Annotated in this window: 398 protein-coding genes, 3 tRNA genes and 23 pseudogenes (1 of these 424 running past the window's edge); 210 read left to right on the top strand and 214 right to left on the bottom strand. The window is 71.7% G+C overall.

Features of this window, described 5'->3' with window-relative positions; genetic code table 11:
• The 4 genes and pseudogenes from ACSP97_RS02120 to ACSP97_RS02105 all read left to right on the top strand — a co-directional run.
• Window positions 1-171, top strand: partial view of an NADP-dependent oxidoreductase gene (locus ACSP97_RS02120; protein ID WP_355524766.1) — the 3' portion only. 840 nt of this gene lie to the left of the window's left edge; the window shows 171 of its 1,011 coding nt (coding positions 841-1,011); its start codon lies beyond the left edge, outside the window; it ends in the stop codon at window positions 169-171.
• A 226-nt stretch (window positions 172-397) separates the two neighbouring features.
• Window positions 398-1,223: pseudogene (locus ACSP97_RS02115) on the top strand (IS5 family transposase).
• Between the two features lie 59 nt (window positions 1,224-1,282).
• Window positions 1,283-2,053, top strand: coding sequence for a transposase (locus ACSP97_RS02110; RefSeq protein ID WP_440556179.1), 771 nt, complete (start codon window positions 1,283-1,285; stop codon window positions 2,051-2,053).
• Window positions 2,054-2,138: 85 nt separating this feature from the next.
• The gene (locus tag ACSP97_RS02105; protein WP_440556178.1) at window positions 2,139-2,300 is read left to right on the top strand and encodes a hypothetical protein; all 162 of its coding nucleotides are present in this window, start codon (window positions 2,139-2,141) and stop codon (window positions 2,298-2,300) included.
• A gap of 7 nt (window positions 2,301-2,307) precedes the next feature.
• On the opposite strand, the gene ACSP97_RS02100 is transcribed toward ACSP97_RS02105, so the two are convergent.
• Window positions 2,308-2,400 (bottom strand): hemopexin repeat-containing protein, encoded by a 93-nt coding sequence (locus ACSP97_RS02100; RefSeq protein WP_440558540.1) that lies wholly within the window; start codon window positions 2,398-2,400, stop codon window positions 2,308-2,310.
• A gap of 138 nt (window positions 2,401-2,538) precedes the next feature.
• On the opposite strand from ACSP97_RS02100, the pseudogene ACSP97_RS02095 reads away from it, so the two are divergent.
• Window positions 2,539-2,667 (top strand): annotated as a pseudogene (locus ACSP97_RS02095) (IS5/IS1182 family transposase); the annotation flags it as partial.
• Between the two features lie 15 nt (window positions 2,668-2,682).
• On the opposite strand, the gene ACSP97_RS02090 reads toward ACSP97_RS02095, so the two are convergent.
• The gene (locus ACSP97_RS02090) at window positions 2,683-3,156 is read right to left on the bottom strand and encodes a MarR family winged helix-turn-helix transcriptional regulator (RefSeq protein WP_355524758.1); all 474 of its coding nucleotides are present in this window, start codon (window positions 3,154-3,156) and stop codon (window positions 2,683-2,685) included.
• Between the two features lie 57 nt (window positions 3,157-3,213).
• Between ACSP97_RS02090 and ACSP97_RS02085 the strand changes: the two genes are divergently transcribed.
• Together ACSP97_RS02085 and ACSP97_RS02080 are read left to right on the top strand one after the other, a co-directional pair.
• On the top strand, window positions 3,214-4,080 hold the full coding sequence (locus ACSP97_RS02085) for an alpha/beta fold hydrolase (RefSeq protein WP_440556177.1): 867 nt from the start codon (window positions 3,214-3,216) through the stop codon (window positions 4,078-4,080).
• 247 nt (window positions 4,081-4,327) lie between these two features.
• Window positions 4,328-5,314: a helix-turn-helix domain-containing protein gene (locus tag ACSP97_RS02080; protein ID WP_440556176.1), complete on the top strand. Its 987-nt coding sequence runs from the start codon at window positions 4,328-4,330 to the stop codon at window positions 5,312-5,314.
• Between the two features lie 56 nt (window positions 5,315-5,370).
• Here the strand turns inward: ACSP97_RS02080 and ACSP97_RS02075 are convergent, their stop codons facing one another.
• On the bottom strand, window positions 5,371-5,541 hold the full coding sequence (locus tag ACSP97_RS02075) for a hypothetical protein (RefSeq protein ID WP_440556175.1): 171 nt from the start codon (window positions 5,539-5,541) through the stop codon (window positions 5,371-5,373).
• Between the two features lie 186 nt (window positions 5,542-5,727).
• On the opposite strand from ACSP97_RS02075, the gene ACSP97_RS02070 reads away from it, so the two are divergent.
• The 3 genes from ACSP97_RS02070 (at window position 5,728) to ACSP97_RS02060 (ending at window position 8,252) form a co-directional block, all read left to right on the top strand.
• Window positions 5,728-6,542 (top strand): IS5 family transposase gene (locus tag ACSP97_RS02070; RefSeq protein WP_440556604.1). Its coding sequence is split into 2 segments (ribosomal slippage): window positions 5,728-6,076 and window positions 6,076-6,542, totalling 816 coding nucleotides; the frame shifts between segments, so codons are not numbered across the junction.
• Between the two features lie 50 nt (window positions 6,543-6,592).
• Window positions 6,593-7,452, top strand: a protein-coding gene (locus ACSP97_RS02065) for an IS5 family transposase (RefSeq protein ID WP_440556174.1) whose coding sequence is annotated in 2 segments (ribosomal slippage) — window positions 6,593-6,934 and window positions 6,937-7,452 — 858 coding nt in all. Because the reading frame shifts where the segments join, the coding sequence is not laid out codon by codon here.
• A gap of 602 nt (window positions 7,453-8,054) precedes the next feature.
• Window positions 8,055-8,252 (top strand): hypothetical protein, encoded by a 198-nt coding sequence (locus ACSP97_RS02060; protein WP_440556173.1) that lies wholly within the window; start codon window positions 8,055-8,057, stop codon window positions 8,250-8,252.
• 220 nt (window positions 8,253-8,472) lie between these two features.
• On the opposite strand, the gene ACSP97_RS02055 is transcribed toward ACSP97_RS02060, so the two are convergent.
• Window positions 8,473-9,027, bottom strand: coding sequence for a hypothetical protein (locus tag ACSP97_RS02055; RefSeq protein WP_440556172.1), 555 nt, complete (start codon window positions 9,025-9,027; stop codon window positions 8,473-8,475).
• Window positions 9,008-9,448 carry a GNAT family N-acetyltransferase gene (locus ACSP97_RS02050; RefSeq protein WP_440556171.1) on the bottom strand — a complete coding sequence of 147 codons (441 nt, stop codon included), beginning with the start codon at window positions 9,446-9,448 and terminating at the stop codon, window positions 9,008-9,010. Before ACSP97_RS02050 ends, ACSP97_RS02055 begins: the two co-directional genes overlap by 20 nt.
• A 134-nt stretch (window positions 9,449-9,582) precedes the next feature.
• Here ACSP97_RS02050 and ACSP97_RS02045 point away from each other — a divergent pair, with 134 nt between their 5' ends.
• Together ACSP97_RS02045 and ACSP97_RS02040 are read left to right on the top strand one after the other, a co-directional pair.
• Complete coding sequence (locus tag ACSP97_RS02045; RefSeq protein ID WP_440556170.1) at window positions 9,583-10,551, top strand: SDR family NAD(P)-dependent oxidoreductase; 969 nt, start codon at window positions 9,583-9,585, stop codon at window positions 10,549-10,551.
• An 86-nt stretch (window positions 10,552-10,637) separates the two neighbouring features.
• A complete protein-coding gene (locus ACSP97_RS02040; protein ID WP_440556169.1) occupies window positions 10,638-10,976 on the top strand; it encodes a hypothetical protein in 339 nt (112 codons plus the stop codon).
• Window positions 10,977-11,063: 87 nt separating this feature from the next.
• Here the strand turns inward: ACSP97_RS02040 and ACSP97_RS02035 are convergent, their stop codons facing one another.
• Entirely contained in the window at window positions 11,064-11,279 is a 216-nt protein-coding gene (locus ACSP97_RS02035) for a hypothetical protein (RefSeq protein WP_355147145.1), read from the bottom strand.
• A gap of 174 nt (window positions 11,280-11,453) precedes the next feature.
• Between ACSP97_RS02035 and ACSP97_RS02030 the strand changes: the two genes are divergently transcribed.
• The gene (locus tag ACSP97_RS02030; RefSeq protein WP_355529252.1) at window positions 11,454-12,002 is read left to right on the top strand and encodes a GNAT family N-acetyltransferase; all 549 of its coding nucleotides are present in this window, start codon (window positions 11,454-11,456) and stop codon (window positions 12,000-12,002) included.
• A gap of 46 nt (window positions 12,003-12,048) precedes the next feature.
• Here ACSP97_RS02030 and ACSP97_RS02025 read toward each other — a convergent pair whose 3' ends face one another.
• Window positions 12,049-12,975: a hypothetical protein gene (locus ACSP97_RS02025; protein WP_440556168.1), complete on the bottom strand. Its 927-nt coding sequence runs from the start codon at window positions 12,973-12,975 to the stop codon at window positions 12,049-12,051.
• Window positions 12,976-13,138: 163 nt separating this feature from the next.
• On the opposite strand from ACSP97_RS02025, the gene ACSP97_RS02020 reads away from it, so the two are divergent.
• The 3 genes from ACSP97_RS02020 (at window position 13,139) to ACSP97_RS02010 (ending at window position 16,095) form a co-directional block, all read left to right on the top strand.
• Window positions 13,139-13,426: a heavy-metal-associated domain-containing protein gene (locus tag ACSP97_RS02020; protein ID WP_440556167.1), complete on the top strand. Its 288-nt coding sequence runs from the start codon at window positions 13,139-13,141 to the stop codon at window positions 13,424-13,426.
• A 110-nt stretch (window positions 13,427-13,536) separates the two neighbouring features.
• Window positions 13,537-15,798, top strand: coding sequence for a heavy metal translocating P-type ATPase (locus tag ACSP97_RS02015; RefSeq protein ID WP_440556166.1), 2,262 nt, complete (start codon window positions 13,537-13,539; stop codon window positions 15,796-15,798).
• 27 nt (window positions 15,799-15,825) lie between these two features.
• Window positions 15,826-16,095: a metal-sensitive transcriptional regulator gene (locus tag ACSP97_RS02010; RefSeq protein WP_355529264.1), complete on the top strand. Its 270-nt coding sequence runs from the start codon at window positions 15,826-15,828 to the stop codon at window positions 16,093-16,095.
• Window positions 16,096-16,157: 62 nt separating this feature from the next.
• Here ACSP97_RS02010 and ACSP97_RS02005 read toward each other — a convergent pair whose 3' ends face one another.
• A complete protein-coding gene (locus ACSP97_RS02005; protein ID WP_355529267.1) occupies window positions 16,158-16,328 on the bottom strand; it encodes a hypothetical protein in 171 nt (56 codons plus the stop codon).
• A gap of 109 nt (window positions 16,329-16,437) precedes the next feature.
• Here ACSP97_RS02005 and ACSP97_RS02000 point away from each other — a divergent pair, with 109 nt between their 5' ends.
• The 6 genes from ACSP97_RS02000 to ACSP97_RS01975 all read left to right on the top strand — a co-directional run bounded on the left by ACSP97_RS02000 (window position 16,438) and on the right by ACSP97_RS01975 (window position 21,144).
• Window positions 16,438-16,830: a BlaI/MecI/CopY family transcriptional regulator gene (locus ACSP97_RS02000; RefSeq protein WP_355529270.1), complete on the top strand. Its 393-nt coding sequence runs from the start codon at window positions 16,438-16,440 to the stop codon at window positions 16,828-16,830.
• Window positions 16,827-17,810, top strand: a complete 984-nt coding sequence (locus tag ACSP97_RS01995; RefSeq protein WP_440556165.1) for a M56 family metallopeptidase — start codon at window positions 16,827-16,829, stop codon at window positions 17,808-17,810. The genes ACSP97_RS02000 and ACSP97_RS01995 overlap by 4 nt, the downstream gene beginning before the upstream one ends.
• 92 nt (window positions 17,811-17,902) lie before the next feature.
• Window positions 17,903-18,376, top strand: a complete 474-nt coding sequence (locus ACSP97_RS01990) for a GNAT family N-acetyltransferase (RefSeq protein ID WP_355529276.1) — start codon at window positions 17,903-17,905, stop codon at window positions 18,374-18,376.
• A 203-nt stretch (window positions 18,377-18,579) separates the two neighbouring features.
• Complete coding sequence (locus ACSP97_RS01985) at window positions 18,580-19,440, top strand: class I SAM-dependent methyltransferase (protein WP_440556164.1); 861 nt, start codon at window positions 18,580-18,582, stop codon at window positions 19,438-19,440.
• Window positions 19,441-19,651: 211 nt separating this feature from the next.
• Window positions 19,652-20,593: a helix-turn-helix transcriptional regulator gene (locus tag ACSP97_RS01980; protein ID WP_355529281.1), complete on the top strand. Its 942-nt coding sequence runs from the start codon at window positions 19,652-19,654 to the stop codon at window positions 20,591-20,593.
• A gap of 107 nt (window positions 20,594-20,700) precedes the next feature.
• Window positions 20,701-21,144, top strand: a complete 444-nt coding sequence (locus tag ACSP97_RS01975) for a Fur family transcriptional regulator (protein WP_355529284.1) — start codon at window positions 20,701-20,703, stop codon at window positions 21,142-21,144.
• Window positions 21,145-21,199: 55 nt separating this feature from the next.
• Here ACSP97_RS01975 and ACSP97_RS01970 read toward each other — a convergent pair whose 3' ends face one another.
• The 6 genes from ACSP97_RS01970 to asnB form a co-directional block, all read right to left on the bottom strand.
• Complete coding sequence (locus ACSP97_RS01970) at window positions 21,200-21,556, bottom strand: hypothetical protein (RefSeq protein ID WP_358300126.1); 357 nt, start codon at window positions 21,554-21,556, stop codon at window positions 21,200-21,202.
• Window positions 21,557-21,823: 267 nt separating this feature from the next.
• Entirely contained in the window at window positions 21,824-23,143 is a 1,320-nt protein-coding gene (gene mshA, locus ACSP97_RS01965; RefSeq protein WP_435854241.1) for a D-inositol-3-phosphate glycosyltransferase, read from the bottom strand.
• Window positions 23,144-23,249: 106 nt separating this feature from the next.
• A complete protein-coding gene (locus tag ACSP97_RS01960; RefSeq protein WP_440556163.1) occupies window positions 23,250-24,830 on the bottom strand; it encodes a class I tRNA ligase family protein in 1,581 nt (526 codons plus the stop codon).
• 46 nt (window positions 24,831-24,876) lie between these two features.
• A complete protein-coding gene (locus tag ACSP97_RS01955; RefSeq protein ID WP_355529291.1) occupies window positions 24,877-25,614 on the bottom strand; it encodes an SDR family oxidoreductase in 738 nt (245 codons plus the stop codon).
• A 128-nt stretch (window positions 25,615-25,742) separates the two neighbouring features.
• Entirely contained in the window at window positions 25,743-26,708 is a 966-nt protein-coding gene (locus tag ACSP97_RS01950; protein ID WP_355529294.1) for a hypothetical protein, read from the bottom strand.
• Window positions 26,705-28,501: an asparagine synthase (glutamine-hydrolyzing) gene (gene asnB, locus ACSP97_RS01945; protein WP_440556162.1), complete on the bottom strand. Its 1,797-nt coding sequence runs from the start codon at window positions 28,499-28,501 to the stop codon at window positions 26,705-26,707. Before asnB ends, ACSP97_RS01950 begins: the two co-directional genes overlap by 4 nt.
• 192 nt (window positions 28,502-28,693) lie before the next feature.
• On the opposite strand from asnB, the gene ACSP97_RS01940 reads away from it, so the two are divergent.
• The gene (locus tag ACSP97_RS01940; protein WP_355529299.1) at window positions 28,694-29,434 is read left to right on the top strand and encodes a PIG-L deacetylase family protein; all 741 of its coding nucleotides are present in this window, start codon (window positions 28,694-28,696) and stop codon (window positions 29,432-29,434) included.
• A 10-nt stretch (window positions 29,435-29,444) separates the two neighbouring features.
• On the opposite strand, the gene ACSP97_RS01935 is transcribed toward ACSP97_RS01940, so the two are convergent.
• The 16 genes from ACSP97_RS01935 to ACSP97_RS01860 form a co-directional block, all read right to left on the bottom strand.
• A complete protein-coding gene (locus tag ACSP97_RS01935) occupies window positions 29,445-30,125 on the bottom strand; it encodes a maleylpyruvate isomerase family mycothiol-dependent enzyme (protein WP_355529302.1) in 681 nt (226 codons plus the stop codon).
• Window positions 30,126-30,144: 19 nt separating this feature from the next.
• Complete coding sequence (ahcY, locus tag ACSP97_RS01930; protein WP_440556161.1) at window positions 30,145-31,548, bottom strand: adenosylhomocysteinase; 1,404 nt, start codon at window positions 31,546-31,548, stop codon at window positions 30,145-30,147.
• Window positions 31,538-32,395, bottom strand: coding sequence for a methylenetetrahydrofolate reductase [NAD(P)H] (metF, locus tag ACSP97_RS01925; RefSeq protein WP_355533462.1), 858 nt, complete (start codon window positions 32,393-32,395; stop codon window positions 31,538-31,540). The genes ahcY and metF overlap by 11 nt, the downstream gene beginning before the upstream one ends.
• Window positions 32,392-35,787 (bottom strand): methionine synthase, encoded by a 3,396-nt coding sequence (metH, locus tag ACSP97_RS01920; RefSeq protein WP_440558539.1) that lies wholly within the window; start codon window positions 35,785-35,787, stop codon window positions 32,392-32,394. The genes metF and metH overlap by 4 nt, the downstream gene beginning before the upstream one ends.
• 65 nt (window positions 35,788-35,852) lie before the next feature.
• A complete protein-coding gene (locus tag ACSP97_RS01915) occupies window positions 35,853-36,848 on the bottom strand; it encodes a carbohydrate kinase family protein (RefSeq protein WP_440556160.1) in 996 nt (331 codons plus the stop codon).
• Between the two features lies 1 nt (window position 36,849).
• The gene (gene metK, locus ACSP97_RS01910; RefSeq protein WP_355526604.1) at window positions 36,850-38,058 is read right to left on the bottom strand and encodes a methionine adenosyltransferase; all 1,209 of its coding nucleotides are present in this window, start codon (window positions 38,056-38,058) and stop codon (window positions 36,850-36,852) included.
• Between the two features lies 1 nt (window position 38,059).
• Window positions 38,060-38,302, bottom strand: a complete 243-nt coding sequence (locus tag ACSP97_RS01905) for an acyl carrier protein (RefSeq protein WP_355526602.1) — start codon at window positions 38,300-38,302, stop codon at window positions 38,060-38,062.
• Between the two features lie 50 nt (window positions 38,303-38,352).
• Window positions 38,353-38,787 carry a holo-ACP synthase gene (acpS, locus tag ACSP97_RS01900; RefSeq protein ID WP_070021862.1) on the bottom strand — a complete coding sequence of 145 codons (435 nt, stop codon included), beginning with the start codon at window positions 38,785-38,787 and terminating at the stop codon, window positions 38,353-38,355.
• A 1-nt stretch (window position 38,788) separates the two neighbouring features.
• A complete protein-coding gene (locus ACSP97_RS01895; protein ID WP_355526599.1) occupies window positions 38,789-39,667 on the bottom strand; it encodes a hypothetical protein in 879 nt (292 codons plus the stop codon).
• A 79-nt stretch (window positions 39,668-39,746) separates the two neighbouring features.
• Window positions 39,747-40,637 carry a diiron oxygenase gene (locus ACSP97_RS01890; RefSeq protein WP_440556159.1) on the bottom strand — a complete coding sequence of 297 codons (891 nt, stop codon included), beginning with the start codon at window positions 40,635-40,637 and terminating at the stop codon, window positions 39,747-39,749.
• A gap of 30 nt (window positions 40,638-40,667) precedes the next feature.
• A complete protein-coding gene (locus ACSP97_RS01885) occupies window positions 40,668-41,741 on the bottom strand; it encodes a methyltransferase domain-containing protein (protein WP_391870747.1) in 1,074 nt (357 codons plus the stop codon).
• On the bottom strand, window positions 41,738-42,568 hold the full coding sequence (locus ACSP97_RS01880) for a class I SAM-dependent methyltransferase (RefSeq protein ID WP_355526590.1): 831 nt from the start codon (window positions 42,566-42,568) through the stop codon (window positions 41,738-41,740). The genes ACSP97_RS01885 and ACSP97_RS01880 overlap by 4 nt, the downstream gene beginning before the upstream one ends.
• A gap of 63 nt (window positions 42,569-42,631) precedes the next feature.
• A complete protein-coding gene (locus ACSP97_RS01875) occupies window positions 42,632-43,147 on the bottom strand; it encodes a MaoC family dehydratase (RefSeq protein WP_355526588.1) in 516 nt (171 codons plus the stop codon).
• Window positions 43,148-43,228: 81 nt separating this feature from the next.
• Complete coding sequence (locus ACSP97_RS01870; protein WP_358682000.1) at window positions 43,229-44,401, bottom strand: trans-sulfuration enzyme family protein; 1,173 nt, start codon at window positions 44,399-44,401, stop codon at window positions 43,229-43,231.
• Window positions 44,402-44,555: 154 nt separating this feature from the next.
• Window positions 44,556-45,995 carry an MFS transporter gene (locus ACSP97_RS01865; RefSeq protein WP_440556158.1) on the bottom strand — a complete coding sequence of 480 codons (1,440 nt, stop codon included), beginning with the start codon at window positions 45,993-45,995 and terminating at the stop codon, window positions 44,556-44,558.
• 195 nt (window positions 45,996-46,190) lie between these two features.
• Window positions 46,191-46,481: a heavy-metal-associated domain-containing protein gene (locus tag ACSP97_RS01860; protein WP_355147149.1), complete on the bottom strand. Its 291-nt coding sequence runs from the start codon at window positions 46,479-46,481 to the stop codon at window positions 46,191-46,193.
• Between the two features lie 197 nt (window positions 46,482-46,678).
• Here ACSP97_RS01860 and ACSP97_RS01855 point away from each other — a divergent pair, with 197 nt between their 5' ends.
• Entirely contained in the window at window positions 46,679-47,287 is a 609-nt protein-coding gene (locus ACSP97_RS01855) for a hypothetical protein (RefSeq protein WP_440556157.1), read from the top strand.
• An 81-nt stretch (window positions 47,288-47,368) separates the two neighbouring features.
• Window positions 47,369-48,982 (top strand): multicopper oxidase family protein, encoded by a 1,614-nt coding sequence (locus ACSP97_RS01850; RefSeq protein WP_440556156.1) that lies wholly within the window; start codon window positions 47,369-47,371, stop codon window positions 48,980-48,982.
• Window positions 48,983-49,036: 54 nt separating this feature from the next.
• Here the strand turns inward: ACSP97_RS01850 and icmF are convergent, their stop codons facing one another.
• Window positions 49,037-52,267, bottom strand: coding sequence for a fused isobutyryl-CoA mutase/GTPase IcmF (gene icmF / locus ACSP97_RS01845; protein ID WP_440556155.1), 3,231 nt, complete (start codon window positions 52,265-52,267; stop codon window positions 49,037-49,039).
• A 282-nt stretch (window positions 52,268-52,549) separates the two neighbouring features.
• On the opposite strand from icmF, the gene ACSP97_RS01840 reads away from it, so the two are divergent.
• Together ACSP97_RS01840 and ACSP97_RS01835 are read left to right on the top strand one after the other, a co-directional pair.
• Window positions 52,550-53,698 carry an acyl-CoA dehydrogenase family protein gene (locus ACSP97_RS01840; RefSeq protein WP_355147157.1) on the top strand — a complete coding sequence of 383 codons (1,149 nt, stop codon included), beginning with the start codon at window positions 52,550-52,552 and terminating at the stop codon, window positions 53,696-53,698.
• A gap of 46 nt (window positions 53,699-53,744) precedes the next feature.
• Complete coding sequence (locus tag ACSP97_RS01835; protein ID WP_440556154.1) at window positions 53,745-54,968, top strand: TetR/AcrR family transcriptional regulator; 1,224 nt, start codon at window positions 53,745-53,747, stop codon at window positions 54,966-54,968.
• Between the two features lie 91 nt (window positions 54,969-55,059).
• On the opposite strand, the gene ACSP97_RS01830 is transcribed toward ACSP97_RS01835, so the two are convergent.
• Window positions 55,060-55,461, bottom strand: coding sequence for a MerR family transcriptional regulator (locus ACSP97_RS01830; protein WP_355147161.1), 402 nt, complete (start codon window positions 55,459-55,461; stop codon window positions 55,060-55,062).
• 118 nt (window positions 55,462-55,579) lie between these two features.
• Here ACSP97_RS01830 and ACSP97_RS01825 point away from each other — a divergent pair, with 118 nt between their 5' ends.
• From ACSP97_RS01825 to ACSP97_RS01775, 11 genes are all read left to right on the top strand, one after another.
• Entirely contained in the window at window positions 55,580-56,458 is an 879-nt protein-coding gene (locus tag ACSP97_RS01825; RefSeq protein WP_440556153.1) for an NADP-dependent oxidoreductase, read from the top strand.
• A gap of 627 nt (window positions 56,459-57,085) precedes the next feature.
• Window positions 57,086-57,970, top strand: a complete 885-nt coding sequence (locus ACSP97_RS01820) for a peptidoglycan-binding protein (protein WP_364726426.1) — start codon at window positions 57,086-57,088, stop codon at window positions 57,968-57,970.
• A gap of 185 nt (window positions 57,971-58,155) precedes the next feature.
• Window positions 58,156-58,908: a GNAT family N-acetyltransferase gene (locus ACSP97_RS01815; RefSeq protein ID WP_440556152.1), complete on the top strand. Its 753-nt coding sequence runs from the start codon at window positions 58,156-58,158 to the stop codon at window positions 58,906-58,908.
• A gap of 285 nt (window positions 58,909-59,193) precedes the next feature.
• Window positions 59,194-59,730, top strand: coding sequence for an urea transporter (locus tag ACSP97_RS01810; protein WP_440556151.1), 537 nt, complete (start codon window positions 59,194-59,196; stop codon window positions 59,728-59,730).
• 2 nt (window positions 59,731-59,732) lie between these two features.
• Window positions 59,733-59,912 carry a hypothetical protein gene (locus ACSP97_RS01805; RefSeq protein WP_440556150.1) on the top strand — a complete coding sequence of 60 codons (180 nt, stop codon included), beginning with the start codon at window positions 59,733-59,735 and terminating at the stop codon, window positions 59,910-59,912.
• Window positions 59,913-59,978: 66 nt separating this feature from the next.
• Complete coding sequence (locus tag ACSP97_RS01800; RefSeq protein WP_355147171.1) at window positions 59,979-60,284, top strand: urease subunit gamma; 306 nt, start codon at window positions 59,979-59,981, stop codon at window positions 60,282-60,284.
• 31 nt (window positions 60,285-60,315) lie between these two features.
• Entirely contained in the window at window positions 60,316-60,726 is a 411-nt protein-coding gene (locus ACSP97_RS01795; protein ID WP_355147173.1) for an urease subunit beta, read from the top strand.
• Window positions 60,726-62,450 (top strand): urease subunit alpha, encoded by a 1,725-nt coding sequence (gene ureC, locus ACSP97_RS01790; protein WP_440556149.1) that lies wholly within the window; start codon window positions 60,726-60,728, stop codon window positions 62,448-62,450. Before ACSP97_RS01795 ends, ureC begins: the two co-directional genes overlap by 1 nt.
• Before the next feature lie 98 nt (window positions 62,451-62,548).
• The gene (locus ACSP97_RS01785; RefSeq protein ID WP_440558538.1) at window positions 62,549-63,235 is read left to right on the top strand and encodes an urease accessory protein UreF; all 687 of its coding nucleotides are present in this window, start codon (window positions 62,549-62,551) and stop codon (window positions 63,233-63,235) included.
• Between the two features lie 69 nt (window positions 63,236-63,304).
• Window positions 63,305-64,015 carry an urease accessory protein UreG gene (gene ureG / locus ACSP97_RS01780; RefSeq protein ID WP_435642400.1) on the top strand — a complete coding sequence of 237 codons (711 nt, stop codon included), beginning with the start codon at window positions 63,305-63,307 and terminating at the stop codon, window positions 64,013-64,015.
• On the top strand, window positions 64,012-64,953 hold the full coding sequence (locus ACSP97_RS01775; RefSeq protein ID WP_391870753.1) for an urease accessory protein UreD: 942 nt from the start codon (window positions 64,012-64,014) through the stop codon (window positions 64,951-64,953). Before ureG ends, ACSP97_RS01775 begins: the two co-directional genes overlap by 4 nt.
• A gap of 108 nt (window positions 64,954-65,061) precedes the next feature.
• On the opposite strand, the gene ACSP97_RS01770 is transcribed toward ACSP97_RS01775, so the two are convergent.
• The 7 genes from ACSP97_RS01770 to ACSP97_RS01740 form a co-directional block, all read right to left on the bottom strand.
• Entirely contained in the window at window positions 65,062-65,283 is a 222-nt protein-coding gene (locus ACSP97_RS01770) for a hypothetical protein (protein ID WP_355147179.1), read from the bottom strand.
• Window positions 65,284-65,542: 259 nt separating this feature from the next.
• On the bottom strand, window positions 65,543-66,403 hold the full coding sequence (locus ACSP97_RS01765; RefSeq protein ID WP_440556148.1) for an STM4011 family radical SAM protein: 861 nt from the start codon (window positions 66,401-66,403) through the stop codon (window positions 65,543-65,545).
• 10 nt (window positions 66,404-66,413) lie between these two features.
• Window positions 66,414-67,763, bottom strand: a complete 1,350-nt coding sequence (locus tag ACSP97_RS01760; protein ID WP_440556147.1) for an STM4012 family radical SAM protein — start codon at window positions 67,761-67,763, stop codon at window positions 66,414-66,416.
• The gene (locus ACSP97_RS01755; RefSeq protein ID WP_355327893.1) at window positions 67,760-68,566 is read right to left on the bottom strand and encodes an STM4013/SEN3800 family hydrolase; all 807 of its coding nucleotides are present in this window, start codon (window positions 68,564-68,566) and stop codon (window positions 67,760-67,762) included. The genes ACSP97_RS01760 and ACSP97_RS01755 overlap by 4 nt, the downstream gene beginning before the upstream one ends.
• A 1-nt stretch (window position 68,567) precedes the next feature.
• Window positions 68,568-69,725 (bottom strand): STM4014 family protein, encoded by a 1,158-nt coding sequence (locus tag ACSP97_RS01750; protein ID WP_440556146.1) that lies wholly within the window; start codon window positions 69,723-69,725, stop codon window positions 68,568-68,570.
• Entirely contained in the window at window positions 69,706-70,650 is a 945-nt protein-coding gene (locus tag ACSP97_RS01745; RefSeq protein ID WP_440556145.1) for an STM4015 family protein, read from the bottom strand. Before ACSP97_RS01745 ends, ACSP97_RS01750 begins: the two co-directional genes overlap by 20 nt.
• Window positions 70,651-70,661: 11 nt before the next feature.
• Window positions 70,662-71,615: an STM4015 family protein gene (locus tag ACSP97_RS01740; protein ID WP_355327565.1), complete on the bottom strand. Its 954-nt coding sequence runs from the start codon at window positions 71,613-71,615 to the stop codon at window positions 70,662-70,664.
• Between the two features lie 177 nt (window positions 71,616-71,792).
• On the opposite strand from ACSP97_RS01740, the gene ACSP97_RS01735 reads away from it, so the two are divergent.
• The gene (locus tag ACSP97_RS01735) at window positions 71,793-72,119 is read left to right on the top strand and encodes a hypothetical protein (protein ID WP_355147191.1); all 327 of its coding nucleotides are present in this window, start codon (window positions 71,793-71,795) and stop codon (window positions 72,117-72,119) included.
• Window positions 72,120-72,304: 185 nt separating this feature from the next.
• The gene (locus ACSP97_RS01730; RefSeq protein ID WP_440558537.1) at window positions 72,305-73,321 is read left to right on the top strand and encodes a DUF6745 domain-containing protein; all 1,017 of its coding nucleotides are present in this window, start codon (window positions 72,305-72,307) and stop codon (window positions 73,319-73,321) included.
• 165 nt (window positions 73,322-73,486) lie between these two features.
• Here the strand turns inward: ACSP97_RS01730 and ACSP97_RS01725 are convergent, their stop codons facing one another.
• From ACSP97_RS01725 to ACSP97_RS01715, 3 genes are read right to left on the bottom strand one after another with little or no spacing between them, the layout of a single operon-like run.
• A complete protein-coding gene (locus tag ACSP97_RS01725; protein ID WP_355526542.1) occupies window positions 73,487-74,044 on the bottom strand; it encodes a cysteine hydrolase family protein in 558 nt (185 codons plus the stop codon).
• A gap of 36 nt (window positions 74,045-74,080) precedes the next feature.
• Window positions 74,081-75,493 (bottom strand): MFS transporter, encoded by a 1,413-nt coding sequence (locus ACSP97_RS01720; RefSeq protein WP_440556144.1) that lies wholly within the window; start codon window positions 75,491-75,493, stop codon window positions 74,081-74,083.
• Complete coding sequence (locus ACSP97_RS01715) at window positions 75,486-75,929, bottom strand: MarR family winged helix-turn-helix transcriptional regulator (protein ID WP_358682038.1); 444 nt, start codon at window positions 75,927-75,929, stop codon at window positions 75,486-75,488. Before ACSP97_RS01715 ends, ACSP97_RS01720 begins: the two co-directional genes overlap by 8 nt.
• A 205-nt stretch (window positions 75,930-76,134) precedes the next feature.
• Between ACSP97_RS01715 and ACSP97_RS01710 the strand changes: the two genes are divergently transcribed.
• Together ACSP97_RS01710 and ACSP97_RS01705 are read left to right on the top strand one after the other, a co-directional pair.
• Window positions 76,135-77,076, top strand: coding sequence for a hypothetical protein (locus ACSP97_RS01710; protein WP_440556143.1), 942 nt, complete (start codon window positions 76,135-76,137; stop codon window positions 77,074-77,076).
• Window positions 77,077-77,221: 145 nt separating this feature from the next.
• Entirely contained in the window at window positions 77,222-77,869 is a 648-nt protein-coding gene (locus tag ACSP97_RS01705) for an FMN-binding negative transcriptional regulator (protein ID WP_440556142.1), read from the top strand.
• A gap of 27 nt (window positions 77,870-77,896) precedes the next feature.
• Here ACSP97_RS01705 and ACSP97_RS01700 read toward each other — a convergent pair whose 3' ends face one another.
• A complete protein-coding gene (locus tag ACSP97_RS01700; protein WP_355327577.1) occupies window positions 77,897-78,223 on the bottom strand; it encodes a hypothetical protein in 327 nt (108 codons plus the stop codon).
• Window positions 78,224-78,454: 231 nt separating this feature from the next.
• On the opposite strand from ACSP97_RS01700, the gene ACSP97_RS01695 reads away from it, so the two are divergent.
• The 5 genes from ACSP97_RS01695 (at window position 78,455) to ACSP97_RS01675 (ending at window position 82,465) form a co-directional block, all read left to right on the top strand.
• On the top strand, window positions 78,455-79,129 hold the full coding sequence (locus ACSP97_RS01695) for a CBS domain-containing protein (RefSeq protein WP_358682047.1): 675 nt from the start codon (window positions 78,455-78,457) through the stop codon (window positions 79,127-79,129).
• A 106-nt stretch (window positions 79,130-79,235) separates the two neighbouring features.
• Window positions 79,236-79,886 (top strand): CBS domain-containing protein, encoded by a 651-nt coding sequence (locus tag ACSP97_RS01690; RefSeq protein WP_440556141.1) that lies wholly within the window; start codon window positions 79,236-79,238, stop codon window positions 79,884-79,886.
• Window positions 79,862-79,984: a hypothetical protein gene (locus ACSP97_RS01685; RefSeq protein WP_388295944.1), complete on the top strand. Its 123-nt coding sequence runs from the start codon at window positions 79,862-79,864 to the stop codon at window positions 79,982-79,984. Before ACSP97_RS01690 ends, ACSP97_RS01685 begins: the two co-directional genes overlap by 25 nt.
• A gap of 165 nt (window positions 79,985-80,149) precedes the next feature.
• Complete coding sequence (locus tag ACSP97_RS01680) at window positions 80,150-81,019, top strand: NmrA family NAD(P)-binding protein (RefSeq protein ID WP_355526526.1); 870 nt, start codon at window positions 80,150-80,152, stop codon at window positions 81,017-81,019.
• A gap of 252 nt (window positions 81,020-81,271) precedes the next feature.
• Window positions 81,272-82,465, top strand: a complete 1,194-nt coding sequence (locus ACSP97_RS01675; RefSeq protein WP_355526523.1) for an MFS transporter — start codon at window positions 81,272-81,274, stop codon at window positions 82,463-82,465.
• A 26-nt stretch (window positions 82,466-82,491) separates the two neighbouring features.
• Here the strand turns inward: ACSP97_RS01675 and ACSP97_RS01670 are convergent, their stop codons facing one another.
• Both ACSP97_RS01670 and ACSP97_RS01665 read right to left on the bottom strand, forming a co-directional pair.
• Window positions 82,492-83,382, bottom strand: a complete 891-nt coding sequence (locus ACSP97_RS01670; protein WP_440556140.1) for an N-acetyltransferase family protein — start codon at window positions 83,380-83,382, stop codon at window positions 82,492-82,494.
• Between the two features lie 83 nt (window positions 83,383-83,465).
• A complete protein-coding gene (locus ACSP97_RS01665; RefSeq protein WP_382009796.1) occupies window positions 83,466-84,095 on the bottom strand; it encodes a hypothetical protein in 630 nt (209 codons plus the stop codon).
• Window positions 84,096-84,161: 66 nt separating this feature from the next.
• Here ACSP97_RS01665 and ACSP97_RS01660 point away from each other — a divergent pair, with 66 nt between their 5' ends.
• Window positions 84,162-84,701, top strand: coding sequence for a manganese efflux pump MntP (locus tag ACSP97_RS01660; RefSeq protein WP_355147215.1), 540 nt, complete (start codon window positions 84,162-84,164; stop codon window positions 84,699-84,701).
• Between the two features lie 80 nt (window positions 84,702-84,781).
• Here the strand turns inward: ACSP97_RS01660 and pqqE are convergent, their stop codons facing one another.
• From pqqE to ACSP97_RS01615, 9 genes are all read right to left on the bottom strand, one after another.
• Window positions 84,782-85,882, bottom strand: a complete 1,101-nt coding sequence (gene pqqE / locus ACSP97_RS01655) for a pyrroloquinoline quinone biosynthesis protein PqqE (RefSeq protein WP_355526511.1) — start codon at window positions 85,880-85,882, stop codon at window positions 84,782-84,784.
• On the bottom strand, window positions 85,875-86,189 hold the full coding sequence (gene pqqD / locus ACSP97_RS01650) for a pyrroloquinoline quinone biosynthesis peptide chaperone PqqD (protein WP_355526508.1): 315 nt from the start codon (window positions 86,187-86,189) through the stop codon (window positions 85,875-85,877). Before pqqD ends, pqqE begins: the two co-directional genes overlap by 8 nt.
• A 5-nt stretch (window positions 86,190-86,194) precedes the next feature.
• Window positions 86,195-86,896, bottom strand: a complete 702-nt coding sequence (gene pqqC, locus ACSP97_RS01645; protein ID WP_440556139.1) for a pyrroloquinoline-quinone synthase PqqC — start codon at window positions 86,894-86,896, stop codon at window positions 86,195-86,197.
• A 4-nt stretch (window positions 86,897-86,900) separates the two neighbouring features.
• Complete coding sequence (gene pqqB / locus ACSP97_RS01640; protein WP_364726461.1) at window positions 86,901-87,788, bottom strand: pyrroloquinoline quinone biosynthesis protein PqqB; 888 nt, start codon at window positions 87,786-87,788, stop codon at window positions 86,901-86,903.
• Window positions 87,789-87,879: 91 nt separating this feature from the next.
• A complete protein-coding gene (gene pqqA, locus ACSP97_RS01635) occupies window positions 87,880-87,975 on the bottom strand; it encodes a pyrroloquinoline quinone precursor peptide PqqA (RefSeq protein ID WP_070029365.1) in 96 nt (31 codons plus the stop codon).
• Between the two features lie 44 nt (window positions 87,976-88,019).
• Window positions 88,020-89,720: a PQQ-dependent dehydrogenase, methanol/ethanol family gene (locus ACSP97_RS01630; protein WP_355147225.1), complete on the bottom strand. Its 1,701-nt coding sequence runs from the start codon at window positions 89,718-89,720 to the stop codon at window positions 88,020-88,022.
• Between the two features lie 21 nt (window positions 89,721-89,741).
• Window positions 89,742-90,203 carry an MSMEG_3727 family PQQ-associated protein gene (locus tag ACSP97_RS01625; RefSeq protein ID WP_070029363.1) on the bottom strand — a complete coding sequence of 154 codons (462 nt, stop codon included), beginning with the start codon at window positions 90,201-90,203 and terminating at the stop codon, window positions 89,742-89,744.
• A gap of 220 nt (window positions 90,204-90,423) precedes the next feature.
• Complete coding sequence (gene katG, locus ACSP97_RS01620) at window positions 90,424-92,622, bottom strand: catalase/peroxidase HPI (RefSeq protein WP_440558536.1); 2,199 nt, start codon at window positions 92,620-92,622, stop codon at window positions 90,424-90,426.
• 203 nt (window positions 92,623-92,825) lie between these two features.
• Window positions 92,826-94,220, bottom strand: a complete 1,395-nt coding sequence (locus ACSP97_RS01615) for a LytTR family transcriptional regulator DNA-binding domain-containing protein (protein WP_440556138.1) — start codon at window positions 94,218-94,220, stop codon at window positions 92,826-92,828.
• A gap of 149 nt (window positions 94,221-94,369) precedes the next feature.
• Between ACSP97_RS01615 and ACSP97_RS01610 the strand changes: the two genes are divergently transcribed.
• The 4 genes from ACSP97_RS01610 to ACSP97_RS01595 all read left to right on the top strand — a co-directional run bounded on the left by ACSP97_RS01610 (window position 94,370) and on the right by ACSP97_RS01595 (window position 98,096).
• Window positions 94,370-94,522, top strand: a complete 153-nt coding sequence (locus ACSP97_RS01610) for a hypothetical protein (RefSeq protein ID WP_440556137.1) — start codon at window positions 94,370-94,372, stop codon at window positions 94,520-94,522.
• Between the two features lie 135 nt (window positions 94,523-94,657).
• Entirely contained in the window at window positions 94,658-95,329 is a 672-nt protein-coding gene (locus ACSP97_RS01605; protein ID WP_440556136.1) for an adenosylcobinamide amidohydrolase, read from the top strand.
• A gap of 288 nt (window positions 95,330-95,617) precedes the next feature.
• Window positions 95,618-96,025, top strand: coding sequence for a hypothetical protein (locus ACSP97_RS01600; RefSeq protein ID WP_355526496.1), 408 nt, complete (start codon window positions 95,618-95,620; stop codon window positions 96,023-96,025).
• The gene (locus ACSP97_RS01595; RefSeq protein WP_440556135.1) at window positions 96,018-98,096 is read left to right on the top strand and encodes a tetratricopeptide repeat protein; all 2,079 of its coding nucleotides are present in this window, start codon (window positions 96,018-96,020) and stop codon (window positions 98,094-98,096) included. Before ACSP97_RS01600 ends, ACSP97_RS01595 begins: the two co-directional genes overlap by 8 nt.
• A 79-nt stretch (window positions 98,097-98,175) precedes the next feature.
• On the opposite strand, the gene ACSP97_RS01590 is transcribed toward ACSP97_RS01595, so the two are convergent.
• Entirely contained in the window at window positions 98,176-99,651 is a 1,476-nt protein-coding gene (locus ACSP97_RS01590; protein WP_440556134.1) for an MFS transporter, read from the bottom strand.
• 249 nt (window positions 99,652-99,900) lie between these two features.
• On the opposite strand from ACSP97_RS01590, the gene ACSP97_RS01585 reads away from it, so the two are divergent.
• The gene (locus tag ACSP97_RS01585) at window positions 99,901-100,797 is read left to right on the top strand and encodes a helix-turn-helix domain-containing protein (RefSeq protein ID WP_440556133.1); all 897 of its coding nucleotides are present in this window, start codon (window positions 99,901-99,903) and stop codon (window positions 100,795-100,797) included.
• Between the two features lie 91 nt (window positions 100,798-100,888).
• On the opposite strand, the gene ACSP97_RS01580 is transcribed toward ACSP97_RS01585, so the two are convergent.
• Together ACSP97_RS01580 and ACSP97_RS01575 are read right to left on the bottom strand one after the other, a co-directional pair.
• The gene (locus ACSP97_RS01580; RefSeq protein WP_440556132.1) at window positions 100,889-101,116 is read right to left on the bottom strand and encodes a hypothetical protein; all 228 of its coding nucleotides are present in this window, start codon (window positions 101,114-101,116) and stop codon (window positions 100,889-100,891) included.
• 249 nt (window positions 101,117-101,365) lie between these two features.
• Complete coding sequence (locus tag ACSP97_RS01575) at window positions 101,366-101,794, bottom strand: hypothetical protein (RefSeq protein ID WP_355327623.1); 429 nt, start codon at window positions 101,792-101,794, stop codon at window positions 101,366-101,368.
• 358 nt (window positions 101,795-102,152) lie between these two features.
• Between ACSP97_RS01575 and ACSP97_RS01570 the strand changes: the two genes are divergently transcribed.
• Window positions 102,153-102,614, top strand: coding sequence for a GNAT family N-acetyltransferase (locus ACSP97_RS01570; RefSeq protein WP_355147242.1), 462 nt, complete (start codon window positions 102,153-102,155; stop codon window positions 102,612-102,614).
• Between the two features lie 126 nt (window positions 102,615-102,740).
• On the opposite strand, the gene ACSP97_RS01565 is transcribed toward ACSP97_RS01570, so the two are convergent.
• Window positions 102,741-103,496, bottom strand: coding sequence for an SDR family NAD(P)-dependent oxidoreductase (locus ACSP97_RS01565; RefSeq protein WP_440556131.1), 756 nt, complete (start codon window positions 103,494-103,496; stop codon window positions 102,741-102,743).
• Between the two features lie 127 nt (window positions 103,497-103,623).
• Here ACSP97_RS01565 and ACSP97_RS01560 point away from each other — a divergent pair, with 127 nt between their 5' ends.
• Both ACSP97_RS01560 and ACSP97_RS01555 read left to right on the top strand, forming a co-directional pair.
• Complete coding sequence (locus ACSP97_RS01560; RefSeq protein WP_440556130.1) at window positions 103,624-104,097, top strand: Rrf2 family transcriptional regulator; 474 nt, start codon at window positions 103,624-103,626, stop codon at window positions 104,095-104,097.
• A gap of 133 nt (window positions 104,098-104,230) precedes the next feature.
• On the top strand, window positions 104,231-104,809 hold the full coding sequence (locus ACSP97_RS01555) for a GNAT family N-acetyltransferase (protein ID WP_355327632.1): 579 nt from the start codon (window positions 104,231-104,233) through the stop codon (window positions 104,807-104,809).
• 61 nt (window positions 104,810-104,870) lie between these two features.
• On the opposite strand, the gene ACSP97_RS01550 is transcribed toward ACSP97_RS01555, so the two are convergent.
• The 3 genes from ACSP97_RS01550 to ACSP97_RS01540 all read right to left on the bottom strand — a co-directional run bounded on the left by ACSP97_RS01550 (window position 104,871) and on the right by ACSP97_RS01540 (window position 106,904).
• A complete protein-coding gene (locus ACSP97_RS01550; protein WP_355147250.1) occupies window positions 104,871-105,440 on the bottom strand; it encodes a DinB family protein in 570 nt (189 codons plus the stop codon).
• A gap of 145 nt (window positions 105,441-105,585) precedes the next feature.
• Entirely contained in the window at window positions 105,586-105,999 is a 414-nt protein-coding gene (locus ACSP97_RS01545; RefSeq protein WP_440556129.1) for a hypothetical protein, read from the bottom strand.
• A gap of 20 nt (window positions 106,000-106,019) precedes the next feature.
• A complete protein-coding gene (locus ACSP97_RS01540; protein WP_440556128.1) occupies window positions 106,020-106,904 on the bottom strand; it encodes a helix-turn-helix domain-containing protein in 885 nt (294 codons plus the stop codon).
• A gap of 144 nt (window positions 106,905-107,048) precedes the next feature.
• On the opposite strand from ACSP97_RS01540, the gene ACSP97_RS01535 reads away from it, so the two are divergent.
• On the top strand, window positions 107,049-107,864 hold the full coding sequence (locus ACSP97_RS01535) for an alpha/beta fold hydrolase (RefSeq protein WP_355147256.1): 816 nt from the start codon (window positions 107,049-107,051) through the stop codon (window positions 107,862-107,864).
• A gap of 112 nt (window positions 107,865-107,976) precedes the next feature.
• Here the strand turns inward: ACSP97_RS01535 and ACSP97_RS01530 are convergent.
• Window positions 107,977-108,071, bottom strand: a tRNA-OTHER gene (locus ACSP97_RS01530).
• A 155-nt stretch (window positions 108,072-108,226) separates the two neighbouring features.
• Window positions 108,227-108,580 (bottom strand): hypothetical protein, encoded by a 354-nt coding sequence (locus ACSP97_RS01525; RefSeq protein WP_355147258.1) that lies wholly within the window; start codon window positions 108,578-108,580, stop codon window positions 108,227-108,229.
• On the opposite strand from ACSP97_RS01525, the gene ACSP97_RS01520 reads away from it, so the two are divergent.
• Window positions 108,570-108,950, top strand: coding sequence for a hypothetical protein (locus ACSP97_RS01520; protein WP_355147259.1), 381 nt, complete (start codon window positions 108,570-108,572; stop codon window positions 108,948-108,950). The two genes, ACSP97_RS01525 and ACSP97_RS01520, sit on opposite strands and share 11 nt — an antisense overlap.
• Window positions 108,951-108,983: 33 nt before the next feature.
• Here the strand turns inward: ACSP97_RS01520 and ACSP97_RS01515 are convergent, their stop codons facing one another.
• Window positions 108,984-109,796, bottom strand: a complete 813-nt coding sequence (locus ACSP97_RS01515; RefSeq protein WP_440556127.1) for a helix-turn-helix transcriptional regulator — start codon at window positions 109,794-109,796, stop codon at window positions 108,984-108,986.
• A 76-nt stretch (window positions 109,797-109,872) separates the two neighbouring features.
• On the opposite strand from ACSP97_RS01515, the gene ACSP97_RS01510 reads away from it, so the two are divergent.
• Window positions 109,873-110,586 (top strand): SDR family oxidoreductase, encoded by a 714-nt coding sequence (locus ACSP97_RS01510; protein WP_355147263.1) that lies wholly within the window; start codon window positions 109,873-109,875, stop codon window positions 110,584-110,586.
• Window positions 110,587-110,667: 81 nt separating this feature from the next.
• On the opposite strand, the gene ACSP97_RS01505 is transcribed toward ACSP97_RS01510, so the two are convergent.
• Window positions 110,668-111,228 carry a hemerythrin domain-containing protein gene (locus tag ACSP97_RS01505; RefSeq protein WP_355147265.1) on the bottom strand — a complete coding sequence of 187 codons (561 nt, stop codon included), beginning with the start codon at window positions 111,226-111,228 and terminating at the stop codon, window positions 110,668-110,670.
• A gap of 178 nt (window positions 111,229-111,406) precedes the next feature.
• Between ACSP97_RS01505 and qcrB the strand changes: the two genes are divergently transcribed.
• Entirely contained in the window at window positions 111,407-113,047 is a 1,641-nt protein-coding gene (gene qcrB, locus ACSP97_RS01500; RefSeq protein WP_355147267.1) for a cytochrome bc1 complex cytochrome b subunit, read from the top strand.
• Between the two features lie 71 nt (window positions 113,048-113,118).
• On the opposite strand, the gene ctaF is transcribed toward qcrB, so the two are convergent.
• Together ctaF and ctaD are read right to left on the bottom strand one after the other, a co-directional pair.
• On the bottom strand, window positions 113,119-113,511 hold the full coding sequence (gene ctaF / locus ACSP97_RS01495) for an aa3-type cytochrome oxidase subunit IV (protein ID WP_355147269.1): 393 nt from the start codon (window positions 113,509-113,511) through the stop codon (window positions 113,119-113,121).
• Entirely contained in the window at window positions 113,508-115,226 is a 1,719-nt protein-coding gene (gene ctaD, locus ACSP97_RS01490; RefSeq protein WP_440556126.1) for an aa3-type cytochrome oxidase subunit I, read from the bottom strand. The genes ctaF and ctaD overlap by 4 nt, the downstream gene beginning before the upstream one ends.
• Window positions 115,227-115,576: 350 nt before the next feature.
• Here ctaD and uppS point away from each other — a divergent pair, with 350 nt between their 5' ends.
• Entirely contained in the window at window positions 115,577-117,202 is a 1,626-nt protein-coding gene (gene uppS, locus ACSP97_RS01485; RefSeq protein WP_440556125.1) for a polyprenyl diphosphate synthase, read from the top strand.
• Between the two features lie 103 nt (window positions 117,203-117,305).
• Here uppS and ACSP97_RS01480 read toward each other — a convergent pair whose 3' ends face one another.
• From ACSP97_RS01480 to ACSP97_RS01470, 3 genes are all read right to left on the bottom strand, one after another.
• The gene (locus ACSP97_RS01480; protein WP_355327665.1) at window positions 117,306-117,956 is read right to left on the bottom strand and encodes a hypothetical protein; all 651 of its coding nucleotides are present in this window, start codon (window positions 117,954-117,956) and stop codon (window positions 117,306-117,308) included.
• A gap of 148 nt (window positions 117,957-118,104) precedes the next feature.
• Window positions 118,105-118,584, bottom strand: a complete 480-nt coding sequence (locus ACSP97_RS01475; protein ID WP_440556124.1) for a hypothetical protein — start codon at window positions 118,582-118,584, stop codon at window positions 118,105-118,107.
• Between the two features lie 219 nt (window positions 118,585-118,803).
• Window positions 118,804-119,868, bottom strand: a complete 1,065-nt coding sequence (locus ACSP97_RS01470; RefSeq protein ID WP_440556123.1) for an aldo/keto reductase — start codon at window positions 119,866-119,868, stop codon at window positions 118,804-118,806.
• A gap of 117 nt (window positions 119,869-119,985) precedes the next feature.
• Here ACSP97_RS01470 and ACSP97_RS01465 point away from each other — a divergent pair, with 117 nt between their 5' ends.
• The 4 genes from ACSP97_RS01465 (at window position 119,986) to ACSP97_RS01450 (ending at window position 123,433) form a co-directional block, all read left to right on the top strand.
• A complete protein-coding gene (locus ACSP97_RS01465) occupies window positions 119,986-120,819 on the top strand; it encodes a helix-turn-helix transcriptional regulator (protein WP_355327674.1) in 834 nt (277 codons plus the stop codon).
• 296 nt (window positions 120,820-121,115) lie between these two features.
• Window positions 121,116-121,424, top strand: a complete 309-nt coding sequence (locus ACSP97_RS01460; RefSeq protein ID WP_355147283.1) for a hypothetical protein — start codon at window positions 121,116-121,118, stop codon at window positions 121,422-121,424.
• A 57-nt stretch (window positions 121,425-121,481) separates the two neighbouring features.
• Window positions 121,482-122,741, top strand: coding sequence for a nucleotide sugar dehydrogenase (locus ACSP97_RS01455; protein ID WP_355147285.1), 1,260 nt, complete (start codon window positions 121,482-121,484; stop codon window positions 122,739-122,741).
• A gap of 158 nt (window positions 122,742-122,899) precedes the next feature.
• Window positions 122,900-123,433 (top strand): EF-hand domain-containing protein, encoded by a 534-nt coding sequence (locus ACSP97_RS01450; RefSeq protein WP_355147287.1) that lies wholly within the window; start codon window positions 122,900-122,902, stop codon window positions 123,431-123,433.
• Window positions 123,434-123,514: 81 nt separating this feature from the next.
• Here the strand turns inward: ACSP97_RS01450 and ACSP97_RS01445 are convergent, their stop codons facing one another.
• The 6 genes from ACSP97_RS01445 to ACSP97_RS01420 are packed head-to-tail and all read right to left on the bottom strand — an operon-like array spanning window position 123,515 to window position 129,319.
• The gene (locus ACSP97_RS01445) at window positions 123,515-123,946 is read right to left on the bottom strand and encodes a DUF6917 domain-containing protein (RefSeq protein WP_440556122.1); all 432 of its coding nucleotides are present in this window, start codon (window positions 123,944-123,946) and stop codon (window positions 123,515-123,517) included.
• Window positions 123,943-124,893, bottom strand: a complete 951-nt coding sequence (locus ACSP97_RS01440; RefSeq protein WP_440556121.1) for a Gfo/Idh/MocA family protein — start codon at window positions 124,891-124,893, stop codon at window positions 123,943-123,945. Before ACSP97_RS01440 ends, ACSP97_RS01445 begins: the two co-directional genes overlap by 4 nt.
• A complete protein-coding gene (locus tag ACSP97_RS01435; protein ID WP_440556120.1) occupies window positions 124,890-126,017 on the bottom strand; it encodes an Ldh family oxidoreductase in 1,128 nt (375 codons plus the stop codon). The genes ACSP97_RS01440 and ACSP97_RS01435 overlap by 4 nt, the downstream gene beginning before the upstream one ends.
• Window positions 126,014-127,378: a M20/M25/M40 family metallo-hydrolase gene (locus tag ACSP97_RS01430; protein ID WP_440556119.1), complete on the bottom strand. Its 1,365-nt coding sequence runs from the start codon at window positions 127,376-127,378 to the stop codon at window positions 126,014-126,016. Before ACSP97_RS01430 ends, ACSP97_RS01435 begins: the two co-directional genes overlap by 4 nt.
• The gene (locus tag ACSP97_RS01425; RefSeq protein ID WP_440556118.1) at window positions 127,375-128,259 is read right to left on the bottom strand and encodes a sugar phosphate isomerase/epimerase family protein; all 885 of its coding nucleotides are present in this window, start codon (window positions 128,257-128,259) and stop codon (window positions 127,375-127,377) included. Before ACSP97_RS01425 ends, ACSP97_RS01430 begins: the two co-directional genes overlap by 4 nt.
• 1 nt (window position 128,260) lies before the next feature.
• Window positions 128,261-129,319, bottom strand: a complete 1,059-nt coding sequence (locus tag ACSP97_RS01420; protein ID WP_440556117.1) for a Gfo/Idh/MocA family protein — start codon at window positions 129,317-129,319, stop codon at window positions 128,261-128,263.
• A 383-nt stretch (window positions 129,320-129,702) separates the two neighbouring features.
• Here ACSP97_RS01420 and ACSP97_RS01415 point away from each other — a divergent pair, with 383 nt between their 5' ends.
• The 8 genes from ACSP97_RS01415 to ACSP97_RS01380 all read left to right on the top strand — a co-directional run bounded on the left by ACSP97_RS01415 (window position 129,703) and on the right by ACSP97_RS01380 (window position 140,215).
• Window positions 129,703-130,797 (top strand): DegT/DnrJ/EryC1/StrS family aminotransferase, encoded by a 1,095-nt coding sequence (locus ACSP97_RS01415; protein WP_358301891.1) that lies wholly within the window; start codon window positions 129,703-129,705, stop codon window positions 130,795-130,797.
• The gene (locus tag ACSP97_RS01410) at window positions 130,794-131,936 is read left to right on the top strand and encodes a DegT/DnrJ/EryC1/StrS family aminotransferase (RefSeq protein WP_440556116.1); all 1,143 of its coding nucleotides are present in this window, start codon (window positions 130,794-130,796) and stop codon (window positions 131,934-131,936) included. Before ACSP97_RS01415 ends, ACSP97_RS01410 begins: the two co-directional genes overlap by 4 nt.
• A gap of 125 nt (window positions 131,937-132,061) precedes the next feature.
• On the top strand, window positions 132,062-133,036 hold the full coding sequence (locus ACSP97_RS01405) for a UbiA family prenyltransferase (RefSeq protein WP_355526431.1): 975 nt from the start codon (window positions 132,062-132,064) through the stop codon (window positions 133,034-133,036).
• Entirely contained in the window at window positions 133,033-134,403 is a 1,371-nt protein-coding gene (locus tag ACSP97_RS01400) for a protoporphyrinogen/coproporphyrinogen oxidase (RefSeq protein WP_358679992.1), read from the top strand. Before ACSP97_RS01405 ends, ACSP97_RS01400 begins: the two co-directional genes overlap by 4 nt.
• Entirely contained in the window at window positions 134,390-135,973 is a 1,584-nt protein-coding gene (locus ACSP97_RS01395) for a class I adenylate-forming enzyme family protein (protein ID WP_440556115.1), read from the top strand. The genes ACSP97_RS01400 and ACSP97_RS01395 overlap by 14 nt, the downstream gene beginning before the upstream one ends.
• 59 nt (window positions 135,974-136,032) lie before the next feature.
• Window positions 136,033-136,842, top strand: a complete 810-nt coding sequence (locus ACSP97_RS01390) for a class I SAM-dependent methyltransferase (protein ID WP_355147311.1) — start codon at window positions 136,033-136,035, stop codon at window positions 136,840-136,842.
• Window positions 136,839-138,527, top strand: coding sequence for a CoA transferase (locus ACSP97_RS01385; RefSeq protein WP_440556114.1), 1,689 nt, complete (start codon window positions 136,839-136,841; stop codon window positions 138,525-138,527). Before ACSP97_RS01390 ends, ACSP97_RS01385 begins: the two co-directional genes overlap by 4 nt.
• Window positions 138,524-140,215, top strand: a complete 1,692-nt coding sequence (locus tag ACSP97_RS01380; protein WP_440556113.1) for a class I adenylate-forming enzyme family protein — start codon at window positions 138,524-138,526, stop codon at window positions 140,213-140,215. The genes ACSP97_RS01385 and ACSP97_RS01380 overlap by 4 nt, the downstream gene beginning before the upstream one ends.
• On the opposite strand, the gene ACSP97_RS01375 is transcribed toward ACSP97_RS01380, so the two are convergent.
• On the bottom strand, window positions 140,193-141,395 hold the full coding sequence (locus ACSP97_RS01375; protein WP_440556112.1) for an erythromycin esterase family protein: 1,203 nt from the start codon (window positions 141,393-141,395) through the stop codon (window positions 140,193-140,195). The two genes, ACSP97_RS01380 and ACSP97_RS01375, sit on opposite strands and share 23 nt — an antisense overlap.
• 58 nt (window positions 141,396-141,453) lie before the next feature.
• On the opposite strand from ACSP97_RS01375, the gene ACSP97_RS01370 reads away from it, so the two are divergent.
• Window positions 141,454-142,212 carry a TioE family transcriptional regulator gene (locus ACSP97_RS01370; protein ID WP_355327704.1) on the top strand — a complete coding sequence of 253 codons (759 nt, stop codon included), beginning with the start codon at window positions 141,454-141,456 and terminating at the stop codon, window positions 142,210-142,212.
• An 81-nt stretch (window positions 142,213-142,293) separates the two neighbouring features.
• Here ACSP97_RS01370 and ACSP97_RS01365 read toward each other — a convergent pair whose 3' ends face one another.
• The 4 genes from ACSP97_RS01365 to ACSP97_RS01350 all read right to left on the bottom strand — a co-directional run bounded on the left by ACSP97_RS01365 (window position 142,294) and on the right by ACSP97_RS01350 (window position 147,839).
• Window positions 142,294-143,562: a cation:proton antiporter gene (locus ACSP97_RS01365; protein WP_355147321.1), complete on the bottom strand. Its 1,269-nt coding sequence runs from the start codon at window positions 143,560-143,562 to the stop codon at window positions 142,294-142,296.
• 100 nt (window positions 143,563-143,662) lie between these two features.
• A complete protein-coding gene (locus ACSP97_RS01360; protein WP_440556111.1) occupies window positions 143,663-145,102 on the bottom strand; it encodes a cytochrome P450 in 1,440 nt (479 codons plus the stop codon).
• Window positions 145,096-146,217 (bottom strand): alpha-hydroxy acid oxidase, encoded by a 1,122-nt coding sequence (locus ACSP97_RS01355; RefSeq protein ID WP_388312920.1) that lies wholly within the window; start codon window positions 146,215-146,217, stop codon window positions 145,096-145,098. The genes ACSP97_RS01360 and ACSP97_RS01355 overlap by 7 nt, the downstream gene beginning before the upstream one ends.
• On the bottom strand, window positions 146,214-147,839 hold the full coding sequence (locus ACSP97_RS01350; protein ID WP_440556110.1) for an NAD(P)-binding domain-containing protein: 1,626 nt from the start codon (window positions 147,837-147,839) through the stop codon (window positions 146,214-146,216). The genes ACSP97_RS01355 and ACSP97_RS01350 overlap by 4 nt, the downstream gene beginning before the upstream one ends.
• 238 nt (window positions 147,840-148,077) lie before the next feature.
• Here ACSP97_RS01350 and ACSP97_RS01345 point away from each other — a divergent pair, with 238 nt between their 5' ends.
• The gene (locus ACSP97_RS01345) at window positions 148,078-149,601 is read left to right on the top strand and encodes a class I adenylate-forming enzyme family protein (RefSeq protein ID WP_358275099.1); all 1,524 of its coding nucleotides are present in this window, start codon (window positions 148,078-148,080) and stop codon (window positions 149,599-149,601) included.
• 223 nt (window positions 149,602-149,824) lie between these two features.
• Here ACSP97_RS01345 and ACSP97_RS01340 read toward each other — a convergent pair whose 3' ends face one another.
• Window positions 149,825-150,715, bottom strand: a complete 891-nt coding sequence (locus tag ACSP97_RS01340; RefSeq protein ID WP_440556109.1) for a LysR family transcriptional regulator — start codon at window positions 150,713-150,715, stop codon at window positions 149,825-149,827.
• Window positions 150,716-150,786: 71 nt separating this feature from the next.
• On the opposite strand from ACSP97_RS01340, the gene ACSP97_RS01335 reads away from it, so the two are divergent.
• From ACSP97_RS01335 to ACSP97_RS01290, 10 genes are all read left to right on the top strand, one after another.
• Window positions 150,787-151,203: an ester cyclase gene (locus tag ACSP97_RS01335; protein WP_440556108.1), complete on the top strand. Its 417-nt coding sequence runs from the start codon at window positions 150,787-150,789 to the stop codon at window positions 151,201-151,203.
• Window positions 151,193-151,951, top strand: a complete 759-nt coding sequence (locus ACSP97_RS01330) for an SDR family NAD(P)-dependent oxidoreductase (RefSeq protein WP_358680013.1) — start codon at window positions 151,193-151,195, stop codon at window positions 151,949-151,951. Before ACSP97_RS01335 ends, ACSP97_RS01330 begins: the two co-directional genes overlap by 11 nt.
• A 195-nt stretch (window positions 151,952-152,146) precedes the next feature.
• Window positions 152,147-152,431, top strand: a complete 285-nt coding sequence (locus tag ACSP97_RS01325) for a polyprenyl synthetase (protein ID WP_355147337.1) — start codon at window positions 152,147-152,149, stop codon at window positions 152,429-152,431.
• Window positions 152,424-153,476 carry a polyprenyl synthetase family protein gene (locus ACSP97_RS01320; protein WP_440556107.1) on the top strand — a complete coding sequence of 351 codons (1,053 nt, stop codon included), beginning with the start codon at window positions 152,424-152,426 and terminating at the stop codon, window positions 153,474-153,476. Before ACSP97_RS01325 ends, ACSP97_RS01320 begins: the two co-directional genes overlap by 8 nt.
• Window positions 153,477-153,593: 117 nt before the next feature.
• Window positions 153,594-154,757, top strand: a complete 1,164-nt coding sequence (locus tag ACSP97_RS01315) for an oxygenase MpaB family protein (protein WP_440556106.1) — start codon at window positions 153,594-153,596, stop codon at window positions 154,755-154,757.
• 153 nt (window positions 154,758-154,910) lie between these two features.
• Entirely contained in the window at window positions 154,911-155,552 is a 642-nt protein-coding gene (locus tag ACSP97_RS01310; protein ID WP_440556105.1) for a carbonic anhydrase, read from the top strand.
• Between the two features lie 348 nt (window positions 155,553-155,900).
• Entirely contained in the window at window positions 155,901-158,849 is a 2,949-nt protein-coding gene (locus ACSP97_RS01305; RefSeq protein ID WP_440556104.1) for an alpha/beta fold hydrolase, read from the top strand.
• A gap of 120 nt (window positions 158,850-158,969) precedes the next feature.
• Window positions 158,970-159,164 carry a hypothetical protein gene (locus ACSP97_RS01300; protein ID WP_355147347.1) on the top strand — a complete coding sequence of 65 codons (195 nt, stop codon included), beginning with the start codon at window positions 158,970-158,972 and terminating at the stop codon, window positions 159,162-159,164.
• Window positions 159,165-159,249: 85 nt separating this feature from the next.
• Window positions 159,250-160,053, top strand: a complete 804-nt coding sequence (locus ACSP97_RS01295) for a proline hydroxylase (RefSeq protein ID WP_355147349.1) — start codon at window positions 159,250-159,252, stop codon at window positions 160,051-160,053.
• 96 nt (window positions 160,054-160,149) lie between these two features.
• Window positions 160,150-160,989 (top strand): PhzF family phenazine biosynthesis protein, encoded by an 840-nt coding sequence (locus ACSP97_RS01290; RefSeq protein WP_440556103.1) that lies wholly within the window; start codon window positions 160,150-160,152, stop codon window positions 160,987-160,989.
• A gap of 13 nt (window positions 160,990-161,002) precedes the next feature.
• Here ACSP97_RS01290 and ACSP97_RS01285 read toward each other — a convergent pair whose 3' ends face one another.
• From ACSP97_RS01285 to ACSP97_RS01270, 4 genes are all read right to left on the bottom strand, one after another.
• Entirely contained in the window at window positions 161,003-161,479 is a 477-nt protein-coding gene (locus ACSP97_RS01285) for a RidA family protein (protein ID WP_355327735.1), read from the bottom strand.
• 136 nt (window positions 161,480-161,615) lie between these two features.
• Entirely contained in the window at window positions 161,616-162,092 is a 477-nt protein-coding gene (locus tag ACSP97_RS01280; protein ID WP_355327738.1) for a PH domain-containing protein, read from the bottom strand.
• Window positions 162,076-163,341 (bottom strand): PP2C family protein-serine/threonine phosphatase, encoded by a 1,266-nt coding sequence (locus ACSP97_RS01275; protein WP_358680021.1) that lies wholly within the window; start codon window positions 163,339-163,341, stop codon window positions 162,076-162,078. Before ACSP97_RS01275 ends, ACSP97_RS01280 begins: the two co-directional genes overlap by 17 nt.
• Window positions 163,342-163,763: 422 nt before the next feature.
• A tRNA-OTHER gene (locus ACSP97_RS01270) sits at window positions 163,764-163,848 on the bottom strand.
• Window positions 163,849-163,961: 113 nt separating this feature from the next.
• Here ACSP97_RS01270 and ACSP97_RS01265 point away from each other — a divergent pair.
• Window positions 163,962-164,711, top strand: a complete 750-nt coding sequence (locus tag ACSP97_RS01265) for a hypothetical protein (RefSeq protein ID WP_440556102.1) — start codon at window positions 163,962-163,964, stop codon at window positions 164,709-164,711.
• A gap of 107 nt (window positions 164,712-164,818) precedes the next feature.
• Here ACSP97_RS01265 and snpA read toward each other — a convergent pair whose 3' ends face one another.
• A complete protein-coding gene (gene snpA, locus ACSP97_RS01260) occupies window positions 164,819-165,511 on the bottom strand; it encodes a snapalysin (protein ID WP_355327743.1) in 693 nt (230 codons plus the stop codon).
• A 184-nt stretch (window positions 165,512-165,695) separates the two neighbouring features.
• Here snpA and ACSP97_RS01255 point away from each other — a divergent pair, with 184 nt between their 5' ends.
• From ACSP97_RS01255 to ACSP97_RS01230, 6 genes are all read left to right on the top strand, one after another.
• Window positions 165,696-166,772 (top strand): LysR family transcriptional regulator, encoded by a 1,077-nt coding sequence (locus tag ACSP97_RS01255; RefSeq protein ID WP_355327745.1) that lies wholly within the window; start codon window positions 165,696-165,698, stop codon window positions 166,770-166,772.
• Window positions 166,773-167,012: 240 nt separating this feature from the next.
• The gene (locus ACSP97_RS01250) at window positions 167,013-168,641 is read left to right on the top strand and encodes an eCIS core domain-containing protein (protein WP_440556101.1); all 1,629 of its coding nucleotides are present in this window, start codon (window positions 167,013-167,015) and stop codon (window positions 168,639-168,641) included.
• A 118-nt stretch (window positions 168,642-168,759) separates the two neighbouring features.
• Window positions 168,760-169,923, top strand: coding sequence for a carboxylate-amine ligase (locus tag ACSP97_RS01245; RefSeq protein WP_391870790.1), 1,164 nt, complete (start codon window positions 168,760-168,762; stop codon window positions 169,921-169,923).
• Window positions 169,924-170,008: 85 nt separating this feature from the next.
• Window positions 170,009-170,143 carry a hypothetical protein gene (locus ACSP97_RS01240; RefSeq protein ID WP_358275091.1) on the top strand — a complete coding sequence of 45 codons (135 nt, stop codon included), beginning with the start codon at window positions 170,009-170,011 and terminating at the stop codon, window positions 170,141-170,143.
• Window positions 170,143-171,927: an N-acetylglutaminylglutamine amidotransferase gene (locus tag ACSP97_RS01235; RefSeq protein WP_440556100.1), complete on the top strand. Its 1,785-nt coding sequence runs from the start codon at window positions 170,143-170,145 to the stop codon at window positions 171,925-171,927. Before ACSP97_RS01240 ends, ACSP97_RS01235 begins: the two co-directional genes overlap by 1 nt.
• Window positions 171,900-174,641, top strand: coding sequence for a prolyl oligopeptidase family serine peptidase (locus ACSP97_RS01230; protein ID WP_440556099.1), 2,742 nt, complete (start codon window positions 171,900-171,902; stop codon window positions 174,639-174,641). Before ACSP97_RS01235 ends, ACSP97_RS01230 begins: the two co-directional genes overlap by 28 nt.
• A gap of 76 nt (window positions 174,642-174,717) precedes the next feature.
• On the opposite strand, the gene ACSP97_RS01225 is transcribed toward ACSP97_RS01230, so the two are convergent.
• The 3 genes from ACSP97_RS01225 to ACSP97_RS01215 form a co-directional block, all read right to left on the bottom strand.
• Window positions 174,718-176,466, bottom strand: a complete 1,749-nt coding sequence (locus ACSP97_RS01225; RefSeq protein WP_440556098.1) for a SpoIIE family protein phosphatase — start codon at window positions 176,464-176,466, stop codon at window positions 174,718-174,720.
• Window positions 176,467-176,751: 285 nt separating this feature from the next.
• Entirely contained in the window at window positions 176,752-176,973 is a 222-nt protein-coding gene (locus ACSP97_RS01220; RefSeq protein WP_440556097.1) for a hypothetical protein, read from the bottom strand.
• The gene (locus ACSP97_RS01215; RefSeq protein WP_440556096.1) at window positions 176,913-177,497 is read right to left on the bottom strand and encodes an AraC family ligand binding domain-containing protein; all 585 of its coding nucleotides are present in this window, start codon (window positions 177,495-177,497) and stop codon (window positions 176,913-176,915) included. Before ACSP97_RS01215 ends, ACSP97_RS01220 begins: the two co-directional genes overlap by 61 nt.
• A gap of 534 nt (window positions 177,498-178,031) precedes the next feature.
• On the opposite strand from ACSP97_RS01215, the gene ACSP97_RS01210 reads away from it, so the two are divergent.
• Complete coding sequence (locus ACSP97_RS01210; RefSeq protein WP_440556095.1) at window positions 178,032-179,273, top strand: M48 family metallopeptidase; 1,242 nt, start codon at window positions 178,032-178,034, stop codon at window positions 179,271-179,273.
• Window positions 179,274-179,446: 173 nt separating this feature from the next.
• Here the strand turns inward: ACSP97_RS01210 and ACSP97_RS01205 are convergent, their stop codons facing one another.
• The 3 genes from ACSP97_RS01205 to ACSP97_RS01195 all read right to left on the bottom strand — a co-directional run bounded on the left by ACSP97_RS01205 (window position 179,447) and on the right by ACSP97_RS01195 (window position 181,635).
• Window positions 179,447-180,196 carry a VanZ family protein gene (locus tag ACSP97_RS01205; RefSeq protein ID WP_382070853.1) on the bottom strand — a complete coding sequence of 250 codons (750 nt, stop codon included), beginning with the start codon at window positions 180,194-180,196 and terminating at the stop codon, window positions 179,447-179,449.
• Between the two features lie 81 nt (window positions 180,197-180,277).
• Window positions 180,278-180,943, bottom strand: a complete 666-nt coding sequence (locus ACSP97_RS01200) for a DUF4230 domain-containing protein (protein ID WP_355147375.1) — start codon at window positions 180,941-180,943, stop codon at window positions 180,278-180,280.
• Between the two features lie 305 nt (window positions 180,944-181,248).
• Window positions 181,249-181,635 (bottom strand): nuclear transport factor 2 family protein, encoded by a 387-nt coding sequence (locus ACSP97_RS01195; RefSeq protein ID WP_355147377.1) that lies wholly within the window; start codon window positions 181,633-181,635, stop codon window positions 181,249-181,251.
• A 101-nt stretch (window positions 181,636-181,736) separates the two neighbouring features.
• Here ACSP97_RS01195 and ACSP97_RS01190 point away from each other — a divergent pair, with 101 nt between their 5' ends.
• From ACSP97_RS01190 to tpg (ACSP97_RS01175), 4 genes are all read left to right on the top strand, one after another.
• A complete protein-coding gene (locus tag ACSP97_RS01190) occupies window positions 181,737-182,333 on the top strand; it encodes a TetR/AcrR family transcriptional regulator (RefSeq protein WP_355526354.1) in 597 nt (198 codons plus the stop codon).
• A 183-nt stretch (window positions 182,334-182,516) separates the two neighbouring features.
• Window positions 182,517-184,028 (top strand): carotenoid oxygenase family protein, encoded by a 1,512-nt coding sequence (locus tag ACSP97_RS01185; protein WP_440556094.1) that lies wholly within the window; start codon window positions 182,517-182,519, stop codon window positions 184,026-184,028.
• Between the two features lie 156 nt (window positions 184,029-184,184).
• Entirely contained in the window at window positions 184,185-186,413 is a 2,229-nt protein-coding gene (gene tap, locus ACSP97_RS01180) for a telomere-associated protein Tap (RefSeq protein WP_440556093.1), read from the top strand.
• Between the two features lie 12 nt (window positions 186,414-186,425).
• Window positions 186,426-186,983 carry a telomere-protecting terminal protein Tpg gene (tpg, locus tag ACSP97_RS01175; protein WP_355526346.1) on the top strand — a complete coding sequence of 186 codons (558 nt, stop codon included), beginning with the start codon at window positions 186,426-186,428 and terminating at the stop codon, window positions 186,981-186,983.
• A 121-nt stretch (window positions 186,984-187,104) separates the two neighbouring features.
• On the opposite strand, the gene ACSP97_RS01170 is transcribed toward tpg (ACSP97_RS01175), so the two are convergent.
• The 3 genes from ACSP97_RS01170 to ACSP97_RS01160 all read right to left on the bottom strand — a co-directional run bounded on the left by ACSP97_RS01170 (window position 187,105) and on the right by ACSP97_RS01160 (window position 191,320).
• Window positions 187,105-188,277: a beta-ketoacyl-[acyl-carrier-protein] synthase family protein gene (locus tag ACSP97_RS01170; protein ID WP_440558535.1), complete on the bottom strand. Its 1,173-nt coding sequence runs from the start codon at window positions 188,275-188,277 to the stop codon at window positions 187,105-187,107.
• Between the two features lie 332 nt (window positions 188,278-188,609).
• Entirely contained in the window at window positions 188,610-189,344 is a 735-nt protein-coding gene (locus ACSP97_RS01165) for a dienelactone hydrolase family protein (RefSeq protein ID WP_364726616.1), read from the bottom strand.
• A 488-nt stretch (window positions 189,345-189,832) separates the two neighbouring features.
• Window positions 189,833-191,320, bottom strand: a complete 1,488-nt coding sequence (locus tag ACSP97_RS01160) for a UbiD family decarboxylase (RefSeq protein ID WP_382014182.1) — start codon at window positions 191,318-191,320, stop codon at window positions 189,833-189,835.
• A gap of 441 nt (window positions 191,321-191,761) precedes the next feature.
• Between ACSP97_RS01160 and ACSP97_RS01155 the strand changes: the two genes are divergently transcribed.
• The 5 genes from ACSP97_RS01155 to ACSP97_RS01135 all read left to right on the top strand — a co-directional run bounded on the left by ACSP97_RS01155 (window position 191,762) and on the right by ACSP97_RS01135 (window position 200,248).
• On the top strand, window positions 191,762-192,622 hold the full coding sequence (locus tag ACSP97_RS01155) for a helix-turn-helix transcriptional regulator (RefSeq protein WP_364726619.1): 861 nt from the start codon (window positions 191,762-191,764) through the stop codon (window positions 192,620-192,622).
• Between the two features lie 220 nt (window positions 192,623-192,842).
• The gene (locus tag ACSP97_RS01150; RefSeq protein WP_355147393.1) at window positions 192,843-193,235 is read left to right on the top strand and encodes an effector-associated constant component EACC1; all 393 of its coding nucleotides are present in this window, start codon (window positions 192,843-192,845) and stop codon (window positions 193,233-193,235) included.
• Window positions 193,236-193,238: 3 nt separating this feature from the next.
• On the top strand, window positions 193,239-197,852 hold the full coding sequence (locus tag ACSP97_RS01145; protein ID WP_440556092.1) for a caspase, EACC1-associated type: 4,614 nt from the start codon (window positions 193,239-193,241) through the stop codon (window positions 197,850-197,852).
• A 339-nt stretch (window positions 197,853-198,191) separates the two neighbouring features.
• The gene (locus tag ACSP97_RS01140; RefSeq protein WP_440556091.1) at window positions 198,192-199,232 is read left to right on the top strand and encodes a tetratricopeptide repeat protein; all 1,041 of its coding nucleotides are present in this window, start codon (window positions 198,192-198,194) and stop codon (window positions 199,230-199,232) included.
• A complete protein-coding gene (locus ACSP97_RS01135) occupies window positions 199,229-200,248 on the top strand; it encodes a polyprenyl synthetase family protein (RefSeq protein WP_440556090.1) in 1,020 nt (339 codons plus the stop codon). Before ACSP97_RS01140 ends, ACSP97_RS01135 begins: the two co-directional genes overlap by 4 nt.
• A gap of 116 nt (window positions 200,249-200,364) precedes the next feature.
• Here ACSP97_RS01135 and ACSP97_RS01130 read toward each other — a convergent pair whose 3' ends face one another.
• Window positions 200,365-200,916 carry a hypothetical protein gene (locus ACSP97_RS01130; RefSeq protein ID WP_388312900.1) on the bottom strand — a complete coding sequence of 184 codons (552 nt, stop codon included), beginning with the start codon at window positions 200,914-200,916 and terminating at the stop codon, window positions 200,365-200,367.
• The gene (locus ACSP97_RS01125; protein WP_364726630.1) at window positions 200,913-202,064 is read right to left on the bottom strand and encodes a molybdopterin-dependent oxidoreductase; all 1,152 of its coding nucleotides are present in this window, start codon (window positions 202,062-202,064) and stop codon (window positions 200,913-200,915) included. The genes ACSP97_RS01130 and ACSP97_RS01125 overlap by 4 nt, the downstream gene beginning before the upstream one ends.
• A gap of 165 nt (window positions 202,065-202,229) precedes the next feature.
• Between ACSP97_RS01125 and ACSP97_RS01120 the strand changes: the two genes are divergently transcribed.
• The 16 genes from ACSP97_RS01120 to ACSP97_RS01045 all read left to right on the top strand — a co-directional run bounded on the left by ACSP97_RS01120 (window position 202,230) and on the right by ACSP97_RS01045 (window position 221,323).
• Window positions 202,230-203,282, top strand: a complete 1,053-nt coding sequence (locus ACSP97_RS01120) for an NAD-dependent epimerase/dehydratase family protein (RefSeq protein WP_440556089.1) — start codon at window positions 202,230-202,232, stop codon at window positions 203,280-203,282.
• A gap of 673 nt (window positions 203,283-203,955) precedes the next feature.
• On the top strand, window positions 203,956-204,687 hold the full coding sequence (locus ACSP97_RS01115) for a glycosyltransferase family 2 protein (RefSeq protein ID WP_382070818.1): 732 nt from the start codon (window positions 203,956-203,958) through the stop codon (window positions 204,685-204,687).
• Window positions 204,684-205,328 carry a TIGR04282 family arsenosugar biosynthesis glycosyltransferase gene (locus ACSP97_RS01110; RefSeq protein ID WP_355327784.1) on the top strand — a complete coding sequence of 215 codons (645 nt, stop codon included), beginning with the start codon at window positions 204,684-204,686 and terminating at the stop codon, window positions 205,326-205,328. The genes ACSP97_RS01115 and ACSP97_RS01110 overlap by 4 nt, the downstream gene beginning before the upstream one ends.
• A complete protein-coding gene (locus ACSP97_RS01105; protein WP_440556088.1) occupies window positions 205,325-206,170 on the top strand; it encodes a methyltransferase domain-containing protein in 846 nt (281 codons plus the stop codon). Before ACSP97_RS01110 ends, ACSP97_RS01105 begins: the two co-directional genes overlap by 4 nt.
• On the top strand, window positions 206,167-207,672 hold the full coding sequence (locus ACSP97_RS01100; protein ID WP_440556087.1) for a glycosyltransferase 87 family protein: 1,506 nt from the start codon (window positions 206,167-206,169) through the stop codon (window positions 207,670-207,672). The genes ACSP97_RS01105 and ACSP97_RS01100 overlap by 4 nt, the downstream gene beginning before the upstream one ends.
• A gap of 438 nt (window positions 207,673-208,110) precedes the next feature.
• Complete coding sequence (locus tag ACSP97_RS01095; RefSeq protein WP_355147413.1) at window positions 208,111-209,172, top strand: LacI family DNA-binding transcriptional regulator; 1,062 nt, start codon at window positions 208,111-208,113, stop codon at window positions 209,170-209,172.
• Between the two features lie 119 nt (window positions 209,173-209,291).
• Window positions 209,292-210,965: a ribulokinase gene (gene araB / locus ACSP97_RS01090; RefSeq protein ID WP_355327790.1), complete on the top strand. Its 1,674-nt coding sequence runs from the start codon at window positions 209,292-209,294 to the stop codon at window positions 210,963-210,965.
• 82 nt (window positions 210,966-211,047) lie between these two features.
• A complete protein-coding gene (locus ACSP97_RS01085) occupies window positions 211,048-211,752 on the top strand; it encodes an L-ribulose-5-phosphate 4-epimerase (RefSeq protein WP_355147417.1) in 705 nt (234 codons plus the stop codon).
• A gap of 14 nt (window positions 211,753-211,766) precedes the next feature.
• The gene (araA, locus tag ACSP97_RS01080) at window positions 211,767-213,272 is read left to right on the top strand and encodes an L-arabinose isomerase (protein WP_355327794.1); all 1,506 of its coding nucleotides are present in this window, start codon (window positions 211,767-211,769) and stop codon (window positions 213,270-213,272) included.
• 984 nt (window positions 213,273-214,256) lie between these two features.
• Window positions 214,257-215,363, top strand: coding sequence for a substrate-binding domain-containing protein (locus ACSP97_RS01075; RefSeq protein WP_355147421.1), 1,107 nt, complete (start codon window positions 214,257-214,259; stop codon window positions 215,361-215,363).
• Window positions 215,363-216,913, top strand: coding sequence for a sugar ABC transporter ATP-binding protein (locus tag ACSP97_RS01070; protein ID WP_440556086.1), 1,551 nt, complete (start codon window positions 215,363-215,365; stop codon window positions 216,911-216,913). Before ACSP97_RS01075 ends, ACSP97_RS01070 begins: the two co-directional genes overlap by 1 nt.
• Window positions 216,910-217,926, top strand: coding sequence for an ABC transporter permease (locus ACSP97_RS01065; RefSeq protein ID WP_355147425.1), 1,017 nt, complete (start codon window positions 216,910-216,912; stop codon window positions 217,924-217,926). Before ACSP97_RS01070 ends, ACSP97_RS01065 begins: the two co-directional genes overlap by 4 nt.
• A gap of 246 nt (window positions 217,927-218,172) precedes the next feature.
• A complete protein-coding gene (locus tag ACSP97_RS01060; protein ID WP_355147427.1) occupies window positions 218,173-219,735 on the top strand; it encodes an alpha-L-arabinofuranosidase B in 1,563 nt (520 codons plus the stop codon).
• A gap of 328 nt (window positions 219,736-220,063) precedes the next feature.
• Window positions 220,064-220,624 carry a hypothetical protein gene (locus ACSP97_RS01055; protein WP_355526307.1) on the top strand — a complete coding sequence of 187 codons (561 nt, stop codon included), beginning with the start codon at window positions 220,064-220,066 and terminating at the stop codon, window positions 220,622-220,624.
• 152 nt (window positions 220,625-220,776) lie between these two features.
• Window positions 220,777-220,917: a hypothetical protein gene (locus ACSP97_RS01050; RefSeq protein ID WP_355526304.1), complete on the top strand. Its 141-nt coding sequence runs from the start codon at window positions 220,777-220,779 to the stop codon at window positions 220,915-220,917.
• Window positions 220,918-221,050: 133 nt separating this feature from the next.
• Entirely contained in the window at window positions 221,051-221,323 is a 273-nt protein-coding gene (locus tag ACSP97_RS01045) for a DUF4190 domain-containing protein (protein ID WP_355147435.1), read from the top strand.
• 14 nt (window positions 221,324-221,337) lie between these two features.
• Here the strand turns inward: ACSP97_RS01045 and ACSP97_RS01040 are convergent, their stop codons facing one another.
• Entirely contained in the window at window positions 221,338-222,147 is an 810-nt protein-coding gene (locus tag ACSP97_RS01040; protein WP_440556085.1) for an inositol monophosphatase family protein, read from the bottom strand.
• A 102-nt stretch (window positions 222,148-222,249) separates the two neighbouring features.
• Here ACSP97_RS01040 and ACSP97_RS01035 point away from each other — a divergent pair, with 102 nt between their 5' ends.
• On the top strand, window positions 222,250-223,224 hold the full coding sequence (locus ACSP97_RS01035) for an Lrp/AsnC family transcriptional regulator (RefSeq protein WP_355147439.1): 975 nt from the start codon (window positions 222,250-222,252) through the stop codon (window positions 223,222-223,224).
• A 111-nt stretch (window positions 223,225-223,335) separates the two neighbouring features.
• Here the strand turns inward: ACSP97_RS01035 and ACSP97_RS01030 are convergent, their stop codons facing one another.
• Both ACSP97_RS01030 and ACSP97_RS01025 read right to left on the bottom strand, forming a co-directional pair.
• Complete coding sequence (locus tag ACSP97_RS01030) at window positions 223,336-224,340, bottom strand: peptidoglycan-binding protein (RefSeq protein WP_440556084.1); 1,005 nt, start codon at window positions 224,338-224,340, stop codon at window positions 223,336-223,338.
• Window positions 224,341-224,348: 8 nt separating this feature from the next.
• On the bottom strand, window positions 224,349-224,495 hold the full coding sequence (locus tag ACSP97_RS01025) for a hypothetical protein (protein ID WP_235451523.1): 147 nt from the start codon (window positions 224,493-224,495) through the stop codon (window positions 224,349-224,351).
• Window positions 224,496-224,666: 171 nt separating this feature from the next.
• Between ACSP97_RS01025 and ACSP97_RS01020 the strand changes: the two genes are divergently transcribed.
• Genes ACSP97_RS01020 through ACSP97_RS01010 form a run of 3 tightly spaced genes read left to right on the top strand, consistent with a single transcriptional unit; the run spans window position 224,667 to window position 227,732 of the window.
• Entirely contained in the window at window positions 224,667-225,353 is a 687-nt protein-coding gene (locus ACSP97_RS01020) for a response regulator transcription factor (RefSeq protein WP_355327805.1), read from the top strand.
• Entirely contained in the window at window positions 225,347-227,056 is a 1,710-nt protein-coding gene (locus tag ACSP97_RS01015; protein WP_440556083.1) for a sensor histidine kinase, read from the top strand. Before ACSP97_RS01020 ends, ACSP97_RS01015 begins: the two co-directional genes overlap by 7 nt.
• A gap of 25 nt (window positions 227,057-227,081) precedes the next feature.
• Window positions 227,082-227,732: a hypothetical protein gene (locus ACSP97_RS01010; RefSeq protein WP_440556082.1), complete on the top strand. Its 651-nt coding sequence runs from the start codon at window positions 227,082-227,084 to the stop codon at window positions 227,730-227,732.
• Between the two features lie 65 nt (window positions 227,733-227,797).
• On the opposite strand, the gene ACSP97_RS01005 is transcribed toward ACSP97_RS01010, so the two are convergent.
• A tRNA-OTHER gene (locus tag ACSP97_RS01005) sits at window positions 227,798-227,894 on the bottom strand.
• A 300-nt stretch (window positions 227,895-228,194) separates the two neighbouring features.
• Between ACSP97_RS01005 and ACSP97_RS01000 the strand changes: the two genes are divergently transcribed.
• The 3 genes from ACSP97_RS01000 (at window position 228,195) to ACSP97_RS00990 (ending at window position 230,754) form a co-directional block, all read left to right on the top strand.
• Entirely contained in the window at window positions 228,195-229,289 is a 1,095-nt protein-coding gene (locus tag ACSP97_RS01000) for a YVTN family beta-propeller repeat protein (RefSeq protein ID WP_440556081.1), read from the top strand.
• Window positions 229,290-229,316: 27 nt separating this feature from the next.
• Window positions 229,317-229,598: a TlpA family protein disulfide reductase gene (locus ACSP97_RS00995; RefSeq protein ID WP_440558534.1), complete on the top strand. Its 282-nt coding sequence runs from the start codon at window positions 229,317-229,319 to the stop codon at window positions 229,596-229,598.
• Window positions 229,599-229,863: 265 nt separating this feature from the next.
• Window positions 229,864-230,754 carry a DMT family transporter gene (locus ACSP97_RS00990; RefSeq protein WP_440556080.1) on the top strand — a complete coding sequence of 297 codons (891 nt, stop codon included), beginning with the start codon at window positions 229,864-229,866 and terminating at the stop codon, window positions 230,752-230,754.
• A 146-nt stretch (window positions 230,755-230,900) separates the two neighbouring features.
• Here ACSP97_RS00990 and ACSP97_RS00985 read toward each other — a convergent pair.
• The 4 genes and pseudogenes from ACSP97_RS00985 to ACSP97_RS00970 all read right to left on the bottom strand — a co-directional run.
• Window positions 230,901-230,966: pseudogene (locus tag ACSP97_RS00985) on the bottom strand (VOC family protein); the annotation flags it as partial.
• A gap of 37 nt (window positions 230,967-231,003) precedes the next feature.
• Complete coding sequence (locus tag ACSP97_RS00980; protein WP_355147451.1) at window positions 231,004-231,396, bottom strand: nuclear transport factor 2 family protein; 393 nt, start codon at window positions 231,394-231,396, stop codon at window positions 231,004-231,006.
• A 53-nt stretch (window positions 231,397-231,449) separates the two neighbouring features.
• Window positions 231,450-232,301: an alpha/beta fold hydrolase gene (locus tag ACSP97_RS00975; RefSeq protein ID WP_358275069.1), complete on the bottom strand. Its 852-nt coding sequence runs from the start codon at window positions 232,299-232,301 to the stop codon at window positions 231,450-231,452.
• A gap of 70 nt (window positions 232,302-232,371) precedes the next feature.
• Window positions 232,372-232,863 carry a winged helix-turn-helix transcriptional regulator gene (locus ACSP97_RS00970; protein WP_440556079.1) on the bottom strand — a complete coding sequence of 164 codons (492 nt, stop codon included), beginning with the start codon at window positions 232,861-232,863 and terminating at the stop codon, window positions 232,372-232,374.
• Window positions 232,864-233,247: 384 nt separating this feature from the next.
• Here ACSP97_RS00970 and ACSP97_RS00965 point away from each other — a divergent pair, with 384 nt between their 5' ends.
• Window positions 233,248-233,688 carry an Lrp/AsnC family transcriptional regulator gene (locus ACSP97_RS00965; RefSeq protein WP_180333000.1) on the top strand — a complete coding sequence of 147 codons (441 nt, stop codon included), beginning with the start codon at window positions 233,248-233,250 and terminating at the stop codon, window positions 233,686-233,688.
• A 49-nt stretch (window positions 233,689-233,737) separates the two neighbouring features.
• On the top strand, window positions 233,738-236,713 hold the full coding sequence (locus ACSP97_RS00960; RefSeq protein WP_440556078.1) for an aminotransferase: 2,976 nt from the start codon (window positions 233,738-233,740) through the stop codon (window positions 236,711-236,713).
• 109 nt (window positions 236,714-236,822) lie between these two features.
• Here the strand turns inward: ACSP97_RS00960 and ACSP97_RS00955 are convergent, their stop codons facing one another.
• From ACSP97_RS00955 to ACSP97_RS00925, 7 genes are all read right to left on the bottom strand, one after another.
• Window positions 236,823-237,389, bottom strand: a complete 567-nt coding sequence (locus tag ACSP97_RS00955) for a GNAT family N-acetyltransferase (protein ID WP_440556077.1) — start codon at window positions 237,387-237,389, stop codon at window positions 236,823-236,825.
• A gap of 70 nt (window positions 237,390-237,459) precedes the next feature.
• The gene (locus ACSP97_RS00950) at window positions 237,460-238,113 is read right to left on the bottom strand and encodes a YceI family protein (protein WP_355147461.1); all 654 of its coding nucleotides are present in this window, start codon (window positions 238,111-238,113) and stop codon (window positions 237,460-237,462) included.
• A 214-nt stretch (window positions 238,114-238,327) separates the two neighbouring features.
• Window positions 238,328-239,242, bottom strand: coding sequence for a YceI family protein (locus ACSP97_RS00945; protein ID WP_355147552.1), 915 nt, complete (start codon window positions 239,240-239,242; stop codon window positions 238,328-238,330).
• A 760-nt stretch (window positions 239,243-240,002) separates the two neighbouring features.
• Complete coding sequence (locus ACSP97_RS00940; RefSeq protein WP_440556076.1) at window positions 240,003-240,845, bottom strand: carbohydrate ABC transporter permease; 843 nt, start codon at window positions 240,843-240,845, stop codon at window positions 240,003-240,005.
• A gap of 5 nt (window positions 240,846-240,850) precedes the next feature.
• A complete protein-coding gene (locus ACSP97_RS00935; RefSeq protein ID WP_440556075.1) occupies window positions 240,851-241,798 on the bottom strand; it encodes a carbohydrate ABC transporter permease in 948 nt (315 codons plus the stop codon).
• A gap of 10 nt (window positions 241,799-241,808) precedes the next feature.
• Window positions 241,809-243,071, bottom strand: coding sequence for an ABC transporter substrate-binding protein (locus tag ACSP97_RS00930; RefSeq protein WP_440556074.1), 1,263 nt, complete (start codon window positions 243,069-243,071; stop codon window positions 241,809-241,811).
• A 221-nt stretch (window positions 243,072-243,292) separates the two neighbouring features.
• Window positions 243,293-243,460 carry a hypothetical protein gene (locus ACSP97_RS00925; RefSeq protein WP_358680133.1) on the bottom strand — a complete coding sequence of 56 codons (168 nt, stop codon included), beginning with the start codon at window positions 243,458-243,460 and terminating at the stop codon, window positions 243,293-243,295.
• A 224-nt stretch (window positions 243,461-243,684) separates the two neighbouring features.
• On the opposite strand from ACSP97_RS00925, the gene yicI reads away from it, so the two are divergent.
• A complete protein-coding gene (yicI, locus tag ACSP97_RS00920; protein WP_440556073.1) occupies window positions 243,685-245,955 on the top strand; it encodes an alpha-xylosidase in 2,271 nt (756 codons plus the stop codon).
• A 126-nt stretch (window positions 245,956-246,081) separates the two neighbouring features.
• Window positions 246,082-247,095, top strand: coding sequence for a LacI family DNA-binding transcriptional regulator (locus ACSP97_RS00915; RefSeq protein WP_355526260.1), 1,014 nt, complete (start codon window positions 246,082-246,084; stop codon window positions 247,093-247,095).
• Between the two features lie 79 nt (window positions 247,096-247,174).
• Here ACSP97_RS00915 and ACSP97_RS00910 read toward each other — a convergent pair whose 3' ends face one another.
• The 3 genes from ACSP97_RS00910 to ACSP97_RS00900 form a co-directional block, all read right to left on the bottom strand.
• Window positions 247,175-248,014 carry an alpha/beta fold hydrolase gene (locus ACSP97_RS00910; protein WP_440556072.1) on the bottom strand — a complete coding sequence of 280 codons (840 nt, stop codon included), beginning with the start codon at window positions 248,012-248,014 and terminating at the stop codon, window positions 247,175-247,177.
• A gap of 244 nt (window positions 248,015-248,258) precedes the next feature.
• Complete coding sequence (locus ACSP97_RS00905; RefSeq protein WP_355327832.1) at window positions 248,259-249,926, bottom strand: ricin-type beta-trefoil lectin domain protein; 1,668 nt, start codon at window positions 249,924-249,926, stop codon at window positions 248,259-248,261.
• Window positions 249,927-250,371: 445 nt separating this feature from the next.
• Window positions 250,372-250,797, bottom strand: a complete 426-nt coding sequence (locus ACSP97_RS00900; RefSeq protein ID WP_388293464.1) for a MarR family winged helix-turn-helix transcriptional regulator — start codon at window positions 250,795-250,797, stop codon at window positions 250,372-250,374.
• Between the two features lie 88 nt (window positions 250,798-250,885).
• On the opposite strand from ACSP97_RS00900, the gene ACSP97_RS00895 reads away from it, so the two are divergent.
• The 3 genes from ACSP97_RS00895 (at window position 250,886) to ACSP97_RS00885 (ending at window position 254,215) form a co-directional block, all read left to right on the top strand.
• Window positions 250,886-251,527, top strand: a complete 642-nt coding sequence (locus ACSP97_RS00895; RefSeq protein WP_355147556.1) for an MBL fold metallo-hydrolase — start codon at window positions 250,886-250,888, stop codon at window positions 251,525-251,527.
• A gap of 151 nt (window positions 251,528-251,678) precedes the next feature.
• A complete protein-coding gene (locus ACSP97_RS00890; protein WP_388293462.1) occupies window positions 251,679-252,617 on the top strand; it encodes a quinone oxidoreductase family protein in 939 nt (312 codons plus the stop codon).
• 458 nt (window positions 252,618-253,075) lie between these two features.
• Complete coding sequence (locus ACSP97_RS00885) at window positions 253,076-254,215, top strand: alpha/beta hydrolase (RefSeq protein ID WP_440556071.1); 1,140 nt, start codon at window positions 253,076-253,078, stop codon at window positions 254,213-254,215.
• Between the two features lie 149 nt (window positions 254,216-254,364).
• On the opposite strand, the gene ACSP97_RS00880 is transcribed toward ACSP97_RS00885, so the two are convergent.
• The 3 genes from ACSP97_RS00880 to ACSP97_RS00870 form a co-directional block, all read right to left on the bottom strand.
• Entirely contained in the window at window positions 254,365-255,573 is a 1,209-nt protein-coding gene (locus ACSP97_RS00880) for a phospholipase D-like domain-containing protein (RefSeq protein ID WP_440556070.1), read from the bottom strand.
• A 270-nt stretch (window positions 255,574-255,843) separates the two neighbouring features.
• Entirely contained in the window at window positions 255,844-256,236 is a 393-nt protein-coding gene (locus tag ACSP97_RS00875; protein ID WP_355147485.1) for a VOC family protein, read from the bottom strand.
• Between the two features lie 80 nt (window positions 256,237-256,316).
• Window positions 256,317-257,486: a CapA family protein gene (locus ACSP97_RS00870; protein ID WP_440558533.1), complete on the bottom strand. Its 1,170-nt coding sequence runs from the start codon at window positions 257,484-257,486 to the stop codon at window positions 256,317-256,319.
• 458 nt (window positions 257,487-257,944) lie between these two features.
• Between ACSP97_RS00870 and ACSP97_RS00865 the strand changes: the two genes are divergently transcribed.
• The 4 genes from ACSP97_RS00865 to ACSP97_RS00850 all read left to right on the top strand — a co-directional run bounded on the left by ACSP97_RS00865 (window position 257,945) and on the right by ACSP97_RS00850 (window position 261,665).
• Window positions 257,945-258,604 (top strand): TetR/AcrR family transcriptional regulator, encoded by a 660-nt coding sequence (locus ACSP97_RS00865; protein WP_355526243.1) that lies wholly within the window; start codon window positions 257,945-257,947, stop codon window positions 258,602-258,604.
• 328 nt (window positions 258,605-258,932) lie between these two features.
• A complete protein-coding gene (locus tag ACSP97_RS00860; RefSeq protein WP_440556069.1) occupies window positions 258,933-260,153 on the top strand; it encodes a cytochrome P450 in 1,221 nt (406 codons plus the stop codon).
• A 55-nt stretch (window positions 260,154-260,208) separates the two neighbouring features.
• Window positions 260,209-260,403 (top strand): ferredoxin, encoded by a 195-nt coding sequence (locus tag ACSP97_RS00855; protein WP_355147491.1) that lies wholly within the window; start codon window positions 260,209-260,211, stop codon window positions 260,401-260,403.
• Window positions 260,400-261,665: an NAD(P)/FAD-dependent oxidoreductase gene (locus tag ACSP97_RS00850; RefSeq protein ID WP_440556068.1), complete on the top strand. Its 1,266-nt coding sequence runs from the start codon at window positions 260,400-260,402 to the stop codon at window positions 261,663-261,665. The genes ACSP97_RS00855 and ACSP97_RS00850 overlap by 4 nt, the downstream gene beginning before the upstream one ends.
• A 20-nt stretch (window positions 261,666-261,685) precedes the next feature.
• Here ACSP97_RS00850 and ACSP97_RS00845 read toward each other — a convergent pair whose 3' ends face one another.
• On the bottom strand, window positions 261,686-261,913 hold the full coding sequence (locus ACSP97_RS00845) for a DUF5133 domain-containing protein (RefSeq protein ID WP_355327852.1): 228 nt from the start codon (window positions 261,911-261,913) through the stop codon (window positions 261,686-261,688).
• A 249-nt stretch (window positions 261,914-262,162) separates the two neighbouring features.
• Here ACSP97_RS00845 and ACSP97_RS00840 point away from each other — a divergent pair, with 249 nt between their 5' ends.
• Complete coding sequence (locus ACSP97_RS00840) at window positions 262,163-262,654, top strand: hemerythrin domain-containing protein (protein WP_391870821.1); 492 nt, start codon at window positions 262,163-262,165, stop codon at window positions 262,652-262,654.
• A 173-nt stretch (window positions 262,655-262,827) separates the two neighbouring features.
• Here ACSP97_RS00840 and ACSP97_RS00835 read toward each other — a convergent pair whose 3' ends face one another.
• A complete protein-coding gene (locus ACSP97_RS00835; RefSeq protein ID WP_435642318.1) occupies window positions 262,828-264,012 on the bottom strand; it encodes a serine hydrolase domain-containing protein in 1,185 nt (394 codons plus the stop codon).
• 163 nt (window positions 264,013-264,175) lie between these two features.
• Here ACSP97_RS00835 and ACSP97_RS00830 point away from each other — a divergent pair, with 163 nt between their 5' ends.
• A complete protein-coding gene (locus ACSP97_RS00830; protein WP_440556067.1) occupies window positions 264,176-265,576 on the top strand; it encodes an MFS transporter in 1,401 nt (466 codons plus the stop codon).
• Here the strand turns inward: ACSP97_RS00830 and ACSP97_RS00825 are convergent.
• A complete protein-coding gene (locus tag ACSP97_RS00825) occupies window positions 265,543-266,139 on the bottom strand; it encodes a TetR/AcrR family transcriptional regulator (RefSeq protein ID WP_435642316.1) in 597 nt (198 codons plus the stop codon). The genes ACSP97_RS00830 and ACSP97_RS00825 overlap by 34 nt on opposite strands.
• 150 nt (window positions 266,140-266,289) lie before the next feature.
• Here ACSP97_RS00825 and ACSP97_RS00820 point away from each other — a divergent pair, with 150 nt between their 5' ends.
• The 5 genes from ACSP97_RS00820 (at window position 266,290) to ACSP97_RS00800 (ending at window position 272,360) form a co-directional block, all read left to right on the top strand.
• A complete protein-coding gene (locus tag ACSP97_RS00820) occupies window positions 266,290-267,846 on the top strand; it encodes a class I adenylate-forming enzyme family protein (RefSeq protein ID WP_440556066.1) in 1,557 nt (518 codons plus the stop codon).
• A 23-nt stretch (window positions 267,847-267,869) separates the two neighbouring features.
• The gene (locus ACSP97_RS00815; RefSeq protein WP_435642314.1) at window positions 267,870-269,069 is read left to right on the top strand and encodes an acyl-CoA dehydrogenase family protein; all 1,200 of its coding nucleotides are present in this window, start codon (window positions 267,870-267,872) and stop codon (window positions 269,067-269,069) included.
• 229 nt (window positions 269,070-269,298) lie between these two features.
• On the top strand, window positions 269,299-270,162 hold the full coding sequence (locus ACSP97_RS00810) for a patatin-like phospholipase family protein (protein ID WP_440556065.1): 864 nt from the start codon (window positions 269,299-269,301) through the stop codon (window positions 270,160-270,162).
• Window positions 270,159-271,229, top strand: coding sequence for a hypothetical protein (locus ACSP97_RS00805; RefSeq protein WP_440556064.1), 1,071 nt, complete (start codon window positions 270,159-270,161; stop codon window positions 271,227-271,229). Before ACSP97_RS00810 ends, ACSP97_RS00805 begins: the two co-directional genes overlap by 4 nt.
• 156 nt (window positions 271,230-271,385) lie before the next feature.
• Window positions 271,386-272,360 (top strand): L-threonylcarbamoyladenylate synthase, encoded by a 975-nt coding sequence (locus ACSP97_RS00800; RefSeq protein WP_440556063.1) that lies wholly within the window; start codon window positions 271,386-271,388, stop codon window positions 272,358-272,360.
• 135 nt (window positions 272,361-272,495) lie between these two features.
• Here the strand turns inward: ACSP97_RS00800 and ACSP97_RS00795 are convergent, their stop codons facing one another.
• Entirely contained in the window at window positions 272,496-273,137 is a 642-nt protein-coding gene (locus tag ACSP97_RS00795) for a carbonic anhydrase (RefSeq protein WP_355147503.1), read from the bottom strand.
• Window positions 273,138-273,489: 352 nt separating this feature from the next.
• On the opposite strand from ACSP97_RS00795, the gene ACSP97_RS00790 reads away from it, so the two are divergent.
• Together ACSP97_RS00790 and ACSP97_RS00785 are read left to right on the top strand one after the other, a co-directional pair.
• The gene (locus ACSP97_RS00790) at window positions 273,490-273,825 is read left to right on the top strand and encodes a DUF3817 domain-containing protein (protein WP_355147505.1); all 336 of its coding nucleotides are present in this window, start codon (window positions 273,490-273,492) and stop codon (window positions 273,823-273,825) included.
• Window positions 273,822-274,256, top strand: coding sequence for a DUF6010 family protein (locus ACSP97_RS00785; RefSeq protein ID WP_358275532.1), 435 nt, complete (start codon window positions 273,822-273,824; stop codon window positions 274,254-274,256). The genes ACSP97_RS00790 and ACSP97_RS00785 overlap by 4 nt, the downstream gene beginning before the upstream one ends.
• Window positions 274,257-274,263: 7 nt before the next feature.
• On the opposite strand, the gene ACSP97_RS00780 is transcribed toward ACSP97_RS00785, so the two are convergent.
• Window positions 274,264-275,229, bottom strand: coding sequence for a DMT family transporter (locus ACSP97_RS00780; RefSeq protein ID WP_440556062.1), 966 nt, complete (start codon window positions 275,227-275,229; stop codon window positions 274,264-274,266).
• A gap of 87 nt (window positions 275,230-275,316) precedes the next feature.
• On the opposite strand from ACSP97_RS00780, the gene ACSP97_RS00775 reads away from it, so the two are divergent.
• Window positions 275,317-275,937, top strand: a complete 621-nt coding sequence (locus tag ACSP97_RS00775; protein WP_440556061.1) for a TetR/AcrR family transcriptional regulator — start codon at window positions 275,317-275,319, stop codon at window positions 275,935-275,937.
• A 98-nt stretch (window positions 275,938-276,035) separates the two neighbouring features.
• On the opposite strand, the gene ACSP97_RS00770 is transcribed toward ACSP97_RS00775, so the two are convergent.
• Window positions 276,036-276,443 (bottom strand): antibiotic biosynthesis monooxygenase family protein, encoded by a 408-nt coding sequence (locus tag ACSP97_RS00770; protein WP_355327866.1) that lies wholly within the window; start codon window positions 276,441-276,443, stop codon window positions 276,036-276,038.
• A gap of 352 nt (window positions 276,444-276,795) precedes the next feature.
• Window positions 276,796-276,892 (bottom strand): annotated as a pseudogene (locus ACSP97_RS00765).
• A gap of 522 nt (window positions 276,893-277,414) precedes the next feature.
• Between ACSP97_RS00765 and ACSP97_RS00760 the strand changes: the two are divergent.
• Window positions 277,415-278,479, top strand: a complete 1,065-nt coding sequence (locus ACSP97_RS00760) for a YihY/virulence factor BrkB family protein (protein ID WP_355526211.1) — start codon at window positions 277,415-277,417, stop codon at window positions 278,477-278,479.
• Window positions 278,480-278,613: 134 nt separating this feature from the next.
• Here ACSP97_RS00760 and ACSP97_RS00755 read toward each other — a convergent pair whose 3' ends face one another.
• The 6 genes from ACSP97_RS00755 to ACSP97_RS00730 form a co-directional block, all read right to left on the bottom strand.
• Window positions 278,614-278,796: a hypothetical protein gene (locus ACSP97_RS00755; RefSeq protein WP_440556060.1), complete on the bottom strand. Its 183-nt coding sequence runs from the start codon at window positions 278,794-278,796 to the stop codon at window positions 278,614-278,616.
• A 221-nt stretch (window positions 278,797-279,017) separates the two neighbouring features.
• Window positions 279,018-279,665 (bottom strand): hypothetical protein, encoded by a 648-nt coding sequence (locus tag ACSP97_RS00750; protein ID WP_440556059.1) that lies wholly within the window; start codon window positions 279,663-279,665, stop codon window positions 279,018-279,020.
• A gap of 142 nt (window positions 279,666-279,807) precedes the next feature.
• Window positions 279,808-280,605, bottom strand: a complete 798-nt coding sequence (locus ACSP97_RS00745) for an alpha/beta fold hydrolase (protein WP_355155768.1) — start codon at window positions 280,603-280,605, stop codon at window positions 279,808-279,810.
• A 118-nt stretch (window positions 280,606-280,723) separates the two neighbouring features.
• A complete protein-coding gene (locus ACSP97_RS00740) occupies window positions 280,724-281,005 on the bottom strand; it encodes a hypothetical protein (protein WP_440556058.1) in 282 nt (93 codons plus the stop codon).
• The gene (locus ACSP97_RS00735; protein ID WP_358275542.1) at window positions 281,002-281,868 is read right to left on the bottom strand and encodes a helix-turn-helix domain-containing protein; all 867 of its coding nucleotides are present in this window, start codon (window positions 281,866-281,868) and stop codon (window positions 281,002-281,004) included. Before ACSP97_RS00735 ends, ACSP97_RS00740 begins: the two co-directional genes overlap by 4 nt.
• A 278-nt stretch (window positions 281,869-282,146) precedes the next feature.
• Window positions 282,147-282,452 carry a hypothetical protein gene (locus ACSP97_RS00730; RefSeq protein ID WP_440556057.1) on the bottom strand — a complete coding sequence of 102 codons (306 nt, stop codon included), beginning with the start codon at window positions 282,450-282,452 and terminating at the stop codon, window positions 282,147-282,149.
• 723 nt (window positions 282,453-283,175) lie between these two features.
• Here ACSP97_RS00730 and ACSP97_RS00725 point away from each other — a divergent pair.
• Window positions 283,176-284,204: a glycoside hydrolase family 11 protein gene (locus tag ACSP97_RS00725; protein WP_440556056.1), complete on the top strand. Its 1,029-nt coding sequence runs from the start codon at window positions 283,176-283,178 to the stop codon at window positions 284,202-284,204.
• Here the strand turns inward: ACSP97_RS00725 and ACSP97_RS00720 are convergent.
• Window positions 284,096-284,965 (bottom strand): MFS transporter, encoded by an 870-nt coding sequence (locus tag ACSP97_RS00720; protein WP_440556055.1) that lies wholly within the window; start codon window positions 284,963-284,965, stop codon window positions 284,096-284,098. The genes ACSP97_RS00725 and ACSP97_RS00720 overlap by 109 nt on opposite strands.
• Window positions 284,966-285,251: 286 nt before the next feature.
• On the opposite strand from ACSP97_RS00720, the gene ACSP97_RS00715 reads away from it, so the two are divergent.
• Window positions 285,252-285,920 (top strand): Type 1 glutamine amidotransferase-like domain-containing protein, encoded by a 669-nt coding sequence (locus ACSP97_RS00715; RefSeq protein ID WP_355155756.1) that lies wholly within the window; start codon window positions 285,252-285,254, stop codon window positions 285,918-285,920.
• A gap of 148 nt (window positions 285,921-286,068) precedes the next feature.
• Here the strand turns inward: ACSP97_RS00715 and ACSP97_RS00710 are convergent, their stop codons facing one another.
• Complete coding sequence (locus ACSP97_RS00710) at window positions 286,069-286,665, bottom strand: TetR/AcrR family transcriptional regulator (protein ID WP_355526194.1); 597 nt, start codon at window positions 286,663-286,665, stop codon at window positions 286,069-286,071.
• A gap of 151 nt (window positions 286,666-286,816) precedes the next feature.
• On the opposite strand from ACSP97_RS00710, the gene ACSP97_RS00705 reads away from it, so the two are divergent.
• Window positions 286,817-287,374 carry a hypothetical protein gene (locus ACSP97_RS00705; RefSeq protein WP_440556054.1) on the top strand — a complete coding sequence of 186 codons (558 nt, stop codon included), beginning with the start codon at window positions 286,817-286,819 and terminating at the stop codon, window positions 287,372-287,374.
• A 144-nt stretch (window positions 287,375-287,518) separates the two neighbouring features.
• Here ACSP97_RS00705 and ACSP97_RS00700 read toward each other — a convergent pair whose 3' ends face one another.
• On the bottom strand, window positions 287,519-289,864 hold the full coding sequence (locus tag ACSP97_RS00700; protein WP_440556053.1) for a helix-turn-helix domain-containing protein: 2,346 nt from the start codon (window positions 289,862-289,864) through the stop codon (window positions 287,519-287,521).
• A gap of 394 nt (window positions 289,865-290,258) precedes the next feature.
• On the opposite strand from ACSP97_RS00700, the gene ACSP97_RS00695 reads away from it, so the two are divergent.
• The gene (locus ACSP97_RS00695) at window positions 290,259-291,053 is read left to right on the top strand and encodes an SDR family NAD(P)-dependent oxidoreductase (RefSeq protein ID WP_355155273.1); all 795 of its coding nucleotides are present in this window, start codon (window positions 290,259-290,261) and stop codon (window positions 291,051-291,053) included.
• A 124-nt stretch (window positions 291,054-291,177) separates the two neighbouring features.
• On the opposite strand, the gene ACSP97_RS00690 is transcribed toward ACSP97_RS00695, so the two are convergent.
• A complete protein-coding gene (locus ACSP97_RS00690; RefSeq protein ID WP_355329907.1) occupies window positions 291,178-291,780 on the bottom strand; it encodes a universal stress protein in 603 nt (200 codons plus the stop codon).
• Window positions 291,781-291,880: 100 nt separating this feature from the next.
• Between ACSP97_RS00690 and yczR the strand changes: the two genes are divergently transcribed.
• Together yczR and ACSP97_RS00680 are read left to right on the top strand one after the other, a co-directional pair.
• On the top strand, window positions 291,881-293,338 hold the full coding sequence (gene yczR / locus ACSP97_RS00685) for a MocR-like transcription factor YczR (RefSeq protein ID WP_358304048.1): 1,458 nt from the start codon (window positions 291,881-291,883) through the stop codon (window positions 293,336-293,338).
• A gap of 272 nt (window positions 293,339-293,610) precedes the next feature.
• Window positions 293,611-294,440, top strand: a pseudogene (locus tag ACSP97_RS00680) (IS5 family transposase).
• A 61-nt stretch (window positions 294,441-294,501) separates the two neighbouring features.
• On the opposite strand, the gene ACSP97_RS00675 reads toward ACSP97_RS00680, so the two are convergent.
• The 5 genes from ACSP97_RS00675 to ACSP97_RS00655 form a co-directional block, all read right to left on the bottom strand.
• Window positions 294,502-296,655, bottom strand: a complete 2,154-nt coding sequence (locus ACSP97_RS00675) for a bifunctional serine/threonine-protein kinase/ABC transporter substrate-binding protein (RefSeq protein WP_440558532.1) — start codon at window positions 296,653-296,655, stop codon at window positions 294,502-294,504.
• A gap of 2 nt (window positions 296,656-296,657) precedes the next feature.
• On the bottom strand, window positions 296,658-298,784 hold the full coding sequence (locus ACSP97_RS00670) for a bifunctional serine/threonine-protein kinase/ABC transporter substrate-binding protein (RefSeq protein ID WP_440556052.1): 2,127 nt from the start codon (window positions 298,782-298,784) through the stop codon (window positions 296,658-296,660).
• Window positions 298,781-299,560, bottom strand: coding sequence for a hypothetical protein (locus ACSP97_RS00665; RefSeq protein ID WP_355329903.1), 780 nt, complete (start codon window positions 299,558-299,560; stop codon window positions 298,781-298,783). The genes ACSP97_RS00670 and ACSP97_RS00665 overlap by 4 nt, the downstream gene beginning before the upstream one ends.
• A 390-nt stretch (window positions 299,561-299,950) precedes the next feature.
• Window positions 299,951-300,124, bottom strand: coding sequence for a CsbD family protein (locus ACSP97_RS00660; RefSeq protein ID WP_355329900.1), 174 nt, complete (start codon window positions 300,122-300,124; stop codon window positions 299,951-299,953).
• A 241-nt stretch (window positions 300,125-300,365) separates the two neighbouring features.
• Window positions 300,366-302,690 carry an Orn/Lys/Arg decarboxylase N-terminal domain-containing protein gene (locus ACSP97_RS00655; protein ID WP_440556051.1) on the bottom strand — a complete coding sequence of 775 codons (2,325 nt, stop codon included), beginning with the start codon at window positions 302,688-302,690 and terminating at the stop codon, window positions 300,366-300,368.
• A gap of 406 nt (window positions 302,691-303,096) precedes the next feature.
• Here ACSP97_RS00655 and ACSP97_RS00650 point away from each other — a divergent pair.
• A pseudogene (locus ACSP97_RS00650) lies at window positions 303,097-303,476 on the top strand (IS5 family transposase); the annotation flags it as partial.
• A gap of 267 nt (window positions 303,477-303,743) precedes the next feature.
• Here the strand turns inward: ACSP97_RS00650 and ACSP97_RS00645 are convergent.
• The gene (locus ACSP97_RS00645) at window positions 303,744-304,139 is read right to left on the bottom strand and encodes an LppU/SCO3897 family protein (RefSeq protein WP_358681910.1); all 396 of its coding nucleotides are present in this window, start codon (window positions 304,137-304,139) and stop codon (window positions 303,744-303,746) included.
• 354 nt (window positions 304,140-304,493) lie between these two features.
• On the opposite strand from ACSP97_RS00645, the pseudogene ACSP97_RS00640 reads away from it, so the two are divergent.
• Window positions 304,494-304,643 (top strand): annotated as a pseudogene (locus ACSP97_RS00640) (GNAT family N-acetyltransferase); the annotation flags it as partial.
• Window positions 304,644-304,716: 73 nt separating this feature from the next.
• Here ACSP97_RS00640 and ACSP97_RS00635 read toward each other — a convergent pair.
• The 4 genes and pseudogenes from ACSP97_RS00635 to ACSP97_RS00620 all read right to left on the bottom strand — a co-directional run bounded on the left by ACSP97_RS00635 (window position 304,717) and on the right by ACSP97_RS00620 (window position 307,346).
• On the bottom strand, window positions 304,717-305,154 hold the full coding sequence (locus ACSP97_RS00635) for a VanZ family protein (protein WP_440556050.1): 438 nt from the start codon (window positions 305,152-305,154) through the stop codon (window positions 304,717-304,719).
• Entirely contained in the window at window positions 305,145-305,453 is a 309-nt protein-coding gene (locus tag ACSP97_RS00630) for a hypothetical protein (RefSeq protein ID WP_440556049.1), read from the bottom strand. Before ACSP97_RS00630 ends, ACSP97_RS00635 begins: the two co-directional genes overlap by 10 nt.
• A gap of 225 nt (window positions 305,454-305,678) precedes the next feature.
• Window positions 305,679-306,442, bottom strand: a pseudogene (locus ACSP97_RS00625) (IS5 family transposase).
• A 253-nt stretch (window positions 306,443-306,695) separates the two neighbouring features.
• Complete coding sequence (locus ACSP97_RS00620; protein ID WP_355532967.1) at window positions 306,696-307,346, bottom strand: TetR/AcrR family transcriptional regulator C-terminal domain-containing protein; 651 nt, start codon at window positions 307,344-307,346, stop codon at window positions 306,696-306,698.
• 70 nt (window positions 307,347-307,416) lie between these two features.
• Here ACSP97_RS00620 and ACSP97_RS00615 point away from each other — a divergent pair, with 70 nt between their 5' ends.
• Window positions 307,417-308,799, top strand: coding sequence for an FAD-dependent monooxygenase (locus ACSP97_RS00615; RefSeq protein ID WP_440556048.1), 1,383 nt, complete (start codon window positions 307,417-307,419; stop codon window positions 308,797-308,799).
• Between the two features lie 208 nt (window positions 308,800-309,007).
• Here ACSP97_RS00615 and ACSP97_RS00610 read toward each other — a convergent pair whose 3' ends face one another.
• Together ACSP97_RS00610 and ACSP97_RS00605 are read right to left on the bottom strand one after the other, a co-directional pair.
• Window positions 309,008-309,913, bottom strand: coding sequence for a LysR family transcriptional regulator (locus ACSP97_RS00610; RefSeq protein ID WP_388293591.1), 906 nt, complete (start codon window positions 309,911-309,913; stop codon window positions 309,008-309,010).
• A 5-nt stretch (window positions 309,914-309,918) separates the two neighbouring features.
• On the bottom strand, window positions 309,919-311,682 hold the full coding sequence (locus ACSP97_RS00605; protein WP_440556047.1) for an FUSC family protein: 1,764 nt from the start codon (window positions 311,680-311,682) through the stop codon (window positions 309,919-309,921).
• A gap of 433 nt (window positions 311,683-312,115) precedes the next feature.
• On the opposite strand from ACSP97_RS00605, the pseudogene ACSP97_RS00600 reads away from it, so the two are divergent.
• Window positions 312,116-312,214: pseudogene (locus ACSP97_RS00600) on the top strand (winged helix-turn-helix transcriptional regulator); the annotation flags it as partial.
• A gap of 89 nt (window positions 312,215-312,303) precedes the next feature.
• Complete coding sequence (locus ACSP97_RS00595; protein ID WP_440558531.1) at window positions 312,304-313,425, top strand: IS630 family transposase; 1,122 nt, start codon at window positions 312,304-312,306, stop codon at window positions 313,423-313,425.
• A 17-nt stretch (window positions 313,426-313,442) separates the two neighbouring features.
• Here the strand turns inward: ACSP97_RS00595 and ACSP97_RS00590 are convergent, their stop codons facing one another.
• The gene (locus ACSP97_RS00590) at window positions 313,443-313,841 is read right to left on the bottom strand and encodes a hypothetical protein (protein WP_440556046.1); all 399 of its coding nucleotides are present in this window, start codon (window positions 313,839-313,841) and stop codon (window positions 313,443-313,445) included.
• 671 nt (window positions 313,842-314,512) lie between these two features.
• On the opposite strand from ACSP97_RS00590, the gene ACSP97_RS00585 reads away from it, so the two are divergent.
• Complete coding sequence (locus ACSP97_RS00585) at window positions 314,513-317,782, top strand: lectin (protein ID WP_440556045.1); 3,270 nt, start codon at window positions 314,513-314,515, stop codon at window positions 317,780-317,782.
• Between the two features lie 117 nt (window positions 317,783-317,899).
• Here the strand turns inward: ACSP97_RS00585 and ACSP97_RS00580 are convergent, their stop codons facing one another.
• From ACSP97_RS00580 to ACSP97_RS00565, 4 genes are all read right to left on the bottom strand, one after another.
• Window positions 317,900-318,436 carry an isochorismatase family cysteine hydrolase gene (locus ACSP97_RS00580; protein ID WP_355155301.1) on the bottom strand — a complete coding sequence of 179 codons (537 nt, stop codon included), beginning with the start codon at window positions 318,434-318,436 and terminating at the stop codon, window positions 317,900-317,902.
• Window positions 318,437-318,516: 80 nt separating this feature from the next.
• On the bottom strand, window positions 318,517-320,373 hold the full coding sequence (locus ACSP97_RS00575; protein WP_440556044.1) for an FUSC family protein: 1,857 nt from the start codon (window positions 320,371-320,373) through the stop codon (window positions 318,517-318,519).
• A 192-nt stretch (window positions 320,374-320,565) separates the two neighbouring features.
• Window positions 320,566-321,984 carry a sulfatase family protein gene (locus ACSP97_RS00570; protein ID WP_440556043.1) on the bottom strand — a complete coding sequence of 473 codons (1,419 nt, stop codon included), beginning with the start codon at window positions 321,982-321,984 and terminating at the stop codon, window positions 320,566-320,568.
• Window positions 321,985-322,206: 222 nt separating this feature from the next.
• A complete protein-coding gene (locus ACSP97_RS00565; protein ID WP_355155307.1) occupies window positions 322,207-322,302 on the bottom strand; it encodes a putative leader peptide in 96 nt (31 codons plus the stop codon).
• Between the two features lie 188 nt (window positions 322,303-322,490).
• Between ACSP97_RS00565 and ACSP97_RS00560 the strand changes: the two genes are divergently transcribed.
• Window positions 322,491-324,299 (top strand): bifunctional metallophosphatase/5'-nucleotidase, encoded by a 1,809-nt coding sequence (locus ACSP97_RS00560; RefSeq protein WP_440556042.1) that lies wholly within the window; start codon window positions 322,491-322,493, stop codon window positions 324,297-324,299.
• Between the two features lie 114 nt (window positions 324,300-324,413).
• On the opposite strand, the gene ACSP97_RS00555 is transcribed toward ACSP97_RS00560, so the two are convergent.
• Together ACSP97_RS00555 and ACSP97_RS00550 are read right to left on the bottom strand one after the other, a co-directional pair.
• Entirely contained in the window at window positions 324,414-324,929 is a 516-nt protein-coding gene (locus ACSP97_RS00555; RefSeq protein ID WP_435642289.1) for a DUF4232 domain-containing protein, read from the bottom strand.
• A 359-nt stretch (window positions 324,930-325,288) separates the two neighbouring features.
• Window positions 325,289-325,385, bottom strand: a pseudogene (locus tag ACSP97_RS00550).
• A gap of 229 nt (window positions 325,386-325,614) precedes the next feature.
• On the opposite strand from ACSP97_RS00550, the gene ACSP97_RS00545 reads away from it, so the two are divergent.
• Window positions 325,615-326,529 (top strand): NADP-dependent oxidoreductase, encoded by a 915-nt coding sequence (locus ACSP97_RS00545; RefSeq protein ID WP_355155312.1) that lies wholly within the window; start codon window positions 325,615-325,617, stop codon window positions 326,527-326,529.
• Window positions 326,530-326,551: 22 nt separating this feature from the next.
• A complete protein-coding gene (locus ACSP97_RS00540) occupies window positions 326,552-327,031 on the top strand; it encodes a MarR family winged helix-turn-helix transcriptional regulator (protein ID WP_355155314.1) in 480 nt (159 codons plus the stop codon).
• A gap of 57 nt (window positions 327,032-327,088) precedes the next feature.
• Here ACSP97_RS00540 and ACSP97_RS00535 read toward each other — a convergent pair whose 3' ends face one another.
• On the bottom strand, window positions 327,089-327,994 hold the full coding sequence (locus ACSP97_RS00535) for a LysR family transcriptional regulator (RefSeq protein ID WP_358681885.1): 906 nt from the start codon (window positions 327,992-327,994) through the stop codon (window positions 327,089-327,091).
• 144 nt (window positions 327,995-328,138) lie between these two features.
• On the opposite strand from ACSP97_RS00535, the gene ACSP97_RS00530 reads away from it, so the two are divergent.
• Together ACSP97_RS00530 and dctA are read left to right on the top strand one after the other, a co-directional pair.
• Complete coding sequence (locus ACSP97_RS00530; protein WP_382010760.1) at window positions 328,139-329,257, top strand: PrpF domain-containing protein; 1,119 nt, start codon at window positions 328,139-328,141, stop codon at window positions 329,255-329,257.
• Window positions 329,254-330,651, top strand: a complete 1,398-nt coding sequence (gene dctA, locus ACSP97_RS00525) for a C4-dicarboxylate transporter DctA (protein ID WP_358275595.1) — start codon at window positions 329,254-329,256, stop codon at window positions 330,649-330,651. Before ACSP97_RS00530 ends, dctA begins: the two co-directional genes overlap by 4 nt.
• Before the next feature lie 163 nt (window positions 330,652-330,814).
• Here dctA and ACSP97_RS00520 read toward each other — a convergent pair whose 3' ends face one another.
• From ACSP97_RS00520 to ACSP97_RS00505, 4 genes are all read right to left on the bottom strand, one after another.
• Window positions 330,815-331,834 (bottom strand): DUF2891 domain-containing protein, encoded by a 1,020-nt coding sequence (locus ACSP97_RS00520; protein WP_355329869.1) that lies wholly within the window; start codon window positions 331,832-331,834, stop codon window positions 330,815-330,817.
• Window positions 331,834-332,484 carry a pyroglutamyl-peptidase I gene (gene pcp, locus ACSP97_RS00515; RefSeq protein WP_355155199.1) on the bottom strand — a complete coding sequence of 217 codons (651 nt, stop codon included), beginning with the start codon at window positions 332,482-332,484 and terminating at the stop codon, window positions 331,834-331,836. Before pcp ends, ACSP97_RS00520 begins: the two co-directional genes overlap by 1 nt.
• Window positions 332,485-332,571: 87 nt before the next feature.
• A complete protein-coding gene (locus ACSP97_RS00510) occupies window positions 332,572-333,546 on the bottom strand; it encodes a DUF979 domain-containing protein (RefSeq protein ID WP_364726773.1) in 975 nt (324 codons plus the stop codon).
• On the bottom strand, window positions 333,543-334,262 hold the full coding sequence (locus ACSP97_RS00505) for a DUF969 domain-containing protein (RefSeq protein WP_146463800.1): 720 nt from the start codon (window positions 334,260-334,262) through the stop codon (window positions 333,543-333,545). Before ACSP97_RS00505 ends, ACSP97_RS00510 begins: the two co-directional genes overlap by 4 nt.
• Before the next feature lie 188 nt (window positions 334,263-334,450).
• Between ACSP97_RS00505 and ACSP97_RS00500 the strand changes: the two genes are divergently transcribed.
• Genes ACSP97_RS00500 through ACSP97_RS00490 form a run of 3 tightly spaced genes read left to right on the top strand, consistent with a single transcriptional unit; the run spans window position 334,451 to window position 336,701 of the window.
• Window positions 334,451-335,203 (top strand): LamB/YcsF family protein, encoded by a 753-nt coding sequence (locus ACSP97_RS00500; RefSeq protein WP_355532119.1) that lies wholly within the window; start codon window positions 334,451-334,453, stop codon window positions 335,201-335,203.
• Entirely contained in the window at window positions 335,200-335,847 is a 648-nt protein-coding gene (locus ACSP97_RS00495) for a 5-oxoprolinase subunit B family protein (RefSeq protein ID WP_355532121.1), read from the top strand. The genes ACSP97_RS00500 and ACSP97_RS00495 overlap by 4 nt, the downstream gene beginning before the upstream one ends.
• Entirely contained in the window at window positions 335,844-336,701 is an 858-nt protein-coding gene (locus ACSP97_RS00490) for a biotin-dependent carboxyltransferase family protein (RefSeq protein ID WP_440556041.1), read from the top strand. The genes ACSP97_RS00495 and ACSP97_RS00490 overlap by 4 nt, the downstream gene beginning before the upstream one ends.
• Before the next feature lie 192 nt (window positions 336,702-336,893).
• Here ACSP97_RS00490 and ACSP97_RS00485 read toward each other — a convergent pair whose 3' ends face one another.
• The gene (locus ACSP97_RS00485) at window positions 336,894-338,540 is read right to left on the bottom strand and encodes an amidohydrolase (protein ID WP_355532125.1); all 1,647 of its coding nucleotides are present in this window, start codon (window positions 338,538-338,540) and stop codon (window positions 336,894-336,896) included.
• An 83-nt stretch (window positions 338,541-338,623) separates the two neighbouring features.
• Entirely contained in the window at window positions 338,624-340,111 is a 1,488-nt protein-coding gene (locus tag ACSP97_RS00480) for an APC family permease (RefSeq protein WP_440556040.1), read from the bottom strand.
• A 193-nt stretch (window positions 340,112-340,304) separates the two neighbouring features.
• Between ACSP97_RS00480 and ACSP97_RS00475 the strand changes: the two genes are divergently transcribed.
• Complete coding sequence (locus tag ACSP97_RS00475; RefSeq protein WP_364726784.1) at window positions 340,305-340,952, top strand: TetR/AcrR family transcriptional regulator; 648 nt, start codon at window positions 340,305-340,307, stop codon at window positions 340,950-340,952.
• A gap of 68 nt (window positions 340,953-341,020) precedes the next feature.
• Here ACSP97_RS00475 and ACSP97_RS00470 read toward each other — a convergent pair whose 3' ends face one another.
• Window positions 341,021-341,524 carry a MarR family winged helix-turn-helix transcriptional regulator gene (locus tag ACSP97_RS00470; protein WP_440556039.1) on the bottom strand — a complete coding sequence of 168 codons (504 nt, stop codon included), beginning with the start codon at window positions 341,522-341,524 and terminating at the stop codon, window positions 341,021-341,023.
• Window positions 341,525-341,691: 167 nt separating this feature from the next.
• Between ACSP97_RS00470 and ACSP97_RS00465 the strand changes: the two genes are divergently transcribed.
• Window positions 341,692-342,231, top strand: a complete 540-nt coding sequence (locus ACSP97_RS00465; RefSeq protein ID WP_355155185.1) for a phenolic acid decarboxylase — start codon at window positions 341,692-341,694, stop codon at window positions 342,229-342,231.
• A gap of 88 nt (window positions 342,232-342,319) precedes the next feature.
• On the opposite strand, the gene ACSP97_RS00460 is transcribed toward ACSP97_RS00465, so the two are convergent.
• The 8 genes from ACSP97_RS00460 to ACSP97_RS00425 form a co-directional block, all read right to left on the bottom strand.
• On the bottom strand, window positions 342,320-342,883 hold the full coding sequence (locus ACSP97_RS00460) for a GNAT family N-acetyltransferase (protein WP_355329912.1): 564 nt from the start codon (window positions 342,881-342,883) through the stop codon (window positions 342,320-342,322).
• 169 nt (window positions 342,884-343,052) lie between these two features.
• Window positions 343,053-345,521, bottom strand: a complete 2,469-nt coding sequence (locus ACSP97_RS00455; RefSeq protein WP_355329849.1) for a helix-turn-helix transcriptional regulator — start codon at window positions 345,519-345,521, stop codon at window positions 343,053-343,055.
• 224 nt (window positions 345,522-345,745) lie between these two features.
• On the bottom strand, window positions 345,746-348,157 hold the full coding sequence (locus ACSP97_RS00450; RefSeq protein ID WP_440556038.1) for a hypothetical protein: 2,412 nt from the start codon (window positions 348,155-348,157) through the stop codon (window positions 345,746-345,748).
• Window positions 348,158-348,649: 492 nt separating this feature from the next.
• The gene (locus ACSP97_RS00445; protein WP_355155180.1) at window positions 348,650-348,877 is read right to left on the bottom strand and encodes a hypothetical protein; all 228 of its coding nucleotides are present in this window, start codon (window positions 348,875-348,877) and stop codon (window positions 348,650-348,652) included.
• 76 nt (window positions 348,878-348,953) lie between these two features.
• On the bottom strand, window positions 348,954-350,927 hold the full coding sequence (locus ACSP97_RS00440; protein ID WP_440556037.1) for an LppU/SCO3897 family protein: 1,974 nt from the start codon (window positions 350,925-350,927) through the stop codon (window positions 348,954-348,956).
• Window positions 350,924-351,802: a protein phosphatase 2C domain-containing protein gene (locus ACSP97_RS00435; protein WP_355532139.1), complete on the bottom strand. Its 879-nt coding sequence runs from the start codon at window positions 351,800-351,802 to the stop codon at window positions 350,924-350,926. The genes ACSP97_RS00440 and ACSP97_RS00435 overlap by 4 nt, the downstream gene beginning before the upstream one ends.
• A gap of 134 nt (window positions 351,803-351,936) precedes the next feature.
• Entirely contained in the window at window positions 351,937-352,620 is a 684-nt protein-coding gene (locus ACSP97_RS00430; protein WP_355155175.1) for a vWA domain-containing protein, read from the bottom strand.
• A gap of 753 nt (window positions 352,621-353,373) precedes the next feature.
• Window positions 353,374-353,769 (bottom strand): NUDIX hydrolase, encoded by a 396-nt coding sequence (locus ACSP97_RS00425; RefSeq protein WP_440556036.1) that lies wholly within the window; start codon window positions 353,767-353,769, stop codon window positions 353,374-353,376.
• 425 nt (window positions 353,770-354,194) lie between these two features.
• On the opposite strand from ACSP97_RS00425, the gene ACSP97_RS00420 reads away from it, so the two are divergent.
• The 3 genes from ACSP97_RS00420 to ACSP97_RS00410 all read left to right on the top strand — a co-directional run bounded on the left by ACSP97_RS00420 (window position 354,195) and on the right by ACSP97_RS00410 (window position 358,591).
• Window positions 354,195-356,027, top strand: a complete 1,833-nt coding sequence (locus tag ACSP97_RS00420) for a cholesterol oxidase substrate-binding domain-containing protein (protein ID WP_440556035.1) — start codon at window positions 354,195-354,197, stop codon at window positions 356,025-356,027.
• Window positions 356,028-356,110: 83 nt separating this feature from the next.
• Window positions 356,111-356,563 (top strand): MBL fold metallo-hydrolase, encoded by a 453-nt coding sequence (locus ACSP97_RS00415; RefSeq protein WP_440556034.1) that lies wholly within the window; start codon window positions 356,111-356,113, stop codon window positions 356,561-356,563.
• Window positions 356,564-356,827: 264 nt separating this feature from the next.
• Complete coding sequence (locus ACSP97_RS00410) at window positions 356,828-358,591, top strand: MOSC domain-containing protein (RefSeq protein ID WP_440556033.1); 1,764 nt, start codon at window positions 356,828-356,830, stop codon at window positions 358,589-358,591.
• A gap of 11 nt (window positions 358,592-358,602) precedes the next feature.
• On the opposite strand, the pseudogene ACSP97_RS00405 reads toward ACSP97_RS00410, so the two are convergent.
• The 5 genes and pseudogenes from ACSP97_RS00405 to ACSP97_RS00385 form a co-directional block, all read right to left on the bottom strand.
• A pseudogene (locus ACSP97_RS00405) lies at window positions 358,603-358,755 on the bottom strand (transposase); the annotation flags it as partial.
• 21 nt (window positions 358,756-358,776) lie between these two features.
• On the bottom strand, window positions 358,777-360,213 hold the full coding sequence (locus ACSP97_RS00400; protein WP_355329820.1) for a hypothetical protein: 1,437 nt from the start codon (window positions 360,211-360,213) through the stop codon (window positions 358,777-358,779).
• Window positions 360,214-360,307: 94 nt separating this feature from the next.
• Complete coding sequence (locus ACSP97_RS00395) at window positions 360,308-361,195, bottom strand: hypothetical protein (RefSeq protein WP_440556032.1); 888 nt, start codon at window positions 361,193-361,195, stop codon at window positions 360,308-360,310.
• A gap of 91 nt (window positions 361,196-361,286) precedes the next feature.
• Entirely contained in the window at window positions 361,287-361,670 is a 384-nt protein-coding gene (locus ACSP97_RS00390) for a peptidase inhibitor family I36 protein (RefSeq protein WP_355155161.1), read from the bottom strand.
• A gap of 230 nt (window positions 361,671-361,900) precedes the next feature.
• The gene (locus ACSP97_RS00385) at window positions 361,901-365,740 is read right to left on the bottom strand and encodes an nSTAND1 domain-containing NTPase (protein WP_440556031.1); all 3,840 of its coding nucleotides are present in this window, start codon (window positions 365,738-365,740) and stop codon (window positions 361,901-361,903) included.
• Between the two features lie 155 nt (window positions 365,741-365,895).
• On the opposite strand from ACSP97_RS00385, the gene ACSP97_RS00380 reads away from it, so the two are divergent.
• A complete protein-coding gene (locus ACSP97_RS00380) occupies window positions 365,896-366,804 on the top strand; it encodes a peptidoglycan-binding protein (protein WP_440556030.1) in 909 nt (302 codons plus the stop codon).
• A 126-nt stretch (window positions 366,805-366,930) separates the two neighbouring features.
• A complete protein-coding gene (locus tag ACSP97_RS00375) occupies window positions 366,931-368,190 on the top strand; it encodes a GH25 family lysozyme (RefSeq protein WP_440556029.1) in 1,260 nt (419 codons plus the stop codon).
• An 857-nt stretch (window positions 368,191-369,047) separates the two neighbouring features.
• On the opposite strand, the gene ACSP97_RS00370 is transcribed toward ACSP97_RS00375, so the two are convergent.
• The 4 genes from ACSP97_RS00370 to ACSP97_RS00355 all read right to left on the bottom strand — a co-directional run bounded on the left by ACSP97_RS00370 (window position 369,048) and on the right by ACSP97_RS00355 (window position 374,277).
• A complete protein-coding gene (locus ACSP97_RS00370; RefSeq protein ID WP_440556028.1) occupies window positions 369,048-369,872 on the bottom strand; it encodes a cutinase family protein in 825 nt (274 codons plus the stop codon).
• A 70-nt stretch (window positions 369,873-369,942) separates the two neighbouring features.
• Entirely contained in the window at window positions 369,943-371,031 is a 1,089-nt protein-coding gene (locus tag ACSP97_RS00365; RefSeq protein WP_440556027.1) for a DUF6801 domain-containing protein, read from the bottom strand.
• Window positions 371,032-371,179: 148 nt separating this feature from the next.
• Window positions 371,180-373,969: a trypsin-like peptidase domain-containing protein gene (locus ACSP97_RS00360; protein ID WP_440556026.1), complete on the bottom strand. Its 2,790-nt coding sequence runs from the start codon at window positions 373,967-373,969 to the stop codon at window positions 371,180-371,182.
• Between the two features lie 8 nt (window positions 373,970-373,977).
• Window positions 373,978-374,277, bottom strand: coding sequence for a trypco2 family protein (locus ACSP97_RS00355; RefSeq protein ID WP_030738504.1), 300 nt, complete (start codon window positions 374,275-374,277; stop codon window positions 373,978-373,980).
• 478 nt (window positions 374,278-374,755) lie between these two features.
• Between ACSP97_RS00355 and ACSP97_RS00350 the strand changes: the two genes are divergently transcribed.
• Window positions 374,756-374,959, top strand: a complete 204-nt coding sequence (locus tag ACSP97_RS00350; protein ID WP_189891972.1) for a cold-shock protein — start codon at window positions 374,756-374,758, stop codon at window positions 374,957-374,959.
• Window positions 374,960-375,525: 566 nt separating this feature from the next.
• Here the strand turns inward: ACSP97_RS00350 and ACSP97_RS00345 are convergent.
• From ACSP97_RS00345 to ACSP97_RS00330, 4 genes are all read right to left on the bottom strand, one after another.
• Window positions 375,526-376,092 (bottom strand): hypothetical protein, encoded by a 567-nt coding sequence (locus tag ACSP97_RS00345; protein WP_440558530.1) that lies wholly within the window; start codon window positions 376,090-376,092, stop codon window positions 375,526-375,528.
• A gap of 191 nt (window positions 376,093-376,283) precedes the next feature.
• Window positions 376,284-376,874 (bottom strand): hypothetical protein, encoded by a 591-nt coding sequence (locus ACSP97_RS00340; protein ID WP_440556025.1) that lies wholly within the window; start codon window positions 376,872-376,874, stop codon window positions 376,284-376,286.
• Window positions 376,871-378,382 (bottom strand): HAMP domain-containing sensor histidine kinase, encoded by a 1,512-nt coding sequence (locus ACSP97_RS00335; protein WP_440556024.1) that lies wholly within the window; start codon window positions 378,380-378,382, stop codon window positions 376,871-376,873. Before ACSP97_RS00335 ends, ACSP97_RS00340 begins: the two co-directional genes overlap by 4 nt.
• 242 nt (window positions 378,383-378,624) lie before the next feature.
• Window positions 378,625-379,314: a response regulator transcription factor gene (locus ACSP97_RS00330; protein WP_355155591.1), complete on the bottom strand. Its 690-nt coding sequence runs from the start codon at window positions 379,312-379,314 to the stop codon at window positions 378,625-378,627.
• Window positions 379,315-379,521: 207 nt separating this feature from the next.
• Between ACSP97_RS00330 and ACSP97_RS00325 the strand changes: the two genes are divergently transcribed.
• On the top strand, window positions 379,522-380,400 hold the full coding sequence (locus tag ACSP97_RS00325) for a DUF3152 domain-containing protein (RefSeq protein ID WP_440556023.1): 879 nt from the start codon (window positions 379,522-379,524) through the stop codon (window positions 380,398-380,400).
• Window positions 380,401-380,458: 58 nt separating this feature from the next.
• Window positions 380,459-381,241, top strand: coding sequence for a Gfo/Idh/MocA family protein (locus ACSP97_RS00320; RefSeq protein WP_355155595.1), 783 nt, complete (start codon window positions 380,459-380,461; stop codon window positions 381,239-381,241).
• A gap of 38 nt (window positions 381,242-381,279) precedes the next feature.
• Here ACSP97_RS00320 and ACSP97_RS00315 read toward each other — a convergent pair whose 3' ends face one another.
• Window positions 381,280-382,581 (bottom strand): amidohydrolase family protein, encoded by a 1,302-nt coding sequence (locus ACSP97_RS00315; RefSeq protein ID WP_355155597.1) that lies wholly within the window; start codon window positions 382,579-382,581, stop codon window positions 381,280-381,282.
• A gap of 212 nt (window positions 382,582-382,793) precedes the next feature.
• On the opposite strand from ACSP97_RS00315, the gene ACSP97_RS00310 reads away from it, so the two are divergent.
• A complete protein-coding gene (locus ACSP97_RS00310) occupies window positions 382,794-383,123 on the top strand; it encodes a winged helix-turn-helix transcriptional regulator (protein ID WP_355155599.1) in 330 nt (109 codons plus the stop codon).
• Between the two features lie 527 nt (window positions 383,124-383,650).
• Here the strand turns inward: ACSP97_RS00310 and ACSP97_RS00305 are convergent.
• Together ACSP97_RS00305 and ACSP97_RS00300 are read right to left on the bottom strand one after the other, a co-directional pair.
• On the bottom strand, window positions 383,651-385,144 hold the full coding sequence (locus tag ACSP97_RS00305) for a carboxylesterase/lipase family protein (protein ID WP_355532185.1): 1,494 nt from the start codon (window positions 385,142-385,144) through the stop codon (window positions 383,651-383,653).
• 21 nt (window positions 385,145-385,165) lie between these two features.
• Entirely contained in the window at window positions 385,166-386,080 is a 915-nt protein-coding gene (locus tag ACSP97_RS00300; protein WP_355155603.1) for an MBL fold metallo-hydrolase, read from the bottom strand.
• A gap of 126 nt (window positions 386,081-386,206) precedes the next feature.
• On the opposite strand from ACSP97_RS00300, the gene ACSP97_RS00295 reads away from it, so the two are divergent.
• Window positions 386,207-388,945: an AAA family ATPase gene (locus tag ACSP97_RS00295; RefSeq protein WP_440556022.1), complete on the top strand. Its 2,739-nt coding sequence runs from the start codon at window positions 386,207-386,209 to the stop codon at window positions 388,943-388,945.
• Here the strand turns inward: ACSP97_RS00295 and ACSP97_RS00290 are convergent.
• A pseudogene (locus tag ACSP97_RS00290) lies at window positions 388,934-389,857 on the bottom strand (MBL fold metallo-hydrolase); the annotation flags it as partial. The gene ACSP97_RS00295 and the pseudogene ACSP97_RS00290 sit on opposite strands and share 12 nt — an antisense overlap.
• 104 nt (window positions 389,858-389,961) lie before the next feature.
• On the opposite strand from ACSP97_RS00290, the gene ACSP97_RS00285 reads away from it, so the two are divergent.
• Together ACSP97_RS00285 and ACSP97_RS00280 are read left to right on the top strand one after the other, a co-directional pair.
• The gene (locus ACSP97_RS00285) at window positions 389,962-390,900 is read left to right on the top strand and encodes a cupin domain-containing protein (RefSeq protein WP_440556021.1); all 939 of its coding nucleotides are present in this window, start codon (window positions 389,962-389,964) and stop codon (window positions 390,898-390,900) included.
• Between the two features lie 199 nt (window positions 390,901-391,099).
• Window positions 391,100-391,367: pseudogene (locus ACSP97_RS00280) on the top strand (hypothetical protein).
• Here ACSP97_RS00280 and ACSP97_RS00275 read toward each other — a convergent pair.
• Together ACSP97_RS00275 and ACSP97_RS00270 are read right to left on the bottom strand one after the other, a co-directional pair.
• Window positions 391,346-391,615 (bottom strand): hypothetical protein, encoded by a 270-nt coding sequence (locus ACSP97_RS00275; RefSeq protein WP_388312828.1) that lies wholly within the window; start codon window positions 391,613-391,615, stop codon window positions 391,346-391,348. The pseudogene ACSP97_RS00280 and the gene ACSP97_RS00275 overlap by 22 nt on opposite strands.
• A 161-nt stretch (window positions 391,616-391,776) precedes the next feature.
• The gene (locus ACSP97_RS00270) at window positions 391,777-392,766 is read right to left on the bottom strand and encodes a GlxA family transcriptional regulator (RefSeq protein ID WP_440556020.1); all 990 of its coding nucleotides are present in this window, start codon (window positions 392,764-392,766) and stop codon (window positions 391,777-391,779) included.
• 129 nt (window positions 392,767-392,895) lie between these two features.
• On the opposite strand from ACSP97_RS00270, the gene ACSP97_RS00265 reads away from it, so the two are divergent.
• A complete protein-coding gene (locus tag ACSP97_RS00265) occupies window positions 392,896-393,837 on the top strand; it encodes an alpha/beta hydrolase (RefSeq protein WP_440556019.1) in 942 nt (313 codons plus the stop codon).
• Window positions 393,838-394,077: 240 nt separating this feature from the next.
• On the opposite strand, the gene ACSP97_RS00260 is transcribed toward ACSP97_RS00265, so the two are convergent.
• On the bottom strand, window positions 394,078-394,584 hold the full coding sequence (locus ACSP97_RS00260; protein ID WP_440556018.1) for a hypothetical protein: 507 nt from the start codon (window positions 394,582-394,584) through the stop codon (window positions 394,078-394,080).
• 106 nt (window positions 394,585-394,690) lie between these two features.
• Window positions 394,691-395,547, bottom strand: a pseudogene (locus tag ACSP97_RS00255) (LysR family transcriptional regulator).
• 71 nt (window positions 395,548-395,618) lie between these two features.
• Between ACSP97_RS00255 and ACSP97_RS00250 the strand changes: the two are divergent.
• From ACSP97_RS00250 to ACSP97_RS00240, 3 genes are read left to right on the top strand one after another with little or no spacing between them, the layout of a single operon-like run.
• On the top strand, window positions 395,619-396,035 hold the full coding sequence (locus tag ACSP97_RS00250; RefSeq protein ID WP_440556017.1) for an ester cyclase: 417 nt from the start codon (window positions 395,619-395,621) through the stop codon (window positions 396,033-396,035).
• Window positions 396,025-396,654, top strand: coding sequence for an SDR family NAD(P)-dependent oxidoreductase (locus ACSP97_RS00245; RefSeq protein ID WP_440556016.1), 630 nt, complete (start codon window positions 396,025-396,027; stop codon window positions 396,652-396,654). The genes ACSP97_RS00250 and ACSP97_RS00245 overlap by 11 nt, the downstream gene beginning before the upstream one ends.
• Window position 396,655: 1 nt before the next feature.
• A complete protein-coding gene (locus ACSP97_RS00240) occupies window positions 396,656-397,564 on the top strand; it encodes an alpha/beta hydrolase family protein (RefSeq protein ID WP_440556015.1) in 909 nt (302 codons plus the stop codon).
• A gap of 57 nt (window positions 397,565-397,621) precedes the next feature.
• On the opposite strand, the gene ACSP97_RS00235 is transcribed toward ACSP97_RS00240, so the two are convergent.
• Together ACSP97_RS00235 and ACSP97_RS00230 are read right to left on the bottom strand one after the other, a co-directional pair.
• Window positions 397,622-398,392 (bottom strand): transposase family protein, encoded by a 771-nt coding sequence (locus ACSP97_RS00235; RefSeq protein ID WP_440556014.1) that lies wholly within the window; start codon window positions 398,390-398,392, stop codon window positions 397,622-397,624.
• 2 nt (window positions 398,393-398,394) lie between these two features.
• Window positions 398,395-398,916 (bottom strand): hypothetical protein, encoded by a 522-nt coding sequence (locus ACSP97_RS00230; RefSeq protein WP_440556013.1) that lies wholly within the window; start codon window positions 398,914-398,916, stop codon window positions 398,395-398,397.
• Between the two features lie 111 nt (window positions 398,917-399,027).
• Here ACSP97_RS00230 and ACSP97_RS00225 point away from each other — a divergent pair, with 111 nt between their 5' ends.
• The 5 genes from ACSP97_RS00225 to ACSP97_RS00205 all read left to right on the top strand — a co-directional run bounded on the left by ACSP97_RS00225 (window position 399,028) and on the right by ACSP97_RS00205 (window position 402,222).
• Window positions 399,028-399,432 carry a hypothetical protein gene (locus ACSP97_RS00225; protein ID WP_440556012.1) on the top strand — a complete coding sequence of 135 codons (405 nt, stop codon included), beginning with the start codon at window positions 399,028-399,030 and terminating at the stop codon, window positions 399,430-399,432.
• A 199-nt stretch (window positions 399,433-399,631) separates the two neighbouring features.
• The gene (locus ACSP97_RS00220) at window positions 399,632-399,913 is read left to right on the top strand and encodes a hypothetical protein (protein WP_440556011.1); all 282 of its coding nucleotides are present in this window, start codon (window positions 399,632-399,634) and stop codon (window positions 399,911-399,913) included.
• Complete coding sequence (locus ACSP97_RS00215; protein WP_435642253.1) at window positions 399,913-400,857, top strand: SDR family NAD(P)-dependent oxidoreductase; 945 nt, start codon at window positions 399,913-399,915, stop codon at window positions 400,855-400,857. Before ACSP97_RS00220 ends, ACSP97_RS00215 begins: the two co-directional genes overlap by 1 nt.
• A complete protein-coding gene (locus ACSP97_RS00210) occupies window positions 400,854-401,279 on the top strand; it encodes an ester cyclase (protein WP_440556010.1) in 426 nt (141 codons plus the stop codon). The genes ACSP97_RS00215 and ACSP97_RS00210 overlap by 4 nt, the downstream gene beginning before the upstream one ends.
• 25 nt (window positions 401,280-401,304) lie before the next feature.
• Window positions 401,305-402,222, top strand: a complete 918-nt coding sequence (locus ACSP97_RS00205) for an NADP-dependent oxidoreductase (protein ID WP_355330771.1) — start codon at window positions 401,305-401,307, stop codon at window positions 402,220-402,222.
• Between the two features lie 576 nt (window positions 402,223-402,798).
• Here ACSP97_RS00205 and ACSP97_RS00200 read toward each other — a convergent pair.
• Both ACSP97_RS00200 and ACSP97_RS00195 read right to left on the bottom strand, forming a co-directional pair.
• Window positions 402,799-403,665: a helix-turn-helix transcriptional regulator gene (locus ACSP97_RS00200; RefSeq protein WP_440556009.1), complete on the bottom strand. Its 867-nt coding sequence runs from the start codon at window positions 403,663-403,665 to the stop codon at window positions 402,799-402,801.
• A 259-nt stretch (window positions 403,666-403,924) separates the two neighbouring features.
• Window positions 403,925-404,280: pseudogene (locus ACSP97_RS00195) on the bottom strand (winged helix-turn-helix transcriptional regulator).
• Window positions 404,281-404,488: 208 nt separating this feature from the next.
• On the opposite strand from ACSP97_RS00195, the pseudogene ACSP97_RS00190 reads away from it, so the two are divergent.
• A pseudogene (locus ACSP97_RS00190) lies at window positions 404,489-405,197 on the top strand (DUF4232 domain-containing protein).
• Between the two features lie 267 nt (window positions 405,198-405,464).
• Complete coding sequence (locus ACSP97_RS00185) at window positions 405,465-405,698, top strand: hypothetical protein (RefSeq protein WP_382077747.1); 234 nt, start codon at window positions 405,465-405,467, stop codon at window positions 405,696-405,698.
• A gap of 400 nt (window positions 405,699-406,098) precedes the next feature.
• Here ACSP97_RS00185 and ACSP97_RS00180 read toward each other — a convergent pair whose 3' ends face one another.
• Window positions 406,099-407,187: an alcohol dehydrogenase catalytic domain-containing protein gene (locus ACSP97_RS00180; RefSeq protein ID WP_440556008.1), complete on the bottom strand. Its 1,089-nt coding sequence runs from the start codon at window positions 407,185-407,187 to the stop codon at window positions 406,099-406,101.
• A gap of 111 nt (window positions 407,188-407,298) precedes the next feature.
• Between ACSP97_RS00180 and ACSP97_RS00175 the strand changes: the two genes are divergently transcribed.
• Window positions 407,299-408,123: a LysR family transcriptional regulator gene (locus ACSP97_RS00175; RefSeq protein ID WP_440556007.1), complete on the top strand. Its 825-nt coding sequence runs from the start codon at window positions 407,299-407,301 to the stop codon at window positions 408,121-408,123.
• A 264-nt stretch (window positions 408,124-408,387) separates the two neighbouring features.
• On the opposite strand, the pseudogene ACSP97_RS00170 reads toward ACSP97_RS00175, so the two are convergent.
• Window positions 408,388-408,609 (bottom strand): annotated as a pseudogene (locus ACSP97_RS00170) (IS1380 family transposase); the annotation flags it as partial.
• 13 nt (window positions 408,610-408,622) lie between these two features.
• Entirely contained in the window at window positions 408,623-409,609 is a 987-nt protein-coding gene (locus ACSP97_RS00165; protein WP_440556006.1) for a helix-turn-helix transcriptional regulator, read from the bottom strand.
• Between the two features lie 102 nt (window positions 409,610-409,711).
• Between ACSP97_RS00165 and ACSP97_RS00160 the strand changes: the two genes are divergently transcribed.
• The 9 genes and pseudogenes from ACSP97_RS00160 (at window position 409,712) to ACSP97_RS00120 (ending at window position 417,641) form a co-directional block, all read left to right on the top strand.
• Window positions 409,712-410,176, top strand: a complete 465-nt coding sequence (locus ACSP97_RS00160) for a VOC family protein (RefSeq protein ID WP_355330751.1) — start codon at window positions 409,712-409,714, stop codon at window positions 410,174-410,176.
• Window positions 410,177-410,318: 142 nt separating this feature from the next.
• On the top strand, window positions 410,319-411,485 hold the full coding sequence (locus ACSP97_RS00155; protein ID WP_364734164.1) for a winged helix DNA-binding domain-containing protein: 1,167 nt from the start codon (window positions 410,319-410,321) through the stop codon (window positions 411,483-411,485).
• Window positions 411,486-411,518: 33 nt separating this feature from the next.
• Window positions 411,519-412,556, top strand: coding sequence for an aldo/keto reductase (locus ACSP97_RS00150; RefSeq protein ID WP_440556005.1), 1,038 nt, complete (start codon window positions 411,519-411,521; stop codon window positions 412,554-412,556).
• Window positions 412,557-412,569: 13 nt separating this feature from the next.
• A pseudogene (locus ACSP97_RS00145) lies at window positions 412,570-412,707 on the top strand (IS5/IS1182 family transposase); the annotation flags it as partial.
• Window positions 412,708-412,928: 221 nt separating this feature from the next.
• The gene (locus tag ACSP97_RS00140) at window positions 412,929-413,912 is read left to right on the top strand and encodes an oxidoreductase (RefSeq protein ID WP_440556004.1); all 984 of its coding nucleotides are present in this window, start codon (window positions 412,929-412,931) and stop codon (window positions 413,910-413,912) included.
• A gap of 44 nt (window positions 413,913-413,956) precedes the next feature.
• Window positions 413,957-414,844: a helix-turn-helix domain-containing protein gene (locus ACSP97_RS00135; RefSeq protein WP_440556003.1), complete on the top strand. Its 888-nt coding sequence runs from the start codon at window positions 413,957-413,959 to the stop codon at window positions 414,842-414,844.
• Between the two features lie 68 nt (window positions 414,845-414,912).
• Window positions 414,913-415,917 (top strand): aldo/keto reductase family protein, encoded by a 1,005-nt coding sequence (locus ACSP97_RS00130; protein WP_440558529.1) that lies wholly within the window; start codon window positions 414,913-414,915, stop codon window positions 415,915-415,917.
• A gap of 197 nt (window positions 415,918-416,114) precedes the next feature.
• A complete protein-coding gene (locus ACSP97_RS00125) occupies window positions 416,115-416,237 on the top strand; it encodes a hypothetical protein (protein WP_355155110.1) in 123 nt (40 codons plus the stop codon).
• 586 nt (window positions 416,238-416,823) lie between these two features.
• Window positions 416,824-417,641, top strand: a protein-coding gene (locus ACSP97_RS00120; RefSeq protein WP_355533165.1) for an IS5 family transposase whose coding sequence is annotated in 2 segments (ribosomal slippage) — window positions 416,824-417,166 and window positions 417,166-417,641 — 819 coding nt in all. Because the reading frame shifts where the segments join, the coding sequence is not laid out codon by codon here.
• Between the two features lie 21 nt (window positions 417,642-417,662).
• On the opposite strand, the gene ACSP97_RS00115 is transcribed toward ACSP97_RS00120, so the two are convergent.
• The 4 genes from ACSP97_RS00115 to ACSP97_RS00100 form a co-directional block, all read right to left on the bottom strand.
• Window positions 417,663-418,471, bottom strand: a protein-coding gene (locus ACSP97_RS00115; RefSeq protein WP_440558528.1) for an IS5 family transposase whose coding sequence is annotated in 2 segments (ribosomal slippage) — window positions 417,663-418,132 and window positions 418,132-418,471 — 810 coding nt in all. Because the reading frame shifts where the segments join, the coding sequence is not laid out codon by codon here.
• Between the two features lie 98 nt (window positions 418,472-418,569).
• The gene (locus ACSP97_RS00110; RefSeq protein ID WP_355331011.1) at window positions 418,570-419,058 is read right to left on the bottom strand and encodes a hypothetical protein; all 489 of its coding nucleotides are present in this window, start codon (window positions 419,056-419,058) and stop codon (window positions 418,570-418,572) included.
• 141 nt (window positions 419,059-419,199) lie between these two features.
• Window positions 419,200-420,036: a glycerophosphodiester phosphodiesterase gene (locus tag ACSP97_RS00105; RefSeq protein ID WP_355533171.1), complete on the bottom strand. Its 837-nt coding sequence runs from the start codon at window positions 420,034-420,036 to the stop codon at window positions 419,200-419,202.
• A gap of 330 nt (window positions 420,037-420,366) precedes the next feature.
• Window positions 420,367-424,389, bottom strand: coding sequence for a hypothetical protein (locus tag ACSP97_RS00100; protein ID WP_440556002.1), 4,023 nt, complete (start codon window positions 424,387-424,389; stop codon window positions 420,367-420,369).
• 899 nt (window positions 424,390-425,288) lie between these two features.
• On the opposite strand from ACSP97_RS00100, the gene ACSP97_RS00095 reads away from it, so the two are divergent.
• Together ACSP97_RS00095 and ACSP97_RS00090 are read left to right on the top strand one after the other, a co-directional pair.
• On the top strand, window positions 425,289-431,891 hold the full coding sequence (locus tag ACSP97_RS00095) for an RHS repeat-associated core domain-containing protein (protein ID WP_440556001.1): 6,603 nt from the start codon (window positions 425,289-425,291) through the stop codon (window positions 431,889-431,891).
• A 554-nt stretch (window positions 431,892-432,445) separates the two neighbouring features.
• Window positions 432,446-433,126 (top strand): DUF6928 family protein, encoded by a 681-nt coding sequence (locus tag ACSP97_RS00090; protein WP_440556000.1) that lies wholly within the window; start codon window positions 432,446-432,448, stop codon window positions 433,124-433,126.
• Window positions 433,127-433,143: 17 nt separating this feature from the next.
• Here the strand turns inward: ACSP97_RS00090 and ACSP97_RS00085 are convergent.
• The 6 genes and pseudogenes from ACSP97_RS00085 to ACSP97_RS00060 form a co-directional block, all read right to left on the bottom strand.
• A pseudogene (locus ACSP97_RS00085) lies at window positions 433,144-434,195 on the bottom strand (IS630 family transposase); the annotation flags it as partial.
• 173 nt (window positions 434,196-434,368) lie between these two features.
• Window positions 434,369-434,488, bottom strand: a pseudogene (locus ACSP97_RS00080) (cold-shock protein); the annotation flags it as partial.
• Between the two features lie 143 nt (window positions 434,489-434,631).
• Window positions 434,632-434,865: pseudogene (locus ACSP97_RS00075) on the bottom strand (IS256 family transposase); the annotation flags it as partial.
• Between the two features lie 90 nt (window positions 434,866-434,955).
• Window positions 434,956-435,687: pseudogene (locus ACSP97_RS00070) on the bottom strand (IS5 family transposase); the annotation flags it as partial.
• 10 nt (window positions 435,688-435,697) lie between these two features.
• Window positions 435,698-435,886, bottom strand: a complete 189-nt coding sequence (locus ACSP97_RS00065; protein WP_440555999.1) for a hypothetical protein — start codon at window positions 435,884-435,886, stop codon at window positions 435,698-435,700.
• Between the two features lie 256 nt (window positions 435,887-436,142).
• Complete coding sequence (locus ACSP97_RS00060; RefSeq protein WP_440555998.1) at window positions 436,143-436,568, bottom strand: DUF4259 domain-containing protein; 426 nt, start codon at window positions 436,566-436,568, stop codon at window positions 436,143-436,145.
• Window positions 436,569-436,664: 96 nt separating this feature from the next.
• On the opposite strand from ACSP97_RS00060, the pseudogene ACSP97_RS00055 reads away from it, so the two are divergent.
• Window positions 436,665-436,946: pseudogene (locus ACSP97_RS00055) on the top strand (transposase); the annotation flags it as partial.
• Window positions 436,947-437,597: 651 nt separating this feature from the next.
• Window positions 437,598-437,825 (top strand): excisionase family DNA-binding protein, encoded by a 228-nt coding sequence (locus ACSP97_RS00050; protein WP_440558527.1) that lies wholly within the window; start codon window positions 437,598-437,600, stop codon window positions 437,823-437,825.
• Between the two features lie 257 nt (window positions 437,826-438,082).
• Here ACSP97_RS00050 and ACSP97_RS00045 read toward each other — a convergent pair whose 3' ends face one another.
• Complete coding sequence (locus ACSP97_RS00045) at window positions 438,083-438,643, bottom strand: hypothetical protein (RefSeq protein WP_440555997.1); 561 nt, start codon at window positions 438,641-438,643, stop codon at window positions 438,083-438,085.
• A gap of 343 nt (window positions 438,644-438,986) precedes the next feature.
• Between ACSP97_RS00045 and ACSP97_RS00040 the strand changes: the two genes are divergently transcribed.
• The 4 genes from ACSP97_RS00040 (at window position 438,987) to ACSP97_RS00025 (ending at window position 443,856) form a co-directional block, all read left to right on the top strand.
• Entirely contained in the window at window positions 438,987-440,213 is a 1,227-nt protein-coding gene (locus ACSP97_RS00040; protein WP_440555992.1) for an AAA family ATPase, read from the top strand.
• A gap of 166 nt (window positions 440,214-440,379) precedes the next feature.
• Window positions 440,380-441,993 (top strand): Mu transposase C-terminal domain-containing protein, encoded by a 1,614-nt coding sequence (locus ACSP97_RS00035; protein ID WP_435886309.1) that lies wholly within the window; start codon window positions 440,380-440,382, stop codon window positions 441,991-441,993.
• Entirely contained in the window at window positions 441,990-442,733 is a 744-nt protein-coding gene (locus tag ACSP97_RS00030; RefSeq protein WP_440555993.1) for an AAA family ATPase, read from the top strand. Before ACSP97_RS00035 ends, ACSP97_RS00030 begins: the two co-directional genes overlap by 4 nt.
• A 13-nt stretch (window positions 442,734-442,746) precedes the next feature.
• Window positions 442,747-443,856: a hypothetical protein gene (locus tag ACSP97_RS00025; RefSeq protein ID WP_355155132.1), complete on the top strand. Its 1,110-nt coding sequence runs from the start codon at window positions 442,747-442,749 to the stop codon at window positions 443,854-443,856.
• A gap of 30 nt (window positions 443,857-443,886) precedes the next feature.
• Here ACSP97_RS00025 and tpg (ACSP97_RS00020) read toward each other — a convergent pair whose 3' ends face one another.
• From tpg (ACSP97_RS00020) to ACSP97_RS00005, 4 genes are all read right to left on the bottom strand, one after another.
• On the bottom strand, window positions 443,887-444,444 hold the full coding sequence (gene tpg / locus ACSP97_RS00020) for a telomere-protecting terminal protein Tpg (protein ID WP_440555996.1): 558 nt from the start codon (window positions 444,442-444,444) through the stop codon (window positions 443,887-443,889).
• 320 nt (window positions 444,445-444,764) lie between these two features.
• The gene (locus ACSP97_RS00015) at window positions 444,765-447,743 is read right to left on the bottom strand and encodes an NACHT domain-containing protein (RefSeq protein ID WP_355155134.1); all 2,979 of its coding nucleotides are present in this window, start codon (window positions 447,741-447,743) and stop codon (window positions 444,765-444,767) included.
• A 133-nt stretch (window positions 447,744-447,876) separates the two neighbouring features.
• The gene (locus ACSP97_RS00010; protein ID WP_440555995.1) at window positions 447,877-450,546 is read right to left on the bottom strand and encodes a Helicase associated domain protein; all 2,670 of its coding nucleotides are present in this window, start codon (window positions 450,544-450,546) and stop codon (window positions 447,877-447,879) included.
• Entirely contained in the window at window positions 450,543-451,844 is a 1,302-nt protein-coding gene (locus ACSP97_RS00005; protein ID WP_440555994.1) for a hypothetical protein, read from the bottom strand. Before ACSP97_RS00005 ends, ACSP97_RS00010 begins: the two co-directional genes overlap by 4 nt.
• Between the last annotated feature and the right edge of the window lie 429 nt (window positions 451,845-452,273).

Here is a 452,273-nt window from a genome sequence, read left to right as displayed (position 1 = left end):
ACCCAGGTCCGCTCGAACGGCGCGCAACTCGCCGAGCTGGGTCGACTGCTGGACGCGGGCACGGTCAGGGTCGCGATCGACAGCACCTTCGCACTCGCGGACGCCCGTGCGGCGCACGAACGGGCCGCCCGGGGGCACCTCCAGGGCAAGATCGTACTCACCGTCGCCTAGTACTCCAGCAGCGGATCGTGTCCTGAGCTGGTGATCGTCGTTGTCCTGGCCTGGAGGGTACGACTGAAGTCGGTTGCTGAGCTGCAGAGTTGGAGGCGGTGTTCGCCCGAGCGGCGGGCCGGTTCGGGCGGGCGAATCTGCGGTGGCGGATGCGCGGTCCGCTGGGCCAAGCGGCACGGAAGGACTCCTGCCGCTGTGTCCGTCCGAATAGCTGATCACCGATGCGATGGGGGACCGGATCGAGCCGCTGATGCCTGCCGATCCGGTCCACGGGCGGCGATGGGCCGACCACTGCGGCACTCTGAGGCCATCGCGTGGAAGTACCGCGCCAACTCGCCCTGGCGAGACCTTCCTGACGAGCTCGGCTCGTTCCAGACCGCTCACAAGCGGCTGATCAGGTGGGCCGTCGATGGCACCTGGGAGAGGAACCTCTCAGCGGTCCCGGCGGCGGACGCCGACGACGACCTCCACTGGACGGTGTCCGTGGACTCCACGGTCTTCCGGGCCCACCAACACGACGCCGGAGCACGCAAAAAAGGGGCGCCCCCCTCCGGCGAGCCCGCCGATCAGCGCTCGGACGCTCCCGCGGCGGACTGAGCACCAAGGTCCACCTGGCCGCAGACGGCCGAGCACGGCCCCTCGCCTTCACCGTCACCGCAGGCCAGGCAGGCGATGTACCCGCATTCGAGACGGTCATGTCCCGCATCCGAGTGCCCCGCACCGGTCCGGGCAGGCCCCGGACCAGGCCCCTGGCCGTTCTGGCCGACCGCGCGTACTCCTCACGTGCCATCCGCAGCCACCTGCGGCGCCGGGGCATCCGCGCGGTCATCCCGCAGCCATCCGACCAAGTCGGCCACCGCCCGCGGCGAGGCCGGCTCGGCGGCCGCCCGCCCAGCTTCGACAGCGAGGCGTACAAGCAGCGGAACACTGTCGAGCGGTGCATCAACCGCCTCAAGCAGTGGCGCGGCCTGGCTACACGAACCGACAAGCTCGCGATCGCCTACCAGGCAGCCCTCCACCTCGCGGGCATCCTCATCTGGACCCGACGCTGACCAAAGAGACAGAACCTAAAGGGCGTTGCACAAGGCCGTGAGCTGGGCATCTCTTAGGTATGGCCGCGGTGTTACGTGCTGAACGAGTGTGGGTGGAGACGTTCACGGGGCTGCGGATGACGCAGTTTTCGGGTCTGTTGAAGGTGGTGCGGGAGCGGGGCGGCAACGGCACTTTGCGGGGCCGGCCGTGGTCGTTGCCGCTGGGCGAGCGGGTCTTGATGGTCGCGGTGTATTACCGAACGAACCTGACCATGCGGCAGCTGGGCCCGCTGTTCGGCGTCTCGTCCTCCGCGGTGTGCCGTGTGATCCAGCGGCTGGGGCCGTTGCTCGCCCTGGAGCCCGTCTCCCGCCCCTCTGACGCCCCAGAGCGGATGTGGATCGTGGACGGCACGCTCATCCCGGTGCGCGACCGTGGCGTGGGCGCCTCCTCCCGTAACTACCGGTTCTCGGCGAACGTGCAGGTCATCGTGGATGCCGAGACCCGCCTCGTGGTGGCAGCAGCCCGGCCAGTGCCCGGCAACACCGCCAATGCCAGGGCATGGCGGGACTCGGCTCTGGCCGAGCACTGCCGCGGCGTGACTGTGCTCGGCGACGGCGCCTATATCAGCACGGGTCTGGTCGCCCCGCATCGCAAACGCCCCGGACGAGCACTACTGAAAGGCGAGGAAGAGGACAACGCCGCCCACCGCAAGGTCCGCGCACGCGTCGAGCACGTCTTCTCCCGGATGAAGAACTACAAGATCCTCCGCGACTGCCGGCAGCGCGGCGACGGCCTCCATCACGCAGTCCAGGCGGTGGCCCGCATGCACAACCTCGCCCTCGCCGCATGATCGCCCAGACCAACAGCCCGCCTCAGGTTGCTTGATCACGGCCTTGTGCAACACCCTTTAGTTCGTCCGGCTCGACGAGCCAGTCATGGCGCGCCCGACCCAGCGTGATGGTGAAGGAGTCGATCTGCTCGCGGAGCGTGCGGAGATCGGCCTGGGCCGCGCCGGTGTCTTCAAGGAGCTGTTCGCGGCGGCGCTGCCACTGCTCGATGCCGGTCTCGGTAGACCGGGCTCGACTTCCAGCCGCTAAAAGATCTCTAGCGGACTCGGCCGGGCAGGCCGGGCCAGTTCGATCCGATGGGCAGCGGGTAGCCGGCGTCCACCTTGTCCGCGGCGATGTCGTAGCGCATGTACTGGTAGTCGTAGGCTTTGCCGTTGTTCCACACTATTTCGGCGTCGATCCGGTCACCCCACAGGCCCGGCCAGTTGCCGGCAATTGGCTTCGGGTAGCCGGGGTCGACCCGTTGCGTAGCGGGGTCGTGGCGGTCAACGAGGTCGAGCGGACCATCAACCGGCTCAAGAACTCGCGCGCCGTCGCCACCCGTTACGACAAACGCGCCTACGTCTTCCACGGCACAGTCACCGCAGCAGCAATCCGCTTATGGCTCCGCCCGTGATCCGCCGGACAGTGCCTAAGGCACGTCGACATCGTCGAAGAGGGCGAGCATCCGGGTCAGAACGTGCAGGCACGCGTCCACGTCGGCGCCGGTGAGGTCGCCGGTCACCTGCCGCAGGGCCGCGTGTTCGCGGGCGTGTACCGCGGTGATGGCCACCGTGCCTTCGGCGGTGAGCCGGATCAGTGAGGACCTCTGGTGGCTGGGGTTGGGGATGGCCTCGACCAGGTGCTGCGCGGCGGCATCGTTGACCATGCGCTGCACGAACTGACGGCTGAGTGTCTGGGCACGGCCCATTTGAGGGACGGTCATGGGTCCGTGTTGGCGCAGCAGATCCAGGACGGCGCGCACGCCGACGGACAGCCCCTCGATCGGCTCGGCCTGTTCCACCTTGCGGTGCACCCGCCGGTACAGCGGCCCCACCAGGGCGAACACCTCCGTCAGTCGGTCGGCGAGCTCGTCTGGCGGCAGTGGGGTGTCGGTACCTGTCATCCCCCAAGAATGACACCTCGGTTGCCAACTTTCGATGATGATGACACCTTGGTTGTCATGGATGCCTTCGCCGAGCACTCCGAGATGCTTGCGTTCATGACCTCTGACGGAGCCCTCGCCTATCGTGACACCGGCGAGGGGCAGCCACTGGTGTTGCTCCATGCCGGGTTCTTCGATCACAGCATGTGGGACGAGCAGATACGGGCGTTCGCCCCGCACTACCGGGTCATCGCACCGGACGCCCGCGGACACGGCGCATCCTCGAACGCGACCCGCCCGTTTCGTCCGGCAGGCGATCTGGCAGCGCTGCTGCGCCGTCTGGATGTCGGGCCAGCGGTGCTCGTCGGAGTCTCGATGGGCGGGGGCACCGCGGTCGACGCTGCGCTAGAACATCCCGAACTTGTTCGCGCCGTGGTGGTCAGCGGCGTGGGGACCAGCGAACCGTACTTCGAGGATCCCTGGAGCCTGGAGGTCCTGGGAGAGCAGAACCGTGCACTGGCAGCCGGCGACATCGAGGGCTGGCTGAACGGGCACGTGCGCTTCGCTGCAGGCCCGCACCGCTCGCCCGGTGATGTTGCCGCGGACGTTGCGAACCGCCTGCGCGCGATGGCGTCCCGGACGATCTCCAAGCACACGGCCGGCGAACCGGACCATCGCGTACCGGTTCCGCAGACCTGGCGGCGTGCAGCGTCTATCGACGTTCCTGTCCTGGCGATAAACGGTGCCCTCGACGCGAGCGACCACCTTGCGATGGCCGAGCGTCTGGTCCACGCGGTACCCGACGGCCGCGCGGTGTCCGTGGAGAACACCGCACACTTCCCCCACATGGAGCGACCGGCCGAGTTCAACGCCCTCCTGGCCGACTTCCTCGAAACTCTCCCGCATCCTGGCCCGAAGGGAGACCCGATGCGCTGCTCAACATGACAAGACAGTTAAGAGCTACCTCACCGACCGCCACTTTAGCGCCTCGAAGATCTGCATTCCCGCCAGGCTCAACCAGCGCGACGCGAACCCGTGAGACTGCATGGCCACAAGAAGAGCTGTTGGCCCCGGTCGACGCGCTGTGCATGGTGACTGCGCGCCGAGCTTAACCCGGCCGGCGCCTGCTGCGCCGGTGGACGGAAGCCCCCGGGCAGCCGCAGGGCTTCCCCCTCAATTCCAGAGGAGAGGAATGCTGATCGAGAGGACTTTCAGCACACAGGACGTAATCGCGTCAGACCGGTTTGACTGCTGGCGTGAGCACGTCTTACGGACGTATGCACCGGCCGAAGTCCACAGTGATCACGTAGCCAACTTCGCGGCGTCGCAGCGCATCGTGAACCTGGGGGACGTACAGCTGTGGACGATGGAGCACCCTTCGATGACCCTGAGTCGGACTGAGAAGCTGATACGGCGGTCTGATCCAGAGTTGTATCATCTCTCGCTCCCCTTGCAGGGAACCATGAGGCTCACCGGATTCGAGCACGAGGCGGCCTTCGAACGGCACGACCTGGTTCTCCATGACACCTCGCGACCTCACCTCATGCGGGCGATCACCGGCCATGGCGAGAGAGCCATCCAAGGAACAGGGCTCCTCATCCCGCGGAAGCTGCTGCCCCTGCCGGAAAATGCCGTTGACAGACTGATCATGAGGCGGCTGCCGGGACGTGAGGGCCTAGGCGCATTACTTGCCCAGTTCCTCACCCAAGTCGCCGGGGACACCAGCTCTTACCGGCCCGACGACGGTACGCGCCTGGGGACCGTGGCAGCCGACCTCCTCACCGCACTGTTCGCTCACGCCCTCGATGCAGATGGTTCACTCCCCCCGGAAACCCGCCGGCACACCCTCGTGCTGCGCATCCGGGCCTTCGTTCAGCATCATCTTCACGACCCGCAGTTGACCCCTGGAGCCGTAGCCGCCGCGCACCACATCTCCGTCGGCTATCTGCACCGACTCTTCCAGCAGGAAGACCACACACTCGCTGCCTGGATCCGCTGTCAACGGCTGGAGCGCGCGCGCCGCGCGCTCGCCGACCCTGCGATGCGCGACACACCTATCCATGCCATCGGTTCCTACTGCGGCTTCACACACGCATCTGACTTCACTCGTGCCTTCCGCACGGCGTACGGGATCCCGCCAAGGGAGTACCGTCATCAGGCCGCGCGCATCGTGGCGTAGACGCATTACCAAGAAGGCGGTCACTCGCTGCCAACGACATCCTCGCCAGCCACCCGTCAGTCTATGAGTGATGACGATCCGAAGAACGGGGATGGCGTGAACCACATAAGGATGATCGGCCAAAGCTTCGGTGTGCTTTTGGCCGCAACTGGCCTCACGATCGGCGCGGCGTCGATGTCGAACGCCGCCTCGGCGGCGAACACCATGACCGCCAGTTGCTCCACCACCGGTGCTTCCGGCTCGTCGGTTTCAGTATATGGATCCGACCCGTGGGGCGAAGTGAAAGTGACCCTGCGTGTGAAGGACACGTCGGCCGACGGTCACCACGTCCGGGTGCGATACCTCACCAAGGGCGACAGCGGATTGGTGTATAAGACCGTGTCCTACATGGCCAGTTGGTCGTTGGTTCGGTTATGGGGAGTGGGCGGTGGGGATGGATCGTTCCGGATGGCTTATGGGAGATCGCCAGGCCGCTGCTGCCGCCGGCGCGGGTGCGTCCGCAGGGCGGTGGGGTCGCGAACATCGATGACGAAGCGGTGTTCGCCGCGATCATCTATGTGCTGGTCAGTGGCTGTGCCTGGCGGGCGTTGCCGCCGTGCTTCGGGGCGTCGAAGTCGACCGTGCACCGTCGGTTTCTCATCTGGTCCCGGGCTGGTGTGTGGGGACGACTGCACCAGAAGGTGCTCCAACTCCTGGACGGTCAAGACCTGATCGATCTATCCCGAGCGGTCCTCGACTCGGCCCATGTCCGCGCTAAAAAAGGGGCGAACTTGCAGGTCCGAGCCCCGTGGACCGGGGTAAGCCCGGTTCCAAGATGCATGTCCTGTCGGATGCGAACGGACTGCCCCTACGCGTCGGACTCTCGGCGGCCAACACCCACGACAGCCTCGCCCTGAAGCCGATGCTGTCCCATTTCCACATGGGACACGAATCCCATGCGAACGATTCCAAGCCTGGGCGGCTTCACGCCGACAAGGCCTACGACGTCCCTCACCTGCGGCGATGGCTATGGGGCAAGCACATCGGCGTCCGCATCGCACGCAAGGGCATCGAGTCCAGCGAGCGGCTGGGCCGCCGCCGCTGGGTCATCGAGCGCACGATGTCCTGGCTGACCGGCTACCGACGTCTCAACCACCGCTACGAGCGTCAGCCAGGCAACTACCTGGCCTTCCTCGGACTCGCCGCCGCCCTCTGCTGCTACAAGCGACTCCTCAAACGGACCATGTAGGACACGGTCTAAGACGGTGTCTTGATTGGTGGAAGCTCGTTGTCTGTCGTATGGGGATAGTTGAGCGGTTGGTGCCAGACGCGCTGTGGGAGTTGTTCCAACTGGTGGTGCCCAAAGTATCGGTGCGTCCGCAGGGCGGGGGCCGGCGCCGGTGTGACGACCGTGCGGTGCTGGCCGCGATTGTGTTCGTGGCCACCTCGGGCTGCACCTGGCGGCAACTCCCGCCAGTGTTCGGTGCTTCCTGGCAGACGGTGCACCGGCGCTTTACCGACTGGTCGACGGCCCGGGTGTGGGCCAAGCTGCACCGGGTGCTGCTGGATCGGCTCGGTGCGGAGGGAGAGGTGGACTGGTCGCGCTGCGCGATCGACTCGATCAGTCTCCGGGCGGTCAAAGGGGGCCCTTGACGGGACCGAATCCGACTGATCGTGGGAAGAAAGGTTCGAAGATCCATGTCATCTGCGACCGCACTGGTCTGCCCATTTCGGTCGGCATCTCCGCCGCCAACCTGCACGACAGCCAGGCACTGGTGCCGCTGATGCAGGGTATTCCGCCGATCCGCTCCCGCCGAGGTCCCAGGCGTCGCCGCCCAGCCAAGCTCCACGCCGACAAGGGCTACGACTTCGACTACTTGCGCAACTGGCTGCGACGGCGACAGATCGTGCCGCGCATCGCACGCCGCGGCAAAGAGAACTCCGGCCGCCTCGGTCGGCACCGCTGGGTCATTGAACGCACGCTGTCGTGGCTGGGCGGCTGCCGACGTCTGCACCGCCGCTACGAGCGCAAGGCCGAGCACTTCCTCGCGTTCGTCGGTCTCGCCAGCGCTCTGATTTGCTACCGGCGACTGCTGGAATCAACGATTCTGAGCAGCAACGCTGGCGAACAGAACAGCCGCAGCGCCGAGAACGAGTAGGTGAACGGACCCGGCGATCCACAACCGCAGGCCCATCAAGCCGCCACCAGGTACAACCGCTGCGCAACCACAGAGCCATGCCCCGCGCCGCCCGGCTTGGGCAGTGCGAATCCCGGACGATCCGAAGTCATCACCCGAGAACATCACATGCGCCCCGAGCCAGACGATAAGCATGGCCGACACCGGAAGAAGCACGATCGCGAGCCCAAGATCCAACCACACCGAAGGACGCTGCATGTCCGCCAGCATGCCGCGCCACCCTCAGACGCACCTGAGTATGGGTACTCATCCCGCACGCCAACTGAGACAACCTCTAAGTGGAAGTGGCACTCCAACACTGACGGCGGTGGCACCACCAAGGAGTGGGAGACCACCGCCTGGAGCACCTACGGCATTTATGAGAAGGGCGTCGAGGTCGCCCGTTTCGAGGGTGACACGCTGCTCAACTCCTGTGTCGACTGGGGGTGACCTAACCTCCATCTTCCATGACGGCCCGTCGGATTCTCCGGCGGGCCGTTTCAGTCAGGGCGGTTGCACGTTTGAATTGCTGCATCACAGGCAAGCACGGCCTGTCCGTCTCGCAGCATGCTATGGACCCCCAGTTGGTTGTCAGCGAGCTGGTCACCAACGCCCACAAGTGCGCCCCCGGCCCGGTGCTGCTCGACCTGCGGATCACCGGTTACACGGTCGAGGTGGTCGTGTGGGACTCCGACCCGACCCTTCCGATCGCGTGGGCCGCAGACGGGACGCGAGCTGACAGAGTGCGTCGGTGGTCGGTGCTGTGGCCTGGTGCGCAGTGAGCGGGCGGCCGAAGCCGCAGACGGACCGCTGGGCGGCCACATCCTGCCTGCCCTCGCCCATCAAGCAGTCGACCTCGGGCACCCACGCTGGCTGACCGCCGGACGGCAGTCCCTCCTTCACCTGCGGGACGATCCCGGCTGCGCCGGGAGTCGTCGGTCACGGGCGGTCCGGGCCGTGAACCCGGCGCGTGTTCTGCTCGTGCCTTCGTCGCGGGACCGGCTATGCCGGCTTGAAGTGCGCCAGGATGGCCAGATCGGTGAGGCGCGGCAGCAGCGCCGCCGCGATGTACCTCATCCGGCCGATGTTGGTACGCGGGTCGTAGCCCAGGATTTGTATGAGCGTTTCGTGGCGTGCTTGCACGGTGGAGGGGTGCATGCCCAGTGCGGCGGCGGAGCGGATGCTGTCGGCTTCCACCAGCGTGCGGAGCACGTCCACGGAGCGCGTATCGAGCCCGGCGAGAGCCCGCACGCCGTGGTGCGGGTGCTGCGGATCGTACGCCTGGGCCAGCAGGAGCGTCGCTCCGAGATCGGTCGCGTCGACGGCCGGTGCGGAGTCGTCCGTCAGCCGAAGCGCGATGATCGCCGCGTCCCAGCACTCGGGGCATGGCCAGCACGCACCCAGGTGCCGAACGAAGACATCCAGTGTGGCTCTCAGAAGCCCGTACCGAGTCGGCACGATCGCGGAGGGCGCGCTGAGCTCGGCGGTGTGTACGGCAGCGAGATGCACGACACCACCGTCCTCGTTATCCCTCACTTCAAGGCTGCCTCGATTCATCGTCGCGCCTGCGACGACTGCCGATCGCGCGGTTGTCCTCCTCCACGGCGAGTTCCGCCCTGCGCAGGCCGCGGTCCTTGATCCGCTGCTCGGCGGCGCGGATCAGCAGCGTGCCCAGACCGCAGGACTGGAGCGCCGGGAGCACGGCGAGCTGCCACAGGGTGCCCGCCCCCTCGGAAGCCCGGTAGTCGATGCCGCCGATCGCCACGGGCAGGTCGGTGGGGGTGCACACCGCCAGGTAGTCCACCTCGCCGGCCGCGGCCCGGACCAACTGCCGCTCGATCTGCCGCACATGGGTCGGCGAGCCCGACCAGCCGCAGGCCGGAAGGTCGCGCGGGCGCAGGTCGCGGACGCCGACGGGTATGACGACGTCGACACCGGGGCCGGCGGATTCGGGCGGAGGGGTCACGGTCCCGAGCATGCCGAGCGGCGCGGCGGCACGGCAACCCGTTTGTTCCGCCGCCCCGGGCCCCGGGTCAGCGGGGCCCCGCCGCTCGCACACGGCCCCGTGCGCCGCTTGACTTCGAGGGCACTCCAATTCGTAGCGTTCCGGGCATGACTACCGCACAGCACAAGATCGGATCCGGTTTCGGTGCCCGCAGCACGGCGGACGACGTTCTGCGGGGCATCGATCTGACCGGCAGGCTCGCCCTCGTCACCGGCGGTTATTCCGGCATCGGCCTGGAGACCACGCGCTCGCTCGTCGGGGCCGGCGCCCGGGTGGTCGTACCGGCGCGCCGGCCGGACACCGCCGAGCGGGCGCTGGACGGGCTGCCGGGCGTCGAGGTGGACGAGATGGACCTCGGCGACCTGGAGAGCGTACGAGGGTTCGCCGAGCGGTTCCTCGGCTCCGGGCGGACGCTGGACATGGTCATCAACAGCGCCGGAATCATGGCGTGCCCGGAGACCCGGGTCGGACCCGGCTGGGAGGCGCAGTTCGCCACCAACCACCTCGGGCACTTCGCCCTCGTCAACCGGCTGTGGCCGGCGATCGCGCCGGGCGGCGCCCGGGTCGTCTCGGTGTCCTCCCGCGGCCACCATGCCGGCGGCATCCGCTGGGACGACGTCAACTGGCGCCACGGGTACGACAAGTGGGAGGCGTACGGCCAGGCCAAGACCGCCAACGTGCTGTTCGCCGTCCATCTCGACAAGCTCGGTCGGGGCGCGGGCGTCCGCGCCTTCGCGCTGCACCCCGGCGGCATCCTCACCCCGCTCCAGCGGTACCTCGGCAAGGAGGAGCAGATCGAGCGCGGCTGGATCGACGAGAACGGCAACGTGCTCCACCCCGAGGCCTTCAAGACCCCGCAGCAGGGCGCGGCCACCCAGGTGTGGGCGGCGACCTCCCCGCAACTGGACGGACTCGGCGGTCTCTACCTGGAGGACTGCGACGTCGCCGAGCCCGCGCCGGCCGACGGCGAGCGCGCAGGGGTCAAGGACTGGGCGATCGACCCGGAGCAGGCGGCCCGGCTGTGGGCGCTTTCCGCGGAGCTGACCGGGGTCGACGCGTTCGCGGACCGCTCGTAGCGGCCGGCGGGTGCCGTCCGGCCGGGACCGGGCGCTAAGGTCGGTACCGGAACGGACAAGTGTGCGAGTGGGGATCGGTGAGTTCCGTGAAGCGCGGAGTCGGCCTGCTGGGCCTCTTCCTCATACCGCTGGTGTGGGGGGCGGTGGATCTCGTGAGTTCCCTGACGGCCTCGTCGCAGGTCCTGTGCCCCGGCGAGAACGTGGGCGCGGACGGGGAGGAACGCCCGGGGCCGATGCGGCCCGGCGACAGCCGGTGCTCGGTGCTGGACGGGTCCCACGCGGTGGCCACCCGCACCTACGAGCAGCAGCGGTGGGTGCAGTCCGACGCACGGCACGAGGACGCCGGGAACGGCGTCCTGCTCATGGCGTACGGCGCGACCGGGGCACTGCTGACGTGGCGGTACTCGCGGGCGGTGGGGGCGTGACCAGGACGGCTCGGCCCGGGGTGCGACCAGGCGGCTCGGGCCGTGGCGCGAGGAGGACGCCTCGGAACCAGGCGTGACGAGGGCGGCTCAGCGCGGGCGCCCCGACGCGCCGGGGGAGGTGTCCGCCGACTCCGCCTCGGCCGCCCGGCACGCCGGGCAGATGGGCCGGGCCCGGCGGCCGTAGCGGTGGGTGAGGCCGTGGCAGCGCGGGCAGTAGCCGACCTCGTCCGGCAGACAGCCCAGCAGGTGCGCGGCGGCGGTGCGGTCCGTGGCGGGATCGATGCGCCGCGGCATCTCCTCCATGAGTGCGAAGGTACGTCCGGTGCCGAGGCACGGCAGCTCGGGACGGGCACCGGCGGTACCCGGGTATAGCCGGATCGCCCGTTGTGCGGGCGGTGACATGGGACCTGTCGGAGCATGGGCCGGCCCGCCGCACCCGTGGACCGGTCGTCCACCGCGGCCGATTAGGCTCGTTCGATGTTCGAAGGAAAGCTGGTAAGACTTCGCGCGCTGCGTTCCGAAGACGCCGCGCACCATGTCCGATGGCGCAACGACCCGGAGGTGGTGCGGTGGGCGGCGGCCGGGGACCCGTGTTTTGGCCCGGTCACGGCGGAGGCGATCGCACTCGGCTTCGAGACCATGCTGCGGCTGAGCCCGAGGGAGTCGGCCGTGTTCACGGTCGAGGAGCTGGCCGGCGGGAGGGTGATCGGCATGGCCGACTACCGCGACCTCGACCCCTACGCCGGAGTGGCGACGCTGGGAGTCACCATCGGCGAGCGGGAGTTCTGGGGCCGCGGCCACGGCAGTGACGCGTTGCGGCTGCTCGTCACCCACCTGTTCGGCGCGTACGGTCTGCGCCGGCTGGAGCTGGACACCTGGAGCGGCAACGAACGCGCCGTGCGCGCCTTCTGCCGACTGGGCTTCCACGAGGAGGGCCGCCGCCGGTCGGCTGTGCTGGTCGAGGGGGAGCGCTACGACCGCGTGCTCTTCGGAATGCTCCGCGAGGAGTGGACCGACCCCGTGTGACGCGACGGACGCGCCGCGCCTCCGATCCGCGAGCACGATGCGCCGGTCAGTGCCCGTCCGCCCCTCCCGTCGCGTGCACCGTGAACGCCGCCGTGTGGACCTTCCCCTCGTGCCGGAAGTCGAAGAACAGGCGGTAGGCGCCCGCGCTGGGGGCCGTGGCCGCGAAGGAGACCCGCGGCCCCGGGGTGGTCGCGCCGTCGCCGGGCTCGCCCGTGGGGTGGACGTGGAGGTAGGCGAGGTCACCGGAGCGCAGGGCGACGAGGTGGCCGTAGGCGCCGAGGTAGGGCTGGAGGTCGCGCACCGGGCGGCCGTCCTTGGAGACGGTGAGGGTCAGCGGGGTGGCCCTGCCGGGGACGGGCGTGCCGGTGAGGGTCACCTCGTAGCCGTCCACCTCGGCGGTCGTACTGTGACCGGGCAGCGCCGCCGGCGTGTAGTGCCCGGAGACGGCCAGGTCGGCGCCCAGGACCAGGGGTTCGCCGCCCTTCGGCTGGAAGTCGGCGATGACGCGGTAGCCGCCCGCCCGCGGCAGCTCCACGGACGTGGACCACGTGCCGTCGGCGGCCCGCGCCGGATGCAGATGGCGGTAGACGGTCAGATCGCGCGCGGCGACGATCAGATGGAGCTCCTTGCCGTGCTCGCGCTCGTAGGCGGTGACGTTGCGGCCCGTGCCGTCGCGCACGACGGCGAAGCTCAGGTTCGTCTGCCGGCCCGCCGCCACCCGCGACGTCTTCAGGGCGAGCGTGTAGCCGTCCTTGGAGACCTCCAGGCCGCCCGGTGCCATGTCGTGGTCCATGGACGGCATGCCGGGCATGGACGCCATGTCGTCATGGCCGCCGTCCGACGCGTGCCGCATGGCATGGCCGCCCTTCGGTTGCGGGGTGATGGTGCCCACGGTGTCGCCGACGCCGTACGCCGTGCCGAACGTCGCGGCGAGCGCGGCGGCGAAGACGGTGATCCGCAGTGCGGTGTTCATGGCCAACTCCTCGTCCGTCTCGGTCGCTTCGGGTGCGGCCGACCGTGGCCACACCATACCCCCAGGGGGTATGAAGTCAAACCGGCTCCAGGCTTGCGCCTGATACGGGTGGGGGGTATACATGGAGCCGTTCGAATATACCCCACGGGGGTATCGAGGAGTCATGTGGGAGGTTCCCGTGTCGAACTGCTGCACCCCTGACGGCAGCTGCCACGCCGACGCCCGGGCCACGGTCGTCTACAAGGTCGAGGGAGTCGGCAGCGCCCACTGCCAGGGCGTCGTCGCCGACGCGGTCGGCGCGCTGGACGAGGTCGCCGCGGTCGAGGTCGAGATCGGCACCGGCCTGGTGACCGTGACCCCCGCCGCCGCGGCCGACGAGGCGCTGGACGCGCTGGTCGCCGAGGCCGTCGACGAGGCCGGCTACGACTTCGCGGGCCGGGCCACCGTCTGATCCCGCTCCGGCCGGGCAGCACCGCCCGGCCCACCCGCGTCGGGGCGGGGCCGTCCGCCCGCGGTGCCCGCCCCGACTCCGTACCACCACCAGCTCCGAGGAGCAGAGACATGACCACCACCACGCCCGGCGCGGCCGAGGTCGAACTCGCCATCGGCGGCATGACCTGCGCCTCGTGCGCCGCCCGGATCGAGAAGAAGCTCAACCGCATGGACGGTGTCGAGGCCACCGTCAACTACGCCACCGAGAAGGCCAAGGTCAGCTTCGGCCCGGACGTCGCGGTCGCCGACCTCATCGCCACCGTCGAGGCCACCGGCTACACCGCGCGCGAGCCCGAGCCGCCGCGCACCGAATCCGGCGACGGCGGCGGCGCCGCACCGGAGATCGACCAACTGCGGCCGCTGCGCGAGCGGTTGACCGCCGCCGTGGTGCTCGCGGTGCCCGTCATCGCGATGGCCATGATCCCGGCCCTCCAGTTCGACAACTGGCAGTGGCTGTCGCTCACCCTCGCGGCACCCGTGGTCACCTACTCCGCCTGGCCGTTCCACAAGGCCGCCTGGACCAACGCCCGGCACGGCGCGGCCACCATGGACACGCTGATCTCCGTCGGCACCGCGGCGGCCTTCCTGTGGTCGCTGTGGGCGCTGTTCTTCGGCACGGCCGGCATGCCCGGGATGCGGCACCCCTTCGAGCTGACCATCGCGCGCGGCGACGGCGCCGGGAACATCTACCTGGAGGCCGCCGCCGGCGTCACCGCCTTCATCCTGGCCGGGCGCTACTTCGAGGCCCGCTCCAAGCGCAAGGCGGGCGCCGCCCTGAAGGCCCTGCTGGAACTGGGCGCCAAGGAAGTCACCGTCCTGCGCGACGGCCGCGAACACCTCGTCCCCGTCGCCGAGTTGAAGGTCGGCGACCGCTTCCTGGTCCGGCCCGGCGAGAAGATCGCCACCGACGGCACCGTGGTGGAGGGCTCCTCCGCCGTGGACGCCTCCATGCTCACCGGCGAGTCCGTGCCGGTCGAGGTCGGCGTCGGCGACGGCGTCACCGGCGCCACCCTGAACGCCGGCGGCCGGCTCGTCGTCGAGGCCACCCGGGTCGGCGCCGACACCCAACTGGCCCGCATGGCCAAGCTCGTCGAGGACGCGCAGAACGGCAAGGCCGCGGCCCAGCGCCTCGCCGACAAGATCTCGGCGGTGTTCGTCCCCGTGGTCATCGCCCTGGCCATCGGCACCCTGGGCTTCTGGCTGGGCAACGGCGCCGGCATCACCGAGGCGTTCACCGCCGCGGTCGCCGTGCTGATCATCGCCTGCCCGTGCGCGCTGGGCCTCGCCACGCCGACCGCGCTGATGGTCGGCACCGGGCGCGGCGCCCAGCTGGGCATCCTGATCAAGGGTCCCGAGGTGCTGGAGACCACCCGCAAGGTCGACACCATCGTCCTGGACAAGACCGGCACCGTCACCACCGGCCGGATGACCCTGCTCGCCGTGCACACCGCCGACACCACCGACGAGGCCGAGGTGCTGCGGCTGGCCGGCGCCCTGGAGCACGCCTCCGAGCACCCCATCGCCCAGGCCGTCGCCGCGGGCGCCGCCGCCCGCGTGGGCACCCTGCCCGCCCCCGAGGACTTCGCCAACATCGCCGGCCTCGGCGTCCAGGGCATCGTGCAGGGGCACGCGGTCCTGGTCGGCCGGGAGAAGCTGCTCGCCGAGTGGGCGATCGAGCTGTCCGACAAGCTCGCGCACGCCAAGGCACGGGCCGAGGCGGCTGGCCGTACCGCCATCGCGGTGGCCTGGGACGGCGAGGCCCGCGCGGTGCTGGAGGTCGCCGACGCCATCAAGGAGACCAGCCCGGAGGCGATCCGCCGGCTGCGCGCGCTGGGCCTGACGCCCATCCTGCTGACCGGTGACAACCGCGCGGTCGCCGATGCGGTCGCCGCGGAGGTCGGGATCGCGCCCGAGCACGTCTTCGCCGAGGTCCTCCCGCAGGACAAGGTCGACGTCGTCAAGCGCCTCCAGGGGGAGGGCCGTTCGGTCGCCATGGTCGGCGACGGCGTCAACGACGCCGCCGCGCTCGCCCAGGCCGACCTCGGTCTCGCGATGGGCACCGGAACGGACGCCGCCATCGAGGCGGGCGACCTGACGCTCGTCCGGGGTGACCTCAGGGTCGCGGCGGACGCGATCCGGCTGTCCCGCAAGACGCTGGGCACCATCCGCTCCAACCTCTTCTGGGCCTTCGCCTACAACGTGGCGGCCCTGCCGCTCGCGGCCGGCGGCCTGCTCAACCCGATGATCGCCGGCGCGGCCATGGCCTTCTCCTCGGTCTTCGTGGTCGGCAACAGCCTGCGGCTGCGCGGCTTCCAGCCGGCGGACCGCTGAGCTGCCGACCAGGACAAGGAGGCCGCCGTGGCCCACCAGGACGACATCGTGAGACGACTGCGCCGCATCGAGGGCCAGGTCCGCGGCCTGCAGCGGATGGTCGAGGAGGGCGCCTACTGCGTCGACGTCCTCACCCAGGTCGCCGCCACCAACGCCGCGTTGCAGTCCTGCGCGCTGGCACTGCTGGACGAGCACCTCAACTCGTGCGTCACGGAGGCCATCGTGGAAGGCGGTGAACAGGCCAGGACCAAGATCAGCGAGGCCTCCTCGGCCATCGCCCGGCTCGTCCGGGCCTGATGGCCGGCCCCCGGCACGAAGGGGCCCCGGGCGGAGCGATCCGCCCGGGGCCCCTTCGCGTGTCACCTCCCCTTCGTCGCGCACTCCGCGCGCAACCGCAGCCCGAGACTGACACACGGGCCGAACACCTGGCCCAGCAGCACCGGTTCGGCCTCGCCCAGGCTGGCTCCGCAGAGCCTGGCGCACCCGCCCTTCGCCTGGCCGCCAACCATGTTCCCGCTGAAGGTCACCATGCTTCGACCATACCCCCGCGGGGTATCTGGGCGGCATCGGTGATTCTGCACCGACGGTGTTTGTCCTACGATGTGGAGCACCTCGGTGACGGGCGGCGGAGGGGAACAGGTGCGACGGCTCGGTGGTCTGGAAGCCGAAATCATGGACCGTCTCTGGAACTGGGGACGGCCCGCCACGGTCCGGGAGGTCGTCGACGACATCAACAGGACCAGGCCGGTCGCCTACACGACGGTGATGACGGTCGCGGACATACTGCACCGCAAGGGTATGCTGCGGCGCGAGAAGGCGGGCCGCGCATGGCTGTACGAGGCCCTGCGCAGCCGGGAGGAGTACACCGCGAGCCTGATGCAGGAGGCGCTCGGCAGCACCGAGGACCGGCAGGCCGCGCTCCAGCGCTTCGTGGCGCACATGTCGCCGGAGGACGTCTCCGTGCTGGAGGCCGCCCTCCGCGCCGCCGGGCACCGGCCCGCCGGCGAGGTGCCACCGGAGAGACCGTCGTGAGCGGACTCCTCTACCGGATCGGCGAGTTCCTGCTGCCCCTGCACCACGTCCTGCCGCCGTTGACGGTGGCCGCCGTGGCCGGGGTGGTGCTGCCGCGCTTCCTCGTGCGCAGCCCCTGGGCCCACCGGACCCCGCGGCTGACGCTCGGGCTGTGGGGACTGCTGGTGCTCGTCCTCACCGCCTCCCTGTCCCTCGCCGTGCTGCAACTGTTCTTCCCCGTCGCGGAGAGCCACCGGATGTCCGAGGCGGCCGAGGGCTGCTTCCTCTCCGGAGGAGCGCGCTGCGCCGCCGTCATGCTGGACGACATGGGACGGTTCAGCGCCCGCGCCTGGGCGGGCTTCGCCGCGGCCGTCTGCCCGCCGTTCGCCCTCGCCCTGGCCTTCGCACGGGAACTGGCCGAGTTCCGGCGCCGCCGCCTCAGGCACGCCGAACTCGTGCGGATGGTGGGGACCTGGCGCGCGGAATTGCGGGCCACCGTGCTGCCGCACACCACGCCCGCCGTCTACTGTCTGCCCGGACGGGCGCCCCAGGTGGTCGTCAGCGAGGGCGCCGTCCGCGCGCTGACCGAGGAGCAGCTCGCGGCCGCGCTGGAGCACGAGCGCGCGCACATCACCGGGCGCCACCACCTGCTCACGGCCGCCGCCTCGGCCGTGGGGGCCCTCGCGCGGCGGCTGCCGCTCGCCCGGTCCGTGCGCGACGAGGTGCCGCTGCTGCTCGAGATGGCCGCCGACGACCGGGCGTTGCGCCGCTGCTCGCGCCGGTCGCTCGCCGTCGCCCTGTACGCGGTCGCGGCCGGGCAGGCGCCGCACGCGGCGTTGGCGGCGGGCGGGTCGTCGGCCGTGCTGCGCATGCGGCGCATCCTCGAACCGCCGACCGAGCGGCCCACGGTGCAGGGGGTCGCGCTGCTCGTGCTGACGCTGGCGGTCGGTCTGCCCGCGCTGGCGGGGCTGTGCTGTTCGGTGCCGGGGCTCGGCATGTGAACGGCCCGCCCCGTCCCGACTGCCCTGCGGAATAGGGTGGTCACTGTTCGCATCGGGGGAACCAAGGTCGGCCTACGGGAGGTTCTGCCCTGATGAGCGTGGACGTACGGGCCGCCGTCGCCATGGACGCGGCCCCGATCTCGCACCTGCTCGCGACGGCGATACGGCACAGCTGCACGGGGGTGCTCGCACCGGACGACGTGGCACGGCTGGTGGGCACGAACTGTTCGCTGCCGCGCCTCACTGCCGAGATAGGGATACCGGGCGGCGCCCCCGGCTGGCTCGGCTGGCTGGTGGTGGCGGAGCCCGACGGACGGATCGTCGGCGCCGCGGCCGGCGGTGTCCCCGGCGCGAGTACGGGCGAGATCTACACCCTGTGCACCGCGCCCGACCGGCGCCGCCGCGGCATCGGCGGCGCGCTGCTGGCCGCGATCGGCGACCGTATGCGCCCCCTGGAGGCGCGGCGCCAGCAGGTCACCCTGCTGCGCGACGGCGATCCCGCGCTGGCCTTCTTCACGGCCCGCGGCTTCACCGGCGAGGGACGGCGGCTGGTCCGGGCCCTGTGAACCGAGCGGTCCGGCGGCGAGGGAGCACCGGGCGGCCCCGCGACCGCGAAGGACCGTGGCGTACCCGCGCGTTGGCGTGAACGCGCATTCCTCCTGGCTGGACCGCCGCCGACATACCCGGACACGATGGTCGGGCGGCGTGGCCCCGGCGGCACGGGGGCCGCCCGGAGGGCCGGGACCGGCCGAGGCCACCTGGAGGGACCATGCACACACACACCGGCACATCGCCGCGGCCCGCGGCCGGACCGGACCTGCCCCGCCCGGCCGCCACCGTGTCCCCGGCGCCGCCCGGCCTGCTCCCGGGTCTGGAGTGCCTCGCGCCGCTCACGGCGGAGGACGACTGGCTCCAGGACGCCCTGCTCGGCCCGTTCAGCGGTGACATCCTCGACTATCTGGCGCTGGCCAGGACCACCGGCGGGCCGGTACTCGACCTCGGCTCGGGCGCGGGCCGGCTCGCCGTGCCCCTCGCGCGCCACGGATTCACGGTGGAGGCGGTCGACCGGGACCGGCGCAGCCTGCACCGGCTGCTCGACTGGGCCCGGCGCGTCGGCCCCGGGGTGCGCGAGCGGATCACCGCCACCCGCGCCGACCTGCTCCGCCTGCGGCTACGGCGGTCCTACCAACTCGCCCTGATGGCCGGGGCGGTGATCACCGCGGTCCCACCGTGGTCCCGCCCCCGGGTGCTGCGGCAGATCGCCGGGCACCTGGGGCCGGACGGCGCGCTCGCCTTCGACTACACCGCCCATGACGCCGCCGGACTGATCGAACACCCCCACCGCGCCTGGTCGTTCGAGGTGCCGAGGTTCGACGGGACCGCCGAATGGGTCGTGGTGCGGCAGGACTTCGACCCCGTGGCCATGCGCGAGCACATCAGCTACGCCATCGAGCGGTCGGAGCGGGACCACGCCCGGGCCGCGTCGGTGACGACCGACAAGTGGGTCGTCAACCGGACCGACTTGCACCGGGAGTTGAGGGTCGCGGGCCTGTGCGTCGCCGACGAGCGGCAGCACTGGCTCGACGAGCGGACCCGGAGCGTGCTGCTCGTGTGCCGCGTCCGTTCGTGACGAGCGTCACATTACTAAGCAGCATCGGAGATCCTTGGCCACCTTTGTGACATGGTGTGATCGGAGAGCTTCGCACAATCACAAGGGGGGCCACTTCACGGTGAGCAATGGCAGTGGCGGTGCAGGGACGCAATCCACTGGTCTGGCTCTCACCCTCTACCGGCAGCTACGCGCACGGGGGGCGTCGAGCCTGCGCCAGGTCGCGTCCGACATGGACTTGTCGGAGGACGACCTCGCACGATGTCGTGAGGAACTGATCGGCCTCGGCCTGGTCGTCAGGACCGGCCAACTGCACGCGAGCCGCCTGGAGCCGGAGCCGGGGGACACGGCGGAGACCGATGTGGTCACCGTCATCGCCCCCGAGATCGCCCTGCTCAGGCTGCTGGAACGGGAGCGCGCCCGGCTGCGCCACCATCTGGAGCAGGCGGACCGCGCGCACCACACGCTCAAGACGCTCGCCGGCAACTTCCTGCGCACCGAGACGCTGGCCCGGGCGGTCGGCGTGGAGATCGAGATCCTGCACGACTACCGCAGGATCCAGCAGGTGCTGGAGGACATCACGGTGACCGTCCAGGGCAACCTCGCCTCCATGCACCCCATCGCGCGCGGCCGGGAGATTCCCGAGCGGGCGCTGGACCGGGATCGGCGCCAGATCGAGAAGGGCGTCCAGGTTCGTTCCATTTTCAGCCAGCGTCTGACCTCGGTTCCCGAGGACGCGGAACACCTGCGGATGAAGGCGAAGCTCGGCGTCCAGGTGCGGCTGTCGCCCGTCGTCCCCATGAACATGATCATCGCGGACGAGCAGTTCGCCCTGCTGCCGGTCGACCCGGAGGACGGCTCGGCCGGCGCCATCCTCGCCCGCGGCTCCGCCCTGGTGCGCTCCTATCGGACCCTGTTCGAGCACTGCTGGCACACCGCCACGCCCTACGGTGAGCAGGTGCTGCCCGCGCGGGGCGGTGACGGGCTGTCGGAACAGCAGCGGGCCGCGCTACGCATGCTGGCCTCGGGGATGAAGGACGAGAAGGTCGCCCGCGGCCTCGGTGTCTCGCTGCGCACGGTGAGCCGTATGATCTCCGAGCTGATGCAGGAACTCGGCGCGTCCAGCCGTTTCGAGCTGGGAGCGCGGGCCGCCCGGCTCGGCTGGCTCGACTGATCCGCCGGGGGTGTTCTCGGCCACCCCCTCCTCCGCCCCCGCGCCCTGGGTGAACCAAGAGGTACGATGATGCATTCAAACTTTTGGTCTCACCAGATGGCGGGAAGATGGCACGCGAAGCGGTGGCAGAGGGGCGCGAGACGGCGATCCGGCAACTCCGCGATGCAGGGCTGCGGGTCACCAGCCCGCGTCTCGAAGTGCTGCACGTGCTCGCGGCGGGCGATCATCTCGATGTCGAGGGCCTGACGGCCGCGGCGCGCGAACGGCTGGGCACACTCACCTCCCAGGCCGTCTATGAAATGCTGCGGCATTTTCTTGAAGCGGGTTTGGTGACGAAATTCGAGCGGCCCGGCTGGCCGGCGGTGTTCGAAATTTCGGGGCCGCGTCACCAGCATGCGCTGTGCGTGCAATGCGGGCGCGTGGAAAATGTCGCCCACCAGGCCCCGGTACTGCCGCGAAAAGATCTCCCGGACTGGGATCTGAACGACGCCGACGTTGTTTTCAAGGGGCTGTGCCCGGACTGTCGTTCCGCCGCCTCGGCGGGGCGGTGAACAGCGGGGCCGGGGAGGCGGGAAGCACCTCTCCCGGCCCGGTGGGGGATCCGCGTCAGACCGCCGCGGGCGGGGCCGGCCAGTTGTTGTCGTCCGTCGACGCGGGGGTGGCGGGCCAGTTGTTGTCGACCTGGGTGGCGCCGGTGGGCCAGTTGTTGTCCGCCGGGGCGGGGGTGCTCGGCCAGTTGTTGTCCGCGGGCGTCGCGACGCTGGGCCGGTTGTTGTCCGCCGGGGTCGCGGTCGGGGCGGGCGTGGTCGGCCAGTTGTTGTCGGCCACGGCATGCTGCGCGGTACCCGCACCCGCGGTGGTGGCCGCGACCGCCCCGCCCGCGACGGCGGTACAGACGAGGGCGGCCAGGGCGAACTGGCGGGCGACGGTGCGGAAGCCGGTGGGGCGGGAAGACGCGGACACGATTTCCTCCAGGAAGTGATCGATTGATTTCGCCTTCGGGGCCCGTGCCGCCGGGCTTCTTCCGAAGACATTTCCATAATCGCCCTCCTTGGATTGCGAGTCCACGATTCCTCAAGTCGTGGACCTGCCATGGCGCGGATATGACAGCGCCGGGACTGGTGATGCCGAATGGATGCGCCGATGGTGGCTTTATCCGGCCAACCGAAGAAATCAGGCCGGACATCCTTTTTGGGCGAGCCAGCACCTTTGGTCCGCCCAAATGAAATGCTACGCTGGCACAGCGGCCCTTTTGTACCTCCGGGAGGAAGCGGCCGCAGGGGCAGGGACGTGCCGCCGTTCCTGCCCCGCCTTCGAGGCCCGGCCCCGCAGCGCACGGGCGTAAGTGCCCAGCGTCCCGCGGGCCGTCGACCGCCAGTCCAGCCGGCGCGCGTGCCCGGCGGCAGCGAGCCCCATGGCCGCCGCCCGTGCCGGGTGCTCCGCGAACCAGCGCAGCCGGCGCGCGTAGTCGTCCGGGTCGTGCCCCCGCACGAGCAGGCCGGTCACCCCGTCCCGCACGGCGGCGGGCAGTCCGCCGACGGCCGCCGCCAGCACCGGTGTGCCGCACGCCTGGGACTCCAGCGCCACCAGCCCGAACGACTCGCTGCGCGACGGCATCACCAGCACGTCCGCGGCCCGGTACCAGTCCGCCAGCTCGTGCTGGGGAGCGGCCGGGCAAAAGCGCACCACGTCCGGCAGACCCAGCCGCGCGCTCAGCTCGCGCAGCTCGTCCGGGGTCCGTGTGCCCGCCCCGCTGAGCCCGCCGACGACCGGCACGAGCAGCCGCCGGCGCAGCCCCGGTGACTCGCGCAGCAGCGCGGCGATCGAGTGGAGCAGGACATCCGGTCCCTTCAGCGGCTGGATGCGCCCGGCGAACAGCGGGATGAAGCCGTGCTGCGGCAGGCCGAGCCGTGCGCGTGCCGCCCGCCGTCCGTCCGCCGGACGGAAGATCCGCACGTCGACACCGGGCGTCACCACATCGGTGCGGTCGGCGTCGGCGCCATACAGCTCCCGCAACGCCAACCCCTCCTCGGCGGTGTTGGCGATGAGACGGTCCGCTGCCCTGGCCAGTGCCTCCTCCCCGCGCACCCGCAGCTCCGGTTCGGGCCGGTCGCCGGGGGCGAGCGAGGCGTTCTTCACCCGGGCGAGCGTGTGCATCGTGTGCACCAGCGGGAGTCGCCGGTGCTCGGCGACCAGGGCGCCTGCCTGTCCCGCGAGCCAGTAGTGGGAATGCACCACGTCGTAGCGGCCGTGGGCGGTCGCCGCCAGCAGGGAGCGGGCGAAGTCGGGGACCAGGCCCGGCATGGCCTCCTTCGGCAGCGGCCGCCGGGGACCGGCGTCGAGGTGCAGGACGCGCACCCCCGGGGCGAGTTCGACCCGGGGCGGCCGGTCCTCGCCCAGGCAGCGGGTGAACAGGTCCACCCGCGCGCCCTCCCGGGCGAGGGCGCGGGACAGCTCGACCATGTAGACGTTCATGCCGCCCGCGTCACCCGTGCCGGGCTGGTGCAGCGGCGACGTGTGGACGCTGAGCATGGCGATGCGCAGGGACACGAGAGGGACTCCTTCGCTGACGGATTCGCAAACCGGTGTGCCCACCCGCTCCGGGGGAAGGAGTGGGTGGGCACGTGGGTCTCCCGCGGGGTGCGGGAGCAGTGGGTCAGAAGCCGAACACCGGGCCGGACGGCGGGGCCAGCCGCGTTCCCGGGGGCAGCGGGGTGAGCGCGTCCGGGGCCACCGGTCCGCCGGCCGGCACGCGCAGGGCCTGGGACAGCCGCGTCGCACCCTCCGGCATCACCGGCCAGACCCAGGAGGCGAGCGCCGACGCGACCGCCAACTGTGCCGCCAGCGCGGGTAAATGACGCTCCACCCCGGACGGCCGGTGCCGCTCGAACTGGTTGACATACCCGAAGTCCGCGGTGCAGCGGACCACTTCGTCCAGGACGGCGACCGCCCGCCGGGGGTCGAAGGCCTCGGGACCGTACGACTCGCGCACATCGTCGGCGGCCCGGCGCAGCCGGTGGCGCAGTGCCTCCCAGCCCTCGCCGCCCGGCTCCGCGTCCGGCACCCGGCCCGCGCTGTCCTCGCGCACCGACGCGAACAGCCGGCTCAGCCAGCTGTTCCAGGTGCCGTCCAGGAACTCCCGGGTGCGGCCCAGTTCCTCGCGTCCCGTCCCGGTGCCCGGGGCCGGCGGCCGGGCGGTCAGGACATGGCGACGCAGGGTGTCGGACCCGAACTCGGTGAGCAGGTCGAGTGCCCACAGGGCGGACGCGCCGCCCTCCTCGCGCGGCTCCCCGGCGCCGGGGTGGAACGTCTCGTTGACGTGGAACTCCTGGGGCAGCTTCAGCCCGCGGGAGACCAGGATCGCGGGCAGCAGCGCCACATGGCGGAAGGCGTGTCCGAAGCCGCAGAAGTGCACGGCGCGTTCGGGCAGCGGCCGCTTGTCGTGGCCGTACCCGAACAGGTGCATCGCGGCGGCCTCGAAGCAGGCGTCCACGCGGTGCCCGGCGAAGCCGTCCAGGGGCACCGGGACACCCCAGTCGCCCGGGTGGCTCACGGGCACGTCGGGCAGCCCGTCCTCCAGCAGGCTCTCGCACAGCACGGCGAGCCGCGGCGGCAGACCCGCCGTGCGCCAGTGGTCCGCGAGCGGTTCCCGCATCGGCTCCAGCGGCAGGTACAGGCGCCGGCAGCGCCGCGGCCGCGCCGGGGCGCCGCACAACGCGCAGGTGGGATCGGTCAGTTCGCCCTCGTTGGGCCGGGCGCACTCATGGCAGGGGCCGCCCTCGCCGCGGGTCCCGCAGTGGCCGCAGGTGCCGGTGACGTACGCGCCGTGCAGCCAGCGCCGGCAGGACTCGCAGTAGTGCGCCGGCCGGGTGCGGGGCACGATGACGTCCTGCGCGTACAGGTCGAGGAAGAGTTCCTGGAGCCAGTGCCGGTAGCCGCGGTCGCGTCCGGGGTGGACGACACGGTCGAACTCCACGCCGGAGCGGAGCCAGTCGGCGGTGATCGCCGCCCGGTAGCCCTCCGCCACCTCGGCCGGCTTGCGTCCACCGCGCACCGCGCGCAGTTCGACGGACTCGGCGTGGTCGGCCGTGCCCGAGGTGAACAGCACGGGGCGTCCGGCGGCGCGCAGGGCGCGGCTGAGGACGTCGGCGGCGACATACGGTCCGGCGAGATGCCCGAGGTGCAGTTCGCCGTCACTGGCAAGGGGGGTGGCGGTGATCCAGAGTGGGCTGCTCATGGACGGAGCTCCTTGGCGGTGGGGGAGCGCTGCTGAGCCGCGAGCGTCAGCGGGGCTCGAAGTGGAACGAACGGATGAAGCAGTCGCGAGGCTGCTCGACCGCGTAGACGATGCATTCGAACAGGGCTTGGGTGGTGAGCTTTTCGTCGGCGTAGCGCGGGTCCCGGCCGGCCCCCTGCCACTCCGTGGACCGGGGGTCGGCGGTGGAGAAGTCGGGGGGATAGAGCGAGAACACCCGGACCCCGGAGGGGCGCAGCCGGCGGGCGAGGATGTCGGCGAATCCGGCCTGCGCTCCCTTGGCGGCGTAGAACGCCTCGTGCGCGGGGGAGCCGGCCGCCTCGCCGGGTGCGCAGACGGCGACCATGTTCACGATGTCGGGCCGCGGGGAGAGCCGCAGCAGCGGCAGGAAGTGCTTGACCATGAGCACGGTCCCCGCCGCCGTGGACTCGATGGTCTCCACGATCGACTCGTCGGACGCGCCCTCCAGGTCGAATCCGTCGAGCCAGCGGGCGCCGTTGTTGACCAGCAGGTCCACCCGGTCGGTGTGCTCGCCGACCTGCCGCGCGAACGCCTGGATCTCGGACGGCTTGCTGAGGTCGCACCCGAAGGCGTGGATGCGCGAGCGGGCCTCGCCCAGCACCTCGGCCCTGGTGCGTTCGGCGGCCTCGACGGTGCGCGCCGAGACGAAGACCTCGGCGCCGAGATGCGCGAACCCGATGGCGATCGCCCGGCCGAAATACCGGGACGCACCGGTCACCACGACGCGCAGGTTCTGGAATTTCATGGCGGAGACACTCCCCGGTTCGAAAAGCGCGACAGGGACTCGTCCCCGTTGCCCTCGGCGGGATTTCTGGGGCTGACTCCACCCTGGCAGAAAGCCGGGCCGTCCTTCTGGCCTGGGGCGGTGCGCGTTCACGCCGTGACGTGGATACGCCAGGGCAGGGGCAGGGAGCGTTCCAGGACCCGGGCGCGCTTGCCGTGCACGGCGACGTGCGCGAGGCGTCGCCCGCTCCCGGCGGCCGACACCAGCATCGGGCCCGACGGGGTGTCGAGCCGCAGCGGGCGCTCTCGGTCCCCGGCCGCCCACGGCCGCCGGTGCGGACCCTCGGACAGCAGCCAGGGCACCGTCCCCGGTACCTCGCGGGCCGCCGCGAGGCAGAGTCCGCCGGTCAGCGCGAGCCCGGGATGCCAGCCCGCCACGGTGGCCGCGCGGGCCGTGAGCCGGCCGGGGAGGAAGGCGCCCACCGCGGCGACCTTCGGCAGGGCGCCCCCGGCCGGCAGCCCCAGCAGGCGGGCCGCAGCCGCCCGTACGGCGAGCAGCCGTGCGAGCACCTCGGCTCCGGCGCCGAACAGCGCGTCGCGCGAGGACAGGCCGAGGTCGCGGGCTGCCACGAACACATAGGGGTTGCCGTAGCGCACCAGCGACACGGGCAGCCCGCACAGCCGCTGGACGGGACGTCCGGTGGGCAGCAACGCGGCGGTTGGCACGGCCCGTTCGAGTCGTACCGTGTACGAGCCGTCCGGCCGGGGCAGGCAGAGCACCGGATCGCCGGTGGTCACCGCGCGCACCCGCACCGGCCCCCGCCGTCCGGAGGCGACGACGGCCGCGAGCAGGGAATGACCGCAGCCGGCACGGAAGTCGAAGCCGTCCGGCTCGGGCAGGCACTGCACGAAACGGTAGTCGACGTCGTACGACGCGACGGGGGAGCGGCCGACGAGCGCGATCTTGTGTATCCGGCCGCGGCCCGTCTCCTCCAACCAGCGCCGCAGCGCGGTGAGTTCTCCGCGCAGGGCCAGCGCGCCTCGGGGCAGCCCGCCCTGGTCGAGGACGAGGGTCGGGCCGGGCGCGCCCTCGGCCCGGACGACGTCCGCGATCACGCCGCGAGGTCGGTCGAGACCCGCAGCCCCTGGACGACGTCGGTCCACAGCTCGTGGACGGCGAGCGCCCACAGGGTGAGGGCGTCCCGCTGGGAGGGCCGTTCGGCATGCCGGGCGAACAGCGACTGCACCCGGTCGGCACGCAGCTGCCCGCCCCGCCGCAGCCGCGCGGGCGCGAGCAGTTCCCGCACGGACCACAGCAGCGGCCCGTCGGCGGCGAGCATCGCCGACAGCGGCAAAGTGAAGGGCTGTTTGGGCCGGCGGAGCACGGGGGCCGGCAGCAGGCCCCGCCCGGCCTCGTACAGCGCCCTCTTCCCGGTGCGCGGTCCGGTGGGCAGCCGCCGGGCGAGGTCCACCACGCCCGGCTGGCAGAACGGCATCCGGGCCTCGACCGCCCACGCCATGCTGAGATGGTCCACGCGCCGCAGGTGGTACGCCGGCAGCCGCCAGCGCGTCTCGAACGCCTGCAAGGTGTCGGCCCGGTCGGAGCCGGAGGCGCGCAGCTCGGCCGCGATCCGGTCGGCCGCGGAGCCGTGTTCGGCGATGAACGCCCGGTACTCGGGGGTGTAGAGCCACTCCCGAACCAGCCGGGGGGCCGCCGCCAGCGCGTCCACGTAGGCCGCCGTCCAGTCGGTCCCGGCGGGTGCGGCCAGCGCCGTGCGCACCCGGTCGTAGCCGCCGAAGAGCTCGTCGGCGCCGTCCCCGGTGAGCGCCACGGTGAACCCGGCCTCGCGGACGGCCCGGAAGAGCGCGTAGGTGCTGACGGCGATGGGGTCGGCGTTGGGCTGGCCCAGGTGGCGCACCGTGCGGGTCAGCAGCGAGGGGAGTTCGGCGGGGTCGACGCGGACCTCGTGGTGGCGGGTGCGCACGCGCCGCGCGACGGCCCTGGCGTAGGTGTGCTCGGCCTCCGGCCAGCGACCCCGGTACCCGAGGTGGAAGGTGTGCAGCGGCCGCACGCGCTCCGCGGCGAGCGCGGTCACCAGCCCGGAGTCCAGGCCGCCGCTGGTCAGGGCGCACAGCGGCACGTCGACCTCGGCCAGTCGGTGCACCTCGCCGCGCAGCGCCTCCAGCACGCCCGCGGCCGACGGGGCGGGCCCGGCCCCGGCCGCGGGGGCGGCGGCGCGGGGCCCGCAGCGCAGCATGCGCAGCCCCTCGGCGCCGCGGGCCACCGCGACGCTCCCGGGCGGCAGGACGCGGATGCCCGCGAGCGCGGTCTCCGTGCCGAACGGCGTCTTGGTGGACAGCACCGTGTCGAGGGCCTCCGCGCGCGGTTCGGCGGGCACCCCGTCGAACGCGAGCAGGGCGGGGATCTCGGAGGCGAACCGCACGGCGCCACGTTCGCCCTGGTGGTAGTGGAGAGGTTTCATGCCCATGCCGTCGACCGCGAGGACCAGTTGGGGCAGCGGGCCGCGCAGATCGAGGACGGCGACGGCGAACATGCCGTCCAGCTCCTCGGTGAAGGCGGTCCCGAACTCGGTGTACAGGGCGGGCAGCAGGCTGCCGTCGCAGCGGTCCGGGAAGCGGTGACCGCGTGCCTCCAGGCGGCGGCGCAGCTCCCGGTGGTTGTAGATCTCACCGTTGAGCACGGCCACGACGCCCGGCGCGGTCGGCAGGGCGAAGGGCTGGGTGCCGCCCGCCGGGTCGGTCACGGCGAGCCGGTCGCAGCCGAGCGACCAGCCGCGGCCGGTCATGACGCCGCGCTCGTCCGGCCCCCCGTGCCGTTGCCTGGCCGACACCGTGGCGAGTTCGGCGCCGGTGGCCGCGACCGCGAAGGAGCCGAAGATCCTGCACATGCTGGTGGCCTCCGAGACTGTGGATCCGAGACGTGGACTTCGGGACATGGGTGTGCGACACGCATCGACCGAGAGTTGATCCCGACAATGTTTTGAAGCTACCAATTAATTGCCTGGCGCGTAAGTGTCATGGCGTCGACGCGCCACCGGCACCGCCTTGTCCGGCCACCGCCCGGCCAACAGGGTTGACGCATGGAAGATTTCAGGGCCGATCCCCCCGACCGCGGCGCGCCGGAGAGTCTTCTCGTCGTGGCCGCGCACCCGGACGACATCGAATTCTGCGTCAGCGGCACGGTGATGCGCTGGATCGCCGACGGCACCCGCGTGACCTACTGCATCGTCACCGACGGCGACGCCGGCGGCTACGACGAACGGCTGCCCCGCCAGGCGATGGCCGATCTGCGCCGCGCCGAACAGGTCCACTCGGCCAAGCTCAGCGGGGTGCACGACGTGCGCTTCCTCGGTTACCCCGACAGCTTCGTGGAGCCGACCGCCGAGCTGCGCCGCGACCTGTGCCGGGTCATCCGCCAGGTCCGGCCGCGGCGCGCGATCATCCCGAGCCCCGAGATCAACTGGAAACGCGTCGCGGACCTGCACCCGGACCACCGGGCGGTCGGCGACGCGGCCCTGCGGGCGATCTACCCGGAGGCGCGCAACCCCTTCGCGCACCCCGAACTCCTCAAGAGCGAGGGACTCGAACCCTGGATCGTCCCCGAGCTGTGGCTGATGACCGGGCCGACGCCCAACCAGTACGTCGACGTCACCACCGTCTTCGCCCGCAAAGTGGAGGCGCTGCGCATCCACACCTCGCAGACCGCCCACTTCGAGGACCTCGCAGGGCTGCTGCGCGACTGGCTCGCCGAGCACGCCCGGGCGGGCGGACTGCCCCCGGGCCGGCTCGCCGAGGCCTTCCAGATCGTCAGCACCGAGTGAGCCGTCCCGCTCACCGGTAGATGCACAGCTCCTTCTCCGTGGCGCCCGACAGGTGGTAGCGGGTGCCGACGAGCGGACGGCCGGTGTAGATCCGGATCAGCGTCGGCAGATCCCCGCGGAACTGCGCCAGGGGACGCTCCGCGCAGGGGTTCCCCAGCGGCAACGGCGCGTCGGCGCCCGGGAGATGGGCGTGCAGACCGGGGGTGCCGCGCTGCCGGCTGGTTGCCGTCAGCAGGGGGAGGGCGTGCGCCACGCTCTCCCCGGCGTATGCCCCCCGCTCGCCGAACGCCTCGCGCACGTCGCCGGCGTGCACCCACTCGCCCAGCGCCACCGCGTCCAGCCGGTCGTCGCAGCGCCGGGCGATGACCTCACCGGCCTCCGTGAGGCCCTGCTCCAACTCGTCCAGCACGCGCTCCAGCGGCCAGTCCGCGCGCTCCGCCACATCCGCGGCGTTCGCCTCCGGCAGGAACGCGCCCTCCTCCAGCCGGCCCTCGACGATGCGGATCAGCGCCGCCCCGCAGTGGGCGAGAACCTGGCGCACCGTCCATCCGGGACAGGCGGTGCGCAGTTCGAACAGCTCCCGGGGAGCGGCACGCAGCAACGGCATCAGCGCGTCTCGCTCGGTGCGGAGCAGGCGGCCGGGAAGGGCGGGGTCCCGGCCCGCCGCCGCGTACGGGGTGTGCTCGGGCATCTCTGTCTGCTCCGCGCTCTCAGTAGCGGTAGTGGTCCGGCTTGTACGGGCCGTCGACCTCGACACCGATGTAGGCGGCCTGCTCCGGGCGCAGCTTGGTCAGCTTCACACCGAGCGCGTCCAGGTGGAGCCGGGCGACCTTCTCGTCCAGGTGCTTGGGCAGCACGTACACACCCGTCGGGTACGCGTCCGGCTTGGTGAACAGCTCGATCTGGGCCAGGGTCTGGTCCGCGAACGAGTTCGACATCACGAACGACGGGTGACCGGTGGCATTGCCCAGGTTCAGCAGCCGCCCCTCCGACAGCACGATGATCACCTTGCCGTCCGGGAAGGTCCACGTGTGGACCTGCGGCTTCACCTCGTCCTTGACGATGCCCGGGATCTTCGCCAGACCGGCCATGTCGATCTCGTTGTCGAAGTGACCGATGTTCCCGACGATCGCCTGGTGCTTCATCCGGGCCATGTCCGAGGCCATGATGATGTCCTTGTTGCCCGTCGTCGTCACGAAGATGTCGGCCTTGTCCACGACCTCGTCCAGCGTCGTGACCTGGTACCCGTCCATCGCCGCCTGCAGCGCGCAGATCGGGTCGATCTCCGTCACGATCACCCGCGCACCCTGACCGCGCAGCGACTCCGCACACCCCTTGCCGACATCGCCGTAACCGCACACCACCGCGGTCTTCCCACCGATCAGCACATCGGTGGCCCGGTTGATACCGTCCACCAGCGAGTGCCGGCAACCGTACTTGTTGTCGAACTTCGACTTCGTGACCGCGTCGTTCACATTGATCGCCGGGAACAGCAGCACACCGTCACGCTGCATCTCGTACAGCCGGTGCACACCCGTCGTGGTCTCCTCCGTCACACCACGGATACCGGCGGCGACCGCCGTCCAGTCGAGGTCGCTGCGCTCCAACAGAGCCCGGAGCACAGCGAGTTCCTCGCTGTCGGCGGGCGGGAGGTCGCCGGTCTTCCGGAAGGCCACGCCCAGATGGACGAGGAGGGTGGCGTCACCACCGTCGTCCAGGATCATGTTCGGGCCGCCGGTGGGACTGTCCGGCCAGGTCAGCGCCTGCTCGGTACACCACCAGTACTCCTCCAGGGTCTCGCCCTTCCAGGCGAACACCGGGATCCCGGCCGCGGCGATGGCGGCGGCCGCGTGGTCCTGGGTGGAGAAGATGTTGCAGGAAGCCCAGCGGACCCTGGCGCCGAGCGCGACCAGGGTCTCGATCAGCACCGCGGTCTGCACGGTCATGTGCAGAGAGCCGGTGACACGGGCGCCGGCGAGAGGCTGGGCCTCGGCGTACTCCTTGCGGATCGCCATCAGACCGGGCATCTCGTGCTCGGCGAGGGTGATCTCCTTGCGGCCGAACTCGGCCAGCGAGAGGTCGGCGACCTTGAAGTCGTGGGTGTCAGCGGACACTGAGGCTCCTCGAGGCTTGGATGGTGCGATGGATGTCCAGGGCCGCCGTCGAGCGGTTCAGGGTGATGTAGTGCAGACCGGGCGCCCCCTCGGCGAGGAGCCGGTCGGCCATGGCGACGGCGTGGTCGACGCCGATGCGGTGCGCGACGGCGGGATCGTGCCGGGCCGCCTCCAGCCGGTGCGCCAGGTCCTCCGGGAAGGTCGCCGCGCTGAGCTCGGCGAACCGGCGGATCTGGCGGACGTCGGTGGCGGGCATGATCTCCGGGATGATCGGGGTCTCGCAGCCGGCCGCGGCGACCCGGTCCCGCAGCCGCAGATAGTCCTCCGCGCGGAAGAACATCTGCGTGATGGCGTAGTCCGCGCCGGCCTTGCACTTGGCCACGAAGTGGCGCAGGTCGGTCCGGGCGTCGGGTGAGCGCGGATGCCCCTCCGGGAAGGCCGCCACGCCGATGGTGAAGTCGCCCAGCGAGCGCAGCAGTTCGACCAGTTGGTAGGCGTGGGTGAACCCGTCGGGATGCGGGACCCAGGGGCCCTGCGGGTCGCCGGGCGGGTCGCCGCGCAGCGCGAGGACGTCACGGATGCCCGCGTCCGCGTAGCTGCCGACGATGTGGCGCAGTTCGGCCACCGAATGCCCGACGGCGGTCAGATGGGCGACCGGACGCAGGGTCGTCTCGGCGGCGATGCGCCGGGTGAGCGCCACCGTACGGTCGCGGGAGGAACCCCCCGCCCCGTAGGTGACCGACACGAAGTCCGGCCGCAGCGCCTCCACTTTGCGCACCGTGCTCCACAGGGCACGCTCGCCCGCGGCGGTGGCGGGTGGGAAGAACTCGAACGAGAAGGTGGTCATGAGCGCCGCCCGGCGTTGAAGTACCCCGCCTCGGGGTGATGGATCACGATCGCGTCCGTGGACTGTTCGGGGTGGAGCTGGAACTCCTCGGACAGCCGGACCCCGATCCGCTCGGGTTCCAGCAGGGTGGCGATCTTGGCGCGGTCCTCCAGGTCGGGGCAGGCCGGGTAGCCGAGGGAGTAGCGGCACCCCTGGTAGTCGGTGCGGAACATGCCGTCCAGCGAGTCCGGATCGGCGCCGGCGATGCCGAGTTCGGCGCGGACGCGGGCGTGCCAGTACTCGGCGAGGGCTTCGGCCAACTGGACGGACAGGCCGTGCAGTTCGAGGTAGTCGCGGTAGGCGTTGGCCTCGAAGAGCTTGGCGGTCTCCTCGCCGATGCGGGAGCCGACGGTGACGACCTGGAAGCCGACCACGTCGGTCTCGCCGGACTCCTCGGGGCGGAAGAAGTCGGCCAGGCACAGCCGCCGGCCGCGGCGCTGGCGGGGGAAGGCGAACCGGGTGCGTTCCGCGCCGTGCTCGTCGAGGATGATCAGGTCGTCGTCCTTGGAGACGCAGGGGAAGTAGCCGTGGACGACGGCCGCTTCCAGCAGGTTGCGGGTGCGCAGCAGATCGAGCCAGCCGCGCAGCCGGGTCCTTCCCTCGGTCTCGAACAGGTCCTTGGTCAGACCCCATTGGCCTTTGAAGAGGGCGCCTTCGTCGAGCCAGGAGGCGTATTCCTTGAGCTGGATGCCCTTGCTGACGCGGGTGCCCCAGAACGGCGGGGTGGGCACGGGGTTGTCGGTGGCGACGTCGGAGCGCACGTGTCCTTCCTCGGGCCGCTCGGTCACCTCCGCCGCGGCCGTGGCCCGGACCCGGCGCTGCCGCAGCTCGGGCAGCTTCGCACCCGGCACGCCGCGTTTGACGCCGATGAGGGCGTCCATCAGGCGCAGGCCCTCGAAGGCGTCGCGGGCGTAGCGGACCTCGCCGTCGTAGATCTCGTGGAGGTCCTGTTCGACGTAGGCGCGGGTGAGGGCGGCGCCGCCGAGGATGACCGGGAAGCGGGCGGCCAGGCCGCGCTGGTTGAGCTCCTCCAGGTTCTCCTTCATGATCACGGTGGACTTCACCAGCAGCCCGGACATGCCGATCACGTCCGCGCGGTGTTCCTCGGCGGCCTCCAGGATCGCGGAGACGGGCTGCTTGATCCCGAGGTTGACCACGTTGTAGCCGTTGTTCGACAGGATGATGTCGACCAGGTTCTTGCCGATGTCGTGGACGTCACCGCGCACCGTGGCCAAAACGATGGTGCCCTTGCCCTCGGCGTCCGACTTCTCCATGTGCGGTTCCAGATAGGCGACCGCGGCCTTCATCACCTCGGCGGACTGCAGCACGAACGGCAGCTGCATCTGCCCCGAGCCGAACAGCTCACCGACGACCTTCATGCCGTCCAGCAGCGTCTCGTTGACGATGTCCAGCGCCGGCCGCTCCGCGAGCGCGGCGTCCAGGTCGGCTTCCAGACCGTTGCGTTCCCCGTCGATGATCCGCCGCTTGAGCTGTTCCTCCAGGGGCAGCGCGGCCAGTTCCTCGGCCTTGCCCGCCTTCAGCGACTTCGCCGTCGCCCCCTCGAACAGCTGCATGAGCTTCTGCAACGGGTCGTAGCCCTCGGCGCGGCGGTCGTAGATCAGGTCCAGCGCGGTGGCGACCTCCTCCTCGCTGAACCGGGCGATGGGCAGGATCTTCGAGGCGTGCACGATCGCCGAGTCCAGTCCCGCCTTCACACACTCGTCCAGGAACACCGAGTTCAGCAGGATCCGCGCGGCCGGGTTCAGCCCGAAGGAGATGTTCGACAGCCCGAGCGTGGTCTGCACCGCGGGATGGCGCCGCTTCAGCTCCCGGATCGCCTCGATCGTCGCCACACCGTCCCCGCGGGACTCCTCCTGGCCCGTGCAGATCGTGAACGTGAGGGTGTCGATGAGGATGTCCTCCTCACGGATCCCCCAGTTCCCCGTCAGGTCCGCGATCAGCCGCTCGGCGATCTCCACCTTCTTCCCGGGGGTGCGGGCCTGGCCCTCCTCGTCGATGGTCAGCGCGATCAGCGCCGCACCGTGCTCCCGCGCCAGCGCCGTCACCCGCGCGAACCGCGACCCGGGCCCCTCCCCGTCCTCGTAGTTCACCGAGTTGATCACCGCGCGCCCGCCCAGCTTCTCCAGACCGGCCCGGATCACCTCCACCTCGGTGGAGTCCAGCACGATCGGCAGCGTCGACGCCGTCGCCAGCCGCCCGGCCAGCTCCTCCATGTCCGCGACACCGTCCCGGCCGACGTAGTCCACACACAGGTCGAGCATGTGCGCGCCCTCGCGGATCTGCTCGCGGGCGATCTCCACACAGTCGTCCCAGCGGCCCTCCAGCATCGCCTCACGGAACTTCTTCGACCCGTTCGCGTTCGTGCGCTCACCGATCGCCAGATACGAGGTGTCCTGCCGGAACGGCACCGACTGGTACAGCGAGGCCGCACCCGGCTCCGGCCGCGGCGCACGCGCCGACGGCACCATGTCCCGCACCCGCTCCACCACCTGCCGCAGATGCTCCGGAGTCGTGCCGCAGCACCCGCCCACCAGCGACAGCCCGTACTCACGCACGAACGTCTCCTGCGCGTCCGCCAGTTCAGCCGGACCGAGCGGGAAGTACGCGCCGTCCTTGGCCAGCACCGGCAGGCCCGCGTTGGGCATGCACAGCAGCGGGATGCGGGCGTTGCGGGCGAGATGGCGCAGGTGTTCGCCCATCTCGGCCGGTCCGGTCGAGCAGTTCAGGCCGATGAGATCGATGCCCAGCGGCTCCAGGGCCGTCAGTGCCGCGCCGATCTCCGAGCCCAGCAGCATGGTGCCGGTGGTCTCGAAGGCCATCGACACCAGCAATGGCACGTCCAGACCGAGGGTGTCCAGGGCGCGCCGGGCGCCGAGCACGGCGGCCTTGGTCTGGAGCAGGTCCTGGGTGGTCTCCACGAGCAGCGCGTCCGCGCCGCCCGCCAGCAGGCCCTCCGCGTTCGCCTGGAAGCCGTCGCGAATCGTGCCGTAGCCGATGTGCCCCAGGGTGGGCAGCTTGGTGCCGGGGCCCATGGAACCCAGCACCCAGCGCTGCCGGCCCTCCCGGGCGGTGAACTCGTCCGCCACCTCCCGGGCGATCCGGGCGCCCGCCTCGGACAGCTCGTACACCCGGCCGGCGATGTCGTACTCCGCCATCGCCGCGTGGTTCGCCCCGAAGGTGTTGGTCTCCACGCAGTCCACGCCCACCGAGAAGTAGGCCTCGTGGACCGAGCGGACGATGTCCGGGCGGGTGACGTTGAGGACCTCGTTGCAGCCCTCCAGCTGCTGGAAGTCCTCCAGCGTGGGCTCCTGGGCCTGGAGCATGGTGCCCATCGCCCCGTCGGCCACCACCACCCTGGTCGCGAGCGCCGTCCGCAGGGCGCCGGTCCGGGCCGCCGTCACGTCAGCCCCCGCAGGTGCGCCGCGAGGTGCATGGCCAGCTGGGCCGCGCAGCCCACGCCGTAGGTCGTGCGCAACCGCCCGAGCACGATGTCCCGGTACAGCCGGTACTCCTGGGTGCCCACGTAGTCCAGCGCGGTGGCGGCCACGACACAGCCGAGCTGCGCCGCGCAGCGCTCCGGCACACCCCACGCCGTGCCGGCGAGGAAGCCCGCGCGGAACGCGTCGCCGACACCGGTCGGGTCCACCACACCGGGGACCTCGACCGCGGGCACGGTCAGGTCCGGCCGGCCGTCGCGGCGGATGCGGACGCCCGCGGCGCCCTCCGTGGTGACCCAGCGGCCGACGCGGCGCAGCACGTCCGGCACGCCGAGCCCGGTGCGCTCCTGGAGCAGCGCGGTCTCGTACTCGTTGGTGAACAACCAGCGGGCTCCCTCGACGAGTTCGAGCACCTCCTTGCCGCTGAGCCGCGCCAGCTGCTGGGACGGATCGGCGGCGAACGGGATGGCGAGGTCCCGGCAGGCCCGGGTGTGCCGCAGCATGGCCTCCGGGTCGTCGGGCGAGATCATGACCAGTCCGAGCCGCCCCGTGCGCTCGGCGATCGCCCGCAGGTCGATCCTGCGGGCCTCCGTCATCGCGCCGGCGTAGAAGGTGGCGATCTGGTTCTGCGCGCGGTCCGTCGTACAGACGAAACGGGCGGTGTGGTGCTCCTCGCTGACCAGCACGGAGTCGGTGTCGACCCCGTGCTGCTTCAGCCAGACGCGGTAGGGCTCGAAATCGTCGCCCACCGCCCCGACCAGCACCGGCCGCAGGCCGAGCAGCCCGAGGCCGAACGAGATGTTCGCTGCCACGCCGCCACGGCGGATCTCCAGCCGGTCGGCGAGGAAGGACAGGGAGACGCGGTCCAGTCGGTCGGCCAGGAGCTGGTCGGTGAAGCTCCCCGGGAAGGACATCAGGTGGTCGGTGGCGATGGATCCCGTGACAGCGATACGCATCTCAGCCCTCCACGTGGTCGCGCAGCGCGCCGGCCCGGTCGGTCGACTCCCAGGTGAACTCCGGCAGTTCGCGGCCGAAGTGGCCGTACGCGGAGGTCCGTGCGTAGACGGGCCGCAGCAGGTCCAGGTCGCGCACGATCGCCGCCGGACGGAGGTCGAAGACCTCCGTGATCGCGTCCTGGATGCGGTCCACCGGCACGGACTCGGTGCCGAACGTCTCCACGAACAGGCCGACCGGCTCCGCCTTGCCGATGGCGTAGGCGACCTGGACCTCGCAGCGGTGGGCGAGACCGGCGGCGACCACGTTCTTCGCCACCCAGCGCATCGCGTACGCCGCGCTGCGGTCCACCTTGGAGGGGTCCTTGCCGGAGAAGGCGCCGCCGCCGTGCCGGGCCATCCCGCCGTAGGTGTCGATGATGATCTTGCGGCCGGTCAGGCCCGCATCGCCCATCGGTCCGCCGATCTCGAAGCGGCCCGTGGGGTTCACCAGCAGCCGGTAGCCGTCGCTTTCCAGGCCGACCCCCTGCTCGGCGAGCGCTTTGAGCGTCGGCTCCACCACCGACTCCCGGATGTCCGGGGCGAGCAGGCCCTCCAGGCTGATGTCCCCGGCGTGCTGGGAGGAGACGACGACGGTGTCCAGGCGCGCCGGGCGGTCGCCGTCGTACTCGATGGTGACCTGCGTCTTGCCGTCCGGCCGCAGATAGGGACAGCCGCCGTTCTTGCGGACCTCGGTCAGCCGCTCGGCCAGCCGGTGCGCGAGATGGATCGGCAGCGGCATCAGCTCGGGGGTGTCGTCGCAGGCGTAGCCGAACATCAGGCCCTGGTCGCCCGCGCCCTGCCGGGACAGCTCGTCGTCGTCGCCCTCGGCGCGCGCCTCGTAGGCGGCGTCCACGCCCTGCGCGATGTCCGGCGACTGGGCGCCGATCGACACGGAGACCCCGCAGGAGGCGCCGTCGAAGCCCTTGGCGGAGGAGTCGTAGCCGATGTCGAGGATCGTGTCGCGCACCAGCTGGGCGATGGGGGCGTACGCGTGGGTGGTGACCTCGCCGGCGATGTGCACCTGACCGGTGGTGATCAGGGTCTCGACGGCCACCCGGGCGGCCGGGTCCTGGCCGAGGAGCGCGTCCAGGACGGTGTCGCTGATCCGGTCGGCGATCTTGTCGGGATGGCCTTCGGTGACGGACTCGGAGGTGAAGAGCCGCCGGCTCATCTCACTTCACCTCCGCGAGGAAGAAGGCGGCCTCGATGGCGTCGAGGGTGCGCAGGGAGTCGACCTCCAGGGTCTCCATCTCGATGGCGCGGCCGCTGTGCTGCTCGAGGAGGAAGACGAACTCCACGAAGGACAGCGAGTCGATGAGCCGGTTCTCGATCAGGTCGAGGTCGTTCGGGATGTCGTCGCGCTCCGGGTGGCGCTTGAGGATCCAGTCCTTCACCTGCTGCAGGCCGTCGGTCATGGCGGTACTCCTAACGGTGATCGAGGAAGGGTGGGGGCAAAGCGGGCGGCTCACGGCCGGTGCCGGGGATCGCCGAGGACGGGGGCGGCCACGGCCACCGCGTAGTCCACGTCGTGGCTGATGCTCACCGTGATGTCCTGGATGCCGGACTCGGCTGCCATCTCGGCGGCGGTGCGGCGCAGTTCGACCAGGGGCCAGCCGCCGTCGGAGCGGCGCACCACGATGTCGCGCCAGGGCAGGAACCGGCCCCGGACCCGCAGGGTCTTGAACGCCGCTTCCTTGGCCGCGATCCGTCCGCACAGACTGAGCAGATCGAGGCCGCTGGACGTACGGCAGTCGTCGAGTTCGCCGGGGTTCAGCATCCGCTGGAAGAAATCCTCGCCGTGGTCGTCGAGGAGCCGGCGGACGCGCTTGACGGACACGATGTCCATGCCGAGGTTCGCCCAGCCCGGGCCGCCGCCTTGGGCGGTGGGATGGGCAGGCACCTCACACCCCCGGGCCGACCGGCCGGAGTCGGTCGCCTGCCGCGAGCACGGCTTCGGTGGCGGCGGCCCAGGTGCCGTACCGCCGGGTGAGGGCCGACAACCAGCGTTCGAGCCCGAAGGCGACGCAGCTGGTGGAGGCCGGCTCGCCGGTGCCGGCGAGGGTGATGGAGCAGCGGTCGCCGAAGAAGTTGCGGTGGGTGTTGACGGATGCGATCGCGAGATCCTCGAAGAGGAACTCGTGTTTGACGGGGGACAGCCGTTGCAGCAGCGCCTTGGAGCCGCCCTTGTCGTAGAAGGGGTCGGTGGCGGCCTCCCTGCGCAGCGGCAGGTCCAGCGCCCGGGCGAAGGCGGTGATGCGGTCGGTGAAGTCCAGCAGGTGCGCGTCCGCGTGTTCACGGCTGCCGAGGGCGACGATCTCCCGCATGTGGAAGCCGAGTTGACGGCGCAGCCCCTCGTAGCGCTCCTCCTTGCGGAAGCACCAGCCGACCACGGTCACCAGGGTGTCCGCCGCGACCTCGCGGCCCTCGTGGTCGAGGTAGACGGCGTAACAGGAGGCGGAGGGCAGGCCGAGTTCCGCGGGCTGGAGCGAGCTGCACGGGAAGCAGCCCGTCTCGGAGCAGTACTCGCCGCGGCGGTCGACGTCGATCGCGGTGGCGACGACGGCCTGGTGGGGGAAGTTCTCGTAGTAGTCCAGCCGCTTGAGGTCGGCGGCGGGCAGCAGCGGGGGCATGGTCATCGGACGGGCCCCGGCGCTGACGCCCCACTTCTCGAAGGTGTCGTCGAGGAGCCGGAGCAGCGCCGTCTCCTCCGCTCCGAGGGAGGGCAGGCCGCGGCTCACGGCCGGTGAGCGCGGGGGCACGGTGGATATGGTGTCGGGCACGGTGGTGGACCACCTCTCGGTTCGCTGGGCCGGCCGCCCCGCTATCGGCGGGCAGGGCCGGAAGGACGGCCGGTCCGGATCAGAGGGCCGGCAGAGTGTCGTCGGAGAAGATCCCGGTCTTGAGGAAGAAGGCGAGCGGCTTGCGGATGGCCTTGCGCTCCTGGGCGCGCCTGCGCTCGTCGGCGAGCAGGGCGTTGCGCAGCCCCAGCGGGTCCGCGATGCCGGCGTCGCGGTAGACGTGCGGGTTGTAGAGGGAGTTGACGCTGAAGACGACGTAGCGCTTCAGATAGCTCTCCACCTCGCGCAGCCGCTCGGCGCTCACCGCCTCGCGCATGCGGGTGAAGAGCAGCGAAACCAGCTCCCGGCCGAAGGCGATGTGCCGGGACTCGTCCTGGTGGTGCAGGCGGTTGACCTGGCGGATGGTCTCGCAGAGCGAATCGTCCTGCCCCATCCGGGTGTTGTAGTGGTCCACCAGCTCCTCGAAGAACAGGATGCGGGCGAAGACGAGGAAGTTCTCGACCTCGCTCTCCCAGGTGGAGTCGGCGCTCATCGTCATCGACGAGTAGATCTTGCCGCCGTAGCGTCGGCAGAACTCGGAGAAAAACCACATGTGTTCGTTCTCCTCGCCGATGAAGTGGTGGAAGAAGTCGGAGGGCACCTCGAAGCCCGGCATGTGGATGCGGCCCACGACCTCGATGAGCAGTTCGCGGATGCCGTGCACGTTCAGGCTGTAGAAGTTGACGGACTCCCACTTGGACAGCCGCTTGAGGGTGTCCTCGTCCAGCCGGTCGTAGTGCTCGGTGCCGTAGACGGTGAGCAGGTCGGGACTCGTCCACATGCGGTTCTCGTCCAGCGTCTGCGGCCAGGCGAACCGCTGGTAGGGGTTGTAGTAGTCCTCGATGGACTTCTCACTGAGCCGTTCGAGGATCTCCAGGAAACGGTCGTTGACGGGAAGGGCCGTGGCGGCCATGGTTTCTCCTGTCCGAGTGCGGGGGCCGGGTCAGGGACGGACCTCGTAGACGGCGTTCACCGGCGTCTGGGTCGCCCGCCGCCAGCGGGTGAAGCCCGCCTCCTCGGCGATGGCGCGGAACGCCTTCTCGCCGGAGTGGTTGCCGAGTGCGTGCGGGCCGCGCTGCGCGAGGGCGACCGGCAGGCACATCACGGCGGACAGCGCCATGAACATGCGCGCCGGCGGAGTGTGGGTGTCGATGTCGGAGGGGGAGACGTTCGACTCGACCAGCATCCACGTGCCGTCCGCGTCCAGCGACTTGTGGACGTGCTGGGCCGCGGCCACCGGATCACCCATGTCGTGCAGGCAGTTGAAGAAGGTGACCAGGTCGTAGCCGCCGCCGGGGAAATCGTCGGCGGACGCGGTCTCGAAGACGACACGGTCGCTCAGGCCTTCGTCCTCGGCGAGCTGCCGGGCGATGGCGATGGCCTCCTCCGAGTAGTCGAAGCCGTACACCCGGGCGTCGGGGAAGGCGCGGGCGATCAGCCGGGTGGTGTGGCCCACGCCGCAGCCGACGTCCGCCGCCGTGCCGCCGGCCGCCAGCTTGTCGCTCACCTCGTGCAGCGCCGGGATCCAGTCGGTCAGCAGCCGGTGCTGGTAGGTCGGCTGGAAGAAGCTGCCCATGCCGGTGTCGAGCGCCGGGTCGTGCTCGGCCCAGCCGACGCCCTCGCCGCTGCGGTAGGCGTCGAGGAGCAGGTCCTCGGTGGCGTACAGCGCCTTGAGCGCGGTGAAGAAGCCCGCCGCGTAGGTGGGCGACGGGGGCTGCGCGAGGACGGCGGCGTGCTCTGCGGGCAGGGTGTACTTGTCGGAGGACGGGTGGCGCTCCACATAGCCGGCGCTGAGCTGCGCGTGCAGCCACTCCTCGGCGTAGCGCGGCGCGATGCCGGCGCGCTCGGCCAGTTCGGCGGGGGTGAGCGGGCCCTGTTCGGCGAGCACGCGGTACAGGCCGAGCCGCTCGCCGAGGGAGACGGTCAGACCGCGTACGGCGGCCGCCGCGTCGTCGATGACGCGCTGGTGGAAGGCGGCCGCGGGCCCGGTGGCCCCGGGACCGGTCGGATAGGTCATGACGTGATCTCGTCTCGGGTCGCCGTGAACAGGAAGGAACGGGGCACGCGGGGGGTCTCGCGGGGCGGCACCGGGTACGGCCAGCGGCCGAAGTCGGCGCCCTCCTCGCCCGGTTGGCGCACCTCCTGGACGGTCCAGCCGCAGGAGACGAGCAGCTGCTCCGGTTCCTCGGTGCCGAACAGCCACGGGTTGCCGTCCTCTTCGAGGGCCTTCATGAAGGGCCGGGACAGCGGATTGCGCAGAGCGGCCTCGCTGATGACGTCGCCGAGCAGCACGGAGGACGGCGCGCTGTGCTGCCACAGGGTGGCGAGCAGGGTGCGCACGGCGCTCTCCGGCAGGAAGAACAGCAGTCCCTCGACCACCCACAGCGTGGGCCGCTCCGCCTGCCAGCCCGCCTCCTTGAGGGCGCCGGTCCAGTCCTCGCGCAGATCGACGGCGACGGTGCGGCGCTCGCGGCCGGCCGGTTCGGGCTCGTCGGCGAGCAGCGCGGCCTTGGCCTCCAGCAGCGCGGGACGGTCGAGCTCGTACAGGGTGATGCCGTCGGGCCAGTCGAGGCGGTAGTAGCGGGTGTCCATGCCGGCCGCGAGGAACACGACCTGGCGCAGCCCGCGTTCGCGCACCGCGCGCTCGATGGCGCGGTCCAGATAGGTGGTGCGGATGGCGAGGAACGGTACGGTGCCCGCGCCCGCGTAGCGTTCCAGCAGCTCGAAGCCGGTGGTGCCGGCGACGGTTCGGGCGTGGGGATCGGCGAACAGCCGGTCCTCGCGGTCGGTCTCCAGGGCCCGCGCGGCGGCGGTCCACTGGGCGGTGCGGGATACGGCCTCCACGGGAGGTCTCCCTTCGGGGCAGCGCTTCGTCGGTCGAAGCGGTGGGTGTGCAGACGGCCGTGCTCAGCGCTGTCGGGCACAGCAGGCGACCGGGTCCTGCGCCGCCGACATCGACGACGGGGTCGCGGCGCGGGAGTCGGCGGGACGCCGCCGGAAGATGCTGTGCAGGATCATGCTGAACACGACCGTCCCGTCGGCGGCCACCAGCTCGCACCGGGGCTGGACGATGCCGGTGGCGGGGTTGCCCAGCGAGGGGCGCGATCCGAGGATCTCGACCCGCGCGGTGAGGACGTCGCCCGGGCGGACCGGCCGGCGGTACCGGACCTCGTCGATGCCAGGGGAGCCGGCGCAGGCGCTGTAGGCGAGCAGGCCGTCGACGTAGCGCCGCATGAAGAGCGCCGAGGTGTGGAATCCACTGGCGATCAGCCCCCCGAACGGCGACTGCTTCGCCCGCTCGGGATCGATGTGGAAGGGCTGCGGGTCGTAGCGCCGGGCGAACTCGAGCACCTCCTCCTCGGTGACGGTGACCGTGCCGAGCTCGTGGATGTCACCGGTGCGGAAGTCCTCGAAGTAACGCATGAAGCCCCCTCTGGGCCGAAGAGCCGGTTCTCTGGGCTTCACTCAATCTACGAATCGGCCTTTTATTTTGTCAACCAAAATCTATGACTCGATCAAGGCTTCGGCGATGTCCGCCCACAGGTCCTCCGGGTGCTCGATGCCGACCGACATCCGCACGGTGCCCGCGCCGATGCCGGCGGCCGCCAGCGCCGCGTCGTCCAGCTCCCGGTGGGAGGTGGACGCGGGGTGCGCGACCAGCGTCTCCACGCCGCCCAGCGACAGCGCCAGCCGGGCGATCCGCACCCGTTCGATGAACGCCTGCCCCGCCTGCCGCCCGCCGGTGAGCTCGAACGAGACCATGCCGCCGCCCCCGTCCAGGAGCGCCCGCGCGCGGTCGTGGGAGGGGTGGTCCGGCAGGAACGGCCAGTGCACGGCGGCGACTCGGTCGTGTCCGGCGAGGCGGTGGGCCAGCACCTCCGCGCCGGCGCAGTGCTGGCGCATGCGCAACGGCAGCGTCGGCAGGCCGCGCAGGGTCAGCCAGGCCGCGAACGGGTCGGCGCACGCGCCCAGTTCCACGGTCCTGGGCCACACCCGGTCCCGCAGCGCCTCGTCGGCGAAGACGGCGACCCCGCCCAGCACGTCGGAGTGCCCGGCCAGGTACTTGGTCGTGGAGTGCACCACCACGTCGGCGCCGTGCTCGATCGGGCGGCACAGCACCGGCGAGGCCAGCGAGTTGTCCACCACGCCGGTCACCCCGTGCCGCCGCGCCTCGGCCAGCAGACCCCCGAGGTCGGGCACCCGGCCCGTGGGGTTGGCGATGGTCTCCAGGTGCAGCAGCCGGGTGGTGGGGCGGACCAACTCGGCGAAGTCGGCCGGGTCGTCGCCGCTGATGTGGTCCACCTCGACGCCGAAGCGCCGGGCGAGGTCCGTGAGCACGGAGTAGGTGCCGCCGTACAGGCACTGTCCGGCGATCACATGGTCACCGGGCCGCAGCAGCGCCAGCAGGACGCCGCTGATCGCGCCCATCCCGGAGGCGAACGCGATCGCGGCGGCCCCGCCCTCCAGCGCGGCGAGCGTCCGCTCCAGGGCCCGCACGGTGGGGTTGCCCCGCCGGGAGTAGACGTACGCCCCGTCCGGCCCGCCCATGGCCTGCGCCAGCTCGGCGGCGGACTCGAAGGCGAAGGCCGAGGACTGCACGATCGGCACGCTGAGCGGCCGGCCGCCGGTCGCCGGGGAATCCTGGTGCACCTGTACGGCGCGGGTCTGTATGTCCATCGCGGTGCTCCTCCGTCCACGGGACAGGGCCGTCCGTTCCGGTTGCCCGAAACCGAACGGCCCGTCGAGGGGTTTGTCGTCCAGCTGGCTGGTCGTCCAGGGGGACGGCGGTGCCGGCGGTCTCCGCGGTGCCGGTCCGCCGGATGAATGCCCGTCAGACACCGGCCCGTTCGCCGGTCGCCTCCTGTGCGGCGCCGGCCTGTGCCGCGGCCGCCTTCTCGCTGCGCATGGACAGGAGGGTGGTCAGTCCGCCCACGGCGGCGATCGCCGCGGCCCACATGAAGGCCGCGCTGAAGCCGTCGGTGAGGGCGGGCAGGTTGCCCAGCTTGCCGGCGCCCGCGGAGGTGGCCACGGCGGTCAGTGCCGCGAGCCCGAGCGCGGAACCCACCTGGTAGGTGGTGTTGACGATGCCGGAGGCCAGACCCGCCTGCTCCGGCGGCGCACCGGACATCGCGGCCATCATCGCCGGGATGTAGGCGAGCGACATGCCGAGGGCCGCGACCAGCGACGCGGGCAGGACGTCGACCACGAAGGTGCCCGTCGGCTGGACCTGGGACAGCCACACCAGACCCGCCGCGAGGACCAGCAGGCCGCCGCCGATCAACGGCTTGGCCCCGAACTTGGCCATCAGCCGGGCGGTGATGGCCGTCATGAAGATCATCAGCAGCACGGTCATCGGCAGCAGCGCGGCACCGGAGGCGAACGCCCCGTAGCCCAGGACCTGCTGGAGGTACAGGTTGAGGAAGTACCACATCGGGATCCACGCGGCGCCGAGCAGCGCCATCGCCAGGTTCGCCGAACCCAGGCGCGGCACCCGCCAGATGCCGAGCGGCATCAGCGGCTCGCGCACCGTCTTCTGGATCACGAGGAACAGGGCGAGCAGCGCGACGGCGTGGGCCAGCTCCAGCACGGTGCCGGTCGAGGACCAGCCGACCTCCGGGGCGCGGACGACGGCGAACACGGCGAGCGCCAGACCGGCGGTGACGGAGACGGCGCCGAGCACGTCCACCCCGCCGCGCCGGCCGCCGACGGCGGGCAGCAGCTTGGCGGCCGCGAGCGTGGCCAGGCCGATCGGGATGTAGATGATGAACACCCAGGGCCAGCTCAGCCACTGGGTGAACACACCGCCCATGAAGACGCCGGCGGTGCCGCCCGCGGGGGCCGCGGCGCCGTAGAGCGCCATGGCCTTGCCCAGCTCCTTGGGGTCGTGGGCGAACAGCATCATCAGCAGGGTCATGGCCGAGGGCGCGATCAGCGCGCCGCCCACGCCCTGGACCGCGCGGCCGACGACCTCGACGGACGCGCTCTGCGCGGCGGCGGCCACGATCGAGCCCGCGACCAGCACCGTCCAGCCGGTGACGAACACCTTGCGGGCTCCGAGCAGGTCGGACAAACGGCCGCCGAGCAGCAGCAGACCGCCGAAGGCGATGACGTAGGCGTTGAAGACCCACTGCAACTCGCCCTGCGAGAAGCCGAGGTCCTTCTGCATCTCGGGAAGCGCCACCCCGATGATCGACGTGTCCATGATGACCATGAACTGCGCGGCGGCGAGCACGACCAGTGCCCACCAGCGCCTGGGATTGACGGCTGACATGACTCCACCCTTCTTACGTATACCCCTGGGGGGTACTTGTGCGGTGCACCGTAGCATACCCGTGGGGGGTATGTAAGAGAGTGAACTCATCGACTCCGAACGGCAGTTGCGGGCCCCGGAAAGGCGAAAACCCCTCCGTCCCCGAGGGGGTGGAGGGGTTTTCGTCCGGGGTGCGGCGCCCGGCGCCGCGCGGACTCAGACGGTGCCGACCAGCTCGTAGCCCGCCTCGTCCACGGCGGCGCGGACGGCCTCCTCGTCGAGCGGGGCGGCGGAGGTGACCGTCACCTCGCCCTTGTCGGCGACGGCCGTGACCGCGGTGACGCCGTCCAGAGCGGAGATCTCCTTGGAGACGGCGGACTCGCAGTGGCCGCAGGTCATGCCGGAGACCTTGTACACGGTGGTGACGCCGCTGCCGTGGACCTGGACGTCGGTCGCCGTCCCGGTACCGCAGGAGCCGCAGCAGGAGCCGGAGTTCTGTTCGGTCATGGCCACTTCCTCGGGTGAGAGCATGGTTCGGTCCGCGGGAGGGGTGGTGCACCGGCCCTCCCGACACTCGAACGATATACCCCCCAGGGGTACTTGGTCATCTGATCGTCCGTGGGTGGGGGCCGGGTGGGCGCCGTACCCCTCGGGGGTATAGTGAGGGACCTGGCGGACCCAGTGGAGCGGGAAGGAGGCGGCGCGTGACCTGTCGGCGGACCATCGCCCGGGGTGGCGTACCGCGCCGTGCCCGGGCCGCCGTGCTGACGCTGCTCGCCGCGCTTGCCGTCCTGGTCCACCACGACATGAGCGGCACGCCGGCCATGTCCGCCACCGCCGTCATGAGCGCGATGCCCGGGGCGACCCACGGCGCGCCGTACGGCAGCGCCGCGCACGCGGCCGACGGGTGCGGGCACACCACGACCGGGAAAGCCGCGGCCGGACCTGCCATGGCCGACGATGCGATCGCCGGGCCCGACAAGGGCGACCACGTCATGTCCGGGCAGGTCATGTCCGCGCGCGGCACGCCCGGGTGCGCCATGGCCGGGCCCGGCACGGTCCGGCGCGGCGCGACCGCCCAGGCCGTGACCTCCGGTCTGGAGCACGACGCCGACGGCGCCTGTTCCGGCCCCGGAATGCAGCACTGCACCTCCGGCGCCGTCGGCTCACCGCAACTGCTCGCGCCCCCGGCCGCCGCGCCCCACGCCGTACCGAGCGTCCCCGCGCGGGGCGTGCTCGCCGGACTCGGCCTGCCGGGCCACCCGCACCGCGCGCCGCCCGACCTCTCCGTCCTCTCCCGGTTGCTGATCTAGGCCCGTCCGGGCGGCCCGCTCCCGCCCGGGGGCGGATGCCGCACGCGCCAGACCAACGGCAGACCGAAACGAGGCATCCACATGAACAGCATCAACCGTCGCTACGCCCTGCTGGCCGGGCTCGCCGTCGCTGGAGGCGGCGCGCTCGCCGCGTGCGGCAGCGGCTCCGGCGGCGCCCCGGCCCTGGTGAGCCCCGACAGCAAGGTGGTCGCCGCCACCGAACGCGGGCGAAGGACCAGCGGCACGGTCCGCAACGTCACCCTGACCGCCGCACCGGCCGTGCTCGACCTCGGCGGCAAGGTGACGGCGAAGAGCTGGGCCTACGGCGGCCACGCCCCCGGCAAGGAGATCCGGCTCACGGCCGGCGACACCCTCGCCGCCGAACTGTCCAACCAACTGCCGGGCGGCACCACCACCTCCGTCCACTGGCACGGAATCGCCCTGCGCGCCGACATGGACGGCGTGCCCCCGGTCACCCAGGCCGCCGTCCGGGCCGGCCGCAACTTCACCTACCGGTTCGTCGCCGAAACCCCCGGCACCTACTTCTTCCACCCGCACGTCGGCGTCCAGCTCGACCGCGGACTGCACGCTCCGCTGATCGTGGAGGACCCGAAGGAACCGCTGTCGTACGACGACGAGTGGGTGGTCGTCCTGGACGACTGGGTCGATGGTGTCACCGGCACCCCCGACGAGGTCCTCGCCGAACTGAGCCGGGGGATGGGCGGCATGGGGACGGGCGGCTCCGGCCACGGCGGCTCCTCCGGCCACGACATGGGCGACATGGGCGGGATGGACATGGGCGACATGGACATGAGCGGCGGCTCGGACGACGGTGGCGGCTCCGGCGGCATGTCGATGAAGTTCATGCTCATGGGCGCGCGCAGCGATCTGCTCGGCGGCGACGCCGGCGACGTCAAGTACCCGTACCACCTGGTCAACGGCCGGGTGCCGACCGACCCCGACGTCTACACCGGCAAGCCCGGCAAGCGGGTGCGGCTGCGCATCGTCAACGCGGGCGGCGACACGGCGTACCGCGTCGCGCTCGGCGGGCACAAGCTGACCATCACCCACACCGACGGCTACCCGGTCGCCCACCAGCAGGTGGACGCCCTGCTGGTGGGCATGGGGGAGCGCTACGACGTCCTGGTCACGCTCGCCGACGGGGTCTTCCCGCTGGTCGCCCTCGCCGAGGGCAAGAAGGCGAGCGGCATGGCGCTGGTGCGCACCGGTTCCGGGACCGCGCCCAAGCCCACCGTCCGCCCGGCGGAACTGACCGGCATGATCATGAACGCCGCCCGGCTGACGGCGGCCGACGAGGTCCGCCTGGACACGAGGAAGACCGACCGCGTCCACCGCGTCGAACTCACCGGCGGCATGGCCGAGTACGACTGGGGCATCAACGGCAAGCGGTACGACATGAAGCACCCCACCGCCCACCCGCTCACGGTCGAGCAGGGTCAGCGGGTCCGGCTGGACTTCGTCAACAAGACGGACATGTGGCACCCGATGCATCTGCACGGCCACACCTACCAGCTCGGCACCGACGGCCCCCGCAAGGACACCACCATCGTGCTGCCCGGGCGCACCGTGTCGGTGTACTTCGACGCGGACAACCCGGGCCGCTGGATGCTGCACTGCCACAACGCCTACCACGGCGAGGCGGGCATGATGACGCTGCTCGCCTACGAGGCCTGACGGCCCGCAGGGGGGAGCGGGCCGGCCCGCTCCCCCCTGCGCCGCCCGCCGACGTCAGACGTTGCGCCGGTACTGGCCGCCCACCTCGAAGAACGCCTCGGTGATCTGCTGGAGCGTGCAGACCCGCGCCGCGTCCATCAGCACGGCGAAGACGTTGTCGCCGTCGACCGCCGCCGCCTTGAGCGCGGCCAGGGCGGCGTGCGCCTCCTGCCGGTGGTGGCCCTGGAAATCGCGCACCCGGGTCAGCTGGGAGCGCTTCTCCTCCTCGGTGGCGCGGGCCAGCTCGATGGCACCGGGCTCGGCCTCGTCCGCGTGCGGGTTGCGGAAGGTGTTGACGCCGATGATGGGCAGCGTGCCGTCGTGCTTGCGCTGCTCGTAGAGCATCGACTCGTCCTGGATGCGGCCGCGCTGGTAGCCGGTCTCCATGGCGCCGAGCACGCCCCCGCGCTCGCTGATCCGCTCGAACTCCCGGAGCACCGCCTCCTCGACCAGATCGGTCAGCTCGTCGATGATGAACGACCCCTGGAGCGGGTTCTCGTTCATCGCCAGGCCCCACTCCCGGTTGATGATCAGCTGGATGGCCAGCGCCCGGCGCACCGACTCCTCGGTGGGCGTGGTGACCGCCTCGTCGTAGGCGTTGGTGTGCAGGCTGTTGCAGTTGTCGTAGATGGCGATGAGCGCCTGCAGCGTGGTGCGGATGTCGTTGAAGTCCATCTCCTGGGCGTGCAGCGAGCGGCCCGAGGTCTGGACGTGGTACTTCAGCTTCTGGGAACGCTCGTTGGCGCCGTACTTCTCCTTCATCGCGACCGCCCAGATGCGGCGGGCCACCCGGCCGAGCACCGAGTACTCGGGGTCCATGCCGTTGGAGAAGAAGAACGACAGGTTCGGGGCGAAGTCGTCCACGTCCATGCCGCGCGCCAGGTACGCCTCGACGTAGGTGAAGCCGTTGGCCAGGGTGAAGGCCAACTGGCTGATCGGGTTCGCGCCCGCTTCGGCGATGTGGTAGCCGGAGATGGACACCGAGTAGAAGTTGCGGACCTTGTTGGCGATGAACCACTCCTGGATGTCGGCCATCATCCGCAGCGAGAACTCCGTGGAGAACAGGCAGGTGTTCTGGCCCTGGTCCTCCTTGAGGATGTCGGCCTGCACCGTGCCGCGCACGTTCGCCAGCGCGTGCGCGCGCAGTTCGGCCGCCTCCTGCGCCGACGGGTCGCGGCCCTCGGCCTCGCGGAACCGCTCGATCTGCTGGTCGATCGCGGTGTTCAGGAAGAACGCCAGCACGGTGGGGGCCGGGCCGTTGATCGTCATGGAGACCGAGGTCGTCGGCGCGATCAAGTCGAAGCCGTCGTACAGCGCCTTCATGTCGTCCAGGTGCGCCACCGAGACACCGGAGGTGCCGACCTTGCCGTAGATGTCGGGGCGCTCGTCGGGGTCGCGGCCGTAGAGGGTGACCGAGTCGAAGGCGGTGGACAGCCGGGTGGCCGGCTGGCCCTCCGAGAGCAGCTTGAAGCGCCGGTTGGTGCGGAACGGGTCGCCCTCCCCGGCGAACATCCGCGCCGGGTCCTCGCCGTCCCGCTTGAAGGGGAACACCCCGGCGGTGAACGGGAAGTGGCCCGGCAGGTTCTCCCGCCGCCAGAACCGCACCAGCTCGCCGTGGTCGGTGAAGCGGGGCAGCGCCACCCGGGGGATCTTGTTGCCGGAGAGGGACTCGCGGGTCAGCTTGGTGTGGATCTCCCGGTCGCGGATCTTCACGACCTGCTCGTCGCCGGAGTACGACGCCACGACGGCGGGCCAGTTCTCGATCTGCTCGGTGACCTCGTGCGGGAGCCGCTTGAGCGCGTCCTCGAGCAGCGCCTCCACATTGCCGGCGTCCGACCCGGCCGCGGCGAGTTCACCCTTGACCGCGTCCAGCCGCTGTACCCGGCGGGCCGCCTCGGCGAGCTCCTCGGTCCGGGCGTGGTAGGCGCGGACCGTCTCGGTGATCTCGGCGAGGTAGCGCACCCGGTCGGCGGGCACCACCTGGCGGATGCCGGAGGAGTGCCGCACGGTGACGGGCGCCAGGGTGCCCTCGTCCAGGGACAGCCCCTTCTCGCCCAGGGCCGTCTTCAGGTGCTGGAAGAGCGCGGTGACCCCGTCGTCGTTGAACGTCGCGGCCGAGGTGCCGTACACCGGCATGTCCTCGGGCTTCTTGTCGAACGCCTCGCGGTTGCGCACCAGTTGGCGGCTCACGTCGCGCAGCGCGTCCTTGGCGCCGCGCCGCTCGAACTTGTTGACCGCGACCACGTCGGCGAAGTCGAGCATGTCGATCTTCTCCAGCTGGGAGGCGGCGCCGAACTCCGGCGTCATCACGTACAGCGAGGTGTCGACGAACGGCACGATCGCCGCGTCGCCCTGGCCGATGCCCGGCGTCTCCACGATCACCAGGTCGAACCCGGCGGCCTTGACCACGTCGATCACCTCGGAGAGGTGCTCCGGCAGCTCATGGCTGCCGCGCGTGGCCAGGCTGCGGAAGAACACCCGGTTGCCGTCCAGGGAGTTCATCCGGATCCGGTCGCCGAGCAGCGCGCCGCCGCCGCGCCGGCGGGTCGGGTCGACCGCGATCACCGCGATACGCAGCTTGTCCTGCTGGTCCACCCGGAAGCGCCGCACCAGCTCGTCGGTCAGCGAGGACTTGCCGGAGCCGCCGGTGCCGGTGATGCCGAGCACCGGCACCACCCGGGACGCCGCCGCGGCCCGCAGCCGCTCCAGGAACTCCGAGGGCAGCGCGCCGAGTTCCGCGCCCGTGATGGCACGGGCGATCGCGAACCGGTCCCCGGCCAGCACGGCCGCGGCGTCGGCGGGCTTGCCCTCCCACAGGTCGAAGTCGCAGTCCCGCACCACCGAGTTGATCATCCCGGCGAGGCCCATCCGCTGCCCGTCCTCGGGGGAGAAGATGGTCACCCCGCTGCCGCGCAGCCGGGCGATCTCCTCGGGCACGATCACGCCGCCCCCGCCGCCCACCACGCGGATGTGCTCCGCGCCCCGCTCGCGCAGCGACTCGACCAGGTACTCGAAGTACTCGACATGGCCGCCCTGGTAGGAGGAGACCGCCACGCCGTGCGCGTCCTCCTCCAGCGCCGCGTTCACGACCTCCTGCACCGAGCGGTTGTGCCCCAGGTGGATCACCTCGGCGCCCTGGGCCTGGAAGATCCGCCGCATGATGTTGATCGACGCGTCGTGCCCGTCGAACAGAGCCGATGCGGTGACGAGGCGGACGGGGTGCACGGGTCGGTGCAGATCGCTCATCGGGGGCCTTCCCAGACAGGTCGACGGGACGCGTATCAGAGAAATACTAGGACGTCCTAGTAAAGCGCAGAAGGCGCGGGGGGTGTGACCAGGGGCACAGCGGCGCCCGTCTCTTGTGAATCCTGATCAGTGGGATGACTGGCATGTGGCGTCCGCCAATCACGCCTCACCCGCCGTCACTTCACCACTTCCGCGGCAAGTGAATCCCGAGTAGTCTCCGCTGTCGCATTCGGCCGTACGGCGGCAGCGCCCCGGATCTCGACGACTCTGAGAAAGCTGATCATGAAGCGAACCCTTTTCGAAGCCGAGCACGAGGACTACCGGGAGAGCGTGCGGGCCTTCATCGCCAAGCACGTCGTGCCGCACTACGCGGACTGGGACAAGGCGGGCATCGTGCCCCGTGAGCTGTTCACCGGTCTCGGGGCCCTCGGCGCGCTGGGCATCGCCGTGCCCGAGGAGTTCGGCGGCGGGGGCATCCACGACTTCCGCTACAACACGATCCTGCACGAGGAGGGCGCCAGGGCGGCGGCCATCCCGGCGATCCTCGGGCCCACCCTGCACGCGGACGTGTGCCTGCCCTACTTCCTCGACCAGACCGACGACGAGCAGAAGGCCCGCTGGCTGCCCGGCATCGCCTCCGGCGAGCTGATCACGGCGGTCGCCATGACCGAGCCCGGCACCGGCTCCGACCTGTCCGGCATCCGCACCAAGGCCGTCCGCGACGGCGACCACTACGTCCTCGACGGCGCGAAGACGTTCATCACCAACGGCATCAACGCCGACCTGGTGGTCGTCGCCGTCCGCACCGGCGAGCACCCGCACCGCGGGCTCAGCCTGATCGTGGTCGAGCGCGGCACCCCCGGGTTCGAGCGCGGCCGCAAGCTGGAGAAGGTCGGTCTGCACGCCCAGGACACCGCCGAACTCGTTTTCGACGGCGCCCGGGTCCCGGCCGCCAACCTGCTCGGCGCGGAGGGCGAGGGCTTCTTCGCGCTGACCCGGAACCTCGCGCAGGAGCGCATGTCGGTCGCCATCGCCGGTCTGGCGCAGGCGTCGGCCGCCTTCGACTGGACCGTGGAGTACGTCCGCGAGCGCAAGGCCTTCGGCAAGCCGATCGGCTCCCTCCAGGTGATCCGGCACCGGCTCGCCGAGCTGTCCACCGAGATCGAGGTGGCCCAGCACTACCTCGACCGCTGCGTACTGGCCCTCAACTCGCGCGAGTTGACGGTGGTCGACGCGGCCAAGGCCAAGTGGTGGTGCACCGAGCTCCAGGGCAGGGTCATGGACGCCTGCGTCCAACTGCACGGCGGGTACGGTTACATGCTGGAGTACCCGATCGCCCGTGCCTGGCAGGACAGCCGGGTGAGCCGGATCTACGCGGGCACGACCGAGATCATGAAGGAGATCATCGGGCGTTCGCTCGAACTCGGATGAGGGGACCGTCCGGGGCGGAGACGGGGCGAGGATGCGGGAGGACACGGTGAGGACCGGGACGCAGACGGCGGCGGCGCGGGTCGCTCCGAAGACCGGGACCGTTCCGCTCGCGCGCGGGACGCGTCCGCGCAACCGCCGCGAGCTGATCGTCACCGCGGCCCGCGAGTTGTTCTCCCGCCACGGCTACGCACATGTGGCGATGAGCGACATCGCGGCGGCGGTGGGCATCGGCCCCTCCGCCCTGTACCGGCACTTCCGCGGCAAGCAGGAGCTGCTGCACGCCGTCGTCGCCGAGGCGCTCGACTCCTGCCTGGCCGGTCTGCACACCGCGAAGCCGGGCGAACTCGACGTACTGGCGGGGGAGTTCGCGGGAACCGCGCTGGCCCGGCGGGAGCTCGGCGTGCTGTGGCAGCGCGAGGCCCGGCACCTGCCCGCCGAGCAGTACGCCCGGCTCGCCCGCCGGCTGCACGCGGCCCGGCGCGCGCTCGACGACCGGCTGACCGCGGCCCGGCCGGGACTGGACCCGGGCCACGCGGAGCTGCTGTCCTGGGGCACGCTGGGGGTGGCGGCCAGCCTCGCCTACCAGCACGTGGAGCTGCAGGCGCCCGAGGGCCCGGAACTCGTCGCGCACCTCATGCACCGCGTCGCCACGGCCGATCTGCCCGGCATCGGGGAGCCTCGACCGCGCACCTCACGATCGCCGTTGTCGCATCGTTCACGCCGTGAGGCGCTGCTCGCCGCGGCGACCGAACTGTTCGCCGAGCGCGGCTACGCCTCGGTCAGCCTGGAGGAGACCGGCGCGGCCGTCGGGATCGCCGGGCAGAGCATCTACCACCACTTCGCCAGCAAGCACGAGATCCTGGCCACGGCCGTGCACCGCTGCGTCGAACGCCTCTGGCTCGATCTCGCGGAGGTGCTCGCCGCGGCCGAGGACCACGCGCAGGCGCTGCGCCGGCTGGTGTGGCGCTACACCCGCAACGCGCTCGCCTCCCGGCACCTGGTGACGCTGATCGCCACCGAGACCGAACACCTCCAGGAGGAGGACCGGCGGCGCACCCACCAGTTCCAGCGCGACTACATCGCGGAGTGGCTGGCGCTGCTGGGCGCGGTCCACCCGGCCATGGCGCCGGCCGAGGCCCGGGTGCGGGTGCAGGCCGTCCTCAGTGTCGTCAACGACGTGGCCCGCACCCCCCGGCTCGGCACCCGGCCGGGGATCGCGCGCGCCCTGCACCGACTCGGCTGCGAACTGCTGGAACTCGGGCCGGAGTGACCTCAACCGGCAGCTTCCCGATGCCGTGCACGAAGATCGAACGGTACGGGCGAGTGGTCCAGGGCGGCAGCACCTCCCTCCGGCCCCCGGGTCAGTCCGGCCGGCCGCCCGCGCGGGCCGCCGGGGCACCCGCCGGCACCGGCCGCGGACCGGCCTCGATGACGGTGTCCAGCATGCCGCGCGACGCCTGGAGGTCGTCGATGACGCGGGTGATCCGCTCGCGTTCCCGGCGCAGCTCCGCGACCAGGTCCGCGCAGACCGGCACCAGCCGCTCGCCCTCGTCGCGGACGCACGGCAGCACCCGCGCGATGGTGTCCGTGGTGAGTCCGGCGGCGAGCAGCGTGCGGATCCGGCGGACCGTCTCGACGTCCTGCTCGTCGTAGACGCGGTAACCGCTGGGCAGGCGCTCCGGTGCCAGCAGGCCCTGCTCCTCGTAGTAGCGCAGCAGCCGCTCGGCGACTCCGGTGCGCCGGACCATCTCACCGATGCGCATGACGGCCTCCTCGGCTTGACTCTCACACCGGTGTCAGACTTTAGCGTGAGCTCCGAGGCGGGGCCGGAGCGGCCACCGCGGCCGGTGATCCGGCCTGGGAACACGAGGAGTTGTCGTCATGCGCGCGGTACAGATCGATGTCCACGGCGGTCCCGAGGTGCTCACCGTACGGGAGGTGGCCGACCCGGCGCCGGGTGCCGGCGAGGTGCTGGTGCGGACGGTCGCGAGCAGCCTGAACCCGGTGGACTGGAAGACCCGGGCCTGGGACGTGGGCCCCGCCCTGCCCGCGACGCTGGGCTGGGACCTGGCCGGCATCGTCGTCGCGAGCGACTCGGCGCGGTTCGCGGTCGGCGACCGGGTGATCGCCATGTCCGCGCAGCTGGCCACCGGCCTCGGCACCTGGGCCGAGCTGGTCCGGCTGCCGGAGCGGCTGCTGGCCCACGCCCCCGCGACGCTCACCCTGCCCGAGGCCGCGACGCTGCCGCTGGCCGGGACCACGGCGGTGCAGGCGCTCGCCGCGCTGCGCCTGGAAGACCGCACCCGCCTGCTGGTGACCGGGGCCGCGGGCGCGGTGGGCGGCCTGGCGGTCCAGCTGGCCCGGCGGACCGGCGTGACGGTCGACGGGCTGGTCTCCCGTCCCGAACACATCGACCTGGTACGGGAGTTCGGTGCATCGGAGGTGACCCGCTCGGTCGCGGAGTTGCCCCGCGGGGCGTACGACGCGGTGCTCGACACCGCGGGCGTCGACGTGTCCGCCGCGCTCGCGGACGGCGGACTGTACGTCTCGATCTCCGACGAGCCGCTGCCGGACGTGCCCGGTGCCGCCAAGAGCTACGTCCAGGAGAGCGGGAAGGACCTGGCGGACCTGGCCGCTCTGGTCGACGCCGGGCGACTGCGGATACGGGTTGCCGCGCACTACCCGCTCACCGAGCTGCGCGCGGCCCACGAGCGCTTCGAGGCGGGCGGCCTGACGGGCAAGGTGGTCCTGCTGTTCTGAGCCGGGCGGGTGGGCCGAATGGAACGGGGGTGCCATCCGAGGTGCGCATGGCAGGATCTCGCGCCGTGGAATTCTCGGTGACAAGGCCCGTCGGCCCGTGCCGTACTGGTACATCGACACCGGGACGGCCTTGCCGGCGATGGGGACGGCACGCCTGAAGGTGATGCGGGGCCGCGGGCCGGGGTACCCGCGCCCGCACCTTCCGCGGCCACGCGGTGTTCAGGGGCGGCGGGCGCGGACCGGCGCACGCCCGTCCGCGGTGGCACCGCCCCGCCCTGCGTGCGGACGATGAACACCGGAATCCGCCACCACCGAATGCGCGCGAGGTCGAATTCCGCGCGCTCGTACCTGATCAAAAACGCGCCGGAATTGGACCGTAATAGTCCCTCGGTATTGCCCGTGAAGATCCTTCGAGCCTTGTTGTCGATGACATGCGGTCGGAATGCGGGAATACCAGGTGTTTGCCTTCACGAAACCTTTCATTGGGGTGGCCCGAACGAAGCTTGCTGCCCCAACTCCGCGCGTAGCAAGGTGTGTTCGTCTACGAGCGTCAGGAGTCACCAGCGTTGCTCGCCCCGGCCGGCCTGCCACGGCGGCGGCGGAGACCGCCGCGGAAGGAGACGAGTGATGGCGAAGCCGATGGGCGCGGCCAAGCTGCTGGCGGTCCTGCGCGCGGAGGGCCTGACGGTCCACGAGGTGCGCGACTGGCGCCACCACAACCGCAACGCCAAGGGGCCCTGGGGCCCGGTGAACGGCGTCATGATCCACCACACCGTCACCTCGGGCACCGAGAACTCCGTGAACATCTGCTACGACGGCTACTCCGGCCTGCCGGGGCCGCTCTGCCACGGCGTGATCGACAAGGACGGTCACGTCCACCTCGTCGGCAACGGCCGCGCCAACCACGCCGGGCTCGGTGACGGCGACGTGCTGCGGGCGGTCGTCGACGAGTCGAAGCTGCCGCGGGACAACCAGGCCGACGTCGATGGCAACCGGCACTTCTACGGCTTCGAGTGCGTCAACCTCGGCGACGGCAAGGACCCTTGGCCCCAGGCGCAGAAGGAGGCCATCGAGAAGGTGGCCGCCGCGATCTGCCGGCACCACGGGTGGTCGGAGCGCTCGGTCATCGGCCACAAGGAGTGGCAGCCCGGCAAGCAGGACCCGAGGGGCTTCACCATGGACGGCCTGCGGTCGCGCATCGCCGACCGGCTCGCGGACAAGTCCGGCAGGGGACCGGGCGATCCCAAGCCCGGCCCCAAGCCCGAGTACGCGCCCTTCCCGGGGGCCGGGTTCTTCCACGCCGGGCGGCAGTCCCCCCTGATCACCGCGATGGGCCGCCGCCTGGTCGCCGAGGGCTGCGGCCGCTACGAGAAGGGCCCGAACCCCGAGTGGACCGAAGCCGACCGCAAGTCCTACGCGGCCTGGCAGGAGAAACTCGGCTACCGAGGCAAGGACGCGGACGGCATCCCGGGCCGGACCAGTTGGGACCGGCTGAAGGTGCCGTCGGACTGACCGGCCCACCGGCCGGGCGGGACCGCGGCCCCGCCCGGCCGCCGAGCGTGGATGCCCTCGTCTGCCACCCGCGGAATCACGAATGAGGGGGCGGGCAAGTCGGCCGCTGCCAGGAGCCTCAGGTGCTCGCCCGCCCTCCTCCCCGGCCACGGGGCGCGGCCCCCCGCGCCGACTACCATGCGCCCATGGCCGATCCGCGTGAGCTGCGTTCCCTCGACGACGTCCGGGCCGCGGCGAACGGCGATCCGCTGCTGCTGTGGGCGGCAGGCGACCTGCTCGGCGGCGCGCGGGCCTTCTGCCTCGGCGACGCCACGGCGGTGGCGGCCCCCGCCCTGTCCGGTCGCGACAGGCTGGCCGTCACCGGACCCGCCGACGCCGCCGCGGCCCTGCTCCGCGCGCTCCTGCCCCGGCTCGGTCCCACCTTCCGGCCCGTCGGCGACGAGGACCTCGTCCGCGACCTCGTGACCCGGCTTCCGCGCCTGGAGTTCGTCGACGCCTTCGGCTGGATGCAGACGGAGACCGCCACCGGCCACGGGGACGGGGCCGCGTGGCTGACCCCGTCGGATCATCCGGACGTCGCCCGGCTGCTGGACGAGGCGTTCGCGAACTCCCATGCCCGGCCCGGCCGCCCCGGCGTGCGCCGCTGGGCCGGGGCGCGCGACGCCTCCGGGGCGCTGTCGGCGTGCGCCGCCGACGCCTGGAGCGCACCCGGCGTCGGATTCCTCGCCGGGGTCGCCGCCGCCGAGCGAGCGCGCGGACGCGGCGCCGGAACGGCCGTGTGCGGCCTCGTCCTGGACCGTCTCGTCGCCGACCACGGCATGGCGGCCTTGATGGTCGACGGCTGGAACACCGCCGCCATTCGCCTCTACCGCCGCCTCGGACTGTCCTGGCGGCCACTCGCCGCCGCCCGGATCGCGGGCCCGGTCCGCCGCCCCTGAAGGACCGCCCCCACGACGGGTGATTGGTTTGCTCTTCACCTGGATCGATCCAAGAGATGGTCAACGGATGGCTGGATCCAGGTCAAGGTGAGACACTCGGTGCCCTCCGCTCGGTCACGCTGCCTGCGGTGATCCCGCAGTGTGCCCGGGTGATCACCGCAGGATTTCGATCTTGGTGGCCGGAAGCGGGCGTAGGGTTCAACAGAGCGTTGAAGCGACCCCGTCTTCCCCGTTCCTCAAGGGTGTTGATGGCTCCTTCGGGTTTTTCACACAGGGAGAACACCCATGCCCACGGCGTCCCAGGCGGTGCGGACCACGAGCTGGAGCCCGGTCGCCGTCGGACGGACGCAGGCGCGCGGTATCGCACAGGTCGCGCTGAGCGCCGGCCCGTGGACGGGATTGCTGTTCCTCGTCGCGCTGTTCACCGACGACTGGCGGATCGGCGTCTTCGGACTGCCCGGCGCGGCGGCGTCCACCGGGACCGCCACGGTGCTGCGCAGCGACCGGGCCGGCCGCCTGAGACAGGGCCTCGAAGGATACTGCGGCCGCCTCGTCGGCATCGCGCTCTTCGTCCGGCTCGGCGCCTCGTGGCGGACCGCGCTGCTCGCCCTCCTCGCGGCTGCGGTCTGCTCGGTGCTCAGCGCGGCGGCCGTCCGCTTCCCGGACCGCCCCGGACTGCCCGTGCTGACCGCCCCGTACTGCCTCGTCGCCGGTGTCATGGCGATCGCGCTGCCGGCCTCGGCGGCCCCCGCGGCGCCGGCCACGCCTTCTACGACAGAATCGGTCGGGTCTTCTTCCTCGCCAAGGGGTACGCGGGCCTGATCGTGCCGGCCGGCCTGCTCGTCACCTCCTGGCGGGTGGCCGTCGCCGCCGCCTGCGACAGCGCCGTCGCGACCGTGACCGCCCACGTCATGGGCCTGCCCTCCGACCGGCTGGCGAGGGGCTTTACGGCTACAACGGAGTGCTCGTCGCCATCGCGCCGGCGGCGACCTTCCTCACCCTGACCTTCCTGGGTGCCGCGCCGGCGGTGGACCGGCCCGGCATGTCGTACGAGAAAGCGAAGTGACGCCATGAACCTCTCACCGCGCGAAATCGACAAGCTCCACGTCTATGTGGTGGCGGACCTGGCCCGGCGCCGCAGGGCCCGGGGCACCAAGCTCAACTACAGCGAAGCGGCCGCGCTGATCACCGAGGCCGTGCTCGAAGCCGCCCGCGACGGACACACCGTGGCCGAGTGCATGGAACTGGGCCGCAAGGTCGTCTCCGCCGACGACGTGATGCCCGGGGTGCGCGAGATGCTCACCGTCCTCCAGGTCGAGACGGCGTTCGTGGACGGAACGAAGCTGGTCACCTGCCACGACCCGATCAGTGCCTGACCCACCGCCTGAACCACCGAGGAGGCCAACGATGTCGGGTGGAGCCCACTACCTCTACGGGGACGACCCCGTGGAGATCAACTCCGGTCGGGCCAAGGTCCGTCTCACCGTCGCCAACACCGGCGACCGTGCTGTCCAGATCGGCTCGCACTACCACTTCTTCGAGGCCAACCGCGCGCTGCGGTTCGACCGCGAGGCCGCGTACGGCATGCACCTGGACATCCCGTCCGGCACCGCCGTGCGCTTCGAACCCGGCGACACCCGCGAGGTCGAGCTGTGCGCCTTCGGCGGCACCCGACGGCTCGTCGGCTTCGCCGGACTCGTCAACGGCGGCCTGAACGCCGACGACACCCGGCGGGCCGCGCTGCACCGCGCGGCGCACCGGGGATTCGCCACCACGAGCGGCAGCACCGACACCGAGAACGAGGGAGCCGACCACTGATGGCGATCATCCCGCGCCGGCAGTACACCGACCTGTTCGGCCCCACCGTGGGTGACCGGTTCCACCTGGCCGACACCAACCTGGTCGTCGAGGTCGAGTACGACCACAACGCCGGCTCCTACGGCGACGAGGCCGTCTACGGCGGCGGCAAGGCCATCCGGGACGGCATGGCCCAGGACCCCGCCGCGCTGAACCGCGAGGGCGCCCTCGACCTGGTGATCACCAACGTCGTGGTCCTCGACCCGGTCCTGGGCGTCGTCAAGGGCGATATCGGCGTCCGCGACGGCCTGATCGTGGGAGTCGGCAAGGCCGGCAACCCCCATGTGCAGAACGGGGTGGACCCCAAGCTGGTCATCGGGCCCGGCACCGAGGTGATCTCCGGCGAGCACCTGATCGCCACCGCCGGCGGCGTCGACAGCCACATCCACTTCATCTCGCCCCAGCAGGCCCAGGAGGGCCTGTCCAACGGCATCACCACCTTCTTCGGCGGCGGCACCGGACCCACCGACGGCAGCAACGGCACCACCTGCACCCCCGGCCCGTGGAATATCCACCGGATGCTGGAGGCCGTCGAGGACCTGCCGGTCAACGTCGGCCTGCTCGGCAAGGGCAACGGCAGCCTGCCCGGGGCGCTGCGCGAACAGGTCGAGGCGGGTGCGGCCGGCCTGAAGGTGCACGAGGACTGGGGCGCCACCCCGGCCGCCATCGACAACGCGCTGCGGATCGCCGACGAGTACGACGTACAGCTCGCCATCCACACCGACACCCTCAACGAGGGCGGCTTCTTCGAGGACACCCTGTCCGCGATCGATGGCCGGACCATCCACACGTTCCACACCGAGGGCGCGGGCGGCGGTCACGCCCCCGACATCATGCGGGTCTCCGGCGAGCCCAACGTGCTGCCGTCCTCGACCAACCCCACGCTGCCGTACACCATCAACTCGGTGGACGAACTGCTGGACATGGTGATGGTCTGCCACCACCTGTCCCGCAACATCCCCGAGGACGTGTCGTTCGCCGACAGCCGGGTGCGGGCCGAGACCATCGCGGCCGAGACGGTACTGCACGACCTCGGCGTGATCAGCATCTTCTCCTCCGACTCCCAGGCCATGGGCCGGGTCGGCGAGTCCTTCGCCCGCGCCTTCCAGACCGCGCACCACTGCAAGGAGATGCGCGGCACGCTGGCCGAGGACAGCTCCCGCAACGACAACGCGCGCGTCCTGCGCTACCTCGCGAAGCTCACCATCAACCCCGCGATCGCGGTGGGCGCCGCCGATGTGATCGGCTCGCTGGAGCCCGGCAAGCTCGCCGACATCGTGCTCTGGCCGATCCACTCCTTCGCCGCCAAGCCCAAGCTGATCATCAAGGGCGGCATGGTGAACTGGGCGCTGATGGGTGACCCCAACGCCTCCCTGCCGACGCCCCAACCGGTCTACTACCGGCCCATGTTCGGCTCCTACGGCCGGGCCAGGCAGCGCACCTCGGTCACCTTCCTGTCCCAGGTGTCCATCGCCGCAGGCGTCCCCGGCGAGCTGGGCCTGCAGCGCCGGATCGAGCCGGTGCGGCGCTGCCGGACCATCGGCAAGCAGCACATGGTCCGCAACGACGCGCTGCCGCGGATCGAGGTCGACCCGGAGACCTACAAGGTCACCGTGGACGGTGAGCCCGCCACCATCGAGCCCGCCGAACGCCTCCCGCTCAACCAGCTCTTCTACATCGTCTGACCCGCCACCGGCACCGGCCCCGGGCGCCTCCCGCGCCCACGGCCGGACCGCGGCGGGCGCCCATCCGGCAGGAACGGAGACCCGGTGTGAACGACCCGATGCCGACCCAGGCGCTGCTGACCGGGCTCCAGCTCACGGACTCGGCCTTCCCCAGCGGCTACTACACCCTTTCGCACGGCCTGGAGGGCTTCCAGCAGGCCCGCGCGGTCACCCCGCGGAGCCTGCCCGCCCTCCTGCACGACCTGCTCCGACACAGCGCGGGACCGGCCGACGCGACCGCCCTCGCCCTCGCCCACCGCGCGGCCGGCGCCGAGGACTGGGACCAAGTGGTGGCCGTGGAAAGGCGGTTGTACGCCACCAAGCTGGGCCGGGAGGCCCGGCAGGCCACCGTCCGCACGGGACGGCAACTGCTCGACCTGGCCGGCGAGGTCTACGGCACACCGCCGATCGAGCACTACCGCACCCTGTACCGCGCGGGCACGGTGCGCGGCTGCCAGCCGGTCGTCGCGGGCGTCGTCCACGCGGCGGCCGGGCTCACCACCAGGCAGGCGGTCACCTGCGAGCTGTTCGCCTTCGCGGCCAGCTTCGTGGGGGCCGCCCTGCGCCTGCGGCTCACCGACCACCGCCGGGCCCAGGTCGTGCTGCACGGCGCCGCCCCGGTGATCGAGGAGACCGTCGAGGCGGCCCTGCGCCGGGAACTGCCCGATCTGGGCGGCTGCGTGCCCGTCGCGGACGTGATGGCGGGCCGGCACGAACGCGCGGAGGCCCGGCTCTTCGCGAGCTAGACAACCGCCGGACCGGGCGGCCGGAACCGCACCGACACGACACACCATCGAGGACAAGGAACCCCTCCCATGCACGACCCCACCCAGGTACGAGGCTCCGCCCACCACCACGACCACGACGAGTTCGTGAAGCGCCCCGCGGACGGCGTGCTGCGCGTCGGCGTCGCCGGGCCGGTCGGCTCGGGCAAGACCGCGCTGATCGAGGCGCTCGTCCCGGTGCTCATCGGCCGCGGCCGCACCCCCGCGGTGATCACCAACGACATCTACACCTCCGAGGACGCCGCGCATGTGCGGCGCACCCTCGCCGGGGTCCTCGACGCGGACCGCATCGTCGGCGTGGAGACCGGCGCCTGCCCGCACACGGCGGTCCGCGACGACCCGACGATGAACCAGGCCGCCGCCGACGAGATCCTGGAGCGCTTCCCCGAGGTGGACACGCTGCTCTTCGAGAGCGGCGGCGACAACCTCACCCTCACCTTCAGCCCGGCACTCGTCGACCTCTTCCTGTTCGTGCTGGACACCGCGGAGGGCGACAAGATGCCGCGCAAGCGGGGCCCCGGCATCACCGAGTGCGAGCTGCTCGTCATCAACAAGATCGACATCGCCCGGTACGTGCGCTGCGACCTGTCGCGGATGGAGTCGGACGCCCATCACGTCCGCCAGGGACGGCCGGTGGTGCTCACCAACTCCCTGACCGGCGAGGGCCTGGAGACCATCGCCGACTTCCTGCTGTCCCACGAGGCCGCCCGCCCGGCCGGCCGGGAGACGGCCACCGCATGACCACGGCGCCCGCGCGGCTGGACCCCGCCCACTACGAACCCCGCCGGACACCGGCCCGGATGCGCGACCTCACCGGCCCGGCGGACACCCTGGCCGCCGGGCGCCCCGGCAAGGTCGGCCTGCTCGAACTGCGCTACGCGCGCGTCGGCGACCGCACCGAACTCGTGGACCGCTACCAGAAGTCCCCCCTGCAGATCATGCGACCGCTGTACGTCGACCCGCTGCGGCCCGACATGCCGGTGACCTATCTGATGTCCACGGGCGGCGGCATCGTCCAGGCCGACCGCAACCGCCTGGACATCGACTGCGGGCCCGGCACGGCGGTGCACCTGACGACACAGGCCGCCACCAAACTGCACCGGATGGAGTTCGACCACGCCACCCAGATCGTCAACCTCCGCGCGGAGGCGGACAGTTACGTCGAGTACCTGCCGGATCCGCTGATCCCGTACCGGGACGCGCGCTTCTACCAGCACACCGAAGTGACCGTCGACCCCACGGCCACCGTGCTGCTGGGCGAGACCATCGCCGCCGGCCGGCTGGCCCGGGGCGAACGGCACGCCTACCGCATGCTCTTCAGCGACCTGGAGATCACCCGTGGGGACGGCGATCTGCTGGCCGTGGACACCGTACGCCTGGACCCGGGCGAGCCCGGCCCGGTGACCGGCCCGGCGGTGTTCGCCGACCACGACCTGATGGCCACGCTGTACGTCGTCTCCCCGCTCGCCCCCGCCGCGGAGATCGCCGACGTGCTGCACGAGGCGCTGGCGGACACCGGCACGGTCTTCGGGGTGAGCGTGCTGCCCGACGACTGCGGAGCCTGGGCGCGGATCCTGGGCAGCGACCCGCCCGCGATCACCCGCGCCCTGCACACCGCCTGGGACGCCGTACGCCGTCTGCTCATCGGCGTACCCGCTCCCGACCTCCGCAAGACCTGACGGGTAACCGGAACGTGACGGGCCGTACACGCGGCCCTGCGTGTCCGTCCCGTGGCGACGCGACGGCGACGGAGGGACGCCGTGACGACGCGCGGCGTCGCCGAGAGGTCAGCGCTTGGTGCAGACCGTGTGCGCCTTGACCCACACCCGCTTGCCGTTGCGGTGGGCGTAATGCCCCTTGACCTTGTAGCAGTGGTGCGCCGTGGGATACGCACCCGGGGCCGCTTGCGGCGCCGCGGAGGCGGTTCCGACCGAGGCTACGGCCGCGCCGCTCGCCAGGATGCCCGCAGTGAGGCCGGCGGCCAGCGTGCGTGTGATGCGACCTCGCATGACTGCACTCTCCTTCTGCTTCGGCAAATCGTGCCCCTCAACCCATCCTCTGGGGCGCTTCTCCCGCCCGCACGTCGATCAGGACCCGTGCCGTGCGCCCCGAACCGCCCCGGCCGCACGGCCCCGACGGCGAGCCCAGGGGGACAGCGTGTCCCACGCCGACGGGGGAGCGGCCGCAACCGCGCTCGGCCGTGCCGGCCGCGCTCACGGCGGTCGCGATGGCCTTCCAGCGCCGCCGCGGCCTCGACGGCGGCCCGCGTCAGCGGTGAACCAGCGGCACCGCGGCCGGTATCCGTTCCAGCACCCCGCCCGCGAACACGTCGTACAGCGGCAGCGTCTCCAGATGGACGTAGCCGATGTGGCAGTCGCAGACCGCGAGCGGACAGGCACGCGGGCGCAGGGCCCGCCGGTAGGAGCCGTCGTAGAGGTTGCCCAGCTCCGCGCGGACGAAATGGCAGCGGCGCACCGTGCCCTCCCCGTCCACCGAGACGACGGACTCCCCGGTGCGGCACGGCAGACCCGCGCTGCGGTGCGGGTGGCGGCTGTACGGGAACAGCGGGTCGAGAGCCGTCCACCGGTCCGCCTCGGCGTCGGTGTAGGTGTGCCCCTCGGCGGCGTTGACCCACAGGTAGACCTGCTCGGGCAGGTCCGCGCGCAGCCGGCGGGCCAGGTCCAGGTGCTCGGGCAGGCCCACCACGCCCACGCTGTGCCGAATGCCGCGCTCGGCCAGGTCGCGGCACTTGCCGAGGAAGCGGTCGTACGGCGTCTGCCCCGGGTGGTACGTGCACCACAGCGCGAGCGTGTCCGCGTCGGCCGCGTCCAGCCAGTCGGTGCGGCAGCTGAGGTTGGTCTGGATCGCCACCCGGCGGATGTGCGGCAACCGGCTCAGTTCCACGAGCGCACGCCGGTACCAGGAGCGCACCAGCCCCTCGCCCCACGGGGTGAACAGCAGCGACAGCCGGTCGCCCTCCTGCGCGGCCGCCCAGTCGGCGAACCGTTCCAACGCGGCCCGGTCCGCGGCCAGTTGGGCACGGCTGTCGCGGCGCTTGGCGAACGGGCAGTACGGGCAGTCGTAGTCGCACGACGCCAGCGGGCCACGGTAGAGAATCGTCAGATCCACGTTCACCCGCTCACTTCGGCTCGTAGGCGGCCATCCGCGCGCGCACCGCGGCGGAGAACAACTCGGGGCCCAGCGCGTCCGAATGGGCCAGGCCCTCGGGGGACAGGCGCAGCAGCCCCGGGCCGGCGCTCTCGTCCAGCCACCCCCGGTCGCGGAACCGGTCCAGTTCGGCGGCGAAGTCGTCGTCGGGCGCGGTGCCGAACCGGGCCCGGTAGCCGGCGGTCTCCATTCCCTCGGCCTGGAGCAGCGACTGGAGCAGATGGCGGCGACGGGCCTCGTCCCCGTCCATCTCCCAGCCGAAGTCCGCGTGCCGGAAACCGTCGGTGGTGCGCGCGGTGTACGCGTCGACGATCGAGCGTATGCGGTGCATGTCCACGGCGTAGTCGAAGGAGTAGTGCAGCCGGGAGGTGTACGAGCGGGCGCCGCAGCCGAGGCCGACCATGCCGTCGGTCTGGCACGCGTAGTCCTCCCCGCCGGTGACCGGGGCGTCCGCGCGGCGGAACATCCGCATCGAGACCTGCTCGTAGCCGTGCGCGAGCAGATGGTCCCGGCCGTGGCGGTACAGCCGCAGCCGCTGCTCGTCCCAGTCGGCGTCGCCGGAGACCCGCTCGCGCCGCCGGCCGAGACCGGTGAGCGGGCGCACGTAGAGCGGGTAGAGGTACAGCTCCTCGGGCCGCCAGGCGAGGGCGGCGTCGAGGGAAGAGGTGAACGATCTCTCGGTCTGGCCGTCGATGCCGTAGATCAGGTCGATGTTCAGCACGGGGATGGCTGCGTCACGGATCCGGCCGAGCGCCGCCTCCACGTCCGCCCGCCGCTGGGGGCGTACGGCCGTGCGCGCCTCGGCGTCGTCGAAGCTCTGTACGCCCAGGCTCAGCCGGGTGGTGCCGCGGGCGGCCAGCACGGCCAGCCGGTCGGCGGTCGCCGTCGCCGGTGAGGCCTCCACCGACAGCGGGACTGCGGCCAGGTCGGCGCCCAGTCCGTGCTCGGCCAGGTCGCACAGCCGCTCCAGCTCCGCCGCCTCCAGGAACGTCGGAGTGCCGCCGCCGAAGGCCGCGTTGGCGAACCGGGCCCCCTCGCCCAGCGCCTCGCGCACCGCCGACGCCTGGCGCTCCAGCGCGTCCAGGTAGGCGGTGGTCAGCCCGTCCGGTGCGCCGATCCGCGTGAAGAGGTTGCAGAATCCGCAGCGCACCTCGCAGAACGGAATGTGGAAGTAGAGCGAGAGGGCGTCCTTCGGCTCGTCCGCCCACAGGGCGCGCAGTGACGCACGCTCCGGGGGCAGCGGGCGGTACGCGGTCTTGTGCGGATAGGCGTAGACGTACTGCTGGTACGGGCGGACGGCAGCCGCCGTGGTGATGGTCATCGTGCCTCGTCGACGAAGAAGTGGGCGTAGGGGACGGTCCAGACGACCTCGTGACCGATGCGGTGACCGGTGTGGCCGTCCTCGCCGTACGCGGTGCCGTGGTCGGAACAGACGATCGCGAAGCACGGGCGGCGGCTGCCGGCCGCCGCCAGCAGACGGCCGATGTGCCGGTCCACGTATTCGAGGGCCGCCGCGTGGGACTCCCGGGTGTCGCCCGCCTCGCGGGTGGCTCCGGGACGGTGGAACCAGTTGGGCTGGTGCAGGGCCGCCACATTGACGAAGAGGAACAGTCGCCGCTCCTCGGGAAGACCGGCGACGACCTTCTCGGCGCACGCCACCTGGGCCTCGAACGAGGTGGGGGAGGCCACCCCGAACTCCGGCTCCCAGTGGCTCTCCTGGAACATCCCCGGCAGCACCGAGCCCAGCGGCCCCTGCTTGTTGAAGAAGCCGACCCCGCCGATGCACACCGTGTGATAGCCCACGGCGGCCAGGCCCGAGACCAGGTCCGGTGTGTCGTACACGAAGGTGCCGTCCGCCGTGCTCTCACTGCCCGCGAAGCGCGCCGCGAACAGCCGAGGGTGCGGGCCCGGCGTGGCCGGTGTCGGCAGGAAACCGGCGAACATCGCCTGGTGGGAGGCGTAGGTGAAGCTGCCCGGCGCGTGCCTGCGCTCCCAGCCGCCGTCCGGCAGATGCCGGGCCAGGTTCGGGATGCGCCCGGCCGCCGCCAGCTCCTGCGCCACGTCGTAGCGGAGGGTGTCGAGCGTGACCAGCAGCAGATCGTGGCTGCCCACGATCTCGTTCATGTCAAGCGGGGGTGTCATGGTGGTGCTCCTCGCGTTCCGTCCGCCGCACGGCGGACGGCGCCGCGGCGACCTGCGCGGCATAGGTGTCCAGGTTCTCGGCGCCGCTGCCGGGCAGTCCGGTCAGCCGGGGCAGCAGGTCCCCGAAGGCGTTCACCTCGCCGACGGCGAAGCGGCGCCAGCCGACGGCCGGCAGGATGTCCACCCCGACGCACAGCGTGCCCGGGAAGCACGCCGCCGCCCGCTCGGCCACCTCCAGCACCGAGGCGAAGTCGCCGCCCGCGGCCCGGATCGCCTCGCGGACGGCGTCCAGATCGCCCCGGGCGCCGCCGAGATGAAGATTGGTCATGGGGTGCCGGCTGGTCCGCACGACGGCGTGGGTGGCGCGGCCCGCGACCACCACGACCCGCAGATCGGCCGCCCGGCCGCCCTGCGCGGCCTTGGGCAGCCACCGCTCCACATGGATCCCGTCCGGCGCCAGGGCGTCGACGAGTGCGGCGACCTCGCCCTCCGAGGTGTAGTCGCGCACCCGCAGGGAGTTGTACAGCCGGCCGTCCGGGGTCCGCTCCACGGACGTCGTCGCCTTGATCCGGCCGGGGCCCGCCAGCGACAGGGCCACCACACCGGAGGCCGAGGAGCCGTGGGCGGGCTTCACGAACGCCCGCCGGATCCGGGCCTGCCCGAGCCCCCGCTTGAGCGCGTCCCAGCCGTCGATGCCGCCGGCCAGGGCCGGGGGGACCGGGACGCCCGCGGCGGCGAGCCGGGCATGGCAGCGCCGCTTGTCGAACAGCACCGCGATCTCCTCCGGGTCCGCGCTGGTCACCGCGCCCGCGCGGTGTGCCGCTCGCGTCAACTCCGCCACCGCGGCGGTGAACCGGCGGTGCCAGAGCGCCGTGCCCTCGACCCGGGTGGGCTCGTCGGTGCCCCGCAGCAGCCGGTCGACCTCCGCGTTCTCCCCGGGCGAGTCGATCCGCACCCACTCGCCCGGCGCGAAGGCGTACCGGCCGCGCAGCACGTCCCGCCAGGCGAGCACCCGCGGCGCCGCGTGCCCCGCCGCGCGGACGGCGGCAGCGAACATCGTCGTCCGCCGGTTCTCGGGGTTGCCGACGACGGCGAACCGCGGGCCCGCGCCGGGGACCGGACTACTCGGAGACGGCGACATAACGCCACTCCTCGTCCCCCCACTGGCGCGGCACCTGCCGGCCCGACAGGTCCACCTCGGTCCCGGCGGGACCGAGGGCCGCGCGCAGCCGGTCGGCCATGGCTTCGCCGACGAAGTGGTGGTGCAGGTCCAGCCGCCGCAGACCGGTCAGCGGCTGGCCGTTCAGCAGGGCCTCGGCACCGGCGTCGGTCAGGGTGCCCATCGACAGGCTCAGCGACTCCAGCTGGGCCACGACCGGCGCCGAAGCGACCGCCGCCGCGATCTCGTCCTGCAACTCGCTGTCCTGGAGGCCGAGATGGCGCAGTGCCGGGAAGGCGCCGCCGGCCAGGATCGGCGCGAGGTCGGCGACCGTCGCGTCACCGCCGTACGCCGCCACGCCCAGCCATAGCTCCAGCCGCTCCAGAGCGGGCAGTTCACAGGCGCCGACCGCCCGCACCACCTGCCCGGGCAGACCGCCCGACTCGAACCGCAGGGCTCGCAGCGACTCGTGCCGCACGGGGCGCAGCGACAGGAGGGCGCCGCCGCGCACGCCCAGTTCCTCCAGCAGCGGGAAGCGCTCCAGGACCGGGGTGACATCGGCGAGTTCGAGCCAGGAGATCTCGCACTCCTCGCCGACGACGTCGGCGAGGAACAGGGCACGCAGCGCGGGGAAGCCCTCGGCGTCGGCCAGGAGCAGCTCCAGCACCGGCCCGAGTTCGATGTACTCGTCCTCCCACCAGGGCCCGATGACCAGGGCCCGTACGTCCGCGCTGTTCACCCGCTTCCTGAAGCTCTGCCACACCTCCGGGAACGGCAGTTCCCCGGCCGCGAAGCAGTCCAGCCGCCAGGCCACGTCGCCGGCGGCCGGCAACGGCTCCTCGCCCGTCTCGGGCAGGGTGAAGACGGGCAGCCCGTGGAACGTGTCGAGGTGTTCGGTGAAGATCATGGCAGCCCTCCTCACTCCGCGACGGCGGTGTAGCGGTGGACGACGCCGTCGTGCTCCCAGGTGTCGCCGGGCTCGGACAGGTCGACCTCGACACCGGAGGGCTCCAGCGCCGCCCGGACCCGCTCGGCCACCGGCTCGGTGACGTAGTTGTGGTGCAGGTCGAGCCGGGTCAGATGGGTGAGGGGCTGGCCGTCGAGCAGCGCTGTCACACCCTCGTCGGTGAGCACGCCGAGGGAGAGGTCGAGCGAGGTGAGCTGGGCGACGACCGGGGCCCCCGCGACGGCGGCGGCGATCTCGTCCTGGATCTCGCTGTTGCGCAGGCCGAGGTGGCGCAGCGCCGGGAAGCCGCCCCCGGCCAGCAGCGGCGCGAGGTCGGCGACGGTGGCGTCACCGTCGTACTCCTCCACGCCGAGCCATATGTCCAGGTGCTCCAGCGCGGGGAGTTCACTGGCGGCGACGCCGCGCACGACGTGGCCGGGCAGGCCGCCGGCCTCGAAGCGCAGGGTGCGCAGGTGCCGGTGCCGGACGGCGGGGAAGCGCAGTTCGCTGCCGCCGCGGATTCCGAACTCGGCGAGCAGCGGATAGGCGTCGAGGACCGGGGTGACGTCGGACTGCTGGATCCAGGAGATCTCCGCCTCCTCCATCTCCAGGTCGCCGATGAACACGGCCCGCAGCCCGGTCAGCCGGTCCCGCGCCTGTACGAGGAGGTCCACCACCTCGCCCGAGTCGCCGTCGTACACCTCGCCCCACGGGCCGACGACGATCGCGCGCACCCCGGCGGGGTCCACGGCGCCGAGGAAACGCTCCCAGAGTTCCTCGAACGTCTCGTCCGAGTCCCCGTAGGGGTTGACGGCGAGCCGCCACGCCACCTCGCCCGCACCCGGCAGTTCCCGTTTCTCCTCGGGGGCGGGGAAGTCGAAGGCCGGGAGGCCGTGCAGTTCCTTCAGGTGCTCGACGTACGACATGACGCGCTGGCCTCCTGGACCGTGATCGTGCGGTGGTTGCCAAGAGTTGTACCAACCCGCACTGACAACGCGGTTGACGGGCCGTGGGAAAGCCGCGGCGGGGGCCGTTGTCAGACCCTCCGCGTAGCGTCGTGGACATCGGTCGGCGCCAGGTGCCGACGGGGAAGGGAGACACGCATGTACCGGCAGGGAGACGTCCTGATCGTGCCCGTGGCGGAGGACGCGGTGCCCCCGGGCACCGACCGGCTGCCGCGCCAGCCGCGGGACGCGCGGGGCCGGCTGGTGCTGGCGCTCGGCGAGGTCACCGGACACGCGCACGCGGTGGTCGGACCGGGGACCCTGGTCCGGGAGGCCGGTCCGTTCGGGGTCGCCTACCTCCATCTCCCGGACGGCGGACGGGTGGTGCACGAGGAGCACGCGGCGATACCGCTGCCGAAGGGCTGGTACCGCGTGGTGCGGCAGCGGGAGTACGTGCCGGGCGCCGTCCGCGTCGTGGCGGACTGAGCCGGCGGGGCACGACGGTGACTTCGGTGAGCGGGGAAGCGATGGAGACGGTGAGCGGGGAAACGATGACGACGGGGAACGCGACGGTGACGCCGGTGGGTACGGAGCCGAGGGGCCCGGAGACGGAAGACACCGAGACGGCAGGCATGGCGATGGCGGGCGCAGAGCCGGGCGGGTCGGAGCCGGTGGACGCGGTGCGCGAGTGGCGGGAGGTGGCGGCGGCGACCGGCCCCGCGGACCGCCCCGCCGCCGAGGAGGGCGTGCGCCTGGCCTACCGGCTGGCGGGCCTGCCCGAGCCGGAGACCATCGTCTGGGCGGACTCGCCCCGCGCGGGCACGGCGCTGGCCGCCCGGCTCACGGCCCAGGGCACGGCCGGCCGCAGCGTCCGCGACGAGGTACGCAACCGGCCGTGGGCCACGGCGCGGGGGCGCCTCCTCGACCGGCTCGGACCGGCCGGCTGGGCCGGGCACTGGGCCCTGACCGGCGCCCCGCTCTGGGACCGCATGGTCATGTTGACGGACCGCATACGCACCGGGGTGACGGACGCGTCCGGAGGCGCGCAGGAAGCGGAGCAGACCGTCCGGCTGGTGCTCCTGGACGCGGTGCTGGGCCAGCACGACGCGGCCTGGCTGGCGGCCTTCGCCGGCCAGGAGGGCGCGGAGGCGCTCGACGGCATCGCCGCGGTGGCCCGCGCCGCGGGCTGGTGGTGGCCGTACGAGAAGACCGCGATCGTCTGCGAACGGCCCGTGGCACTGCACCTGGACGAGGCGGGCCGGCTCGACCGCGGCGACGGCCCCGCGCTCGCCTTCCCCGACGGCTTCGCCCTGTACGCCTGGCGCGGCATGCCGGTGCCCGCCGAATTCCTCGCCGAACTCGACGGGCTGACACCCCGCCGGATACGCGAGGAGGAGAACGCCGAACTGCGCCGCGTGATGCTGGAGCACTACGGCTACGACCGCTATCTGAAGGAGTCCGGCGCCAAGCCGGTGCAGCGGGACGAGACGGGCGTGCTCTGGCGCGTCGAACTGCCGGGGGACGAGCCGCAGGTGATGGTCGAGGTGGTCAACTCCACCCCGGAGCCGGACGGCACGCACCGCACGTACTGGCTGCGCGTCCCGCCGCGCACCCGCACCGCTCGGGAGGGGGTCGCCTGGACGTTCGGCCTGGAGGAGGCGGAGTACACGCCGCAGCGGCAGACCTGAACCGCGGCCTCCGTGCCCCCTCGGCGGGGTAGACGGGCCTGTGCCGTCTCACGGGCGTTGAGCACCTCGTCCAGGTGCGCCCCCGCCGAGTTCCGCGCCACACGGGACCGAACATCTCCGGGTCCAGCGGTGTGGTCACCGGGCCACCGGCCGGGCCGGGCGTGCTCAGGCGGCGGCGCCGAGGGCGCGCCCCCACGCCTCGACCGTGGTGACCTCGCCGCGCCGGGCGAGGACGCGCTCGACGAGCGTGTCGTGCAGCCCCGGGTCGGGATCGGCGCAGGCGTCGGACAGGACGGTGACCCGGTAGTCGAGGTCGGCGGCCTGGAGGGCGGTGGACAGCACGATCCCGCCGGTCGCGATGCCGGCCAGGACGAGATGGCCGATGCCCTGGGCGGCCAGGATCTGCCGGAGGTTGTTCCCGGCGAAGGCGCTGACCCGGTTCTTGTACACGACGATCTCACCGTCCGAGGGCGCGACATCGGGGTGGATGGCGGCGCCGGGATCGTCGGGGGTGAACAGGTGCGTCGGCAGGGCACCGAAGGTCTTGTTGCGCGGGTGGGCGTCGATGTGACCGGGCCGCAGCCGAAGCGCCACATGGATGACCGGGACACCGGCGGCGCGGGCGGTGCGCAGGGCGCGGACCGCGCGGGGCAGGTAGTCGTCGGGCACGTGCGCGAGGTGGCCGGCCTGGAGGTCCATGAGCAGCAGGGCGGTGCGGGACATGGTGGTGCCTTTCGAAGAAGTCGGGGGAGGGGCGGGCTACTTGTCGGCCGGTGCGGGTGCCACGCGCCCGAGGGCGCGGTCGAGGACGGTCACGAGGAGGTAGAGCACACCGGCGCCGAGCATGATCCAGGCGAGCTGGTGCATGCCGGCGGTGTCGGCGCCTCGCCCGAAGGAGGCGGCGGTCGCGGAGGAGGCGATCATCGAGCCGATGTAGGCGAAGGTGCGCAGCAGTCCCGCGGAGGAGGCGACCCGCTCGGGATCGGCCTGGAAGTAGACGGAGTTCTGCAGGGCCAGGTTGTTCAGCCCCTGCGGGATGCCGAACACCAGGGCGACGAGGAACAGCGCCCACAGGGCGCTGCCCGCGCCGAGCGTCAGCATCACCAGGCAGGCGACGATCTGTCCGGCGGCGCCGACCAGCAGCTTCCCGCGCACGCCGGAGCGCCGCCCGGAGAGGATCGAGACGCCGATCGCCACCAGGAACATGGGTATCTGCACCAGACCGGCCCGGAACGGGCTCAGCCCGTAGCCCTCTTCGGTCCACTGGCTGAAGCCGTAGAGGAAGGAGTAGGAGACGACGTAGGCGACGACCGCGCGGCCGTAGGTGGCCAGCAGCGGAGTGTTGCCGCCGAACACCCTGAGGTCGATGAACGGGGTGGCGGCGCGCAGCTCGCGCAGCGCGAACCCGGCCGCGAAGACGGCGGCGACCACCAGCAGGTACCAGGTGCGCGGGTGCGGGTTCATCAGGAACAGCAGCAGCGAGGTGAGCGTCGCCGCGAACAGCGCCATGCCGGGCAGGTCGAGCTGTGCGACCAGCCGGCCGCCTCCCGCGGGCCGGGCCGCGGGAGCCGGTTTGGGCAGCCAGAGCAGGCCCAGCACCACGGCCACGACGGACAGCGGCACGTTCAGCGCGAAGGTGGCGCGCCAGCCGCCGGCCGCGATCAGCAGACCGCCCAGCAGTGGGCCGATGACGGCTATGGTCTGGTTGGCGACGGCCAGCGCGGTCAGCACCCCGCCGGGACTGTCCCGCCCGGTGCGTTTCGCCTCGCTGCGCAGCAGGGCCATCGCGGCGGGGTAGCCGGAGCAGGTGCCGAAGCCGAGCAGGACGCGCGCGGCGATCAGCACCGCCATGTTCGGTGCCAGGGTGCCGAGGACGCCCGCGACGCCGACGAGGCTGGTGCTGAACAGGAAGAGCCGGCGCGGCCCGAACAGGTCGATGAGCCGGCCCACGACCGGCTGCCCGAGCGAGGTGGCGAGGTAGAGGGCGGAGACCAGCCACGCGGTCTGCGAGGCCGGCGCGCCCAGGGCCTTGCCGATGGGGACGAGTGCCACCGAGATGATCGTGGAGTTGATCGGGTTCAGGATCGAGCCCAGCATCATCGGCGGCAGCAGCCGCCGGTCGAAGCCGGGCCCGTCCGTCTTCGCCATGGCCCCGGGCCGTGTCTCAGTCATGGATCAGCCGCTCCAGCACCGCCATGGCGGCGATCACGGTCCGGCGCTCCTCGTCCGTGCACCGGTCCAGCCGCTCCGCGAGCCATTCGGTGCGGATCTGCCGCCCCTGCTCCACCCGGCGGCGGCCCTCCCGCGTCAGCCCGATCAGCAGGCGCCGCCCGTCCTCCGGGTCCGGGGCCCGCTCGACCAGGCCCCGTGCGGCGAGCGCGGCGACCATCGAGGTCATCGACTGGTGCCGCACCCCCTCGGCGGCGGCCAGCTCGCTCGCCGTGACGTTCCCCTTGTCGGACAACCGGGCCAGCACGGATGCCTGGCCCAGGGTGATGTCCTCCGCCTCGGAGGCCTTCAGGATGCGCCGCCGCAACCGGCTGATCACCGCGCGCACATCACGCGACGCCTGCACCGCGGACGGCGACGGACTCGGATTCTCACTCATGACCCGCAGCTTAATCTGTACAGGCTGAGCTGTACAGTTTGCCTGTGTGACCCGGCGGGCTTCCGGCCGTCGCCGCCTCCAAGGCTTCGAAGAAGAAGGGAAGTTCGATGATCGGCCCGCGCTCGCGAGGCCGCGCCCGAGCGGGCGGTCCGGTACCGCCACCCCCGGCCGGTACCGGCCGGAGCCCGCCGTATCGTTGCCTCGCATGTGGCCACAGCAGCCACCGGGGGGCGGACAGGATCCGCAGTGGCCCCCGGTCGAACACCCGAACCCGTACCAGCAGCCGGGGTACCACCAGCCGAACCCCTACCAGCCGCCGCAGCAGTGGCAGGCGCCCACACCGCCCGCGGGGCCGCCGCCGGGCGGTGGCCGCCCGGACCGGACCCGACTGGTCGCCGTGGTCGCCGCCGCGGCCGTCGTCGTCGCCGCGGGGGTCACCGGTTTCCTGCTCCTCGGCGGCGGGCACGACAAGGCCGGCCCGGGCCCCACCCCGACCGGCCCGCCGCGGCAGAGCACGGGCAACCCGCGCGCGGCCGACGACCGCACAGCCACGGTCAAGGGCTGGAAGGTCGTCACCAACCCGGCCCAGGGCATCGCCTTCGACGTCCCGCCGCAGTGGAAGCTCCAGACCCCCGACTGGGTCACCTACGTCTCCGAGAACGGCGACCCGGACGACAAGCCGCTCATCGCGATGCGGGCGCCCGCCTCCCTGCGGCCGACGTGGTGCTCCGCGGACGAGGACAAGGACGGCACCCCGGAGGACACCCCGCTGGCCACCGCGGGCAGCAGGCGCAACAACGGCGCCCGCAGCACCGCTCAGATCGCCGGCGCCGACCCGAGGACCTGGGTGTACGGCATGTACACCCAGCCCGACAAGGCCGAGGTGAAGTCCGGCGCGGTCGAACCGTTCACCACGGACTCCGGGATCAAGGGCGAGCTGGGCAGCGCCTGGTCCGTGGGCGTACGGAAGTCGGCCGAGTGCGCCACGGACGGCAAGGCGTGGACCTTCGCCTTCAAGAACGGCCAAGGGGACCTGGTCTCCTGGTCGTTCGTCGGTGTCAAGGGCGTGGACGGCGAGGTGGCGGACGCGACGGTGCGGAAGATCGCCGCAACGGTGCGGATCTACAAGCCCCCGTCGGACTCCTGACGTCGCCGTGCACCGGCCCCCGGACCCGGCCGCCGTTCCCCACCGCGGCGGCCGCCGTCCGGCACCGCCTCGCCGAGGTGCAGTGCAATGCACCTCAAGGTCATCTGGTTGACGCCGTCCGGCCGGTCTGCTGTACGGTCCCCGCATGCTCATCCACCCCTGGGACGCGAGTCTGGACGCCGCGGAATGGCAGACCTGGATCGCCGACGGGCACGACTTCGGGCACCTCTGCGTCAACGGGCTGCCCGGTGAGGCGCCGGCCGTGGTCCCCACCCACTTCGCCACCGACGGCAAGGACCTGCTGATCCACCTCGCACGGCCCAACCCGGTGTGGAAGGTGATCGAGCACGACCCGAACGTCACCTTCGGAGTCACCGGCGACTACGCCTTCATCCCGGGCACCTGGCGCGCCAACCCGGGCGTCCCGCCCACCGACGGCGTGCCGACCAGCTACTACGCGGCCGTCCAGTTCACCTGCCGCGCCCACATCCTCGACGACCCCGAGGCCAAGGCGGCACTGCTGCGCCGCCAGCTGTCCCACTTCCAGCCCGACGGCGACCACGCCCCCGTCGAGGCCGACCGGCCGCCCTACGGCCGCCTGCTCTCCGGCATCCGCGGTCTGCGGCTCGAAGTGCTCGAGGTGCGCGCCAAGTTCAAGTACGACAACCAGAAGCCCACCGAACTGCGCACCACCGTGGCCGAACACCTCACCGAGCGCGGCCGGGGCCTCGACGCCCCCACCGCCCGCCAGCAGTTGCGCCGTCTGGACCGCATGGGCCCGTGGAAGGCCTGAACCGCGAGGCGAGGACGGTGTCCCGTCTCATCCGACGGCGGCGCCGGGCGAGGCCGCTGACACGAGCGCGGCCAGCCGGCGCAGGTGCCGGAAGTACCGGGATCCGTCGGCGCCGGTGATCTCCGGGAGCACCCGGTCGAGGTCCGTGACGGCGTCCCGCAGGACGCGGCCGCGCTCCGCGTCGAGGCTGCCGCCGCCCTCCAGCCAGCCGGAGACACAGCCGGCGACGGTCGCGTCGAGCAGCACCAGGTCGATGCCCGCCGGCTCCGCGCCCCGTACGTCCGCCGGGAACACGGCTCGGCGGTGTTCCTCCCACAGCCGGGACACGTCCCGCAGCCGCTCCGCTTCGTCCACCCGCCCATGATGCCGCACGCGACGCCGGCCGGGCGTAGCCGCCTCGCACCCGCGGCACGGGAGGGTTCCTGCGGCGACCCGCACAGAGGGCACCGGCCCGCCCGGTCGCGTTCGCCCGATCGCCGTGCGCTCCGCACAATGGTGCTGTCATCCGACCCGCCCCGCGGGCCGCGCCGCGCACGGGCCCCCGCCCGGAATCCGCCAGGTGGGCGCCCGTATCCGGGAGGCGACATGCACCACCGTACGGTCGAGGAGCTCATGACCCGGGACGTCGTCCGGGCCCGGCAGGACACACCGTTCAAGGAGCTCGCGAGGCTGCTGGAGGAGAACGACATCACCGCCGTACCCGTGGTGGACGAGCTGGACCGCCCGGTGGGCGTGGTGTCCGAGGCCGACCTGCTGCGCAAGAGCGCCGACCAGGCGGATCCGGCGGGCCTGAGCCCCGTACCGCACCTGGAGGCCGAGGAGCGGGCCAGGGCCGAGGGGGTCCGGGCGGAGGAGGTGATGTCCGCTCCCGCGGTGTGCGCGCGGCCCGAGTGGACCGTCGTCGAGGCCGCCCGGCTCATGGAGCGGCGGCACGTCAAACGGCTGCCCGTGGTGGACGAGGCGGACCGGCTCGTGGGCATCGTCAGCCGCGCCGATCTGCTACGGGTCTTCCTGCGCCGCGACGAGGCCATCCGCGAGGAGATCAACCGGGACCTGCTGCGCGGCACCCTCCTGCTCGACCCACGGGACGTCACGGCGGAGGTGCGCGACGGGCGGGTCACCCTCACCGGCATCGTGGAGTTCCGCACCCAGATCCGCGTCATCGAGCAGTTGTGCCGGGGTGTCGACGGCGTCGTGTCGGTCTCCGGGAACCTCACCTTCCGGACCGACGACACCCGGGACACGCCCCCCGGGACGTGAGCGCCGCCGGATGAGCGAGTCGCGCCGGCCGACGCGTCCGCGCACGGGGCGGCGGTGCGCACGGCACTCTGGGACGGTAGGCAGCCGATGCACCCGGGAGGCGGCCGTGGAACGGCAAGAGAACTTCTCCGCTCGACCCGAGGCCCGCGGCGACGAGCCCGCCCGGCCCCCCGGGGAGGCGGCCCGCCAGGGCCTGCTGCTCCGTTATCTGGGTGCCGTGGCGGAGGCCGCCGCCAGGCACCGCGACGAGGTGGAGCAGGCGCCGTCGGCTCCCGCGGCGCCCCGGCCCGAGCCGGTGCGCGAGGGGCCCGGACCCGGCCGGCCCACGGTGCGCGAGGTGATGGACGTACCCGCCGCCCATGTCCCCGCGGACCTGCCGTACCGCGACATCGCGCGGGTGCTGGCGGACGAGCAGGCCGGCGCGCTGCCGGTCGTGGACGCGGAGGACCGGGTGGTCGGCGTCGTCTCGGAGTCCGATCTGCTGGCCAAGGTCGCCTTCGAGGCGTCCGGGCACCGGCCCGGTCCCATCGGCAGGCTGCGCGAGCGCCGGCTGCACGGCAAGGCTCACGGCGAGACGGCCGCCGACCTGATGACGAGCCCCGCGATCACGGTGCAGCCCGGCGCGACCGTCGCCGAGGCCGCCTGGCTCGCCGCGCTGTCCCGGCTGAAGCGGATGCCCGTCACCGACCACTCGGGCCGACTGGTCGGGGTCGTCCGCCGGGACGCCCTGCCGTGCGCGACGGCGTGGTGGAACTGACCGGGCGGATGCCCGCCGCGACGGCGGCCCGGCTGCTCGCCGAGGTGGAGAAGATCACCGGCGTGGTCGAGGTGAAGAACCTGACCACCGCCGACTGACCGCACGCGGACACCGCGACCCGCCCGAGGGGCGCACGCCGTACGCCGCCCCGCACCACGTCGCCGCGTCGGTCGCACACGGGCGATTCCCCGGTCATAGGCGACAGAAGATGTCCGGTTTGAGGCATAGCGTCGCGCTGTCGGCCACCGAAAGGACACCGGACCATGCGTATCGCGGTCACCACCCCCACCGGGAACGTCGGACGGCACGTCGTCGCCATGCTCGTCCGGGCCGGGCTGCGGCCCCGGGTCCTCGCCCGCGACCCCGGGCGGCTCGACCCCGGGCTGCGCCGCGAGGTCGACACCGTCGCGGTGGACCAGCGCGACGCGGACGCGGTCGTCGCGGCCACCGCCGGGGCCGACGCGCTCTTCTGGGTCGACCCCCCGTCGGCGGGCGAGGACCCGCTCGGCGACTACGCGCTGGCCACGGCGAGCGTGGTGAGCGCCGTCAGGGCCAACGGCGTCGAGCGGACCGTCTTCCTGAGCAGCGTCGGTGCCGAACTGCGCCACGGCGCCGGGGAGATCGACGGCCTCGCGGGCACCGAGACCGCCCTCGACGCGCTCGGCGCCACGGTCACCCATCTGCGCTGCGGCTTCTTCTTCAGCAACCTGGAGTCCTACCGCGACGCCATCCGGGCCGGCACGATCCCGGTGATCCTGCCGCTCGACCAGCCCATGCCCTGGGTCGCCCCGCGCGACATCGCCGAGGTCGCGGTGAGCCGCCTGCTGACGACCCACTGGTCCGGCCGCCACGTACAGGCGGTCCACGGCCCGGCCGACCTCACCTGGCCGCAGGCCGCCGGGATCGTGTCCGCCGCCGTCGGCCGCCCGCTGCGCGTCGAACGCGTCGAGGACGACGAGATGCGCAAGCTGCTGCGCGCCTCCGGCATGACCGACGAACTGGTCGAAGCGGTCATCGGCATGTCGACCGGGCTGCGGGACGGCTTCGTGCCGCAGCAGCCGCGCACCGTGCGCAGCACCACTCCGACCACGCTGGCGTCCTGGGCCTACGACGTGCTCCGGCCCCTGGTGTGACCAACCGCGCCGGCACTCGCCTCACCTCACCGGGGCCCGGCCCGATCCCACTCCTGGTCCCCCTGGGGCATCCGGCGCCGGTCGGGCCGTGCGCGCGCGAGGGCGCCCGCGCCGAAGGCCGGTGCGGAGGGCGGCGAGCGTGCCGAGGAGACCGGCGTCGATGTGCCTTCGGACCGGCCCGCCCGGCGTTCCCGGCGGACGCGTCGGGGGAAGACCGAGGGGAGGGCGCCGAGGCGGGGAGGCCACGAGCACATGAACGCGGACGCGGACCGGTCACCGGCGCGGATGAGTCCGTGGCGGTTCGTGGTCTGGTTCGGCACGGTCAGCCTGCTCGCGGACGTCGTCTACGAGGGCGCCCGCTCGATCACCGGGCCGCTGCTGGCCTCGCTGGGCGCGTCCGCGCTGCTCGTCGGCGTGGTCACCGGTGCCGGCGAGGCCGCCGCGCTGGGGCTGCGACTGGTCTCCGGGCCGCTGGCCGACCGCACCGGCCGCTTCTGGGGGCTGGCGATCGGCGGCTACGCCCTGACGGTCGTCTCGGTACCGCTGCTGGGCGTCGCCGGGGTGCTGTGGGCGGCCTGCGTCCTGGTGATCGCCGAGCGGGTGGGCAAGGCGGTGCGGTCGCCCGCGAAGGACACGCTGCTCTCGCACGCAGCCGCGGCGACCGGCCGGGGCCGGGGCTTCGCCGTCCACGAGGCACTGGACCAGATCGGCGCCCTCGTCGGACCGCTGCTGGTGGCCGGCGTGCTCGCGCTGACCGGCGACGACTACGGGCCCGCCCTCGGGGTGCTCGCCCTGCCGGGCCTCGCCGTACTGCTGGTGCTGTCGTGGCTGCGGGCCCGGGTGCCGTCCCCGCAGGAGTACGAGCGCGAGACACGGGCCGCGGCGCCGGAGCCGGGCGCCGGGCGGCTGCCGAGGGCGTTCTGGACGTACGCCGCCTTCACCGCGGTCACCACGAGCGGCTTCGCCCCCTTCGGCGTGCTCTCCTACCACCTGGTCCAACGGCATCTGCTGACCGCCGCGTGGGTGCCGGTGCTGTACGCGGCGGCGATGGCGGTGGACGCGCTCGCGGCACTGGCCACGGGCTGGCTCTACGACCGGATCGGCCCCCGTGTGCTGGTCGCCCTGCCGGTGCTGACCGCCGCGGTGGCGGCCCTCGCCTTCACCGGCACGGCGCCGGTCGCGGCCGCCGGATCGCTGGTGTGGGGCGCCGCCATGGGCATCCAGGAGTCCACCCTCCGCGCCACCGTCGCCGACCTGGTGCCCGCCGGGCGCCGCGCGACCGCGTACGGCCTGTTCGCCGGCGCCGTCGGGGCGGGCAGCCTGGTCGGCGGCGCCCTGACCGGCGGACTGTACGGCTACTCGGTCCCCCTGCTGGTCACGGTGGTCGTCGCCGTCCAGGTCCTCGCCGTCGCCCTGCTGGCCGCCCTGCGGACCACCCGGCACTGAGACACCGGCCGCCCCGCCCACCGACGCTAGGGAAGGTCGACCGACCGGTGTTCGTCCAGCACCCGGTAGCCGGCGCTCGTGTAGAGGTTCATGGCCACCTCGTTGCCGCCCCAGACGGTGAACATCAGCGCCGAGTCGCCCGCGGCGAGGGTGGTCCGCTCGCCCGCCGCCATCGCGGCCCGCCCGTGTCCCTTGCCGCGGTGCGCCTCGTCCACGTGCAGCGAGTAGCCGTAGGTGACCCCCGGCAGGTGCCGGTGCCGTAGCCAGCCGGTGCCGATCGGCTCGCCCGCCGCCTCCAGCACCAGGAGGGTGTTGTCGGGCGTCGCCAGGCCCTCGGGCAGAAGCTTGCCGAAGTCGTCGTCCGATTTGCGCGTGGCCTCCTCGCGGCTCATGGAGCCCGACCGCACGATGCCGTCGATGTACGACGCCCGCTCGGCGGCGAGCCACCCGGGATACTCGGCCTCCGTCATCGGCCGCGCCGTGACGCCGTCCACCGCTTCCGGCGGCGGCGAACCGAGGGGCCGCACCCGCACCTGGCCCCGCACGGCGTATCCGGCGAACAACTCGCCCGCGGGCCCGGCGAGCCGGACGTTCACCCGGCGCGCGCCGCGCTCCGCGCACCATGTCTGCGCCCACTCCCGTGCGGCCCGCTCGTGAGCCGCGTCGACATGGAGGTCGCCGATCCGCCCCGCGAGGATGCCGTCGGTCTCGGAGACGGCCACGGCCAGGTAGCCCACCCGGGTCCCGGCGGACGTCACCTCGACGACCGTCCAGTCGTCGAAGCCCGCACGCTCCTTCCTGAGCAGCTCCGCCGCCGCGGCCTCGCCGAGCCCGGACGCCAGGTACCAGTCGCGCCGCCGCCGTTCGAAGTCCTGCCGCCATGCCGTGGGGTCACCGAGGACGCTGAATCCAGTCATCGGGCCACCCTAGCCAGCTTGTCATGGACCTGTGCGCCGGTCCGGGCCCCTCCGACGCGACCCGCTCGGGCAGGCTGTGATCGTCAGCCCCTGATCACGGGCCCCTCGTCGCACAACCCGGTCCGGCAGCACACCGGCAGCCAGTCGGCCGCGATCTCCCGGACACGCTCAAGGCGGCCCCTGTCGGGCTCCAACACCGTGATGATCTCGAAGGCGCTGCCGACCGCACCGAGGGAGCGGTTCGCCATCACCTCCGCGTAGAGCAGCCACAGACCTCGGGCGGCCAGTTCCCGGCAGCGTTCCGGCAGATCGGTCCCTCGCCGCGCGGACGAGGGATCGGTGCCCTCGCCGGTCACCAGGTACTGGAGCTGCCGCAGGAACCACTCCCGGGCCACCGGCGTGACGTCGTCCGCGAGGGCGGCCAGGGCCACGGACACCACCGCGGGAGCCGGCTCCCACAGGGTCACCGGCGACCACACGTGCCCCTCGAGGCCGACGTCCGGTTCCGCTCCGGACCCGGCCGCCGCGACGGCCGTCAGATCGTCGGCGAGATGAGCCGCGGAGCCACCGCACCCGCACCGCATGCCCGCCCAGTCGTGCAGCGCCGTCTCCATACCGATCAGGCGCACCGGCCGTCCGGGTGCCGAGGAGGCGCTCACCGCGGGGGCATCCGGATCCGCACGATGAGTGATCCCGGTGTCGTCGTTCTCCATGACCTGGACGTTCCCTCCCCGCCGTTCCAGCCGCTGCCGCCGCCCGCCCGGTATACGCTATTGAATATGGTCTGGGAAATGCTGGGCCTGGGTTTCGTTCTCAGTCTCGACAATTTCCGGGTATCGATCGCGCTCGGCACCGTCCCCTTCGGTCTGCGGCGCGCGGCGCAGGTCGCGCTGACCTTCGGCCTGTGGGACGCGGTCATGCCCCTGGTCGGGCTGCTGATCGGCCATGAGATCGGCGAGACCATCGGCGGCGTCGCCGACGTGGTGGGCGCCGCCGCGCTCGGCGGCTACGGCCTCTACCTCGTCATCACGTCCCTGCGCCACCCCGAGCCGGACGAACTGGACCACCCCTGGGCGCTGTTCGGCATCCCGCTGTCCCTGAGCCTGGACAATCTGATCGCCGGGACGAGCCTCGGCATCCTCGGCCTCTCCCCATGGCTGTCGGCCGCCACCTTCGGCGTCATCACCGCGGGAATGTCCCTGCTCGGCCTGCGCCTCGGCCGCGCCGCCGCCCGCCTCATCCGCATCCGCTCGGACCTGCTCAGCGGCGTCACCCTGATCATCGCCGCGGTGGCACTGCCGCTGGTGTTCGGAGGGTAGACCCCGGGTTCCGGGCCGGGTGCACGCCCGCGTCCCCCACGACCTACCGGCTCAGCCCGTTCGTGCCCGCCTCCGGTGGCTCAGCGGCGGACCGGCCGCCGGACCTGGTGCGCGCGCGGAACCAGCGCCGAACCCGCCGCGCGCCGCCCGGAGTTCGCCGCGGCCACCGCCCGTTCGACCAGCTCGTGGTCCGGCGACAGATGGCACACCGGGTCGGTGCGGGCCGGGTCGCCGGTGAGGAGGAAGGCCTGGCAGCGGCAGCCGCCGAAGTCCACCTCCCGGCGGGGGCAACCACGGCAGGGCTCCGGCATCCAGTCGGTGCCCCGGAACGCGGTCATCACCGGCGCCTCGGCCCAGATCCGCCCCAGCGACTCCTCCCGCACACTGGCCCGCGGCAGCGGCAGGGACTGCGCGGCCGGGCAGGGCAGGACATCGCCGTTCGGTGTCACGGTCAGCTGCCGGGACGCCCACCCGCCCATGCAGGGCTTGGGATAGCGGCTGTAGTAGTCGGGGATCACATAGACGATCTCCATGCGGTCCCGCAGCCGCGCGAGCGCGGCCCGTACGACATCCTCGGCCGCCGCGAGCTGGGCCCGGCTCGGCAGCAGCGCGGCGCGGTTGCGCCACGCCCAGCCGTAGTACTGGGTGTTGGCCAGCTCCACCCGGTCCGCGCCCACCTCCTCGGCCAGGGCGAGCACCTCGGCGACATGGTCGATGTTGTACCGGTGCAGCACCACGTTCATGGTGAGCGGCCAGCCCAGCTCCTTGACCAGGCCCATCGCCTCGACCTTGCGCCGGAAGGACGGCATTCCGGCGATCCGGTCGGACCGGGCCGGCTCGTCCGCCTGGATGCTGACCTGCACATGGTCCAGGCCCGCGGTCCGCAGCAGTTCCGCCCGGCGCCGGGAGAACCCGACCGCGCTGGTGATCAGATTGGTGTAGAGGCCCAGCAGATGGGCGTGCGCCACGATCTCCGGCAGGTCCCGCCGCAACAGCGGCTCCCCGCCCGACAGATGGCACTGCAGCACCCCGAGATCAGCGGCCTCGGTCAGCACCCGCAGCCAGTCGTCCGTCGTCAACTCGTCCCGGTAGTCGGCCAGGTTCAGCGGGTTGGAGCAGTACGGGCAGGCCAGCGGGCAGCGGTAGGTCAGCTCGGCGAGCAGCCCGAACGGGCTATCCATCGGTCAGCTCCAGCCAGTGGCGGGCGACGAGCCGGCCCAGGAACCGCCGTACCTCCTCCTCGGGCACGCTCCGGTAGCGCGTGCCCAGCTCGCTCACGATCTCGGCCACGGTGTGCCGCCCGTCGCACAGGTCGAGGATGGCCGCGCCGGTCCCGTTGAGCACCACCACCGCCTCGGGGTGCAGCAGGATCCGGCGCTGCCTGGTTCGGGAGTAGTCCAGCCGTACGTGGCGCGCCGGCCGGGGCCGGTCCGTGCCGGACACCTCGGTGGTGCCCGGCCGGGGCCTCGTGACAGGGGTCGGATCCATGATCGTCACTCCGGATAGGCCTGGTCCACGGCGTCCATCAGGGACCACAGGACGTCGCACTTGAACGACAGCGCGTCGACGGCACGCGCCCGGGACTCGGCGGAGACACAGTGCATGGTGACCACCTCCAGGGCGTGCTCGCAGTCCCGCGGAGCCTGCTCCAGCCGGGCCCGGAAGTAGGCCAGGCCCTCCGGGGCGATCCACGGGTACCACCGCTCGAACCCGGCCAGCCGCGCCGCCATCAGATCCGGCGCGAACATCTCCGTGAGCGAGGACGCCACCGCCTCCACCCACGGCTGGGTCCGGGCGAAGTTCACGTACGCGTCGACCGCGAACCGCACCCCCGGCACCAGATGCCGGTGGTCCAGTACTTCCGCCCGGGTCAGTCCGGCGGCCTCGCCCAGCCGCAGCCACGCCTCGATGCCGCCCTCGCCCGCCGCGGTGCCGTCATGGTCCAGGATCCGCCGGACCCAGCGGCGGCGGACCTCCGGCTCGGGGCAGTTGGACAGGATCGCGGCGTCCTTGCGGGGGATGTTCTCCTGGTAGTAGAAGCGATTGGCCACCCAGCCCCGGATCTGCCGGCGGCTCAGCTCACCGGCGTTCATCCGGACGTGGAACGGATGCTGGTCGTGGTAGCGCCCTGCATGCGCCCGCAACGCCTCGACGAACCCGTCCGCGCCCGTCACCGTGGTCGCTGTCGCCGTCACGGCACTACACCCGGACCTCAAGGCCGTCCATGGCAACCTCCATGCCGTACTCCTCCACGGTACGCCGCTCGGGCGTGCCGTCGAGGAGGACCGGATTGGTGTTGTTCATGTGGACGAACACCACCCGGCCCACGCCCAGCGAGGACAGCAGCGCCAGGCTGCCGTCCGGGCCGCTCATGGGCAGATGGCCCATCTCCCGGGACGTCCGGCCGGACAGACCGAGCCGTTGGAGTTCGTCGTCGCGCCAGCAGGTCCCGTCGACCAGCAGGCAGCCGCAGCCCTCGATCTCCCTGCGCAGCGCCCGGGTCAGCGCCTGCACACCCGGCAGGTACACCAGCGTCCCGCCGCCGCGCTCGTCGGTCAGCCGGTAGCCGACCACGCGCCCGTGGTCGGCCCTGGCCCCGAACCGGGCGCGCTTGGTGGTGGGGACGTCGAAGGCACGGCAGGACAGTCCGTCCGCCAGGGCGAGATCGGCGCCGGGCAGCACCGCACGCCACTCCACCGGGCAGTAGCGCTCCAGTGTCCGCAGGACCCCGGTGCCGTCCCACAGGACCTTGTGCACGGCGGGCGTGGCGTACAGCCGCAGGGCACGGGCCTCGCGCAGCAGCAGCAGGCCGAGCGTGTGGTCCAGCTCGGCGTCGGTGACCAGCACCGCCTCCAGGGGCGTCGTACGGCCGTCGTGCGGACGCAGCCCGGGGAAGTCCTCGATCTGGGCGCGCACGTCGGGCGAGGCGTTGAGCAGGAACCACCGGCGGCCGTCGGCGCTGACCGCGGCCGACGACTGGGTGCGCGGGGGACCCGCTCCGGAGCGCACCGCGGCGCACACCGGGCAGCCGCAGTTCCACTGCGGGGAGCCGCCCCCCGCCGCCGACCCCAGGACACGCAGCAACACGTCCGCACCTCCCTCGGTCCGGGCCGTTCGAGCGCCGGGCGGCGCCGGACCGGCTCCGGCGCCGCCTTCTGTCCGCTGGTCCTCCCGTTCGCTAGTCCTCCAGCCGGGCGAGGTACATGGTCACCTCGGCCGCGACCACGATCTCGTCGAAGTCGGGTGTCTCCCACACAGCGAGCTCGCACTCCATGGATCCACCTCCTCTCCGCCTGAAGCGGCACTCTCCGGGCGGTGCTAGACCGGTTCCGGAAGGGCGAAGACCATCAGGGCGCTGCCGTGGCCCGCGCCGAGCATGCCGGGGAGGAACCCCTCGGCCCAGCCGCCCCAGCCGACCGGTACGGCGATGTACTGCCTGCCGTCGACCATGTAGGTGGTCGGGCTGCTGTGGTGGCCGCTGCCGCACTGGAACTGCCACAGCAGCTCCCCGGTGCGGGCGTCGAACGCGTCGAACTCGCCGGACGGCTCACCGGCGAACACCAGGTCGCCTCCGGTGGCCAGCACCGAGGCGCACATGGGCAGTTCGTTGCGCCAGCGCCACTTCTCCTCGCCGTTCGCGTCGAACGCGCTCACGGATCCCGCCATGTCCTCGATGTCCACCTGGACGCCCGCGCCCCAGTACGGGATGGACTCCTTGAACTCGCGGCGCCGCCGGGTCGCCGTGGCGCCCGTGTCCTGGACCGGGACGTAGAACAGCCCGGTCCTTGGGCTGTAGGCCGCGTGCGTCCACTCCTTGGCGCCGGCCGGACCCGGGTAGAAGTGGACCGGCTCGCCCTCCTTGTCGGGGTAGAGCTTGGCCGTCACCTGGCCGTCCCGGGTGATCGCCCCCCAGGTGATGCGGTCCACGAAGGGCGTGATCCCGACCCGCTCGCCGTTGGTGCGGTCGAGGACGAAGAAGTAGCCGTTCTTGTCGAAGTGGCCCAGCAGTTTGCGCCCGTCCTGCTCGAACAGGATGCACTCGGCGATGCTGTCGTAGTCCCACAGGTCGTGCGGGGTGCACTGGTAGTGCCAGCGGATCCGGCCGCTGTCCACGTCGACGGCGATGATGCAGTCCGTGAAGAGGTTGTCGCCCTCGCGGACGGCACCGTCGAAGTCGGGCGCCGGGTTGCCGGTGCCGACGTACAGCAGGTTGGTCTCCGGGTCGAAGGTGCCGGTGAGCCAGCAGTTGGCCCCGCCGCGCGCCCACGCCTCGCCGTCGGCCGGCCAGGTCTCGGCGCCCGGCTCCCCGGGCTTCGGCACGGTGTAGCAGCGCCACTGGTGCTCGCCGGTCTCGAGGTCGAACGCGTCGAGGTGCCCGCGCACGCCGAACTCGCCGCCCGAACTCCCGACGATCACCAGGTTCTTCACGATCAGCGGGGCGACCGTGGCGCTCTCCCCGGCCCGGACGTCGCCGTAGGTGCGGTCCCACACCCGTTTGCCGGTGCGAGCGTCGAGCGCGAGCAGCCGTGCGTTCGCCGTGACGAAGAAGACCTTCCCCTGCGCCACCGCGACGCCCCGGTTCACGTTTCCGCAGCACAGGGACACGTCGAAGGGCACGGCGTGCTTGTACCGCCAGATCTCCACGCCGGTCTTCGCGTCGAGGGCCCACACCCAGCCGTCCCAGCCGGACAGGAACATGACCCCGTCCACGACGATCGGGGCGGCCTCGAACGAGTACGTCGACGCGCCCGCGATCAGCCCGGTCGTACCGGCCTGGAAGACCCACGCGGGCCCGATGCGCTTGACGTTCTCCGTGTTGATCTGGTCCAGCGGGCTGTAGCGCTGACCGTTGTAGGCGCCGTAGTAGGTGAGCCAGTTCTGGGGTTCCTCACGGGCGTGGAGGATGCGTTCGTAGTCGATGCCGGCCGTCACCGGCGGTGCGACCTCGCCGCCCGCCACCTTGCCGCTCAGGTTTCCCTGGTCGACGGCCTCGCCCGCGTCCACGTAGTCGACGGTCATCGTGCTTCCGCCTCCTTCCTCTTACGGTCGCGGCTGTGCGGGTCGGTCGAGGCGGGCCTCCGGCGGGGCGTCCCCCATGACGACGATGGCCCCGGTCAGTCCCCGGCCCTCGTCATTGCCCGTGGGGGAACCGAACCAGTAATAGCCCGGCCCGTCGAGATTCAGGTGCGCCCGCCCGCGCGAATGGTTCACCAGCCAGATGAACTTCCGGTCGCCGTTGCTGGGCAGCAGCGCACAGTGGGTGTTCCGATCGTCGTTGACGAGTTCCAGCTCGATATCGCCTCCGTGCGGCATGACCAGAATGGAGGGGTCCCAGGAAAGCTCGTCCGGGTGGATGCGAATGGTGGCCCGCATGCGGCCGTCCGGCTCCTCGGTGGCCCGGCCGATGGTCCCGGTGCCCAGCACCTGGCCCAGCCCCGCCTTGTTCTGTGCGTTCAACCCGATCTGGTCCAGCAGGTCGGTGCGTTCCCGCGTGGTCGTCATCGGGGTTTCACTCTCCTCGTCCGAAACCGCTGGTCGAATCGACCTCGTCTCGTCTTCCACATCGTTTTTTCGCTTCAATGGAAGGCGTAATGAAAGACGTCTGTTAATCGCGTCGGAGGAAGCAAAGGGGAAAAGGGTGAATTGATGGTCCGTAAACAACGCTACGCCGTCTGGATCACACCGACAAGGGCGAGCCGGAGCAGCGGCCGGGGAATGCCGTTCACCCGCCGTCGGCCGCCGTTCGCCCCCGATGAGGTACCGCTCGGACGCATCGGGCCGGGGCGGGCGCGAGGTCGTACCGGTCGAGGTTCATGACCTTGTCCCACGCGGCGACGAAGTCCCGCACGAACCTCTCCCGGGCGTCGTCGCTCGCGTAGACCTCCGCGACGGCGCGCAACTCGGAGTGCGAACCGAAGACGAGGTCGACGCGGCTGCCGGTCCACCGGACCTCCCCGGTGACGCGGTCGCGGCCCTCGAAGACGTCCGCGGCCGGGGAGCACGGCCGCCACCGCGTGCCGTTGTCGAGCAGGTGCACGAAGAAGTCGTTGGTCAGGGTGCCGGGCGCCGAGGTGAACACGCCCAGCGGCGACCGGTGGTGATTGGCGCCCAGCACCCGCAGCCCGCCCACCAGCACCGTCATCTCGGGCACGGTGAGGTCCAGCAGATCCGCCCGGTCGACCAGCAGGTGCTCGGCGGGCCGCCGGGCGCCCTCGCCGACGTAGTTGCGGAACCCGTCCGCGACCGGCTCCAGCGCGGCGAAGGACTCCACATCGGTCCACTCCTGCGTGGCGTCCGTGCGTCCGGGCGCGAACGGCACGTGGACGGGCAGGCCGGCGGCCTCGGCGGCCCGCTCGACGGCGGCGGCACCGCCGAGCACGATGAGATCGGCCAGCGAGATCCGCTTCCCCCCGGTCCGTGACGCGTTGAAGGACTCCCGGATGCCCTCCAGCGTGCGCAGCACCGGCGCCAGCGCCTCTGGTTCGTTGACCGCCCAGCGGCGCTGCGGCTCCAGCCGGATGCGCGCGCCGTTCGCCCCGCCCCGCCGGTCGCTGACGCGGAACGTCGAGGCCGACGCCCACGCGGTCGACACCAGCTGGGCGACCGACAGCCCGGAGCCGAGGAGCCGGCCCTTGAGCACGGCGATGTCCGCCGCTTCGACGAGCGGGTGGTCCACGGCGGGCACCGGGTCCTGCCAGAGCAGCCGCTCCCCGGGCACCAGCGGTCCCAGCCAGCGCTGTACCGGGCCCATGTCGAGATGCGTCAGCTTGAACCAGACCCGGGCGAAGGCGTCCGCGAGCTGCTCGGGGTGGCGGAGGAAGCGCCGCGCGATCGGCTCGTAGACCGGATCGAGGCGCAGCGCCAGGTCGGTCGTGAGCATCCTCGGGGCATGCCTGACCGACGGGTCGTGGGCGTCCGGTACGGCGTCGGCCCCGCCGCCGTCCGCCGGGATCCACTGCCACAGACCGCCGGGGCTCAGCTCCAGCTCCCACTCGTAGCCGAACAGCGTCTCGAAGTACCCGTTGTCCCAACGGGTCGGGGTGGGCGTCCAGGCGCCTTCGAGCCCGCTGGAGATGGCGTCCCCGCCCTTGCCGGTGCCGTGGTCGCTCCGCCAGCCCAGCCCTTGCTCCGCCAGCGGCGCGCCCTCGGGTCCGGGACCCAGGTGTGCCTCCGGGTCGGCCGCGCCGTGGGTCTTGCCGAAGGTGTGGCCGCCCGCGATCAGCGCGACGGTCTCCTCGTCGTCCATCCCCATCCGCCGGAACGTCTCGCGGATGTCCCGGGCCGAGGTCAGCGGGTCCGGCACGGTGTTCGGCCCCTCGGGATTGACGTAGATCAGGCCCATCTGGTCGGCGGCCAGCGGCTGGTCCAGCTCCCGTACCCCGCCGTGCCGTTCGTCGCCCAGCCACGCGTGCTCGGGACCCCAGTAGGTGTCGGCGTCGGACTCCCAGGCGTCCCGCCGGCCGCCGGCGAAGCCGAACGTCCTCAGCCCCATCGTCTCCAGGGCGCGGTTGCCCGCGAAGACCAGCAGATCGGCCCAGGAGATCGCGCTGCCGTACTTGCGCTTCACCGGCCACAGCAGCCGGCGCGCCTTGTCGAGGTTGCGGTTGTCCGGCCAGCTGTTCAGTGGCGCGAAACGCTGGAGACCGGCGCCCGCGCCGCCGCGGCCGTCGGCCACCCGGTACGTTCCGGCGCCGTGCCACACCATCCGGACGACGAGTGGCCCGTAGTGCCCGAAGTCGGCCGGCCACCACTCCTGCGACGTCGTCAGTGCCCGGTCGACGTCCCGCGCCAGGGCGTCGAGGTCGAGGGCGCGGAACCGGGCGGCGTAGTCGAAGTCCCCGCCCAGCGGGTCGGCGAGGGCGGAGTGCTTGCGCAGGGCCGTCAGGTCGAGCCGGTCCGGCCACCAGTCGCGGTTGCCCATGACCGGTGCCGGGCGGGCGCCGGAGCCGGCCCGCGGCCCGGCCGGAGCCTCGACGGGCGCGGAGAGGCCGAGCCCGCCGGCGCGGCCCGCCCTCCTCTGCTCACGCCCGTGGACGCCGGCCTCCACTGTGTCGGACACGGGGACCTCCTTCCCGCCCGTGCGCTCGCCCGCGACGCACGTCCCGCCCGTCGCGGGCGAGGACGTCAGACGCCCAGTGCGCGGCGCACGGCCGCCGCGTTCCGCCGGGAGACCGGCAGGGTCTCCCGCGCTCGGTCCATGACCAGGGACAGTTCTCCTTTGCGGCCGCGTTCGATCTCCCGGACCCGGCCGAGGTTGACGACGTACCGGCGGTGCACCCGCAGGAACCCGGCACCCGCCAGTTCGCCGTCGAGCTTGTCCAGACTCGTGGCGGCGGCCCGCAGCCACCCCTGATCCGTGCGCAGCCACACGTCGTTGCCCCGCGACTCGGCGAAGAAGACCTCCGCGGGATCCAGCAGCACCATCCGGTTGCCGCTCACGGCGACCAGCCGGCGTGGCGGCTTCGCGGGGTGCGCGGTCCCCTCCGCGCGGGGCACCGGTTCCCCGTCGAGGGCGCCGAACGACACCAGGCTCCCGATCAGGTGCCCGCAGGAGAAGACGGGCCGGATGCTGATAGATGTCGGCTCCGCGCAGGGATGGCCGACGATCTGCGTCGAACCGACCCAGCCGGGATCGTGGGCCGCCTGCCCGGTCGCGTGCCGGGAGGCCGCGATGAACTCTGGCAGCCCCGGGTTCCAGCGCAGCGTCGGGTCGACCGCAGGGGTGGACGCCGGAACACCCAGCAGGACGCTCGCCGGCTCGTCGGCGATCACCACCTTGCCCGCCGTGTCCACCGCGGCGAGCGGCGCGCCGGAGCGGGTCCGCGCCCGGGCGTAGGCCGCGACCAGCTCGGCGCCGCTGGCCCGGGCGCGCCTGCGCAGCGGGTACTGGGCCATGGTGGCCGCGTGCGCCAGCCAGCCTTCCGCGGACGCGGGCAGCCGGCCGCGCCAGCAGCACAGCCCCATGACCGCGATCGGTTCCGCGTTCACCACGTCCCGCACCGCGATGCCCGCGCAGCTCCAGTCGTGGAACGCCCGGCACCAGTGCTCCGGGCCGCGGATCGGCACCGGACCGTGCGCCTGAAGCGCGGTGCCCATGCCGTTCGTGCCGGCCGCGGACTCCGACCAGCAGAACCAGGGGACCAGCCGGGACTCGTACGCCCTGGCGAGGGTGGCCTGGTCCCCCCACTCGGCCAGGATCCGGCCGGCCGCGTCGGTGACGGTGACGAGACCGCCGAGGCCGCCCACCTCGTGCGCCACCGTGGCGGCGCGGAAACCCAGCTCGGTGAAGACGACGTCGTGCTCGGGCGGATGACCGGTCTCCGCGACGGCCACCGGCGCCTCGGTGAGGTGCGGATCGACCCGGTACTGCTCCCGGCAGCGGTGCCAGGAGATCGCCACCAGGGGCCGCACCCCCAGAACCTGGTCATCGCCCTGGACGAACCGCTCCCAGGCCGCCAGTACGCCTCCGTTGCCCGGGTCCGGCGGCACCGGCTCGGCGAGCCGCGTTGCATCCCTCATGGTTCAGAACCACCCTCGGTCCATCCCCAACGCCCGACGGCATGCGCGGGTCCGCACCGCCCGCCGCTCCTCGCGGCCGGGCCTCCAGCGGGCTGGGCACTGTCGCGCGCGTCTTCGTACTTCGCCACAAACCTGCCTTCCTCACCCTAATGACCGTCGGCGAGCCGCGCACGCCCCCGCCGCACGGTGACCGGACGTATCCGCCGCGGACGGTGCGGACGGCCACCTGGCCACGTCGCACCGGGCTGCCCCGCCTGCGCATCCTGTCCGCCCGTGCCGGCACCCTGGCCGCCCCCTGGTGACGGCCCGGCTCACCGGACCGGGGTTCCTCGAACTCGTCCATACCGTCGTCGAGGGGGGCCTCGCGGCCGTGGCCCGGCCGCCTGCGCGCCGCGCGTACGATCATCGGGACCGCCTTCCCGGAGGAGCCCAGCCCAGTGACCGTCGTCCCGCCGCCCCGCGCCGCCTCCGGTGCGCTCCCGGTGCGCCTGCTGACCCGCGTCGAGTGCGGCGAGGAACTGCCGGCCCTGGCCTGGCGGGCGGGTGTCGGCTGGCGGATGATCAGCAGCGCGGTGCTCGGCGGCGGCATCGGGGAGCGGGCCTGGGTCCTCAACGCCCAGGTCTCGCACGGCTACCGCAGGACCGACCCCGAGGCCCACCTCGCCGGCCTCGCCCACGACGCCGGACTGCGCGGGCCGGGCGTCGGCCTGATGACCGCCGCCGACGTCCGCCGGTACGGCCACGCGCACGACGGGGGAGTCGACGCCGTGGCCACCGCGGGGCTCGGGGTGCGCGGCTGGGCCGCCGGCCCCGCGCCGGGCAGCGCCGCGCCGCCCGACCCCGGCACGATCAACATCGTCGTCGCGGTCCCCGCCCCGCTGACCGACGCCGCGCTGGTCAACGCCGTGAGCACCGCCACCGAGGCCAAGGTCCAGGCACTGCTCGACTCCGGCTACGACTGCTCCGGCACTCCCACCGACGCGATCTGCGTCGCCGCGCGCACCCCCCGCCCCGGCGAACACCCTGACTCCTTCGCCGGCCCCCGCTCCCTCTGGGGCGCCCGCCTGGCCCGCGCGGTCCACTCCGCGGTGCGCGCCGCGGCGGAGTGAGGGGCCTTCGGCCGCAGGCCGAGAGGGGGACGGCGAGTGCCGGGCGACCCCGCGACGGACGCGGAGCCGCGGCCCTCGGGACACGGGGCGGCAGCCCGAGGCCCGCGGAGCCGAAGCGGATGTCCGTGCGCCCGGCGGGCCGGCTCGACCCCACGCCCGCCCAAGGCCACCGGCCCCGGCCGATCCGAAGACATGTACGGCACGGCCTCCGGAAACGCTGAGCGGAGCGCCCGTGCTGGATTAGAGTCGAACGGGCAGTATCCGCGGGCCAGGGGGGCCAGGTTGGACATGCACAGCGAGCGGATCCGGGTGAACGTTTTCACTCCCGGTGATCCGGAGTCACGGGCCGCCGCCGAGGCCGCTTTCGAGGCGGCCGCGAGTGTCGGCAAGGGCGTGGACGCGCGGGGGACCGTGCCACTGGCCGACGTGCTGATGATCGGCTCGGTGGCGACGCACGCCCTCGCCTATCTGATCAACACGCTGCGCAAGGCGTGGAGCAAGGGCGTCGTGGTGGACGCGATGGGGGGCCGCCTGACCATCCGTCAGGACCCGGCGCTGCCGCGCGGCACGGTCGTCGTACGCTCCCTGTCCGGAGAGGTGACCGTCCGGGACGGCGTCGGACTGGCGGACGCGATCACCGGAGCGCTCCCGCAGCGTGCCGGCAGCGGCGACACCGGGGAGCAGGAGAATGCCTGACCCCGGACGCAGCATTCTCTTCCGGGACCAGCAGAACCTCGAACTCGCCGAAGAGGCACGGGAGATGAGTCTGGCGTTCGCCGACTCCGCCTACCTGCGGTGGATCAGCGGCGAGGAGGATCCGCACCGGGCCTGGGAGATGTACTTCGAGCGCACCCAGCGCCAGGTCCGCACGCTGCTCGACGGCCTGCTCGCCACCTTCCCGCCCGAGGACCGGGACAAGGCGCTGCAACTGGCCGGTTCCGTCGAGGCGTTCTGCCTCCCGTCGGACGCCGTGGAGTCGCGCGTCTTCGAGAACCCCGGCTCGGCCACCGGCTTCCTCATCGGGATCTCCCCCCTCGCGGTCCAGCTCAGCGCCGAGATCGCCTGGGGCATGAACCTCGCCCATCCGTACCTCCCGGAGGACCTTCCGGAGGGATGGGAAGCCGCCACCATGCACGCGCAGGAGTCCCTCGCCCTCGTCCTCAGCCGCTATGTGCGGGCGGCGGAGCGACTCGGCGAGGCGCCGGTGCCCATGAGCATGGTCGTCCTGGCGATGCAGAAGTCCACCGGGCCCGACGGAGGGCCCCGGGACTGCTACGACGCGGCGCTCGCGTTCGCCCTCACCCATGAACTGGCCCACATCCGCAACGGAGACCTCCTGCCCGCGCGGCACCGGCAGGCGGCGGCGCTGCTCCCGGAACACATGGCGTCCGCGCTGGACATCTCCGCCGAGGAGAACGAGGAACTCACGGCCGACGCCGCCACCTTCACCTCCTGCTTCAACTTCCTGCTCACCGTGGCGAGCCTGGCACCGGACAACCCCCTTCGCGACGCCCGCACTCCGCGTGAACTCCTGCAGCGCGAAGCCCAGTTGATGATCACCGCGTGGCACAGCGCGCGCCGGGCGACGGAAGCGTGCGAGGCCTACTACACCGCCGTGTCCATCCTGTCGGACATCGCGTTCCGCAGGGGTGACGACGACGCCGCGCGCCGGTTGCTCACCACCGCGATGCGGCTGCCCTACATCCAGCGCTACGTCCAGCAGGTGCGCGAGGAGGTCCTGAACAAGGCGTACGGGCCGTACATGTGGACGGAGTACGACGTCGCGTACCGCAAGGGCTACGGAAGCTGGCGCGCGTTCCTCGTCGGGAACCTCCTGCCCGCGGTGAGCCGCGACCAGCGCGCGGAAGAGCCCGACTGGTTGTCCGACTGGAAGACCCCCGCGGCCCGCGCCAGGGAACCCCGGTACCTGGCCGCCGTCGTCGAGGAGGGGCAGCGGCAGGTGGAGGCGATGGTCCGTGAGGCGGGCCCGGACGACGGACGGACCCTCGCCGCCCGGGCCAACCTCGCCTACCTGCGGTCACAGGCCGGGGACACCGCGGGGGCGATCAGCGCCCTGGTGGACCTCATCCCGCACATGGAGCGGGTCTGGGGAGCCGACGACCCGAACATCTTCCCCGTCCGGCACAACCTGGCCTGGCTGCTCGGCGAGACGGGGGACACGGCTGGAGCCGTGGCCGCCTTCACCGAACTCCTCGCCGTGCAGGAGCGCGTCCTCGGCCCCGACGACCCGGACACCCTCGACACCCGGTACGAACTCGCCCATCTGCGCGGCACCACCGGGGACGTGGCGGGCGCGGTGGCCGACTTCGTCCTGTTGCGCGCCGACCACGAACGGGTCCTGGGGCCTGGGCACGCCGCCACCCTCGCCACCCGCAAGAGCCTCGCCCATTGGCAGGAGCGGCTCGGGGACACGGAACGCGCGGCGGCCACCCGCGCCGAACTCCGCTCCGACGAGGTGACGGTGTTCAACCCGGACCACCCCGGCACCCGCGCCGCCTACGAGGCACGGCTGGAGGAGCACACGCGCAAGCTGGGCCGCGGCCACCCGGACACCTTGACCACGCTGTGGTTCCTCGCCGTCCTGCGCGGCAAGGACGGCGACGCCACCGGTGCCGCCGCCGCGTACACCGAACTGCTCGAACACGACCTGGAACCATTCGGTTTCGACGAGGTGGACCTTCGGATCATCCGCGACAACGCCGCCTTCTGGCAGCGCGTCGCCGATGAGCGGCACCACGCCGGCTGACGCACGCGGGCGGCGGCCGGCGAACGGCCGCCGCCCAGGTGAGACCGGTGCCGGCTCCTGCCGCCCCGCCCGGCGGGTGTCAGCCGCGGGGCAGGAAGAGGCGGGAAAGCGCGGTCGTGGCGAGGAGGAGGGCGGCGACGGTGAGGAGACCGAGCCGCATGCCCGGGAGGGAGAAGGCGCCGCCGTCGGAGGCCGACAGCAGGCTGCCGAAGAGGGCCACCGCCAGCGCACCGCCCAGTTGCCGCAGGGAGTTGAGCAGTCCCGACACCGTCCCCGCACGCTCCGCCGGCACCGCGTCGATCAGCAGTGCGGTCAGCGCGGGCACCGCGAGCGCCCCGCCCACGCTCAGCGGCACCAGCAGCACCAGCACCAGCCACACCGGGGTGTGCGCCGCCAGCGGCAGCATGGCCAGCATGGCCACCGCGAAGACCAGTTGCCCGGCGACGATCACCGGCCGCCGCCCGATCCGCTCCGCGAGCCGAGGCGAGACCAGGTTGGTGCCCGTCACCACCGCCGACAGCGGTACGAACATCAGTCCCGCGGCCACCGCCGACATCCCCCGCAACTGCTGGTAGTACAACCCGAGCAGGAAGATCCCGCCGTAGAAGGCGGCGTTGACGGCGAACCCGACCGCGAGCGGGACCGACACCCGACGGTCGGCCAGCACGGCCGGCGGGATCATCGGCTGACGGTGCCGTGCCTCGACGACGCCGAAGAGGACCCCGGAGACGACGGCGAGCGCCGCGGCGGCCAGTACCAGGGGGCTGGTCCAGCCCAGGTGGCCGCCCTCGATCACCGCGACCGCCAGCCCGGCCAACGCCAGTACGGCGGTCGACTGGCCCATGGCGTCCAGCGCGGCGGGCCGTCGCGGTGAGCGCGGCACGCGCACCAGCAGGGCCAGGATCACCGCGCCCACCGGCAGGTTGAGCAGGAAGACCGCCCGCCACCCGGCCCACTCGGTGAGCAGCCCGCCCAGCACCGGGCCCGCGGCCATCGCCACCGAGCCGCCGACCGTCCACAGCGCGATGGCCCGGGCACGCTCCCTGCTGTCCTCATGGGTCTGCCGGACCAGCGCCAACGAGGCCGGCATCACGACCGCGGCGGCACCGCCCTGTGCCACCCGAGCCGCGACCAGCACACCGATGCCGGGCGCCAGCGCACAGCCGAGGGACGCCAGGGTGAACAGGGCCACGCCCCAGGCGTAGGCGCGACGGGCACCCGCCCGGTCGGCGATGGCGCCGGCGGAGAGCATCAGCGCGGCGAACATCAGGGTGTACGCGTCCACCACCCACTGGAGCCCGGCCATCCCGCCGCTGAGCGACTCGCGGATCGCGGGCAGCGCGATGTTCACCGCCGACACATCGATGGTGATCACGGTGAACCCGAGGAGCGAGGCGACCAGCGCGACACCCGCCCGCCCGGCCGTGACGGCGGTCGGGGCGGGCGGCGTGGCTGGTCGGGCCCGCTCCGGCGCTTGCGGCCGTGGCCTCGGCACCGGGCTCCCGGGCTCGCACCCGGGTGCGGCGGTCGGCGGGGCGGAAGGGGTGCCGGGCATGATGGCCTCCTGGGCCGGTCGGTCGTGGTCGACGGTGTCCGTCGGGACGGTCGGGCGGGCGGCCACTGGCGCTCCGGGACCGCGGTCCGGTGTCGTGCACCCCCTGGGACCCGGCGGCCGGGCCGCCCGCTTGGCACCAACTGTGCGCCCGCGCGGATCCGCCCGGCAGACCGCGCCGTACCGGGGTGCGGCGTTCCTGGCCCTGACACGGTCCCCCAACCCCCTTGTGGTGCTGACACAATTGACCGAATGGGAGCAGCAACCGATGCGCGCGGGACCGAACTCGGCAGGTACCTGAGGGCACGCAGGGCGCAGGTGCGCCCGGAGGACGTGGGCCTCCCGGCCGGTGCGGGCCTGCGCCGCACCCCGGGACTGCGCCGCGAGGAACTCGCCGCGGTCGCCGGGGTGAGCGTGGACTACTACATCCGCCTCGAACGCGGCCGGGAGACCAACCCCTCGCCCGCCGTCGTGGACGCCCTCGGCCGTGCCCTGCGCCTGCGCGGGGACGCCTACGAACGCCTGCACGAACTCGCGGAGTTGGCCTCCGGGCGGGTCGCCGAACTGCCGGCCTGTCCGGACCACACCGTCCGTGACTCCGTGCTGCGCATGCTGGAATCGGTACGGCCTCTGCCCGCCTACGTGGTGAGCCGCTACAACCGGGTGCTGGCGGCGAACCCGCCGGGCCGGCGGCTGCTGCCCGGACTCTGGGACTGGCCGGAGCAGCAGCGCAACCTGACCCGCTACCTCTTCCTGCACCCGGTGGGGCGGACGCTCTACGAGCCCTGGGAGGAGACGGTCGCACTCTCGGTGGCGCATCTGCGGGCGGTCGCCGGCGCCGGCCCCGACGACCCCGAACTCACCACGCTCGTCGGTGAACTGGTCCTGAAGTCACCGGAGTTCGCCCGGCTGTGGGAGCGGTACGACGTGTGCGAGCGCGGCGGCGGACAGAAGTGCTTCCGGCACCCGCAGGCCGGGGCGATGACCCTGACGTACGAGGTCATGCGACTGGCCCGCACCGGCGGCCAGCGCATGGTGGTCTACCAGGCGGCCCCGGGCACCGCCGACGAGGAGGCCATGCTGCTGCTGGAGGCCGAGGACGCCCGGGGCGAACGCGCATCCGCCCCGCTGCTGAGCCTGAACGGCTGACCCGCCGGCGATGCGGCCGGCGCGGCGTCCGGCCGCGCACAGGGCGCGGCGCCGGGACGGTCGTCCCGGCGCCCGGCAAGGCAGCTACCGGTTACTTCTTGTGACAGCTCCACTTGCCGTTGACCTTCTTGAGGTGCTCGCCCTTGGGGCACTTCTTCATGGTCGGCTTCGGGTGGGGGGTCGATGCGTGCTTGGCGACGGTCGCGTGGCTGGTCGCCGGCATCGCGAGGGCGGTCCCTGTCGAGGCCACCGCTGCTCCGCCGGCGAGTGTGCCCGCGGCGACGCTGGCGACCAGCACGCGTACGATCTTGCTCTGCATGATCGGCACCTTTCCGTAGTCGGCGTCAGTACCTCCTCCCGATTCTTGGGGGCGGTCCTCGCGTCCCGCATCTCGATCACCGGCTCGCAGGAAGGTTCGCATGATGAACTGTCGTGTGGTTCCCGGGCGGTGCCCACTTCCGTGAACCGGGCAAGCGGTTCCGGGCACCCGGCCGGTACGGTCGCCCGAGTCGGGCGGAGCGGGACGTTGCCCGGAGCCCGGAGCCCGGAGCCCGGAGCCCGGAGCGTTTCAGTCCTTGCCGCCGTGCATCCAGTGCGCCCAGCGCTGATGGCGGCGGGACGGCGGACGCTCCTCGGGAGTGGGAGCGGGATCGGCGCCCTGCCGCGGTGCGGCGGGTGGCGGCGAGGCCGGTGGCGGGCCGTCCTCGGGTGGGCGCAGGCCCTCGGTCGAGTACTCGGTGGTCGCGATGGTGTCGATGATCTGCTGGTCGGTGAAGTTCTCCGAGCCGGGCACATGGGGCACGAAGCCGATGAGCACACCGTCGCCGACCACCTCCGCGTCCAGCCCCGACACCCCGTCGGTGTCCCACAGCGCCTCGATGCCGTGGTCCAGGACGACCCTGATCCCGAACTCGTACACCCCGGCCTCGACGAGATGGGCCATGACCCCCCGGTCCCGCAACGCCGCCACCACGCGCCGGGCACGCTCCGCGTCCATGTCGGCCGCCTCCCTCCGGGTCCGCGGTGCCGGGCTCGTGCGCGGCCCGACACCACCATTAACCCTCTCCCACGCCCGAACGGGAGGTCCACCGACGCCCCGGCCCGGCGGATCGCCGCCTACTCGGTCCGCAACCCCTCGGCGCGCACCAGAGCGGGGCGAATCCGGCGGCGCGCAGCAGCACGGCCTTCAGGCTGCGGGCCCCGGACGGCGAGATCCCCGGCACGTCCTACGCCGAGGGAGCGTTCGACGCCGCCCCCGGCACCCTCGTCTGCCCGGCCGGAGCCCACCGCGTACTGTGGCCACGGGAGTTCAGGGCGCGAAGACCGAAAGACACACACCTCGGCGGGGGACGCGGATGGACGTGCTGATCAGGCCCGCACGGGCAGCGGAAGCCGACGCGCTCACCGACTTGGCGCTGCGGTCCAAGGCGCATTGGGGCTATGACGCGCGGTTCCTGGAGGCGTGTCGGGCGGAGCTGACCGTTGCCGCGCACGAGGTCGCCCGGCGACGAGCCACGGTGGCCGACAGGGGCGGCCGGATCATGGGCTTCGTGACTCTCGAGGGAGAACCGCCGACAGGCGTCGTGGGCATGATGTTCGTCGAGCCGCGGGCCATCGGCCGGGGAATCGGCCGCCTGCTGTTCGAACGCGCCGTCGCTGCCGCACGAGACCTGGGGTTCACCCGGCTTACGATCGACGCGGACCCTCATGCCGAGCCCTTCTACCGCGCGATGGGCGCGGTGCGCACGGGAACCGTCCCCTCGGGCTCCATCGCCGGCAGGGTGCTGCCGCGAATGGTCGTCACCATCCAGCGCTGAAGGCCCGTGACGGGATCAGGACCCGGTCTGCGTGCCGGGCGACGTCGTCGACATGGGTGGCGGTCGCCGGCGGTGCCCGCCCCGAAGGGGCGATGTCCTCCGGGGCGTACGGCAGGCGATGGCGGTTCAGGCGTTGTAGCCGCCGTGGGCGTCCAGCACCGCGCCCGTGACGTACGACGCGGCGGGGCTCGCCAGAAAGGCGATCGCCGCGGCGATTTCGTCGGGGTGGCCCACGCGTTGCAGGGACAGCGAGCTGATCAACGCCTTGAGGGTCTCGGGGTCCGGCCCTTCCATGCCGCCCTCCATCAGCCCGGCCTCCACGACATTGGCCGTGATGTTCCGGGGCCCGAGGTCCCGGGCGACCCCCATGGTGTACCGCTCGATCCCCGACTTGGTCGCCGAGTAGTCGGCGAGGCCCGGGGCGCCGACCCGGGAGCCCAGTCCGGAACTTACCGTGATGATGCGACCGCCCGAGCGCAGTACTCGGGAGGCGGCCCGGATGACGGCGATCACGCCGAGGTAGTTGGTGGCGTGCATCCGGTCCAGCGCGGCGGTGTCCGCCTCCGGGTCGTCCACCCTGCGGCCCTGTTCCACCGAGATCGCCGCGTTGTTGACGAGGATGTCCAGGCCGCCGAAGTGCGCGACCACGTCGTCGATCAGCGCCCGCGCCCGGCTCGTGTCCGCCTGGTCGGACCTGAAGGCGACGGCCTTGCCTCCCTTGCCGCGCACCTCGTCGACGACGGCCTGCGCCTGCTTCTCGGAGCTGACATAGGTGAAGGCCACGTCGGCGCCCTGCTCGGCCAGCAGCCGCACCGTCGCGGCTCCCAGGCCGCGCGACCCCCCGGTGACCAGGGCGACCTTGCCTGTGAGTGGCTTGCTCATTCTTCCCACCTCGTTGATCGATCCTTCCCGACTGTCGTAACGGTAATTGTTACGTCGAGCTATTGCAACCTTCATTGTTACGACTGGCTTGTCGTAACATGAAGCGTTGCGGCCGACAGGAGGGTCCATGAGCGCCAACAGCAGGCTGACCATCGCGGCCCACGCGCTGGCCTGGATCGGCCTCTACCAGCGCCAGGGCCACGAGGTCGCCACCTCCGAGCAGATCGCGACCAGCGCGAACACCAACCCCGTGGTGATCAGGCGGCTGCTCGGCGAGCTGCGCAGGGCCGGGCTCGTGGAGTCCCGCCGGGGCGTCGGCGCGGGCTGGTCGCTGGCGCGCGAGCTGGAGTCGATGACCCTGCTCGACGTGTACGAGGCGGTGGAACCCGGCCCGCTGTTCGCGATGCACCGCACCACCCCGGACCAGGGCTGCGTGGTGGGTTACGGCATCCAGCCGGCGATGCAGGGCATCTACGAGGGCATCGAGGAGACCCTGCGCAAGGAGCTGGCCCGCGTCACCCTCGCGGACGTCCTGCGGGACGTGCTCGCGGCGCCTCGCCGGCCTTCCCGTGAAGCCCCGGGAGGGCGCCGTCCGGCGTGACGCCGAAGACCGCTCCCGGCGGCAACGACGACGTCCGCCCGAAGCTCCGGCGGCTCGTCGAGCGGGAGAAAACCCGTTGCGGGTGACCCGCACCGGATGTCTGATGGACCGGCCGCCGATCAGGGGAGGGAACATGAGTGGGTCGTTGCCCACCCCCTCGTTGCACACCGCCCGCCTTCGACTGCGCGCCTTCGAGGACGCGGACGCGGACGACCTCTTCGCACTGCACAGCAGCGCCCACGTGCTGCGCTACTGGGACGCGCCACCGTGGAGCGAACCGGTGCGCGCCGAGAGGTTCATCGCGGCGTGCCGGCGGATGGCACAGGAGGGGACCGGCGCACGGCCGGCCGTGGAGCGTGTCTCCGACGGCGCGTTCATCGGCTGGTGCGGCCTGAGCGGGTGGAACCCGCACCACCGCAGCGCGTCGCTCGGCTACTGCTTCGACGACGCGGCGTGGGGCCACGGCTACGCCACCGAGGCCGCCCGCGCCCTGCTGCGGTGGGCGTTCGACACGCTGGACCTCAATCGCGTCCAGGCCGAGACCGACACGCGCAACCTGGCTTCCGCCCGCGTGCTGGAGAAGCTCGGCTTCGTGCGGGAAGGGACGTTGCGGGAGAACTGCGTCGTCAACGGCGACGTCTCCGACTCGTGGGTCTACGGACTGCTCAGACGGGATCGGCGGCCCCCGTCCGAGCCGGTCCCCACCCGCTGACTCGCGTCGCTCGGCCCCGCCGGGGGGCGTGACGGGCGGCACGTGGGCCGGTTCCGTGGGCTCACTGCCCCACCCGTCCGTCGATGCGCTCGCGCAGCAGGTCGGCGTGGCCGCAGTGGCGGGCGTACTCCTCGACCCGGTGCACCAGGAGTTCCCTGACGGAGATCCGGTCCCGCCCCAGCCGCTCGCCGAGGTCAGGATGCGCGGCCAACGCGGCGTCCGTCGCGGCCTGTTCGCGCGCAAGGTCGGCGAACGCGGCGTCGACCGCCGCCTGTTCGGCGACGGCGCCGTCGAAGTCCGCGTCGCGCCCGCCGTACAGCTTCGGGAGGGGTTCGCCGTCGCCGATCCAGTTGCGCCAGTTCCTCTCCACCTCGGCGAGGTGCCGGACCAGGCCGAGCAGCGACATCGTCGACGGCGGAACCGACCGTCGCGCCAGCTGCTCCGGGTCCAGGCCCTCGCACTTCATCCGCAGGGTGATGCGGTAGTCGGCCAGATACCGGTCCAGCGTCGCGAGTTCGCCCTCCGGGCCCGGCCCCGAGCTGTCACGGGGGTCGTCATCGGGGTCGACCCACATGTCGGGGAAGACGGTTGCCTGGCTCCAGCGTTCGGGTTCCTCGGTCATGCCGCTCATGCTCGCCCGCGAGGGCACGAGCCCGCCAGCCGATTTCCCGGGCCGAGTGGGGGCGTTCGGGGCGGCCGGCCTGGCTGACGGGCCGCTCGCCGGGCACCGAGCCGGTGGTGGACGACGCTCGGGCCCTGCCCTGGCCGCCTTTCCTCTACTGATCCCCGCCTCGGCCCGACGGCCCCTGCGCGCCGGACCGGGTGTCGCGGAACCGCCGGAGCAGTTCTCGGGCGGGAGCGCTGTCCGCGTCGAAGGCGTGGAAGCCCTCCTGGTCGGCCGGCACGGCGGGACCCCACAGCCGTACTCCGTGGCACTCGAAACAGAAGGCCAGCCGGAACAGCGGGCCGGTGGCGCCGTGTACGCGGACGCCCCAGCCGGGGTTGAAGCAGCGGCGCATGTCGCCGTCCGGCAGCTCACCGATCAGAGTCAGCGTCCGCAGGGCCTGCGCCCCCTCCCAGACGCCGGTTTCCTCGCCGCTGACGTCCTCGGCGCTGTAGTGGCGCAGCGGATCGAGGATGCGGACGATCTCGATCCGTTCGGCCTTCTCGTGGGTGATCGGGAGGGGCAAGGCAGGCTCCGTCGGTCGTGTCAGGTGGGATGCGCGCCGCTCTCGGCGTACGTCGTGCGCCAGAGGGTAGGAGGTGTGCCGGTCTGGCGGCGGAAGAAGGTGGTGAAGTTCGCCAGGTCCCGGAAGCCGAGGCGCCGGGCGCAGGTGCCGACGGGGAGGTCGGTGTGGGCGAGGAGCCTGCGGGCTTCCAGCAGGATGCGCTGGTCGAGGAACGTCTTGGCGCCCGTACCGGCGGCGGCCCGGGTCGCCCGGGTGAGGGTGCGGGCGTCGTAGCCCAGCGCCTGCGCGTAGTCGCTCACCTGGTGCCAGTGGGTGAAGTGCTCTTCGACGGCCGCCCGGTAGGCGCGGAACACCTCGGTGTGGCGGCTGCCGGAGGGCGCCGAGCGGGGTGCGGCGGGGGCGTCGGGGAGTGTGCGCAGGACCAGCGCCGCCAGCAGGTGGGAGAGCAGCGCGGGGGATGCCAGCCGCGGTGTCCGCGCGGCCGCTCCGTGTTCACGACCGAGGTGTTCGGCCGCGAGGAGGGCGAGCGGCAGGCGTTCGCCGTCCAGTTCCCAGCACGCCGGCGCGGTGGCCTCCGCCGAGGTGAAGCCGGGCAGGAAACCGGGCCGGAAGAGGATCAGGGGGCCGTCGCAGGCGTCGATGTCGCTCCAGCGGTGCACCATGCCGGGCCGGATCCATACGACGCTGCCCGCCGCCAGCGGATGGGTGCGGAAGTCGGCCTCGTGCGCGCCGGTTCCGGAGCCGACCAGAGCGAGGACGTGGAAGTCGGGACGCTGCGGCCGTACGCGTCGCCGGTGCGGGTCCATCGCACGGAGCCTCGCGAAGTCGAGGAGCTCCACCCCGTACGCGGACCCCACCGCGGGCAGGTAGCGCAGCTGTCGCACCGCACCGTGTCCGTTTTCCACAATGACCGGGTTCCTTTCGACGACCGTGCGGACGTCCCGCTTCCTATGGTCGAAGACGGGCCTGAGAGCCAGGCCAGAGTACCGATGTACGGCAGCGGGGAGACAGCGGGAGCCGCGCTCCGTGGCTGCCGGGAAGGCATGACGATGACGGAATCCACAAGGACGGAAAGCGCAAGAACGGTCGCCGTGGCGGGCGGGAACCTGGAGGTGCGCACGGCGGGCCATGCCGGACCGGCCCTGGTGTTCGTCCACTACTGGGGCGGCTCCGCGCACACCTGGGACCGCGTGCTGGACCACCTGCCGCCCGCGCAGGCGACGGTGCGCTTCGACCAGCGCGGCTGGGGATGCTCCCGGGAGCTGCCCGGGCCCTTTCACCTCGACCGGCTCGCCGACGACCTCGCCCGCGTGACCGAGACCTGTGCGGCCGGGCCGTTCGTCCTCGTCGGCCACTCCATGGGCGGCAAGGTGAGCCAGCTCCTCGCCGCGCGCCGGCCGGCCGGACTCGCGGGCCTGCTGCTCGTCGCCCCCGGGCCGCCGCGGCCGCCCGCCACGGTGACCGAGGAGTACCGGCAGGGCCTCTCCCATGCCTACGACTCGCCGGAGACGGTGCGGCACGCCCTCGACCACGTCCTCACCGCCGCACCGCTGACCGAGCCGGCGCGGACCACCGCGATACGCGACAGCCTCTGCGCCGCTCCCGGTGCCCGGCGCGAGTGGCCCCTCCAGGGCATCGCACAGGACATCACGGCAGCGGCACGGCGGATCGACGTACCGGTGGCGGTGCTGGTCGGCGAACACGACGTGGTGGAGCCGCCGCAGGTCCTGCGCGAGCACCTTCTTCCCCACATCCCGCACGCATCCCTGACGACCGTCCCAGGCACCGGCCACCTGCTCCCCGTGGAAGCCCCCACCGCCGTCGCGAAGGCCGTCGCGGACTTCCTCGTGTCCCTCGAGGCGTAGGACGGGTGAGACGCCGGGGGAGCCGGCCGCCCGCGCACCGGACGGTGACGCGGGAAGGCGGGCTTCCCCGCTGGTGGGCAGCCGCACGCGGGGCCCGGTCGGGAAAGATCTGCGGAGAGGGCAGGATTCGAACCTGCGTGGACCCTTGCGGATCCGACCCCGAGGCATGCTCGCCGGTCCCCGATCAACCACTCCGGGCACCTCTCCTCGCTCCCGGCTCCGGGTCGGTGCCCGGTGCCGTTCACATGGAAGAGCCTGCCAGGCGGCGCTGACACGGCGCTGACGGGCCCGGCGCCATGACCCGCCGGGGGTTCTCCTCCCGGTCGGCCGGGCCCGTTGGCAGGTGTGTTCGCAACGCCTTGTCACAGGAATGTCTCAGCGTCGATCGGCACGCAACCGGGGTCGCGACGGCTCTGTCTGGACAGGTGCAAGGCCCGCTCACCAGGAGCGGGACCCGTCCCAAGGGGGAATCCGATGCGCGTTCGCAAGTTCTCGATGTTCGCTGTCGCCGGTGTGGCCGTCGGTCTGTCGCTCACGGCCTGTAGCGGCGGCGGCTCGGACAGCGCGTCGTCCTCCTCCGGCCCTTCCGTCACGGCCAGTTCCTCGGCCGGTTCCACGAGCAGCGCCCAGCCGGGCTCCTCGGCCGGCAAGACCGGCGGGGGCTCGGTCACGACCACAGGGTCGGGCAGCTCGAAGAAGTCCGGCGTGAGCTGCACGAACCAGATCGACTACGCCGGTGACCCGCGCTCCAACGCGGAGATCAACAGCATCGGTGAGCAGACGGGGCACTGCCCGGCGCCGCAGAAGGGCAGCAAGCCCGCGGGCACGCCGAAGAAGCCCGGCGTCAGCTGCACGAACCAGATCGACTACGCGGGTGACCCGCGCTCCAACGCGGAGATCAACAGCATCGGTGAGCAGACGGGGCACTGCCCGGCGCCGGAGAAGGGCAGCAAGCCCGTGGGCACGCCGAAGAAGCCCGGTGTGAGCTGCACGAACCAGATCGACTACGCGGGCGACCCCCGCTCCAATGCCGAGATCAACAGCACCGGCGAGCAGACCGGCTACTGCCCGCCGGTCCAGCACTGAGGCACCGGCCGACGGACCGCGACCGGGCGGACCCTAGGCCGTCCCCGCCAGCTCGCGCAGCGCCCTCGCCGAGGAGGATCCGGGATCGGCCGTGATCAGGACGACCTCCTGGTCGTTCTCGGGGACCAGGAGGACATCGCAGTTCAGCCGCAGTTCGCCGGCCGTCGGGTGGGCGAGCGTCTTGGCCCGGTGCCCGGGGGCGTGCACCGGGCGGGTCTCCCAGAGCAGCCGGAACTCCTCGCTGCCGGCGCGCAGTTCGGCCAGCAGGGCGGCGAGCCGGGCATCGTGCGGATAGCGGTCGGCGGCCCGGCGCAGCCGCGCCACCACGATGCGCCCGAACTCCCCGGCGCTGGAACTCTCGTACATCCGTCCCTCGCCGAGGAACCGGCGCCGGGCCAGGTTCGTCGTGCCCTGTCCGAGATCACCGCCCCACAGGGCCTGGGCCAGCGGGTTCCAGGCGACGATGCCGTAGGCGGCGTCGGTGACGATCGCACCGGTCTCCGGCAGGCGCCGCAGCATCCGGGCCACCTGCGGGCGCACCCGCCGCACCGCGCCGGTGGCGGGCGGCGGCGCACTCGTGCCGGCCAGGCGGAACAGATGGCTGCGCTCGGCCGGTGCCAGGCGCAGCGCCTGGGCCAGCCCGTCCAGGACGCGGGGCGACGGGCGGGGGCCACGGGCCTGCTCCAGGCGCACGTAGTAGTCGACGGAGATGTGGGCCAGCTCGGCCACCTCTTCACGGCGCAGACCCGGAGTGCGGCGCGGAACGCTCGTGGGCATGCCCAGCTCGCGCGGCCGCAGGAGCGCGCGACGCTCCCGCAGGAAGCGGGCCAGTTCCTGCCGGTCCATGCCGCCTCGCCTCTTTCCGTTGCCTGGTACAGGTGGTCCCTGGCAGGGTCGTCGGCGCCGGGGGACCGTGGCTGTCATGAACGATCGCACAGCACTGGTCACCGGTGCCAACAAGGGCATCGGCCTGCACATCGCCCGCCTGCTCGCGGCCGAGGGGTTCGTCGTGCACGTGGGCTCCCGCGACGCCGGGCGCGGACGGCGGGCCGTCGAGGAGATCGGCGGCGACGCGCGCCTGCTGCTCCTCGACGTGACGGACCCCGACAGCATCGCCACCGCCGCGGCACGACTGGACCGCCTCGACGTACTGGTCAACAACGCGGGCGTCATGCCCTCGCTCGCCCCGCCCACCGAGACCGCCATGGACGACTTCCGGCGCGCTTACGAAACCAATGTGTTCGGGGTCGCCGCGGTCACCAACGCCTTCCTTCCCGCCCTGCGCCGCTCCCCGCGCCCCCGGATCGTCAACATCTCCAGCGGCACCGGATCACTGACCTGGAGCACGAACCCGAACCCCCAGTTCACCCCCGGCAGCGGCGCCTCGGCCGCGTACCGGTCGTCGAAGGCCGCGCTCAACGCCCTCACCGTCCTGTACGCCCAGACGCTGGCCGAGGACGGCTTCAAGGTCAACGCGCTCGCCCCCGGCCGGCGCGCCACCGACCTCAGCCACCGGGCGGCCACGGGCGGTGACCCGGCGGAGGCGGCCCAGGGAGCCGTACGACTGGCGCTCCTGCCGGACGACGGGCCGACCGGCGCGTTCTTCTCCTGGGACGGAACCCCCGTGCCGTGGTGACCTCGGACGACGGCCCCCGAGCGGTGCCGTGGGCACCGCGGACCGGTGCCCCGGGGCGGCACCCGGACCCGGGCCGCCGCCTCACGGCCTGCCGCGGCGTGTGACGAGGTCGCGCAGCCGGTCCCACGGGCCCCACACCTGCGCGGCGGCCCTCGTCAACGGAGCCGAGCCGGGTGCGCCCGGCCGGGGGCGGGTCGGTGCCGACGCCTGCGCCCGGCGGGCCTTGCGCCCGAGATCCCGCAGCACATCGGCGGGACACAGCGCCTGGAGGCGCGGCAGCAGCAGTTGTTCCTCTTCGACGACGTGCTCCGTGACACGGTCCAGCACGGACAGCAGAAGATGCCCGAACCTCTCGCTGCCCGCCTCCTCGGCTTCCAGGGACGTCAGCAACTCCTCGATCCGGCGTTGCTCGTCCAGTCGCCGCTCGACGAGGGCGCCCCCGTCGGGCAGGTACCGGCGCAGGACCGGGTGCAGATGTTCCCGCTCCACCGTGAAGTGGCGGACCAGGCTGATGCTCACCTGCTCGGCCAGAGTCTTCCGCTCGTCGCCGCGGGGCGACGCGGAACGGATACGGTCGAACAGGCGCTGGATCTCGCGGTGGTCCGCCGTCAGTACCTCGATGATGCCGCTCCCACTGTCCACTGCCGCTCCCTCGACCGCCGTCGAAATGCGTCTGCCCTCGGCATGCCTGCGCAACAGGCCGGTGGATCTTGCCCAAGATTGAATCACGCGGCACTCGGCACTTCCGCTGTGCCGCGCGGCCGATCGAGCCGCGCGGCACAACGGCGCCGGGCGGGACGTGGAGGAGCGTGGTGCGGGCATGCCGACGGGACGACGCAGGGCGGTACTCGGGGCGAAGGCGCGACAGACCGCGTTCCAGACCTATGTGGCGACGGACCGGCGCGCACCGGTCTCGGAACTGGCCCGGCAACTGCTGCGCAAGGCGTTCCCCGACCACTGGTCCTTCCTGCTCGGCGAGATCGCCCTCTACAGCTTCGTCGTTCTCGTCCTCACCGGCAGCTATCTGACCCTCTACTTCGACCCCAGCCTGGTCCAGGTGCCCTACACCGGTTCGTACGCGCCGTTGCGGGGACTGCTGGTGTCGAAGGCGTTCGCGTCGACACTCCACGTGAGTTTCGAGGTGCGCGGCGGTCTGCTGATCCGACAGATGCACCACTGGGCGGCACTCGTCTTCGTCGCCGCCATCGGTGTGCACATGCTCAGGATCTTCTTCACCGGCGCGTTCCGCAGACCCAGGGAACTGAACTGGGCCATCGGCGTGACCCTGTTCATGCTCGCCCTGCTGGAGGGCTTCTGCGGCTACTCGCTCCCGGACGACCTGCTGTCCGGCACGGGGCTGCGCACCGCCAACACCATCGTGATGTCGATCCCCGTCGTCGGGACGTCCCTGGCCTACTTCGCCTGGGGCGGCGCCTACCCCGGCACGCTGCTCGGCCAGCGGCTCTACATCCTGCACGTGCTCTTCGTCCCCGGCCTGCTGATCGCCCTGATCGCGGTGCACCTGGTCCTGGTCGTCTATCTGAAGCACACCCAGTGGGCGGGCCGGGGCAAGACCAACCGGAACGTGGTGGGACAGCCGATGTACCCCTCGTTCACCGCGAGGTCCACCGGACTGTCCCTGATCGCCTTCGGCGTCACCGCGGTGCTGGCCGCGGTCGCACAGATCAACCCCGTGTGGAACTACGGCCCCTACATCCCCGACCAGGTCTCCACCGACGCCCAGCCCGACTGGTACGTCGGCTTCCTGGAAGGAGCGCTGCGGCTGATGCCGGCCGCCGAGACCAACGTCGCCGGGCACACCATCATGTGGAACGTCTTCCTGCCCGCGATCGTGCTGCCCGCGCTGCTGTTCGCCGTGCTGTACGCCTACCCCGTCTTCGAGCGGTGGGTGACCGGGGACCTGGTGGAGCACCATCTGTGCGACCGGCCCCGCGACCGGCCGGTGCGCACGGGGCTCGGGGTGGCGGGCATCGTCGGCTACGCCGTGCTGCTCATGGCCGGCGGCAACGATGTGATGGCCTACGAGTTCGGCGTCTCCGTCAACGCCCTCACCTGGGTCTTCCGCATCGCCCTCGTCGTCGGTCCGGTCGTCGCGTACCTGCTCACCCGGCGCCTGTGCCTCGCGCTGCAACTGCACGAGCGGCAGCTGTACCGGGAGGGGGAGGAGACCGGGGTGGTGCGCCAGGACCTGGCCGGCGGTATGGGGGAGAGTCACACGGGACTCGACCGGGAGCGGCGCTACCGCCTGCTCGTCAGGGAGCGCCCGCTGCCCCTGCCGGCCCCCGGACGCCAGGCCCCGCTGCGCCGTCGCCTCAGGGCGGCGCTGAGTTCCTGGTACTACCGTGACCGGGTCGAACTGCCCACGACGGCGGAGGAACGCCTCCAGATCACGGGCCGTACGGCGGACCCGGTGTCGGGCGGGGCCGGCGGCGAGCAGTGAGCGCACCGGCCCGCCGGGGACGGGCTGCCGATCCGCGGCCGCTCACCGGGCCGTGAGCGGCCGCGTCCGCCTCATCGGATCTCCCGGTTCCCGAACTGGAAGACCAGGCCGAAGACCCCCGGCCACAGCAGGCCGAAACCGATGAGGACGACCCACACCCCGTAGACGATGCCGACGGCGATCACGGCGGCGCCCAGCGCGGTGACGACCGGGTAGCCGCTGGAGGGCGGGAAGAAGTCGACGATGCCGCTGCGCTCCCGGATGTCGGAGTCCTTCCGGTCCTCGGGGCGCCTGCCTTTGCGCCGGTAGTTGATCAGGAAGAAGAACGAGATCACCGACGACATGCAGAAGGCGATGGTCAGCGCGGCCATGCCCGCCGGTTCGCGCGCGAACCAGATGTAGGCGGCGTCGGTGAGGAGGAAGAAGAGGGCCACACCGGCGAACAGGTACGCCTCGGCTTTCATTCGCTCTGCTCTCCCAGCGTGTCGGGGGTCGGCTCCACCGTTCCGCGGGCCTGCTCCGGCAGTTCCCGCCGCACCTCGGGATGGTGCAGATCGAACGCGGGGGAGTCGGATCGGACGCGGGGGAGCGAGGTGAAGTTGTGCCGGGGCGGTGGGCACGACGTCGCCCATTCGAGGGAGCGGCCCCAGCCCCAGGGATCGTCCACGTCGATCTTGGGCGCGTAGTACGCGGTCTTCCACACGTTGTACAGGAACGGCAGGGTGGACAGCCCGATCAGGAAGGACCCGATGGTCGAGATGGTGTTGAGGGTGGTGAAGCCGTCGGCGGGCAGATAGTCGGCGTACCGGCGGGGCATCCCGACCTCGCCCAGCCAGTGCTGGACGAGGAAGGTGGTCTGGAAGCCGACGAACAGGGACCAGAACTGGATCTTCCCCAGGCGTTCGTCGAGCATCCGGCCCGTCATCTTGGGCCACCAGAAGTAGAAGCCGCCGAACATGGCGAAGACGATCGTGCCGAACAGCACGTAGTGCAGGTGCGCGACGATGAAGTACGAGTCGGTCAGATGGAAGTCCAGGGCCGGCGAGGCGATGACCACGCCGCTGAGCCCGCCCAGCAGGAAGGTCACCATGAATCCGGCCGACCACAGCATCGGCGTCTCGAAGGAGACGCTGCCCCGCCACATGGTGCCGATCCAGTTGAAGAACTTCACGCCGGTCGGGACGGCGATCAGGAAGGACATCAGGGAGAAGAAGGGCAGCAGCACCGCGCCGGTGGCGAACATGTGGTGGGCCCACACGGCCGCCGACAGCATCGTGATGGCGATCGTGGCGGCGACCATGCCCGCATATCCGAACACCGGCTTGCGGCTGAACACGGGGATGATCTCCGTGACGACGCCGAAGAACGGCAGCGCCACGATGTAGACCTCCGGATGGCCGAAGAACCAGAAGAGGTGCTGCCACAGCAGCGCCCCTCCGGAGGCCGAGTCGAAGATGTGGGCGCCATAGGCGCGATCGGCCACCAGGGCCAGCAGGATCGCGGTGAACACCGGGAAGGCCAGCAGCACCAGGATCGAGGTGAACAGGATGTTCCAGGTGAAGATCGGCATCCGGAACATCGTCATCCCCGGCACCCGCAGACACACGATCGTCGCGATGAAGTTGACGGCGCCCAGTGTGGTGCTCACCCCGGCGACCGCCAGTCCCATGGCCCACAGGTCGCCGCCGTGGCCGGGGGAGTGCACCGCGTTGTTCAGCGGCGCGTAGGCGAACCAGCCGAACGGCGCCGGACCCTGGTCGACGAGGAACCCGGAGAGGACGATCAGTCCCCCGAAGAGGAAGAGCCAGTACGACAGCGCGTTCAACCGCGGGAAGGCGACGTCGGGGGCCCCGATCTGCAACGGCATCACCGCGTTCGCGAACCCGGCGAAGGTGGGGGTGGCGAACAGCAGCATCATGATCGTGCCGTGGATCGTGAACAGCTCGTTGTACTGCTGATTGGTGACCAACTGGAGCCCCGGGCGGGCCAGTTCGGCGCGCATGATCATCGCCAGCACGCCGGCGAACAGGAAGAACGCGAACGAGGTGACGAAATACAGATGGGCGATCTTCTTGTGGTCGGTGGTCGTCAGATAGTCCCGGACCCGCTGTGCCGCGGGCACCCGGGGTTCACGGGTGGTGACATCCGGGCCGCCCGGCCCCGAACGTGTCTGTGTCATGAACGCCCTCCACGCGCTGGACCGACCGTGGGCATCCGGGGGCTTTGGCACCCCGGCTCTGGTGGCAGCGTGCCGGGCGCCCGCGAAGGTGCTCCGCCCTGCCCGGATGACACCGCGTCAGGATGCCAGAGAAGACCGCTCGTCGCGTCCGACGCGACCGTGCCATCCGGGTGGACGCCGAGGTCAGGCGGTCTTGACGACCGTCAGCAGTGGTGGACGCCGATGCGGCGCCGGCGCCGGTGGCGCCCTCTCCCACGTGCGCACCGTCCGCGTTCGCCACCAAGGGCCCGGTGGGTCGTTGGCACTGGCGGAGGCCGCCGCCGAGGCGGCCGGAAGGGGAGGAGCCGCAAGTGCACGACAGGGAAAGGGAGTTCCGGGTCGCACCGGAGTTACGCGAGGCGTACGAGGCGTGCGAGGCCGAGGTACGGCGGCATGTCGGCCGGCTGGGGGCGGCGATCGGTGTGCTCCTGCCCGAAGCGGTCCGTCCGTTCGTGTACGCGATCGCCGGCTGGGTGGTGTGCACCGACCGGATCGCCGACGAGGGGCCGCCCGGGGACCGGGTGGAGCGGTTCGCCCGCTGGCGGGCCGACACCATGGCCGACCTGCGCCGCGGGCACAGCGCGCATCCGGTGCGGCGCGCGTTCGTGGACACGATGCGCGGACGGGACCTCGACCGCGCCCTGGTCGAGGAGCACCTGGAGACGATCGCCGCGGACTGCGCGGCGGTGCCGGACTTCGAGTCCTTCGCCGACCTGCGACGCTATCTGCGGGGATGCGCGGGGGCCACGGCCGAGCTGTGGGCCGCCCTGGTGGAGCCGCGGGGGCCGGAGGCCCTGCGGCTGGTGTCGGTGCTCGCCGAAGCCTGCCAGCTGGCGGATCTGTTCGAGGATCTGCCGGCCGATCTGGCGGCGGGCCGCTGCTATCTGCCCAAGGGTGATCTGCGCCGGCTCGGGCTGGACGCCGACGACCTGCGGCGCGGCGCGCCCCGCGAGACGCTGGACGCGTTCGTGGACGTACAGCTCGCCCACTGGCGGGCGTTGCTGGACGAGGCGGCGCCGGTACCCGGGATGGTGGGCGGGGAGTACCAGCCGTTCGTGCACTCCCTGCTGCTCGGCGCGCAGACGCACTACGACGAGGTGACCCTGCTGCGGTCCGAGGTGCTGACGGCCGGCATCGAGCCGGTGCGGCTCGACGGCCGACCTGACCGGCGCCCGGCCCGCCCCGTGCCGGGAGGGGTGCCGGGCCATGTCGCGGTGATCATGGACGGCAACCGGCGCTGGGCCCAGGCCCGCGGTCTGCCGACACCGCAGGGCCACCGCGCGGGCGAACGCGCGACCCTGCGGCTGGTCAACGCGGCCCTGCGGCTGGGCATCCGGCACCTGAGCGTCTACGCGTTCTCCACGGAGAACTGGGAGCGCTCGCAGGACGAGCTGACCGCGCTGTTCGAGGCCCTCGCCGACGGGATCGCCCGGGACGCGCGGTGGCTGCACGGACTCGGGGTGCAGGTGCGCTGGTGCGGGCGACGCGACCGGATCGACACCTCGCTGGCCTCCTCGATCGCGCTGGTGGAGAGCATGACCTGCAACAACGACGTGCTGATGCTCACCGTCTGCGTGGACTACGGCGGCCGGGAGGAACTGGCCGCCGCCGCCCGCGCGCTGGCCGCCGAGGCGGTGTCCGGCGCGATCCGGCCCGAGGACATCGGCCCCGCCGACCTCGCCCGGCACCTGTACGTGCCGGAACTGCCCGACGTCGATCTGCTGGTGCGCACCTCCGGCGAACAGCGGATCAGCAACTTCCTGCCCTGGCACCTCGCCTACGCGGAACTGTTCTTCGACCCCGTCCCGTGGCCGGACTACGACCTGGCCCGGCTGCGTGACGCCGTCACCGCCTACGCGGCACGGGGGCGCCGCTTCGGCGGCGACGGCGCCCTGCCCGCGCAGACCGGACACGACGAGCCGGCCCGCACCGGCTGACCGGCCCGGGCCGGCGGTCACCGAAGCCGTCGTACGGCCGTCACGGCCGTCACGGCCGTCCGGTCCTCAGCGCTGGTTCTCTCAGTGTTGGTTCTCAGCGCGGTCACGCCTTCGGCGGGGTGTACACGCCCTCGGCCGTCACATGCCCCAGCACCGTGGCGGTCGTGAGGCCGGTTCCGCCGAAGGCGGTGCCGAGCGTCTCCACCATCTCCGGCGTGGGCCGCAGCGGCACATCGGTGATCCGGACCCGCATCGGCCGACCCAGCGGCACGTTTTCCGTCCTCAGCACTCCCTCGTGCCACTCCGGCCGGGCCACCGCACGGTGCGCGACCTCGATCCCGTTGGCGACGCCCTTGCCGGACGCCAGTCCGTCCCCCAGCGAACCCTCCAGTTCGGTCAGCCGCACGGTGCCGTCCGGTGTGCGGAACTGGACCCCGCCGTCGAGCCGTCCGTTGCCGTGGGCCTGCGCCGGGTCGGCCGGCGCGGGGTCGCCCTGTCCGGAACGCACGGGAAAACGGATGGCCTTGCCCTTGGCGTCCTGCACCAGGCGGGCCGGGGCCACCGGCTCCACCACCGCCTGGAAGCGGTCGAGCAGGGCCTGGGCCTGCTCGGTCCAGCGGACCTCGATCCAGCCGTCGGACACCGTGCCCAGCGCGCCCGGCCCGGCGGTGTCGGCGGACGCCGTACCCGTGAACTGGGCCAGTAACGGCGCGGCCATGGCCGCGCCCAGCACCGAACGTCGCGATGCGCTCATCGATGGGTCTCCCTCGCTCCTGGGACCGCAGGCCCGCGGTCCGCAGGGAGCATGGGGGCACGGCGCCGCGGCGGGGAGAGCGATGAAGGTCAAACCGCCCGAAAGTGTGACGGGCGGAATCGATCACGCTGGTCCGGGCGTCGCCGGTTCAGGGAAGCGGGGGGCGCGGGGGAAGCGGTGCGGCTTCCGGCAGCGCGGTGACGGCCCCGCCCGGGTCCTCCTCGGGCACCGCGAGCGGCTGCCGGCACGGCGTGGACAGGTCGAGGCCCGGAGCGGCCCGGACGAGGGCGCGGGCCGTGGCCCTGGCCCGCGCGAGGGTCGGCGCGCCGACGGAGAGGAGACGGAAGGGCGCGGGCGGACGGAGCTCGACGCACACGACGGGTTCGCCGGGCCGTACGATCACGAAGTCCGTCCCCGCCTGGTGGCGGCGGGTGCCGATGCTCCGGGCGCCGGGAATCGACACGCCACGCCGGGGGACCCCGCGCAGGGCACGCCACCAGTCGGCCTCGACCGTCACCCGGCGCACCGCGGCCAGCGGCACCCGCACATCGCGCCGGCGTGCGGCCGCCCGCTCCCACAGTGTCAGGCGTACGACCACGTCGTCACCGTCGACCAGCATCCGTGCCATGACCCGACCCTTCCGTCTCCCATCCTCGTCCGGAGGCGGCCGGATGTCCTGCGGGGCTATCGCGCGTAAAGGGGTGGCCGGTGCGCCCCCCTGCCGTGGTGGCGACGGTCCCGGACGGCGTCCTCGGGGCACGCCCGGTAGGTCACGTACTCGTCGTCGGTCACCCGGCCCGGCGCCGTCGGAGGCACGCCCGCGCCGGGCCGTCCGCCGCTGTCCGCCTCAGCGGCGGGACTCGATCTTCAGGCCGCCCGTGGTCACCTCGCGGATGTGGGCGCCGGTGAGCATGTCGTGCGGGTAGCCGAGTCCGATGGCGCCGGCCTCGTCGAGGCGGGCCAGCTGGGAGTCGGTGAGGTCGACCTGCAACGCGCCCAGGTTGTCCTCCAGTTGAGCCGGGGTGCGCGCGCCGATGACCGGTGCGGTCACGCCCGGATTCCGCAGGGTCCAGGCCAGGGCGACCTGGCCGGGTGTGCGGCCCAGCTCCGCGGCGACCTCCTTCACGGCGTCGGCGACGGCGAGGCTGCGTTCGGTGAGTGTGCCCAGGGCCAGGTTGAGGCTCTTGCGGGTGCCGGCGCCGGAGGAGGCGTCCGCCGAGGTCAGGTCGGCGCGGCCGTACTTGCCGGTGAGCACCCCGCCGGCCAGGGGCGAATAGGGGATCACTCCGAGCCCCATCTCGCGGGCCATCGGGATCAGGTCCCGCTCGCCGCCGCGCTCGACCAGGTTGTACTCGATCTGCAGCGCGACCAGCGGCGACCAGCCGCGCAGATCGGCGATGGTCTGCATGCGCGACACCTGCCAGGCCGGGGCGTTGGAGATGGCGACGTACAAGACCTTGCCCTGCCGCACCAGATCGTCCAGGCCGCGCAGGATCTCCTCGACCGGTGTCGTGAAGTCCCACACGTGCAGGTAGAGCAGATCGATGTAGTCCGTGTCGAGCCGCCGAAGGCTGGCGTGCACCGAGTCGAACAGGTTCTTGCGGTGCGCGCCCCCGGAATTCGGGTCGCCGGGCCGGCGCAGCGTCGTGTACTTCGTCGCCAGCACCAGGCGCTCGCGCCTGCCGCGGGAGAACGCGCCCAGCAGACGCTCGGAGCTGCCGTCGGTGTAGGTGTCGGCGGTGTCGAGGAAGTTGCCGCCCCGCTCTACGTAGAGGTCGAACAGCTTGCGCGCCTCGTCCTCCTCGGCACCCCAGCCCCAGTCGGTGCCGAAGGTCGCCGTGCCCAGTGCCAGCGGTGAGACCCGCAGCCCCGAGCGGCCCAGCAGTCGGTAGGTGTCGAGGGTGAGTGACATCGTGTGCTCCCACGGTGGTGATTCGTTGCCGGGAACAAGGCTGCGACGGCGGTGCGCCCGCGGTAAGGGAAGGCGGTTCCTGGGAACGCCGGTACCACCCTGGCTGTTGGAACCGGCATGACGACCCGCACCGTGGACACCACACAGGAACTCGCCGCGTTCCTGCGGACCCGCCGTGAACGGCTGGACCCGCGCGAACTCGGTCTGCCCTCGCCCCGGCGGGCCCGGCGGACCCCGGGACTGCGCCGCGAAGAGGTCGCCGAACTCGCGGGGATCAGCGTCGACTACGTCGTGCGGCTGGAGCAGGGGCGCGGTCTGCGGCCCTCGGCGGACGTGGTGGAGGCGCTGGCCCGGGCGCTGCGCCTGGCGCCCGCCGAACGCGCCTATCTCTTCGGCCTGACCGGGCAGCGCCCCCGCACCCCCCGGAAGCCCGCCACAAGCGCGGAGCCGACGCTGGCCCGGCTGGTCGACGACCTCGCGCCGCTGCCGGCCATGCTGATGAACCACCGCTACGACATCCTGGCCTGGAACCACGAGATGACCAGGCTGCTGCTGGACTTCGACACCCTGCCCCCGTCGCGGCGCAATTCGATGTGGGTGTGCCTGATGCACCCGCGGACACGCGAGCTCTACGTCGACAGGGAACGTGTCGTGCGGGAGGGCGTCGCCCACCTGCGCGCCGCGTGGGCCGCGCACCCGGACGATCCGGCGCTGACCGGGCTCATCGCCGAATTCCTCGCCGGTGACGAGGAGTTCGCGCGGCTGTGGGCCGAGCGGGACATCGAGGTCAACGGCCGTGGGCGCAAGGTGCTGCGGCATCCGGAGGCCGGTGTGCTGGCGGTGCGCTTCGAGGTGCTGACCCCGCTTCAGGACCCGGATCAGCGGCTGGTGATCTTCCGCGCCGAGGACGACGCGAGCCAGGCGGCGCTCGACCGGTTGTGCGCGCGCTGAACCGGCGCAACACCGCTGTGTCACCGAGCAGACGGTGAGAATTCGCCTGTGGCTGGCGGGAATTGTTCCCCTGTCAAGCGAACCTGGAATGATCCACGGTCGGGTGGCGTCGGCGGGCCGCGCCGACGTGAAAGCGCGGTGAAGCCCGGGAAGCCGTCAGATGCCGGTCACCGCCCTTTTTCGTCAACCTTGATTGACCGCGTCGCCGGTTCAGGTGCTTGCACGTGGTCCCGTGCTTAACCGGTGCCTCACCAGAAAATAATCAACTCAACGACGCCACCGAAATGGAGTAATACATGCGCCGTACCCGGATCGCCCTGCTCGCCGCGGCCAGTGCCCTGCTCGCGGTATGCGCCACCGCCGGTACCGCCGGCGCGGCGGAGGAGGGCGACGTCGTCGTGTTCAGGACGGAACTGACACCGCTGACCGTCTACCACGACCCGCACGGGTGCCACAAACTCCCGCTGGACGCCCATGTACTGACGAACCGCACCGACCGGCCGGTCACGGTGTACGGGGACCCCTTCTGCCTGACGCCCGGCCTCGTCGTCCGCCCCGGATACGGGGCTCACGTGGCGCCCGGCAGTGGCAGCTTCTCCGCCTGAGCCCCGCCCGCCCCGCTCGTCACACACCTGCTTCCACACCCTGGAGAACCTGCACAGATGGCCGCCGAACTCGTCGTCATGGGGCTGGGGCACGTCGGGCTGCCGTTATCCCGAGCCGCCGTCTCGGCCGGCGTGGCCACCGCGGGGTACGACGTGTCCGACACGGTGGTGACGGGCCTGTCCGAGGGCCGCTCCCACGTGGGCGGGGTTCGCGACGCCGATGTCGCCGCCATGCTGGACGTCGGCTTCCGCGCCACCGACGACCCCGCCGTCCTGGACGGCGCGCAGACCGTGGTGATCTGCGTGCCCACCGGACTCACCGCGCAGGGCCTGCCCGATCTGTCCGCCGTCGAGGCCGCGGCCGAGACCGTCGCCGCCTGGCTGCACCCCGGCATGCTGATCGTCCTGGAGTCCACCAGCTACCCGGGCACCACCGAGGACGTCGTACGCCCCCTCCTGGAGCGCGGCAGCGGACTGCGGGCGGGCGAGGACTTCCACCTGGCGTTCTCCCCGCAGCGCATCGACCCCGGCAACACGACCTGGAATATCCACAACACCCCGAAGATCGTGAGCGGTTGCACCGCGCTGTGCGCCAAACACGCCGTCGCGTTCTACTCCCGGTTCGTGGACCAACTCGTCGTCGCCCGGGGCACCCGCGAGGCCGAGATGGCCAAGCTGCTGGAGAACACCTACCGCTACGTCAACATCGCCCTGGTCGACGAGGTGGCCCTGTTCTGCCACGCGACCGGCATCGACATCTGGGACGTACTCCACTGCGCCGCGTCGAAACCTTTCGGCTTCGAACCCTTCGATCCCGGACCCGGCATCGGCGGACACTGCATCCCCGTCGACCCCCGCTACCTCGCCGCCCGCGCCGAATCCCAGGGCTTCCCCTTCCGCATGCTGGCAGCGGCCCAGGACGTACTGAGCCGCATGCCGGACCACGTCGTCGACCGGGCACTGACCCTGCTCACCGACGCGCATGGCCGCCCCGACGGCGCGCGGGTACTGCTGCTCGGCGTCACCTACAAACCCGACGTGGCCGACGTCCGCGAGACACCGGCACGCCAGATCGCCGCCGGACTGCTCGCCGCGGGCGCCGACGTGCGGTACCACGACCCCTACGTCGCCGAATTCACCGTCGACGGCCGGACACTGCCACGCGCCGTGAACCTCCAGGACGCCATGGCTGACGCCGACGTGGCCATCCTGCTCCAGGACCACGCCTGCTACGCCGGCCAAGCGCTGGGCCAGGCCCGCTGCGCCCTGCTGGACACCCGCGGCAAGGCCGTGGGCAGCAGAGTCACCCTTCTCTGACCTTCCTTCTCCCGCCGGCCCCTGCCCGGCAACCCTGCCGGCCGGCCCGCCGCCGGCCCCCAGAGCCCGCGCACGGGCACCGCCCTGCGCGGTCGCGGCCCTGCCCGAGTGCCGCGGCACGTCATCGCCGTGCATCCATCCAGAACAAGGAGAAACCCATGAGCACTTCCGTCGCCAACGAGCGCCTGGCCAAGCGCTTCGACAAGTGGGACACCGACGGCAACGGTGTCCTCGACGCCGGTGACTTCCTGAGCGAGGCCGAGCGGATCGCCCAGAACCTCGGCAAGAACGCCGACTCGCCCGAAGTGCAGGAACTTCACCAGGCGTTCAAGGGCCTCTACGAGTACCTCGCCCAGAAGGCCGGCGTCGAGGCCGGCGGCGCCATCAGCCGGCAGCAGTTCCTCGATGCCACCGGGGACATGCTGTTCAAGGAGGGCGAGGCCAGCTTCAACCGCGCCCTGTCGCCCATCGTGAAGGCGCTCATCCGCCTGTGCGACGAAGACCACGACGGCCAGATCAACGCCCGCGAGTTCCAGGCCTGGCTGTCCGCCGTCGGCGTCCCGGTCTCCCAGGCCGGCGAGTCGTTCCAGAAGGTCGACAAGAACGACGACGGCCAGCTGTCCGAGGACGAACTCCTCCAGGTGGTACGGGAGTTCCACTTCGGCCGGCTGGAAGTCGAACTGCTCGGCTGACCTGCCGGACCCGCACGGGTCCGGCCGCACACGGGCCCATGGACCCCGCCAGGTCCATGGGCCCTCCACCGCTGTCCGGGCTCAGTGAGCCGTACGCTCCTGACCGGCCCGCCCCTGCGTGAAGGAGACGGCAGCCTCCGGCCGCAACTCCAAGTCCCCTCCGTTGACCGGGCGTTCGGTGTGGATCAGGATGTTGTAGTGGTTCGGCAGATGGCAGGCGTCGAAGCCCAGAACCGTGCCGACCACCGCGTCCCCGATCCGCACCAGGTCGCCCCGGTCGATGACGCCGCCACACCCCAGCTCGACGAAGCCGAGAAAACCCACCCGGTCGATCCGGGCGCCGGGGCGGGGCTCCCACTGGTCGGTGGTGACCAGCTCGTGCACCTCACCCCGGCGGACGCAACGCGCCGCATGCTCCTCCAGCCGCATGCCCCGGTCCGTGCGCCGGTGCACCAGCACCTTGACCAGCACACCGCGCACCACCCGCTTGGCGCCGTCCTCCGCCGGATTCACCGGCCCGCCTCCGTCGTCGCCGCACCGACCGCGGGCGGAGCGCCGCGATAGGCCGCCTCCACCAGCTCCAGTGCCTGAAGACCGCCGTGCGCGCCAGGAGCGGCCGGCGCCCCGGCTGCCGCCAGTACGGCGAACTCCCGCAGGATCGCCTCGTACTCGTGCCACAGCGACCCCTTGAAGGCGGTGTGCCCGGCCAGCATGTCGGCGACCAGCACCTCACCGTCGGCCAACGCCACCTCGACGTCCTTGCGTTCACCCGGATACGACCAGTCCAGCTCGACCGAGGCCACCGCCCCGGCACGGCCGCGCAGACGCAGCACCGCCCGGCGGTCGACGCCGAGGCCGTCGCGCCGGATCTCGCAGCCGGTCAGGGTCAGGTCGCCGAGGAGCAGCCGGACCACGTCGAGGGCGTTGGGGCCGTTGTCGGCCACACAGCCGCCACCGCAGCGCGCCGGGTCCAGATACCAGTCCTCGCCGCCGAGATGGTCCTCGATGCGCTCCAGGTAGCGCACCCGCACCGAGCGGATCTCCCGGCCCGCCGTCCGACGCGCGAGGTCACGGACGGCGCTGTTGTAGCGGCGGTGGAACGCCGTCATCAACGGGACCCCGTGGCGCCGCGCCAGTTCCACCAGCAGGCGTCCCTCGACGGCGGTCAGGGCGAGCGGCTTCTCGACGCACACCGGGACGCCGGCCGCCAGGGCGTCCCGGCACACCGGCAGATGCACGTCGTTGGGCACCGCCACCACCAGGGCGTCCGGCCGGGCGTCGGCCAGCAGCGTCCGATGGTCGCGAAAGCGTGCCGCCGTGCCGCCGAACCCGTCGAGGGTCTCGGCGCGGGCGTCGCACACGGCCGTCAGCTCCCACTCGGGCAGCCGTTCGGCGGCGGCCAGGTAGTAGGGGGAGATGGCGCCGAGACCGACGACTCCCAGGCGCAGGGGCCGGGTCATCGGCCGCCCCCGGTGCCGTCGAGCAGGCCGAGGGCGGTCAGCTCCTCGTACAGGTGCGGCGGCAGGGGGATGCCGTCACGGCGGCGCTCGGCCGCGAGTTCCGCCTCCCACCAGCCCGGATAGCGCACCGGTTCGCCCTCGCGCAGCGGCGGGCAGTCGACGAGCGTGCCGAACAGGGACCGGGTCGTGCCGGCCACGTCCGCACCGGGGCGCAGTACCTCCGGGGCGATGGCGAGCAGGAAGAAGCCGATGTCGTCGTCGCTGCCGTGCGGCCGGCCGTCGCCCTCCAGTGCCGCGGGCGCGGGCCCCAGAGCCGCGCCGGAGACCACGGCGGCCAGCAGTTCCACGGCGATGCCGAGCCCGTAGCCCTTGTGCACACCGGTCTCGGCGCTGCCGCCCAGCCAGCGCAGGAAGGCCTCGCCGCGATCGAAGGCGGACGGGTCGGTCACCGGCTCGCCCGCCGTGTCCTCCAGCCAGCCCGCGGGCACCGGGGCGCCGCGGCGGGCGGCGACCCGCACCTTGCCGGTGGGGGCGACGGTGGTGCTCATGTCCAGCAGGAACGGGTGTCCGTCGAGGGCGGGTGCCGCGACGCTGAGCGGGTTGGTGCCGAGCATCGCCAGCGCCCCGCCCGGCGGCCGGGCGATGCGCTGCCCGCCGCAGTTGCTCGCGACCACGCCGATCATCCCGGACTCGGCGGCACGGGCGGCGTGGAAGCCGGCGCACCCGAAGTGGGTCGCCCCGCGCACCGAGACCAGGCCGACGCCGTGCCGTCCGGCACGTGCCACGGCGTCGTCCATGGCCTCGGCGGCGGCCCACAGACCCAGGGCGCGGCGGGCGTCGACGACCGTGCAGGCGCCCAGGTCGGTGAGGGTGCGTGGCTCCGCGCGCGGGTCGCAGCGGCCCGAGGCGAGCAGCGGCAGGTAGAGCCGGCCGAGGTTGAACAGACCGTGGGAGTCGAGGCCGGTCAGATCGCCGTGGCAGAGGGCGTCCGCGGCGAGCCGGGCCCGCGCGGCCGGGATGCCGTGGCCGGCGAACAGATCGGTGAGCGCGGCGCGCAGTTTCGCGTGGTCGACGAGGACGGGGGAGTGCTCGACCGCCGCGCGGGGGGCGGTGGGTGCGGTCATCCGGATTCCTTACGGGAGGGGGTTCGGTTCTCTTCGGGTCGGGGCGCTCGGGGCGGCGGGGCCGGGGACCGGGGCTGCGTGGGGGGCGCTTCGGGCCGGGGCCCTTCCGCGAAGGAGGTGGTGAGCCGCCGTACGACGCCGGCGAAGTCCTCCAGAGCAGCGAGGTCGATGAACTCACCGGGCGCGTGGGCGTGGTTGGCGGCGAGCGAGCCGGGGCCCAGCACGGCGGTGAAGGCGCCGTCGAGCCCGGCCGCCCAGACGGCGTCGCAGGTGAAGCCGGGGTCGTCGGTCGGCGGCAACGCGCCCGCCCGGGCCAGCAGCGCCTCCGCCCACGGATCGCGGTTGTCCAGGGCGGGCAGCCCCCGTTTGTCCCAGCCGAGCCGGGTGATGCGGGCCGCGTCCCGTGCGGTGCGGGCGAACTCCCGTGTGGCGCCGAAGAGTTCGGTGAAGCGGCGCAGGCCGTCGGCGAGTTGCCGGCCGACCGCGGTCTCCAGTGCCGTGCCGTCGGGGGTGCGCCGGTACGACAGGTTCAGCAGCAGGGTGCCGGTGCCGTGGACGCGGTTGTGGATGCGGCCGGTGTGCAGTCCGGCGACGCACACCCGGGTGCCGGGCACGGCCCCGTCCAGCCGGGCGGCGAGGTGCTGGGCGAGGAAGCCGAGCAGCACGGTGGCGTTGTGCCCGGCGTCCGGGCGGTCGTCCACCGCGTCCTCGCCCTCGACGGTGATCCGCGCGGTCATGGCGGCCGTGGCCCGGGGCAGCGCGCGCAGGCCGGTCGGTTCGCAGAACACGTTGAGCCGCCCGTGGTGTCCGGCCTCCAGCAGCGGCCGGGTGCCGTAGGTGCCCAGGGCGCCGCCCTCCTCTCCGGCGACGGCCTGGAGCAGCACGGTGACGTCCCGTCCGACGGCGGGGTGGGACGCGGCGGCCTCCAGTCCGGCGAGCAGCGCCACGGCGGGCCCCTTGGCGTCGACCGCGCCCCGGCCGGTGAACCGCGCGCCGTCGAAGACCGGCGGGGTGTGCCCGGCGACGGTGTCCAGGTGCACGTTGAACATCACCGTGTCCGCACGGGGGCGGTCGGGTCCCAGCCGCAGCAGCAGACTGGGCTGTCCGGCGAGGAACCGCGGATCACGGGCGGCGGTGCGGACCGTGGCCGGTACGTCCGGGCGGTCCAGGCAGGAGGCGTGCGGCGCGGCGAGGCCGACCGTGCGGAACCCGGCCCGGGCGGCGGCCGCCGCATAGTGGGCCAGGGCGTCCGGCAGCCGGGACGGCGGATCCTCCGGTCCGGCCTCCAGCGGGTTGACGCTCGGCAGCCGCAGCAGATCCAGCAGCAGCTCGCGGTGCCGGTCGGTGAACAGAGCGCTCACGCCGGGCCGTCCGGTGCGGCGTGCTCCAGCAGCGCGGTCAGTGCCCGGCCGGCCCGTACGAACAGGTCGGCGGCGTCCCCGCCGGCCCGGGTCAGCCCCTCGTGGGGGCGCACGGCGAGGTGCGGTTCGAGGGAGAGGGCCCCGGTGTAGCCGTGGTCGGCCAGGATCCGCAGGCACCCTGCCACCCCGGCCTCGCCCTCGCCGGGCAGTGTGTAGGCGGTGGAGCCGTCCGGCAGCCGCACGGCGTCCTTGATGTGCACGTGGGCGACATGGGGGGCGAGTTCGCGGAGCATCTGCGGGGCGTCGTAGCCGTAGGGGACGCCGTTGCCGGTGTCGAACAGCAGACGCAGCGCCGGGCTGTCGACGGCGCGCAGCAGCCGGAGCGCGCGGTCGGCCCGGTCCCCGGCCCAGCCCGCGCAGTTCTCGTGCACCAGCACCAGCCCCGCCCGCTCGGCGCGGTCCGCGAGGACGGCGGTGCGGGCCAGCACGCGGTCGGCCCAATCCCCCTCCGTCAGACCGTCGTTGGGGTACGACATGATCCGCACCAGTCGGCAGCCGAGGGCGGCGCACCGCTCGGCGAGCACATCGAGTTCGGCGAGGTCCCGGCCGAAGTCGCCGGTGACGGGGCGCGACCAGTTGCCGATCCGGGACGCCACGGCGGTCACCGTGACGCCCGCGTCCGCCAGCCGCCGGGCGAGCGCACCGAAGGCGGCGGGGGAGAGGTCGGCCAGCGCCGTGCCGTCGATGTTGCGCAGTTCGACGGTGGTCCAGCCCAGGCAGCGCAGGGCGGCCAGCTGGCCGTCGGCGCCCGGCGCGGCCTCGTCCCCGATGCCGGTCAGCGGCCCGAACGCGCCGTGACCCGTGATGAGTTGCCCGGGCATGTCAGCGGCTCCCCGCGGGGGCGTGCGGTACGACGGCACAGTGCTCGCGGGCCGCGCACAGCAGCCGGGTGGTCGCACAGGCGAGCGGGAAGTTGGCGGCCCCCGCCGTCCCGGAGGCGAAGCCCCGGTAGGCGCACTCGAAGAAGTCGGTCAGGGCGTCGTCACGGAAGACGTGGTGCCCTGCCTCGCACGCGCCGTCCGCCATGGGCGCCGTACCGTGGCCGAACGGGGAGACGACGAGCTGGGCGTGGTCGTCGTCCTCGCTCAGCGGGAAGTGCGCGGTGGCCGTGCCGCCCTCGAACTCGCAGACCACGCTGCGCTGCCTGACCGGTGCGCCGAGGTCGGAGCGGAGCAGGGTGCTGACCCCCGACCGGTGCGCCAACTCCACGTGCGCGCCGCCGAGTCGGGGCAGGGCCCGGCCCGTCAGCCGCAGGTCCCAGCAGCGCGCGGCACGGAGGTCGGCGGGACCGGCCAGATCGAGCACGAGCCCGAGGGAGTGGGGGATCTCCACGTCGAGGGCGGTGGGGTGCCCGTCGGTGGTCAGCGACCGCAGGAAGCGGGGCTTGTGCTGGTCGACGGTGATCCGGCGGAGCGCGCCGAGCCGTCCGCCGCGGATCAGGCGGCGCAGCAGGCCGGCCAGCCGGGAGCTGGTCCAGTGCGCCACGACCGCCAGATCGAGGTCCTCCTGTTCGCGCAGCCGCACCAGCGCGTCGAGCTCCGCCGCGGAGGCGGCGAGAGGTTTCTCCACGATGATCCGGCGCACACCGTGTCCGGCCAGTCGCGCGACCACCTCGTGGCGCAGCCGGGGCGGGGTGCACACATGCGCCACCGTGGTGGCCGGGTCCACCTGGGCCAGGGCCTGGTCCAGCGTGCCGACGACCGTGGCCTCGTCGGGCGCGGCCGCGGCCCGCAGCGCGCCGACGCGCGGGTCGCAGCCGACCGCGGGCAGGGCGACGAGCGGATCGCCGGTGGCCGCGGTGCGCCGGGCCAGCCGGACGAGCGTCCTCAGGTGCAGTCCGGATCCGGAGCGGCCGAGCCCGATCACGAGGGGCTGCAGCACAGGACCTCCTGGAAGGGAAGAGGGGAAGGAAAGCGGGGAAGGGGAACACCGGGCGCGGAAGACGCGGTTCGCGTCGCGTCGCGCACAACTCCGGTGCGCCGCAAGACTATTGCGGCCGGTCCGGGAAAGGGTCAAGCGATCCGGAACCTCGTTACCCACAAAGTGTGAAGATGATCCTTTCCTTTCTCCGCCGCCGGGAAGTACGACTAGCGTTGCCGGTCAATCCACAGAAACGACGGGGCGGGTGAGAATTGCCTTCCAGTGGACAGCTCCGGGCGCGGGCCGGGGGCGCGTCGCCGGCCACTCCGGGGACGGCCGAACCGATTCCCTTCTTCTCCCAGGCCGCCACTTTCGAACGATTGTGGCCGACCATCGAAAAAGCGTTGGAGGACGTTTTCCGCAGTGGCAAATTCAGCCACGGGCAACAGGTCGGGCAGTTCGAGACGGCGCTCGCGCACTACACCGGCGCCCGGCATGTGATCGGCGTCAACAGCGGCACCGACGCGCTCGTGCTCCTGTTGCGCGCCTGCGGACTGCGCCCCGGTGACGGGGTCCTGGTACCGGCGTACTCCTTCTTCGCCACCGCCTCCGCCGTCGTACTCGCGGGCGGAAGGCCGCAGTTCGTCGACATCGACCCGCACACCCACGCGATGGACCCCGCGGCGCTCGACGCCGCCGTCACCCCGCGCAGCCGGTTCGTGATGCCGGTGCACCTCTTCCACACCATGGCCGACATGGCGGCCGTCGATGCCGTCGCCCGGCGGCACGGCCTGACGGTCGTCGAGGACAGCGCCGAGGCGATCGGCATGCGCCGGCGCGGGATCCACGCGGGTCTGCACGGCGCGGGCGGCGTGCTCTCCTTCTTCCCCGCCAAGACGCTCGGCGCGCTCGGCGACGCCGGAGCCGTACTCACCGACGACCCGCGGGTGGCGGACACCGTCGCGGCCCTGCGCCACCACGGCAGGACGGGCCGTACGCTCAACGACTTCCCGGCCATCTCCACCGAGAGCGCGCTGCCGGGCGTGAACAGCAAGATGGACGACATCCAGGCGGCCGTCCTGCTCGCCAAGCTGACCGTCCTGGAGGAGCAGATCGCGCGCCGCGCCCAACTGGCCGCCGCCTACACCGCCCGGCTGCGGGACGTGCCCGGGATCGTCCGGCTGCCGCGGACCATCGCCGAGGGACCGGACGACCGGGACGTGTACTACGTCTACCTGATCGAGACGGAGCACCGGGACGCCCTGGTCGACCACCTCGACGAGCAGGGCATCGGCACCGAGGTCTACTACCCCCTGCCCCTGCCGCACCAGCCCGCCTTCGCCCACCTGGGCCACCGGCCCGGCGACTTCCCGCACGCGGAGGCGGCGGCCCGGCGTGCCGTGGCCCTGCCCTTCCACCCCGATCTCGACCCCGGCGACCTGGACCGCGTCTGCGACACCATCGGCTCCTTCCTCGCCACGACGAGGACCACCGCATGACCGCAGCGCCGACCGTCACCGTCCCCTTCTTCCCGCCCGCCCTCTTCGAAGCCGACCGCCCCGCGCTGATCGCCCTGGTTCGCGAGGTGGGCCTCGACCCGGAGCAACGTTTCATCCTGGGCGCGCGCACCGCCGCCTTCGAAGAACTGATGCGCGCGGACCTCGGCGCCGCCGACGTGGTCGCCTGCTCCAGCGGTACCTCCGCCCTCTCCCTGGTGCTGCGGGCCATGGACATCGGCCCCGGCGACGAGGTGATCGTGCCCGCCTTCGGCTGCGCGCCCCTGGCCTCCTCGGTCGTCACCGCCGGCGCCATCCCCGTCTTCGCCGACATCCGGCCCGACACCATGACCATGGACCCCGACGCGGCCGAACGGCTCGTCACCCGGCGGACCAAGGCCGTGATGCCCGCCCACATGTTCTCCGTGATGGCCGACATGCCCCGCTTCACCGAACTGGCCCGACGGCACGGACTGCGCCTCCTGGAGGACTCGGCGGTCGCCCAGGGCGGCGTGCTGCGCGGCGTCCCCGCAGGACTGTGGGGCGAGGCGGGCGTCTACTCCTTCGTACAGGTCAAGACGTGCGGCATGCCCGGTGAGGGCGGCGTGGTCGTCACCCGCGCCCCGGCACTCGGCGAGCGGGTGCGGACCCTGCGCAACCACGGCCAGCACCCCGGACGCCGGTTCGTCCACCACACCATCGGCGTCAACAGCCGCTTCGACGAGGTCCAGGCGGCCTTCCAGACCCACCGCTACGCCGGATTCCCGGCCCGCCTCGCCCGGCGCGCCGAGATCGCCGCCTACTACACCGAGCGCTTCACCCCGCTCGCCGACCGCGGCGTCACCCCGCCGCCGCCCGACCCGGACGGCCGGTGCTTCTACGTCTACACCGTCCTCGCCGACGCCCGCGAAGCGCTCGCCGCCCACCTGACCGCACACGGGGTGGCCAGCCACGTCTACTACCCGCAACCCCTGCCCGCGCACGCCGCGTTCGCCCCCTACGCGCCCCCCGGAGCCCGCTGGCCGGCCGCGGAACGGGCCGCCCGCCGCCATCTGGCCCTGCCGGTGCACCACCTGCTGACGGACGCCCAGGTCCAGCAGGTCGCCGACCTCGTGTGCGCCTTCGCCACCGGGCACCGCTGACCCGCGCGCCCGCCACCCGGAGGCCCGCCACCCGGAGCGCCGCACCCTCCGGGGCACGACCCCGTCCGGGCGGCGGAGCGCCGGGCCCGAACCACCTCACGCAGACACCATTCGAAAAGGTCCCCATGACCGACAGCATCACGGCCGCCCACCCCGCGGCCACCGCCCACGGCCGCGGCCGGCTGCGCACCTACGCGCGGCTCGGCAAGCTCGACGTGTACGACTACTACCTCGGCATCTTCCTCGCGCTCGCCGCCACCCTGCTCCCGCTCGGCGCCTTCACCGCCGGCAAGGCACTGGTCCTCGCGCTCTTCCTGGTCGGCGAGATCGCCGTCCTGATGGCGATGGTCGCCCTGGACGACGTCACCGGTTTCCGCGACGGCAGCGACCTCGCCAACTACGGACCCGACAACCCCCTGCGCAGCAAGGCGCGCAAGCCCCTGGTCGCCGGCGCGCTGACGGTGCCCCAGGCGCTGCGCTTCGCCTGGACCAGCGCGGCGGCCGGCGCGGTGCTGTGGGCGGCCGCCGTCGCCGTCGCCCCGCACCGCCCGCCGTGGGCGCTCGTCGCGGCGGCCGCGCTGTTCGTGGTGTCCCTCCAGTACTCGTACGGTCTGAAGATCAGCTACCACGGCTTCCAGGAGGTGTTCCTGGTCGCCCTCGGCGCCGTGCTGGTCATCGTCCCGTACGGGCTGCTCACGGGGGAGTACTCCGGGTTCCTGATGGTGCAGGCGGTGCTGTTCGGGTTCGGGCCGCTCATGTTCGGTGTCTACTCCAACACCAACGACGTCGCCGGCGACCGGGCCGTGGGCCGGCCCACCGTGGCCGCCCTGGTCTCCGAGCGGGGCAACGCCGTCTTCATCGCGGTGCTGTCCGCCACCGAGTTCCTCATCGGCGCCCTCGCCTCGCTCACCGGCGCCGCGCCCTGGTGGTTCGTGCCGCTGATGCTCCCCGCGACCGCGCTGCGCACCCGCCAGTACCTGACCGGGTTCGTCCGCGGCGACATCATGACCGCCCGCCGCACCGGGTTCGCGGTGCACCGGCTCAGCGTGGTCCTGATGACCGTCGCCAACCTGCTCGTCGGATGGGGGGCCACCCGATGACGCCCGAACTCGACGTCGCCGTCGTCGGCGCGGGCATCGCGGGACTGACCGCCGCCCACGAACTGCGCCGCGCCGGACTCACCGTCCGGGTCTACGAGCGGCTCCCCGAGGTCGGCGGGCGGATGCGCAGCCTGCGCCACCAGGGCTGGACCGTGGACACCGGCGCCGAACAGGTCGCCTCCCGCGGCTACCGCGCCACCTGGCAACTGCTGCGCCGGGTCGGCGTCACCGCGGCGGACGTGCCGCGGGTCGGCGGCGGCGTGGCCGTCTGGCGCGGCGGACGCGCCCATCCGGGCGTCGGTGAGGGCACGGCCGTGCTCACCGGCGCCGGTCTGTCCGCCCGCGCCCGGCTCGATCTGGCCGCCTTCTCCGCCTGGGCCGGCCGCCGCCGCGCCGGGTTCGACGGCGACCGGCCCGAGAGCGGCCCGCTGGGTGCCGCCACCGTCCGGGAGGCGACCGCGCGCTACCACCGGGACCTGCACGACTACCTCTTCCAGCCGGTCGCCGGCTGCTTCTTCGGCTGGGACACCGCACGCTCCGCCGCCGCCCCGCTGATCAGCCTGCTGCTGGAGGCCGGAGCCCCGTCCGCCTGGCGCACCTACCGCGACGGCATGGACTTCCTGGCCCGCCGGCTCGCCGCCGACACCGAGGTCGTCACCGGCCGCGGCGTACGCGAGGTGGTCGACGAGGGCGGGCACGCCGTGCTGCGGTTCGACGACGGCGAGGTCACCGCGCGGGCCGCGGTGCTCGCCGTGCCCGCCCCCGTCGCGGCCGACCTGCGCCCCGAAGCCCCCGCCGACGAACGGCCGTTCCTCACCGCCTGCACCTTCACCCCGATGCTGAAGGTCAGTTGCCTGCTGGACCGCCCGCTCGCCCCGCCCGCCCGGCGCCCGGTGCACATCCTGCTCACCCCGGCCGCCGAGGAACAGACCCTCGCCGGCGTCGTCGTCGACCACGCCAAGGACCCCGGCCGGGCCCCCGCCGAACGCGGCCTGATCACCCTCGTGGCCGGCCCGCGCCGTGTCCCCGAACTGCTGGACGCCGCCCCCGACGAGGCCGCACGGCTGCTCGTCCAGGCCGCCGAACGCTACGTCCCCGGCATCGGCGGCGCCCGCCGCCACCACTTCACCCACACCTTCCGCCACGGCCTGCCCGAAGCCACCCCGCAAGCCCTCCGGGAACGCGCCGGCTTCCTGGCCCGGCCGGTGCGCGCGGTGGAGTACGCCGGCGACTGGGTGATGCTCCGGCCCGCCTCCGAAGGCGCCGTGCGCGCGGGCGCGCTCGCCGCGTCCCGCGTCCTGAGCAGGCTCGGACGGCACCGCCCGGCCGGCCCCGACCGAGTGGAGGACACCGTTGCGACCGCATGACATGGGCACCCTGTTCGACGAGGCGGCGGCAAGCGGCGCCCCGACCGTCGTCCACCTGGACCGGCCCTTCGACATCGCCCCGCACGACGGAACCCGCTGGACCCTCCCGGAACTCGCCGACCTGGTCCGCGCCACCGCCGCCCGGCTGGCCGACGCCGGAGTACGGCCCGGCGACCGCGTGGCCGTCGTGAAGGACAACCACTGGGACTACGACCTGCTCGGCTGCGCCGTCGCCCGTCTCGGCGCCGTCCCCGCGCTGCTGTCCGCCCGGCTGGACACCGCCGACCTGCTCACCCTGCTGGACCGGCTCCAGCCCGCCGCGCTGGTCACCACCTCCGCCCTGCTGGCCCGCTGCCGGGACGGCGCGGCACCCGCAGCGGCCCCGGTCCTCGTCGCCCTCGACTCCGCCGCACCCGGCGCCCTCCACCTCGCCGACCTGGACCCCGCCCGGCCCTGCCCCCCGGTACGGCGCTCCGCCGACGAACCCCTCGCCATCCACCACACCTCGGGCACCACCGGGCTGCCCAAACTGGTGGCCCACTCCACGCGCACCCTCGTGGACGAACTCGCCCGCTTCGAGGCGGTGCGCTACCCGGGCATCGGCATCCGCCCGGACGACGTCCTGCTCAACGCCAGCGCGTACGCCCACGGGCGCACCTTCTGCTGGACGGCGGTCGTCCTCTCGGTCCCGCCCGCCGAGATGGTGCTGCTCAGCGGGGACGACCCGGACACCGCCGATCCACTGCTGCGCACCCACCCGCCCACCGTCGTCGAGGCCACGCCCGCCACCTACGTCCGGCTGCGGCCGCTCACCACCCGGCTCGACAACCCCTTCCGCCGGGTCCGCCTCTACATCAGCACCTACGACGCCGTACACCCGCCCGCCCTGCGCGCCTACCTGACCGCGAGCCGGCACCGCCGCCCGCTGTGGATGCAGGGCTGGGGCCAGACCGAGACCGGACCGCTCACCTTCCGCTTCCACACCCGGCGCTCCGCGCTCGCGGCGGACGCGGAGTCCACGGCACGCCGGCTGGGCCGCCCGGTGCCGGGCCGCACCCGGCTGCGCGCCGTGGACCCGGACACCCTGCGCCCGGTGCCGCGCGGCCGTCCCGGACTGCTCCTGGTGCGCACCGCCGCCCTCGCCCAGGGCTACGTCGGCGAGGACGAACGCTGGGCGGCCAAACACGTCGGCGACTGGTGGTCCACGGGCGACATGGGCGTGCTCCACCGCGACGGCAGCGTCAGCGTCCTGGACCGCGAGGTCGACAGCGTGCCCGGCATGAGCTGCCTGCGGACCGAGGACGCGCTGGAGCAGCGGCTGCCCCAGGCCCTGGAGTGCGTGGTCCTCGGCCTGCCGGACGGCGATCCGCTGCCCGTCGTGGTCACCGCCGACGGCCGGCTGGACCCGGACGCCTGGAAACAAGCCACGTACGGGCTACCGACGTTGGCCGATCCGGCCGTTCTCACCTGGGACGACGTGCCCCGCACCGGCACCGGCAAGGTCCGCCGCGCCGCCCTGGCCCGGCGGCTCACGGGGACCGCGCCGGCCGGCACCGGCCGCTGGACCTGACGACCCGAACCTCCTCAACTGGCCGGTCACCGGCCAGCGTTGGCGAAAGGAAACCCTTCATGACACCGCCGGCTCCCGCCCGAGCGGTCTTCGACAACGGCACCGCGCACAGCCGCGACCAGCACCGCTGCCTGGAGGCCGCCTACGACCCGGTGACCCTGCCCCGGCTGGCCGCCGCCGGGGTCGGCCCGGGCTGGCACTGTCTGGAGATCGGCGCGGGCGGCGGCAGCATCGCGCGCTGGCTCGCCGACCGGGTCGCCCCGGACGGCTCGGTGCTCGCCACCGACCGTGACCCCCGCGACCTGGTGCCCGGCCCCCGTCTGGAGGTCGCCGCGCTGGACGTGGCCCGCGACCCGCTGCCGGAAGAGACCTACGACCTGGTGGTGGCGCGTCTGGTCCTCCAGCACGTACCGAACCGCGACACGGTGCTGCGGCGGCTCGTCCGCGCACTGCGGCCCGGCGGCCTGCTCCAGATCGACGAGATCGACGCCTCCTACGAGCCGCCGCTGCTGACCCCGGACGCGGCCACCGAGGAGCTGTACGTCAGGTTCCTGCGCGCCAAGGCGGCCGCGCTGCGTGCCGCGGGCGGCGACCCGCACTGGGGACGCCGGGTGCCGGCCGCCCTGCGCGCGGCCGGGCTGACCGACATCGACGTCCAGCTGCACATCGACGTGCGCCACGCCCAGGCCCCCGGCCTCGGGCTCCAGCTGAACCACACCCGCAACCTGCGGGACCGGCTGCTGGCCCAGGGCATGACCGACGACGAACTGGACCGCGTGGGCCGGTTGATGCGGGACCCGTCCTTCCGCGCCGCCTCCAGCGTCTTCTACTCGGTGCAGGGCCGCCGCCCCGGCAGGGGGCGCGGGTGACGACGCGACTTCGCACCGCCGCACACCCGGCGGTCGCCACCGCCGTCGCCGACCGGCTGCTGCGGCGCACAGCGCCCCCGGTGGAGGTACGGCACACCCTCGACTGGGCGGGCCCGGTCGGCATGGACCTGCCCGACGAGCGCGCCGTGCAGGCGGCCTGCGGTCTCATGCACGTCCACGGCCGGGCCACGGGCGGCCCCGTTCCGCTGGCCGTCGACTACGCCTCGGTGGTGGCGGGCGTCCTCGCGGCCCAGGGGGCCACCGCGGCCGGGATCGGCCGGGCCCGCGGGCTGGACCTGCGCGAGGCGCACACCTCGGTGGCCCAGGGGGCGCTGCTGGCGCTCGGCCAGTACCTGGCCGCCGCCACGGCCGACGGTCCCGAACAGCCGGAGGCGTCCGGGCCCGGACTGGCGACGCTGGACACCTCCGACGGTGCCCGTGTGGAGGTGGAGACCCTCGACCCGTCGGCCTGGCGGGAGTTCTGGGCCCGGCTCGGCGTGCCCGCCACGCTCGCCGGCCGTGGCTGGCTGCCCTTCCAGCAGCGGTTCGCCACCGCCGTCTGCCCGTTGCCCGACGAGCTGCGGCAGGCCGCTCTCGGCCGGACCCTGGCGGACCTGCGGGCCGCCGCCCACCACAGCGGCGTCAGCCTCCTCACCGTCGGCTCCGACCCCGCCCCGCCCGTCCACCCGGCCCCCTGGCGGCTCTCCCCCGCACCGGGGCACTCCGCCGGCGGCGTGCCCGCGCCGCGCCCCGCGCTCCACGCGCCGACCGCCGCCCTCCCCCTGACCGGGCTGCGGGTGGTGGAGTCCACGCGCCGGGTGCAGGGTCCGCTCGCCGGGCACGTCCTGCGCATGCTGGGCGCCGAGGTGATCCGGGTCGAACCCCCCGGCGGCGACCCGATGCGCTGGCTCGCCCCGCTCGCGGGCGGCACCTCGGCCCGGTTCACCGCCCTCAACGCGGGCAAACGGGTGGTCGAGGCCGACCTCACCACCGCGGCGGGCCGGGACACGGTGCGCGCGCTGACCGCCGAGGCCGACGTGTTCCTGCACAACTGGGCCCCCGGCAAGGCGGTCCGGCTCGGCCTGGACGACTCCGACCTGCTGCTCGCCCGCCCCGCCCTGGTGTACGCCTGGGCCTCCGGCTTCGGCGACACCCTCGGCGACCGGCCACCGCTGGGCACCGACTACCTCGCCCAGGTGCACAGCGGGCTCGCCGCCGCCGTACGGCCGTACGGCGAACCGCCGGCCCCCTCCCTGATGACCCTCACCGACGTGCTCGGCGGACTGGTCTGCGCCCAGGGCGTGCTGGCCGCGCTGGCGGCCCGGGAGCGCACCGGGCGCGGCTGCCGGGTCGACTCCAGCCTGGTCTCCGCCGCCGCCCTGATCCCGCGCCCCGCGCACCGGGCCCGCTGGACGCCGCTGGACCGGCCGCTGCCCACCGCCGACGGCCACCTGTACCCCGGCCCGGAGGCCCGCGCCCACCCCGAGGCGCTGCGCGGACTGCTCGACCGCGACCTCACCACCGAGGAGTGCGCGCACCGGCTGGCCGCGCACGGCCTGACCGCCACCCCCGTCCGCACCGACCTGGCGGCGCTGGCCCGCGACCCGGCCTTCCGCACGGCGGTCGCCCCACCGGACCGGTGCACCGGACACGCCCGCCCGTACACGCCCTGGGAGTTCGCATGACGACCGTGGTCCCCGCCGTCCTCCCCGCGGGCCGGGACGGACACCGGGTGTGGACCTCCCGCGCCGGGGTGCCCTTCCCCGACCTCGTACCCCGCGCCCGACGACGGGCCTGGGTGCGGGCGGGCCTGTGCCCGGACAGCGATCTGTACACGCTGTTCACCGGCCGGGTACGGCAACACCCGGACCGCACCGCGCTGGTGGACGACACCGGAACACTGTCCTACGCGGCCCTGGACGGCGAAGTCCGCCGGATCGCCGCCCTGTTCACCGAGGCGGGCCTCGGCGGCGGCGACGTGGTGGCGCTGCGGCTGCCCGACGGACGCGACGCCGTGGCCGCGGAACTCGCCGTGTACGCCATCGGCGCGGTGGCCCTGCCGCTGCCCCCGAGCACCGACGACCGCGACACCCGGGCCCTGCTCGTCCGCGTCCGCGCCCGCGGCGCCGTCCTCGCCCCGGCCCACCGGGCACAGGACGTCGCCGAACTCCCGGAGCTGCGCGCGGTGTTCGCGCCCGGGCCCGGCCGCGACCGGGTGGCCGGCCTGCACGCACCGCGGCCCCGGCATCCCTGGACACCCCGGCGGGCCGACCCGTACGGGCCCGCCCGCATCCTGGTGTCCTCCGGCTCCGAGACCGAGCCGAAGATGGTCGCCTACAGCCACCACGCGCTGGCTGGCGGCCGGGCCCGCTACGTGAGGTCCCTGCACCCCGACCCCGCGGTGCCGCCCAGTCACCTCGTCCTCGTCCCGCTGGCCTCCTCCTTCGGCTCGCTCGGCACACCGGTCACCCTCGCCGTGCTCGGCGGCACCCTGATCGTGCCGTCGGCGTTCGACCCGGCGGGCGCGCTGCGGCTGATCGCGGAGCACCGCCCGACGCATCTGTTCGCGGTGCCCACCATGCTGCGCCGGATCGCCGACCTTCCGGTCCAACCGGGCGAGGACACCTCGTCGTTGCGGTCCGTCGTCTCCAGCGGCGCCGCCCTGCCCCCGGCCGTCGCCCAGGTGTGCCGTCGGCGCTTCGGCCGTCCGGTGGTGACGGTCTACGGCTCCTCGGACGGCGTGAACTGCCATACGGCGGGGGAGAGTCACCCGCCGGGCGACAGCGTCGGCACCCCCGATCCCGCCGTCGCCCGCATCCGGATCACCGGCCCCGACGGCACACCGCTGCCCCCCGGGCACAGCGGGCAGATCGAGGCACTGGGTCCCATGACCCCCATGTGCTACGTCAACGCGCCCGATCTGGACGCCCGTTACCGCACCCCGGACGGCTGGGTCCGCACCGGCGACCTGGGCCGGCTGGACGAGCACGGCCGACTGCACGTGCTGGGGCGGCTCAAACGCATCGTGGTACGCGGCGGCCTCAACATCAGCCTCGCCGAGGTCGAACACGAACTGGGCGGCCACCCCGCCGTCGCGGAGGCGGTGTGCGTCCCGGTGCCCGACCCGGACCTCGGCGAGCGCCTGTGCGCCTGCGTCCGCCCGGCCCCCGGCGCCCCCGCCCTCACCCTGGCCGACCTCACGGCCCACCTGGGGGCCCGCGGCCTGTCGCGGCGCAAGCACCCCGAACTGCTGCTGACGGTCGACGAGATGCCGCTCGGCCCGACGGGCAAGATCTCCTACCGGACGCTCATGGCCCGGGCGGCCCGGCACGCACGCCGACTCGGTATGCCTAACCCTGTGCGACATCCTTGACGAACAGCAGGCCGTCGCTGTCCGCGAGATGGGCGGGGTCGAACGGGGCGTACCCGAACCACGGCGACACGCGGTGCGCCGGCCGCCTGTCGCCGAGGACGGTGGCCAGCCGAGCGGCGTCGACCACGCAGTGGTCCTCCGGGAGGGCGTACAGGAGGCCTTCGAGGGTGCCCGGCGCCGGGGTGTCCACGCCCCGGTGCCGGAGGGTGCCGAGTGCGGTGGGGACGAAGGCGTAGGCGTGGCCGAGCCGCGCACTCACCAGCGCGCCCGCGCTCCACCACTCCACCGGCCCCTGCCACATCCGCATCGAGCTCTTCTCCCGTTGCAGATGGGAGTTGTGGGCGTGGACGAGCACCGGGCCCCGCTCGGCGAGGGCACACAGATTGCGGGCCATCATCAGGTCCCGCAGGGCGCACAGCCGTGTCATGCGGGCGGGTGAGGGGTCGGCCGTCCAGTGGTGGTAGCGCAGCAGCCCGGTCGCGGTGCGCCCGTACAGCCGCGCCCGGTCCCACTCCTCCCGCGCGGACACGGCGGCGAGGTGCGGTGCGTGCGCGTCGAGCAGGGCCACCAGGTCGTCGGCGAGCAGCCGCAGCTGCCCGGCCTCGGCCGACCGCCCCACGGACCGGGCCGGGTCCGTCATGGCGGCGGGGTCGGTCCACCGGTCGTCGGCGCCGAGGAGGCGGTCGAGCGTCCGCGCGGTGCAGGGGAGCAGCCGTGCGTCGATCCGCTCCGCGAGGTAGCCGTGGAGGGCGGTGAGGGCGCCCCGGGGGCTCGCGGCGCCGGTCATCTCCAGCGGACCGTCGAATCCGGCGAAGCGCACCTGCTCGGACCGGGGCCGGCCGTCGTTGTACGCCCGCATCCAGCGCACGAGTTCACGGTTGGCCGCGAAGGCGCCCCAGCCGTGACCGAATCCGTGCTCCATGACGTGGTCGAGCGTGCCGGTGCCCGAGGTGACGTGATCGTCCACGACCAGTCCTCCGATGCAGTCGCTCTCGATCGCGACGGTCCGGTAACCCTCCTGCTCGACGAGCTGCCGGAAGAGCTCGTTGCGCAGCCGGAGCAGGGTGTCCTCGCCGTGGGTGGGTTCGCCGAGGGCGAGCAGCCGGGGCCGGACCGGGAGCAGCCGCATGACGGCGGCGGCGTCGACGGCATGGGCGGTGTTCTCGATGTCGGCAATCATGGCTTCAACGCTATCGTTGAAGTTTCGGTTGAGACTTCTGCACGCTATCGTCGCTCGCATGGCGCGAAACCCTCAAAGCGGTAACCGGCTCAGGCCGGTCGATCTGGCCCGTGCGCACGGTCTGTCCACCCAGGCCGTCAGGAACTACGAGGCGGACGGCATCCTCCCGGCCGCCGATCGCACCCCGCACGGCTACCGCACCTACACCCCGCTGCACGCGGGGGCCCTGCGCGCCTTCCTCGCCCTGGTGCCCGGACACGGACACCGGACGGCGGCGTCGATCATGCGAGCCGTCAACCGGGGCGCGATCGACGAGGCGCTCCGTCTCGTCGACGAGAGTCACGCCCAGCTCCTCGACGACCGCGAGACCCTCCGGGCCGTGGAACGGGCCCTGCGGGATCTGGCGCCCACCCCGCCGTCCGAGCCCGCCGCCGACGCCACTGCGGCCGCGCGGTCCGGCCCCGCCGGCACCTTCATCGGGCCCCTGGCCGGACGCCTCGGCATCCGGCCCGCCACGCTGCGCACCTGGGAGCGCGCGGGGCTGGTCAGCCCGCGCCGCGATCCGCGCACCGGCTACCGCGTCTACGACGAGGCCGACGTGCGCGACGCCCGCCTGGCCCACCAACTCAGGCGCGGGGGCTATCTGTTGGAGCAGATCGCCCCACTGATCGCCCAGGTCCGGAGGGCCGGCGGGCTGGAGCCGCTGGAGACCGCGCTGCGCGACTGGCACGCCCGGCTGTCCGCCCGGGGCCGGGCACTGCTGACCGGAGCCGGGGAACTGGACGCGTACCTCCGGCTCCGCGACGACCGCGGCTGAGCCGGCCACCCCGCGGTGTCCCTCCCCTGAGGTGACACCGCAATCCCGGATCGTCAGGTGGCACCTCGCCCGGTGACCCCGCTACCGCGCAGGACGCATCTCGACCGCGGGGTTCTCGTCCGGGTGCGGAGCCGCCTGACGCCGGTCCAGGAACGTCAGTACGGGAGCCGTCATCACCGTGGTGACCAGGGCGACGACGACCAGGACGCCGAAAAGGGCCGGCGAGGCGATGCCCGCGTTGAGGCCGACGTTGATAGCGATGAGCTGCATCAGCCCGCGCGCGTTCATCAGCGCGCCCACCCGCAGGGCGGTCTCCGGCGGCTCGCCCAGCATCCTCGCCGCCGCCCAGCACGCACCGAACTTGCCGATGATCGCCACCGCCACACAGGCGACGGTGAACAGGATCAGACCGCTGCCGGACAGCAGCGTGAAGTCCGTGTTGAGCCCCGAGTAGGTGAAGAACAGGGGCAGGAACACGATGCGGCTGATCGGCGCGATGGCCGTCACGGCCCGGGTCACCACCGGGTCGCGGGGAAAGACCACGCCGAGGCTGAAGGCGCCGAACACGGCGTACAGGCCGATGCGGTCGGTGTACCAGGCGGCGAGGAACAGCAGGAGCACGGTGACCAGCAGCATGTGCTCCTCGGTCAGCCGCCGCGCCCGCTCCAGGGCCCTGGCCCGGACGCGGAGGAAGACGCCGAGGAACACGGCGAGCCCGGCCGCGCCGCCCACGGCCAGCAGGAAGGTGTCCGCGTTGCCGCCCGCCATGCTCAGCACCATCGCCAGCAGCACCCACGCCACGACGTCGTCCAGCGCGCCGGAGGCCAGCGCGACCGAGCCGAAGCGGGTGTCGGTCAGGCCGCGTTCGGTGATGATCCGGGCCAGCATCGGGAACGCGGTGATGGCCACGGTGACCCCGACGAACAGCGCGCCCACCGTGGGCGAGACACCGTCCGGGTAGAGGTCCACCGCGCCGTGCGCCGCCCAGGCCAGCCCGGAGCCGAGCAGGAGGGGCACCACGACGCCGGCCGCCGAGACGGGCACCGCCGTGCGGCCCACCGACCGCAGCCGGTCGGTCCGGAACTCGTAGCCGGCCAGGAACATGAAGACGACGAGACCGACCTGCCCGGCCACGTACAGCACGGGTCGCATCTCGTCCGGGAACAGGGATTTCTCCAGGCCGGGGGAGAGGAGGCCGAGAACGGAGGGCCCGAGGGCCACCCCGGCGACCATCTCCCCGACCACGGGCGGCTGGCCGAGGCGGCGCAGGAGCAGACTGACGAGACGGCAGACGGTGAGGATGACGGCCACGGCCAGGAAGAACGCCGGGCCCATCTCGGTGGTGGACAACGATGACTCCTGGGGGAGAAGACCTATGGAGGCCCATGGAGACCCATGGAGGCCCGCGCGGACCCGGGGAGGTCCACGAGGGGCCGTGGGGATGACGGCTTCACGCCCCGCGGCCCGGGTACGGGCAGGCCGTCGCGCCGTGCTCCCGTCCCGCCCCGGCGCCCAGCGGGCGGCCCTCGGTGTCGTACCGGGCGAAGTACGTGGTGGCGGGCCTGGTACGGCGGGCTTCCAGCACCATCCAGGTGCCGAGGACCAGTTGCAGCACGCTGCGTCCGACGTCCTCGGCCCGGTCGCGAACGGCCAGCGCCGTGCGCAGCGCGAGCCTGGTGGCCCGGGAGGCGGGCCGCTCGCGGGGCAGCAGCAGACAGGGAGCGCGGTGCGGGATGGAACGGGTGTGCCCGACCGGTGAGTCGAGCACGTGGCGGGCCAGCACCTCCCGGGTCGCGGCGCGCATCACGACCGGTGCGAGGCGCCAGGCGGGACAGGGCCGGTTGGCGGCGACGCCGAAGGGGATGTGGTGGGCGTTCCTCGCGGACAGCGTCGCCCAGCGCTCCGGGTCGAAACGCTCGGGGTCGGTGTGGCCGGTGGCGTGGTAGTCGGGGTAGCTGAAGGTGAGGACGGAGCCCGCCGGGATCGTGGGCAGGCCGTCGAGCGCGATGTCGGCGGTGGTGATGCGGTGCGCCACCCCGAACAGCGGGAACAGCCGGAACGTCTCGTTCATGACGTGCGACAGGTAGCGGTCGTCGTCGGGCGTGTCCGCCACCTTCCGCTGTACGTCCGGGTGCTGGGCCAGGGCCAGCAGGAGATGGGCCATCGCCTCGGACATCTGGACCACGGCGGTGTTGAAGAAGGTGCCCTGCAGATAGAACGCCTGCTGACGGCGGGTCAGGCTGCCGGGGAGTTCGCGCGGCACGTCACCGGCGGCCAGCCGGCGCAGCAGATAGCGGGTCAGCCGGTGCCTGCGTCGCATGTGGCGCGGCCGGGTGCACTTGAGGGCGTCGACCACGTCGGTGGCGTTGGCGACGATCAGCCGCCGGGCCTCGGCCGGGCAGGGCTCCCGGAAGACCAGTTCGTAGAAGAACTCGGCCCACACCGGCATCATCAGGTCGCGCAGCCGCACGGACCGGATCCGGCCGGTGTCCGCGCTCTCCAGGACGCGCCGGGTGGCCCGCGCCGCGGCGGCGTACAGCTCGGCCGACGGGCCGGAGAGGATGGCGAGCGTCCGCCGGGCCACCTCGTCGTAGCGGGGACCGGCCTCCAGATGCTCCTGGTGGACGTCGGCGCCGGGCGCGAGCCAGTACCAGAACAGGTCGGACAGTGCCGCGCCCTTGCTGCGGCCCCCGGCCGCGGGGTGGCCGTAGACCTCCTGGAAGCGGTCGGCGCCGAAGACGGCGCTGGGCAGCGGTATGCCCTCGTCGCCGTTGACGCGGGCGAAGACCTTCATCCGCAGGGCGACGACCCGGCCCGGCAGCCAGGCGGGCAGGGACAGCAGCAGCGCGCCGCCCAGAGCCGTCGCCGCCGTCGTCCTCCGGCTCACCATGCCGGTTCTCCTTTCGGCCGGCGGTACGGGAAGCCGCGTGCGACGACCTGGTCGGCGGTGAGATCTCCGGGCCGGTGCCCGCCGCACAGGGCGAGCACCTGGGCGAAGTCCGCGCGCAGCGTGCTCAGCAGCTCCGTCACCCCGTCCTCGCCGCCCGTCGCCAGCGCCCACAGCACCGGCCGCCCCACGCCGGCGGCGACCGCTCCCAGGGCCAGGGCGAGCGCGATGTCGGTGCCGCGGCGCACCCCGCCGTCCACGAGGACCGGTATCCGTCCCGCGACGGCCTCGGCGACGGCCGGGAGCGCCTCGACCGCCGCCGGAGCGGCGTCGAGCTGCCGTCCCCCGTGGTTGGACACGAGCAGCGCGTCGACGCCCTGCTCGACCGCCGTCCGTGCGTCCGCCGGATGCAGCACGCCCTTGAGGACGAGGGGCAGGTCGGTCAGGTCGCGCAGCCGCCGCAGATCGTCCCAGCCCGCCGGCCACATGGCGATGTCGCGGGTGCCGCCGGGCGCGGCACCGGGCAGGTCCCGCATGTTCTCGGCCGCGAGTGTGGGCGGCAGGTCGTGGAAGCCGTTGCGCAGGTCCCGGGTGCGGCTCCCGAACACGGGGGAGTCGACGGTGACCACGAGGGCGGAGCAGCCCGCACGCTCGGCCCGGCGCACGAGTTCGGCGGTGACCTCGTGTTCCGGCTGGAGGTACAGCTGGAACCAGACGACGGCCTCCGGGTCCCGCGCGCGGGCCGCGGCGACGACCTCCGCGACGGCGGTGGTGGCGGCCATGCCGGTGACCAGCGGGGTCCCGGTCGCGGCGGCGGCACGCGCGGTGGCCAGTTCGCCGTCGGGATGCGCGAGACGGTGGAAGGCGGTCGGCGAGACGAAGATCGGGGCCGGCCACTCCCGGCCCAGCACAGTGACGCGGGTGCCGGAGCCGGGGCCGCCGCGCAGCACCCGGGGGAGCAGGGCCAGCCGGGCGAAGGCGTCCTCGTTCTCCCGCAGCGCCCTCTCCTCGCCCGCGCCGCCGGCGATGAAGTCGTAGTGCTCCGGCAGCAGTTGCGCGCGGGCCCGGCGTGCCAGTGCGGCCGGATCGTACGCCGGGCCCGTCCGCGGGCCGGTCACGGCCTGGGCGCGGCGGACGCCCCGCCGACCGGGAGGCCGTCCGCGGCGGACAGCCGGGAGGCGAGGAAGGAGGCGAGCGGGCCGACGTGGACGTCCGGGTCGTCCCACTCGTTCTCCAGGTTCTCCGTGAGGTGGTGTTCCGCGACCGGCTTTCCGGTGCCGTCCGGCAGGAACTGCCGTACCACGGGGTGGAGATAGCGTGCGTCGAGGCCACCGGTGTCCCGCTGGGGCGTCCTTGTGACCGTGACGTCGAAGGGGTCGACCTGGTCGTGGTCGGCGCCGTACTCCAGGGTGACGGCGAAGTAGCCGGCCAGGTCCCCGAACTCGCCCCGGGCGGCGGCCTCGTGCAGATGCGCCACCGGGACCTCCTCGCAGTACCGGGCCCCGCCGTCGGTGCCGAGCAGCACCGCGTCGCCGAGGAACCCGAACAACTGCCAAAGGGCGGAGGTGCGATTGACCCGCGCGACGATCGCGTCGCCCACCGCGTCCGCGGTGGCGGGCAGGTCGGTGTGCGGCCAGTCCCGGTCGTGGTAACGGCGTTCGAGTATGCGGCTGAGTGCCTTCACCCCGTACCGGAAACCGTGGATGAAACCACTGGTGGACTTCTTGAAATCGAGGGACTGGGTGATCGTCCCGGCGAAATACAGATCGGGTACGTTCACGGATTCCCACGCGCTGGTGAGCTGCGGGAACCGGTCCTTGATGACGAGGTCGGGACGGCAGTCTTCGTCGAATATCGAGGCGTCGAAGCGGAATCCGGTGGCCAGGATCACCCGGTCGTACGGGATGTCCTTCACCACTTCCTCGACGCGGGCGAACCTGACGCTCACCAAATAGGTGCCGTCCGGCTGCCGTGCTATGCGCAGGATGTCGCCGTCCAGTACGGCGTTCTGCGACTTCAGCTGATAAGTGTCGAGGAAGTTGTTGTTCACCGCGCGGAGATGTCCGACGAAGTGTGTCCGCCAGGCGAGCTTGAGGGAGCCGGGTCCGGCGACGTGGATGACGGCGGCGGTCTCGATGAGATTGTCGGCGGTCTCGAAGGCGGAATTGCCGCGCCCGATGACGAGGACGCGCTGGTCGGTGAAGTCCGCGGGGTCGACGGTCACCGTGTCGTAGCGTTCGGCCTCCTCGACGCCCTCGATGGCCGGCACATACGGCTGGGAGACGCCCGTGGCGACGATGATCCGGCGCGCCCGGATAACGTTGCCATTCTGGTCCGTCGCCGTGAAGAGGCCGTCCGCGGGCCGGGTGACGCGGGTGACCCGGGTGTCGAGGCGGATGCGCAACCCCTGGGTCCGCGCGAAGTCCGCCAGGTAGCGCACCATGTCGTCGGCCGGAGGGAAGTAGCGCGGGGAGTAGGCGGTGAAGAGGGGTCCGTCGTCCGAGAGGAGGGAATTCCAGTCGACGCGCAGGCGCATTTCCGGATCGCTCCAGCCGGTGTGCACCTTGTTGGACGAGATAAGCGTTCTATGCCGGGGAAAACGTGTGAAGAAGGAGCCTGGAGTGTTGCTCCGCTCCACGATGAGGTAATCCCGGCCGTTCTTTTCCAGGAAGTATCCGGCCTGGAGGCCGGCGGGGCCGCCGCCGATGACGAGATAGTCGACCTGCGTTAAAGCAGACATGGGTTCGTCCTGCCTTCCGTGGGGGCGGAAAGGACCTTACTTGATGGTTAAAGCACTGATCCAGACCGCCTTCGTGTGACGTAGGTCACTCGCCTCTCGGGTCGGTGAATTCCTTCCGTCGGTTAACGTGAGGCGTGTTTGGCGGTCCGAGTGGGCCCATTCGCCTTCGGCATGGTCGCTTTCCAGACATTCACGCCGTCTTTTGTGTCGGCTGCTTCCGGTCCAGAATGGAGACGAAGTGGACGAAAAGCCCGGGGGTCTCTTTCCGCAGGCGTTCGTCGACGCCTTCCGCGACGCCCCCGACCTGCCCGCCTTCGAGCACGGGGCGCGCACGGTCACCCGGGGCGAGATGCTCGACCTCACCGCCGGCTTCGCCCGGGGGCTGCGCACCGCGGGCCTGGTTCCGGGAGCCCGCGTGGCCCTCGACACCGGCGTCACACCGGAGGCGTTCGCGGTGCGCGTCGCGGCCCACCTGGTCGGCTGCCAGGTGGTCGGGCTGCGCCCCGGACTGACCCGTGAGCACCTGCGCGACATCCTCGCCCGGGACATCGACGCCGTGGTGACGGACGACGCCGCCGGCCGCCCCGAACTGGCCGCCGCGGCGGGCCGGTCACGACTCCTGGAGACCGGCGGCGCGCTGCGGCCCCCGAAGGGCTTCACCGCCGCACCCGGCGACCTCACCCCCCGCGGCGACCGCGACGGCGTGGGCGTCATCCACCTCACCAGCGGCAGCACCGGCCGGCCCAAGGGCACGATGGTGACCTACGGGGCCCTCTCCGAGCACTGGGCCCTGCAGCCCGCCCGCTGGACCGACCGGGTCCGGCGCCTCGCCGCGCGCTACGAACGGTTCCTGCTCTTCGGCACCCTCACCAGCGCCGTCATGTTCGAGCACGTGGGCCTCGCCCTGCTGGCCGGGGGCACCGCGGTCATCCCGCACCAGCCCCTGGTCTTCCCCGACGTCTTCGCCGACCTGCGCGTCACCGCCTGCATGACCACGGTGCCGCGCCTGTACGGCATTCTCGACGCCGTGCGCGACACGGGCGCGGACACCAGCAGTCTGCGTGCCCTCGTCGTGGCCGGATCCCCTCTTGCCCCGCACCGGCTGACCGAGGCGGCCGAGCTGCTCGGACCCGTGACCCACCACGCCTACGGGCAGACCGAGACGGGCATGCTCACCCTCCTCGAACCCGACGAACTCGCCGCCGACCCCCGCCTCGCCGACACGGTGGGACGCCCGCTCGACACGGTCGAGCTGACCGTGCGCGACGAGGACGGCCGCGACCTCCCGGCGGGCGGCACGGGCGAGGTGTGGGTGCGGGCGGCGGACGCGTTCTGCGGCTACTGGGAGGACCCGCGGGAGTCGGCGGACGTCCTGCGCGACGGCTGGGTCCGCACCCGGGACCTCGGCCGGCTCGACGCGGGCGGATACCTCCGGCTGACCGGACGCGCGCGCGACGTCGTCATCGTCAACGCCATCGTGCACTACGCGGGCCCCATCGAGCGCGTCCTCGCCTCCCACCCCGATGTGGACCAGGCATACGTCGTCGGAATCCCGGACGAGCGGACGGGCGAGGCCATCCACGCCTTCGTGGTCCCCCAACCGGGCCGTGCGCCGAAGCGGGCGGCGCTGCTCGAACTGGTGGCACGGACCCTGGGCGAGGCCAGCGTCCCCGCGGGCGTCAGCACCCTCACCGACGTCCCCGTCGCGGCGAGCGGCAAGCCCGACAAGGCCGCCCTGCGCGCCCTGCTGACACGCCCCTGAACGGACCCGCGCCGCACGGGCGGACGGCCGCGGGGCACCCGGCACGACCCTCCCGGCCCGCGACGGGCCGCGAGACCGTCCGCCACGGCGGGCGGGGACCGGCCGGTGGCCGGGGTCAACCGGTGACACCGGCCCGGACGGTCCCGAGGCGTTCCGGCCGGACGACGTGCGGCGAGCCGTGCGGACAGGGGCGCGAGCGGTGCCACCCGTCCGGGCCGGTACGTCAGGGCCGGTGCGTCAGGTCCGGCCCGCTCAGGCAGTCCCGGGCCGCCGTGCGGAACGCCGCCACCAGCCGGCCGCGGTCGGCGGCCCGGGTCGCCACGACGACGTGACCCGGTTCGACGCCGCGCAGCGGCACCGTGGTGAGGTCGGGGCGTATCCCGGCCGCGTACAGGGCGGCCGGGACGATGGCCACGGCCTGCCCGGCGGCGATGCATTCGAGCTTGTCCTCGATGGTCTCGACCGGGGGCCCGTCGGGCGCGGGCCGGCCGCCGGGGCGCGGGTCGATGCGCCAGTAGGCGTCCCACTCCGGGTCCGGGAAGCGGGGGATCGGCTCGCCGTCGATGTCGTCGAGGGTCGCCGACTCCTTGCCGGCCAGCCGGTGCCCGAGCGGGACGAGCAGCAGTTTCGGCTCGTCGTAGAGGATCGTCACGCGCAGGTCGTCGGTCCGCAGCGGCAGCCGGGTGACCGCCGCGTCGACCCGCCGGTCCAGCAGGGCCGCGCGCGGCTCGTTCCACTCCAGGTGGAGCGTGCGCACATCGGCGTCGGGGTGTTCGTGCCGCAGGTTCCGCACCGCCGGGGTGACGATCAGACCGGCCGTGTAGCCGACGGTGATCCGGGTGGGCCGCGCGGCGGCCCGGGCGTCGGCCCCGGCCCGCTCGGAGGCACGCAGCAGGGCGTGCGCGTGGGGGAGGAACGCCTCTCCCGCCTCGGTGAGCCGTGTGCCCTGCCGCGTGCGGTCCAGGAGCCGCGCCCCCACCTGGGCCTCGAGCCGGCCGATCTGCCGGCTCAACGACGGCTGGGCGATGTGCAGTTCGGCCGCGGCCCGGCCGTAGTGCAGATGCGAGGCGACGGCGGTGAAGTAGCGCACCAGCCGCAGATCGAGATCCGTCATGCCGGAACGGTATTACGTGGTGCGGAACAGGTCTTTGATCACTCAGGGTGTGCGTCCCTAGCGTGAGAGCCATGCCTACGGACAACGAGATCGCAGTCAAGCGCTTCTACGACGCCCTCGCCACGGGAGACACCTCGCTGGTCGACGCGGCCCTCGCCCCCGACTGGGAGGCCGTCCCGGCCCTGCGCACCGGGCCCGGCGCGGACGGCTGGAAGAAGAGCATCGAGCACCTGCGCGGCGTGTTCTCCGGTCTGACCGTCACGATCGCCGACGTCGTCGCGTCCGGTGACATGGTGGCGGTGCGTTCGGTCGGCCGCGGGGTGCACGTCGGGGAACTGCTCGGCGTCGAGGGCACCGGCCGTGAGGTCGAGTTCCGGGCCTCGGACTTCCACCAGGTGGTCGACGGCCGGATCGTGCGGACCTGGCACCTGGAGGACTACTTCGGGATCGCCACCCGGATCGGACTGGAGTTCACCCGTGGCGCTTGACGGCAAGACCGCGGTGGTGACCGGAGCGGCGCGCGGCATCGGGTACGCCTACTGCCAACGCCTCGCCGCGGACGGCGCGAACGTGGTCGCCGTCGACATCGAGGACCCGGCCGCCGCCGTGCGGGAACTGCCGGGCAGCGGCGACAAGTTGGGGCTGGTGTGCGACGTCGGCGAGCCGTCCCGGGTCGACACCGCGGTCGGCACGGTCCTCGACCGGTACGGGCGCTGCGACATCCTCGTCAACAACGCGGGCGTCTTTCCCTTCACCGACCTCGACCATGTGACGATCGAGCTGTGGCGCAGGGTCCAGGCGGTCAACGTCGAGGCGATCCTGCTCTTCGCCCGGGCGTTCGCCCCGGGGATGCGGGCCGCCGGCTGGGGACGCATCGTCAACACCGGCTCGGGCATCACCCTGATGCAGAACCGCGATCTGGCGTACATGACCAGCAAGGGCACCGTGCACGCGCTGACCCGGGCGCTCGCCAACGAACTCGGCGACAGCGGCATCACCGTCAACGCGATCGCGCCCGGCCTGGTGGCCACCGACGGCTTCCTGGGCCGGGTGAGGACGAACGGCCCGAGCGCCGAGGAGGTGATCGCCCGGATGACGGCCATGCAGACCATCAAGCGCCCGTCGGTCCCGGCCGACCTCGGCAACGCCCTCGCCTTCCTGGTCTCCGACGACGCCGACTTCGTCACCGGCCAGATCCTGCACGTGGACGGCGGGGTGACCCGTACCGGAGCCTGACCCGGTTCGACGCCGTGGCCGACCGGTCTCCTGTTCACCCGAACAGGTGGTTTGGCGAGCTGCGACGGCCTGCCCGCACCCGGAGGCAGTGTGCTGGAGCGCGCAGGCACGTCCGGGCCGCGGAACGCCCGGGCCGGAATCCACTCCGGTCGGCACGGCGACGGAGCCTGGTTCGAGAACTGGGGGACGACCGGTATGACCTCTTCTCAGGCCGACGGCCGGGGGCTGGACGAGCAGGCGGTCCTGCTCGTGGCGGGCCTGGCGGACCTGGCCGTCAGCACCGTGGGCTCGGCCCTCGGCACGGCACGGCAGCTGCTGCGCCGGTCCGACGGGCCCGACCTCGCACGCGAAGCCCACCAGGACCTGCTGGCCCGCGGCCGCATCGTGCTGGACCGCTACGCCGCCGCACCGCCCGCCCACCTGGAGGTGCTGGCCCAGCACGCGAGGACACGCCGGACGGCGCCCGGCGGCGATGTCTGAGCGCTTCGACACCGCCGGGTTGAAGGCCCGTGTCGACACCGTCCTGCACGAGTTCCTCGCCGAGGAGGCCGAGCGGCTCTGCGCGATCGACGACGCGCTCGCGCCGGTGGCCGGGCAACTGCGGGCGGCGGCCGAGCACGGCAAGCGGCTGCGGGCGGCGTTCTGCTACTGGGGATGGCGCGCGGCCGGCCAGCCCGACAGCGATCCCCTCGTACGCGCGGCGGCCTCCATGGAACTGGTGCACGCCGCCGCGGTCGTCCACGACGACCTCATCGACGACAGCCCGCTGCGCCATGAACAGCCCACCGCCCACGTGGCGTTGCGGGCCGCCGTCACCGGCCGGCCCCGGGCCCGGGCCGCCGCCCGCGCGCTGGCCATGCTGGTCGGCGACCATCTGATGGCGCTGGCGGGCCAGTTGTTCGCCACCAGCGGCCTGCCCGCCGCCTACCTCGGCCGCGCGCGCCCGATGTGGGGCGACCTGGCAAGGGAGTTGATCGCCGGCGAGTGCCTGGAGATCCTCTACACCGGCGGGGAACCCGACCCGCTCGTGTCGCTGAAGGTGGTGCGCTACAAGACCGCCAAGTACACGGTCGAGCAACCGCTGCTCATCGGCGCGCTGCTCGCCGGTGCCGTCGCCCGGCTGCGGGCCGGTCTGTCCGCGTACGGGCTGCCGCTGGGCGAGGCGTTCCAGCTGCGCGACGATCTGCTGGGTCTGTTCGGGGACCCCGGCCGCACCGGCAAGGCGAGCCTGGACGACATCCGCGGCCGCCGGCCCACCGCGCTGCTGGCCGTGACCTGGCGGGACGCCCCGCCCGACCAGCGCCGGCGACTCGCCGGCGTGCTGGGCCGCCGGGACCTCACCGCCGACGATCTGCGCGATGTCCGCGAGCTGATGACCGCCCTCAAGGCCCCCGATCAGGTGGAGGACATGATCGCCTCCCGGGTGCGGGAAGCCGTCGGCAGCCTGGACGCCCTCGACCTGCCGCACCCGGCCCGCCGGGCCCTGACCGAGCTGGCCGGCTCGGCCACCGACCGTCGGTACTGACCGGATCACCCTCGCCCGCCCGACCGCCCCCACCGGCCCGATCACCCCTCACTGATCCGCCCCTCCGCACGACGGCCGACCCTCGTAGCCGAGCGGCTCACCGGAAGGACTGCCGACATGACCTGCACCGATGCCTCCATGGACACCCTGCGCCAGTCGGGGGACGAACTCGCCGACGCGGTGGTGGCCACCTTGTTCGAACGGGGCGAGGTGGGCACGTTCAACACCCTGATGCGCTACGTCTCCACGGCCGGCGCCCCGCTCCCCGACGGGCTGCCCGACGTCGCCCGCGAGTACCTGCGGGCCACCGCCGTGCCGCCGGCCTGGGTGGACTGGGGGGAGATGGAGAAGGCCCGGCTGTTCTTCATCGACAACAACGTGCACATCTCCACCGCGCTGTCGTTCGCCTCCATGCCCGCCTGCTACGTCGTCCCCCACGTCGCGAAACTGCTGTCGGCCACCCATGGGCTGGACTATCCGTCCAGGCGGATGGCGGAGACCGGCCAGTTCACCGTCTACCTCATGCAGCCCGACGCCTTCGAGGCGGGCGGCAAGTTCGTCCCGGCCGCGCAGAAGGTCCGTCTGCTGCACGCCTCCATCCGCCATCACCTCAGGCGGGAGGGCCGCTGGGACGTCGAGGCGCTGGGCGCGCCGATCTGCCAGGAGGACATGATCGGCGGGCAGATGTTCTTCTCCCTGCTCGTCCTGGACAGCCTGCACCGCCTCGGCATCCACATGAGCGTCGAAGGGGCGGAGGCCTACTACTACGCCTGGCGCGTCGTCGGCGCGATGCTCGGCGTCGACCAGGACGCCGTCCCCAAGACCCTGGAGGAGGCCAGGCAGTTCCTCGACCTGTACATGATCCGGCACATGGGTCCCTCGCCCGAAGGCGCCCACCTGACCCGACAGCTGATCGACCTCTACGAGGAGGTCGTCCCCGGCACCTTCTTCGACCCGATCGTCTCCGCCCTGATCCGCTACCTCATCGGCGACACCTGCGCCGACTGGCTCCAGGTCCCGCGCACCGCCTGGGACACCGTGGTCAAGGCCGCCCCCAGCCTGCTCGGCGTGCTGGAGACCATCGAGGACCGGTCCCCGCTGGGCGCCTGGGCCCTGGACCGCCTCGGCCACCTCACCACCATCTTCGAACTGTCCTCCCTCACCCGTGGCCGCGTCATGCACTACGCCATCCCCGAGCAGCTGAAGAAGGACTTCGGCGTCACCGGCACCGTGCCGCGCACCCGCCGCTGGACACCGCCCGCGCCGACGGTCGCGCCCTGACGGCCCGTCGAAAGCACACGAGGCTCGGCGGGAAGGGGCGACGACCGCCCGCGGGGAACACCGGCGTCCGTGCGTGCCCGCCGTGGGAGTGAACGGACCGGCGTCGACGGGCCGGGCCGCGTGTTCCGGCCGGGCCGGCCGTAGCCTGCGGCCATGACCGACGCACTGACACGGAGTCCCGACGACGCCTTCGAGATGCTGATGTCCGGCAACCAGCGGTTCGTCACCGGCTTGCCCGAGCACCCCAACCAGGACGCCGCGCGCCGCGCCGAGACGGCGCCGGCCCAGAGCCCCTTCGCGGTCATGTTCGGGTGCTCGGACTCGCGGCTGGCCGCCGAGATCATCTTCGACCAGGGCCTGGGCGACCTGTTCGTGGTCCGCACCGCCGGGCATGTCGTCGGCGCGGAGGTGCTGGGCAGCATCGAGTACGGGGTGAGCGTGCTGGACTGCCCGCTGGTCGTGGTCCTGGGCCACGACTCGTGCGGGGCCATCGCGGCCGCCCGCGCCGCGGCCGACGGCGGCAGGGCGCCCGCCGGTTTCGTCCGGGACGTCGTCGAGCGGGTGACCCCCAGCGTCCTGGCGGCCCGCGCCGCCGGACGGAACCAGGAGGAGGACTTCCTCCACGAGCACATCCGGCACACCGTCGGCCTGCTGCTGGACCGCTCCCGCGTCCTGGCCGAGCGGGTGGCCACCGGCCGCGTCGGCGTGGCGGGCCTGTCCTACCGGCTGGCCGACGGCAGCGCCCGGCTGGTCTCCTCCCACGGCCTGAGCGGGGTCACCGTCCCCGCGGGGTGACCCCCCTGTCCGGTCCGCCCCGAAGCCGCGCCCGCGTCCGCCGCCGGCGCGGCGCACCGGCGCGGCACCTCGACGCCGCCGCCCGGCAGCCGGACGCCGAGGGCGACATCCGTCACCGTCGCCGCCGGCCACCTGGACAGGTCAGGGCACACCGAGACGGCCCGCGCCCCCGGTCGACACCGGTGCCGGCGTCGCGGCCCGGCATGCCGGGGCGGGCGCCGGTGCCGCTTCCCGTCCGTCTCGTCATGGCTCCTCGACCACCCCTCGTGCATCATTGACGCGACTGCCACTTCATCTGCGATCGAATTCTTTCGGCCTCAACGCCCCTTATGACTGCGGAGGTTCGCGATGGCGTCGACGCGCGTCCATCTCGTGCTGGTGCACGGGCTGTTCTCCTCGGCCAAGGTGTGGAGGGCGTTCGAGACGCTCATCGCCGACGACCCCGAACTGGCCGGACTGGTCAGCGTCCACCCCTTCGAGTACGACTCCCCCCTCGGCCGGCTCCGGCCCGACCGCCGGGTCGCCGAGACCGACGACATCGCCGACCAGCTGGGCACCTTCCTGGAGACCGAACTCGCCGACGCCGAACGGATCGTGCTGGTCACACACAGCCAAGGCGGCCTCGTCGTCCAGCGGTTCCTCGCCCGCAAGCTGTGGAACGGCGAAGGCGCCGAACTGGCCCGGATCAAGCACTTCACCATGTTCGCCTGCCCCAACACCGGTTCGGGTTTCTTCCTCACCATGCGCAAGTTCCTGAAGCTCTGGAACAACCCGCAGGAGAAGCAGTTGAGGCCCTTCGACCGGGCGGTGACCGAGGCGCAACGCACGGTTCTGGGCTCGGTGGTGCACGCCCGCGCGTACAGCGACACGGAATGCCCCATACCCGTGCGCGCCTATGGCGGTTCCACCGACGAGATCGTGCCCCCCATCGTCGCCCGGGGCCTGTTCCCCAAGGGCGGCGTGATCACCGCGGACCATTTCTCCATCGTCCAGCCCGCGGACCGTACGGCCGCCTCCTACCTGGCCGTGCGCGCGGCGCTCCTGGAGGTGGCCGAGGGCCCGTCGGCCATCCGGCGGCCCCCCGCCCCGGCGGCGGACGAGGAGGACGCCGCCCCGGACGGTGCCGGAACCACGGTGGACGCCGCGGGCGGCGTCCCCTCGCCCGCGGCCGACGCCCCCGGCTTCGCCCCCTACCCGGCGCCGCCCTACGGCCAGCTGAACGACGGCCAGTTGAAGGGCAAGGACCGGCAGGAACTCGTCGCCTACCTGCTGTCCGAGCAGGCCTACCAGCAGGTGCACATCGTGGCGGGCCTGGGCGGCTCGGGAAAGAGCCGGATCGCGCTGGAGACCGCCGAACGCGCCCAGCGCGCCGGCCGCCGCGTGTGGTGGGTGTCCATGCCCGAACTCAGCCTCCGGATGCGGATGATCGCGCGCGATCTGGGCGCCCCGTCCATCAACGTGGAGCGGGCCTGGCTCGTCGGCCAGGCCATGGACCTCGTGTGGACCTTCCTCGACGCCTGCCCCGACCCCTGGCTGCTGATCTTCGACAACGCCGACGAGCCGGAACGCCTCGGGCCTCCCGACGGCCCGCTCGCGGCCGGAACCGGCTGGCTGCGCAAGCCGCAGAATCCGCGGGGCACCGTCGTCGTCACCAGCCGGGTGCGCCGTCGGCACGCCTGGGGTGAAATCGGCCGGATCCACCAGGTCCTGCCGCTGGACGAGCACGACGGCGCCTCCATGCTCCTCGAACGGACCGGGGGCCTCGGTGGTACCAACGAGGACGCCCGCGGACTGTCGAGGGAGCTGGGCGGGCTGCCGCTCGCCCTGCGGCACGCCGCCGACGTGATCAAAGCGGTCAACGAGAGCCAGATATCCCTGGGCAGCGACATCAGGAACTTCGAGACGTTCCGCCGCACCGTGAACACCTCCGCGGGCCAGGACGGACCCCAGCTCAGCGAACTGCTGGGCCGGGAGATCGTGGAGAAGGTCTGCGGCATCGGCATGAACCTGCTCACCGAGCACGACCTGCCCCAGGCGCCGACCCTGCTGAAGGTCTTCACCTGCCTGAGCATCGCCCCGATCCCCTACCGCTGCCTGCTGTCCGGGCCCGCGCTCGCCCAGTCCCCGCTCTTCCCCGGGGCCACCGCCGAGAGCACCAACGCCGCCCTCGAAGGCCTGGAGGAAGTCGGGCTCGTGGACGCCTACGAGCGCGAGGACGTCGCCCATCGCGAGCTGGCCGGAATGCTGACCCTGCACCCCGTGGTGCACGGCGTGCTGCGCGAGGACGAGGAGGTGCGGGCCCGGCCCGCCGACTTCTACGGCGTCGCGCTGCGCATGCTCCTGTCGGCCACCGACCACCGCAATCCCGACCACCCCGCCAACTGGCCCCTGTGGGCGGCCCTCGCCCCGCACGCACTGGAGGTGTCCAAGGCCTGCCTGCTCGGTGAACCGCGGCTGTCCGACCGCACGGTGCGCACCGAGGCCCTCGAACTGGCCCGGCTCACCGCCCGCTACCTCATCGCCACGGGTCTGCCGGCTCCCGCCTACGACCTGGTCGTCCCGCTGATCGAACGCTGCGCCTCCTTCGGCTTCGACGAGGACGACCGCGAGATCCTCGGCCTGCGCCACGAACACGGCCGTATCCACCTCGACCGGGAACAACTGACCGAGGCCGAACGGGTGCTGAGCCTCGTGGTGCGGGCACGGGCCCGGATCCTGGGCGAGGACCACGCGGACACCCTCGCCAGCAGGCACAAGCTGGCCCGCGCGATCCACGAGCAGACGGGGCGGCAGACCGAGGCGGAGGCCATGCTGCGCTCCATCGTCGAAGCGGAGAAGCAGGTGCGCGGCCACGAGCACTACGACACCCTCGTCGTGCGCCACACGCTGGCCCGCACCATGCAGGCCCTCGGCGCGCACCGCGAGGCCGAGGCGGAGGCCCGCCAGATCCTCGACATCAGCCGCCGCAACCACTGGCCGCCGGCCACACCCGAGGTCCTGCGGGTCAGGGAGACCCTGTCGCACTCGCTGCTGAGCCAGAACCGTGCGCAGGAGGCGGAACAGGTCATCCGCGAGGCGCTGCGGGACGCCTCCCAGCCCTCGGACTCCAACCTCGTGATGCGCCTGCGCTACACCTTCGTCCTCGTCCTCCTCGGAATACGCGGGCGCACACCCGAAGCGGTGAGCGAACTTCGCACTCTTGTGCTCGACCTCGACCGGGTGGTCAGTTCCAAACACCCGCTGTCCGTCCAGGCCAGAGCCCTCCTGGACAAGACCTTGCGGGAAATGCCGACCTGAAACCCCTTTATTTCCACGGAAGTTGACGGAAATGCGCGGTCGGCGGCTCTCTTGCGCGTAGCCTGGCGGTGCCTCACCCTGAGTGATGCGTCCCTTACTCGAACGCGCGGAGGTCCACCTATGGCTGCTCTCCCCACCACCGACACCTACGACGATCATTCCCTGACGTGGGGCGCCCCGGGGAGCGAGCTCGAGGAGTTGCAGGCGGAGGCGGGCCGACGCATCGCGATGGAAGCACTCGAGGCAGGACGCCAGGCACTCGAACTCGATGCGAAGACCGCGTTCCGCCCCACCACCGGAGCGCCTCCCGAGTAGGTGAGGCGGGGCGCCTTCGTTTTCCGCTGTCTTTCAGAGCGTCGGGGGAGACCCACGAATGACAACAGGGACATCCGCTCGGGACATGCCGCACGTCGCGCCGCACGATCCGTTCTTCCGCGTCGCCACCGCATCCGCCTTCACCCACGAACTCCTCTCCGGCCTCGCCGCCGGGCGGTACGCGGCCGTCCGGGTGCCCGGCTTCTTCTCCGCTGAGCGCTGCGAGGAGATCCTCACCGCCCTGGAACGCAGGACGTTCGACTCGTACGGCACGACGCGCGTCCAGCCGCCGGTCATGCGGTTCGGCGTGGGGATCAGCGACCACATGGCGGACGGGGGAGTGGCCGACAGCTACTGGGAGGCGCTGGAGGGGCACTCCCGGGCGTGGCGGGCCCTCGGCCTCTCGTTCGACCCCTTCGCCGTCTGCCGGGAGGCACTGGGTGCGCACTGGCCCGGCGGCGCCGTGGTCGGCCGGCGGGGCGGGCGCCGACTCGGCGACGGTGTGGCGAGGGAGCCCAACCAGGGCTTCCTCGTGCACTTCGACGACGCGTCGCGCGAATACCGGGAGGACCTGCTCGACGTTCCCCTGATCGGCCAGTTCGCCTTCAACCTCTATCTCAGTGTGCCCCCTTCGGGCGGTGAGACGGTGCTGTGGCGGCACCGGTGGCAACCGGGGGACGAGGCGTACCGGCTGCCCGGCTCCTACGGCTATGACGAGGCCGTCGTGCGCGGTGCCGAATCCCTGGAGATCACCCCCCGGGTCGGCGAGGCGCTGCTCATCGACCCCCGCAACTTCCACGCGGTACGCCCGAGCCGGGGCGCTCGGCGGGTGGCGCTGGGTTTCGCGGTCGGACTGGCCTCGTCCGGGCAGCTGGTCACCTGGGCCTGACCACCCCGACCGGCCGCGACCGGCACCGATCGCGCGCCGACCGGGCGCTCCGCGGCACTTTTGACTCCTCGGTGACGGAGCGACTACGTTCAGGTGATGGAAATCCTGCGCTACGTGGCCTTCAGCAGCGACCCCCGGGGCGGGAACCCGGCAGGTGTGGTGCTGGACGCCACCGGCATCGACGAAGCGACGATGGCCGCCGTGGCGGCCGAAGTCGGCTACTCGGAAACGGCGTTCGTCGTCCCGCGCCCCGACGGCGCGCTCGACATCCGGTACTTCAGCCCGCAGACCGAGGTCCCCTTCTGCGGCCACGCCACCATCGCGACGGCCGTCGCCCACGCGTCGCGGCACGGCGTCGGCCGGCTGCTGCTGCACACCCGGGCGGGAACCGTCCCCGTGACCACCTCGACCGCCCCGGACGGGTCCGTCACGGCCACCCTGGTCAGCGTCGAGCCCCGCACGACGGACCTCGCCGACGCCGACCTCGCCGAACTCCTCGCGACGCTCGGCTGGTCCGCGACCGACCTCGACCCGGCCCTGCCGGCCCAGGTCGCCTACGCCGGCGCCTGGCACCCGGTCATCGCCGCCGCCGACCGGGCACGGCTTGCCGACCTCGACTACGACATGCCGGCGCTCAACGCCCTCATGGCGCGCCGGAACTGGACCACCATCGCCCTCGTGCACCGGGAGTCGGACACCGTCTTCCACGCCCGCAACGCCTTCCCGCCGGGCGGCGTCGTCGAGGACCCGGCCACCGGCGCGGCGGCCGCGGCGCTCGGCGGATACCTCCGCCGCAACGGGCTGGTCACGCCACCCACCGTACTGACCGTCCACCAGGGCGTGGACATGGGCCGCCCGAGCCTCCTGACGGTGGCGATCCCGGCGGACCCGGCCGCCGGCATCGAGGTGACGGGGACGGCGGTCCCCCTCCCCTGAACCGGCCCGCCGGCTATCGGGCGTCGTCCTCGGACACTCGCAGGACGACCTCGATCTCCACGGGTGAATCAAGCGGCAGGATGTTCATGCCGACAGCACTGCGAGCGTGCCGGCCCGACCGGCCGAACACCTCGACCAGCAGTTCGCTCGCCCCGTCCACCACCTCGGCCTGCCGGACGAACCCGGGCGCCGAGGACACGTACCCCACGACCTTCACCACCTGCACCACCGTCTCCAGGGGTGCCACCGAGTCGGCGGCCGCCAGCGCCGCCAGCGCGCACTGCCTGCTCAGTTCCCGGGCCCGCTCCGGCGACACCTCCGCCCCGACCCTGCCGGTCGCGGTCATCTCCCCGCCGGTCAACGGGATCTGCCCGGACACGAAGACGAACGGGCCGCTGCGCACGGCCGGCACATACGCCCCTTTGGGCGCGCTCACCTCCGGCAACCGCAGCCCGAGCCCGGCCAGCCTGCCGCGGATGTCAGCGCTCACTGTCCCTCCCGGTACTGGACGAAGAGCACCATCGTGGCACCGCGCCCGCTCCGCCGGGGGTGTATCGCCCGATTCGCGGTCTCGCCCGTCACCGAGGAGCTGTTTCCGGCACGTCGCTAACTGACGGCGACCTGCGCTAGGCCCTCCGGTTGCCGCGCGCGTAACGGTGCTGCACCGCACGCAGCCGGGACAGCTGCCTCTCGAATTCCCCCATGTCGTCGGCACCGACCCAGGGCACCGGCAGCGGCACCGTGGAGCCGTCGCGGAGCGTGGCCACGACACGCAGGTTCGAACTGCGGACACGGGAGTCGACGGCGGCCACCCGCAGGCCCTCCAGGCGGACTATCTCGTCCCAGTCCAGTCGTCGCCACCGCAGCACCGCGCGCAGCCGCAGGCCCTCCGGGCCCGCCTCCACCCGTCGTCTGAGCATCCCGAGCCCGCACCCGAGGACCCCCACCCCCACGACCCCGGCGAAGATCGCCAACTTCTCCGCGCCCGGAACACCGAGACCCGCCGCGACCGCCGCGGCGACCGCGACCAACGCCAACGCCGCGGTCCACCAGCGCGCGGACTGCCCACCCCAACGCAACGACAACTCAGCATGATCGGCCATCCGCGCGATCTTGCCATCCGCCCCGCCCGTTCGCCAGATCGCCGGTGACGTTCTCGTGGCCGACAGTGTCCGCCCGGTGCGCGAACTCGTCCTGGTCACGCGCGGTGCCGTCGGTGAGATGTGACCGCTGGAGGCGGTGAGTGGGGCAGCGCTCGATGACGAGGAGGGCGGCGTCGTCCTCCGGTTCGTGCCCGACGTGATCGATCAGTTCGCGATGGATCTCGCGGACCAGGCTGTCGGGCGTGGCGCCGCGGCGCACGGCGGGGCACTCGACGAGCGGGTAGAAGGCTCCCGAGGGCGAGCGGGCTTCGATGACACCGTCGGTGTAGAGCAGCAGCATGTCGCCGGGCTCGAAGGTGAAGGGGTCGGCCCGGTGCCTGGAGTCGGGAGACTGGTACATGCCCAAGGGGGGTGCCGGATGCCGCGCGTGCAAGGCGGTGACGTGGTGATCGTGTCGCAGCAGGGGCGGCGGGTGGCCACAGCTGATCATTTCCGCCTGTGTTCCATGGTCGGGGATGTCCAGCAGCAGGGCGGTGACGAAATGCTCGCCGGGGTCGTGCTCGGTGTCGGCGACCTCCTCCAGATTCCGGGCCACACTCTCCTCAAGGGCCGCCGCCAGGTCGGACAAGGTGGGACAGCGGTGCGCGCCCTCGCGGAACGCGCCCAGCACCACCGACGCCTCGCCGATGGCGGCCAGGCCCTTACCCCGCACGTCGCCGATGATCACCCGGGTGCCGGGACGGTCGGTGCGGGCCAGGGCGAACAGATCGCCACCGATCCGGGTCTCGTCCTCGGCGGCCAGATACATCCAGGCCACCCGCAGCGGCCCTATCCGGCGCGGCGGTGGCCGCAACAACGCGAGCTGCGCCGTTTCCGCCACCGAACGCGCCCGGCTCAGCTCCCGGCCGCGCCGTTCGCGCACCTGGCAGACGAAGACCACCAGGACCGAGAGCACGACCAGCGCGGCGACCTGTGCCATGTGGTTGGAGGTGGTCAGCCCGCCGTGGAACACGGCGATGCACAGCTGGGCGGCCACAGCCAGCGCCCCCACGAGCGCGGTCAGCCGCGGCCCGGCCAGGGACGCGGTGAGGGCAGGCGCGACCACCAGGAAGGGGCCCAGATGGACGTCCTCCGGGGAACGCAGATCCGCCGCGGTGATCGCGGCGATCAGCGCCAAGGGAATCGCCACCGCCCCGCGGCCCGGCCGTCCTGCCAGGAAGCGGTCCACCGACGCACGCCGCACACTCATACCACCGGTGTACCCCCGTTACCGGACACACGCCCGCGGGCCGAAGCCTCGCCGCCTGGCCGCCCGGGGCGGCCCCGGTGATCAACCCGGCGACTACGCGGCGGCGCCACGGGCGGCCTTCCCGGCCTTCCCGAGGATCACCCTGAGGATCGCCTCGGCACGCGCTCACGGCAGCGCACCGCCGATCTCCGGCGTGACGTGGCGTCGTGCCCCGGGCACACGCGCGGCGAGCCGTGCGCCGTGGTCGGGCGAGTGGCTGGTGTCCGGCTCGCCTTACCAGGTGCCCGACCGGGACCGTGATCGCGTCGAGCGTGAGCGGCCACCGCCCCGTCGCCAGGACGGTGTCACGCGCGTAACCGGCGGCACCCTGGGCAAACGCTTCGTCCAAGGCCCAGGTCCGGTCGGGAAGCCGGAGCAGCGGGTGGCCAACGCCCGGATTCGAACCGGGGTTTCCGTATCGGGGCGAACCCGCGTGCCGTGTCCTGCGCCGCTGGACGACGTATGGCCGGAGCGAATGTATCCACCGGCACGGCGCGCGTCGACTCATTTCCCCCTCCGTGCCGCGGCCCCTGGCCGCCGGCTGCCGGGCGGCGCGGAAAGGGGCCTTCTATCCTGGTCGGATGGTGGATGCGGGGGAGTTCCGGGTCGGTGACGTGCTGTCGGTCGCCTGTCCCTTCACACCGACGCGGGTCGAGCGGGGGGTGACGTGGGGCTGTGTTTCGGTGCGATGGCCGTGGTGGGACATCGACACCGGCAGCGATTTCCTGCACTGGAACGGGATTGTCGCCCTGGGCGTGCACACCGGCGGGCGCGTCCACCCCGAAGCGGAGGCGGAGCTGTTCCGTACCGATCCGCCGCCCGAGCAACTGGCGGCGGGCGACGCCTGCCGGATCGGGGTACCACCGACCGTCGTGCACGTGACGTCCGTCGACCACCACGATCCACCGCTCGAAACGGGCTGGCTGCCCCGGCCCCGTCTGACCGTGACCGTGCTGCCTCGCGGCCTGTCCTACCGGGAGTTCCCGGACGACAGCCATCTCGACGGCACGGGATACTGCATCCAGCCCGGTGACGGCACCCCCTTCACCTTCGACCTGCTGATGCGGCCGTACGCCTTCCTCCAGCAGGGCGACGAGGTCGCCGACGCCGCCGGCCGGGCATGGCGGTTCGACGGGCCCTGGGAGTGGGCCGCCTTCGACGGTGCACCCCCGGGCGCGGGCCCAAAGTGGCCGCTCGTCCTGCTGACCCGCGCGGGAACACCATGCTCCGCCGAGGACGCGGAAGCGGTCGGAGCGGGCACGGCCACCGGTTCCCACCAGGAGACGGTCCGGGCCTGGATGTCGCTCACCGAGGCCTCGCCCACCCCCTGACGCCGGGCCGGCCCGGCACGGACGTACGGACCGCGACGGGGAGCCGCGGTCCGTACGCGTGTGCTGGGGGCACGGCCGGGAGGCCGGTCCGCCCGGGGTGCGGTCGGTCAGCGCACCGCGGATACCTTGGAGAGCGCCTTGGCCAGGCCGTTCGCCCAGAGTTGGTTGACTCGGGAGCGCTCGGTCGTGTTCGGGTAGCGGTTGGTGCAGGACGGGCCGGGGCCGCCGCCCGACATGAGCTCACTGCACGGGCCGCTGTAGTGGTCGGGCAGCCCCAGCACGTGGCCCGTCTCGTGCGCGGCGACGCGGATCGAGTCGTACTGCTGGTTCTGCGTGTAGTCGAGGAAGATGTAGCCGCTGCCGTGGCCGTCGGTGGACGCGTACGACCCGCGCGAGTCGTTGCCCTCGTAGTACGCGAAGTCGGCGCTGCCCGTCGTCGACTGCAGCTTCACGTTGGACACGGAGCTGTTCCAGATCGAGGCGGCGCTCGATATCTGCGAACGGAAGCTGGGCGCCTGGGAGGCGTTGTAGTAGACGGTCACCGCCTTGAGGGAGGGGTGCTCGGCCTGCCGCTGGGCGACGGACTTCAACACCGCGTCGAAGAATGCCTTGTTGCCGCTGTTCTCGGCGGAGCCGACGTAGCCGGCGGCGCTGCGGGCCGGGGCCCGGTCGGCGCCCTGGGTCTGGGCGCCCGCCGGGGCCGCGGTGCCCAGGGCCGCCGCGGCCAGTCCGAGTCCGAGCGTGAGGGCCGCCAGTCTCCTGGAGTTCTTCTGCCCGGTCCTGGTACGGATCGACGTCATGTGGGGGGCTCCTACTCGTTCTGTGGGGTGGAACGATCGGTTGCCAGGAAGTCTCGGACAGTTGAACGGGGCGCGGGATGATGGCAATCGGGGATAGCACCGCGCTATCACGTGCCAACTCGTCCGTATTCGTGGGAACTTCAACATCTGGTGTCCCACGGTGCCCCGCTCTACGCTCCCCCTCATGGAGCTGGAGGTCAGGCATCTGCGCGTGCTCTGTGTCATCGCCGACGCCGGCAGTCTGCACAAAGCGGCCCGGGAACTCGGCATGGCGCAGCCCTCGTTGAGCACGCAACTGCGGCGCATCGAGAACGCCCTCGGCGCCCAGCTGTTCGTCCGCACCCGCGCCGGCTGCCGCCCCACCCCGCTGGGCCTGGCGGTGCTCAGCCGGGCCCGGCCGCTGGTGGCGGAGTTCGCGGCGATCGTGACGGAGACCCGGGCCGCGGCCGCGCGCGCCGCCGGCGGCTTCCAGCTGCGCATCGGCGCCACGGCGAACCGCGCCATCCCCGGCTGGCTGTACCGGCTGCGGACCGGGGGGCCGCGGATCGAGCCGACGCTCCAGATGAACGTGTCCGCCAACACGCTGCTGGCCATGGTCGCCGACGGCCGGCTCGACATGGCGTTCGTGCACGAGGTCGAGGGCAGTCCGCTGCGGATGCCGCCGGGACTCCGTGTCCGCGTCCTCGTCGAACGCGAGCCGCAGTTCGTCACCCTCGCCGCCCACCATCCGGCGGCCTCGCGAAGACGGGTGCGGATGGCCGACCTGGCCGGTGACCGCTGGATGATCGACGCCACCGTCGACGGCGAGTGGGACGCGCTGTGCCGGGCCCTGCGGTCGGCGGGGCTGCGCTCGGAGATGCTGCACGGCGACTACCTCACCGCGTACTCGCTGGCCGCGATCGGCGAGGTCGTCACCGTCAGCCAGCCGACCGCCCACCCCCGCCCCGACCTGGCCATCCGCCCGCTGGAGGGCGACCCCATCGGCGTGCGGCTGCTGCTCGCCGCCCGTACCGAGGCCGAACTGGACGACGTCTACCCGTCCTTGGAGGAGTCGTACTGGGCGGTGGCCCGGGAGGCGCCGGCCTACATGGAGTGGCTGGAAAGCGCCCGCGCCCCGGCCGCCGTGCCGCCCGTCGAGGCGGCAGGCCCACCGGACGACCGACGCCGCCCGGTCCGGCTCCGCGAGCGGCCGCACCTGCCCGCACCGGCGATCGAAGCACACACCGGCTCGTTCCAGACCGCCACCCGGGACACCCGGTAGCCCGCTCCGCTCGGCGAGCCCGCGCGGCACCGACAGCCCGCCGAGCGGATCGGCAGGGACGGTGCACTCCGGCAGGAAACGCGTTCCCGCCACACCCGACCGCCCGTCAAGGGTGTGAGGGGCACCGCCCGTCCCGTGTCGCGCGTCGAAACGGGCACCACGACTGCCCAGCGGTTTCCTGGTACCACTTCGGCCCGCCTGCTATCAGGGAATACCGACCTTCTGTACGAGAGGCGATCCATGCGCTCCCGCGACAACGCACGGGCCGAAGAGGCCGAGAACAGCCGTCCGCCGGTCCGCACACCCGCGGTCCCCGCTGGGACGCCGCTGCCCCCGCTCCTGACGTTCCAGCGCGGCGCCGGGAATGCCGCCGTCGTGCAGATGCTCCGCCTGGCCGGCCATTTTGACGCAGCGAGCGAACAGGCCGATCAGGCGGTGCAGCGCTCCGCCGTGCACGACGTCCTGCGCAGCCCGGGCCGCCCCCTCGACGGCGGCACGCGCGCCGAGATGGAGGCCCGGCTCGGCGCGGACTTCTCGGACGTCCGCATCCACACCGGCAGTGCCGCCCGGGCTTCGGCAGCCGAGATCGGGGCGCGGGCGTACACCTCCCGGGAGCATGTCGTGCTGGGCGACGGGGGCGGCGACAAGCACACCCTCGCGCATGAACTCACCCATGTCATCCAGCAGCGCCAGGGGCCCGTGGCCGGCACCGACGACGGGACGGGGCTCAAGGTCTCCGACCCCGGCGACCGCTTCGAGCGTGAGGCCGAGGCGAACGCCTCCCGGGTGATGTCGGTGCCCGTGGCGCGGGCCGCCGTGGCATCGGTGCGCGCGTCGGAGCCCGGGCGCGCCCACGCACGGGCGACGGACCGGCCCGACGTCCAGCGCGCCGGCGACCGGAGCAAGAACCCGCACGCCGACAGCGGCGGGGAACACAACGACTGGGAGCTGACCGCCCACCACATCGTTCCGCACACCGCTCTGAAGAACGCCTTGGAGCAGTTGAGCGAAGAGGACAGGAAGGACGTCCTCATAGCGGCGGTCCCGTCGAAGATCAGCAAGGACATGCTGCGGCGCCTCGGCCTCTCCGAGGAGCAGTGCAAGAGGATCAATCCCAGGACCATTCAGCAGGCTCTTCTGGACCGCGGGAAGGGCGGCGAGGAAATCGTCCCGGGCACCACCTACGACGAGATGCGTCTCGCCTTCTTCGAATGGCAGGGAGGGAACCAGTTCCTGGGCCCGAACACCAGCATCCGGGCGGAGCCGAGCGACTCCAAGGACGGCATCGACGTCGACGGGAAGTACTTCCTGCCGCCCGGCGCGGGGGACCTGAAGCAGCAGTTCAGCCGGGTCGTCAGTCTGGGGGACGGCCTGAAGAAGTCCCTGCGGAACGGCGCCGAGTCCAAGGAGATCGCCGACATCCTCAAAGATCTCCTCTCCCTGACCAAGGACGTCGTCCCGGCGGCGTTCGACCCGAAGGGCTGGGTGGAGATCACGGACCCGAAGAGGGTCCAGGAGCTGGCGGGCAGCAAGGACCTGGGGCGGAGCCACCTGGCCAAGTACTCCTTCTTCAAGTTCGGCACGGCCAACATCGAACAGGAGTGCCCGATGCTCGTGAAGAAGGAGGACGGCTTCCACGTGCAGGGGGTCACCGACAAGGGCGGCTCGGGCTGGCGTCCCTACTACGAGGGCGCCCCGACGAAGAAGATCGACCAGAAGTACCTCCAGATCAAGGGGCAGTCCACCTACGTCAACATGGACAAGATCGGCAAAGACTTCCCCGACCTGTACGACTTCTGCGTACAGAACTCGCTGCCGACCTCCACCTACCTCCCGCGATCGTTGTGCGCCACGTTGGGGATCGAGTGACCTGAGCACGCCGAGACGCTTGTGAACGTCTCGGCCTGGGTACTCGAAGCCGCGCCATTCACCGGCAGGACGCGTACGCGACGGCCCAGTGATCGCCCAGGCAAGGGGAGAACGTGACGTGACGTTGCGCATCGGGGCAGAAGAAGAGTTTCACGTGCTGGACGTGGAGAGCGGCCGGCTGGTGCCACGCGCCCGCGCCGTTCTGGACCGGCTGCACAGGCCCGGATTCACCACCGAACTCCAGCGCTCGGCCGTGGAGAGCAACAGCGCGGTGCACGACACCCTCGATGCCCTTTTCACGGACCTCGCCCGGTCACGGCGGCTGCTGGACGCCTCCGCCTCCTCGCTCGGCCTGGTCACGGTGGCCGCCGGCACCGTTCCGCTGGCCCGGTTGAGCCCCCGTGACGTCACCGCCGGGCGCCGCTACCGGCACATGGCCGACGCATACCGCAGGGTCGCCGACGAGCAGCTCATCTGCAGCGCGCAGGTGCACGTCGACATACCCGACCGGGACACCGCCGTACGCGCCATGTGCCTGGTGGCGCCGTGGCTGCCGCCGCTGCTCGCGCTGTCCGCCAGCTCGCCGTTCTGGCTCGGCGATGACACCGGCTACGCGAGCTGGCGGACCATGCTCTGGCAGCGCTGGCCCACCGCCGGGCCGCCGGGCTGCTACCCCGACGCCGCCGCGTACGACCGGGCGCTGGAGGAGCTGATCGGCTCGGGTGCCATCAGCGACGCCGGCATGGCGTACCAGGACGTACGGCCCTCCGCGCACCAGCACACGCTGGAACTGCGGATCTGCGACGCCTGTCCCCGGGTGGAGACGGTCGTGCTCGTCGCCGGACTCTTCCGGGCGCTGGTCCGGGACGCGTGCGAGCGACTGGAGCGCGGGGACGCCGGCCGGTGCGACGGCCACCACGAGTGGCTCCGGGCGGCGAGCTGGCGAGCCGCCCGCTCCGGCCTGGAAGGCGCGCTGGTCGACCCGGTCACCCGGCGCGCCGCCCCCGCCCACGGGGTGCTGCGCGGCATGACGGCCCGGCTGCGCCCCGCGCTGGAGGCGTCCGGCGACTGGGAGAGCGTGCACGAGCTGCTCACCCGGGCCCTGGCCGACGGCAGTGCCGCGCACCGGCTGCGGCAGGCGGCCGAGCGCGATGACCTGCTCGCCAGTGTCGACCTGCTGATCGCCGAGACCCGCGGCGCAGCCGGTCCGCGCGGGGGCGTGAGGGCCCGGCCCGCCCGCGCCCCCCGTCTCAGCCCGGTCGCCGGAGGCGCCGGATCCTGACGGGTCGATCCCCTGTCCGCCTGCCCCCCCGTTTCGTCCGGCACCCGCGATGCCCGACGACCGTCTCAGGAGAGTGGTCAGCACCATGTCCCACGTCCCCGTCCGTACGCTCACCGACGACCACCCAGGCCCGGCCGCCCGGCCCGCCCGCGCGTCCGCCCCGCACGGCGGACAGCCCGCGGCGGCCGGCGCGGCTGCGGTGAAGGGGGTGACCGCCTGATGTGCGGGCTCAGCGGCGAGGTCCGGTTCGACGGCCGGCAGCCGGACCTCGCCGCCGTCGAACGCATGACCGACCGGCTTGCGCCCCGTGGACCCGACGGCCGCGGGCTGTGGTCGCAGGGGCCCGCCGCGCTCGGCCACCGGCGACTGAAGATCATCGACCTGACGGACAGCGGCGCGCAGCCGATGGCCGACCCCCGGGCGCGACTCGTCGGCGTGTTCAACGGGTGCGTCTACAACTACCGTGAACTGCGCTCCGAGCTGGCCGACCGGGGCCATCAGTTCTTCTCCGAGTCCGACACCGAGGTGGTGCTGAAGGCGTACCTGGAGTGGGGCGCCTCCTGCGTCGAACACTTCGTCGGCATGTTCGCCTTCGTGATCGTCGAGCAGGCCGGTGGCCGGGTGGTCCTCGCCCGCGACCGGCTGGGCATCAAGCCGCTGTACCTGGCGGAGTCGCCCGGACGGCTGCGGTTCGCCTCCTCGCTGCCCGCGCTGCTGACGGCCGGCGGGGTGGACACCTCGCTCGACCCCGCCGCACTGCACCACTACTTCAGCTGGCACGCGACCGTGCCCGCGCCCCGCACCGTCCTCAACGGCGTGCGCAAGCTGCCGCCGGCCACCGTGCGGGTCGTCGAGGCGGACGGCACGTACCGCGACCACTGCTACTGGCAACCCCTCTACACACGCCGCCCCGAGCACGCCGGCCTGACCGCGCAGGACTGGACGGACGCGGTGCTGGAGGCGCTGCGCACGGCCGTGCGGCGCCGGATGGTCGCCGACGTACCGGTGGGCGTGCTGCTGTCGGGCGGCCTCGACTCCAGCCTCATCGTGGCGCTGCTGGCCGACGAGGGGCAGCGCGACCTGGCCACCTTCAGCGTCGGCTTCGAGGCCGAGGGAGGGGAGGAGGGCGACGAGTTCCACTACTCCGACCTGGTGGCACGGCACTTCGCCACCGACCACCACCAGCTGATGGTCCCCTCCGACCGGGTCTCGCAGGCCCTGGAAGGAGCCGTCCAGGCCATGAGCGAGCCCATGACCAGCCACGACGTGGTCGCCTTCCACCTGCTGTCGGAGCAGGTGGCCAAGGAGGTCAAGGTCGTGCAGAGCGGTCAGGGCGCCGACGAGGTCTTCGCCGGCTACCACTGGTACCCGCAGATGGCCCATGTGCCGCGGCACCGGGCGCCCGACGCGTACGCCGAGACGTACTTCGACCGTCCGCACGCCGACCTCGCGCGCCTGCTGGATCCCTCGGTGCTGCCCGCCGACGACGTCTCCGGCGACTTCGTGCGGGCGCACATGGCCGTGCCGGGCGCCGAGACCGCCCTGGACGCGGAGTTGCGGCTGGACACCCACGTGATGATGGTCGACGACCCGGTCAAGCGGGTCGACAACATGACCATGGACTGGGGGCTGGAGGCCCGCGTGCCGTTCCTCGACCACGAACTGGTCGAGCTGGCCGCCGCCTGCCCGCCCGAACTCAAGCTGGCGGACGGCGGGAAAGGCGTCCTGAAGGCGGCGGGCCGCAAGGTCCTGCCGCGGGAGGTGGTCGACCGGCCCAAGGGCTACTTCCCGGTCCCGGCGATCAAGCACATGGCCGGGCCGGTGCTGCAACGCGTCCGCGAGGCGCTCTCCGCCCCCGAGGCGCGGGCCCGCGGGCTGTACCGCCGAAGTCACGTCGACGAACTGCTCGCCGCGCCCGACGAGCACCGCACCAAGCGCGGGGCGAACGCGCTGTGGCAGGCCGCTCTGCTGGAAATATGGCTGCAGACCCACGGAATCCGCTGACCGGCGCCCGCTCCTTCCCACCGCGCCCGGCCGGGGACGTGGGGGAGGGCGCGCGGGCCGACACGCCGGGCGACGCGCCGGGCCGCCCCGCCCCCGGCCGGCCCGGGGGCGCGGCGGACGCCGCACGGGCGGACCTCGGGGATGCGGCGGACCTGGCCGCCCGTTCCGCGCCCGACGGACCCGAGCGCGCGGCCGATGCCGGGCACCGGCCCCCGACGGGAGCCGGAGCACCCGACCGGGCCCGGAGTGCCGCGGACCGCTCACGACCCGGCCGCGCCGGTGACACGGACACCGTCCGCGGCGTGCGGCCCCCCGAGGGCGAGGCGGTCTTCGCGGGCGAGGCGGGCTCCACCGGAGGCGACCGCACGGGCGACGGTCCGGCTCCCGCGTGGAGCGGCCCGGCCGTGCCCGCGGCCGACACCCGACGACCGCTGCGGGCGCGGCGGGCAGCGGACCGGACGGAGTCCCGGTCGCCCCGGCGGAGCCCGCCGCACCCCCACGAAGTACCGGCGGACCTGTCACGGCCCGGCACGGAGCACGCGGCGACCGCCGACGAGCTGTCCGGGCACCCGGGAGACGGCGAGACGCAGGCCGCGCCCGAGACCCTGGCCGTACCGGACGCCGCCGTGTCGCTCGACGACGTTCCCCGGGTGCTCGTCTCGCACGGTTGCTGGTACCCCTCGGTGGATCCCGGCGGACGGCATGTCGCGTTCATCTGCGACCGCGGCGGGGTGCCGCAACTGTGGGAGGGGCCGGTCGACGGCGACGACGTGCACCTGCTGGACGCCGACCCGGACCCGGTCACCGAGGTCGCCTGGTCACCGGACGGACGGTGGATCGCCTACACGACCGCACCGGGGGGCAGCGAGCACACGCGTGTGCTGTGCGTGCGCCCCGACGGCACGGGACGGCGGGTCCTGGCGGGCGGCGAGCCGGGGACCTCGGCCTACCTCGGCTGCTGGGCGCGCGACGGTTCCGCGCTCGCCGTGACGGTCGCCGAGGCACCCGCGCGCCTGCCACCCACCGGTGCGGAGGCCGGCGCCGTGAGCACCGAACACAGCGGTGCGATCGGTCCCGGAGCGGGCGCCCCCACACCTCTGCCGCCCGTCTCCGGAGCCGCCGAGGCGGTCCATCCGGAGGGCTGGACCGTGCGCGACGGACGCGCCACCCTCCTGGGCGCCCCGTCCGTCCCCGCACCGCCGACCGGCCACACCGCAACCGTCTCCACCGCGGGCCACGCCACGGCCGCGGCCGAACCCGGGCCGAGGACGCTGTCGGCCTACCTCGTCGACCCCGACGGACAGGCCGCCCCCGTGCTGGTGGCCAGTGAACGGGAGGCCGCCACCCTGCGCGTGTGCGACATCAGCGGGGACGGGCGGCTGGCCCTGGTGCGCCGCGGCCCGCGGGCCAGGCGGGAGGCCCTCGTCGTGCGCGTCCGGGACCAGCGGGTCACCTGCGCGGTGCCGGTCGCCGACGGCGACCCGTGGATCGGCGCGTTCGCGCCGGACGCCCGCACGCTCTGGCTGCGCAGCGACCACGAACGCGAGCACGCCGCCCTGTACGCCGTCGCCCTCGACCCGCGGGGTGGCCGCACCGGTCTCACGGTGGCCGCCCAACGCGACGGCAGCGGACTGGAGTTGCTGACCCTGGACCGTGACGGCCGCGGCGCGGTGCTGTCCTGGAACGTGCGCGGCGTCAGTGAGCTGGAGGTGACCCCGCTGGTGCCCGGGACGACCCTGGACCGGACCCGTGCCGTGCCGCTCCCGCACGAGGTGGTCACCCGCGTGGCCGCCACCGCGGACCCGGACGCGCCCGTGGTGGCGCTGTCGGGATCGCTGCGCCGGCCCGGTGTGTGGTGGCTGCCCCAGGGCGCCGCGCTGCGCACCCCGTGGTCCTCACGGGACGAGGACGTCGTGGCCCCCGGCGTCCACCGCCCGGTACGGCCGGTGCCGATGCGCCCCCGCGCCCGGGACGGACTGGACCTCGGCGGCTGGTACTACCGGGCGCCGGGCCGCTCCCCGAGGGAACCCGCGCCCTGCGTGCTGCACCTGCACGGCGGCCCGGAGGAACAGGAGCGCCCCGTGTTCGACCCGCTCTACCACGAGTTGCTGGGCCGGGGACTGGACGTCTTCGCCCCCGATGTGCGCGGTTCCTCCGGCTACGGCCGCTCCTTCGTCGACGCGGATCTGGGCCGGGGCCGGTTCGCCGCGATCGAGGACGTCGCCGACTGCGCGGCGCACGTCGTCGCCAAGGGCCTGGCCGACCCGCTCCGGCTGGCCGTGATGGGCCACTCCTACGGCGGCTACCTGGTGATGGCCTCCCTCGTCTGGCACCCGGAGCTGTTCCGTACCGGCGTCCCGGTGTGCGGCATGTCGAGCTTCGCGACGTTCTTCGCGGGCACCGAGCCATGGCTCGCCCAGTCGGCCGCGCACAAGTACGGGCATCCGGAACGGGACCGGGAACTGCTGCACGCGCTGTCGCCGATGAGCCGCGTCGACGCGCTGCGCGTGCCGGTGCTGGCCGTGCACGGCGAGCACGACACCAATGTGCCGCCCGGCGAGTCCGAGCAGTTCGTGCGGGCGGCCCGCGAGCGCGGAGTGGACGCGGAACTCCTCGTCCTGCGCGACGAGGGCCACGACTTCCGGCGCTCGGACAACCGCCGCGCCTTCCGCAGGGCCGCCGCCGACTGGATCCAGCGCCATCTGACCGGCTGACACCCGGGCCGCCCTCTGCACGGCCGCGCGCCCTTCCCCGCGCGAAGAGGCGGTGTACGGCGAGGCGGTGTACGGCTCACTCGCCCCGGGACGCGGCTGTGCCGCCGCGCTCCCGCGCGGGGGTGCGCAGGGCGAGCAGGGCGACGTCGTCGAGGCCCGGCGGCTGGACGCGGCGCAGCAGCTGGTCGGTGAAGGACGGCAGCGGGCGGTGGGCGAGGGCGGCGGCGTGCCGGCGCAGCTGGTTCAGTCCCTCGTCGAGGGTGTGGCCCGGTTTCTCGACGAGCCCGTCGGTGTACAGCACGAGGGTGGCACCCGGCGGCAGGAGGACGGTGGCGTCGGGACGCGAGGTGCGCACTCCGGTCCCGAGCAGGAGCCCGTGACCGCCGGTCAGGTACTCGGCCAGACCGTCCCGCGTGATGAGCAGGGGAGGAGGGTGACCGGCGTTGGTCCAGGACAGCTGCCAGTGGCCCTCGTCGGTCCTGGCCACCCGGGCGAGGACGAGGGTGGCCATGGTGACGTCGGTGATCGGCATGATCGCCTCGTCCAGGCGGTCGACGATGCGGCTGGGCGGTCCCTGCTGGGCCCAGGCGTAGGCGCGCAGCATGTTGCGCAGCTGGGCCATGCCCGCGGCGGCCTCCAGGTCGTGGCCGACGACATCGCCGACGGCGAGCGCGGTGGCGCCGTCGGGCAGGGTGAAGGCGTCGTACCAGTCGCCGCCGACCTGCGAGGCGTCGGGGGCGGGCAGGTAGCGCACGGCCATCTGGAGCCCGGGCACGCGCGGCATCTGGGGCAGCAGATGGTTCTGCATGGTCTCGGCGACCTTGCGCTGGCGCTGGTAGAGGCGGGCGTTGTCCAGGGCCAGCCCGGCCCGGCGCGCGATGTCCTCCAGCAGGGGCAGGTCGGAGACGGTGAAGCTGTCCGGCTTGCCCGCCCGGCCGAGGGTGAGCGCCCCCAGCACGTCCCGGGTGCTGCGCAGGGGCACCATGGCCGCGGAGTGAATGCCGGCGCTGTCGAAGAGACGGCGCTGCTCGGCCGTGATGCCCGAGTCCGGCGGGCCCTGGTAGGTGTCGGGGCCGGCCAGGGCGGAGGAGACGCCCCGCAGCGCCTTCGACAGGGGCATCAGCGACTCCTCCGGGACCGGTGGCATCGGCCCTTCGAAGTCCTCGTGACGGATCACGGTGTCGCCGTCGGCCTGGGCCACGACGGTGCGCCACACCTCGTCGCGTTCGGTGATCAGGTCGATGACGGCCCAGTCCGCGAGGCGCGGCAGGACCAGTCCCACCAGCCGGCGCAGCGCCTCCTCGATGTCGAACGTGGACGTCAGCTGCGTCGTGGTCTCGGCCAGCAGGGCCAGCCGCTCGAAGTCGCTCAGCGTTCCGGCGGACTGCTCCCGGGGCGGTCCGGCGTCGGCGGCCGGCCGGCTGGAGTAGAAGACGACCAGTGTGCCGGTGACCCCGTCGCCGACGTCGTACGGCGTGAGCGTCCAGGAGACCGGGAGCAGGGAGCCGTCGGCGTGCTCGAAGTACTCGTCACCGCCCTGGGCCGGGCAACCGGCCAGGAACGCCTGCCGCATGCCGCACTGCGTCGCGGGCAGCTGCTGGCCCTGCGGCCCGCGGTGCAGCAGGTCGTGCGCGTCCCGCCCCACGAGCTCGTCGGCGGTACGGCCCAGCAACTCCGTGGCGCGGCCGTTCGCGGCGAGAATGCAGCCCTGCTCGTCCACGACGTAGCCTCCCGCCCCGATGGCGTCCAGCGCCGGGGCGAGGTGAGCAGAGGGCACCACCGCGGACTGCTTCCGCCCGGCCTGCGCGCTCTCCGGTCCCACCATGGTCCTGGTCTCCCTCTTCCATCCCGGTATGCCCGGCCGGGGCCGGCCGCCGGCCCGAGGGCCGCTGATTGACTGTTCCCGCACCCGCCGCCCGCCCTACCCGCCGTGCGACAAGTCCGTGGAGATCCACTCCAAGGGCTGCGGCGCGCCCACGCGGCCGGACGGCGGCGTCATCGACGTCGTCGCCGTCGGGACCGGCGCGGACCGCGTGCGTACGTTCATCCCGCCCGACTTCCCCCTGCCCGTCCGGACAAGCCACCCGGTGATTCCGCGCGCCGAGAGGCGTCAGCGCAGCCCCAGGCAGGGCAGCCAGCCGCGCGGTGCCCCGTGGGCGGCGGTCAGCAGCGCGGCCAGCACACCCGGCAGGCCGGTGAGGAGGTCCGCGGGCCACTCGGCGAGCGGCTGACCGGACAGCCGGGCGGTCAGATGCCGGACGAGCCGTTCCTTCAGCGCGCTCGCCGCCGGCAGCCGGGCGTGCCGCTCGAAGGCGTCGGCGACCGCCAGCACGCCCGCGGCCCCGTGGCACAGCCCGAGACGGTCGCCGGGGGTGTCGCCGAAGAGGTGGCCCGCTGCCGGTGCTCCGCGACCAGTTCGCCGATCAGGCACCGGACCGACCGGTCGTGCTCGGCGTCCAGCGCGAACCACCGCGAGCCGAGTTCCCGCAGCACCGCGCGGTCGCCGGGATGGTCCACCAGGAAGTCGTCGGTGAACAGCACGAGCGACCCCTCGGGGCCCAGGCCGCCCTCCCAGTGGTGCACCTGGCCGGGCAGGATCACGGTCAGCTGCGGGGGGGGCACCGGTCGGCGGGTGAGATCGACGACATGGGTGCCCGAACCGGCGCGGACGTGGACGATCTCGTAGAAGGTGTGCCGGTGCGGCCGGTCCCCCCGGGACAGCGGACCCACCTCCTCGAAGGAGCCCGCCGCGAAGGGCGGGGCGTCGGGACCGGCCACCTCCAGCCGGTGCAGCGGCACATCCCCCGGACAGGAGGGCAGGCTGGGAACTCCCGGTAGGACCGTGGTGCTGCGCATCGGTCGCACTCCTTTCTCGGGCGCCGGTCGGGTCGGCACATCCGTTCCCGCTCTGGTTTGGACCAACCTCCTGCCCCTCGTCCTCCCGCGCCGCAAGCTCCCTTCATGGAGCTGGAGTGTCCCGGAGGCGGTCGAACGCGGCTGGCGGGCGGGGTAGCGGCCGCGCGCCGGCATGGACGGAGGCCGACGCCATCGGCTGTCCCTGCCGGGCTTCCCGGACGACGAGGCGGCGGCCCTCTCCGCCTCGCACACCCGCGATCTCATGTAAAGCACCGGCATGATCCAGACGCCTGGGATCACGGCTGCACGCCAACGGCGCGCAATGATTTGGACAAAGCCTCAAGCGTGATCTGTCGCCGCGCCGGTCACAGGGACAAGATCGCCTCCGTGAACGAAGACACAGGCCCGGTCTGCCCGCAGTGTCACGCGGCCCTGCCGGACTCGGATCCCCGGTTCAGTGCCTGGTGCCCGGCTTGCGCGTGGAACCTCGACCCGCAGGGCGGCGATGTCTCCTGGCGGGGCGGACCGAGGTCCTTGGCACGTCAGGAGCGCGCGCTCGAACGCGTACTGGCGGACGGCCCCGGGACCCCGTCGTGGAATGCGGCCCTCGTCGGCGCGCTGGTGCTCGCGACCGCGGTCAACCTGGTCACCGTCGCGCTGGTGGGCACCGGGGTGTGGTTGCTCGTGGCCGGCACCTGGCCGGAGCGGATACTGGGCGCGGTGGAAATCGTCGTCGCTCTGGTGCTCCGTCCACGATTCGGCAGGATGCCCCGGCACACCCTGGACGCTGCCGCCGCGCCGACGCTTTACGCGGTGGCGAAGCGGGTCGCCGCCGAACTCGGCACCAAGCCAGTGGACGCGATCGCCGTCGACGCGCGGTACGGCTCGGGCTGCACGGTGGTGGGGCCGCGCCGGCGGCGCGTCCTCGTCATCGGTCTGCCGCTCTGGGAGACCCTGACCGCCGACCAGCGGCTCGCACTGCTCGGCCATGACCTCGGCCGTGCCTCGACCCGGGGCGGTCCGAGCGGCGCCTGGATCCAGACGGCCCTGGACGCGCTCACCACCTGGGCGGACATGATCCGCCCGACACCCGAACTGGAGGCCGCGCGGCAGGGCGTGGTGGACGCGAACGCGTTCCGCCCGGACGCGCTGCGTCAGAACACCAACATCAGTCTGGGCCAGGCCCTTGCCCAGCCTCTCCAGAACCTGCTGGCCCACGGCGTGCTCGCGCTCCACCGGCTGCTCGGCCGGCTCGACGACCTCTCCGGCAGGCAGTCGCAGTACCGGGCCGACGAGATGGCCGTCCGGGTCTCTTCCACCACCGCGGCGGACGGGCTGCTCCGGGCGCTGCTGCTGAGCGACACCGCCCGCTTCGCCGTGGAACGCGCGGCCCGGAGCGGGGGCGACGTCTGGGCACAGGTGCGTGCATCCCTGGTGTCGGTTCCGGACACGGAACGCGAGCGGCTGCTGCGCCTCGCCCGGTTGCGCGGCGACTCGACCGACGGCAGCTCCGCGCCCACCTACTTCCGCATCCAGTTCGTCAACCGGATCCCCGGCCCCAGGACCGCGGGCACACTGAGCGGTGAGGAAGCTCAGGCGATCGACGAGGAACACCTGCCGCTGCGCACCACGATCGCGAACGAGCTCCGGAGCGAGGCCGGTCAGGGCCTTTCTTCCGGATCAGGTCGGCTCGGGTCGGCGGCGCCTTACGGCCGAGCCGAGCGGCACGCCGGTGTCGTCGGACAGGGCGAACGCCGGTGGCCAAGTGCCGAGTGACGGGGGCGACGTGGGGAACGAACGCCGCCGTCATCCGATGCCGCACCCTGTTCAGCGGAAGATCATCCTCACTACTCGGACGGCACCCTCCGCTTGTCCACGTCGCCGCGCGCCCGTCGGCACGACGTCCGGCGGCTTGCCCCGCGCACGGTACGCCCGCCCCGCCGTTCGCGTCAGCCCCTCTCGCGGCGATCGTGCACCCGCCCCAGCCTGCGGCCCATCAGCAGGTAACCGACCAACGCGCCGGTCGTGTTGAGGATGACGTCGTCCACGTCGAAGGCCCGCCCGGTGACCAGGGCGCCCTGCGCCATCTCCACCAGCAGCATCACGGTCGCGGTCAGCAGCAGGACCCGCCAGATCCCCCGGGCCCCCGGCGCGAGCACCGGCACCAGGACCCCGAACGGTACGCCCAGCAGGATGTTGCCGCCGATCTGCTTGGCGGCGTCCCGCAGTTCGGGCTGGTCCAGATAGGCCTTGATGGAGCGGCCGGGGTGCAGGTTGCTGTGCGCCAGGGAGACGGACGCCGGGGACGGCTCCAGAGTGATCCTGGCCAGTACGACGGCGAAGGCCACCATGAAGACGAAGGCGCACAGCATCGCCAGTATGCGGACCGGCAGCGGAAGTACGTGCCGGCGGCGCGGGGGAGCGGGCGCCGCCTTCCCGGCGGCACGCTTGGCCGCGGTGGCCCCACGGGCGTCGCCCGCCTCGCCCGCCCTCGGGCTCCGGAAGGGGCCGCCGCTCCAGCGCGCCCGCGCCTTCGCCAGGCGGCTTCCGCCACCGCCCGCCTCGGCGGCCGGGGGCTTCTCGCTGCGTTCGTGTGCCTGCGCTCCTGCCCGGCCCCGGCGGCCGAACCAGGCAAGGCGACTCGACCGGGGCGCGCGGCCGGGAGCGGCTGCGCGTGAGTACGGAGCGGTGCGGGCCATTCGGTCCTCCAGTCGTCTACGACCCTGTGTGGTGGAGCGGTCAACCGCGAGTCCGGCCGGCTGCCGGGAGCCGCGTGCGGGTCACGGTCCGTAGGAGACGTGCACTTCCTTGAAGCCGAGCGAGTGCAGCAGACCCTCCAGCATTCCCGTGGTGTTGGTCTCGGCCCGTGCGGTGAGTCCGCTGTGCCTGGCCGCCTCGCCGATGTGGGACACGGCGAGCTTCTGCACGGCGTGCTCGCTGTTGGGGTTGTCCGAGAACAGGTCGCCCAGGCGGTCGAGCAGTCCGCGCTGCTTGGAGACGGCGTAGGAGTGGTCGGCGTCCAGGGCCGGCTCACCCAGCCGCGCGTGCGGGAGCCGCAGCGTGGCCGACGTACGGTCCTCGTTCACCGTCACGTCCTTGTCGCCGAGCCTGCCGAGATCCACATAGGCGTCCACGGTGCCCGCGCCGACATACAGGGTGCGGGTGCCGCGAATGGCGTCCGGCAGGTACTTGGCGTCCTTCTCCAGATCGACGACGACCTGGAAGTTGCCCGAGGCCGCGTCGTAACGGCTCATGTCCTTGATGGACTTGAGGAGCGCGGGCCCCGAGCGGTCGTGCGTCTGCGTGCCGAACAGATCCTTGACGCCCGGGAGTACCGCCAGCCTGATACCGGCGAACAGCAGCGCGAGCACCAGCACGAAGGCGGTCACCACCTTCGCCCAGCCGGGCATGCGTCTGTGCTGCGGGCGTGTGGCGGGAGTCGTCATCCGGCAGCCCTCCTTCCTGCTGTCCGGATGCCCCCCGAACCCCATGCCAGACACGGAAGTTGACGCCGGCACGCATCCGGCGGCAGGAACGCGGACGGCCGGGGGCGAGTCGGCCGAGGCCGGGGCCCCGGCGCGCGCCGCGATGAACTCCGGGAAGACCCTGTGCGTTTCCTGGTCGGCGACCGTCCGACGGGTCGAGAACGCCCGGCCCCGGGCACGGTCTCCCGTGCCCGGGGCTCAGGGTCGGCTGGGCGGGGGCGCCGTCGCGCGGCCGCCGGTCCGGCGAACGGTGTGCGCGGTGCCGCTCAGACGAAGAACGCGTTCATGCCGGGGACGTCGGACAGATAGGTCTCGATGTCGGCGATCTTGCCGTCGCGGAGGCGGCAGACGGTGGAGAGGTACTCGTCCAGCCGGACGTCGCCCCGGCGGGCGGTGTTGTGCAGGGACAGGGCCATGTTCTCCCGGCTGACCAGGATGTGCAGCAGCTCGAAGTCGAGACCGTAGGAGGCGATCTTCTTCGCCCGCTCCACGACGGCCTCCGCGCCCACCGCCGTACCGGAGACGGTGTTGTCACCGGGGAGCGTCCAGGTGGCGTCGTCGGTGAGCAGGCTGCGGATGCCCTCCCAGTCACCCGCGGTGAGATAGGCGTGGAACTTCTTGCCGAGCTGGTGCTGGACCTCGGACTGGGCCATCGGAACTCCCTGGGAACGATGCTTAAAGCGGCGATCTCCGCTTTAAAGACTGTAGGCACCTCCCTCGCTAAAGCGCAACTCAATGCTTTAAGGTGGAAGGCATGCCCGCCAAAAGCAAAGACAGCCGCCCCGGTGGCCGGAGCGCCCGCGTACGCGCCGCCGTGCACCGGGCGACCGTGGACCTGGTGCAGGAAGTCGGAGCCGAGAAGGTCACCATCCCCGTGGTGGCACGCCGCGCCGGCGTCAACCCCAGCTCGCTCTACCGCCGTTGGGGGACCGTCTCCGCCCTCCTGGCGGACGTGGCCGCCCAGCGCCAGGACGAGGGCGCGCCGGAGCTGCTCGGAGATCTGCGCAAGGACCTGGAACAGGCCGCGGTGTGGACGCTCACCGACCTGTCCCGGCCGGGTGGCGTCGCCTTCTTCCGGGCTGAAGTGGCCCCGGACGTGGACGAGCGGCGAGCGGGCTTGCGCGAGTGCCTGGAGCGGGTCAGTGCCCGCTTCCACGCCGCCCTGGAGGCCGCGGCCCGGCGGGGCGAGAGCGCGCCCCCGCTGGAGCGGGTGCTGGATCAGGTGGTCGCGCCCCTCTACTTCCGGGTGGTGTTCTCGATCCCGGAGACGAACGAGGACTACGCGCGCGGCCTCGTCGCCGGGTTGTGCGACTTCGGGCACGGCTCGCCCGCGCGACCGCGACAGGACTGAGCGGCACCACACCGGCCTGGCCGTCCGCAGGTGGAGCCATGCCGCCGCGGGCGGTGGTGTCAGCAGCACCCCCGATTCGGGGCCTGGGCCGACTGCCTCACGGGCCGCCGGGGAGGAGGGTTGCTCCTGTCACCAGAGTCCGGCCGACGGCGCCGGACATCGACACGGGAGCGGGGAAACGCGATGGCCAGTCACACACGGCGCAGACTCCTCAAGGGCGCCGCGGTCGCGGCGGCGGGCGGCGTGGTCGGGAGCGGTCTCGGCCCCGGCTTCTTCACGGCCGCCGCACAGGCGGGTCCCGCGGCTGGGAAGAGCGACACGACCAGGGCGACACCGTTCCTGGAAGGTGCCTTCGCGCCGGTCACCGAGGAGTTGACCGCCTTCGACCTCGAGGTGACCGGCCGGATCCCGCACGATCTGGACGGCCGCTACCTGCGCAACGGCCCGAACCCGCTGCGCCTCGAGGACGTCCGTGCTCACCACTGGATGCTCGGCGACGGCATGGTGCACGGGGTCCGTCTGCGCGGCGGGCGCGCGGAGTGGTACCGCAACCGCTGGGTGCGCTCCTCGCAGGTGACGGCGAAACTGGGGGAGACCTACCCCGGCCAGGCGCCGCCGGACGACTTCGCGTGCAACACGCACGTCATCCCGTACAAGGGCCGCATCCTGGCCCTGCAGGAAAGCGGGCCGCTGCCGTACGAACTGGACGGCGAGCTCGACACCGTACGCCCGTACGACTTCCACTCCACCCTCACCGGCGCGTTCACCGCGCACACCAAGTACGACGCGGTGGCCGACGAACTGCACGCGATCGCGTACTACCCCACCTGGGACCACGTCAGGCAGATCATGATCGACCGGACCGGCCGGGTCGCGCGGACCACACGGATCCCCGTCGCGGACGCGCCGATGATGCACGACTTCGCGCTCACCGAGAAGTACGTGGTGATCGTGGACGTGCCGATCACCTTCGACGCCGCCGCCGCGGAGGCGGGCGCGATCGTGCCGTACGTGTGGAACGACCGGCATCCCATGCGCGTCGGGCTGCTGCCGCGCAGCGGCGGCACCACACGCTGGTTCGAGATCGACCCGGTGTACTACTCGCACACCCTCAACGCCTACGACGAGGGCGACACCGTCGTGGTGGAGTACATAGGGTTCCCCGCACCGTTCTACGCGGCCGGCCGCGGCATGGGCGGTCCCTGCGCGACCGGGTCGCCCACGCTCGACCGCTGGACGATCGACGTGCGCGCGGGCCGGCTGCGCAGCAGCCGGCTGGACGACCGCCCGCAGGAGTTCCCCCGCGTCAACGAAGCCCTGGTCTCGCGCCGGCACCGGTACGCCTACACCGCCAGTGCGGCCGAGATGTGGCGCGCGTACGAGACGGTCGACGGAGTGCCGCCCGACGAGAAGTTCTCGAACTACCTGGTGAAGCACGACATGCTGCGCGGCAACGGGCAGCTCCACCGCTTCCCCGGGGGCGCGGCGGTCAGCGAGCCGGTGTTCGTGCCGCGGCGCGGGGCGCGGGACGAGGACGACGGCTACGTCTTGTCGTACGTGAACGACCCCGACCGCGGCGCGACCGACCTGGTGATCCTCTCGGCCCAGGACTTCACCGGCCACCCCCTGGCCCGGATCCATCTGCCCGGCCGGGTACCCCTGGGCTTCCACGGCAGCTGGGTCGCGGACGCCTGACGGCGGTGACCGGCGGTGGGCCTCCGGCCGCTTGCACGGGCCGTCGCCGCCGTACCAGACTGGCCACCCCTGGAACGCCGTTCGTACGCGATCCGTACGGTGGATGTCCGCGCTTCGCACCTCCCGACGGCATAGGATGCCGTCGGGAGGTGTTCCATGTCCGAGTTGTTCGACGCGGTCGACGCGCTGGTCGCGTCCCGGTCCCCGCTGCCGGCGGCGGAGGAGCGCAAGCGGCTGCGGGTCGCGCACGGCCTGACGCTGGACGAGGTCGCCGCCGCGCTGAAGGTGCGCCGGGCGACGGTGTCGGGCTGGGAGTCGGTCAAGAAGACGACCGAGCCGCGCGGACCGGAGCGTGAGGCGTACGCGCGGCTGCTGAACAAGCTCGCCGAGCTCTACCCCGCCCCCGCCACGCCCCCGGAACCGGCGCCCGCCGCCCCGACCGTCGGGTCCGCCCCCGCGGAGCAGGTTCCGGCCGCGACCCCGGCCCTGGACACTCCTGTCAGGACGGCCCCCGAGACCACCGAGACCGCCCCCGCCCTCGACGCCCCCGCCGAGCCGCCTCCGACGCGCTCCGCCCGGCCGTCGCCGTCGTCCGCCTCGCGTCGTCCAGTACGGAAGGCGGCCCCGGCCGACGCGCCGACGGGAGCCACCGGCCGCCGGTTCGAGAACGGCCCCCTCGCGGTCGTCGACGTCGACGCGGACGGGCAGGTGCTCGCGTACTGCACCGGCGGCCTGGTCCTGGACGTACCCGCCAAGAGCATCCCGGCCCTGGTGGAGTGGACACTGCGCGAGGCGAAGCTCGGGCAGCCGAAGCTGTCCGGGCCGGGCAAGGACGCCGACCCGCTGCTCGTGCTCACCGAGGCCGCGCTGGAACGCTACGGCCTGCCCGTCGCCCTCACGGACGAGGAGCGGCGGGCCGGGCGCCTGCCGGAGGGCCACAAGGTCGTCAAGCAGCTGGCGCGCGCGCAGTGGAGGCTGACCAAGCGCGGCTTCGGCCCGTGGGCGCGGATCCACCGCCCCGCCCAGGGCTCGGAACGGGCCTGCGTCCAGCTGTGCATCCCGTCCTGGCACGCGCTCGACTCCCGCCACTGGGGCGATGTCGCGCAGCTCCCGCCGGCCGAACTCGCCCGCGTCCTGGGCGTGTACGCGTCCCGCGTCATGACCCCGCGCGGTTCCACCGCCGTCACCGGCCTCGAGCTCATGACGGCGCTGCACCCGCCGACCCGCGCCTCCGAGCCCGATGCCGACGGCAGGCGGCACTCCGAGCACAACCCCGGCTCGCTCGGCAAGGCCCCGGTGGACTGCGCGCCGTGCGAGGCACCCGACGGCCACCCCCTCCTCAAGGACCTGCCGCGCTTCCACATCCGCGGCCCGCAGGAGAAGCTGTTCGAGGAGGCGTACGACTGGGCGCGCCCGATGACGGACGCGGAGTGCACCCTGCGGCACCTGGTCGGCATCGACGTGAACATGGCGTTCGCCGCCGGAGCCAACGGCCTGATCGTCGGCCTCGGCGCGCCCACCCACGTCAGGAAGCCGGTGTTCGACCCGAAGCTGCCCGGCTCCTGGCTCGTCGACCTCTCCCACGTGGATCTCTCCCGGGTGAGGACGGGCAAGGACACCTGGGCGGACCTGGACGCCGACCTGCTGCCCAGCCCCTTCACCCCGAAGGGGGACCGCCCGCAGGGGCCGGCCTGGTACGCGACGCCCACCGTCGCCTACGCGGTGGAACTCGGCTACGAGGTCCGGCCGATCGAGGCGTACGTCCGCCGGGAGAACGGGCGCTACCTGGACGGCTGGTACCAGCGGCTGCGCGACGCCTACCTCGCCACGATGGCCGACCTCGGCGTGCACACGGACATGACGCCCGAGGACTTCCTGACGGCGATGGACGGCTACCGGGATCGCGATCCGGAGCTGGCGACCGTCGTCTCGGCGATCAAGGCCACGGTCAAGGGCGGCCTGGGCAAGCTGCGCGAGCGCCCGCGCGGCGAGGGCTGGCGGCCCGGCGAGCCGTGGCGCGCCCTGTCCCGGCCCACCTGGCGGCCGGACATCCGCGCGGCCGTCATCTCCCGCACCCGGGTCAACCTGCACCGCAAGATCGTCAAGCACGCATCGTTCACCGGGCAGTACCCGGTCGCGATCCTCTCCGACTGTGTCGTCTACGCCTCGAACGGGCCGAGCCCGCTGGACTTCCTGCCCTACCGGGAGGGCAGGCCGCTGCCCGGCGGCTTCAAGCTCGGCGTCAACCCGGGCCTGGTCAAGCACGAGGGCACCCAGTCCGTCCTGTGGGGCGAGGAGGTCCGCGAGCGGTTCGACGCCCCGGAACTCAACCTCGCCCGCTACATCAAGGACGGCACCGTCACCGACGCCGACAACGGAGAGTAGGGGGAGACGACGATGACCCTGTTCGGCGACGGCCTGGAAGCCGCCGTGCAGAAGGCGTTCACCCGTCCCGCGCCCAAGAGCGCACCCGCCCGGATGCGCTACCTGGTCAGGCAGCTCAAGGGCACCAAGCAGGTCGCCCAACTGCTGCGGGTCTCCCAGCGCACCGTCGAACGGTACGTCAAGGACCAGATCAAGAAGCCCCGCCCCGACCTCGCCGCCCGCCTGGAACGCGAGGTGAACAAGCGCTGGCAGCCCCAGATCCGCGCCAGGGCCCGGCAGACGGCGGCGACGACCGGCGGCATCGTCATCGACACCCGCGCCAGGATCGGCTACACCGCGCCCGTCGGATCCACCGACGACGCCCGCGTCCGGCATCTGACCGTCGCGCTCCCACCGCAGTACGCGGCCCGCCTCTTCGACGCCCAGCAGGCCGGCGCCGGCGACCAGCAACTCCAGCGGATCGCCGCCGAAGGACTCAAGGAGGTGTACTTCCAGGACAGTGGCCGCCGCGCCGGAAGCCTGGAAGAGGTCCGCCTCACGGACGTCGAGCACGTCGAGTTCGAGCTGTAGCCGGGGACCTGGCAACGCGGGGCAGAGACGCGGCGGCGGCTGCAGGATCCGATGCGTGCTCCGGTACGGCAACCGGCGTGAGGAGTGCCTGCCGTCCGGCGTGACGGTCAAGGCGACACCGTCATGCGGTGAAGACGAGACTGACGTTGTGTCCGCCGAACCCGAACGAGTTGGCCAACGCAGCGGACCACTGGCCGGTGCGTGGCCGGCCGCGCACCACGTCCAGTTCCACACGCGGGTCGAGTTCGTCGAGATTGCGAGTGGCCGGCACCGTGCCGTCCTTGAGCGCCAGCAGGGCGGCCATGGCGCCAACTGCTCCGGACGCCCCCATCATGTGGCCGGTCATCGACTTCGTCGCTGTCACAGCGGTGTGACTGCCGACCACTCGGCCGATCGCCTCGGCCTCCGCCAGGTCACCGGTCTCCGTGGAGGTGGCGTGGGCGTGCACGACTCCGATGTCCGCCGGGGACAAGTCGGCGTCGCGCAACGCCAGTTCCATGGCGAGAGCCTGGCCTTCCGCGTCGGACGCCGTGATGTGGTTCGCGCTCGAAGTCACGGCACTCCCGGCCAGCGTGCCGTAGGCGCGTGCTCCACGGGACCGGGCGAACTCCGCACGTTCGAGTACCATCATCCCCACGCCCTCGCCCATGACGAACCCGGATCGGTCGACGTCGAAGGGGCGGGACACGGCCTCCGGGTCCACGGACCGTGTCGAGAGGGCCTTCATCTGGGCGAATGCCGCGATGGTGAAGGGGTGCAGGCACGCCTCCACCCCGCCTGCGACGACCACGTCCACCCGCCCGCCGCGGATCAGATCCTGTCCCAGGGCGAGGGCCTCCGCCCCGGACGCGCAGGCGCTCACCGGGGTCCTGGCGCCTCCCTTCGCGCCCAGGTCCATGCTCACCCAGGCAGCCGGCCCGTTGGCCATCAGCATGGGCACGGTGAACGGCGACAGCCGGCGAACCCCGGCGCGTTCGAACACGTCGTCTTGTCCCAGCGTGGTGAGGACGCCCCCGGTACCCGTACCGATGACGACGGCGAACCGTTCCGGGTCGACCTGTGGTGCCCCGGCGTCCTGCCAGGCTTCGCGCGCACCGAGGACGGCGATCTGCTCGCCGCGGTCCAGCTTCCTGGCCTCGGTCCTCGGGAGCAGCGAGGCAGGGTCCACCGTGAGGCCGGCCGCGACGTGCACGGGCAGGTCCGCGGCCCACTCCTCCGTCAGGAACCGCACCCCTGACTTGCCGTCCAGCAGCCCCGCCCACGACGACGGCGCATCGGCTCCCAGCGGCGTCATCGCACCGACGCCCGTCACCAGCACCTGACCGTTACGGGTCACACCAGCCTCCTTGAGTTGTGCGGATACTACATAGCGTCTGAGGTGTGCTCACAGAGCATTCCAGTGTTCAGAAGGGATATCAGGGGTGGAGGCGAACCGATTCAACGCCCGGCGTTTGTGCTGTTCCGACAAGTCGTACGGCGACGCATCGCGCACCACCTGTTGTGCGCCCGCGCACGCGAGCCGAGGCAGCGGGCCGTGGCGGCGAAACCGTCGATCGCCGCCACGGGCACCCGTTCTGGTGCCGGAGTTGAACTCGCGCCTCGGTGCGGGTGGTCCGGGCCGACGCCTCAGCTCTTCGGCAGGGTTCGGGCGAGAAGGGGCAGCAGACGGTCCCAGTGCAGTTGCAGTGCGGCCGGGTTGAACGCGTCGGTGTCGGCCATGGTGAAGCCGTGGACGGTGCCCGGATAGATCTCGGAGGTGTAGCGGGCACCCGCCGCGTCCAGGGAGTCGTTGAGTTCACGGAGGGCCTCGGGCGTCAAGTCGCCTTCGGCGTGGCCGAAGTGGACCTCGGCGGTGAGCTTCGAGAAGCTGTCCGGTCCGGCGGCCTCCACCGGGGCGTGGAACGCGGCGAGGGCCGCCACCCGGCCGGGGTGGGCCGCGGCGGTGCGTGTCGCCAGGAGGCCGCCGATGCAGTAGCCGGTCACCGCGACCGGTCCGGTGCCGACCTCGGGCCGAGCGGCGAGGAAGGCGAGATAGGCGTCGGCGTCGCTCAGGACGCGTTCCGTGGTGTGCGCCTGGATCATGGGCATCACCTGGGCGATGACCGAGGGCCGGACCTCTGCGCCGATGTACTCGGGAAGCTCGATCAGCGGGGCCGGGCCGTGCCGGTAGAAGAGGTTGGGGACGACCACGTAGTAGCCGTGTGCGGCCAGTTCGCGGGCCATCTCCCGCAGCACGGGCCGGATGCCGAAGCCGTCGGCGTACATCAGCACGCCCGGGTGGCGCCCGCCGCCGTCGGGGAAGGCGACGAACGCGTCGGCCAGGCCGTCCGCGGTGGGTATCTGCAACGTCCTGCTGGGCATGGATTCTCCTGTCGTGGTGGAAGTCGAGCTCGTGGTCAACACGACGGAGGCGGAGCCCGTGCGGCGGCACGAGATCCTCGATCCGCGAAAGGGCCGGCGACGGCCCGTACGGCGCTCAGGAGAGCACCGGGTCGCCAATCCGTGTGTGGCGAGATGCCGTCCCGGTGGTCATGACCGCACAACGTAGTCCACCGGATGGGACCGCTGCCAGCCGTCGGCTGCCGGACGACCGAGCCGGGGCTTCCGACGATCCAGGCCGGCCTGCCTCCGCCGGCCGCGACGGGACGAACTCCCGCCTGCGGACCGGTGCGACGGGGGCGGTAGCGTCCCCGGCAGGCCGGAGCGTCCTGATGTGTCGGCGGCACCGGGAGGCGGCGTGACCGCCCGCTCGCGGGCCCGGGAGCTCGTGCGCTGGTTCGCCGATCAGTGGACCGTGCGGGCGAGCGAGGAGGACTCACCCGTGCGCCGGTTCCCGAAGGGGCCGGGCGTCAGTGGTAGCCGTACGCCGCCCAGTCGGCGATCACGCTGCGGCGCAGTTTCGGCGGGTAGGAGGTGGCGAACGACGCGGTGGTGGCACGCACGGTTCCGGTGAACTCCTCCGGCCGCAGACAGCTGGTCACGGACTTCCCCCCGTGACCGGCGCGGATCTGCTCGGCGGTGAGGTAGGGCACCATCGGGATGCCCGGCGCCTCGGGGAACGTGTACTCGGTGCCGGGACGGTAGCGCGTCGCCATCGCCCAGACGACCTGGCGGATGTCGGTGACGTCGATGTCGTCGCCGACCAGGATCACCTTGGGTACCAGCCAGCCGGCGTGCGAGTCGAAGAGCACTTCGGCCACCTCGCGCACCAGCTCGTCCTGCGTGGTCCGCGAAGCCACCAGCTTCTCGCGGTCGATGGAGACCACCATCCAGCAGGTCGCGGCCTCGAACGGGCACCAGGCCAGATCGACGGGCAGCCCGGCCGAGCGCAGCAGACCGGTGGCCTCGGCGGCGATCATCGTGCCCCAGATGGTGTGGTTCTCCTCCGGCGGGACACCGGCGGCGCACACGGGCAGCACCGCCTGGTCGCGGTAGGTCATGGCCTCCACGTGGAAGAGGGGCTGCGGCTTGCTGTGCGGGAAGGAGTAGCCGTGGTATTCGCCCATCGGTCCCTCGGGCCCGGTCTCGTCGGCGCTGATGTGGCCCTCCAGCACGATCTCCGCGTTCGCCGGCACGTACAGTCCGTTCGTCTCGGTCCGCACGACCTCGACCCCGGCACCGGCGAGCGCGCCGACGTAGCCGTCCTCGCTGACCCCGGCCGGCAGGGGCATGCCCGCGGCGGCCAGCGCGGCCGGGGGAGCGCCCAGCACCATGGCCCAGGGAGTGGGCTTGCCCTCCCGGCGCCACATCTCCCGGATCATTCCCACGTGTTGCTGCGGCATCGCGGGACCGACCAGGGTGTTGCGGTCGTGGAGCATCGTGCGCGCGACCGACCAGCTGGTCCACTCGCCGTCGGGGCTCCGCACCACGTGGAAGCCGTAGGTGCCCAGATAGCGGCCCCCGTCCTCCTGGTGCAGCAGCGGAACGGGCAGCCGTTCCAGATCGACGTCGTCGCCGACCAGGATGTTCTCCTTGCACGGTCCGGTGGGCACGGGCCGCGCCGGTACCGGCTCGGCACGCATCGCCGCGACCAGCTTCTCGACGATCTCCCGCGGCGTGCTGTGCGGCGGCAGACCGACGTGCGCGGCGATCCTGCCGTAGGTTCCGCGCTCCTCGGAACCCAGTCCGGCCGGCGCGCCCAGGATGCGCAGACCGGCGTCGCCGGCGCGGAGCGAGGTGAACAGCGGTGCCGGGGCATGGGTCTCGTAGGCCCTCCGGGTCACCGCGCCGACCTCCAGGTGCGGATCCACCGCTCGGTCGATCCGGACCGCGTCCCCGCGGTCGAGGAGTTCGTCGAGGAAATCGCGGAAGTGCAGAGCGGAACCGTGCTGTGTCATGAAAGGTCTTTCCGAGGTCGAAGGATGTCCGGCGGAAGGCGTGGCCGTGCGAGCGCGGCCTGCCCGTGGCCGTGGGCGCAGGTGTGGTCGCGGTGCGGCTACGGGCGTGGGTGCGGCCCGGTCAGGGAGCAGGCAGAGGGGCGCGGGCCACGCGCATGCCCGCCCAGCGCCGTGCCCTTGGATCGGGCAGGTCGATCCAGCTCGATGGTCGCCCGGCTCCCGTAGCTCCTGCCATCCCGACGATCAGCCGCATCGATGCTCCTCTTCTCCGCTCGTGCAACAGGCCCCGATACGCGAACAGGACATGTTCGGTCATGGCGCCATGTGGTCCCGGCGCATCATCACCGTGCTTCTCACCAGGCGTTTTCTAAACTGTAGGCAGGCCGCAGGGCTGATTCGGGCAGAGAAACGGCCGCATGATGTGCAAAAGGAGACGTCCGCATGGCAGAGATCCCCAAGCTGGCCTTCCCGCACAAGCCCGCGAGTCTGCCCGGTGTGCAGGTGCTCGACTTGCCCGACCTCCTGGACGGCACGGCCCGCCGCGTCGGCGGCGCCTTCACGCCCGTGCGCCCCGACCACCACATCCTGTTCACGGTCCACACCGGGCATCTGGTGTGCGCGGTCGACGGCACCGAATGCGTGGTGACCACCGGCGCCTGGCTGTGGGTGCGACCCGGGCAGGTCCTGCAACTGGGATCGGGAACCCTCGACACCACGGGAACGGCGGTGCTCTTCATGGCCCACGCCCTGGAACCGGACACCGTCACGGCCATCGGCCTCGACCAGCGCGCCTGGAGACTGCCCGTCACCCTGCCCGCCGAGGCCGACGCGCCCGTGCGCCAGACACTGCGCATGCTCGCGGACGAGTACCGGCGACTCGGCGTCCTGCCCCTTTCGGCCCACATCGAGGTCGTCCGCCACCTCCTGGCCGTCCTCCTGCTGCGCCTCACCCACCTGCCGGCCACCTCCCGTGCCCCCGCCGCGGGCGGCGAGGCGTTCCACCGCTTCCACCAGGCCGTGGAGGACGACTTCGCCCGCACCCACCGGGTGGAGGACTACGCGGCCAGGCTCGGCTACAGCGTGCGCAGCCTCAGCCGGGTCACCCAGGCGGCCGTCGGGCTCAGCGCCAAACGCTTCATCGACGACCGGGTCCTGCTGGAAGCCCGGCGGATGCTGCTGCACACCGACCTTCCGGCAGCCTCCGTCGCCGAACGGCTCGGCTTCCCCAGCGCGACGGCCTTCGCCCGATTCTTCCGCCACCGCACCGCGCAGACACCGACCGCGTTCCGCGCCCGCGCTTGAGGAGCGCAGGCCCGATCCGGCGGTGAGCCGCACTCACGGAAGGGGAACCTGCGCGCCCCGGCCCTGCGACCGCACAACGATCGCGCCAACCTCCCCACGCTCGGCCGGATTTGGCCGTATGGCTTGCTCGTGACGATGTTGCGCATGACACCATGGCGGTCGCGGGGGCGCACGGTACTGCCCTCGGCGTTGGGTGCCTGACGAGTGGCCCGGAGGGGAAGTGGACGTCAAGGTCGCGGTCGACGGCGGGCGAGCCGCCGACGAACTGCGCTCCCTGCACGCATGGCTGGTCGCCGATCCGTCCCTGCGGGGCCGGGTACGGCTGGAGGCGGCCCCGCCCGCCCCCGGGACGCTCGGCTCGGCACTGGAGACGCTCTCCGTGGCGCTCGGACCCGGAGGCGTCGCCACCGCGTTGGCGAGCGTGCTGATCACCTGGATCCGTCGCCGCTCGGGGGGCCTCACCCTCACGGTGCGCCGCAGTGACGGGGCGTCGTTCGAGTTGAAGGCCCCGGCGGTGCGTGAGTTGACGCCGCAGGACGTGACCGAGCTGACCCGCCGGCTGTCGGAATCGCTCGACGGGCCGGGAACCCACGACTCCCCGCGGGAGAGCTGAGCGATGGTGGTCCCGCCCACCGCGCTCGCCTCGCCCGGCTCGCGGGCCCTGGTGGTGGGCTCGGGCCGGCATGTGCCCGGGTCCGCGCTCCCCGATGTGCCCGCCGTCGACAGGACCGTCGAGGACCTGTCCCGGCTGCTGGTCGAGCGGTGCGGCCTGGCTCCGGAGAACCTGTGGGGCGGCGGGCCGCTGCTCCACCCCCGCGATCCGATCGTGCTCGGCGACGCGCTGACCGAGGTGGCGCAGCAGGCCACCGACGTCCTGCTGATCCACTACGTGGGCCATGGCCTCGTCAGCCCCGGCAACGAGCTGTACCTGGCCACGCAGGCCACGGAGGACCTGGTCGGCGGGCTGGCGTTCAAGGCGCTGCCGTACCAGGCGTTGCGGGAGGCGCTGAGCGGCTGCCGGGCGCGGTCCGTGATCGTGGTGCTGGACTGCTGCTTCGCCGGCCGGGCCCACGGCGCGCTCGGAACGGCGGCGGCGCACGCCTTCGAACTCGCCTCGCTCGGCGGGACGTACGTCCTGGCGTCGTCGTCGGCCGACGAGCAGTCGCTCGCCCCGGAGGGCGACCGGTACACCGCGTTCACCGGAGCGCTCATCGAGCTGTTGCGAGACGGCGACCCCGCGGGCCTGCCGCAGCTGACGACCGAGGACGTCTACCGCCGCCTGTGCCAGGTCCTGCCACGACGCGGTCTGCCCGCACCGCACCGGCACCTCAGCGACCGGGCGGGAGACCTGGTCCTCGCGCCCAACCCGGCGGCCACCGCCCCCTCGACAGCGGCCGAAACCGGCGCGCCCGACGAAGCCGAGCAGGACGGGCAGCCCCCGCCACCCTGCCCGTACCGGGGGCTGCATCCGTTCACCGCCGAGGACTCGCCGTACTTCTTCGGCCGGGAGCGACTCGTCGCCGAGCTGCTGCGGACGATGTCCCAGGCGTCGGACACCGGCGGGCCGATCGCTGTCGTAGGACCGTCCGGGGTGGGCAAGTCCTCGCTGCTGCACGCCGGACTGCTGCCCGCGGTGCAGCACGGCAGGTTACGGATCCCCGGGTCGCAGACCTGGCCCCGGCTGTCCCTCACGCCCGGTGCGGAGCCGCTCGCCTCCCTCGCCCGGCGGCTCGCCCCGATCGCGGGGACGACCCCGGACGAGTGCGCCGCGCGGCTGCGTGAAGACCCGGACCGCCTTCGCGAGCTGGTGCGGCGCGCGCTGCGCGTCGCATCCGGCGGCAGGGATGCGCCGGGCGGGCGGTTGCTGCTCCTCGTCGACCAGTTCGAGGAGCTGTTCACCCTCTGCCCGGACGAGAACGAGCGAGGCGCCTTCATCAAGGCGCTCGGCGCCGCCTGTCGTTCGTCCGACGCCTCCCAGCCCCCGCCCGCCATGGTCGTCATCGGTGTCCGCGCCGACTTCTACGGGCGTTGTCTGACCTATCCGGAACTGGCGGCCGCCTTGCGTGAACGCCAGCTGCCCGTCGTCCCGATGACCCCGGACGAACTGCGCGACGCCATCGAGAAACCCGCCGAGGCCACCGGACTGCGACTGGAAGCCGGGCTGTCGGACACCGTCCTGCGCGACATCGGGTCACGGCAGGATCCGGGTGACGCCACCGCGTTCGGCACCGGCTCCCTGCCCCTGCTGTCCTACGCGCTGCAGCGGACCTGGGCCATCTGCGGCGGCCGCACCCTGACCCTCGCCGGTTACGCCGCCACCGGCGGGGTGTGGAACGCCGTGACCCAGCAGGCGGACACCGTCTACGAGAGTCTGTCCCCGGACGCACGCCGCGCCGCGCGCACACTCCTGCTGCGCATGGTGCACGTCGGCAAGGGCACCGAGGACACCCGTCGCCGCATCTCCCTCGCCGAGCTGCTGGCCAGCCGGCCGCCCGAGGAGGCCGCCGCTCTCGTCTCGGCGCGCGACGCACTGGCGGAAGCGCGCCTGATCACGCTCGACGGCGACCGCGCGGAGATCGCGCACGAGGCACTGCTGCGGGTCTGGCCCCGGCTGCGGCGCTGGATCGACGAGGACCACACCGGCCTGCTCGTGCACCAGCAGCTCGCCGACGCGGCGGACGACTGGCAGGCCGCCGGCCGCGACCGGACACTGCTGTACGGCGGAACGCGGCTGGCCACGGCCCGCCAGTGGTTCGCCGCTCCGCAGCACGAGGCGGCGCTCACTCCGCACGAACGCCGTTTCCTCACCGCGAGCCTCGCCGCGCAACGGCGCCGCAGATGGGGCCTCGCCGGAATCGCCCTGGCGGTGGTGGCCGCACTGCTGGGCGGACTGGTCGCGGTCACGCAGTACCGCACCGCCGCCCACCGCCAGAACCTCATCACCTCCCGCCAGCTGGCCCAGCTCGCGGACCAGCTGCGGGACGGCGATCCGGGCACCGCCCGGCAGCTCGCCCTGGCGGCGTACGGACTCGCCCCCACGAAGGAGGCCCGCAGCAGCCTGCTGGCCTCCTACGTCACCCGCTATCCCGTCACGCTTAAAGGCCACACGGACCGGGTGCTCGACACGGTGTTCCGTCGCGACGGCCGCCTCCTGGCCACCTCCTCCAAGGACCGGACGATCCGCTTGTGGGACGTCGCCGATCCCAACCGGCCCGCACCGCGCGGGGTGCTGCACACGGACGGCACCGCGGCCATCGCCTTCAGCCCCGACGGAAGCCTCCTCGCCGCCCGCACGTGGCGGTCCTTCTCCGTGTGGAACGTGCGCAGCCCCGGCCATCCCGTCGTACGCGCCGTGCGTGGCAGCCCCGCCGACACGGACGCCGTACCCAGGGTGGCGTTCAGCGCCGACGGCCGCACGGTCGCCGCGTCCGGTGCGACCGGCACCGTCCAGCTGTGGGACGTGCGGGATCCGGCGCATCCCGGCGAAACGTCGCTGGCGGTCGGCAAGAACGAGGTCACCGCGGTCGCGTTCAGCCCCGACGGCAAGGTGCTCGCCACCGCCAACGGAGCGACGAGCCGGAGGCGCAACTCGGCCGCCGTCCGGCTGTGGAACGTCACCGCCCCGCACAAGCCCGAACTGCTGGCGATGCGCGATGCCGACTCGGCCCTGAGCCTGGCCTTCAGCCGGCGGGGCGACCTGCTCGCCGCCGGTGGCGCCCTGGGCTCCATCGCGGTGTGGGACGTGCGCGATCCCGGCCATCCGGCGACCAGGGACGTGGAAACCTTCAGCGGAAACGACAACTCGGTCGTCATGTCACTGAGTTTCACCGCGGACGGATCCGGGTTCGCGGCGGCGAACTCGACGGGCACGGTGGACTACTGGGAGATCACCGGCTCCGGCTCCGGCAGCCGGATCGACCTGTTCAACAGCCTGCCGGGCAAAGTGCCGGTGTACGCGGTCGCGAGCAGCCCGGACGGCGCCGTCATCGCGAGCGGCGGGGACAAGGGCATGGTCAGCCTGTGGTCGAAAGCGGTGGCGCAGCCGCTGCCCGGCACCATCAGCAGCCCGGGGTCCGGCGTACCCGGCAAGGCGTTCAGCGAGGACGGCCGGCTGATCGCGGTCAGCGCGGACTACGACTCCGCGGTCGCCGGGAAGACGGCCGCTATCTGGCAGATCTCCGATCCGCACCGCCCTGCACTCGCCGCCGGCCTGCCCCGGCCGTGGACACGGGCGGTGTTCCTCCCGCACGGGCGACTGCTGATCAGCCAGTCGCAGGACTCCTCGTCCCTGGCCCTGTGGGATCTGACCGATCCGCGACACCCCGTGCACTTGTCGACATTCCGGGCCGAAGGCGGGGCGACCGTGACCGGCGACGGACGAACCCTCGTGGCCGGGAACGCCACGGACTCGCAGGCCACCGTCTGGGACATCACCAACCCCCGCCGGCCGAGCCGTTCGGCCACCATCCCGCTGCACGCCACGGGCAAGGACTCCGAGGTCGAGCTCCAGTTCCTGGACCCCACCACCCTGCTGATATACGACGACGGGGGCACCCGGCTCTGGGACCTGCACGACGTGCGACGGCCGTCCCGGGGCGGCGACCCTCTCCAGCACTTCGACGGGGGAATCGCCGGAGTGGCATTCGACCCGCGCACCCGCATGCTGGCCCTGTGGTCCTTCGAGGGGCCGCTGCGGCTGGTGAGCATCAAAGACGTCAGACGGCCCGGGACACCCGCGCAGATCGACGGCCAGACGAACAGCGCGGGATTCCTCGACGACACCACGCTCGCGATCGCCACCAAGAACGACAAGAGCGTCTCCCTGTGGGACGTCGGCAGTCGCGCACGGCCGCAGAAGACCAGCGTGCTCCCCGCCCAGGCCCGCGTCTCGGAACTGGTCGTCAGCCCCGACGGCCGCTTCGTCGCGGCGCACGCCGACATGGTCGACGAGATCCAGCTCTGGGACGTCGGGGACAAGCACGACCCGAACGATCTGGGGACGCTCGCGGGCGTCTCCGCGATGGACGTGCAGTTCAGCCCGGACGCTCGCACGCTGGCGCTGACGGAGACCATCCTGCCGGGAAACCGGCCCGGAGTCCTGCTCATGAGCGACCAGGCCGACGACGTCTACGACCGCATGTGCTCGGCGAACCACCAGGTGATCACCGAACGGCAGTGGCTGAGCACCGTCGGAAGGATCGCCCCGTACCGACGCCCTTGCGGTCACTGACGAAGCCCGTTGCCGGGCGCCGGGTCAGACGGATACCGGCAGCGGCACCGCTGCCGGCCGCGTGGAGGCCGTCGAGCCGTCCACCGATCCACCGGCGGGCTACCGGCGGCCCGTCAGGGACCCCGGCGGGTCCGGCGGTCGGCTCCGCCGCGCCGAACAGCGGCGACGGGCCGGCGCCACGAAACCTTCACACCATGATCCACATCGCTCGGGCAACCCGCGCCGCCGGACCCGCGTCTTGATCGACAACAGACCGACACGCCCCGGTCCTCTCGGCCGGGGCGCATTCACAACGCGCTATACACGATGTGTATACACAGCGTTTATAGAAAGGCATGCATGTACGGCAAGGCTTTCGCTCCCGAGTACCAGGGCGCCCTGACCACCCTGTCCGTGAACTCCTCGCTGACGGACGTGCTGGCGGAAGGCATCGAGAAGCTGCGCGAGGCCGAGCGGTCGGGGCAGTCGGCCGAGGCCGCCCGCTGCGGGCTCGCCGTCGCCGAGGCGTACCGGCGGCTCGGAAAGGTGGGGGAGGCCGACCGGGCCTGGAAGGCGAGCTACCGCACCGCTCGGGAGGCCGGCGACGCCGCGGCGATGGCGTGGGCGCTGTGGAGCGGCGGCACCCTCGCCCGGCAGCGCGGGGCGTTCCCGCTGGCCTGGCGGCTGCTCGGACTCGCGGCCGAACTCGGCGAACGGGCCGGCGACGTCGTCTGCCGAGGCTATTCGCTGGCCGGACTCGCGGAGACCGGCCGCATCCAGGGCGACTACGCGGCGGTCGGCCGGCTGCACGAGCAGCTGCTGGCCGAGGCCCGCAGGCGCGGCGAGGCCCGGCACACGGTGTGGGCGCTGGAGGGCATCGCCCAGATGCACCGCAACACCGGGGACTTCGACCGGGCGTACACGCTGTTCAAGGAGGCGGCGGAGATAGCCGAGCGCGCGGAGGACCGGCGCGGGCACGCATGGGCGCTGCGCGGCCTCGCGGACATCCTCTCGGTGCGCGACAAGGACACCGAGCGCGCGCTGGAGCTGCTGTCCCGTGCGGAGGCCGGCTGTCGCGCGATGAACCTGTCCAGCGCGCTGGCCTACAACCACAAGATGCGCGGCAACGTCCTGTACCGGGCCGAACGCCACGAGGAGGCGCGCCGGATGTACGAGCTGGCGCTGTCGGAGTTCCGCGCGATGAACGAGCCGCGGGGCGAGGCGCTGGCCCGGCTGGGCCTCGCCAAGTCGCTGGCCCGGCTCGGCCGGAGCCGCGACGAGACGGCGGCCGAACTCGCGGACCTGGCAAGCTCGTTGGAGGGCAGCGGCCTCAAGCACGTGCAACGGCTGGTGGAACGTGCCCAGGAGGAGTTCGGACTCGACGCGGAGGTCGTACGGTGACCGCGCTGCAGGCTCCGCCCGCCGCACCCGAACTCCTCGCGCACTGCGCCGGGTTGGTGCGGCCGGCGCTACGCCAGGCGGTGGGTCGGCTGCATCCGTGGCTGGGCGAGATGGCCGCGTACTCCTTCGGCTGGTGCGAGGTGGGCGGTGCGCCCGCCACCGCATCGGGCGGCAAGGGGGTACGGCAGGCACTGGCGGTGCTCGGCGCGCGGGCGGCGGGCGCCGACGAGCATGCCGGGATTCCGGCGGCCGTCGCGGTTGAACTGGTCCACGTCTTCTCGCTGCTGCACGACGACATCATGGACGGCGACGCGACCCGGCGCCGCCGCCCGGCCGTGTGGAAGGCGTACGGCACGGGCCCGGCGGTGCTGGCCGGCGACGCCCTGTTCGCGCTGGCCGTGGAGACCCTCGCCGCCGTGCCGCAGGGCGCCGGTGCCGTACGGCTCCTCTCGGCGGCCCTCGCCGACCTGATGCGCGGGCAGGCCGACGACCTGCTGTTCACCGGCCGGCCGTGCACCGGCCCGGACCGGGTGACGGTCGAGGAGTACCGGTCCATGGCGGAGGCCAAGACCGGTGCCCTGCTGGGCTGTGCCGCCGCCCTGGGCGCCCTGCTCGGCGGCGCGGACGAGGACACCACCAGCGCGCTGGACCGGGCCGGACGGCATCTCGGCATCGCCTTCCAACTGGTCGACGACGTACTCGGAATCTGGGGTGACCCCGCCGTCACGGGCAAGCCCGCGGGCGGCGATCTGCGGGAGCGCAAGAAGACCTACCCCGTGTTGGCCGCCCTCGACTCCCCGGCGGGCCGTGCCCTGCCCGAACTGCTGGACTCGCCGGGGCGTTCCGAGGAGGCCGCCGAGCTGATCGAGGCGGCCGGCGGTCGAACAGCGGCACTGGCCGAGGCCCGCACGCACACGGCCACCGCCCGTGCCCTCCTGTCACGGGCCCCGCTGGCCGCCGGGGCCGCAGGGGACCTGCTCACGGTGCTGGACTTCCTGGTCGGCCGCGAGCTGTAACGCGTCGGCGCGGCTGCACAGCCGGGATCGTCCGCCGCGCCTCCTGCCGGTGCGCGGCCGAAGCAGCCGACGACGCGCACGGTGAGACCGGGAACGCCGGTCCGGCCGTCCGGTCGTCAGCGGCGGTCTCCGGAGGGCCGCCGGCTCTCCGGCGCCCCTGTCCGGGAGGGCCCCCGGCCGCCCCGCACCCTGGGCCGGCATCGCCTCAGCCGTCGGACGAGACGTCGCACGCCGCGCGGTGCGAGGCGCCGCGCGACGATCAGCGCCGTCGTGACGGCCGCCGTCACGGCCAGGGCGAGCAACCAGTTCCGAAGGTAATCCAGAGGCACCACCGAGGAGTTGGCCGGGGCGCCGGGCCGCAGCAGCGGGGGCAGGGCGACGGCGGTGAGCGCCCCCGCCACCAGCAGCGCTCCCCGCACCGGCCCGCGCACACCACCCCGTGCCCCGCGCGCGCCGACACGGGTGAGGGCGAGCCCGGCGAGCAGCACCAGCGGAGCGATCAGCACGTCGTGCACCAGCAGCGCCGCGCCCAGCCAGGCGAGGACGCCGGTCAGGTCGCGTACGTCCAGCAGCAGTGACACACCCGTCCCCATCAGCGCCACCCCCGCCGCACCGGCCAGCACACGCACCGCCGCCGCCCCGGCACCCTTCGACATGTCCCTGGTCACAGCACCTCCAGCCGGCCGACCCACTTGGTCTGGAGCACACCGGGGCGGTTCGGGGCGATGAGCCGGACCGGATAGCCGTGGTCGGGACTCAGCTCCTCGCCGTTCAGCCGCAGGGCCAGCAGGGTCAGCGGGTCGTGCGCGTGGGCGTGTCCCAGCTCGGACACCCGGTAGGCGCCGCGCGGTTGCAGCGACACGACGCGCGCCCGGGCCGGCCGTACGGCGCCGGCCCGCTCCAGCAGGTCCGCCACCCGCACACCGGTCCAGCGGGCCGACTTGCTCCACCCCTCGACGCAGGCGATCGGCAGTTCCACCTCGTGCTGGGGCAGCGCGCGCAGTTCGTCGAGGGTGAGCGTGTACGGGCGCGGCCCGTCGACGGTCAGCCGGTAGGACGGACCGGCGATCCGGCCGACGCCGGCCGCCGCGGCGGTGCGGTTGACCGGCAGGCCCTGCGGTCCGTGGCCGGGGTGCCGGGGAGCGAGCAGATCGGTCCGTCCGAGCGGGGTGAACGACTGGCCGACCGTGGTGAGCGTGACCGCGCCCACGGCCGCCGCGACCGCCGCCAGCAGCGACCGCCGGTCGAGCGCGTCCTCGGCGGGGAGGGCGAGGGTCCCGGGTGAGCGGCGAGCCCAATGCGCCCTGATCTGGGGCGCCTTGACGGCGAGGTGCAGCAGCAGCGCCCCGGTCACCAGCCAGGCCACCGCGTAGTGCACCGGGACGAAGGAGAACGGCCACGGGTACCACTGCGCGGTGTTCAACAGGCCGGTGGCCAGCTCGAAGACGCTTCCCGCCACCAGTACGGCGACCGAGAGCCGTTCCAGCGCGTGCGCCGCCGAACGCACGGGCGGCCAGGCGAACAGCCGCGGGTACACGGTCCACAGCTTGGCCAGGAGCAGCGGTACGGCGGCGATCCCGGACGCCACGTGCAGGCCCTGGGTCAGCCGGTAACCCCATACGGGACGGCTCGGCAGGGCGTCGGCCGCCCACGACGGCGGATGCTGCAGGACATGACTGATCAGGCCGGTCACGAAGCACGTGGCGAAGGCGATGCCGAGCCACCGCCCGATCCTTGTCGCCGTGCGGGCATCGTGCAGCGCGCCGCGGAACACCGGCGGGCGCGGTCGGACGGGGAGCGTTCTCATGCCGACCATCACAGCGCCTGGAACGGCGGCAGGGAATCGCGCAACCCTTACAGGTCGCGAACGTCATCGCGGGTGCCCCGCCGGATGGCCCGACTCGCCCCGGAAGGCTTACGGATCGCTGACGTCACGGCGTCGCACGGCTCGCGGGCGAGCGCGCGGCCTTACGGTCGGGGCATGTTGATCCTGGTCACCGGAGGCGCGGGTTTCATCGGCTCGCACCTCGTGAACGCCCTCACCGGCGCCGGGCACGCGGTGCGCGTGCTCGACGCGCTGCTGCCCGTCGCGCACCCCACGGCCCCGCCGGTCCCCGAAGGCGTGGACTTCCGGCACGGGGACGTGCGTGACGCGGCGGCCGTGCGCGAGGCCCTGCGGGGAGTGGACGCCGTCTGCCACCAGGCGGCGATGGTGGGCCTCGGCAAGGACTTCGGCGACGCCCCCGCCTATGTGGGCTGCAACGACCTCGGTACGGCGGTGCTGCTGGCCGGCATGGCCGAGGCGGGGGTCCGGCGGCTGGTGCTGGCGAGTTCGATGGTCGTCTACGGCGAGGGGCGCTACGCGTGCCCGGTCCACGGCGTCGTACGGCCCGGGCCGCGCCGGGTGGCCGACCTGGACGCGGGACGCTTTGAACCGCCCTGCCCGGAGTGCGGGCAGCCGCTGACTCCGGGCCTGGTGACCGAGGATGCGCCGCTCGATCCGCGCAACGTGTACGCCGCCACCAAGCTCGCGCAGGAGCACCTCGCCGCCGCGTGGGCGCGCGCCACGGGCGGCCGGGCCGCCGTGCTGCGCTACCACAACGTGTACGGGCCCGGGATGCCGCGCGACACCTTCTACGCGGGCGTCGCCTCGCTGTTCCGGTCCGCGCTGGAGCGCGGCGAGGCGCCCCAGGTGTTCGAGGACGGCGGCCAGCGCCGGGACTTCGTCCACGCGGGGGACGTCGCCGGGGCCAACCTCGCGGCGCTGGACGGGCTTGCCGGGCTGCCCCGGGGGAGCGTACGGGCGTACAACGTCGGCAGCGGCGAGCCGCACACGATCGGCGAGATGGCCGCCGCGCTGGCGCAGGCGTACGGCGGGCGCCCGCCCGTCGTCACGGGCCGCTACCGGCTCGGCGACGTCCGCCACATCACCGCGTCCTCGCGCCGGTTGTGCGAGGAACTGGGGTGGCGGCCGCGGGTCGGCTTCGCCGAGGGGATGGCGGGGTTCGCGACGGCCGCGCTGCGAGCCGGCTGACCCGCCCCCGGCAGGGCTCCCGGGTCGCCCGGGACGTGATCGGGCCGGACGCGGGGTCGCCCCGGCCCGATGCGGGACACCCCCGCGACGGCCGCGCTGCGAGCCGGCCGGCCCGCCCCCGGCAGGGCTCCCGGCGGTCGGCCGGTCCGGCGGGCCGCGTCGAAGCGGCAGCCCACGCCCGCACGGTGTCGACCGGGCGCGGGGGCGCGCCGGGGCGTCCTCGAACTTGTCGCGCAGGCGGCGCACATGAACGGTGACGGTCGACAGGTCGCCGAACTCCCGGCCCACACCTCGTGCATCAGCTCCTCGCGGCTCGCCGCCCCGCCCGGATGCCGCAGGAAGTACACCGGCAGATGGAACTCCCCGACGGCCAGCCGAAGTTCGGCACCCTGGCGGGTGGCGTGGCGGGTGGCGTGGCGGGCGTGCGGTCGAGGGCGAGGACGCGGTCCTCGTCGTCGTCCCGCGCCGTCGGCATGATCACGGGGAGCGTGCCCGGTCCAGGTGGCCGCTGACCGCCTCGGGGACGGCGGGGTCGTCGTCCACGACGAGTAGGCGTACGCGCTTCACGCCACCGAGTCTCGCACCGGCCGCGGGCGCCGGTCCGGGCGGCGCCTGACGTCAGCACTCCGTAAGATCACTGAATCCCTTATGTCCTTTTCGTCCTCGTAGGGTGATGAGGGTGATCGAGAACTCCTCCTTTTCACCCGCGCCCGTGGACGTGGTGCTGCCCTGTCTGGACGAGGCCAAGGCCCTGCCCTGGGTGCTCGGCCGGATCCCGGCGGGGTGGCGCGCGATCGTCGTGGACAACGGCTCGACCGACGGCTCGGCGGACCTCGCCCGCACGCTCGGTGCCCAGGTGGTGCACGAGCCGCGCCGCGGGTTCGGCGCGGCCTGCCACGCGGGGCTGACCGCCGCCACCGCGGACGTCGTCTGCTTCTGCGACTGCGACGCCAGCCTCGACCCGGCCCTCCTGCCGGCCGTCGCGGGCCCCGTCCTCGACGGCGCCGCCGACCTCGTCCTCGGCCGCCGCCGGCCCGTCACACGTCGCGCCTGGCCCCTGCACGCCCGCCTGGCCAACCTGGAACTGGCCCGGCTGGTTCACCGCCGCACCGGGCTGCGGCTGCACGACCTCGGCCCGATGCGCGCCGCCCGCCGCACGGCCCTGCTCGCCCTCGACCTGACCGACCGGCGCTCCGGCTACCCGCTGCAGACCGTCGTCCGGGCCGCCGACGCGGGCTGGCGGGTGACGGAGACCGACGTCCCCTACCGTCCGCGCACGGGCCGCTCGAAGGTCACCGGGACCTGGCGCGGCACCTGGCAGGCGGTCCGGGACATGCGCGCCGTGCTCGCCGAACGGCCCGCCGGGCGCCCGGTGTCCGGGACCGCCGCCGGAGCCGGCCGATGAGCGCCCCGCCCCTGGCCACCGTGCTGGTCATCGCCAAGCAGCCCGTGCCCGGCCGGGTCAAGACCCGGCTCACCCCGCCCTACACCCCGCGCGAGGCGGCCGCCCTCGCCGAGGCGGCCCTCGCCGACACCCTGCACACGGTCCTGCGGGTGCCCGCCCGTCGCCGTCTGCTCGTCCTCGACGGCACGCCGGGCCCCTGGCTGCCGCCCGGCTTCGACCTCGCCGCCCAGCCGCCCGGCGGCCTGGACGAGCGGATCGCGGCCGCGTTCGCTCTGTGCGGACGCGGACCGGCGCTCCTGGTCGGCATGGACACCCCTCAACTGACCGCGGAACTCTTCGAGGATGTCGGCCGGGACGGCCACGACGCCTGGTTCGGGCCCGCCGCCGACGGCGGGTTCTGGGCGCTGGGCGTCGCCGAACCGGCCCGCGCCGCCGCCCTCGTACGGGGCGTGCCGATGTCCACCCCCCGCACGGGCGCCGTCCAGCGCCGCCGCCTGGTCGAGGCGGGTCTGAGGGTGAGCGACCTGCCGGTGCTGCGTGACGTGGACACCGCCGCCGACGTCGCCGAGGTCGCCGCCCACTGCCCGGCCGGCTCCCGGTTCGCCGCCGCCGTGGCCGCGCTGACGGGGACCGGCCGGTGAGCGGCGTCCGGGACGGCGCCGAACCCGTCCTCGCCCGGCGGACCACGGGCGGCGCGGGCCGCCGCCCGCCGACCGCGGGCATGGCCCCCGGACGCGACCGGCCCTTCGGCCGGCCGTGGATCGACGACCCCTACGCCCGCGCCCTGCGCACCGGCTGCGGCCCGCTCTACCTGCGCCGGCTGACCTCACCGAACCACCCCGACGACGCCGACGACGCCCTGGGGGAGGGGGACCTGCTACCGCTGGACGTGGAACGCTGGTGCGCCGCCCCCGACGCCGCCGACGCCCGCGTCCTGGACCGCTGCACCGGGCCCGTCCTCGACGTCGGCTGCGGACCGGGACGGCTGGTGGCGGCGCTGGCCGCCCGGGGCGTACGGACGCTCGGCATCGACGTCAGCCCGGACGCGGTGGCCCGCACCCGGCGCGGCGGCGGTTCCGCGCTGCGCCGGTCCGTCTTCGACCGCCTGCCCGGGGAAGGCCGTTGGGGCACCGTGCTGCTGATGGACGGCAACGTCGGCATCGGCGGCGCCCCGGTCGCCCTTCTCGCCCGGCTGCGCGCCGTGGCCGCGCCCGGCAGCCGGCTGCTGGCCGAGGTATCCCCGCACGACGTCGACGAACGCCTCACCGTCCGCGTCGAGGACGCCCACGGCCGGCACGGCCGCCCCTTCTCCTGGGCCCGCCTCGGCGCCACCGCGCTGTGCCGGGCCGCCGGCCCGGCGGGCTGGACCGTGACCGGCCGGTGGACCGCCGGGGACCGCACGTTCCTCGAACTGCGCCGCCGCCCCCACCCCGAACCGCGCACCGCGCCCCGCACGGCCGACGGGAGGCGCGAACTCCTGTGAACGACACCGCCCCCGCGCACCCGCGGCCGTCGGCGGACCGCCCCGCCGCGCACGGCACGACCGCCCGCGTCGCCGCCGTCGTCACCGCGGTCCTGCTCGCCGCGCTCACCGCCGTGGTCGCGGACACCGTCCGGGCGGGCGACGACGTGCACGACGCCGGACGCCTACTCGCCGGATACGCCGTCGCCTGGGCCCTGTTCGCCGCCGCGGCGTGGACCGTGCGCAAGGCGCCGACGCGGGCCGCCACCGCACTGGTCCTGGTAGGCGCCGCCGCCGTGGCCGCGGCCGCGCTCGCCGCGCCGCCCCGCACCAGCACCGACATGTACCGCTACGCCTGGGACGGCCGCGTCCAGGCCGCCGGCATCTCCCCCTACGCCCACCCGCCGGCCGCACCGCAGCTCGCTCGGCTGCGCGACGACTGGCTCTTCCCGGCCGGGACCTCGTGCACGGGCTGGGGACTGACCCGGACGAGCGAGGGTCTGTGCACCCGCATCAACCGCCCCACCGTCCCCACCATCTACCCGCCCGTGGCCGAGGGTTGGTTCGCCGCCGTCCACCTCCTGTCACCCTCCGGAAGCCGCCACAAACCGCTCCAGATCGGTGGGGCCGTCCTGGCGTTCGGCACCACCACCGCCCTGCTCGCCGTGGGACGACGGCGCGGCGACCCGCACCGGGCCCCGGCCCGTGCCGCCCTGTGGGGATGGTGCCCGGCCGTTCCCTTCGAGGCGGTCGACAACGCCCATGTCGACACCCTGGGCGTCCTGCTGACCGTGCTGGCCCTCGGCACGGCCACCGCCGGCACCCGGCGCGGCGGCCTCCTCGGCGCGGCCGTCGCCGTGAAACTGCTGCCTGTGCTGGCGCTGCCCGGCGCCCTGTCCGGGCAGCGCGGTCCGGCCAGGATCGCCCGCACGGTCGCCGCCCTGCTCGCCGTGGTCGCGCTCTCCTACCTGCCCTACGTCGTCGCCTCCGGCGCCGGCGTCCTCGGATATCTGCCCGGCTACCTCCAGGAGGAGGGCTACCAGCCCGGCGACGTGCACCGCTTCGCCCTGCTGCGGCTGCTGCTGCCGGACGCGGCGGCCGAGGCGGCCGCCGTGCTGCTGCTCGTGCTGACGGCCGGGTACGTGTGGTGGCGCGGGGACCCCTTGCGCCCCTGGCGCGGCGCCCTGCTGCTGACCGGCGTCGCCCTGCTGCTGATGTCGCCCGGCTACCCCTGGTACGCGCTGCTCGTCGTCGGCCTCGTCGCCCTCGACGGCCGCTGGGAGTGGCTGGCCGTCCCCCTGGCCGGCACCGTCCTCTACCTCGGCGGCCGGCTGCTGCCCGGCGTCCCCCTCCAGGCGTGGGCGTACGGCACGGCCGCCGGGTGCGTCGCCCTCGGCGCGGTCCTGCGCGACCTTCCGGCACGGCACCGGCACCGGAAGGGGCGCCCACCCGATCCGTACCGGCAGGCACGGCCGTTCTCGGCGTCCCGCGCACCGGTGCCGCCCACTCGGCCGTCCGGCTGAAGGCGCCCGCCCGCGCCCGGGACGGCCGGCCCGCCCGCCACGCCCGTGGCAGCTCGCAACCGCCCGCCGGACCGGACGCGTCGTGCCGGAGGCCGCCCCGAAGAAGGCCTTGCGAGCTGTGTCCCCGGGTCCCTTCCGCCCCGGCTTCCGGCGCAGCTCCTTCTCCCGCGCGCTGCCCGCCCTCGCCCGGGCAGCGCGCGGGGCAGGTCGCCCTCGGGCAGCCCTGCCGAGCGCGAGTCCGCCGCGCCCCTACGCCGGGCAGCCCGCCGGGGGAACCGGTAAAGGGGCGTGGCACCGGACCGCCCACCCGTCGGTGGGTGACGCCTGTCCGACTGTCCGCAGTACAGGCCGAGTTGGGGCGTCGGCAGGCGCCTTCACGTCCCTTGACGCCCTCACCTGTGAGCGCTAACAATGATGCCCATCACGGATCGGAGCCTCATGTCGCAGACCGTTGGCAGCACCGGCCCCCGCAGGGCACCCACCATGGCGGACGTCGCGCAACTCGCGGGTGTGTCGCACCAGACGGTGTCGCGGGTGCTGAGCAACCATCCCAATGTGCGCGAGTCGACCCGGGCGGATGTGCTCAGGGCGATCGGGCAGCTGGGGTACCGGCGGAACTCCTCGGCTCGGGCGCTGGTCACCCGGCGCACGCTCACCCTGGGCGTGGTGGCCTGCAATCCGACGCTCTTCGGCCCGTCCAGCACCCTGTTCGGTCTGGAGGAGGCCGCGCGGGACGAGGGGTACATGGTCTCGGCGGTCACCTTGCGCCGCTACTCGGCCGCCGCCCTCAGGGAGGCGATCGACCACCTCAGCGACTGGGGGGTGGAGGGCATCGTGGTGATAGTCCCGCACCGCGAGGCGGTCACCGCGCTGGCCGAACTGCGGCTTCCCTTCCCGGTGGTGACGGTGGAAGGCGGGCACGATCTGCCGATCCCGGTGGTCTCCGTGGACCAGTGGCTCGGGGCACGGATGGCCACGAGCCATCTGCTGGCCGCCGGCCACCGCACGGTCTGGCACGTCGCGGGGCCGCCGAGCTGGCTGGAGGCGGAGGAACGGGCCAAGGGCTGGCGCTCGGTGCTGGAGGAGGCCGGCGCCGTCGTGCCGCCGCCGATCCAGGGCGACTGGACCCCGTTGTCCGGCTACCGGGCCGGGCAGGAGCTGGCCGGCCGGGTGACCGCGGGAGCGGCGGGCCGCGGCTCCCCGGAGGTGACCGCCGTCTTCGTCGCCAACGACCAGATGGCGCTGGGGGTGTTGCGGGCCCTGCGCGAAGCCGGACTGTCGGTCCCCGGCCAGGTCGCCATCGCGGGGTTCGACGACATCCCCGAGGCCGAGTTCTTCACCCCGCCGCTCACCACCGTCCGGCAGGACTTCGCCGCACTCGGCAAGGCGAGCATCCGGCTGCTGGTCAGCCGGCTGGAGTCCGGCACCACCCAGGGCGACGACGAGCGCGTGGTGATCGAGCCGCGGCTGATCGTCCGCCGCAGCAGCACCCCCTACTGAGGGCGGTCCACGGCCCTCGACACCCTGCGACCCGCCCGGTGGACGCACCGCACCCGCGGGGCGGAAAGCGGGCGTCCGGCGCGGCCGCCCGGCCGTGCCGGCCACGATTGGAGGAGACCTTGACCACCGATCCGCCCGCGGTCACCCTCGGCATCGACTTCGGCACGCTCTCCGGGCGGGCCCTGGTCGTGGCCGTCGAGGACGGCGCGGAACTGGGCAGCGCGGTCCACGAGTACGCCCACGGCGTGGTCGACCGGGAACTGCCCCGCGGGGTCCCGCTGCCGCCCGACTGGGCGCTCCAGATGCCCCAGGACTGGCGTGACGTGCTGCGTCTCGCCGTACCGCGGGCGCTCGCCGACGCCGGAGTGACACCCGATCAAGTCGTGGGCATCGCCACCGACTTCACCGCCTGCACGGTGCTTCCCGCCACCTGGGACGGCACCCCGCTGTGCGAGCTGCCGCAGTACGAGCACCGCCCCCACGCGTACCCCAAGCTGTGGCGCCACCACGCCGCCCAGCCGGAGGCAGACCTCATCGTCGAGCACGCGCAGCGGACCGGGCAGCCGTGGCTGGCCCGCTACGGCGGCAAGATCTCCAGCGAGTGGCAGTACGCCAAGGCGCTGCAGGTGCTGCGGGAGGACCCGGACGTCTACGCCGCCGCCGACCGCTGGATCGAGGCGGCCGACTGGATCGTGTGGCAGCTCACCGGCGCCGAGAGCCGCAACCCGTGCACCGCCGGCTACAAGGGCGTCCGCCAGGACGGCCGCTACCCGGACGAGGCGTTCCTGACCGGGCTGCACCCCGGTTTCGCCGGCTTCACCGCCAAGCTGGAACACCCGCTGACCCCGCTCGGCGCTCCCGCCGGCAGGCTCACCGCCCGGGCCGCCGAACTCACCGGACTGCGCGAGGGCACGGTCGTGGCCGCGGGGAACGTGGACGCACACGTCACCAGCGCCGCCGCCCAGGCCCTCGACCCGGGCCGGATGCTCGCCATCATGGGCACCTCCACCTGCCACATCCTCAACTCCGACGTCCTCGCCGAGGTCCCGGGCATGTGCGGGGTGGTGCGGGACGGGGTGGTGCCGGGGCTGTGGGGGTACGAGGCCGGGCAGAGCGGCGTCGGCGACATCCTGGCGTGGGCCGTGCGCACCGCCGTGCCGGAGGAGTACGCGGCCGAAGCCCGACGGCGGGGGATCGGCGTGCACGAACTGCTGACGGAACGCGCCGCCGCACAACCGGTGGGCGGACACGGACTTCTGGCGCTGGACTGGCACAGCGGGAACCGCTCGGTGCTGGTCGACCACCACCTGTCCGGGCTGATCGTGGGCCTGACCCTCGACACCCGGCCCGAGGACGTCTACCGGGCCCTGGTCGAGGCCACGGCCTTCGGCACCCGCACCATCGTCGACGCGTTCGAGGCGGCGGGCGTCCCGGTGACCGACTTCACGGCGGCCGGCGGGCTGCTGAAGAACCACTTCCTCATGCAGGTCTACAGCGACGTGCTCAACCGCCCCGTCCACGTGCTGGCCTCCGCGCAGGGACCCGCGCTGGGCGCCGCGATCCACGCCGCCGTGGCCGCCGGAGCCTACCCCGACATCCGCACCGCCTCCGCCGCGATGGGCCGCCGGCAGGAGAACGCCTACACCCCGGACCCGGCCCGGGCCGCCGCCTACGACCGCCTGCACGCCGAGTACCGGGCGCTGCACGACCACTTCGGGCGCGGCGGAAACGACGTGATGCACCGGCTGCGCGCGCTGCGCTCGGCCGCCCTGTCCGCCTCCCCGAAATTGTGAGCGCTCACAGAGCCGATGGTGAGCGCTCACCCGCATCCTGCGCCCCTCCCTCTTCCCCGAGAACGCCGAGGTCGCCATGGTCATGAACGCAGAGCATTCGTCCCCGGACGCCGCCACCGCGGTCGCCGCGCTGCGCGAGGAGCTCACCGAGCTCCATCAGGAACTGGTCCGTTACCAGCTCGTGGTGTGGACCGGCGGGAACGTGTCCGGTCGCGTCCCCGGACAGGACCTGTTCGTCATCAAGCCCAGCGGCGTCCCGTACGAGCGGCTGACCCCGCAGTCCATGGTCGTCTGCGACCTGGACGGGCGAGTGGTCGACGGCGGAGGACTCCAGCCGTCCTCCGACACCGCCGCGCACGCCTACGTCTACCGGCACATGCCCGAGGTCAACGGAGTCGTCCACACCCACTCCACGTACGCCTGCGCGTGGGCGGCCCGCGGCGAACCGGTGCCGTGCGTACTGACCGCCATGGCCGACGAGTTCGGCGCCGAGATCCCCGTCGGCCCCTTCGCGATGATCGGCGACGACTCGATCGGCCGCGGCATCGTGGAGACCCTGACCGGGCACCGCTCGCCCGCCGTACTGATGCGCAACCACGGGCCCTTCACCATCGGCGCGAGCCCGCGCGCCGCCGTGAAGGCCGCCGTGATGTGCGAGGACGTCGCCCGCAGCGTGCACATCGCCCATCAGCTCGGCCGGCCGCTGCCGATCGACCCCCAGGCCGTCGACCGGCTCCACGACCGATACCGCAACGTCTACGGCCAGCCCGGCACATCCGCTCAGTGAGGAGCCATCAGACCATGACACCGCCCGCCGCCCCCGAGGTCTGGTTCGTCACCGGCAGCCAGGGGCTCTACGGGGAGGACACCCTCCGCCAGGTCGCCGAGCAGTCCCGGTCCGTCAGCGACCGGCTCGCCGCCGTACCCGGCGCCCCCGTCCGCGTCGTCTGGAAGCCCGTGCTCACCGACTCCGCGGCCATTCTCTCCCTCGTCCTGGAAGCCAACGCCGCCCCGGCCTGCGTCGGCCTCATCGCCTGGATGCACACCTTCTCGCCGGCCAAGATGTGGATCTCCGGCCTCGACATGCTCCGCAAGCCGCTGCTCCACCTGCACACCCAGGCCGACGCCGAACTCCCCTGGGCCACCATCGACATGGACTTCATGAACCTCAACCAGGCCGCCCACGGCGACCGGGAGTTCGGGTACGTCCAGTCGAGGCTGGGCGTGGCCCGCAAGACCGTCGCGGGCCACGTCAGCGACCCGGCGACCGCCCCCCGCGTCCACGCCTGGATGCGCGCCGCCCTCGGGTACGACGCGCTGCGCCGGCTGCGGCTGGCCCGGTTCGGCGACAACATGCGCGACGTCGCCGTCACCGAGGGCGACAAGGTCGAGGCGCAGCTGAGGTTCGGCGTCTCGGTTAACACCTACGGCGTCGCCGATCTGGCCGACGCGGTCGACTCGGTGGCGGACGCGGCCGTCGACACCCTGGTGAGGGAGTACGCCGACAGCTACCGGATGGCCCCCGAACTGGCCGACGGCGGCGGACGGCACGACGCCCTGCGGTACGCCGCCCGCATCGAGCTGGGCCTGCGCGACTTCCTCACCGACGGCGGTTTCGGGGCCTTCACCACCAACTTCGAGGACCTGGGCCGTCTGCGGCAGCTGCCGGGCATCGCGGTGCAGCGACTGATGGCCGACGGGTACGGGTTCGGCGCCGAGGGCGACTGGAAGACCTCCGCGCTGCTGGCGGCCCTCAAGACGGCCGGCGCCGGCCGCCCCGGCGGCACCTCGTTCATGGAGGACTACACCTACAACCTGGTCCCCGGGAAGCAGCTCATCCTCGGCGCCCACATGCTGGAGGTGTGCCCCAGCATCGCCGCGGGCCAGCCCAGCTGCGAGATCCACCCCCTCGGCATCGGCGGGCGCGAGGACCCCGTCCGGCTCGTCTTCGACGCCGAGCCCGGCCCGGCCGCGGTGGTCGGCCTGGTCGACGTCGGCGACCGGTTCCGGCTGGTGGCCAACCGCATCGACGTCGTGCCGCCGCCGGAGCCGCTGCCCCGTCTCCCGGTGGCGAGGGCCGTCTGGCGCCCGGCGCCCGACTTCGGGACCGCGACCGAGGCCTGGCTGACCGCGGGCGGCCCGCACCACACCGTGCTGACCTCGGCGGTGGGCACGGAGGAACTGGCCGACCTCGCGGACATGCTCCGCACGGAGCTGCTGCTCATAGACGAGACCACCCACATACGGCAGTTCGCCAAGGAGATCCGCTGGAACCAGGCGTACTACCGGCTCGCCGGGGGCCTGTGAGCAGGTGACGGCACCTTGCCCGGGGACCGGTCGCGGACCGCGTCACCGGGCGGCGAACGCGCCAACACGGTGAACCGCCCGAGCCGCCACGGGCGGTAAGGGCCGGCGTGGACCGCGCGCGGCTCCCCGGAGCCGCCGCCGCACGGGCCACCGGCCGCCGCCGCGGCCCGGCTCACATACCCCGGTGACGGACGGACCCGCGGTGCCCGCGTGCGACGGCCCGGCCATGGCGCCGGCTCGTACGCCCGGCCGGCTTGCCTCCCGGAGCCGTGACAGCCGCCGCCCCGGCACACCCGGCTGGGCGCCGCCCGGGGCCCGGTCCTGGGGCATGCGGCCGGGTCGTCGGCGCGCATCGACAAGGGAGTGGACGGCGCTCGCCCGGGTGCCGGCGGACATGGACGACGGCTCCGGGAGTGGTGCCTGGCGACCCGTCAGGCACCACCCACGTGTGCTTGAACTGACGTAGCGTCAGCCCTGTCTCCGGTCGATCAACATGCCTATGTGCAGGGCGAGTCGGCGGTATTCGTGACGGCCTGCCAGGCGGGTCGAGGCGGTGGCGTTTTTCTTCTGTGCAACACCTTGACGCCGTACCGGTGAGCGCTAACAATCTCTGGCAAGCAAGGGAGCACGGACAGGACCGCAACGCCGACGGCGGCGTCCGGCGGACGGTGTGGAGAGGTCTGCCCTCCCGCTCCGGCCGTGGCAGCGCGGCTTGTTGGGCAAGAACCGTCCGGTCCGGCCTTCGGCCGGAAAGGGCGTGCTCCGGTGGTGCCCGTACGTCGGCCGCAGGTTCTGGCGGCCGGGACGGGGGCCGACGCGGGCATGTGCCGCTCGGCCGAATGTGAGCGCTAACAGGCCGCAAGGCCTCTTCTGAAGAGGATGTCGAACATGCGTGGTGTGCGGTCCGCCCGGCGGTCGGGCACGAGACGAGGCGCGGGCCTGGCGACGCGGCCGGTGCGCCGGGGAGTTGTCGGGGTCGCCGCCGTGGCGTTGCTGGCGGTCGGAGGATGCAGCAAGAACGGCGCCGGCGACGGCTCCTCACCGGGATCGGGGTCGGGCTCCGGTTCGGGTGCGTCCACTTCCTCGGCCGGGACGGCGATCAAGGGCGACATCACGTTCAACGACGCGAAACTCGCCAAGCTCGACGCCGCCCTCAAGGCCGCCCTCGCCGGCAAGGACCTGTCCAAGCAGGACCTGGCGATGGTGGTGAACGTCGCGACGGACTACTGGAACGCCGGCAAGGTGGGATTCAACAAGGGGCTGTCCTCGCTCGGCGTCAAGGGCACGTACCAGGCGCCCGCCAACGGCCGGCTGGACCAGCAGCTGTCGATCATCCAGACGCTCCGGGGCCAGGGGATCACAGGGCTGAGCGTGTCCGCGATCGACCCGACCGCCATCAAGGCGCCGATCAGCTCGGCGAACAAGGCCGGCATCCCGGTGCTGGCGATCGACTCGCCGCTGCCCAAGGAGGACGGCGCCGCGCTCTACCTGGGCACGCCCAACTACCAGGCCGGGCAGAAGGCCGGCGAGGCGATGAAGCAGGCACTCGGCGGCAAGGGCCAAGTGGTCGTGCTGGTCGGCTCGTTGACCACCTCCAACGCGGTGGAGCGGATCGCCGGATTCGAGGATGCCCTCAAGGGGTCCGGTGTGAAGGTGGTGCAGAAGCTGAGCGACGGAATGGACGCCTCCAAGGCCCTGTCCAACGCGCAGACCGCCATCCAGACCAACCCGAACGTCAACGGGCTGTACGGCGTGTACTCCTACGACGGCCCGTCCGCCGGGCAGGCGGTGAAGGCGGCCGGCAAGGCCGGCAAGGTGAAGATCATCTCGGACGACAGCGACCCGCAGACGCTCAAGTTCATCCAGTCCGGCGTCATCCAGGCGACCGTGCTGCAGCAGCCGTACCAGCAGGGGTACACCGGCGCGTACCTGCTCGCCGCCCTGAAGGTGCTGGGCAAGGACGCCACGATGAAGATCGTCCAGCCCTACCTGGAGTCGGACGGGACGACGCTCAGCTCCGGAGTGGGCCTGGTGACGCAGGCCAACCTCGCGGACTACCAGGCCAAACTGAAGCAGCTGGGCATCGACTGATGGCGGCCGGCAGCGAGACCGCCGCCTCCCTGCGCGGGGTCACCAAGGTGTACGGGCCGGTGAAGGTGCTGGACATTCCCCGCCTGGACCTGGCGCGCGGGCAGATCGTCGCCGTCGTCGGGGAGAACGGGGCCGGAAAGTCCACGCTGATGGGCGTGCTGTCCGGCACCGTCACCCCCAGCACGGGGACCATCGAGGTGGCCGGTCGGCCGCTGGCCCCGGGCCGGCCCGACCACGCCCGCGAACTCGGGGTGGCGCTGGTCGCCCAGGAGTTCCCGCTCGTGGGCCGGCTGAGCGTGGCGGAGAACCTGCTCCTCGGCCGCCGCCCGGCGCAAGCGGCCGACGGGCCGCTCGGCCGGATCGTCGTCGACCGCTCCGCGACCCGGGCGGAGGCCCGGGCACTGCTGGCCGAAGTCGGCATCGACCAGGTGGACGTGGACCGCCCGGTGGAGCGCTACCCGGTACCGGTGCGGCAGATGATCGAGATCGCCAAGGCATGGGGGCACCACCCGGTGGTGCTCATCCTCGACGAGCCCACCTCCTCGCTCGGTCCGGTCGAGGCCGAGCGCGTACTGGACCTGGCCCGGCGGCACGCCGCCGCCGGGGGAGCGGTGCTGTTCATCGGCCACCGCCTGGACGAGGTACGGGCCGTCGCCGACCGTGTCGTCGTGCTGCGCGGCGGCCGGCTGGTGGCCGACCTCTCCCCGGACGAGGCGACCGAGGAGCGGATGATCCGGGAGATGGTCGGCAGCGAGCTGGCCCGGGCCGACCTCGCCCCGCCCTCCTCCGCCGAGCGGGCCCGGATCCTCTCCGTGCGCGGCCTGACGGCGGACGGGCTGGGCCCGGTCGACCTCGACGTACGGGCCGGCGAGATCGTCGGCGTGGCCGGGCTCATGGGATCCGGCCGCAGCCGGCTGCTGCACACCATCATGGGCGCCCAGCCGCGGACCGCGGGCGAGGTCGTCCTCGACGGCGCGGACTTCAGACCCGGCCACCCGGCCGACGCCGTCGCGGCGGGCATCGGGCTGGTGCCCGAGGACCGCAAGGTGCAGTCGCTGCTGCCGGCCCACTCGGTGCGGTGGAACGTCACCCTGGCCACACTGCGCCGGATCAGCCGGAGCGGAGTGCTGCGGCCGCGCACCGACAAGGAGCACGCGGCCCGCATCATCGGGGACCTGGGAGTGCGGCTGCACAGCCACGAACAGCCGATCTCCGACCTGTCCGGCGGCAACCAGCAGAAGGCGATCTTCGGACGCTGGCTGGCCGCCCGGCCGAAGCTGCTGCTGCTCGACGAACCCACCCGCGGCGTGGACGTGGGCGCCAAGGCGGAGATCTACGCCCTGATCGACGAGGCCGCACAGGACGGCCTCGCCGTCCTCGTCGCCTCGTCGGAACTCGAGGAACTGCTGTGGATCTGCCACCGGATCGTGGTGATGGCCCACGGCAGCATCGTCGCCGACCTGCCCCGCGACCGGTTCGGCAAGGAAGTGATCATGACGGCGGCGGCCGGGACGCCCGGCGCGGCCACCCAGGGGAAGGCAAGCACATGAATACCAGTACGGCCGCGGTGCCGGCCTCGGAGGTGGCCGACGACAAGAGGCGCCGGCCGCTCGTCCGGCTGCTGCTGGAGACACCCGAGGTCGGGGTGGTGGCCGCCTGCGTCGTCGTGTTCGTCGCGCTGGCGCTGGACAAGTCGTCCTTCGCGGGCGCGGTCAACCTCCAGGGCATGGGCTTCGACCTGGCGCAGTACGGGCTGATCGCGATCGGCGAGTCGCTGGTGATCCTCACCGGCGGGATCGACCTGTCCGTGGGCGCGCTGCTCGGCACCAGCGTCATCCTGATGTCCTGGTTCAACGTCCGGGCCGGGCTGCCCCCGGTGGTGGCGATCCTGCTGACGCTGCTGATCGCCGGCGTCGTCGGCCTGATCCACGGACTCGCCGTCACCCGGCTGAAGATGGCCCCGTTCGTGGTGACCCTGGTGACCTACACCGTCGCGCAGGGCGTCACCCTGGCCATCACCTCGGGCACGTCGATCACCGGCATCGGCGGCACGTTCAGCGACCTGGGCCAGATGTACGTGGCGCAGGTGCCGCTGCCGCTCATCCTGTTCGTGGTCGTCGCGGTGATCGCCTGGTTCTTCCTGGAACGCACCTACGCCGGCCGCCAGGTCTACGCCGTCGGCGGCAACCCGGAGGCGGCCCGGCTGGCCGGCATCCGCGGCGACCGGCGCATCGTGTCCATGTACGTGACCAGCTCCCTGCTGTCGGCGTTCGCCGGGATCCTCGTGCTCGGCCGGATGGGGGTCGGCTCCGCCAGCGGAGTCGGCGTCGGCTGGGAGCTGTCGGCGATCGCCGCCGCGGTGATCGGCGGCGTCAGCCTGGTCGGCGGGCAGGGCCGGATCCTCGGCATCGTCGCGGGCACCATCCTGCTCGAACTCATCAACAACGGGCTGACGACCCTTCAGATCAACCCCAACTACACCAACATCGTGCTGGGTTGCGTGCTCGGTCTGGCCATCACCGCCGACCGCCTGCGCGCCCGCAGCATCGCCCGCCGCGGCTGAGCCGCCGCCCCGGATCCTCCCCCGGGGCGGCACCGCCGCCGGCACCCCCGCTGCCGCACCGCGCCCGACCCCCCTCCGGCCGAAACACAGCCGACGGCGCCCCGGGCGGCGTCCGGCAGACCCGGGACCGCTCCTCCCTCACCTCCAGAACGTGCCCTCCGACGGCCCCTGACGGCCGCCGGGACGGCACCCCGTGCCCGAGCACCGGCCCGGGACCCCCACATCCCCCTCTGAAGGAGGACATCCGTGTCCGCACCCGCACCGCGCCTGCTGCGCAGGATCAGAAAATGGGCGCTGTCCGCTGCCGCCGCCGGAGCGCTCGTCGCCGGCGTGCTCGTCGGCGGTGCCCAGACCTCCCAAGCCGCCGGATCGCTGCCCTGCGACATCTACGCCTCCGGCGGCACCCCCTGCGTGGCCGCCCACAGCACCACCCGCGCGCTGTACTCCTCGTACAACGGCGCGCTCTACCAGGTCCGCCGCGCGTCCGACAACGCCACCAAGGACATCGGAGTGCTGAGCGCCGGCGGCTACGCCAACGCCGCCGCGCAGGACTCCTTCTGCTCCGGCACCAGCTGCGTCATCACCGTCATCTACGACCAGTCCGGCCGGGGCAACAACCTCACCCAGGCCCCCGGCGGCGGCGCGGCCGGCGGTCCGGACAACCTTGCCAACGCCACCGCGGCCCCGACCACGGTCGCCGGCCACAAGGCGTACGGCGTCTTCGTGGCCCCCGGCACCGGCTACCGCAACGACCACACCTCCGGGATCGCCACCGGTGACCAGGCCGAGGGGATGTACGCCGTCCTGGACGGCACCCACTACAACGGCGGTTGCTGCTTCGACTACGGCAATGCCGAGACCAGCAACAACGACACCGGCAACGGTCACATGGAGGCCATCTACTTCGGCAACATCAAGGTCTGGGGCTACGGCTCGGGCAACGGGCCGTGGGTGATGGCCGACCTGGAGAACGGCCTGTTCTCCGGCGTCAACGCCGGTTACAACGCCAACGATCCCAGCGTCAGCAACCGGTACCAGACCGCCATAGTCAAGGGCGGCCCGAACCAGTGGGCCATCCGCGGCGGCAACGCGGCGTCCGGAAGCCTGTCGACCTACTACAGCGGCCCACGCCCCAACGTCTCGGGCTACAACCCCATGCACAAGGAAGGGGCGATCATCCTGGGCATCGGCGGCGACAACAGCAAGGGCGCGGCGGGAACGTTCTACGAGGGCGTCATGACCTCGGGCTACCCCTCCGACGCCACGGAGAACGCCGTACAGGCCAACATCACTTCGGTCGGCTACGGCAACGGCTCGTCCACCGGATCGGGTTCACTGACCCCCGGCTCGAAGATCTCGCTGCGGGCCACCACCTCGTGCTGCACCAGCGACTACGTCCAGCACGACGCGGCGGACAGCAACGTGGTGATCGCCCCGGTCACCTCGTCCAGCTCCGCCACCGACAAGGGCGACGCCACCTGGGTGGTGCGGGCCGGCCTGTCCAACTCCTCCTGCGTCTCCTTCGAGTCCGCCAACGCCTCGGGCCAGTACCTGCGCCACTCCAACTTCAAACTCCAGCTCAACGCCAACGACGGCACCTCGCAGTTCGCGCAGGACGCCACCTTCTGCCCGCAGACCGGGCACAACGGGCAGGGATACTCGTTCCAGTCCGTCAACTACACCGACAAGTACCTGCGCCACTACAACTACACCGTCTACCTCGCGAGCAACGGCGGCTCCAACGCCTGGGACAGCGCGACGTCCTGGAACGACGACACCAGCTGGGCGGTGGGCTCACCCTGGGCCTGACCCGCACCGCCTGACGTCCGTCGTCCGAGATCCGCAGCACGGGTGCCGCCCGCTCAGGGGCGGCACCCGTGCCGTCTGCCGGACGGCGCCCGCGCCGCGCCGGGAACGGACCGTGGCTCTGCCGCACCAAGACCCTCCACGCCTTCGTCACCGCCGGCTCCGCCCGGCACCCGCTGCGGGACGTGTGAGCCGGGCCGGCCGGTCAGGCGCTGCTCCGCCTTTCCCGGGAGGCCCCTGCGAAGCGCGCGCTTCATCGTGCCGGGACGGGTACCCGGGCCTGGCCGGACCCACCACCGCTCGCCGGACTCGGCACACGCAGGAGGCTCGTATGAACGCTCCATCCCCCTCGGCCACGTCGGCACGCCGCTCGGGCGCTCGTGGCATCGATTCGAGGCTGCTCGGCATCTATCTCAACGACCATCTGGCCGGTGCCACCGCAGGCACGCTGCGGGCCGGTCACCTGGCCCGCACCAGCCGCGGTTCCGCGCTCGGCCGGGCCGTCGGTCCCGTGGCCATGGAGATCGCGCAGGACCGGGCGGCCCTGCTGGGCATCATGCGGGACCTGGGCGTCCCCGTCCGCCGTTACAAGGTCTGCGCGGGCTGGGCGGGCGAGAGACTCGGACGGCTGAAGGGCAACGGCCGCCTGATCCGGCGCTCGCCGCTCACCACCGTGCTGGAGCTGGAGGCGCTGCGCCTCGGCGTGGAGGGCAAGGCGGCCGGATGGCAGACCCTGCGCCGCCTCTCCGCCGTCGACCAGCGTCTTGATCCGGCCCGGCTTGACACGCTGCTTGAGCGGGCCCGGCGCCAGCAGAACACGCTGGAGGAGTGGCGCATACGTGAGGCCGAGACGGTCCTCGGCGCCATGCAGAACCAGACAGGCGGAGCGTAGGGCGGGGCGGAAAGCCGCCGTGCCCGGCCGGCGGCCGGGACGAGACCGGCTGCCCCGGACGACACGCCACGGCGCCGATCCCAGGTCGGCGCCGGACAGCACTCGCCGGACCGGGCCGGGGCAGCCCGCCCCGCCCGCTGCGGGCTGTCCCGGTGCCGCCGCCGCCCCCGACCGCTGGGGCGGACATCGCCCCGGCCGCCGTACCCGACCACACGATGCGCATCCTGCGCAACGTCGGCCTCGACCAGGTCTTCACCGTCCAACCCGACAGCCCGGCCACCGACCTGCCCTGACCGCCGGGAGCCCGACGGCCCGTACCCGAAGGGGACTTGTGCGCCCCTCGCAGGCATGACCCGGCGGTGACGGGCAACCAGAAGGAAACCGAAGGGTAAAGACAAAGCCAACACGACGGTTTGGGAGACACCGATGGCGTCCTACAGCCGAACAGGCATGCACAAGACGAGCCGGACGAGCGGACTGGCGATCGCGGGACTGGTCTGCGGCATCCTCGGTATCTTCCTCCTGCCGATCGTCCTGGGGCCGCTGGCCATCGTCTTCGGCGCAGTGGCGCTGCGTCAGAGCGGTTCCCTGATGGCGAAGTGGGACATCGGCCTCGGAGTGCTCGACATCGTTCTCATGATCCTGACGTTCGTCGTCGCCGCCAACAACGGCGGCAGCTTCTCCTGGCACATCGGCTGATCCGCGGGACGGGGTCACCGCCGTGGCACGGCGCCCTCGGTGAGGACGTCCAGCAGCCGGCCGTGCAACTGCGTGGACCCGACCAGGATGCCGTCGGCGCCGGCGGCCCAGGGCTTGCCGTTCAGATCGGTGACGACGGCGCCCGCCTCCTGGGCGATCAGCACGCCCGCCAGCAGATTGGTGTCGTCGCGGCCGTACTGCCAGAACGCGTCGAGGCGGCCGGCGGCGGCGTCGGCGATCTGCCAGGAGGTGGGTCCCAGGTTGCGCACGGCGCCGACGTGGGGGAGTACGGCGGTGAGGGAGCGGCCCGCCTCGTGTGCCGCCTCGGGCTGTCGGGCGATGAGCGGGGGCTGGCTGGTGGCGACGATCGTGGCCGCCGTGTCGATCTTGACCGAAGGGCGGACGGGGCGGCCGTCCCGCGTGCCGCCGAGGCCGTGGGCGGCCAGATAGGTCTCGCCGAACAGCGGTGCGTGCAGCACGGCGGCCACGGGCCTGCCGTCACGGACGAGAGTCAGGCTGACGCAGAACTGCGGCAGCCCCTGCATGAACTGCACTGCCCCGTCGACCACGTCGACGCACCACACCTCGCCGTCTGCGGGCAGCGCGGCCAGGCTGTCCAGTTCCTCCGTCCAGTCCACGTGGGGGCGAAGGGCCGCCAGCCGGTCGCGCAGCACCGCCACGACCGGCGCCTCCAGTTCCCGCCAGGCCCGGGCGTAGCCGTCGAAGGTGGCCGCCGTCACGGGGCGCGGCAGAGTCCGGAGCAACTCTCCGGCCTCGCGCGCGGCGGCCTCCATACCGGTCAGCAGGTTCTCGTACGTCGTCATGGTGAACTCCCGGGGGCGGAACGAATGGGAACGCTTCGATCCTCGCCCCGGGCCGCCGACCATCCGCCCTCAGAGCCGCGAACATGAGCGATACTGCCAATCGTGACCGATGGAATGGCGGATCAGGTCCTCGACGAGCGGGACCAGCGGCTTGTCGCGGCGCTGCAGTGTGACGGGCGGCTGTCCGCGCGGCGGGCCGGGGCGGTGCTGGGCATGAGCCCGCGCACGGTGCACCGGCGGTGGCAGGCGTTGACGGCCGAGGGCGTCTGCCGGGTCATCGCGCTGCCTGAACGCCCCGACGCCGTGGGCGCGCTGCTGCTGCGGATCCGTGCCCTCGGCGGCAGGCTCGACGCCCTCACCGCCGCGCTGGTGGCCCGACCGGACATCCCGTTCGTCGACCTGTCGGCCTCCGGAGACGAGATCCTCGCCGTCTCCTGGACCCGGCCCGGCACCCGCGATCACCTGGTCTTCCGCGAACTGCCGGCCACCCGGGCCGTCACCTCGGTCACCGCCGACACCATCCTGCACGCGTTCGCCGAGGCCTCGGACTGGCGCCACGACGTGCTCACCGAGGCCGAACGCACCGCCCTGACCCCGGTCACGACAGCCGGTCACGGAACATCGGACGACATCGACCGGGACATCATGGCCGTACTGGAATCCGACGCACGGGCCCCGGCCGCCGCCGTGGCCGCGCACACCGGGCACCCCGAGTCCACCGTGCGCCGTCGCATCGCCCGCCTCGCCGCAACGGGACGGCTCCGCACACACGTCGTGGTCGATCCGAGGCGCCTCGGACTGACCATCGACGCCAATGTGATGATGCGGGTGGCGCCCGACCGGCTCGACGCGGCCGGACGGACGCTGGCCGGGCACCCGGCCGTGCACGGTGCCTTCGCCACCACCGGCGTCGCCAACCTGCACGCCGCCGTCTGGGTGCCCGACCTGGCGCACCTCTACCAGTTCATCACCCGCGACCTGGGCAGCCTCGGCGTCGATGCCGTCGAGACCGTCATCATCGGGCAGGCGGTCAAGCGACCGGGCAGACCCGTCGCGGCCCGAACCCCCGGGAAGTGACAACACCCTTGGTGAGGCGGCGCATCCGCGCCCGGACGCACGCCGGCCGGGTGCGGCCGCCCTCTTGGCCACCAGACGCCCCACATGGCGGGGGCGCCTGGCGGGGCCGGTTCAGAAGGTGCCCGCGTTGAGCGCTTTCTGGAGTTGGGTGGTGGTGTTCGCCTCCCAGGTGGCCTCGCAGCCGACGCCGAGGTGCTTGTTGAGGGCGATGACGGTGGCGGGCCCGGTGATGCCGTCGGCGGTGACCTTCAGGTAGGTCTGCAGCGCCTTGACCGTCAGCGGCCCGAACGCGCCGTCCACGTCCAAGTCCGCGCCCGCCTTGGCGTCGAGGGCACGCTGCAGGGCGGCACAGGTGGCCGGCCCGAACTCGCCGTCCACCTGGAGCGGGCCGGTGGCCGCGGCGACGAGGGCCCTGGGCTTGACGACGCCCGGCTTCCCGGCGAGTGCCGCTTTCATCACGGCGGCGGTGTGCGGCCCGTACTCACCGTCGACGGTCAGGTTGTGCTTGGCCTGGAAGGTGCGCAGCGCTCTGTCGGTCGCGGTGCCGAACCGCCCGTCGACGGTGAGGCCGGCCTTCTGGACGGTGTTGAGGTTCTTCTGCAGGGTCTTCACGGCGTTGCCGGTGGAGCCCTTGCGCAGGATGCCGTCGTGGGGCGGCATCGGGGCGGCGCCGTCGTAGGCGGGGCGCCCGTAGCCGACCACGCAGGCGCGACCGCGGACCCGGCGGCGGAAGGCGTCGGAGGTGTTGCCCTCCAGGGTGGTGATGGTCCCGTTGGAGTGGACCGCCTCGACCAGGCCGACGTGGTCGATGCCGCCGATGGAGCGGCCTCCGGAGAAGTCGAAGAAGACGACGTCGCCGGGGCGGATGCCGCCCAGGCCGTAGTGCCAGCGTCCGTGTGCCTGGAAGGCGCGGGCGTGGGCGGTGGTCAGGGCGAACTTGCCCATCACCGCGGCGAGGTTGCCGGAGTGGGCGGCCTCGTAGCTGATGGACATGTCACACCAGGGGCCGGAGAAGCCGTACCAGGTGGTGACGGCGTTGTGGTTCGAGCCGGGCGGGTGCTCCGTGGTGCCGAGCAGCTTGCGGGCGGCGGCGATCATTCCCTGTGCGGTTCCCATGGTGGTTCTCAGAGCTCCATGTCGTCGGGGAGGGCGTCGAGGTCGGAGGTGACCTCGTGGTCGGGGTCCTGGCTGACGCCGGTCTGGTCGGGGTCGACATCGAAGATGCCGGCACCGCCCTCCGGGTACGGCGGGGTCTGCTCGCTCTCGCTCATGAGGCTCCTCCTGGTGTGGGGTGTGGGTGCGCCGTCCGTTCGGCGCCTGGCATCGACCGTGGCAGCGAGGGACTGTGGAGAAGCTGAAGGATCCTGAAGCGCCGCCCTCGACTCCCGCCATCCGAGCGGTTCTTCAGGTTGGCCACAGGCCGGCTCCTCCATGCTGGAGTCATGCGCGTACTGGTGGTTGAGGACGACCGGCGGATGGCGGAGCTGCTGCGGCGCGGCCTGGTCGGTGAGGGATGGGCGGTGGACGTCGCGCACGACGGGCCGTCAGGACTGGACCGTGCGGGCGAGAACCCGTACGACGCGATCGTGCTGGACGTGATGCTGCCCGGGCTGAACGGATACGCCGTGTGCGGTCGGTTGCGCGAGGCGGGCATCTGGGTGCCGGTGCTGATGCTGACCGCGATGGACGGGGAGTACGACGAGGCGGAGGGCCTGGATGTCGGCGCGGACGACTACGTGACCAAGCCGTTCTCGTTCGTGACGCTCCTGGCCCGGCTGCGGGCGCTGATGCGGCGCGGACAGCCGCAACGCCCGACCGTGCTGCGCATCGGGGACCTCGAAGTGGATCCCGCGGCCCGGCACTGCCGTCGCGGCACGGTGCCGGTGGCGCTGACGGCGCGGGAGTTCTCGGTCCTGGAGTACCTGGCGCGGCGCGGCGGCCAAACGGTCACGAAGACGGAGATCCTGGAGCACGTCTGGGACGACCGCTTCGACGGAGACGTCAACGTGGTGGAGGTCCACGTCAGCGCCCTGCGCCGCAAGATCGACACCCCGTTCGGACTGCGGTCCATCCGCACCGTCCGGGGAACCGGCTACCGGCTCGAAGTCCCGTCGGAGACGCCATGCTGAGAATGCGTCGCACACCACCAACAGAGCCCGGCCCGCGCCCGGCCGGGGTGCGGCTGCGGCTGACCCTGGCTGTGTCCGCTCTCGCCGCCTTCCTGCTGACCCTGGCCGCCGTCGCCTCCGCCGTCGCCGTACGCGACTCGCTGCTGGCCTCGGCGTTCCAGCGGGTCACCGACGGCACCGGCGCCATGGCGACCGAATCGCCCGTGTGCGAAACCGGTTTCGACGACGCGTGCGTCGAATCCCCCCGCGCCCGGCACACCGACTCGTACACCGGTCAGGACGACACCATCCCGCACCTGCGAGGCGAACACCTCTCTCTGCGGCCGTGGACGGACCCGCACGACACCACGCCCGTCGAACTGATCCGGGCCGATGGGACATCCGAGTCGTTGACGAGGGAGGACTCCGATCCCCTCATGGACGGCTGGACGGACCAGCAGCGGCTGAACACCACCACGTGGTGGCTGGCCGGCGGCACGCTGGGCCTCACCCTGGTGATCGCCGGCGGGACATGGCTGGTCGTCGGCCGGGTCCTGAGGCCGGTGGACGGCATCCGGACGCAGTTCGCCGCACTGAGCCTGAGCCGCCTCGACCAGCGCATACCGGAACCGCGCGGCGGCAGGGAGTTCACGCAGCTGGTGGCGACGATGAACAGCGCCCTGGACCGCCTGGACGCGGCGGCCGCCCGGCAGCGGCAGTTCACCTCCGACGTGGCCCATGAACTGCGCACCCCGCTCGCCTGCCTGCGGGCCGAACTCGAACTCGCGCTCACCGGCTCCGGGACCGCGGACTGGCCCAGCGCCGCCCGTGATGCCCTCCAGGACACTCTCCACGTGCAGGACATCACCACGAACCTGCTGCTCCTGGCCCGCCTCGACGCCCAGGCCGCACAGTCGAAAACCCTTCTGACCAAGCATGTCGATCTGTCCGACCTGATCCGCGGCGCCGTCGCTCGCCGTGGCGCACCCGACCATCTGAGCCTCGTCGTCACCACACCCGACGGACCCGTGCCCGTGACCGGCCACCCAGGCCTGATCACCCGCGTCCTGGAGAATCTCCTCGACAATGCCGAACGGCACGCGGCCACCACCATCACCGTCACGCTCACCGCGGACCACGACCACCGGCAGGCCGTACTCGACGTGGCCAACGACGGCTCGCCCATCCCGCCGGAACACCAGGAAACGATCTTCGAGCGCTTCAGCCGGCTCGATGACGCGCGTACACGGGACGCCGGGGGCACCGGTCTCGGCCTGGCCATCGCCCGCCGCATCACCACGCTCCACCACGGCACCCTCGCACTCGCCCCCGGCCAAGAGGGCCGCGTCGGCGCCCGGTTCACCGTACGGCTCCCCCTCACCCATGCCGACACCCAGCCGCTGGTCACCGAACTCCTGCACGCCTGGGACCAGCCCGACGACATTCCCGAACTCTTCACCCACCACGCCGCGCACCAGCCCCTCGAAGACGTCGTGCCCGACCTGGCCCGCGCCCTCCTCACCGCCGGACGCGACCGCCACCTCCACGCACTGCTCCGCCACGTGGCACGACAGGCACCCGCCTGGGAGGTCGCCGGCCTCGCCGACGTCCTCCGGGACGAAGGGATGCCTGCCGTCGCCGACGGACTGCTCGCCGCCCGCACGGCACGGCGCAGGCCCAGGCCGGTGAAACCGCGACGGCGCTGCGGTGACGGGAGGGCGTAGAAACGCCGTTCAGTACCATGCCCGCATGATCAGCGGGGACGAGGAGCGGGAACTGCTCGGGGAACGGGATCTTCCCGACTGGCGGGTGCTCGTCGTCGGGGGCGCGTCGGGGATGGGGAAGACCGGTGCCGGCCGGGCATTGGCGCGGCGGTACGGCATCCCCGTCGTGGAGGTCGACGACATCGTCGAGGCCCTCCTCGCGGTGACCCTGCCCGAGCATCTGCCGGAGGTCCACTTCTGGCGCACTCACCCCGAAGCCGCCCGCCAGGAGCCCGCGTCGGTGGTCGAGCGGCAGATCGCGATCGCCCGGGCGCTGGCGCCGGCGATCGACGCGGTGATCGCCAACCACGTGGACACCGACACCCCGGTGATCCTGGAAGGCGACTACGTCCTGCCCGTACCGGCGACGCCGGGAGATCGGGTCCGTGCCGTCTTCCTCCACGAAGACGACGAGGCACAGGTGACGGCCAACTACCTGCGCCGGGAGCCGGAGGCCGGACCGCAGCGCCATCGCGCACGGGTCAGCGTGCTGTACGACCGGTGGCTCGCCGCGCGGGCACGGGCAGCCGGCGTGCCGGTCGTCGCTCCGCGCCCGTGGGAAGACCTGGCCGGCCGGGTCGCCGAGGCGGCGGCGCTCCTGCCCCCGTCATTGGCGCTCGACGCCTGTACGAACTGAAACACCGCACGCCACCGGCACACCGCTCACCGGGAGTCACGCGGTGAACGGCGTGCCGCCTGATGCGGAGAGGGCAGGATTCGAACCTGCGTGGACCCCCGAAAGGATCCGACCCCGAGACGTGCTCGCCGGTCCCCGATCAACCACTCCGGGCACCTCTCCTCGCTCCCGACCCCTCTGCTGCCCGGGGTCGTTCACGTGAAAGAGAGTGACACGGGCCCCTGACACGGCACTGACATGTCGAAGACCGGGTCGCGGGGCCGTCGACGGACGGGAGTGCCAGGGTCAGGGCGGTGCTTCCTCCGACACCTCCAGCGCCACCAGGGGCGGCACGGGTACCGGCAGCAGCGGCGGTACGGCGAAGAAGGCCGCCGCCCGGACCGGGACCGCGGCGTCCATCCGATGGCCCCAATGAGTGGGCCCAGGCGTTTCGTCTCGCGGACTTCCGTCAACACAGTGGCCATGAGTGGCAACCTGCCTCCCCGTCCGAGCGGACCGGCCTGCCGGGCCGAGCGGGCGCACACGGTGGTGGCGGAGCCACGGCTCGGCGCCGGTCCGGAAGCCGTGGCGGTGGACCCCGCTGCGCGCCGCGCCTATGTGGCCTGTTCCCGCGACAACGCGGTCGTCGCCGTGGACCTCGACCGCCGCGTTCCGGTGTGGCGGGCCGACGTGGGAAGAGAACCGATCCCCGTCGTGCTGGATCTGCCGAGCCGGCGGCTGTTCACGGCCGACGCCCGCTCCGACACCGTCACCGTCCTCGACGCCGACACTGCCGCACGTGTCGCGCAGATTCCCGTCGGGAAGGACGCCTATCCGGCGGGGCTGGGACACGACCCGGAACGCCGCCGGATCTTCTGCGGCAACACCGCGGCCGGCACGATCACGGCCATCGACGCCGACCGCCTGGCGGTGATCGGTACGATCCCCGCCGAGCTGGGAGCGGGAAGCATCGCCGTGGATGGCCGGCGGGGGCGCGGGTACTGCGCCAACTTCATGTCCGCCTCACTGACCGTGTTCGACACGGAGACCCTGCGCCCACTGGAGCGGATCGCCGTCGGCGAAGGTCCGTGCAAGGTCGTCGTCAACCCCGTGGCCGACCAGCTCTACGTGGCCGGTTCCCTGCACGGCACCGTGCAGCGGCTGTCCCTCGCGACGGGACGCCCACTGGACGAAGTCAGGGTGGAGCGGGCTCCCGTCGGCATGTGCGTGGCACCGGACGGAAGCCGGTTCTACGTCTGCAACCGGGGAGCGGGGACCGTCAGTGCCATCGATGCCGTGGGCGGAACGGAAACGCACCGCATCACCGTCGGCAACGGCCCCGGCGACTGCCAGATCGACGCCGCCTCGGGGCGGCTGCTGGTCTCGAACGCCGGAAGCGGCACGCTCACCATGGTGGACCGGCCGTGGCTGCCCGGCGCCGAGCGGCCGCCCACCCACGCCGCGGTCGGCAGGAAGCTCCCCGAGTTCGCCCTGCCGGACGCCCGCACCGGCGAGGTGCGTACGACGAGGGAATGGGCGGAGAAGAGATACCTGATCAACTTCTTCGCCAGCTGGTGAGGCCCCTGCAACGCGGAGGCGCCGGTCATCGAGGAACTGCGCCTGCGTACCGCCCGGTCCGGGCTGGACTTCATCCATGTCAACGTGTGGGAGACGCGCCAAGCGCGCGCCGAGGCCCTCGCCTTCGCCGACGTGTGGAACATCGCGGGACCGATCCTGCTGGACGAGACCGGCGACTACGCCGCCGCGCTCGGCATCACCGGGGTTCCCACGAACGTCCTGGTCGACGCGCGGGGAATCGTGCGGGCGGTCGGTGCGGTGACCCCCGCCGAACTGGAACAGGCCGTTCGCGCGTTGCTGTCGGAGTGACACCACGCCTCAGGTGCCGCCGAGGCCGAGACGAGGCCGAGACGAGACGAGACGAGACCGCGACCGAGGCTGTGGCTCAGGCCGGGGCCGGGGCCGGGGCCGGGAGCGGCGAGGGAGGTCTGTGATGCCCCGACCGACCAGACGTGGCGCCCCTCCCGCGGCCCGCGCCGACCGGCGTACGAGCCCTGCGCGGCCCGCGACGGCTCGGCAGGGATCCGGGCTGCTGCGCCACCCCGCCTGGGGGATGGCGGGCGGTGCCCTGTGCGTGTCCGCATCCGCGGTGCTGCTGGGACTCGCCCGGACCGATCCCGGGACGGCGTCGTTCTACCGTTGTGTTCTGGCTCTGCCCGCGCTGGTGGTGCTGGCGCTGCCCGAGCGTCGCCGGCAGGGCCCGCCGTCTCGCGGACAGTACGGTCTCGCGCTGCTCGCGGGCGCCGCGTTCGCCTGGGACATGCTGCTGTGGACACAGGCGATCGCCGAGGTCGGCGCGGGCCTGTCCACCGTGCTGGTCAATGTGCAGGTGGTGCTGGTTCCCCTGCTGGCCTGGGCGGTCGACCGGGAGCCGGTGCCGCGTTCCTTCCTGCTCTGGGTGCCGGTGATCCTCCTGGGCGTCGTGCTGACCGGAGGAGTCGTCGAGGGCGGCGCGTCCGGCAGCGATCCGCGGGCGGGCACGATCCACGCGGTGCTGGCGGCCGTGTGCTATTCGGTGTTCCTGTTCCTGCTGCGACGCGGTGGCCACGGCGGGCTCGTCCGGCAGCGCTACGTTCTGGTGATCGCCTGCGCGGCGCTCGTGTCGCTGCCGGCCGGCCGGTTCTCCTACGGACTGGATCTCACGCCCGGCTGGAAGGTCATGGGCTGGCTGCTGGCGGTGGCGGTCTCCAGCCAGGTGGTGGGATGGCTGCTGGTCGCCTCGACCTCACCGATGCTGAGCAGCCACGTCGGGGCCGTGCTGCTGCTCTTGACACCGGTGGGAGCGGTCGCGCTCGGCGCGGTCGTACTGGGCGAACGGCCCACCGTGCTGCAACTGGCCGGCTGTGTCCTGATCCTGGTCAGCGCCTACTGCGCAGCCGCCCGAGAGATCCGCCCGCGCGGCCGACCGGTCCGCCCGGGCAGCGCGGACGGAAGCGCCTCGGGGTGCGAGGAGACATCAGACTAGCTGGATCCTGGCCGGCGGATCACGTGAGTCCAGTTGCCCTCGGGGCCCTGCACGGTGGTGGCGTACAGCCCCATGTCCGGGACCGTGGGATCGATGATCGACTCCGGAACCCCGGCGCCGGCCGGCAGCTCTGCCCTGGGTACTCACATCGCCGCCCGGTAGGCACGCCACGTGGCGTGCCCGCCCGGCGCAGGCTCGGGCACGTGGCCCAGGGCCTCGGCCCGGAAACGGTGTGAGCGCCCGTGGGTGTCACATCACGGCATCGGTGCGCAGTGGGCCGGCGGTGATGTGGATCGTGCGGATCCTCCCGCTGTCGTCGAGGCGGTACAGGTGCATGAACGGGGCCCGTACGGTGATGTCCGGGTCGGTCTTCTTCGCCATGGTGGCCTCTCCGCGCAGGAACAGGACCCCGTCGGGGGCCACCCAGCACTCCAGGACGGTGTGATCGATGTGCAGTGGCTCGTCGATCTTGACGAAGAACGCTTTGATGGCCTCGGCGCCCACCACGTGGGCGGTGCCGAAGAACATCTCGGTGTCGTCGGTCGTCCGGGCGAAGCCCTCGCCGAAATCGAGGGTGTCGATCTCGCGCATGAGCTGCCGGACCCATGCCGGCACGGAAGCGGGAGCGGCCTGCTGCGTCATCTTTGTTCTCCTTGCCGGCGTCCGTGTGGTCCTCTGCCGTCCTCGTCGTCGCATCAGGCGGCAGGGCAGGCTTCGAGGAAGGCGTCGATCGTCGCGTTGACCTCGGCCGGGTTCTCCCGCGCGGCCAAGTGGCCGGTGTGCGGTAGCACGCGGAAGGTGCTGCCCGCGATGGCGTCGGCCATCCTCCGCACCGCGTGCACGGGGAACTGGCTGTCCTCCTCCCCGGCGACGATCAGGACCGGGATGTCGGCGGGGATGGTCGCCAGCAGCCGGTGCTCGTCCCTGCGCCCGATGAGAATGCTGCGAAGCGCCCATGCCACGGACTTGGGATCGTTGTCCAGTACGACGTCGATGAACGCCAGGAACTCGGGGTTCTCGGCCTCGGCGGTCGGGCCGGCGAACGCCGACCGTGCGGCCCTGGCGGCCAGTTGTGGCATGCGGGCGTGCACCCCGAGGTAGGCGGCCAGCCCGGTCGCCCAGACGCTCTCGAACGTCGTGGGCAGCGAGGCCGTGCAGTTGATGCCGACGGCAGCGGCGGTGCGCTCGGTGTGGTACGCCGGGAAGACCCCGGCCAGCATGCCGCCCCAACTGTTGCCCACCAGGACGCACTTGTCGATGTCGAGCGCGTCCAGGACCTCGACCAGCGCATCGGCGCATTGCTTGAGGTCGATGATCCGCCGCAGTGCGTCGGACCTGCCGTGTCCGGGGCTGTCGACGAGCACCACGCGGTGGGTGGCGGCGAAGTGCTCGTACTGGAACCGCCACATGGTGCCGTCCATCATCAGGCTGGGCCAGAAAACCATGGCCGGGCCATCGGCCCGACCGCCCACCCGCACGTTCATCAGGCCGAGGGATGTCGGTATCAGCTTCTCGGTGACGTCGTTGAGCCAGTCCGTCCGTGACATGGTCACTCCTTGCCCGAGGTTCGAGTAGAGCCGTCGCCAGTAGCATACTGCAAGTAGTAGCGAATACTGACTACTTGGCGCCGGCTTCTGTGGCTGCTCCCTCCGTGCTCGCCGACTCCTTCTCCGGAAGTGGGTACAAATCGGCGGCTCCGATGGGCTGGTGGCAGTGGCTGCAGGAGAGATAGGGCTCTGTCCTGTATCCGCAGGAGGTGTGCAGCAGGGCCCGTGGCATGGCCGCCTCGTCGTCGGCATGACTCTCCGCCCAGTGGGTGACCGCCACGACGGCCGGTACGACCAACTCCCTTGCGCCTTCGGTCAGTCGGTACTCGTACCAGGGCTTGTCCGCCCGATACGCGTGCTTCTCCAGCAGGCCCAGCTCGGTGAGGTGGTTCAGCCGCGCCGTGAGCATCGTCGCCGAAATGCCCAGCTCGCGCTTGAGCTCGCCGAACCGGTGGACCCCGAAGAAGACCTCGCGCAGGATCTGGTAGTTCCAGCGCTCGGAGATCGCCGCCAGAAACGCTTGCCCGTGCTGGAAGGTGACCGGTCGTGCCTTGTCCGTCACAGGGACTCCTCGTGGTTTGCATGCAAAACTAGTAGCAATATGATACCAGTGAGTGTGGGTGGCTTCACCTCGTGCCGGATCCATACGTCGCGCTCGACGTCCAGCGGGGCCTGGCGGGTCGCCCGCTCCCCTCACGGCCGCCCGCGACCAGCATGACCACCCCCAACAGCGAACAACCTCGGGAAGTCGGGTGTGGGCCGGGGATGCCCTCATGGCTGGGACTGTCGGGGCCCCGAGTGCCCACGACGACTCGCGCACATACTCCCTGCGTATGACCTCTCGCTCGATTCGATCGACCCAACGCTTGAATCGAGCGCTCAGATCCGGCATCGTGCTTGAAACAATTGCGATGCCTGCGGTTCGCGTAGGCGGGAGAGGTGTTTCATGGACGAGATCGACCGGGCCATCCTGCGGGAGCTGCAGGTCGACGGCCGGATCCCGTACGCCGACCTGGGGCCGAAGGTCGGGTTGTCACCCTCGGCCGCGAGGCTCCGGCTGCAGCGGCTGATCGACACCAAGGCGGTCCAGGTCGTCGGGGTGACCGACCCGATGACCATGGGCCAGCAGGCGATGGCGCTGCTCGGCCTGCGCGTCGACGGTGATCCCCGGGCGGTCGCCGACGAGCTGTCCCGGCACGACGAAGTCGTGTACACGGTGCTGACGGCCGGCGGCTTCGACCTGTTCGTGGAGGTGGTGTGCGGACAGCCCCGGGAGCTACTGGACTTCATCAACGACGTCGTGCGGCCCGTCGAGGGGGTCACGACGGTGGAGAACTTCCCCTACTTCGGCATCCACACGCACCGTTTCCTGTGGCACGTCGACTGAGACACCCGAGCACCAGCCCTGCCCGCCCGCACCAGCCGAGGAACCCCGCATGCTGCCCGACGAGTACCGCACGCTCGACTTCTTCGCCGAGGACGCCCTTCCCGTACCCCGCGTGACACCGGCCGCGGCGGAGCGCATCGCTGCCGAACACCTCGGCATCACGGCCCGCGCGCACGCGCTGGGCAGCCAGCAGGACGCCAACTTCCTGCTCCACGACGAGGACGGGACACCCGAGGCGGTTCTCAAGATCGCCAACCCCGCCTTCGGCGCCACGGAGATCGACGCCCAGGACGCGGCGGCCGACCTGGTCGCCTCCGCCTGCCCGGCACTGCGCATCGCCACCGTACTGCGCCGCCCCGACGGCTCCCCGCGACGCACGACGGTGGACACCGAGAACGGTCCGGCCGTCGCGCGCCTGCTCCGCCACCTGCCCGGCGGCACGCTCTCCGGACCTCGGCACCTGCCGCCGAGCACGGTGGCGGCCATGGGCACGATCGCCGCGGAGGTCAGCACCGCCCTGCGCGGCTTCCGACACCCGGGTCTCGACCGCGTGCTCCAGTGGGACCCGCAGCACGCCGACCGCGTCGTCGCAAAGCTCGCCGGGCACATCGACGAGCCCGACCGGCGTACCGCGGTCCAGGAGGCGACCGCCGAGGCCTGGGCGCGCGTCCAGGAGGTCGCCGCCGCACTGCCGTCGCAGGCCGTGCATCTGGACCTCACCGACGACAATCTGATCCGCCGTCCCGGCAGCCGCCCGCCCATGCCGGACGGGGTCATCGACTTCGGTGACGTGACCGAGAGCTGGGCGGTCGGCGAACTCGCCGTGACCCTGTCCTCGCTGCTCCACCATGACGGGACCGAGCCCCACCACCTGCTGCCGGCCGTCCGCGCCTTCCACACCGTTCGGCCACTCTCCCCGGAGGAGGCGGAGGCGTTGTGGCCGCTGGTGGTCCTGCGCGCCGCCGTCCTGGTGGTCAGCGGACGGCAGCAGGCCGCCGTCGACGAGGACAACACCTACGCCGAGGCCGCGCTCGACCGCGAGTGGCGCATATTCGAACAGGCCACCCGGCTGCCCCTGCCGGTGATGACCGGCCTCGTCAGGGACGCGACCGGCACGGCCGACGCGCCTGCCGCGACCGCGCGGGCCGACACCCCGGTGCGCCCTCTCCTGCGAGGGATCGCCGGCGACGGCATCCGCCTCCTCGATCTGTCCACCGACGCCGACCGCATGGACCACGGATCCTGGATGGACGCCGGTACCGAGGACCGGCTGGCGGCCTCCGCGCTCACGGACGGCGCGGCCGCGGTCGCCACCCGGTACGCCCGTGCGCGGCTCACGCGGACGCGGGTACTGTCGGTGGCGTCGACCGCCACGGTGCCCACCGGGATCGACCTCTGGCTCGGCCGGGACACGGTGGTCCAGGCGCCCGCCACGGGCAGGGTCCTCGCCGCGGCACCGGACCGGATGGAACTCACGTACGGCGCGCGGGTGCTGTCACTGTCCTTCGCCCGGGAGGGCCGGCCCGTGGTGGGCGCCGGGTCGACGGTGCAGCCGGGCGAGGACATCGCCCACCTCGGCTCCGGCGCCGTGGTCCACGTCGCGCTGCGCGAGGCCGACGGCCCCGCCGTCCCGCGCCTGGTCCGGCCCGAGTACGCGCCCGGCTGGCTCGCGCTCACCGCCGACCCCGCGCCCCTCCTCGGCCTGCCGGCCGGCTCCGACCGTACGCGCGACGGTGACCTCCTCGCCCGGCGCGCCGCCGCGTTCGCCACCGTGCAGGGGCACTACTACGCCGACCCGCCCCGCATCGAGCGGGGTTGGCGCCACCATCTGCTGTCCACCGAGGGCCGCGCGTACCTGGACATCGTCAACAACGTCACCCCGCTGGGCCATGCCCACCCCCGGGTGGAGCAGGCGGTTTCCCGGCAGTTGCGGCGGCTCAACACCAACTCGCGTTTCCACTACGCCTCCGTGGTGGAGTTCACCGAACGCCTCACCGACCTGCTGCCCGAGCCCCTGGACACGGTGTTCCTCGTCAACTCCGGTTCCGAAGCGGTGGACCTGGGTCTGCGGCTGGCCATCGGCGCCTCCGGCCGGCACGACGTCGTCGCACTGCGCGAGGCGTACCACGGTTGGACATACGCCTCCGACGCCGTCTCCACCTCGCTCCAGGACAACCCCAACGCGCTTGACACACGCCCGAGTTGGGTTCACACGGTGGACTCGCCCAACTCCTACCGGGGCCGGCACCGCGGGACGGACGCCGTGCGCTACGGACCCGAGGCCGCCGCCGTGATCGACGAACTGGCTGCTTCCGGCCGCCCGGCGGGGGCGTTCATCGGCGAGACCTTCTACGGCAACGCCGGCGGCGTCGCCCTTCCCGACGGCTACCTCGCCGAGGTGTACGCGGCGGTGCGCCGCCACGGCGGCCTTGCCATCGCCGACGAGGTGCAGGTCGGCTACGGCCGCCTGGGGCACTGGTTCTGGGGCTTCGAGCAGCAAGGTGTCCTGCCCGACATCGTCTGCGTCGCCAAGGCCATGGGCAACGGCCACCCCCTCGGGGCCGTCATCACCTCCAAGGACGTCGCCGACCGCTACCGCGAGCAGGGCTATTTCTTCTCGTCCACCGGCGGCAGCCCGGTCTCCAGCATCGTCGGCCTCACCGTCCTGGACACCCTGCGCGACGAGGACCTCCAGGGCAACGCGGTCCGCGTCGGAGGCCAGCTGAAACGGCGGTTGGAGGCGCTGGCCGACCGCTACGGGATCGTCGGCGCCGTCCACGGCTCGGGCCTCTACCTGGGCCTCGAACTCGTCCGGGACCGCACCACCCTGGAGCCCGCCACCGAGGAGACCGCGGAACTCTGCGACCGCATGCTCGACCTCGGCATCGTCGTCCAGCCCACCGGCGACCACCTCAACATCCTCAAGATCAAGCCGCCGCTGTGCATCGACTCCACCGCCGCGGACTTCTTCGCCGACACGCTCGACCTGGCCCTCACCCAACTCGGCCACGGCCGGAACGGGTGACAGCCGGCGCGGGATTCTCGGCGCGCGTGCCCGGCCTCGGCCTCCGAACCCGCCGTCCGGGGAGCGAAGAAGACGGAGCGGGGCCGGAGTCGGGAACCGGGCCGCCGTGTCAGCGCTGCCGCTCCCACTGCTCCTTGGTGATCTCGTACCGTACGCCGCCCTGTTCGGAGCCCTCGACCGTCTCCATGTCGGGGGGAGTGGGGATGGTGTCCGCGAACGCCATGTCGAGCTTCTGCATGACGTTGCGCGAACCGCGGTTCACGGACATCGTCTCGGCCCAGACCATGCGGACTCCGAGCTCCGTGAACGCCTTGGCCAGCAGGGCCCGTGAGCCCTCGGTGGCATAGCCCCTGCCCCAGGCCGCCCGTCGCAGCCGGTAGCCGAGTTCGACCTCGTCCAGCGGGCCCCCCGGCTCGGGGCGCAGGATGAACCAGCCTATGAACGCGCCGCCGTCCTTCTCGTGCGCGGCGAACAGTCCGAGGTCGCCGCCCCACTTCTCGTAGCCGGCGAGGATGTTCGGCAGATGGCGCTCGCGGACGATTTCCGGCGGGGTGGGACTGCCGCCGCTCAGAAAGCGCATCACCGCCGGGTCGCTGTCCAGCTCGATCAGCAGGTCCGCGTCATCGGCGGTGAAGCGGCGCAGGATGAGACGCTCGGTCTCCAGATAGGTGTCCACGAGCCGATCATGCCTGGCGCGAGCCGAGCGACCCAACGGTTTTCCGGCGCCTGCGGCGCTCCCACGCGGTCTACGACGTCGACCGGATCGCGGAGATGTCGAACTGCAGCCGGACCTTCTCGCTCACCATCGCGCCGCCCGCCTTGAGACGCTGGTTGTACACCAGACCCCACTCGGTGCGGTCGATGGTGGTCGTGCCGTCGAAGCCGGCTCGCTCGAAGCCGAACGGATCCACGACGGAGCCGAGGTAGTCGAGTTGCAGGTCGACGGGCCGGGTGATGTCGCGGATGGTCAGGTCCCCGGTCATGCGGAAGGTCTCTCCGCCCTCGTGGACGGTCGAGGTGCTGCGGAAGGTCATCTCCGGGAACCGGCGCGCGTCGAAGAAGTCGGCGCCGACGATGTGCGCGTCCCTCTGCTCCACGCCCGTGTCGACGCTGGCGACCCGGATGACGAGTTCGGCCCGCGACTCGGAGGGCTGGGCTCCGTCGAAGTACAACGCGCTGTCGTAATCGGTGAAAGCACCCCGGACCGTCGTGACCATGGCGTGCCGTACGGAGAATCCGATGTGGCTGTGCGGGCGGTCGATGGTCCATCGCCCGGTCAGGGCCCGAAGCGCCGGGTCGAGCGCGACACCTCGGGACGTGGCCTCCGCGACGGAGGCGCCGGTGCCGGCAGCCGAGGGCGGCTCGCTGACTGCGGTCTGGCGTCGGCCGAAGATACCCATGATCGTGAGCCCTTTCCCATCTGATTGCTCTGTGCTGTCAAGATGTCGCCGGGGCGCTGCCCCGATCGGTGACCCGGCCTGAGGTGAATGCGGTCGACGGTGAAGCCACTACGCGGTGCGGAGGTGCGCCGCGGGACGGGCTCGGTCGGCACCCCGCGTACGAACGGAACGCGTCTGCCGCTCCGCACCCGCGCCGGGCGCCCCCGGGGAGGGGTTACTGCGGTGGCGTGGGCGTGTCGTGGGTGCGGTACATCGCCTGTACGTCCAGCTCCAGCTGGACGGTCGGCCCGACGACCGCGATACCGCGGGCGAGCATGGAGCGCCAGTTGAGGGTGAAGTCCTCCCGGTGGAGTTCGGCCTTCGCGAGGGCCGCGCAGCGCAGTTCCTGTTCGTAGCCCCCGTTGATCGATCCGAGGTAGGTGGTGTCGAGGGCCACGGAGCGGCTGGTGCCGTGCATGGTGAGGGTGCCGTGCAGGGTCCACTTGGAGCCGCCGCGGTGGGCGAACCGGGTGCTGGTGAAGTCGATGTACGGGTAGCGCTCGACGTCCAGGAAGTCCGCGGAACGCAGGTGGTTGTCACGGGTGTTGTTGCCCGTGGTGACACTGGAGGCGTCGATGCGCACCGCCACCTGCGAGTCGGCCATGTTCGGAGCGACGCGGATGCTGCCCTGGAAGCGGGTGAACCGCCCGTGGACATGGGCCATGCCCACGTGCTTGGCGATGAACCGGATCGCGGTGTGCGGAGGGTCGAACAGCCAGGTACCGGCCGTCGGCAGTTCCATCTGGCGGGCGGGCTGGAGCGCGATGCGCGCGGTCGGCAGAGCCACCCCGGCCGCGATGTCGAGATTCTCGCGGGCGGGCGACAGGCCCTCGGCCGCGACCATCACGCTGTAGGCACCGGGCGGCAGCGTTGCTATGAAGTAGCCGTGGGGATCCGTGGTGCCGCGCGTCGCGACCCGGTGGCTGTCCAGCGCGGTCACGGTGACCTCGGCTCCGCCCATGGGCTGCCCCATGGGATCGAGCACCTCGAAGCCGAACGCCCCGGCACCGGGCGGCAGGGGGACCGACATGCTCGACACGGCACCGGAGGCACCACGGGAACGCCGACGACGGAGCAGCCCGAGAGCCATGGAGTTCACCCTTCTTCCCCTGCGTCTCGGTCATGCGACTCGCTCGGAGTTCTTGCATTCGCGGTCGCCGGTAAACGTCGACGACAGGAGGACGGACGCAAAGCCAGTAGTTCGCCGACGATCATAAAGCTCTCCGCGAGCAGGTCTCTCGAGCCGGTGTCGAAGCGGCTCAGCTCACTTGGGGGTGGGTGCGGGGCCACATATCGGTACATCGGCCGGCCATATCGCCACACCTCGATTCGTTGCTTTGCGGCAATGCTGTGGTGCAGGACACGGGAAAGGGACCGGATATTCACAACTGGTATGCGGTTTCATCACGGACCTCACACAGAACTCGCTGTGTCGATCACACAGAGGAGAACCAGCAGGTACCTGCGCCGGGCCCGCGGTGCCGCGATGGCCGAGAAGACGCTGCCGGACGTCGGTGAGTATGCCGGTATTCACGCGGATCATCATGTGGCGGAGCTCACGATGTACCGTCGCGATTTTCCGACGCCGCCGGCGAGTACGCGCCGCCTCGACGCCCCGCAGGCCCAACTCCCGCCCGTATCCGGGTGCGTGCTCCGAATTCCGTCGGACGGCCCCGTTGTTGACACACCATCAGGAGCGGCCAACGACGTTGTTCATGCGTCTACTTCGGCGAACAAGCGCGGATTTGCCGACGGGGGAGGGCCTGGAAATCCATACGAAGGAACTGCTGTTCTCGCTCCTTCCGCCCCGGTGGCCCGCGCGGGCGGGTGCGGGGCGGCGAGCGTCGTCGTCACTTGACGGAACCGCCGGTGATGCCTGCGGCGATGTACTTCTGGGCGAGGACGAGCAGGACCGCCGCGGGGATCGCGGCGAGGACGGAGGCGGCCATGACCGAACCCCAGTCGCCGACGTGCGCGCCGATGTACTGGTAGATGCCGAGGGTGACCGGCTTGACGTGGTCGGTGGTGTTGAGGGTGAGCGCGAACATGAAGTCGCTCCATGCGTACAGGAACGAGAACAGCCCGGCGGTGATCAGCGAGTTGCGGCTCATCGGCAGTACGACCCGCAGGAAGGTGCGCATCCGGCCGGCTCCGTCCACCTCGGCCGCCTCGATGACCTCGCGCGGGATGGCCACCATGAAGGACCGCATCAGCACGATCGCGAAGGGGATGCCCAGGGAGGCGTCGGCCAGCATCAGACCGAAGTAGGAGTTGACCAGGCCGAGGTCCACGTACGTGCTGTACAGCGCGTTGGCGATGACGATTCCCGGGACCATCTGGGTGATCAGGGTGCCGAACACCACGGTCCTCGTGCCGCGCAGCCTGAACTGCGCGAGGCCGTAGGCGGCCGGTGCGGAGAACGCCAGGCAGATCACGACGGCGCCGAGCGCGACGACGAGCGAGGTCAGCAGATGGCCGCCCTGCTCGGTCAGTGCCGAGGAGAAGCCGGACAGGTCCAGGCCGCGCGGAACCGGGTCGACCTCCAGCAGACCGGAGTCGGGTTGCAGCGCGGTGTTGACCATCCAGTACAGCGGGAACAGCATCACGCACAGGATCAGGAGGCCGACGGCGGTCGTGCCCCAGCGGCGCTTCGGCCTGCCGACGGCCCCGGTGGTGTTGGGGGTGGTCGCCATGCCCGTCACTTCCCTTCGTTGCGGTTGGCCCGCAGGTAGAACACCGCGAACACGGCGGAGATCAGCACCAGGACGTTGCCGACCACCGCGCCGGCCCCGAAGTCCAGTTGGACGAAGGAGTCCTGGTAGGTCAGTGTGCCCAGGGTCTGCGTGGAGTCGGCGGGACCGCCGTCGGTGAGCGCCAGCACCAGGTCGAGGATCTTGACCGTGGACATGAAGCCCAGCACGAGCACGACGGTGATGACGGGCTTCAGCAGCGGCAGCGTGACCGAGCGGAAGGTGCGCCACGCCGAGGCGCCGTCGAGGGAGGCGGCCTCGTAGACCTCACGCGGAAGTTCCTGGAGCCCGCCGTAGAGGATCACCGTGTTGAACGGGATGCCGATCCAGACGTTCACCAGGATCACGGCGAGCAGCGCCATGTGCGTACTGGTCAGCCATGGCGTGTGACCGATGCCGAACAGCCCGAGGAAGGAGTTCAGCACACCGGTGTCCTGGTCCAGGATGCGCCGCCAGACGATGCCGGAGACGACCATGGGCACCAGCCAGGGCAGCAGCATCAGCGCGCGCAGCACACCGCCCAACGGGAACCTGCGGTTGAAGAACACCGCGAGGCCCAGTCCGATGCAGAACTGCCCGACGAGCGAGCCGACCGTGAAGACGATCGTCTGCCACAGGGCCTTGCCGAACAGGTCGTCGCCGAAGACCTTGCGCCAGTTGTCCAGGCCGTTGAAGGGGGCCTTGCCGGTGAAGAAGGTCGACGGCGTGTAGTGCTGGAAGCTCATCACGATGTTGCGGACGAGCGGGTAGCCGAAGAACAGCAGCATGAACAGCACGGCGGGGGCGACGAAGCCCCACTGCGCGAGGGCGCGCCGCCGGCGGGCGCGGGCCGGGTCGGGGGCGGCTTCGGCGGTGCCGCCGATGGCCGCGGATCCCGCAACAGTGGTGGTGGACACGGGGGTTGCCTCACTTCCCGCTCTCGACGCGCGCCTGCGCGTGCTTCAGTGCCGCTGCGGAGGACTGGCCGGTGAGCGCCGACTGGAACGCGCTCTGCAGCGCGAGGGAGATCGAGGTCCAACCGGAGCCGGCCTTGGCGGTGCGCGAGCGTGCCACCGCGACCTGGTCGGCCAGTGAGCTGAGCGAGGGAACCTTCTTGCGCCAGACGGCGGCGGCCTTCCGGTTGGCCGGGATCATCCAACTGTTGAGCGCGTAGGTCACTTCCTCCTGCTCGCTCGTCAAACAGTTGACGATCTTCGCGGATGTCCTCTCGCGCGCCCTGTCGCCGATGTCCGGGATGGTCAGTTCACCGCCGCCCAGCGGGCCCACGGAGGCGTCCCCGGCCCTGGGGACGGGAATCCGCGCGATGCCCCAGTGCAGGCTCTTCTTGGTGTTGAGGGTCTCGACCTGCCACGGGCCGTTGATCATCATGGCGGCGTTTCCGGCCATGAACTGGTCGTTGACGTCGGCCTGGGTCCAGTTGATCGTCGACTTCGACAACGAGCCGTCGGAGAGCAGCGACTTCCAGTAGTCGAGCGCCTGGACGACCCGCGGGCTGTCGAGGTGGGTCTCGTCACCGCCGTTGGACCACATGAACGGCGTGAACTGGTAGACACCGTCCTCCGCCCCGCCCGCGCTCAGGGCGATGCCGTACCGGTGGCCCCGGGTGAGCTTCCTGGCCGTCTCGCGCATCTCTGCCCATGTGGTCGGCACCTTGGCGCCGGCCTCTTCGAGAACGTCCTTGTTGTAGAAGAGCGCGAGCGTGTTCACGGTGCGCGCCGCGCCGTAGTACGTGCCCTTGTAGGAGCCGTAGCCGACGATGCCCCGCGGCACGTCGGTGGTGTCGACGCCCAGTTTCCTCAGGTCCATGAGGCCGCCGGTCTCCGCGAAGGCCGGCATCTCGGAGCCGTCGAACTGGATGATGTCCGGCAGCGACTTGGAGGACGCCATCCGCAGCGACTTGGTCATGACCTGGTCGGCCGGGACGGACTGCTGCCGGACGGTGACGCCGAGCCGCTTGCCGCAGCGTTCGAGAGTCGCCGCGTCCCAGCGGTGGTACGAGTCGTCCGTCGAGGAGTTCAGGACGGTGTACACGCCGGGGTCGCGGGACTGGCCACAGCCGGCCAGCGCGGCGCCGGCCACGATCGCCGAGACGACGGTGAGCGCGACGAGGCCGGGCCGGCGGACCCGCCGGTGACGGGGCCTTGGTCCGTTCGGTGGGTGTGCTGTCACGATGCTGCCCTTGGGTGGGAGGGGTGCCGGATCCGGTGCACGCCGTGCCCGTCGGGGCGGCGGAGTGGGAGCGGGCCAGGGGCCCTGGACGCGGTTCCGGCGGACACGCGTCCGTGGGGGTGGCTCGGCTCCGTGCCCGGCGCGGGTGGCGCGGAACACGGAACGGTCGGGGCGGTCGGCCGCCGCCGAAGAGACGGTCCGCGGCGAACCGGCCGAGGTGCTCAGAGGTCGTCCCGCGCGTGACGGCGCCGACGGGGGAGTGCCTCGAAGGCGGAAGCGTCCCCGGACGGCGCCCGCACGCCGTCCACGGCCTGCCCGCCGACGCTCGACAGGCCGTAGGAACGCCTGTCCTCCGACAGGGTGTTGAAGCGCTTCGACAAAATCGACATGTGCGGCTCTTGCTTTCGCGCAGTCCGGAGACCTTGCCGGACGGTTTGTTTGGTGGGATGACTAATACGCCACGAGGTCGCCCGCGCGCTAGCCCCGTGCGGTCGCCTCTTGCTTCGAGGTCCGCCGTGCAGCAAGGTGTCGCCTGCACGATCAAGCCTCTTCAGAGCCTTCGTGGCGATGCCTGTGTCCCGGCTCGACAGCCTCCGCACCCCTGAGGGAGATCATGAAGTTCACCGACGGCTTCTGGCGTGTTCGCGATGGCGTACAGATCGACTACGCCATCGACGTGCGTGACGTCCGCGTGGAGTCGAAGCGCATCACTGCCCATGCCGCAGTGCAACGCGTGACGCGGAGGGGTGACACGCTCAACGCGCCGCTCATCTCCGTCGACTGCTTCTCGCCCGCCGAGGGCGTCATCGGCGTCCGCCTCACCCATCACTCCGGCAGGCGTCGCACCGGCCCCGAATTCACCGTCGGCGGCGACGAGGGCGGGGTGGGGGAGGTGCGCGCCGAAGGCGATGTCACCGAGCTGATCAGCGGCCCGCTCAGCCTGCGTCTGGACCGCTCCGCCCCCTTCGCGCTGAGCTTCTGTGACGCCGACGGCCGCGAACTGACCCGGGCGGGTGCCAAGAGCGCCGCCTTCGCCACCACCGACCGGGGTGAGCACCACATGGTGGCCAAGCTCGCGCTCGGCGTCGGCGAGCAGGTCTACGGCCTCGGCGAGCGCTTCACCCCGTTCGTCAAGAACGGACAGGTCGTCGACATGTGGCAGGCCGACGGCGGCACCAGCAGCGAACAGGCGTACAAGAACATCCCGTTCTACCTCTCCTCACGTGGCTACGGCGTCTTCGTCAACCACCCCGGCAAGGTCTCCTTCGAGGTCGGCTCGGAATCCGTCGGCCAGGTCCAGTTCAGCGTCGAGGACCAGACCCTGGAGTACTACGTCGTCGCCGGTCCCACCCCCAAGGACGTCCTCGGCCGTTACACCGGGCTCACCGGGCGCCCGGCTCTGCCGCCGGCCTGGTCCTTCGGCCTGTGGCTGACCACCTCCTTCACCACCTCCTACGACGAGGCGACGGTGATGTCGTTCGTCGACGGCATGGCCGAGCGCGGCATCCCCCTGTCCGTGTTCCATTTCGACTGCTTCTGGATGCGCGAGTACCAGTGGTGCGACTTCCGGTGGGACCCGGACGTCTTCCCCGACCCCGAGGGCATGCTGGCCCGGCTGAAGGCCAAGGGTCTGCGGATCAGCGTCTGGATCAACCCGTACATCGCGCAGAAGTCCCCGCTGTTCGACGAGGCCGCCGAACTGGGCCACCTGGTGCGCCGCCCCAACGGCGACGTGTGGCAGTGGGACCTGTGGCAGGCGGGCATGGGCCTGGTGGACTTCACCAGTCCCGAGGCCTGCGCCTGGTTCCAGTCGAAGCTCAAGCCGCTGCTGGACCAGGGCGTCGACTGCTTCAAGACCGACTTCGGCGAGCGCATCCCCACCGATGTCGTCTGGCACGACGGCTCGGACCCCGAGCGGATGCACAACTACTACACCGAGTTGTACAACAGGACCGTCTTCGACCTCCTGGAGAAGGAGCGCGGGCGGGGCGAGGCAGTGCTGTTCGCCCGCTCCGCGACCGTGGGCGGCCAGCAGTACCCCGTGCACTGGGGCGGCGACTGCTGGTCCTCCTTCGAGGCCATGGCCGAGTCGCTGCGCGGCGGACTGTCGCTGTCGCTCAGCGGCTTCGGCTTCTGGAGCCACGACATCGGCGGCTTCGAAGGCACCCCGGACGCCTCGGTGTTCAAGCGCTGGCTGGCCTTCGGCCTGCTCTCCTCGCACAGTCGTCTGCACGGCTCCTCCTCCTACCGCGTGCCGTGGGAGTTCGGCGACGAGGCCGTCGACGTCGCCCGCCGCTTCACCCTGCTCAAGCACCGTCTGATGCCGTACTTGTACGGTGCCGCCGTCGAGGCCCACCGCACGGGCGTGCCTTCGATGCGCCCGATGGTGCTGGAGTTCCCCGGCGACCCGGCCTGCCGCCCGCTGGACCGTCAGTACATGCTCGGCGCCGATCTGCTGGTCGCCCCGGTCTTCACCGAGGACGGCGAGGTCGAGGTCTATCTGCCCGACGGCGTCTGGACGCACCTGCTCACCGGTGAGACGGTCACCGGCCCGGTCTGGCGCACCGAGCGCCACGGCTACGACAGCCTCCCGCTGTACGTTCGTGAGGGTGCCGTCCTGCCGCTGGCCGCCGAGGGCCGGCGTCCCGACGGCGACTGGCTGGACGGCATCACGCTGCTGGCGCACCCGGCCACCGAGCAGGGGTACGAGCGGACCGTGACCGTCCCGGACCAGGCCGGCGCCACCAGCGCCACCTTCCGCCTCCGGCGGCGGGGGGACACCCTGCGCGTCACCGCGGAGAGCACCGACAAGCCCTTCACCGTCCAGATCGTCGGCGGCCCGAGTGCCACCGGAAGCGGCCAGGTCACGGTGTCGCTCACCTGAGAGATCGAAGCGCTTCGACAGTCATGGACACGGGCCTCTAGCTGGTACTAGGGTAAAATTCCATCTCTCTACCACCGCCAGATCACGAGTCTTGTCGAAGCGTTTCCTAGAGCCTGGAGAAGCCGGTTGGTCACTCTCGCAGAGGTCGCCCAGCACGCCGGAGTTTCGGCGAGCACGGTGAGCTATGTCCTCAGCGGCAAGCGGTCCATCTCCGCGGGGACCCGGGAGAGGGTCGAGCGGAGCATCCGGGCACTGGGGTATCACCCGAACGCAGGCGCCCGCGCGTTGGCCAGCAACCGGTCGAACATCATCGCCCTCATGATCCCCCTGCGTACGGACATGTACGTCCCGGTGATGATGGAGATCGCCACCGCCGTGGCGACCACCGCGCGGACCCATGGCTACGACATCCTCCTGCTCACCGGCGAGGAGGGCCCCGACGCGGTGCGCCGGGTCACCGGCAGCGGTCTCGCCGACGCGATGATCCTCATGGACGTCGAACTCGACGACGAGCGACTGCCCTTGCTGCGGGCGACCGAGCAGCCCTCCGTGCTGATCGGTCTGCCCGCCGACACCGCCGGTGTGACCTGCGTCGATCTCGACTGGAGTGCGACGGGCGCGCTCTGCGTGGAGCACCTGGCGGAGCTCGGCCACCGGGACGTCGCCGTCATCGGCGAGGCCCCCGCCGTCTACGAGCGGCACACCGGCTTCGCCGAACGCACCCTCGACGGCCTCCGCTCCCGGGCCCGCGAACTCGGCCTGAAGGTGCTGCACCGCCCCTGGGAGGGCGGTTACGACGCCATGGCGGTGACCCTGTCCCGGATCTTCGACGAGCGCCCGCGCACCACGGGCTTCGTCGTGCAGAACGAGTCCGCGGTGGAGCCGCTGCTCGCCGTGTTGCGCCGCCAGGGGCGGGCCGTGCCCGAGGACGTGTCGGTGGTGGCCGTCTGCCCCGAGCAGGTCGCCGTCCAGGCCTCGGTACGGCTCACCTCGGTCGCCGTCCCGGCCCAGGAGTTGGGCCGGCACGCGGTCGAGCTCCTGGTGGGCAAACTCGACGGGCGCGAGACGGACGGCGCGGTGCTCATCGCCCCCGAGCTGACCGTCCGGGCCAGCTCGGGACCGGCGCCGACCGCGCCGTGATCCTGTCCGCAGGCCTTGGGCTTCGGCGTGGAGCACGCGGAGGCCGAAGCGCGGGACGGGCAGGCGGTCCGGGGCCGTGTCAGCCCCAGAACTCCCGCAGGGCGGCGTTGACGGCGGCGGACTCCTGGGTGTGCGGGTAGTACCCGGGCACCCGCAGGAGGCGGCCCCCGAGGGAGTCCGCGAGGGACTCGGCCACGGCCATGAGGGGGAGCCCCACGTGCTCGCGGTAGCGGGCCGGCGCGCGCTCCCAGGTTCCGCAGATCACCAGGATCGGCAGGGCGGCGCCCCGGATCGCCGCCAGCGGGATCTCCGCCTCCCAGATGGGCCGCTCCCGCATGGACGTGGCAACGGCACGGAGTCGGCGCGGCGTGGGCTCGGGCATGGCCATCCCCAACCCCTCGGTGGACGCACGCAGATACTGCTCCGCGGTGACGCCGTCCGGTACGCCCGGGGCGCCGTCGCGCACCCGGTCGAGGAGGTCGGCGACGACTGGATGGTGCGGCGCGGCGGTGAAGGCGGAAGGCTGGACGAGGGCAAGGGAGCGGACGAGGTCGGGCCGGCGCGCGGCGGCGACGAGCGCGGCGACGGCGCCGTTCCCGTGCCCCACGAGGTGGACGCCGCCGACCCCGACGGCGCGGACCTCGTCGCCGAGAACCGCCACGATGTCCTCGGCGTCGACCTCGAAGTCGCTGCGCGGGGTGTCCGGGCTGTCGCCGTAGCCCCGGCGATCCACCAGGAGCAGCCGTCGGCCGTCCGCGAGGGGCCGCTGCCCGGCGAACCCGTACACGGGGTCGCTGCCCCAGGTGAAGATGTTGTGGACGAAGAGGGCGGGGGCAGCAGCGTCCGCCGAAGTTTTCCCGGGCCGGCCTTTGCCGGGCCGATGGCGGTCGTCCCACACGGTCACGTGCACGGCTGCCATGGGTCGTCCTCCCGAAGCCGAGGGCATCAACAACCTGAGACTAGAGGGCGGTTGGAAGGCTTCGCGAAACGGTCGGCTCGGTCCCGCTTCCGGTCGACGGCGAGCGGGCCACGCAACCCGGCGGCTCCCCGCACGAAGGCCCCGGCGGATCACCTGCGCGGCGGCGAACGCACCGAAGGGCCGCACCGGTCGGGGTGCGGCCCTTCGACGTGGCCCGCCTCGTCTCAGACGGGGCTCACCTTGCTCATGCCAGTGAGAACTTCTGGGCCGCGGAGCCGTTGCAGTCCCAGATCTGCAGGCGGGTGCCGTTGGCGGTGGCACCCGACGGCGAGTCGATGCACCGGCCGGTGGTCGGGTTGGATATGGAGCCGTCCGCGTTGGCGACCCAGTTCTGGTAGCCGCCGCCGTTGCAGTTGGCCAGCTGGAGCTGCGTGCCGGCCGCGTTCACACCGCCCGCGATGTCCAGGCACTTGCCCAGCGTACGCAGGGTCTGGCCGTTCCAGGTCCACTTCTGGTCGAGCGACGTGGCCTGCTGGCAGTCCCAGAGCTGGACCGCGGTGCCGTCGCCGCCGGTGTCGTCGCCCGCCACGTCCACGCACTTGCCGCCCGGTCCGTAGATCGGGGTGCCGATGGCGAACTGCTGGGCTGCGGAGCCGTTGCAGTCCCAGATCTGCAGGCGGGTGCCGTTGGCGGTGGCACCCGACGGCGAGTCGATGCACCGGCCGCTGGTCGGGTTCCGCAGCGTGCCGTCCGGTTGCCGCACCCAGTTCTGGTAGCCGCCGCCGTTGCAGTTGGCCAGCTGGAGCTTCGTACCGGCGGCGCTGTTGCCGCCTGCGATGTCCAGGCACTTGCCGAGGGTCTGCAGGGTCTGGCCGCTCCAGGTCCAGTGCTGGTCCTTGGCCGCCGACTGGCAGTCCCAGAGCTGGACCGCGGTGCCGTCACCGCCGGTGTCGTCGCCCGCCACGTCCACGCACTTGCCGCCGGGGCCGGTGATCGTCTGACCGCTCACCGAACCGCCGCCGCCACCGCCACCGCCCCCGGAGCCGGGCGCCTTGTTGTAGACGGCCACCGAGTCGATGACCAGCTTGCCGCCGGACACCGTGGACGCGTTCGGGCCCCCGCCGAAGGCGTCCGGGAAGCCGCCGCCGATCGCCAGGTCGTAGATGATGAAGAAGGGGTGGTCGACCGCGTTGGACCAGGTCGTGGCGTCCACCTGGTTGGCGTTGATCGTGTAGAAGTTGTTCCCGTCGAGATAGAACCTGATCTGCTCCGGCGACATCGAGCGGTCGATCTCCACCGCGTAGTCGTGGAAGCCGGTCTGGCAGCCCGAACAGGCGCGTTCACCCGAGCCGATGCCGGTCGACTCGTTGCACGGCCCACCCGGGTTCACACCGCAGTGCAGGGTGCTGAAGACGGAACTGCGGCCGTTGATGTCCTCCATGACGTCGATCTCGCCGGACTTCGGCCAGGTCACACCGTCGCGCAGCGGCGCACCGAGCATCCAGAACGCCGGCCAGTAGCCCGCCCCGTTGGCGGTGGTGACGTTGGGCTGCTGGAGGACGGACTCCATGCGTACGACACCGCCCGCCGGGGCGCCGAAGCTCGCCGACTGGGTCTCCACGCGCCCGGAGGTCCATCCGCTGCGCGGGTCGGAACCCGAGTGCAGGGCCTGGAGCACCAGATGACCCTGACCGTCGTAGTAGACGTTCGAGGTGCTGTTGGTCATCGTCTCGATCTCACCGGTGCCGAAGTTGCTGCCCGGCCCGGTGTCGTACTTCCACAGGTTCTGATCGATGCCGGTGCCGGACGCACCGTTGAAGTCGTCGCTCCAGGTGAGCGTGAAGCCCGACGGCGCCGGGGGCACCGCGGCCTGGGCGTTGAGCGTCGTGGTGACGGTGGCCGCCACCGTCATCACGACGACGGGAAGCAGAGAGAGCGCTCTCTTCCACCTGCGGCGCGGTGCCCTTCCAGGGGGTGATTGCATAGGTCTGGCCTCCGAAGAATCACATGATCGCGTCTGTTCGCCGTGCCACCCTGGTGATCTCCGTCAGCGGGGAGCGGCGCACGCGCCCTTGCGGGTCCGGATGGCGACGAACGGGGCGACGGTCGGTGCCTGGGCTGCCGTCGGCAGGCAGACCCACAGCGGACGGCCGGGCTGTCGTCTCCAACCGGCGGATGCATCACCAACTCTGGTGACAGTTTGCGGTGTTGAGCCATGTGGAGTTCTGTGCGAAGCAGACGGTATTGGCCCAGACCAACACCGTCAAGGCTGCGCAACGGACTGAGAACGGCTTGGGTGCTTAAGTCCGTGGTTCGACAAGCGGAAGGCGTTCGGCGGGTGCTCGCTCGGCGAGCGGTCAGTTGCCGGTGAGGCGGGCCGTCAGGCGGGACAGCAGGGCGACGGCCTCGCCGAGTCGCTGCATTTCGTCGGGGTCGAAGGTCTCGCGAATGGCGGCGCCCAGGGCGCCGACGCGGGTGGCGCGTTCGCGCTGGAGGCGGGAGCGGCCGGCGTCGGTGAGGTGCAGCAGAAGCTTCCGGCCGTCCTCGGGGTGCTGCTCGCCGTGGATCAGGCCGTCGGCCGAGAGGTCCTTGACCGACTTGGCCGCCGACTGGTGCGTGACGCCGCGCAGGCGGGCGAGTTCGGCCGTGGTCAAAGGGCCCCCGCGGTCCAGGAATCCGAGAATGGCGGCCTCGCCGGGCGGCATGGTGTCCACGGTCCGCACCGCCCTGACCAGCTCGCCGATCGACCGCCGAAGCTCCTCGGCCAGCGCGTCTTCGTCCATGGGGCCATCTTAGCCGTCTATGCCAAACCTAGTTGTACAGTTAAGTTGTACAACTAGGTTCAATGATGAGGAGGAGGGCATGCCAGTCATGGAGCTCACCAAGTTCGGTCATGCGTGTGTGCGGCTCGAGAAGGACGGGCGCCGCCTGGTCGTCGACCCGGGCGGCCTGACCGATCCAAGGGCGCTGGAGGGCGCCGACGCCGTGCTCGTGACGCACGAGCACTTCGACCACTTCTCGGAGGAGGTGCTGCGCCGGGCCGCCGCGGCGCGTCCGGGTCTGCGCATCTGGACCAACTCGTCCGTCGCGAAGCGACTGGACGGCCTGGGCGCGCGGGTCACCGCCGTCGGCGAGGGGGACGCATTCAGTGCGGCGGGCTTCGACATCACGGTTCACGGGGCCTGGCACGCGGTCATCCACCCGGATGTCCCGCGCATCCCGAACGTGGGCTTCCTGGTGGACGAGGCCCTCTTCCACCCCGGCGACGCACTCACCGTCCCCGGGGCTCCGGTCGGCACGCTGCTGCTGCCGGTGCACGCCCCCTGGTCCACCGTCGGCGATCTGATCGACTACGTGCGCGAGGTCGCTCCCCGTGACGCCTATGCCGTACACGACGGCGCCCTCAACGACATCGGCACCACCATGGTCGAGGGCTTCCTCGGCGAGCGGGGCCCCGGGGTCCCGGCCCGCTACCACCGCCTGGCCCCGGACACGAGCGTCCGCATCGACTGAGGGCCGCGGGCCGTCGCCGGCGACGAGCCGCTCGCGTTGGTGCTTGCGGGCGCGGGCATTTTCGGGCTGCGGAAGGATTGGACCGCGCGTCCGTCGCGGTGTTCTCCTCACGGAGCACCGCCCTTGACGGAATCGACCCCTGGAGCACGCCATGATCGCCGCTCGTCTGCACGCCTGGGACACCGCCCCCGACCTGGAGGAGACCGCGTTTCCGGGGCCGCCCCGGGAGGGCGAGGTGATCGTGGAAGTCGAGGCCGCCGCCGTCACCCATCTGGACCTCACCGTCATGACCGGCACCTTCACGCACCGGCCCGCGCTGCCGTTCACCCCCGGCACCGCGGGCGTCGGGACCGTCGTCGAGGGCGACGCCGCGCTGCTCGGTCGGCGGGTGCTGGTGCGAGGCGGTGGCATCGGCCTGGACCGGGACGGCACCTGGGCCGAGCGTGTCGGTGTCCCGGTCGACGCGATCCGCGAGGTCCCCCGGGAGACCGACGCCGCGCTCGCCGCCACGTGCTATTCGCCGATGACCACCGCGTGGGCCGCCGTGGAGGCGGTGGGCCGGATCAGGGAGGGGGAGCGGGTACTGGTCACCGGCGCGGCCGGCGCCGTCGGTTCGCTCTGCGTGCAGTTGGCCGCGCGGGCCGGGGCGTACGTCGTGGCCGTGGTCCGGGACGGGGACGCGGCCGGTGCCGTGCCCGACGCGACGCACGAGGTACTGGTCCGCCCGGCCGCGGCGGAGGTCACGGTCGAAGGGGAGGCCGACGTCCTGCTCGACACCGTCGGCGGGGACACCGTCCCGAGCTTCCTGGGAGCCATGCGGCCCGGCGGGCGGGCGGTCCTGATCGGGTACGTGGCCGGTACCACGCTCCGTGTCGACCTGCCCACGCTGATGTCCCGGGACATCGCCCTGCTGCCGATGAACATGGTTCGCCGCCATGTCCCCGCCGAGGTGTTCGACCGGCTGCTGAGGGACCTGACCGAGGGCCGGCTCACCCTCCGCACCACCGCCCTGTCCTTCGCGCGCATGGCGGAAGCGGTGGAGACCCGCCGCAAGGGGGGAGGCCGGGGCAGCATCGCGGTGCTGATGTGAAGCCGTCGGCTGGCTGCCACGGGGCCGGTTGACTGGTCGGCCGTCGTTCGTGGCGTTGGGGTCGACCGCCCTCGCATTCCCGGGAGTTGCCGGACTCGGCGCTCAAGGTGGCGTTCGCGGTGGTGACTTCACCGGCACCGGGAGGACCGTCCGGCCCTGCCGCTCGGAGACCGCGGCCGGCGGGCGCACCCAGGGGAGGGGCGCACGAACGACGAGCCCGCGCGCCCGCCTCGCCGCGCTTCGGCCTCCCTGTCACTATCAGGGCCCTGCCACTATGCGGGCCCTGTCACTGTCCGGCCCGAGCACCCGCGTGGCGATCCGGACGGCACACCGGTTGGTGCCGATTGTCACTCCGTCGGCAGGTACCGATCACCCGAACGGCCCGTCCCCGGAGCGATCAGTGGAATTGCCCGCAACGGTATGCGGAAGGGGGAAAGTTCACCCAGAAGGAGAAGTCGATGCGTGCAACCGAGGGACAAGCCCGTCGCAGGAGCCTGTCGTCCGTGGCGGCGGCCGTGGCGGCAGGCGCCGTCCTGGTCGGCTACTGCGCCGCACCCGGCGCCGCCACCACCGTCCCCGCGTCGGTCGTCACCGGCGGCGGCACGGCCGGCGGCGACACCTCCAAGGGCGACGTCCCCTGCGGGGTGCCGCCCATCTCGCTCGACCGCACCACGCAGTCCTTCCTCGACCAGCTCGCCCACCAGGACGGCAAGCCGCTGTTCGAGCAGACCCCCGCGCAGGCCCGCAAGGTCCTCGACAAGCTCCAGGCCGGCCCCGTGCCCAAGCTCGCCGCCGACATCACCGAGAAGACCATAGACGGCGGCCCCACCGGACGGGTGTCCCTGCGGATCGTCCGTCCCGCCGGGGTCAAGGGCACGCTCCCCGGTCTCGTCTACATCCACGGCGGCGGCTGGGTGCTCGGCAACGAGAAGACCCACGACCGGCTGGTGCGCCAGCTCGCCGGCGGAGCCCGCGCGGCCATCGTCTTCGTCAACTACACGCCTTCCCCGGAAGCGCGCTTCCCGGTCGCCATCGAGCAGGCCTACGCCGCCTCCAAGTGGGTGGCCGAACACGGCAACGAGATCGGGATCGACGGGAAACGTCTCGCCATCGCCGGCGACTCCGTCGGCGGTGACATGACCGCCGCCGTCACCATGATGGCCAAGCAGCGCGGCGGAGTGAAGTTCCGCCGGCAGGTCCTGCTCTATCCCGTCACCGACGCGAACTTCGACACCGCCTCCTACCGGCGGTTCTCGGAGAACTGCTGGCTCACCCGCGCCAACATGAAGTGGTTCTGGGACAAGTACGCCCCCCGCACCGCCGACCGGGACAACCCGCTGGCCTCGCCCAACAAGGCCACCACCGGACAACTGCGCGGCCTGCCTCCCGCGCTCGTCGTCACCGACTCCGACGCCCTCCTCGACGGCGCCAAGACCTACATCGGCAAGCTGCGCGCCGCGGGCGTCAACGTCCGGCACCTCAACTACCCGCACACCGTGCACGACTTCATGATGCTCGACGCGCTGCGCGACACACCGTCCGCCAAGGACGCCGTCGCCCAGACCGGCACATTCCTGCGCCAAGCCCTGAACGGCTGACAGCGGATCGTGCCCGGCCGGAGGCGTCACGGTGCCTCCGACCGGGCACGGGCTCGCCCGGCCGCTGCTGCGATCACCAGGCCGATGGCGACGACCTTGGCGGCCCCGTGGTACCAGCTCGCCGACTCCTCAGGCGTACCGGGCAGTCGTCAAAGGAAGCGGCGCAGCGGGGTGACCGCGGCTTCCTTCGCGCGTTGCAGCACTGCCCGCTGTCTCCAGCGCGTGGCGTCGATCTCCACGCTCTGCTCCACGTCCGCCTCGTAGTCCCGGTCGAGCGCGGCGGTGAACGTCTCGTCCAGGACGGCGAGCATGACCTCTTCGTCGTGGTCCATGGACCGGCGGTTGAAGTTGGTGGACCCGACGAGCGAGGCGACCGAGTCCACGGTGATGATCTTGGCGTGCATCATGGTCGGCTGGTACTGACGGATGCGCACACCGGCCCGCAACAGACGTGCGTAGTGGTGTTGGCCCGCGAGCTGGCAGGCGCGCTGGTCGGTATGGGGACCGGGCAGCAGGATCTCGACCCGCACCCCGCGCTGAGCGGTGCGGCACAGCAGGTCGACGAAATAGGTGTCGGGAGCGAAGTAGGCGGTGGCGAGCCGAAAGCGTTCCTCGGCGGAGGTGAGCATGACGCGGATGAGGGTCTGCATGTCCTGCCAGCCGATGCTCGCGGAGCCGCGGACGACCTGCACCACCGACGAGCCGGCCTGCGGGTGTTCCGTGAAGCGGTCGCGCTCGTCGAAGAGTTCGTCGTGGCACTCCGCCCAGTTCTGGGCGAACGCCGCCGCGATGCCGTCCACGGCCGGACCGCTCACCTGTACGTGGGTGTCGCGCCATTCGGCGGGATTGCGGGCGTCGCCGCACCATTCCTCCGCGATGCCGACCCCGCCGGTGAAGGCGATCTGCTCGTCGACCACGAGGGCCTTGCGGTGGCAGCGGTGGTTCTGCTTGAAGGGCGACAGCCACAGGGGTTTGCGGAACCAGGCCACCTGCACGCCCGCGGTGCTCATGAGGTCGAGCAGCCGTCGCTCGATCTCCTTGGCGCCGAAGCCGTCGAGCAGCAGGCGCACGCGCACCCCCGCGCGGGCCCGGTCGGCCAGCGCGGCGGCGAAGTCGTGCGCTATCTGACCCCGCCAGTACACGAACGTCATCATGTCGATGGTGTGCCGGGCCGCGCGGATCGCCCCGAGCATCGCGGGGAAGATCTCGTCTCCGTTGCGCAGGGGCGTCAGGGCGTTGCCTTCGGTGGCGGCCACGCCGATCAGCCGCTCCAGCCGTCGGCGCAGCCGCTGCTTGCGCGCCGCCGCGTCGGGTACGGCACAGTGAGCAGAGGGTGCTGCCACATCGTCGACAACCACGCCGGATTCCCTACCAGGTCATAGAACGGAACGTCACGGGCCGCCGGGCGAGCCCGACAAGCGGATGCCCGGGCGGCGTCGCCTTACTCCAGCGTGAGTCCGTCAGGCAGGTCGCCCTGGCCGAGGCGGCTGCGCAGGCGTCCGGCACCGGCGATGTCGCGCACTTGCCGTGCATCGCCGGTGCGCTCGGTGCCGACTCACTGTCCCCGCTGCGGGGATGGCGCCCGGACGGGGCGTGAGCCGCGCGGGCGTGGCCGGGGCGCCGGCGGTTCAGCCCTGCTTGGGCGCCGTGACGGGCATCAGGCGCAGGGTGAAGGAGTGACCGGCCGGGTCGGCGTATCCGCGTTCCTCGTACGGCCCCGCCGGATCCTTCGTGTCGATCGGCCGGCCCCCGAGTCCCACCACCCGCCGCTCGGCCTCGTCCATGTCCTCGACCAGGAAGACCAGATGGGCCTGGAGGGAGTTCTCCGGGCGCGGCCAGCTGGGCGAAGTGGCGTTCACATCACGGCGGAAGGCCAGCCGTACGCCGTCGGCACCACGGATCTCCACGAGGTTGGCGGAGGCACCCGTCTGCTCGCCGTCCAGCAACTCCTTGTAGAACACGGAGAGTTTCTCGGGCTCGGCGCAGTCGAGGACCACGAAGCCCGCCTTCACCAAAGTCATGTTTCCTCCCGGGGATGGCCTGCCTCTGCGGATATCCCCGGTTGCCGGATTCAGTCGGCGGCGGTGAGGCCCGGGCGCCATCACGGGTGCTGGATCGTCCCCTCCGCCGAGATCCGCGCGGCGTTCGGGCCGAAGTCCTCTTCCGACATGCCGGAGACGAGGTCGATCGCCTCGCCCCCCGGCTCAGGTGTGCCGGGTGCCACGATCCGGGTCGGGCGCAGCTGCCCGGAGACGTAGCCGCCGTCCGCACGGAGGGTCACTTGAAGCACGCCGCTGGTGGAGAGTGTGCCGCCGAGGCCGAGGACCCCGTAGCCGGTGAAGTTGCCGAGGCTGTAGGCGATCAGCCTGCCCTTGTAGAACTCCATGCCCCGCATCACGTGCGGGCCGCTCCCCACGACGAGGTCGGCCCCGGCGTCGATCACCGCGTGGCTGAAGCGATAGCCGTCGCCCCGGTCCTCGCCGAGGAAGTACTCGGTGCCGGGCTCCACGTGGGTGCGGTCCGAGCCCTCCGCGCCGGCGTGCATGGTGACGATCACGATGTCCGCCGACTTCGCGGCGCGCGCGGTGAGTTGCTGTGCGGCGGGGATGTCCGTGATGTCGTTCGCCCCCCGGTCGGGAGCGAACCCGACGAGCGCGACCCTGATGCCGTGCACCTGCTGCACGGTGAGCTGGCCCAGGCGGCCGGTGTACAGCAGGTTCGCCGAGCGCAGCGCGGCGAACGTCTCGCGCCGCCCCTCGGCGCCGAAGTCGTCGATGTGATTGTTCGCCGTGTTCATGGCCGTGAACCCGGCCTTCTTGAGCAGGCGGCCGTAGGACGGCGGGACACGGAACGCGAAGCAGTTCGGGCCCTCGATGTAGTCGCACTTGCTGGAGCCGCTGGTGGTGAGCGTGCCCTCCAGGTTCCCGAGCACCACGTCCCCGGTGAGCAGATCGTCCACGGGGTCGAAGAGCGAGGCGCCGTCATCCGGCGGCAGCTCGTCCGGCAGCGAGCCCATCACGATGTCCCCCACGGCGGCGATCCGCACGTTGCCCGCAGGCCGCGGCGGCGGCGCCGGCGCGCCGAGCGACGTGGCCGTCCGTGTGGGGGACCGGGGAGAGGGGACGGAGGCCGGGTGCTCGGAGCCGCCGCGGGCGACGAGGGCCGCGATGACCGCCGCCGCAGCGGCCCCGGCCAGGAAGAGGGTGAACGTGCGGCGACGTACCGGCCGCTGCCGCTCGCGCCGCTGTCGAGGACGCTGACCGCCGGACATGATCACCGGCTCATGCTACGAAGCGACCAGCCGCTCTCGGCGCAGTGCCACCACCGGCGTGTTCCCGGCATCGTTCCCCTGGACGCTCCCTTTGCTGATTCCCCGGTGAATCGGTTGACGTCACCGAGGACAAGCCCGGCCACCGCATCCTCACCCGCGGCGGCCGGGCCGGTGCGCACGCCACGTGCCACGCCGGAACCGGGGACCGGTGCCTCGGCGCATCGCGTACGTGTGCGTGTGCGGGTCCGTTGTCGAGGATTGCCGCAGCGCGGGGGAGGGGCCGAGCCATGGCGGCGACGGCGGGCCGCCGCACCGGGTTCCGTGGCGATGCGGCGGAAGACGACGCACCGGTCGGCAGGGCGTGTCATGTAGGTTCGGGTCGGTGCCGCGCGCCGATCCGCGCACGGTGCTCTCCGGCCGCTGCGGTGCCGGTGTCCGGAAGCGAGGGAGGTGCGGCGGTGGCCGAGCAGAAGCAGAACGGTGGCGGAACCGCCGGGGCCGCCGCCGAGCGGACCATCCGCGTACGCAATCCGCGCGGGCAGGGAGAACGGCTGCGCGAGGAGATCCTGCGGGCCGCCGGGGGGCTGCTGGAGCAGGTGGGTAGCGAGGACGCCCTGTCCCTGCGCGCCGTCGCCCGGGAGGTCGGCATCGCCACCCCGAGCATCTACCGCCACTTCTCCGACAAGACGGAACTGGTGTGGGCGGTGCTGGCGGAGCACTACGAGCGGCTGGCCGGGATCATGTCCGAGGCCGACAGCTCCGCGCCCGCCGACGACCCGCTGGCCCGGCTGCGCTCCCAGCTCACCGCCTACTGCCGATTCGCGATCGCGAATCCGGCGAAGTACCGCCTGATGAGCGAGACCTGGCAGACCCCGGTGGACGAGGAGCGCCTGCACGGCCATCCCGCGGGGCTGCTCCTGCGCGCCCTGAGCCGGGCGCTCACCGCGTGTGAGGAGGCCGGCTGGAGGGTCCGGGGCACCCGCGCGGACGCCCCGTACATGCTGTGGTGCGCGCTGCACGGCCGGATCACCCTGTGGCAGGTGATGCCGCGCCGCAAGGACCCCGCCCGGCTCGACCGGTTCGTCGACGAACTGCTCGGCCTCCTGCTGGAGCGCTGACCCGCGCCACCCCGCACACCCCTGACCGGCGCCCGTTCGAGCAGCCGCGTCCCCGACCGGCGCCTGCCCGCGCGGCCGAGCCCCCCGGCCGGCGTGCCTCTCACCCCGCGCGCCTTGCGCCGGGCACACCCTTGGGGCTGAGTGGCACTTCCCTGACCAGCGCCTTCTCCGGCCGTGTATCCGCGGCGAGGCCTGCCCCGGCAAGGCCGCCCACCGGTCCGCCGGATTTTCTTCACTTTTTCCGACGTCCGGACTGCGGCACACCCTAGGGATACAGGTGTAAGCTAACAGCTGTTATCCAACGTGTTCTCCCCCCTCAAGGAGCGGCATGACCACCGCAGCACTCCCCCCGCTTCCCACTCAGCCGCCCTCCGGTTGCCCCTTCGACCCCCCGGAGGGGCTGGCCCGGCTGCGGATCGAGGAACCCCTGTCGAAGGTCGCCCTGGATGACGGCGGCTGGGCCTGGCTGGCCACGCGTTACGCCGACGTCCGGGCGATCCTCGGCGACGCGCGCTTCAGCTCCGACACCTCCACCCCCGGCTATCCGGTCAGCGGCATGACCGGCGGCGGACCGCGTCCCGGCGCCACCCGCGGCTTCATCCGCATGGACCCGCCGGAGCACACCCGGCTGCGCCGCATGGTGACCCGCGACTTCATGGTCAAGCGGGTGGAGGCACTGCGCCCGACCCTGCAGAAGCTCACCGACGAGCTGTGCGACGCCATGGAGCGCATCGACCGCTCCGAGCACCCCGTCGACCTGGTCAAGGCCCTGGCGCTGCCGTTGCCGTCGCTCGCCATCAGCCTGCTGCTGGGCGTCCCCTACGAGGACCACGACACCTTCCAGCGGCTGACCGGCGCCCTGCTCGCCCGCGAGATCCCCGAGGAGGACCGCGCCGCGGCCCGCACCGAGCTGCTCGCCTACGTCAACGACCTGGTCGAGACGAAGAAGGCCGAGCCGGGTGACGACATCCTCAGCCGCCTGATCACCGAGCAGTACGACAAGGGAGAACTGACCCACGACGACCTCGTGGCGTTCGCCGTGCTGCTGCTGGTCGCCGGACACGAGACGACGGCCAACATGATCGGCCTGAGCGCCCTGACCCTGATGCTCGACCCGGAGACCGCCGGCCGGCTGCGCGAGGATCCCTCCCTCATCCGCGGCGCCGTCGAGGAACTGCTGCGCTTCCACAGCATCATCCGCAACGGTCCGCGCCGCGCGGCCCTGGCGGACGTCGAGGTCGGCGGGCAGCTCATCCGCAAGGGCGAGGGCGTCATCGTCGCCGTGCCGTCCGCCAACCGCGACGAGGACACCTTCCCCGACGCCGGCCGGCTCGACATCCGCCGCCCCAACGCCCAGCACCACGTGGCCTTCGGCTACGGCATCCACCAGTGCCTGGGCCAAGCCCTGGCCCGCGCCGAGCTGCAGGTGGTCATCACCACCCTGCTGCGCCGCTTCCCCGGGATGCGTCCCGCCGTGCCGGTGGAGGAGATCCCCTTCCGCACCGACATGGTCATCTACGGCTGCCACGCCCTGCCGGTCACCTGGTGACCCCACCCCCACCGAACCCCCAAGGGATCACACCCCCACACAGAAGGAATCACCGATGAAGATCACCATCGACGAAGCGAAGTGCTGCGGCGCCGGCCAGTGCGTGCTGGTCGCGCCCGAGGTCTTCGACCAGCGTGACGAGGACGGCATCGTCGTCCTGCTGAACGCCTCCCCGGACGCCGCACAGCACGCCGCGGTCCGCGAGGCCGCCACCATCTGCCCGGCCGCGGCCATCCAGGTGCGCGAATGAGCACCGCCCGCCCCCGCATCGCCGTCGTCGGCGCCGCCGCGGCCGGACTGGCCGCGGCGGAGGGGCTGCGACGCCTTGGCTGGGACGGCGAGATCACCCTCGTCGGTGACGAGCCCCACCTGCCCTACGACCGGCCGCCGCTGTCCAAGCAGGTCCTGTCCGGCGCCTGGGAGCCCGAGCGCACCGCGCTGCGGGACACCGCGCAGATCACCGGCCTGGAACTCGACCTGAGACTGGGCACCCGCGCCCGCGCCTACGACCCGGCGCAGCGCACGCTCACCCTGGACGGCGACGGGCAGAGCGATCTGCGCTGTGCCGGAGTCATCGCCGCCACCGGTGTGACACCCCGCGCCCTGCCCGGCACCGCAGGGGTCCAGGGCGTACACCTCCTGCGCACCCTGGACGACGCGCTCCGCCTGCGCGGGCGCCTGGCCCTGCCCGGCCGGCGGCTCGTCGTCGTCGGCAGCGGTGTGCTCGGTGCCGAGGCCGCCGCCGTGGCGCGCACGCTCGGCCACGACGTGGCCCTCGTCGGCACCAAGGAAACCCCCATGCAGCGGGTGCTGGGCGCCGAGGTCGGAGGGCTGCTCGCCGAGGCACACCGCGCCCACGGTGTCAGCCTGCACACAGGGCGGGCGGTCACCGGCATCACCGAGCGGTCCGGACGGGTGAGCGGCGTCGTCCTCGCCGACGGCACCGTCGTGGAGGCCGACGACGTCCTCGTCGCCATCGGTTCCGTTCCCGCCGTCGACTGGCTGCGCGGGCCCGGTGCCGACGCGGCGGGCCTGGACCTGTCCGACGGTCTCGGCTGCGACGAGTTCTGCGCCGCTGCCCCCGGGCTGTACGGCGCGGGTGACGTCGCCCGCTGGTACCACCCCGTGCTGCGACGGCACCTGCGGATCGAGCACCGTATGAACGCGAGCGAGCAGGGCCTGGCCGCCGCCCGCAATCTGCTGGCCGAACTGGACCCCGAGCGCTTCGGCGAACGCCGTCCGTTCACTCCGGTGCCCTACTTCTGGTCCGACCAGTACAGCCTGAAGCTCCAGGCGTACGGCGTCCTGGCCGGCGCGGAGCGAGTCCAGGTGCTGCGCCTCGACAAGGACCCGCTACGGCTGGCCGCGCTGTACGGCACGTCCGACCACGCCACCGGAGCCCTGGCCATCGGTCTGCCGCCACGCCAGGCCAGGTCCCTGCGCGCACTGGTCGCCACGCCGTCGCCCTGGCCGGAGGCCACCGCACGGCTGGCCGCGGCAGTGGAGGGCTGAGCCCTCGAACGGGGGACCGGTCAGGCGCTGAGCAGGGAGTCGTCCTGCGGGCGGGCGCCGGGCAGCCGGTGGCGGGCGGCGATGAGCGCGGCGTCGACATCACGGGTTCCGGTCGCCACACACAGGGTGTAGGCGACGTCGTCCATGCGCTGGCGCACCTCGGCGCTGCCGTCTTCGGCGTGCAGGATCCGCAGCGTCTCGTACTGCTCGACCAGGTTCTTCAGTACGGCGGGGTGCGCCATCAGCATCGGGAGTCTCCCTCATCACCACGAACCACTTGGTAACTGCACCGGCCCTTGTGCCCCGGCTCCCGGCCGCCATTCCCGTGGATTTCGGACGGCGGCCGGGAGCCGGGGGACCGGCCCGCTCCCTCGGCGGACGGCAACCGGAGCGGCTCGCCGACCTCGGGGTGGCCGCGGAATCCCGGAGGCCATCAACGCGGACGGCCGGGGTAAGCGGTAGTGACCCAACCGTTCGCACGAAAGTGGTGCCCTGCCATGGCCGAGACACGTGACGTCGTCGAGCTCATCCTTCGAGACCACCGGCGCATGGAGGATCTGTTCCGCCTGATGCGCAGCGTCGAGGCCGACCGGGCCGCCGCGCTGCGGGAGTTCGCGGACCTGCTGATCGCCCACGCGCTGGCCGAGGAGGCCAAGGTCTATCCCGCCCTGAAGCGCTACAAGCACATCGACGACGAAGAGGTCGAGCACGGCGAGCACGAGCACGACGAGGGCAACAAGGCACTGCTGGACCTCCTGGAGGTGGAGGAGGTGGGCTCCGAGGAGTGGGACTCCAAGCTGGAGGCGCTGGTGGAAGCCGTCACCCACCACGCCGACGAGGAGGAACGCACCATCCTCAACGGCGCGCGCGAGAACGTGGCGATGGAGCGGCGTGAGGAACTGGGCGTGGCGTTCACGGAGGAGCGCGAGCGCCGACTGAAAGCCGGCTGCGGCTCGCTCGACAACGTGCGCGACATCGTCCATTCCTGACCAGGCGGGGGCCCGGCCGCGGGGTGCGTCGAGCGGGGACGTGTCCTGGACCGGGCCCGGAGCGGGCGCCCGAGGCATGGCTCGGCCAGGTCACCGGAGGATACCGGTGACCACCGCCGCCGCCCGCACGGCGCCAACCGAGTCACCCAGTCCCCGCACCGGTCGAGCGCACCTCACGAGTTGAGATGGACCCCGATCCGGACGAACGCCTGCACCAGCGGCACCGGCGGCACGGCGGGCGACATCACCTGAGAACCGAAGTGGACGACCACGAGATCCAGGCCCGGCGACACGAACAGCCGCTGGCCGTGGATGCCGCTGGCCATGTAGGAACCGTAGGAGTCGTTCAGGATCCACCACAGGTCGTGGTAGGAGAGCGTGGCCGGTGAGGCGGGGGGCGCGGCCGGGAAGCGGACCCGGCGGGGGTAGCCGTCGGGCACGCCGCTCGCGATCGTGCGGGCCACTTCCTCCGGAACCACCTGCCTGCTCCCCACCGCCCCGCCGCAACGCAGCAGCTCACCGAGCCGCGCCACATCGCGTGCCGTGGCACTGAAGCCTCCGCAGGCGGCTTCGACACCGTCGCCGTCCACGATGTAATAGGCGTCCTCCTGCGCGCCCATCCTGGCCCACAGGAGATCGCTGAGCAGGGCGGACGTGGTCAGGCCCGTGACCCGGCGGAGGACTTCGGCCAGCGTCTCCACGTTGCCGTTCTCGTAGCGGAACTCCTTTCCCGGGGCCCCGGTGGCGCGGGCCGTCAGCAGATGCTCGCGGATGGTCATGGGACCGCTGTAGCCGGATGGCCGCAGCTGAGGGGCGATCACCGCGTGATACCGCTGGGCCTCGATCGCCTTGTCGAAGGGGCGGCCCGCATAGCTCACCTGCGTGCCCATGTGCAGCAAGTCCTGCACCCGCGCGTCCCCGAAGGCCGTCCCGGCGAGTTCCGGCACGTAGGCGGAGGCCGTCGCCGTACGGTCCAGGGCCCCCCGATGGGCGAGCGTCGCCGTGACGAGCCCGAGGTAGGACTTGGCCGCCGAGGCGTTGAAGTGAGGGGTGTGCGCGTCGGCGCCGTGCGGATAACGCTCGTAGACGACCCGGCCCCGGTGCATCACGAGGAACGCGTCCGTCTGCGCCGCGACGAACAGGTCCGGGAGCTTGAGCGCGCCGGTCTCGGTGGTCACCACGTCGAGGGCGTCGAGATCGGCCTCGGCGACCGGCAGGGGGCGCGCGGGCTCCTGGCCCCGCCACACCCGTCGGCTGGGCGACAGTTCGCGCCCCTGCAGCATGAAGCGACGGATCCAGGCGGGGTCCGTGTAGCCGCGGGTCCACCGCAGATCACTCAGCGGGGCTGTCTCGGTCATGGCTCACTCCTGCTTCGGATCGGTTTTTTCCGAGGGCGGTGCTTTCGAGGCGTTGACCTCGCGGCCGTCCGGCGCCTAGGTTGCCAAATCACTTCGTCTGTTACAAGACAAGCTGTTCGAGAACGTACTTCTCTTCCATGCGCCGGAGCCCGCAGGAGTGCCCATGGCCAAGCAGCAACCCCGATCCTCCCCCCGCACGGATGCGGCGGGCCTTCCACCGGATGCGCGGACCGGCGGCCGACGCGCCTGGCTGATCACCGCGCTGATCGTGGCGTTCATGCTGGTCAACTACGCGGACAAGTCAGTCCTCGGTCTCGCGGCCGTGCCGATCATGGACGACCTGCACATCGGCAACAGCACCTACGGCCTTGTCTCCAGCTCCTTCGCCGTACTGTTCAGCCTCTCCGGCCTGGCCGTCGGATTCGTGTCGGCCCGGGTGTCGAGCCGGGTGCTCCTGGTCGCCATGGCCGCCCTGTGGGCGGTGGCGCAGTTGCCCGTGCTCTTCGTGGCGACGGCACCCGCGCTCGCGGCGGGCCGCATCCTGCTGGGTGCGGCCGAGGGGCCGGCCGCACCCATGTCCATGCACGCGCTGTACACGTGGTTCCCGGAGGGCCGGCGGGGCCTGCCGTCGGCGTTGCAGATCAGCGGCGCCGCGCTGGGCACGCTGATCGCCGCACCGGTCGTGACCTGGCTGATCACCGCGTTCGGCTGGCGTTCGGCCTTCGCCGCGCTCGCCGTGACGAGCGCGGTGTGGAGCCTGCTGTGGTGGCGGACGGGGCACGACGGGCCGTACGGCCACGAGCCCGCGCCCGGAGCCGCGTCCGACTCCGGGCCCGGACACCGGCTGCCGTACCGCGGGCTGCTGCTGAACGGCACCGTGCTGGGGAGCATCGCGGGAGCCTTCGGCGCCTCCTGGGCCCTGACCCTCAGCCAGGCGTGGCTGCCCGCCTACCTGCGCACACAGCTCGGCATGTCACCGGGCGGGGCGGCCACGCTCATCAGCGCTGTCTCGGCGTTCAGCTTCGTCCTGCTGCTGGCCGTGTCCCCGCTGGTCGACGCGCTGAACCGGCAGGGAGTGCGCAGCCGTTGGTCGTGCGGTGCGCCGCAGGGGATCGCGGTCGCCGTCGCCGCGCTGGCCATGGCGGCCCTGCCCTTCGCCGGGGCGCGGCCGCTGCTCCTGGCGCTGATCACGGTGGCGTTCGGCGCGCACGCCATCACCTTTCCGCTGCACTACATGACGACGGCCGCCGTGGTGCCGCCCCCGCAGCGGGGCGCCGTGTTCGGCATCGTCGCCGCCACCGGAACCCTGCCCGGCTTGGTCGCGCCGTACCTGACCGGACGTCTCCTGGACTCGGCGCCCACGCAAGGCGCCGGATACACCCGTGCTTTCCTGGTGTCGGCCGCGGTGATGATGGTGTGCGGTCTGGTCGCCCTGACCGTGATCCGGCCCGAGCGGGACGCACGCCGGTTGCTCCCGGCGGGCCGAACCGCTGCGGATCATCCGGCTCGAACCGCCGGGCAAGGTGCGGATCAGGCCGGCGGCTCGAAGCCGCTGGCCCAGTAGCGGCCGTGCAACGCCAGGTCGAGCAGCATGCGGACGACCTCCGCGGCCGGCAACGACGGCGTGTCCTGCTCGACCCACCAGCGCAGCACTGCGATCTGCTCGCCGACCCACACCCGGGCCAGCAGTTCGGGGTCGATGCGCGGTTGCACGGCGTTGCGTTCCGCGCGGGCGCGGAACTCCTCGGTCGTGGCCCGGGCGCAGGCGTCCACGAACATCTGCAGTGGCTTGCCGTCACCCTCGCCGCGCAGCACGATCCGGTACAGATCACGCTCCTCGCGCGCGTGCCGCAGCATCTCCAGGACCGGCTTGCCGGTGAACCCGACCGCGCTCTCGGCGACCGCGGGCGCCAGGCGCTCGGACAGCTCGGACAGCAGGTCGGCGGTCACGCGCGCGAACAGGTCCTCCTTGTCACGGAAGTGCGCGTAGAAGGTCGCGCGTGCCACGTCCGCGCGCTCGGTGATGTCCTCCACGGTCAGCGCCGTGAAGCCCCGCTCCAGCACCAGCTCCACCAGGGCCGTCCCCAGGGCCCGGCGTGAGCGTCTGGTCCGCCTGTCCTCCGCCATGCACCTCTCCTCATCGATCTTCACGCACGGCCGCGGTGACGCATGCGGGGCCAGTCTAGAGACTCTTGACACGACAGTCGGTTACTGAACAGAGTGTCTGCAACTGGTCGACATGTAAATCTACGAACGCCATCTACTGAGTAGGTCCTCATGAACCTCGGCAGCTACCTCTCGCGCAGCGCTCGCTACTGGCCCAAGGCCCCCGCCCTCGTCTGCGGGGACCGGGTCTGGAGCTTCACCGACCTGGACCGGGCGGCGAACCGCCTGGCCTCCGCCCTGGCCGCCCGGGGGCTGCGCCCCGGCGACGCCGTGGCCTCCCTCGCCTGGAACCGCGGCGAGCTGGTCGAGGTCGAATTCGCGCTGTACAAAGCCGGGTTGACGCGCGCACCGATCAACGCCCGGCTCGGCGCCGGGGAGATCGAGCACATCCTGCGCTACGCCCCCGTCCGCGTCCTCGTCCACGACGCCGCCCACCGCGAGGACGCCCTCGCGGCCATCGCCGCGGCGGGCACCGGATGCCTGCCGGTCTGCCTCGACGGCGCGCGGCCCGGCGAGGTCTCCTACGGCGATCTGCTGGCCGAGGGCGACGAGGCGCCGGTCCGTGTCGAGGTCGAGGAGGACGCCCCCTGTGTCCTGAACTTCACCTCGGGATCCACCGGGGCACTCAAGGCCGCCGTACAGACGGTCGGCAACCGCCTCGCCAACATGCGCAAGCTGCTGATGGCCGACGAGTCACGCCCCCGCCCCGGTACCCGTTACCTCGCCTGCGGGCCCATCACCCACGCCACCGGCATGGGCCTGCTCGCCGGGGTGTTCGGCGGTTCGACCACCTACGTCCTGCCGAGCTGGAGCCCGCGGAGCTTCCTGGAGACGGTCGAGAAGGAACGCATCACCGCGACGTTCCTGGTGCCGGCCATGCTGAACACGGTGCTCGCCCATCCCGGCGCCGCCGACCACGACCTGCGCTCGCTGACGAGTGTGCGCATCGGCGGCGCGCCCATCTCCCCGCAGCGCCTGCGGGACGCGGTGGAGTTCTTCGGCCCGGTCGTCGCCCAGGGCTACGGGCTGGGCGAGACCACCAGTGTCGTCGCGGGCCTGAGCAGCGCGGAGATCGCCCATGCCGTGCGGGAGGACCCGGAACTGCTCCAGTCGTGCGGCCGTGCGTCCTACGACACCGAGGTGCGCGTCGTCGACGAGACGGGCCGGGAACTGGGCCCTCGCGAGATCGGCGAGGTGATCGTGCGCGGCCCGGACTGCGTGCGGGAGTACTGGCAGGAGCCGGAGCTGTCCGCGCAGACCTTCCGCGACGGCTGGGTGCACACCGGAGACCTGGCCTGGATGCGGGAGGACGGCTACCTCTTCCTGGTGGACCGCAAGAAGGACATGATCATCTCGGGTGGATTCAACATCTACTGCACCGAGGTCGAGGCCGCCCTGTACGAGCACCCCGCCGTGCAGGAGGCCTGTGTGGTCGGCGTGCCCGACGAGCAGTGGGGCGAGGCCGTCAAGGCCGTCGTCGTCACCCACCCCGGCACGACAGTCACCGCCGACGAACTGATCACCTTCTGCGCCGGCCGGCTGGACCGCTTCAAGAAGCCGCGCTCGGTCGACTTCGTGCCCGAACTTCCCCACAACCGCAACGGCAAGCTCGACCGCAAAGCCGTACGCGAACCCTTCTGGGCGCACGCCACCCGCCGCGTCAACTGACCGCACCTGTTCGGAGCCCTGCCGTGACCTTCTCCCTCCGCCCCGCCTACGACGACCCGCGCACCGCCGAACTCGTCGACCGCCTGCGCGACTACCTCGACGGCGAACTCGCCGACCACGAAAACGCCCGCGGCCTGACCCACTCCAGCCGCCTCACCCGCGCCGACCTCGAACCGGTCTGGCGCCGCAGCCGCGAACTCGGCTTCTACGGCATCCACCTGCCCGTGGAGTACGGCGGCCAGAACCTCACCCACACCCAGCTTGCCGCCCTCAAGGAGGAGATCGGCGCCAGCGGGCGGGTCCTCGCCCACAGTGTGCTCGGTGACATGGGCGGCCCCCTTCGCGCGGGTGACATCCTCACACACGCCACCGAGTACCAGCTGGACACCTACCTGCTGCCGCTGATCCGCGGTGAGCGGGCCTGCTGCTTCTCCCTCACCGAGACCGACGCCGGCTCCGACGTCCGCTCCATGCGCACGGTCGCCGTACGCGACGCCGACGGCTACCGGCTGACCGGGCACAAGGTCTTCTCCTCCGCCGGCCCCTTCGCCGACTTCGCGATCGTCGTCGCCCGCATGGCCGGCACCGGCGAGCAGGAGGGTGACAAACCACGGTTCTCGGCATTCCTCGTCGACCTGGACAGCCCCGGCTGCCGTGTCGAGGACGGGGCGACCCCCATGTCGGGCGAACACATCGAGAGCGACATCGTCCTGGAGGACTGCCGCGTCCCCGCCGCCAACCTCCTCGGGGAAGAGGGCAAGGGCATGCGCATCGCGCTCGGCCGGGTCACCACCAACCGCCTCCTGCACTGCCCCACCGTCCTCGGCGCCACCCGCCGCGCCCTGGCCCTGACCCTCGACCGCGCCCGGAGCCGCCGAGCGGCGGGCGGCCAACCCCTCTTGATGCTCCAGGCCATCCAGCACAAGCTCGCCGACATGGCCACGGAGTTCTACGCCGCCCGCTCCATGACCTATGCCGCGCTGGCGGCCCTGGACGCGGGCCGCGACGCGCAGGCGGAAGCCTTCATGTGCAAACTGTTCGTTGCCGAGTCCGCCTTCCGCATCCTCGACGAGGCCGTGCAGATCCACGGCAAGGAAGGACTCACCCAGGGCAACGAGATCGAGTACCTCTTCCGCAAGATCCGCATGTTCCGCATCCTCACCGGCACGTCCGAGATCCAGCGCAACGGCATCGCCAAGCTCCTGGCCTTCAACCGCCATTGACGTCGAGGAAACCGTGGTCGCCCGCGCCCGCCTCGCGGCCCTCGGTCCGCGCCCTCTCCAAGGGAGTCGAGGTCACGGCGGGGGCGGGGGGAGAGCGCCGGATCGGCCTGCGCGGCTCCGCCCCCGTGGTGCCCGCCGAGCCGTACGCCGCGAAGCCGGGGCACCGCGTGCCTTCGGCCCGCCTGGTTCCCCGGTGATTGGCGGCGCCACCCCGGGGCACCCGCCGTCCATGGAGGACAGCCGGCCGACCCGTGCCTTCGTACTGGGCGGCGGCGGTGCCCTCGGCGCCTATGAGATCGGCATGCTGAAGGCACTGTTCGCCGCCGCCGTGCACCCGGACCTCGTCGTCGGCACCTCCGTCGGCGCGATCAACGGCGCCGCCGTCGCGGCCGACCCGTCACAGGATTCGGTGGCCCGGCTCGCCGACCTGTGGACCGGCCTCGGGCGGGCCGGGGTGTTCTCCGGATCGCTGCTCGGGCGGCTGGGCACGGCCGTACGCAGCGGCACCCACCTCTACCAGCCCACGCCGCTGCGCGAATTGCTCGCCTCGCACCTCCCGGTGAGTCGGATCGAGGATCTGGCCCTGCCGTACCAGTGCGCGGCGGCGAGCATCGAACGGGCCGCCGAGCACTGGTTCACCGCCGGCCCGCTGGTGGACGCCGTGCTCGCCTCGTGCGCGGTGCCCGGTCTGCTGCCGCCCGCCCGGCTCGACGGCGAGCACTTCGTCGACGGCGGCCTGGTCAACAGCATTCCCGTCGGTCGCGCGGTGGCCCTCGGCGCGACCGAGGTCTACGTCCTTCAGGTCGGCCGCGTCGAGCGGGCCCTCTCGCCGCCGCGGGCTCCCTGGCAGGTGGCGCTGGTGGCGTTCGAGATCGCTCGCAGGCACCGGTTCGCCCGCGACATGGCGGACCTGCCGCCCGGCGTCACGGTCCGCGTGCTGCCGTCGGGCTCGGGCCCCGACGAGGGCACCGCCGGCCTGCGGCAGTTGCGGTACCGCACCTTCGGCCGGACCGCCGAGCGCATCGAGCGCGCCTACGCGGCCTCCTCCCGGTACCTGGAGACAGTGCTCAGCACGCCCGACGGCGCGCCATGAGCGGTATGCGGCCGCGCCGTCGTCTCCCGGCGCGGACGGCCGGCGCGGCGGTCACCGGACTGCGCCGTACGACCACCATCGCGCTGCTGCTCGCCCTCGTGCCCGTGATGACCGCGGTCCTCGTCGCCGCGAGCGTGCTGTGCGCGCCGTTCTCGCTCGCCTCACACGGCGCCTGGCGGCCGGTGCGGATCGCCGCCTTCGCTCTGCTGTACCTCCTGGTGGACGCGGCGGCGCTGGTGGCCGCCGCCGGTCTGTGGGCGAGACGGCTGCCCGGCGGGCGGGAGCGCGCGGAGCGGCGCCGCGTGGCCGCCGAGGACGCGTACGCCGCCCTGGAGCGGCTGCTGCGGCTGCTGCGGCGCGCGGGCACCCGGGTCTTCGGGCTCCGGTTGGAGGTGACGCCCCCGTTGCTGCCGGGCGCCACCCGGCACCCCGCGCCCCTCCTGGTCTTCGTGCGGCACGCGGGCGTCGGCGACTCCTTCCTCCTGCTGCAGACCCTGCTCAGCCAGGCCGGGCTGCGGCCGCACACCGTGCTGAAGCGGGCCCTGCGCGCCGACCCCGCGCTCGACGTCCTCATCGGACGGGTCCCCCACTGCTTTCTGCCACCCCTCGACGGCCGGGCCGAGGACGAGATAGGGAAGCTGGCGGCCGGGCTCGGCCCGGGCGACGCGCTCGTGCTCTTCCCGGAGGGCGGCAACTTCACACGGCGCCGCCACCGGCGCGCCATCGCCTCCCTGCGCCGCCGGGGACTGCCGCGCCGGGCCTCCCGCGCGGCACGCATGCACCATGTCCTGCCACCCCGGGACGGCGGAGCCCTCGCCGCGATCGCCGCCGCGCCGACGGCCGACGTGGTCTTCGTCGCACACACGGGACTCGACGTCCTCCACTCGGCACGCACCGTCTGGAGCCGGCTGCCGCTGCGTGACGCCGTGCGGGCACGCTGGTGGCGCGTACCCGCGAGCCGGATCCCGCGAGGCGAGGACGCCCGCAGCAGGTGGCTGCTCGCGCAGTGGGCCCGCGTGGACCGCTGGATCGCCGACCACGCGGACCCGGAGGCGACGCACGCGTGACCGCCCGCCTGTCGGGCGCGGCGCGAACGGCTTCCGCGGCGCCCCGGGGCGAGCCCTCGGCAGCCCGCACCGGCCGCCGCCGGCGAGCCGGGCGGTGCCCCCGGGGACGGGCGTCGTCGAGGAGGGGAGCGGACCGGTGAGAGGATTCTGGGTGTGATGACAAGTACCAGTGACATCGAGAAGGCGGCCGGTCTGCTGCGCGCCGGCGGCCTGGTGGCCCTCCCGACCGAAACCGTCTACGGACTGGGCGCCAACGCCGAAGATCCTGCTGCCGTCTCGCGCATCTTCCAGGTCAAGGGGCGTCCGCCCTCCCACCCGCTGATCGTCCACATCGGCGGCGCGCAGCACCTGGACGACTGGGTGCGGGACGTGCCCGCGACGGCGCGCCTGCTGGCCGAGCACTTCTGGCCTGGGCCGCTCACACTGGTCCTGCGGCGCGGTCGGCGGGTGCCCCTGGAGGCCACGGGGGGCCTGGAGACGGTGGCCGTGCGCGTACCCGACCACCCCGTCGCCCTCGCGTTGCTGTCGGCCTTCGGCGGCGGTGTCACCGCCCCGTCCGCCAATCGCTTCGGCTCGGTGAGCCCCACCACCGCCGACCACGTCCGGGCGGAGCTCGGGGACGCCGTCGACTTCGTCCTGGACGGCGGTCCCTGCGGGGTCGGCGTCGAGTCGACCATCGTCGACGTCACCGGGGAGACCCCGGCCATCCTCCGGCCCGGCGGAGTGACCCGCGAGGACCTCGAAGCGGTGCTGGGGCATCCGGTCGAGGTCCCGTCCACGAGCCATGTCCGGGTGCCGGGTCAGCACCCGTCGCACTACGCGCCGTCCGCGCGCGTCGTCCTGGTCGAGCCCGAGAAGGTCGCCGTCGAGGCGAGGCTCGCGCAGGAGCAGGGGCACCGGGTCGGCGTCCTGCTGCCCCCCTCCCTCGCCGACACCCCGGTGAAGGCGCACGCCGTGGTGGATGTCCCGGCGTCCCTGGCCGACTACGCGCGCGAGCTGTACGGCTTCCTGCGCGAACTCGACCGGCAGGGATGCGACCTCATCGTCGCCTCCCTGCCGGCGGAGGAGGGGCTGGGCTTGGCGATCGCCAACCGGCTGCGCCGCGCCGCGGGGCCCCGTCCCACCGCGTGACCGGCACCGACGGGCCCCTCGTGTCACCGGACGCGGATTGATCCGCTCCTTCGCGCACACGGCCCTCGTGCGGCCGCTGCTCGTGCCTTCGAGGGCCGACCGCGGCGGCTGACGCCGAGGGCCGCGCCGCGGCGGTCAGGACGCCGTGGGGACAGCCGCGTCGAGGCCGTGAGCGGCGACGAGGTGGGCATTGCCGTCGGCCAGGCCGTAGCGCAGGCCCACCACGGCGGTCTGGCCGGCGGCGACCTTGTCGGCGAGGACCCGGGAGCGGTCCAGCAGCAGGTCGGCGCTGAGCTTTATGTGCTCGGCGAGGATCTCCTCCGGCTCGACCCGTCCGGCGGCCCGGGCGGCCAGCACGCTGGGGGTCACCCGCTCGACGACGTCCCGGACGTACCCGGCCGGCGTCACGCCGTCCTCCAGCGCGGCGCACGCCGCGCCGACCGCGCCGCACGAGTCGTGCCCGAGGATCACGACCAGCGGGCAGCCGAGCACCTCCACGCCGAACTCGATGCTGCCCAGCACCTCCGGGCCCATGACGTGGCCGGCGGTGCGCACCACGAACAGGTCACCCAGACCTCGGTCGAAGATGATCTCGGCGGCCAGCCGGGAGTCGGAACACCCGAACAGTACGGCGAACGGCTGCTGGGACGGTGCGGTCTCGGCGCGGCGGGCGGCGTCCTGGTTCGGGTGCTCTGGGGTGCCTGCGACGAAGCGCTGGTTACCGGCCAGCAGCAGGTCGAAGGCGTCGCGGGGCGTCGGGGTCTGGATCTCGTTCATGGCGGCAGCCTACGAGGCGGCAGCCGCCGCCGCACCGCCTGGTCTCCTTCTTCCCGCCCGGGACCGCCGGCGGCACGGTGTCCGACGGAGACCGGCGATGTCGCACGCGGCTTTGCCCAGGTGCACGCGGAGCGGGGGCTTTTTCGGCTGTGGCGGCGTCGATGACGGCCTGGGCGGCGTTCCCGTCGATCGTCGGCGGCTGCGGCCGAGCCGCGCTGTCACCGCAACTCCGGGCCCCTTGAAAGACGTTGGCAATATCCCGTCGAAACCTGTCACCAGCGCCGCTGGGCGATCACGGCGGCAGCCGGTTGACTTCGGGTCGTTCATGGAATTCGGTCCCGAAGGAACATCGATGCACACCCAGACCCGGCTCCGCCACGGGGTTGTGACCAGGCACGGGCATCCCCCGCACCACGTGCGGATCGCGGCTCATGCCGAGCTGATCTCCCTGGTCGTCATGCTGGCCAACCTGTTCACCGTCCACCTCAAGCCCGTCTCCTCGCTGATGGGCCCCACCCACGGCTGCGCCTACCTGTTCGTCGTGATCGCGACCTGGCGTCTGGAGGAGGCGACGACCGCCGCCAAGCTGCTGGCCGTCGTCCCGGGAGCCGGTGGGCTGCTCGCACTGCGACGGCTCGACACCGCCGGTCCGGGCCGGGCCCAGCCGAAGGAAGTCATTCCGTCATGATCTACGTCTCGCCGATCATCGTCGGCATCGCCTACTGCCTGCTGATGTCCCTGATCAAAGAGCCGCACCGGCGCCGCTTCAACGCGATCATGCTGGCGGGGGCCGGGGCCGCCTATCTGAGCGGGGGCGGCTTCGGCCCCTGGGAGGTGCCGTTCACCGCGCTCATGGCCTACGTCGCCTACCGAGGTCTGGACTCCTGGACCTTCATCGGCATCGGCTGGCTGCTGCACACCGCCTGGGACGTGGCCCACTGGCTCAAGGGCCAGCCGATTCTGCACTTCGCGCACAACTCGTCCATGGGCTGCGCCATCTGCGACCCCGTGATCGCCCTGTGGTGTTTGCGCGGAGGGCCTTCGCTGATCGCGCTCGTCCGCCGAGGGGCCGGGACCGGCCGGACGGCAGACCACGATCGCGTCTCTGCCCCCTCCTGACTTGGCGTCAGCCCGCGGACGAAGACGATCGGCTCCGCGTGCTCGCTCGTGTGGAGGTTGCGGGGGTGCGGACCTCCGTCGGCGGCGGACCGGGTGGGCCGAGCGGGGGCGCGCCGGTTCCGAGGCTGACGACGGCCACCGCTGCGAGACCGGCGGCCAGCCCGAGGGCGGTCTGCACGCCGAAGGGCTCACCGAACGCGAGGGCGCCCCACAGGGCAGTGACCGGGGCCATGAGGAACATGAGGGTGTTGACCTGAGTGATGCCCCTCCGGCGCAGGATCAGCCAGTACAGCCCGTACCCGCCGAAGGTGGGCAGTACGACGAGCCAGGCGGTCGCCGCCCAGAACGAGAAGGAGGCCGGCGGGGCAGCCACACCCCTGGCGACCGCCAGCCCGGAGAAGAGGACGGCGCTGGTCACACAGTGGATCGTCAGTGCCGCCCGGGGTGCGACCGGTACGCGCGAACGGCCCTCCAGAAAGGTGGCCGCCACCAGCGACAGCATCCCGAGGAAGGGGATGAGGTACGCCCACCAGGCGACCGCGGAGCCCGCCGCCGCGTCGGCGGAGGTGACCGTGGCGACCCCGGCCAGCCCCAGCCACAACCCGGCCCACTGCCGGCGTGAGACGTACTGACGCAGCAGGGGCCCGGCCAGCGCACCGGCGACGAGCGGCTGGACGCCGTCGATCAGAGCGGTGGTACCGGTGGAGACGCCGAGCTGGATGGCGTGGTAGACGCTGAGCAGGTACCCGCTCTGCGACAACGCGCCGACGGTGATCTGCCGACCGATGTCACGCGGCCCCAACCCTCGCCACGCCGCCCGTGAGAAGGGCGCGACCGCGACGAGAACCAGCGCGAGCGGCAGGAAACGCCACATCAGGAGCGTGGTCACGGTCGACGTGCCCGCGCCGAGCTTTGCTCCGATGAAGCCGGAGCTCCAGCACAGGACGAAGGCAACCGACAACAGGGCGTTCACTCGACCACATCCCGCGGACACTCGTGATGGCACGGACGACGGACCTCCGGCGGGTGCCCACTATACAGATCGGTATACTCACGGACCATGGAGTCCGAGGCGGCACCGCACCGCATCCGCATGACGCCCGGCGCGCAACGCGTAGTGGAGGCCGCCGAGCGGCTGTTCTACGAGCGCGGCATCCACGCCGTGGGCGTGGACCTCATCGCCGCCGAGGCGGGAGTGACGAAGAAGACGCTGTACGACCGGTTCGGTTCGAAGGAGCAGCTCGTCGTGGAGTACCTGGCCCGACGCGACGAACGCTGGCGCGAACTGCTCGGCTCCCACCTGGAGGCGGCCGAGGGGCAGTCGCCGGTGGCCCCGGTCCTGGCCGTGTTCCAGGCCGCGCGCGTATGGGCGGGGGAGTACGGCTCCCGGGGGTGCAGCATGATCAACGCGCATGTGGAGATCGGGGATCCGACGCATCCGGCGTACCCGGTCATCACGGGCCAGAAGCAGTGGATGCTCGACCTGTTCACCCGCCTTGCGGGAGACGTCGACTCGGCGAACGCGGACCGGCTGGCTCAAGCGCTGATGCTGCTGCACGAGGGAGCAGTGGTCGCCCACGGGCTGGGCGTCTTCCCCGACCCGTTCGGCCAGGCCCTCGACCGGGCCCGCGAGCTGCTGGGCCACGCGGCCGGCGCGGGCCCGGACACACCGTCGCGGTAAACCCACGTACCGGAGCACGGTGTGCGCGGACCGCGCTTGCGCCGACCAGTGTGAGGCCGCCGCTCAGGACGCGGTGACGCGCCTCGGTGGGGGCCAGGTCAACGTGTCTCTGTCCCACCGGAGTTCAGCTGCTGCCGGGTGGCGGGCAGGACCGTCCGGATCGCCCGGTAGTTGGAGGCGTGGGCGACGGCCATCCCCTGGCCCAGCATCGGGCAGACGTTCATCGCCTCTTCCCAGTGAGCGGCGGACTCCCATTCCGCCACGTTGACGAGGGGGAACCTGCTCCCCGGAACGGTCGTGCGGAACATGTACGTCCGGATGAAACCGGGCTGAGTCGCCATCAGCTCTGCGGCGTTCTGCCAAGCATCGAGATAGGAACCTTCTCTCTCCGCGTCGATCTCGATCGGAATGATGACGACATGGCGATCTTCCATCTGCCGCCTCCAATTGTCTGCAAGGGGGATCGCGCCTCCTGAAGCACCGGGAACCGCGACCTGGTCTGTCATGCGCTCCGGGTGTCGGCTCTCCGTGGTGAGCCGGCGCCTTCTGCACGCAGCCTGCGCGCACATGCCCGTGAGTAGCAATCGACCTTGCGGAACTGGCAAACGAAATCCGCCTGCCCTGTCCCCGGGGGGAGCTGTTCGCGATGTACGCCGACGCGGGGGTCGTCGGCGACCGCACCCCAGTTCTTCCTGGCCGGGGAAGGGGAACCTCAGTGCCGGGGCTGGACCGCTCCCGGGCGGTGGTGATGGCTCCCACCACCAGGCCTGTCGGGGCGGCCGAGTACCGTCGGCTCCGGTGGAAGCGGGGCATCCAGCCAGGGTTCAGCTCACGCGGTGAGCGACGTGCCGCACGATGCGGAGAGGGCAGGATTCGAACCTGCGTGGACCCCCGAAAGGATCCGACCTCGAGGCGTGCTCGCCGGTCCCCGATCAACCACTCCGGGCACCTCTCCCTGCTCCCAACCTCGTTGGTATCCGAGGTCGTTCACATGAAAGAGACTGGCATGGGCCCCTGACACGGGACTGACACGGCGAAGACCTGGGCGAGGGCGTCGGCAGGAACCCGGCGATCCTGGTCCCGTCCCCCCACCGGTCCTCGTTGCGCCGGTGGTCACCTTATGCGGCGTGCGCGCGCCGTTCAGACGCCTCCGTGGCCGCCGGCCGGGACGGGGACTCGCCGGCTTCGCCGGGGATCAGCTTCAGGTGGCGGCGCTCACGTGTGTGCCGGGGACTGGAGGACGCCGTCGGCAGCCAATCCTCGACCCGGTCCATCACCACCAGCAACAGGCCAAGCGCCGGCAGGAGCAGTACCGCTGTCACGATCACGATGTCGTGTCCCTTCCTCCAGGGCGGTACCGTCCGGGTGCCCACCCCGCGCGGTCTCAACGCGGCCAGGCGAAGGCGTGGCGGAGGTCGGAGCGAGAAGTCGGCCGCCATGCCGGCTTGAGCGTGTGCCGCGCGGTTACCCGCCCGGTATGGCGAATCTCCATCTTCCAGGGCGAAGGGACCACCACAGCGGTGAGCGGGCGCCGGCCTTCCGGGCGCCGTCACCGCAGGAGGCGGGGCCGGGCCCGCAAGTTGAGCAGTCGGCACCGGATGCGCCCACGGAGCTGCCGAAACGGGCCTGGCGTGCCGTGCTCAAGGGCACTCTGAAGGAGTTCAAGGACGATGAGCTGACCGACCGGGCGGCGGCGCTCACCTACTACGGCGTGCTGTCCTTGTTCCCGGCCCTGCTGGTGCTGGTCTCCTTGCTGGGCATCACCGGCAGGTCGACGACCGACAAGGTGCTGGCCAACCTCGACCAGCTGGCGCCCGGCTCGGCGCGGGACATCGTCACCCGGGCCGTGGAACAGCTCCAGGGCAACGCAGGCACCGGATCGGTGATGGCACTGGTGGGCCTCGTGGTGGCAGTGTGGTCGGCATCGGGGTATGTGGCCGCCTTCATCCGCGCCGCGAACGCCGTCTACGACATCCCCGAAGGCCGTCCGGTGTGGAAGATCCTGCCGGTGCGCCTCGGCGTCACGGTCGTGCTGATGGTGCTTGCCGTGGCCAGCGCGTTGATCGTCGTCTTCACCGGCACCCTGGCCGGCAAAGCCGGGCAGGCACTCGGGATCGGCGACACGGCGCTGACGGTGTGGTCGATCGCGAAATGGCCGGTCCTCCTCCTGCTGGTCACGGCGATGATCGCACTCTTGTACTGGGCGAGCCCCAACGCGAAGGTGAAAGGGTTCCGCTGGGTGACACCGGGCAGTTTCCTCGCGCTGGTGATCTGGATGGCCGCCTCCGCCGGATTCGCCGTGTACGTCGCCGACTTCGCGTCCTACAGCAAGACGTACGGCACGATGGCCGGCGTCATCGTCTTCCTCGTCTGGCTGTGGATCACCAACCTCGCCGTACTGCTGGGTCTGGAATTCGACGCCGAGACCGTGCGCCAGCGCGCCGTCGCCGGCGGGCACCCACCCGAGGCCGAGCCCTACACCCAGCCGCGCGACACCAGGACGTGGGACGAGGAGGATGTCCGCCGGCTGGATGACGCCTGATCAGGACGGCGCCGTTCCTCCCCGCAGCTGATAAGCGGGGAGGAACGGCGCCGTGAGCGGACAGCTTCGGCCGGGTCCGGGCCGCTGCCGGGCGGCGGAGGAGCGGCGGCCCCGCCGGCCGGCGGGCGGGCTTGTCAGGCGGAGGGCGCGGGTTGCAGGCGCATGTCGGCGGGGCCGGTTCCCGGGGTGTTGGTGCAGGCGTAACGCCCGGGGGCCCGGTCCAGTTGGAGACCGAGGCAGGTGCCCAGAGCACGCTGGCCGTAGTAGTTGGGGTGCAGCGACTCCTGGAGCTGGCCCTGTCCGAGGCCGCTGGCCACGAAGCGGACCCATTCGCTGGTGCGGCCGGAGGGCTGCCGGCCGGGACCGGCCTGGACGGTGGAGGTGGAGCAGACCTGCCGGCCGTCGAAAGCGCCGGACAGGTCGAGGAACTCCGCACCGGCCGTGCGGGCGGCCGCGGCGAGGGTGGAGCTGATCTCGGGAACGAGTTCGTCGTGGGCCCAGGTGAGGTCCTTGTCGAAGAAGGGGCAGCCGCCCTGCGTCAGACGGTCGTACCTCTCTCCCGGGTAGCGGATCCGCGCGCCGTCCGGCAGGGGGGGGACGGGTAGGACTGAAGGATCAGGCGGTAGCTGCCCTTCGGGTGGCCCGCCCGGTCCATGGCGGTGGTGATGTCGCCCAGCGCCTTGACGGCAGCCGTACGCATCGCGGGCAGCCGGTCCCGCACCCGGGGCCCTTCGGACGGAGCACAGGGGGTCGCGCCGATCGGCGCGAGGAAGCTTTTCGCGCACGAGGTGATGACGCTCTCGAAGCCGAGGTCGTTGCCCCCGACGGAGACGACGACCGCGCGCACGGCGTGGCCGGTGACGGCGTCCTGGAGCTGCTTCGCCTGGGACGATTCCGTCTTGAAGGGGCTCCCGCCGTGCTCGGGCAGCAGAATCGCCGTGGAGGTGGCGCCCGAGCAGGCGAGGTTGAGGCGACGGTTCGGGCCGGGCGCGGAGTCGACTTCGGCGCTGTCGGAACGGTTGCAGCCGTCGTCGTAGGAAGTGCCGTACACCCGATGCGGATCGCTCGTGTTCGTCGCGGTGTCGAAGGCACGATCGGTATGCGCGTGACCGTCGGCGCTGGTGTTGCTGTTGCCCGCCCAGCGGCCCGCCTCACCCGAGATGAAACTGTTTCCCAGCGACACCACCCACGGTGTCTCGACCCCGCTCCGCACCGGTGCGGCACCGGCCGGCGCGATGCGTGGACGACAGCACGGCTGCCGCGGTGACGGCGCCCGTGTGGGCATGCGGTCGGAGCCGGCAGGTGGCGCGAGCTGCCGCCGGCGGGTCCTACGCATGCGTGGACGACGCCTGCCGCGGGAGGCGTCGGACGAAGTCCATCAGCAAGGTGCAGAACACCGCAGGCCGTTCCAGCGGCGCGAGATGTCCGGCGCCGGGGATGACGGCGATCCGGCCCGCACCGAGGTCGCGCGCCAGGCCCTCGCCGCCCTCGTGGAAGTCGGGCATGTCGTGCTCACCGACGCCGACCAGAGCGGGTACGCCCCTGAGCGTGCGCAGCGCCACCGGGCCCGTGCCGAGGGGGTCCGCCGCCTGCGGCGGTTCGCCGTGGTCGAGCTGTTCGGTCAGCCGGCGGCGGAGCATGCGGGCGCAGTGTGCGCGCACCTCCTCGGTGGCCCCGGCCGAAGTCCACGCCTCGACGCCGGCCTTCACCGCGGCGTTCATGTCGCCAGCGGCCAGCGCCGCCCGTTCGGCCTCCCATGCGGCGTTCAGACGTGGGGAGGCGGGCTGGTCATGGGGCCGGTACCCCACCAGTACCAGGCCCTCCACCCGCTCGGGTGCCGTGACGGCGGCCTGGAGTGCCACCAGGGCGCCCAGTGAGTTCCCGGCGAGCACGAAGCGGTCGGCCCCCAAGTGGTCCAGAGTGTCGAGTACGTCCGACCAGGGGGCCACCTCGCGGTGGGCGGGAGCGATGGCGTCGCCGTGGCCGGGCAGGTCCGGGGCGATGGCCCGCACACCTGCCTCGGCGAGCAGCGGGAGGTGGGCGTCCCACATGGTGCGGTCGGTGGGCCGAGCGTGCAGCAGGACGACGGGCCGTCCCCGGCCTGCCTCGGTGGAGGGAAGCAGCATGGCTTGAGGTGCCTTCTTCGAAGAGTGGGTGGGGGAGGGCCGGCCGGCGCGGAGGGCAGCGGCCCGCCCCGCGGGGCGGGTCATGCGGCGTCAGTGAGTACGCCGGGCTCCGTGTCGGTCAGGCGCAGCGTCGCCGCGGCAGGTCCTCCTCCGGGTGCGCGACCTTGGAGGTGTCTGGAAGAGGCAGTACGACCTCGGAGCGGGCGAGCGGCCAGGCCGGCGCCACCTGGGACGGCCGGGCACCGTGTGCGGTCGCGATCCGGTCGACCGGCCCGCCGGGGTGGGTGAGCCGGCCCGCGGACAACGGCGCCCGGGGGACGAAGCCGAAGCCGTGGCGGGTGCAGCGGCCCGTGATGTCGGCGGAGAAGGTGCCGGCGGTGTCGGGCAGGGCGTCGGTCACGGCCGGGCGTCTTCTTCCTCTGCGGGGGTGTCCTGGACGGTGGGGACCGAGCCCTGCTCGGCCAGCCGGCGGAGCAGGACCAGGGCATCGGCACTGGCGCTGCCCGGTTCCGCGCTGTAGACGGACAGGTGCTGGCCCGGTGCGCTGGTGACGGCCAGCGCCTCGAAGTGCAGCCGCACCTCACCCACGCGGGAGTGCCGGAAGCGCTTGTCCTCCTGCGTGCGGGGACGGACCTCGTAGCGTGCCCACAGGCTGGTGAAGGCGGGGCTGCGCACGCTGAGTTCGCCGACCGTTCGCTCGATCCGCTCGTCCTCGGGGAACTGCGAGGAGGACGCCCGCAGGTTGCCCACCGCGGTGTGCGCCGCCTTGTCCCAGTCGACGTAGAACTCCCGTGCGAGCGGGTCGAGGAAGATCATTCGCAGCAGGTTGTCGTACCGGACGAACCCGCGGTACAGCTCGCGCGCCATCGCATTCGCGGCCAGCACGTCCTGCGCCGCGCCGACCACGAAGGCCGGCACGTCACGCATGCCCTCCATCAGCCGCACCAGCTCCGGGGCGACGGTAGGTGTCGCGGCCGCCGCGGCGAAGACGGGCAAGCCGAGCCGGAACAGGTGACCCGCCGCGGCACCGTCCAGTCGCAGTGCCGCAGCGATCGCCCGGAGCACCTGCTCGGACGGGTTCCGTTCACGACCCTGCTCCAGGTGGATGTAGTAGTCCGTGCTCACCCCGGCCAGCAGCGCCACCTCGTCCCGGCGCAGCCCCGGCACTCGTCGGTTCCCACCGTCGAGCAGTCCGACCTCCCGCGGCGTGAGCACCGCGCGGCGAGCACGCAGGTACTCACCGAGCTCGTTGTCGCTTTCCATGTCCGTCACGCTAGTTCCACAACATGGGGCGGGGCGTGGGTGCAGTGCACCTACCCGGGAGTGCGGCTACCCGTGGTCCCGCCCGGAAGCCGCCTGCCGGCCGTGCCCCCGACCTCACGGGCCGGAACGCCTGGGCTTGTCCGCCCGAGCAGGTGACCATCTCCTGACTTGCTCGTTGGGTCGGGGCATCGGGCATCGGGCATGGGGCGAGGGGTTCACGGTGTGACCGGCACGCGCCGACACCGCGCAGGGGACGCCGGCGGCGTGTCATCTGGGGGTCAGGGGCCGGGCGGGACAGCGCGGTTCAGGGGTTCCAGGTCGTCGTAGAGGGCGGCGTGGAGTGCGGCGGCGAGTTCGCGGGCGCGTTCCTCGTCCTGCACGCCGTGCATCATGAAGTAGACGGGTCCCGTGTAGGCGCCGAAATCGACCTCATGGCTGTCGACCAGCCGGAGGATCGCGGCCCGGATGGCATCGTTGACGGCGTCGGAGACCCTGCGGCCGGAGCCGGCGGTGAGGGTATCCGCCTTCACGGTCCAGTGTGGCCCTTCCGCTTCGATGGCGACGAATACGGCGTTCTGCGCCATGGCATTGCGGTAGGCGTCGTGGAAGGCGTTGGTACCGGTGGCATCCGGGACGAGGTGAGCGGGGCAGGGAACCGGTAGTGGCTGCACCTGTGCATTCTGCCAAGGGGAGCCGCCCCCCACGGGCTCGCAACGCGAGGGCGGACCGCGGCCTTCGCGGACCCCTGGAGGTCTTTGACGCCACACCGTGGGCGGTGAGTACTCGTCAGGACGCTGTGGATCATGTGTTCCAGGGTGGGCTGGGCCGCTCCGGTCGGCGTGTTCCCCGCACTTACCGCCGCGCCGTACCTTCCGCCCGACCGAACGTTCCGAAGTCGTTGATCCGCAAGCCCCGGGTGGCTTCGAAAGTTTCGAGTGCATGGCCGCTCGCCGGTCTGCGAGGTACGCACCTCTTGTGTCCGCCCCGGTAGATCACCTCAGATGGGCCGCTGGAACTGGCCGGTGACCAGGTAAAACGTACTCGCAGTTGAATTTTTCCGAGCAGAAAGCTTTCGAAACTTCTACCGAAACTGTTGACACCCGTCGGCCGCCGTCCAAACTGTTCGCCAGGCCGGTGCCCGCCACCGGTCGGTCCGGGCCGCACGCTGACCCGGGCCTTCGGTCGCGGCTCCCCCGACGGCCAAATGTGTCATGCCCATGCCCGATCCGGCCGTCCTCGGCCGGTGACGGTCCGAGGGCCTGGCGCACCGCAGGCCCTCCACACCCGCACAGGGAGGAAACACCCCCATGAGTACGCTGACCCACGAGAGGCGCCGCAGACGCGGCCTCGTGGCCGCCATCCTCGGACTCGTCCTCACGGCGGCGGCGGCCCTGGCCGCCTTCGCGTCGCCCGGCCCGGCCCAGGCGGCCACGACCATCACCTCGAACAGCACCGGCACCAACAACGGCTACTTCTACTCGTTCTGGGAGCAGTCCAGCGGCGCCACCATGACCCTGGGATCGGGCAGCAACTACAGCCTGACCTGGAACTCGGGCGCGCAGAACGTCGTCGCCGGCACCGGCTGGAACCCGGGCAACAGCAACACCGTCTCGTACTCGGGCACGTGGAACTGCAACGGCAACTGCTACCTGTCGCTGTACGGCTGGACCACCAACCCGCTGATCGAGTGGTACATCGTCGACAACTACGGCAGCTACAACCCGAGTTCGGGCGCGACCAGGCTGGGCTCGGTCAGCAGCGACGGCAGCACGTACGACCTGTACAAGACGACCCGTGTCAACGCGCCGTCCATCGAGGGCACCGCGACGTTCGACCAGTACTGGGCGGTCCGTCAGGCGAAGCGCACCGGCGGCACCATCACCGTGTCGAACATCTTCAACGCCTGGAAGAACCTCGGCCTGAACCTCGGCACCCCGAACTACGAGATCCTGGCCACCGAGGGCTACCAGAGCAGCGGCAGCTCCAACATCACCGTCACCAGCGGCGGCAGCAGCGGTGGTGGTGGCGGTACCACCCCGCCCCCCAGCGGCGGTGGCGGTGGCAGTGGCAGCTGCACCGCGACGCTCTCGGCCGGCCAGCAGTGGAGCGACCGCTACAACCTGAACGTCTCGGTCACCGGCTCCAACAACTGGAAGGTGACGGTCAACGTCCCGACGCCGGAGAAGATCAGCTCCACCTGGAACGTCAACGCCAGCTATCCGAGCAGTCAGGTCCTCGAGGCCACACCCAACGGGAGCGGGAACAACTGGGGGATGACGATCATGACGAACGGCAGCTGGACATGGCCCACCGTGTCCTGTGCGGTCACATCCTGATCAGCGTCCCCTGAGCACCACTCGTCGAGCACCACGTCGCGGCGCGGCGGCCCTCGGGCCTCCGCGCCGCTTCGTGCGGCCGGTGTTCGGAGACCTCGCGGTCCGCTCCTGCCCTCGGGCGCCTGTGGCGCGGGCGCCGCGGGAGCGGGCTCGGGCAGAGGTGCGCCGGTGGCCTTCCCGACCTTCCGTTCGGTCGCCGCCGTCGTTTCCAGGGCCTGCTCATGGCGTCCGCGGTCGGCGAGCCAGCGCGGCGATTCGGGCAGGCAGCGGGGGATGAGCAGGCACAGCGCTCCGGGAATCGCCGCGAGGCCGAACATCCAGCGCCAGCCGAGCAGCGGCACCAGCCAGGAGGCGAGCAGGGCGCCCGCGGTCAGACCCGCCGGGAAGACCAGCTCGTACAGGAGGACGAAGCGGCCCCGCTGGTGGGTATGGGTGATCTCGGCGACGAAGGTGGCCGCGACCGGCACCTCGCCGCCGATGGCCAGGCCCTGGTCGAAACGGGCGGCCATGAACGGCGCGGGTGAAGTGCACACGGTGAGCGCCAGGTTGCACAGACTCGACAGGGCGATGCAGGCCGCGATGACCTTCACCCGGCCGAGGCGGTCGGCCAGGCGGTCCGACAGCAGCGCCCCGGCGAGCATGCCCACCGAGCCGACGGTCATCAGCGCGGTGGTCCGCTCGGTGCCCAGCTGCCATTCGGCCCGTAGCTGGGGGAGCGCGTAGGCGATGAGCAGCTGGTCGACGGCCTCGAAGAAGGTCACGGCACCGATGACGAGGCGGACGGTGACGTGCCAACGGCACGGAGGCAGGCGTTCGAAGCGGGCGCCGATGGCGGCGCCGTGCTGCGCATGCTCACCTGCGGCTTTCTCCTGAACGCGGGGGAGCGACGCGTACATCGGCTCGCGTACTCGTGCGCGCAGACCACGGCCTGAGTGCCTGCGCACAGGAGCAGCGGGGGCGCGGCCGTCGGCCGGCGACATGCCGTGACGGTGTTGGTGGATCCTGGGTTTGTTGCGGGAGCCCCGTCAGTCGTGTTTGGCTCGCCGGATGAACTTTCTGCTGACGGCGGGTGGCCTGCGTAACGAGACGCTGCGGGATGCGCTGCGGGACATGCTCGGCAGGCCGTTCGGAGCGGCGAATGTCGTGTACGTTCCCACGGCATCAGTCGCCGAGCCCGGGGACCACGGGTGGTTCCTCGCGGACATGAACCGGCTCCACGCCCTGGGATGGCGGGAGTTCGACGTCCTGGAGCTGAATGGCCTGCCCCGGCAGATGGTGCGCGACCGGCTGCTCCACGCCGACGTCATCTATGTCGGCGGCGGCAGCCACTACCACCTCGCGCGCAGCATCACCGGCAACGGCCTGGCCGACGGCTTCCTGGAGGCGCTGGAGAGTCGGGTCTATGTGGGGTTCAGCGCCGGCTCAATGATCTTCAGTCGTCATCTCACCGAACACTCTGCCGACGTCATCGGGGACACCAAGGACCTTCACGTGCTCGGCGCGACGACGGTGGAGCCGCCGTTCGGCCTCTTCGACTGGTATCTCAAGCCTCACCTGTACTCACCGGATTTCCCGGAGCGCGACGACGCCTGGGCCGATCGGATCACTGAGCGGGCGGACTTCCCGATCTACTTCATCGACGACGAGACGGCCGTTCGCGTCAGGGACGGCGAGGTGGATGTCGTTTCCGAAGGCCGGTGGCGGTTCCATCCGTGACTCGACCCCCGCGGCGGGCGCCCAGAAGAGGGCGGTGTGGCGCCCTGGGGTGCGCTGACGAAGCACGCTGTCTTTCTCGTCGGGGATCGACGGTTGACATCACTGCGGACGGACCACCGCGGTCGGCGGATCACCCGCCGAAACGGGTTTATGCGCGGGCCGGCTCGGCGTGGGCTTTGAGGAGTCCTTCGACGCCGTGCAGGAAGGTCTCGCACACGAGTTCCGGGTCGAAGAGGCAGCCCTCGGCCATGGCGCCGTCGCGCAGCATCACGAAGTGGCGGGCGGCGGATTCCGCGGACTGCTCCCGGACCTCGGCCAGGAGTGCGGTGACGGTGTCGAGGAACCACTGGCGGTGCGCCAGGACGGCCTGGTGCACCGGGTGTTCGGGGTCGGGGTACTCGGCGACGGCGTTGAGGAAGGCGCACCCGCGGAAGCCGGCGGACCGGATGTGCTGGGCGATGGAGGCGCTGATGGCCCGGATGGCGTCGGCGGCCGGGAGTCCGGCGGCCACGGCTGCCTCGGCCTGGCCGCGGATGGCGAGGTCCGCCTCGTTCAGGTAGGCGACGACGAGGCTTTCCTTGCTCGGGAAGTGGCGGTAGAAGGTGGCCCGTGTCACCTGAGCCTCCGCGACGAGGCGGTCGACGCCGACGGAGTGGATCCCCTCCGCGTAGAACACCTGGCCGGCCGTCTTGAGGAGCCGGGACCGCGCTTCGGACGGCCGTCCTTCGGTTTCGCTGCGCACCATGAGCGCCATGTTAGCAGGGAGAACGTTCGGTCTTGACAGGGTGCGGTGACCCCTGTCACGCTCATGAAGCAGAACGTTCGGTCTCGCAGAAAGGTCGGCGCGGGAAGCCCTGACCTTCCTTCTTCTTCGTATGCCATCCGAAAGGATCACCGTGACCACCATCGCCGAACCGTCCCGGACCACCGGGACGGCCTTTGCCCTGCGGCGGCTGTACTTCGTCCGGTTCGCGTTCGCCATCGTCTGGGCCCTCGTGATGTTCACGATGGCCAAGGAGATCACCCCGGTCGCGGCCGCGCTGCTGGTGCTGTATCCGCTGTTCGACGTGGGCGCGGCCGTCGTCGACACGAAGGCGTCGCGCAGCACCCAATCCCCGACGCTCCTCTACGTCAACATGGCCGTCAGCCTCGCCGCAGCCGTCGGCGTGGCCATCGCCTCCACGTCCGGCATCCCCGCCGTCCTGCGTGTCTGGGGCACTTGGGCCATCGTGTCCGGTCTGGTCCAGCTCGTCGTCGCCGTGCCCCGCCGCACGATGGGCGGCCAGTGGCCGATGATCCTCAGCGGCGGCATCTCCGTCCTCGCCGGAGCCTCGTTCGTCGCAGCCGCCGGCGCCGACGACCCCGCACTCACCAACGCCATCGGCTACGCCATCCCCGGCGGCGTCTTCTTCCTCATCTCGGCCCTCCGCCTCGGCCGCACGCAGAAGGTCTGACACGGACAACCACACCTACGACGTCATCGTGGTCGGCCCTGCGCCACCCGGTCGGGGAGAACATCACCGACCGGGTGGCGCAGGGCCGACCGTCCACCGCCGATGGCCTCTCGGCGCAGGCCTTCCCTTACCGCTTCCGACGGATCAGACAAAGCGGGTGGGCGGAGACGGCGTACCGGCGGCGAGGGCGTCGAGGGCCGCGCGGGCCTCGTCCCGCATGGCCGAGGGGACGAGGTCCGCCATGGTGAGCACGGCGCGGTACTCCGTCTCCGCCTCGGCGAACCGACCGAGGTGGACGAGCGCGTGAGCCATGTGCAAGTGGGCCGTGCCCGCCCGTTCGTGCCAGCCCTGGGCCTCGAGCTGCCCCCGGGCGAGACGCAGGGCGTCGACGGCCTCCTGCCAGCGCCCCTGGTTGAGATGGGCGAACGACACGTAGAACGCGGCGAACGTGATCGTGCTGTCCCGCACGTTGGGCGGAATACGATCGCGGTGCTCGGACGCGGCGAGGAGGTCCATCACCTCGTCATAGGCGGCGACGGCCTGCCGCGGGCGCCCGGCCTTCTCCGCCACCCTGATGGTCATGTTGGACGCCGCCAGGTACCCGTTGACCTCGTCGGCCTGCGCGAACAGCTCCTTGGCACGCTGATAGTGGTCGGCGGCGGGCGGCAGGTCGTCGACCAGAGCGTGCAGTCCGCCGAGATGGTGGTGGGCCCACGCCTGCTGAGTCACGTCCCCGCACTTCTCGGCGATCGCGAGCGCGTGCCTGGCTTCGCCGACCGCCTTGTCGTGGCGGCGTTCGCCGATCCAGTAGGCCCCTGCCAGGTTGTTGCGGTGGCTGGCCTCCCGTACGGGGTCGCCCAGGGCTGCCGCGGCCTCGGAGGAGCTTTTGTACACCTCGATCCAGTGCCCCCAGGACACCCAGTGGTCGGAGAACCAGATCGTCGCGTCCGCGACCTCGATGACCTTGGCGTGTTCACCGGCCTCCACGGCCTCACGGAAGGCGGCGAGCCAGTTGTCGCTCTCCGCCTTCATCCACCGCATCGCCTGCTCGCGATCGTCGAGGGCGACCAGCCTGCCGGGCGCCGGCGGCGGCGCACCGTGGTCCGGCTCGTACCAGCGGCCCGCCAGGACGGCGGTGTCCAGCAGCCACGTTCGCAGGCGCGCTTTTGCGGCAGCCGACGCCTCGTCGCCGTCCTCGGCACGGCGGCGAGCCCCCGCGTACAGCCGCAGAAGATCGTGGAAGCGGTAGCGGTCCCCGCGGGAGGCCGTCAGCAGACCCGCGTCGAGGAGCTCCTCCAACAGGTCTTCGGCCGCCGGCAGGGACGTGTCCGCGAGCACGGCCGCCGACGGAACGCTGAAATCCGCCCCGGGCAGCAGCGACAGCAACCGGAACATGCGGGCGGCGTCGGCGGCCAGACGCGAATAGGACAGGGCGAAGGCGGTGTTGACCCGGAGGTCTCCGGCGCTCAGGGCGTCCAGCCTGCGCTCTTCGTCGGTGAGCCGGTCGGCGAGCCGTTGCAGGCTCCAGTTGGTGCGGGTGGCTGCCCAGTTCGCGGCCACCCGCAGGGCCAGGGGAAGGTACCCGCACAACTCGATCACGGCGAGGACGGCCGCAGGCTCCGCGTCCGTGCGATCGGCGCCCACCACGGCCCGCAGCAGCGAGGCGGAGTCCTCCGGGGTCAGTGCGCCGAGCTCCACACGATGCACCGCCTCCAGCCCGGCGAGCGTGCGTCGGCTGCTGACCACGATGAAGAGTCCGCCCTCGCGCGGCAGCAGCGGTCTGATCTGTGCCTCGCTACCGACGTTGTCGAGGACGACGACCGCGCGGATACCGGCCGCGATCGCGTGATACCGCGCGAGACGCTCCTCGGCACTCTGCCGGCCCAGCTCGGAGTCGGCCACGCCCCAGGCGCCCAGCAGGCGGAGCACGGCCTGATCCGCCGAGAGGGGCTGTACGTCGAGGCCCCGCATGTCGATCAGGAACGTTCCGTCCGGAAAGGACGGCGCGGACTCCTCGGCCAGTCTGACCGCCAAGGTGGTCTTGCCGCTGCCGGGCGGCCCGGACAGCACCGCCACCGGCGCCGGTGAGCGCACCGCCTCGTTCTCCGTACGGGCCTGCGTGACGGACTGCTGCACGAGGGCACGCAACGCGTTCAGCTCCGCATGCCGGCCCACGAAGTCCCGAACGCCTCTGGGCAGCGTGTAGGGCGACACCTGCGGGACCGAAGGCTTCGCCGCGGGACGTCCGGCGCGGAGGGTCGCCAGCAGTTCGGAGTGCGCCGCCTCGTCCAGTTCCAGACCCTGGGCCAGCGCGGTGACCGTTCCGCGCTGCGGGCGAAGACTCCGGCCCCGTTCCATGTCACCGATCGCGCGCACCGAAACGCCGGACGCCTCGGCAAGCTCCTCGATCGTCCAATGGCGGGTCAGCCGCAGCGCTCGCAGCAGTCGGCCGAACGGCGTCCCCGCGACGCTTCCCCCACCCGTACTCACGGCGCCGATTCTACGCATGACGCACTCGCCTGCCCCCGGTGGACCGGGAGCACCATGACGAGCGGGTTGCCGCCGTCAAGGGCCGTCCCGCCATCTCGCCGTTCCCGGTGGCTCGTTCCCGCCGTCGCCCTCGCCCGGCTCGACCCCGGCCGCCCTCAGCGCCTGCCCCAACTCGTCTTCCGCCGGGCCGATCTCCCGGGCCCAGGACAGCAGCCCCCGGTCCTCCACCAGCACCGTCAGCGCCCGGACGGCCTCCGTGTCGGATAGCGCACGAACGTCCCGTCACCCCTGACTCCGGGAACGGCCGGCCCGAACCGGGCCGACGCGCCCAGCGGCGGATCCAGGTACAGGTTGTGCCTGTATCCGGCCGGCGGTCGGCCGGACGCTGTGTGTCATGACGAACAACACGCACACCACTGAGATCGCACCCGTCGGCCTGCTGACCGGCAAGGTCGTGTTCATCACCGGCGCCAGCCGCGGCATCGGGGCCGCCGCGGCCCGGCTCTTCGCCTCCGAGGGTGCCGCCGTCGTGCTGGCCGCCCGCAGCACCGACGCCCTGGAGACCATCGTGAAGGAGATCCGCGCCGACGGCGGTACCGCCGACGCCGTCACCATGGACCTCGCCGACAGCGCGAGCATCCGCGCCGCCGTGGACCAGGTCGAAAAGCTGCACGGACGGCTGGACGGCGCCTTCAACAACGGCGCCGTTCCCCAGCGGCGGTTCGGCCCGGTCCACACCACCAGCGACGAGGACATCGACGAGCAGTTCGCCGTGAACTTCCGCGCGCACTGGACCGCCATGAACGCCCAGGCCGCGCTCATGCGGAAGAACGGCGGCGGCGCGATCGTCAACACCTCCAGCATCGGCAGCCGCCGCGCCAACCCGGCCCTGCCCGCCTACGGCGCCATGAAGCGCGCGCTCAACAGCCTCACCGAGACCGCCGCGGTGAACTGGGCCGGTGACCGTATCCGGGTCAACGCCATTACCCCCGGCGGCACCTCCACGGAGATGATCGACACCTGGGAGGAGGCGACTCCCGGCATCGTCGAGCAGATGACCAAGTCGATCCCGCTCGGTCGGATGGGCGAGCCCCGGCAGATCGCCGAGGCGGCCGCGTGGCTGCTCAGCGACCGCGCCTCCTACGTGACCGGCGCGATCCTGCCGGTCGACGGCGGCGCCGGTGCCTGACAAGAGCCGCCGGTGTGCCTGGCCGACGCCGGCAGTGGCCCGCCGGGGCGTTCACGGGCTGGGTGGGCTGCGGGTCCGGTGACCGCCGGGTACGGCCTGGATGCCATCGGCGATGCCTGCCCCCTCACGTCCCGAAGTCGGTCGGAATCAGACGGCGCAGTGCCCTCAGGTCCGCTCGGTCCGGCTGGGCCAGCGGCACCGTCAGGACCGGGCAGCGCGCGTGGCGGCGTACATGACGGCGTACGGGGCCGCGGCGCAGGCCCGGGCGGGTGCCGAGGACCAGGAGGTCGTCGGGGTGGGCCGCCAGGTCGAGCAGGGCGGGGCCCGGCCGGGCGCGTTCCACGCGCAGCGTGACGTCGATGTCGGCCGGCACCCCGCCGCAGGCGTGCTCGAAGGCGTCGGCCAGCCGGGTGCGCGCCGCCTCGTACCAGTGGCGGGCCCACTGCGGGTCCGGCCAGCGGCAGTACAGGGCCTCGCCCTCCGGCGGCTCCCACGCGCTGAGGGCGACGAGCGGGCGGCCGCAGCGGCGGGCCTCGGCCACGGCACGGCGCAGCGCGGCCAGGCTCGCGGGTGATCCGCTGACGCCGACGACGATCCGGCAGGGGCGGCGCGGGACGGTCGTCCGGCGGGGGCGGCGCGGGCCGCCCGCGGGGCGCCACCCGTTCTCGGCTCGGCGCTGCAGCATGCGCTCGGTCCGGTCGCTGAAGTCGCTCCTGTCGTGGTGCATGACGTGTCTCCTCGTTCCCACCCAGGCCACTGTCCGGCGGCCTTCTGCGAGTCTGTAGATTGATTGGCCTGGAGTGCAGGGCCAATGACGGGGATGTGGCATGGCGGCGAGGAGCGGAGTCCACACTCTGGGCGGCAGGCGGCTCGCCGCGCAGGTGACCGGGGTCGCCGGGGAACGGCCCGGCTACCGGGCGCTCGCGCAGGGCGTGCGGACCCTGCTGCTCGACGGCCGGATCGCGCTGCACACCCGGCTGCCCGCGGAGCGCGAACTCGCCGTGGCGCTCGGCATCAGCCGGGCCACCGTGACCGCCGCGTACGACCTGCTCAGGGAGAGCGGCTACGCGATCAGCAGGCGCGGGGCCGGGACGTGGACGGAGCTGCCGGAGGGCGCGCGACTGACCAGTGTGCGCACCCCGCTCGCCGGGGAGGACGTGATCGACCTGGCCATCGCGGCACCCGGCGCCCTGGCCGACGAGCTGTCCGCCGCCTACGCGGCCGCCGCCGACGACCTGGCCCGGCACGCGACGACACCGGGCTACCACCCTTACGGTCTGCCGGAGTTGCGTGCCGCGATCGCCGAGCGGTACACGGGCCGCGGACTGCCGACGCTGCCCGAGCAGATCCTCGTCACGTCGGGCGCGCAGCAGGCGATGGCGCTCACGCTCACCCTGCTCGGACGGCCCGGCGACCGGATCGCGGTGGAGAACCCGTCGTACGCCAACGCCCTATCCGTCATAAGGCAGTTGGGGCTTCGCGCCGCGCCGGTGCCGGTGACGGAGGACGGCTGGGACGCGGAGCTGTTCGGGGCGACGCTGCGGCAGTCGGCGCCCCGGCTCGCGTATCTGATCCCGGACTTCCAGAACCCGACGGGCCGGCTCATGCCGCGCGAGCAGCGGCAGCGGATCATCGCGGACGCCCGGGCGACCGGCACCTGGCTGGTCGTCGACGAGACGATCGCGGACATCGCGCTCGACGTGGCCACGCCCCCGCCGTTCGCGTCGCTGGTGGCGGGGCGCGGCGCCGAGCAGATCGTCACCGTCGGCTCGCTCAGCAAGGGGCACTGGTCGGGTCTGCGGGTGGGCTGGGTGCGGGCGGGCACGCGGCTGATCACGGAGCTGACGGCGCAGCGGGTCACGGCGGACATGTCGGGGTCGGTCCTCGACCAGCTGGTGGCGCTGCGGCTGATCGCCCGGGAGCCGCAGATCCTTGGACGGCGGCTGCCGCTCCTGCGCGCGCAGCGCGACCACCTGGCCGCGCAGCTGCGCCGCGAGTTCCCCGACTGGCGCTGGCAGACGCCGCAGGGCGGCATGTGCCTGTGGATCGACCTGGGCCGCCCGATCGCCGGTCCGCTGACGCGGGCCGCGCTGCGGCACGGGGTACGGATCGAGGGCGGGTCCCGGTTCGGCGCGGACCCCGGCACGTTCGAGCACCGGCTGCGCTGGCCCTACACACAGCCCGCCGAGGTCGCCGACGAGGCGGTACGCCGGATCGCCGCGGCCCTCGACGCGGGCCTCGACGGCGCGGACGAGGAACCGGGGCGGCCGTACTGGGTGGCCTAGGGCCTCTCGTTTGGATCAAGCCGGGCTCGCGGGGCCCGGCACGCGCATCTGCCGCGTTGTCGTCAGTCGCCGACTCCCCCACGCTCGGCTTCGCTCGCGCGGGGGCACCCCCATCGCGTCGACTCCCTCCTCCGCCTTGCATCTGCACGCACCGGGCCCCGCTCCCTGATCCGGCCTGATCCAAACGAAAGACCCTAGGTCCCGTCACCCCGGACACCGAGACCGTCACTAGGCCGTGTCCGTAAAGTGGTGGGCTCGTTGGTCTGTTCGTGGTGCGTCGTCATGAGCTGACTGATGAGTCGTGGGCGGTGATCGAGCCGTTGCTGGCTCCGTCGCGGATGGGCAGGCCGGTGCGGGACCGCCGTCAGGTGGTGAACGGGATTCTGTGGAAGCTGTCCACGGGTGCGGCCTGGCGGGACCTGCCCGAGCGGTACGGGCCGTGGAAGACGGTCTACGAGCGCTTCCGCCGCTGGTCGGCCGACGGAACCTGGGACCGGCTCCTGGCCCACGTCCAGCAGCACTCGGATGCCGTCGGCACGGTCGACTGGACCATCGTGTGCGTCGACTCCACCACCGTGCGGGCCCACCAGCACGCGGCCGGGGCCCGAAAAGGGGGCCCTGGCCGGGCGAGGCGATCGGCCGGTCCCGCGGCGGGCTGACCACGAAGATCCACCTCGCCTGCGACGGCCAGGGCCGGCCCCTCGCCTTCACGGTCACGGCCGGGAACGTCAACGACTGCACCCAGTTCGAGCAGGTCATGGCCCGCATCCGCGTCCAGCGGTGCGGTCCCGGCCGGCCCAGGACCCGGCCCGAGCGGGTCGCCGCCGACAAGGGCTACTCGTCCGCGAAGATCCGCTCCTACCTCCGCCGCCGAGGCATCAAGGCCGTGATCCCCGAACGGATCGACCAGATCAACGGCCGCCTCCGCCGCGGCGAGAGCCTCTGCCGACTCGACCGGGCCGCCTACCGGCGCCGCAACGTCGTCGAGCGCTGCTTCAACAAGCTCAAACACCACAAGGCCCTGGCCACCCGCTACGACAAACGCGCCCGCCACTACCAGGCCATGGTCACCATCGCCTGCCTCCTGCTCTGGCTGCCCTGACTTTACGGACACGACCTAAGGCGACGACCGCACCGCACCGCCCCGCCGCACCGGCCGAAGATCAAGCTGGACCTTTCACCTCCTGGTACTGGCCCAGGAAGAGCGGCCTCCCGTGCTCCACCCGCCACAGGAACAGCCCTGGTTCCTCGTCCACCTCCGCGGTGCGGTTCCGGAAGGCGAACGTCCGGGTGATGCCCCGGTACGACACGGCCCTCAGCCGGTGGGCGAGGTTGCCACGGTCCACAGGGCCCGCGCCCATGCCGGCGAGGACGTGCGCGACGAGACCGACGGCGTCGTAGGCCTCGGCTGCGCCCCGGTCGACGCTCTGGACGCCGTACCGCTTCTTGAACGACCGTACGAAAGCGGCGGCGGGCGCCAGACGGGACGGGTCCACGAACGTCGCCGAGAAGACCCACCCCTCGGCCGCCCGCCCGGCCGCGCCCAGGAACTCGGGTGTGAGGACGGCTTCGGTCGCCGCGGGGGTGCCGGTGAACCCCGCCGCCCGTAGAGCCCGTGCGCAGGAGGCGGCGCGCCGCGAGGAGTCACCGCAGTAGACGACGGCCTGTGCGCGTGCCGCGACGGCGGCGGCGACCGCGGGACCGAAGTCACCCGTGTCGGCGGCGACCTGGTGGCGGACGACCGTGCCGTCGGACGGAGGGTTCGCGGCCAGGTGCTGGGCGATCAGCCAGCTGTAGTCCCGGGCCGCCTGGTCCTCGACGAGGAAGGTGCGGCGGGCCGGGCGCACGCTGGTGAGATAGCGGACCAGGGGCGCGCCGATCGCGGTGTCGGAAGGACACAGCTGGAACACGGACGACGTGGGGTTCTTCATGTCCACCGCGGCGTACAGGGAGTCCGAGCCGGCCCAGGCCGTCACCATCGGCAGGAACGCCGCCTTGTACCGGTCCGCGGCCGCGAGGGCCGTGCTGTCGGACGTCGGCCCGATCACCGCGCACACCCGGCCGTCCGCGACGAGGCGTCGGGCCGCATCCTTGGCCCGGTCCGCGTCTCCCGCGTCGTCGAGGACCGTGAGGGCCAGGTCGAAGGGGCGGTCCGCGCGCGCGTTGTGCTGTTCCACCGCCAGCCGGACGCCGTGCTCGACCGAGGTACCGAGCGCCTTGCCGGAACCGGAGAGGTCGGCCTGCACGGCGACGGTACGGCGCGGGCGGGAGACGGCGGTGGACGGCGGATTGCCGCGGCCGGTCAGCCAGGCGGCCGCGGAGCCGCCGGCGGCCAGCACGACGGCCGCCGTACCGCCCAGCACCAGCAGGCGCCGGCGGCTCGGCGCGGGCGGCTCGTCCACCGGCGTCCCGGGAGCCGTGGGCCGCTCGGGCTCGGGCAGGTGCAGCACCTCGGCCGACCGTTCGGCGATCACTGCGGGCAGAGCGGGCGGCAGCCAGTCGTCGGTGCCGAAGTCGCCGAGCCGGGCCCGCAGTTCCGGCACGGTCGGGCGGGCGGCCGGGTCCTTGGCGAGACAGCGGGCGACCAGGTTCCGCAGCCCGTCCTCCGTGATGCCGTCGAGGCGGGGCTCCTCGTGCACGGTGCGGAAGATGACGGCGGGCACCGTTCCGCCGCCGAAGGGCGGCCGGCCGGTCGCCGCGTAGGCGAGGACGCAGCCCAGGGAGAACACGTCGCTGGGCGGGCCGACCTTCTCGTCGCGGGCGCGCGCCTGTTCCGGTGAGAGGTAGCCGGGCGTGCCGATCACCACGTCGGTAGCGGTCAGGGCGGTGGCGCCGCCGACGCGGGCGATGCCGAAGTCGATGAGGCGGGGCCCGTCGAGGGCGAGCAGCACATTGCCCGGTTTGATGTCGCGGTGCACCAGTCCGGCCCCGTGGACGGCGGCGAGCGCCTCGGCGAGCCGCGCCCCCAGCGCCCGTACGGTGTACGGGGGCAGCGGCCCGTACCCGGCGACGGTTTCGGCGAGCGAGGGCCCGGGGACGAAGGCGGTGGCGATCCAGGGTTCGGCCGCCTCCGGGTCGGCGGCGGTCACGGGCGCGGTCCAGCGGCCGTCGACCCGCGCGGCGGCCTGTGCCTCACGGCGGAAACGGGCCCGGAACCCCGGATCGGCGGCGTGCTCGGCGCGGATCACCTTCAGTGCGGCCAGGGCACCGCCCTCGGAACGGGCGAGATAGACGACGCCCATACCGCCCGCGCCGATCCGCGCGAGCAGGCGGTGCCCGCCGACCGACACCGGGTCCTGAGCGGTGAGCGGACGCACGGTCACTTCCCCTTCGGCTGCGGTGCCCTGTCCGGCGCGGGCCCCAGGTACCGGAACGCCCCGTCGCGCACCTGGTGCACGAAGCTGGCGGGGGTGCCGAGCTGCAGCATCTTCTGGTCGAAGGCGAAGTCCCGGGTGATGCCCCGGTACGTGGCGGCCCGCAACGGGGCGACCAGCGCCTTGCGCGCCGGGCGCTTGCCCCGGGTGGCGGTGAGCCGGTGTATCAGCAGGTTCGCCGCGTCGTAGCCCTCGGCTGCCCAGAACCCGGGTGGGTGGCCGTACCGTCTGCGGAACGCCCGGGCGAAGGAGCGGACCCGAGCCGCGTCGGGTCCGATCGCCGTGGCCACGACGGTCCAGCCCGCCGCGCTCTCCTCGGCGGCGAACCGGGGATCGAGCGCGGGTTCGGCCGCGTACTTCGGCCCCTCGAAGCCGGCCAGCCCCCTGGCCGCCCGGATCGCCCCCTCCAGCGGCCCGGCGTAGACGAACGCCTTGATGCCGGCGCTCCGCATGTCCTTCAGGACGGGCCCGAAGTCGCTCGTGCCGGCCGGGACGACGCGGGGGTGGGTGGCGTCGCCGTACTTCCGGACGATGAGGTTGACCATCTGGACGGTCTGCCAGGATACGTCGCCTGCGGTGCGGTCCAGCAGGACGCCGACCGGGGTGGCCGCGCTGGTCGCCTCCAGGTGGAAGGCCAGTTTCATGGCGACCGTGCCGTGCAGGGGGCGGCCGCGTACGAAGGAGCGGATGTTCTGGTACAGGTTCTGCCCGGCGGACATGCTGATCACGGGCAGCAGGGCCGCGTCGTAGACGGGCAGCGCGGCCTGGGTCGTCTCGTCGGTACTCGAACCGAGCACGGCCAGCACGTCCGGGTCGTCGGCGAGCCGCTGGGCCGCGGCGGCGGCACGATCGGCCCGGCCCGCGTCGTCGGAGGTTCTCAGCTCCAGCGTGAACGGCTTGTCGCGGCGGGCGTTGAACTCCTCCACCGCGAGCCGCGCCCCCTGCTCCTGGGCCTGCCCGGCCTCCCGGCCGGCGCCGCTGAGATCGGCCTGCACACCGAGCGCCCAACCGGGCGCGGCGGCTCGCCTCTTGCCGCTGCCGCCGGTGTGGCGGGCTGCCCAGGCGGCCACGCCGCCGCCCGCGGCGAGCACGGCGGCACCGCCGGACGCGACGGCGAGGAACCCGCGGCGCGACGGGGCGGGCCTGGGCAGCGCCTCGGCGAGCGTGGCCTGGATCTCGGGCAGGGCCAGCATCGCGGCCGACCGTTCGGCGACGGTGCGGACGACGTCGGCGGGCAGCCACTCGGCGGTGCCGGGGGACATGTCCTCCACCAGGGCGGCGTCCAGCTCGGCCGCGGAGGGCCGGTCGGCGGGGTCCTTGGCCAGACAGCGCAGCAGGACGGCGGCCGTCTCCTCGTCCACGCCGTCGAGGTCGGGGCTGTCGTGGACAGCGCGGTAGAGCAGGGCATCGACGGCGCCGCTGCCGAAGGGCGGCCGACCGGTCGCCGCGTAGGCCAGCACGCAGCCCAGCGAGAACACGTCGCTCGCGGGCCCGAGGCGCTCGCCGCCGGCCGTGGCCTGCTCGGGGGAGAGGAAGCCGGGGCTGCCGATGACGAGGTCCGCCGAGGTGATCGCGGTGTCGTCCAGGGAGCGGGCGATCCCGAAGTCGATGAGGCGGGGGCCGTCGGCGGCGAGCAGGATGTTGCCCGGCTTGACGTCCCGGTGCACCAGTCCGGCCTCGTGCACGGCGGCGAGCGCGCGGGCCAGCATCTTGCCGAGCAACCGTACCGTCCGCACGGGCAGCGGGCCGTGCCGGCCGACCGCGTCGGCGAGGGACGGACCGGGCTCGAAGGCCGTGGCAAGCCAGGGCTGTTCGGCGTCGGGGTCGGCGCCGGTGACCTTGACCACCCACGGGCTGTCCACACGTCGCGCGGCGTTCGCCTCGCGGCGGAATCGGGCTCGGAAGGCGTCGTCGTGCGCGTACTCGGCCTGGATCACCTTGACGGCGGCGAGCGCACCCGACTCCGTACGGCCGAGGTAGACGACGCCCATGCCGCCCTCGCCGAGCCGGGCGAGCAAGCGGTGACCGCCGATGAACGACGGGTCGGAGGGGCGGAGGGAGCGGTCGGTCACTCCTGGGCCCCCAGTTCGCCGCGCACCCTGGTCTCCATCCCGGCTACCGCCCGTGCCTGGACGGTCAGCAGGTCGCTCTGGTCGAAGCCGTTGCCGCCCTCGACGACGACGGCGATGGTCACCGGGCCGAGCCGGACCTGGTTCCAGATGTAGTACGTCGATCCCTTGCCGAGGGCCGGGTTGTCGTACGTGCCCATCTCGATGAGGTAGTCGTCGGCGGAGGTGTTGCCGTTCGTGCCGTAGCCGGCACCCATCGAGTTCAGGCCGATGATCCGCTCGGTGGCACGCAGTTGCTGGTCGGGGCAGCGCAGCGCCTCCTCCAGCGTCTCGGCCATCTCCCAGTCCGCCTGCCCGGCGGTGCGGTGCAGGGTGACGGTGGCGGCGGTGCGGACCTCGCCCTTCGCGCCGGCCGCGGGCAGCCGGCTGTAGCGGGTGAAGGTGGCGAGGACGTCGTCGGGCAGTGGCTCCTGCCGCCAGACGCAGTCGGTGCCCAGGACGGGCCAGTCGGCCGGGTCGCTCTCGTACGGGGAACGCTTGACGTAGCCCGGGCCGTAGCCGTCCGGGCCCGCGGTGATGGCGCGGACCAGGTTCAGGGCGGCGGACGGCGTGGTGGGGACGCGCGCGGGATCGACGGCGAAGCGCGCGGTGGTGACACCCGTCTCGCGCTGTCCGGCCGGTGGGGACGCGACGGCGGAGGAGGCGCTCGGACCGGTCCGGTGCCCGCCGCCGCCCGAGCCGGAACAGCCGGCGAGCAGTACCCCGCACACGGCCAGCACCGCGTGTTTCCGCCTCGTACGTCGTTGCGTTGCGCACGCCATGAAGTCCCCGATCACCATGCGCCTGTGCCAGTGTGCGACCGGAGCGAGTGTAGGGGACGCCGGTCAACTCCCTGTGCCGGCGACCCTGTTGGGGTGACCGCGTGACCGCAGGACGCCGGTGGGCACCCGGCTGCTGCGTGAGCGGAGGCGGCGGGGAACCGGCTCGCCACGACCGGACCGGCGGAGCGGGCCGTCGGCACCGCTGCCGAGCCACCAGCGGCGGGGGCGGGAGCCTGCCGGCGTCTGTCGGCCACTCAGCAGCGGACGTGGCGTGAGCGACCACTCACGCCACGTCCGTTTCCCGGGATCGGCTGAGCCCTGTGTCCCACCCATGGGTGGCGCCAGAGGTCAGCGCTTGAACATGTCCTTGATCTTCTCCTTGGCCTGGCGTGCGTCGCCCTTGGACTTCTCGGCTTGCCCCTCGACGACCATCGGGTCGTCGACGGCGGCCCGTCCCGTGGCCCTCTTGAGCTTTCCCTTGACCTGCTCGGCCTTGGCCCTGGCCTTCTCACCAGCCGACATGGCACGGTCCTCCTGCCGTGGTCAACGATGTGTCCGCGTTTCGTGGGCGAATCTCGCACGCCCGGCACCGCACCTCGCGGGTCGGACGCGCAAAGATCCCGCCGGGCCTCCGGCTGGTGCGCTTCTCGGTCACCAGGAGTGGCGCCGGCCTCCGACAGCGTGTCCTTTGTTAAAAGTTGAGGCAATTGTCCCCCTGAAGGGGCCTGCGCGCAATTGCGGGTCCCTTCGTGCGGGGTGGGGTTCATCGGTCCTGGCGGAGGCACTCGATCAGGTAGTCGCCGGTGCGGGGGCCGAGGGTGACGCCGTGGGCCTCGCTGCGGAATCCGGGGAAGCGGCGGTCGAACTCCTCCAGTGCGCGGAGATAGCGCAGCAAGGGCCCGTCGGTGGTGCCGGTGGACTCGCCGGGCATGAGGACCGGGATGCCGGGCGGTGTGACGGTGACCATGGCGGCGGCGACCCGGTCGGCGGCCTTCGCCACCGGGATGCGTTCGGTGCCGCCCCGGATCAACTGCTGGTAGCAGTGCTGCGGCGGCAGGACGGGCTCGGGCAGGTGACGGAACGCGGCGTCGAGCGCGTCGATCAGCTCGGCCCGGGTCAGGTGTCCGTGCATCTGCCGGCACAACTGCTTGAGGGTGAGCCCGGCGTAGCGGTCGGGATGCTCGTCGCACAGCCCGGGCAGGACGCGCTCCAGCGGGGCGTCACTGTCGTGGAGGGCCTTGAAGTCCATCAGGGCGTCCATGAGGGTGCCCCACTTGCCTTTGGTGATGCCCATGGAGAAGAGGATCAGCGTGCTGTAGCTGTCGGTCTTCTCCACCACGATCCCGCGGGTCGCGAGGTAGGCGGTGAGGATCCGTGCGGGGACGCCCCACTCGGACCGCCGGCCGGTGGCGGTGACACCTGGGCAGGTGAGGGTGACCTTGATCGGGTCGAGCAGGCAGTAGCCCTCGTCGAGGCCGGTGAAGCCGTGCCAGTCGGCGCCGGGCTCCAGCTGCCAGCAGCGCGGTTCCCTGCTGAGCACAGAGGCGGGGATGTCGGCGAAGTCGGTCCGTTCGCCGGTGCGCGGGTCGGTGACGGTGTCGGGCTGCCACACGCCGAAAAACCACGCCGGCCGGTCACCGGCGTCGACGATCCGCCGCCCCGTGGTCACGACCGCCTGCCGGAAGCGGATGGCCTCGGTGACAGCCTCGTCGACGAGCGCCCGGCCCGGTGCGCCGTCCATCATGGCCGTGGCCACGTCCAGCGAGGCGATGCCCGGGTAGAAGGGCGAGGTGGTGCCGTGCATCATGCATGCCTCGTTGAACCGGTCGTGTTCGACCGGCGCCCTGGGCGCGGACTTCACGTGCACCATCGCCGTCTGCGACAGGGCCGCGAGAAGCTTGTGGGTCGACTGGGTCGCGAACACCGTGGGCCGCGCGTCGTCGTCGAGGACGTCCGGGCCGACCGCCATCCCGTACCGGCCCTCGTAGAGCGGGTGGAAGCGCGCGTAGGCGAACCAGGCCTCGTCGAAGTGCAGGCGCGGTGTGCTGGGCGCGAGTTGGCGGGCGGTGCGGACGGTGTCGTAGCACAGGCCGTCGTAGGTGGAGTTGGTGATCACCGCGTACTGGGCCTCTGGTGAGAGGGCACCGGCTGTCAGCGGGTTCCGCGTGACCGTCGCCCGTACGGCCTCGGGATCGGTGTGCGCCGGCGGCAGCGGTCCGGCCAGCCCGTACCCGTTGCGGGTGGGCACCAGGTAGACGGGGCGGGCGCCGGAGATGACCAGACCGTGCAGGACGGACTTGTGGCAGTTGCGGTCCACGAGCGCGATCTCGTCGCGGGTGACGCTGTAGTGGCCCACCATGCGGTCGGCGGTGGAGTCGCCGTGCAGCACGAAGTACGTGCGGTCCGCACCGAAGACGCGGGCCGCGTTGCGCTCGGCCTCGCCGATCGGGCCGGTGTGCTCGAAGAGGGAACCCAGCTCGCCGACCGAGATCGACAGGTCAGTGCGGAACAGGCGCTCGCCGTAGTAGTCGAAGAACTGCCGGCCGACCGGCGACTTCAGGAACGCGACGCCGCCAGAGTGCGCCGGGGTGTGCCAGGAGTACTCGTGCGCCTGGTCGAAGCGGCGGAGCGCCTTGAAGAAGGGTGGCAGGATCGTCTCGCGGTAGGCACGGGCGGCGGAGGCCACCCGCCCGGCGACGAAGGCGGGAGTGTCCTCGAACGGCCAGACATAGCCGGAGACCACCTCGGAGACCCACAGCGGAAGCCGCTCGAACTCCCGCCCCGCATCCGCCTCGTGCGTCATCACGAGCAGCACCGGCAGGTCCCTGAACCGCTGTCCGATCAGGCGGAGCACCGCCGCGCCACCGCCGTCCTCCTCTCCCGTGCCTCCGTCGCCGGGCAGGTCCCAGGCGACCATGGCACCCGCGAGACCGGCCTCCGTCCGAAGGACGGCCCGGGCGTCCTCGGCCCGCGACGTCCACCGCACCTGAAGGCCCTGGTCCTGCAGTTCCTCGCCGATCTTGGCCAGTTGGGCACCTGCGGCGATCGGGCCTTCGGGCACCGCCACGAGGACTGCGTCGTTCACCATGGGAAGCACTCCTGTCGTTGGCTGCGGGGACATCTCGGCCTGTCCATCAAGGCCTGCGGAGACGAACGCTTCCCTTACTCGCTCGTTTCGGTAACACGACGAACGGTCTGCCGTGCAGCGCTGAGCCACTCCGTTGAAGGCTAGGGGCGATTGGACGGCTATGGGAGAAAAGACTGAGAGTAACCCGTCTTCTTCCGAAATTGGGTCTTGTTTTGCGATTTTGACGGCCGCCGACCCTTCCTTGAACAGGCAGGCCCGCGCCTACGTCCTCGGCGCTTCTTCTGTCCGGTGTCAGGGCTGCCCGCCCGAGCCCGTCTCCGTGCCGACGTGCCCGGGTTCCGTTGCAGTACCAGGCACTGTCCGGCCGATGATGTGACTGCTCCGTGCCCGAGTCGTTCCTGTAGGCATGGGGCGGGGTGATCCGAGTGATGCTGAGTGGGAACGGCTGCGGCCGTTCCTGCCGGTCGGCAAGGGGCGTTGCGGCAGGTGGGGGGATCACCGGCAAGTGATCGACGGGATTCTGCACCGGGTGCGGACCGGGGTGCAGTGGCGCGATCTGCCCGAACGGTTCGGACCGTGGAAGACCGTCTATGAACGCCACCGCCTGTGGTCGGCCGACGGCACCTGGGAACGTCTCCTCCAGCAGGTCCAGGCTGCGGCCGACACCGCAGGCGAGATCGACTGGGACATCTCGGTCGACTCCACCGTCGTTCGCGCGCATCGGCACGCGGCCGGCGCCCGCAGCGATCCACCGCCGGCCCTGGGATCAAAGGGGGCCGCAGGCATGGAACACCAGGACGAGACGCCGTGGCAGAGCCTGTTCGCCCGCCTAGTGGAGGTGGTGCTGGAGGTGGGGGCCTGGGCCGCTCGCGGGGCGGGTTCACCAGCAAGCTCCACCTGAGCGCGGACGGCCGCTGCCGCCCGCTGTCCCTGACCGTCACCCCAGGTCAGCGAGCAGACTGTACCCAGTTCAAGCCGGTCCTGGAACTTCACGATGATGCTCACCCGGGCATCATGCCCGACTGCCTACAGCCATGACCGGCCGGACAAGGCCTAGTTGCTGCCCTTGTCGTCGTTCTCCTTGAAGCAGACGACGAACGACCCTTCCGCGCCCATCTGGGTGAGTGAGCCGGTCGTGCCTGGAACACCGGAGCACGAGAAGGTGTCGACGACTCCGCCCTTGTCCATTTTCAGGACCTTGTAGTCGGCTTGCGGGTCGGTGCAATCGAGCTTTTTAGTCTTCGCGTGCTTGTCCGTTCCGACGTTCTGGAAGCAGTCGCCGGCGTGGAGCGTGGCGGACTGGTCCTTCGCATCGTGGGGGCCCAGGGTCACGAACGCCACCAGGCCCGCGAGGACAAGGACCACACCGAGGAAGATCAGGCGGTTGCGCCGTATCTGCGCGGGGGTGTACGAGGCGGTCGGGCCGTCCTGGGGCGGTGTGTGGGACACGGGCAGTTCCTCGGTTGGTGGGGACGTGCGAAAACGGCCAAGAAGCAAGCCCACCTGGCCAGTCGCAGAGTACGGCACGGCGACGCGAGCCGAACGCGTCGCGGGCCCCTCTCAGAAGGACACCGTGGGCCTCACAACGTGCCGAAGGCGATTCCCCGCCACGTCAAGCCGGCTGCGAGGGCGCTCTCGCGCAGTGGTTGGCGCATCCGCGCGCTGTCGAAACGGAAAGACTCCGCCACCTGGAGGCGACCGTCCGCCCCGCGCCCGAGTGTCCCCTGGCGGCTGACGGTTCGACTCGGCCCGCGCGAGTAGGTGGAGGTCACCTTGAGCCGCGTCTGCTCCGCACCAGCGAGGGAGCCGTACGTGACGCTCATGGTCAATCCGGCCGCTGGCGACGGGAAGGTCCATGCGGTCTACCGGTCGTGGGGGTACGAGGACATCGGGCAGAGCCAGCCCTCACCGGCCTCCCCGCTGCTCACCGTTATGCTCCGCGCCACCCGCTGACGAGCCCGGCCGCGGTGACCCCCAGCCCTCGGCGGCCCGCCGAGGACTGGGGGGGGGCACGCGGTCCCGGCGTTCAGCCCTGATCAGCCAGGGGGAGCACTCCTGGTTCGACGGATAGCCCGGCCAGTGCTCGGCGAGGGAGGAACGCCAACGCGCCGCCGAGGGTGTTGAACAGCGCGTCGTCCACATCGGCTGTGCGGCCCGCGTTCATCACGTACTGCGCTGTCTCGATCGACACACTCAGTGCCAGGCAGATCGCGATGGTCCGGCCGAGGCGGGGCTGCCGGGTGACGAAGACCAACAAGATTCCGAGCGGGACGAACATCATCGCATTGACCAACTGGAGACGCAGCGACATTTCGTGCTCCATGGATCCCATGGATGAAAGGTCATTGCCCCAAAGCCCCTCGCCGGGTACCCAAGAAATGTAGCGCGGGCCGCCGCTGCCCAGGGGTTGAGTGGGCATCAGCGTAGCGGCATAAATGATTACCAGGCAGAGGATCAGGAGCACGCGGCAGTCTTGTTGGTCTTGGCCGACCCGTAGTAGTTCGGCAGAGCGGTGATCTTGGAGTTCTTGCGCCGGTCGCCGAGCGTCACGGTGATCTGGCCGCTCTTGCTACGGGAGTAGCCCACCGTCCAGGTGAACGTGCCGTTCACGCCGACCTTGCCGCCAGGGATGCACAGTTGGCCGTTGTCCAGCTCGCCGCACCCGGCCGGCGTCGCGGAAGCCGCCGGTACCGCGATGACGGTTGCTCCCAGGACGGAAATCAAGGATGCGGCGATTCCGGCAGATCTCTTGATGCTCTTCACTGTTTAAACCCCCGTACTTCAAGCGCCTTGGTCAAGGGCACCCGTTAAGAAAAGGGGGGGCATTCGAAGGCATGCAAGATGCGTCCGAATTATCGGACGCTCGGTTCCCCCCCCGTGCGAGTTGATCGCAACAGCGTATGGCGCAACGTCAGTACGGCGTGCACGAAAATGGCCGAAGCGGAACGGTGGACAATGCCTGCTGGGCCCTAGGTCGTGTCCGTAAAGTCAGGGCAGCCAGAGCAGGAGGCAGGCGATGGTGACCATGGCCTGGTAGTGGCGGGCGCGTTTGTCGTAGCGGGTGGCCAGGGCCTTGTGGTGTTTGAGCTTGTTGAAGCAGCGCTCGACGACGTTGCGGCGCCGGTAGGCGGCCCGGTCGAGTCGGCAGAGGCTCTCGCCGCGGCGGAGGCGGCCGTTGATCTGGTCGATCCGTTCGGGGATCACGGCCTTGATGCCTCGGCGGCGGAGGTAGGAGCGGATCTTCGCGGACGAGTAGCCCTTGTCGGCGGCGACCCGCTCGGGCCGGGTCCTGGGCCGGCCGGGACCGCACCGCTGGACGCGGATGCGGGCCATGACCTGCTCGAACTGGGTGCAGTCGTTGACGTTCCCGGCCGTGACCGTGAAGGCGAGGGGCCGGCCCTGGCCGTCGCAGGCGAGGTGGATCTTCGTGGTCAGCCCGCCGCGGGACCGGCCGATCGCCTCGCCCGGCCAGGGCCCCCTTTTCGGGCCCCGGCCGCGTGCTGGTGGGCCCGCACGGTGGTGGAGTCGACGCACACGATGGTCCAGTCGACCGTGCCGACGGCATCCGAGTGCTGCTGGACGTGGGCCAGGAGCCGGTCCCAGGTTCCGTCGGCCGACCAGCGGCGGAAGCGCTCGTAGACCGTCTTCCACGGCCCGTACCGCTCGGGCAGGTCCCGCCAGGCCGCACCCGTGGACAGCTTCCACAGAATCCCGTTCACCACCTGACGGCGGTCCCGCACCGGCCTGCCCATCCGCGACGGAGCCAGCAACGGCTCGATCACCGCCCACGACTCATCAGTCAGCTCATGACGACGCACCACGAACAGACCAACGAGCCCACCACTTTACGGACACGGCCTAGCGGAAACCTTCCTTGCCGGGCCGGGCGGCCCGCGCCGAACCGCGAGCGGAGGGTCGTCTGATGGCCGACATCGCTTCACCCGGCATGAGGGGGCGGACGCCGCCCGATCCGGCGGCGCGCTCCGTCGGGCGGCCAGGGGCGGGTCAGTCGATCGCGTACCGTGCGGCGATGCCCGCGATCACGACCGCGAGGCCCTCTTCGAACTGCTCGTCGTAGCCGTCGAAGAGCAGCCGTCCGGCCTCGGCGGCGAGCGGGAAGGCGGCCATCCGCCGGGCGCGGTCCTCGATGTCGTAGCCCTCCCGGCGTTCGTTCGGGAGGGGCTTCACGCCCTGCTCCTCGGTGACGAAACCGATCGTGTACGCGTAGGCCGTCCGGACCGCGTGCACGGCCTGGGTGAGGGAGAGCCCCGTCTCCGTCAGCAACCGCAGGATCGCCTCCTGCGCTGGAGCGTGCTCCGTGCCGGTGAAGCGCGAGCCGCTGAACACCTTGGCGCCGTCGCGGTAGGCGAGCAGCGCGGTGCGCAGCCCCCGGTTGGTCTCGAGCAGCCGCTGCTGCCAGGTGTCGGCGGGATCGAGCGCGGCGTCGGCGGCGATGCGCCGGTACATCTCGGTGGCCATCTCGTCCAGCAGCGCTTGCTTGTCCTTGAAGTGCCAGTACAGCGCGGGTGCCTTGACGTTCAGCTCGCGGGCGATGGCGCGCAGCGTCAACCCCTCCAGGCCGACCTCGTTCAGCAGCCGGAGCGCGGTGTCGGCGACGCGTCGGCGGTCCAGGGGGGCGCGTTTCTCGGGGCTCACACTTGACAGCTTAACAGCGTTAAGGGCACGCTCAGCGCATCCGGACTTAACGTTGTTAAGGAGAAGTGTGATGGACGTCCTGATCGTGGGTGCGGGGCCGACCGGTCTGACCCTCGGCATCGACCTGGCGCGGCGCGGGGTGGAGGCACTGGTGGTGGAGCGGTCGGAGAACCTGTTCCCCGGCTCGCGCGGCAAGGGCCTGCAACCGCGCACCCTGGAGGTCTTCGACGACCTCGGTGTCATCGAGGCGATCCGGGCCGCGGGCGGCCCCTACCCGCCGCGGATGATCTGGAACGACGGCGAAGCGGTCGGCGGACAGCCCGTGTTCGACAGGATCGAGGCGGACGAGGGCACGCCGTACAGCGAACCGCTGATGGTGCCGCAGTGGCGCACCCAGGAGATCTTGTACGCGCGGCTGCGGGAACTGGGCGGCCGGGTAGCGTTCGGGCGTGAGGTCACGGGCCTTCAGCAGGACTCCGAGGGCGTGACCGCGCGCTTCGCGGACGGTACGACCGCCCGCGCGCGGTACGTCGTCGCGGCCGACGGCGGGCGCTCCGCGGTCCGGCGTGCGGTGGGCGTGGGCATGACCGGGGAGACGGTGGACCCGGCGCCGTTCCTGGTGGCGGACGTGCGACTGAACGGCCTGGACCGGGACCACTGGCACATGTTCCGGGGAGCCGACGGCGGCGGCGTCGCGCTGTGCCCGCTCGCCGGCACCGACGAGTTCCAGGTGCAGGCCCGGCTGCCCGAGGGCTCCGAAACCGGCCTCCGCCTCGACGACGTCCGTGAACTGGTGGCCGCGTACACCCCGCTGGAGCGTGAAGACGTTGTCGAGCTGCGCTGGTCCTCGCACTTCCGTCCGCGAGCCGCCCTCGCGGACCGCTTCCGCGTCGGCCGGGTCTTCCTCGCGGGCGACGCCGCCCACGTCCACTCACCGGCCGGCGGCCAGGGCCTGAACACCAGCGTCCAGGACGCCTACAACCTGGGCTGGAAGCTGGGCGCCGTACTGCGCGACGGGGCGCCGGAGACGCTGCTGGACTCCTACGAGGAGGAGCGGCGGGCGAACGCCGCGGCCATGCTGGAGTTGTCGACGGGCGTGCACCGCGGGGAGGTCCGGCGCGGCAGGGCGACGGTGCAACTGGGGCTGAACTACCGGGAGTCGTCGCTGAGCCTGGAGACTCGGAGGGACCCGGCCGGCGTTCGGGCGGGCGACCGTGCCCCCGACGGCACGGTGTCCGGCATCCGTCTCTTCGACGCGTTCCGAGGGCCGCACTGGACCCTGCTGGGCGGACGGTCCGCCGACGCCGGTGTGCGGGCCCTGCCCGCCGCTCCGGAGTCGTACGGCCCGGGCGTGTTCCTGATCCGGCCCGACGGCCACGTGGGCTGGGCGGGCGAGTCGGCCCAGGGGCTCGCGGAATACGCCCGCCGAACCGGAGTCTTCGCGGCGGGCTGAGGTGCCGGCCACCCCGGATGCCTCGGACGGCCGGGGCGTGCGGCACGGGGCCCCGGGCGATGGCCCTCACGGAAACGCTCGGGCGGGCTGGTTCCCAACGCTCCCGGCGGTTTGATCAAGACCACCAGCGTGGGGCGGCCCACCGCCCCGGCGACGCCATTGCTCCGGGCGTACGCGTGTCAGGCGGCGCGGCGGGGCGGGGTCCCGCTCACCAGCGGCCGTCCCGGGCGTCCGCCGACGCCCGGAGGGCGTGGTCGATGAACCGGCGGGCCGCGGGCGGCAGGGTGCGCCCGGTGAGCCAGGCGATGCCGATGTCCCGGGCGCCGTGCACGTCGGTGATCTCCAGGTAGCGGATCGGGAAGCGGGGTGTGGCCGCCGTGTCCGGCGAGGACGGGATCAGGGAGACACCCAGGCCCGCGGCGACCAGACCGCGCAGGGTCTGCACCTCCTCGCCCTCGAAGGCGACCCGTGGTGCGAAACCGGCCTCCTGGCACAGCTCCTCGGTGACGCTGCGCAGCCCGTAGCCGGGCTTGAGCAGGATGAACGGTTCCTCTGCGACCTCCGCCAGCCGCACCCGGCGGTGCCGGGCCAGACGGTGGCCGGTGGGCACGGCCAGCCACAGCGGCTCGACCAGGAGACGCCGCCAGGTGATCAGCGGGTGGTCCGGGTCACCGCTGGTGATCATCAGGTCCGCGGTGGCGTCGAGGAGGTGCTGGACCAAGCCGCTCTCCCCGTCCTGGTGCAGCTCGAACCGCACCCCCGGGTACTCCTCCCGGAACCCGGTCACCAGGCCGGGCACCAGCCAGGTGCCCAGGGTGTGCAGAAAGGCCAGGGAGACCAGGCCGGTGTCCGGGTCGACGACCTCGGCCACCGCCCGCCGACCCCGGTCGTAGCTGTCCAGGGCGGCGTCGACGTACTCCTTGAACACCCGGCCCGCCGGGGTCGGGCGCAGCACCCGCCCGACGCGCTGGAGGAGCTCCGCGCCGACCTCCTCCTCCAGTCGGCGCAGGGCCCGGGAGAGGGCGGGCTGGGTGATGCGGGCCTCGGCGGCGGCCTCGGTGACCGTCAGTCCCTCGGCCACGGCCTGGAAAGCACGGAGCACCTGGAGATCCATCGAGGTCATCCTCCCACCGCGCACGCCCCCGCGTCCCGGGGCACCGGGCGAGCGGCGGCGGGCGGCACGGCGCCGAGGTTGCGCGCGCTGACGGCGTCGCACAGCCGCTCCGCCGAGGCGATGGCCTCCTCCCAGTGCGGCAGCGCGCGGCCGGGGCGGCCCGGCTCGCCGTGGGCGTGGGCAGCCGCCCGGCGGGCCTCGGCGAGCCGGTGGTAGGCGGTCCGGCGCAGCGCGTGCCGCTGGGCCGGCGCGGCCCCGGGGGCCAGGTCGCGGTAGCGGTGGGCGGCGGCCAGGGCCGCCTCGGTCAGCTCGGTGGCCCGCTGCGCGGCGGACCGGGGCCACAGCGCGAAATGCGCGGCCAGGACGATCCCCGCGGCCAGCGCGGTGTCGAGGATCCGCGCCGCGTACAGCGCGCGGTGGTCGCCGAGCAGGTCGACGAGGACGAACACGATCGCCGTCAGCCCGGTCGTGGCGAGCGCGTAGTGGTGGCGCACACCGACGGCCATCAGCGCGCCGAAGGCGGCGACCGCGCCGATCAGGACGTAGGTGTCGGTCGTCAGCAGGGTCACCGCCCCGATGGCGGCCACCCCTGCGACCGTACCGGCGCAGCGGTGCAGGGCCCGCCGGGCGAGAGGACCGAAGTCGGGCTTGTAGACGAAGGCCACCGTCATGGGGAGCCAGTACCCGCGCGGCTCGTGCAGCGCTTGCGCGCACAGCTGGGCGACCAGCACACAGACCGCCAGCAGCACGGTGTAGCGGACCTGGGCGGCCCGCCCGTGCCACTGCACCGAAGGCAGGCGCACCGCCGGCTCGTCCGGACGGCCCCGGTCGGCGTCCACCGCCAGTTCGGCCAGCGCCCGCACCCCCGGCGAGTCGGGCACTGCGTTCTGCCACGCCTGTCCTGCGCGGGTGTCCCCGGACTCGCCGGCCTCGGCCGGTCCGCCCGGCCGCGGCAGCAGGCGCGCGGCCATCCGCAGCGGTACGTCCGCCACGTGCCGGGGGAGCGGTCGCCCCTCCCACACCAGAGCCGAGGCCACCTCGCCCAGCCGGACGCCCGTGTGGAAGGCGCGGCGCAGCGCGGCGAGCTCCGGGTGCTGCCGGTCCGGGCGCGTCAGGTGGCGACCCATCACCTGGTGGGCCTGGTCGAGCGCCGCGGTCAGCCGGCGGCGCGCGTCCTGTGCCGTGGGCGAGCCGGCCGCCGACAGGGCCTGGGAGGCTGCCCGGTACACGGCGAGCACGGCGGCCCGCTCGATGCCGTACCGGCGCCACAGCCACGGCGCCGCCGACAGCACGACGACGAGACCCACCCCGGCCAGCAGCGCGAGCGGGGCGTGCCACCACGGCCCCGGCACCGGGATGCCCGAGCCGATGGTGGCACCGAGCAGCAGGTGCATGCCGGAGACGGAGGCGAGCCGGCCGCGCAGGCTGACCGAGCCGGCGAGCAGGGCGGAGAGGACCAGGCAGCCGGTCACCGCCGCCGGATGCCCGCTGCGCAACGCCAGTTCCCCGGCGAGCAGGCCGGCGGCGGCGCTGACGCCCATGCCGCCCAGCCGCCGCACCCGCAGCCGGTAGGGGTCGGAGCCGTCCTGACTCACGCCCCACAGTGCGCCGATGCCCGCGATCACGGCGGGCACGAGGGCTCCGGTCCACACGCCGACGAGCAGCGGCACCGCCAGCGCGACGGCGCCCCGCACGGCGGCCGCGAGCGGCACCGGGGTCAGCGCGATGCCGGGCGGTGTCTTCGTCGTCGGGCCGAGCGGTGCCTTCATCGAGGGGATCGACTCCTTGAGAACGGGGACAGGTGGCTCCCTTCAAGGGTTGATCGTGAGAACGCATGCGTCCAATGCCGGACGACGGCGAAAACCATGCGCACAGGGCATGGCTCGCCGATTTTCCGGAACTCCGGACCTTCTGTCTCGGGTCACCGGGTGCAGGTTTGATCGAGAGCCGGCCCGGCCAGGTATCGGAAGCAGGTGTGCGCCCGCGCCGCCGGCCCGGTCGCCCAGGTGACGGCGGACTCGCCGCCGTTCCTCGTCCTGCACGGCGCCGGGGACGCGATCATGTCGTTCGCGCAAGGCGAGCGGCTGCCCGCCGCGCTGTGCCGGGCCGGTGTCCAAATCGGCTTCCGGCCGGTGTCCGGCGGCGACCACCTGGGGGTGGGCGTGGCGGAGGCCGAGGTGGAGCGGTGGGGCGCAGGCGTCGGTGTTCGCCCTGTTCGACGAGGAGGGCACGACCGTGTCCGAACTCGCCCGCCGCATGGGCGTGACCCGGCGGACGGCCCATCAGGCGGTGCGCGAACTCGCCTAGTGCTCTGACCGCCTAGGTTCGCCGGGTTGGCGGTCGTGGCGGTTGGATGTGCGGTGACGTCCGTTCCGACTGCTGGAGGCGCTGTGGCAGAGCCTGTCCGTGTGCGCAGGCTGACCGACCAGGAGGGGCAGAAGCTGCAGCAGATCGTGCGCCGGGGCAGCGCGAGTTCGGTGCGTTACCGGCGGGCGATGATGCTGCTGGCTTCGGCCGGCGGGAACCGCGTGCCGGTGATCGCCCAGCTGGTGCAGGCTGACGAGGACACCGTCCGCGATGTGATCCACCGGTTCAACGAGATCGGCCTGGCCTGTTTGGACCCTCGGTGGGCGGGAGGCCGTCCCCGCCTACTCAGCATTGACGAAGAGGACTTCGTCGTGCAGACGGCCACCACCCGCCCCACCAATCTCGGCCAGCCTTTCACCCGCTGGTCCCTGCGCAAACTCGTCGCTTACCTGCGGAAAGTCCACGGCCGGATGATCTGCATCGGCCGCGAGGCGTTACGCAGCCTGCTCGCCCGCCGAGGTGTCACCTTCCAGCGAACCAAGACGTGGAAGGAATCCCCCGACCCGGACCGTGAGGCGAAGCTGGACCGGATCGAGGAGGTCCTGGACCGCTTCTCCGACCGGGTGTTCGCCTTCGATGAGTTCGGTCCGCTCGGCATCAGGCCGACCGCGGGTTCGGGCTGGGCAGCACGCAAACATCCCGACCGGGTGCCGGCCACTTACCACCGCACCCACGGGGTGCGCTACTTCCACGGCTGCTACTCGGTCGGCGACGACCGCCTGTGGGGTGTCAACCACCGCAAGAAAGGCGCCGCGAACACGCTGGCCGCGCTGAAGTCGATCCGTGCCGCCCGGGCCGACGGCGCACCCATCTACGTGATCATGGACAACCTGTCCGCCCACAAAGGAGCCGACATCCGGCGCTGGGCGAAGAAGCACAAGGTCGAGTTGTGCTTCACCCCGACCTACGCCTCGTGGGCGAACCCGATCGAGGCCCACTTCGGACCACTCAGGCAGTTCACCATTGCCAACTCCAACCATCCCAACCACACCGTCCAGACCCGGGCCCTGCACGCCTACCTGCGGTGGCGCAACGCCAACGCCCGCCACCGCGACGTCCTGGCCGCCGAACGCAAGGAACGCGCCCGCATCCGAGGTGAGAAGGGCATCCGGTGGGGTGGACGCCCGCTCACGATGGCGGCCTGACCAGATGTTCCGGCGGGTCAGACCACCAGCACCGCGTGCAGCGCACTGAATGCTTCACGAAGTTCCAACGTGGCGATCGGATCGATCTCCATCTGCAAATGACACACGTCGTCGTCGCCGTTGGGAGTCAGGCGCACGAAAAAGGCGAAACCGTCCCCGACGGGCTCCGCCTTCAACGTCAGCGGATTGTTCCGACCGGGAGTCACCGCCGCCGAAAAGCGTCCACTCCCCGGCGCGCGCAGGTGAGAGAGCATGCGGGCCGCGAAGTCCACGACCTCCGCAGCGCTGAGATCTGCGGTGAAGTCAGCTGTCAGCGACGAGCACCAATCTGCAGTGACCTGCCAGCTGTCGCCATCGGTCCGAGCCAGTTCCAGCCACACATCATCACTGCCGAGGCGTATCCGCGGTTCTTCCATCGTCGCCCTCCGACATCCGTGCCTGGGCTCAAGATCCTATGAGGCGGATCTCCCTCGTTGGAAGTCATCGCACGCCATCCACCCTCCTCCCAACAACCCGGCGAACCTTCCCGGACAGAGCACTAGATGGGACGGCTCGACCAGCTTTCCGACGCGGCGTCCGCGCGCCGCAGGCCGATCCGCGGCACTGGCGAAGGGCAGGGTCGGCGAACCAAGGGTTCGACCCAAGTCCGTCCCGGATAACCCCAGTTCACCAAGGCCGACGTCAGCCGAGCAGGCGTCCGGTGGGCCTCGGCCCCGACCGCTCCGCCATCATGCCGGCCGCCCGCACCGCGAACTTCGGTTTCAGAAACTGCTGTTGGCCTCGTTGACACGCCGTGAGCCCAGGCGTTTCACTCGTCACCTGTGCATGGCAACGTTGTCAGGCCGCCGGTCGAGGCGCCCGGCACCGAGGCCTTCACCGACGCCCTGCCCTTCGGCACATCAGCACCTGTGCGAAGCACGAACCGCTGCGGAGGCAACCGATGGTCCGACCCCGACGTTCAGCCGCGCCACGTGATCGAAAGAGATTCCGCCAACGCCTGACCCTGATCTCCGTCCTGGGTCTCGCGGCATTCCCGCTCCCGGCGATCGGGGGCGCGTACGCCGCAAGTGCCGCGCCGCCGGCCCTGGTGAAAGATCCCGCGTCCCTCGTCAACCCGCTGATCGGCACCTCCGGAGAGGTGGACACCTTCCCGGGCCCCGACATGCCGGCCGGCATGGTGCAGTGGGGGCCGGACACCACGCCCGACCGGCCCTCGGGCGGCGGCTACGAGTACGACGACAAGAAGATCTCGGGCTTCAGCCTCACCCATGTCTCAGGACCCGGCTGCGGGGTCGCGGGTGACTTGCCCATCCTCCCGGTGACCGGCACGCTCTCCGGCAACCTCGGCAACGCGTCCGTGGGCTTCAGCCACGCCGACGAGCGGACCGGCATCGGGTCGTACCAGGTCACCGACGCGAACGGCGTCACGACCAGGCTGACCGACACCACCCGCGCCGGCCTGGGCTCCTTCACCTTCCCGACGGGCAGTCAGGCGAACCTGCTGTTCAAGCTCAGCGGTGGCGCCACCCAGGTGGACGGCACCCGCGTCCAGGTGGTGAACAAGAAGGAGATCAAAGGCTCCGTCGACAGCGGTCACTTCTGCGGCGCGAAGAACCGGTACACCCTGCACTTCGACATCAAGTTCGACCAGCCGTTCACCGGCAGCGGTACCTGGGTCGGCGGCACCATCAACCCCGACGCCACTTCGCTGAAGGCGGGCGAGGTCAGGCAGAACGCGCAGCCGCACCCGTCGAAGCGGCTGAAGGAACAGCACTTCACCGTGCCCGCGGCCCCCTCCCCGACCGTGCACGGCAGCGCTCGTACGCCCTCCGGTACGCCGTCCCCGGCCCCGAGCACCGGCGCCACACCCTCGCCGTCGGCCACGGGCAAGACCGCCCAGCCGCCCACCTCGGGTGCGAACGGGATGTACCTGACCTTCGACACCTCCTCGAACCCCACGGTGAAGGCGAAGGTCGGCATCTCGTACACCAGTGACGCGGGCGCGGCGGACAACCTCACCACCGAGATCGGGAACTGGAACCTCGACGCGGTGGAACGGGCGAACCACGACGCCTGGAACGCGGTGCTGGACAAGATCCGGATCGGCGGTGGCACCAAGGACCAGCAGGTGCAGTTCTACACGGCGCTCTACCACGCGCTGCTGCACCCCAACGTCTTCTCGGACGACAACGGCCAGTACATGGGCATGGACAACCAGGTCCACAAGCTGGCCAAGGGACAGCAGGCCCAGTACGCCAATTATTCGGGCTGGGACACCTACCGCTCCCAGACCCAGCTGATGGCGATGGCCGAGCCCAAGGTCACCAGCGACGTCGTCACCTCGATGCTCAACGGCTACGACCAGACGGGCCTGCTCCCCAAGTGGGCCTCCAACAACGGCGAGAGCTACGTCATGGTCGGCGACCCGGCGGCCGGCATCATCGCCGACGCGTACGCCTTCGGCGCCCGGAGCTTCGACACGGACAAGGCGCTCGCCGCCCTCCAGCACGAGGCCACCGCCCCGAACAACGACCGCCCCGGCGAGTCGGTGCGCGACGCCAAGGGCTACCTCCCGCTGGACGAGAAGGACTACGGGTGCTGCAACTTCTACGGCCCGGTCTCCACCCAGCTGGAGTACGACTCCGCCGACTACGCCCTCGCCGCCTTCGCCAAGTCGCTCGGCGAGAAGGCCGTTTACCAGAAGTTCGCCACCCGCGCCCAGGACTGGATGAACGTCTTCAACCCGCAGACCGGGTACATGCAGGCCAAGGACCAGGACGGCCGGTTCGCCGCCGGGTTCACCCCGGGCACCTCCAACGGCTTCGTCGAGGGCACGTCGGCCCAGTACACGCCGATGGTCCCGTTCAACCTGAAGCAGCTCATCCAGGCGCGCGGCGGTGACCAGGCGTACTCGTCCTACCTGGACAGCCTGCTCGACAACATCACCGACCCCGGCGACACCGACGCCAACCTGAGCAACGAGCCCAGTGTGGAGATCCCCTGGGAGTACGACTACACGGGTCAGCCGTGGAAGACCCAGGAGGCCGTCCGCGCCGCCCAGCGGGACCTGTACTTCAACGCCCCGGTCGGCTCGTTCGGCAACGACGACCTCGGCGCGATGAGCTCCTGGTACGTCTGGTCCGAGCTGGGCATGTACCCGGAGACCCCGGGCACGGACACCCTCGTGCTCGGCAGCCCGGCCTTCCCGGTGGCGCAGGTGACGCCCGCCGGCGGCAGGACGGTGCGGATCAACGCACCGCAGGCGGCGCCCGACGCGCCGTACGTGCAGTCCCTCGACGTCAAGGGCAAGGAGTGGAACGCCCCCTGGCTGACGTACGGGCAGTTCAAGAACGCGGGCGCCCTGGACTTCACCCTCGGCACCCAGCCGGACAAGTCCTGGGCCTCCGACCCGTCGGCGGTGCCGCCGTCGGACACCACGGGCGGGGACCGTGTCCTGGCCGCCGCGGCCGGTCCGACCGGCGACGGCCTGGTGCTCCAGCCGGGCGCCTCCGGTGACGGCACGCTCGGCCTCACCAACCTCGGCGGCAAGGACGTCACCGTCGACTGGAAGGCGACGGCGCCATCGGGTGTCACGCTCGACCCGGCGTCCGGCTCGCTGAAGGTGCCCGCCTCGGGCAGCGCCGAGGCGAAGGTCCACGTCACGGCGGGCACGAGCGAGGGGACGTTCCCCGTCGCCTTCGCGCTGACCGACCACGACACCGGTGCGGCACTGAACGGCGCGGCCCTCCGGGTCGCCGTGGCCAAGGCCGGGGAACTGTGGCCGTACGACACCAACGAGGGCGTCTACCCCGACGGCACGACCTTCTCGGGCGGTTTCGACAACGGCGGCTGGGCGTTCTCCCAGAACGCGCTGTCGGCGGCCGGTGCCACGAGCGGTTCCACCCTCACGGTCGACGGCGTCTCCTACACCTGGCCGGCGGTGGCGTCCGGACAGCTGGACAACCTGGAGATGGCCGGCCAGACCATTTCGATGCCGGCCGGTACGTCGGGAGCGTCACTGGGCCTGCTGGGTGCGGCGACCAACGCGCCGACCGACGGCAGCGGGGTCTCGGGCACGCTGACCGTCACCTACACCGACGGCACCACCGCCAAGGCCGTGGTCGGGTTCTCGGACTGGACGCTCAACGGCGGTTCCACGAAGCCGATGACGGGCGACACCACGGCCGTCACGACCGGTTACCGGAACACCGGCAGCGGCGGCCGGGACGGCGTGAAGACCTATGTCTTCGCCACGAAGATCCCGCTCGACGCGGCCAAGCAGGTGGCCTCGATCACCCTGCCGGTGACGGGCTCGTCGGGCAGCGACCACCTGTTCGCCTACGGCTTCGGCCGGTGAGGACCGGAGGGCACTGACGACGGTGGGCCGACCCCGGCGGCACGAACCGCGGGGGCCGGCCCACCCGGCGCGTGTCGCCCCGGTGTGTGCGCAACCCCGTCCGCCGCGATGCCGTGCTCACCGCCACAGATCCTTGCTCGTGCACACGTGCGCGCCCATGTTCCGCTCCATCATCCGCAGCGCGGCGTCGGCGAGGTCCTCGTGGATGTGTGCCACGGCGTCCTTGGGGACGATCACGTCGAAGTGACGGATATGGGCGTCGAGTGCCGAGTAGAGCACGCACTGCTCGGTCACCTGCCCGGTGAGTACCAGCCGGTCGATGTCCTGCTGTCGCAGGAGGTACTCCAGCGGGGTCTCGAAGAACACGGAGTGGCGGGCCTTCACCACGAAGAGGGAGTCACTGTCGGGCTTCAAGGGCTTCACCAGGTCGCTGTGCGGCCCGCTCAGAGCCTGGTCGAGCAACTCTCCGTGATGGGACCGCCACTGACCGAAGTTGTCGTTCACATAGATCACCGGCACCGAGCGCTCCCGGGCATGCCCCAGCAGGTCCGCCACGACCGGTACGACGGTCTGGGCCGACGGAAGCAGCAGGTCGGCGTCCTTGTGGTCGTACGTGTTGATCATGTCGATGACCAGCAGTGCGGTGTTCTCCATCCTCGCCGGGTTCCCAGTTTTTGCGGTTGCGCATCGGCCGTCGGCCGGCGGTGCCGGCGGCGGACGGACGGCTGCTCCGGTCACCCCTTCGCAAGCACGTCCACCACATGGGCGGTCGGCAACGGCACCTCGCCCTCCTGGAACCCCAGCTCGTCCAGGGCGTGCCGCAGTTGTCCGACATGCCGGGGTGTGAGCCGGCCCGTGTCGTCGAGGTGGACGGCACAGGCCGTGGTGGTGTCGACAAGTCGCTCCAGGACATCCGCGACGGCGTCCGTGCCCGCCGTGTGCCGAGCGAGTGCGGGCAGTTCGGCGGCGGCGAGGGCGATGGCTGCACGGGCCTCGGCGAGGGTGCGGTAGGCCTCCCGGCGCAGCGCCCACCGTTCGGCGCGGTCGTCGTGTTCGCCGAGGACGTGCACCAGATAGGCGTGCGCGGCACTCCCGGCCGCCGCGAGCCGCGCCCGTACCCTGCCACCACGCTTCCCCGGCATCGGCAGATGCCCGGTGACGAGCACGAGCGCGCAGGCCAGCAGGGTCTCGCTGATCCGGCTGACGCAGGCCTGCGGCTCGCCGCCGGCCATCACCAGGGCGAGGACGAGGACGGTGACGACGGCGGTCTGCGCGGCGAAGTGCCGGGTGGCGACGGGAACGAGCGCCCCGCACACCGCCACCAGGGCGATCAGCCCGGCGGGCCGGGGCAGCAGCGCCGCCAGCCCCGCGAACACCAGGGCGCCCAGCACGGTCCCGGCGGCCCGGCACAGCACTCGGGAAACCAGCGGCCCAAGGTCGGGCTTGACGAGGAAGGCGGCGGTGGCGGGCAGCCAGTACCAGTGCTGGCCGTGCCAGCGGGTGTGGTGCAGCGCCTGGGCGATGGCGGTGGCGGCCCCGAAGCAGACGCAGACCCGCCACCCGTACTCGCGGCCGCCGCTGCCGATCACCGCGCGCAGTGCCTTCCGGGCACTTGGCCGGCGCCCCACCAGTCGCCGGCCGGCGCCCTCACCCCGGTCGAAGGCATCGGCCGCGCGCAGCAGGGCCTCGTCGAGGGCGCGCAGGGCGGCGTCCGACCGGTGGGGGGCGGGCAGCGGGCCGGGGCCGGTGTTGCCGCGGACGGCGGCGGCGAGCCGCCGGGGCCCTTCCGAGGCCCGCGCCGAGACCGGCTCCCCCGCCCAGAACAGGGCGGTGGCGGCCTCGGCGAGGGGCAGCGCGGCCGCGAACCGCGCGTGCAGCCTGCGCTCGGTGGCCGAGCCGGCGTACCGGCGCAGCCGGGGCCCGGCGAGGGCGTCCTGGGCATGGTCGAGGGCGGCGGTGAGCGCGGCCCGCCGCGCGGCGGCTCGTTCGCCGCCCACGGCGTCGAGGAGCGCGGCGACGGCGTCGTACACCTCGGCCACCGCCGCCCTCTCCCCGTCGAACCGGAAGTCCCCGGCGAACGAACCGGGTGTGGGCAGAGCGAGACGCAGCACGAGCAGCCACCCGGCCCCGGCGAGGAAGGCGAGCGCCCGTTGCCAGCCGCTCTCGGCGGCCGGCATCCCGGCGCCGATCGCGGCGCCGACCAGCAGTTGCGTTCCCGCGGCGGACGCGACGGCTCCGACCGCGCTGATGCTCCCGGCGACCAGCCCGAGCAGGGTGAGCACCAGGGTCAGCGGCACGGCGGCCAGGTCCCGCCCCGCGTACGTCCCCGCGAGCAGCCCGAGCGCCCCCGCGAGCGCGGGCACCCCGAGCCGCTCGACCGAGGCCCGGCGACTGCCAGGCCGGTCGTTGACGCCGGCGAGCATCGCGGCGATGGCGGCGAGGACACCGGGGGCGGTGTGTCCCGTACCGACGCCGGCGAGCAGCAGCGGCCCGGCGGCGAGCGCGCCTCGGGTCACCGCGCTCCAGGGCACGGGACCGCGCTGGGCGCGCAGGGCGTGAGCGAGCCAGAGGGGTGCGGCGGGCCGGGACACGGAGCCTCCTGTCGTACGCGGGCGGTTTGTGCGCTGCCTTCGGACGACGGTGGCCGGGTGTGCTGCGTTTCCACGGTAGGAGGCGTTCTCGGTGCGAACGCGGCGATCACGTTTCAGGAAAGTGAAAGGTGTCCGTGCCGGGCATGCGGAAGCCCGGCGCGCCGCAGCGCGCCCCGTCCCCCGGCCGCCCGGTCAGGCCGCCGAGTACGGCAGGAGTTCGCCGTCGATCCGCTCCCAGGCCGACTTGAGCTCGGCCAGCAGCGCGGGCCGGTCGGCGGCGAGGTCGGCCTGTTCGCGGGCGTCCGCGGCGAGGTCGTACAAGTGGTCCTTGCCCTGGGCGTCCTGGTAGTACTTCCAGCCGCCGCGCCGCAGCGCGCGGTTGCCGCGCACCCGCCAGAACAGGTCGCGTTGCGGGACGTCCTCCCCGCGCAGCAGATATCCGGCGAGGCTGTGCCCGTCCAGCGGGTACTTCGGGTCCGGCCGGGCCCCGCCCAACTCCAGCAGGGTGGCGGTCCAGTCGGGGGAGTAGACGGGTTCATGACTGACCTGGTGACCGTCGACGGCGGCCGGCCAGCGCAGCACGGTCGGCACCCGGATGCCGCCCTCCAGCAGTTCGGACTTGCCGCCGCTGAGCGGCCACTGGTAGGAGAAGCGCTCGCCGCCGTTGTCGCTGGCGAAGACGACGACGGTGTTCTCCTCCTGCCCGGAGCGCCGTAGCGCGGCGAGCACCTCGCCGATCGACGCGTCCAGGTCCTCCACCATCTCCCGGTACTTCTCCACCGAGCCGCCGTCGGTGTGCTGGAGGGCGCCGAGGACGTTGCCCGCGCGGATCTTCGCGGCGATCCCCGCGGCCGTCTCCTCGTCGTCCTCGGTCAGCCACGGCCAGTGCGGGGTGGTGAAGTTGAGGTTCAGCAGCCAGGGCCGGTCGTGCCGGCGGCCCACGTAGTCCACCGCCCGCTCGGTCAGGACGGTGGTGTAGTAGCGCAGGTCCTTGTAGGTGGCGTCCCCTTCGTACAGGTCGTAGTCGCCGAGCTGCCCGAGTTTCGAGAAGTACTCCAGTGCGCCGCCGAAGTTCCCGAAGAACTCGTCCCAACCGGACTTGGTGGGGCTGTAGTCCGGAAGCCAGCCGCAGTGCCACTTGCCGATCAGCGCGGTCGCGTATCCGGCTCGCTTCAACAGCGAGGCCACGGTGGGGTGGTGAGGGTCGAGGCCTTGCGTTCTGCTGCCGATGGGCTCGGCCAGCCCGCCCTTGGTGCGGCCGGGATAGCGGCCGGTGTAGAGGCTGAACCGGGTGGGGGAGCAGGTCGCCGAGCCGGAGTAGGCGTCGGTGAAGCGCACCCCTTGGCGGGTCAGCCGGTCGAGGTTCGGGGTGCGGATGTGCGGGGCGCCGTAGCAGGAGAGGTCGGCCCAGCCCATGTCGTCGCCGAGGATGAACAGGAAGTTGGGCCGCCGTCCGGGCCGGTACCCGCTCCTGGCCCGGAAGGGTCGCTCGGCCGCGTCCAGCGCGGCCGCGGACGACGCCGCGGCGGCGGGTCCGGCGACGGCGGTGAGCGCACCGCCGCCCACCAGACCACCGAAGGCGCGACGGGAAACACGTGATATGTCGGGCATGAGGCATCCTTGTTCGGGCGGCCCTCGTGACGGGACGCGGATCAGCGGGCGGCACACCACCGCGCACACCTCACAGCGCCGGCGTTCACGGGCCCTGGGGGCGCGAGGGGTTACGGAAGGGGTGTGTGCGAAACAGCCCCCGTGCACGGGAAGTCCGGATCACCAGGGGCTGTCCGGAGGCCGGTTACCAGTGGTTCCCGGGGGGCGAAAGGCTCTGTGGGCTCAGCGACAGAGGGCGCTGGACTGCCGGCACAGGTCGACGTGCCGCCGCTCCACGAGCGCGGCGTGCGCACGTCGACGATCGGCTGGCGGTCTCATGGCCAGGGAGGCTGCCAGCGGGGGAAGCGCCGCGTCAAGCGACGTCCGCACAGTGGGACGTGCGCACGGTGGGACGTCCGGCCGGCGAGTGCAATCCGCTCGTGATCCGCCAACCTCTGTTCACGCTACGCGCGTTGATCATAGGCTCCGCACAGCTTCAACCGCCTCGTAGCCACAGAGGGAGACTCATGACCCACCCGACCAAGCCAAGACGGCGCGTCCTCCGACTGCTCGGAGCCGGCGCTGCTTTGGTCACGGCCGGTGCGCTGACCGCCGCCACCCCCGCAATCGGATCACCGGCGGCCCACCGAGGGCTCGGCGGGCACAGCGGTCGCACGGTCGATGTCCAACTGCTGTCGTTCAACGACTTCCACGGGAACCTGGAGCCGTCGGCAGGTTCCTCCGGGCAGGTCACCGAGACCGAGGCGGACGGCACGACGAAGAAGATCGACGCAGGCGGCGTCGAGTACCTCGCGACCTCGCTGCGCACGGCGCGCGAGGGCCACCCGTACAGTGTCACGGCGGCGGCCGGCGACGTGATCGGTGCGAGCCCCCTGCTGTCGGGCCTCTTCCACGACGAGCCGACCGTCGAGGCGATGAACAAGCTCGACCTGGACGTGACGAGCGTCGGCAACCACGAGTTCGACGAGGGCGCGACCGAACTCGCCCGGATGCAGAACGGCGGCTGTCACCCCAAGGACGGCTGCTACGAGCCCGGCCGGACCTTCAAGGGCGCCGACTACCCCTATCTCGCCGCCAACGTGACGGACGAGAAGACCGGCAAGCCGATCCTCAAGCCCTACTGGGTGTGGAAGCACAACGGCGTGAAGATCGGCTTCATCGGCGTGACGCTGGAGGGCACACCGGACATCGTCACCGCCGAGGGCGTCAAGGGGCTGAAGTTCCAGGACGAGGTCGAGACCGTCGACAAGTACGCGAACGTCCTCGACAAACAGGGCGTGAAGTCGATCGTCGCGCTCATCCACGAGGGCGGCGAGCCCGCCTCCGCCTCCTACAACCACGACTGCGACTCCCCGGGCGCCGGCGACGGCATCTCCGGGCCGATCGTCGACATCGCGAAGCACATCACGCCCAAGGTGGACGCCCTGGTCACCGGTCACACGCACCAGGCGTACGTCTGCACCGTCCCCGACCCGTCCGGCCGGCCGCGCATGGTCACCTCCGCGTCCTCGTACGGCAAGCTGTACACCGACACCACGCTGACCTACGACCGCCGGACCCGCGACATCGTCCGCACCAGCGTGAAGTCCGCGAACCACGTGGTCAGCCGCACCCAGCCGAAGGCCGCCGACATGACGGCGCTGATCTCCCGCTGGAACGCGCTGGCCGCGCCGGTGGCCGACCGGCCCGTCGGCTACATCTCCGGTGACATCAACGGGCGCGGGGCGACCACTCCCGAGTCCCCGCTCGGCGACCTGATCGCGGACGCGCAGCTCGCACACGCCAAGTCCCTCGACCCCAAGGCCGTGTTGGCGCTGATGAACCCCGGCGGCATCCGCTCCGATCTGGTCCGCAAGGCGAGCGGCGGCGAGGGCGACGGCGTGGTGACGTACGGCGAGGCGTTCACGGTCCAGCCCTTCAGCAACACGGTGAACCTGGTGGACCTCACCGGAGCGCAGCTGATCACCGCGCTCCAGCAGCAGGTCAGCGGTCCCAACGAAGCCTCGCCGAAGGTCCTTCAGATATCCGCGGGCCTGACGTACACGCTGGACCTCACCACGTCCGGCGCGGCCCGCGTGGTCACCGACTCCGTCCGCCTGAACGGGGCCGCGATCGACCCGGCGGCCACCTACCGCGTCGCGATGAACTCCTTCCTCGCGGGCGGCGGCGACGGCTTCACCGAGCTGGGCAAGGGGAAGAACCCGCTGGTCGGCGCGGACGACCTGAAGGCGTTCAACGACTACCTGACGGCCAACTCGTCGGCGACCAGCCCGATCGCGCCCCCGGCGGCCGACCGGATCACGGTCGTGAAGTAGGCGCGCGAGCGGAGAAGCGAGCGCGTGAGCGAGTGAGGCACGGGCGCCCCCACGGCGTCCGTGCCGGTTCCTCGGGCCCGAGTCGTGCAGCTGGTTCCGCGCTTGTGGTGTCGGTCAGGCGCCGGGCTGCACGGGGCCGATCTGGGTGCCGAAGTCGACGGACAGCTTGCCGTCGGCCTCCTGGTCACCCGGGATGACTCCGCCGCCGGGGGTCCGGAGGGTGAAGACGACCCGGTTGGCGGTCGCGCCCTTGGAGGAGTTGGGCACCTGGATGTCGAAGTGGACGGGGTGACCGGGGCCGAAGGTCACCTTGGTGTTCTGCGAGCCGTAGGGCTTCGCGGTGATGCCCTTGAGGGAGCCGTTGTCGTAGAACTTCACGTCGCGGGGGGAGCCGGCCAGCCGGCAGGCGCTGGTCTTGGGGGCGGCGGTCAGCGTGACGCGGTAGTGGCGGTGCCCGGCGCTGGCGGTGTCCGGCGTGATCTTCGTCTTGAGGTTGGCGGGGCGGCACGAGGACGGTGCGCCGGAGTTGGCCGGGTGCGCGGTGGTGGATGCCTGCGCGACACCCGTGCCGGCGATTCCCGCCAGTGCAACGCCGGCAACTGCCATCACGAACTTGGTGGACTTACCCATGGTCGACTCTCCGTGTCTAGCTGTCGTACGTGGGGCCGCGCCCCGATCTTCCTGACGCGGTGAAGCCTGCCGATTTCCTTCGTTATGGGCGTCACGGCGATGTAACGCCTTCGCCACAGCGACCGTGAGCGTCGCGCTCCTCGGCGCGCACCGGTTCCCGGCGCCCGGACGGCGGGCGGAGCCTTCCGGCGGAAGACCACCGGCGCAGCGGCGGGCGAATCCGAAGCCGGCCCGGAATCAGGCATGCGACGCGAGTTCCAGCCGATCGGTGCGTTCCGAACGCCGCCGGTGTTCGGCACGAGGCGGGCACCAGTACGCCGCTCGCCGGGAGTTCCCGGTGAGCGGCGTGCCGTGTGATGCGGAGAGGGCAGGATTCGAACCTGCGTGGACCCCCGAAAGGATCCGACCTCGAGGCGTGCTCGCCGGTCCCCGATCAACCACTCCGGGCACCTCTCCTCGCTCCCAACCCCTTTGCTTTTAGGGGCCGTTCACATGAAAGAGAATGACACGGGCCGCTGACGCGGGGCTGACACCTCAAGACCGGGGTGAGGGTGCCGGGCAGGCGCCGTGGCGACGGAGCGAGCCGCCCCTCCAGAGAAATACTTGGCTAGCCACATAATCGATGCTACTTTTAGGTGGTCGGCCACATAATTGGTCGGCAGGGCATCCGATCAGAGGAACAGCCATGAAGGCCATCGTTTTCGACACGTTCGGCGGCACCGAGGTCCTGCACGAGGAGGTGCTCGAGACTCCCCAGCCCGGCCCCGGCCAGGTCCGCGTGCGGGTCAAGGCTGTCGGCGTCAACCCGGTGGACGGCAAGATCCGCTCCGGTGGCATGGAGGCGATCTTCCCCACCACGCTGCCCGCCGTGCCCGGCGGAGAGATAGCGGGCATCGTCGACGCCGTCGGCGAGGGCGTCGACCACCTGAAGGCCGGGGACGAGGTGCTGGGCTGGTCCGACACCGGCTCCTACGCCCAGTACGCCCTGGCCTCCGCGGCCGTCCTCGCCCCCAAGCCCGCCGGCCTGGACTGGCCGCATGCCGCCGCCCTGCCCGTGGCCACCGACGGCGCCGAACGAGTCCTGGACCTGCTGGGCGTCACCTCCGGCGACACGCTTCTGATCCACGGGGCGTCCGGCGCGCTCGGTACCATCGCCGTCCAGCTCGCCGTCGCCCGCGGCGCCCGCGTCATCGGCACCGCCGGACCGGCCAACCAGGACTACGTCACCTCACTCGGAGCGACCGCGCTGGTCTACGGGGACAACCTGGTCGAGCGGGTCCGCGAGCTGGCACCCGAGGGAGTGGACGCCGTCTTCGACGCGGCGGGCAAGGGCGCGCTGGAGGACTCCATCACCCTGCGCGGCGGCACCGACCGGATCGTCACCACCGCCGACTTCCGCGCCCGCGAACTCGGCGTCGTCTTCGCCGAAGGCCCCCAGCGCCGCTCCGCCGCCCGGCTGGCCGAATTGGCCCAGAAGGCCGCCGACGGCACCCTGGTGACCACGATCAGTGCCACCTACCCCCTGGCGGACGCGGCCAAGGCGCAGCGGGCCAGCGACGCCGGGCACAACCGCGGCAAGATCGTCCTCACCGTCGACTGACTCCCGAGACGAGGAACCGACCATGCCCGACACGACCACACCCGAGCCGCCGGACACGGCACACGAGGGGCGGCTGAGCTACGCCATCTTCCAACTCGCCCGCGCCCACCGGGCCCACGCCGCCGCCATGCTGCGTGCCCTGAACCTGCACCCGGGCCAAGAGCTGCTGCTGATGCAACTCTTCGAGCGCGACCATCAGACACAGGCGGAACTGCTGGAGCGCGTCGGGCTCGACCACTCCACCGTCTCCAAGTCCCTGCGCCGCATGCAGGAAGCCGGACTGCTCACCCGGGAGCCCGCCCCGCACGACCGGCGGGTCATGGTGGTCCACCTCACCGACGCGGGCCGCTCCCTGCGGGAACCCATCGCCGACATGTGGCGCACCCTGGAACAACTCTCCGTACGCGATCTCACCTCCGATCAGGTCGAGTTGTTCACCACGTGGGCCCGCACCATCGAGAAGTCGCTCAGGGAACACAGCCGGCAGACACCTGCCGAGTAGCCGCGGACGGGCGGCCGGCCCAGCCCTCCCGGCGAGGGCAGGGAAGGTGACTCCGGGTCAGAGCGCCCGAGCCGTGGCGGTGTCGCGGAGGAGTCCGGCGAAGGTCAGGGCGGCGGGGGTGGGCGCGTGGTCGGCCATGCGCACCAGGAGGATGCGGCGGATGGGAGCCGGCGGTTGGAGGGGCAGGACGCTGACACCGGGTCGGATGCCCTCCAGGGCCAGCGTGGGTGCCAGGGCGACGCCGATGCCGGCGGCGACCATGGCCTGGGCCTCCTGGTAGTCGTGGGCCTCGTAGACGATGTGGGGCTCGAAGCCGACGGCGCGGCAGCCGCGGACGAGGGCTTCGGCCACCGGATGGTGTTCGGCGCGCGTGATCCAGGGGTCGTGGGCGAAGTCGGCGAGTGAGGCGGTGCCGCGGTCGGCGAGCGGATGGTGGTCGCTGACGAGAAGGGCCGGCGGGTCGTCGAGGAGCGGGGTGACGACGATGTCCTCCCGGTCGATCCGGCTCCAGTCGTAGTCCCACATCAGCGACAGCTCGATCTCCCGGTTCTCCAGCATGGTCCACAGCCCGGCGATGCGGGCGCTGCGGACGGTCAGCCGTACGTCGGGGTGGGCGTCGCGGAAGGCGATCACGGCCTGCGGGAGGAGCGAGGCGCCGACCGTGGGGAACGTGCCGATGCGCAGGGTGCCCGCACGCAGGCCGGCGTAGTCGGCGAGTTCGTTCTGCGCGGCCTGCAGTTCGCGTTCGATCCGGTGCCCTCGCTCGGCCAGTGCCCGGCCGGCGTCGGTGAGGGTGACGCCCCGGGCGTGGCGTTCGAGCAGGGGCTGGCCCGCCTCCGTTTCCAGGCGGCTGATCTGCTGCGACACCGCTGACGGGGTGTAGTTGAGGGCGCGGGCCGTCGCGGTCACCGAACCGCGCCGGGCGACCTCCGTGAACAGCAGGATGCGCCGGACGTCGAGCATGCCGCCACCTCCAGCGTTCACTTCAGCTTAATAGCCATGCAGATTTCCGAGATTGTACTTCACGCAGCCGTAACCCACCGTGGAGGACACCACGCACGGCGAGACCGTCGGTGGACCCCCCTTCCATGGCTGTGAGGAGTAGTTGTGCTGCGTCTGCAGGGCGAGATGATCCGCGGAGGAACCAGCAAATGCTGGATCTTCGACCACCATGACGTGGCCGCCACGGGCGTGGACGCCGACGCCCTCCTGCTTGCCGCCTTCAACGCCGCCGACCCCCGCCAGATCGACGGCGTCGGCGGCGCCTCCTCCACCACCTCCAAGGCCGCCGTCGTACAGGCGTCGACCCGGCCGGGTGTGGATGTCGAGTACGCCTTCGCACAGGTCGGGATCGGCGACGAGCGCGTGGAATGGGCCAGCAACTGCGGCAACTGCGCCACTGCCGTGGCCCTGTACGCCGTCCACCACGGTCTCGTGCCGATCACATCGGACACCACCACGGTCCGCATGCTCAACGTCAACACCGGGGCCCGCCTCACCGGCACGATCCCCACCCCCGCGGGCGTGGCCCCGGAGGAGGGCACGGCCAGGGTGCCGGGCACCTCGGCGCCGGGTGTGCCGGTCCTGCTCGGGTTCCAGGACCCGGCGGGCTCGACGACCGGCCGGGCCCTGCCGACCGGCCGGCCACTGGACGAGCTGACCGGCCCGGACGGTCCCGTCGAGGCGTCCCTGGTGGACGCCGGGGCGCCCGCCGCGCTGTTCGAGGCCAAGGCGTTCGGCCTTGAAGGCACGGAATCCCTCACCGCGTTCGCCGCCGCGGTACCCGCGCTGACGCTGCTGCGCCGCCAGGCGGCGCTCGCCATGGGCCTGGCCCGCGAGGACGATCCGGTCAGCCACGCGGTGCCGAAGGTGGGCATCGTCGCCCGGCCCGCGCGCTATCGCACCGCACAGGGGAACCTCGTCAACCAGGACGAGTACGACCTTGCCGTGCGCATGGTCTCCATGCACGCCCCGCATCCGGCGATCGGCCTGACCTCCGCCGTGGCCCTGGCCACGGCCGCCGCCACCCCCGGCACCCTCGCCCACCGCGTCGCCCGGCAGACCGCCGACGGCACGCTGCGCCTGGGCACCCCGGCCGGCGTGGTCACCACCCGAGCCGTTCCCGCACCGGACGGCGCGTCCCCCACGGTGCTGCTGCACCGCGCCGCCCGGCGTATCGCCCGAGCCGAACTCCTTGTTCCCGTCCTGGAAGGACGCCCCGCATGAGCCGCAACGACGCTGCCCCGGGTACCGTCACCCCACCACCGGGCCGCATCCGACGGATGCTGTCCCATCTCTACGTCCAGTGCCTGATCGCCGTCCTGCTCGGCGCCGCCGTGGGCGGGCTGTGGCCGTCCTTCGGTGCTGACCTGAAGCCGCTCGGCGACGGCTTCATCGCCCTGGTGAAGATGTTCGTCGCGCCGATCATCTTCTGCACGGTCGTCCACGGCATCGCCTCCATGGGCAACGCCCGCGCGGTCGGCCGGGTGAGCCTGAAGGCCCTGGTCTACTTCGAGGTGCTGACCACCGTGGCCATGGTGGTCGGCCTGGTCGTCGTCAACGTCCTCCAGCCGGGCAGCGGTCTGCACGTCGACGCTTCGGCCCTCTCCGACAAGGGCCTGCCGCCGGAGGCGACCACGGCCCACGAGGGTTTCGCCGATTTCCTCCTGGCCATCGTCCCGGCCACCCTGGTCAGCGCCCTGACCGGCAACGAGATCCTGCCGGTGCTGCTGGTGTCGGTGCTCATCGGCTTCGGCCTGCACGCCAGCGGGGAGGCCGGACTGAGCATCGCCCGGGGCATCGAGAAGTTCTCCACGGTCCTGTTCACGCTCATCCGCTGGATCATGCGGCTCGCCCCCGTCGGCGCGTTCGGCTCGATGGCCTTCACCATCGGCCACTACGGCCTGGGCACCCTGCGCCACCTGGCCCTGCTGGTCGGCTCGTTCTGGCTGACCTCCCTCCTCTTCGTCCTGGTCGTCCTCGGGACCGTGATGCGCCTGAACGGACTGCGGCTGCTGCCCTTCCTGCGTTACATCAAGGAAGAGTTGCTGATCGTCCTCGGCACCTCCTCCACCGAGCCCGTCCTGCCGCGCATGATGGCCAAGCTCCAGCACGTGGGCGCCTCGAAACCGGTCGTCGGCATCACGCTGCCCGCCGGGTACTCCTTCAACCTCGACGGCACCGCCATCTACCTGACCATGGGCTCGGTCTTCCTCGCCCAGGCCCTCGGCATCGACCTCAGTCTCACCCAGCAGCTGGCCATGCTCGTCGTCATGCTGCTCACCTCCAAGGGCGCCGCGGGCGTCACCGGCTCCGGCTTCATCGCCTTGGCCGCCACGCTCGGCGCTGTCCCGCACGTCCCGGTCGGCGCCCTCGCGCTGATCTTCGGCGTCGACCGGTTCATGTCCGAAGCCCGCGCCCTGACCAGCCTGGTCGGCAACGGCGTCGCCACCCTGGCCGTCGCCCGTTGGGAGGGCGAGCTCGACGAGGATCGCGCCAGGTCCGTCCTGCGTGGCGAAATGCCCTACGCCCCCAGCCTCGCCCCTACCGTCGTGCCGGCCGAGCCCGATCCGCAGCAGGCACCCGCCGCGACCCACGCCCCCGTCCCCGTCGCACGCTGACATCGCAAGGGCGGGGCGGCCCGGCGCGGACCGCGCCGGGCCGCCCCGCCCTCCTCACTCGCGGCTGGTCCGAACCGGTTCAGGTGCGACGGGTGTGATCTCAGCAGCCCCTGCGGGGGCAGCCCGTGTCCAGGTACGGCCGCCAGGACCGGTTTGCCCGCCGTCAGGCCTCGACGGGGTCCGGCACGTCGAGCGCCAGCACGGCGAAGGTGGCCAGCCAGTGGTCGGTGGTGAAGTCGCCGCGTTCCACCGCGGGCAGGCCCGCGGCGAGGTGCGCGTCGGCCGCCTCGGCCAGGCGGCCGCGGACCGGGCCGGCCGGCAGCGCCCCGGCGATCGACCGCAGCGCGGCGGCCCTGCTCAGGGCGAGGCCCAGCAGGTGACCGATCTGCGGATCGGTGTGGTCGGAGACGACGGGCACGTCCAGCAGCGGGCAGGGCGCGCCGGAACGCAGCGCGGGCAGGAAACGGTCGAGCCACTGCGCGAACCGCTCCCCGTCGAGCACCCGGCGCATCGCGTCGGCCTCGCTCAGCGCGGGCGACAGGAAGTCCTGGCCCGAGGGCTCCCAGTGCGCGGGAGCGTCGTGGTCGTCGGCGAACCAGGCCAGCAGGCGTTCTCGCACGGCCTCGGTCGTCGTGGCGGACAGTTCCCCGGCGTCCAGGAGGAGACCGAGCGCGAAGGCGCTGTTGGGGTGGTTGCCGTGGCGCACCGGATAGGTGGCCTTCGGTAGCCAGTCGGCCAGCAGCCGGTCGACGGCGGCGACGGCGGGTGCCAGCGCCTCGCTCCAGCGTGCGCCGGCGGCGCCCCCGTACGCCCGGCACTCGGCGGCGAGTGCGACCAGCCACGCCCAGCCGTACGGCCGCTCGAAGGAGGGCCGTTCCAGGAGGTAGGCGGCCTCGACGGCGAGGGCGTCCGGGGTGAGGTGCCGGTCGAGCGCCTCGGTGAACGCCGCCGTCCCGGCGAGCGCGGGCGTCCCGCCGTGGCGGCGCAGCACGCGCACGAGCAGCCAGTGCATGTGGACCGACGAGTGCCAGTCGTAGGCACCGTAGAAGGCCGGGTGCAGGGTGCTCGGCCGCACGTCCTCTTCGGCCGAGGTGACCAGGTGGGCGGGGAAGTTGGGGTACTCGCGGGTGATGTTGGCGAGGGCGAGCCGGGCGAAGGGTGTCGCGTGGGAGGCGAGCGGCATCAGTGGGTGGCCCCCTCGGGGGTCTTCAGGTCCTGGTCCACCGGGGTGGTGGCGGCGGCGACCAGCAGGGCGCGCAGGCCACGGGCGACGGTGGCGGGCTCCAGGGCCGGGGCGGTGCCGTCGGTGACTTGCTCGGGCGCCCAGGGCACGTGCACGAAACCGCCGCGGACGTGCGGGAACTCGGTGGCGATCAGGTGGCCGAGGCCGTAGGCGACGTGGTTGCAGACGAACGTCCCGGCGGTGTGGGACACGGCGGCCGGGACCCCGGCCGCGCGCACGGCGGCGACGCAGGCCTTGACGGGCAGTGAGGAGAAGTAGGCGGCGGGGCCGCCGGGCACGACCGGTTCGTCCACCGGCTGCGCGCCGTCGTTGTCGGGGATGCGGGCGTCGTCGAGGTTGATGCCGACGCGTTCGACGGTGACGGCCGGCCGGCCGCCCGCCTGGCCCAGGCAGAGGACCAGGTCGGGGGCACAGGCGCGGACGGCGTCCCGCAGCGCGCCGAGGGAGGTGGCGAAGGCGCAGGGGAGTTCGGCGGCGGTGACCGTGAGCCCGGCGGGCGGCTCGGCGGCCAGCAGGGAGGCCGCCTGCCAGGAGGGGTTCACTGTCTCGCCGCCGAAGGGGGCGAAGCCGGTGACGAGCACACGGGTCATGGGACTTCCTTCACGGGGGAACGACGGAACGACGGGGGGACGGGCCGGGCACGGACGGCCCGGGGCGCGCGGTGTGGGCCGGGCGGCTCAGAAGGCGAAGACCGCCATGATCACGGTGCAGCAGACCAGGAGCGGCAGCGCCGTGGGGATCTGCGCCTTGATCGGCCCGTACTGGTCCTTCAGTTCGAGCAGGGTGGCCGGGACGATGTTGAAGTTGGCGGCCATCGGCGTGCACAGCGTGCCGGCGAAACCGGCCAGCATGCCGATGGCGAGGACGGCGGCCTCGTTGCCGTGCATCTGCTGGATCAGGACGGGCCAGCCGATCGCCGCGGTCATCACGGGGAAGGCGGCGAACGCGTTGCCCATGATCACCGTGAACAGGAACATGCCGACGCAGTACGCGATGACCGCGAGGTACTTCGAGTTGTCCGGCAGCACGGCGTCGACGATCTTGCCGACCTGGGTGCCGACCCCGGCCAGCGCGAAGATCGACCCGAGAACGGCGAGGAGCTGGGGCAGCAGCAGCGCGGAGCCCATCGCCTCCAGCATGGAGCGGCCGGAGTGCAGCGGCACGGAGAGCTTCTTCTCACCCGTGACGAGCATGGCGACGACGAGGGCGACGACGCATCCGACGCCGAGGCCGATCAGCGTGGCCTTGCCCGTCTCGAACAGCCCGGAGTCGTCGAGCACGGAGGCGCACACGATCGCGACCACCGGGATCGTCAGGGCCGGGATGAAGATCCGGCTGCCCAGCCGGGCCGCGGAGGCCTCGCGCTGCTCGGCGGTGGTGGTCACCGGGACGCCCTTGCCGAGGAAGTTGAACCCGGCGAGCACGATCAGCACGAGGACCGCCACGCCGAGCGGTTCGGCGGGCAGGGTCCAGCCGCCGTTGTGCGCCTCACCGTTGGCGACACCGGTGCCGTAGGGGAAGGTGAGGCCGAGCAGCCCCCAGAACGCCGCGGACGTCCACCGCTTCGGATTGCTGCGGTCGGCCGCCATCTGCACGGCCATGACGACGAAGACGAGGCCCACCAGCCAGTAGAGCCATTCGACCTTGATCACTTGGTGGTTCCCTTCGGCAGCGGCAGGTCGTGCTCCGCGGCGGCGAGCGCCATCTCGCGCTCCAGTCGCCGGTCCAGGAGCAGCAGACGGGCGCCGTGGATGAGGAAGGCGCAGACGGCGAGCGGAATCGCCCACAGCGCCAGCTGGGTCGGTTCGAGTTCCTGGTGGTACGTCGAGTTGACGAAACCGGTGATCAGGAGGATCGAGCCGATCGCGATGAAGCAGTCCTCGCCGAAGAAGACACCGACGGTGTCCGCCGAGGCCGCGTAGGAGCGCACCTTCTCGCGCAGCCGCTCGGGCAGCGCCGCGCCCGTGGTCCGTTCGGCCGCCGCCTCGGCCATGGGCGCGACGAGCGGCCGCACGGTCTGCGCGGGACCGCCGATGCTGTTGAGGCCGAAGGCCGCCGTGACCTGCCGGACCAGCAGATAGACGGTGAGGAAGCGGCCGGCGCTGAGACTGCCGAGACGGCCTATCAGGTTGCGGGCCTGCTCGCGCAGGCCGTAGCGCTCCAGGAGGCCGATGACGGGGAGCACGATGGCGAAGACGGTGACCGAGCGGCTGTCGGCGAAGGACCGGCCGAAGGCCGCGAGGACCTCCAGCGGGTTCATCCTGCCGAGCAGTCCGGTGACGATACCGGCGACGCCCACGACCAGGACGGGATTGCGGCGTGTGACGAATCCGAGGATCACCACGACCACACCGAGGAGAACGATCATGCGCGGCCTTCTTCAGGCGTTGGGGACAGGGTGCCCCGCAGGGGCGGAGCCGGGCCTCCGGTTCCAGGGGGATGCACGGACCCTAGGCGATCGTTGAACGATCGAACAAGGGGTGAACTCACGTCGCCGTCTCCGAACGACTACGGGACCCCTTGTCGGATCGTTCAACAATCGTCTACTTTCAACGCGTGATCGATCTCAACGCGGACCTCGGTGAAGGCTTCGGACGCTGGACCCTCACCGACGACGACGCCCTCCTGTCGGTCGTCACCAGCGCCAACGTCGCCTGCGGATTCCACGCCGGCGACCCCTCGGTGATGCGCCGCGTCTGCGACCTCGCCGCCGAACGCGGAGTACGGATCGGGGCCCAGGTCTCCTACCGTGACCTCGCCGGCTTCGGACGGCGCGCCATGGACGTGCCCGGCGAGGAACTGGCGGCGGAGACGGCGTACCAGATCGGCGCCCTGCGCGTCTTCGCGCAGGCGGCAGGCACCGACGTGGCCTACGTCAAACCGCACGGCGCCCTCTACAACCACACCGTCCACGACGCCGAGCAGGCCACCGCCGTCGTGGCCGGGGTGGTCCTCGCGGGAGGCGGCCTGCCCGTGATCGGCCTGCCCGGCTCGCGCCTGCTCGCCGCCGCGGAAGAGGCGGGTCTCACCGCCGTGCCCGAGGCCTTCGCCGACCGTGCCTACACACCGGAGGGCACCCTCGTGCCGCGCCGCCGGGAGAACGCCGTCATCACGGACGAGGACGCCGTGGTGCGCCGCGCGGTCGCCTTCGCGGTCGACGGCGTCGTCGAGGCCGTGGACGGCACCAGCGTCACGGTCGCCGCACGCTCCCTGTGCGTGCACGGCGACACCCCGGGCGCCGCCCTCATCGCGGCCCGGGTCCGCGCCGCGCTGGAGAGCGCGGGCGTCGAGGTCGGAGCCTTCGCATGACCGGCGAGCAGCCCCTGACCGTACGCACCGCCGGTCGGCACGCCCTGCTCGTCGACCTGCCCGACGCCGAGCGCACCGCCGCCTTCCACGCCGAACTCCTGCGCCGCCGCGCGGCCGGAACCCTGCCGCCGGTCGAGGAGATCGTGCCCGGCGCGCGGACCGTTCTCCTCGACGGCGTGCCCGACCCGGCGGCGCTGGCCCGCCGCCTCGCCCACTGGGACGTCCCCGCGCGGACCGCCGACACCGGGGGAGTGGCCGAGATACCCGTCCGCTACGACGGGCCCGACCTGGCCGAGGTGGCCGCCCTGTGGGGGATCGGCGTCCACGAGGTCGCCGCCCGTCACCGCGCGTACACCTACCGCGTCGGCTTCTGCGGATTCGCCCCCGGATTCGGCTACCTCACCGGCCTGCCCGAGCACCTGCACGTGCCGCGCCGCGGCACCCCCCGCACCCGGGTACCGGCCGGCGCGGTCGGCCTCGCGGGCCCCTACACCGCCGTGTACCCGCGCGCCACCCCCGGCGGCTGGCAGCTGATCGGCACCATGCCCGACCCCGGCCGCCTGTGGGACCTCACCCGGGACGAACCGGCGCTCCTCACCCCCGGCACCCGGGTGCGGTTCGTCGCCGAGGACGGGACGGCATGAACCCCGAGATCACCGTCGTGCGCCCCGGCGCCCTCACCACGGTCCAGGACGCGGGCCGGCCCGGCCACGCCCACCTGGGCGTCCCCCGCTCCGGAGCGCTGGACGCGCCCGCCCTGCGCCTCGCCAACCGCCTGCTGGGCAACGCCCCCGACGCCGCCGCCCTGGAGACCACGATGACCGGCTGCGCCCTGCGCCCCGGCCGGGCCGTCACCGTCGTGGTCGGCGGCGCCCCGTGCCCCGTGACGGTCGACGGCCGCCCCGCCGCCTGGGGCACGCCGGTGCACGTCCCCGCGGGCGCGGTCCTCGACGCCGGAACCGTGACGGCGGGACTGCGCTCGTACGTGGCCGTCGCCGGCGGTGTCGCCGTCGCACCGGTCCTCGGCAGCCGCTCGACCGACCTGCTCTCCGGGCTCGGCCCGGAGCCGCTGCGCGCCGGCGACGTCCTCCCCCTGGGCGACCCCACCGGGCGGACGGCGCTGCCCGGCGCGGCACCCTGGCCGGCCCCGCCCGCCGAACTCGTCCTGCCCCTGCGCCCCGGGCCCCGCGCCGACTGGTTCACCGCGGCCGCGCTGCGCACCCTCTTCTCGGCGACGTACCGCGTCTCCCCGCACAGCAACCGCGTCGGCCTGCGCACCGAGGGGGCCCCGCTGGAGCGGGCGAGGCCCGGGGAACTGCCCAGCGAGGGCATGGTGCTCGGGTCGGTGCAGGTCCCCCCGGACGGACGTCCGGTCGTCTTCCTGAACGACCATCCGACGACCGGCGGGTATCCGGTGATCGGGGTCGTCACGGAACCCGGCCTGGCCTCGGCCGCCCAGGCCCCGGCCGGGACACCGGTGCGGTTCACCCCCTGGTGACGGACCGCGCCCCGGCCCGGCGTGGACACCCGGGGCGGGCACCTCGGCCTGCGTGACGGAATGCCGTACCCCTACCGCCGTGAGCCTGCGCAGCGGTCCGGGGGCCGCGTTGTCGGCCGGAGGCCCCGGACCACTGCCGCGCGTCGACCGCGGCCGGGTACCGCGGCTTCCGTCGCGCCACGGACACCTGACTCAGCCGAACACCCGGCGCCCGCCCACGAAGGTCTGCTCCACCCGCGTCGCACCGATCTCCTCGGGCGGCCCGGCGAACGGATCACGGTCGAGTACCACCAGATCCGCCAGGAACCCCTCGGCGACCGTGCCCGTCTCGTGGTCGAGGTGGTTCACGTAGGCGCTGCCGGCCGTGTACGCGGTCAGCGCGTCGTGCAGTCCGATGCGCTCCCCGGGCAGGAAGACCGGGGTCCCCGCGGGCGCTTCCGGTGCCACCCGATTCACCGCCACGTGAATGCCCTGGAGCGGATCGGGGCTGCTCACCGGCCAGTCGCTGCCCGCGGCGAGCGTCGCCCCCGACCGCACAAGCGCCCCGAACGGGTACTGCCACGACGCCCGCTCCGCGCCCAGGAACGGGATGGTCAACTCGTCCATCTGCGGCTCGTGCGCCGCCCACAGCGGCTGGAGGTTGGCCGTCGCGCCCAGCTCACGGAACCGGCCGATGTCGTCCGGGTGCACCACCTGGAGGTGGGCCAGGTGTGGCCGGGTGTCCGTACGGCCGTTCGCCCGCCGGGCCGCCTCCACCGCGTCCAGCGCCTCCCGCACCGCGCGGTCGCCCAGCGCGTGGAAGTGCACCTGGAAACCGTGGGCGTCCAGCTCGGTGACGTACGTCTTCAGGTCCTCCGGCGGCACGAAGCTGATCCCGCTGTTGTCGGACACGCACCCGCAGCCGTCCAGGTACGGGCCGAGCAGCGCCGCCGTGCCGTTCTCGGCGACCCCGTCCTGCATGATCTTCACGGTCGTCGAGCGGAGCCGGCCCCGGGTGCCCGCCGCGCGCCGGGCCAGCAACTCCTCGATCTGCTCGGTGCCGCGCGCCCGGTCCCACCACAGCGCGCCGACGACCCGTGCGGTGAGGGAGCCGTCCTCGGCGCAGGCCAGGTAGGCGTCGGTGGGGTCGGTGAGGTTGGCGTGCTCGCCGAGGAGGGCGTCCTGCCAGGCGGTGATGCCGAGCGAGTGCAGCAGCTGCTGGGCGCGTAGCAGCCCGGCCACCCGTTCCTCGCGGGTGACCTGGGGGACCAGACGGCCCACCAGGTTGGCGGCTCCTTCCTGGAGCATGCCCGTCGGCGTGCCGTCCGGGTGCCGCTCGATCCGCCCGTCGGACGGATCGGGGGTACGGGCGTCGAGTCCCGCCCGCTCCAGGGCGCGGGAGTTGACCCAGGCGCCGTGGTGGTCGCGGTTGACCAGATAGACCGGCCGGTCGGACACGAGGTCGTCCAGTTCGGCCGCCGTCGGCAGGCCACCGGGGAACGCCTCCATCGCCCAGCCGCCGCCGGTGATCCACTCGGCGTCGGGGTGCGTCCGGGCGTACGCGGTGATCCGCTCCCGGTACTCGGCCCGGGTCGCCGCCCCGCTCAGGTCGCACTGGCCCATCTCCAGCCCCCCGCCGACGGGGTGCGCGTGCGCGTCCTGGAAGCCCGGCACCAGGAGCCGGCCGGCCAGGTCCACGACCTCGGTGCGCGGACCGATCAGCTCGCGCACCTCGTCGTGCCCGACGGCGACGACCCGCTCGCCGCGCACGGCCACGCCGGTCGCCCGGGACCGGGCAGGCGAACCGGTGTGGACCGGACCGCCGGTGAAGACCAGGTCAGCGGTAGTGGTGTCGGACATGAGGACAACTCCTGGCGTCGGTACGGCTGTTACGGATGCTGCCGGTGTCCCGGCTGATGCGGCTCCCACGGGGTCTACGGGCGTCAGGGAGCATCGATCGCGGCCGGCGGCACGGTGTCGGTGCCGGCCTCGGTGCCGTGTCCGGCGGCGAAGTACGGCGAGCGGCGGCGGTACTTGGCGACGGTCGCCATGACGAGCCCCGACAGCAGGATCGCGGCGGGCACCGACAGCATGAACCAGCCGTTGTCCGGGCTGAGTTCGAAGTGGTCGCTCATCGTCGCGTAGTCCCGTCCGAGGTAGCAGCCGATGCCCAGCAGCGCGAGCCCGCTCACGCCGGGCGCGACGACCGCGCGCAGCGCCTCGCGGGGCGCCGTGCGCAGCATGCCGCGGAAGCGCACCGCGCAGGCGAGCGCGGTCAGCCCGTAGTACAGGGCGACCACGAGACCGATCGAGTTCACGGCCGCGAGGATCATCTCGTTCAGCTTGGGGATGGCGAGCGCCAGCAGCGCCACGGCCGCAGAGATCGACGTGACGAGGACGGTGCCGAGGGCCGGGGAGCCGTAGCGCGGGCTGACCCGCGTCCACACCTGGCCCATCGTGCGGTCCCGGCCCATCGCCAACAGCCCGCGCGCCGTCGGGATCACGCTGGACTGCAGCGACGCCACCGCCGAGAAGAGCAGCGCCAGCAGCGGCAGGCTCGCCCACGGCTCGTCGGCCAGCTTCGCGCCGAGGTAGGGGAGTGCCTGCGGCCCCTGCGCCAGGAGTTCGGGCAGTGACATCTCGCGCTGGAAGGCCACGGACCCGTACAGGAACAGCGCCAGCATGGTGAACAGCGCGATGAATCCGCCACGGCCCGCGTCCCGTACGTCGTGGGTCTCCTCGGTGACGCTGAACGCCGCGTCCCAGCCCCAGAAGAAGAACACCGCGAGGACCAGGCCCTGGGCGAAGCCGGTGCCGTCGTGCACGGCGAACGGGTTCAGCCACGACCAGGCGAAACCGTGCGCGCCGGTGGCCATCGCCCAGCCGCAGAAGCCGAGCAGCACCGCGTACTCGAAGGCCAGCAGCCACGCCTGGAGCCGGGTCGCCTTGCGCACCCCGGTGACGGCGGTGACCGTGACGGCCGCCAGCACCACCAGGCCGACCACGGTGGACAGCGCCGTCGAGTTCGGGTCGAGGCGCAGCCCGCCGACCGAGTGCAGGTGGGCCTTGTTCGCGAACTGGAGGAACACCGAGCCGGTCACCGCGCTCGTGTACGCCATGAAGATCAGGGTGCCGACCAGTGTGACCCAGCCGGTGAGGAAGCCGAGCCACGGGCCGAGCGAGCGACCGACCCAGACGTAGCCGCTGCCCATGTTCCGCTCGTGCCGGTTGAGCCGGGCGTACGCCGTCGCGATGCCGAGGATCGGGACGAACGCCACCAGCAGGATCGCCGGCGCCTGAAGGCCCACGGTCGCGGCGAGCGAGCCCATGCCGATGCCGATGCTCGTGGTGGCGGCCGTGCTGGACGCCGCGATGGCGACGCCGTCGACGACGCCCAGGGAACGCCGCAGGCCGGGAGGTTCACTTCTCATGGACAGACTCCTGGAACCGGAGAACGGGAGGTGCGGGAGGAGGCTGCGATCAAACCGGCCTTGTCAACGTTGCGTCAATGGTGTTGACATAAGGCGTCCACGGAACGGTTCAGGGCCGGGGGAAGGGGTGCGTACGGTGACGGAGGGGCGGATTCCGGCGGAGCGGCGACGGCGCAGACCGACCAGGTCGGGGGTGCTGCTGTCCGAGGACGTGATCGTCGACTGCGCGCTGCGGCTCGTCGGGCAGCACGGCCCGGACGCGCTGAGCGTGCGGCGGCTGGGCGCCGCGCTCGGCTGCGACCCGAGCGCGCTGTACCGGTACTTCCACAACACCGACGATCTGCTGCTGGCCGTCGCCGACCGGATCATCGGCGACGCGATGGCCGGGTTCGAGCCCGACCGCATGCCGTGGCGGGACGCGCTGCGCGAGATGGCGCTGCGGATCCACCGCGGCTACCGGGAGCAGCCGCGGGTGGCCGCGCTCGCCGCGTACCGGGTGACGCGGCGGCCCCACGAGATCAGGGCCGTGGACGCGGGGATCGGGCTGCTGCGCCGGGCCGGGTTCGGCTACGCCGACGCCGTGCGCCACTACTCGGCGTTCGTGGACACCGTGCTGGGCCACGCGGCCCTCGACGCCGCCCACCTGGCGCTCCCGCCGGAGCGCCGCGAGGCCGACGACCGGGCCTGGACCGGCGCCTACGCCGACCTGCCCGACGCCGACCACCCGCACCTGGCCGCGGCACGCGCGGAGTTGCCCCTGATGGCGGGCAGCTCGTTCGAGACGGCACTGGAACTGCTCCTGAGCGCGCTGGGCGCGGCGGCGCCGGGGGACACGCCCTAGGGTCCCGGTCCGGAGATCCCGTCGCGGGCCCGTTCAGGGGCCCATTCGCCGGGGTGCTCGCACCCTGATCAAGGACCGACCGGGTCCTGCCGGGTGCTGTCGCCGGTCTCCAGGGCGGTGACCAGCCGGTCCAGAGCCGGTAGCGCCTGGTGCAGCGCCGCCCGGTCGGCGTCGGACAGCTCCTCCACGACGCGGGTGAGGGCCGCGGTGCTGGACCGGTCGTAGCGCTCCAGCAGATTCAGGGCTTCCTCGGACGCGGTGAGCACCACAGTCCGTTGATCACGCTCGGGCCGGACCCGTTCCACCAGCCGTGCGGCGGACATCGCCCGGACCAGGTTGCTCACGGTGGACGGCGCCACCCGTACACGTGCGGCCGCCGCGCCGGGGCTGAGCCCCTCGGGCGAGGAGGACAGCGCACGCAGCAGTTCGATCTGTGCCTCCGGCAGGTCGGGCAGCCCCTCGGCGTTGCGGGTGGCACGCAGGACGGCGCGCCGCAGCGGTCCCAGGAGTCCGCCCAGTCCCGCCGCGACGCGCGCCGCCTCCGGTGTCTCGGCCGCACCGGTACCAGCCATCCCGCCCCCCGCTCTGTCTGTGTTGCGCATACCCCATTGTGCACCGAGCAGATAAAGTTTTGTCACAAACATGTTTTGTGGCAAAGTGGTGTGGAGGGCGATGGCACCGGACTGGCCGAACCCCACGCCGGCGGGTGACCGCCCGAAGCACAGCAAGGAGAACCAGCATGAGCACCGTGCACGACACCCCGACGACCGTCGAGAACCCCGTCCCGCCGCAGGATCTGTCCGGCATCGTCGGACACCGGTTCATCTACACGTACGCCAACGGCTGGCAGTACGAGATGTACGTGAAGAACGCCACGACCATCGACTACCGCATCCACTCCGGGATGGTCGGCGGCCGCTGGGTGAAGGACCAGGAGGTCGACTTGGTGCGGCTCGCCGACGACGTCTACAAGGTGTCCTGGAACGAACCGACCGGCACCTCGGTCGTCGTCAATGTGCTGCCCCGCCGGCGGGTCCTGCACGGCACCATCTTCTTCCCGCAGTGGATCGAGCAGGACGGCAGCAAGACGGTGCTCTACCAGAACGACCACCTGGAGGAGATGCGCGCCTACCGGGACGCCGGCCCCACCTACCCGATCTACGTCGTTCCGGAGTTCGCCCGCATCACCCTGTTCGAGTATGTCGGCGAGAACGACGAGAGCGTCGTCGCGGTGGGCCCCGCGGACCTGCCCCGAGGCTTCGCCGACCGCACCAACTGAAAGGCATCACCCGGCCGCCTCGCGTCTCCGGTGCGGTGCGGCGATGCCGGGGCACGCACCGGGTTGCATGCCGTCGCCGAGTACGGAGTCAGCTCGGCCGGCGGAAGTCCAGCATGCAGAAGACTTTGTCGTAGCGGTGTTCGCCGACGGCGACGAAGTCGCGGAGACGGCCGTATTCGGCGAAGCCCAGCGACCGGTAGAGGTGCAGGGCATTGGTGTTGTCGCCCCGGGCGTCCAGGGTGAGGACCTCGATACCCGCCTCCCGTGCGTCGGCGATCAGGGCGGCGGTCAGTGCCCGCCCGACGCCACGGCCCTGGGCGGCAGCGTCTACCGCGATCTTCTCCACGTCGGCGTGCGGCCGATGGGTCGGCCGCGCGTAGCGCAGCCAGTACCCCAACCCGACAAGCCGACGGTCGAGGTAAGCGGCACGCAGGGCCGCGTCGCCGGCCCGCGCCGCGGAGACGACGCGGCCGACGAGCTCCACCACGTCATCCCGCGAGGGCGGTTCGAGCCAGCCCAAGGCGGCACCTCCACCGACCAGGTCCGCCAGGATCCGGTGGGCCGACTCCGCGAACCGCGCCTCCAGTTCCGGATCGGATGTCAGCTCCTGGGCGTCAAGGATGACGGGCTCAAAGGTCATTCCGCTGGTCATGGCCGGATTCATGACCGGCAGCCTAGCCAAGCCGAGGCACGGCCCGGACCCCGCGCTCCAGTCAATGAACGGTGCGGCTTGCGCACGCTCCCTTCGGCCGTACCGGCTCCTGCAGGGCCGCCCCCGACTTGTGTGACACCGGCCTTCCTCACCGTCGCCCGGGTCGATGTCAGCTGAAGTTCGCCGGGCGGTAGGCACCGTGCTCGTCGCGGTAGGTGCGGGCCAGGTGGTGCTGGAGGCGGAGGTGGCGGAACTGGTGGACGGCACCGCGCCGGCGCAGGACGCCGCGCCGGTAGGCGTCGTCGAGGAACGCCATCGTGTCCCACGGCAGTCTGCCGGTCAGGGGCAGCCAGATCCGCGACAGCAGGACCCACTGCCCCCAGGCGGTGAAGGCCAGCACGTAGGCGGCCGCACCGCCCAGACCGCTCGCGGCGGCCACGGGCAGTGCGTCGAACAGGGACCAGCTCACCGGCCCGAGCGCGCCGTGCAGCAGGAAGACGAGCACATACCCGCCGACGACGACGGCCAGGGTCAGCATCGGCGCGAGGATGAGGGCTCGGCGTACCGCCGTCGCGCGGTTGGAGGAGAGCAGCCCCTCCGGGGTGGCCGCGGTGGTGACGTCGAGGGGGGCTTCGAGCGCGACCACGAACCCGAAGACCAGGCAGGAGGAGGGGCCGAAGATCAGCCCGTACAGCAGCAGGTTGGTGAGCGTGAGCCGGAGCATGGCCGAGGTGGCGAGCGGCGCGTGGAAGAACAGGTGATACTGCAGGCTGGTGACGAGCGCCATGCCGGCGCCCACCACCAGGCCGCCCAGGAAGACGGCCCCCAGGAGAGCGGTGGTCTCGCGGCGCGGTCGGCGGCCCATGCCGCGGTCGGTGCCCGGCAGCCGCAGCCGGACGGCGGTGGGCTCGAAGGCCTTGCTCCCCTTCCAGGTGCCGACGACCGCGTAGGTGACGCCGAAGGCGAGACCGCCGGTCACGCCGACGAGGAGGCCCTCGACCAAGACCTGCGCGGGGCTGAGGGCGGCCGGTGAGGATCCCAGGAACGGCAAGGAGGCCAGGCCGACGCACCAGGTGGCGAGGGCGACACACAGCGCCGAGGCCAGCACGACCGCCAGGACGCGCGTGGAGCGGCGCAGTGACTCGCCGAGCTGCCACCAGGCGAGGTCTTGGCGCTCGTGGTCGAACCGGACCAGATGGTGGGCGAGATAGCCCAGCCACCGCTGGGCCTTGTCCGGGGCCGGCGGGGTGCGGCGGGGACCGCTGTCGTCCAGCCCTTCGGGGGCGCGGTGCCGGTAGACCGCGGGTACGAATCCGGCGAGCAGATGCTCCTCGATGGCGTGTGCGTCCGGGAACGTCGCCGTGTCCAGGAGTTCGTCCGGCCAGTGGTCGGGGGAGTCGCTGTAGAGCGTCCGCGCCAGGGCGATCATCAGCGGGGTGCTCAGGGCCTCGGCGAGGTGCGTGCCGCCCGGCCCCTTCGTGGTCTGCACCGTGGTGAGTACGGCGTCCCAGGTGACAACGGGCTCTTCCGCACCGGAGATGCCGGAGGCACCGGGCCGGCTGGGTGTGTCCGGCAGTGGCGGGTCGGTGCGGGGCAGGTACTCCCTGAGGTCGTCCAGGGTCAGGTCGCACAGTTCGATGCCGACGGCCGAGGCGAGTGGCGTGTGTGCCGCCTTCACGGCCTCGGCGAACTCGCCGCGGCGGCTGGTGAGGACGAGCGGCGTGGACACACGGTTGAGCACGTCGAGCGCGTCGCGCCGTAGCCCTTCGGCGATCTCGTCGAATCCGTCGAGGACCGGCAGGACGAGGTCGGCGTCGAGGAGGTCCGCGGCCAGCGTCTTGCCGCTGGGCACCCGGCGTGCGAGGTGCGGGTGGTCGCGCAGTAGCCTTTCGGCCAGCCAGTCGCGGAGCTGGACGGCGGTCGGGTCCCAGGAGCCGACCCCGAAGATCACCGGCACCCGCTGGGGTCCCCGGCCGGTACCCCGCGCCTCCAGCAGGTCCAGGACGAATCGGATCGCCAGGACCGATTTACCGGATCCGGCCCGGCCGAGGACGACCAGCCGGCCCGTGCCCACTCGCCGGTAGAGATCCGCCACTTCGCCCAGGGAGCCGCTCGTGTCTGTCTCGTGCGGCGTGTCTCGGGATGCACGGCGCCGGCTGTTCTCGGCGTGGTCGGCCAGACCGGTCGGCACCTGCCGCCACCGCACCGGCAGCGGGTAGGGATGGTGGACCCGGCGCTGCGCCTCCTCGTGCCGCCAGCGCCGCTTGATCTCTCTGGCCAGATCGTCCGCCGCGTCGGCGAGCGGACCATGGACGGCGCCCGGGGCGGGGGCGGTCTCGGTCGCGGGCGAACGCGCGGCCGGAACGTCCGCCGCCGGCGCGTCCTGCGGCGGCATGCCCGCGCCCGGTGTCCCGGCGACGCCGCCGAGCGCCGCGGCGAGGCGCTGGCGGTCTTGGGGGCCGGCACCGAGCGCGTCCGCCAGTAACGTCACCGTGCCGAGCCGGTGGTCGAACGGTTTGTCGTTCTCCATTCTGCGGATGGTGCTCACGCTCACCCCGGCGCGCTCCTCCAGCTCCTGCTGGGTCAGCCCTGCCTGCTTGCGCAGTCGGCGCAACAGTTCGCCGAGCGTATCCGCCACCCCGTCACCTTCCGCTCCCTGCCCGGAGGTTAAGAGCTTACCGTGACGCCAGTCACCTATGACCGGTTGCATGACCTGGGCTTTCGTCCGGGGAAGCCGGCATCGCCGACGAGGGCCGCCCGCTGGCGGAAACGCCCCGACCCCTTGACGCCATCAGCGAGCGAGTGCGCGGCTGTCGAACCCGGCATTGCCAAGCGGGTCTGGAACGAGGGGCCCCATGCGGGCTAATCCTCGTTGAGGTATTCTCCGTTTTTGCGGTTTTGAACGTCCCGTGAGCAGTTTTCGCCGACCTTTTCACCTCGCTGATCCCATGCTTCTATCTGGAAGCGGAACTCAAAGGGGGTCGTGTCGCTGTTCCTCATGTACTCGGGAACGACCGACATTTGGACGATGTGCGATTTCATCAACCTGGTGACGCATTTCGCGATTCCGGTCATGATTCCCACGTTGACCGGTCTTCTCCAGCAGGGGGAGAGGTTGGCGGTGATACCTTTGCCGCCCAGTTCCTTGGGGATGAGGTGGCAACTGTTCACCAGGGAGGGCTCGGATGGGAACAGGAGTTTCGCGCGGGCCTTCGCCTCCTCCATACCCGGGCTGTCGGAGTTCGATTTCGTGCCACCGCTGGTGCTCCGGGTCACGCAGGCAACGGCCCCACTGGCGCGTTCAAGCCGCTTAATGGGGGCGTAGTAGGTCCAGCCCTCGTCGCCATTGTCATCCGCGTCGAGAGGGCGTCGGTCCAAGCAGGTCAGCTTGCGGTCGGGCTTGTCACTGCTCGACGCGCCGGGAGAAGCCGGAGCGTCGCCCGAGCCGGAGCAGCGCGCGCCGACCCTGCGCAGGTCCGTCCACTGATGGGTGCCGGAGGCGTTGACGACGACGAGGCGGTTGACGCGGGGTCCGGCGCCGTTCGGTTCGCAGAGGCTGTCCCGCAGGGGCTGGAACCGGGGGTCCGTGGACAGGGTGTGTTCGAGGTCCTGTGTGGTGGCCAGGTCCAGGAGCGGGCCCACGGACGCTTCGAGGTCGAGCCGCAGTACCCGTTCGTATCCGGGTCGCACTTTCCGGCCCCCACCGGTCCTGGAATCCGGCTGCTCGCCGTTGAGTTGCGCGGCGCCGAGGCGTGCCTTCGAACCGAGTTCCGCCGGACTCCGCACTGTTTCCGCCTTCACGGCGCGTTCGACCTGCCGGCCTCGTTCGGTGGTGTTGTAGAGGTAGTCCGCCGGGGGCGCCGCCTTTCCGGCTGCGGCGGGCGCGGTCCAGGTGACGTGCGCACGCGGGTCGGTCTGGAGCAGCAGTGCGATCTGCTGCAGCACGCGCTGGTTGTCGGTCTTGTCGATGGTGGGGAGAACGTCCCGCAGGTCCTGCGGGTTGGTCAGCCGGCCGGAGTCGACGATCTTCCCCAGGTCGGGCAGCTCGCCCCGGGCGTTGGCCGCTTCGATCGCGTCCGTCGCTTTGCTGCCGGCCGCGGTGTCGCTCGTCGGCCGGTCCTTCGTCATGGCGTCGAGCAGCCCTGCCACGGTGGGTTGCAAAGGGGTGCTGAACGAGAGATCGTCCGGCCGCAGGTTGCGGGCGTGCAGCCGGCTGCCGACCTCGGGATCGGGGCCGTACGCGGCGGTCGAGTACACCCACGCGTAGTCGGTGAAGGTCACCGTCTTGCCGGGCGGTGCGATGTTGGGGCGGGTACCGCTGACTGTCTTGGACTGCTTGGGTCGCAGAGTGCCCAGCGGGTGGGGACCGGTGGGCACTTGCGGCATGTTCAGGTAAAGGGTGGCGGCGCCCGCCTGGTCGCCGCTGTTGGTGACCGTGACGGAGTACGAGCACGGGTTGGTCGTACACAGGTAAGCGTCGTTGCTGGTGATGGTGAAGGCGGGCCCCATGGTCTTGGAGACCGCCTCGGCCGACGTGGCGGGCGGGACGGCGCTCGCCACGGCGGAGGCGGTGGTGGTCCGGACCGCGGCGGTCTGCTCCGGGGTAGCCGGCTTCGGCGCCAGGAGGAGGTAGCTGCTGAAGTCGCTGTCGTCCGCCGACACGGCGTTCGTCCGGTAGTCCGCCGGTTCCGCCGCCTGGCCGGTGCGCCGGGCGGGGTGCCAGGTGGCGGACTTGACGGGACTGTCGCCGCCCGGGTCGCCGCCGATGGCGAGGACGGAGTAGGGCGACTCGTCGGAGAGGAGGACCGTCCAGCCCTGAGAGGTGTACGAAACCGCCTTGCGGCCCTGGAACGTCGCGCCGTCCTGTCGTACCGCCTCGGGGTCGGAGGTGACCTTCCGGACCAGCGCGGCGAGTGAGGCCGGCGTCAGCGAGCCGGCGTTCACTCCGAAGCTGTCGAGCATGTAGTAACCGGAGCGCTTCTCCGGCGCCACCCAGTGACCGGCGCTGGTCAGGTCGTGGCCGAACTGGGGATTCTGCTGCGCCCAGAAGGCCGAGTCGCCCTTCAGGTAGAGCTGGTCGCCGGACCACGCGAGGGCGGACTTTCCGGTCACCGGTTCGCTGAGGGTTCCCGCCGCCTGCCCCGCGCTGTTGACCGTCAGGTTCGCCCGGGTCAGGGGCGCGTGCTCGGCCGGGGCGTAGACCATCGACAGGTTCACCGCCGGCAGGGCGCTCAACGCCTGCGCCGCCGAAGTGCCCTGCCGGGCCGGTGACACGCGGGGAGTCGATGCCTCGTGCTTGGCGTCCCCGGAACCGCCCGACCCGTTCGACGTGCCCGGCCATAGCACGTACAGCAGGCTCGCCAGTACGGCCAGGGCGAGGCCCGCGGCCGTGAGGGAACGGGCACGCGTCTGCCGGACCCACCGGGCGACCGCTCGCGGGGCCCCGGTCGGCGTTCCCGCCGTGGGGGGCCGGGTCGGCAGGTGAGGTCCCGCGGGTGGCTGCGGCGGCCGGGGCGGGGGAGGCGCCGTGGGAGGCGTCGTCGGCGGCTGGGAAGTACAGGACGGCGGCGGCAGGGGCGGGGTACCGGAGGGGGTAGGGCGGCCCAGCGGAGGCGGGGTGGCTCGGGGGGTGCCCTGCCATGTGGGGCGGGGCCGGCCGGCGGGACGGTGGGGTGGACGCGGGTCCGCCTGCCAGGTGGGAGGAGGTTGATCGGCGGACCCGTGGGGTGGTTGCGGAGAGGACAACTCGAGCTCCTGGGAAGGGTTTCAGTGGTGGCACGAAGCGGCGAGGAACACGAGCAGGACCGCGACGGCGATGATCGCGAGGCAACTGCCGCCGCCGTCGGGGTCTTTGCGGTTGGTCTCGACCTGCCCGCCGGGAACGAGGCCGGGGTGGTGGACCCGGTAGTGCTCGAGCTGCTCCTTCTCGCCCTGGGACTCGGTTCCCCAGGACGACTTGAAGCTGCATTCGCCGCACCAGTAGCGGTACGCCATGACGACTCCCAACAATGTGAGACAAATAGGACGGGATGGGGTGTTGCGGGGCCTGGTGTCCGCCCGGGCCCGGGGGTCAGCGCCAGCGCCAGCACACGGTGTAGGCGAAGGCGGGGTAGTCGGTGGAGGGCCACGTGGTGTAGCCGTCGCTGCCGCAGAACGAGGCGTCCCTGTAAGCGCTGGTGCGTCCGGTGACGTAGACGTTGGACTTCCCGCAGTCACCCACGTTGGTGAAGGTGTTGCCCGACTTCACCAGGCACTCGTTGCGGACCGCGTAGCCGGCGTCGTCCGGGTAGTTCATGGACAGGCACAGCATCACGTCGAGGGCCGAGTTGCCGGCGACCTTCATGGAGCGCCAGTAGTTGTAGTGCGGCAGGCCTTCGCACTTGGCATGGGAGGTGGTGCCGCGGTAGGCGGCAAGGACCTTGAACGTGCCGGTCCGGCAGGACTGCCTCGACCACTCCTCGGCGCCGGGGGCACCGAAGACGCAGTCGCCCTGGTGGGCGTGGAATGCGCTCCCCCCGGAGCTCTGGTAGCTGAGGCAGAGCACGCGATCGTAGGCGGCGGAGGACACACTCTCGTCGCTGTCCGTGACGCCGTCGCAGCTGTCCAGGTCGGTGGTTCCGGTTTTGATCCGGGCGACCCTGAACGTGCCTGCGGCGCAGTCGGCGGGACTCAGGTCGGCCTGCTCGCTGCCGCCGTGGTCATCGAAGCAGTCGCCGACCTCGGCGGTACCGATGGGATCGGTGGGGGTGGCTGACGGCGTGTCCGGGGCCGGGTCCGCAGGGTCCGTGGAGGTGCCGTCGCCGGAATCGTCGTACGGATCGTCGAGGTCGCCCGCGGTGTCGTCGGCGGGGTCCGGAGAGGTGCCGAACGGGTCGGGAAACGGCGGGCTGCTCAGGGTGGGGCCATGGGCGTCCCTGACGACTTCGGCCCGGGAATGGAGTTGGTGGCCGCCCGCGACGACCGCCACGAGGGCCGCGACCGCGGCGAGGGTGCCGAGGGCCCGCTTGAGTCCGGCCGCCGTGGCGCCGGGGGAGATTCCCGGCCCCGCGGTACGTCCCGCTCCGGCACCGCCCGGCCGGCCGGAGCCGCGGCCGACGCCTGCCGGTCCGGTGCGCTGCCGGGTGGGCTTCTGCTTCTGCTGGTGCTTCTTCGGCTGGTTGGTCGTGGTGGCGGCGACCGCAGTCAGTTCCTCCGCCCAGGACGCCGGGCTCGGACGGCGGGCCGGGTCCGGGTCGAGGGAGGCGCGGGCGAGGTCACCGAGGCGTGCACCGGTCCGGGCGAGGGCTGCCGGGTCCGTCGTGGTCTGGTCACGGGCGAAGAGCCGGACGGCGAGAAGCCCGAGTTTGTAGACGTCACTTGCCGCGGTGCCGCGCTCCTCGCCCGGCGGGACCTGCCAGTCGGGGGTCTCGGCCTGCGGCAGCACGCTCGCGCCTCGCAGACGCATGGCGTCGCTGTCGATGAGGAAGCACTCGGGCCGGGGAGTGAGGGTGAACAGCAGGTTCTTCGGGGAGACGTCGCCGACCGTGACGTCGAACGCGTGCAGGCGGTGCAGGGTCGTGGCCAGATCGGCCAGCAGCAGGAGCCGGTCGCGATCGCCCACGGTCAGGCCGATCCCGGTGACGTAGGCGTCGTCGTTGAGGAGGAACTCCACGGTGGCCAGCCGCCGTTGTGCCGGGCTCACGGCGGTCAGCGACCGGAGCGTGAAGCGGAAGCGGTCCGGGACCGCGCGCATCAGGAACCCGCACGCCCGGCCCTGACGGTGGACCACGACGGCCGGCCACGCGGTTTTGTCGCACAGCCAGCGCCCATCGCTGGCGGAGAGGCGGCTGAGGAGCGCCACGGCGGATTCGAGCGCCGCGGTGTCGAGAGCCTGCAGGACGGCGGCGCTGTACTCCTTGTAGACGACCTCCCAGTCGCCGTGCGCGATCCCCTTGTTGATGCGCTTGTTCCGTACCTGGTGGACGGTGCCCTGGCCGCCCTGTCCGAGACGGTCCCCGAGTGTCAGCGTCGCGATGTCGATGGGCACGGGGCGGTCGACGCTCATCGCGGCCCGGCCTTCGGCACCGGCCCCGCGGCCGCCTGCGGCCAGACGGCCAGCAGGGTGCGGTCGTCGTCGAAGGTCTCGCGGGAGAAGTCCAGGACGTGTCCGAGCCACAACGGCGGCGGGGGCTCGGCCAGATGACGGGCGAAGAGCGCGCCGATCGCGCCGTCACCGTCGCCGAGCGGATCGCCGAACCCGTCGGTGCCCGTCAACAGCACCATGTGGTCGGACAAATGGAAGGCTGCCTGCTCCAAGGTGTCGGGGATCCGCGGCAGCGGCGCCACCTCGTTGGTGACCAACACGGCGTCCGTCCCGGTCTTCGAGGCGAACACCTGGTGGTAGCGGCCGCTCGCCCGGTCCAGCAGCCAGGCGCCGGAGTCCCCGATCCGGAAGAGCTCGACGCGCGGGCCGCCGGCGGCGGGGCGGACCGCGCCGGCGACCAGCGTGGTCGCGCACAGCCGGGCCACCTCCTCGGTCCCGGGGTCGCCGGTCCCGAGCACCCATCGCGCCAACTCGCCGAGGCGCGAAGCGGCATGGGCCGCGGCATCGGCCAGGTCCAGCGGCCCGGGCCCCTGATCGAGCAGGTGCAGGATGCGCTCGACGGACGCGCGGCACGCCTCGACGGCACCCTGGTGCGATTCCTCGGCGCTGGAGACCCCGTCGGCGACGGCGAACACCACGCTGCCGGTGGTCTCGTGCGCCGCCGCCCTGGCGTTGTCCTGGCGAGGCCGCCGGTAGTAACGGTGATGCGCGCCGCGGACCGAAGCGAAACGAAGGGCGAGATGCTCGGTGGACCAGCCGTCGCACTCGCTGTCGGGAAAGTCGAAGGCGTACCGGTCAGGAGGGCGGGCCTCGAACTCGATGCCAGGGATGTCCACCGCGATTTGCCGCCACGGCTGCGGGCCGGGCGTCGCCGGGCGCGGGAACGCGGGGCCGGGTACGACAGGCGGAGGCGCGGCTCCCGGCGCGCCCGCCGACGGGGACGGAGCGGGGCTCCCCAGGTGTCCGGTCGTCACAGGCCGACCTCGTCGATCGCCAGGGTGAACTGGTCCGGCTTGCCGACGACCAGTTGCGGACTCGCCGAGTTCAGTGCCTGGCCGGTCGCGACCAGGCTCGCCGTGAGGGACTGGAAGAACTCCGCGACCGCTTTGCCGATGTCCGTACCGGGCTTGGCGACGAAGGCGAACTCGGGGCGAGTCGCGACATCGACCATGGTCTGCGCCTCGGCGTTGCCGATCCCGCAGGCGATGATGTTCGGCGCGGTGGGGGTCCGGTCCCGGTCCACCAGGGCGGCGTGCGGCGACCGCCAGTCGTGCTCGTCCGACGGCTGACCGTCGCTGAGGAAGAACACCACCGGGCGGTGCACCTTGTAACCCTCGCCACGCAGCCACTGCACATCGGCGGGAATGCGCCGCAGCATGTCGTCGAACACCGCCCAGTAGCTGGTCATCCCGCGGATGACCACCTGCGGTACGGAGGTCTCGGTGCGCATGTCGGCCACCGCGAGCCGGACTTGTACGTCGTCGGAGAACCCGAGGACGGCGAGCCGCAGCTTCGCCGCGATCATCGGCTCCGCCCGTAGCCCTTCGCACAGCGAGGTCACCCCGCCCTGCAGATCGCTCAGGTACGGCCTCATCGACGCCGACTCGTCGGCCACGACGTAGGCCGGCAGCAGCACGCCCCTCGTTTCCCCCATCGCCATCCGTCTCCTCGCACTCGCTCGCTCCTGTGGTGGGCGGGGCCCACGTCCGCCGGACGCGGCGCCCCGCACCGACGAGGCTGGTGCGCGGCCCGCAGAATGCCCAGGTCACGGCGCCGGTCATATGTGACCGGTCAGCGCAGGAGGCTCACCGCGCATCTGGTCGCAGGGCGCAGGGTGTCGGGTGCGGGGACACGGTCGGCGAACTGCTGCGCCGGCCACGCAGGCAGGCGGGACCGAATCAGGTGGTGGATCAGGCCACAGGCGGGTGGTGAGGACACGGCTGCTGGTCCCCGCGCTTGGGGGGGTAGCTCCTGATCCTGCTCCGTAGTGCGGTCACCCGTTGCGTCGTTCCCGCGCCGCGTGGGGTGGGCGGCCGGCCCGGTACTGGCTTGATCACGAGGAAGTCGTCCGGCGCTGCGACGTTCCCGCTCGGCCTGTACGCCGGCATCGGCGTGGGCCGCTCCCGCGCCGGCCGGGAGCACAGCATCGACTTCGCCGGGCCCGGTCTGGCTGCGCGGCGCGCAGAACCCTGGTGACGTCCGTATCGGGGTCCAAAGCGAGCAGGATCTCGGTCGCCTGCCGGATCACGTCGGCGCGGGCTTCCGGCGGCGCGCGCACCCACGCGGGGACCTCGCCGGTCTCTACGGGCGGCAAGGTCTCCCACGGCATGGGGAGACCGTTGGTGGCATACGGAGCGGCCGGCAGCCCAACCCGGTCAGGGTGCACACACCGGTACGCCGGCCGCGGTTACGGGAGCTTCCCCGCGCTGTTCAGGTGGTCGAAGGCGGCCCGACTGGCGGTGGATACACGATGCCGGTCGCCGTAACCGAGCCAGGCCAGGTCCTCCACCTCGCTGCGGGGTGTGAGGCGGCCCGTGTAGTCGCCGGTGAAGCAGGTCATCCGTACCGTCACACCCGGTTCGCGGCCGTCGGCCTGGGCTTCGAAGGTGCCGAGCGGTGCGACGGTCTCGGGGCGCAGCGCGACGCCCACCTCCTCGGTGACCTCGCGGATCAGCGTCTGCAGGTCGCTTTCGCCCGCCTCCCGCTTGCCGCCCGGCAGATAGTAGAGGTCCTTGCCACGGGAACGGGCGCACAGCACGCGCTCGTGCTCGACGCACACCCACGCCACCTTGTCGATCGTCATGGCCGTTCCTCTGCTGTTCGCGTGCTGTCCGGCATGTGTCCCGGCTGCGCCGCCGACGTTACCAACCCGCCCGTGGGCGGACCGGCCGGCTCCGCGGGTGGTTCCGCAGCGCTCGGCCTTGACCAGCCGCGGCGTCAGCTTCGGCTCGCAGGGTTGCCGGGTGAACACGATCAGCCGGGAGCAGGCGCGGGCAGAGCGCGCTACGGGCCGTGGGGGCCGGGTGGTCGCTGTCCTCACCCGCAGTGGGCGGGTCGGGCGGGCCTTTTGCATGGGAGGAGTCCCCGAGGCGGACCGCTTCACAGGCAATTCACCCGTTCAAGTGAATAGGTAGAACGTATGACCGCGGGGCCTTCTCTGCTCGGTAACGTGCGTGCCCGATCGGCCCGGCAGGGCCGGTTCTGAGCGCGGGGCAGAGGGGTGCGGGGATGACGGACGTTCCTTCGAACCAGGGCGGCGGGCTGTCGCGGCGCAGGCTGCTCGCGTCGTCGGCCGCCGCGGGCGGTGCGGTCTGGTTGCTGCGCGGGCTGGTCCGGCCGGGCAGCGCCTACGCGGCCTCGGCACCGCCGCCCGACTTCCCGGCCGGGATCGACGTCTATCAGCGCGCCTACGAGAACTGGGCCGGTGAGATTCGTACCGACCAGCTGTGGACGTGCGCGCCGCGCGGCCCTCAGGAGGTGCTCGACGTCGTCAACTGGGCCCACGGCGCCGGCTGGACCGTACGCGCGCAAGGGCACCGGCATGGCTGGGCCCCCCTCACGGTGGCCGACGGCACATCCGCCGCGGCCCGGGTCGTCCTGCTGGACACCACCGCACACCTCACGGCGATGTCGCTGGAGCAGCAGGCCGCCGACGGGTCGGCCCGGGTCCGGGCCCAGGCCGGCGCCTCGCTGGAGACGCTGCTCGCGTTCGCCGGCGAGGGCGGATACGGGGTCGCCTCCGCGCCGGCACCCGGCGATCTGTCGGTCGGTGGCGCGCTCGCCATCGGCGTGCATGGCACGGCCGTCCCCGCCGTCGGCGAGAGCCCGTCGTCCGGCCACGGCTACGGCTCGCTGAGCAACCTGGTCACCGAGCTGACCGTGGTCGTCTGGGACGACGCCGCCGGCCGCTACGTCCTGCGGACCGTCGGCCGAGCCGAGCCCGACTGCGATGCGCTCCTCACTCACCTCGGCCGCTCGCTCGTCACCGAGGCCGTCGTGCGGGTGGGCACCGACCACCATCTGCGCTGCCAGTCCATCCTGGACATCCCCGCCACCGAGCTGTTCGCCGCCCCCGGTGCTCCAGCCGGCACGCGCACCCTGGCCGGCTTCGTGGACCGCACCGGCCGGGTGGAGGCGATCTGGTTCGCCTTCACCGACTGCCCCTGGCTGAAGGTCTGGAGTGTCGCCCCAAAGCGGCCGCTCACCGCCCGCGCGGTCGACGAACCGTACAACTACCCGTTCTCCGACTCCCTCCCCGAGCCGGTGGCCCGGCTGGCCGGGGACCTTGTGTCCGGGGCGTGGGCGAGTGCACCGCTCTTCGGGCAGGTCCAGTACCTGCTGGCCAAGGTCGCGTTGACCGGCGACATCACCGACGTCCTGCTCTCGGGGACCCTCGTGCGGGACGTGCTGACCGGCGACGTGCTCACCCACCTGCTGGCCGGCGGTCTGCGCTCCGACCTGTGGGGGGCCTCCCGCAACCTGCTGCAGTACGTGCGGCCCACCACGCTGCGCGAGACCGCCAACGGCTACGCCGTACTCACCCGCCGCGCCGATCTGCAGTGGGTGGTCAGCCAGTTCACCGGCTTCTACCGCACGCTGCTCACCCAGTACGCGGCGCGCGGCGAGTACCCGGTCAACGGCCAGGTGGAGATCCGGGTGACCGGTCTGGAGGACCCGTCCGCGTGCGGCGTCCCCGGCGCGCGGCCCCCGCTGCTGTCCGCCCTGCGGCCGCGTCCCGACCGGCCGGACGTCGACACCGCCGTGTGGATCGACGTCCTCTCCCTGCCGACGACACCCGCCCTGCACCGCTTCTACCGCGACATCGAGCAGTTCCTCCTGGCCCTGGACGGGGACCGGGCGACGGTTCGCGTGGAGTGGTCCAAGGGCTGGGCCTACAGCGACACCGCCGCATGGTCCGACCCGGACGTCCTCACCCGGGCCATCCCCGCCAGCCAGCGCGCCGGGGGCGGCCCAGGCTGGGACCAAGCGGTCGAGATTCTCGACCGACTCGACCCCCACCGCGTGTTGTCCAGCCCGTTCCTCGACGCGCTGCTGCGCTGACGGGCCCGGGGAGACGGAGGCATCAGCCCGACGCCCGCGTCATCACCACGGGCCCCGCACTCGGGCGGGAACTCGACTCCCGGGTGACCGACATCAGCCGGATCGTGATCACCCACGCCCATCCCGACCACGTCCGAGGCCTGGCCGAACTGGTCGCCCGAACCGGCGGTGCCGAGGTGTTCATCCACGAGCTGGAAGAGCGGTGGCTCGCCACCGGCCGGGTCCCGCGCCACGGCAGGTCCGGGGCGCTCGGCCGGGCGATCGACCACCTGCCGCTGTTGCACGAACCCACCCGGACACTGCTCGTCGGCGACGCCGTGTTCCACCGCAGCAAACTGGCCCTCGGCCCGGCGGCGCTGGCCGCCGACCCCGCCGCCCGACCCGCGAGCCTGCTGCGTATGCCCCGCGACGTGCACGCCGTCGGATTCGCCCACGGACAACCGCTGAGCGGTGAAAGGATCTCCGCTTTCCACGACCTCCTAGCAAGATCCACCTGGCCTATGACGGCCGGGGCCGTCCGCTCGTCTTCGTCGTGACGGGCGGCGACACCAACGTTCGGATTCGTACGTACGGGGCGGCGCCACCGTTTCGTGAGCGTGCAGTCCACGAATGATCCGCCTGAAGGAGAAAATGGGCACGGCGTCCGCACCGCCTTCCGTGCGAAGAATCCCAGCGAATAAACCAAGATTCGTGATCGCGATACCGCGGCGGCACCGGCACGAGAACTAGGATCGACCCCAGCGCACCGTTCACGGCGCCATAAGGGGCTGCCTGAGCCGGTCACCTGCAGGAGGTCCGCAATGGCGAGGCTGCTGTCCGTCAACGTCGGAGCACCCAAGGACGTCTCATGGCAGGGGAGAACCGTCCACACCGGGGCCTGGAAATTCCCCGTCTGCGGCGCCCGGATGGTGCGGCGGCTGAACGTCCACGGAGACGGCCAAGGTGACCTGGCCGGGCACGGCGGTGAAATCCGTGCTGTGCTCGTCTACCAGCTGCGGTCCTACCGGCACTGGGAAAAGCAGCTCGGCCGCAACGATCTCACTTTCGGGATCTTCGGGGAGAACTTCACCGTCGACGGCCTGCCCGACGACGAGGTCTGCATCGGCGACCGGTACCGCATCGGCGAAGCCGAATTCGAGGTCACCCAGCCGCGCGTCACCTGTTACCGCGTCGGCATGCGCCTGGGCGAACCCGCCATGGCCTCCCTGCTCGTCGCCCACCACCGGCCAGGTTTCTACCTGCGGGTGATCACCGAGGGCCATGTGCAGGCCGGCGACGAGATCGTCCAGACCCGCAAGGGCCCCGAAGAACTCAGCGTCGCCGACACCGACGCACTGCTGTATCTCCCCGACCGCGACCCCGCGAAGCTGCGCAAGGCACTGAACATCCCCGCGCTCAGCCCCGGATGGCGGCAATCCTTCATCGATCTCGCCGACGCTCAGCAGCCCGCGCAGGAACCGGGTTGGCCGGGGGAACGCGCCGGCTCCCAGCAGCCCAGAGGGGAACCGGGTTGGCCGGGCTTCAAAGCCATGCGGGTCGCCCGCATCGTTCCCGAGACCCCCGCCGTGGCGTCGATCTACCTCAGCACGACCGACGGCACGGCGCTGCCCGAGGCCCGTCCGGGCCAGTACCTCTCCGTCCGCCTTGCTGTCGACGATGCCGCCCCCGCAGTGCGCAGCTACTCCCTGTCCTCCACCCCAGCGGCAGACACGTACCGCATCAGCGTCAAGCACGAGTCCCACGGGAGAGTCAGCAGCTACATCCATGCCACGCTCCACCCCGGAGACCTCGTGGACATCGCCGCGCCCCGCGGAGCGTTCGTGCTCGAAGCGGGCACCCGCCCGATCGCCCTCATCTCCGCGGGAATCGGTGCCACCCCCGTACTGGCAATGCTGCACCAACTCGCCGCCACACGAGACCCACGCCCCGTCTGGTGGATCCACGTCGCCCATGACCGCGCCCACCACGCCTTCGCGGACGAGGCCCACGCGCTCCTGACCCAACTCCCGCAGGCCCACGAGCACGTCTACTACACCGCCGAAGCCACGCCACACCCCGACGAGCCTTACGTCACCCACGGGCGTCCGACTGCCCCCTCACTCACGGCCATGGGCATCCCCACCGACGCCGACGCCTACCTCTGCGGACCGCCCGCCTTCATGGACGGCATCGGCAGCTTCCTGCGCGACCACGGCCTGGCCCCGGAGCGGATCCACACGGAGCAATTCAGCGCCCTCCCAGCCATCAACCCCGGCGTCACCCCCACAGTCGCGGTGCGGCCGCACCAGCCACCCGGTCCCACGGGCACCGGACCGCTCATCACCTTCGCGCGCAGCGGCATCACCACCCCCTGGTCACCCGCACACGCCTCACTCCTCGATCTCGCCGAAGCCTGCGACGTCCCCACCCGCTGGTCCTGCCGCACCGGCGTCTGCCACACCTGCATCACCCACCTCGTGGCGGGCGACATCACCTACACCACCCCGCCTCTCGAACTCCCCGAGGAAGGCACCGTCCTCGTCTGCTGCAGCCGGCCGACTACCGAAGTCGTCCTCGACCTGTAGCCGCGCGACATGGCCCGGACCCGGTCCCGGCTCCACTGGGCGAAGCGCCGGTAGAGCGTAGGCCAGGCCGGGCCGAAGACCGGCGGGAGCTGGTGCCAAGTGCAGCCCGAAGCGGTCACGAAGATGATCGCCGCCAACGCCTCGCGGCCACCGTCATTTCCGTGGGGGCGGTGACGGTTCCTTGCTCATTGGGTGGGGCAGCCGGTCGGTGGATTGTTGTATTCCTTGGTGTAGACACGGACCAGCATCCGCCGGTTCGCGTTTTCGCTCATGCTCCACAGGTGGCCGTTGCCGGAGGAGTCCAGCCAGTACGTCATCGATTCCGCGTTGTCGATGAAGGTTCCTTTGGACGGGCAGACGCCGTCGTTGTCCTGTTCGTACCACAACTCGCTGTTGTCGTTGCCGGGTACCGTCCGGTCGATGAAGAACTCCGGGCGCTGGGAGGAGGAGTTCGGCCGGGTGACCACGCCCTGGACGCCTTCGAAGTTGGTCTCGGCCAGGCTGGTGGCGGTGACCGGTTTCGTGGATCCGGTGTTCATACGGTCGAGGAGGTCGGCGGTCGGCCAGTCGACGATGCGTGCTCCGGCGCCGGAGGCCGTCATACCGGTCGGGTCCCGGTATTCCGCGGACACCAGGGAGTCGTTCGACCACTGCAGGGACAGCGACGAGAAGCACAGACCGGTGTGCAGGTCGGTGGGCGCGCCGGAGCAGCCGGAGGGCGTGGTGACGAAGCGGCCCACTTCGAACATGACGTAGCGGTAGCCCGCCGCGCACAGCTGCGTGGTGCCGGAGGCGTTGGTCACCTGCCCGATGTCGTTGACTCCCGAGCTGGTGCCGTCCGGGCCGCAGGACGTGTCGTCGGGGATGAGGTACGTGCGGCGGGTGTCGAACACGAGCACGCCCGAGGTGTGCTGTGAGACGAACAGGTACGGTCCGTACCAGACGGCCCCGCCGCCGTGCACGTCGCAGACCGGACTGAACGTCAGGCCGGCGGCGTTGGGGGCGCCGGGCACCGCGAGCATCACGTGCCGGAAGCCGCCGTGGGTGCCGTCGGTGTAGGGCCGGTCGATGAACGTGGCGCGCAGGCCCACCGATCGTCCGGGGTCGTCGGGCACGCCGGGGCAGCGTCCCCGGTTGCCCGCGTCGGCGGTGTGCCGCCAGACCACCGCCACCTGGTCGCCGCCGGCCTGGTAGCCCGAGTACTGCTCGGCGTCCTGTGAGCTGGTCAGTGACTGCGGTACCCAGCTGTCCAGCTTCGCCTCGTCGCTGGTGGGGTCGAAGCACCAGGCGGCCAGCGTGTACGCCGCGTCGGCGGCGGCGATCGCGGGTCTGGGGGTGGCGCATTTGGTGCTGGTCTTGTAGTACATCTGGCTGCTGGGGTGGCTGAAGACCTGTGCCAGCCCGGGGCTGCCGTCGGCGCTCAGCCGGCCGCCGGCGTAGGCGGTGTCCACCGCGGCGAGGTTGGCTGCCGGCTGCGGTGACCACACGAGCTGCTGCAGTCCTGTGGTGCTCTTGCCGGAGTTCACATAGGGCGTGACGTTGTCCCAGCTCACGCCGAAGGCGCTGGTGACGGCAAGCAGGACGGTGAGGACCGGCACTACGAGGACGCCGGTGCGCACCATCCTCCGTTTTCCTGACATGATCGGTGATGCCCCCTTTTTTTCTCGGGATGGGGTGGGTGATCCGCGCTGTTTCGCGGCGTGGCTGTCCCTGCGGTCAGTGGTCGGTGCCCGCCAGCCGGCCGCTCAGGGCGAGTGCGTGGGTGCGCAGGCTCGTCAGGCGGGCGAGGTCGCCGCGGTGGGGGCGGGTCAGGGCGGACTCGACGGTGCCCTGCGCGCGCCGGTAGGCGGAGACCACGCCGGTCTTCTGCTGGCATGCGGCGTCGCGCTGCGCCTGCTTCCACAGCGTGCCGAACTCGCGCCGGCCCGCGGCCCGGTCGGATCCGGTGGCGGCCATGCGCTGCTCGGCGTCGGGGCGCACGTCGTGCAGTGCCGTGACGCGATAGCCGGAAGCGCGCATGCAGGCCGCCCAGGAGCTCTCCGCTTTCTGGGCATCCGGGTCCTGCCGCACCTGGGCCAGTTCCCGGGCGAACAGCGTCTCCTCGCCGTAGTGCAGCACTTTCCACGCACGCCCGTACAACTCGTCCTGCGCCTGGGAGAAGCACCCGTCCGTGTTCTCCACCGTGTATCCGCCCCCGGGCAGTGCCATCTTGACCGCGTGGGAGGCCGTGCCGAGCAGAGCCCGGCTCTCGGCAGCCGTCGGCGTGCGACTTTCCTGTGCGCTGCGCGGGGTGGCGGCGTGCAGGCCGTAGCCCTGCCTGGTCACGATGGCGGGGTCGAGCAGCCCGTAGGGGTTGGGGTCGGTGAACTCCCGCGCCACGGTGGTGGGCGCGACCGCGAAGTCCAGACCGCGGGCGCGCATGCACCGCCTGACCAGGACGTCTTCTGCGTGGTCGAGCGACGTCTGCTGAGCGCTCGACAGTTGCAGCCAGGCGAGCGGCATCGGGAGGGGCAGGGCGGCCGGGTGTGCCCGGCCGGGGCGTGAGCCGGCCAGGACCGCCGCGGCGGCGGCAGCCGCGAGGAGGACGGCGATCGCCGCAGTCACGCGTCGTCGCGGCTGCCCTGGCTGGTGTCTCATCGGCTTCCTTCACTCGACGCAGGCGCCGCCCCGGGCCTTTCCCGGGGCGGCAGGTGGATCACGGACGGGAGTTGCACCATGCGTTGCTCTCGACTCCGGTCGAGGAGAACTCCGGGATGTTGGTGAGGTTCGGGTAGCCCTGGCCGCGGCTGAGCGAGTGCACGATCCCCTGGTAGTTGGGCTGGGACCAGAGGTAGGCCGTGCAGCTGGCGCCGTTGTTGTAGATGGACTGCATGTAGCGGAACTTCGGGTAGGACCTCAGGTCCGCGTTGTTGTCCTTCACGGGGCCGGGGCTGCTGGAGTAGTTCTCGGACTCGTACGCGCACAGGTACTGCGAGGCGCAGCCGTGGACCGTGGTGGCGCTCGCGGGTCCTCCCGCGGCACCGAGAGTGATCAGTGCCGCGGACACCAGCGTCGCGCCCGTCACAAGCAGTTTCTTCATGGAGTGGCCCCTGTCTCATGGGAGTTCGCGGTCCCGCGCGGTCTGTGTGCCGGCGGCGGCCGCTCCCGGCGGTGACTGCGCGGGAGCCGTTCCTTCGTACCGTGGGCGGGTTGTCCGCGGTCGTACGGCGACCGGCGGACAACAGGGGCCGGACAACAGGGGCCGGACGACGCGGAGGCCCGGCCCGAGGCACGGCCCCCCCCCGCGGTCCTCGGTGGCTGCGGGCCGGTTCAGCCGCAGACCTGCCGGTAGGGCAGCGCGGGAAGGTAACGGTGCCACGCCTGCCGGGGCAGGGCGCCGGTCGTGGTCGCGCAGACGCGGCTGACGGCCACGTCGGCGCTGGTGGCCCGCACCTGGACGGTGTGGTCGTCGCCGGCGCTGGCCAGGGTGCTGCCGTCCGGGCTCAGCACTGCTTGGTCGACCGGTCCGGTGTGACCGGTGACGGGGCCGCCCCACGCGGAGGGCGTGGCAGGGTCGGCGACGTCCCACAGCCGGATGGTGCCGTCGCTGCCGCTGCTGACGAGGGTCCGCCCGTCGTGGCTGAAGGCCACGGACAGCACGAAGCTGGTGTGCCCGGTCAGCGGCGTGGCCCGGGCGGCGGGGTGCCGGGGATCGCTCACGTTCCACAGGCGCACACTGTGGTCGTCGTTGGCCGTGGCGAGGGTGCGGCCGTCCGGGCTGAAGGCCACCGACTCCACGCCCCCGGTGCGGGCGGCCAGCGGCGGGCACCACTGCGTGGGGTGTGCGGGGTCGGTGACGTTCCACAGGCGGGTGGTGTCGTCCGCACCGGCACTGGCCAGGGTGCGGCCGTCCGGGCTGAAGGCCAGCGATTTCACGGCGTCGGCGTGGGCGGTCACCGGGCGCCCGATCTCCTCGGGGCGTGCGGGGTCGGTGACGTCCCACAGCCGCAGCATGCGGTCGTACCCGGCGCTGGCCAGCACGCGCCCGTCCGGGCTGAAGACGGCCGTGGTGATCGCGGCGTGCGCCGGGCCGGGAGCCCGCCGGCTGAGCTCGTGCGCACGTGCCGGGTCGCGGACGTCCCACAGCCGCAGCGTTCCGTCCCGGCCGGCGCTGGCCAGGAGACGGCCGTCGGGGCTGTAGGCCAGTTTGTTCACGGCGCGTGCGTTGCCGAGCAGCGGGGCGCCGGCGGGGGCGGGCCGGCGGGGGTCGGTGGTGTCCCACAGCCGGATCGCGCCGTCGGTGCCGCCCGCGGCCAGGACGCGCCCGTCGGGGCTGAAGGCGACGGTGTTCTGGTAGGTGGGGGTGGGCAGCACGGTGTGGGGCAGGTCCCACAGCCGTACGGTGGCGTCGGTGCTGACGCTGGCCAGAACGTGCCCGTCGGGGCTGAACGCGAGCCACCACACGTAGCCGGTGTGGCCGGTGAGCGGCGGGCACAGTGCGACGGGGGCCGAGGGGTCGGTGACGTTCCACAGGCGGACCGTCTGGTCCGCGCCGGCGGTGGCCAGCACGGTCCCGTCGGGGCTGAAGGACACGGTGTAGATGGTGTTGGTGGCGGCGTCGGGAATGGTGCCCACGGCGACCGGGTTCGCCGGGTCGGTGACGTTCCACAGCCGCACGGTGAAGTCGTTGCCGACACTCGCCATCAGGTGGCCGTCCCGGCTGAAGGCGACCGCGTAGACGGTGCCCGTGTGGCCGTGGAGCGGCGGTCCCTCGGTGTGCGGGTGCGCGGGATCGGTGACGTCCCACAGTTGGACGGTGTGGTCGTGGCCGGCGCTGGCCAGGGTGTGGCCGTCCGGGCTGAAGACCGCCGAGGCTATGGCGCCCTTCTGGCTGCGCTGCGGCTTGCCCACCTCGCTCGCGTGGGCGGGGCCGGAGACGCTCCACAGCCGCACGGTGCCGTCGTCGCCCGCGCTGGCCAGGGTGCGGCCGTCCGGGCTGAAGGACACCGAGAAGACGATGCCGGTGTGCCCCCGCAGCGTGGAGCCCGCTGCCGGCCGCTTCGGATCGGTGAGGTTCCACAGCCGTACGCTGTGGTCGCGGTCGGCGGAGGCGAGGGTGCGGCCGTCCGGGCTGAAGGACAGCCACATCACGCCGCCGCTTTGGGCGTGGACGGGATCGCCCAGCGGCGCCGGGCGGGTGGCGTCCGCGACGTTCCACAGCCTGATGGTGTCGTCCAGGCCCGCGGTGGCCATCAGGTGGCCCCGCGGGCTGAAGGCGACCGCGTAGACGGTCGCCGTGTGCCCGGTGAGCGGCGTGGAGAGGGGGGCGCTCTGGGTGCCCAGCAGGTCGGTCGCGAGCAGGTCGGTGCGGCGCAAGCGGTATCCGGCGACGTCCATCCTGGCGGCGAGCGACTGGTCGGTGCCGCGCAGCTGGCCGGCCTGCGCCTGCAACTCGCCCGCGACCGCGCTGTCGCGCTCGGACCTGGCGGCCGAGCGCTGCTGCAGCGCGGTCCCCGCGGCTGCCATGGCGAGTACGGTCAGCAGCGCGAGCGCGAGGACCGCGGCGCGCCGGCGCCGCAGGCCGCGGTCCTGGTGGCGGGAGGAGGCGGCGAGGAACTCCCGGGCCCGGGCGCTCAACCGCCCGTCGTCGGCGTGCTCGCGGGCCCATTCCCGGGCGGCGGCCAGGCGGGTTCCGCGGTACAGGGCGCTCGCGTCGCGCCCTTCGCGCTCCCAGGCCAGGGTGGCGTCGGTGAGCTGCTGCTGTACGAGCAGACCGGCCCGGTCCTCGCTGATCCAGTCGCTGAGCCTGGGCCACGCCTGGAGGAGCGCCTCGTGGGTGATCTCCGCGCTGTCGGTGTCGAGGGTGACGAGCCTGGCCCGGGCCAGCGCCTCCAGGACGGCGTCCGCGCTGGGGTCGAGTTCGTCCCTGGCCAGGCGCCGTTTGGAGTCCTCGGTGCCGTCGTTGAGCGACACCAGACGCAGGAAGATACCGCGCGCCAGGCGCTGCTGCGGTGCGGTGAGGGCGCCGTAGACGGTCTCGGCGGTGTTGGCCAGGGCGTGGGTGATGCCGCCGGCCGACTCGTAACCGCTCACGGTCAAGGTGTTGCCGCGCCGCCTGCGCCAGGTCTCGCGCATCGCGTGGGAGACCAGGGGCAGGATGCCGGGCTGCCCGGTCGCTTCGGCCACCACCCGGGCGAGCAGGGGGGCTTCGAGAGTGGACCCGGTCTGGACCGCGGGTTGCGTGATGGCACGGCGCAGTTCCTCGGTGGTCATGGGGCCGACGAGGAGCTGCGAGTCCTGGATGGCTTCCACGAGGTCCGGGTGCTGCGAGCAGGCAGCGTAGAAGTCCGCCCGCACGCCGAGGACGACGCGAATCCGGCTGTTGGCCGCGCCGGCCGCGGTGAGCAGTGAGGCGATGAAGTCCGCCCGCTCCCTCGGGTCGGCGCACAGGGTGAAGATCTCCTCGAACTGGTCGACCACGAGGAGGAGTTCGCGCTCGGGCGGCTGCTCCGCGAGCAGTTGGAGCGCGGTCAGGTGCAGGGCCCGCGGGCCGGTTCGCAGGTCGTCGTGGAGGGCGACGGCGGAGGCGCTCGTGAGGGCGGCCAGCCGTGCCGCGCACTCCTCGAAGGGGTGGGCGCCCGGGGTGAGGACGAGCACGGTCCAGGGTGCCGGGCCGGTGGACACCCGCGGGATCAGTCCCGCCCTCAGCAGGGAGGACTTCCCCGAGCCGGAGGCGCCGAACACCGCGACGAACCTGTTCCCGCGGACCCGGGACTCCAGGTCGTCGGTGAGCCGTTCGCGCCCGAAGAACCGTCCGGCATCACCGGTGTCGAAGAAGCTCAGTCCCGCGTAGGGGCAGTCGTCACCGCCCTCGGCCGCCTCGTCCGGCACCTCGCCGGTACGCGCCAGTTCGGCGGAAAGACGGTGCCAGCGCTGCTCCCACTCCGCCGTGTCGCCGCCGCACGCGCGGACGTAGGCGAGGGTGACCGGCAGGCTCGGCAGCTTGCGGCCGGAGGCGGCGTCGGCGAGGGCGGTCGAAGAATAGTGCGCGGCGCGGGCGAGCTTGCGGTACGGCGGAGCGCCGGCCTTGTCTCTCAGTTTCCTCAAGTCCGCCGCGAACCTGCCCAGATGGGTGTCCTCGTCGTCCAACGGCCGCTCGCTGCGGGGCACCGTCGCCTCCTACCTGTCCTCGCGGAGTGCTCATTGTGCGGAGCGTGTTGTCCGGCGTCCAGCGGCCGACAGCGGACAACGTCGCGTCCCTTACAAACGAGCCACCACCGCAGACGCGGCGGTGACGGTCACACGGGGAAGAGGGACGCACGACTATGAGCAGCGATGTGAAGCATTCCGCACTTCTGCGGACGAGAAGGGCCGCACTCGGAGCCCTCACGGCGGTACTCGTCTCCGGCGCGGTGCTGGCCGGGCCTGCCACGGCGTCGGCGGATTCGGCCGACATCAAGCTGGGACAGGAGGACCTGAACGGGCTGGCGTACAACGCCGGCACCGTCGACGGCGTCAGCGGGGCGCAGACCGAGGCAGCCGCCGAGTCCTTCCAGTCCGACCGGTGCCTGAGCGTCGACGGGATCATCGGCACCCAGACGCTCGGCGAACTGGAGGCCGTCGTCAAGGAGGTCCAGAGCAAGGCCGGGGTCGACCAGGACGGCGACTACGGCAGTACCACCACCACCGCCGTCAAGAACTACCAGAGCGAACACCAGCTCACCGCCGACGGCATCGCCGGCCCGGACACCATGAAGTCGATGGGCATCACGCGACTCGTCGCGAGCTGCCACACCAGCGACACCCAGCGCGACAAGATCGTCAGCGTGGCCAAGAGCCAGCTCGGCGTCCGCGCCGACTCCGACAACTGCGTGCCCGGCAAGCCCTACAGCATCTGCGCGGACTGGTGCGCCGCCTTCGCCACCTGGGTGTGGCGGGACGCCGGGGAGAACATCCCGTTCATGACCTACGTGCCGAACGTCTACGACTGGGCGGTCAGCCACAACCGCTGGTACGGCACCAGCCAGCTGCACTCGGCACTGCCCGGAGACATGATCATCTTCGGCACGGCGACCAACCGCTACCACATCGGGATCGTCGACCACGTCAGCGGATCGACCGTCTACGTGATCTCGGGCAACACCTCCAACCCGGCCAACTCCAGCCAGATCGGCGTCTACGACAAGAGCTACCCGCTGTCGAGCTCCGTCTTCTACGGGCTGGTCCGCCCCTGACCGGACCTTCCCACCGGTCCACCGGCACCACCCCGCACCTGCCGGCCGGCGCCGCGAGCACCCGCACACCGCGCGGCTCGCGGCGCCGGCGTTCTGCGCCGACCTCCGAGAACGGAGAACCAACCGATGAACAAAACCCTGGCCGCCGCCGTCACACTCGGCCTGACCGTGCTGGCCGCATCGGCCGGCCTGCCGCACGCCATGGCCCGCACAGCCGCGGCACCGGCCCACCCCTGGCACGAGGCAGCCGACCACATGGGCTCCGGGCTCACCGCCCGCCTGCCGGCCCGTACCGTTCACCACTCGGCCACCGCGACGGTCCCCGACACCACGACGACGCTGAAGGGCCTGGACGTCAGCGCCTTCCAGGAGAACGTCGACTGGCCGTCGGTGGCGGCCAAAGGCGCGTCCTTCGCCTACGTCAAGGCGACCGAGGGCACCGACTACACCAGCAGCCAGTTCTCCCAGCAGTACAACGGATCCGCGGCCGCGGGCCTGATCCGCGGCGCCTACCACTTCGCCCTGCCCAACGCCTCCGGCGGCAGCGCCCAAGCGGACTACTTCATCGCCCACGGTGGAGGCTGGTCCGACGACGGCAAGACCCTCCCCGGCGCGCTCGACATCGAGTACAACCCCTACGGAGCCACCTGCTACGGCCTCAGCCAAAGCGCGATGGTCTCCTGGATCACCGCCTTCAGCACCGAATACCACACCAAGACCGGCCGCTACCCGATCGTCTACTCCACCCGCGACTGGTGGTCGACCTGCACCGGCAACTCGGCCACCCCCGGCCAGCACGACCCGCTGTGGATCGCCAACTACGGCGGTTCGCCCACTCCGCTACCGGCCGGCTGGACCACCTACACGATCTGGCAGAACGCCGACAGCGGCACCTTCCCCGGCGACCAGGACGTCTTCAACGGCACCACCGCGGACCTCAAAACCTTCGCCCACGGCACGTACACCCCGCCCCCGCCGCCCCCCGGCAGCGGCTGGCCGGTCGTCTCACAGGGCGCGACCGGCCACAGCACCACGACCATCCAGTACCTGCTCAACGCCCACGGCTACACCCTCGCGGTGGACGGCGACTTCGGCCCGGCCACCCGCAGCGCGGTGCTCGCCTTCCAGTCCGGCAAGGGCCTGACCGCGGACGGCATCGTCGGCCCCGACACCTGGCAGGCCCTCATCGTCACCGTGCAGTCCGGCGACACCGGCCCGGCCGTGAAAGCCGCCCAGGCCGAACTCGCCGCCCACGGTTCCACCCTCGCGGTGGACGGTGACTTCGGCCCGGCCACCCGCAGCGCGGTGCTCGCCTTCCAGTCCGGCAAGGGCCTGACCGCGGACGGCATCGTCGGCCCCGACACCTGGCAGGCCCTCGTCTCCTGACACCCCGCACCACCCGCCGCCCCCACCCGGAAGAACGGGGACGTGCCCGGCAGGCCGGGCAGAGGACCAGTGACGGCCGCGGGCGCCTTCGCCCGGGACCGCACCGGTCACCGTCACGACGAGCAGACCGCCCGCGGTATCGACGCGGCCCGGAGGAACGACGTCGGCAACGCCGGCTATCCAGAGCGCGGCGCCTGAGCGCTCCCGCGCAAGAGGCCCGGAACCGCTCGCGGTTCCGGGCCTCCGCGCCATCGGCACGGAGGGAAGGCGGAAAAGCGCGCAGACGCTGCGCCGGCCCCGCGGCTGGACCGACCGTCAGTGACAAGCAGGTGTCCGAGCCGCGTCAGACCCCTCGGGTAGGGCCGCGGCCCCGAGACCGAGGCCGTCGACAGCGCGGTCCTCGACGGACCTGCAGCCGGCAGGCAAGCCGGGGCGATCAGCTACGAAACCGCCTCTGCGAGGAAGCCGGTCACGCCGGCCCGGAAACCGAGGGGGCCCTCAGCCCATGACCAGGCGGGCGGAGCGATCGGAGTGGCTTTCTTCGGAGCCATCGCAAGAACACCGGCAGGTGGGCTGTTCGCCCACGTCGGGGGCCTCATGTGGGCAGGCGCAGCGGTGTTCCTCCTCGCCGCCTTCCCGTGCGCTCTGGCGGCTCGCTCGTGAAGGCACGGTCGCGGACGACTCAGCGGGCAGTCCGCGCACGGCTGAGGGACGCAGACGTCTGGTTGAGCGCTGTCGCGGCCGCCCGATCGCCTTCGAGCTTCAAGAAGCTGGTGTGGCTATCGGCCGCCGCACCGTGACCCGGCATCTGGCAACCCTGAAGGCTCAGCCACCGGAGGTTCCGCCAGTGGCCCGCGTCAGGAGCCGGCCGGGTACCAGAAGGTGCCGTTCTCGCCGGCGTGCGCGAGGGTCAGGCTCATGATGCCGCCGGGCCGCTGGTAGCGGGGGTGCTGCTGGAGGAAGCCGGGGAGCGCCAGCGGCGTGGTCGCGTCGCAGACGCCGTCGGTCCGGATGCAGAAGCGCGCGACCGGGATGCCCGCGAAGTCCGCCGGTCCGGGGCCGCGCGAGGTGAAGCCGAAGACGCTCAGCCCCCGGGGCACGACGGCTTCGAGGCCCGTCCTGGGCTGCCGCGGGTCGGCGTAGAGCATGCCGTCGACCCGCGCGGCCGGGATGCCCGTCCGTCGCTCGGCGATCGCCTGGAGCACCTCGTCGGCGGCCTGTGCGCCCTGCGAGTAGCCGACGATGGTGTAGCGGGCGTGCGGGTCGGCGCGGTGGATCCGCTCGGCCGTGCTCAGCAGATTGCGGTAGCCCTGCCGCTCGCTGTCGTCATAACTCGGCGAACCGAAGCCGGGCGTCTTGCCGTTGCCGGCCTCCCAGGGGCCGGCACTGGCCGGGTAGCAGACGCCGACGACGATGTTGTTCCGGTCGGCGGTCAGGGCCTGGTTGGCGTACTGGTAGCTGTAGGTGCACCGGGGCCCGGGCAACGCGGCTCCGGTGCCGCCCAGTTCGATGTAGTAATGGTGCTCCGCGGGTGCCTGGCGGTCCACGGTGGCATGTGCCGGGCCGGCGCCGAAGCCGGTCGCCAGCGACAGCGCCGTGCCCGCGCCGACCGCCGCGCGGACCGCGCCTGACCGCCAACGGAACCGCCGCGAAAGCCGGTTGGCGCTGCGTACCCGACCCATCCCAAGTCCCCGTTTCCCCCGGCACGTTGTGGGACTACGAATATCGCAGCCCCACGCACATGCTCAAGAGTCAGCGACGGCGTGCACGCAAGCGGAGGAAGGCCGTCCCGGCGCCGGCGGCCACGAGGAGAAGGCCCGCGGAGAGCAGGAGCAGGTTCCTGGCGCTCCAGGCGCCGGACGTGGCGGTGGCATGGCTGTGCCCGGCGGAGGTGTTCGCAGCCGGGCTCAGCGATGTGGCGCCGCTGTCCGAGGGCGCCGGCGTCGCGCTCTGCCCGCCGGGGCGGGAGGCCGAAGGACTGGCGCCGCCCGTACCGCCCGTACCGCCCGTACCGCCCGTACCGCCGGTGGCGGCCGCTCCGGACGAGTCGCCCGGTCTCGGGATCGGCCCCGCGGTGCCGGACGGCGCGGTGGAGCCGGAGCCGGAGCCCGTGCCGGAGCCGCCCGTGCCCCCGGGCTTCCCCGGGCCGGTCGGCCGCCCCGGGGCGGCGATCTGGACGGTCGCCACCACGTCGTTCTCCCCGTGGTTCAGCGTGCACGGCGCGCTGAAGCTGCCCGGGGGGCTGACCACGTTGCCGTTCGCGTCCCTCGGGACGATGTGAAGGATCAGCTGGGTGGTGGTGATCTTCGCGATGCCGGGCTTCTTGAAGACGAGCTGAGGCGCGGTACCCGTCCCCTTGGCGTCGAGCGAACCGGACGCCGGCACGGAGGTCCTGGGGACGGCGAACGTCACATCCCGTTTGATGTCCACCCCCAGCGCGCGCACGGCGACCTTCGCCACCACCGTGCCCTCGATGCTGCTGAAGCCGAACCGGCGCAGCCAGGTGGTGTCGCTCGGGCTCACCGGGGCATCCGCGACGATCGGGAACGCGGGGCTGGGTTTGCCGGCCAGGACGTTGCCCGGCACGGCCGAGTTGAGCCGGAACGTGACGCCCCGGTCACCGACATAGGGCAGGGCACAGGTGTACTGCTGGGTGAGCGACGCCGGATCCGCGGCCGCCGCTCCGGCCCCGAGGCCGCCGATAGCCGAGCCCGCGGCCGCGCAGGCGAGCATCAGGGGCGCCGGCAGCCATGCGGTCCTGCGGACGGCCCGGCCGCTCCGGTGGCCACGCGTCGTTCCGCTCTCCTCGTCCGGCCTCCCTTTCTTCTCCAGGAATGTCATCTCGTGTCCCCCGTAAGGCAGTTGGATCCCTTGTATGACAGTTGGATGCCTATAGGTCAAGGTGGACCGGTGGCGTCACGGCCGCGTCACGACCCCGTTGCGGGTGTCCACCGGCGTGCGCCGCGGGCCCGGGTCAGGGTGGAAGTGGTCAGGAGGTAGGGGGCGTGGGGGGCGTGGTCCTGGTGGCCAAGTGCTCTTGGAGCTGGGCGTGCCGGAACTGGTACACCGCGCCGGCCTGCCGCAGCACGCCCCGCTCGCAGGCGTCGTCCAGGAACGCTATCAGCCGCCAGGGCAGCCGCCCGGTGAGCGGCAGCCATATCCGTGCCAGGGCCACCCACTGCCCCCAGGCCGTCAGGCTGAGCCCGTACCCGAGCCCGCCCGCGAAGGCCGCCTCGAGCCCGAACACGAGGCCGGCCCCCACTCCGAGCAGGGGCCCCATGATGAACACGTTGACGGCCGTCGCGCCCGTCCCGAAGACGATCGCCCACATCAGGAGATGGACGAGCACGTTCCTGCGGTTGCTGTCGAGCAGGGCGGCGGGGCTGACGGCGGAGTCGATGGCGTCGGCGACTTCCAGCCACGCCATCAGCCCCAGGACCAGACCGGTCGCGAGGCCGAACCCGAGCACGAACAGGAACGTGGCCGGGCCAGAGGCGTCTTCGAGCCCGTCCGAGAGCCCGAGCCGGGTGACGATGCCGCGGTCCACCAGGACCAGCGTGCCCGCTGCCAGGGCCCCGAGCACCAGTCCGGCCATGAACCTGGGCAGGAGCCTGTTGTGTGCCACCCCTCTCCGGCCGAAGATCTGTATCCGCACGCGGGACGGCGTCACGTCCCCCCGGTACGCGGACACGTAGACGGCCCCGAACCCCAGCCCGGCCACGGCTCCGTGCAGCACCGCGACGACGAGCCCGCGTTCGACGGCGAACCCGAGCCCGTTGTCGGTCACCACCAGGTCCACGGGGATGTTTCCGACCCCGGTCGTCACTCCGAAGGCCAGCGCGGCCAGGAAACCGATCACGCATACGCGCGCGAAACGGCTCATGGTCGTGCCGAGTTGCCACCATTCGAGGTTGCGGGTGCGGCGTGCGGTCAGGTGTGCGGCGAGGTAGCGGAGCCAGTGCTCGGCCCGGCCCGGGTCGGGGTTCCACGGTCGGGTGCGGTGCGGTCCGGTCGTGTTGCGAGCATGGGGGCGGTAGGCGGCGGGAAGGAACGCGGCCAGCAGATGCTTCTGGATGTCCTCGGGCCCGGGGAAATTCCTGGTGTCCAGCAGCTCCCGTGGGTGGGGCTCGCCCGAGTGACCGTAGACGGTGCGTGCCATGGTGACCATCAGGGGGGTGCGGAGCGCTTGCGCGAGGTTCTCCGCGCCCCGGGTGCGGGGGTGTTGGCGTAGCTCGTCCAGCACGGGGGCCCAGCCGGAACGGCCGTCCGGGCCCGGCGGGCTGGTGCCGGGCAGATAGTCGTCGAGGTCGCTCAGGGTGAGCAGTTCCAGTTCGACGACGGCGGCGGCGGTGAGCACGTCGGTCCGCTCCACGGCACTGGTGTATTCCTCGGTGCGGCTGGTGAGCAGCAACGGCATCCGGCCGAGGAGGTTGAGCTCTTCGAGGGCCCTCGGCTGCAGATCGAGGGCGATCTCGTCGAATCCGTCGAGGACGGGCAGGATCCGGCCCGCCTTGATCAGGGCGTCGGCCAGCGTCCCGCCGTCCGGGGCCGCGCCGCCGAAGCCGTAGTCGCGTACCAGCCGCTCGGCCATCCAGTCGCGCAGGTGGATGGCGGTCGGGTCCCACGAGCCCAGTTCGAAGATCACCGGCACCCGGTCCCCCCGGGCGGGTTCCTTCAGCAGGCCGAGGACGAAGCGCGTGGTCAGGATCGTCTTACCCGCCCCGGCGACGCCCAGCACCACCAGCCGGCCGGAGGGAATGGACCGGTAGACCTTCACGATCTGGTCCAGCTCGTCCGCCAGTGGCAGCGGCCCGGGGTCCGTGGAGAGGGGGACACGGCGGATGTGGGCCCAGTAGTCGAAGCGGACGTCCGCCGCCTGCCGGAACCGCACCTGGAGGGGCGAGGGGTCGTGTACCTGCCGCCGCTCCTCCTCATCCTCCCACTGGGTGCGCACCAGGTCGGCGAGTTCCCTGGCTGCCTTGCCCAACTTCCCTGCCGCTGCCGGGCCGTCGGACGCGGGCGTCGGCCCGGGAACCTCGTCGAGCTCGCCGGCCCTGCGCGGCAGGCCCATCAACTGCGCCAGTTCGTCGATCTGCGGCCCGGTCAGCAGTCGGTACCAGCGTTCCACCTGGCTGGCCGTGAGCATGCCGGGTCCCTCACGGCCGTAGTGCGCGGTCACGACTCCGATGACGCGCCCGCCGCTCCAGACCGGGGCCCCGGACATGCCCTCCCAGGGCGAGCGGCCGGAGTCGGTGTGCGGTCCCGGGGGGGTCTGGACGCTGAACTCCAGGGTGCCCTCACGGAGGGTCGCCGTGGCCCGGCCGCGTGCGTAGTGGGAGTCCCGGTACGTCGTGGCGGTATGGCTGCCGGGCGAGGAGCCGGCAGCCGGGGAACGGCTGTCGCGCAGCTTGAACCAGGGAAATCCGAGGGCTCCGCAGTCCGCCTCCGCCATAGGCGCGACACGGCCGAACCGCACCGGGGGCACGCAGGCGGCGAGCGGTCCGCCGCGGCGCGCGTCCACCGTGATCCTGAGCAGCGCGATGTCCACGTCGGCGTTCGCCCAGACGGATTCGCCCGGCTCCTCCCAGACCTCACCGTCACCGGTGAAGAACCGCGCCAGAATTGACGTTGCGTCACCCAGCGCGTGCGCGGCCGTGAGCACCAGGTCCCGGGTCACCCGGTAACCGGACGCCAGTCGGAGCCTGCCGGTGCCGTCCGTGACCACGACCTGGACCACGCGCCGCAGATCGAGCCCGTCGGACTCCGGTTCGCCACCCATGGGAGAACTCACCGCTCGTTCGGCTCAGCGGCTCCCGAGATGGCGACCGGTCTGCTCGAACCGGCCAGAGTCGGTTGCAGGGTCAGCGAGATGCGCTGCGTCGAGGTCTTGCCCACGCCGGCGTCGGCCCCGGCGTCCACCACCCAGAAGCGGACCCTTCCCTGCGCGTGGGCGCTCTGCTCCAGGGCGACCGACAGCTCCAGTTCGATCGGGCCCAACTCGAACCGTAACGCCTCCCCGTCCGCCGCGGCGATCGCCCGGTTCAGCTCCTCCCGCAGATCCTTGATCACGCATGCCAGTTCGATCACACCGCATCCCCTCCGTCGGACTCCCCGTTCGCCCAGGAAGGTAGATCCTGATACGCATCCGGCCCGGAAATCAATCGGAGTCACGGCAGTACCGGAATCCCGCTACGGGCACCCCGTCGTGGTCTTCGGTCCGGACGGCGCCGGGGGCCACTTCGGCCCGTGGGAGAACCCCGAGGCATGGATCGGCGACCTGCGCGCCACCTTCCGCCCGCTGCGCTGACGCCCTCCGACCGGGGGAGGAGCGGGCTCGGCAGACGCCCTCCGCCCGCGGGACTGAGAAACGTCAGTGGTGCCGCGGGAGGTGTCAGCGGTTCGTACACCGTGGCGCAGTGGGTGGGCCTTGGCCTCCCCGGCCGTGTCGTCGGCCGTATGAGGGCGCCGTTGCGGGGTAGGACGGCTGTTGGTTCGTGCGGTTGCGCGAACCGGAGCTTGCCCGGGTGAACGGCTGTTCCCCGGCGTGAATGAAGGATCAACAGGTATGGCCAGCGGCACCGTGAAGTGGTTCAACGCAGAGAAGGGATTCGGCTTCATCCAGCAGGACGGCGGAGGCCCGGACGTCTTCGCGCACTACTCCGAGATCCAGGGCAGCGGGTACCGCGAGCTGACCGAAGGTGAGCACGTCACCTTCGACATCGGCCAGGGCCAGAAGGGCCCGCAGGCGCAGAACATCGTCCGCGGCTGAGCGGGCCGGAAACAGCGTGGAGCGAGGCGGCTGTCCGGTTCGGCAGCCGCCTCCCTCGACCTGCTCGGCGGCTCGATGATGCGGCTGCTGCCGTACGAGTGGCCGTAGCCGGGGCTCCGCGCGGCTGAGCCGTGAGCAGTCGACCGCCTCGAAGTCCGGGACGTCTGAGGAAGAGAGGTCGGGGCGGGACCGGTGCCACCGGGCAGGGTGCCGCCGGCGTCCGGCACTGTCCCGGGCGACGTCCACGCCGACCTCCACGACCAGCTCGGGCCGTACGAGGGTGACGTGCAGGGTCGGCCTGCTGGTCAGTGTTCGAGGAGGGCGATGCGGATGGCTCGTTCGACGTGGAGCGCGGTGTTGGCGTGGCCTTCGGCGTTGGGGTGGACCAGGGTGACGCGCTTTTGGACGGCAGCGCAGTTCAGCAGGGTGCCGGGGAGCTTGGCGGGCCAGTAGTCCGCGGCGTCGCCGCAGATGCCCTCGACGTTGCGGGCGCCGTTCGGGTCACCACCGAACTCGTCTGCGGATCCGCCTGGTCCAGGCCGCCTCCGGCAGGGCGAAGCCCCTGTTCAGGCCCGTGTAAGGGCCTGAACGAGCGCACCGGCGTCGTCGGCGTACAGCCGCACCACGCGCACTTCCTCGCGATGGCCGAGCAAGGTCAGGTACGGGACCGGTTCGGTGAGTTCGAGGGTGACCGACGTCTGGGAGCCGACGGGCAGATCGAGTTCCCCCGGCTCGTACCGGTGCGTGGTGCGCACCTCCCGCCGTACGGCCCCGATGGCGGTCAGCGGTATCCGCACGTCCAACCGGACCCCGTACCGACCCCGCAGCGCCTCCCCGGTCAGCACGTGCGGGCGCACCACTCCGGCCGCGTGCAGGCCGAGGACGAGCAGCACGGTGTAGCTGTCCAGCACCAGCATCACGTCGTGCGCGGCGGGCCAGTCGCGCAGCATCGCGGCCACGCCGACCGTCTCGATCACGCACACGAACGCCAGCCCCAGCAGGGTCGAGCCCTGCCCCCGGGCGTATCCGAACGCCCGCCCGCCGGCGGTCCTTTGACTGCGCCGCCCCATCCACAGCGTGAGGCTCCCGAAGACCCGGGCCTCGTGCAGCACCAGCCGGTGCACCGTCCTCATCCGGCCCGAGCGGGTGGCGCAGGCGGGGACGTACTCCCGCATCCGCCACCGCAGATCCGCCCGCCCGAACCGGCCCGCCACTCGGGCGAACACCGCCTCCAACTCTGCAGCTCAGCAACCGACTTCAGTCGTACCCTCCATGCCAGGACGACGACAAACACCAGCTCAGGACACGATCCGCTGCTGGAGTACTAGCGCACCGCCAGGTCGGGGCACGAGGTGGTGGGCTGGGTCGTCGTCCAGCCGGTTCCGTGGACGAGGACGGTCGGGGGAGTCGGGGGGTGCTCCGTGGGGGCGGTGGTGGCCGCGAAAGAGGCGGTGCCGGAGGGGGCCGTGGGCCGGGGGGCGGGCGGTCGGGGTACGCCGGCCACCGTGCAGGCCAGCTGTGTCAGGGCGGTGCGGGTGAGGGGAGGGACACCTCGGGGCAGCCGGACGGAGAGGGTGTCGTCGTCGACGGTCGTCACCGCCGGCGTGGCCGGCAGCCGGGGCAGTTCCGTGGTGGCCGTCGGGGTCTCGCTCGTGGCCGGCCCGTCGAACAGCGCGCGCACGGCGCCCTCGTAGTCGCCGGGTCCGTCGATCTCGCGCGGGTACGGCCTCGGTTCGCCGTCGTGCAGGAAGTAGACGGGGGTCATGGTGGGCGGCGGGGACTGGCGGTCGGGAGCGGCCATGCCGCTCGCCGGTTCGCCGGCCTCGATGACGCCGGAGCGGGGGATCCCGCAGGAGGCCGTCAGGAGAACGGCGGCGAGTCCGGCCAGCAGTGCCGGTGTGCGTGAGCCCTTCACCGGGACCCCCCGTCGGTGTCGTCGCCGTCGGCCGAGTCGCGCCGCAGCGGGAGTTCGACCGTGAACCGCGCGCCGCCGCCGGGCAGGTTCGCCGCGCTGATGCGGCCCTGGTGCACCCGTACGTTCTCCGCCGTGATGGCCAGCCCCAGTCCGCTGTTCCGGCTCCTGGTCCGTGAGGTGCTCGCCTTGTAGAAGCGTTCGAAGATGTGCGGCATCGCCTCCTCGGCGATCCCCGGCCCGTTGTCGCTCACCCTGATGACGGCCCACGCCCCGTCCGCTCGCTCCTCCCGTTCCATGGTCAGCCGTACCGGCGGCGCCCCGTGCCGCAGCGCGTTGCCGACCAGATTGGCCAGCAGCACGTCGAGCCGCCGCGGATCCACGCGGGTGCGCAGCACGCCCGGCCCGGGTACCCGGGTCTCCACCTGGTCCTGCCAGCCGCGCGCGGCGAGGGTGTTCGCCACGGACTCGGCCAGGTCCAGCTCGTCCAGGTTGAGGTCGATCGCGCCCGCGTCGAAGCGGGAGATCTCCATCAGGTCCTCCACCAGTCCGTTCAGCCGGCTGGTCCCCTCGCGCACGAGCCGCAGCGCGTGGCCCGTCTCCTGGTCCAGGTGGGGCGCGGTCTCGTCCAGTACGTCGGTGACCGCCGACATCGCGGCCAGCGGTGTGCGCAGTTCGTGCGAGACGTCGGCGACGAAGCGGCGCGCCCGGGCCTCCAGCCGGCGCAGCTCCGCCACCGACTGCTCCAGTGCGGCCGCGGTGTCGTTGAAGGACTGCGAGAGATCGGCCAGTTCGTCGGAGCCGCTGACGGCCAGCCGGACATCGAGGTGCCCTTCGGCCATCCGGCGCGTCGCACCGCGCAGCGCCCGCACGGGACGGAGCACGCCGCTCGCGGCCAGCAGCGCCAGGGCGACGGCGAGGCACAGTGCCACCAGGGTGGCGCGCTCGATGTTGCCGACCATGACCTTGACGTACGCCTCTTCGGTGTTCTGCGGCACCACCAGGAACATCGCCGTTCCCGAGAGCCTGGGCTCCGCGTTCGCGCCGGCGGCGTACGTGACCGGCATCCCGACGACGAGGTAGGAATGCCCGTCGGCGTTCACCCGCTGGAACACCGCGGCGCGTCTGGTCCGTACGGACCGGAGGAGTTCCGGGCTCAGCTTGCCGAAGTCGGCGCTTGGCGCCCAGGCACGGCGGTCGCCGTACGTCGCCATGACCCGCCAGCCCTGTTCCGGGTTGGCGTGCAGCACCTGGTCCACCGCCCGCTGGAGCTCCGTGGCGTCCGGCTCCGGGGGAGTGTAGACGGCCACGGCGTTGACACTGGTGCGGAACTGCTTGATCACGGCGTCCTGGCTCTGCTGGAGCACCCCCGTTCGCGCCCCCCGGAAGGCCAGTGCCCCGGTGCTCAGCGCGCTGACCGTGGCCACCAGGACGAAGGCCGCGATCAGGCGGGGGCGCAGGCCGCGCAGCGGGAGCGGGACGCGCGCCAGGGCCGCCCGGAGGAACGGCACCCGCCCGGAACCGGGGCCGGGGCCGACGGTTTCACCCTCACGCCCGGGACTGGGGCGGGCGGCTTCGCCCTCACGCCCGGGACCGGCACCGGCTGAGGCGGTCTCGCGGTCGCGGCCAGGCCCGGCCGAAGCCGCCTCGCGTTCCGGAGCGGGCTCGGCCGAAGCCGTCTCGCCCTCGGGAGCGGGCCCGGCCGAAGTCGTTTCGCGGTCGGGCTTTCGCCGGCGCATGCGGCTTGGGCCGTTCACGAGGTGCCGAAGCGGTAGCCGAAGCCGCGCACCGTCTGGATGTACCGGGGCCGGCCGGCGGGCTCGCCGAGCTTGCCGCGCAGGCGCTTCACACAGGCGTCCACGAGCCGTATGTCGCCGTGGTAGCTGTGCTCCCAGACCATCTCCAGCAGTTGCTGGCGGCTGAACACCTGGCCGGGCGAGGCCGAGAGGGTCAGCAGCAGCCGCAGTTCGGAGGGGGCGAGCGCCACGCGTTCGCCGCGGTGTGTCACCACGAGCCCGGCCCGGTCGATGACCAGCTCGCCGTGCGACTGCGGCCTGGGCCGGACGGTGTCCGGGACGGACGCGTCCTGTCTGCGCAGCACGGCCCGTATGCGGGCGTCGAGCACCCGGGCCCGGACGGGTTTGACCACGTAGTCGTCCGCGCCGGCCTCCAGCCCCACGACCACGTCGACGTCGTCCCCCTTGGCGGTCACGATGATGATCGGCACCTGGTCGCGGTCCCGGATGCGCCGGCACACGTCGAGGCCGGAGATGCCGGGCAGCATGAGGTCCAGCACGACGACGTCCGGGCGGAAGGAGCCGAGGTGTTCCCATCCCTCTTCGCCCGTTGCGGCGGCGAGGACCTCGTGCCCCTGATGTCGCAGACCCAGCCGGACGGCCTCGCGCACGTCTGGGTCGTCCTCGACAAGCAGAACTCTTGGCACCTCGAGAGTGTAGGCAGATCGCGAACGGCGACCGTCCGGGGGAAGGGCCCAGGGGCAGGAGCTGTTACCAAATGATCACACCGGGCCGAGGGGCCGCCGGCCGACGGTCCGGCCCGTGGCGACGCGAGCCGCCGGTACACCAGTCGTTACCGTTCCGTGATGATTCGGGCTCATGGCGATCATCTGTCATGGCCAGCTTGAGTTGCCATGCACTCTTCTCACCGGGCCGAACGCCGCCGGTCCTCGCGTCGCCGGCGGCGTCCACGACGGCGGGGCAGGCGCTGGCCGGCCGTCATGCTGACGGTCGCCGGGCTACTGGTCTCCGCCGCCGTCTTCCTGGACGGCCGGAGCGACGCGTCGAGCGGCGCGTCCAGCGGCGCGCCGCATCCGCGGAGCTCGCGGAGCGTGGTGAGCGCTTCCCCCACGGCGTCCACGTCCAAGTCCACGTCGAAGTCGAAGTCCAAGACCGCTTCGCCGCCCACCACCGCGCAGTCCACCACCGGCAGCGGGGTCCCGGCGAAGGGCACCGGCACCTTCGTCACCGCGCGGGCCGGCGGCGCCAAGGTCGGCCGGGGGGCGCGTCCGCTCCGCTACGTCGTGAAGGTCGAGACCGGCCTGGACGTCTCACCGGCCCAGGCGGCCGACGAGATCGCGGACATCCTCGCCGCCCCCCGGGGCTGGACCCACAACCCGGCCTTCGCGTTCCAGCTGGTGAGCGCTGGCCGGCCGCACGATCTCACGGTGAGCATCGCGACGCCGGGAACGGCGGATGCCCTGTGCTGGGCGGGCATCCACCAGGACACCGGGGGCGAGTACAACTGCGAGGTCCCCGGCGGGGTCGTGGTGAACCTCAAGCGCTGGGTCGAGGGCTCGCCCACGTTCGACGGCCCGATCCACGATTACCGGGCGCTGATCATCAACCATGAGATGGGGCACTTCCTGGGCTACACGCACACCACCTGCCCCGGGCCCGGTCGCCTGGCGCCCGTGATGATGCAGCAGATCAAGGGCCTGCACGGATGCGTCGCCAACGCCTGGCCCTACGACCGCAACGGTGTTTTCGTCTCCGGGCCGGCGGTGCGGTAGCGACCCGGATCTCGGCGCCGCCGATGATCCCGGTCTTCCCGCGGCACCGAGGTGGTCGATGACCTCGGCCAGGGTCCGCAACCGCACTGACACCCACCGGCGTGTGCGGGACGCGGGCCGCCCCGAACCTCGGTTCACCGGACTGCAGGGACATGTGTCGCCGACGACGAGGTGGGTCCGCGACCTGATCGCCCACGGCTATGTCGGCGAGGTCCTCTCCTCGTCGATGATCTGCTCGCTCCCCGGCGGCGGGGCGACGTTCACGTCGGCGTCCGCCTATACCGCGGACGCCGCCAACGGGGCGACGATGATGACCATCCCCTTTGCCCACGCGCTCGACATGCAGGCGGTGGCACTGGGCGAACTGACCAGGACCACGGCGACGATCGCGACACTGCGCACCCAGGCCGTCAACACCGATACAGGGGAGGCGATCGCGAAGACCGCACCCGACCAGATCGCCGTCACCGGCCGCCCGCCGGGCGGTGCCGTCGCCAGTATGCACTTCCGGGGCGGCGCGCTGCGGACGACGCCGTTCGTCCGGGAGATCGACGGCACACGAGGATCTCTGCGGATCACCGGGGATGTCGGCCTGCCCATGAGCGCCGCACTGACCGTCGAAGGGGCGCACGACCAGGACGCGTTGTCTCCGCTCGAACTACCCGCCGGATACGACCGGTTCCCGCAATTGGCCGGGACGCCGGCCCACAACGTCGCCCATCTGTACGCCGAGGTGGCCGAGACACTGTGGGGCCGGGACTGCGACGCTCCTGGGTTCGACCACGCAGTGGAACTTCACCGCTCGATCGAGGCGATCGCGTACAGGGGAACCGGAGGGTAAGGGACAGAAGCCGTCTGCCCGCGGCACGCCGACTGCCGTCAGAGCGACCGCCGGCGGATGCGGGCCCGCGAACGGCGCACCTCAAGGCGTGCCTTTTGGAGGAGCCCGTCGGTGAGTGTGCCGCGCCGCTTGAGGATGCGTCCGCCGACGATCACGGTGTCGACGTCACGTGGGCCGGCGCTGAGGAACGCGGCGAGTACAGGGTTGTCGAAGCTGTCGAGGTGCGGTGCCGACAGGTCGAGCATGATGAGATCGGCCTGCCGGCCGACGGTGATCTCTCCGATCCGGTCGGCGAAGCCGAGGACTTGGGCTCCCCCGCGCGTGGCAAGGTCCAACATGGCGAGGTGACTGTGGCGCAACTCGCCGGGCATCTGGCCCTGGTCGATGAGCCGCGCATTGGTCCGGGACCGTTCGGCGGCCAGTGCCAGCCGCATCTCTGTGAACAGGTCGCTGGGGCCGTAGGCGACCGTGTCGGCGCCGAGGCCGACCGTCACGCCGTGGTCCAGCGCGGCGCCCACGGCGGGGTGGATGCCCAGACCCATGGTCATGTCGACGCTCGGGGTGGCCGACACGGTCCCGCCCGATTCCGCGACCTGCTTCCATTCCCGCTCGGTGAACTCGTTGGCGTGGACGTAGTTCACGTCCGGTCCGAGGAGATCCTGGCTTCCGAGTTGGTCGACCGCGCCGGGCAGGCCCGCCATGCCGGCGTGCAGGGAGATGGGCAGCCCCAGGTCGCGGGCGAGCCCGAAGTCGAAGTCGTTCTCCGCCGGTGTCGCCATGGCCGGACCGCGCACGGCGAGCCCGAGCGCGATCCGGCCGTGCACCCGGTACGGCGCATGTGTGGCGTGCAGGTGGCGAGCCTGCGCTTCGTAGCGGGACTGATCCCCGCTCGAGCCGGCCTTGCCGCCGAAGTACAGCCGGGCCCGGATGCCGCTGTCGTGCAGGGCACGCAGGTTGGCGTCGATGTCCGCCTCGGAACCCAGGTTGTGGGCCCAGTCGGCGACGGTGGTCACCCCTGCGCTGATCGCTTGCACGGCGCCCCACAGCACGCCCGCGTACACGTCCTCCGAGGTGAAAGGGCCGCCATGTCCTTCGTTGATCTGCTGGGCGTAGGAAAACAAGGTCACGTCGCTGGAGCTGGCCGCCAGGCTTCCCAGCCACATGTGCCGGTGTGTATCCACGAGGCCGGGCATGACCAGCTGATCGTGAGCGTCGATGATCTCTTCGTCGCCAATGACGGTGGCGTCTTCGCCGATGCCGGCGATGCGGCCGTCCCGGATGACGACATCGGTGATCCGGGTCGTCCCGTCAGGGAACAGCACGCGGCCGCCCCGGATCACGAGCGGAGTGGACGAGGGAGCAGTGTCTGGCACGGCGGCTTCCACTTCTAAGCGGTATACAACAGGTACCGGTATATGGTGGGAACCGCCATGGGAGTGTCACAAGAGAGCACTTTGAACTGCCCAGGTATCACCGGAGGTACCACGTGGCCCCATCTGCGATGATCGAGTCGGGCGTACGTCCCGAGCGCGACGAGTTGTTGCGTGACGTAATGGACCGTATCGGTGACAAGTGGTCGGTGACCGTCATCTGCCGACTCGACGACGGCCCACTGCGGTTCAACGCCCTCCGACGGGCCACGGGCGGTATCACACAGCGGATGCTGAGCGCCACCGTCCGCCGCCTCGAGCGGGACGGCCTGATCAGCCGCACGGTCGAGCCCACTGTGCCGCCGCGGGTCGAGTACGCGCTCACCCCCCGCGGTCGCAGTCTGCACACCATCCTGGCCGAACTGGTCGCCTGGACCGAAGCCAACCTCGACGCCATCCGCCGCGACCGCGAAAAGTACGACACCGCCGCCCGGTCACACATCGGGCAGTGACAAGCCCGTCCAGCGGGGCAACCGTCGGCCGGGGGAGACGAGCGTACCGACCGGATCGATCAACTTGTCCATGCCCGCAGGGTGACCGTGCACCGGCCGCAGCGTCCGGGCCGTTGGCCAGATGCGGCACGTCATCCGCCGTCGCGCTGCCGCCAGACGCACGGGCCCGGACGGACCAGGTGCCACCCGGCCGTGACCGGAGCCGGGCGCGCACCTGACGCACAACCCGCACCCTTCCGTAGCCGATCAAGAGCAGAGGGGCACCTGGATGTCGCGAGCGCCCCGGACTGCGCTGCTGCACCGATGCGGGGCCTCACACGCGTATCCGCAGGGGGTCGGATGTTCATGCAGGCGCTGTCCTGTCCAACGCCCCGCGACGCGGAAGTCGCCCGCAGACCGACGATCTCCACCGAAGTCACCCGCTCGTCACCAGCATGAGTGCCCCGGAGTCGACACACATCTTCGGAGCGAATGTGCGGTGGCTGTCCGGCTGCCGCCGTCCCCGCGGAGTCGTGTCGGCGCGCTGGTCAGATCCAGGCCTGTCGTTCCCGGCCGCGGGGGTCGTACACCAGGGTCCACTCGGCGTCGATGCGCATCGTGGCCCGGTGTGTGGTGTCGTACGCGTCCCAGCCGGGGTTGCCGGTCCGCGCGAACCGGATCCATGCCTCGTGTGTCCGGGCGGCGAGGTCCGCAGGTGGCTGGTCGGGGCCGAGGAGGGCGCCCGCACCCCGCAGTCGGGGCAGTTCCGCGAGATCGAAGACGAAGGGGAGCTCCATCGCGTGGGTGGCGCCGAGGTCTCCGTCCAGGGCGTGGGAGCGCCAGGCGAACTCATAGCCGAACGTGGCGGACTGGGGGTGGGTGGCATGTGCGCCGGCCATGGCCCAGCTACCCGCGCCGAACAGCGCGTCACCCATGATGGCCGACCGCAGTTCGCCGGAAGAGGCCTCGGGGCGTGTCGTGCGGTACGTCTCCACAAGCTGCGCGGGCTTCGGGTGCGAGCGTGCTGCCGTGTCGTCGACATCCGCGGCGGTCGAGGTGGCGTACTTGCCCACCGGGACCAGGTAGAGGTTTCCCTCCTCGGTGTTGGTCCCGACGAGCAGGTCGACGTCGGCGCTCAGGCCGGCGGCGACGGATTCGGCGGGCTGCGTGTCGAGGACCAGGCTGAACGGGCTGAGGCCGATCAGCGGGTCGTGGTGGGTGGCGGTCTGCAAGTCGATTCCCGCGAGCTTGGAGACGGCCTCGACCAGGTGCTCGTCGGAGACGTCCGCGAAGGCGTCGACGCGGGGCTCGATGCCCAAGGCCCTGGCCGCGGCCTTGGTGACGCGGGCGGCCTGCTCGGTCGTGAACGCGCCCAGGCCGCTGCCGCTCTGCATGATCGCCCGGCGCACCAGGCCCGCGGCGTCGGGAGTGGCGAGGACGCCGCCGACGATGGTCGCTCCTGCCGACTGGCCGAAGAGGGTGACGTTGTCCGGGTCGCCCCCGAAGGCGGCGATGTTCTGCCGCACCCAGCGCAGCGCGGCGACGACGTCGAGCAGCCCGCGGTTGGCGGGTGACCCGGGGATGTCGAGGAACCCGGCGATGCCGAGCCGGTAGTTGAGAGTGACCAGGACGATGCCGTCGCGGGCGAAGGCGGAGCCGTCGTACAGTGCGGACCGCGTCGACCCGGCGACGAATCCGCCGCCGTGGACGAACACCATGACGGGCAGGCCGTCGGCGCCGGCCGCGGGCTGGAAGACGTTGACGGTGAGGTAGTCCTCCCCTCGGCTCCAGCCGGTGCCGAAGTAGGGGGACATGTCCACGCTGCCGAGCTTGCGCTCGGGCTGCGGGGCGTTGGGGCCGGGCGTGGTGGCGTCCCGTACGCCGTCCCAGGGTTCGTGCGGCCGTGGCGGGGCGAACCGGCCGGCGCCGAGGGGAGGAGCGGCGTAGGGGATGTTCAGGAAGGCGGCGGTGCCGTCGCCGTGACGGAGACCGCGGACGGCTCCCTGTGCGGTGGTGACGACGGGCTCGGGTTCGAAGTTCACAGCGATGCCTTTCTGCGGGCGTCAGCCCTGCTCGGGGTACGGGGCGAAGGGCGCCCAGCCCTTGATGTCGAACGTGTTGCCCCTGCGCGTGATCTCGGCGGCGCCATGGCCGCCCAGGTGGGCGGGGATCACGAGCACGTTGTTGTCGGCCGCCCAGCCCAGCACCTTGCGGCGGGTGGCGCGGGCGCCCGCGGGGTCCTCGCAGAAGCAACTGTTGGCGTCCGGTTCGAGGATCTGCACCGGGTTGTGCAGCATGTCGCCGACGAACACCGCGCGGTCCGTCCCGGAGGTGAGCGTCAGCACGGAGGAGCCCGGCGTGTGGCCGGGAGCCGCGTCCAGACGCAGGTCCGAGTCGATCTGGTGGCTGTTCTCCCACAGCAGCGTCCGGCCGGCGGCGTGCACCGGGGCCACGCTGTCCTCGAAGACGTTCTGGTTGCCGCGGCCGAACAGCGGCTTGTGGTCGTTCTCCGGGTTCCAGAAGTCGAAGTCGTCCTTCGGCATGAGGTAGGTGGCGTTGGGGAACGTGGGCACCCAACGCCGCCCGTCCAGGTACGTGTTCCAGCCGACGTGGTCGATGTGGAGATGCGTGTTGATCACGATGTCCACGTCCTCGGGCTGGACGCCGGCCCGGGCGAGATTGTCCAGGAAGTTCGTCTTGAGGTGGCTCCAGACCGGCGCGTACGGGCGCTCCTTGTGGTTACCCACACCGGTGTCGACGAGGATGGTCTTGCCCTGGCTGCGCAGCAGCCAGGTCTGGATCGCCGAATTGACGACGTTGGTCTCGGAGTCCAGGAAGTGCGGGGCCAGCCAGTGGACGCCGTCCTTCCAGACTTCCTGCGAGCTTTCCGGGAAGAAGGCGTGGGGCCGCATGTCGACGGGCCCGTAATACTCCCAGACGCGGGTGATGGATACGTTGCCGAGCGTGATCTGTTCCATGGGCCTTCCTCAAGGTTTCGGGTGTTCCTGGAACCTACGAGGGGCGCCGGTACGGCGGTATCCGACACCTGACTGCACCTTCGTGCACCCTCCGTGCACGGGCCGGGCCACTTGTAGCCTGACTTCGTGGAAGCGCGCGAGGGAGACGAGGGAGAGCAGATCGTGGGCCGGGACGCGGAACTGGCAAACCTTTTCCGCGCGCTGAACCCGGTCACGGACGACCCCGTCCTGCTGCTCCTCGGCGACGTGGGCATGGGCAAGAGCACGCTGCTCGACCGCGCGGTACGGCGGGCCGAAGCGGGCGGCGCCCGGGTCCTGCGCGCCCGGGGCAGCGAATCGGAATCGAACCTGGCGTTCTCCGCCCTGCACCAGTTGCTGCGGCCCGTGTCGGCCGACATCGACGGGCTGCCTGAGCGGCAGCGTGCGGCGCTGCACGGCGCCTTCGGCGCGGGCCCGGCCACGGCGGACTGCGACCTCATGCTGCTCGGTGTCGCCGTTTTGAGCGTGCTCTCCGCCCAGGGAACGCGCGCGCCCGTGCTCGTCGCGCTCGACGACGCCCAGTGGTTCGACCGCGCCTCCATGGACGTCCTCTCCTTCGCCGCCCGGCGCCTCGCGGGCGAGCCGGTCACGATGCTGGTCACGGCCCGCGTCGGCGATCACCTCCCGGGCTTCGAGCGGCACGTGCCCACGCTCACTCTGGGACCGCTCGACGACGCCGCGGCCGGCCGGCTGCTTGATCTGCAGCCGCACAGACCCACCGGCTGGACCAGGACGCGGATCCTCGACCAGGCCGAGGGCAACCCCCTCGCACTGGTCGAACTGGCGAAGGCCGCCGCCGCACCCGGGCCGGCCGCGACGTCGCCGCCCGCGGGCCCGCTCCCGCTCACCGCCCACCTGGAGCGGATCTTCGCGGCCCGCCTGGACGACCTGCCCGCCCCCACCAGGCGGGCCCTGCTGCTTCTGGCCGCCATGGACAGCGTCGACTCCGCGCTCGCCGTCTCCGCCGCGGTGCCGGACGCCGCGGACGCGGCATGGCCGCCTGCCGAGCGGGCCGGTCTGATCCGGAGCACCGGGCGCGACCTGCGGTTCAGTCATCCCCTCGCCCGCTCCGCCGTGTACCACGGCGCGTCCCTCGACGCCCGGCGCGAGGCCCATCTGGTGCTCGCCCAGTCGCTGTGGGACGAGCCCGACCGGCGTGCCTGGCATGTCGCCGCCGCGGCCACGCACCCGGACGCGGCCGTGTCCGGGGAGCTGAAGCGGACGGCCGACCGGGCCCGTCGCCGCGGCGGCCACGCGGCGGCGGCCAAGGCCCTGCAACGTGCCGCCGATCTCTCGCCGCGCTCCGGGGACAGTGCCCGGCTGCTCGTCGAGGCCGCCGCGGAGGCAGCGCTCACCGGTGACCTCGCCTGGGTCGTGGAACTGGCGACTGCGGCAACGGCCCGCACCGACGACGCCTCCCTCCTCGCCGAAGCCGCGGCACAGGTCGGACGACTGACCGTACTGACCGTGCGCCACAGCGCGGCCTTCCCTCAACTGCTGGACGCTGCGGAGGAGTTGGCACCCGTCGAGCCGTCCACTGCGCTGGACGTCCTGGCCGGCGCGGCCGTGGTCCGCTACTACTCCGGTCAGGACTCCCAGAAGGACCGCATCGAGGCCGCGCTGCGCGGGCTGCGCGAGGACGCCACACGCGCATGGCTGCGCACCTGGGTGCGGGCCGTGTCCGACCCCTTCGACGACCGCGCCGAACTCCTCGCTCGACTCCCGCGGGTCGCCGCCGAGGCGCGCAGCCACCCCGACCGGCTCACCGCCTACGGTGTCATGGCCTGGCTGCTCGACGAGACCCCGCGGGCCGTCCTCGCCTTCGACGAGGCTTTCGACCGCTGGGGGTCGCGCGAAGCGCTGCCGGACGGCCTGGGCGGCGCGGCCGCCTGGAGCTATGTGGAACTGGGCAGATGGGAGCGGGCTCGGGAGGCCTGCGCCCGCGGCAGCGCGGTCGGTGCGGCGGCCGGCCTGGATCACGCCGTGGCGTGCGCGGCCGCGGTGGACGCCGCTGTGCTGGCCTACCAGGGCGATCCGACGGCCGCCCGCGCCCGGGCCGAGGAAGCGCTCGCCCTGATCGACCCGCTGGAGAGCCGTTCGGTGTACGTCTTCGCCCGCCGCGCGCTCGGCGCCGCTGCCCTGGCGGAGGGCGCCCACGAGACGGCGTTCGAGCAACTCCGAACGATCTTCACGGCAGATGGCGTGCCGGTGCACTACCACGCCTCCTACCCGGCCCTGGCGGAGCTGGCCGCCGCAGCGGTGCGGGCCGACCGGCACGCGGAGGCCGCCGCGATCGTCGAACGTGCCGCACGCACCCTCGCCGGCGACGTCTCGCCCCGCCTGCGCGCACTGATCAACCGGGCGCGTGGCCTGCTGGCCGGCCCCCGAAACGCCGAGCCGTACTTTCGGGCGGCCCTGGCCGACCCCGTGCTGAGACACTGGCCCTTCGAACGCGCCCAGACCCTGCTGGACTTCGCCGAGTGGCTACGGCGACGGCGCCGCATCACGGAGGCGCGCGTGCCGCTCGCCGAAGCCCTGGAGATCTTCCGGCGCCTGGGCGCGCGCCCGTGGACCGAGCGCGCCCGCACCGAGTCACGCGCCGCCGGCCTCGACGTCACCCCCGCCGCCCCCGACGCGCTCGCCGAACTCTCCCCGCAACAGCAGCAGATCGTCAGGCTTGCCGCCGACGGGCTGACCAACCGGGAGATCGGCGAGAAGCTCTTCCTCTCCCCGCGCACGGTCAGCTCGCACCTCTACCGCAGTTACCCCAAGCTCGGCATCACCGCCCGCTCCCAACTGCGCGACCTCATCGAGGGCCGCCGGTGAGGGGCCGGCTGTTGCCCATGGGCCGAGGGCGAACCTGTCACTGTTCCGTCGTACTTCCAGGGCTCCTGCGCCGCCGAAGTGCGCGGGAACGAGCAGTTCCCGTTCGTCAGCCGCCCGCCCGAGAACCCGGCGGCGGTTGGCCACCGCTTGTTCCGGGGCCAGGCAGGCGTTGCTGTTGCAGCAGGGGTGCAGGATCTGCACCGGGCTGTGCAGCAGATCTCCGACGAAGACTGCCCGGTCGCTGCCCGATGCGAGTCGCAGCACGGATGAGCCGGGAGTGTGACCGGGCGCGGACTCGAGGGTGAGGTGTTCGTCGATGCGGTGGAGGCCCTCCCACAGCACGGCCTGTCCGGCCTGGTGGATGGGCGCGATGCTGTCTTCGTAGATCAGGCGGTCGACCTGCTGCGCGTCGTTTCCGTACGCGTTGTCCGGACCGTAGTGGAAGTCGTCGGCGGCCGGAATGAGGTATTGCGCGTTGGGGAACGCCGGTACCCACTGCCCGTCCGCGTCGACGGTGTTCCAGCCGACGTGGTCGACGTGGAGGTGGGTGTTGACGACGACGTCGACATCCTGCGGGCGGACACCGGCCCTCGCCAGGAGGCCGAGGAAATCACTCTGGGCGTGGTGGAACGGTCCCATGCCCGGTCGCTCGCGCCCGTTTCCCGCTCCGGTGTCGACCAGGACGGTCCGGCCCGCGCTGCGCAGCACCCAGCTCTGCAGAGCAAGCACCGCCAAGTCGCTGTCCGGCTCCCAGTGGTCCGGTGCCAGCCAGTCCTCGTTGTCCTTCCACACATCGGCGGTAGCTCCCGGGAACATGCCGGAGGTAGGCAGGAACGGCTGGTGCCACTCGACGACCCGGATGACCTCGACGTCTCCCAGCACCATGCTTTGCGCACTCTCGTTCTCGTTCATCACGGGATCGACCTTAAGAAAGGTCGAACGACCGTCTCGATATGCATCCGGCTCGAAAAAATACGAACGCGTCTCATCATTCATACGGCACATACCCTGGACGGATGGATGTGGTGAGCGATGCGATCTCCGCCGTGCACCTCGGGCACCCCTGGTCCCACCGGTTGCGGACAAGCGGGAGCTGGTGCGCGCGACTGGACCCGTACGACGGCGCGGGCTTCTACGTCGTCCTCAAAGGCCACTGCTGGCTACTGACCGACAGCAGCGCCCCCCTACCTCTCGGTGTGGGGGACGCGGTGTTGCTTCCCCATGGCACAGGCCATGTCATCGCCGATTTCCCGGTCGATGCGGTGGCAGCGAAGAAGAAGGCGGTGCCGTTCGAACAATGGCTTGTGGAGACAGAGCCGCGAACCCAGCCCGACAGCTGCGAGACAGAGGTGCTCTGCGGCAAGTACTGGCTCGACTGCAGCCGCATGCATCCGCTCATGGCAGAGCTGCCTGAGGTCGTCCACCTTCCCAGCCGAGTAGGCAGCCACCTCGAACTTCGTGCCGCCATCGATCTGCTCGCCGGTGAGCTGGATGAGATACGACCCGGCTCCTGCGTGGCGCTCCCGAGTCTGCTCGACCTCCTCCTCGTCTACATGATCCGTGCCTGGATGACCGAGGCCCCCAGCGGAGCCTGGCCCCGCGTACTGGGCGACCCGGTGGTGGCCGCCGCCCTGCGGGCGCTGCATTCGGACCCGGCCGCACCGTGGAGCAATGACCGTCTGGCGGCGGAGGCGGGCGTCTCTCGTCCCACCCTGGCGCGCCGGTTCACCACCCTGGTCGGCCGCCCTCCGATGGCGTACCTCACCTGGTGGCGCGTGATCCGCGCCGCCACCCTGCTCCGCGACACCTCGGACACCCTGGCCACCATCGCCGGCCGAGTCGGCTATGGCAGCCCGTACGCGCTCTCACACGCCTTCCAAAGGGAGTTCGGCACCACACCGGGCCGGTATCGAGCCCAGGCCGCGGGACGATCCGCTGACGCCGGAACAAACTGACAGCAGGAACCTGGTCAGGCGGCTTGACCGGAGCCGACGGCGGCCGGGCCCGCCGCGCCGCACCCGCCGTCGGCACGGCGGCCGAGCCGGGACGCAGATCGCCGGCATCCCTGGTGCTGTCCTGCGGGCGCTGAGCCCCGCCAAGGGGTGAGACGGAATGCTCCCGCCGGATGAAGGTACCGCTGTGATCAAGCGCCAGATGTATGGCCGGGCCTGCTGTGACCATGACGACTCCCACCCGCTGCCGCACCAGACGTACGCCATACTGGTCGGCAGCCCGCTGGACGGGCTGCTGCTCGACATCACGGGCTGGCGGCCGGAAGAGATAGACGACGGCGCAGCCCTGATGACCGCTGGGGCGGTGGCCCGGTGGCCGGGCGCTGTGCGACCCGCGCGCCGACGCCTCGCGCCCCTTGGGCGGCCCGGGTGTGGTGTGCCGCTTCTACTACTCCGGTGACACGCCTTGACCTCGGTCGCTGGCCCCGGCGCCCGGCTTGCCCTCGGTCAGTTGGCCGGCGGTGTTCTCGATCCGCAGCAGCGCCCACTCGACACCGGAGCGCCACCCGGGCTCCGCGCTGTCGTACCGGCCCTCGGCAGCGGCGCGGATGTCGGCCGCGAGGGCCCGCAGGTCCTTCTGCAACCCCTGCCGCTTGGGCCTGCCCCTGACGCCCTGCCGGCGCTCGCCCTGTACCGGGCCGCAGGCGGCCCGGCCCAACGGTCGGCTCTCAGGACAGGGACGCGACAGGGGCGGGGCAGGCCGCTGGGGTCATGCCTGAGGCGCCGCATGGGGAGCGTCGCATCTGCCGTCTCTCGCCGACCCGCGCGGTGGTGCGTGTCGTACGAGGTGGCAGGCATGGAGGTCGGCGAGGCACGGTCCTACTGCGTGTGCGTGGCGAGGGAGGAGCGGAACGCCCTGCGGTAGGCGATGGGGGTGGTGTTCAGAGTGTTGCGCATGTGTTTGCGCAGGTTCGTCCCGCTGCCGAGGCCGGCTTTGGTGGCGATGTCGTCCACGGGTAGATCGGTGGATTCCAGCAGATGGCGCGCGTGCTTCAGGCGGGCGGAGGTGAGCCAGGCGGCGGGGGAGAGCCCGGTCTCCTGCCGGAACCGCCGGGTGAACGTCCGCACGCTCATGTGGCACTGCGCAGCGAGGTCCTTGAGGGAGAGCCGCTGGTCGAGGTGCTGCGTCATCAGCGCCCGTGCGTCGGCTGTCGAGGTCCCCGCCTCCTCGCGGACCGGGTGCTCGATGTACTGAGCCTGCCCGCCTTCCCGCATCGGCGCGACGACGTTGTACCGGGCCACGCGGTTCGCCACGGAACTGCCGTGATCCTCCCGGATCAGGTGCAGGCACAGATCGATGGCCGCCGCACCGCCCGCCGAGGTCAGGATCCCGCGATCGGCGACGTACAACGGGTTGATGTCGAGGTCGACCGTGGGGAAGAGCCGCCTGAATTGCTGGGCATAACGCCAGTGGGTCGCGGCCCGGCCGCCGTCCAGCAGGCCGGCCGCCGCGAGGACGAACGAGCCGGTGCACAAGGACACCAGCCGGGCGCGCTGCCGGGCCGCACGCAACGCCTCCGCGACACCGGCGTCCACCGCTCCCTTCTCCACCACGTCCGGGCAGCGGGTCCCCGCGACGATCACCGTGTCGGCGTGCTCCAGCAGGGACAGGTCGCCCTGGGGCGTGACGCCGTACCCGTTCACCGTCGGCACCGGCGAGCCGTCCGGGGACAGGGTGCGCACCTCATAGGCCGCCTGTCCCGCCCGGGTCTCGACCCCGGTCAGCATCTGGGCCGGGATACTGAGGTCGAAGGCCACCACCGGCGCGAGGGCGAGAACGGCCACATGATGAGGTGTCGCAACGGTCATGGCCCAATAGTTTCAGATGGTGGCCCCAGGGCCACTTCTGCGCCGCTGGAGATCGGCAGAGACTGAGATCAGTTCCGCACACCAGCACCGGGCACGACCCGGTCCGCACCCGGAAGGTGCCATCCAGCCATGCCCGTCCCCGCAGTCGACCCCGAGATCCAGACCCTGCTGGATACCGCCGACACCGGTATCTTCCCCGTCTACGGCCTCGACGCCGTCCTCGCCGACCCCCAGCGCTACGCACTCCTGCGCGCCTACCCCGACACCCCCGCCGACGACCAGGTCACGGTGCGGGACCTGCACATCCCCGGTCCCGCAGGGGGAGACCTGCGGCTGCGCGTCTACCGGCCCGACACCACCGAAGTCCTGCCCGTGATCCTCTACATCCACGGCGGCGCCTTCACCTACGGATCCCCCGAGGCCGAGGAGGGACGCTCCCTGCGCTACGCCCGCGACGCCCGGGCCGTCGTCGTATCCGTCGACTACCGCCTCGCCCCCGAACACCCCTACCCCGCCGCGGCCGACGACGCCTACGCCGCCCTGCTCTGGATCGCCGCCAACCCGGCCGAACTCGGCGGCGACCGGGCACGCATCGCCGTGGCCGGTGGCAGCGCCGGCGGCAACATCGCCGCCTCCACCGTGCTGCGCGCCCGCGACCAGGCAGGCCCGCACATCCTCTTCCAGCTGCTGACCTACCCGGGCGTGGACGGCAGCCTGACCTCAGCCTCGGCGCGCGAGTTCACCGACACCCCCGTCCTCAACCGGGGCGCGATGGAACTGGCCTGGCAGTACTACGCCAAGGACACCCACCTCCACCCCTACGCCTCCCCGATCCGCGCCACGGACCTTGGCGCACTGCCGCCCACCTACATCGCCGTGGCGGAGATCGACCCACTGCGCGACGAGGGCCGCGACTACGCCGCACGCCTGTCCGCCGCCGGCGTCACCACCGAACTCGTCCAAGTACCCGGCGCCGTCCACGGCTTCGACATCCTCTTCCCCCCCGCCCGCATCAGCGAACGCAGCCTGGCCGACCAAGTACGCGCCCTACACGACGCCCTGCACCCCTGATCTGCGGGTTTCACGTGCCGCACTGTCCGTATCCTGGCCGGAAACGCGAAAGTCCCTTCTGAACTGGGGAGATGAGGCCTGTCGAAGGTCTCTGTCGTGCCAGCAGGAGGGCACTTTCCCTGTGCACACCATCGGCTCGCCCCCAAGCTGGTCGTCTCGGCCGACGGCACGGGGCGGTCAGCCATGCCGAGTGGCGTCAGCCAGCCGATCTCGCTGAGGCCACCGGCCTGACCGCCGCGTTCACCGACGCGCTGCGCCGCCTGCGGCCACGCGGCACCGGGCACGACTCGGGCGGGATCGTGTGGATGTGGCGGTGATGCTCGCAGACGGCGGCCAAGTCATCGCCGCCTTGGCTCTACTGCATGGACAGGCCGAGGTCTTCGGCCCGGTGGCCTGCCCGCCCGGCGCAGCCTCTGTACGCCACGGACATGGCCAAGCCCGTAGAGGACTACACCGCCGAATGTAGTCACGGACTTGTCCGTAGTGGAGCAAGTCGTCGGCGCGTTTAACGGCCGGCTGCCGCAGCTTGCCCGGCGGGCCGTCGATCGGGAGGTCGACCGGGACGCCGAAGTGGACTTCGGCGATCTTGTCGACGGTGGCGAGGTGGGTGCGGTCGTGGGTGACCAGGACGGTGGCGGTGGCCTGGTGGTGGGTGAGGCGGGTGATGAGGTCGAGGACGGCGACGCCGCGTTCGTGGTCGGGGGCCCTGGTGGATTCGTCGACCAGAAGGACGGTGGGGTCGTTCACCAGGGCGCGGTCGATGTTGATGGGACGTCGAGCGAGCGCGTTCGTCCGGCCGGCGAGTATGGAGAAAGGCCGCAAGCTGCAGCGGATCAACAAGCCTCTGAGGTGATCAACCGCGCAAGGCAGTCACGGCCGACATGCGGAACCCGGCCACCAGTCGGCTGTTGTCCGCGGCTCGGGCCGCCACGACGATGTGGCTCGGTTCGACGCCGTGCAGCGGGATGCTGGTGAGGTCGGGTCGGGTGCCGCCGGTGTGCAGGGCGGCCGGGACGATGGCCACGGCCTGCCCGGCGGCTACGTATTCGAGCTTGTCCTCGATGGTTTCGACCGAGGGTCCGTCGGGTGCGGGGCGGCCTCCCGGCCGCGGGTCGATGCGCCAGTACGCGTCCCATTCCGGATCCGGGAAGCGGGGGATCGGCTCGCCCTCGATGTCGTCGAGCATGACCGACTCCTTGCCCACCAGTCGGTGCCCGACCGGTACGAGCAGCATCTTCGGCTCGTCGTAGAGGACCGTCACGTCCAGGCCGTCGGTCTGCAGCGGTAGCCGGGTGACCGCCGCGTCGACCCGCCGGTCGAGCAGGGCTTGGCGCGGCTCGTTCCACTTCAGGTGCAACGTGCGTACATCGGCGTCGGGGTGTTTGTGCCGCAGGTTCCGCACCACCGGAGTGACGATCAGGCCCGCGGTGTAGCCGACGGTGATCCGGGTAGGCCGCGCGGCGCCGTGGCCTGCCGGGCCGAGCGCACCAAGGCGCGTGCGTGGGGGAGGAATGCCTCTCCCGCTTCGGTGAGCCGCGTGCCTTGTCGCGTCCGGTCGAAAAGCCGCGCACCCACCTGGACCTCGAGTTGGCTGATCTGCCGGCTCAGCGACGGCTGCGCGATGTGCAGCTCGGCCGCGGCTCGGCCGTAGTGCAGATGTGACGCGACGGTGGTGAAATAGCGCACCAGCCGAATGTCGAGATCTGTCATGCCTGAACGGTATGACGTGTTCCGGAACAGGTCTTTGCTGACCGAGACTCCGCGTCCCTACCGTGAGATTCATGGCAAACGACAAGGAAATCGCGGTCCGGCGTTTCTACGAGGCACTCTCCACCGGTGACAGCGCGCTGGTCGATGAGGCCCTCGCCGCCGGCTGGGAGGCCGTCCCGGCCCTGCGCGCCGGGGCCGGCCCAGAGGGATGGAAGGCGAACATCGCTCACCTTCGTGACGTGTTCGGTGACCTGACCGTCGAGATCGAGCACGTCGTCGTGAACCGGAACATGGTCGCAGTGCGGACGGTCAGCCGCGGGAAGCACACCGGCGAGCTGCTCGGCGTCGAGGGCACCGGCCGCGAGGTCGAGTTCTGGGCGGCCGACTTCCACCAGGTGGTCGACGGCCGCATCGTGCGGACCTGGCACCTGGAGGACTACTTCTCGATCGCCACCCAGATCGGACTGGAGTTCACTCGTGGCGCTTGACGGAAAGACAGCGGCGGTGACTGGGGCAGCCCGAGGCATCGGATACGCATACTGCCGGCGGCTCGCCGCGGACGGCGCGCACGTGGTCGCCGTCGACATCGACGACCCGGTGGACGCCGTGAGAGAGCTGACGGGCGGCGGCGACAAGCTGGGACTGATGTGCGATATCAGTGAGCCGTCGCAGGTCGACGCCGTGACCAGCACGGTCCTCGACCGATACGGGCGCTGCGACATCCTCGTCAACAATGCCGGCATCTTCCTCAATACCGGCTCGGGCATCACCCTGACCCAGAACCGCGACCTCGCGTACATGACCAGCAAGGGCACCGTGCACGTGCTGACCCGGGCGCTCGCCAACGAACTCGGCGACAGCGGCATCACGGTCAACGCGATAGCACCCGGCCTGGTGGCGACCCAGGGCTTCCTGGGTCGAGCCCGGCCGGGCGGCCCGACAATCGACGAGGTGTTCACCCGTGTGACGGCCCTGCAGACCATCAAGCGTCAGACGGTCGCGGCGGACCTCGGTAACGCCCTGGGCTTCCTCGCCTCCGACGACGCCGACTTCATCACCGGCCAGATCCTGCACGTCGACGGCGGCATGACACGTACGGGAGCCTGACATGCTCGAAGCCATCGCCGACCGTTTCAGCACCTCGCCACGCTCGCCCGTGCTGCACTCCCCCGCCGAGCACGGGCTGGACTTCGAGGACGTCACGTTCCCCTCCGAGGACGGCATTCCACTCGAAGGCTGGTTCGTGCCGGCCCCCGGCTCCGACCGGATCGTGATCGTCAACCATCCACGGTTCTTCAGCCGTTCGGGGCTGCCGTCCCACCTGGAGCCCTGGCGGTCGGTCAACGGCGAGACCGGCAATGACATCGAGGTCGACTTGGTGCCGGACATCGCGCTCCTGCACGCCGCCGGCTACCACGTCCTCGCCTACGACCTGCGCAACTTCGGCCTCAGCGGCGCCGCCAACGGTGGCGTGACCACCAGCGGGAGATTCGAGTCGCGCGACGTCGTCGGGTCCCTGCGGTATGCGCGGTCGCGTCCTGACCTGCGCGGGGCGCGGATCGCGCTGTTCAGCCGCTGCCTGGGCGCCAACGCCACGCTGTTCGCGATGCAGCGGGCCCCGCAGGAGTTCACGGACGTCTGCTGCCTGGTCGCGTGCCAGCCGCTGTCGCCGCGCGCGGTTCTGGAGCGAACGCTCGAGCGGCGCCGCATCCCGGCCGAGCGGATGGAGGAGCTGGACCGGCTGATCAGACTCCGCACCGGCTTCGGCCTCGACGAGATGTCCCCGGTCGAGACCGGCGCGGCCGGCAGTGTCCGGGTGCCGACGCTCGTCTACCAGGTTCACGACGACCTCATGACGCGGCCAGCCGATGTCCAGTCCATGTTCGACGGCATCCCCTCCGACGTGCCGAAGGAGCTGTTCTGGATCCACGGCACCACGCGCCGCTGGGAAGGATACCTGCACTTCCAGAAAGACCCGGACCGCATTCTGGAGTGGCTTGCCGGCCACATAGGCTAAAGGGTGTTGCACAAGGCCGTGATCAAGCAACCTGAGGCGGGCTGTTGGTCTGGGCGATCATGCGGCGAGGGCGAGGTTGTGCATGCGGGCCACCGCCTGGACTGCTTGATGGAGGTTGTCGCCGCGCTGCCGGCAGTCGCGGAGGATCTTGTAGTTCTTCATCCGGGAGAAGACGTGCTCGACGCGTGCGCGGACCTTGCGGTGGGCGGCGTTGTCCTCTTCCTCGCCTTTCAGTAGTGCTCGTCCGGGGCGTTTGCGATGCGGGACGACCAGACCCGTGCTGATATAGGCGCCGTCGCCGAGCACAGTCACGCCGCGGCAGTGCTCGGCCAGACCCGAGTCCCGCCATGCCCTGGCATCGGCGGTGTTGCCGGGCACTGGCCGGGCTGCTGCCACCACGAGGCGGGTCTCGGCATCCACGATGACCTGCACGTTCGCCGAGAACCGGTAGTTACGGGAGGAGGCGCCCACGCCACGGTCGCGCACCGGGGTGAGCGTGCCGTCCACGATCCACATCCGCTCTGGGGCGTCAGAGGGGCGGGAGACGGGCTCCAGGGCGAGCAACGGTCCCAGCCGCTGGATCACACGGCACACCGTGGAGGACGAGACGCCGAACAGCGGGCCCAGCTGCCGCATGGTCAGGTTCGTTCGGTAGTACACCGCGACCATCAAGACCCGCTCGCCCAGCGGCAACGACCACGGCCGGCCCCGCAAAGTGCCGTTGCCGCCCCGCTCCCGCACCACCTTCAACAGACCCGAAAACTGCGTCATCCGCAGCCCCGTGAACGTCTCCACCCACACTCGTTCAGCACGTAACACCGCGGCCATACCTAAGAGATGCCCAGCTCACGGCCTTGTGCAACGCCCTTTAGAGCCCCGTTGCCGAACTCGCCGCCCGCGTAGGGGGCCTGATGGTGTCCCAGTCCCCGTACGATGACCGCGTGACTGCCCGTCGCACTCTTGGCGCCGGCCCTCAGGCCCCGCACAGTATCCGCGCCGCCCAGGCCGACCTGCTCGACGCCCTCCCCGGAGTCCGTCTGCCCGATGTGGAGGAGCTGCGGGCCCGTGGCGTCCTCGGCGCTCACGCGGCGGCGCCTCCGGCCCCGCGGCGAACCCTCGGCTCCGGTGCACGTGCTGACGAAGTCCCCGGCCCCGCCGACTGATATGGAGGGCTTCGCGGGCCGGACCTCGGACCGCTCCAGCGTGTCGGCGAGCGGGGCGAAGGTCTTGCTGCGCCGGACGACGCTGAGGAACTTGCCCAGCGCGTCCTTGTCCTCCCAGAGCGCCGACGCGGTGCTGATGATCAACGACTTCAGTTGATCCGACTCGGTCACGGTCTTGCTCGCTGCCACTCTGTGCACCCTCCTGGTCATCGGGACGATCAGCCAGCCAACCGGCGCCCCCTGCCCGGCAAGATGGCCTTCGGCCAGGGGACGGTCCAGGATGCTGTGGGTCCCGATCCGGTGCCAGAGCCGGAGGAGCCGCGCCCCGCGCGGGGCATGCGGCGGGCCGGGTGGCTGCTGGTCGCCTGCGGGCTCGCCCTGCTGCCGTGGCTGTACGTCCTGGCCACCGGCCTGCCGGCCACCGCGACCGCGGCGCACTGGCCGCTGGCCTGGGTCGGGCTCGACGCGCTGGAGGCGCTGGGCCTGATCGCCACCGGCCTCCTCGCCGCCCGCGGCGACCGTCGGCACGCCCTGCCAGCCACCGCGACCGCGACGCTGCCTGTGGTGGACGACTGGTTCGACACCACGACCGCGGCCCCGGGCGGTAACTTCGCCACCGCGGTCGCCATGGCGCTCGGCGCCGAGCTGCCGCTCGCCGCGTTGTGCGGCCGGCTGGCGCTGCGGACGCTGGGCCGGTCCGCGTGACGCCGACCGCCCGAGGCACGTAGCACGGACCGGATCGATCCATCGTCGAGCGGTTCGGCAGTCGTGACGCTCTCGCCATGAGCTGCGACGAACAAGGGTGGTGATGCCGTCACCAGTGTGAGCCACGCCTTCTCGCACGGCCCGCCGCAGCCGACTGTTGATTCCGCAAGTTCGGGACCGGCAGAAAGGCGCAACAGCCGTGAAGCCCCATCAGGTGGCGAGCGTCACCGGCGCATCAGGGGGAATCGGGCGGGCGGCCGCGGAGGGCCTGGCGAACGCGGGGCGCACCGCGCTCGTCGGCCACCTCCGCGGCGAGGCGGCTGCCGGCGACGTCGTCGCCGCCGAAGCCGCCGGGGGCAGGGCATTCGCCCCGGGGCAGCTCGACGCCGTAGATCTCGCGGGCCTCGTCGCCTACCTGGCCTCTCCCGCCCCGGGGCGGGTCGAGGGCCAGGTCATCAGAACCACTGGAGGAATCGCCTGATGCCCACCACCGAGAAATCCGACCGCCTCGTCGTCATCGTCACCGGGGCCGGCAGCGGTATCGGCCGCGCCGTTGCGGTGGAGCTCGCTCGCGCAGGTCACATCGTATACGCCGGGATGCGCGACCTGGACGGACGCAACAGCCGGCGGGCCGAGGCTCTGCGCGAGCTCGCATCCGCCGAGAACGTGCGCCTGACGGCGCTCGAACTGGATGTGCTGTCCGAATTCGGCTGCCGTAGCGCCGTGGACGTCGTCCTTGGCGAGTACGGGCGGATCGACGTCGTGGTCAACAACGCCGGCATGCTGATGGCCGGCGTCGCCGAGGGGTTCACCCCGGATCAGTTCCTGCGGATCCTCGACACCAACGCGGTCTCCTGGCTGCGGGTCAACCGCGCGGTGCTCCCGGTGATGCGCCGCCAGGGCTCGGGGACGCTGGCCTACATCAGCAGCACGACCGCCCACCTCGCCGAGCCGTTCATGGCGACCTACATCGCCAGCAAGGCCGCGGGCGAGTTCCTCGCCGAGTCGATGGGCCTGGAAGTGGCACCTCTGGGCATCGACACCGTGATCGTCGTACCGGGCGCCTTCACCGAAGGTACCGAACACTTCGCGCACAGCAACCCGCCTGCGGACGCGGCCGTCGTCACCCAGTACGCCGGCCTGCCGGACCGGGCCGCGCAGATCCCCGAGCGTCTGCACGCCATCGACCTCGCGGACGACGGCTCACCCGCGCAGGTGGAGTCCGTCGGCCGGGCTCTGGTCGAAGTGCTCGAACAACCCCGGAGCAAGCGCCCCCGCCGGGTCGTGGTCGACGCCCAGCGCAAGGGGGTCGAGGAGCTCGACGCCGTGCGAGCAACCAAGCAACTCACGTTCTTCCGACGACTGGGCATCGACGACCTCCTCACGGTCGCCGTGCCCACCACCACCATTGAGGAGAAGCGATGACACGCACCATCGAGGACCTGATCGGAACCTTCTACGCGGCGTTCAGCGGCAAGCCCGAGCTCCTCGACGACATCGTCGCCGACGACTGGGACGACATCCCGCTGGGTCCGGGCCAGGTCCCCGGCCGAGCCGGCGCCGTCCCGCTGATCAAGGGCATCGGCGAGGCCTTCGGCGACTTCCGCATCGTGGTCCACCAGATCGTCGACGGCCGCGGCCCCGACGGCAACGGGTTCGTCGGCGTGCGCGGCGAGATGCGCGGCGTGCACAGCGGCGAGACCTTCGGCGTCCCGGCGACCGGGCAAAAGTTCCAGGTCCGGATCCACGAGTTCCACGAACTGGTCGACGGACGCATCGTCCGCACCTGGCACCTGGAGGACTGGCTCGATTGGTTCCGGCAGGTCGACGCCTCGCCCGCCCACTGAAGCAACGACACGAGAGAGCACATCCATGAAGGCATTGCAGTACACCGCATACGGCCGCAGCCCGGTCGTCACCGATGTTCCCGAGCCGGTCCCCGGGCCGGGCGAGGTCCTGGTCCGGGTCGCGGGGGCGGCCCTGAACCCGCTCGACGTCAAGATCGGCGCGGGCCACGTCCAGGATTATTTCCCGATCGTCTTCCCCTCGACCGTGGGCACCGATCTGGCGGGTACGGTAGAGCGAGTCGGATCCGATGTGACGGGCTGGAGCATCGGTGACGCGGTGATCACCCGCACCGACCCGACCGCCGGTGGAGCGGTCGCGCAATACGCTGTGGTCCCGGCGGCGAGTCTGGTGGCAGCGCCGACCACGATCCCGCTCCACGCCGCCGCCGGCCTGGCCACCGCCGCGGCGACCGCATGGCAGGCAGTCACCGAGATCGCGGAGCTGAAGTCCGGCCAGAAGGTGCTCGTGCACGCAGGCGCCGGCGGCGTCGGCAGCTTCGTCATCCAGCTGGCCCGTCGCGCTGGTGCACACGTGGTGACCACCGCGTCCAGTGCTGCTGCCGAGATCGTCCGAAAGCTCGGGGCCGATGAGATCATCGACTACACCCGCGTCGACTTTTGGACCGCAGTATCCGACGTCGATGTCGTCGTCGACTCGGTCGGTGGTGAGACCGAGGCTCGGTCGCTCGATGTCCTCAAGCCGGGTGGTCTGCTGGTCAGCCTCCCCGTCCCGCCGGACTTCGAGCGTGCCGCCGCTCGCGGGCTCCGCGCCGAGTTCGTCTTCCACGCTTCCGACCCCGAGCGATTGGCGAAGGTCGTCGCAGTGGCGAACGAAGGCTTCGACATCGTCGTCGACCGCACGGTCCCGCTCAGTGATGCTGCGGACGCGTTCGACTACCTCGCCCAGGGCCACGCCAAGGGCAAGGTCATCGTCCAGCCGTGACGCACCGCAGCCGTCGGGACGAGGGACTCCCTCGTCCCGACGGCTTCCCCCTCTTTTTCTGGGCCGCCAACGGCTGTGCCGAAGCCGGTGCTCTGGTCGAAGGGCATGGAAGGGACTGGGCCAGGTGATCGGCCCGTGACACGGCTGGCCGGGGCCCGGCAGGAGCCGGGGTCCCCATCGCCGTAGGCACGCCGGTGGCGGGGACGCTCGGCACGTTCGATTCGCGGCTACGGAATCTACCGCCCCGGCAGGCAACGTGCGCCCCGTCGCGACGCCCGGCACTTCCCCGAGCTCTTCGGGCAGAAGGCGCCCGCAGAGCACGCACCGGACGCCGCTTCCTGGCGGGCAAACGTCGTCGCCTGCCGGGGCACTGCGCCGAGTACGGTGTGGCAGAGGAGACCCCGCTCGCGCCAGTGGACGGACACATTGCGCTGACCGCGGCAGCGGTTCCGTCGCGGCCGCGGCCGCGGCCGCAGTCGGGACGGACGCGATGCAGCTCGTGCACGGTTGCGGAGCCTACGCGGGTGTGCGCCCCAGGCGTGGGCCGCGGTGGACCGGGCGACCAGAACGCCACGCTCAGCGAAGAGTCGACCCGCTCTGCTTCGCGGCCTCGATGTCCTGGCTGCCCAGGACGGCGAGGAGTTTCAGCTTCTCCGCCGAGTCGCCGCCCGCCGGGGCGGTGAACCACAGCAGCCGCTGCGAACCATCCTCACTCAGCAGGCTGAGGCAATCGAGTTCGATCGCGCCGAGCTCCGGGTGCATCAGCCTTTTTCGGTCGGCCCGCCGTACGGCGACCTCCTGATGAGCCCACAGGTCCGCGAACTCGCTGCTCGCCGAGACCAGCCGCCGGATCAGTCCGCGCACCTCACTGTCGCCGCCGCGGCGGGCCGAGACCGCTCGCAGGTCGGCCACGAAGACTCGTGACTGGTGATCGTGTTCGTCGGGGTGGTACCGCAGCCGGGCCTCAGGGTCGGTGAACCAGCGGTACACGAAGCTGGTCTCGACGCCTTTCTTCCTGGGGATCGGTCCGAGCAGCGCGGCAGCGAGGCGGTTCTGTACCAACGTCGCGTGCAAGTCGGTGATCACGGCCGCCGGGGTGGTCGGCAGGCGTTCGAGCAGATCGAGCATCCCGGGGTGGACGTGCGCCGACGGCCCGTGCCGCGGTGGCAGCGGGCGCCCGGCCAGAAGGTACACGTGCGCTCGCTCGTCCTCCGTCAGCCGCAGAGCCCGCGCGAGCGCGGCCACCATCTGCTCGGACGGCTGCGCGCCCCGGCCCTGCTCCAACTGGTTGTAGTAGTCGACCGAGGCGCCGGCCAAGACAGCCACCTCGTCGCGGCGCAGCCCAGGCACCCGGCGTCGCGTCGACTCAGGGAGCCCCACCTCGCCCGGGCGGATGCGATCGCGTCGCGACCTCAGAAACTCACCGAATGCAGCCAGATCCATACCGGCCATTGTGGTCCGGCTTGCCGCGTCGAGGCAGGGGACGCTGTCACCACCCTCAGCGCATTGAGCGGTGTGCATCGTGAAGCGCAGGTCACGGGTCTGGTGTGTCGAGCGGGTCGGGTACTCGTGCCGGTCGGCGGCCGATGACCCCGGCGTAGATCATCAGGCAGGTCCAGCTTGGCGGGATGCCGGGTCCGGCTGCGCCCACGACCGGCCCCCGCCTGCCGTCCGTCAGCAGGTCGCTGCCCTGGCGGGGGTCTCAGTCGCTCTGGGCAACCGGCTCGGGATCGGCGTCGAGCGCGTCGAGCACTGCGTCACCGTTCGCCCTCGCCCACTCGGTCAGCGCATGGATCGGTTCGATCAGCGTCGCCCCGAGCGGGGTGAGTTCGTACTCGACGCGGGGCGGGACCTCGGCGTAGGCGTGGCGGCGGACGAGTCCGTGCGCCTCCAGCCGTCGGACCGTCTGGGTGAGCACCTTGCGGGAGATGCCGCCGATCAACTCGATCAGCTCGCCATGGCGCACCGGGCCCTGCTGAGGCCGGCGAGCACGACCACCGTCCACTTGTCGGCTATGAGCTCGACCGCCAGACGCGCCGGGCAGTCGGCAGGTGGCAAGGGGCGGCGCGGCCAGTGGTGGCCAACGTTGCGCCACGGCGTGCGTAACAGGCTCGTATCCAGGGGTGTTCGGGGGAACGGCTCGCCGTGACCGAGCGGTCCTGCTGATCAGAAACGAACGTCGGCACCGGTTCCCACCGACTCACGTGGAGGCGTGCGGGAGAGTTACCGAGCGGCCGATGCCCGCAACCGATCCGAGGAAAAACCGATGCGCGTTCACAAGCTCACCTTCGCCGCTCTGGCCGTCGCCGCGAGCCGGTCGCTCACCGCCTGCCAGAACGACGACGGCGGCACGACGGGACAGAGCGGCTCGTCGGCCGCGGCCACCGCCTCTTCCCAGGACGGCGGGACGGGAGGGGGCAGCGGCTCCGGTCAGGGCGGCGGCGCGCAGGACTTCGACGGCGCGGGCTCGGCGGGGAACGGCTCGTCGGGCAAGGGTTCCTCCGTGCAGGGCACGGCCGCCAGCAGCGGATCCGGCGTGGCAGGCGGGACCGGCAACCGCCTGGTGCCATGCCGACGATCTGGGGATCACGGCGGCGGACAACACCATCGACGGCGACCCCGACCGCACTGTCGCGGTGACGATGAAGAACCACGGTGGCCGGGACTGCACGATCTCGGGCTACGCCGGCGTCGACCTGCAGCTCAGGGAAGGCTCGCTGTCCGCGAAGCGCACGGGGGAGAAGGCCACCTGGTCCATCCTGAAGAACGGGCAGTCGATCGCCTTCGGCATCCACTACCCGTCCAACGACACGGGCGGCTCCGGCGTCCGCATCACAGGGCTGCTGGTGACGCCGCCGAACGAGACCAAGACGGTCACCCTCAAGTGGCCCGGCGCCGCCACGCTGCCCGTCACGGACGGAACCACCTCCCAGGTGACGGTCGGCCCGGTGGGCAGCGCAGGCCAGGGCGGCTGACCGTAGAGCCCGGCCCGACGCCCCAGCGGTGCACGAAGGCGCGGGGCGTCGGCGAACGCGGAGGACTGCCCGGCCCGAGGCGAGCCCAGTCACAGGTGCCGTAGCCAGGTCCGGATGGCGGCGGATTCCTGACTGCTTCTGCGCTGCGTGGACTCGAACCGCGCGCTCCCGGCGTCCCGGAGAAACGCCGGCGGCTTCGACTGCTCGGACGATGACATCGAGCCGGACTCGGTGGCGCTCACGGGCTGTTGAAGCCACATCGAGCGGGTGCTGCTGATCTACGAGCAGGTCCGCTCCTACGAGCTGTCCGCGACCGGGGGCAAGCACGGCGATCCTCGGTGGCCGGCCTTCGCCCGCCGCAGCGGCTTCGATCCCCGCCGCCCCGGCATCAGACTCCAGGAGCGCCTGCCGGTGCTACCACGCCCGGAGCAGCATCGTCTGGGCCCGGTGAGGATGTCGTGGGTGCCGATGCGGCGCCAGACGATGTGCTGCTCGCCGTGAACTATCGGCGCCCCGTACTCCCACGTTGCGCGGCCCGCGGGGCCGGTGCCCATGGACCAGGTGAACTCATAGACGCCCGGTGCGCGTTGGACACGCTTGATGCGGAGGCCGGCGCGGAAGCGGCCGGTGCGCAGGTCCTCGACGAAGGCCGTCACGGTCTTGCGGAAGCGGCGGCGCTGTTCCGGGGTGAGTCGGTCCCCAGGGGCGCTGGAGAGGGCGGCCCCGGCACGGTAGGCGCCGTTCGGCCTCGGCCGAGGGCGAGTTCGCAGGTAGAAGGTGGAATGCCTCCGGGAGGACGACACATTCGATGTGCCAGGGCTCTGTGGCACGCGCGAAGTCCTGCACCGCCGCGTCCGGTGTCGTCGACTACGCGACCGGGACGGGGGACCGGTCGGTCTTGTCAGCCGGCGGGTGGGACGAGGATGGTGCGGTCGAACGGGCCGCCGTGTGCGGCGGCATGGGCGATGGCGTCGTTGACGGCATCGAGTGGGAAGGTCCGGACCCGTTCGGGGGCGAGGTCGAGCGCGCCCGAGGCGACGAGCCGGATCATCCCGACGTTCGCGGTGCGTGGGTACATCCACTGGCCGCGCACGGTGACCGAGTTGCGCATGATCCACGGATAGGGGAGGGCCAGGTCGGCGCCGCCGAGCATGCCGACGCCGCCCATGAGGACGACGCGGCCGTACTCGCGCACGGTCATGGCCGCGGCGCGCGCCGCCGAGCTGGGGGCGCTCGGCGGGAGCAGGTCGATCACCATGTCGATCGGGCCGTCGGCCGCTGCGGACATCGCCGCGCGGTCGGCGGACTCGTCCCCGGTCGACCGGACCGGGCGCACCCGCGGGCCGAACCGGTCGGTGAGCAGGTCCAGTGCGGCCCGGTTCCGGCCCGGGGTGACCACCCGGCCCGCCCCCATCGCGAGGGCGACCGCGACCGCGCTGCTGCCGAGGTTGCCGGTGGCCCCGCTGACGAGCAGTGTCTCGCCGGCTGAGAGCCGGCCCGCCAGCAGCCCGCCGTAGGGGATCGTGTGCACGCCGAGCGCGGCCCAGCGGGCAGGGTCGTCCCCCGCCGCGGAAGGCAGGGGGTGGACGTTCTCCGTCGGCACCCGCATGAGTTCGGCGAACGACCCGTCGTGCAGGCACCGGGCGAGTCTGGCGCCGCCGTCACCGCGTGAGCTCCAGCCCTGGAGGGTGATGTCGGGCGTCAGGGCGTCATCCCGGGAACGTACCGTCGCATCGCACCACACCAGATCACCGGCGTGCAGCCGGGTGGCGTCCGGGCCGACATGGACAACCCGTCCCACACCGCCGAGCCCCGGTACGACCGGAGGGACGAGGGGATAGTTCCGCTCACCGCTGAAGACCTCAGCCGCGTAGGGCAGCACACACGTGGCGAGTACTTCGACCAGCACCTCACCGCCTCTGGCTTCGGGATCGGGCACCTCCCGCACCGTGAGCGGGGTGCCGAACTGCGTCAGGACCGCTGCTCGCACCTGATCGCCTCCGTCTTCGTCGGTGTTCGTCCGTGTTCTCGGGATCGACGTTAGGACCCTCGCAGCCATGCGGGAAGCGCTGATCGGGCATCCCTGGTATGCCTGTATCGCATGGGCATCTCCAGCGCGGGCCTGCGGGTCCTTCGGCAGATCGCGGAGTTTGGAAGCTTCACCGCGGCAGCTGCCCGGCTCGGCTATACACAGTCGGCGATCTCGCGCCAGGCCGCCTCCCTCGAACGAAGCGCGGGCGCCGACCTCTTCGAACGCCGCTCGGACGGGGTACGACTCACCGCCGCGGGCCAGGCCCTGCTCCGGCACGCCCGCACGATCCTGGACGCCGTCGCGGCGGCCGAGCACGACCTGGCCGGCACCGTCCCGCGGACCAAGCAGGTGCGGCTCGGGGTGGTCCTGCCCGCCGCGCTCGGACGGCTCGCGCAGACCGACCCGCACATCACGGTCACGACGCGGGACGGCACCACCCCCGCCCTGATCCGTGCGCTGCGGGCGGGCTCAGTGGACCTGGCCGTGCTGACCTCGCGCCCGCCCCACCGGCCACTGGACAGTGAGTCGCCGCGCCTTCACCTCGAGACCGTCGAGGACACCGAACTCGTGGTGGCGGTCCCTTCGACCGGACAGTTCGCCGGCCGCATGGCGGTGCACATCGACGAATTGGTCGACGCCGCATGGATCTCCACCCCGTCGTCGAGCTCCGAGCCGCTGCTCGGTGTCTGGCCGGGCCTGCCCGGACGGCCGCGCATCGTCCACTCCACGCGCGACTGGCTGACGAAGCTTCAGCTCGTCGCGAGCGGTCAAGGAGTGACGACGGTGCCGGCCCGGCTCGCCCCGGTGCTGCCACCCGGAGTGAAAATGCCAGCTACGTCGTTGATGCCGACATCTATGACGCCCCCGAGGTTTCAACGTCATCCGAATGACTGATCCGACCGGGCCGGGCATGGAACATCACCTGGTCACGGCTCGACGAGCGCACCCTGCCCCTGCGGCGCCTCGCGGCCGGGAGCACCAGCGCCTTCCCGCCTGTCCCTGCCTCGGCCTGCGGCGCCCGTTCGGCGCCGGCCACCAGCGGTGGAGGTGCGGAGCCTGGCAGCCGACCGGCCAACCATCCGGGCATGGACCGCTCGCCGACGCGGCGTCCGGCGACGCCTGTCGGCGACGCGTGAATCGTGACCCGTCCGCGACGGACTCTTTCTGCGTTGTGGTCTGGAAGGGCAGGTTTCGCAGGCCGGTGGCGCGGGCGGCCCGGATCCGGTCCTCGGCCCCGGCCCGCAACCGGTGACGCAGCTCCGGCTCGGCGATCGGCCGGGCGATGGTGTTGGTGGCGAAGCAGGTGATCCGCATGCCGCGTCGGTGATTCTCAGCTGGGCCCAAGGAATGCGGTCGTTCCTTGCGGACGAGCAGCCTTATGGTGGGGCCTTCTTCAACGCGAACCGCCAGTCGCTGTCGCAGTGTTGCGGGCTGCGAGCCGGGCGAACGCCTCGGTGAGCTCTGGCGGGCCGACGACCGTGATGTCGGCGTCGAAGCGGTTGAGGGAGGCGGCCAGCGCAATCCAGGACCACGACCCCACGGTGTAGCGGCACTGGTAGGGGCCGAGATCCTCCACGGTGCCGTCGCCGGCGAATGGGGCGACGGCGGCGGCGGGCCGCTGCAGAACGACGGTGCCCACGCACGGCCAGGCATCGGTTCGCTCAGAGCCCTTGAAGCGCGCGGAGACGAAGTCCCGGGCGCTGCCGCCGGGGACCTCCCGGGGTGTGAAGCGGGGCCCAGTCGGGGTGCGCGGGGTCATGCGGTCGGCGCGGAAGAGACGCCAGTCGTCACGATCGAGGTCCCATGCCACCAGGTACCAGCGCCCGTGGGACGTCACGAGGTGGTGAGGCTCGACCCGGCGCGGCGGCTCGGGTTCCCGGCCGGGGCGGTGGGAGGCGTAGTCGAAGCGGAGCACTTCGCGGGCGTGGACGGCACGGGAGAGGGCGAGGAGCAGTCGCGGGGAGAGGCTGGCGGCCGGCCCGTCGCCGGGCCGGGGGACCGTCTCGAACGTAAGCCGGTCGACCTGGTGCCGCAGACGGGCGGGCAGGACCTGGCGGATGGTGGTCAGTGCCCGCACAGCGGCCTCCTCGATACCCGCTCCGGTCGGGGTGGCGGCTTGCAGGGCCACGGCCAGGGCGACCGCCTGTTCGTCGTCGAACAGCAGAGGGGGCAGTTCCGTGCCGGCATCGAGACGGTAACCGCCGTCGGGACCCATGGTCGTCTGGATGCGGTAGCCCATCTCTCGGAGCCGGTCGATGTCCCGCCGCACCGTGCGGTGGCTGATGCCCAGTCGCTCGGCCAGGACGGTGCCCGGCCAGTCACGCCTGGTTTGCAATAGCGACAGCAGGTTGAGCAGCCGGGAAGTAGTAGTCGTCGCCATGTCTGCGAGAGTAAGCCGAGTCTGGGACAAAAACTGTCCTACACGGCTGTCAGAGTCAGCGGTGCCGGACCAAGCCGGCCACCACGTGTGCGAGGAGCAGCTGTGAGCATCAAGACGACCCCCCACCTGAACTTCCGCGGCCAGGCCCGTGCGGCCCTGGAGTTCTACGCCAGCGCCTTCGGCGGGGAAGTTACCATCACCACGTACGGCGACCTCGGTATGCCGAAGGACCTTCCGGGTGCCGACGGGGTGGTCTTCGGCCAGGTCGAGACAGCCGAGGGGTTCCGTGTCATGGCGTATGACATTCCGGGCCAGAGCGAGAAGCCGGTCGAAGCCGCCAGCCCGACCCGCCGGGAGAACGGCACCACGATCACCACGCAGCCGTTCTTCGTCTCGGTGCGCGGTGAGAGCTTCGAAGAGGTCGAGGCGTACTGGAAGAAGCTGTCCCACGGCTCCTCGATCGTCGAGCCCCTGGCCGCCTCGGCCTGGAGCGAGGGCTTCGGCATGCTCACCGACCGTTTCGGGGTTACCTGGAGCCTGGACGTGGCCTCCGTCCCTGCGGCATGAGCACCCGCGACTGCTCCGCGGAGCAGTCGCCCCGCTGTCGTGGCGCCGTCTCGCGCCCGCACCACGACAGGCCCCTCGTCCGGTGTGGCCGGACGCGTCCGGCCACACCGGCACCATACGCAGCCATACCGGAGGAGGGACCATGCGTCACGTCCCCGACAGCGAGCGACGCGCGCGTCTGGCGATCCGGCACGCGCTCGTTCCCGCGTCCTGGGCGCGGGGGCCCGAGGACGCCGCCCGCGCGGTGGTCGCTCTGCACGCCACCGACGCTCCCTCGGTGCACCTCGCGGTGTGGGCACGGACCAGGGACACCACACCCGCCGACGTCGACCGGGCACTGTACGAGGACCGGACCCTCATCAAGCAGCTCGCGATGCGCCGCACCCTGTTCGCCTTTCCCCGTGACCTGCTGCCTGCCGTCATGTCCAGTGCGGCGGCACGCGTGGCCGCCGCCGAGCGTGCGCGAATGATCCGCGACTTGGAGCGGGCCGGTGCCGCAACCGACGGTGTGGCCTGGCTCGAAAAGGCACGGGCGGACGTCGAGGCGGCGCTCGCGCGCAGTCCGTCGGCCCTGTCCGCAGCGCAGCTGCGCAAGGCTGTCGCACACATCGATATCGCCGTCCCCGGCAGGAGCGGGGAGCAGTGGTCTACGCCCCAGATCCTCAACCTTCTCGGGGCGCAGGGCTCCATCGTGCGCGGTCCCTGCACGGGACGGTTCCCGACGACACGGCCCCTGTGGACCCTGCCCTCGCGCTGGCTGGGCGGTTCGGTCGCCGCCGTAGAGCCTTCCGAGGGATACCGTGCCATCGTCCGGCGCTGGCTCCGCGCCTTCGGCCCCGGAACCGAGGAGGACATCGTGTGGTGGCTCGGCGCCACCAAGAAGACGGTCCGCACCGCCCTCGCCGAGCTGGGGGCCGTCGCAGTGTCCCTCGACGGCCCCGCGCTCGGGTGGCTGTTGCCCGACGATCTCGACCGGGTGCCCGACCCAGGACCGTGGACCGCGATCCTGCCGCCGTTGGATCCCACCGTCATGGGTTGGAAAGGCCGCGGTTTCTACCTCGGCCCACACCAAGAAGCCCTCTTCGACACCCGGGGCAACGCCGGTACGACCGCCTGGGCGGGCGGGCGGATCGTCGGCTGCTGGATCCAGGACGCGGACGCGACCGTACGGGTGCGCCTGCTCGAGCCGGTGTCCGACGAAGAGCGCAGCTCGCTGGACACCCAGGCCGCTCGGCTCACCACCTGGCTGGCGGGAGTCCGCAGTCCGACCGGCTACCGCTCGCCGGCCATGCGCACCGCCACGCCCTGACCACCACGTTCCGTATCCCGAAGGAAATTTTCAGTGAAAACACGGACCCTGGGACGCACCGGTATCCGGGTAAGTCCCTACTGTCTTGGCACCATGATGTTCGGACCGGCGGGGAACCCGGATCCCGCCGACTGCCGGCGCATCATCCACCGGGCTCTCGACGGCGGCATCAACTTCCTCGACACGGCTGACGTCTACGGTGGTGCGGGCGAGACGGAGAGGATAGTGGGCGCCGCGCTCGTCGGCCGCCGCGACGAGGTCGTCCTCGCGACGAAGTTCAGCGGCCCCATGAGCGACGACCCCAACCACCGCGGCGCTTCCCGCCGATGGATCGTCGCCGCCGTCGAAGGGTCACTGCGGCGGCTGGGCGTCGACCACATCGACCTTTACCAGATCCACCACTTCGACGCGGACACCGACATGGAGGAAACCCTCAGCGCCCTCACCGACCTCGTCACCAGCGGCAAGGTACGAGTGATCGGCTCGTCCAGCTTCCTCGCCTCCGACATCGTCGAGGCGCACTGGATCTCGCAACGCCGTGGGTTGGCAGCCCTGCACACCGAACAACCCTCATATTCGATCCTCGCGAGGGGGGTCGAGCGGGAGATCCTGCCCGTCTGCGCGAAATACGGCATGGGCGTGCTGACCTGGAGCCCGCTGTCGTGGGGGCTGCTCACCGGCAAGTACAGCGGCAGTGGGCAGACGCCCCTTTCGCCCGAGCGCCAGAAATGGGGACCACGCCACATGACGGACCGGGACAAGCATGCGGCGGTCGAAAAACTCCTCACCGTGGCCGACGACGCGGGCATGTCACTCACTCACATGGCTCTCGCCTTCGTGGTTGCGCATCCCGGTGTCACCTCCGCGATCATCGGACCGCGCACCATGGACCAGCTTGAGGACCTCCTTGCTGGTACCGAGCATTCCCTCAGCGACGACGTCCTCGACGCGATCGACGCGATCGCACCGCCCGGTGCCGACATCGGCGTCACGGACATCGAGTATCGCCCCCCGGCGATCCAGACACCGGCGCTGCGACGCCGTCCTCCCGCAGAGCGCGGCGTTCTTTGAACCTCTCCTACGGTCGAGAGTGCGGCCACAGGGTGGCGGCAGGCAGAACACGACTGATGAGCCGCTGTTCGCTGCGATCGTCTACGTCCTGGCCAGCGGCGGCGCCTGGCGCGCTGTGCCGCCCTGCTTCGGGCTACAGCAGGCGTCGGCCTTGTCGGCGGCGACAAGATCGGGGGCGAAACAGGTGGCCTCAGCCTGGCGGCGATCGCCCGCACCGACGAAGGGATGTGTGTCCAGGGTCAGAAAGGATCCTGCCGCGACCGGAGGCGGGGCCACCGCCCATGCCATGGCCTTCTGACCATGTCAGACCCTACTGGGGCGCGCCCTGGCAGGGCGTGGCTACGCGTTGCGGGACGCACTAGCGTTTCGGACATGGTTACGAACAGCGCATTGACCGAGCAGAGGCCCATCGGCAGCGGGTTCACAGCGGCCAGCACCGCCAGCGACGTGCTGGAAGGCGTCGACCTCAGCGGCAAGCTCGCCGTCGTCACCGGCGGCTACTCCGGGGTCGGCATCGAGAACGTCCGCGCTCTGAGCGCCGCGGGTGCCACCGTGGTGGTGCCCGCGCGCCGGCCCCAGCAGGCGGCCCAGGCCCTTTCCGACATCGACCGCGTGGAGGTCGCCTCCCTCGACCTCGCCGACCTGCAGTCGGTGGCACGGTTCGCCGACTCCTTCCTGGCCACCGGACGCGGCATCGACATCCTGATCAACTGCGCCGGCACCATGGCCGCTCCCGAGACCCGGGTGGGGCCGGGTTGGGAGCTGCAGTTCGCGACGAATCACCTGGGGCATTTCGCGCTCACCAATCGGCTGTGGCCCGCGCTGGTCGCCGATGCGGGCGCCCGCGTGGCCGTCTATTCGTCCCGCGGCCACAAGTTCTCCGACATCCGGTGGGACGACCTCGATTTCACCGGCGGCTACGACAAATGGAAGGCGTACGGGCAGTCGAAGACCGCTAATGCCTTGTTCGCGCTGCACCTGGACCGGCTGGGCCGGGCCTCGGGGGTACGGGCGTTCTCGCTCAACCCCGGAGGTGTCCGAACCAATCTGCAGCGCTACGTGGCCCGTGCGGACCAGGTCCAGCTCGGCTGGATCGACGAAGACGGCAACGACCTCATCGTCTGGAAGTCTCCCCAGGCCGGTGCCGCGACGGCGGCGTGGGCCGTCGGTTCCGCCATGCTCGAGGGAATGGGCGGGGTGTACCTCGAAGATTGCGAGATCGCGCCGCTCGTCGATCCGGCTGCTCCCGACGCGATGAAGTACGGGGTCCATCCCTGGGCCGTCGACCTTGAGCACGCGGCGAGGTTGTGGACGATCTCGGCTCAGCTGACCGAAGTGGACGCCGTCACCCGCTGATGTCTACCGCCGCCAGGCACGGATGAAAACCGAGGATCGTTCTCATGCCCGACAGTGCAACTCCGCTGGGAGAATTCCTGCGGGCCCGGCGGCATCTGCTGGACCCCAGCGCACTGAACCTGCCCGACCACGGCCGTCGTCGCCAGCCGGGGCTGCGCCGCGAGGAACTGGCCCTCCTGGCGGGGGTGAGCAGCCACTACTATGCCCGACTCGAACAGGGCACCGCGCGCAATCCCTCCCCCGCCGTGCTCGACGCTCTGGCCGGTGTGCTCGGCCTGAACGCCGAAGCAACGGCACACCTGTACCGGCTGGCCCAGCCGGCGTACAGCGCCCCTGCCCGTACCCGGGCCCGCAAGCCGGAGACGGCACGCGCAAGCCTGGTGGAGCTCATCAAGGGGTGGAGCGAGCAGCCGGCGGTGATCATCGGCCGGCACCGTGATGTCCTGGCGGCCAACGATCTTGCCGTCGCCCTCAACGCGCAGTTCACCCCCGGCCGGAACCTGCTGCGTGAGGTGTTCCTGGATCTTGCGGCGCACGACATCTACCCCGATTGGGAAGAAGTGGCCCTAGGGGCCGTCGCCGGCGTCCGCGCCTCGGCCGGGACGGACATGGACGACCCCCGCCTCACACAGCTCGTCGGGGAGCTCGCACTCAAAAGCGCCCAGTTCCGTGCCATGTGGGCCAGGCACGACGTGAGGGAAAGGACCAGCGGCGCCAAGCGTTTCCACAACCCGGTCGTGGGATCGATCACTTTGCGTTACGAATCGCTGGCCGACACCGGCGCCCCCGGGCAGACCTTGATGATCTTCACGGCAGAAGCCGACTCGACCCATGAACAATCCCTGCGCCTGCTCGCCACCGCCTTGCCCGTGGCCGCGGATGGCCCGCGTCCGGCCAGGCCCGGCCACGCCCTGGCCAACCCGACCGAGTAGCTCCCGGACCGCGGGACCGGACGATGGCGAGTGTGGCCATACCCCGCTTCTACAACAAGGAGACAGCGATGCGCTACCGCAAGCTCGGCTCGTCCGACCTGGAGGTCTCCGAGATCGCCCTCGGCTCCTGGCTCACCTATGCCGGAGGAGTGGCCGCCGACGTGACCCGGGCCTGCACGGAGGCCGCGTTCGATGCGGGCATCAACTTCTTCGACACCGCCAACGTCTACGGCCGCGGCGCCGCCGAACGTGCATGGGGCGAGATCTTGTCCGCGCACCCCCGAGAGTCGTACGTGCTCGCCACCAAGGTGTGGGGACGCATGTCCGACACCGACCAAGGGCTGTCCGCCGAGCAGATCGGCAAGCAGATCGACGCGTCGCTGCGCCGGCTGCGCACCGACTACGTCGACTTGTACCAGGCGCACCGCTTCGACACCGGCGTGCCGATCGAAGAGACCGTCGAGGCCCTGCAGAAGGTGGTGTCCGACGGCAAGGCCCGCTACCTCGGGTTCAGCGAGTGGACTCCTGAGCAGATCCAGGCAGCGATCGACATCGCAGGACCGGAACTGTTCGTCTCCTCCCAGCCGCAGTACTCGATGCTGTGGCAGGCTCCCGAAGCCGAGGTGTTCCCCCTGTGCGCGGCGAACGGCATATCCCAGATCGTCTGGTCACCACTGGCCCAAGGCGTCCTCACCGGTAAGTACCGTTCCGGCCGGCCACTGCCGCCGGACTCACGGTTCGCCAGCGACGCGATGAACGTCTCGATGGACATCGTGTTCCGGGACGAGGCCCTTGACGCAGTGCAACGACTGGTGCCCGTGGCCAAGCAGGCCGGAGTTTCCCTGCCCACGCTGGCGCTGGCGTGGGTGCTGCGCCGCTCCGAGGTGGCCGCGGCGATCACCGGGGCCTCCCGGCCTGAGCAGGTCCACGCCAACGCGGCGGCAGCGGGCGTGGAACTCGGCGCCGACGTTCTTGCCGCCGTCGACCAGGCACTCGGCGACGTGCCGACGACCGGGCAGACCCTGGCAGTACTGGCGACGGAGGGCGTGATGCACCGGACGTCAGGAGCGTGAACCCGAAGCTTTCTTATCTCCGTACGCTCGGGTCCCTCGCCGCCCGAAGACCAGCCGCCTCTTGAGGCACCGGCGGTGGCCGGCAGCGGCGGATGGGTCCGCATGCGCCTGTACTGCCACGTCGACGACCCCGCGCCGGGCACCGGCGATCACGGGGAAAGGCTGGTCCAGCTCTGGCCCGCCCCCAGACGCCTCCTGTGCATCCGGACATCAGCGAAGAGGACCGGCAGGCACGGGCCGAGTACGCCGCGGACATGGCCAAGCCCGTGGAGGACTACACCGCCGCATACCCCTACGCCTATGGCGGCGAGGCCGGCTGACGGCCGCAACCAGATCACGGGCCATGCACGCGATCTCAGAGCGAAGGGGGCTTGATGGTGCGGGAGTCCCCGTACGATGACCGCGTGACTGCCCGCCGCGCGCTTGGCGCCGGCCCTCAGGCCCCGCACAGCATTCGCGCCGTCCGGGCCGGCCTGGTCGACGCCCTCCCCGGAGTCCGTCTGCCGGACGTGGAGGGGCTGCGGGCTTGTGGCGTCCTCGGCGTTCACGCGGTGGCGCCTTCGGCCCCGCGGCGGACGCTCGGCTCCGGCGCATGTGCTGACGAAGTCCCCAGCCCCGCCGATTGGTGTGGTGTGGTCGTGGTCGCCGAGTCCAGTTCGTCCGCTCGTGGGTGTGACTGCCTCGCCTACAGGTCCGGGAACGCGGTCGACCGGCCGCAGTGCCGGCCCCGGTTCGGCTCGGACATGAGCGATGCCGGGTGGCCGTGGTGAAGGATCTGCTGCCGGTTCCGGGCTGGCATTTCGGGTTGCGGCGGGTGTCCGGAGGGTTACGGTCACCGGCGGATGATCGACCAATGCCGCGAAGTTAAGACCGTGTCCTATGTGGTGGGCGGTCGTTGGTCTCGGCATGGGGTGGGGTACGTGGAGTTGGATTGTTCCGGACGGGCTGTGGGAGATCGCGAAGCCGCTGATCCCGCCGTCGAAGGTGCGGCCGCAGGGCGGCGGAACGCAGGACACTCCTGATGAGATGCTGTTCGCTGCCATCATCTACGTGCTGGTCAGCGGCTGTGCCTGGCGCCAACTGCCGCCTTGTTTCGGCATCTCGAAGTCGACCGCCCACCGCTGGTTTCTGATCTGGTCGAGAGCCGGCGTCTGGGGGCGGTTGCACGAAGCCGTGCTGCACCGGCTTGACGACGCCAACCTCATCGACGTCACACGCGTCGTCCTGGACACCGCCCACGTCAGGGCTAAAAGGGGGGCGAACTCACAGGCCCGAGTCCCGTGGACCGGGGCAAGCCGGGTTCCAAGATGCACATTCTGTCGGACGCGAACGGCCTGCCCCTCCTCGTCGGCGTCTCCGCCGGCAACACCCACGACAGCGAAGGACTGAAGCCGATGGTCGGGGGTCACCAAACGAGACACGACCCTCACAACGGCCGCTACTTCAAGCCGCAGCGTCTCCACGCGGACAAAGCCTACGACCGTGCCGACCTGCGCAGATGGCTGGGATGGAAACGCATCGGGGTACGCATCGCACGCAAAGGCATCGAGTCCAGCGAACGGTTGGGGCGGCGCCGATGGGTCATCGAACGGACCATGTCGTGGCTGTCCGGCTACCGCCGGCTCAGCCCCCGCTACGAGCGCAACCCCCGCAATTACCTGGCGTTTCTCGGACTCGCCACAGCCCTGTGCTGCTACAAGCGACTGGTCCGCCTCACCACGTAGGACGCGGTCTTACTGATCGTTTCAGAATGAGGTCCGAAGGCGGCGGAGGCATATGAGGCTGCAGGCCAGGTCGAGTAACCCCTGGGGGAGGTCGGCGCGGCGTTCGTAGCGGGTGCGGAGCCGTTTGAACTGGTGCAGCCAGGCGAACGCGCGCTCGACCACCCAGCGGACCTTGCCAAGTCCGGAGCCGTGGGCGATGCCCCGTCGGGCGATCATGGGTTTGATGCCACGTTTCCACAGCAGGCGGCGGTACTTGTCGAAGTCGTAGCCCCGGTCGGCGTACAGGCACCGGGGTTTACGGCGAGGGCGTCCCCGAACTCCCCGAATCGGCGGGACCGCGTCGAGCAGGGGCAGGAGCTGGGTGACGTCGTGTCGGTTGCCGCCAGTGAGCGTCACGGCGAGTGGGGTTCCGTGGCGGTCGACGATCAGGTGATGCTTGGAGCCGGGGCGGGCGCGGTCGACGGGTGAGGGGCCGACGCGGTCCCCCCTTTGAGGGCCCGGACGTGTGATCCATCCACGGAGCAGTCGTCCAGGCCTGGCAGGTCGGCGCATCGCAGTTCGGTCAGCAGGGCGGCATGCAGGCGTGGCCAGACGCCGGCTTCGGTCCAGTCCCGCAGCCGGCGCCAGGCCGTCACGCCGGAACAGCCCACAGTCTCCGCCGGGACATCCCGCCAGGCCACACCGGTCCGCAGCACGAACAGGACGCCGACGAGTGCTGTTCGGCCAGGAACACGCAACCGCCCGGGATGCCGGTGGCGTCGTTCGGGAGGGGGTGGCAGCAACGGGGCCACCCGATCCCACAGGTCGTCCGGAACAAGATCAGCACGCACCCGGACACCTTGCCGACCGAGATCGTCGAGCACAAGACCCGCGGCATCTCATCGCGACTTGCATGCAGAGTCTGGCGTCAGTTCGCCAGATCGAGCGCTCAGCCTGAGGCGCCCTCCAGCGGAAGGTGGTCTCGGAAGTACTCCGACTCCAACCACTCTTCCTTTACGAACAGCGGACGGGTCAGGCGCGCTGCCCCGACCTGCTGCGCGCGCAGAAGAACCCCGATATCAGTTAGGGAAAGCGAGTCATCAGGCGTGTAGAGCAGACAGTTCCCATGCTCCGCAGCGTGATCCAGCAGGAACTGCTGGCCCTGCTCCGGATCGCTTCCCGCCAGCGGGAAGCCAGACAGGAAGACCTGCGGACCGGTGACCGCATCCAGCGCAACACAGGCGAGCTTGCCCGCGTCGTAGAACGCTTTCACCCCACCCGGGAAGTCCTCCTGCGCATACGGACCGCCAGCCCATTCCTGCGGTCCAGGGACCAAAAGCGCCTGGGCGACCTCGGCTGGAGACATCCCGAACTGCAACGGACCCACACCGGCTCCCGACCGCAGCTCCCAGCACTCCCGCTCCGCATCCACGCCCATCCATCCACTCCTACGTTCCGACCGGTCCGGACCAAGCCGCACGCACAAGGCCATGGGCCAAGGTGCCAACTCAGCTGTACAAGTGCCAACAGGCTTGCTGCTATCGGCCCGGGTCATTCTGAAACGATCAGTTAGGCGTTGTCAGTGTGAGTCCAGGGTCAGTGGGTAGTCGGTGATGATTCCGCCGGCGCCGAGTGTCAGCATGTGGTCGCGGAGTTGGGCGGTGTTCACGGTGTGGGTCCATACCCGTGGGATGCCGGCCTGTGTGGCTGCTTGGATCCGGTCGTCTCCGGCGTCGTAGGCGAGGTCGAGGACATCGACGTACGGGGCGAACTTTTTCGGGTCTTCGTGGGCGAACTGGACGTGGTTGCGCCATAGATGGGTGAGGATGCCGAGCCGGTGGATCTTCTTCGCGACGGCGGGCTGGTTGGTGTTGATCAGCACGGATTTCTGCAGGTGCCGGTCTTTGATCATCTTGGCGAGGCGGGGTACCGAGTCCGCGTTCTTCGCTTCGACCGTGAGGACGGCCTTCCCGCCGAGCGCGTCCAAGTACTCCTCGGCGGTGGGCGGATGCTCGTTCTTCGGGCCGGTGCCGACGTCGATGCGCAGCCTCTTCCACCGGGCGAGGGTGTAGGAGGAGACGAGACCGGTGCCGTTCGTGGTCCGCTCGACGGTCCGGTCGTGCATGATGACTGGGGTCCCGTCGGCCAACTCCTGGGTGTCCACGTCGAGGACGTCGATCTTGCCGGTCTTGACCAGGGTGAGGCTGCCGGATATGGACGCCTCTCGCACGTCCCCGGTGCCTCCCCGGTGCGCGTCCAGCACTACCTTGGGCAGGCCTGTCAGAGACGGCTTGGCGTCGGACGAACGGGCGGACAGGTGCCAGACGGTGCCGCCGCCGATCACAGCCAGCATCCCGGCCACGGCCAACGCGCGGGCGCCATGCGGACGTCTGCGGGCGCGGTGTCTGGCAGACATTCTTCGTCCTCCCTTGGGTTATGACGGAGCGTCCACAATAGACATCAGGTGTTCACAATGAACACTGCTTGCCTACGGAGTTTCCTCGGTTGCTGCGCCTGGACCAGCCCCGTCCCGTGGTGATCGAGTGCGCCCGGTTGAGGCCCGCTGCTGTCGAGGAGCAGTTCCGGCCGACGAAGACGCACCAGGCTGCACGGAAGCCGGAACGAGGACAATGGCGGTCAGCCCGGCCGCTCCGGGCATGACCCCGTGATCTGTGCAGTGGTAATTGCGGACGCCGAGCGCTCCCGCGTCGCATAGGCACGGGAGCGCTATTTGTCGTGATGCGGCTTAGTTGTCTGGCCCGAGTGTGGTCAGGTCGATGGTGTCGGTAATGGCTTTGTAGCCGTCGGTCGTGAGGTTGATGTGATCGCCGGCGTCGAAGTCGTTGGGGGCAGTGTCGGCGTTGAGGATCAGGGGTGTGGGGTCTGCCTGGCTTGTGGTGTCGGGGACGGCGACGGCTGCCTCGGCGTCCAGGCAGGTGACGGTGGGTGTGGTGAAGTCGACCTGGTCGGTGATCCAGGTGTTGGTGTCGGTCCGGTTGGCGTCGGCACCGGTGGTGCAGGAGGTGTAGCCCTGGCAGGGGGTGAGGGTGGTGAAGACGATCTTGATGCCCCAGCCGCGTAGTTGTGCCAGAAGCTGGCCGTAGGTCTGTTCGAGGTCGGTGTCGTCGGTGCCGGCGGTGATGTCTTTGAGACCCTCGTCGACGATGGCGGTGGTGATGCCCGGTTCTGCGAGGACGTCTCGGTCCAGCCGGGTGAGGAGGGCTGGTCCGCCTTGCGCTTGTGCGGCGGTGAGGCGGTTGTTCTCGATGCCGGATGCGACGACGCCGTAGTCCGGTACCTGCTGGTCGTTGGTCCGCAGTGCGGTGGCGAGGTCGTCGGAGAGACGGGGCGTGGTGAGGGCTGCTTTGGTTTCGTCGGCGAAGGGGTCGGTGAGGTGGTCGCCGAGGACGGCGACGGTTGGCTGGTTGCCGGTGGTGGTTACGTCGATGCCGGTGACGATGTTGGTGAACCAGCCCCAGAAGGTGCCGGTGCCGGTGAAGGCGGTGGTGGTGGTGTCGGTGGTGTGGTCGCCGGAGCCGACGGCGCTGACGTACTGCGTGGCTGCGCCGGCCCAGCTGTGCTGGACCAGATAGGGCACGTCATTGGCCAGGTAAAGACTGATCATGATGTTTTTGCCGGGTGTGGCGGTGTAGGCGGTCGGGTCGCTGTAGACCTCGCCGCCGACTGGGATGGTGACCGTCTTGCTGCCGCCGTTGAAAGTGAGGTCGCTGGGCGTTGTAGTGGGGGCGGCTTCGGAGGATTGGGTGGCGATGGTGGTGTGGTCGATGGTCAGCGGGGTGCGGCCGAGGGCGTTGGACAGTCGGATACGGGCGCTGGAGCCGGCAACGCTCGGGTTGGCGGCGATCCGGAAGGTCTGGTTCTTGTAGTCGGTGCCCTCGTAGTTGAATGCGCCTTCGTTGGGGGAGTTCCAGGCGCCGGTCCATTTCGTGTTGCCGGGCGCGGTGGTGGTGTCACGGAGGGCCATGCCGAACAGGTGCAGGCCGGGGACGTATTGCCGGGCGGCGTCGCTCAGGTCGGGCAGGGTGACTGAGCTGAGTGTTGCGCCGGTCTTGAGCGGGATGGCGAAGGCGTAGATGTTCGTGGAGCGGGTTTCCTGGGTGCCGTTGGTGTGGTTTCGGTGGGGGAGGGTGACGACGGCCAGGTCGTTGGAGCCGTAGACCCAGTCGGGGACGGTCAGGTGGTAGGCGGAGGTGCTGCCGTCGGCGTAGGTGAGGGAGCCGTAGGGGCCGCCGGCCCGGCAGTCTTCGTACTGCCCGTTGCCGAGGGTGCATTCGGTGCCGCTGACCGAGGTGCCGTCGGGGATGGCGGGGCTGGAGTAGTCGTCCTCGGCGTGTTGTGAGCTGATGAAGCCGTAGGTGGAGAAGCCGAGGAAGACCAGGGCGCGTCCGCTGCCGCTCATCTGGATGGTCTGGTTGGCGGCCATGACGTTGTCGCCGGAGGCGGAGGCGAAGTTCGGCAGGGTGAAGGTGGCGCCGTCTACGGTGATCTTGCCGCCGGGTTGCCAGCCGGCGGCCTTGAGGTCCTGCAGTGACATGGTCGCGCCGACACCATCGGCGTCGGCGGCGGCCTGGCTGGCGTTGTCGGTAACGGCAGTGTTGTTGAATGCGTCCTTCAGGCTGGCGTAGGTCTTGCCGGTGTGGCCGAGGGCGGTGAACTGGTACTGCTGCTGGGTGGAGACGTTGCCGGCCGAGTCGACTGCGTAGACGTAGAGGGTGTGGGTCCCCGGGGCGGTGGGGGTGACAGCGATCGTTGCTTTGTTACTGGAGGCGGGGATGACCTCGGCGCTGGGAGTGTTGGAGGTGGGCGGGCTGACGTCGAGGCGGTAGAGGAACTTGGTGGCGCTGTTGGTGCTGAGCGTGAAGTGGCCGAGGGTGCCTGCAGGAGTGATGCCGGGGGAGTCCTCGGGGTAGGTGCCGTCCGCGTCCGTGACGGTTGGTTCGGCGGGCGCGGTGAGGTCGACGGTGAAGTGGCAGGTGGAGGACGCGGCGCTGGTGTCCTTGCCGTCGCTTGATGTGACGTTCCAGCCCACGGTGTCGCCGCTCTTCAGGCTGCTCATGAACGAGGAGGACAACTGCTTGGGAGCATTCTGTCCGCTGGTGACGGTGGCGCTGGTGCTTGTGGTGGCGGTGCCGCCGTTGACCCAGTACTTGTAGGTCGCGGCCAGTGCGTCCTTGTCGCCGTCACTGACTACGGCGTTGAGTGTGGGTGGCGTGGTGACCAGTGTCTTCCCGATGACCGGGTAGGGGGTGGCGGTGCCGCAGCCGACCGAGTGCGTGCCGAACTTGGCGGCCAGGCTGCTGGGCTTGGCTGGGACGTGGTTGTACTCGATCGACATTGACGGGTTGTTGGCGAACCGCTTGAAGTAGTTGCCGTCGCTGCTGCTTCCTTGGCTGTTCACGAGGGCGAAGGTCCAGCTAGAGTCTTTTGCGGCGGCTTTCTTGGCGATGGTCGAGGTGACGGAGAATCCGCCGGAGGGTTCGCTGGTGCAGGCGGGGCCGAAGCTCTTGGTCGCCAGGTAGGTCGACAGGGCGGGCTTGTTGTTCCAGGTGGTGCCTGAGCTGATGGCGCCGGTGAGGTACAGCTTGACGTCGGAGGAGAGGCTGCAGCTGGCGGAGTAGTTCTCTTTGGCGTCGACCGTGGCGGACACGATGTGGGTGCCCCAGACGGCGGAGGGGATGCCGAGCTGGAAGTAGGAGCGTTCGGCTCCTATGCAGCCGGACCAGCTGTTGTAGCCGGCACCGGGGTCGCCGTACTGGGTGGAGTCGTAGTTCTTTGCTGTTGGGCAGCCCTGCTGGGTTTCCACGTAGTGCTGTTTGCTGCCGGATGCGTAGTGCGGGTTCCAGGTGGGGTCGATGTAGACCGGGTACCGGGTGGTGGAAGCGGTGAGCAGCTTCTGGTCCGGCGTCAAGGAGAGAGTGGTGCCTGTGACGTCGTCGGTGACACGGGCCACCTGGGCGCCGATGCCAGGGCCGGACGAGTCGTCGTCCGCTTCTGCCGGGTCCGCGGGCGTTGTTGTGCCGCCGGATGCGGCTAGCGACTGGGGGGCGCCACTGCTGGAGGAGTCCCACATCAGCGGCTGGGGAGCGCTGAACATCACCTGTCCTGCGGGCGTTGCGGCCTGCAGGTTGTCGTGGCCGTCGTCGGAAACCGTCACGCCGGTGGCGCGTGTGGTCAGTTTCAGAGTGGCCAGGGCGGGGTTCTGGGCCGCTTCGGCGGTCTTGACGACGATGAGTTCGGAGAAGCCGCCGAGGGTGTTGGCTGTCAGCTTCAGATCGACGTCTTTGAGTACGTCTGGGTAGGTGATCGTGGCCCCGGACACGGTCGGTGTGGGCAGCGGCTGGGGCCAGGAGAAGTCCAGTTGGGCCTTTCCGCTTGTCATGGTCACCAGGGGTGTGCTGCCGCCGCCGGAGAACGTCAGCGGCTCGGCCGACGCCCGGGGGGTGTAGCTGCCGTCGTCGCTCTGCTGCAAGGTGGCGTCCACGGGTACCCATGAGCCGTCCTGGCGGACACGTTCGGGCAGCAGGCTCGTAGTCCAGGTGATCGTCCCTGAGGGGTTGGCCTGGACTGTGGCGGTCTGTGTGGTCAGGGCCGATATTTGCACCGGGTTGCGGGTGTCGGCCGCTTCGCTCTGGGCCGCTGCCAGCGCGGCCTGCTGATCCTTGGTCAGTCCTGAATCGTCCGGGGCACGCGTGGTGCCCAGGGGGCCGTCCGGATGGGACTCGGACAGGGCCGGCGCCGGTGCGGACACAGGTGATCCGCCACCGCTGTCTGCCGCAGCCGGGACGGCGGCGGCCAAAGGCAGTGACAGGGCGGTGACAGTGGCTGTGACCAGGAGCCTGCCGGGAACTCTAGGTTTCGTTCTGAATGATCTCTTCACGCGACGCGAACGGAAAAGGCCGGACATCTTCCCCCCAGGTTGCATCCGATGAGAAAAGCGCCGATAGGCGCGAGGAGGCTACCCGTGATTGCGTCACATGGACAACCAGTGACCAAAAATCGATCTGCGTCGTCCTGCATCTCGAATGCGCGGCATGTGCGGTTTGTGCATGATCAACCTCCTTGAGGTTTTTTCTTTGAGTATTGGAGAGTTTCATGGATCAGTTCAAGCCGAATATGGCTTTTTTTGAACGTTCTAAGGCTTGTACATGGTGATCTCTATACGTGATCCATACCGTGAAGGGTCTGTGAATACCGGCATCGTGCTGGTCAAATATCCCCTCGGTAGTCAAGCCGAATTGGGGGGGCGGAGTGCGTCAGAATTCGCTGTGGCGGATTTATGGAAGATTCCTGAGGACCCGCGGACTTGCCGGCCTGTGGATCGCCGCCATCACCGCACTCGCAGTTATGGCGGGCCTCCTGGCGCCCCAGGCCGCCCTTGCCAGCGGACACCGCCCCGATTACCTCGTGAAAGTGAAGAAGGAGCACTCGGTCCCAGTCCAGCCAGTCAAGGGCAAGCCCGCGTCAGTGCCGCGCATGGCCCGCTGGAGCCCCGGCAAGGCGCACACAACCTGGCCTTCGGCAGGTGCCGTCGATGTGACCGTCCCCGCCCGCGGCGCTGCCGCGCAACACGCTGGCCGCCTGCCCCTCTCCCTGTCAGCCGCCAAGAGCGGGCACCGCGCACCCGCGGGCACGAAACTGCACATGCGCATGCCGGGCCAGAAAGCCGCCCAGCAACTCGGACTGAACGGCGTTGTGTTCACCGTCCAACCGGACACTCAAAACCCCGGTGACCGTGCCCGCCTCAGCCTGGACTACTCGGCGTTCAAGGACGCCTTCGGCGGCGACTGGGCCGGCCGTCTGCACCTGGTGCGGCTGCCGGCCTGCGCACTGACCACCCCCGGCAAGGCTGCCTGCCGCACGCAGACCCCGCTGAGCTCCACCAACAACGCGAAAACCCAGACCGTCTCCGCAGACCTCCCGCTGCCGGCCAGCACCACTGACCACCAGGCCCTGACCGGCCAGCCCACGGTTCTCGCAGCGGTGGCCGGCACGGCCGGCGGAGGCGGCACCTACGCGGCAACCTCGCTGGCCGCGTCCGCTCAATGGTCCGCCGGCGGCTCCAGCGGCGCGTTCACATACTCCTACCCGATCACGGTCCCCGACGTACCCGGCAGCCTTACCCCCACCGTCGCCCTGGACTACAACTCGCAGAGCGTGGACGGGCGCACCTCCTCCACCAACGCACAATCCTCCTGGATCGGCGACGGCTGGGACTACTCCCCGGGCTTCGTCGAGCGCAGCTACCCCGCCTGTTCCGACGACACGGCCAACGGCACCCCGAAGACCTCCGACGAATGCTGGTCGGACGCTGCCCAGACGCTGACCCTGTCGCTCAACGGCTCCTCCAACACCCTCGTCCACGACGACAAGACCGGAACCTGGCACGCGCAGGACGACAACGGCGAAAAGATCGAAATCAAGACCGACACGGTCAACGACGACAACGACCACGAGTACTTCGTCGTCACCACCGCCGACGGCACCCACTACTACTTCGGCCTGAACCGCCTGCCCGGATGGGCATCGGGCAACACCACCACCAACTCGGTGTTCACCACGCCCGTCTACGGCAACGACACGGGCGAGCCGTGCCACGCCTCCACCTTCGCCGACTCCTGGTGCCAGCAGGGCTACCGATGGAACCTCGACTACGTCGTCGACTCCCACGGCAACGCCATGAGCTACTGGTACACCCCCGAGACCGGCTACTACGGCCGCGACAGCTCCACCACCGCCACCCCGTACACCAGAGGCGGCTACCTCACCCAGATCCAGTACGGGCAGCTGGCTGGGAAGGTCTACGACACCACTGCCCCCGCCGCCGCAAAGGTCTTCTTCGACACCAGCGAACGCTGCCTGCCCGATACGGGCTTCGACTGCGCCTCGACGAAGATGACAACGGCCAATGCCTCCCACTGGCCCGATGTCCCCGTCGACCAGACCTGTGCTTCAACGGGCACCTGCAACAACCACGGCCCGGCCTTCTTCACCACCAAGCGCCTGACCGGAATCCGCACCCAGGTCCTGGTCGGCACCGGCTACCAGCATGTCGATACCTGGACTCTGGCCCACACCTTCCCCTCCACCGGGGACACCACCACCCCCTCGCTGTGGCTGTCGTCCATCCTCCGTACCGGAGAGGACGGCGGCAGCCTGGACCTGCCCCCCGTCACCTTCGCCGGCCAGGCCCTCGCAAACCGGGTCGACGGCCTCGACGGCTACCAGCCGATCACCCGCTACCGGCTGACCACCATCACCACCGAGTCCGGTGAAGTGATCACGGCCAACTACGACAGCCCCCAGTGCCACCGGCAGGGCACCGTCGTGCTGCCATCCAGCGAGGACAACAACACCTACCGCTGCCAACCGTCGTACTGGACTCCACCAGGCCAGACATCTCCCCAACTGGACTGGTTCAACAAATACGTCGTCAAATCCGTCACCACCGAGGACCCGACCGCCGGCGGCCTGCCCGTCCAGACCTCTTACGCCTACATCGGCGACCCGGCCTGGCACTTCAATGACGACCCGCTCACCCAGCCGAAGTACCGCACCTGGGACCAGTGGCGCGGCTACGGCACCGTCGAGACCCGAACCGGCACCTCGCCGGAGAAGATCACACTGTCGAAGCAGACGTACTTCCGCGGCATGGACGGTGACAAGACCTCCTCCGGCACCCGCAGCATCACCCTCAACGACCACGCTGGCGACGACCCCCAGAAGGACTCCGACTGGCTGGCCGGCCAACCATTCGAGACCGAAGGCTTCAACGGGGACGGCGGAGCACTCCTCTCCGACGAGATCAGCGACCCCTGGAGCTCACCGGCCACCGCAACCCAGTCCCGCACCAAGGCGGGCCTCGACGACCTGGTCGCCCACCGCATCAACATCCAGCGCAGCCGCGCCATCACCACCAAGGCAGACGGCACCCAGCGCACCACCGAAACCGACTACACCATCGACGACACAACCGGCCTGCCCAAATCCGTCGACGACCGCGGCGACACCTCCACCACCGACGACGACAAGTGCACCCGCACCTGGTACGCCAAAGACGCCTCGGGCAACACACTCCCCGCGCCGCGCCGAGTCCAGGAAGTCGCCGTCTCCTGCACGGCCACCCCGAAGTACCCGGACGACCTGATCAGCGACGACCTGTCCTTCTTCGACAACGCCACCGACAACACCACGCCGCCCACCAAGGGTGACGTGACGATGGTGCAGAAGGCCGACTCGGTCGCAAGCGACGGCACCGCGCACTACATCACCGCGCTGAAGAACACCTACGACTCCTACGGCCGCGAACTCACCGAGACCGACGCCGACAACCGCACCACCACCACCGTCTACACCCCCGCCGCCGGCGCCGCCCCGACCACCATCAAGGTCACCCAGCCCAAGGTCACCGGCCAGAGCACCGCCTTCACCACGACGACCACCCTCGACCCGGCACGGGCCCTGGACCTGACGACCACCGACGCGGCCGGATACTCCACCACCAGCACCTACGACCCGCTGGGCCGTCTCACCGCCGTCTGGAACCCCGGCTTCTCCACCAACGACAACCCCAACACCAAGTACACCTACAACCTCAGCCGGAAGACACCGTCGACGGTCACCACCCAGACGCTGCTCGACAACAACACCTACAGCACCTCCATCTCGCTGTACGACGCGATGCTGCGCCCGAGGGAAACCCAGACCTCGACGAAGGACGGCGGCCGCGTCATCACCGACACCGTCTACGACAGTCACGGCTGGGCTGTAAGCGCCTCGGACGCCTACTACAACAGTGGAGCCCCCTCGGGCACGCTCGTAGACGCGGCCGACAACGAGACACCCTCCCAGACCGCCACCGTCTACGACGGCGCCGGACGTGCAACCGCCTCGATCGCCTACCACTTCGCCTCGGAGACCTGGCGTACCACCACCGCCTACCCCGGCTCCGACCGAGTGGACGTCACCCCACCCGACGGCACCACACCCACCACCACCTACACCGACGCCCGCGGCCAGACAGTCAAACTGCTCCGCTACCACGGCACCACCCCCACCGGCGCGGCGGACTCCGTCACCTACACCTACGACACGGCAGGCCATCAGACCGGTCAGGACGACGGCCACGGCCACGTCTGGTCCAGCAGCTACGATCTCCTCGGACGCCGCACCTCGCAGACCGACCCCGACACCGGCGCCTCCAACTCCACCTACGACAACGCCGGCCAACTGCTGACCAGCACCGACAACCGCGGCAAGACCATCACCTACAAGTACGACGAAATCGGCCGCAAAACCGCCGAGTATGACACCACCGGCGGAGCCGACCCCGCACCGAGCAACCAGATAGCCGCGTGGGCCTACGACACCCTGAAGAAGGGCAAGCCCACCTCCTCCACCCGCTACGTCGGCGGCGCCAGCGGCGACGCCTACACAAGCAAGGTCCTCGGCTACGACAGCCACGGCTGGGCACAGGCCACCGAACTCGTCATCCCCTCCTCCGAGAACGCACTGGCCGGCAATTACATCCACCAGAACCATTACCGGCTCACCGGCACCCTCAGCAGCTACACCGACCAGGACCCCACCACCGTCACGCTGCCAGAGGAGACCGTCTCCTACACCTACGACGCCTACGACCGCCCCATAGGCGTCGGCGGCGACACCAACGGCTGGTCATACGTCAGCGGACTGACCTACACCGAATACGACGAACCCCAGCAGTTCACCTACGGCACCTCAGGAAACTTCGCCCAGCAGACCCTCATCTACGACGACCAGACCCACCTGCTCAAGCAATCCACCACCGCCACCCAATCCGGCCACGCGATGGCCGACCAAACGAATTACGACTACAAGCCCTCCGGCAACGTCACAAAGATCACCGACAAGCTCGAGACCGGTCAGACAGACACCCAGTGCTTCGGCTACGACTGGGCACAGCGTCTGAAGGCTGCCTGGACGGCCACCGACAACTGCCAGACGACCCCCGAGCCAGGCGCCTCCGCAACCGTGGGCGGCCCCTCCCCGTACTGGCAGAGCTGGACCTACGACGGAACCGGAGCCCGCCAGACCCAGGTCGACCACGACCCCTCCGGCGACACGTCCCACGACACCACCGCCACCTACACCCCCTTCACCACCGGCAAGGGCCCGGCCCACGCCGTCTCCCAGGTGGACAAAGCGAACCCGGCAGACCCGACCGCCGACACCACCAACACCTACACCTACGACGAGGACGGCAACGTCCTCACCCGCACCACCCGCGCCGGCACCGACACCTTCACCTACGACGACGAAGGCAAGCTCACCGATCTGTCGTCCACGGGTACCACCGGCGACACCAAGTACGTATACGACGCCGACGGCAACCTCCTGATCCGCCGCAGCCCCGACACCACCACCCTCTACACCGGTGACGAGGAAATCACCCTCAAGACGGGCGCCACCAGCGCCGACGGCCTGCGCTACATCTCCATCGCCGGTCAAACAGTGGCCACCCACTCCTCCGACGGCCACTTCACCTACCTGATCCCCGACCGCCAAGGCACCGGAACCCTGGCCATCGACGCCCAGACCCAGGCCGTCACCCGCCGCCAGTACAAACCCTTCGGCGAGGCACGCGACCAGACAGGAACCTGGACCGCAGGACAGCGCGGCTACGTCGGCGGCACCCAAGACGACAACACAGGCCTGACCAACCTCGGCGCCCGCGAATACGACCCCACCATCGGCCGCTTCCTCGCCCCCGACCCCCTGCTGGACCCCGGCGACCCACAGTCCTGGAACGCCTACGACTACTCCGACGACACCCCGGTCACCAGCTCCGACCCCTCCGGCCTCTGCATGGCCGACCAGTGCGGTGTCGGATACCCCATCGGCGGCACCGGCGGCAGCCCCAACAACCCCAAGCGCTACGTCACCACCGGCCCCGTTGACCCCGGCGGCTCCAACCACGCCTACTGCCACAAGGGGCTGTGCACAGACGGCCACCGCCTCGGCGAAGGCACAGGCGGCAGTGGCAGCGGAGGGGTAGGCGGCGGCAACATCAGCAAGAAAACCTACGACCCCCAGGCAGAATCCCGAGCCCTGGCACGCTCCAAGGCCACCGCGGACGCATCCGCCGCCGCCGCGAAGAAGCAGGCCTCCGGCCTCAAACACCACCTGCTCAACCTCGTCGCCGACGTCATCGGCCTCACCGACGCCTACAACTGCTTCACCAAGGGCGACGTCATGGGCTGCGTCAGCACCGCCCTCAACGCCGTCCCCTGGGGCAAAGTCTTCAAAGCCATCAAAGTCGGCATCGAAGCCCTCAAAGTCTGGCGCGCCCTCGACCGCGCCTACACCGCCGTCAAAGACGCCGAAGAAGCCTCGAAACTCGCCAACGGCGCGCTAGAAGCCGAACGCGCCCTTGCCGAAGCGCGAGAAGCCGAAACCGCCGGCACGGAAGCAGCCAGCTGCACACACAGCTTCGTCCCCAGCACGCCAGTCCGCCTGGCCGACGGCTCATCCAAACCGATCAGCCAGGTCAAGACCGGCGACACCGTCCTTGCCACGGACCCGCAGACCGGCCTCACCGCACCGGAAAAGGTCCAAAAGCTCATCATCACCCGCACGGACCGGGACTTCACCACCATCACCCTGGACACCACCCCCGTCCGTGGCCCACCGCACACCAGCAAGCCCCAGACCCTCACCACCACCTGGAACCACCCCTTCTGGGACACCACTCACCACCGCTGGACCGACGCCCACAACCTCACCCCCGGCACCAAACTCCGCCAGCCCAACGGCACCACGGTCACCGTCGCAGCCGTCCGAAACTTCCACCAGCAAAAGACGACTTACGACCTCACCGTCGGGAACCTCCACACGTACTACGTGCTGGCAGGTGAGACGCCAGTACTCGTGCACAACGTCAACGAAGATTCGCTCTGCAATGTGACTCTTGGGCCGGCAATAAAGGGTCAGAAAGCAGAAGGAGTAACCGCTGAACGCGGTGACACTGTCCTGGCCCACGAGCAGCGGATGATGAACGAGTTCGGTGACCGAAATGGCTGCGCTTCATGCGGGGCGGCCAAATCGGGGTACAAAGACGGTCACTGGACTGGTGACCACAATCCGCCGAATAAACTCGCGCCCAACGGTCCGTGGACTCTGTATCCGCACTGCAAGGCATGTTCCAAACAGCAGGGCGGGATCGTGCGCACGCTGCTGAAGGAGTACTATGACTTCCCGATGCAGAAACCATGAATGTAGGTGGATTTAATGATGCTCCTCGCCTCGTGCACGACAAGGTTCGCCCACGGTCTGGTTGTTGCTGCCGCGCCTGGGAGTGTCGACAACCATGCGGGCTGGGACGCGGCTGCTGATGTAGTGCACGGTGGTCCGGACTCCTTGTTCATCGCGGTGCAGCAAGCCGCCAGTGGTCCGGTGTCAGTCCAATGTGTGCAGGGTCCTTACCAGCCGAGCGGAAAGGTCCTTGTGTACTCAGGGAATCTGACTCTCCCCAAGGCATCCCTCGAAATTTCGGATCCGAATGAATCGGTGAGACTGCTGATTCCCGTTCCGAATGTAGATAATCGGGTCGATGTCTACGGAGACGGAACCGATGAGCCTGATGAGGTAATCATCGTTCTGACAGGTGATGAGTCGTGGTGATCCACAACCTCTGACGGAGGGGATTTTTCTGGCAATTGAACTTGAACTCGTGATGTCGGCCGGGGCATCGGGTGGACTGCTCGTCGTCTGTCGGAGGTGATCGGTAGCCTCCCGGCAGGACTTCACACAGACCGAGGACGAGGAGCATGGGAGCGAAGACCGCAGTGCTGGCCTATGCAGACGATGCGATTGCCAAACTGCTCCAAGACGTATCAACGAGTGAGATCGACGGGGCTATGGCACTGGTTGCTCGGGTTCGCCCCGGTTACCGCGTAGACGCGGACGACGAAGAGGCTTGGGAACTGGCGGACGCGCTCTACCCGCCCGAGGGGACCGTCTGCGCGCTGTCGGCGTCGGGCCTTGACCTGGTCTGCGACCAGGAGGTCATGCTCGACCGGCCCTCGGAACTTCCGCAGCACCTGGTCGCGGCCAGCCGGGGCCGTCGCCTCTATCTGCACACTATGCACAGTGTCGTCGACTGGCTGGCCTTCGCAGTCTGGGACGACGGCAAACTCGTACGCTCACTGAGCCTGTCCCCGGACAGCGGCGTCATCGAGGACATCGGCGAACGGCTCCCGTTCGAGCTTCCGTACTGGGAGGGCCGGCACCCGGTGGAGCCCTTTCCGCCCTTCGAGGACGAGGAGCCATACCCGCTGCCGTTCCATCCGCTGGAGCTGGGCGAGCGATCGCTGCTGGAGTTCTTCGGCTTCTACGTCGAAGGCTTCTCGGACGAGGAGGACGCCCCCGAGCCGGTGGTGGACATCTGGAGCGTTGGGCTGCATGGCTTCCGCGTGACGGCGATGTCGCAGGACGAGGCCGCGGACTGAGCAAGGCAGTCCTGGAAGCTCAGCCCAGTGGCGCCCAGACAGCCGTCAACCACCGTCGGCTGGTACTGGAGCGTCTTCAGTCGGCGCTTCACCGCCCGAGTGATCTCCGCGAGGTTGGCCGCGGCGAGGTTGCCGATGTCGCGCTTGACCAGTGACCAGATCCCTTCGGTGGGATTGAGATCAGGGGCATAGGTCGGCAACTGGAACACCGTGAGCCACTCGGAGTTTGCTTCGATGAACTCGCGTAGGGGTCTCGTCAGGTGCAGCCGGACGTTGTCCCAGACCAGCACAATTGGCCCACCGAGCTGGATGCGGGCCCGGATGATCAAGTCCCGGAAGTCGCGCCAGCCGAAGCCCTTCGGCTGGTCTTTGCGCCCGGTGTACTCCCGGACCGCGTAGAACAGCCGCGACCGCTGGCCCGGCTTGTAGCAGGTCAACCCGACCATCGACACCCGCCCGGACCCCCGGCCGCGCACCTTCACGACCGGCGTGCAGCCCCGACGCCCCCAAGTCCTCGCTCGCGGCGGAGTCAGCGACTGCCCGGCCTCGTCTTCAAAGACCAGCCAAGCCCCGCGCTCCGCCGCGATGGTCTTACCCGCGGCCAGGTCTCCTTCTTCCACACCTCCACAGCCGCGTCATCGCGCTCGATCGCCCGCCGGGCCGGCTGCTGCCAGCTCCAACCGTGCCGCTTCAGCAGCCGCCAGGTGCCCTCGACCGTGTAGGAGACATGGAACAGCCGGCCAATCAGAGTCTTGATCCGTGCCAGCGTCCACCGCTGGTCCGCCCACCGGTGCGCCAGCGGACCACGCTCCAACTCCCTCTCCAGTCTAGCGATCTGGGCTTCACTGAGCCGAGGTCTTCCCGGTGACCCCTTCGACAGCAACCCGGCTTCGCCGCACTCGCGCCATGCCCGGCGCCACCGCTCGACCGACCGCTCGCTCACGCGCAGCGCGGTCGCGATCTCCGAGCTCTTCTGCCCCGCCTCGAAGCGCTCCAGGGCCTGGAGCCGTAACCGCTCCCGCCCAGCCCTCTCGGCGTCGGTCAGCCCTCCACCTTGCGCATACCTCACGCCCCCCAGGGCTACCGGTACCGAGTGCCGGCTGTCAGGCAAACGAACCGACATCACCCAATCAAGCTCAGAAGTCGGACGGCACGATGAGTTCTCATCTCTGCGTGACGCCTTTCGTCTTGCCATAGCGGTGAATCGCTCCCTCTTGGATCGCAAGAAGCCCCATGAGCGAGGCGGCTACCGGACCGGACAACTGCCTCGCTCTGCGCGAAGACGTCCGGGCCCCCGCCGTCCTGCTGGGTGAAGCCGAAGCCCTTCTCTGCGTTGAACCACTTCACGGTGCCGCTGGCCATACCTGTTGATGCCTCATTCACGCCCGGGAACAGCCGTTCACCCGGGCAAGCTCCGGCTTGCGCAACCACGAACCAACAGCCGTACTACCCTGCAACGGGACACTCATACGGCCGACGACACGACCAGGCAGCCCAAGGCCCACCCCCGCCGGATCGTGCTCGTCATAGCCGAGGTGGTCGGTGATCTCGCTGTCCAGGGCGGACTCCAGCAGCCGCTTGGTCGGCTGCTGCAACAGCCCGCCCTCGCCGGTCAACTGCAGGCCCTCGGCCTGGGCCCGGCTCACCAGCTCGTCGATCAGCTGGTTGCCCACGGCCTTCGCCGACACAGCCGCTGCCGACTCGACAGCGTCCTGTTCGGCCACGTTCTCACTGGTCATCGATGCATCCTCCATGATCGGGAGTTACACCGAACGATTTACATTCCACCTTTTCGGGGGTGAGCTCAGAGGTCGTTTTCGCCCCATGTTTTATCCCGGCAACGGATATTTGGTCTGTGATGTCGGGTCGCGCCAGGAGATGGTGCTCTCGCTGGTGAGGCGGCGAGCCATGAGGTCGGTCATGGCGAGGTGGATCATGGCTTCGGATCGGGTGGGCAGGGTTTCGTAGTCGCGGGCGAGGCGGCGGTGGAGCATGAGCCAGCCGTAGGTCCGTTCGATCGCCCAGCGCTTCGGGATGGGAGTGAAACCTCTGGTCCCGGGCTTGCGAGCGGTGATTCCATGTCGATGCCGAGAGCGGCGGCATGTTCGACGAGGTGCTGGGGGTAGCCACCGTCGACCCACACCTGCGGATGCCGGGATGGTCGGCGGCGACCTGGTCCAGGAGCCGGGCGCCGGCGGCGGAGTCCTGCACGCTTGCCGCGGTGACCAGCACGGCAAGCAGCAGTCCGAGGGTGTCGGTGACGATGTTCCGTTTGCTGCCGACGATCTTCTTCCCGGCGCCGATGCCCTGGTCGGTGGCGGGAACGCTGGTGGAGGTCTTGACGCTCTGGGCGTCGATCACACAGGCCGACGGCTCGGCGTCGCGTCCTTCCTTCTCCCGTAGCAGTTGCCGCAGCAGGCCGTTGAGCCGGGCGAACACGCCGTCCTGCTGCCACTTGGCGAAGTAGCGTAGACCGTGTTCCAGTGCGGGAAGTCGTGTGGCAGGTAGCGCCACTGGACCCCGGTGCGGTCCACGTACAAGATCGCGTCCATGATGTCGCGCGGGGCGGTATCACTGAGCGGATCTGATCACACGGTCACGGAACTGTTGGAAGGCGTGCCAGCCCGACGTCTGCCCCGGATTGATCAGGTCCCCTTCGGCCAGGTCGAGCACCTTGCACCGCAGGGCCTCCGCAAGGCGGAAAACGGGTCCCAGCACGTCGTCGCCGGAGCCCCGAATGTGAAGCATGATCGAGTCCACTGGGTCTTCTGAGCCGATGTTAATGCGATGGACCAAGTAGGGCCGGACAGGTCGCCCCACGTGGGGTCCGAGAGATCAACTTCGGGAACGGCCTCGGTGGCAGCCGCGAGCACGTCGCGTTGCCGGCCGAGCGGTTCCGGCGAGTAGTCGTCGGGGAGCTCGTGCATCGAGGTGACGTCGTCAGGCAGGCGGAGGAGGAGCACGTCCCAGCTCATGGTGGCCTTTCAGGTAGGACTTGAGTAGCGGTTGTGGTCGGTCAGATCAGGCTGAGCTGCTCTCCAGGAGGCTGTGGCAGGAGCACGTTCTGCAACTGGCGGACGTTCGCGCGCCAGGGGGCGCCACCCGACTCGGCCCACAGTTCCATCAGCTCGAACGGCTCGGTCATGACACGGTCGAGGGCGTGACGTGCCAGATCGCGCAGGCCGGTGAGATCAGGAAGGACCACGTCCGGCCCATAAACGGGATCAGCAGGCTCACCCTCGAGACACTGCGCCGCGACGAGGGCGGCCGCGGCCACGGCTACCTCTGATTCAGGCGCTTCGAGGTAGTCCACGGTGTCGATCACACGGGTGAGAGCGCCGCGAACGATGCCCTCGCGTTCACCTGCGGCTACCTCGTCAAGGTCGCAACAGAAGTCCGCTGCGGTGTCGTTGTCGAAGGGGCCGACGTCCCAAGTGCCCATAGCCTCTCCCGATCGCGGTGCTGATCGAGGAATCCTGGCAGAGGCCACTGACAGCGGCCGCACGGACCGGACCAGCGTGAAGTACGCCGGGGGTTCGGGTTCGTGGCCACGTCGGGCTGCACGTGGCAGCAGCTGCCGTCCGCTTCGTTCGGGCCGTCGGGCGCGACTGCCCACCGGCGGTTCACGGAGTGGTCGAAGGCCAGGGTGTGGGCGAAGTTGCACCGCCTGGTCCTCGACGAGCTCGGTTCCCGGGGCGGGCTGGATTGGTCCAGGTGCGCGATCGACTCGGTGAACATGCGGGCCCTGAAAAGGGGGAACTGACAGGCCCGAATCCTGTGGACCGGGGCAAGTACGGCTCGAAGATCCACCGTGCTGACGGGCGGGCTGTAGAGCTCCTTCTCCCGGCGCAGGGCGCGGTACTGCCGGGCCTCGCTGGCCCGGTGCCGGCGGAATTCGTTGGGGAAGTCGTACGCACACGCCCCCATGAAGTAGGTGGTAATGCTCGCTCCTCCTTCTGGGGCCCACCCCTTGTCGACCAGCGCCTGCTGACGGTTGACGCCACGACCGTCCGAGCCGTCGAGGGCCTGATGTACCGCTGGAGAACCAAAGCGAAGCAGAACAGGAGGGGGGACCGCGATGAATAGCCGAGACGACGAGTTCAATGCACTGCTCAACGCGTCATCGCTAGGCACTGACGCAGCACGGCGCCTCCGGGAGCGGACCCCGCAGAGCACCGCCAAGGCCATCCGCACCATCACCCATCTGCGCAATACCGTCGTCCATGGAACCGGGCCCGTGACGGAGCAGGCCGTCACCGGCATCCTCACTGCGCTCGGCTCCCTGACCAGTGACGACGCAGGCCTGCAGAGGCTGCGCGACGCCATGGACCGCCTTCGTGTCCATGAAGGGCCTGAAGCGATCGACGCTCTGCCAGAGGCCCTGGAAGCCCTCAGCTCCCTGTCCTGGGACGATCTCGACTCAACCACGTCGCAGCAACTGCGTACCGCACTCACCGTCGTCACCACGCGCCTGGCAGTACAGGCCGCGCCCGTCCTTCTCACCGTGGCGGAGACCGCTTCTGTTATGCGGGTGTCGAAGCAGACCGTCTACCGGCTGGTGCACGGCGGGCACCTGCCGGCTGTACGCACCGCCTCCGGCAAGTCCTTCCGCATCCCCGAAGCCGCTGTGCTCGAGCACGTGCGTGAGTTGTTCAAGCAGGCGCCGGTCAACCCACGCCGATTACGCTGTGCCCTGTGAAATGACGTGCGCGCCACCCAAGAGGAGCGACAGCCCGCAGCGTGTCGGCCGGGCCGAAGGCCCCTCCTGGGCTATCCGTAATTCCGCGCGCCAACGGCATCGTCGTGCGGCCCATCTGACCAGGCGCGGCTCCCTGCGCGTGCGACTGCATCAGCCCCAGGCTTCGCCGCCTTGGGCCACTGCTGTCGTAGGGGCGATCTCGGGGCTGGCCCTTGACCTGATGGCGGAACAGAGAACGGGACAGGTGCAGATGCCCCCTATAGCAGGAAGTCGACCGCGCAGCTGATGCGCCTCGCGAGATCGGGGATCGTGTACGGGGCGCTCGGCCGGAGCGCGGACAGGTTGTCGACCAGGTTGTACTGGATGCGGCGCTGGTGAGCGCCGATGCCCTGGAAGATGAACGGCACCATCTTCAGCATGTGGATGTCAGTGCTGCCCGGTGTGGTGAGCCAGTCGCCGGCGATCGGGAAGAAGCGGTCGAAGGCTTCGAGGGCTGTGGGGATCTCACCCGCAGGGATGCCGGAGTCCTGCGCCATCCACTCGAACTCCTCCTCGGCCCTGTCTTCGAGGTAGAACCCTCCCCATCCCCAGAGGAACTGCTGCCAGAAGGTCGCGTACCGCCGGAAGTTCGACTGCTTCCGCAGCCACCCGATGCCGTCGTGGAACGTCTCCGGCAGGACGTGGTAGGCCAGCCCCTGGAAGAAGAAGGACTTCCCGTCCTCAGACACACGGAACTCGGGCGGGCCATCGGGGTGCGCGAGTGCGTAGTCGACAGCGGCCTTGAGGATGGTCAGTCGCGCCCGGTGCTCGAGGTACATGCACGCCTGGACCTCAGGGCGCGTGCCGTTCCGGAGCGCTGCGATGTGCCGGTTTGGTGTCGGTGGGAGATGTCAGTGACGGTATGTCAGGTCGAGGTGCTTCCGCTGGTGGGGTGCTGAGGACGGACAGCGTCATTGCCGTGGAGTGGTTTCTGTAGCGGTGTGGCTGTCGTGGGGTGGTACACCCCACTCCGCTCCACTGTCTTGAGAACGGCACTTCTGATCCTTTTGAGGCTGCGCGGCGGCACGGTGGTCGGTGTGGGTTTTGCGCGCGGAGGGGGGCGGGGTGGGGGAGCCGGGCGCGTGGGGTGAGGTCGTGGCGGGGTTGAGGGTGTCCAGACCGGTGCTGGTTGCGCGGCTGCTGGAGCTGGATGCGGCTGGGGCGTTGACGACGGCGCATGTGCGTGCGGGCGCCCATGTCGGCGGGGTGAATGTGCGCACGGTGTGGCGCTGGCTGGAGGCGGCGCGGACGGAGGGCCGTGTCGAGCGCAGGTCGCGGGCCCGGCTGGAGTTGTCCGACCAGATGTGGGAGGTGCTGGCGCAGGCGGGCGGGAATGTGGCGGCGCTGCACCGGCATCTGAAGGCGGCCGGGGGAGAGGTGCCCTCGCTGGCGTCGTTGCACCGGGTGGTGCGCCGGGACCTTCAGGGCGGCAGGGTCCTGCCGGATCGTGCGGTGGTGCGGCGGGAGCGGGATGAGCAGCAAAGGCGGCAGGCACTGGCTGACCTCGCCCTGGCCGGGCCGCAGGGGGGCGGCGCGGCGAAAGTGGCTGCGCGCCGGCTGCCGCGTCGCGTATCAGAGGCGACCGGGAGCTTGCCGGTGGGGGAGAGCGGCGCGCTGGCGGGTGTGGCGTTACCGGCGGGAGCGCAGCTGGTGCGGTCGTCGTCGGTGCGGGCGGCGGCCGAGGCGGTCGGTCAGGCGATGGCGGTTCAGGGTGCGGTGTGTGTGTTCGGCGACCCGGGCCGGGGCAAGACCGCGGCCGTGCGGATGGCGCTTGGCGAAGTGCCCCCGGGCTGGAAGGTGACGTGGGTGCCGGTGCCGGTGCGCCCGTCGGTGGCCGGCATGAGGCGTGCGGTGTTCGACGCTCTGGGGCTGGCGGGCCGCTTCCCGCACACGTCGGCGCTGGCTGACGCCGCGGTCGCGGGTGCCTTGAGTGAGGCGCGGGTGCTGGTGGTCGATGAGGCTCAGCGCCTGCCCGTGCCGTGCCTTGAGTACCTGCAGAGCCTGTGGGACCACCCCGGCACGCGGATCACGCTGGTGCTGTGCGGGGCGGGCAGCGAGCGGGCGCTGTCCCGGCTGCCGCAGCTGGCATCGCGTATCGGCGCATGGCAGGAGGTTCCACGCTTGACCGGAGCGGAAGTGGCGACCGTGGTGACAGGTTTCCATCCGCTGTGGCACACCGTCCCGGCCTCGGATCTGACGTGGATCGATCGGTCGTGCGCGCACGGCACGTTCCGTACGTGGGCCGCTTTGACTGCGCACCTGCAGAATGCGCTGCTCACCGCCGCTGACGCATCCGTCGACCGGGCCTTGCTGAGGCGGCTGTTCCAGCGGGTCGCGCCGCCATTGTGAATGGAGCGTTCCTGCAAGAGACGGGAGGGCGATCGCATGCTCCCGGCCACCGGCAAGCACACGACGTCCCGCCCGCGTGAGGGGAGCTGACATGAAGGACGGCGACGCCATCCGCCCAGACGGCGGACTGCCTGCGGCGTCGAGGACGGCGCTGCGCGGTCCGGCCGTGCGGCGGCTGCTCGCACTGCGGGCAGGGAAGAAGCTGACAGCAGTCCATGTACGGGTGGCCGCGGACGCGCTGGGGGTGTCGGAGCGCACGGTGTGGCGCTGGCTGGCCGCGGCTCAGAGCGATGAGACCGCAGCCGCCAACCCCGGCGCACGTTCCCGGGTCGATGCGAGGTTCACGGTCACGCCCGAGGTCCGTGGGCTGTTGGCGCTGTGGAAGGGGAACGTGCGGGCGGTCCACCGCGAACTGGTCCTGCGTGCTGCTAGGCGGTCTCCGCCTGCGGATGCACCGTCGCTGACGACGCTGCACCGGGCGATCCGCCGTGATCTGACGCTGGGGGAGCGGGCGGGGCTTGCGGGTGGGGAGCGGGCGGCGCGCAGGCATGATGTGTTCCTGGCCCGGCCGCGGGGCTGGCGGAACCAGGTGTGGGAGACGGACCACATGCAGGTCCCGGTGCTGGTCGACGTCGAGGGCAGGGCCCGCAGGCCGTGGATCACCTGGTTCACCGACTGCGCGACGAACGCGATCACCGGCGTCGCGGTCACGCCGGGGGATCCGTCGCGGGAGTCGGTGCTGGCCGCGCTGCGTTCCGCGGTCCTGCGCGATGACCCCTACGGTCCGTTCGGCGGCGTGCCCGAGAAAGTGCGTGTCGACCGTGGCAAGGACTTCCTGTCCAGGACGGTGACCGCCGCGTTCGATCTCCTCGACGTCACCGTGGAGGACCTGCCCGCCTACACCCCCCACCTCAAGGGCACCGTGGAGGGCCTGAACCGGGCGGTGGAGAGCATGTTCCTGGCCTCGCTGCCCGGCTACGCCCGCCAGCCGCGCCCCGGCAAACGCTCCTCCCGTCCGCAGGACGAAGTCCTGCTGGGCTTCGAGGACTTCACCACCCAGCTTCTGGCCTGGACGCTCTGGTGGAACACCGAGCACCGCCCGGCGCCGTTGCGGGGCAGGACTCCGCTTGAGGCGTGGCAGGACGATCCCACCCCGCTGCGGGACGTGCCGGCCGCGGATCTGTGGACGTTCACCCTGGAGGACGCCGGCACCCGCACGCTGACCACCCGCGGCATCCGCTTCAGGAAACGCGACTACGTGGGGCCGTGGATGACCGGCCAGGCCGGGATCCAGGTCAGGGTCCGCTTCATGCCCCACCACGACCACCGCATCGAGGTCTACCACGCCGCCACCGGCCGCTACCTGGGTCCTGCGGACCTGGCCGATCAGGCCACCGACGAACAGATCGGCGCCGTACGAAGGGCGCGGGCCGCCCGTGCACGCCGTCTGAAGAAGGACCTGGAGGCCTCGCAGCGCGAGCGCTACGCCGCCGTGAACCAGCCCGAGGCACCTCAGCGGCTCGGCGCGCTGACTACCGTGCAGGCCGAGGCCGAACTCGCCCGGACTGCCGACGCCGACCTCGCGCAGCTCGCGATGCCGGACCTCATCCCGCACGCTGCGCCCCCGGCCGACTGGCGCACCCCTGCTTCCCTGGCCGCGCTGACCACGCCAAGCCCGCCCATCCTGCACCCGTCCGGCCGTGGTGGCGCTTCCGTCCCGGACGGCCGCGACGGGCGGGCTACACCTCTCACCACCGATGAAGACGGAGACGCCTCGTGACCACGGCCACCTACCAGTACGTCGACCTGCCCGATGCGTCTGTGGTCACCACCCGCGCCCTGCTCACCGCCCGGGAGAACATCGCCGACACGGTCGCCGCGCGGGCCATGATGTGCATCCACGGCGGGGCCGGCTTCGGCAAGACCCTCGCCGTCAACACCTGCCTGCGCGGACTCGAACCGCACGAGGACGTCCGCAAGATCACCTTCCGTGCCCGGCCCACCGCCCGCGCAGTGCGCTACGAGTTGTTCACCGCGCTCGACTTGGCCGGTGAACCGCCGCGCCACCCCAGTGAATTCGATCGTCTACTGAAGACCGCTCTGGCTGAACGCCCTCGTACCTTCCTGGTGGATGAGGCCCAGTGGCTCAACGGGGAGGCGTTCGAATATTTCCGCTATCTGTGGGACGAACCGGCCACCCAGCTGGCGATCATCTTCGTCGGCGGGGAGGGCTGCCACACCGTGCTGCGTCGCGAGCCGATGCTGTCCTCCCGGATCTTCATCTGGCAGCACTTCACCCGCCTCACCCCCAGCGAAGTCCTCGAAGCCATCCCCCTGTTCCACCCCATCTGGGCCGACGCCGACCTCGACGACATCACCTTCGCCGACAGCCACGCCGCACACGGCAACTTCCGCGCCTGGGCCCAGCTGACCGCCCACACCCGCACCGCCCTGGTCCGCACCGGCCGCCCACGCGTCGACCAAGAGTTGCTGCGCTGGGCCTTCAGCCGCCTCGCCTGACTACCACGCCGCCATGCCGCTCGCCGCGCCACCGCCCGTCACCGTGGTCATCGACCGCCATGACGACGTGATTCATACGCACACCGCCCTGGCCGCCCACCATCCGCCGTCCGGCCGGATCACTTTGCACCCCGGCCCGGGCACCACCAGCGAAACCGGCCTCGCCCACGACCTTCTCGCCGCTCTGGAAAAGCCGCCCCTGCTTCCAGGCCGTTTCCCTGGTGGCCGTCAGCCCGCATGGGAAGCCGCCACGGCCTGGATCACTGCTCTTCCCGTCACCCGGCTGATCGTCCTGCGCGCCCACCGCCTCACCGCCCGCCGCGCGATGCGCCTCCTGCAACTGCGCACGCTCACCGGTATCCACCTGATCTTGGTCTGCCACCGCCCCCACCTGCCCACCGTCCTGCACCAAGCCCTGCAAGCGGCCGACCACATCATCACTACCGACTTTCAGACCGCCCGCCGCCACTACTACGGCGCGACCGCCCCCGTGCCCCTGCCTGCAGACCAACCGGCCCGGCCAAGCAGCCGATGGCTCACCCTGCCTGCACTCGACCGCCTCGTCTCCTACGACAGTCCCAGCCCCTGTGCCGCCCCGTGCACGCCGCCGCCGATCGTCTGGCGGCACCGCCCACCGCCCACACCTCTCACCCCGTACGCTGCCCAGCAAGTCGCTCATCGGCTTCATGGGGTGACCGCGCACCCTCGCCTGGCCGCGACCGTTGCCGCTGCACTGATCACCGGTGCGTCCCTCCAGCAACTTGCTACCGCACGACCTCGCGACTACGACGACGCTGCGGCCACACTCGCCCTGCACGACCGCGCCCGCTACACCGACGGCTGCGCCGCCTACCCCGTACCGCCCTGGGCGGGTGTCTTCCTGCGGGCCGCGGCCTGCTTCGCCCGGCTCGTATCCGGCGAGGACCACGAATTGTTCGCCACGCCAGGAGGCCGTGCCCTCCTGCTGCGCGTGGCCGAGACGGCCAGGCTGCGCCCGTCCCAGCCGCCTGTGGCCCGCCGCCAAGGCCCGGCCGGCCGTGTTGAGTGGGATTGGCGCGAGCGGCAGGAGGCCAACAGGTACGAAGCGATGCTGGCCGTACGCGCCAAGCTTCCGCGGCGCTGAAGGCCCCTGACGCGTCCGATCAGGGCACGCTCATCCGATTGAGAAGTCAGCGAACTCGAGGTCGCTGAAGGCGATGTGCAGGCCGTGAGCGCGGCGGCCCCCATCGCGGAAGTAGGCATGCCCCAGCGCGCGGGCGAGGATCACCATCTGCTGCTGCTCGCCCGCGCCGGCGTCCCGGGCGGCGAACAACTCCCGGGCTACCTCTCCCGGCAGGTACTGGGTGATCCACCGCACCCGCGGGTCGTCCGAGGAGCCGGCCGCAGCAGCGAACCCGAATCGCGCCCTGGTGTGGAAGACGAAGCCCTCCGCTTCGGCCTGGGCGCGTCGGCGGGCTCGTATTCGGGGCTGCCACCGAGCCAGGACTGCTTCCTCGATCGCCCGGAGATGCAGCGGGCCCGGCGGGCGACGCGCTCCGGGCTTCTTTGTCACCCACCTCTGCACGGTGCGCTGTGACACCCCAAGGACTGCGGCCACCTTCTGGGTGGAATACCGATGCGTCGCCAGCAGAAACCGCAGGCGAGCGTCGGTGCTCAGGGGAACTGGCCGGGTGCGCAGCGCCTGCCCTAGCCCCTGCTCGATATGCCCCACGTCCGCCTCCCCATGCGGCCAGTCGACAGGCCGGCATCCTGCAGCCCGTGACTTCAGTCCTCCCACACCGCTCGCCCCTGCCCGCCAGTTCCAGCGTCTTCGGGACAGCACCGGCCGACGTCGGCTACGGGAGCCGGGATGGGGTGTCCCGACCCCCGGGCCGGCCGGCTGCGTCTTGCTCGGACTCCGCACCAGATGCGGGGCTGCCCGAACGGAGAAAGGGCCTCGAAGACTGCACGCCTAGCTTCAGGACCACGGCGACCGGGGCCGTTGAAGTACCGGGTTGATGGCGCGCTGTCGCTACTGTCTTGAAAGGCGGATCAGTCGGCGTAGTAGTTGTCTGTGGTGTGGTCCTCGGCGATGGCGAGCAGGAGTGTGGGTCCGACAGGTTGCCGGTTCTGGCTGGGTTTGAAGGTGGCACCGAGCATGGCTTCGATAGTCCAGTGCGTGGATGGCAAAGCGCTGAGGGCGAGGTCGAGTGAGGCTGCGACATCCTCGTTCTGAAGGGCCTGCACTAGAGGTTCCGCCGGTCCGCTGTGTAGGACGACAGGAATGGCGGTTCCAGGCGGAGGGCCGGAGAGACAGAAGCGAGAGTCCGACAGCGTCGCGAGGCCGCTTCGCAGGACTTGTAGATCCTTGTCGCTGAGGCCGACAGGTTCCACGAGTTCCTCGAGGTAGGCAGGCAACGAGACGGTCTTCGGGTCTGGACCGTAGAAGAGAGTGACGTGACCCAGCACACGGAAATGGGCTTCCGTACCATCGGCGCCCTCAAGGGGAATGCTGCGTGTTGACATACCCTGCCAGGCGCCTATCGCCTGCACCTCAGTCTCAGGAATCGCCAGCGCGCGGTAGGCATTGAGCATGCTGGTTAGCCGTGCGTCGTGAGAGGGAACCTCCATGGCCATCTCTTCCAGCACAAGGGCGGAAGCGGCTCGGCGTGCGGCTCCGGCTGACGCAGCGGAGCTAATGCGGTCGTAGACGAGCCGACGGTAGGTGTCTGTGCTGGCGATGCGCAGGAGTGTTGTGGCGAGGCGCGGTACGTCAACGACCGGTGGGCGGTCCAGGACGCTGAGCAGCCGTTCGATGAGACCTCGTTCGAAGCGAGGCCGTTTAGCGGCGAGGTTGTCATCGAGGACATCCGCGGCGAGTGCTGGCGCGGCGGGGTAGCGGGCGTTCAGCCGGTGGGGATCGGAGTCGAGTTGTTTGAGTAGGTCGAGGATTCTCTTTTCGAAGCGTTCGGAACGTAGGAGGAGCTCGCCAGCGGCTAGCAGCCAGGTGTTGCGCCAGTGGGGGTGATGGGCGATCAGTCGTAGCCGGGACATCACGACAGCGTCATCGCCTTCGGCGATGGCGCGCGCGGCCATCAGCTCTTGGAGGGTGCGGATGTCGAAGCCGACTCCGTTGTCCCGGGGACCAAGTAGGACGAGCCGGTGGGTGGCGGCTTCGACTAGGGCTCCGGCATGGGTTTCAGCGTCGGCGGGTGTGAATCCGCGGTCCAACAGGCGCTGCAGGGCAATGTCGTGGAGACCATGAGGGCTGATCGTTGCTTCGGCTCCATCCGCGGTTTCGGAGGCGGCTTGGAGGATGAGCCCGACGTGCTCGTGGAGACGGTCGATTTGGGTGCGGTGCTGGGAAAGGAACCGTGCGATGGGGATGTCTTTGGCGACTTCCCGATCGAACATCGTCCGGTAGTACATGTCGAACAGCGTGAACCTGTCAGGGGGCAGCGTAGGGAATTTCTCCACGATGAACGACATGATCGTCACCTGTAGCGGTGTCTCCATCAGGCGGATCGTCACCGGGTCGCGAGCAGCGTCTCGCATGCGTGCGGCCACCTTGATCCGCATCTCGTCATCGTCGGTGAAGCGCTTGTCGGTGATCTGCTGCGCGAAGGCTGCTGCCTCACCGGCAGGGAGTCGCTGCAACTGCAGGTGTTCGAAGCGGTCTGTGGGGAAGCGTTCGTCGTAGCCGGTGGGGCGGGTGGTGACCACGATGAGGAGATCGGCGTCGAGGTCCTCGGCACTGGTGAGCAGGTCGTCGATCTTGCTGTAGATGAGACGGCGAGCGTCAACCGACGGAACTTCATCAAGGCCATCGAGGATCAGAGCCCACGGCCATGCTCGGAGCCACCCACGGAGCGCGCTGGGAGAGATATCCCGGTCGGTGCGTTCGGACAGCCGTGTGGAGATCCATCGCAGCAGGGAAACCTCGGCGCCGCTGGCCAGCTCCTCGGCATACTTGGCGAGGTCGATACGTGTCGGCCAGCGACGGTTGCTGGGGACTGACAGTCCGAGTCGGGCGAGAGCCGAGCGCGTGCCTTCGATGACCTCCTGGACGGAAGGCCCCGGACTGGCGCCCGTGAGTAGTGCCACCCGGTAGGCCTGTGCGATGAGTTGGCTGAGGGTGGACTTGCCCTGTCCCGGGCCGCCGACGAGCACAACGTTGGATCGCTTGATGCGGTCTGGTTGGCGCTGACGCAACACCATGTCGCCAAGCTCCAGCACACGCTGAACGGCTCGGACGGTCAGGTCGCCGTCGGGACTGCCGAGAGTTGCGGGCAGGTCAATCGCGATGTCGTCGAGCCAGAGCTTCGCCTCACCCGGACCGCCTGACTGACTCAGCCGGATCCAGCGGTCGTCCTTGATCGCATGAAGGAGCTGCTCGCGCAACGGGTCCTGTGCATCGAAGGTCCCCAGGCTGACCCAGTCGGGGGCCAGTTTCGCCAGAACGTCACCGGCCGTCAGAAGGGCAGGAAAGGCGTAGCGAACTTCCTGGTTGGCATCCAGCATCGAGCGGATCTGGTCCCCATGCCAGATCGCAAAGTCTTTGACCCGCAGGCCGCTACGGATGGTCTCCATCTCAGTCAGCCGTTTCCTCACGGCCTGGTTCACTTTGTCAATCCCGCCAACCTTGGCAACAGCGGACAGGTCGACGTTGGTGACAAAGATCAAATAATCGGGAAGACGAGAGCGGGTGCTCGCTTGCGCAGCTCTGATCCAACCGTCGATCTCGTTCTTGATCTGCGCCTGCAACCACAGAGCGTTGTCGTGTGGGGTCTGTCCGGGTTTCACGTGGAATTTGGCCTGCAGGACGGTGTACCCCGACCAGCAGTCCAAGCGGTCCGCGCCCCCGGCCGATGTGCTGGACCAGTTGATCGTGCCTTCGAACGTTGCCTCACGGCCACCGTCGCGTCCGTCACCGAAAACCTGCACCCCCGGTCCGATGTCCCGACGAGCCAGAGCAACCACGAGCTGCTCAAAGGCGCGAGTTCCAAGGCGTGTCAGGTCATAGTCGGGCACGTGGTTCACTCTGCCAGAATCGAGGATTGCTCGTGGGTTGAGGGAGGAGCCTCGGTCCCCGGCTGAGGAGACGCGGGCCCCAACCCCTGACAGGACATGGCCAGGACCGCATCCCGATGGCCAGCAGACGTGCTCACGCCCACTGCATGCCCAGCTCCCGCAGTGCGGCGCGTTGCTCCCCAGTGAGCTTGTCGCGCCTCGCGCGGGTGTTCGATACCCACACGCCCAGCTTGACGACCACTGGCTCCGTCTCGCCGTCGACCGTGATCTGTTCGCTGTGGCCGCGTGGTACGGGCCGGTGGGCGCCTTCCCGTTCCACCCACTGTGCCAGGGCCGCAAGGCCGCGCTGGAATGCCTGCTGCGCCTTGTTCGGGCCCTTCGTCGCACCCTTGGTTGCCGGGGCGGGAGACGGCGCCTGAGCGGGCGTGATGCCCAGCCGGGTGAGCCGCTCCTGTTGCTCGGTCGACAGCTGCGCCCAGGTGCCCGGCTGCTTCTGCCGCTGGAGCCACCGTCCGATGTCGTCGCCGTCCATGAGTACGCCGGGGGCGATGTCGGGCAGAAGGCCGTCGGCGTCGACGAGGTCGGCGAGGACGCGGTAGTGGCGTTGCCAGTCCAGCGGCCACGGGCAGTCCCAGTCCGGGTCGATCGCGGTGAGCTGCGCCGCACGCTGCTCCGCCCGCTTCGGGTCCTTGCCCAGGCCGTTCTTCGCGCCTTTGCGCCGCAGGTTGGCCATGTGCTGCCCGACGGGCACCATTGCCTCGCCTTCGCCCCAGACCGCGTCCTGCCGGGGAGCGAGGTGTCCCGTGGCCCGCCGGTAGGACCGCAGCGCGGCGAGCTTGGTCTCCCAAGCTTCCTCGCCCGGTTCCCAGACCATCCCGGCTTCGGGCGCGTCCAGCAGTTCCTTGCGGTGGGGATCGAGTTCACCGGCGCGCAGCGCCTTGCGCTGCTGGTGCACCCACCGCCCCAGCGGAAACGTCTTCGTCACGCCCACCTCGACCTCAACGTCGTAGGGCACGGAGTAGAGGCCGGTGATCTTGTTCTCCTCCCGCCAGCGGAGCAGGGCTTGGTAGCCCTCCAGCCACACCAGGGACTCCGGCCGGTACACCCTCGTGCGCAGGAACGCCGCGATGGTGGCTGTGTCCCGAGGGGAGGAGAAGTGCAGCAGCGCCGACTCGACCGCACCATCGGTGTCGTCGTGCTCCTGGTCCTCGCCCTCGCCGCCGGCCCCGACGATCCGCCCGTCTTCGTCACGCCGGAGGTGCACCTTGCGCTGCCCGTGGGTGAGGGCGCGGGAGGCGAGCTGCTCGACCAGGCGCTCATCATGGGAGCGCAGGCCCTGGAGCACGGCTACAAGGGGGCGGAAGCTGGCGGAGGCGACCATGTCGGTCGGGTCCTCGCCCGGCTGGAGGAAGACGGGCACGATGATGCGGGCGACCTTGGTGGTGCCGTCGCGGTTGGGCCGGAGCGCGCGGCCGATGTTCTGCACGATCTCGACCTGGGAGCCGCGGGTGTCGGCGAAGCAGATCGCCTCCACGCCCCGCTCGCCGGTGATGTCCACGCCTTCCCCGAGCACGCGCACGGACGCCAGGAACGCGCGGTGGACCCGCCGGCCCGAAGCGTCGATGCCGTTGGCGAACTGGCGCAGCACTTCGCGCCGCTCGGATACGAGGTGGTCGCCGCACAACCACGCCGACCACACGCGGTTCGGCGGTACGTGGCGGCCGGCCTCGAGCTCGTAGAACTCCGCATCGATCGACGACTTCGGGAGCCGGCCCGCGGCCGCCATGTCGTCGTCCGAGGCGTCGTTGACGTACATCTCGGCTGCCGTCTCCGGCATCTTCTCCGCGAACGCCATGGCCTCCTCCACCTTCTGGTGGAAGGTCATGACCGTACGCAGGTTGTACGCGGCGGCGTGCTCCAGGAGCGCTGTTTGCAGGAGCGCGAGGCGCCGACCGCGCTGCGCCTCCTCAGACTCACCTGTGACGGGTGAGGGGTCGCGGATCTCCAGGACGTCGATCTCGAACGGGGCGAGGATCTCCCGCTCGATCGCCTCGCTCAGCCCGAGTTCGGCCAGCCACGCGCCGTACGTCCCGTACGGGTCGTCGGCCATGCTTGCGATCTCCAACTCCTGGCCATCCGCGCGCTTCTGGGGCCGGGGCGCCGCGAGGATGCGTGGGGTCGCGGTCAGGTACAGCCGGAAGTCGGCGGGGATGCGGGTGTTGTCGTGGATCGCCGCCCACGGCCTGCCAAGATCACCGGCGGTTCCATGAGCTTCGTCGATGATGGCGAGCGAGAAACCGTCCATCCGCTGTCCGTACAGGCGCTCCCCGCCCGTCAGGGCTGCCTCCAGCGGCCCGCGAGTGCGCCCCTGGCCCATCGGGTCCTCGTAGTCCTCGCGGTCCACGAGAGAGGCGTACGTGGCGAACACGATGACCGGCCCGTGCCCGGCCCACAGGGCGAGCTGGATCGGGTTGGTGGTGGTGCGCACGCCCAGTTCGTTCAGCACCGGGTCGTTCTCCAGAGAGCAGACCGCGACCATGGGGGAGCGGTGCCCTACCGCCCGCCACGCCTGGGCGGTCTGCACGAGCAGGTCCAGGGTCGGCAAGGTCACGAGGATCCGGCCCTGGGGGAAGCACTCCAGCGCGCTCGCGGCTGCCGTGATCGTTTTTCCGGAGCCGGTCGCTGACACGATCGTGCCACGGGCACCCTGAGGGGGCACAGATGACCTTGCAGGGAATCCAACCCACCTACGAAAGGCCGACTTCTGGTCGATCTGGTGTTTCTTGAGCGGAATCCTGCTCATCGACCGTCCTTTTCACCCGTGTCGTACAGCCAGCTGTCGTGAAACCTTTCCAGCGCGGTTTCCTCCTGGCCGTGCTTTGCCCAGATCCCTTCGAGCCAGAGCGGGGTCGTCTCGATCCTCTCGCACAGTGCAAAGCAGCCGGGCAGGTCGATCAGCACGAGCTCGCCCGCGAACATGCCGCCGGGCCCGTAGCGGCGCCACAGCCGCTCCAGCCGCGCCCGGTGCTCGTGCAGGTACGTGTCCAGCGTCTGCGGGTAGGTCTCCGGCTCCGCCAGGTGCACGGTCCGCAGGGCGATGTCCACGAGCTCCCGGGACGACTCCTGGTCCCACTGCTTGGAACTGGTGCCGGCCACGGCGGCATAGTGCTGCTCGCACACGGCGAGGACGCGCTCGATGAGCTCCGCCGGCGCCTCACTCTCCTCATTCTCCTCGCCACGAAGGGAAGGCCGGCCGACATCCATGTGCAGATCGGGCAGGGCGCGCAGTTCGCCAGTGCCGGCGCTTGCCTCCACCAGGTCCAGGCCGTGGTCGGCGAGGTGAGCCAGGAGCAGGCGGGACAGCACCTCCCCGTCCCTGGCGTACAGCTGAGCGTGCTCCTCTCCGCTGTCGGGGGAGACGATGGCGCGAGTGAAGACGGTATCGAAGAAGAACTCGGACAGGGCGCCGACCAGCTCCGTGCGCGCAGACGCTGGCTGGTCGTCCAGCGCGGCAACAGCGGCGTCCATGACTGCAGTGAGGAACCGCCCGCGGGCGCCCCGCAGTTGACGTGCCTCACTCTGCGGGCTTTCCTCGACGGCCTCCACGACGCGGTACAAGCCCTGGTCTCCGTACAGGCCACCCGGCTTCTCCTTAGCCCGGCGCACCTTTGCCACGGCCTCCTCAACGGACCGAGCGTAGGTGTAGTTCGTCACCACCGAGGCTCCGGGGTGCGCCGGATCGGTCCGCTGCGCCACGATCCGATAGCGGATCAGCCCGGACTCAGACTCCACCGCCCCACCGCTCGCACCTCCTTGACGGTCCCGCAGCGCCTGGCGCCAACGGTCCGCCTGCGCGTCGTTCTCGGGGGAATAGGCGTCCCACGTCGTGCCGCCCATCAAGTTCCAGATGCGCCTCAGTTCGTTCCGCCGAACAGCAGCCAGCCGCTTCTCCGCGCTGAGCGGCCTTGGCTGATCCTCGCGGCTTTCCAGGCCATCCGAATCCACCAGCCGCTCGTAAATCTGCTCCGCCGTTAATCCAGTAACCTCACGCTGGATTTCCTCCCGTGCCTTGAGGCGCATTTCGACGCTCAACGAATTCAAGTCTCCCCCTCCTTCACGACCCCGGCCCATGCGGTTGGGGGGTGTCCCATGTTTCTACCAACAGTACATGCTGCATCAATCTGAGGCAGCCACTATCCTGGAACCCGACACGAACGAGTGACCGGCCCCTCTTGTAGCCAGCCCGGCCCGCGGCAGCGGGCCCAACGGTCCTGTAGGCGCAGCCGGAAGGACCGTTCGGCGGGGGAGCGCAGCGGACTCGCCCAATCAGGCTGGAGCGAAGCGGAGGCCTGGCAGCGAGGCGAAGCCCCGCCAGTCCGGGAGCGAAGCGGACAGACTGTCAACCTCGGTGCGCAGCACCGAGGTTGCACGGGTGGCGCAGCCACCCGCCAGCGCTCCCGCGGAGCGGGAGCGCAACACCCGCGCGCAGCGCGGGTGTTCGCTTGCACATCGCGCAGCGATGTGGTACCC

The organism is Streptomyces sp. SCPE 10 (assembly GCF_051980735.1).
Lineage (GTDB): Bacteria > Actinomycetota > Actinomycetes > Streptomycetales > Streptomycetaceae > Streptomyces > Streptomyces misionensis.
This window is presented reverse-complemented; position numbering and strand designations above follow the sequence as displayed.

What these genes read in the sequence shown, in the direction of transcription:
- ACSP97_RS00885 (WP_440556071.1), top strand. Translation starts at nt 253,076, where the DNA reads ATGCGTGCAACCGAGGGACAAGCCCGTCGCAGGAGCCTGTCGTCCGTG.
- ACSP97_RS00545 (WP_355155312.1), top strand. Translation starts at nt 325,615, where the DNA reads ATGAAGGCCATCGTTTTCGACACGTTCGGCGGCACCGAGGTCCTGCAC.
- ACSP97_RS00240 (WP_440556015.1), top strand. Translation starts at nt 396,656, where the DNA reads ATGCTCGAAGCCATCGCCGACCGTTTCAGCACCTCGCCACGCTCGCCC.
- ACSP97_RS01600 (WP_355526496.1), top strand. Translation starts at nt 95,618, where the DNA reads ATGCACAGCGAGCGGATCCGGGTGAACGTTTTCACTCCCGGTGATCCG.
- ACSP97_RS01840 (WP_355147157.1), top strand. Translation starts at nt 52,550, where the DNA reads ATGAAGCGAACCCTTTTCGAAGCCGAGCACGAGGACTACCGGGAGAGC.
- ACSP97_RS01675 (WP_355526523.1), top strand. Translation starts at nt 81,272, where the DNA reads ATGAACGCGGACGCGGACCGGTCACCGGCGCGGATGAGTCCGTGGCGG.
- ACSP97_RS01820 (WP_364726426.1), top strand. Translation starts at nt 57,086, where the DNA reads ATGGCGAAGCCGATGGGCGCGGCCAAGCTGCTGGCGGTCCTGCGCGCG.
- ACSP97_RS01550 (WP_355147250.1), bottom strand. Translation starts at nt 105,440, where the DNA reads ATGAGCGGCATGACCGAGGAACCCGAACGCTGGAGCCAGGCAACCGTC.
- ACSP97_RS01165 (WP_364726616.1), bottom strand. Translation starts at nt 189,344, where the DNA reads ATGCCCAGCAGGACGTTGCAGATACCCACCGCGGACGGCCTGGCCGAC.
- ACSP97_RS01980 (WP_355529281.1), top strand. Translation starts at nt 19,652, where the DNA reads ATGGACTTGTCGGAGGACGACCTCGCACGATGTCGTGAGGAACTGATC.
- ACSP97_RS01085 (WP_355147417.1), top strand. Translation starts at nt 211,048, where the DNA reads ATGAACGCAGAGCATTCGTCCCCGGACGCCGCCACCGCGGTCGCCGCG.
- ACSP97_RS00850 (WP_440556068.1), top strand. Translation starts at nt 260,400, where the DNA reads ATGAGCACCGCCCGCCCCCGCATCGCCGTCGTCGGCGCCGCCGCGGCC.
- ACSP97_RS02005 (WP_355529267.1), bottom strand. Translation starts at nt 16,328, where the DNA reads ATGGTGACCTTCAGCGGGAACATGGTTGGCGGCCAGGCGAAGGGCGGG.
- ACSP97_RS01800 (WP_355147171.1), top strand. Translation starts at nt 59,979, where the DNA reads ATGAACCTCTCACCGCGCGAAATCGACAAGCTCCACGTCTATGTGGTG.
- ACSP97_RS00235 (WP_440556014.1), bottom strand. Translation starts at nt 398,392, where the DNA reads ATGGCCGCGGTGTTACGTGCTGAACGAGTGTGGGTGGAGACGTTCACG.
- ureC (WP_440556149.1), top strand. Translation starts at nt 60,726, where the DNA reads ATGGCGATCATCCCGCGCCGGCAGTACACCGACCTGTTCGGCCCCACC.
- ACSP97_RS00690 (WP_355329907.1), bottom strand. Translation starts at nt 291,780, where the DNA reads ATGCACCACGACAGGAGCGACTTCAGCGACCGGACCGAGCGCATGCTG.
- ACSP97_RS01575 (WP_355327623.1), bottom strand. Translation starts at nt 101,794, where the DNA reads ATGGACGCGGAGCGTGCCCGGCGCGTGGTGGCGGCGTTGCGGGACCGG.
- ACSP97_RS01480 (WP_355327665.1), bottom strand. Translation starts at nt 117,956, where the DNA reads ATGAGCGCATCGCGACGTTCGGTGCTGGGCGCGGCCATGGCCGCGCCG.
- ACSP97_RS01015 (WP_440556083.1), top strand. Translation starts at nt 225,347, where the DNA reads ATGCTGAGAATGCGTCGCACACCACCAACAGAGCCCGGCCCGCGCCCG.
- ACSP97_RS01610 (WP_440556137.1), top strand. Translation starts at nt 94,370, where the DNA reads ATGACCGTCGGCGAGCCGCGCACGCCCCCGCCGCACGGTGACCGGACG.
- ACSP97_RS00140 (WP_440556004.1), top strand. Translation starts at nt 412,929, where the DNA reads ATGGTTACGAACAGCGCATTGACCGAGCAGAGGCCCATCGGCAGCGGG.
- pqqA (WP_070029365.1), bottom strand. Translation starts at nt 87,975, where the DNA reads ATGGAGTGCGAGCTCGCTGTGTGGGAGACACCCGACTTCGACGAGATC.
- ureG (WP_435642400.1), top strand. Translation starts at nt 63,305, where the DNA reads ATGCACGACCCCACCCAGGTACGAGGCTCCGCCCACCACCACGACCAC.
- ACSP97_RS00325 (WP_440556023.1), top strand. Translation starts at nt 379,522, where the DNA reads ATGCACTCTTCTCACCGGGCCGAACGCCGCCGGTCCTCGCGTCGCCGG.
- ACSP97_RS01045 (WP_355147435.1), top strand. Translation starts at nt 221,051, where the DNA reads ATGGCGTCCTACAGCCGAACAGGCATGCACAAGACGAGCCGGACGAGC.
- ACSP97_RS01290 (WP_440556103.1), top strand. Translation starts at nt 160,150, where the DNA reads ATGGAAATCCTGCGCTACGTGGCCTTCAGCAGCGACCCCCGGGGCGGG.
- ACSP97_RS01875 (WP_355526588.1), bottom strand. Translation starts at nt 43,147, where the DNA reads ATGCGTTACTTCGAGGACTTCCGCACCGGTGACATCCACGAGCTCGGC.
- ACSP97_RS00730 (WP_440556057.1), bottom strand. Translation starts at nt 282,452, where the DNA reads ATGGCGCAGAACGCCGTATTCGTCGCCATCGAAGCGGAAGGGCCACAC.
- ACSP97_RS01215 (WP_440556096.1), bottom strand. Translation starts at nt 177,497, where the DNA reads ATGCGCAGCACCACGGTCCTACCGGGAGTTCCCAGCCTGCCCTCCTGT.
- ACSP97_RS00250 (WP_440556017.1), top strand. Translation starts at nt 395,619, where the DNA reads ATGGCAAACGACAAGGAAATCGCGGTCCGGCGTTTCTACGAGGCACTC.
- ACSP97_RS01390 (WP_355147311.1), top strand. Translation starts at nt 136,033, where the DNA reads ATGACACCGCCGGCTCCCGCCCGAGCGGTCTTCGACAACGGCACCGCG.
- ACSP97_RS00440 (WP_440556037.1), bottom strand. Translation starts at nt 350,927, where the DNA reads ATGAGCGTCGACCGCCCCGTGCCCATCGACATCGCGACGCTGACACTC.
- ACSP97_RS01170 (WP_440558535.1), bottom strand. Translation starts at nt 188,277, where the DNA reads ATGACGCCGCTGGGAGCCGATGCGCCGTCGTCGTGGGCGGGGCTGCTG.
- dctA (WP_358275595.1), top strand. Translation starts at nt 329,254, where the DNA reads ATGAGCCGCAACGACGCTGCCCCGGGTACCGTCACCCCACCACCGGGC.
- ACSP97_RS00735 (WP_358275542.1), bottom strand. Translation starts at nt 281,868, where the DNA reads ATGGAAAGCGACAACGAGCTCGGTGAGTACCTGCGTGCTCGCCGCGCG.
- ACSP97_RS00165 (WP_440556006.1), bottom strand. Translation starts at nt 409,609, where the DNA reads ATGGCGACGACTACTACTTCCCGGCTGCTCAACCTGCTGTCGCTATTG.
- ACSP97_RS00300 (WP_355155603.1), bottom strand. Translation starts at nt 386,080, where the DNA reads ATGGAACAGATCACGCTCGGCAACGTATCCATCACCCGCGTCTGGGAG.
- ACSP97_RS00265 (WP_440556019.1), top strand. Translation starts at nt 392,896, where the DNA reads ATGCCCGTCCCCGCAGTCGACCCCGAGATCCAGACCCTGCTGGATACC.
- ACSP97_RS02105 (WP_440556178.1), top strand. Translation starts at nt 2,139, where the DNA reads ATGGCGCGCCCGACCCAGCGTGATGGTGAAGGAGTCGATCTGCTCGCG.
- ACSP97_RS01320 (WP_440556107.1), top strand. Translation starts at nt 152,424, where the DNA reads ATGTCTGAGCGCTTCGACACCGCCGGGTTGAAGGCCCGTGTCGACACC.
- ACSP97_RS02045 (WP_440556170.1), top strand. Translation starts at nt 9,583, where the DNA reads ATGACTACCGCACAGCACAAGATCGGATCCGGTTTCGGTGCCCGCAGC.
- ACSP97_RS00010 (WP_440555995.1), bottom strand. Translation starts at nt 450,546, where the DNA reads ATGAGCAGGATTCCGCTCAAGAAACACCAGATCGACCAGAAGTCGGCC.
- ACSP97_RS01680 (WP_355526526.1), top strand. Translation starts at nt 80,150, where the DNA reads ATGCGTATCGCGGTCACCACCCCCACCGGGAACGTCGGACGGCACGTC.
- ACSP97_RS02085 (WP_440556177.1), top strand. Translation starts at nt 3,214, where the DNA reads ATGGATGCCTTCGCCGAGCACTCCGAGATGCTTGCGTTCATGACCTCT.
- ACSP97_RS00365 (WP_440556027.1), bottom strand. Translation starts at nt 371,031, where the DNA reads ATGACATTCCTGGAGAAGAAAGGGAGGCCGGACGAGGAGAGCGGAACG.
- ACSP97_RS01230 (WP_440556099.1), top strand. Translation starts at nt 171,900, where the DNA reads ATGGCTGCAGACCCACGGAATCCGCTGACCGGCGCCCGCTCCTTCCCA.
- ACSP97_RS01435 (WP_440556120.1), bottom strand. Translation starts at nt 126,017, where the DNA reads ATGACCGCACCCACCGCCCCCCGCGCGGCGGTCGAGCACTCCCCCGTC.
- ACSP97_RS01410 (WP_440556116.1), top strand. Translation starts at nt 130,794, where the DNA reads ATGACCGCAGCGCCGACCGTCACCGTCCCCTTCTTCCCGCCCGCCCTC.
- ACSP97_RS00445 (WP_355155180.1), bottom strand. Translation starts at nt 348,877, where the DNA reads ATGGCGTACCGCTACTGGTGCGGCGAATGCAGCTTCAAGTCGTCCTGG.
- ACSP97_RS01440 (WP_440556121.1), bottom strand. Translation starts at nt 124,893, where the DNA reads ATGACCCGGCCCCTGCGCCTGGGAGTCGTCGGTCTCGGCGCCATCTCC.
- ACSP97_RS01710 (WP_440556143.1), top strand. Translation starts at nt 76,135, where the DNA reads ATGTGGCCACAGCAGCCACCGGGGGGCGGACAGGATCCGCAGTGGCCC.
- ACSP97_RS00940 (WP_440556076.1), bottom strand. Translation starts at nt 240,845, where the DNA reads ATGGCGACCACCCCCAACACCACCGGGGCCGTCGGCAGGCCGAAGCGC.
- ACSP97_RS00855 (WP_355147491.1), top strand. Translation starts at nt 260,209, where the DNA reads ATGAAGATCACCATCGACGAAGCGAAGTGCTGCGGCGCCGGCCAGTGC.
- ACSP97_RS00560 (WP_440556042.1), top strand. Translation starts at nt 322,491, where the DNA reads ATGACCCACCCGACCAAGCCAAGACGGCGCGTCCTCCGACTGCTCGGA.
- ACSP97_RS01305 (WP_440556104.1), top strand. Translation starts at nt 155,901, where the DNA reads ATGGCGTCGACGCGCGTCCATCTCGTGCTGGTGCACGGGCTGTTCTCC.
- ACSP97_RS01350 (WP_440556110.1), bottom strand. Translation starts at nt 147,839, where the DNA reads ATGTCTGCTTTAACGCAGGTCGACTATCTCGTCATCGGCGGCGGCCCC.
- ACSP97_RS01865 (WP_440556158.1), bottom strand. Translation starts at nt 45,995, where the DNA reads ATGTCAGCCGTCAATCCCAGGCGCTGGTGGGCACTGGTCGTGCTCGCC.
- ACSP97_RS00060 (WP_440555998.1), bottom strand. Translation starts at nt 436,568, where the DNA reads ATGGGCACTTGGGACGTCGGCCCCTTCGACAACGACACCGCAGCGGAC.
- ACSP97_RS01815 (WP_440556152.1), top strand. Translation starts at nt 58,156, where the DNA reads ATGGCCGATCCGCGTGAGCTGCGTTCCCTCGACGACGTCCGGGCCGCG.
- ACSP97_RS01985 (WP_440556164.1), top strand. Translation starts at nt 18,580, where the DNA reads ATGCACACACACACCGGCACATCGCCGCGGCCCGCGGCCGGACCGGAC.
- ACSP97_RS01185 (WP_440556094.1), top strand. Translation starts at nt 182,517, where the DNA reads ATGGCCAGTCACACACGGCGCAGACTCCTCAAGGGCGCCGCGGTCGCG.
- pqqE (WP_355526511.1), bottom strand. Translation starts at nt 85,882, where the DNA reads ATGGATAGCCCGTTCGGGCTGCTCGCCGAGCTGACCTACCGCTGCCCG.
- ACSP97_RS00310 (WP_355155599.1), top strand. Translation starts at nt 382,794, where the DNA reads ATGGACCGTATCGGTGACAAGTGGTCGGTGACCGTCATCTGCCGACTC.
- ACSP97_RS00965 (WP_180333000.1), top strand. Translation starts at nt 233,248, where the DNA reads ATGGACGAGATCGACCGGGCCATCCTGCGGGAGCTGCAGGTCGACGGC.
- ACSP97_RS00540 (WP_355155314.1), top strand. Translation starts at nt 326,552, where the DNA reads ATGCCCGACACGACCACACCCGAGCCGCCGGACACGGCACACGAGGGG.
- ACSP97_RS00535 (WP_358681885.1), bottom strand. Translation starts at nt 327,994, where the DNA reads ATGCTCGACGTCCGGCGCATCCTGCTGTTCACGGAGGTCGCCCGGCGC.
- ACSP97_RS01595 (WP_440556135.1), top strand. Translation starts at nt 96,018, where the DNA reads ATGCCTGACCCCGGACGCAGCATTCTCTTCCGGGACCAGCAGAACCTC.
- ACSP97_RS02110 (WP_440556179.1), top strand. Translation starts at nt 1,283, where the DNA reads ATGGCCGCGGTGTTACGTGCTGAACGAGTGTGGGTGGAGACGTTCACG.
- ACSP97_RS01885 (WP_391870747.1), bottom strand. Translation starts at nt 41,741, where the DNA reads ATGACCTATCCGACCGGTCCCGGGGCCACCGGGCCCGCGGCCGCCTTC.
- ACSP97_RS01235 (WP_440556100.1), top strand. Translation starts at nt 170,143, where the DNA reads ATGTGCGGGCTCAGCGGCGAGGTCCGGTTCGACGGCCGGCAGCCGGAC.
- ACSP97_RS01125 (WP_364726630.1), bottom strand. Translation starts at nt 202,064, where the DNA reads ATGGTCGGCATGAGAACGCTCCCCGTCCGACCGCGCCCGCCGGTGTTC.
- ACSP97_RS00480 (WP_440556040.1), bottom strand. Translation starts at nt 340,111, where the DNA reads ATGAGAAGTGAACCTCCCGGCCTGCGGCGTTCCCTGGGCGTCGTCGAC.
- ACSP97_RS01960 (WP_440556163.1), bottom strand. Translation starts at nt 24,830, where the DNA reads ATGAGCAGCCCACTCTGGATCACCGCCACCCCCCTTGCCAGTGACGGC.
- ACSP97_RS01955 (WP_355529291.1), bottom strand. Translation starts at nt 25,614, where the DNA reads ATGAAATTCCAGAACCTGCGCGTCGTGGTGACCGGTGCGTCCCGGTAT.
- ACSP97_RS01775 (WP_391870753.1), top strand. Translation starts at nt 64,012, where the DNA reads ATGACCACGGCGCCCGCGCGGCTGGACCCCGCCCACTACGAACCCCGC.
- ACSP97_RS00905 (WP_355327832.1), bottom strand. Translation starts at nt 249,926, where the DNA reads ATGACGGTGGCGGCCACCGTCACCACGACGCTCAACGCCCAGGCCGCG.
- ACSP97_RS01975 (WP_355529284.1), top strand. Translation starts at nt 20,701, where the DNA reads ATGGCACGCGAAGCGGTGGCAGAGGGGCGCGAGACGGCGATCCGGCAA.
- ACSP97_RS01755 (WP_355327893.1), bottom strand. Translation starts at nt 68,566, where the DNA reads ATGAACGAGATCGTGGGCAGCCACGATCTGCTGCTGGTCACGCTCGAC.
- ACSP97_RS01405 (WP_355526431.1), top strand. Translation starts at nt 132,062, where the DNA reads ATGACCGACAGCATCACGGCCGCCCACCCCGCGGCCACCGCCCACGGC.
- ACSP97_RS01515 (WP_440556127.1), bottom strand. Translation starts at nt 109,796, where the DNA reads ATGGACCGGCAGGAACTGGCCCGCTTCCTGCGGGAGCGTCGCGCGCTC.
- ACSP97_RS00830 (WP_440556067.1), top strand. Translation starts at nt 264,176, where the DNA reads ATGGCCAAGCAGCAACCCCGATCCTCCCCCCGCACGGATGCGGCGGGC.
- ACSP97_RS01190 (WP_355526354.1), top strand. Translation starts at nt 181,737, where the DNA reads ATGCCCGCCAAAAGCAAAGACAGCCGCCCCGGTGGCCGGAGCGCCCGC.
- ACSP97_RS00175 (WP_440556007.1), top strand. Translation starts at nt 407,299, where the DNA reads ATGGGCATCTCCAGCGCGGGCCTGCGGGTCCTTCGGCAGATCGCGGAG.
- ACSP97_RS00745 (WP_355155768.1), bottom strand. Translation starts at nt 280,605, where the DNA reads ATGCTGCTTCCCTCCACCGAGGCAGGCCGGGGACGGCCCGTCGTCCTG.
- ACSP97_RS01465 (WP_355327674.1), top strand. Translation starts at nt 119,986, where the DNA reads ATGACGACCCGCACCGTGGACACCACACAGGAACTCGCCGCGTTCCTG.
- pcp (WP_355155199.1), bottom strand. Translation starts at nt 332,484, where the DNA reads ATGACCCGTGTGCTCGTCACCGGCTTCGCCCCCTTCGGCGGCGAGACA.
- ACSP97_RS01255 (WP_355327745.1), top strand. Translation starts at nt 165,696, where the DNA reads ATGGAGCTGGAGGTCAGGCATCTGCGCGTGCTCTGTGTCATCGCCGAC.
- ACSP97_RS00835 (WP_435642318.1), bottom strand. Translation starts at nt 264,012, where the DNA reads ATGACCGAGACAGCCCCGCTGAGTGATCTGCGGTGGACCCGCGGCTAC.
- ACSP97_RS01935 (WP_355529302.1), bottom strand. Translation starts at nt 30,125, where the DNA reads ATGCCCGAGCACACCCCGTACGCGGCGGCGGGCCGGGACCCCGCCCTT.
- ACSP97_RS00975 (WP_358275069.1), bottom strand. Translation starts at nt 232,301, where the DNA reads ATGTCACGGACGGACTGGCTCAACGACGTCACCGAGAAGCTGATACCG.
- ACSP97_RS01055 (WP_355526307.1), top strand. Translation starts at nt 220,064, where the DNA reads ATGAACGCTCCATCCCCCTCGGCCACGTCGGCACGCCGCTCGGGCGCT.
- ACSP97_RS01040 (WP_440556085.1), bottom strand. Translation starts at nt 222,147, where the DNA reads ATGACGACGTACGAGAACCTGCTGACCGGTATGGAGGCCGCCGCGCGC.
- ACSP97_RS00800 (WP_440556063.1), top strand. Translation starts at nt 271,386, where the DNA reads ATGACAAGTACCAGTGACATCGAGAAGGCGGCCGGTCTGCTGCGCGCC.
- ACSP97_RS01795 (WP_355147173.1), top strand. Translation starts at nt 60,316, where the DNA reads ATGTCGGGTGGAGCCCACTACCTCTACGGGGACGACCCCGTGGAGATC.
- ACSP97_RS01300 (WP_355147347.1), top strand. Translation starts at nt 158,970, where the DNA reads ATGGCTGCTCTCCCCACCACCGACACCTACGACGATCATTCCCTGACG.
- ACSP97_RS00795 (WP_355147503.1), bottom strand. Translation starts at nt 273,137, where the DNA reads ATGAACGAGATCCAGACCCCGACGCCCCGCGACGCCTTCGACCTGCTG.
- ACSP97_RS01705 (WP_440556142.1), top strand. Translation starts at nt 77,222, where the DNA reads ATGCTCATCCACCCCTGGGACGCGAGTCTGGACGCCGCGGAATGGCAG.
- ACSP97_RS01295 (WP_355147349.1), top strand. Translation starts at nt 159,250, where the DNA reads ATGCCGCACGTCGCGCCGCACGATCCGTTCTTCCGCGTCGCCACCGCA.
- ACSP97_RS00460 (WP_355329912.1), bottom strand. Translation starts at nt 342,883, where the DNA reads ATGACCAGCGGAATGACCTTTGAGCCCGTCATCCTTGACGCCCAGGAG.
- ACSP97_RS01115 (WP_382070818.1), top strand. Translation starts at nt 203,956, where the DNA reads ATGAGGGTGATCGAGAACTCCTCCTTTTCACCCGCGCCCGTGGACGTG.
- pqqD (WP_355526508.1), bottom strand. Translation starts at nt 86,189, where the DNA reads ATGGATCCGACCCCTGTCACGAGGCCCCGGCCGGGCACCACCGAGGTG.
- ACSP97_RS01315 (WP_440556106.1), top strand. Translation starts at nt 153,594, where the DNA reads ATGACCTGCACCGATGCCTCCATGGACACCCTGCGCCAGTCGGGGGAC.
- ACSP97_RS01195 (WP_355147377.1), bottom strand. Translation starts at nt 181,635, where the DNA reads ATGGCCCAGTCCGAGGTCCAGCACCAGCTCGGCAAGAAGTTCCACGCC.
- ACSP97_RS01665 (WP_382009796.1), bottom strand. Translation starts at nt 84,095, where the DNA reads ATGGAGAACGACGACACCGGGATCACTCATCGTGCGGATCCGGATGCC.
- ACSP97_RS01340 (WP_440556109.1), bottom strand. Translation starts at nt 150,715, where the DNA reads ATGACGGATCTCGATCTGCGGCTGGTGCGCTACTTCACCGCCGTCGCC.
- ACSP97_RS00785 (WP_358275532.1), top strand. Translation starts at nt 273,822, where the DNA reads ATGATCTACGTCTCGCCGATCATCGTCGGCATCGCCTACTGCCTGCTG.
- ACSP97_RS00025 (WP_355155132.1), top strand. Translation starts at nt 442,747, where the DNA reads ATGCCGCTCGCCGCGCCACCGCCCGTCACCGTGGTCATCGACCGCCAT.
- ACSP97_RS01265 (WP_440556102.1), top strand. Translation starts at nt 163,962, where the DNA reads ATGGTGGATGCGGGGGAGTTCCGGGTCGGTGACGTGCTGTCGGTCGCC.
- ACSP97_RS00820 (WP_440556066.1), top strand. Translation starts at nt 266,290, where the DNA reads ATGAACCTCGGCAGCTACCTCTCGCGCAGCGCTCGCTACTGGCCCAAG.
- ACSP97_RS01580 (WP_440556132.1), bottom strand. Translation starts at nt 101,116, where the DNA reads ATGCAGAGCAAGATCGTACGCGTGCTGGTCGCCAGCGTCGCCGCGGGC.
- ACSP97_RS01785 (WP_440558538.1), top strand. Translation starts at nt 62,549, where the DNA reads ATGCCGACCCAGGCGCTGCTGACCGGGCTCCAGCTCACGGACTCGGCC.
- ACSP97_RS00890 (WP_388293462.1), top strand. Translation starts at nt 251,679, where the DNA reads ATGATCGCCGCTCGTCTGCACGCCTGGGACACCGCCCCCGACCTGGAG.
- ACSP97_RS00825 (WP_435642316.1), bottom strand. Translation starts at nt 266,139, where the DNA reads ATGGCGGAGGACAGGCGGACCAGACGCTCACGCCGGGCCCTGGGGACG.
- ctaD (WP_440556126.1), bottom strand. Translation starts at nt 115,226, where the DNA reads ATGACACAGACACGTTCGGGGCCGGGCGGCCCGGATGTCACCACCCGT.
- ACSP97_RS00205 (WP_355330771.1), top strand. Translation starts at nt 401,305, where the DNA reads ATGAAGGCATTGCAGTACACCGCATACGGCCGCAGCCCGGTCGTCACC.
- ACSP97_RS01660 (WP_355147215.1), top strand. Translation starts at nt 84,162, where the DNA reads ATGGTCTGGGAAATGCTGGGCCTGGGTTTCGTTCTCAGTCTCGACAAT.
- ACSP97_RS00715 (WP_355155756.1), top strand. Translation starts at nt 285,252, where the DNA reads ATGAACTTTCTGCTGACGGCGGGTGGCCTGCGTAACGAGACGCTGCGG.
- ACSP97_RS01770 (WP_355147179.1), bottom strand. Translation starts at nt 65,283, where the DNA reads ATGCGAGGTCGCATCACACGCACGCTGGCCGCCGGCCTCACTGCGGGC.
- ACSP97_RS01615 (WP_440556138.1), bottom strand. Translation starts at nt 94,220, where the DNA reads ATGAGGGATGCAACGCGGCTCGCCGAGCCGGTGCCGCCGGACCCGGGC.
- ACSP97_RS00790 (WP_355147505.1), top strand. Translation starts at nt 273,490, where the DNA reads ATGCACACCCAGACCCGGCTCCGCCACGGGGTTGTGACCAGGCACGGG.
- ACSP97_RS00485 (WP_355532125.1), bottom strand. Translation starts at nt 338,540, where the DNA reads ATGTCCGACACCACTACCGCTGACCTGGTCTTCACCGGCGGTCCGGTC.
- ACSP97_RS00430 (WP_355155175.1), bottom strand. Translation starts at nt 352,620, where the DNA reads ATGGGGGAAACGAGGGGCGTGCTGCTGCCGGCCTACGTCGTGGCCGAC.
- ACSP97_RS00925 (WP_358680133.1), bottom strand. Translation starts at nt 243,460, where the DNA reads ATGTCGATTTTGTCGAAGCGCTTCAACACCCTGTCGGAGGACAGGCGT.
- ACSP97_RS02050 (WP_440556171.1), bottom strand. Translation starts at nt 9,448, where the DNA reads ATGCTCGGGACCGTGACCCCTCCGCCCGAATCCGCCGGCCCCGGTGTC.
- ACSP97_RS02100 (WP_440558540.1), bottom strand. Translation starts at nt 2,400, where the DNA reads ATGCGCTACGACATCGCCGCGGACAAGGTGGACGCCGGCTACCCGCTG.
- ACSP97_RS00215 (WP_435642253.1), top strand. Translation starts at nt 399,913, where the DNA reads ATGCCCACCACCGAGAAATCCGACCGCCTCGTCGTCATCGTCACCGGG.
- ACSP97_RS01735 (WP_355147191.1), top strand. Translation starts at nt 71,793, where the DNA reads ATGTACCGGCAGGGAGACGTCCTGATCGTGCCCGTGGCGGAGGACGCG.
- ACSP97_RS01335 (WP_440556108.1), top strand. Translation starts at nt 150,787, where the DNA reads ATGCCTACGGACAACGAGATCGCAGTCAAGCGCTTCTACGACGCCCTC.
- ACSP97_RS01555 (WP_355327632.1), top strand. Translation starts at nt 104,231, where the DNA reads ATGAGTGGGTCGTTGCCCACCCCCTCGTTGCACACCGCCCGCCTTCGA.
- araA (WP_355327794.1), top strand. Translation starts at nt 211,767, where the DNA reads ATGACACCGCCCGCCGCCCCCGAGGTCTGGTTCGTCACCGGCAGCCAG.
- ACSP97_RS00095 (WP_440556001.1), top strand. Translation starts at nt 425,289, where the DNA reads ATGCCGGGCCAGAAAGCCGCCCAGCAACTCGGACTGAACGGCGTTGTG.
- ACSP97_RS00370 (WP_440556028.1), bottom strand. Translation starts at nt 369,872, where the DNA reads ATGGGTCGGGTACGCAGCGCCAACCGGCTTTCGCGGCGGTTCCGTTGG.
- ACSP97_RS01145 (WP_440556092.1), top strand. Translation starts at nt 193,239, where the DNA reads ATGGTGGTCCCGCCCACCGCGCTCGCCTCGCCCGGCTCGCGGGCCCTG.
- ACSP97_RS00725 (WP_440556056.1), top strand. Translation starts at nt 283,176, where the DNA reads ATGAGTACGCTGACCCACGAGAGGCGCCGCAGACGCGGCCTCGTGGCC.
- ACSP97_RS01380 (WP_440556113.1), top strand. Translation starts at nt 138,524, where the DNA reads ATGACGACCGTGGTCCCCGCCGTCCTCCCCGCGGGCCGGGACGGACAC.
- ACSP97_RS01140 (WP_440556091.1), top strand. Translation starts at nt 198,192, where the DNA reads ATGTACGGCAAGGCTTTCGCTCCCGAGTACCAGGGCGCCCTGACCACC.
- qcrB (WP_355147267.1), top strand. Translation starts at nt 111,407, where the DNA reads ATGCCGACGGGACGACGCAGGGCGGTACTCGGGGCGAAGGCGCGACAG.
- ACSP97_RS01455 (WP_355147285.1), top strand. Translation starts at nt 121,482, where the DNA reads ATGGCCGCCGAACTCGTCGTCATGGGGCTGGGGCACGTCGGGCTGCCG.
- ACSP97_RS01565 (WP_440556131.1), bottom strand. Translation starts at nt 103,496, where the DNA reads ATGAGCAAGCCACTCACAGGCAAGGTCGCCCTGGTCACCGGGGGGTCG.
- yicI (WP_440556073.1), top strand. Translation starts at nt 243,685, where the DNA reads ATGAAGTTCACCGACGGCTTCTGGCGTGTTCGCGATGGCGTACAGATC.
- ACSP97_RS00760 (WP_355526211.1), top strand. Translation starts at nt 277,415, where the DNA reads ATGGCGAATCTCCATCTTCCAGGGCGAAGGGACCACCACAGCGGTGAG.
- ACSP97_RS00520 (WP_355329869.1), bottom strand. Translation starts at nt 331,834, where the DNA reads ATGCCGCTCGCCTCCCACGCGACACCCTTCGCCCGGCTCGCCCTCGCC.
- ACSP97_RS01745 (WP_440556145.1), bottom strand. Translation starts at nt 70,650, where the DNA reads ATGATCTTCACCGAACACCTCGACACGTTCCACGGGCTGCCCGTCTTC.
- ACSP97_RS01585 (WP_440556133.1), top strand. Translation starts at nt 99,901, where the DNA reads ATGGGAGCAGCAACCGATGCGCGCGGGACCGAACTCGGCAGGTACCTG.
- ACSP97_RS00490 (WP_440556041.1), top strand. Translation starts at nt 335,844, where the DNA reads ATGAACCCCGAGATCACCGTCGTGCGCCCCGGCGCCCTCACCACGGTC.
- ACSP97_RS00320 (WP_355155595.1), top strand. Translation starts at nt 380,459, where the DNA reads ATGACCTCGGCCAGGGTCCGCAACCGCACTGACACCCACCGGCGTGTG.
- ACSP97_RS00875 (WP_355147485.1), bottom strand. Translation starts at nt 256,236, where the DNA reads ATGACTTTGGTGAAGGCGGGCTTCGTGGTCCTCGACTGCGCCGAGCCC.
- ACSP97_RS01110 (WP_355327784.1), top strand. Translation starts at nt 204,684, where the DNA reads ATGAGCGCCCCGCCCCTGGCCACCGTGCTGGTCATCGCCAAGCAGCCC.
- ACSP97_RS01070 (WP_440556086.1), top strand. Translation starts at nt 215,363, where the DNA reads ATGGCGGCCGGCAGCGAGACCGCCGCCTCCCTGCGCGGGGTCACCAAG.
- ACSP97_RS00870 (WP_440558533.1), bottom strand. Translation starts at nt 257,486, where the DNA reads ATGTCCGGCGGTCAGCGTCCTCGACAGCGGCGCGAGCGGCAGCGGCCG.
- ACSP97_RS01905 (WP_355526602.1), bottom strand. Translation starts at nt 38,302, where the DNA reads ATGACCGACGGCCTGCAGCAGGTGAAGGACTGGATCCTCAAGCGCCAC.
- ACSP97_RS00090 (WP_440556000.1), top strand. Translation starts at nt 432,446, where the DNA reads ATGGGAGCGAAGACCGCAGTGCTGGCCTATGCAGACGATGCGATTGCC.
- ACSP97_RS01240 (WP_358275091.1), top strand. Translation starts at nt 170,009, where the DNA reads ATGTCCCACGTCCCCGTCCGTACGCTCACCGACGACCACCCAGGCCCG.
- ACSP97_RS01360 (WP_440556111.1), bottom strand. Translation starts at nt 145,102, where the DNA reads ATGGTGAGCCGGAGGACGACGGCGGCGACGGCTCTGGGCGGCGCGCTG.
- ACSP97_RS01670 (WP_440556140.1), bottom strand. Translation starts at nt 83,382, where the DNA reads ATGACTGGATTCAGCGTCCTCGGTGACCCCACGGCATGGCGGCAGGAC.
- ACSP97_RS01275 (WP_358680021.1), bottom strand. Translation starts at nt 163,341, where the DNA reads ATGAGTGTGCGGCGTGCGTCGGTGGACCGCTTCCTGGCAGGACGGCCG.
- ACSP97_RS00610 (WP_388293591.1), bottom strand. Translation starts at nt 309,913, where the DNA reads ATGGATCTCCAGGTGCTCCGTGCTTTCCAGGCCGTGGCCGAGGGACTG.
- ACSP97_RS01460 (WP_355147283.1), top strand. Translation starts at nt 121,116, where the DNA reads ATGCGCCGTACCCGGATCGCCCTGCTCGCCGCGGCCAGTGCCCTGCTC.
- ctaF (WP_355147269.1), bottom strand. Translation starts at nt 113,511, where the DNA reads ATGAAAGCCGAGGCGTACCTGTTCGCCGGTGTGGCCCTCTTCTTCCTC.
- ACSP97_RS00565 (WP_355155307.1), bottom strand. Translation starts at nt 322,302, where the DNA reads ATGAGACCGCCAGCCGATCGTCGACGTGCGCACGCCGCGCTCGTGGAG.
- katG (WP_440558536.1), bottom strand. Translation starts at nt 92,622, where the DNA reads ATGGGCAACCGCGACTGGTGGCCGGACCGGCTCGACCTGACGGCCCTG.
- metF (WP_355533462.1), bottom strand. Translation starts at nt 32,395, where the DNA reads ATGACCACCTTCTCGTTCGAGTTCTTCCCACCCGCCACCGCCGCGGGC.
- ACSP97_RS00045 (WP_440555997.1), bottom strand. Translation starts at nt 438,643, where the DNA reads ATGTACCTCGAGCACCGGGCGCGACTGACCATCCTCAAGGCCGCTGTC.
- ACSP97_RS01625 (WP_070029363.1), bottom strand. Translation starts at nt 90,203, where the DNA reads ATGACGACCACGCGGGAACGCACCGACCTGCTGGACCAGATCGGGTTG.
- ACSP97_RS00900 (WP_388293464.1), bottom strand. Translation starts at nt 250,797, where the DNA reads ATGGACGAAGACGCGCTGGCCGAGGAGCTTCGGCGGTCGATCGGCGAG.
- tap (WP_440556093.1), top strand. Translation starts at nt 184,185, where the DNA reads ATGTCCGAGTTGTTCGACGCGGTCGACGCGCTGGTCGCGTCCCGGTCC.
- ACSP97_RS00410 (WP_440556033.1), top strand. Translation starts at nt 356,828, where the DNA reads ATGGCGAGGCTGCTGTCCGTCAACGTCGGAGCACCCAAGGACGTCTCA.
- ACSP97_RS00400 (WP_355329820.1), bottom strand. Translation starts at nt 360,213, where the DNA reads ATGGTGCGCACCGGCGTCCTCGTAGTGCCGGTCCTCACCGTCCTGCTT.
- ACSP97_RS00615 (WP_440556048.1), top strand. Translation starts at nt 307,417, where the DNA reads ATGGACGTCCTGATCGTGGGTGCGGGGCCGACCGGTCTGACCCTCGGC.
- ACSP97_RS00465 (WP_355155185.1), top strand. Translation starts at nt 341,692, where the DNA reads ATGAGCACCGTGCACGACACCCCGACGACCGTCGAGAACCCCGTCCCG.
- ACSP97_RS01740 (WP_355327565.1), bottom strand. Translation starts at nt 71,615, where the DNA reads ATGTCGTACGTCGAGCACCTGAAGGAACTGCACGGCCTCCCGGCCTTC.
- ACSP97_RS00710 (WP_355526194.1), bottom strand. Translation starts at nt 286,665, where the DNA reads ATGGTGCGCAGCGAAACCGAAGGACGGCCGTCCGAAGCGCGGTCCCGG.
- ACSP97_RS00570 (WP_440556043.1), bottom strand. Translation starts at nt 321,984, where the DNA reads ATGCCCGACATATCACGTGTTTCCCGTCGCGCCTTCGGTGGTCTGGTG.
- ACSP97_RS00555 (WP_435642289.1), bottom strand. Translation starts at nt 324,929, where the DNA reads ATGGGTAAGTCCACCAAGTTCGTGATGGCAGTTGCCGGCGTTGCACTG.
- ACSP97_RS00590 (WP_440556046.1), bottom strand. Translation starts at nt 313,841, where the DNA reads ATGGAAGAACCGCGGATACGCCTCGGCAGTGATGATGTGTGGCTGGAA.
- ACSP97_RS01325 (WP_355147337.1), top strand. Translation starts at nt 152,147, where the DNA reads ATGACCTCTTCTCAGGCCGACGGCCGGGGGCTGGACGAGCAGGCGGTC.
- ACSP97_RS01470 (WP_440556123.1), bottom strand. Translation starts at nt 119,868, where the DNA reads ATGTCACTCACCCTCGACACCTACCGACTGCTGGGCCGCTCGGGGCTG.
- ACSP97_RS01825 (WP_440556153.1), top strand. Translation starts at nt 55,580, where the DNA reads ATGCGCGCGGTACAGATCGATGTCCACGGCGGTCCCGAGGTGCTCACC.
- ACSP97_RS01000 (WP_440556081.1), top strand. Translation starts at nt 228,195, where the DNA reads ATGAGTGGCAACCTGCCTCCCCGTCCGAGCGGACCGGCCTGCCGGGCC.
- ACSP97_RS01570 (WP_355147242.1), top strand. Translation starts at nt 102,153, where the DNA reads ATGGACGTGCTGATCAGGCCCGCACGGGCAGCGGAAGCCGACGCGCTC.
- ACSP97_RS00495 (WP_355532121.1), top strand. Translation starts at nt 335,200, where the DNA reads ATGACCGGCGAGCAGCCCCTGACCGTACGCACCGCCGGTCGGCACGCC.
- ACSP97_RS00110 (WP_355331011.1), bottom strand. Translation starts at nt 419,058, where the DNA reads ATGGGCGTGGATGCGGAGCGGGAGTGCTGGGAGCTGCGGTCGGGAGCC.
- ACSP97_RS00420 (WP_440556035.1), top strand. Translation starts at nt 354,195, where the DNA reads ATGACGGACGTTCCTTCGAACCAGGGCGGCGGGCTGTCGCGGCGCAGG.
- ACSP97_RS01830 (WP_355147161.1), bottom strand. Translation starts at nt 55,461, where the DNA reads ATGCGCATCGGTGAGATGGTCCGGCGCACCGGAGTCGCCGAGCGGCTG.
- ACSP97_RS01030 (WP_440556084.1), bottom strand. Translation starts at nt 224,340, where the DNA reads ATGGGAACCGCACAGGGAATGATCGCCGCCGCCCGCAAGCTGCTCGGC.
- ACSP97_RS00380 (WP_440556030.1), top strand. Translation starts at nt 365,896, where the DNA reads ATGAGCAGCGATGTGAAGCATTCCGCACTTCTGCGGACGAGAAGGGCC.
- ACSP97_RS01720 (WP_440556144.1), bottom strand. Translation starts at nt 75,493, where the DNA reads ATGACTGAGACACGGCCCGGGGCCATGGCGAAGACGGACGGGCCCGGC.
- ACSP97_RS00270 (WP_440556020.1), bottom strand. Translation starts at nt 392,766, where the DNA reads ATGACCGTTGCGACACCTCATCATGTGGCCGTTCTCGCCCTCGCGCCG.
- ACSP97_RS00770 (WP_355327866.1), bottom strand. Translation starts at nt 276,443, where the DNA reads ATGACAGACCAGGTCGCGGTTCCCGGTGCTTCAGGAGGCGCGATCCCC.
- ACSP97_RS01280 (WP_355327738.1), bottom strand. Translation starts at nt 162,092, where the DNA reads ATGGCCGATCATGCTGAGTTGTCGTTGCGTTGGGGTGGGCAGTCCGCG.
- ACSP97_RS00135 (WP_440556003.1), top strand. Translation starts at nt 413,957, where the DNA reads ATGCCCGACAGTGCAACTCCGCTGGGAGAATTCCTGCGGGCCCGGCGG.
- metH (WP_440558539.1), bottom strand. Translation starts at nt 35,787, where the DNA reads ATGGGCACCATGCTCCAGGCCCAGGAGCCCACGCTGGAGGACTTCCAG.
- ACSP97_RS01475 (WP_440556124.1), bottom strand. Translation starts at nt 118,584, where the DNA reads ATGGCACGGATGCTGGTCGACGGTGACGACGTGGTCGTACGCCTGACA.
- ACSP97_RS01205 (WP_382070853.1), bottom strand. Translation starts at nt 180,196, where the DNA reads ATGGCCCGCACCGCTCCGTACTCACGCGCAGCCGCTCCCGGCCGCGCG.
- ACSP97_RS00910 (WP_440556072.1), bottom strand. Translation starts at nt 248,014, where the DNA reads ATGGCAGCCGTGCACGTGACCGTGTGGGACGACCGCCATCGGCCCGGC.
- ACSP97_RS00860 (WP_440556069.1), top strand. Translation starts at nt 258,933, where the DNA reads ATGACCACCGCAGCACTCCCCCCGCTTCCCACTCAGCCGCCCTCCGGT.
- ACSP97_RS00200 (WP_440556009.1), bottom strand. Translation starts at nt 403,665, where the DNA reads ATGGATCTGGCTGCATTCGGTGAGTTTCTGAGGTCGCGACGCGATCGC.
- ACSP97_RS00980 (WP_355147451.1), bottom strand. Translation starts at nt 231,396, where the DNA reads ATGACGCAGCAGGCCGCTCCCGCTTCCGTGCCGGCATGGGTCCGGCAG.
- ACSP97_RS02020 (WP_440556167.1), top strand. Translation starts at nt 13,139, where the DNA reads ATGTGGGAGGTTCCCGTGTCGAACTGCTGCACCCCTGACGGCAGCTGC.
- ACSP97_RS01535 (WP_355147256.1), top strand. Translation starts at nt 107,049, where the DNA reads ATGACGGAATCCACAAGGACGGAAAGCGCAAGAACGGTCGCCGTGGCG.
- tpg (WP_355526346.1), top strand. Translation starts at nt 186,426, where the DNA reads ATGACCCTGTTCGGCGACGGCCTGGAAGCCGCCGTGCAGAAGGCGTTC.
- ACSP97_RS02080 (WP_440556176.1), top strand. Translation starts at nt 4,328, where the DNA reads ATGCTGATCGAGAGGACTTTCAGCACACAGGACGTAATCGCGTCAGAC.
- ACSP97_RS01560 (WP_440556130.1), top strand. Translation starts at nt 103,624, where the DNA reads ATGAGCGCCAACAGCAGGCTGACCATCGCGGCCCACGCGCTGGCCTGG.
- ACSP97_RS00155 (WP_364734164.1), top strand. Translation starts at nt 410,319, where the DNA reads ATGCGTCACGTCCCCGACAGCGAGCGACGCGCGCGTCTGGCGATCCGG.
- ACSP97_RS01010 (WP_440556082.1), top strand. Translation starts at nt 227,082, where the DNA reads ATGATCAGCGGGGACGAGGAGCGGGAACTGCTCGGGGAACGGGATCTT.
- ACSP97_RS00845 (WP_355327852.1), bottom strand. Translation starts at nt 261,913, where the DNA reads ATGCTGATGGCGCACCCCGCCGTACTGAAGAACCTGGTCGAGCAGTAC.
- ACSP97_RS00130 (WP_440558529.1), top strand. Translation starts at nt 414,913, where the DNA reads ATGCGCTACCGCAAGCTCGGCTCGTCCGACCTGGAGGTCTCCGAGATC.
- ACSP97_RS00810 (WP_440556065.1), top strand. Translation starts at nt 269,299, where the DNA reads ATGGAGGACAGCCGGCCGACCCGTGCCTTCGTACTGGGCGGCGGCGGT.
- ACSP97_RS00425 (WP_440556036.1), bottom strand. Translation starts at nt 353,769, where the DNA reads ATGACGATCGACAAGGTGGCGTGGGTGTGCGTCGAGCACGAGCGCGTG.
- ACSP97_RS02055 (WP_440556172.1), bottom strand. Translation starts at nt 9,027, where the DNA reads ATGAATCGAGGCAGCCTTGAAGTGAGGGATAACGAGGACGGTGGTGTC.
- ACSP97_RS01250 (WP_440556101.1), top strand. Translation starts at nt 167,013, where the DNA reads ATGCGCTCCCGCGACAACGCACGGGCCGAAGAGGCCGAGAACAGCCGT.
- ACSP97_RS00660 (WP_355329900.1), bottom strand. Translation starts at nt 300,124, where the DNA reads ATGTCGGCTGGTGAGAAGGCCAGGGCCAAGGCCGAGCAGGTCAAGGGA.
- ACSP97_RS00105 (WP_355533171.1), bottom strand. Translation starts at nt 420,036, where the DNA reads ATGTCTGCCAGACACCGCGCCCGCAGACGTCCGCATGGCGCCCGCGCG.
- ACSP97_RS01695 (WP_358682047.1), top strand. Translation starts at nt 78,455, where the DNA reads ATGCACCACCGTACGGTCGAGGAGCTCATGACCCGGGACGTCGTCCGG.
- ACSP97_RS01590 (WP_440556134.1), bottom strand. Translation starts at nt 99,651, where the DNA reads ATGCCCGGCACCCCTTCCGCCCCGCCGACCGCCGCACCCGGGTGCGAG.
- ACSP97_RS00360 (WP_440556026.1), bottom strand. Translation starts at nt 373,969, where the DNA reads ATGGGTGGCGAACCGGAGTCCGACGGGCTCGATCTGCGGCGCGTGGTC.
- ACSP97_RS00950 (WP_355147461.1), bottom strand. Translation starts at nt 238,113, where the DNA reads ATGGGTATCTTCGGCCGACGCCAGACCGCAGTCAGCGAGCCGCCCTCG.
- ACSP97_RS02090 (WP_355524758.1), bottom strand. Translation starts at nt 3,156, where the DNA reads ATGACAGGTACCGACACCCCACTGCCGCCAGACGAGCTCGCCGACCGA.
- ACSP97_RS00345 (WP_440558530.1), bottom strand. Translation starts at nt 376,092, where the DNA reads ATGAGGACGGTGCACCGGCTGGTGCTGCACGAGGCCCGGGTCTTCGGG.
- ACSP97_RS00805 (WP_440556064.1), top strand. Translation starts at nt 270,159, where the DNA reads ATGAGCGGTATGCGGCCGCGCCGTCGTCTCCCGGCGCGGACGGCCGGC.
- ACSP97_RS01375 (WP_440556112.1), bottom strand. Translation starts at nt 141,395, where the DNA reads ATGATTGCCGACATCGAGAACACCGCCCATGCCGTCGACGCCGCCGCC.
- ACSP97_RS01310 (WP_440556105.1), top strand. Translation starts at nt 154,911, where the DNA reads ATGACCGACGCACTGACACGGAGTCCCGACGACGCCTTCGAGATGCTG.
- ACSP97_RS01510 (WP_355147263.1), top strand. Translation starts at nt 109,873, where the DNA reads ATGAACGATCGCACAGCACTGGTCACCGGTGCCAACAAGGGCATCGGC.
- asnB (WP_440556162.1), bottom strand. Translation starts at nt 28,501, where the DNA reads ATGTGCAGGATCTTCGGCTCCTTCGCGGTCGCGGCCACCGGCGCCGAA.
- ACSP97_RS00505 (WP_146463800.1), bottom strand. Translation starts at nt 334,262, where the DNA reads ATGATCGTTCTCCTCGGTGTGGTCGTGGTGATCCTCGGATTCGTCACA.
- ACSP97_RS00840 (WP_391870821.1), top strand. Translation starts at nt 262,163, where the DNA reads ATGGCCGAGACACGTGACGTCGTCGAGCTCATCCTTCGAGACCACCGG.
- ACSP97_RS01860 (WP_355147149.1), bottom strand. Translation starts at nt 46,481, where the DNA reads ATGACCGAACAGAACTCCGGCTCCTGCTGCGGCTCCTGCGGTACCGGG.
- ACSP97_RS00470 (WP_440556039.1), bottom strand. Translation starts at nt 341,524, where the DNA reads ATGGCTGGTACCGGTGCGGCCGAGACACCGGAGGCGGCGCGCGTCGCG.
- metK (WP_355526604.1), bottom strand. Translation starts at nt 38,058, where the DNA reads ATGAGCCGGCGGCTCTTCACCTCCGAGTCCGTCACCGAAGGCCATCCC.
- ACSP97_RS00605 (WP_440556047.1), bottom strand. Translation starts at nt 311,682, where the DNA reads ATGAAGGCACCGCTCGGCCCGACGACGAAGACACCGCCCGGCATCGCG.
- ACSP97_RS01095 (WP_355147413.1), top strand. Translation starts at nt 208,111, where the DNA reads ATGTCGCAGACCGTTGGCAGCACCGGCCCCCGCAGGGCACCCACCATG.
- ACSP97_RS01750 (WP_440556146.1), bottom strand. Translation starts at nt 69,725, where the DNA reads ATGTCGCCGTCTCCGAGTAGTCCGGTCCCCGGCGCGGGCCCGCGGTTC.
- ACSP97_RS02035 (WP_355147145.1), bottom strand. Translation starts at nt 11,279, where the DNA reads ATGGAGGAGATGCCGCGGCGCATCGATCCCGCCACGGACCGCACCGCC.
- ACSP97_RS02015 (WP_440556166.1), top strand. Translation starts at nt 13,537, where the DNA reads ATGACCACCACCACGCCCGGCGCGGCCGAGGTCGAACTCGCCATCGGC.
- ACSP97_RS01020 (WP_355327805.1), top strand. Translation starts at nt 224,667, where the DNA reads ATGCGCGTACTGGTGGTTGAGGACGACCGGCGGATGGCGGAGCTGCTG.
- ACSP97_RS01425 (WP_440556118.1), bottom strand. Translation starts at nt 128,259, where the DNA reads ATGCCCGGGCAACTCATCACGGGTCACGGCGCGTTCGGGCCGCTGACC.
- ACSP97_RS00350 (WP_189891972.1), top strand. Translation starts at nt 374,756, where the DNA reads ATGGCCAGCGGCACCGTGAAGTGGTTCAACGCAGAGAAGGGATTCGGC.
- ACSP97_RS00895 (WP_355147556.1), top strand. Translation starts at nt 250,886, where the DNA reads ATGGAGCTCACCAAGTTCGGTCATGCGTGTGTGCGGCTCGAGAAGGAC.
- ACSP97_RS00775 (WP_440556061.1), top strand. Translation starts at nt 275,317, where the DNA reads ATGGAGTCCGAGGCGGCACCGCACCGCATCCGCATGACGCCCGGCGCG.
- ACSP97_RS01120 (WP_440556089.1), top strand. Translation starts at nt 202,230, where the DNA reads ATGTTGATCCTGGTCACCGGAGGCGCGGGTTTCATCGGCTCGCACCTC.
- ACSP97_RS01725 (WP_355526542.1), bottom strand. Translation starts at nt 74,044, where the DNA reads ATGTCCCGCACCGCCCTGCTGCTCATGGACCTCCAGGCCGGCCACCTC.
- snpA (WP_355327743.1), bottom strand. Translation starts at nt 165,511, where the DNA reads ATGACGTCGATCCGTACCAGGACCGGGCAGAAGAACTCCAGGAGACTG.
- ACSP97_RS00655 (WP_440556051.1), bottom strand. Translation starts at nt 302,690, where the DNA reads ATGGTGAACGACGCAGTCCTCGTGGCGGTGCCCGAAGGCCCGATCGCC.
- ACSP97_RS01630 (WP_355147225.1), bottom strand. Translation starts at nt 89,720, where the DNA reads ATGACCGTCGACTACGTGGACGCGGGCGAGGCCGTCGACCAGGGAAAC.
- ACSP97_RS00960 (WP_440556078.1), top strand. Translation starts at nt 233,738, where the DNA reads ATGCTGCCCGACGAGTACCGCACGCTCGACTTCTTCGCCGAGGACGCC.
- ACSP97_RS01065 (WP_355147425.1), top strand. Translation starts at nt 216,910, where the DNA reads ATGAATACCAGTACGGCCGCGGTGCCGGCCTCGGAGGTGGCCGACGAC.
- ACSP97_RS01990 (WP_355529276.1), top strand. Translation starts at nt 17,903, where the DNA reads ATGAGCGTGGACGTACGGGCCGCCGTCGCCATGGACGCGGCCCCGATC.
- ACSP97_RS01370 (WP_355327704.1), top strand. Translation starts at nt 141,454, where the DNA reads ATGGCGCGAAACCCTCAAAGCGGTAACCGGCTCAGGCCGGTCGATCTG.
- ACSP97_RS01025 (WP_235451523.1), bottom strand. Translation starts at nt 224,495, where the DNA reads ATGAGCGAGAGCGAGCAGACCCCGCCGTACCCGGAGGGCGGTGCCGGC.
- ACSP97_RS01715 (WP_358682038.1), bottom strand. Translation starts at nt 75,929, where the DNA reads ATGAGTGAGAATCCGAGTCCGTCGCCGTCCGCGGTGCAGGCGTCGCGT.
- ACSP97_RS00210 (WP_440556010.1), top strand. Translation starts at nt 400,854, where the DNA reads ATGACACGCACCATCGAGGACCTGATCGGAACCTTCTACGCGGCGTTC.
- ACSP97_RS01870 (WP_358682000.1), bottom strand. Translation starts at nt 44,401, where the DNA reads ATGGACATACAGACCCGCGCCGTACAGGTGCACCAGGATTCCCCGGCG.
- ACSP97_RS00945 (WP_355147552.1), bottom strand. Translation starts at nt 239,242, where the DNA reads ATGGCTCTCGGGCTGCTCCGTCGTCGGCGTTCCCGTGGTGCCTCCGGT.
- ACSP97_RS00285 (WP_440556021.1), top strand. Translation starts at nt 389,962, where the DNA reads ATGGATGTGGTGAGCGATGCGATCTCCGCCGTGCACCTCGGGCACCCC.
- ACSP97_RS01940 (WP_355529299.1), top strand. Translation starts at nt 28,694, where the DNA reads ATGGAAGATTTCAGGGCCGATCCCCCCGACCGCGGCGCGCCGGAGAGT.
- ACSP97_RS01200 (WP_355147375.1), bottom strand. Translation starts at nt 180,943, where the DNA reads ATGACGACTCCCGCCACACGCCCGCAGCACAGACGCATGCCCGGCTGG.
- ACSP97_RS01155 (WP_364726619.1), top strand. Translation starts at nt 191,762, where the DNA reads ATGGCAGAGATCCCCAAGCTGGCCTTCCCGCACAAGCCCGCGAGTCTG.
- ACSP97_RS02030 (WP_355529252.1), top strand. Translation starts at nt 11,454, where the DNA reads ATGTTCGAAGGAAAGCTGGTAAGACTTCGCGCGCTGCGTTCCGAAGAC.
- ACSP97_RS01450 (WP_355147287.1), top strand. Translation starts at nt 122,900, where the DNA reads ATGAGCACTTCCGTCGCCAACGAGCGCCTGGCCAAGCGCTTCGACAAG.
- ACSP97_RS02025 (WP_440556168.1), bottom strand. Translation starts at nt 12,975, where the DNA reads ATGAACACCGCACTGCGGATCACCGTCTTCGCCGCCGCGCTCGCCGCG.
- ACSP97_RS01760 (WP_440556147.1), bottom strand. Translation starts at nt 67,763, where the DNA reads ATGACCATCACCACGGCGGCTGCCGTCCGCCCGTACCAGCAGTACGTC.
- ACSP97_RS01160 (WP_382014182.1), bottom strand. Translation starts at nt 191,320, where the DNA reads ATGACACAGCACGGTTCCGCTCTGCACTTCCGCGATTTCCTCGACGAA.
- ACSP97_RS01810 (WP_440556151.1), top strand. Translation starts at nt 59,194, where the DNA reads ATGCCCACGGCGTCCCAGGCGGTGCGGACCACGAGCTGGAGCCCGGTC.
- ACSP97_RS01890 (WP_440556159.1), bottom strand. Translation starts at nt 40,637, where the DNA reads ATGGCCGCCACGGCCCTTCCCGTCAACGACCGTTTCCTGGAGATCCTC.
- yczR (WP_358304048.1), top strand. Translation starts at nt 291,881, where the DNA reads ATGGCGGCGAGGAGCGGAGTCCACACTCTGGGCGGCAGGCGGCTCGCC.
- ACSP97_RS00695 (WP_355155273.1), top strand. Translation starts at nt 290,259, where the DNA reads ATGACGAACAACACGCACACCACTGAGATCGCACCCGTCGGCCTGCTG.
- ACSP97_RS01915 (WP_440556160.1), bottom strand. Translation starts at nt 36,848, where the DNA reads ATGCGTATCGCTGTCACGGGATCCATCGCCACCGACCACCTGATGTCC.
- icmF (WP_440556155.1), bottom strand. Translation starts at nt 52,267, where the DNA reads ATGAGCGATCTGCACCGACCCGTGCACCCCGTCCGCCTCGTCACCGCA.
- ACSP97_RS00375 (WP_440556029.1), top strand. Translation starts at nt 366,931, where the DNA reads ATGAACAAAACCCTGGCCGCCGCCGTCACACTCGGCCTGACCGTGCTG.
- ACSP97_RS00580 (WP_355155301.1), bottom strand. Translation starts at nt 318,436, where the DNA reads ATGGAGAACACCGCACTGCTGGTCATCGACATGATCAACACGTACGAC.
- ACSP97_RS00390 (WP_355155161.1), bottom strand. Translation starts at nt 361,670, where the DNA reads ATGAAGAAACTGCTTGTGACGGGCGCGACGCTGGTGTCCGCGGCACTG.
- ACSP97_RS01850 (WP_440556156.1), top strand. Translation starts at nt 47,369, where the DNA reads ATGAACAGCATCAACCGTCGCTACGCCCTGCTGGCCGGGCTCGCCGTC.
- ACSP97_RS01400 (WP_358679992.1), top strand. Translation starts at nt 133,033, where the DNA reads ATGACGCCCGAACTCGACGTCGCCGTCGTCGGCGCGGGCATCGCGGGA.
- ACSP97_RS01225 (WP_440556098.1), bottom strand. Translation starts at nt 176,466, where the DNA reads ATGGTGGGACCGGAGAGCGCGCAGGCCGGGCGGAAGCAGTCCGCGGTG.